At 39.3% G+C, this 461,373-nt stretch carries 429 protein-coding genes, 2 tRNA genes, 9 pseudogenes and 1 other annotated feature (2 of these 441 only partly in view); of the genes and pseudogenes, 183 read left to right on the forward strand and 257 right to left on the reverse strand.

The window, feature by feature from the left end:
* Nucleotides 1–1,495 carry the 5' portion of a PqiB family protein gene (locus tag FVA69_RS10235; protein ID WP_110731969.1) on the reverse strand. It extends 845 nt beyond the left edge of the window, so the window shows 1,495 of its 2,340 coding nt (coding positions 1–1,495); it begins with the start codon at nucleotides 1,493–1,495; its stop codon lies beyond the left edge, outside the window.
* Nucleotides 1,470–2,696, reverse strand: a complete 1,227-nt coding sequence (gene yebS / locus FVA69_RS10240; protein WP_110731968.1) for a membrane integrity lipid transport subunit YebS — start codon at nucleotides 2,694–2,696, stop codon at nucleotides 1,470–1,472. The genes FVA69_RS10235 and yebS overlap by 26 nt, the downstream gene beginning before the upstream one ends.
* A 132-nt stretch (nucleotides 2,697–2,828) precedes the next feature.
* On the opposite strand from yebS, the gene FVA69_RS10245 reads away from it, so the two are divergent.
* The 7 genes from FVA69_RS10245 to FVA69_RS10275 all read left to right on the forward strand — a co-directional run bounded on the left by FVA69_RS10245 (nucleotide 2,829) and on the right by FVA69_RS10275 (nucleotide 10,659).
* Nucleotides 2,829–3,311, forward strand: coding sequence for a GAF domain-containing protein (locus FVA69_RS10245; RefSeq protein WP_004911236.1), 483 nt, complete (start codon nucleotides 2,829–2,831; stop codon nucleotides 3,309–3,311).
* 110 nt (nucleotides 3,312–3,421) lie between these two features.
* Nucleotides 3,422–4,111: an RNA chaperone ProQ gene (gene proQ, locus FVA69_RS10250; protein ID WP_004911233.1), complete on the forward strand. Its 690-nt coding sequence runs from the start codon at nucleotides 3,422–3,424 to the stop codon at nucleotides 4,109–4,111.
* Nucleotides 4,112–4,130: 19 nt separating this feature from the next.
* Nucleotides 4,131–6,173, forward strand: coding sequence for a carboxy terminal-processing peptidase (prc, locus tag FVA69_RS10255; protein ID WP_004911231.1), 2,043 nt, complete (start codon nucleotides 4,131–4,133; stop codon nucleotides 6,171–6,173).
* A 285-nt stretch (nucleotides 6,174–6,458) separates the two neighbouring features.
* Nucleotides 6,459–7,154, forward strand: coding sequence for a cell envelope biogenesis protein TolA (locus tag FVA69_RS10260; protein ID WP_110731966.1), 696 nt, complete (start codon nucleotides 6,459–6,461; stop codon nucleotides 7,152–7,154).
* Between the two features lie 418 nt (nucleotides 7,155–7,572).
* Nucleotides 7,573–8,454, forward strand: coding sequence for a protease HtpX (gene htpX / locus FVA69_RS10265; protein ID WP_004911228.1), 882 nt, complete (start codon nucleotides 7,573–7,575; stop codon nucleotides 8,452–8,454).
* A gap of 345 nt (nucleotides 8,455–8,799) precedes the next feature.
* Nucleotides 8,800–10,182, forward strand: coding sequence for an alanine/glycine:cation symporter family protein (locus tag FVA69_RS10270; RefSeq protein ID WP_164528802.1), 1,383 nt, complete (start codon nucleotides 8,800–8,802; stop codon nucleotides 10,180–10,182).
* A gap of 198 nt (nucleotides 10,183–10,380) precedes the next feature.
* A complete protein-coding gene (locus FVA69_RS10275) occupies nucleotides 10,381–10,659 on the forward strand; it encodes a hypothetical protein (RefSeq protein ID WP_004911225.1) in 279 nt (92 codons plus the stop codon).
* 176 nt (nucleotides 10,660–10,835) lie between these two features.
* Here the strand turns inward: FVA69_RS10275 and FVA69_RS10280 are convergent, their stop codons facing one another.
* Entirely contained in the window at nucleotides 10,836–11,057 is a 222-nt protein-coding gene (locus FVA69_RS10280) for a DUF2594 family protein (protein WP_102138673.1), read from the reverse strand.
* A 369-nt stretch (nucleotides 11,058–11,426) separates the two neighbouring features.
* On the opposite strand from FVA69_RS10280, the gene FVA69_RS10285 reads away from it, so the two are divergent.
* From FVA69_RS10285 to FVA69_RS10300, 4 genes are all read left to right on the forward strand, one after another.
* Nucleotides 11,427–12,626, forward strand: a complete 1,200-nt coding sequence (locus FVA69_RS10285; protein ID WP_110731964.1) for a sugar transporter — start codon at nucleotides 11,427–11,429, stop codon at nucleotides 12,624–12,626.
* Between the two features lie 138 nt (nucleotides 12,627–12,764).
* Nucleotides 12,765–13,097: an SMR family transporter gene (locus FVA69_RS10290; protein ID WP_004911220.1), complete on the forward strand. Its 333-nt coding sequence runs from the start codon at nucleotides 12,765–12,767 to the stop codon at nucleotides 13,095–13,097.
* Nucleotides 13,098–13,144: 47 nt separating this feature from the next.
* Complete coding sequence (locus FVA69_RS10295; protein ID WP_164528803.1) at nucleotides 13,145–13,444, forward strand: DUF333 domain-containing protein; 300 nt, start codon at nucleotides 13,145–13,147, stop codon at nucleotides 13,442–13,444.
* 288 nt (nucleotides 13,445–13,732) lie between these two features.
* Entirely contained in the window at nucleotides 13,733–16,015 is a 2,283-nt protein-coding gene (locus FVA69_RS10300) for an FdhF/YdeP family oxidoreductase (RefSeq protein ID WP_004911217.1), read from the forward strand.
* Between the two features lie 57 nt (nucleotides 16,016–16,072).
* Here the strand turns inward: FVA69_RS10300 and dsbB are convergent, their stop codons facing one another.
* Together dsbB and nhaB are read right to left on the reverse strand one after the other, a co-directional pair.
* The gene (gene dsbB / locus FVA69_RS10305; protein WP_164528804.1) at nucleotides 16,073–16,588 is read right to left on the reverse strand and encodes a disulfide bond formation protein DsbB; all 516 of its coding nucleotides are present in this window, start codon (nucleotides 16,586–16,588) and stop codon (nucleotides 16,073–16,075) included.
* Nucleotides 16,589–16,738: 150 nt separating this feature from the next.
* The gene (nhaB, locus tag FVA69_RS10310; RefSeq protein ID WP_109913260.1) at nucleotides 16,739–18,289 is read right to left on the reverse strand and encodes a sodium/proton antiporter NhaB; all 1,551 of its coding nucleotides are present in this window, start codon (nucleotides 18,287–18,289) and stop codon (nucleotides 16,739–16,741) included.
* Between the two features lie 221 nt (nucleotides 18,290–18,510).
* On the opposite strand from nhaB, the gene fadR reads away from it, so the two are divergent.
* Entirely contained in the window at nucleotides 18,511–19,227 is a 717-nt protein-coding gene (fadR, locus tag FVA69_RS10315) for a fatty acid metabolism transcriptional regulator FadR (protein ID WP_004911211.1), read from the forward strand.
* Between the two features lie 94 nt (nucleotides 19,228–19,321).
* Here fadR and FVA69_RS10320 read toward each other — a convergent pair whose 3' ends face one another.
* Nucleotides 19,322–19,672 carry a hypothetical protein gene (locus FVA69_RS10320; RefSeq protein WP_164528805.1) on the reverse strand — a complete coding sequence of 117 codons (351 nt, stop codon included), beginning with the start codon at nucleotides 19,670–19,672 and terminating at the stop codon, nucleotides 19,322–19,324.
* A gap of 444 nt (nucleotides 19,673–20,116) precedes the next feature.
* Here FVA69_RS10320 and FVA69_RS10325 point away from each other — a divergent pair, with 444 nt between their 5' ends.
* The 3 genes from FVA69_RS10325 (at nucleotide 20,117) to FVA69_RS10335 (ending at nucleotide 23,444) form a co-directional block, all read left to right on the forward strand.
* Nucleotides 20,117–21,418 carry a D-amino acid dehydrogenase gene (locus FVA69_RS10325; RefSeq protein ID WP_164528806.1) on the forward strand — a complete coding sequence of 434 codons (1,302 nt, stop codon included), beginning with the start codon at nucleotides 20,117–20,119 and terminating at the stop codon, nucleotides 21,416–21,418.
* A gap of 60 nt (nucleotides 21,419–21,478) precedes the next feature.
* Nucleotides 21,479–22,558, forward strand: a complete 1,080-nt coding sequence (alr, locus tag FVA69_RS10330) for an alanine racemase (protein ID WP_164528807.1) — start codon at nucleotides 21,479–21,481, stop codon at nucleotides 22,556–22,558.
* Between the two features lie 133 nt (nucleotides 22,559–22,691).
* Nucleotides 22,692–23,444 carry a MipA/OmpV family protein gene (locus FVA69_RS10335; protein ID WP_004911202.1) on the forward strand — a complete coding sequence of 251 codons (753 nt, stop codon included), beginning with the start codon at nucleotides 22,692–22,694 and terminating at the stop codon, nucleotides 23,442–23,444.
* Nucleotides 23,445–23,545: 101 nt separating this feature from the next.
* Here FVA69_RS10335 and FVA69_RS10340 read toward each other — a convergent pair whose 3' ends face one another.
* Complete coding sequence (locus FVA69_RS10340) at nucleotides 23,546–24,427, reverse strand: D-hexose-6-phosphate mutarotase (protein ID WP_004911200.1); 882 nt, start codon at nucleotides 24,425–24,427, stop codon at nucleotides 23,546–23,548.
* A gap of 292 nt (nucleotides 24,428–24,719) precedes the next feature.
* On the reverse strand, nucleotides 24,720–25,715 hold the full coding sequence (gene gapA / locus FVA69_RS10345; protein ID WP_004911198.1) for a glyceraldehyde-3-phosphate dehydrogenase: 996 nt from the start codon (nucleotides 25,713–25,715) through the stop codon (nucleotides 24,720–24,722).
* Between the two features lie 355 nt (nucleotides 25,716–26,070).
* Here gapA and msrB point away from each other — a divergent pair, with 355 nt between their 5' ends.
* Nucleotides 26,071–26,484 (forward strand): peptide-methionine (R)-S-oxide reductase MsrB, encoded by a 414-nt coding sequence (gene msrB / locus FVA69_RS10350; RefSeq protein ID WP_004911195.1) that lies wholly within the window; start codon nucleotides 26,071–26,073, stop codon nucleotides 26,482–26,484.
* Between the two features lie 114 nt (nucleotides 26,485–26,598).
* Entirely contained in the window at nucleotides 26,599–26,904 is a 306-nt protein-coding gene (locus FVA69_RS10355; protein WP_004911191.1) for a YeaC family protein, read from the forward strand.
* Nucleotides 26,905–27,022: 118 nt separating this feature from the next.
* Here FVA69_RS10355 and pncA read toward each other — a convergent pair whose 3' ends face one another.
* From pncA to sppA, 3 genes are all read right to left on the reverse strand, one after another.
* Entirely contained in the window at nucleotides 27,023–27,649 is a 627-nt protein-coding gene (gene pncA / locus FVA69_RS10360) for a bifunctional nicotinamidase/pyrazinamidase (RefSeq protein ID WP_109913256.1), read from the reverse strand.
* 22 nt (nucleotides 27,650–27,671) lie between these two features.
* On the reverse strand, nucleotides 27,672–28,691 hold the full coding sequence (gene ansA / locus FVA69_RS10365; RefSeq protein WP_004911183.1) for an asparaginase: 1,020 nt from the start codon (nucleotides 28,689–28,691) through the stop codon (nucleotides 27,672–27,674).
* A 167-nt stretch (nucleotides 28,692–28,858) separates the two neighbouring features.
* On the reverse strand, nucleotides 28,859–30,715 hold the full coding sequence (gene sppA, locus FVA69_RS10370; protein WP_109913255.1) for a signal peptide peptidase SppA: 1,857 nt from the start codon (nucleotides 30,713–30,715) through the stop codon (nucleotides 28,859–28,861).
* A gap of 471 nt (nucleotides 30,716–31,186) precedes the next feature.
* Here sppA and FVA69_RS10375 point away from each other — a divergent pair, with 471 nt between their 5' ends.
* From FVA69_RS10375 to FVA69_RS10385, 3 genes are read left to right on the forward strand one after another with little or no spacing between them, the layout of a single operon-like run.
* On the forward strand, nucleotides 31,187–31,738 hold the full coding sequence (locus FVA69_RS10375) for an NAD(P)H nitroreductase (protein ID WP_109913254.1): 552 nt from the start codon (nucleotides 31,187–31,189) through the stop codon (nucleotides 31,736–31,738).
* Between the two features lie 14 nt (nucleotides 31,739–31,752).
* The gene (selD, locus tag FVA69_RS10380; protein ID WP_004911178.1) at nucleotides 31,753–32,796 is read left to right on the forward strand and encodes a selenide, water dikinase SelD; all 1,044 of its coding nucleotides are present in this window, start codon (nucleotides 31,753–31,755) and stop codon (nucleotides 32,794–32,796) included.
* Nucleotides 32,797–32,799: 3 nt separating this feature from the next.
* Nucleotides 32,800–34,728 (forward strand): DNA topoisomerase III, encoded by a 1,929-nt coding sequence (locus FVA69_RS10385; RefSeq protein WP_123381910.1) that lies wholly within the window; start codon nucleotides 32,800–32,802, stop codon nucleotides 34,726–34,728.
* A gap of 65 nt (nucleotides 34,729–34,793) precedes the next feature.
* Here the strand turns inward: FVA69_RS10385 and xthA are convergent, their stop codons facing one another.
* Nucleotides 34,794–35,606, reverse strand: a complete 813-nt coding sequence (gene xthA, locus FVA69_RS10390; RefSeq protein ID WP_109913251.1) for an exodeoxyribonuclease III — start codon at nucleotides 35,604–35,606, stop codon at nucleotides 34,794–34,796.
* A gap of 565 nt (nucleotides 35,607–36,171) precedes the next feature.
* Between xthA and FVA69_RS10395 the strand changes: the two genes are divergently transcribed.
* Nucleotides 36,172–37,047: a LysR family transcriptional regulator gene (locus FVA69_RS10395; protein WP_004911163.1), complete on the forward strand. Its 876-nt coding sequence runs from the start codon at nucleotides 36,172–36,174 to the stop codon at nucleotides 37,045–37,047.
* 1 nt (nucleotide 37,048) lies between these two features.
* Here the strand turns inward: FVA69_RS10395 and FVA69_RS10400 are convergent.
* The 3 genes from FVA69_RS10400 to FVA69_RS10410 form a co-directional block, all read right to left on the reverse strand.
* Nucleotides 37,049–37,133: transfer RNA gene (locus FVA69_RS10400), tRNA-Tyr, on the reverse strand.
* Between the two features lie 159 nt (nucleotides 37,134–37,292).
* Nucleotides 37,293–38,141, reverse strand: coding sequence for a formyltetrahydrofolate deformylase (gene purU / locus FVA69_RS10405; RefSeq protein WP_110731961.1), 849 nt, complete (start codon nucleotides 38,139–38,141; stop codon nucleotides 37,293–37,295).
* A 94-nt stretch (nucleotides 38,142–38,235) separates the two neighbouring features.
* Nucleotides 38,236–38,715, reverse strand: a complete 480-nt coding sequence (locus tag FVA69_RS10410) for a YchJ family protein (RefSeq protein ID WP_004911157.1) — start codon at nucleotides 38,713–38,715, stop codon at nucleotides 38,236–38,238.
* Between the two features lie 125 nt (nucleotides 38,716–38,840).
* Between FVA69_RS10410 and rssB the strand changes: the two genes are divergently transcribed.
* Nucleotides 38,841–39,851 carry a two-component system response regulator RssB gene (gene rssB, locus FVA69_RS10415; protein ID WP_164528808.1) on the forward strand — a complete coding sequence of 337 codons (1,011 nt, stop codon included), beginning with the start codon at nucleotides 38,841–38,843 and terminating at the stop codon, nucleotides 39,849–39,851.
* Between the two features lie 159 nt (nucleotides 39,852–40,010).
* Entirely contained in the window at nucleotides 40,011–40,931 is a 921-nt protein-coding gene (gene galU, locus FVA69_RS10420) for a UTP--glucose-1-phosphate uridylyltransferase GalU (RefSeq protein ID WP_164528809.1), read from the forward strand.
* A gap of 464 nt (nucleotides 40,932–41,395) precedes the next feature.
* On the opposite strand, the gene hns is transcribed toward galU, so the two are convergent.
* Nucleotides 41,396–41,806: a histone-like nucleoid-structuring protein H-NS gene (gene hns, locus FVA69_RS10425; RefSeq protein ID WP_004254106.1), complete on the reverse strand. Its 411-nt coding sequence runs from the start codon at nucleotides 41,804–41,806 to the stop codon at nucleotides 41,396–41,398.
* A gap of 532 nt (nucleotides 41,807–42,338) precedes the next feature.
* Between hns and FVA69_RS10430 the strand changes: the two genes are divergently transcribed.
* Nucleotides 42,339–42,968, forward strand: coding sequence for a thymidine kinase (locus FVA69_RS10430; RefSeq protein ID WP_109913227.1), 630 nt, complete (start codon nucleotides 42,339–42,341; stop codon nucleotides 42,966–42,968).
* 198 nt (nucleotides 42,969–43,166) lie between these two features.
* Here FVA69_RS10430 and adhE read toward each other — a convergent pair whose 3' ends face one another.
* Nucleotides 43,167–45,872, reverse strand: coding sequence for a bifunctional acetaldehyde-CoA/alcohol dehydrogenase (gene adhE, locus FVA69_RS10435; protein ID WP_164528810.1), 2,706 nt, complete (start codon nucleotides 45,870–45,872; stop codon nucleotides 43,167–43,169).
* A gap of 482 nt (nucleotides 45,873–46,354) precedes the next feature.
* Here adhE and FVA69_RS10440 point away from each other — a divergent pair, with 482 nt between their 5' ends.
* The 7 genes from FVA69_RS10440 (at nucleotide 46,355) to oppF (ending at nucleotide 54,786) form a co-directional block, all read left to right on the forward strand.
* A complete protein-coding gene (locus FVA69_RS10440) occupies nucleotides 46,355–46,999 on the forward strand; it encodes a YchE family NAAT transporter (RefSeq protein WP_004254112.1) in 645 nt (214 codons plus the stop codon).
* Between the two features lie 527 nt (nucleotides 47,000–47,526).
* Nucleotides 47,527–49,140, forward strand: a complete 1,614-nt coding sequence (locus FVA69_RS10445; RefSeq protein ID WP_051128890.1) for an ABC transporter substrate-binding protein — start codon at nucleotides 47,527–47,529, stop codon at nucleotides 49,138–49,140.
* A 134-nt stretch (nucleotides 49,141–49,274) separates the two neighbouring features.
* Nucleotides 49,275–50,873, forward strand: coding sequence for an oligopeptide ABC transporter substrate-binding protein OppA (gene oppA / locus FVA69_RS10450; protein WP_419179690.1), 1,599 nt, complete (start codon nucleotides 49,275–49,277; stop codon nucleotides 50,871–50,873).
* A gap of 71 nt (nucleotides 50,874–50,944) precedes the next feature.
* Complete coding sequence (oppB, locus tag FVA69_RS10455; protein ID WP_004254116.1) at nucleotides 50,945–51,865, forward strand: oligopeptide ABC transporter permease OppB; 921 nt, start codon at nucleotides 50,945–50,947, stop codon at nucleotides 51,863–51,865.
* 14 nt (nucleotides 51,866–51,879) lie between these two features.
* A complete protein-coding gene (gene oppC, locus FVA69_RS10460) occupies nucleotides 51,880–52,788 on the forward strand; it encodes an oligopeptide ABC transporter permease OppC (protein ID WP_004911132.1) in 909 nt (302 codons plus the stop codon).
* A gap of 10 nt (nucleotides 52,789–52,798) precedes the next feature.
* A complete protein-coding gene (locus FVA69_RS10465; RefSeq protein ID WP_004911130.1) occupies nucleotides 52,799–53,788 on the forward strand; it encodes an ABC transporter ATP-binding protein in 990 nt (329 codons plus the stop codon).
* Nucleotides 53,785–54,786 (forward strand): murein tripeptide/oligopeptide ABC transporter ATP binding protein OppF, encoded by a 1,002-nt coding sequence (gene oppF / locus FVA69_RS10470; protein ID WP_110731958.1) that lies wholly within the window; start codon nucleotides 53,785–53,787, stop codon nucleotides 54,784–54,786. Before FVA69_RS10465 ends, oppF begins: the two co-directional genes overlap by 4 nt.
* Nucleotides 54,787–54,865: 79 nt before the next feature.
* Here oppF and FVA69_RS10475 read toward each other — a convergent pair whose 3' ends face one another.
* Together FVA69_RS10475 and cls are read right to left on the reverse strand one after the other, a co-directional pair.
* Nucleotides 54,866–55,198, reverse strand: a complete 333-nt coding sequence (locus tag FVA69_RS10475) for an HI1450 family dsDNA-mimic protein (RefSeq protein WP_004911124.1) — start codon at nucleotides 55,196–55,198, stop codon at nucleotides 54,866–54,868.
* A 22-nt stretch (nucleotides 55,199–55,220) separates the two neighbouring features.
* Nucleotides 55,221–56,681 (reverse strand): cardiolipin synthase, encoded by a 1,461-nt coding sequence (gene cls / locus FVA69_RS10480; protein ID WP_117162234.1) that lies wholly within the window; start codon nucleotides 56,679–56,681, stop codon nucleotides 55,221–55,223.
* Nucleotides 56,682–56,970: 289 nt separating this feature from the next.
* Between cls and FVA69_RS10485 the strand changes: the two genes are divergently transcribed.
* Nucleotides 56,971–57,144 (forward strand): YciY family protein, encoded by a 174-nt coding sequence (locus FVA69_RS10485; protein ID WP_004254127.1) that lies wholly within the window; start codon nucleotides 56,971–56,973, stop codon nucleotides 57,142–57,144.
* A gap of 126 nt (nucleotides 57,145–57,270) precedes the next feature.
* Nucleotides 57,271–57,990 carry a TonB family protein gene (locus tag FVA69_RS10490; RefSeq protein ID WP_004911122.1) on the forward strand — a complete coding sequence of 240 codons (720 nt, stop codon included), beginning with the start codon at nucleotides 57,271–57,273 and terminating at the stop codon, nucleotides 57,988–57,990.
* Nucleotides 57,991–58,076: 86 nt separating this feature from the next.
* Here the strand turns inward: FVA69_RS10490 and yciA are convergent, their stop codons facing one another.
* Nucleotides 58,077–58,505: an acyl-CoA thioester hydrolase YciA gene (yciA, locus tag FVA69_RS10495; protein WP_004911119.1), complete on the reverse strand. Its 429-nt coding sequence runs from the start codon at nucleotides 58,503–58,505 to the stop codon at nucleotides 58,077–58,079.
* 289 nt (nucleotides 58,506–58,794) lie between these two features.
* On the opposite strand from yciA, the gene FVA69_RS10500 reads away from it, so the two are divergent.
* Nucleotides 58,795–58,992, forward strand: coding sequence for a YqaE/Pmp3 family membrane protein (locus tag FVA69_RS10500; RefSeq protein WP_004911118.1), 198 nt, complete (start codon nucleotides 58,795–58,797; stop codon nucleotides 58,990–58,992).
* A gap of 59 nt (nucleotides 58,993–59,051) precedes the next feature.
* On the opposite strand, the gene FVA69_RS10505 is transcribed toward FVA69_RS10500, so the two are convergent.
* Complete coding sequence (locus FVA69_RS10505) at nucleotides 59,052–59,609, reverse strand: septation protein A (protein ID WP_109913220.1); 558 nt, start codon at nucleotides 59,607–59,609, stop codon at nucleotides 59,052–59,054.
* A gap of 225 nt (nucleotides 59,610–59,834) precedes the next feature.
* Between FVA69_RS10505 and FVA69_RS10510 the strand changes: the two genes are divergently transcribed.
* Nucleotides 59,835–61,637, forward strand: a complete 1,803-nt coding sequence (locus tag FVA69_RS10510) for a SulP family inorganic anion transporter (protein ID WP_004911111.1) — start codon at nucleotides 59,835–59,837, stop codon at nucleotides 61,635–61,637.
* A gap of 104 nt (nucleotides 61,638–61,741) precedes the next feature.
* Here the strand turns inward: FVA69_RS10510 and FVA69_RS10515 are convergent, their stop codons facing one another.
* Nucleotides 61,742–62,494 carry a YciC family protein gene (locus FVA69_RS10515; protein ID WP_109913219.1) on the reverse strand — a complete coding sequence of 251 codons (753 nt, stop codon included), beginning with the start codon at nucleotides 62,492–62,494 and terminating at the stop codon, nucleotides 61,742–61,744.
* Nucleotides 62,495–62,898: 404 nt separating this feature from the next.
* Between FVA69_RS10515 and ompW the strand changes: the two genes are divergently transcribed.
* Nucleotides 62,899–63,534, forward strand: a complete 636-nt coding sequence (gene ompW / locus FVA69_RS10520; RefSeq protein ID WP_109913218.1) for an outer membrane protein OmpW — start codon at nucleotides 62,899–62,901, stop codon at nucleotides 63,532–63,534.
* A 343-nt stretch (nucleotides 63,535–63,877) separates the two neighbouring features.
* Here the strand turns inward: ompW and FVA69_RS10525 are convergent, their stop codons facing one another.
* The 7 genes and pseudogenes from FVA69_RS10525 to FVA69_RS10560 form a co-directional block, all read right to left on the reverse strand.
* Complete coding sequence (locus FVA69_RS10525; protein WP_164528811.1) at nucleotides 63,878–65,554, reverse strand: ShlB/FhaC/HecB family hemolysin secretion/activation protein; 1,677 nt, start codon at nucleotides 65,552–65,554, stop codon at nucleotides 63,878–63,880.
* A gap of 528 nt (nucleotides 65,555–66,082) precedes the next feature.
* Nucleotides 66,083–68,236, reverse strand: a complete 2,154-nt coding sequence (locus FVA69_RS10530) for a filamentous hemagglutinin N-terminal domain-containing protein (RefSeq protein WP_164528812.1) — start codon at nucleotides 68,234–68,236, stop codon at nucleotides 66,083–66,085.
* A 489-nt stretch (nucleotides 68,237–68,725) separates the two neighbouring features.
* Nucleotides 68,726–69,532, reverse strand: coding sequence for a tryptophan synthase subunit alpha (trpA, locus tag FVA69_RS10535; protein ID WP_004911094.1), 807 nt, complete (start codon nucleotides 69,530–69,532; stop codon nucleotides 68,726–68,728).
* A complete protein-coding gene (gene trpB, locus FVA69_RS10540; protein ID WP_109912279.1) occupies nucleotides 69,532–70,722 on the reverse strand; it encodes a tryptophan synthase subunit beta in 1,191 nt (396 codons plus the stop codon). The genes trpA and trpB overlap by 1 nt, the downstream gene beginning before the upstream one ends.
* Nucleotides 70,723–70,785: 63 nt before the next feature.
* Nucleotides 70,786–72,162 carry a bifunctional indole-3-glycerol-phosphate synthase TrpC/phosphoribosylanthranilate isomerase TrpF gene (trpCF, locus tag FVA69_RS10545; protein WP_164528813.1) on the reverse strand — a complete coding sequence of 459 codons (1,377 nt, stop codon included), beginning with the start codon at nucleotides 72,160–72,162 and terminating at the stop codon, nucleotides 70,786–70,788.
* A 1-nt stretch (nucleotide 72,163) separates the two neighbouring features.
* Nucleotides 72,164–73,798 (reverse strand): annotated as a pseudogene (gene trpD, locus FVA69_RS21360) (bifunctional anthranilate synthase glutamate amidotransferase component TrpG/anthranilate phosphoribosyltransferase TrpD).
* The gene (locus FVA69_RS10560) at nucleotides 73,798–75,372 is read right to left on the reverse strand and encodes an anthranilate synthase component 1 (protein WP_123381919.1); all 1,575 of its coding nucleotides are present in this window, start codon (nucleotides 75,370–75,372) and stop codon (nucleotides 73,798–73,800) included. Before FVA69_RS10560 ends, trpD begins: the two are co-directional and overlap by 1 nt.
* 26 nt (nucleotides 75,373–75,398) lie before the next feature.
* Nucleotides 75,399–75,500: a sequence feature (Trp leader region), on the reverse strand.
* 139 nt (nucleotides 75,501–75,639) lie between these two features.
* Here FVA69_RS10560 and rnm point away from each other — a divergent pair.
* From rnm to aphA, 4 genes are all read left to right on the forward strand, one after another.
* The gene (gene rnm / locus FVA69_RS10565; RefSeq protein WP_164528814.1) at nucleotides 75,640–76,536 is read left to right on the forward strand and encodes an RNase RNM; all 897 of its coding nucleotides are present in this window, start codon (nucleotides 75,640–75,642) and stop codon (nucleotides 76,534–76,536) included.
* Nucleotides 76,537–76,686: 150 nt separating this feature from the next.
* Complete coding sequence (locus FVA69_RS10570; RefSeq protein ID WP_004911068.1) at nucleotides 76,687–77,307, forward strand: L-threonylcarbamoyladenylate synthase; 621 nt, start codon at nucleotides 76,687–76,689, stop codon at nucleotides 77,305–77,307.
* Nucleotides 77,308–77,509: 202 nt separating this feature from the next.
* Complete coding sequence (gene rluB, locus FVA69_RS10575) at nucleotides 77,510–78,427, forward strand: 23S rRNA pseudouridine(2605) synthase RluB (RefSeq protein ID WP_004911066.1); 918 nt, start codon at nucleotides 77,510–77,512, stop codon at nucleotides 78,425–78,427.
* Between the two features lie 299 nt (nucleotides 78,428–78,726).
* Nucleotides 78,727–79,440, forward strand: coding sequence for an acid phosphatase AphA (aphA, locus tag FVA69_RS10580; protein WP_004911059.1), 714 nt, complete (start codon nucleotides 78,727–78,729; stop codon nucleotides 79,438–79,440).
* A gap of 217 nt (nucleotides 79,441–79,657) precedes the next feature.
* On the opposite strand, the gene FVA69_RS10585 is transcribed toward aphA, so the two are convergent.
* From FVA69_RS10585 to FVA69_RS10595, 3 genes are all read right to left on the reverse strand, one after another.
* Nucleotides 79,658–79,837, reverse strand: coding sequence for a hypothetical protein (locus tag FVA69_RS10585; RefSeq protein ID WP_042851598.1), 180 nt, complete (start codon nucleotides 79,835–79,837; stop codon nucleotides 79,658–79,660).
* 81 nt (nucleotides 79,838–79,918) lie between these two features.
* Nucleotides 79,919–80,509, reverse strand: a complete 591-nt coding sequence (gene cobO, locus FVA69_RS10590; RefSeq protein ID WP_004911054.1) for a cob(I)yrinic acid a,c-diamide adenosyltransferase — start codon at nucleotides 80,507–80,509, stop codon at nucleotides 79,919–79,921.
* A 5-nt stretch (nucleotides 80,510–80,514) separates the two neighbouring features.
* Entirely contained in the window at nucleotides 80,515–81,279 is a 765-nt protein-coding gene (locus FVA69_RS10595) for a YciK family oxidoreductase (RefSeq protein ID WP_109912273.1), read from the reverse strand.
* Nucleotides 81,280–81,457: 178 nt separating this feature from the next.
* Between FVA69_RS10595 and sohB the strand changes: the two genes are divergently transcribed.
* Nucleotides 81,458–82,504 carry a protease SohB gene (sohB, locus tag FVA69_RS10600; protein WP_004911048.1) on the forward strand — a complete coding sequence of 349 codons (1,047 nt, stop codon included), beginning with the start codon at nucleotides 81,458–81,460 and terminating at the stop codon, nucleotides 82,502–82,504.
* A gap of 96 nt (nucleotides 82,505–82,600) precedes the next feature.
* Here the strand turns inward: sohB and FVA69_RS10605 are convergent, their stop codons facing one another.
* Nucleotides 82,601–82,858 carry a DUF2498 family protein gene (locus FVA69_RS10605; RefSeq protein ID WP_094960535.1) on the reverse strand — a complete coding sequence of 86 codons (258 nt, stop codon included), beginning with the start codon at nucleotides 82,856–82,858 and terminating at the stop codon, nucleotides 82,601–82,603.
* Between the two features lie 290 nt (nucleotides 82,859–83,148).
* Here FVA69_RS10605 and topA point away from each other — a divergent pair, with 290 nt between their 5' ends.
* Together topA and sodC are read left to right on the forward strand one after the other, a co-directional pair.
* Nucleotides 83,149–85,755 (forward strand): type I DNA topoisomerase, encoded by a 2,607-nt coding sequence (gene topA / locus FVA69_RS10610; RefSeq protein WP_164528815.1) that lies wholly within the window; start codon nucleotides 83,149–83,151, stop codon nucleotides 85,753–85,755.
* 318 nt (nucleotides 85,756–86,073) lie between these two features.
* Complete coding sequence (gene sodC / locus FVA69_RS10615; protein ID WP_042851597.1) at nucleotides 86,074–86,598, forward strand: superoxide dismutase family protein; 525 nt, start codon at nucleotides 86,074–86,076, stop codon at nucleotides 86,596–86,598.
* A 211-nt stretch (nucleotides 86,599–86,809) separates the two neighbouring features.
* Here the strand turns inward: sodC and FVA69_RS10620 are convergent, their stop codons facing one another.
* Nucleotides 86,810–88,843, reverse strand: a complete 2,034-nt coding sequence (locus FVA69_RS10620; RefSeq protein ID WP_164528816.1) for a M13 family metallopeptidase — start codon at nucleotides 88,841–88,843, stop codon at nucleotides 86,810–86,812.
* Between the two features lie 313 nt (nucleotides 88,844–89,156).
* Between FVA69_RS10620 and cysB the strand changes: the two genes are divergently transcribed.
* The 3 genes from cysB (at nucleotide 89,157) to FVA69_RS10635 (ending at nucleotide 93,814) form a co-directional block, all read left to right on the forward strand.
* Nucleotides 89,157–90,131 (forward strand): HTH-type transcriptional regulator CysB, encoded by a 975-nt coding sequence (gene cysB, locus FVA69_RS10625; protein ID WP_004911040.1) that lies wholly within the window; start codon nucleotides 89,157–89,159, stop codon nucleotides 90,129–90,131.
* 269 nt (nucleotides 90,132–90,400) lie between these two features.
* The gene (gene acnA, locus FVA69_RS10630; protein ID WP_164528817.1) at nucleotides 90,401–93,073 is read left to right on the forward strand and encodes an aconitate hydratase AcnA; all 2,673 of its coding nucleotides are present in this window, start codon (nucleotides 90,401–90,403) and stop codon (nucleotides 93,071–93,073) included.
* A 297-nt stretch (nucleotides 93,074–93,370) separates the two neighbouring features.
* Entirely contained in the window at nucleotides 93,371–93,814 is a 444-nt protein-coding gene (locus FVA69_RS10635; protein ID WP_004911037.1) for a hypothetical protein, read from the forward strand.
* A 110-nt stretch (nucleotides 93,815–93,924) separates the two neighbouring features.
* On the opposite strand, the gene hemB is transcribed toward FVA69_RS10635, so the two are convergent.
* Together hemB and ribA are read right to left on the reverse strand one after the other, a co-directional pair.
* Nucleotides 93,925–94,902 carry a porphobilinogen synthase gene (hemB, locus tag FVA69_RS10640; protein ID WP_110731948.1) on the reverse strand — a complete coding sequence of 326 codons (978 nt, stop codon included), beginning with the start codon at nucleotides 94,900–94,902 and terminating at the stop codon, nucleotides 93,925–93,927.
* A 190-nt stretch (nucleotides 94,903–95,092) separates the two neighbouring features.
* Entirely contained in the window at nucleotides 95,093–95,689 is a 597-nt protein-coding gene (gene ribA, locus FVA69_RS10645; protein WP_004911029.1) for a GTP cyclohydrolase II, read from the reverse strand.
* Between the two features lie 213 nt (nucleotides 95,690–95,902).
* Here ribA and FVA69_RS10650 point away from each other — a divergent pair, with 213 nt between their 5' ends.
* The 5 genes from FVA69_RS10650 (at nucleotide 95,903) to yciH (ending at nucleotide 99,360) form a co-directional block, all read left to right on the forward strand.
* Nucleotides 95,903–96,625: a phosphatase PAP2 family protein gene (locus tag FVA69_RS10650; protein ID WP_164528818.1), complete on the forward strand. Its 723-nt coding sequence runs from the start codon at nucleotides 95,903–95,905 to the stop codon at nucleotides 96,623–96,625.
* Between the two features lie 145 nt (nucleotides 96,626–96,770).
* Nucleotides 96,771–97,088: a LapA family protein gene (locus tag FVA69_RS10655; RefSeq protein WP_004911022.1), complete on the forward strand. Its 318-nt coding sequence runs from the start codon at nucleotides 96,771–96,773 to the stop codon at nucleotides 97,086–97,088.
* A gap of 6 nt (nucleotides 97,089–97,094) precedes the next feature.
* Nucleotides 97,095–98,267: a lipopolysaccharide assembly protein LapB gene (gene lapB, locus FVA69_RS10660; protein WP_109912266.1), complete on the forward strand. Its 1,173-nt coding sequence runs from the start codon at nucleotides 97,095–97,097 to the stop codon at nucleotides 98,265–98,267.
* Nucleotides 98,268–98,311: 44 nt separating this feature from the next.
* Nucleotides 98,312–99,037 (forward strand): orotidine-5'-phosphate decarboxylase, encoded by a 726-nt coding sequence (gene pyrF, locus FVA69_RS10665; RefSeq protein ID WP_109912265.1) that lies wholly within the window; start codon nucleotides 98,312–98,314, stop codon nucleotides 99,035–99,037.
* Nucleotides 99,034–99,360, forward strand: a complete 327-nt coding sequence (gene yciH / locus FVA69_RS10670; protein WP_109912264.1) for a stress response translation initiation inhibitor YciH — start codon at nucleotides 99,034–99,036, stop codon at nucleotides 99,358–99,360. The genes pyrF and yciH overlap by 4 nt, the downstream gene beginning before the upstream one ends.
* Nucleotides 99,361–99,432: 72 nt before the next feature.
* On the opposite strand, the gene nadS is transcribed toward yciH, so the two are convergent.
* The 12 genes from nadS to FVA69_RS10730 all read right to left on the reverse strand — a co-directional run bounded on the left by nadS (nucleotide 99,433) and on the right by FVA69_RS10730 (nucleotide 110,447).
* Nucleotides 99,433–99,717, reverse strand: a complete 285-nt coding sequence (gene nadS / locus FVA69_RS10675) for a NadS family protein (RefSeq protein ID WP_004911011.1) — start codon at nucleotides 99,715–99,717, stop codon at nucleotides 99,433–99,435.
* Between the two features lies 1 nt (nucleotide 99,718).
* The gene (locus FVA69_RS10680) at nucleotides 99,719–100,051 is read right to left on the reverse strand and encodes a type II toxin-antitoxin system RelE/ParE family toxin (protein WP_109912263.1); all 333 of its coding nucleotides are present in this window, start codon (nucleotides 100,049–100,051) and stop codon (nucleotides 99,719–99,721) included.
* Nucleotides 100,052–100,202: 151 nt separating this feature from the next.
* Nucleotides 100,203–100,421 carry an osmotically-inducible lipoprotein OsmB gene (gene osmB / locus FVA69_RS10685; protein ID WP_004911006.1) on the reverse strand — a complete coding sequence of 73 codons (219 nt, stop codon included), beginning with the start codon at nucleotides 100,419–100,421 and terminating at the stop codon, nucleotides 100,203–100,205.
* A 201-nt stretch (nucleotides 100,422–100,622) separates the two neighbouring features.
* Nucleotides 100,623–102,566, reverse strand: a complete 1,944-nt coding sequence (locus FVA69_RS10690) for an exoribonuclease II (RefSeq protein WP_109912262.1) — start codon at nucleotides 102,564–102,566, stop codon at nucleotides 100,623–100,625.
* Between the two features lie 138 nt (nucleotides 102,567–102,704).
* Nucleotides 102,705–103,346, reverse strand: coding sequence for an endonuclease III (gene nth, locus FVA69_RS10695; RefSeq protein ID WP_102138606.1), 642 nt, complete (start codon nucleotides 103,344–103,346; stop codon nucleotides 102,705–102,707).
* A gap of 19 nt (nucleotides 103,347–103,365) precedes the next feature.
* Nucleotides 103,366–104,082, reverse strand: a complete 717-nt coding sequence (locus FVA69_RS10700) for an electron transport complex subunit E (RefSeq protein WP_004910994.1) — start codon at nucleotides 104,080–104,082, stop codon at nucleotides 103,366–103,368.
* Nucleotides 104,082–104,711, reverse strand: coding sequence for an electron transport complex subunit RsxG (gene rsxG, locus FVA69_RS10705; RefSeq protein WP_164528819.1), 630 nt, complete (start codon nucleotides 104,709–104,711; stop codon nucleotides 104,082–104,084). Before rsxG ends, FVA69_RS10700 begins: the two co-directional genes overlap by 1 nt.
* A 10-nt stretch (nucleotides 104,712–104,721) precedes the next feature.
* Entirely contained in the window at nucleotides 104,722–105,807 is a 1,086-nt protein-coding gene (gene rsxD, locus FVA69_RS10710) for an electron transport complex subunit RsxD (protein WP_004910990.1), read from the reverse strand.
* A gap of 11 nt (nucleotides 105,808–105,818) precedes the next feature.
* Complete coding sequence (rsxC, locus tag FVA69_RS10715) at nucleotides 105,819–108,734, reverse strand: electron transport complex subunit RsxC (RefSeq protein ID WP_164528820.1); 2,916 nt, start codon at nucleotides 108,732–108,734, stop codon at nucleotides 105,819–105,821.
* Nucleotides 108,727–109,341 (reverse strand): electron transport complex subunit RsxB, encoded by a 615-nt coding sequence (gene rsxB, locus FVA69_RS10720; RefSeq protein WP_109912259.1) that lies wholly within the window; start codon nucleotides 109,339–109,341, stop codon nucleotides 108,727–108,729. The genes rsxC and rsxB overlap by 8 nt, the downstream gene beginning before the upstream one ends.
* Complete coding sequence (gene rsxA / locus FVA69_RS10725) at nucleotides 109,341–109,922, reverse strand: electron transport complex subunit RsxA (RefSeq protein WP_004910983.1); 582 nt, start codon at nucleotides 109,920–109,922, stop codon at nucleotides 109,341–109,343. Before rsxA ends, rsxB begins: the two co-directional genes overlap by 1 nt.
* A gap of 84 nt (nucleotides 109,923–110,006) precedes the next feature.
* Nucleotides 110,007–110,447, reverse strand: a complete 441-nt coding sequence (locus tag FVA69_RS10730; protein WP_004910980.1) for a DUF2569 domain-containing protein — start codon at nucleotides 110,445–110,447, stop codon at nucleotides 110,007–110,009.
* A gap of 128 nt (nucleotides 110,448–110,575) precedes the next feature.
* Here FVA69_RS10730 and FVA69_RS10735 point away from each other — a divergent pair, with 128 nt between their 5' ends.
* Together FVA69_RS10735 and FVA69_RS10740 are read left to right on the forward strand one after the other, a co-directional pair.
* Nucleotides 110,576–111,619 carry an oxidoreductase gene (locus FVA69_RS10735; protein WP_109912258.1) on the forward strand — a complete coding sequence of 348 codons (1,044 nt, stop codon included), beginning with the start codon at nucleotides 110,576–110,578 and terminating at the stop codon, nucleotides 111,617–111,619.
* Nucleotides 111,620–111,679: 60 nt separating this feature from the next.
* Nucleotides 111,680–112,660: a bile acid:sodium symporter family protein gene (locus tag FVA69_RS10740; RefSeq protein WP_110731946.1), complete on the forward strand. Its 981-nt coding sequence runs from the start codon at nucleotides 111,680–111,682 to the stop codon at nucleotides 112,658–112,660.
* 306 nt (nucleotides 112,661–112,966) lie between these two features.
* Here the strand turns inward: FVA69_RS10740 and FVA69_RS10745 are convergent, their stop codons facing one another.
* From FVA69_RS10745 to manA, 4 genes are all read right to left on the reverse strand, one after another.
* Entirely contained in the window at nucleotides 112,967–114,181 is a 1,215-nt protein-coding gene (locus FVA69_RS10745; protein WP_004910973.1) for an ADP-ribosyltransferase domain-containing protein, read from the reverse strand.
* Between the two features lie 230 nt (nucleotides 114,182–114,411).
* Entirely contained in the window at nucleotides 114,412–115,413 is a 1,002-nt protein-coding gene (gene add, locus FVA69_RS10750) for an adenosine deaminase (RefSeq protein WP_109912256.1), read from the reverse strand.
* Nucleotides 115,414–115,607: 194 nt separating this feature from the next.
* Nucleotides 115,608–117,254 (reverse strand): YdgA family protein, encoded by a 1,647-nt coding sequence (locus FVA69_RS10755; RefSeq protein WP_226537849.1) that lies wholly within the window; start codon nucleotides 117,252–117,254, stop codon nucleotides 115,608–115,610.
* Nucleotides 117,255–117,361: 107 nt separating this feature from the next.
* Complete coding sequence (gene manA / locus FVA69_RS10760; protein ID WP_109912254.1) at nucleotides 117,362–118,537, reverse strand: mannose-6-phosphate isomerase; 1,176 nt, start codon at nucleotides 118,535–118,537, stop codon at nucleotides 117,362–117,364.
* 179 nt (nucleotides 118,538–118,716) lie between these two features.
* Between manA and fumC the strand changes: the two genes are divergently transcribed.
* Nucleotides 118,717–120,114: a class II fumarate hydratase gene (gene fumC / locus FVA69_RS10765; protein WP_004910966.1), complete on the forward strand. Its 1,398-nt coding sequence runs from the start codon at nucleotides 118,717–118,719 to the stop codon at nucleotides 120,112–120,114.
* Between the two features lie 60 nt (nucleotides 120,115–120,174).
* Here the strand turns inward: fumC and tus are convergent, their stop codons facing one another.
* The 3 genes from tus to FVA69_RS10780 form a co-directional block, all read right to left on the reverse strand.
* Nucleotides 120,175–121,092: a DNA replication terminus site-binding protein gene (tus, locus tag FVA69_RS10770; RefSeq protein WP_164528821.1), complete on the reverse strand. Its 918-nt coding sequence runs from the start codon at nucleotides 121,090–121,092 to the stop codon at nucleotides 120,175–120,177.
* Between the two features lie 133 nt (nucleotides 121,093–121,225).
* Complete coding sequence (locus FVA69_RS10775) at nucleotides 121,226–121,804, reverse strand: lytic polysaccharide monooxygenase (RefSeq protein ID WP_109912252.1); 579 nt, start codon at nucleotides 121,802–121,804, stop codon at nucleotides 121,226–121,228.
* 84 nt (nucleotides 121,805–121,888) lie between these two features.
* Entirely contained in the window at nucleotides 121,889–123,160 is a 1,272-nt protein-coding gene (locus FVA69_RS10780) for an MFS transporter (protein ID WP_109912251.1), read from the reverse strand.
* A 125-nt stretch (nucleotides 123,161–123,285) separates the two neighbouring features.
* Between FVA69_RS10780 and FVA69_RS10785 the strand changes: the two genes are divergently transcribed.
* The 3 genes from FVA69_RS10785 to bioD all read left to right on the forward strand — a co-directional run bounded on the left by FVA69_RS10785 (nucleotide 123,286) and on the right by bioD (nucleotide 126,317).
* Nucleotides 123,286–124,197, forward strand: coding sequence for a LysR family transcriptional regulator (locus FVA69_RS10785; protein ID WP_004910958.1), 912 nt, complete (start codon nucleotides 123,286–123,288; stop codon nucleotides 124,195–124,197).
* 91 nt (nucleotides 124,198–124,288) lie between these two features.
* The gene (locus FVA69_RS10790; protein WP_110731941.1) at nucleotides 124,289–125,500 is read left to right on the forward strand and encodes an ROK family protein; all 1,212 of its coding nucleotides are present in this window, start codon (nucleotides 124,289–124,291) and stop codon (nucleotides 125,498–125,500) included.
* Nucleotides 125,501–125,642: 142 nt separating this feature from the next.
* Nucleotides 125,643–126,317 (forward strand): dethiobiotin synthase, encoded by a 675-nt coding sequence (bioD, locus tag FVA69_RS10795; protein WP_004910953.1) that lies wholly within the window; start codon nucleotides 125,643–125,645, stop codon nucleotides 126,315–126,317.
* A 73-nt stretch (nucleotides 126,318–126,390) separates the two neighbouring features.
* Here bioD and FVA69_RS10800 read toward each other — a convergent pair whose 3' ends face one another.
* The 5 genes and pseudogenes from FVA69_RS10800 to FVA69_RS10820 all read right to left on the reverse strand — a co-directional run.
* A complete protein-coding gene (locus tag FVA69_RS10800; protein WP_164528822.1) occupies nucleotides 126,391–126,624 on the reverse strand; it encodes a DUF1161 domain-containing protein in 234 nt (77 codons plus the stop codon).
* Between the two features lie 48 nt (nucleotides 126,625–126,672).
* Nucleotides 126,673–127,044 carry a DUF1283 family protein gene (locus FVA69_RS10805; protein ID WP_004910949.1) on the reverse strand — a complete coding sequence of 124 codons (372 nt, stop codon included), beginning with the start codon at nucleotides 127,042–127,044 and terminating at the stop codon, nucleotides 126,673–126,675.
* A gap of 82 nt (nucleotides 127,045–127,126) precedes the next feature.
* Nucleotides 127,127–127,876 carry a bifunctional NADP-dependent 3-hydroxy acid dehydrogenase/3-hydroxypropionate dehydrogenase YdfG gene (gene ydfG, locus FVA69_RS10810; protein WP_109912249.1) on the reverse strand — a complete coding sequence of 250 codons (750 nt, stop codon included), beginning with the start codon at nucleotides 127,874–127,876 and terminating at the stop codon, nucleotides 127,127–127,129.
* Nucleotides 127,877–127,951: 75 nt separating this feature from the next.
* Nucleotides 127,952–129,580 carry a DUF4139 domain-containing protein gene (locus FVA69_RS10815; RefSeq protein WP_164528823.1) on the reverse strand — a complete coding sequence of 543 codons (1,629 nt, stop codon included), beginning with the start codon at nucleotides 129,578–129,580 and terminating at the stop codon, nucleotides 127,952–127,954.
* 163 nt (nucleotides 129,581–129,743) lie between these two features.
* A pseudogene (locus tag FVA69_RS10820) lies at nucleotides 129,744–130,400 on the reverse strand (winged helix domain-containing protein); the annotation flags it as partial.
* A gap of 537 nt (nucleotides 130,401–130,937) precedes the next feature.
* Between FVA69_RS10820 and FVA69_RS10825 the strand changes: the two are divergent.
* Entirely contained in the window at nucleotides 130,938–131,216 is a 279-nt protein-coding gene (locus FVA69_RS10825; RefSeq protein WP_004910941.1) for a VF530 family DNA-binding protein, read from the forward strand.
* A gap of 253 nt (nucleotides 131,217–131,469) precedes the next feature.
* Here FVA69_RS10825 and yjjJ read toward each other — a convergent pair whose 3' ends face one another.
* From yjjJ to FVA69_RS10845, 3 genes are all read right to left on the reverse strand, one after another.
* Nucleotides 131,470–132,774, reverse strand: coding sequence for a type II toxin-antitoxin system HipA family toxin YjjJ (yjjJ, locus tag FVA69_RS10830; RefSeq protein WP_109912246.1), 1,305 nt, complete (start codon nucleotides 132,772–132,774; stop codon nucleotides 131,470–131,472).
* Between the two features lie 345 nt (nucleotides 132,775–133,119).
* The gene (locus FVA69_RS10840; RefSeq protein ID WP_198634861.1) at nucleotides 133,120–133,389 is read right to left on the reverse strand and encodes a hypothetical protein; all 270 of its coding nucleotides are present in this window, start codon (nucleotides 133,387–133,389) and stop codon (nucleotides 133,120–133,122) included.
* Nucleotides 133,390–133,471: 82 nt separating this feature from the next.
* A complete protein-coding gene (locus tag FVA69_RS10845; RefSeq protein WP_004910935.1) occupies nucleotides 133,472–133,735 on the reverse strand; it encodes a DUF3811 domain-containing protein in 264 nt (87 codons plus the stop codon).
* A gap of 157 nt (nucleotides 133,736–133,892) precedes the next feature.
* Between FVA69_RS10845 and mnmH the strand changes: the two genes are divergently transcribed.
* Nucleotides 133,893–134,981, forward strand: a complete 1,089-nt coding sequence (gene mnmH, locus FVA69_RS10850; protein ID WP_164528824.1) for a tRNA 2-selenouridine(34) synthase MnmH — start codon at nucleotides 133,893–133,895, stop codon at nucleotides 134,979–134,981.
* Nucleotides 134,982–135,062: 81 nt separating this feature from the next.
* Here the strand turns inward: mnmH and FVA69_RS10855 are convergent, their stop codons facing one another.
* The 4 genes from FVA69_RS10855 to FVA69_RS10870 form a co-directional block, all read right to left on the reverse strand.
* A complete protein-coding gene (locus FVA69_RS10855) occupies nucleotides 135,063–135,716 on the reverse strand; it encodes a LysE family transporter (protein ID WP_109912243.1) in 654 nt (217 codons plus the stop codon).
* Between the two features lie 105 nt (nucleotides 135,717–135,821).
* On the reverse strand, nucleotides 135,822–136,286 hold the full coding sequence (locus FVA69_RS10860; protein ID WP_004910930.1) for a YaiI/YqxD family protein: 465 nt from the start codon (nucleotides 136,284–136,286) through the stop codon (nucleotides 135,822–135,824).
* Between the two features lie 135 nt (nucleotides 136,287–136,421).
* The gene (locus FVA69_RS10865) at nucleotides 136,422–136,913 is read right to left on the reverse strand and encodes a GNAT family N-acetyltransferase (protein WP_164528825.1); all 492 of its coding nucleotides are present in this window, start codon (nucleotides 136,911–136,913) and stop codon (nucleotides 136,422–136,424) included.
* A gap of 64 nt (nucleotides 136,914–136,977) precedes the next feature.
* The gene (locus FVA69_RS10870) at nucleotides 136,978–138,195 is read right to left on the reverse strand and encodes an MFS transporter (protein WP_109912241.1); all 1,218 of its coding nucleotides are present in this window, start codon (nucleotides 138,193–138,195) and stop codon (nucleotides 136,978–136,980) included.
* A 111-nt stretch (nucleotides 138,196–138,306) separates the two neighbouring features.
* On the opposite strand from FVA69_RS10870, the gene FVA69_RS10875 reads away from it, so the two are divergent.
* Nucleotides 138,307–138,894 (forward strand): TetR/AcrR family transcriptional regulator, encoded by a 588-nt coding sequence (locus FVA69_RS10875; RefSeq protein WP_109912240.1) that lies wholly within the window; start codon nucleotides 138,307–138,309, stop codon nucleotides 138,892–138,894.
* Nucleotides 138,895–139,043: 149 nt separating this feature from the next.
* On the opposite strand, the gene FVA69_RS10880 is transcribed toward FVA69_RS10875, so the two are convergent.
* The 3 genes from FVA69_RS10880 to FVA69_RS10890 all read right to left on the reverse strand — a co-directional run bounded on the left by FVA69_RS10880 (nucleotide 139,044) and on the right by FVA69_RS10890 (nucleotide 141,872).
* Entirely contained in the window at nucleotides 139,044–140,069 is a 1,026-nt protein-coding gene (locus FVA69_RS10880; protein WP_164528826.1) for a threonine aldolase family protein, read from the reverse strand.
* A gap of 194 nt (nucleotides 140,070–140,263) precedes the next feature.
* The gene (gene alkB, locus FVA69_RS10885) at nucleotides 140,264–140,899 is read right to left on the reverse strand and encodes a DNA oxidative demethylase AlkB (RefSeq protein WP_109912238.1); all 636 of its coding nucleotides are present in this window, start codon (nucleotides 140,897–140,899) and stop codon (nucleotides 140,264–140,266) included.
* A 100-nt stretch (nucleotides 140,900–140,999) separates the two neighbouring features.
* Nucleotides 141,000–141,872, reverse strand: a complete 873-nt coding sequence (locus tag FVA69_RS10890; protein WP_004910918.1) for an EamA family transporter — start codon at nucleotides 141,870–141,872, stop codon at nucleotides 141,000–141,002.
* Between the two features lie 84 nt (nucleotides 141,873–141,956).
* Here FVA69_RS10890 and FVA69_RS10895 point away from each other — a divergent pair, with 84 nt between their 5' ends.
* Nucleotides 141,957–142,448, forward strand: coding sequence for a MarR family winged helix-turn-helix transcriptional regulator (locus tag FVA69_RS10895; protein ID WP_109912237.1), 492 nt, complete (start codon nucleotides 141,957–141,959; stop codon nucleotides 142,446–142,448).
* A gap of 46 nt (nucleotides 142,449–142,494) precedes the next feature.
* On the opposite strand, the gene FVA69_RS10900 is transcribed toward FVA69_RS10895, so the two are convergent.
* The 5 genes from FVA69_RS10900 to FVA69_RS10920 form a co-directional block, all read right to left on the reverse strand.
* Nucleotides 142,495–144,537: an SWIM zinc finger family protein gene (locus FVA69_RS10900; RefSeq protein ID WP_164528827.1), complete on the reverse strand. Its 2,043-nt coding sequence runs from the start codon at nucleotides 144,535–144,537 to the stop codon at nucleotides 142,495–142,497.
* On the reverse strand, nucleotides 144,534–145,688 hold the full coding sequence (locus FVA69_RS10905; protein ID WP_109912235.1) for a VWA domain-containing protein: 1,155 nt from the start codon (nucleotides 145,686–145,688) through the stop codon (nucleotides 144,534–144,536). The genes FVA69_RS10900 and FVA69_RS10905 overlap by 4 nt, the downstream gene beginning before the upstream one ends.
* Nucleotides 145,688–148,234 carry a DUF5682 family protein gene (locus FVA69_RS10910; RefSeq protein WP_164528828.1) on the reverse strand — a complete coding sequence of 849 codons (2,547 nt, stop codon included), beginning with the start codon at nucleotides 148,232–148,234 and terminating at the stop codon, nucleotides 145,688–145,690. Before FVA69_RS10910 ends, FVA69_RS10905 begins: the two co-directional genes overlap by 1 nt.
* Before the next feature lie 105 nt (nucleotides 148,235–148,339).
* Nucleotides 148,340–149,449 (reverse strand): ATP-binding protein, encoded by a 1,110-nt coding sequence (locus FVA69_RS10915; RefSeq protein ID WP_115167236.1) that lies wholly within the window; start codon nucleotides 149,447–149,449, stop codon nucleotides 148,340–148,342.
* 24 nt (nucleotides 149,450–149,473) lie between these two features.
* Entirely contained in the window at nucleotides 149,474–153,118 is a 3,645-nt protein-coding gene (locus tag FVA69_RS10920; protein ID WP_238789225.1) for a DUF4132 domain-containing protein, read from the reverse strand.
* Nucleotides 153,119–153,567: 449 nt separating this feature from the next.
* On the opposite strand from FVA69_RS10920, the gene FVA69_RS10925 reads away from it, so the two are divergent.
* The 3 genes from FVA69_RS10925 to FVA69_RS10935 all read left to right on the forward strand — a co-directional run bounded on the left by FVA69_RS10925 (nucleotide 153,568) and on the right by FVA69_RS10935 (nucleotide 155,678).
* Complete coding sequence (locus tag FVA69_RS10925) at nucleotides 153,568–153,957, forward strand: RidA family protein (RefSeq protein ID WP_109912231.1); 390 nt, start codon at nucleotides 153,568–153,570, stop codon at nucleotides 153,955–153,957.
* Between the two features lie 27 nt (nucleotides 153,958–153,984).
* A complete protein-coding gene (locus tag FVA69_RS10930) occupies nucleotides 153,985–154,950 on the forward strand; it encodes a threo-3-hydroxy-L-aspartate ammonia-lyase (RefSeq protein WP_004910908.1) in 966 nt (321 codons plus the stop codon).
* A gap of 98 nt (nucleotides 154,951–155,048) precedes the next feature.
* Nucleotides 155,049–155,678 carry a helix-turn-helix transcriptional regulator gene (locus FVA69_RS10935; RefSeq protein WP_164528829.1) on the forward strand — a complete coding sequence of 210 codons (630 nt, stop codon included), beginning with the start codon at nucleotides 155,049–155,051 and terminating at the stop codon, nucleotides 155,676–155,678.
* On the opposite strand, the gene FVA69_RS10940 is transcribed toward FVA69_RS10935, so the two are convergent.
* Nucleotides 155,675–156,211, reverse strand: a complete 537-nt coding sequence (locus FVA69_RS10940; RefSeq protein WP_109912229.1) for a metallophosphoesterase family protein — start codon at nucleotides 156,209–156,211, stop codon at nucleotides 155,675–155,677. The two genes, FVA69_RS10935 and FVA69_RS10940, sit on opposite strands and share 4 nt — an antisense overlap.
* A 127-nt stretch (nucleotides 156,212–156,338) precedes the next feature.
* Nucleotides 156,339–157,262 (reverse strand): LysR family transcriptional regulator, encoded by a 924-nt coding sequence (locus FVA69_RS10945; protein ID WP_238789227.1) that lies wholly within the window; start codon nucleotides 157,260–157,262, stop codon nucleotides 156,339–156,341.
* 94 nt (nucleotides 157,263–157,356) lie between these two features.
* Between FVA69_RS10945 and FVA69_RS10950 the strand changes: the two genes are divergently transcribed.
* The gene (locus tag FVA69_RS10950) at nucleotides 157,357–158,541 is read left to right on the forward strand and encodes an MFS transporter (protein ID WP_164528830.1); all 1,185 of its coding nucleotides are present in this window, start codon (nucleotides 157,357–157,359) and stop codon (nucleotides 158,539–158,541) included.
* 142 nt (nucleotides 158,542–158,683) lie between these two features.
* Nucleotides 158,684–159,562 (forward strand): alpha/beta fold hydrolase, encoded by an 879-nt coding sequence (locus FVA69_RS10955; RefSeq protein ID WP_109912226.1) that lies wholly within the window; start codon nucleotides 158,684–158,686, stop codon nucleotides 159,560–159,562.
* Nucleotides 159,563–159,605: 43 nt separating this feature from the next.
* On the opposite strand, the gene FVA69_RS10960 is transcribed toward FVA69_RS10955, so the two are convergent.
* On the reverse strand, nucleotides 159,606–160,490 hold the full coding sequence (locus FVA69_RS10960; protein WP_109912225.1) for a DUF362 domain-containing protein: 885 nt from the start codon (nucleotides 160,488–160,490) through the stop codon (nucleotides 159,606–159,608).
* A gap of 198 nt (nucleotides 160,491–160,688) precedes the next feature.
* On the reverse strand, nucleotides 160,689–168,008 hold the full coding sequence (locus FVA69_RS10965) for a C80 family cysteine peptidase (RefSeq protein ID WP_164528831.1): 7,320 nt from the start codon (nucleotides 168,006–168,008) through the stop codon (nucleotides 160,689–160,691).
* A gap of 251 nt (nucleotides 168,009–168,259) precedes the next feature.
* Here FVA69_RS10965 and FVA69_RS10970 point away from each other — a divergent pair, with 251 nt between their 5' ends.
* The gene (locus tag FVA69_RS10970) at nucleotides 168,260–169,417 is read left to right on the forward strand and encodes an iron-containing alcohol dehydrogenase (RefSeq protein ID WP_164528832.1); all 1,158 of its coding nucleotides are present in this window, start codon (nucleotides 168,260–168,262) and stop codon (nucleotides 169,415–169,417) included.
* A 467-nt stretch (nucleotides 169,418–169,884) separates the two neighbouring features.
* Complete coding sequence (ydeE, locus tag FVA69_RS10975; RefSeq protein ID WP_164528833.1) at nucleotides 169,885–171,075, forward strand: efflux MFS transporter YdeE; 1,191 nt, start codon at nucleotides 169,885–169,887, stop codon at nucleotides 171,073–171,075.
* Between the two features lie 61 nt (nucleotides 171,076–171,136).
* Here ydeE and FVA69_RS10980 read toward each other — a convergent pair whose 3' ends face one another.
* Complete coding sequence (locus FVA69_RS10980) at nucleotides 171,137–172,288, reverse strand: MFS transporter (protein ID WP_109912222.1); 1,152 nt, start codon at nucleotides 172,286–172,288, stop codon at nucleotides 171,137–171,139.
* Between the two features lie 535 nt (nucleotides 172,289–172,823).
* On the opposite strand from FVA69_RS10980, the gene FVA69_RS10985 reads away from it, so the two are divergent.
* Nucleotides 172,824–174,071, forward strand: a complete 1,248-nt coding sequence (locus FVA69_RS10985; protein WP_164528834.1) for an MFS transporter — start codon at nucleotides 172,824–172,826, stop codon at nucleotides 174,069–174,071.
* Nucleotides 174,072–174,122: 51 nt separating this feature from the next.
* Here FVA69_RS10985 and FVA69_RS10990 read toward each other — a convergent pair whose 3' ends face one another.
* The 3 genes from FVA69_RS10990 to FVA69_RS11000 all read right to left on the reverse strand — a co-directional run bounded on the left by FVA69_RS10990 (nucleotide 174,123) and on the right by FVA69_RS11000 (nucleotide 177,002).
* Nucleotides 174,123–174,332, reverse strand: coding sequence for a hypothetical protein (locus FVA69_RS10990; protein WP_004910885.1), 210 nt, complete (start codon nucleotides 174,330–174,332; stop codon nucleotides 174,123–174,125).
* A gap of 244 nt (nucleotides 174,333–174,576) precedes the next feature.
* Complete coding sequence (ada, locus tag FVA69_RS10995; protein WP_109912220.1) at nucleotides 174,577–175,653, reverse strand: bifunctional DNA-binding transcriptional regulator/O6-methylguanine-DNA methyltransferase Ada; 1,077 nt, start codon at nucleotides 175,651–175,653, stop codon at nucleotides 174,577–174,579.
* A 170-nt stretch (nucleotides 175,654–175,823) separates the two neighbouring features.
* Nucleotides 175,824–177,002, reverse strand: coding sequence for an MFS transporter (locus FVA69_RS11000; RefSeq protein ID WP_109912219.1), 1,179 nt, complete (start codon nucleotides 177,000–177,002; stop codon nucleotides 175,824–175,826).
* A 117-nt stretch (nucleotides 177,003–177,119) separates the two neighbouring features.
* Here FVA69_RS11000 and FVA69_RS11005 point away from each other — a divergent pair, with 117 nt between their 5' ends.
* Nucleotides 177,120–178,019 (forward strand): LysR family transcriptional regulator, encoded by a 900-nt coding sequence (locus FVA69_RS11005; protein ID WP_109912218.1) that lies wholly within the window; start codon nucleotides 177,120–177,122, stop codon nucleotides 178,017–178,019.
* Between the two features lie 2 nt (nucleotides 178,020–178,021).
* Here the strand turns inward: FVA69_RS11005 and FVA69_RS11010 are convergent, their stop codons facing one another.
* Nucleotides 178,022–178,876 (reverse strand): helix-turn-helix domain-containing protein, encoded by an 855-nt coding sequence (locus FVA69_RS11010; RefSeq protein ID WP_109912217.1) that lies wholly within the window; start codon nucleotides 178,874–178,876, stop codon nucleotides 178,022–178,024.
* 153 nt (nucleotides 178,877–179,029) lie between these two features.
* Here FVA69_RS11010 and FVA69_RS11015 point away from each other — a divergent pair, with 153 nt between their 5' ends.
* From FVA69_RS11015 to FVA69_RS11035, 5 genes are all read left to right on the forward strand, one after another.
* The gene (locus FVA69_RS11015) at nucleotides 179,030–179,572 is read left to right on the forward strand and encodes a GNAT family N-acetyltransferase (RefSeq protein ID WP_004910874.1); all 543 of its coding nucleotides are present in this window, start codon (nucleotides 179,030–179,032) and stop codon (nucleotides 179,570–179,572) included.
* Nucleotides 179,573–179,747: 175 nt separating this feature from the next.
* Entirely contained in the window at nucleotides 179,748–181,175 is a 1,428-nt protein-coding gene (locus FVA69_RS11020; RefSeq protein WP_164528835.1) for a Na+/H+ antiporter NhaC family protein, read from the forward strand.
* A 15-nt stretch (nucleotides 181,176–181,190) separates the two neighbouring features.
* Complete coding sequence (locus tag FVA69_RS11025) at nucleotides 181,191–182,180, forward strand: D-cysteine desulfhydrase (protein ID WP_004910863.1); 990 nt, start codon at nucleotides 181,191–181,193, stop codon at nucleotides 182,178–182,180.
* Between the two features lie 130 nt (nucleotides 182,181–182,310).
* Nucleotides 182,311–182,832, forward strand: coding sequence for a GNAT family N-acetyltransferase (locus FVA69_RS11030; protein WP_109912216.1), 522 nt, complete (start codon nucleotides 182,311–182,313; stop codon nucleotides 182,830–182,832).
* Between the two features lie 28 nt (nucleotides 182,833–182,860).
* Nucleotides 182,861–183,727 (forward strand): SDR family oxidoreductase, encoded by an 867-nt coding sequence (locus FVA69_RS11035; RefSeq protein ID WP_004910861.1) that lies wholly within the window; start codon nucleotides 182,861–182,863, stop codon nucleotides 183,725–183,727.
* 307 nt (nucleotides 183,728–184,034) lie between these two features.
* Here FVA69_RS11035 and yqfB read toward each other — a convergent pair whose 3' ends face one another.
* Nucleotides 184,035–184,364: a N(4)-acetylcytidine aminohydrolase gene (gene yqfB / locus FVA69_RS11040; protein WP_004910859.1), complete on the reverse strand. Its 330-nt coding sequence runs from the start codon at nucleotides 184,362–184,364 to the stop codon at nucleotides 184,035–184,037.
* Nucleotides 184,365–184,548: 184 nt separating this feature from the next.
* Between yqfB and FVA69_RS21670 the strand changes: the two genes are divergently transcribed.
* Complete coding sequence (locus tag FVA69_RS21670) at nucleotides 184,549–185,331, forward strand: GNAT family N-acetyltransferase (protein WP_164528836.1); 783 nt, start codon at nucleotides 184,549–184,551, stop codon at nucleotides 185,329–185,331.
* A gap of 40 nt (nucleotides 185,332–185,371) precedes the next feature.
* On the opposite strand, the gene FVA69_RS11050 is transcribed toward FVA69_RS21670, so the two are convergent.
* From FVA69_RS11050 to FVA69_RS11060, 3 genes are all read right to left on the reverse strand, one after another.
* Nucleotides 185,372–185,971, reverse strand: a complete 600-nt coding sequence (locus FVA69_RS11050) for a LysE family translocator (RefSeq protein ID WP_164528837.1) — start codon at nucleotides 185,969–185,971, stop codon at nucleotides 185,372–185,374.
* Between the two features lies 1 nt (nucleotide 185,972).
* Nucleotides 185,973–186,893, reverse strand: a complete 921-nt coding sequence (locus FVA69_RS11055) for an alpha/beta hydrolase family protein (protein WP_164528838.1) — start codon at nucleotides 186,891–186,893, stop codon at nucleotides 185,973–185,975.
* Nucleotides 186,894–187,004: 111 nt separating this feature from the next.
* Nucleotides 187,005–187,775, reverse strand: a complete 771-nt coding sequence (locus FVA69_RS11060) for a DeoR/GlpR family DNA-binding transcription regulator (RefSeq protein WP_164528839.1) — start codon at nucleotides 187,773–187,775, stop codon at nucleotides 187,005–187,007.
* Nucleotides 187,776–187,863: 88 nt separating this feature from the next.
* On the opposite strand from FVA69_RS11060, the gene hisN reads away from it, so the two are divergent.
* From hisN to FVA69_RS11085, 5 genes are all read left to right on the forward strand, one after another.
* The gene (hisN, locus tag FVA69_RS11065; protein WP_164528840.1) at nucleotides 187,864–188,664 is read left to right on the forward strand and encodes a histidinol-phosphatase; all 801 of its coding nucleotides are present in this window, start codon (nucleotides 187,864–187,866) and stop codon (nucleotides 188,662–188,664) included.
* 27 nt (nucleotides 188,665–188,691) lie between these two features.
* Nucleotides 188,692–189,852 carry an MFS transporter gene (locus tag FVA69_RS11070; protein ID WP_164528841.1) on the forward strand — a complete coding sequence of 387 codons (1,161 nt, stop codon included), beginning with the start codon at nucleotides 188,692–188,694 and terminating at the stop codon, nucleotides 189,850–189,852.
* Nucleotides 189,853–190,179: 327 nt separating this feature from the next.
* Nucleotides 190,180–190,572, forward strand: coding sequence for a hypothetical protein (locus FVA69_RS21675; protein WP_226537845.1), 393 nt, complete (start codon nucleotides 190,180–190,182; stop codon nucleotides 190,570–190,572).
* 3 nt (nucleotides 190,573–190,575) lie between these two features.
* On the forward strand, nucleotides 190,576–191,349 hold the full coding sequence (locus FVA69_RS21680) for a GNAT family N-acetyltransferase (RefSeq protein WP_004910844.1): 774 nt from the start codon (nucleotides 190,576–190,578) through the stop codon (nucleotides 191,347–191,349).
* A gap of 118 nt (nucleotides 191,350–191,467) precedes the next feature.
* Nucleotides 191,468–192,019 carry an adenylate kinase gene (locus tag FVA69_RS11085; RefSeq protein ID WP_164528842.1) on the forward strand — a complete coding sequence of 184 codons (552 nt, stop codon included), beginning with the start codon at nucleotides 191,468–191,470 and terminating at the stop codon, nucleotides 192,017–192,019.
* Between the two features lie 47 nt (nucleotides 192,020–192,066).
* Here the strand turns inward: FVA69_RS11085 and ddlA are convergent, their stop codons facing one another.
* Both ddlA and FVA69_RS11095 read right to left on the reverse strand, forming a co-directional pair.
* Nucleotides 192,067–193,170 carry a D-alanine--D-alanine ligase gene (gene ddlA, locus FVA69_RS11090; protein ID WP_004910839.1) on the reverse strand — a complete coding sequence of 368 codons (1,104 nt, stop codon included), beginning with the start codon at nucleotides 193,168–193,170 and terminating at the stop codon, nucleotides 192,067–192,069.
* A 133-nt stretch (nucleotides 193,171–193,303) separates the two neighbouring features.
* Nucleotides 193,304–194,188, reverse strand: a complete 885-nt coding sequence (locus FVA69_RS11095; RefSeq protein ID WP_164529346.1) for a LysR family transcriptional regulator — start codon at nucleotides 194,186–194,188, stop codon at nucleotides 193,304–193,306.
* Between the two features lie 151 nt (nucleotides 194,189–194,339).
* On the opposite strand from FVA69_RS11095, the gene FVA69_RS11100 reads away from it, so the two are divergent.
* Nucleotides 194,340–194,954 carry a LysE family translocator gene (locus FVA69_RS11100; protein WP_109912203.1) on the forward strand — a complete coding sequence of 205 codons (615 nt, stop codon included), beginning with the start codon at nucleotides 194,340–194,342 and terminating at the stop codon, nucleotides 194,952–194,954.
* Between the two features lie 41 nt (nucleotides 194,955–194,995).
* Here the strand turns inward: FVA69_RS11100 and FVA69_RS11105 are convergent, their stop codons facing one another.
* On the reverse strand, nucleotides 194,996–195,469 hold the full coding sequence (locus FVA69_RS11105) for an NUDIX hydrolase (protein ID WP_109912202.1): 474 nt from the start codon (nucleotides 195,467–195,469) through the stop codon (nucleotides 194,996–194,998).
* Between the two features lie 292 nt (nucleotides 195,470–195,761).
* Nucleotides 195,762–196,403, reverse strand: a complete 642-nt coding sequence (gene leuE / locus FVA69_RS11110; protein WP_164528843.1) for a leucine efflux protein LeuE — start codon at nucleotides 196,401–196,403, stop codon at nucleotides 195,762–195,764.
* Between the two features lie 485 nt (nucleotides 196,404–196,888).
* Between leuE and FVA69_RS11115 the strand changes: the two genes are divergently transcribed.
* The 6 genes from FVA69_RS11115 to FVA69_RS11140 all read left to right on the forward strand — a co-directional run bounded on the left by FVA69_RS11115 (nucleotide 196,889) and on the right by FVA69_RS11140 (nucleotide 200,478).
* Entirely contained in the window at nucleotides 196,889–197,743 is an 855-nt protein-coding gene (locus tag FVA69_RS11115) for a helix-turn-helix transcriptional regulator (RefSeq protein WP_164528844.1), read from the forward strand.
* Nucleotides 197,744–197,801: 58 nt separating this feature from the next.
* Nucleotides 197,802–198,503, forward strand: coding sequence for an AzlC family ABC transporter permease (locus FVA69_RS11120; RefSeq protein ID WP_123381951.1), 702 nt, complete (start codon nucleotides 197,802–197,804; stop codon nucleotides 198,501–198,503).
* Nucleotides 198,500–198,814: an AzlD domain-containing protein gene (locus FVA69_RS11125; RefSeq protein ID WP_004910828.1), complete on the forward strand. Its 315-nt coding sequence runs from the start codon at nucleotides 198,500–198,502 to the stop codon at nucleotides 198,812–198,814. The genes FVA69_RS11120 and FVA69_RS11125 overlap by 4 nt, the downstream gene beginning before the upstream one ends.
* A gap of 191 nt (nucleotides 198,815–199,005) precedes the next feature.
* Nucleotides 199,006–199,473, forward strand: a complete 468-nt coding sequence (locus FVA69_RS11130) for a DUF1456 family protein (protein WP_109912201.1) — start codon at nucleotides 199,006–199,008, stop codon at nucleotides 199,471–199,473.
* Nucleotides 199,474–199,561: 88 nt separating this feature from the next.
* Nucleotides 199,562–200,023, forward strand: coding sequence for a type II RES/Xre toxin-antitoxin system antitoxin (parS, locus tag FVA69_RS11135; protein WP_004910826.1), 462 nt, complete (start codon nucleotides 199,562–199,564; stop codon nucleotides 200,021–200,023).
* Nucleotides 200,020–200,478, forward strand: coding sequence for an RES family NAD+ phosphorylase (locus FVA69_RS11140; protein WP_004910825.1), 459 nt, complete (start codon nucleotides 200,020–200,022; stop codon nucleotides 200,476–200,478). Before parS ends, FVA69_RS11140 begins: the two co-directional genes overlap by 4 nt.
* Here FVA69_RS11140 and FVA69_RS11145 read toward each other — a convergent pair whose 3' ends face one another.
* The 6 genes from FVA69_RS11145 to FVA69_RS11170 all read right to left on the reverse strand — a co-directional run bounded on the left by FVA69_RS11145 (nucleotide 200,479) and on the right by FVA69_RS11170 (nucleotide 205,965).
* Entirely contained in the window at nucleotides 200,479–201,369 is an 891-nt protein-coding gene (locus FVA69_RS11145) for a LysR family transcriptional regulator (RefSeq protein ID WP_117161936.1), read from the reverse strand. It abuts the gene before it with no gap.
* 45 nt (nucleotides 201,370–201,414) lie between these two features.
* A complete protein-coding gene (gene accA, locus FVA69_RS11150) occupies nucleotides 201,415–202,374 on the reverse strand; it encodes an acetyl-CoA carboxylase carboxyl transferase subunit alpha (protein WP_164528845.1) in 960 nt (319 codons plus the stop codon).
* Nucleotides 202,375–202,479: 105 nt separating this feature from the next.
* Nucleotides 202,480–202,902 (reverse strand): helix-turn-helix domain-containing protein, encoded by a 423-nt coding sequence (locus FVA69_RS11155; protein ID WP_004910820.1) that lies wholly within the window; start codon nucleotides 202,900–202,902, stop codon nucleotides 202,480–202,482.
* 30 nt (nucleotides 202,903–202,932) lie between these two features.
* On the reverse strand, nucleotides 202,933–203,496 hold the full coding sequence (locus FVA69_RS11160) for a GNAT family N-acetyltransferase (protein ID WP_080641505.1): 564 nt from the start codon (nucleotides 203,494–203,496) through the stop codon (nucleotides 202,933–202,935).
* Nucleotides 203,477–204,937: an AMP nucleosidase gene (locus FVA69_RS11165; protein WP_375372754.1), complete on the reverse strand. Its 1,461-nt coding sequence runs from the start codon at nucleotides 204,935–204,937 to the stop codon at nucleotides 203,477–203,479. Before FVA69_RS11165 ends, FVA69_RS11160 begins: the two co-directional genes overlap by 20 nt.
* Nucleotides 204,938–205,056: 119 nt before the next feature.
* Nucleotides 205,057–205,965: an AEC family transporter gene (locus tag FVA69_RS11170; protein WP_117161938.1), complete on the reverse strand. Its 909-nt coding sequence runs from the start codon at nucleotides 205,963–205,965 to the stop codon at nucleotides 205,057–205,059.
* 295 nt (nucleotides 205,966–206,260) lie between these two features.
* Here FVA69_RS11170 and FVA69_RS11175 point away from each other — a divergent pair, with 295 nt between their 5' ends.
* From FVA69_RS11175 to FVA69_RS11190, 4 genes are all read left to right on the forward strand, one after another.
* A complete protein-coding gene (locus FVA69_RS11175; RefSeq protein WP_109912195.1) occupies nucleotides 206,261–207,028 on the forward strand; it encodes a basic amino acid ABC transporter substrate-binding protein in 768 nt (255 codons plus the stop codon).
* Nucleotides 207,029–207,093: 65 nt separating this feature from the next.
* Nucleotides 207,094–207,858: an amino acid ABC transporter permease gene (locus tag FVA69_RS11180; RefSeq protein ID WP_164528846.1), complete on the forward strand. Its 765-nt coding sequence runs from the start codon at nucleotides 207,094–207,096 to the stop codon at nucleotides 207,856–207,858.
* The gene (locus tag FVA69_RS11185) at nucleotides 207,845–208,567 is read left to right on the forward strand and encodes an amino acid ABC transporter ATP-binding protein (protein WP_109912194.1); all 723 of its coding nucleotides are present in this window, start codon (nucleotides 207,845–207,847) and stop codon (nucleotides 208,565–208,567) included. Before FVA69_RS11180 ends, FVA69_RS11185 begins: the two co-directional genes overlap by 14 nt.
* A gap of 99 nt (nucleotides 208,568–208,666) precedes the next feature.
* On the forward strand, nucleotides 208,667–209,215 hold the full coding sequence (locus FVA69_RS11190; RefSeq protein WP_164528847.1) for an NADAR family protein: 549 nt from the start codon (nucleotides 208,667–208,669) through the stop codon (nucleotides 209,213–209,215).
* 97 nt (nucleotides 209,216–209,312) lie between these two features.
* Here the strand turns inward: FVA69_RS11190 and FVA69_RS11195 are convergent, their stop codons facing one another.
* The gene (locus tag FVA69_RS11195) at nucleotides 209,313–209,771 is read right to left on the reverse strand and encodes a GNAT family N-acetyltransferase (RefSeq protein ID WP_184957443.1); all 459 of its coding nucleotides are present in this window, start codon (nucleotides 209,769–209,771) and stop codon (nucleotides 209,313–209,315) included.
* A gap of 103 nt (nucleotides 209,772–209,874) precedes the next feature.
* Between FVA69_RS11195 and FVA69_RS11200 the strand changes: the two genes are divergently transcribed.
* Nucleotides 209,875–211,362 (forward strand): PLP-dependent aminotransferase family protein, encoded by a 1,488-nt coding sequence (locus FVA69_RS11200; protein ID WP_110731923.1) that lies wholly within the window; start codon nucleotides 209,875–209,877, stop codon nucleotides 211,360–211,362.
* Nucleotides 211,363–211,456: 94 nt separating this feature from the next.
* Complete coding sequence (locus FVA69_RS11205) at nucleotides 211,457–212,038, forward strand: YebB family permuted papain-like enzyme (protein WP_123381956.1); 582 nt, start codon at nucleotides 211,457–211,459, stop codon at nucleotides 212,036–212,038.
* 79 nt (nucleotides 212,039–212,117) lie between these two features.
* Here FVA69_RS11205 and yajD read toward each other — a convergent pair whose 3' ends face one another.
* From yajD to FVA69_RS11220, 3 genes are all read right to left on the reverse strand, one after another.
* A complete protein-coding gene (gene yajD, locus FVA69_RS11210; RefSeq protein WP_004910806.1) occupies nucleotides 212,118–212,465 on the reverse strand; it encodes an HNH nuclease YajD in 348 nt (115 codons plus the stop codon).
* 171 nt (nucleotides 212,466–212,636) lie between these two features.
* Nucleotides 212,637–213,668, reverse strand: coding sequence for a methionine synthase (locus FVA69_RS11215; RefSeq protein WP_164528848.1), 1,032 nt, complete (start codon nucleotides 213,666–213,668; stop codon nucleotides 212,637–212,639).
* Between the two features lie 29 nt (nucleotides 213,669–213,697).
* Nucleotides 213,698–214,675, reverse strand: coding sequence for a DUF1852 domain-containing protein (locus FVA69_RS11220; protein WP_004910801.1), 978 nt, complete (start codon nucleotides 214,673–214,675; stop codon nucleotides 213,698–213,700).
* 364 nt (nucleotides 214,676–215,039) lie between these two features.
* On the opposite strand from FVA69_RS11220, the pseudogene FVA69_RS11225 reads away from it, so the two are divergent.
* From FVA69_RS11225 to FVA69_RS11235, 3 genes and pseudogenes are all read left to right on the forward strand, one after another.
* Nucleotides 215,040–215,297: pseudogene (locus FVA69_RS11225) on the forward strand (phage tail sheath C-terminal domain-containing protein); the annotation flags it as partial.
* A 12-nt stretch (nucleotides 215,298–215,309) separates the two neighbouring features.
* Nucleotides 215,310–215,708: pseudogene (locus tag FVA69_RS11230) on the forward strand (phage major tail tube protein); the annotation flags it as partial.
* A 142-nt stretch (nucleotides 215,709–215,850) separates the two neighbouring features.
* Nucleotides 215,851–217,362 carry a phosphoethanolamine transferase gene (locus FVA69_RS11235; RefSeq protein WP_164528849.1) on the forward strand — a complete coding sequence of 504 codons (1,512 nt, stop codon included), beginning with the start codon at nucleotides 215,851–215,853 and terminating at the stop codon, nucleotides 217,360–217,362.
* Nucleotides 217,363–217,384: 22 nt separating this feature from the next.
* On the opposite strand, the gene FVA69_RS21820 is transcribed toward FVA69_RS11235, so the two are convergent.
* The 4 genes and pseudogenes from FVA69_RS21820 to FVA69_RS11250 all read right to left on the reverse strand — a co-directional run.
* Nucleotides 217,385–217,519, reverse strand: a complete 135-nt coding sequence (locus FVA69_RS21820; RefSeq protein WP_181937026.1) for a tail fiber assembly protein — start codon at nucleotides 217,517–217,519, stop codon at nucleotides 217,385–217,387.
* An 18-nt stretch (nucleotides 217,520–217,537) separates the two neighbouring features.
* Nucleotides 217,538–217,729 (reverse strand): hypothetical protein, encoded by a 192-nt coding sequence (locus FVA69_RS21295; protein ID WP_004910797.1) that lies wholly within the window; start codon nucleotides 217,727–217,729, stop codon nucleotides 217,538–217,540.
* A 37-nt stretch (nucleotides 217,730–217,766) separates the two neighbouring features.
* Nucleotides 217,767–217,937 (reverse strand): annotated as a pseudogene (locus FVA69_RS11245) (phage tail protein); the annotation flags it as partial.
* Nucleotides 217,922–218,098 (reverse strand): annotated as a pseudogene (locus tag FVA69_RS11250) (baseplate assembly protein); the annotation flags it as partial. The pseudogenes FVA69_RS11245 and FVA69_RS11250, both read right to left, overlap by 16 nt.
* Here FVA69_RS11250 and FVA69_RS21370 point away from each other — a divergent pair.
* The 3 genes and pseudogenes from FVA69_RS21370 to FVA69_RS11265 all read left to right on the forward strand — a co-directional run.
* Nucleotides 218,090–218,293, forward strand: a pseudogene (locus FVA69_RS21370) (XRE family transcriptional regulator); the annotation flags it as partial. The pseudogenes FVA69_RS11250 and FVA69_RS21370 sit on opposite strands and share 9 nt — an antisense overlap.
* 6 nt (nucleotides 218,294–218,299) lie before the next feature.
* Nucleotides 218,300–218,464, forward strand: a pseudogene (locus tag FVA69_RS11260) (phage integrase); the annotation flags it as partial.
* 421 nt (nucleotides 218,465–218,885) lie between these two features.
* Nucleotides 218,886–219,914: an AlbA family DNA-binding domain-containing protein gene (locus FVA69_RS11265; RefSeq protein ID WP_198634958.1), complete on the forward strand. Its 1,029-nt coding sequence runs from the start codon at nucleotides 218,886–218,888 to the stop codon at nucleotides 219,912–219,914.
* Between the two features lie 28 nt (nucleotides 219,915–219,942).
* Here FVA69_RS11265 and FVA69_RS11270 read toward each other — a convergent pair whose 3' ends face one another.
* Nucleotides 219,943–220,191, reverse strand: a complete 249-nt coding sequence (locus FVA69_RS11270; RefSeq protein WP_164528850.1) for an ogr/Delta-like zinc finger family protein — start codon at nucleotides 220,189–220,191, stop codon at nucleotides 219,943–219,945.
* Nucleotides 220,192–220,236: 45 nt separating this feature from the next.
* Nucleotides 220,237–221,343 carry a phage late control D family protein gene (locus tag FVA69_RS11275; RefSeq protein ID WP_164528851.1) on the reverse strand — a complete coding sequence of 369 codons (1,107 nt, stop codon included), beginning with the start codon at nucleotides 221,341–221,343 and terminating at the stop codon, nucleotides 220,237–220,239.
* 158 nt (nucleotides 221,344–221,501) lie between these two features.
* Between FVA69_RS11275 and FVA69_RS11280 the strand changes: the two genes are divergently transcribed.
* From FVA69_RS11280 to FVA69_RS11305, 6 genes are all read left to right on the forward strand, one after another.
* The gene (locus tag FVA69_RS11280; protein WP_202983378.1) at nucleotides 221,502–222,668 is read left to right on the forward strand and encodes a phage tail sheath subtilisin-like domain-containing protein; all 1,167 of its coding nucleotides are present in this window, start codon (nucleotides 221,502–221,504) and stop codon (nucleotides 222,666–222,668) included.
* A 12-nt stretch (nucleotides 222,669–222,680) separates the two neighbouring features.
* A complete protein-coding gene (locus tag FVA69_RS11285; RefSeq protein ID WP_164528853.1) occupies nucleotides 222,681–223,193 on the forward strand; it encodes a phage major tail tube protein in 513 nt (170 codons plus the stop codon).
* 60 nt (nucleotides 223,194–223,253) lie between these two features.
* Entirely contained in the window at nucleotides 223,254–223,556 is a 303-nt protein-coding gene (locus tag FVA69_RS11290; RefSeq protein WP_164528854.1) for a phage tail assembly protein, read from the forward strand.
* Between the two features lie 83 nt (nucleotides 223,557–223,639).
* A complete protein-coding gene (locus FVA69_RS21375; RefSeq protein ID WP_230083332.1) occupies nucleotides 223,640–223,705 on the forward strand; it encodes a GpE family phage tail protein in 66 nt (21 codons plus the stop codon).
* Entirely contained in the window at nucleotides 223,702–226,572 is a 2,871-nt protein-coding gene (locus tag FVA69_RS11300) for a phage tail tape measure protein (protein WP_164528855.1), read from the forward strand. Before FVA69_RS21375 ends, FVA69_RS11300 begins: the two co-directional genes overlap by 4 nt.
* Before the next feature lie 4 nt (nucleotides 226,573–226,576).
* Nucleotides 226,577–227,008: a phage tail protein gene (locus tag FVA69_RS11305; RefSeq protein ID WP_164528856.1), complete on the forward strand. Its 432-nt coding sequence runs from the start codon at nucleotides 226,577–226,579 to the stop codon at nucleotides 227,006–227,008.
* A 106-nt stretch (nucleotides 227,009–227,114) separates the two neighbouring features.
* Here the strand turns inward: FVA69_RS11305 and FVA69_RS11310 are convergent, their stop codons facing one another.
* The 18 genes and pseudogenes from FVA69_RS11310 to FVA69_RS11395 all read right to left on the reverse strand — a co-directional run bounded on the left by FVA69_RS11310 (nucleotide 227,115) and on the right by FVA69_RS11395 (nucleotide 238,548).
* Nucleotides 227,115–227,885 (reverse strand): hypothetical protein, encoded by a 771-nt coding sequence (locus FVA69_RS11310; RefSeq protein ID WP_164528857.1) that lies wholly within the window; start codon nucleotides 227,883–227,885, stop codon nucleotides 227,115–227,117.
* 160 nt (nucleotides 227,886–228,045) lie between these two features.
* On the reverse strand, nucleotides 228,046–228,396 hold the full coding sequence (locus tag FVA69_RS21525; RefSeq protein ID WP_164528858.1) for a tail fiber assembly protein: 351 nt from the start codon (nucleotides 228,394–228,396) through the stop codon (nucleotides 228,046–228,048).
* The gene (locus tag FVA69_RS11320) at nucleotides 228,393–230,024 is read right to left on the reverse strand and encodes a phage tail protein (RefSeq protein WP_238789233.1); all 1,632 of its coding nucleotides are present in this window, start codon (nucleotides 230,022–230,024) and stop codon (nucleotides 228,393–228,395) included. Before FVA69_RS11320 ends, FVA69_RS21525 begins: the two co-directional genes overlap by 4 nt.
* Nucleotides 230,021–230,632 carry a phage tail protein I gene (locus FVA69_RS11325; RefSeq protein ID WP_164528859.1) on the reverse strand — a complete coding sequence of 204 codons (612 nt, stop codon included), beginning with the start codon at nucleotides 230,630–230,632 and terminating at the stop codon, nucleotides 230,021–230,023. Before FVA69_RS11325 ends, FVA69_RS11320 begins: the two co-directional genes overlap by 4 nt.
* A complete protein-coding gene (locus tag FVA69_RS11330; RefSeq protein ID WP_164528860.1) occupies nucleotides 230,625–231,536 on the reverse strand; it encodes a baseplate assembly protein in 912 nt (303 codons plus the stop codon). The genes FVA69_RS11325 and FVA69_RS11330 overlap by 8 nt, the downstream gene beginning before the upstream one ends.
* Before the next feature lie 2 nt (nucleotides 231,537–231,538).
* Nucleotides 231,539–231,880, reverse strand: a complete 342-nt coding sequence (locus FVA69_RS11335; protein WP_141173610.1) for a GPW/gp25 family protein — start codon at nucleotides 231,878–231,880, stop codon at nucleotides 231,539–231,541.
* Nucleotides 231,877–232,506, reverse strand: a complete 630-nt coding sequence (locus tag FVA69_RS11340; protein ID WP_164528861.1) for a phage baseplate assembly protein V — start codon at nucleotides 232,504–232,506, stop codon at nucleotides 231,877–231,879. Before FVA69_RS11340 ends, FVA69_RS11335 begins: the two co-directional genes overlap by 4 nt.
* On the reverse strand, nucleotides 232,503–233,141 hold the full coding sequence (locus FVA69_RS11345; protein WP_164528862.1) for a phage virion morphogenesis protein: 639 nt from the start codon (nucleotides 233,139–233,141) through the stop codon (nucleotides 232,503–232,505). Before FVA69_RS11345 ends, FVA69_RS11340 begins: the two co-directional genes overlap by 4 nt.
* Complete coding sequence (locus FVA69_RS11350) at nucleotides 233,134–233,586, reverse strand: phage tail protein (RefSeq protein WP_004254663.1); 453 nt, start codon at nucleotides 233,584–233,586, stop codon at nucleotides 233,134–233,136. The genes FVA69_RS11345 and FVA69_RS11350 overlap by 8 nt, the downstream gene beginning before the upstream one ends.
* Nucleotides 233,586–233,756 (reverse strand): hypothetical protein, encoded by a 171-nt coding sequence (locus tag FVA69_RS21685; RefSeq protein WP_004254667.1) that lies wholly within the window; start codon nucleotides 233,754–233,756, stop codon nucleotides 233,586–233,588. The genes FVA69_RS11350 and FVA69_RS21685 overlap by 1 nt, the downstream gene beginning before the upstream one ends.
* Nucleotides 233,753–234,274, reverse strand: coding sequence for a lysis system i-spanin subunit Rz (locus FVA69_RS11360; protein WP_164528863.1), 522 nt, complete (start codon nucleotides 234,272–234,274; stop codon nucleotides 233,753–233,755). Before FVA69_RS11360 ends, FVA69_RS21685 begins: the two co-directional genes overlap by 4 nt.
* Nucleotides 234,275–234,276: 2 nt before the next feature.
* The gene (locus tag FVA69_RS11365; RefSeq protein ID WP_164528864.1) at nucleotides 234,277–234,813 is read right to left on the reverse strand and encodes a lysozyme; all 537 of its coding nucleotides are present in this window, start codon (nucleotides 234,811–234,813) and stop codon (nucleotides 234,277–234,279) included.
* Nucleotide 234,814: 1 nt separating this feature from the next.
* Nucleotides 234,815–235,102 (reverse strand): potassium channel protein, encoded by a 288-nt coding sequence (locus FVA69_RS21690; protein ID WP_153673430.1) that lies wholly within the window; start codon nucleotides 235,100–235,102, stop codon nucleotides 234,815–234,817.
* A gap of 18 nt (nucleotides 235,103–235,120) precedes the next feature.
* Nucleotides 235,121–235,324, reverse strand: a pseudogene (locus FVA69_RS11375) (tail protein X).
* Nucleotides 235,324–235,812, reverse strand: a complete 489-nt coding sequence (locus FVA69_RS11380; protein ID WP_164529348.1) for a head completion/stabilization protein — start codon at nucleotides 235,810–235,812, stop codon at nucleotides 235,324–235,326. Before FVA69_RS11380 ends, FVA69_RS11375 begins: the two are co-directional and overlap by 1 nt.
* A 102-nt stretch (nucleotides 235,813–235,914) precedes the next feature.
* Entirely contained in the window at nucleotides 235,915–236,610 is a 696-nt protein-coding gene (gene gpM / locus FVA69_RS11385) for a phage terminase small subunit (protein WP_164528865.1), read from the reverse strand.
* 20 nt (nucleotides 236,611–236,630) lie between these two features.
* Nucleotides 236,631–237,680: a phage major capsid protein, P2 family gene (locus FVA69_RS11390; RefSeq protein WP_141173620.1), complete on the reverse strand. Its 1,050-nt coding sequence runs from the start codon at nucleotides 237,678–237,680 to the stop codon at nucleotides 236,631–236,633.
* A gap of 46 nt (nucleotides 237,681–237,726) precedes the next feature.
* Nucleotides 237,727–238,548, reverse strand: a complete 822-nt coding sequence (locus tag FVA69_RS11395) for a GPO family capsid scaffolding protein (RefSeq protein WP_164528866.1) — start codon at nucleotides 238,546–238,548, stop codon at nucleotides 237,727–237,729.
* Nucleotides 238,549–238,710: 162 nt separating this feature from the next.
* On the opposite strand from FVA69_RS11395, the gene FVA69_RS11400 reads away from it, so the two are divergent.
* The 4 genes from FVA69_RS11400 (at nucleotide 238,711) to FVA69_RS11415 (ending at nucleotide 244,171) form a co-directional block, all read left to right on the forward strand.
* Nucleotides 238,711–240,435: a terminase large subunit domain-containing protein gene (locus tag FVA69_RS11400; protein WP_164528867.1), complete on the forward strand. Its 1,725-nt coding sequence runs from the start codon at nucleotides 238,711–238,713 to the stop codon at nucleotides 240,433–240,435.
* Between the two features lie 2 nt (nucleotides 240,436–240,437).
* On the forward strand, nucleotides 240,438–241,493 hold the full coding sequence (locus tag FVA69_RS11405) for a phage portal protein (protein WP_164528868.1): 1,056 nt from the start codon (nucleotides 240,438–240,440) through the stop codon (nucleotides 241,491–241,493).
* Nucleotides 241,494–241,979: 486 nt separating this feature from the next.
* Complete coding sequence (locus tag FVA69_RS11410) at nucleotides 241,980–242,807, forward strand: DUF4393 domain-containing protein (protein WP_164528869.1); 828 nt, start codon at nucleotides 241,980–241,982, stop codon at nucleotides 242,805–242,807.
* 98 nt (nucleotides 242,808–242,905) lie between these two features.
* On the forward strand, nucleotides 242,906–244,171 hold the full coding sequence (locus tag FVA69_RS11415) for a DUF6602 domain-containing protein (protein ID WP_164528870.1): 1,266 nt from the start codon (nucleotides 242,906–242,908) through the stop codon (nucleotides 244,169–244,171).
* Between the two features lie 833 nt (nucleotides 244,172–245,004).
* On the opposite strand, the gene FVA69_RS11420 is transcribed toward FVA69_RS11415, so the two are convergent.
* The 3 genes from FVA69_RS11420 to FVA69_RS11430 all read right to left on the reverse strand — a co-directional run bounded on the left by FVA69_RS11420 (nucleotide 245,005) and on the right by FVA69_RS11430 (nucleotide 248,178).
* A complete protein-coding gene (locus FVA69_RS11420; protein WP_164528871.1) occupies nucleotides 245,005–247,665 on the reverse strand; it encodes a toprim domain-containing protein in 2,661 nt (886 codons plus the stop codon).
* A gap of 77 nt (nucleotides 247,666–247,742) precedes the next feature.
* A complete protein-coding gene (locus tag FVA69_RS11425; protein ID WP_164528872.1) occupies nucleotides 247,743–247,964 on the reverse strand; it encodes a TraR/DksA family transcriptional regulator in 222 nt (73 codons plus the stop codon).
* Nucleotides 247,957–248,178 (reverse strand): DUF2732 family protein, encoded by a 222-nt coding sequence (locus FVA69_RS11430; RefSeq protein WP_004254744.1) that lies wholly within the window; start codon nucleotides 248,176–248,178, stop codon nucleotides 247,957–247,959. The genes FVA69_RS11425 and FVA69_RS11430 overlap by 8 nt, the downstream gene beginning before the upstream one ends.
* A gap of 363 nt (nucleotides 248,179–248,541) precedes the next feature.
* On the opposite strand from FVA69_RS11430, the gene FVA69_RS11435 reads away from it, so the two are divergent.
* Entirely contained in the window at nucleotides 248,542–249,027 is a 486-nt protein-coding gene (locus FVA69_RS11435; protein WP_164528873.1) for a hypothetical protein, read from the forward strand.
* Here the strand turns inward: FVA69_RS11435 and FVA69_RS11440 are convergent.
* Genes FVA69_RS11440 through FVA69_RS11450 form a run of 3 tightly spaced genes read right to left on the reverse strand, consistent with a single transcriptional unit; the run spans nucleotide 249,024 to nucleotide 249,800 of the window.
* Nucleotides 249,024–249,350, reverse strand: coding sequence for a hypothetical protein (locus FVA69_RS11440; protein ID WP_164528874.1), 327 nt, complete (start codon nucleotides 249,348–249,350; stop codon nucleotides 249,024–249,026). The two genes, FVA69_RS11435 and FVA69_RS11440, sit on opposite strands and share 4 nt — an antisense overlap.
* Complete coding sequence (locus FVA69_RS11445) at nucleotides 249,340–249,537, reverse strand: hypothetical protein (protein WP_164528875.1); 198 nt, start codon at nucleotides 249,535–249,537, stop codon at nucleotides 249,340–249,342. Before FVA69_RS11445 ends, FVA69_RS11440 begins: the two co-directional genes overlap by 11 nt.
* Nucleotides 249,534–249,800 (reverse strand): Cox family DNA-binding protein, encoded by a 267-nt coding sequence (locus FVA69_RS11450; protein ID WP_076913935.1) that lies wholly within the window; start codon nucleotides 249,798–249,800, stop codon nucleotides 249,534–249,536. The genes FVA69_RS11445 and FVA69_RS11450 overlap by 4 nt, the downstream gene beginning before the upstream one ends.
* 101 nt (nucleotides 249,801–249,901) lie before the next feature.
* On the opposite strand from FVA69_RS11450, the gene FVA69_RS11455 reads away from it, so the two are divergent.
* Together FVA69_RS11455 and FVA69_RS11460 are read left to right on the forward strand one after the other, a co-directional pair.
* Entirely contained in the window at nucleotides 249,902–250,201 is a 300-nt protein-coding gene (locus tag FVA69_RS11455) for a helix-turn-helix transcriptional regulator (RefSeq protein ID WP_164528876.1), read from the forward strand.
* Between the two features lie 63 nt (nucleotides 250,202–250,264).
* Nucleotides 250,265–251,251 (forward strand): phage integrase, encoded by a 987-nt coding sequence (locus tag FVA69_RS11460; RefSeq protein WP_164528877.1) that lies wholly within the window; start codon nucleotides 250,265–250,267, stop codon nucleotides 251,249–251,251.
* Nucleotides 251,252–251,512: 261 nt separating this feature from the next.
* Here FVA69_RS11460 and ahpF read toward each other — a convergent pair whose 3' ends face one another.
* The 6 genes from ahpF to FVA69_RS11490 form a co-directional block, all read right to left on the reverse strand.
* Nucleotides 251,513–253,087 carry an alkyl hydroperoxide reductase subunit F gene (gene ahpF, locus FVA69_RS11465; protein WP_109912186.1) on the reverse strand — a complete coding sequence of 525 codons (1,575 nt, stop codon included), beginning with the start codon at nucleotides 253,085–253,087 and terminating at the stop codon, nucleotides 251,513–251,515.
* A gap of 117 nt (nucleotides 253,088–253,204) precedes the next feature.
* Entirely contained in the window at nucleotides 253,205–253,768 is a 564-nt protein-coding gene (gene ahpC, locus FVA69_RS11470) for an alkyl hydroperoxide reductase subunit C (RefSeq protein ID WP_004910793.1), read from the reverse strand.
* Nucleotides 253,769–253,956: 188 nt separating this feature from the next.
* Complete coding sequence (locus FVA69_RS11475) at nucleotides 253,957–255,081, reverse strand: ABC transporter permease (RefSeq protein WP_164529349.1); 1,125 nt, start codon at nucleotides 255,079–255,081, stop codon at nucleotides 253,957–253,959.
* Nucleotides 255,082–255,086: 5 nt separating this feature from the next.
* On the reverse strand, nucleotides 255,087–257,843 hold the full coding sequence (rbbA, locus tag FVA69_RS11480) for a ribosome-associated ATPase/putative transporter RbbA (protein WP_164528878.1): 2,757 nt from the start codon (nucleotides 257,841–257,843) through the stop codon (nucleotides 255,087–255,089).
* Nucleotides 257,840–258,910, reverse strand: coding sequence for an HlyD family secretion protein (locus tag FVA69_RS11485; protein WP_004910790.1), 1,071 nt, complete (start codon nucleotides 258,908–258,910; stop codon nucleotides 257,840–257,842). Before FVA69_RS11485 ends, rbbA begins: the two co-directional genes overlap by 4 nt.
* Before the next feature lie 371 nt (nucleotides 258,911–259,281).
* Nucleotides 259,282–259,758 (reverse strand): GNAT family N-acetyltransferase, encoded by a 477-nt coding sequence (locus tag FVA69_RS11490; RefSeq protein WP_110731917.1) that lies wholly within the window; start codon nucleotides 259,756–259,758, stop codon nucleotides 259,282–259,284.
* Between the two features lie 418 nt (nucleotides 259,759–260,176).
* On the opposite strand from FVA69_RS11490, the gene FVA69_RS11495 reads away from it, so the two are divergent.
* Nucleotides 260,177–261,922, forward strand: a complete 1,746-nt coding sequence (locus FVA69_RS11495) for an ABC-F family ATP-binding cassette domain-containing protein (RefSeq protein WP_164528879.1) — start codon at nucleotides 260,177–260,179, stop codon at nucleotides 261,920–261,922.
* Nucleotides 261,923–262,148: 226 nt separating this feature from the next.
* Here the strand turns inward: FVA69_RS11495 and FVA69_RS11500 are convergent, their stop codons facing one another.
* The 5 genes from FVA69_RS11500 to FVA69_RS11520 all read right to left on the reverse strand — a co-directional run bounded on the left by FVA69_RS11500 (nucleotide 262,149) and on the right by FVA69_RS11520 (nucleotide 267,752).
* On the reverse strand, nucleotides 262,149–262,352 hold the full coding sequence (locus tag FVA69_RS11500; protein WP_004910787.1) for a hypothetical protein: 204 nt from the start codon (nucleotides 262,350–262,352) through the stop codon (nucleotides 262,149–262,151).
* Nucleotides 262,345–262,896, reverse strand: a complete 552-nt coding sequence (locus tag FVA69_RS11505; RefSeq protein WP_004910786.1) for a PadR family transcriptional regulator — start codon at nucleotides 262,894–262,896, stop codon at nucleotides 262,345–262,347. The genes FVA69_RS11500 and FVA69_RS11505 overlap by 8 nt, the downstream gene beginning before the upstream one ends.
* A 271-nt stretch (nucleotides 262,897–263,167) precedes the next feature.
* Entirely contained in the window at nucleotides 263,168–264,376 is a 1,209-nt protein-coding gene (tyrP, locus tag FVA69_RS11510) for a tyrosine transporter TyrP (RefSeq protein ID WP_004910783.1), read from the reverse strand.
* Nucleotides 264,377–264,396: 20 nt separating this feature from the next.
* A complete protein-coding gene (locus FVA69_RS11515; RefSeq protein WP_117162203.1) occupies nucleotides 264,397–266,337 on the reverse strand; it encodes a pyridoxal phosphate-dependent decarboxylase family protein in 1,941 nt (646 codons plus the stop codon).
* Nucleotides 266,338–266,741: 404 nt separating this feature from the next.
* Entirely contained in the window at nucleotides 266,742–267,752 is a 1,011-nt protein-coding gene (locus tag FVA69_RS11520) for an NAD(P)H-quinone oxidoreductase (protein ID WP_117161945.1), read from the reverse strand.
* Between the two features lie 364 nt (nucleotides 267,753–268,116).
* Here FVA69_RS11520 and FVA69_RS11525 point away from each other — a divergent pair, with 364 nt between their 5' ends.
* Nucleotides 268,117–268,872: an FNR family transcription factor gene (locus FVA69_RS11525; RefSeq protein ID WP_004254821.1), complete on the forward strand. Its 756-nt coding sequence runs from the start codon at nucleotides 268,117–268,119 to the stop codon at nucleotides 268,870–268,872.
* Between the two features lie 125 nt (nucleotides 268,873–268,997).
* Complete coding sequence (uspE, locus tag FVA69_RS11530; RefSeq protein ID WP_004910778.1) at nucleotides 268,998–269,945, forward strand: universal stress protein UspE; 948 nt, start codon at nucleotides 268,998–269,000, stop codon at nucleotides 269,943–269,945.
* 49 nt (nucleotides 269,946–269,994) lie between these two features.
* Here uspE and FVA69_RS11535 read toward each other — a convergent pair whose 3' ends face one another.
* A complete protein-coding gene (locus FVA69_RS11535) occupies nucleotides 269,995–270,627 on the reverse strand; it encodes a TetR/AcrR family transcriptional regulator (protein ID WP_109912182.1) in 633 nt (210 codons plus the stop codon).
* A 167-nt stretch (nucleotides 270,628–270,794) separates the two neighbouring features.
* Here FVA69_RS11535 and FVA69_RS11540 point away from each other — a divergent pair, with 167 nt between their 5' ends.
* Nucleotides 270,795–271,991 carry an MFS transporter gene (locus FVA69_RS11540; RefSeq protein ID WP_004910773.1) on the forward strand — a complete coding sequence of 399 codons (1,197 nt, stop codon included), beginning with the start codon at nucleotides 270,795–270,797 and terminating at the stop codon, nucleotides 271,989–271,991.
* A 131-nt stretch (nucleotides 271,992–272,122) separates the two neighbouring features.
* Here the strand turns inward: FVA69_RS11540 and pntB are convergent, their stop codons facing one another.
* Both pntB and pntA read right to left on the reverse strand, forming a co-directional pair.
* Complete coding sequence (pntB, locus tag FVA69_RS11545; RefSeq protein ID WP_004910772.1) at nucleotides 272,123–273,511, reverse strand: Re/Si-specific NAD(P)(+) transhydrogenase subunit beta; 1,389 nt, start codon at nucleotides 273,509–273,511, stop codon at nucleotides 272,123–272,125.
* A gap of 13 nt (nucleotides 273,512–273,524) precedes the next feature.
* Nucleotides 273,525–275,054 (reverse strand): Re/Si-specific NAD(P)(+) transhydrogenase subunit alpha, encoded by a 1,530-nt coding sequence (pntA, locus tag FVA69_RS11550; RefSeq protein ID WP_164528880.1) that lies wholly within the window; start codon nucleotides 275,052–275,054, stop codon nucleotides 273,525–273,527.
* Between the two features lie 385 nt (nucleotides 275,055–275,439).
* On the opposite strand from pntA, the gene ydgH reads away from it, so the two are divergent.
* Entirely contained in the window at nucleotides 275,440–276,390 is a 951-nt protein-coding gene (gene ydgH, locus FVA69_RS11555) for a DUF1471 family protein YdgH (protein WP_109912180.1), read from the forward strand.
* 353 nt (nucleotides 276,391–276,743) lie between these two features.
* Nucleotides 276,744–278,084, forward strand: a complete 1,341-nt coding sequence (locus FVA69_RS11560; protein WP_371021248.1) for a basic amino acid/polyamine antiporter — start codon at nucleotides 276,744–276,746, stop codon at nucleotides 278,082–278,084.
* 283 nt (nucleotides 278,085–278,367) lie between these two features.
* Here FVA69_RS11560 and hrpA read toward each other — a convergent pair whose 3' ends face one another.
* On the reverse strand, nucleotides 278,368–282,267 hold the full coding sequence (gene hrpA, locus FVA69_RS11565; RefSeq protein WP_109912178.1) for an ATP-dependent RNA helicase HrpA: 3,900 nt from the start codon (nucleotides 282,265–282,267) through the stop codon (nucleotides 278,368–278,370).
* 214 nt (nucleotides 282,268–282,481) lie between these two features.
* On the opposite strand from hrpA, the gene FVA69_RS11570 reads away from it, so the two are divergent.
* Complete coding sequence (locus FVA69_RS11570) at nucleotides 282,482–283,081, forward strand: FMN-dependent NADH-azoreductase (RefSeq protein WP_004910760.1); 600 nt, start codon at nucleotides 282,482–282,484, stop codon at nucleotides 283,079–283,081.
* Between the two features lie 80 nt (nucleotides 283,082–283,161).
* Here FVA69_RS11570 and FVA69_RS11575 read toward each other — a convergent pair whose 3' ends face one another.
* The 3 genes from FVA69_RS11575 to FVA69_RS11585 are packed head-to-tail and all read right to left on the reverse strand — an operon-like array spanning nucleotide 283,162 to nucleotide 286,309.
* Nucleotides 283,162–283,491 carry a YdbL family protein gene (locus FVA69_RS11575; protein ID WP_004910759.1) on the reverse strand — a complete coding sequence of 110 codons (330 nt, stop codon included), beginning with the start codon at nucleotides 283,489–283,491 and terminating at the stop codon, nucleotides 283,162–283,164.
* Nucleotides 283,488–283,700: a YnbE family lipoprotein gene (locus FVA69_RS11580; RefSeq protein ID WP_102140371.1), complete on the reverse strand. Its 213-nt coding sequence runs from the start codon at nucleotides 283,698–283,700 to the stop codon at nucleotides 283,488–283,490. Before FVA69_RS11580 ends, FVA69_RS11575 begins: the two co-directional genes overlap by 4 nt.
* A gap of 11 nt (nucleotides 283,701–283,711) precedes the next feature.
* Complete coding sequence (locus FVA69_RS11585; RefSeq protein WP_231136485.1) at nucleotides 283,712–286,309, reverse strand: YdbH family protein; 2,598 nt, start codon at nucleotides 286,307–286,309, stop codon at nucleotides 283,712–283,714.
* Nucleotides 286,310–286,543: 234 nt separating this feature from the next.
* Here FVA69_RS11585 and FVA69_RS11590 point away from each other — a divergent pair, with 234 nt between their 5' ends.
* On the forward strand, nucleotides 286,544–287,542 hold the full coding sequence (locus FVA69_RS11590) for a 2-hydroxyacid dehydrogenase (RefSeq protein ID WP_004910756.1): 999 nt from the start codon (nucleotides 286,544–286,546) through the stop codon (nucleotides 287,540–287,542).
* 14 nt (nucleotides 287,543–287,556) lie between these two features.
* Entirely contained in the window at nucleotides 287,557–287,994 is a 438-nt protein-coding gene (locus tag FVA69_RS11595) for an META domain-containing protein (RefSeq protein ID WP_164528881.1), read from the forward strand.
* Between the two features lie 78 nt (nucleotides 287,995–288,072).
* Here FVA69_RS11595 and grxB read toward each other — a convergent pair whose 3' ends face one another.
* Nucleotides 288,073–288,711 (reverse strand): glutaredoxin 2, encoded by a 639-nt coding sequence (grxB, locus tag FVA69_RS11600; RefSeq protein ID WP_004910754.1) that lies wholly within the window; start codon nucleotides 288,709–288,711, stop codon nucleotides 288,073–288,075.
* A 255-nt stretch (nucleotides 288,712–288,966) separates the two neighbouring features.
* Between grxB and FVA69_RS21300 the strand changes: the two genes are divergently transcribed.
* Together FVA69_RS21300 and FVA69_RS11610 are read left to right on the forward strand one after the other, a co-directional pair.
* Nucleotides 288,967–289,296, forward strand: coding sequence for a DJ-1/PfpI family protein (locus tag FVA69_RS21300; RefSeq protein ID WP_196718413.1), 330 nt, complete (start codon nucleotides 288,967–288,969; stop codon nucleotides 289,294–289,296).
* Between the two features lie 713 nt (nucleotides 289,297–290,009).
* The gene (locus FVA69_RS11610; protein WP_109912175.1) at nucleotides 290,010–290,312 is read left to right on the forward strand and encodes a helix-turn-helix domain-containing protein; all 303 of its coding nucleotides are present in this window, start codon (nucleotides 290,010–290,012) and stop codon (nucleotides 290,310–290,312) included.
* A gap of 100 nt (nucleotides 290,313–290,412) precedes the next feature.
* Here the strand turns inward: FVA69_RS11610 and FVA69_RS11615 are convergent, their stop codons facing one another.
* The 10 genes from FVA69_RS11615 to FVA69_RS11660 all read right to left on the reverse strand — a co-directional run bounded on the left by FVA69_RS11615 (nucleotide 290,413) and on the right by FVA69_RS11660 (nucleotide 300,465).
* Complete coding sequence (locus FVA69_RS11615; RefSeq protein WP_164528882.1) at nucleotides 290,413–291,444, reverse strand: fimbrial protein; 1,032 nt, start codon at nucleotides 291,442–291,444, stop codon at nucleotides 290,413–290,415.
* The gene (locus FVA69_RS11620) at nucleotides 291,435–293,915 is read right to left on the reverse strand and encodes a fimbria/pilus outer membrane usher protein (RefSeq protein ID WP_164528883.1); all 2,481 of its coding nucleotides are present in this window, start codon (nucleotides 293,913–293,915) and stop codon (nucleotides 291,435–291,437) included. The genes FVA69_RS11615 and FVA69_RS11620 overlap by 10 nt, the downstream gene beginning before the upstream one ends.
* Before the next feature lie 9 nt (nucleotides 293,916–293,924).
* Nucleotides 293,925–294,626, reverse strand: coding sequence for a fimbrial biogenesis chaperone (locus FVA69_RS11625; protein WP_102140365.1), 702 nt, complete (start codon nucleotides 294,624–294,626; stop codon nucleotides 293,925–293,927).
* 110 nt (nucleotides 294,627–294,736) lie between these two features.
* Nucleotides 294,737–295,315, reverse strand: coding sequence for a fimbrial protein (locus tag FVA69_RS11630; RefSeq protein WP_004910744.1), 579 nt, complete (start codon nucleotides 295,313–295,315; stop codon nucleotides 294,737–294,739).
* A 1,604-nt stretch (nucleotides 295,316–296,919) separates the two neighbouring features.
* Nucleotides 296,920–297,153: a putative hemolysin gene (locus FVA69_RS11635; RefSeq protein WP_109913289.1), complete on the reverse strand. Its 234-nt coding sequence runs from the start codon at nucleotides 297,151–297,153 to the stop codon at nucleotides 296,920–296,922.
* Between the two features lie 91 nt (nucleotides 297,154–297,244).
* Entirely contained in the window at nucleotides 297,245–297,454 is a 210-nt protein-coding gene (locus FVA69_RS11640; protein WP_004910742.1) for a hypothetical protein, read from the reverse strand.
* A gap of 467 nt (nucleotides 297,455–297,921) precedes the next feature.
* The gene (locus FVA69_RS11645) at nucleotides 297,922–298,362 is read right to left on the reverse strand and encodes a YcgN family cysteine cluster protein (RefSeq protein WP_004910740.1); all 441 of its coding nucleotides are present in this window, start codon (nucleotides 298,360–298,362) and stop codon (nucleotides 297,922–297,924) included.
* A 20-nt stretch (nucleotides 298,363–298,382) separates the two neighbouring features.
* Nucleotides 298,383–299,039, reverse strand: a complete 657-nt coding sequence (locus tag FVA69_RS11650) for a fumarylacetoacetate hydrolase family protein (RefSeq protein ID WP_004910738.1) — start codon at nucleotides 299,037–299,039, stop codon at nucleotides 298,383–298,385.
* A gap of 19 nt (nucleotides 299,040–299,058) precedes the next feature.
* The gene (locus FVA69_RS11655; protein ID WP_004910737.1) at nucleotides 299,059–300,147 is read right to left on the reverse strand and encodes a lytic murein transglycosylase; all 1,089 of its coding nucleotides are present in this window, start codon (nucleotides 300,145–300,147) and stop codon (nucleotides 299,059–299,061) included.
* Between the two features lie 48 nt (nucleotides 300,148–300,195).
* Complete coding sequence (locus FVA69_RS11660; RefSeq protein ID WP_004910736.1) at nucleotides 300,196–300,465, reverse strand: YcgL domain-containing protein; 270 nt, start codon at nucleotides 300,463–300,465, stop codon at nucleotides 300,196–300,198.
* A gap of 129 nt (nucleotides 300,466–300,594) precedes the next feature.
* Between FVA69_RS11660 and minC the strand changes: the two genes are divergently transcribed.
* The 3 genes from minC to minE are packed head-to-tail and all read left to right on the forward strand — an operon-like array spanning nucleotide 300,595 to nucleotide 302,423.
* Nucleotides 300,595–301,296: a septum site-determining protein MinC gene (minC, locus tag FVA69_RS11665; protein WP_004910735.1), complete on the forward strand. Its 702-nt coding sequence runs from the start codon at nucleotides 300,595–300,597 to the stop codon at nucleotides 301,294–301,296.
* Between the two features lie 23 nt (nucleotides 301,297–301,319).
* Complete coding sequence (gene minD, locus FVA69_RS11670) at nucleotides 301,320–302,135, forward strand: septum site-determining protein MinD (RefSeq protein WP_117161948.1); 816 nt, start codon at nucleotides 301,320–301,322, stop codon at nucleotides 302,133–302,135.
* A 3-nt stretch (nucleotides 302,136–302,138) separates the two neighbouring features.
* Nucleotides 302,139–302,423 (forward strand): cell division topological specificity factor MinE, encoded by a 285-nt coding sequence (gene minE, locus FVA69_RS11675; protein WP_004910733.1) that lies wholly within the window; start codon nucleotides 302,139–302,141, stop codon nucleotides 302,421–302,423.
* Between the two features lie 153 nt (nucleotides 302,424–302,576).
* On the opposite strand, the gene FVA69_RS11680 is transcribed toward minE, so the two are convergent.
* The 9 genes from FVA69_RS11680 to FVA69_RS11720 all read right to left on the reverse strand — a co-directional run bounded on the left by FVA69_RS11680 (nucleotide 302,577) and on the right by FVA69_RS11720 (nucleotide 315,979).
* Nucleotides 302,577–303,347 (reverse strand): TonB family protein, encoded by a 771-nt coding sequence (locus FVA69_RS11680; RefSeq protein WP_110731912.1) that lies wholly within the window; start codon nucleotides 303,345–303,347, stop codon nucleotides 302,577–302,579.
* A 67-nt stretch (nucleotides 303,348–303,414) separates the two neighbouring features.
* The gene (locus FVA69_RS11685) at nucleotides 303,415–306,426 is read right to left on the reverse strand and encodes a TonB-dependent receptor domain-containing protein (protein WP_117161950.1); all 3,012 of its coding nucleotides are present in this window, start codon (nucleotides 306,424–306,426) and stop codon (nucleotides 303,415–303,417) included.
* A gap of 18 nt (nucleotides 306,427–306,444) precedes the next feature.
* The gene (locus tag FVA69_RS11690) at nucleotides 306,445–307,857 is read right to left on the reverse strand and encodes a surface lipoprotein assembly modifier (RefSeq protein WP_164528884.1); all 1,413 of its coding nucleotides are present in this window, start codon (nucleotides 307,855–307,857) and stop codon (nucleotides 306,445–306,447) included.
* 87 nt (nucleotides 307,858–307,944) lie between these two features.
* Complete coding sequence (locus FVA69_RS11695; protein WP_164528885.1) at nucleotides 307,945–308,688, reverse strand: Slam-dependent surface lipoprotein; 744 nt, start codon at nucleotides 308,686–308,688, stop codon at nucleotides 307,945–307,947.
* 399 nt (nucleotides 308,689–309,087) lie between these two features.
* The gene (gene rnd / locus FVA69_RS11700; protein ID WP_004910722.1) at nucleotides 309,088–310,209 is read right to left on the reverse strand and encodes a ribonuclease D; all 1,122 of its coding nucleotides are present in this window, start codon (nucleotides 310,207–310,209) and stop codon (nucleotides 309,088–309,090) included.
* A gap of 84 nt (nucleotides 310,210–310,293) precedes the next feature.
* Nucleotides 310,294–311,982 carry a long-chain-fatty-acid--CoA ligase FadD gene (gene fadD, locus FVA69_RS11705; RefSeq protein ID WP_004910720.1) on the reverse strand — a complete coding sequence of 563 codons (1,689 nt, stop codon included), beginning with the start codon at nucleotides 311,980–311,982 and terminating at the stop codon, nucleotides 310,294–310,296.
* 431 nt (nucleotides 311,983–312,413) lie between these two features.
* On the reverse strand, nucleotides 312,414–313,016 hold the full coding sequence (locus FVA69_RS11710) for a Slp family lipoprotein (protein ID WP_004910718.1): 603 nt from the start codon (nucleotides 313,014–313,016) through the stop codon (nucleotides 312,414–312,416).
* A gap of 244 nt (nucleotides 313,017–313,260) precedes the next feature.
* Entirely contained in the window at nucleotides 313,261–313,959 is a 699-nt protein-coding gene (gene tsaB, locus FVA69_RS11715; protein ID WP_164528886.1) for a tRNA (adenosine(37)-N6)-threonylcarbamoyltransferase complex dimerization subunit type 1 TsaB, read from the reverse strand.
* A 94-nt stretch (nucleotides 313,960–314,053) separates the two neighbouring features.
* Entirely contained in the window at nucleotides 314,054–315,979 is a 1,926-nt protein-coding gene (locus FVA69_RS11720; protein ID WP_164528887.1) for an ATP-dependent DNA helicase, read from the reverse strand.
* Nucleotides 315,980–316,128: 149 nt separating this feature from the next.
* Between FVA69_RS11720 and FVA69_RS11725 the strand changes: the two genes are divergently transcribed.
* On the forward strand, nucleotides 316,129–316,476 hold the full coding sequence (locus FVA69_RS11725; RefSeq protein WP_004254978.1) for a RidA family protein: 348 nt from the start codon (nucleotides 316,129–316,131) through the stop codon (nucleotides 316,474–316,476).
* Nucleotides 316,477–316,653: 177 nt separating this feature from the next.
* On the opposite strand, the gene mdtI is transcribed toward FVA69_RS11725, so the two are convergent.
* Entirely contained in the window at nucleotides 316,654–316,986 is a 333-nt protein-coding gene (gene mdtI / locus FVA69_RS11730) for a multidrug/spermidine efflux SMR transporter subunit MdtI (protein WP_004254980.1), read from the reverse strand.
* A 1-nt stretch (nucleotide 316,987) separates the two neighbouring features.
* Entirely contained in the window at nucleotides 316,988–317,416 is a 429-nt protein-coding gene (gene mdtJ, locus FVA69_RS11735) for a multidrug/spermidine efflux SMR transporter subunit MdtJ (RefSeq protein WP_004910709.1), read from the reverse strand.
* A gap of 634 nt (nucleotides 317,417–318,050) precedes the next feature.
* Here mdtJ and pdxK point away from each other — a divergent pair.
* Nucleotides 318,051–318,899 carry a pyridoxine/pyridoxal/pyridoxamine kinase gene (gene pdxK, locus FVA69_RS11740; protein ID WP_004910707.1) on the forward strand — a complete coding sequence of 283 codons (849 nt, stop codon included), beginning with the start codon at nucleotides 318,051–318,053 and terminating at the stop codon, nucleotides 318,897–318,899.
* 97 nt (nucleotides 318,900–318,996) lie between these two features.
* On the opposite strand, the gene zwf is transcribed toward pdxK, so the two are convergent.
* Nucleotides 318,997–320,472, reverse strand: a complete 1,476-nt coding sequence (gene zwf / locus FVA69_RS11745; protein ID WP_004910705.1) for a glucose-6-phosphate dehydrogenase — start codon at nucleotides 320,470–320,472, stop codon at nucleotides 318,997–318,999.
* Between the two features lie 472 nt (nucleotides 320,473–320,944).
* Here zwf and FVA69_RS11750 point away from each other — a divergent pair, with 472 nt between their 5' ends.
* Nucleotides 320,945–321,790 carry a MurR/RpiR family transcriptional regulator gene (locus tag FVA69_RS11750; RefSeq protein ID WP_164528888.1) on the forward strand — a complete coding sequence of 282 codons (846 nt, stop codon included), beginning with the start codon at nucleotides 320,945–320,947 and terminating at the stop codon, nucleotides 321,788–321,790.
* Between the two features lie 200 nt (nucleotides 321,791–321,990).
* On the forward strand, nucleotides 321,991–323,433 hold the full coding sequence (pyk, locus tag FVA69_RS11755) for a pyruvate kinase (protein WP_109913282.1): 1,443 nt from the start codon (nucleotides 321,991–321,993) through the stop codon (nucleotides 323,431–323,433).
* A gap of 52 nt (nucleotides 323,434–323,485) precedes the next feature.
* Here the strand turns inward: pyk and FVA69_RS11760 are convergent, their stop codons facing one another.
* From FVA69_RS11760 to znuA, 9 genes are all read right to left on the reverse strand, one after another.
* A complete protein-coding gene (locus FVA69_RS11760; protein WP_164528889.1) occupies nucleotides 323,486–323,914 on the reverse strand; it encodes a hypothetical protein in 429 nt (142 codons plus the stop codon).
* A 156-nt stretch (nucleotides 323,915–324,070) separates the two neighbouring features.
* Nucleotides 324,071–325,087 carry a fimbrial protein gene (locus FVA69_RS11765; protein ID WP_164528890.1) on the reverse strand — a complete coding sequence of 339 codons (1,017 nt, stop codon included), beginning with the start codon at nucleotides 325,085–325,087 and terminating at the stop codon, nucleotides 324,071–324,073.
* A gap of 8 nt (nucleotides 325,088–325,095) precedes the next feature.
* A complete protein-coding gene (locus FVA69_RS11770) occupies nucleotides 325,096–327,582 on the reverse strand; it encodes a fimbria/pilus outer membrane usher protein (protein WP_164528891.1) in 2,487 nt (828 codons plus the stop codon).
* A 1-nt stretch (nucleotide 327,583) separates the two neighbouring features.
* Nucleotides 327,584–328,255, reverse strand: coding sequence for a fimbrial biogenesis chaperone (locus FVA69_RS11775; protein ID WP_109913286.1), 672 nt, complete (start codon nucleotides 328,253–328,255; stop codon nucleotides 327,584–327,586).
* Nucleotides 328,256–328,311: 56 nt separating this feature from the next.
* The gene (locus FVA69_RS11780) at nucleotides 328,312–328,833 is read right to left on the reverse strand and encodes a fimbrial protein (protein ID WP_110731910.1); all 522 of its coding nucleotides are present in this window, start codon (nucleotides 328,831–328,833) and stop codon (nucleotides 328,312–328,314) included.
* A gap of 158 nt (nucleotides 328,834–328,991) precedes the next feature.
* Nucleotides 328,992–329,879: a LysR family transcriptional regulator gene (locus tag FVA69_RS11785; protein WP_110731909.1), complete on the reverse strand. Its 888-nt coding sequence runs from the start codon at nucleotides 329,877–329,879 to the stop codon at nucleotides 328,992–328,994.
* Nucleotides 329,880–330,587: 708 nt separating this feature from the next.
* The gene (lpxM, locus tag FVA69_RS11790; RefSeq protein ID WP_004910694.1) at nucleotides 330,588–331,562 is read right to left on the reverse strand and encodes a lauroyl-Kdo(2)-lipid IV(A) myristoyltransferase; all 975 of its coding nucleotides are present in this window, start codon (nucleotides 331,560–331,562) and stop codon (nucleotides 330,588–330,590) included.
* A gap of 118 nt (nucleotides 331,563–331,680) precedes the next feature.
* Nucleotides 331,681–333,021 carry a murein DD-endopeptidase MepM gene (gene mepM, locus FVA69_RS11795; protein WP_004910692.1) on the reverse strand — a complete coding sequence of 447 codons (1,341 nt, stop codon included), beginning with the start codon at nucleotides 333,019–333,021 and terminating at the stop codon, nucleotides 331,681–331,683.
* Nucleotides 333,022–333,041: 20 nt separating this feature from the next.
* Nucleotides 333,042–334,001, reverse strand: a complete 960-nt coding sequence (znuA, locus tag FVA69_RS11800; RefSeq protein WP_004910690.1) for a zinc ABC transporter substrate-binding protein ZnuA — start codon at nucleotides 333,999–334,001, stop codon at nucleotides 333,042–333,044.
* Nucleotides 334,002–334,077: 76 nt separating this feature from the next.
* On the opposite strand from znuA, the gene znuC reads away from it, so the two are divergent.
* Nucleotides 334,078–334,845 carry a zinc ABC transporter ATP-binding protein ZnuC gene (gene znuC / locus FVA69_RS11805; RefSeq protein ID WP_004910688.1) on the forward strand — a complete coding sequence of 256 codons (768 nt, stop codon included), beginning with the start codon at nucleotides 334,078–334,080 and terminating at the stop codon, nucleotides 334,843–334,845.
* Entirely contained in the window at nucleotides 334,838–335,623 is a 786-nt protein-coding gene (gene znuB / locus FVA69_RS11810) for a zinc ABC transporter permease subunit ZnuB (protein ID WP_109911322.1), read from the forward strand. Before znuC ends, znuB begins: the two co-directional genes overlap by 8 nt.
* 105 nt (nucleotides 335,624–335,728) lie before the next feature.
* Here the strand turns inward: znuB and ruvB are convergent, their stop codons facing one another.
* From ruvB to aspS, 6 genes are all read right to left on the reverse strand, one after another.
* Nucleotides 335,729–336,739: a Holliday junction branch migration DNA helicase RuvB gene (ruvB, locus tag FVA69_RS11815; protein ID WP_004255021.1), complete on the reverse strand. Its 1,011-nt coding sequence runs from the start codon at nucleotides 336,737–336,739 to the stop codon at nucleotides 335,729–335,731.
* A gap of 16 nt (nucleotides 336,740–336,755) precedes the next feature.
* Nucleotides 336,756–337,373 carry a Holliday junction branch migration protein RuvA gene (gene ruvA / locus FVA69_RS11820; protein WP_004910685.1) on the reverse strand — a complete coding sequence of 206 codons (618 nt, stop codon included), beginning with the start codon at nucleotides 337,371–337,373 and terminating at the stop codon, nucleotides 336,756–336,758.
* 142 nt (nucleotides 337,374–337,515) lie between these two features.
* Nucleotides 337,516–338,037, reverse strand: a complete 522-nt coding sequence (gene ruvC, locus FVA69_RS11825; RefSeq protein WP_164528892.1) for a crossover junction endodeoxyribonuclease RuvC — start codon at nucleotides 338,035–338,037, stop codon at nucleotides 337,516–337,518.
* Nucleotides 338,038–338,306: 269 nt separating this feature from the next.
* Entirely contained in the window at nucleotides 338,307–339,050 is a 744-nt protein-coding gene (locus FVA69_RS11830) for a YebC/PmpR family DNA-binding transcriptional regulator (RefSeq protein WP_004255032.1), read from the reverse strand.
* Between the two features lie 30 nt (nucleotides 339,051–339,080).
* Nucleotides 339,081–339,512, reverse strand: a complete 432-nt coding sequence (gene nudB / locus FVA69_RS11835; RefSeq protein WP_110731908.1) for a dihydroneopterin triphosphate diphosphatase — start codon at nucleotides 339,510–339,512, stop codon at nucleotides 339,081–339,083.
* Between the two features lie 5 nt (nucleotides 339,513–339,517).
* Nucleotides 339,518–341,287 (reverse strand): aspartate--tRNA ligase, encoded by a 1,770-nt coding sequence (gene aspS / locus FVA69_RS11840; protein WP_123382002.1) that lies wholly within the window; start codon nucleotides 341,285–341,287, stop codon nucleotides 339,518–339,520.
* Between the two features lie 495 nt (nucleotides 341,288–341,782).
* Between aspS and FVA69_RS11845 the strand changes: the two genes are divergently transcribed.
* The 5 genes from FVA69_RS11845 (at nucleotide 341,783) to cmoB (ending at nucleotide 345,023) form a co-directional block, all read left to right on the forward strand.
* A complete protein-coding gene (locus FVA69_RS11845) occupies nucleotides 341,783–342,106 on the forward strand; it encodes a DUF4377 domain-containing protein (RefSeq protein WP_109911319.1) in 324 nt (107 codons plus the stop codon).
* A gap of 108 nt (nucleotides 342,107–342,214) precedes the next feature.
* Complete coding sequence (locus FVA69_RS11850; RefSeq protein ID WP_004910675.1) at nucleotides 342,215–342,619, forward strand: NUDIX hydrolase; 405 nt, start codon at nucleotides 342,215–342,217, stop codon at nucleotides 342,617–342,619.
* 150 nt (nucleotides 342,620–342,769) lie between these two features.
* The gene (locus FVA69_RS11855; protein WP_004255048.1) at nucleotides 342,770–343,168 is read left to right on the forward strand and encodes an MAPEG family protein; all 399 of its coding nucleotides are present in this window, start codon (nucleotides 342,770–342,772) and stop codon (nucleotides 343,166–343,168) included.
* A 131-nt stretch (nucleotides 343,169–343,299) separates the two neighbouring features.
* The gene (cmoA, locus tag FVA69_RS11860) at nucleotides 343,300–344,049 is read left to right on the forward strand and encodes a carboxy-S-adenosyl-L-methionine synthase CmoA (protein ID WP_004910674.1); all 750 of its coding nucleotides are present in this window, start codon (nucleotides 343,300–343,302) and stop codon (nucleotides 344,047–344,049) included.
* A gap of 2 nt (nucleotides 344,050–344,051) precedes the next feature.
* Nucleotides 344,052–345,023 (forward strand): tRNA 5-methoxyuridine(34)/uridine 5-oxyacetic acid(34) synthase CmoB, encoded by a 972-nt coding sequence (gene cmoB, locus FVA69_RS11865; protein ID WP_004910673.1) that lies wholly within the window; start codon nucleotides 344,052–344,054, stop codon nucleotides 345,021–345,023.
* A 61-nt stretch (nucleotides 345,024–345,084) separates the two neighbouring features.
* On the opposite strand, the gene FVA69_RS11870 is transcribed toward cmoB, so the two are convergent.
* The 5 genes from FVA69_RS11870 to FVA69_RS11890 all read right to left on the reverse strand — a co-directional run bounded on the left by FVA69_RS11870 (nucleotide 345,085) and on the right by FVA69_RS11890 (nucleotide 350,704).
* Nucleotides 345,085–345,861, reverse strand: a complete 777-nt coding sequence (locus FVA69_RS11870; protein ID WP_004910672.1) for a dimethyl sulfoxide reductase anchor subunit family protein — start codon at nucleotides 345,859–345,861, stop codon at nucleotides 345,085–345,087.
* 1 nt (nucleotide 345,862) lies between these two features.
* Nucleotides 345,863–346,480, reverse strand: a complete 618-nt coding sequence (locus FVA69_RS11875) for a DMSO/selenate family reductase complex B subunit (RefSeq protein WP_004910671.1) — start codon at nucleotides 346,478–346,480, stop codon at nucleotides 345,863–345,865.
* Nucleotides 346,481–346,490: 10 nt separating this feature from the next.
* Nucleotides 346,491–348,914: a DMSO/selenate family reductase complex A subunit gene (locus FVA69_RS11880; protein ID WP_109911318.1), complete on the reverse strand. Its 2,424-nt coding sequence runs from the start codon at nucleotides 348,912–348,914 to the stop codon at nucleotides 346,491–346,493.
* A 291-nt stretch (nucleotides 348,915–349,205) separates the two neighbouring features.
* A complete protein-coding gene (cutC, locus tag FVA69_RS11885) occupies nucleotides 349,206–349,967 on the reverse strand; it encodes a copper homeostasis protein CutC (protein ID WP_109911317.1) in 762 nt (253 codons plus the stop codon).
* Nucleotides 349,968–350,149: 182 nt separating this feature from the next.
* Nucleotides 350,150–350,704 (reverse strand): VOC family protein, encoded by a 555-nt coding sequence (locus FVA69_RS11890; protein ID WP_004910664.1) that lies wholly within the window; start codon nucleotides 350,702–350,704, stop codon nucleotides 350,150–350,152.
* Nucleotides 350,705–350,870: 166 nt separating this feature from the next.
* Between FVA69_RS11890 and argS the strand changes: the two genes are divergently transcribed.
* The gene (gene argS, locus FVA69_RS11895) at nucleotides 350,871–352,601 is read left to right on the forward strand and encodes an arginine--tRNA ligase (RefSeq protein ID WP_164528893.1); all 1,731 of its coding nucleotides are present in this window, start codon (nucleotides 350,871–350,873) and stop codon (nucleotides 352,599–352,601) included.
* Between the two features lie 21 nt (nucleotides 352,602–352,622).
* Here the strand turns inward: argS and FVA69_RS11900 are convergent, their stop codons facing one another.
* The 4 genes from FVA69_RS11900 to rimJ form a co-directional block, all read right to left on the reverse strand.
* Nucleotides 352,623–353,195, reverse strand: coding sequence for a helix-turn-helix transcriptional regulator (locus tag FVA69_RS11900; RefSeq protein ID WP_109911316.1), 573 nt, complete (start codon nucleotides 353,193–353,195; stop codon nucleotides 352,623–352,625).
* A gap of 43 nt (nucleotides 353,196–353,238) precedes the next feature.
* Entirely contained in the window at nucleotides 353,239–353,475 is a 237-nt protein-coding gene (locus FVA69_RS11905) for a hypothetical protein (RefSeq protein ID WP_004255083.1), read from the reverse strand.
* A 360-nt stretch (nucleotides 353,476–353,835) separates the two neighbouring features.
* Complete coding sequence (gene murJ, locus FVA69_RS11910; RefSeq protein ID WP_004910657.1) at nucleotides 353,836–355,374, reverse strand: murein biosynthesis integral membrane protein MurJ; 1,539 nt, start codon at nucleotides 355,372–355,374, stop codon at nucleotides 353,836–353,838.
* 83 nt (nucleotides 355,375–355,457) lie between these two features.
* Entirely contained in the window at nucleotides 355,458–356,045 is a 588-nt protein-coding gene (gene rimJ / locus FVA69_RS11915) for a ribosomal protein S5-alanine N-acetyltransferase (RefSeq protein ID WP_109911314.1), read from the reverse strand.
* Between the two features lie 584 nt (nucleotides 356,046–356,629).
* Here rimJ and mdtH point away from each other — a divergent pair.
* Nucleotides 356,630–357,835: a multidrug efflux MFS transporter MdtH gene (gene mdtH, locus FVA69_RS11920; protein ID WP_004910648.1), complete on the forward strand. Its 1,206-nt coding sequence runs from the start codon at nucleotides 356,630–356,632 to the stop codon at nucleotides 357,833–357,835.
* Nucleotides 357,836–357,873: 38 nt separating this feature from the next.
* A complete protein-coding gene (locus FVA69_RS11925; RefSeq protein ID WP_004910646.1) occupies nucleotides 357,874–358,434 on the forward strand; it encodes a lipoprotein in 561 nt (186 codons plus the stop codon).
* 144 nt (nucleotides 358,435–358,578) lie between these two features.
* Here the strand turns inward: FVA69_RS11925 and FVA69_RS11930 are convergent, their stop codons facing one another.
* Both FVA69_RS11930 and ghrA read right to left on the reverse strand, forming a co-directional pair.
* On the reverse strand, nucleotides 358,579–359,130 hold the full coding sequence (locus FVA69_RS11930) for a TorD/DmsD family molecular chaperone (RefSeq protein ID WP_164528894.1): 552 nt from the start codon (nucleotides 359,128–359,130) through the stop codon (nucleotides 358,579–358,581).
* Nucleotides 359,131–359,268: 138 nt separating this feature from the next.
* Nucleotides 359,269–360,210: a glyoxylate/hydroxypyruvate reductase GhrA gene (gene ghrA, locus FVA69_RS11935; RefSeq protein ID WP_004910644.1), complete on the reverse strand. Its 942-nt coding sequence runs from the start codon at nucleotides 360,208–360,210 to the stop codon at nucleotides 359,269–359,271.
* 337 nt (nucleotides 360,211–360,547) lie between these two features.
* On the opposite strand from ghrA, the gene FVA69_RS11940 reads away from it, so the two are divergent.
* Nucleotides 360,548–360,635, forward strand: a tRNA-Ser gene (locus FVA69_RS11940).
* 8 nt (nucleotides 360,636–360,643) lie between these two features.
* Here FVA69_RS11940 and FVA69_RS11945 read toward each other — a convergent pair.
* The 5 genes from FVA69_RS11945 to FVA69_RS11965 form a co-directional block, all read right to left on the reverse strand.
* Nucleotides 360,644–362,164 carry an alanine/glycine:cation symporter family protein gene (locus tag FVA69_RS11945; protein ID WP_109911311.1) on the reverse strand — a complete coding sequence of 507 codons (1,521 nt, stop codon included), beginning with the start codon at nucleotides 362,162–362,164 and terminating at the stop codon, nucleotides 360,644–360,646.
* Between the two features lie 86 nt (nucleotides 362,165–362,250).
* Nucleotides 362,251–363,735 (reverse strand): aldehyde dehydrogenase, encoded by a 1,485-nt coding sequence (locus FVA69_RS11950; RefSeq protein ID WP_109911310.1) that lies wholly within the window; start codon nucleotides 363,733–363,735, stop codon nucleotides 362,251–362,253.
* 8 nt (nucleotides 363,736–363,743) lie between these two features.
* Nucleotides 363,744–364,610 carry a 4-hydroxy-tetrahydrodipicolinate synthase gene (gene dapA, locus FVA69_RS11955; protein WP_164528895.1) on the reverse strand — a complete coding sequence of 289 codons (867 nt, stop codon included), beginning with the start codon at nucleotides 364,608–364,610 and terminating at the stop codon, nucleotides 363,744–363,746.
* Between the two features lie 18 nt (nucleotides 364,611–364,628).
* A complete protein-coding gene (locus FVA69_RS11960; protein WP_123382006.1) occupies nucleotides 364,629–365,876 on the reverse strand; it encodes an NAD(P)/FAD-dependent oxidoreductase in 1,248 nt (415 codons plus the stop codon).
* A 9-nt stretch (nucleotides 365,877–365,885) separates the two neighbouring features.
* On the reverse strand, nucleotides 365,886–366,836 hold the full coding sequence (locus tag FVA69_RS11965) for a 4-hydroxyproline epimerase (RefSeq protein ID WP_117161957.1): 951 nt from the start codon (nucleotides 366,834–366,836) through the stop codon (nucleotides 365,886–365,888).
* Between the two features lie 153 nt (nucleotides 366,837–366,989).
* Here FVA69_RS11965 and FVA69_RS11970 point away from each other — a divergent pair, with 153 nt between their 5' ends.
* The 6 genes from FVA69_RS11970 (at nucleotide 366,990) to dauA (ending at nucleotide 374,366) form a co-directional block, all read left to right on the forward strand.
* A complete protein-coding gene (locus FVA69_RS11970; protein ID WP_042851586.1) occupies nucleotides 366,990–367,793 on the forward strand; it encodes a helix-turn-helix domain-containing protein in 804 nt (267 codons plus the stop codon).
* Between the two features lie 243 nt (nucleotides 367,794–368,036).
* Entirely contained in the window at nucleotides 368,037–368,660 is a 624-nt protein-coding gene (locus FVA69_RS11975; RefSeq protein ID WP_164528896.1) for a CDP-alcohol phosphatidyltransferase family protein, read from the forward strand.
* 9 nt (nucleotides 368,661–368,669) lie between these two features.
* On the forward strand, nucleotides 368,670–370,436 hold the full coding sequence (locus FVA69_RS11980; protein ID WP_164528897.1) for a bifunctional alpha/beta hydrolase/class I SAM-dependent methyltransferase: 1,767 nt from the start codon (nucleotides 368,670–368,672) through the stop codon (nucleotides 370,434–370,436).
* Nucleotides 370,437–370,617: 181 nt separating this feature from the next.
* Nucleotides 370,618–371,976, forward strand: coding sequence for a phosphatase PAP2/dual specificity phosphatase family protein (locus tag FVA69_RS11985; protein ID WP_117161960.1), 1,359 nt, complete (start codon nucleotides 370,618–370,620; stop codon nucleotides 371,974–371,976).
* Complete coding sequence (locus FVA69_RS11990) at nucleotides 371,969–372,358, forward strand: hypothetical protein (RefSeq protein ID WP_226537840.1); 390 nt, start codon at nucleotides 371,969–371,971, stop codon at nucleotides 372,356–372,358. The genes FVA69_RS11985 and FVA69_RS11990 overlap by 8 nt, the downstream gene beginning before the upstream one ends.
* Nucleotides 372,359–372,632: 274 nt before the next feature.
* A complete protein-coding gene (dauA, locus tag FVA69_RS11995; protein WP_109911302.1) occupies nucleotides 372,633–374,366 on the forward strand; it encodes a C4-dicarboxylic acid transporter DauA in 1,734 nt (577 codons plus the stop codon).
* Nucleotides 374,367–374,417: 51 nt separating this feature from the next.
* Here the strand turns inward: dauA and FVA69_RS12000 are convergent, their stop codons facing one another.
* From FVA69_RS12000 to hemA, 7 genes are read right to left on the reverse strand one after another with little or no spacing between them, the layout of a single operon-like run.
* Nucleotides 374,418–375,152 (reverse strand): tetratricopeptide repeat protein, encoded by a 735-nt coding sequence (locus FVA69_RS12000; RefSeq protein WP_202983379.1) that lies wholly within the window; start codon nucleotides 375,150–375,152, stop codon nucleotides 374,418–374,420.
* A 20-nt stretch (nucleotides 375,153–375,172) separates the two neighbouring features.
* Nucleotides 375,173–376,075 carry a TIGR01212 family radical SAM protein gene (locus FVA69_RS12005; RefSeq protein WP_004910623.1) on the reverse strand — a complete coding sequence of 301 codons (903 nt, stop codon included), beginning with the start codon at nucleotides 376,073–376,075 and terminating at the stop codon, nucleotides 375,173–375,175.
* A gap of 12 nt (nucleotides 376,076–376,087) precedes the next feature.
* Complete coding sequence (gene kdsA / locus FVA69_RS12010) at nucleotides 376,088–376,942, reverse strand: 3-deoxy-8-phosphooctulonate synthase (protein WP_004255137.1); 855 nt, start codon at nucleotides 376,940–376,942, stop codon at nucleotides 376,088–376,090.
* Nucleotides 376,943–376,988: 46 nt separating this feature from the next.
* Nucleotides 376,989–377,798, reverse strand: coding sequence for an invasion regulator SirB1 (sirB1, locus tag FVA69_RS12015; RefSeq protein ID WP_109911300.1), 810 nt, complete (start codon nucleotides 377,796–377,798; stop codon nucleotides 376,989–376,991).
* A gap of 22 nt (nucleotides 377,799–377,820) precedes the next feature.
* Nucleotides 377,821–378,654 (reverse strand): peptide chain release factor N(5)-glutamine methyltransferase, encoded by an 834-nt coding sequence (gene prmC, locus FVA69_RS12020; protein WP_004910612.1) that lies wholly within the window; start codon nucleotides 378,652–378,654, stop codon nucleotides 377,821–377,823.
* Nucleotides 378,654–379,736, reverse strand: coding sequence for a peptide chain release factor 1 (gene prfA / locus FVA69_RS12025; protein ID WP_004910610.1), 1,083 nt, complete (start codon nucleotides 379,734–379,736; stop codon nucleotides 378,654–378,656). The genes prmC and prfA overlap by 1 nt, the downstream gene beginning before the upstream one ends.
* Before the next feature lie 31 nt (nucleotides 379,737–379,767).
* The gene (hemA, locus tag FVA69_RS12030; RefSeq protein WP_004910608.1) at nucleotides 379,768–381,030 is read right to left on the reverse strand and encodes a glutamyl-tRNA reductase; all 1,263 of its coding nucleotides are present in this window, start codon (nucleotides 381,028–381,030) and stop codon (nucleotides 379,768–379,770) included.
* Nucleotides 381,031–381,612: 582 nt separating this feature from the next.
* Between hemA and lolB the strand changes: the two genes are divergently transcribed.
* From lolB to prs, 3 genes are read left to right on the forward strand one after another with little or no spacing between them, the layout of a single operon-like run.
* Complete coding sequence (gene lolB, locus FVA69_RS12035) at nucleotides 381,613–382,269, forward strand: lipoprotein insertase outer membrane protein LolB (protein ID WP_004910605.1); 657 nt, start codon at nucleotides 381,613–381,615, stop codon at nucleotides 382,267–382,269.
* Complete coding sequence (ispE, locus tag FVA69_RS12040) at nucleotides 382,266–383,141, forward strand: 4-(cytidine 5'-diphospho)-2-C-methyl-D-erythritol kinase (protein WP_109911298.1); 876 nt, start codon at nucleotides 382,266–382,268, stop codon at nucleotides 383,139–383,141. Before lolB ends, ispE begins: the two co-directional genes overlap by 4 nt.
* A 56-nt stretch (nucleotides 383,142–383,197) precedes the next feature.
* Nucleotides 383,198–384,145 (forward strand): ribose-phosphate diphosphokinase, encoded by a 948-nt coding sequence (prs, locus tag FVA69_RS12045; RefSeq protein WP_004910604.1) that lies wholly within the window; start codon nucleotides 383,198–383,200, stop codon nucleotides 384,143–384,145.
* Between the two features lie 304 nt (nucleotides 384,146–384,449).
* Here the strand turns inward: prs and ychH are convergent, their stop codons facing one another.
* The gene (gene ychH, locus FVA69_RS12050; RefSeq protein WP_004910602.1) at nucleotides 384,450–384,722 is read right to left on the reverse strand and encodes a stress-induced protein YchH; all 273 of its coding nucleotides are present in this window, start codon (nucleotides 384,720–384,722) and stop codon (nucleotides 384,450–384,452) included.
* A gap of 299 nt (nucleotides 384,723–385,021) precedes the next feature.
* Here ychH and pth point away from each other — a divergent pair, with 299 nt between their 5' ends.
* Both pth and ychF read left to right on the forward strand, forming a co-directional pair.
* Entirely contained in the window at nucleotides 385,022–385,612 is a 591-nt protein-coding gene (gene pth, locus FVA69_RS12055; protein ID WP_164528899.1) for an aminoacyl-tRNA hydrolase, read from the forward strand.
* A 102-nt stretch (nucleotides 385,613–385,714) separates the two neighbouring features.
* On the forward strand, nucleotides 385,715–386,806 hold the full coding sequence (gene ychF / locus FVA69_RS12060) for a redox-regulated ATPase YchF (RefSeq protein WP_004910600.1): 1,092 nt from the start codon (nucleotides 385,715–385,717) through the stop codon (nucleotides 386,804–386,806).
* 104 nt (nucleotides 386,807–386,910) lie between these two features.
* On the opposite strand, the gene FVA69_RS12065 is transcribed toward ychF, so the two are convergent.
* A complete protein-coding gene (locus FVA69_RS12065) occupies nucleotides 386,911–388,524 on the reverse strand; it encodes a GMC family oxidoreductase (protein WP_164528900.1) in 1,614 nt (537 codons plus the stop codon).
* 456 nt (nucleotides 388,525–388,980) lie between these two features.
* Between FVA69_RS12065 and FVA69_RS12070 the strand changes: the two genes are divergently transcribed.
* Nucleotides 388,981–390,159: a calcium:proton antiporter gene (locus tag FVA69_RS12070; protein ID WP_164528901.1), complete on the forward strand. Its 1,179-nt coding sequence runs from the start codon at nucleotides 388,981–388,983 to the stop codon at nucleotides 390,157–390,159.
* A 69-nt stretch (nucleotides 390,160–390,228) separates the two neighbouring features.
* On the opposite strand, the gene FVA69_RS12075 is transcribed toward FVA69_RS12070, so the two are convergent.
* The gene (locus FVA69_RS12075) at nucleotides 390,229–391,122 is read right to left on the reverse strand and encodes a LysR family transcriptional regulator (protein WP_117161962.1); all 894 of its coding nucleotides are present in this window, start codon (nucleotides 391,120–391,122) and stop codon (nucleotides 390,229–390,231) included.
* A gap of 124 nt (nucleotides 391,123–391,246) precedes the next feature.
* On the opposite strand from FVA69_RS12075, the gene FVA69_RS12080 reads away from it, so the two are divergent.
* Nucleotides 391,247–392,896 carry an alpha-keto acid decarboxylase family protein gene (locus FVA69_RS12080; RefSeq protein ID WP_164529350.1) on the forward strand — a complete coding sequence of 550 codons (1,650 nt, stop codon included), beginning with the start codon at nucleotides 391,247–391,249 and terminating at the stop codon, nucleotides 392,894–392,896.
* A 38-nt stretch (nucleotides 392,897–392,934) separates the two neighbouring features.
* On the opposite strand, the gene FVA69_RS12085 is transcribed toward FVA69_RS12080, so the two are convergent.
* Complete coding sequence (locus FVA69_RS12085) at nucleotides 392,935–393,915, reverse strand: Gfo/Idh/MocA family protein (protein WP_109911295.1); 981 nt, start codon at nucleotides 393,913–393,915, stop codon at nucleotides 392,935–392,937.
* A gap of 465 nt (nucleotides 393,916–394,380) precedes the next feature.
* Between FVA69_RS12085 and FVA69_RS12090 the strand changes: the two genes are divergently transcribed.
* Genes FVA69_RS12090 through FVA69_RS12100 form a run of 3 tightly spaced genes read left to right on the forward strand, consistent with a single transcriptional unit; the run spans nucleotide 394,381 to nucleotide 398,369 of the window.
* A complete protein-coding gene (locus FVA69_RS12090; RefSeq protein WP_004910559.1) occupies nucleotides 394,381–395,103 on the forward strand; it encodes an IclR family transcriptional regulator in 723 nt (240 codons plus the stop codon).
* A gap of 25 nt (nucleotides 395,104–395,128) precedes the next feature.
* Nucleotides 395,129–396,544: a YfcC family protein gene (locus FVA69_RS12095; protein WP_232799048.1), complete on the forward strand. Its 1,416-nt coding sequence runs from the start codon at nucleotides 395,129–395,131 to the stop codon at nucleotides 396,542–396,544.
* Between the two features lie 4 nt (nucleotides 396,545–396,548).
* On the forward strand, nucleotides 396,549–398,369 hold the full coding sequence (locus tag FVA69_RS12100) for a CocE/NonD family hydrolase (RefSeq protein ID WP_202983380.1): 1,821 nt from the start codon (nucleotides 396,549–396,551) through the stop codon (nucleotides 398,367–398,369).
* Between the two features lie 74 nt (nucleotides 398,370–398,443).
* On the opposite strand, the gene FVA69_RS12105 is transcribed toward FVA69_RS12100, so the two are convergent.
* The 8 genes from FVA69_RS12105 to FVA69_RS12140 all read right to left on the reverse strand — a co-directional run bounded on the left by FVA69_RS12105 (nucleotide 398,444) and on the right by FVA69_RS12140 (nucleotide 409,187).
* Entirely contained in the window at nucleotides 398,444–399,589 is a 1,146-nt protein-coding gene (locus tag FVA69_RS12105) for an ABC transporter substrate-binding protein (RefSeq protein ID WP_123382015.1), read from the reverse strand.
* An 18-nt stretch (nucleotides 399,590–399,607) separates the two neighbouring features.
* Nucleotides 399,608–401,731 (reverse strand): TonB-dependent receptor family protein, encoded by a 2,124-nt coding sequence (locus FVA69_RS12110; RefSeq protein WP_123382016.1) that lies wholly within the window; start codon nucleotides 401,729–401,731, stop codon nucleotides 399,608–399,610.
* Nucleotides 401,732–401,988: 257 nt separating this feature from the next.
* Nucleotides 401,989–402,843 (reverse strand): dimethyl sulfoxide reductase anchor subunit family protein, encoded by an 855-nt coding sequence (locus FVA69_RS12115; protein WP_123382017.1) that lies wholly within the window; start codon nucleotides 402,841–402,843, stop codon nucleotides 401,989–401,991.
* An 11-nt stretch (nucleotides 402,844–402,854) separates the two neighbouring features.
* A complete protein-coding gene (locus tag FVA69_RS12120; protein ID WP_004264054.1) occupies nucleotides 402,855–403,397 on the reverse strand; it encodes a DMSO/selenate family reductase complex B subunit in 543 nt (180 codons plus the stop codon).
* Between the two features lie 13 nt (nucleotides 403,398–403,410).
* Nucleotides 403,411–405,993 (reverse strand): molybdopterin-dependent oxidoreductase, encoded by a 2,583-nt coding sequence (locus FVA69_RS12125; protein WP_164528902.1) that lies wholly within the window; start codon nucleotides 405,991–405,993, stop codon nucleotides 403,411–403,413.
* Between the two features lie 28 nt (nucleotides 405,994–406,021).
* The gene (locus FVA69_RS12130; protein WP_164528903.1) at nucleotides 406,022–406,711 is read right to left on the reverse strand and encodes a TorD/DmsD family molecular chaperone; all 690 of its coding nucleotides are present in this window, start codon (nucleotides 406,709–406,711) and stop codon (nucleotides 406,022–406,024) included.
* Nucleotides 406,712–406,721: 10 nt separating this feature from the next.
* On the reverse strand, nucleotides 406,722–408,065 hold the full coding sequence (locus FVA69_RS12135; protein ID WP_164528904.1) for a radical SAM protein: 1,344 nt from the start codon (nucleotides 408,063–408,065) through the stop codon (nucleotides 406,722–406,724).
* Nucleotides 408,066–408,713: 648 nt separating this feature from the next.
* Complete coding sequence (locus FVA69_RS12140) at nucleotides 408,714–409,187, reverse strand: Lrp/AsnC family transcriptional regulator (protein ID WP_115167334.1); 474 nt, start codon at nucleotides 409,185–409,187, stop codon at nucleotides 408,714–408,716.
* A gap of 160 nt (nucleotides 409,188–409,347) precedes the next feature.
* Here FVA69_RS12140 and FVA69_RS12145 point away from each other — a divergent pair, with 160 nt between their 5' ends.
* A complete protein-coding gene (locus tag FVA69_RS12145) occupies nucleotides 409,348–409,959 on the forward strand; it encodes a LysE family translocator (protein WP_117161969.1) in 612 nt (203 codons plus the stop codon).
* Here the strand turns inward: FVA69_RS12145 and FVA69_RS12150 are convergent.
* Entirely contained in the window at nucleotides 409,956–410,522 is a 567-nt protein-coding gene (locus FVA69_RS12150) for a HutD/Ves family protein (protein ID WP_238789235.1), read from the reverse strand. The genes FVA69_RS12145 and FVA69_RS12150 overlap by 4 nt on opposite strands.
* Nucleotides 410,523–410,617: 95 nt before the next feature.
* Complete coding sequence (locus FVA69_RS12155; RefSeq protein ID WP_164528905.1) at nucleotides 410,618–412,042, reverse strand: PLP-dependent aminotransferase family protein; 1,425 nt, start codon at nucleotides 412,040–412,042, stop codon at nucleotides 410,618–410,620.
* Between the two features lie 247 nt (nucleotides 412,043–412,289).
* Here FVA69_RS12155 and FVA69_RS12160 point away from each other — a divergent pair, with 247 nt between their 5' ends.
* From FVA69_RS12160 to zinT, 5 genes are all read left to right on the forward strand, one after another.
* Nucleotides 412,290–413,627 (forward strand): cytochrome ubiquinol oxidase subunit I, encoded by a 1,338-nt coding sequence (locus FVA69_RS12160; RefSeq protein WP_109911286.1) that lies wholly within the window; start codon nucleotides 412,290–412,292, stop codon nucleotides 413,625–413,627.
* Nucleotides 413,617–414,627: a cytochrome d ubiquinol oxidase subunit II gene (gene cydB, locus FVA69_RS12165; RefSeq protein ID WP_109911285.1), complete on the forward strand. Its 1,011-nt coding sequence runs from the start codon at nucleotides 413,617–413,619 to the stop codon at nucleotides 414,625–414,627. Before FVA69_RS12160 ends, cydB begins: the two co-directional genes overlap by 11 nt.
* Nucleotides 414,628–414,631: 4 nt before the next feature.
* The gene (locus FVA69_RS12170) at nucleotides 414,632–414,763 is read left to right on the forward strand and encodes a DUF2474 domain-containing protein (protein ID WP_004264009.1); all 132 of its coding nucleotides are present in this window, start codon (nucleotides 414,632–414,634) and stop codon (nucleotides 414,761–414,763) included.
* A gap of 213 nt (nucleotides 414,764–414,976) precedes the next feature.
* Nucleotides 414,977–415,816 (forward strand): siderophore-interacting protein, encoded by an 840-nt coding sequence (locus FVA69_RS12175; protein ID WP_164528906.1) that lies wholly within the window; start codon nucleotides 414,977–414,979, stop codon nucleotides 415,814–415,816.
* 205 nt (nucleotides 415,817–416,021) lie between these two features.
* Nucleotides 416,022–416,666: a metal-binding protein ZinT gene (gene zinT / locus FVA69_RS12180; RefSeq protein WP_109911338.1), complete on the forward strand. Its 645-nt coding sequence runs from the start codon at nucleotides 416,022–416,024 to the stop codon at nucleotides 416,664–416,666.
* A 74-nt stretch (nucleotides 416,667–416,740) separates the two neighbouring features.
* Here zinT and phoH read toward each other — a convergent pair whose 3' ends face one another.
* From phoH to FVA69_RS12200, 4 genes are all read right to left on the reverse strand, one after another.
* Nucleotides 416,741–417,526 (reverse strand): phosphate starvation-inducible protein PhoH, encoded by a 786-nt coding sequence (phoH, locus tag FVA69_RS12185; protein WP_164528907.1) that lies wholly within the window; start codon nucleotides 417,524–417,526, stop codon nucleotides 416,741–416,743.
* A 495-nt stretch (nucleotides 417,527–418,021) separates the two neighbouring features.
* Nucleotides 418,022–418,996 (reverse strand): endonuclease, encoded by a 975-nt coding sequence (locus tag FVA69_RS12190; protein ID WP_434738210.1) that lies wholly within the window; start codon nucleotides 418,994–418,996, stop codon nucleotides 418,022–418,024.
* Nucleotides 418,997–419,272: 276 nt separating this feature from the next.
* Entirely contained in the window at nucleotides 419,273–419,743 is a 471-nt protein-coding gene (locus FVA69_RS12195) for a threonine/serine exporter (RefSeq protein ID WP_004910523.1), read from the reverse strand.
* Nucleotides 419,734–420,546, reverse strand: a complete 813-nt coding sequence (locus FVA69_RS12200) for a threonine/serine ThrE exporter family protein (protein ID WP_004910522.1) — start codon at nucleotides 420,544–420,546, stop codon at nucleotides 419,734–419,736. Before FVA69_RS12200 ends, FVA69_RS12195 begins: the two co-directional genes overlap by 10 nt.
* A gap of 199 nt (nucleotides 420,547–420,745) precedes the next feature.
* Here FVA69_RS12200 and FVA69_RS12205 point away from each other — a divergent pair, with 199 nt between their 5' ends.
* Complete coding sequence (locus tag FVA69_RS12205) at nucleotides 420,746–421,387, forward strand: TetR/AcrR family transcriptional regulator (RefSeq protein ID WP_004910519.1); 642 nt, start codon at nucleotides 420,746–420,748, stop codon at nucleotides 421,385–421,387.
* Here FVA69_RS12205 and FVA69_RS12210 read toward each other — a convergent pair.
* Nucleotides 421,384–421,770 carry a hypothetical protein gene (locus tag FVA69_RS12210; protein ID WP_239498425.1) on the reverse strand — a complete coding sequence of 129 codons (387 nt, stop codon included), beginning with the start codon at nucleotides 421,768–421,770 and terminating at the stop codon, nucleotides 421,384–421,386. The two genes, FVA69_RS12205 and FVA69_RS12210, sit on opposite strands and share 4 nt — an antisense overlap.
* Nucleotides 421,771–422,028: 258 nt before the next feature.
* On the opposite strand from FVA69_RS12210, the gene FVA69_RS12215 reads away from it, so the two are divergent.
* A complete protein-coding gene (locus FVA69_RS12215; RefSeq protein WP_036958707.1) occupies nucleotides 422,029–422,322 on the forward strand; it encodes a DUF5339 family protein in 294 nt (97 codons plus the stop codon).
* A 53-nt stretch (nucleotides 422,323–422,375) separates the two neighbouring features.
* On the opposite strand, the gene FVA69_RS12220 is transcribed toward FVA69_RS12215, so the two are convergent.
* The 7 genes from FVA69_RS12220 to sra all read right to left on the reverse strand — a co-directional run bounded on the left by FVA69_RS12220 (nucleotide 422,376) and on the right by sra (nucleotide 426,960).
* On the reverse strand, nucleotides 422,376–422,813 hold the full coding sequence (locus FVA69_RS12220) for a universal stress protein (protein WP_004910514.1): 438 nt from the start codon (nucleotides 422,811–422,813) through the stop codon (nucleotides 422,376–422,378).
* A gap of 170 nt (nucleotides 422,814–422,983) precedes the next feature.
* The gene (locus FVA69_RS12225) at nucleotides 422,984–423,319 is read right to left on the reverse strand and encodes a hypothetical protein (protein ID WP_004910512.1); all 336 of its coding nucleotides are present in this window, start codon (nucleotides 423,317–423,319) and stop codon (nucleotides 422,984–422,986) included.
* A 125-nt stretch (nucleotides 423,320–423,444) separates the two neighbouring features.
* Entirely contained in the window at nucleotides 423,445–423,873 is a 429-nt protein-coding gene (locus tag FVA69_RS12230; protein ID WP_004910510.1) for a universal stress protein, read from the reverse strand.
* Between the two features lie 114 nt (nucleotides 423,874–423,987).
* Nucleotides 423,988–424,425: a hypothetical protein gene (locus FVA69_RS12235; RefSeq protein ID WP_004910509.1), complete on the reverse strand. Its 438-nt coding sequence runs from the start codon at nucleotides 424,423–424,425 to the stop codon at nucleotides 423,988–423,990.
* An 80-nt stretch (nucleotides 424,426–424,505) separates the two neighbouring features.
* Nucleotides 424,506–425,435, reverse strand: a complete 930-nt coding sequence (locus FVA69_RS12240) for a Gfo/Idh/MocA family protein (protein ID WP_109911283.1) — start codon at nucleotides 425,433–425,435, stop codon at nucleotides 424,506–424,508.
* Nucleotides 425,436–425,765: 330 nt separating this feature from the next.
* Nucleotides 425,766–426,545: a YaeF family permuted papain-like enzyme gene (locus FVA69_RS12245; RefSeq protein WP_109911282.1), complete on the reverse strand. Its 780-nt coding sequence runs from the start codon at nucleotides 426,543–426,545 to the stop codon at nucleotides 425,766–425,768.
* A 226-nt stretch (nucleotides 426,546–426,771) separates the two neighbouring features.
* Nucleotides 426,772–426,960 carry a stationary-phase-induced ribosome-associated protein gene (gene sra / locus FVA69_RS12250; RefSeq protein ID WP_004910503.1) on the reverse strand — a complete coding sequence of 63 codons (189 nt, stop codon included), beginning with the start codon at nucleotides 426,958–426,960 and terminating at the stop codon, nucleotides 426,772–426,774.
* A 284-nt stretch (nucleotides 426,961–427,244) separates the two neighbouring features.
* On the opposite strand from sra, the gene FVA69_RS12255 reads away from it, so the two are divergent.
* Nucleotides 427,245–427,889 (forward strand): glutathione S-transferase family protein, encoded by a 645-nt coding sequence (locus tag FVA69_RS12255; RefSeq protein ID WP_004910501.1) that lies wholly within the window; start codon nucleotides 427,245–427,247, stop codon nucleotides 427,887–427,889.
* Nucleotides 427,890–427,937: 48 nt separating this feature from the next.
* Here FVA69_RS12255 and FVA69_RS12260 read toward each other — a convergent pair whose 3' ends face one another.
* Nucleotides 427,938–428,279, reverse strand: coding sequence for a hypothetical protein (locus FVA69_RS12260; RefSeq protein ID WP_181937006.1), 342 nt, complete (start codon nucleotides 428,277–428,279; stop codon nucleotides 427,938–427,940).
* Between the two features lie 363 nt (nucleotides 428,280–428,642).
* Here FVA69_RS12260 and FVA69_RS12265 point away from each other — a divergent pair, with 363 nt between their 5' ends.
* The 3 genes from FVA69_RS12265 to FVA69_RS21825 all read left to right on the forward strand — a co-directional run bounded on the left by FVA69_RS12265 (nucleotide 428,643) and on the right by FVA69_RS21825 (nucleotide 430,247).
* The gene (locus FVA69_RS12265; protein WP_164528908.1) at nucleotides 428,643–429,338 is read left to right on the forward strand and encodes an aspartate/glutamate racemase family protein; all 696 of its coding nucleotides are present in this window, start codon (nucleotides 428,643–428,645) and stop codon (nucleotides 429,336–429,338) included.
* A 334-nt stretch (nucleotides 429,339–429,672) separates the two neighbouring features.
* Nucleotides 429,673–429,918, forward strand: coding sequence for a helix-turn-helix domain-containing protein (locus FVA69_RS12270; protein WP_109911280.1), 246 nt, complete (start codon nucleotides 429,673–429,675; stop codon nucleotides 429,916–429,918).
* A gap of 113 nt (nucleotides 429,919–430,031) precedes the next feature.
* Complete coding sequence (locus FVA69_RS21825) at nucleotides 430,032–430,247, forward strand: CatA-like O-acetyltransferase (protein WP_410479548.1); 216 nt, start codon at nucleotides 430,032–430,034, stop codon at nucleotides 430,245–430,247.
* 135 nt (nucleotides 430,248–430,382) lie between these two features.
* Here the strand turns inward: FVA69_RS21825 and FVA69_RS12280 are convergent, their stop codons facing one another.
* Nucleotides 430,383–430,523, reverse strand: a complete 141-nt coding sequence (locus FVA69_RS12280; RefSeq protein WP_162598825.1) for a hypothetical protein — start codon at nucleotides 430,521–430,523, stop codon at nucleotides 430,383–430,385.
* 261 nt (nucleotides 430,524–430,784) lie between these two features.
* On the opposite strand from FVA69_RS12280, the gene ttcA reads away from it, so the two are divergent.
* Nucleotides 430,785–431,699 carry a tRNA 2-thiocytidine(32) synthetase TtcA gene (gene ttcA / locus FVA69_RS12285; RefSeq protein ID WP_004910491.1) on the forward strand — a complete coding sequence of 305 codons (915 nt, stop codon included), beginning with the start codon at nucleotides 430,785–430,787 and terminating at the stop codon, nucleotides 431,697–431,699.
* A gap of 259 nt (nucleotides 431,700–431,958) precedes the next feature.
* Here ttcA and zntB read toward each other — a convergent pair whose 3' ends face one another.
* Nucleotides 431,959–432,942: a zinc transporter ZntB gene (gene zntB, locus FVA69_RS12290; RefSeq protein ID WP_004910490.1), complete on the reverse strand. Its 984-nt coding sequence runs from the start codon at nucleotides 432,940–432,942 to the stop codon at nucleotides 431,959–431,961.
* Between the two features lie 351 nt (nucleotides 432,943–433,293).
* Nucleotides 433,294–434,916: a peptide ABC transporter substrate-binding protein gene (locus tag FVA69_RS12295; protein WP_164528909.1), complete on the reverse strand. Its 1,623-nt coding sequence runs from the start codon at nucleotides 434,914–434,916 to the stop codon at nucleotides 433,294–433,296.
* A gap of 703 nt (nucleotides 434,917–435,619) precedes the next feature.
* Between FVA69_RS12295 and tpx the strand changes: the two genes are divergently transcribed.
* Nucleotides 435,620–436,123 carry a thiol peroxidase gene (tpx, locus tag FVA69_RS12300; protein WP_004910486.1) on the forward strand — a complete coding sequence of 168 codons (504 nt, stop codon included), beginning with the start codon at nucleotides 435,620–435,622 and terminating at the stop codon, nucleotides 436,121–436,123.
* Between the two features lie 78 nt (nucleotides 436,124–436,201).
* Here tpx and FVA69_RS12305 read toward each other — a convergent pair whose 3' ends face one another.
* The 8 genes from FVA69_RS12305 to pspA all read right to left on the reverse strand — a co-directional run bounded on the left by FVA69_RS12305 (nucleotide 436,202) and on the right by pspA (nucleotide 442,824).
* Complete coding sequence (locus tag FVA69_RS12305; RefSeq protein WP_042851578.1) at nucleotides 436,202–436,576, reverse strand: hypothetical protein; 375 nt, start codon at nucleotides 436,574–436,576, stop codon at nucleotides 436,202–436,204.
* A 322-nt stretch (nucleotides 436,577–436,898) separates the two neighbouring features.
* Nucleotides 436,899–438,458, reverse strand: a complete 1,560-nt coding sequence (gene tyrR / locus FVA69_RS12310; RefSeq protein ID WP_004910482.1) for a transcriptional regulator TyrR — start codon at nucleotides 438,456–438,458, stop codon at nucleotides 436,899–436,901.
* A gap of 239 nt (nucleotides 438,459–438,697) precedes the next feature.
* Complete coding sequence (locus FVA69_RS12315; RefSeq protein ID WP_109911277.1) at nucleotides 438,698–439,753, reverse strand: YcjF family protein; 1,056 nt, start codon at nucleotides 439,751–439,753, stop codon at nucleotides 438,698–438,700.
* Entirely contained in the window at nucleotides 439,750–441,147 is a 1,398-nt protein-coding gene (locus FVA69_RS12320) for a YcjX family protein (RefSeq protein WP_004910478.1), read from the reverse strand. The genes FVA69_RS12315 and FVA69_RS12320 overlap by 4 nt, the downstream gene beginning before the upstream one ends.
* A gap of 82 nt (nucleotides 441,148–441,229) precedes the next feature.
* A complete protein-coding gene (locus tag FVA69_RS12325) occupies nucleotides 441,230–441,409 on the reverse strand; it encodes a hypothetical protein (RefSeq protein ID WP_109911275.1) in 180 nt (59 codons plus the stop codon).
* 82 nt (nucleotides 441,410–441,491) lie between these two features.
* Nucleotides 441,492–441,848 carry an envelope stress response membrane protein PspC gene (gene pspC / locus FVA69_RS12330; RefSeq protein ID WP_164528910.1) on the reverse strand — a complete coding sequence of 119 codons (357 nt, stop codon included), beginning with the start codon at nucleotides 441,846–441,848 and terminating at the stop codon, nucleotides 441,492–441,494.
* Complete coding sequence (gene pspB / locus FVA69_RS12335; RefSeq protein ID WP_004910474.1) at nucleotides 441,848–442,078, reverse strand: envelope stress response membrane protein PspB; 231 nt, start codon at nucleotides 442,076–442,078, stop codon at nucleotides 441,848–441,850. Before pspB ends, pspC begins: the two co-directional genes overlap by 1 nt.
* Nucleotides 442,079–442,158: 80 nt before the next feature.
* Nucleotides 442,159–442,824, reverse strand: a complete 666-nt coding sequence (gene pspA, locus FVA69_RS12340) for a phage shock protein PspA (protein ID WP_164528911.1) — start codon at nucleotides 442,822–442,824, stop codon at nucleotides 442,159–442,161.
* 270 nt (nucleotides 442,825–443,094) lie between these two features.
* On the opposite strand from pspA, the gene pspF reads away from it, so the two are divergent.
* The 7 genes from pspF (at nucleotide 443,095) to sapF (ending at nucleotide 450,895) form a co-directional block, all read left to right on the forward strand.
* The gene (gene pspF / locus FVA69_RS12345) at nucleotides 443,095–444,111 is read left to right on the forward strand and encodes a phage shock protein operon transcriptional activator (protein ID WP_164528912.1); all 1,017 of its coding nucleotides are present in this window, start codon (nucleotides 443,095–443,097) and stop codon (nucleotides 444,109–444,111) included.
* A 494-nt stretch (nucleotides 444,112–444,605) separates the two neighbouring features.
* A complete protein-coding gene (locus FVA69_RS12350; RefSeq protein WP_004910472.1) occupies nucleotides 444,606–445,211 on the forward strand; it encodes a hypothetical protein in 606 nt (201 codons plus the stop codon).
* 360 nt (nucleotides 445,212–445,571) lie between these two features.
* Complete coding sequence (sapA, locus tag FVA69_RS12355) at nucleotides 445,572–447,257, forward strand: ABC transporter substrate-binding protein SapA (protein ID WP_042851809.1); 1,686 nt, start codon at nucleotides 445,572–445,574, stop codon at nucleotides 447,255–447,257.
* Nucleotides 447,254–448,219: a putrescine export ABC transporter permease SapB gene (gene sapB, locus FVA69_RS12360; RefSeq protein WP_004910469.1), complete on the forward strand. Its 966-nt coding sequence runs from the start codon at nucleotides 447,254–447,256 to the stop codon at nucleotides 448,217–448,219. Before sapA ends, sapB begins: the two co-directional genes overlap by 4 nt.
* A complete protein-coding gene (sapC, locus tag FVA69_RS12365; protein WP_004910466.1) occupies nucleotides 448,206–449,096 on the forward strand; it encodes a putrescine export ABC transporter permease SapC in 891 nt (296 codons plus the stop codon). The genes sapB and sapC overlap by 14 nt, the downstream gene beginning before the upstream one ends.
* Nucleotides 449,096–450,091: a putrescine export ABC transporter ATP-binding protein SapD gene (sapD, locus tag FVA69_RS12370; protein ID WP_004910464.1), complete on the forward strand. Its 996-nt coding sequence runs from the start codon at nucleotides 449,096–449,098 to the stop codon at nucleotides 450,089–450,091. Before sapC ends, sapD begins: the two co-directional genes overlap by 1 nt.
* Complete coding sequence (gene sapF / locus FVA69_RS12375; RefSeq protein ID WP_004910462.1) at nucleotides 450,092–450,895, forward strand: putrescine export ABC transporter ATP-binding protein SapF; 804 nt, start codon at nucleotides 450,092–450,094, stop codon at nucleotides 450,893–450,895. It abuts the gene before it with no gap.
* Between the two features lie 58 nt (nucleotides 450,896–450,953).
* Here sapF and FVA69_RS12380 read toward each other — a convergent pair whose 3' ends face one another.
* Entirely contained in the window at nucleotides 450,954–451,820 is an 867-nt protein-coding gene (locus FVA69_RS12380) for a DUF817 domain-containing protein (RefSeq protein WP_042851575.1), read from the reverse strand.
* Nucleotides 451,821–452,126: 306 nt separating this feature from the next.
* Between FVA69_RS12380 and gstA the strand changes: the two genes are divergently transcribed.
* Complete coding sequence (gstA, locus tag FVA69_RS12385; RefSeq protein ID WP_164529354.1) at nucleotides 452,127–452,732, forward strand: glutathione transferase GstA; 606 nt, start codon at nucleotides 452,127–452,129, stop codon at nucleotides 452,730–452,732.
* 54 nt (nucleotides 452,733–452,786) lie between these two features.
* Here gstA and pdxY read toward each other — a convergent pair whose 3' ends face one another.
* The 4 genes from pdxY to anmK form a co-directional block, all read right to left on the reverse strand.
* Entirely contained in the window at nucleotides 452,787–453,650 is an 864-nt protein-coding gene (pdxY, locus tag FVA69_RS12390) for a pyridoxal kinase PdxY (RefSeq protein WP_164528913.1), read from the reverse strand.
* 233 nt (nucleotides 453,651–453,883) lie between these two features.
* Nucleotides 453,884–455,158: a tyrosine--tRNA ligase gene (tyrS, locus tag FVA69_RS12395; protein WP_109911271.1), complete on the reverse strand. Its 1,275-nt coding sequence runs from the start codon at nucleotides 455,156–455,158 to the stop codon at nucleotides 453,884–453,886.
* Nucleotides 455,159–455,319: 161 nt separating this feature from the next.
* Nucleotides 455,320–455,973, reverse strand: coding sequence for a pyridoxamine 5'-phosphate oxidase (pdxH, locus tag FVA69_RS12400; RefSeq protein WP_004910451.1), 654 nt, complete (start codon nucleotides 455,971–455,973; stop codon nucleotides 455,320–455,322).
* Nucleotides 455,974–455,993: 20 nt separating this feature from the next.
* Nucleotides 455,994–457,115, reverse strand: a complete 1,122-nt coding sequence (gene anmK, locus FVA69_RS12405) for an anhydro-N-acetylmuramic acid kinase (protein WP_109911270.1) — start codon at nucleotides 457,113–457,115, stop codon at nucleotides 455,994–455,996.
* Nucleotides 457,116–457,648: 533 nt separating this feature from the next.
* On the opposite strand from anmK, the gene FVA69_RS12410 reads away from it, so the two are divergent.
* Nucleotides 457,649–458,116 carry a glycine zipper 2TM domain-containing protein gene (locus tag FVA69_RS12410; protein WP_004910448.1) on the forward strand — a complete coding sequence of 156 codons (468 nt, stop codon included), beginning with the start codon at nucleotides 457,649–457,651 and terminating at the stop codon, nucleotides 458,114–458,116.
* A 447-nt stretch (nucleotides 458,117–458,563) separates the two neighbouring features.
* Here the strand turns inward: FVA69_RS12410 and slyA are convergent, their stop codons facing one another.
* Nucleotides 458,564–458,998, reverse strand: a complete 435-nt coding sequence (gene slyA, locus FVA69_RS12415; RefSeq protein ID WP_109911336.1) for a transcriptional regulator SlyA — start codon at nucleotides 458,996–458,998, stop codon at nucleotides 458,564–458,566.
* A gap of 535 nt (nucleotides 458,999–459,533) precedes the next feature.
* Nucleotides 459,534–459,773 (reverse strand): DUF1289 domain-containing protein, encoded by a 240-nt coding sequence (locus tag FVA69_RS12420; RefSeq protein WP_004910445.1) that lies wholly within the window; start codon nucleotides 459,771–459,773, stop codon nucleotides 459,534–459,536.
* Nucleotides 459,774–459,939: 166 nt separating this feature from the next.
* Here FVA69_RS12420 and gloA point away from each other — a divergent pair, with 166 nt between their 5' ends.
* Together gloA and rnt are read left to right on the forward strand one after the other, a co-directional pair.
* Nucleotides 459,940–460,347, forward strand: a complete 408-nt coding sequence (gloA, locus tag FVA69_RS12425; protein ID WP_004910442.1) for a lactoylglutathione lyase — start codon at nucleotides 459,940–459,942, stop codon at nucleotides 460,345–460,347.
* A 127-nt stretch (nucleotides 460,348–460,474) separates the two neighbouring features.
* Nucleotides 460,475–461,119 carry a ribonuclease T gene (gene rnt / locus FVA69_RS12430; protein WP_004910441.1) on the forward strand — a complete coding sequence of 215 codons (645 nt, stop codon included), beginning with the start codon at nucleotides 460,475–460,477 and terminating at the stop codon, nucleotides 461,117–461,119.
* A 99-nt stretch (nucleotides 461,120–461,218) separates the two neighbouring features.
* Here rnt and FVA69_RS12435 read toward each other — a convergent pair whose 3' ends face one another.
* Nucleotides 461,219–461,373, reverse strand: the final stretch of a protein-coding gene (locus FVA69_RS12435) for a Grx4 family monothiol glutaredoxin (protein ID WP_004910439.1). 193 nt of this gene lie beyond the right edge of the window; the window shows 155 of its 348 coding nt (coding positions 194–348); its start codon lies beyond the right edge, outside the window — the gene reads right to left on this strand; its stop codon occupies nucleotides 461,219–461,221.

A 461,373-nucleotide genomic window follows, 5' to 3' on the forward strand; every position in this document is an offset into this window, starting at 1 on the left:
GGCTCAGAGGCGCAGCTTGAACGGTTAAACCATTGCTATTAAGCTGAACTTTGGCGCCGCCTTCAGCCCAAAATACACTATTTTCTGTGAGTAAATGAAGATATTCATTTGAAATATTTACATTGATAGCAAACCCAGCTTTAGTTGGTTTAATGTCAATGATTTTGCCGACTGCAAATTGGCGATAAAGAACAATAGAACCGGCCTGAATGTCTGGTAGTGTCGTGGTATTTAGGGTGATAGTTGTAGGCGGTAAAGCGCCTAAAATACCCGCTTTTGCATTATCATCACTACGATATAAAGGAAAGGTTTCGGGAAGTTTATCTTGGCTTTGTCCAGCTATCAGGTGAATCCCGCCATCTAACCATTCTTGGGGGGTAGCGCCTTGGAATTGTAATCCATTAAGGCCTAATTGGATATCCACTCGGCTATTTGCAACAAATTTACTGTCTTCACGGACAAGGTGCTGGAACTCATCATAGATTAAGATACTAAAATTCACTTTTTCAGTTGCCAGGTGACGCTGTAACACCTCACCAACTTGAATGCCTTTATAAACAATGGGCTGGCCTTTATCGACACCATAAGTGTCATGTGCCCAAAGTGTTAGCATGAGGGGGTCTTTACCGTCTTGTTCTGCAGTTTTGGCTATTTTTTTACTATCTTGCAGAACAAATTGTTGTCCTTCTTCTGCTTGAGGACTGCTTTGTGGTGAGTCAAAAGCAATGGCGCCATTTATCACAGCAGAAAGGCTTTCCATTTTTACACTGGCTCCAGATTTAAGGTCGAAGCTACCTTGTAACCCAGATACATTCCAAAACTGACTCTCTTTACGTACTAAGTGAGCATACGGTTTTTTGATAACAGCAGAAATGGAAACACCTTGGTTATCTGGCAAAATGGTATAGTCTGAAATATAACCAACAGGTACTTTCCGGTAATAAATCGGAGAGTTTTCGTTTAATGAACCTAAATCTGGCGCAGTAAGGTGAATAAGTAATTCACCTTTATCTATGTTTAGCTGCGGTGGCGTATCCTGTGCAACAAAAGAGAATTGCTCTGTTCCCGTGCTTGGTAACATACCAATGTAGTTCCCACCAACTAACGCATCAAGGCCAGAAACGCCTGCTAATGATGCCTTGGGGGTCACTAACCAAAATTTAGTTCCTGAATTCAAGGCTGGACGCATGTCTTTATTCACACTAGCAGTAACAATAATGGTTTTCATATTTTTACTGATAGCAACAGATTGCACCAAACCAACTTCAACACCTTGGTAGCGGATAGGTGTTCGGTTAGCAACTACTCCGGGTGCAGATGTGAACTCAATAGTAATATCCGTTCCTCGTTCAACCCAATGCTGAAACAAAAGCCAACCGGCAATGAAAATAGCGACTAAAGGCAAAAACCAGAAAGGCGAAATATGTTTGCGTTTACGTAATAGAGCTTCTGATATTTCTTCAGAGGGTTCACTTTGCGGGTTTTGATTTTCCATAAGAATCCCAAATTAAACGGCTATCTAACCACTCAACAGCCAAAATTGTTAAAATAACGGCTGTACCAAAATACAGTGCGGCAGGCCCCATAGTAAAAGACATCAATTGATCGCGATTAACGAGTGTCATCATCAAAGCAATGACAAATAAATCTAGCATGGACCAACGACCAATCCATGAAACAAACCTAAGTAATTTCATACGTAAAATAGGGTCAGTATTGCTTTTGAAGTGGATGGAAAACAGTAGCAATATCATAATAATAATCTTAATAAAGGGAACCAATATACTGGCGATGAATACAATAATTGCAATTGGCCAATTACCTGAATCAATTAAAGAAACGACTCCAGAATAAATAGTGTCCTCTAAACGTTGCCCATTGAGATAAAAAATAGAGATTGGCATTAAATTAGCAGGAAATAATAGCACCATGGCAGCAATTAGTGCGGCCCATGTTTTTTGTAAACTATGCGGTTCACGATAGTGAAGAGGGCGATGACAGCGTTGGCATTTTTCATTGCTAGTTGTAGGGCCGCAATAATGACATGCTGTACAGACCAGTAAGTTATCTTGTACTTTTTTATTATTAATGGGATAAAATTTGTTCCATAGCTCATCTAAGTTTATGTGGATGAGGATTAATATACTGAGAATAGACATGGTAATAAAAGCGATTAAACCATGTCCAATGAAAACACTCGCATAATCTTGCATTTTAATCGCAGCAATGCCTAGCGCGATAAGGTAAACATCTAACATAACCCATTCTTTAATGTGACTTAATACTAAAAGAATAGGCCGGAGATTCAAATTGATATACTGACCAATAGATAACAATAAAATCAAAATGGGTAATATTAATGGGGCTGCAATAGCACAAAAAGCCACTATACTGGCCGTAAATGGATCCCCTTGTTGATTAATTAAGCGAATACCTTCAATGACATTTGCATTGATTTGGCTTCCTAATAAGTGAATAGAAATGAGTGGTTGCCAAAATGCAATAGGGGCAAGCATCAATAAAGTGATAGCCAGTATTGATAAACGGTTGAGTGACCAAGAACGCCCATCATTAAGTTGACTAAAACAGCGAGGGCAAACAACAACTTGCCGTATGTTGAATCGAGGAGTTAGTAACTTCTGATCGCAATGATTACAACGTTGAAAAAGCAAATCAGTGTGATTAATGTGGTTCATATTGACTCATTTTAGTTGGTTACCTCGATGTAATCTAGTGTAAAAAAATTTACCTCAAAGTGACAAATTGGTAACCTTAGGGCTACGCTTACAAATATTTGATTAATTACTTGATTATTACAAGAAATAATTATGGATAAAAAGAAGTATTATCACGAACTTTCAGACAATCTCTCTGCGCTACTTGCAGGGGAATATGATTTAATTGCAACCTTAGCAAATACCAGTGCATTATTATATGACTGTTTAGAAGGGGTTAACTGGGCTGGTTTTTATCTCAGTAATGGGCAAGAATTAGTACTGGGTCCTTTCCAAGGTAAAGTTGCGTGTGTTCGGATCCCTTTTGGTAAAGGCGTGTGTGGAACAGCGTTTAGCAATAACCAAGTTCAGCGTATCGAAGATGTTCATGCATTCCCAGGTCATATTGCCTGTGATGCAGCAAGTAACGCTGAAATTGTCTTTCCTTTGGTAGTTAATGGGCAAATTATCGGGGTTTTAGATATAGATAGCCCAAATATTAGCCAATTCGACCATGAAGACGAAAAAGGGCTACAGCACCTTGTAAACCAGTTGTGTCAACACCTGGCAATGTGTTCTATGCCTAAATATCACTAAATAATGGTCAGTTAAATTAATAGTAACGTGGCAATTGTCAGCAACACGATTATAATGTCGGCTTGTTCATGCCCGTGAGGTTGGCAAAATCGTTGTTATCAGGAAATTTCATGGAAAATCAACCTAAGTTGAATAGTAGTAAAGAAGTTATCGCATTTCTAGCAGAGCGTTTTCCTCGCTGTTTTATCGCTGAAGGCGAAGCACGTCCGTTAAAAGTCGGAATTTTTCAAGATATCGTAGGGTGCTTAAAAGAAGAAGATGGTATTAGCAAAACGCAATTGCGTTCTGCATTACGCATGTACACTTCTAGCTGGCGTTATCTCTACGGTGTTAAAGAGGGCGCTAAACGAGTTGACCTAAACGGTGAAGATTGTGGTGAATTAGATGCAGAACATATTGCACATGCGCGCCAACAATTAGCCGAGGCGAAAGCTCGCGTTCAAGCACAGCGTGCTGAACAAAAAGCGCAAAAACGTCCAGTTGCACAAAAAACGGGTGATAAAACACCACGTACACAAGACGCAACTAAACAAAAAGCGCCTCGCCGCCGTCCAACAGACAATAAAGAACGCTCGCAAAATACATCAGCTAAAGCCCCTCGCCGTAATACACCTGCACCAGAGCAAAATCTGAAATCAGTGACTGACATCAACACACTCCAAATTGGTCAAACTTTGAAAGTCAAAGTCGGTACCAGTGTGATGGACGCCTCTGTTTTAGAAATTGCGAAAGATGGTGTTAGGGTTCAATTGCCAACAGGGCTGGCAATGATTGTACGCGCGGAACATTTAAAGTTCTGATACGGAGGTCAATCAGGTCATGAACAAACTTCTTAAAATTGCACTGGTGGTCAGCCTAGCGACTTTTGGCAGTGCAATAGCTAATACTCAAGCAGTGACTCCGGTCACTGCGGCTCAGTTACCAGTCTTAAAGCAGAGTGCACAGCACGGTACGGTGAGTGAGAGAGTGACATCTCGATTCACTCGTTCACATTACCGCCAATTTGATTTAGACAGTGCGTTTTCTGAGAAAATATTTGATCGTTATCTTAATATGTTAGATTTCGGCCATAATGTTTTACTTCAATCCGATATTGACCAATATGCCAAAGATAAGGGCAAAGCAGGTCAGTGGCTTGAGGATGGCAAATTAGATACGTTCTATGACCTGTATAATCTGTCTCAGGAAAGACGTTTCGAGCGTTTTAAATATGCGTTGGCTCGTTTAGAGCAACCTATCGATTTAAATGCGACAGACTCCATTGAAGTTGACCGTTCTAAAGCACCGTGGCCTAAAGATAAGCAAGAACTTGATCGTCTATGGGACCAAAAAGTCCGTTATGACTGGTTGAATTTAAAACTATCAGGCAAAGATGATAAAGAAATCAAAGAAAAATTGACGAAACGTTATAATTTTGCGTTGCGACGTTTAACGCAAGCGCAAAGTGAAGATGTTTTTCAATTGATAGTTAACTCTTTTGCTCGTGAAATCGATCCACACACAAGTTATCTATCGCCTCGTAATACTGAACAATTCAATTCAGAAATGAGTTTATCATTAGAAGGAATTGGTGCGGTCTTACAGCAAGATGATGAAAATACGGTTATCAACTCATTGGTTGCTGGGGGCCCAGCAGCTAAAAGCAAAGAGCTAAAAGTCGGCGATAAAATTATCGGTGTAGGCCAAACGGGTAAACCTATTGTTGATGTGGTTGGCTGGCGGCTTGATGATGTGGTTGCTTTAATTAAAGGCCCGAAAGGAAGTAAAGTTCGGTTGGAAGTCGTTTCTGATACTAAAGGGGCGAAACCTCATATAGTCACCATAGTTCGGGAGCAGATCCGGCTAGAAGACCGAGCTGTCAAGCTGACAATAAAACAGCAAGGTAAAGATAAAATTGCTGTTTTGGATATTCCAGGTTTTTATGTTGGTTTAACGAATGATGTTAAAACTCAATTGCAAAACATGGCAAAAGATAATGTTTCCGCATTGATTATTGATTTACGTGGTAATGGTGGCGGAGCATTAACTGAAGCAGTCTCTTTATCTGGTTTGTTCATTCCACAAGGGCCGATTGTCCAAGTTCGTGATAACAATGGCCAAGTTCGCCAAGATATCGATGACGACGACGTTATTTACTATAAAGGTCCTCTCGTTGTTTTAGTTGACCGTTTTAGTGCATCTGCATCTGAGATTTTTGCTGCGGCAATGCAAGATTATGGTAGGGCGATGATTGTTGGTGAGCCGACATTTGGTAAGGGAACAGTTCAGCAACACCGTAGTTTGAGTCGTGTTTACGACCAAATGCTGAAGCCAGAATGGCCTTCCTTAGGTTCTGTTCAGTATACTATTCAGAAGTTTTATCGGGTTAATGGTGGGAGTACACAGCGTGAAGGGGTCACCCCTGATGTAGTCATGCCAACAGGCCAAGATCCCGCAGAAACGGGTGAAAGTTTCGAGGACAACGCATTGCCATGGGATAGCATTCCACCGGCAAAATACACGCCTGTTGGTGATGTTTCTTCTGATTTATCGTTAATAAAAACGCAGCATTTGGCGCGTATTAGCAAAGACCCTGAATTCAATTATATTGATGAAGACATTGCACGCTATAAAGTAAACAAAGAAAGTAAGAATCTTATTTCACTCAACTATGCTGAACGTCAAAAAGAAGATTCTGAAATTGAAGCGACAAAACTGAAACGTATAAACGAACGTAATACTCGGGAAGGCAAGCCGCTATTGAAATCAATTGATGATCTGCCAAAAGATTATGAAGGACCAGACCCATACCTTGATGAAACGGTGAAAATGGCGATCGACTTAGCGAATCAGCACACTAAGCTATTATCAAATAATAAATAATATCCCTCTTATTATTTGTCGGGTTAAGCCAGCATTAAGCTGGCTTAATTTTTGTGTCTTTTCAATACAATCTAAATACATACAGCAAAACAGAAACTGAACAATAACGTATTGTTAATTTGAATTTTTTTAGCAAGTATCCCCTAGATAGATGCAGTTTTATGCTGTGTTTACTTTATTTTTTAAAATGACTGACTGAAATTAATAATTAACTATAGGTTTCTTTACCTTTACTTAATTTATCCTAAACTTTTGGTATAGATTCCTTAGCAACGAGGCAATACCATGCGTAAATTATTTGTAGGATTAATAGCAGTGAGTGTAATGATGGTTGCATCTATTAACACAGCGAATGCAAGAAACTACCCTTGTTCTGGAAGTAAAGGGGGAATTGATCGCTGTGAAGGTGGTAAATTTATTTGTAATGATGGTTCTACGAGTCGCTCAGAGCAAGTGTGTACTATTGAACTAAAAAATGATATCAACAGCAAAGCGAAAGCCGCTGGTGCTGTGATTGGTGCAGGTGTTGCCAAGCAACCAAGTAAACCGTCTGTATCTGATTCAATAAAAAGTACGAGTGATAAAGCCGGCAAAACAGCTTCTGATAAAGCCAACAAGGCCAGTGACAAAGCATCTGGTACTGCTAAAACAGTAAAAGAAAAGGCCTCTAAAACAGCGGATAAAGAAGTTAAAGAGGTGAAAGAAAAAGCGCCTAAAGCCAAAGATAAAGAGTCAGCTAAAGCAGTAAAAGAAAAAGCGTCTAAAGCCGCAGATAAAGAGTCGGTCAAAGCAGTAAAAGAAAAAGCGCCTAAAGCCGCAGATAAAGAGTCGGCCAAAGCAGTAAAAGAAAAAGCGCCTAAAGCCGCAGATAAAGAGTCGGCCAAAGCAGTAAAAGAAAAAGCGTCTAAAGCCAAAGATAAAGAATCGGCTAAAACAGCAAAAGATAAAGTAACAAAATCGACTAAAGAAAAAACTAATTAGCCTTAGAACAAAACAACAGATCGAGATAGAACAAAATAGTGCCACTTAATGTGGCATTATTTTTTAATAGAATGAAAGTAAAAATGAATATTCATTCATTTGGTGAACAAAATGAGTGATAAGATAGATAAATACACTAAATTGCTTTTGGTGATTGACCAAACAGCTTTATCGTTTCAATTAAAATTAACTTTAAATTTAAATGGTTATTAAATGAACCTTTAAAAACAAATGGTTAAATTTTTATCGTAAGAAGTTATAATTTATTTAGATTATGATAATGAGTTTTTAGCATAGCTATGTAAAGTTATGTTATTTTTTAGGGTTTTCGCGTTAATGCACTTGAAAAAGTGTGAAAAAACCTTATTTATAAAGTAAATTCTACGTATATTTGTTTTTACCAAGGAATACATAAAAAATGATGAGAATTGCTTTATTCTTACTCACGAACTTAGCGGTTATGTTTGTGTTTGGGATAATCCTAAGCTTAACTGGGATCCGTGGTAGTAGTGTTCAAGGTCTGATGATCATGGCTGGTCTATTTGGCTTTGGTGGTGCTTTCATATCACTATTAATGTCTAAATGGATGGCGCTGAAATCAGTCGGTGGCGAAGTTATCGAAACTCCACGTAACCAAACGGAACAATGGTTAGTCTCAACCGTTGAGCGCCAAGCACAACAAGTTGGCATTCAAATGCCACAAGTGGCTATCTATCATGCGCCAGATATCAACGCGTTCGCAACAGGTGCCCGTCGAGATGCTTCACTTGTCGCGGTGAGTACTGGGTTATTAGAAAATATGAGCCGTGATGAAGCGGAAGCGGTTATTGCTCATGAAATTAGCCATATTGCCAATGGCGACATGGTGACGATGACTTTATTACAAGGTGTCGTGAATACGTTCGTTATCTTTATTTCGCGTATAATTGCACAGGTTGCGGCAGGTTTTATGTCCAACAGTGATAACGAAAGTGAGAGTAGCAATGGTAACCCAATGGTTTATTTCGCGGTTTCTATGGTGCTTGAAATCGTATTCGGTATTTTGGCGAGCATCATCACTATGTGGTTCTCTCGTTATCGTGAGTTCCATGCGGATGCTGGTTCGGCGAAATTAGTTGGTCGTGAAAAGATGATAGCTGCTTTGCAACGGTTAAAAACGAGCTATGAGCCACAAGAAGAAGGCCGTTTGATGGCGTTTTGTATTAATGGTCGTGGTAAAGCATTTAGTGAGTTATTTTTATCACACCCGCCATTAGACAAACGTATTGAAGCATTGCGCTCAGGTGAATATTTAAAGTAGCCGAGATAATGAGTCTAAGTTAGCTTTATACAGACAATAATTTTAGCATCTGCCCAGTAATAGTTTAATTACTGGGCATTTTTATTGATACAATATGTAAAATATATTCCCTCAAAATACTCATTCGTATCTAACAAACTCAATCTTAATTTCGATTCGCAATTAATTGTATTAATAACTGTAATCGATAAACCACAAGTGAGCTTACTCACAATCTTCTACTTTAAATGATGAATTATTGAAATTTAATTCGCTTTTATGCCACTTTTAATCTTTATTAAATTGATAAGAAATTGTTATTAATTTGATTGCTTTGTTAATTAATACGAGTTAATTGGGGGTAGGATGGATTTGATAACTACGTGGTTAAGTGAACTAAATGGGGTGGTATGGGGAGTACCAATGCTTGTTGGGATCTTAGGCGTTGGTATATATATGCAAATCCGGCTCGCATTTTTACCGATAAGAAAAATTGGAACAGGTTTTAAGTTATTATTTCAAAAGAACGAATCACGCGGTGAGGGGCAAATATCACCTTTTAATGCATTAATGACAGCGTTATCAGCAACTATCGGTACGGGGAATATTGCCGGGGTTGCGACGGCAGTTGTCATGGGCGGGCCTGGCGCATTATTTTGGATGTGGATGACGGCATTGGTAGGAATGGCAACAAAATACTCTGAGGCTGTGTTAGCTGTTCGTTTTCGTGAAGTGGATAAATATGGCCAGTATATTGGTGGGCCAATGTACTACATTAAAAATGGCTTAGGCCCTAAATGGATTTGGTTGGGAACATTGTTTGCCTTTTTTGGTGCATGTGCCAGTTTTGGTATCGGAAATACAGTACAAGCGAACTCAGTGGCAGATGTACTAGAAAGTAACTTTGGTGTGCATAAATGGTTGACCGCCGGGGTTTTAGTTTTATTAGTTGGTGCGGTGTTGATTGGTGGGCTGCAACGTATCTCTGATGTTGCAGGAAAACTTGTCCCATTTATGACCGTTGCCTATTTTGGTGCGGGTGTCATTGTACTTGGCATTTATTTTACTGAGATCCCTGCGGCACTTTCACTGGTTGTTACTTCGGCCTTTAACCCAGTTGCTGCCCAAGGTGGGTTTGCGGGGGCGGCAGTATGGGCTGCAATCCGTTTTGGGGTTGCACGAGGCGTATTTTCCAATGAAGCTGGTTTGGGTAGTGCACCTATCGCCCATGCCGCTGCAAAAACACAAAACCCTATTCGCCAAGGACTTATTGCGATGTTAGGGACATTTATTGATACTATCATTGTGTGTTCTGTCACGGGGTTAACTATCATTATAACTGGTGGGTGGTTGACTAGTGAAACAGGAGCGACATTAACCGCATCATCATTCCAAACGGCAATACCAGGTGGAAATTATATTGTTGCTATCGCATTAGCCATATTTGCATTTACCACTATTCTGGGTTGGAGTTTTTATGGCGAAAAATGTGTGCAATATTTATTTGGGTTGCGTGCGATAAAGCCATATAGAGTGTTATGGTTGATTGCTTTACCTATCGGTGCAACACAATCACTTGATTTTGTTTGGTTATTGGCAGATACATTAAATGCCATGATGGCGATCCCTAATTTGATTGCCTTGTTGCTGTTAAGCCCCGTTGTTTATCGGTTAACACGTGACCATATAAATGATGTGAATGCAGACAGCATTGATATGGCAAAACAGTTCTACGACAACAAATCATAAACCAGCGATAATAAGCTTCATTTTAATAGTGAAGCTTATTATTTCGTCAATATCTCCCGTTATTCATCAATCTTCTCTATGGATAGTATGTAAATCATATATTTTTATAGGTAAAATCACGGAATTGCCTTAAATGCGCTATGCTTATAATAGATCGTGTAAACCATACGTATTTTATAAATTAAACAAGGGGATAGAATGGATATTCTTGAGAAAACGTTATTATTTGGTAATGATTTTTTGACAACGACAAACCCCGCTAGGTTAGTTCCGTTTAAATTTGAGATCTATCGTTCTGAGCAAGGTTTTTACCATCGGGTGTATAAGCAAGTTGGTATGTCAGGGGCTAACTTTGGACAAACGTTTCAAGTGTGGGCTTTTGAAGAGCAAAAAAGTTGGGATAAGCAAACCGACGATACAACAGTTGATGAATACATTCAGCATTGCCAAGATATTTATAAACGCAATAATACATAAGCTGTAGAAAAAAAAGCCCCCTTCATAGGGTTCTGAAGGGGGAGCTAAATGAATAAAGAATGGTTTAATTCATGAATAAAGATAGATGATTTTCACGATTAAAACTTAGTTATTTGTGCAGTTTAAACCACTTAACAGTAGGTATATCCTTAAAATAGCATTTATCGCTAAATAATCTATTGGCGATACCCTGTTTTTATCTGTTCTAACGTATTTTTGTAGGTTTCTGCTTGCTTTTCGTCTTCCATTTGTGCAATTTCGCGCTGCATCTTAATTAAGATTTTACCTGCATCCGCTTGGCCGATAGCTTTTAGCATATGTGTCAGTAAATTTTTAAGACAAGTCACTTCATCCGCTAAAGTATTAACGTTAGGTTCAGTTGGAAAATGGTTTTTCATTAAAGCGGTCCTTTGAGCATAAAAAATAATAGTGAGATTGTAGCATAGAAAGTAATGCGATGTGTTTTCAGATAACTGAATGTAATAAATATTCAGGTAAGTGGCTTAAATTTAAACAAATAGTTAAATGGTATAGTTGGGGAAATAAAAATAAGTAGGCATGATATTTTTCTTGCCAATAGATCAAGGGAACCTTTATGAGTAATGAAAAATTGTGATACAATTCACAAAAAAGTGTTGTTAGCAATATAGATTGCTCAGTAACGACTCAATCCTGTACTAAATACCAATATCCTTTCGCAGCATTTTTTACATACGGTTAAGCCGTTGGCATCTATTATTTGTGGGAAAGTGAAGGCTAAGAGAAATATGACGCAAGTTTCTAGAAAAACAGCTTGGATCCGTGTAATAGCATTAGCAGTTGCTGCATTTGTTTTTAACACAACAGAGTTTGTGCCTGTTGCATTACTCAGTGATATTGCAAAAAGCTTTGACATGACGGTCGCACATACTGGATTAATGATAACAATCTACGCGTGGGTTGTGGCTTTGATGTCGTTACCTTTGATGCTATTAACCAGTAAAATAGAGCGTCGCAAATTATTAGCTTTCTTATTTGTTATCTTTATTGTTAGTCACATCATTTCAGGGTTTGCGTGGAGTTTTGATATTTTAATAGCAGGGCGTATTGGTGTCGCTTTATCTCACGCAGTCTTTTGGTCAATTACGGCATCTTTAGCTATTCGGGTTGCTCCTGCGGGTAAAAAAGCTCAAGCACTTGGGTTATTAGCGACGGGAACGGCATTGGCAACAGTATTAGGTCTTCCTCTTGGCCGTGTAGTTGGGCAATTCTTAGGTTGGCGAGCGACATTTTTAGGTATTGGTGTTATAGCATTGTTCACTATGGTTGTGTTGATTCGCTTTTTACCACGCTTACCAAGTGAACATTCAGGCTCGTTAAAAAGTGTGCCGATGCTATTCCACCGGCCAGCACTCGTTGGAATGTTTGCGTTAACCGTTTTGGCAGTTACTGCGCATTTTACGGCTTACAGTTATATTGAACCTTTTGTTCGCGAAGTTGCCTTACAAAGCCAAAACTTTGCCACTTTACTACTACTGATTTTTGGTGGAGCGGGTATTGTTGGAAGTGTAATATTTAGTCGCTACAGCAGCAAATTTTCATTATCATTTTTACCTGCAGCAATCGCATTTATGACGATTTGCTTATTATTATTGATGCCATTAGGTAGAGATGTTTGGTCGTTGATTATGTTATCAGTGTTCTGGGGAATGGCCATGATGTGTATTGGTTTAGGAATGCAAGTTAAGGTCATTGATTTATCTCCAGATGCCACCGACTTGGCTATGTCAATTTTCTCTGGAATTTTTAACATTGGCATTGGTGCTGGCGCACTGTTAGGCAATCAAGTTATTGTTCATATGGGAATGACCCAGATTGGTTATATTGGCGGTGCGATTGGTGTCATAGCATTCATTTTGTGTGTCTTTTTATTCAAGCGCTATAGTGAGTCTCTTAACGATAGAGTAGACGTTGCCGCAAATCACTAACTCGCATTCTCATCATGAAGTCGAGATGAAAGCTCTGTGTTATTTTAATGATAAACAGAGCTTTTTATCGTTATCTGAGTAAATAATCAAAAAAGTGATAAGTTTTATCATAACTAATTCTAATAACAAGGAAATATAATGAAGGGGCTGGGTTTTTTATTAATGTCTATTATTGCCGAAGTTATTGCAACGACAACACTGAAGGCGTCTGATGGTTTTAGTCGTTTTTGGCCATCGTTGATTGTTATTATCGGTTATGCAGTCTCTTTTTGGGGGCTTTCGCAGGTAGTAAAAATCATGCCATTGGGTATTGCTTATGCAATTTGGTCAGGTTTAGGGATTGTATTGGTTTCTGTCGCTGCAATTTTTATTTACAACCAAAAACTCGATTTACCTGCAATTATTGGTATGCTATTAATTATTATTGGTGTCTTAGTCATCAATCTATATTCAAAAAGCGGCGGGCACTAAACGGTTATTGCAGAATGTTCAGGCAGCATCTTTGGAGAAGCAGGAAAATGTGGCATAGGGTTAATCAATTTTTTAAACCAGTACTAACAATGTTACTCACTGGGGCTATATCTGTCATGCTATCTGCGTGTGGTAGCTCAAACATAGATAACTCTGTGGAACATTCTGCGAGTCAATATGCTCAACAAGTGGTCAATTTAGGCCCTGGGGCACAAGAGGCCTGTGTTTCAGCGGGTGGGTTACCAGCGCTCACATTAGAATTAAATGGGTCACAAACAGCTGTATGCCAATTTGCGAATGGTAAACGTTGTGCTGTTGACATTATACAATCGGGTGCTTGTATATAACTCTTCTTTTTATGAAGTTAATTAACCTTTTATTAATCATTAATATGAGGTTAATTAACTATATGTATTCATTTAAATTAGTTTTGTTTTAATATTTATCTTTTCATTTATTGAGTTGTATTTTCATTTCTTATTCTTAAGTCGTCTAATTACGAGCATCTATTTAAGTGCTTATTTTAATTATTGATATTTAACGATGATATTACTAATATTAAATAACAAAGAATATTTTAGATAATTATAAAAGCACATATAAAGACATTTACATTTATTAAAGAGTAATGCCAAATGAAAAAGAAAATTGAAGAGTATGATGGCCCCGCTGCCGGTTGGGGGGCTGTAAAAGCAGTTGCAGAAGCATTACGTGGCCAAATGAAAGTGGGTCATGACATAATTGCGATGTTTGAAATGAATAAGGTAGACGGCTTTGATTGCCCTGGCTGTGCGTGGCCTGACCCAGTACATACGGCGTCATTTGATATTTGTGAGAATGGTGCAAAAGCAATTGCTTGGGAAGCAACATCTAAAAAAACAACGCCGGAATTTTTTTCTAAATATACTGTAACAGAATTACTTGAGTGGGATGATTTTCATTTAGAGGATGAAGGGCGTTTAACTCACCCCATGAAATACAATTCACAAACAGATAAATATGAACCTATCGAATGGGAAGATGCATTTCAACAAATAGGTACGCGTTTACAAAGTTATTCAGACCCAAATACTGTTGAATTTTATACATCAGGTCGAACTTCAAATGAAGCCGCATTCTTATATCAGCTACTTGCTCGTGAATATGGCACAAACAATTTCCCTGATTGTTCAAATATGTGCCATGAACCAACGAGTGTTGGTCTTGCTGACTCTATTGGTGTCGGCAAGGCGACAGTATTGTTGGACGATTTTGATAAAGCGGATTTAGTTATATGTATAGGTCATAACCCTGGGACTAACCACCCGAGGATGTTGAGCTCATTGCGTGAAGTTTCTAAACGTGGTGCTAAAATCATTGCCATAAATCCTTTAAGAGAGCGTGGTCTTGAACGTTTTACCTACCCGCAAGACGTGGTAGAAATGCTCACGTTAGAGTCTACTCCTTTAGCTGGACACTATTATAAAGTTCGTGTTGGTGGAGACACTGCGTTACTTAAAGGTGTGATGAAGTTATTGATTGAAAAACACCAAGCTGCAGTCGATGCAGGAAAAGAGCCTATTCTTGATACTGAATTTATATCAACTCATACACAGGGTTATGAAGCTTTAAAAAATGACTTACTGACAACGAGTTGGAAAGATATTTTAAGGGTTTCTGGCTTACCGCGTGAGTCTATCGAAGAGATTGCGGATCTTTATATTGAGGCAAAAAGTACCATTATTTGTTATGGCATGGGGATCACTCAGCACGAGCATGGTACGCAAAACGTTCAGCAACTCGTTAATTTATTACTACTGAAAGGTAATATTGGTCGGGAAGGTGCGGGAATTTGCCCTCTGCGTGGTCATTCGAATGTTCAGGGTGATAGAACCGTTGGTATTACGGAAAAACCGTCAAAAAGCTTTTTAGACAAAATTGAACAACGATTTGGTTTTAAACCACCAAGCGAATTTGGTCATGCAGCCGTCGCGAGCATGCAAGCCATTTCTGAAGGAAAAGCGAAGGCTTTAATCTGCATGGGCGGAAACTTAGCAGTTGCCATGCCAGATAAAGACGCTTGTTTTGCAGGTATGAAAAAGCTTGATTTAGCGGTGCACACAGCAACTAAACTAAATCGCTCCCATTTATTAACCGCTAAGCAGACATTTTTATTACCTGTATTAGGTCGCAGTGAAATAGACAGGCAAAGCAGTGGTGTGCAATGTGTGACCGTAGAAGACTCAATGTCGATGGTTCACGCTTCAAAAGGTTTACTTAAACCGTGTAGCCCTTATCTTAAATCTGAGTGTGCGATTATTGCAGGGATAGCTAAAGCGACAATACCGCAGAGTAAAGTTGAATGGGATGACTTTATCGGCAATTACGATTTAATTCGTGACGCAATGGAAGCGGTATTACCTGGTTTTGATGATTATAATGCACGCATTAAAATACCCGGAGGATTCCATCTGACTAATGCGGCTTCTGAGCGTCGTTGGTTAACGCAATCAGGCAAAGCTAACTTTGTACCGACAGAAGGTGTTATTGAAGACCCGAACTCAGCAGTTAACAGTGAACTCATTTTGGCAACATTACGTAGCCATGACCAATATAATACTACAATTTATGGATTAAATGACCGATATCGCGGTGTGTTTGGGCAACGAGATGTTGTTTTCATCAGTGGTGCAGAAGCCCAAAAACAGAAGTTACAAGCGGGAGATAAAGTGAATCTCATCGCATTAGACCGCGAGCAGAAACCAACAAAACGGCGTTTAGATAACCTCACTGTGGTGATTTATGATATGGCAGACCGTAGTGTTGCCACTTATTTCCCTGAAGCTAATAATTTAATTTCGTTGGATAATTTCGACCCGCAATGTGGTATTCCTGCGTATAAAAATATCCCTGTGAAATTAGAACGAGTCATTCAATAGGTTAATTTTATTACTTAGGAACCCCAAATGTTGAATATAACATTTGGGGTTTAAAGGCTATTTTTTGGCTGGGAAGAACTGGCTGATGATAACAATGATTGCAACTAAGAGATAAGCCACGAAGATACCAATTAACCATTGTGGCATATCAAGCCCTAAGAATGCCCACTGCCTAACGGCACAGTCACCCGTAGCTTCGAATACTGCTGGTACCCACTCTTGTAATGGTAACCAATCAGGGAAATTAACGAAGAAATCACATGATGCAAATGGTGAAGGATAAAGTTGTAGCATGGTATGTTCCCATGCAAGGTCTAAACCGCGCCAAGCAGAATAAACCCAAATAAAAATAGCAACCCAGCGTATGACCATGTTCCGTGGTGCTATCGCTCCAATTAAGCCAGCAACCATAATGCCAAGTAATGCAACACGTTCATAGATACACATAACACAGGGTTGTAGTTTCATAACATGCTGAAAATATAAAGCCGCGCACTCGAGCATAAAGGCAATAAATGCCATGAGTAGCCAAGCGCCTCTTCCTTGCGAACAGTAGTTAAAAAATCTGAACATACTTAGTATCCTAATTGAGTAATGCGCACATTTTGCCCCTATCGGCCCGATAAAAAAAGCAATTAAAGTGAAATAATGCAATTTTAGAGAGGGTTTTACCTAACATTACAATTAGCCGTATTGGTGCACGGCTAATTGTTTAAAGTATAGTTATTGTGCGAACGTAATCAACCCGATGCTTTCCATCCAATGTGTGATGGGAACTAGCCAGAATTCAACCCCTAATAGCCCAACAATGGTCATTACGAAGGTATATGGCAGTGCCATCCACACCATGCGGCCGTAAGATAAACGGATCAGAGGTGATAACGCAGACGTTAATAAAAACAAGAAGGCAGCTTGCCCATTAGGTGTTGCAACAGAAGGGAGGTTAGTCCCTGTATTTATTGCGACAGCTAATAATTGGTATTGTTCCGTTGATACTAAACCTTCATTTGCCGCTTTTAAGGCTTCAGTAATATAAACCGTCCCTACAAATACGTTATCTGACACGGCAGAAAGTAGGCCATTAAACAGATAGAACAATGATAATTGTGACGATTCAGAGGATTGCAACACAAACTGAATAAATGGAGTGAATAATTGCTGGTCAATGATTACAGCAACAATGCTAAAGAATACGGTTAGTAATGCGGTAAATGGTAACGCTTCCTCAAAGGCTTTACCCAGCGCGTGCTCCTCTGTGATACCACAAAATGCGGTTGTCAGTACGATGACGGATAGGCCAATAAGACCAACTTCCGCTAAATGGAAAGCAAGGGCGACAATTAGCCAAATACCAATTAAGCCCTGAATGACCAACTGCGCAAGATCTTTTTTGGTGCGTTTCGCCGTCAGTTTTTTATCGTGCTCAGTTAAAATCTGACGCACAGAGTCTGGAAGTTCAGCACCGTAGCCAAATAACTTGAATTTTTCCACAACAAAACAGACGACTAAGCCACAAATAAAAACAGGTATAGTGACAGGCGCCATGCGGATATAAAAGGTAATGAAATCCCAGTCAACATGTTTAGCAATGATGAGATTTTGTGGCTCACCAACCATAGTCATGACACCACCTAGCGCGGTACCAATACCAGCATGCATCATTAAACTACGTAAAAAAGCCCTAAATTGTTCGAGGGTTTGTTTTTGTTCTGCACTTTTAATGAAACCATCATTTTGCAAGTCTGTGTTGCTAGGTTGATTAGAGGCATATTGGTGATAGATAGAATAAAAACCAATTGAAACACTAATGACGACAGCAATAACGGTCAGTGCATCTAAAAATGCAGATAAAAATGCACTCGCCATACAAAAAGCAAGGGAAAGAATGCGTTTAGAACGCACGTTTATCAACAGTTTGGTGAATACAAACAGCAGCAATTGTTTCATGAAATAGATACCAGCTACCATAAAAATCAGTAACAAGATAACTTCAAGGTTATTGCTAATTTCATGTGAAATTTGTGCAGGGGTGGTCATGCCGATAATTACGGCTTCTATAGCGAGAAGGCCACCGGGTTGCAATGGGTAACATTTGAGAGCCATTGCTAATGTGAATATAAATTCAACAACTAATAACCAGCCTGCGACGAAGGGACTGATAAAATAGAAGATAATAGGGTTAATTATTAAAAATATAATAATTGCTAATTTGTACCAATCAGGCGAGTTTCCCAGAAAATTTTTCAAAAAAGCCGTTTTTAAACTAAAATCCATTATGGTTCGTTATCCTCTTTTATGCGGATGTCGTGTATTGTGCTATACATACTACTCTTATCTTTTACGGATTTTAAGCTTATTTGCTAATTGATAATGTATGAATTATATGGAAATTCTATGATTTGCTTCACTCTTTATTTTTAGTCTAACTATATCAGGTGATGACAATCTGGTATGATTTGCCCAATATCCGTCTAAATGTTTGGAATAATAAAAATATGGTTATTAAAGCTCAAAGTCCGGCTGGTTTCGCGGAAGAGTATATTATTGAGAGCATATGGAACAACCGCTTTCCACCAGGTTCAATTTTACCCGCGGAGCGCGAGCTCTCGGAATTAATCGGTGTGACACGAACAACCTTACGTGAAGTGTTACAACGTTTGGCTCGTGACGGCTGGCTAACCATTCAGCATGGTAAGCCAACTAAAGTGAATAACTATTGGGAAACGTCTGGCCTAAATATTTTGGAGACATTGGCTCGGTTAGATCACGATAGAGTGCCACAGCTAATTGATAATCTCTTGGCTGTACGTACCAATATCGCTGCAATTTTTATTCGTACTGCATTTCGTAACAACCCTGAGCAGTCATTGGAGGTTTTAGCGGGTAGGGAAAAAGTTGAAGATAATTCAGATGCCTTTAGTGATTTGGATTATAACGTGTTCCGTGGGCTGGCTTTTGCATCAGGTAATCCCATCTATGGATTGATCATTAATGGCCTCAAGGGGCTCTACACAAGGGTAGGCCGTTATTATTTTTCTAACCCAGATGCGAGGCGTTTAGCGCTGAACTTTTATCAGCAACTGGCTAATTTGTGTCGTGAACAAGCTTATGACCGTATTATGGAATGTGTCAGAAATTATGGTAAGGAAAGTGGCACTATTTGGCATAGTATGCAAGGTAATATGCCTAGCGACTTAGCACACATCCGCTAAATTCGAATGACTCTATCACCAATTAAACCAGCTGATAATTTTTTGCGGCTGGTTTTTTTGTTTTTTAAGCTTTAAAACGGCTTGAGGCTAGTTGTCAATTATTGGGGCACGCACAGGACATAGCAGCAAGTGTCGTGTCTGAATAATCCACTTTCTTGTGTGATAGGTCCAAATCCACTCTATCAGTCCAATCCAGACCATCGGGAAGCGGATGGTCAGTTTTAAATAAACAATGGTAATCAACCCTTACTGGATAACTGTCTATGACGATGGCAGGGCTGAGGCATACAGAAATAGGTTTAGTGCTTAAACAGATAATATCTCCTTTATCATAAACTTGTGTTCTTAAAGCGAGAGATGATTTACAAAGTTCATCGGCAAGACTCATCCCTGCAGATAAAAATAAAATAATAAATAAGGTAAATAATTTTCTTTTTCTAATCATGGGGATACCCTAAATTCTAATTGATTAATAAGATGATTTGGTTAGTTTATTTCATTATTAAGATGACTAATTCGATGGAGCAGTCAAATTATCTATACAATCATAATTTAAAGAGATAAAAAAATAGCATCATTAGTTTTGTTAAATGTTGTTAAAAATGGTTAGCGACATAATGTTTCAATATTAAAGTATTAAATACTGAATTTATTAGTTAAAGAAATCATCAATAATTGATTTTATTGGGTTAATGCATTGAAAATCAATAGGATATTAAATAACCTTAAAATCTTCAGTGAGAATATTCATCTGTAATGTAAATGAGATGTGAATCAAAATGGATTTATTATCTGTATTGTTAAAAGTGTTAATTCACCATATTGGCAAATAATTTCTAGAATATTATCCTAAAATAAATGATGCATACTTTTATTTTGTGGGGAAGCTATGAAAATTCTAGTGTTAGGTGCAGGAGTGATCGGTGTAACAACAGCATGGTATTTAGCACAAGAAGGGCACGAAGTGCTGGTGGTGGATAGACAACATGATGTCGCAGAAGAAACAAGTGCAGCAAATGCAGGGCAAGTATCCCCTGGGTATGCAACCCCATGGGGAGCTCCCGGGATCCCCCTTAAAGCCGTGAAATGGATGTTTGAAAAACATGCACCTCTGGCGATACGCCCAGATGGAACGTTATTTCAGTTGCGCTGGATGTGGCAGATGTTAAAAAATTGCGATATTCAACATTATGCAATGAATAAAAGTCGTATGGTACGTATCGCCGAATACAGTCGCGATTGTATTCGCCAATTAAGAGCAGATACAGGTATCGAATATGAAGCTCGTCAGGGTGGTACCTTACAGCTTTTTCGTACTACTGAGCAGTTCGATAATGCAGCGAATGACATTGCAGTCTTACAGCAAGAAGGTGTTCCGTACGAACTATTAGCATCAAATGAATTAGTTAAAGCTGAACCTGCGTTAGAATTTGTCAAACACAAGCTCACCGGTGGGCTGCGATTACCCAATGATGAAACAGGGGATTGCCAGCAATTTACCAAAAAATTGGCAAAGATGGCACAAAATGCTGGAGTTCAATTCAAATTTGGTGGCCATGTAGAACAGATTTTAACAGAAGGAAATAAAGTTAGTGGCATTAAAATTGATGGTGAAATTTTGCATGCGGACAGATATGTCGTTGCAATGGGTTCTTATTCTACTTCAATGCTACAAAGCCTAGTTCAAATTCCGGTCTATCCACTCAAAGGCTATTCATTGACTATGCCAATTATCGATGAACAGCGTTCCCCAATGTCCACCATCTTGGATGAAACATACAAAATTGCAGTAACGCGGTTTGATCAGCGCATTCGAGTTGGTGGAATGGCTGAAGTTGTTGGTTTTAATTTGAATATCCTGAAAAAACGCTGCGAAACATTGAAAATGGTGGTACAAGATTTGTATCAAGGCGGTGGTGATATTGCACAAGCACAATTTTGGACGGGCCTGCGTCCAATGACACCAGATGGTACTCCAATAGTTGGGCCGACAGCATACGGTAATTTATATTTAAATACTGGGCATGGGACACTGGGTTGGACAATGGCTTGTGGTGCAGGGAAACTGCTGGCAGATTTAATTTCAGGGAATACACCGGAGATAGCGTCTGATGATTTATCGGTATTTAGGTATCTTGATGGTTTTAATACCAAGCTGACTACTCATGGTGATTTAACACCAGCACGTTAAGTGTTTGATATTTTATACTATTGTAATTTTAGAATTAATTAAACGTACTAAGGAATTAAAATGCCGCGCCCAATAAGTGCTGTCATTCATCTACAGAATTTACAACATAATTTGTCTATCGTACGGCAACATGTTGGAAAATCAAAAATTTGGTCAGTTATGAAAGCAGACGGTTATGGTCACGGCATCAAGCAAATTTGGCCTGCGCTAAAAGAAACGGATGGCTTTGGGGTATTAGATTTTGATGAGGCCATTTTATTGCGAAAAGAAGGGTGGAAAGGGCCAATTCTATTGTTAGAGGGTTTTTTCCAGCCTCAAGATTTACAATTAATTGACCAGTATAATTTAACAACTAGTGTTCATAGTGAGTGGCAATTATTCGCCATTGAAAATGCCCAATTTTCATCACCAATTTCAGTCTATATTAAGCTAAACAGTGGAATGAATCGGTTAGGTTTTCCACCGAACGATTACGAAAATGTCGTACGACGGTTATCTAAAATGCCGAATGTACGTAGTTTAACGTTAATGAGTCACTTTGCTAATTCAGATACCAAAACCGGCGTTGCTGAGCCTTTTCAACAAATCCAGCAATTTGAACACTTATCTTTAGAAACCTGTATCGCAAACTCAGGGGCAACACTGTGGCATAAACACACCCAATATGATTGGGTCCGCACGGGTATTTTACTGTATGGTGCGTCTCCAAGTGGAAAAGCTACTGATATATCTAGGTTGGGCTTGAAGGCAGCGATGACTTTACAATCAGAAGTGATTGCTATCCATGAAATTCCAGCAGGTCAATCAATTGGTTATGGTAGCCGGTTTACATCAACTAAACCGATGCGTATTGCGACAGTGGCGTGTGGTTATGCCGATGGTTACCCTCGGCATGCTGCAAATGGAACGCCTGTATGGTGTAAAGGTAAACGTTGTGCGCTATTGGGCGCGGTTTCGATGGATATGCTGACAATTGACATCAGTGATTGTGACGATGTTAAGCTTGGTGAGCGAGTAGAGATGTGGGGGCAAAATTTACCGGTTGATGAGGTGGCGCAAGCCGCGGGGACAATAGGTTATGAGCTACTCTGTGCGCTTGCAAAAAGAGTTCCTGTTTCTTATAAAAATAAAGTAGAATAATTATTAATCAATCACGCTAAAAACAGTTAGAATTTAGCTTTAAATGTGATTTTGATTACGAATATTGGGATTATAGCTATATTGATATAACATATAGCGGTGATCTATTTCTCATTATTTTTAGGTTAAATATATGTCTAAAGCAATTAAATTAACGACACTTGCTGTGGCTTTGAGTGTGTTATCTGGGGCCGCGTTTGCTGGAACTTGGTCTGTTGGGGGTTCAGTATTAGCGCAATCAACACCTTATAAAGGAATTAAGAGCCGTGATTATGTCACGCCAGTGCCTATTGTTAATTATGACAGTGAGAACTTCTATTTTCATACATTAGCAGCTGGTTATTACCTATGGAATGATACGCAAGACCAACTATCATTAGATGCTTTTTATTACCCGCAATTTTTTAAACCTAAAGACAATGATGATAAAGCAATGCGTGAATTAGACCGTCGCCGTGATACGGTGATGACGGGGCTGACTTATCGTCATAACGCTGATTGGGGTACACTGAGAACGAATATTTCTGGTGATATCCTAGGTATCAGTAATGGTATTCGTGGTGAATTCGCCTATCTGTATGGTTTTGAAGGTGATAAGTGGTCAATCACCCCAGGTCTTGGTATTAAATGGGATAGCAAGAACCAAAACCGTTATGAATATGGTATTTCTTCAAAAGAATCACGTAATAGCGGTTTAAAACGTTATAACCCAGGTTCAAGTTGGACACCATACGTTGAAGTGACAGGAAATTATCGCTTTGATGAAAATTGGACGGTATTTGCAATGGGCCGTGTTGACCGCCTACCAAGTGAAGTGAAAGATAGCCCAATGGTGAATAAAGATGTTTCCGCCATTATGTGGACAGGTGTCACTTACACATTCTAAGTTTGTTATCGAAAGTTAAATTATTGAGCCCCTGATATCATTATGTTTATCAGGGGCTCAATTTTATCTATTTAGAAATCTTATACACTTAGACTGGATGATTAATCTTGCGGTTTATTATCGCGACTGACCATCACTAATGAAAGGCGAGCAGGGTGCTGTGCCTCACTTTTCATTGGGACATTAATCCTTGCCGTTTCTACACAAGCCATTTGTTTGTACCCATTATTTGGCATATCGTCCATACTGCATGATAACTCTGCCCAAGGGTTCCAACAGACAACATCACTATTATGGTAATGATGAATTTCTATTGTACGAGCCCATCCATCATCACGTAATAAGCTATATTCATCCGGTTCTGAATAAATACGGTCAGTATGTTTATTAAATTTGAGAGGTTCATTGGCATAAACTTCTTTATCTGCGACTTTATCGAAATAGTGACCGCCTAACCCATAGACGGTGGCTTTTTGAATATCACTGATATTGAAATAACTATGCAGTGCGGCAGTAGTTTCGAAATCCCCATAACTTTCTAGTTCAAGTTCACATGTTTCACCGAGTTTCATACGGAGGATCAGAGTGAACTCATGTGGCCATAATTTACGGGTATAGTCGGTATCCGTTAACGTGAAGGTTAAAATAACGCCATCTTCATGCTCATTATGTGCGGTGAATTGCCAAGGTAAAATTCGCGCAAAACCATGGCTAGGACTAGCAACAGGGCCGAACCAAGGCCAACAAATAGGGATGCCACCGCGGATTGCAACACCTTCTTTAAAAGCACTTTCTGAACTTAGCCATAAGCAAGGTTTTTGCCCTGCAGGTTGCCAATCAATAAGTTGAGCACCTTGTAAACTGACGGCCCCACGCACCTTAGGGTGCGAGATGACAATGAGTGGAAGCTCGCCGAGTTGGCGTTGAGTGATGTAAGCAGAGACTTGTTTAATGACTGGTAGTGCAAAAAGTTTGTCGTGCATGGTATTAGGCCTGTGTTAATGGAACAGTGTGAATACTCGTCATCTTTCAAACTGCAGCATTGCTGACTGTGTTCATTCACTTGAATTATTTAGAGTATCTATTCGGTATATTTAAAGGCGCAGTGACGCGGTGAATAGTATTCATTCTAAAATAAGTCATGTTTATAGCGTATCCAATAAGAGATCAACCATAAGCGATATAGCAGAAAATATGAAGTGTTAATTTGTTATTGGATACGATACAAAAGAGCCGCCAATCGGCGGCTCAGTTAGACAAATTTCGTTACAGCTCTTATTTAGAGATGTGAGCGATCAAGTCTAATACTTTGTTAGAGTAACCAGTTTCGTTGTCATACCAAGAAACTAATTTAACAAAGTTGTCGTTCAGTGCGATACCAGCTTTAGCATCAAATACTGAAGTCAGTTTCTCACCGTTGAAGTCAGTTGATACAACGTCATCTTCAGTGTAACCCAGAACGCCTTTCAGCTCGCCTGCTGCTGCTTCTTTGATTGCATCACAGATTTGAGTGTAAGTTGCTGGTTTTTCTAAACGAACAGTTAAGTCAACTACAGAAACGTTAGGAGTAGGTACACGGAAAGACATACCAGTCAGTTTGCCATTCAGTTCTGGAATAACTTTACCTACTGCTTTAGCCGCACCGGTTGATGATGGGATGATGTTTTGCGCAGCACCACGACCACCACGCCAGTCTTTATGTGAAGGGCCATCAACAGTTTTTTGTGTTGCAGTTGTTGCGTGAACAGTTGTCATCAGGCCTTCAACGATACCGAATTTGTCGTTGATAACTTTAGCCAGTGGAGCTAAGCAGTTAGTTGTACAAGATGCGTTAGAAACGATTTCTTGACCTGCGTAAGCTTTGTGGTTAACGCCCATAACGAACATAGGAGTATCATCTTTAGAAGGGCCAGTCAGAACAACTTTCTTAGCACCTGCTTGGATGTGTTTACGTGCAGTTTCATCAGTTAAGAAGATACCTGTAGCTTCAGCAACGACGTCAACACCGACTTCGTTCCATTTCAGGTTTGCAGGATCTTTTTCTGCTGTTACACGGATTTTTTTGCCGTTTACAACTAGGTGACCATCTTTAACTTCAACAGTACCGTTGAAACGACCATGAGTTGAGTCGTATTTCAGCATGTACGCCATGTATTCTGCATCGAGCAGGTCGTTGATAGCAACGATTTCGATGTCAGAACGCTCTTGTGCAGCACGGAAAACGATACGGCCAATACGACCAAAACCATTAATACCTACTTTGATAGTCATAGTATTTCCACCAGCTATTTATTCGTGAATTAAGTTGTAGTTAAAGTTACCAAAACCTTGCCAGCCGTCAAGCGGAATCGTGTCAATTATTGAAAAAAATCAATTCTGATACCACCAATTGCTTATTTGTCAGCCACTTCAGCGGCAAATACAGCCGCACGTATTATCGGGATTGTGCAGCATAATGAAACCATCTATCAGTGATATATGTGATACGGTTCACAAATCAAAACGGAAAGTAAGATGCTTCTTAGTTTAGAATAGTTTTACAGAAAATGTTGTTAATTTTTTGTTGATTGAAATTGATGTATGATAACCATTGAACATTTTAGTTATTTAAATATTTAGGTGTGACATGTCAAAAAAAGATAACCAACCTATTGATATTTCAGAATTAAATGAAATGCAGCGTTACGTTACACAGCAAGCAGGTACCGAGCCGCCATTCAGTGGCCAATTATTGCATAACCGTAAAGATGGTGTGTACGAATGTTTATGCTGTGGTTCACCTTTATTTATGTCTGAGAGCAAATTTGATGCAGGTTGTGGTTGGCCAAGCTTTTATCAACCCGTCAATGAAGAGGCTATCAAATACATTGAGGATTTCTCGCATGGGATGCATCGCATTGAGGTTCGCTGTCAACACTGTAATGCGCATTTAGGGCATGTATTTCCCGATGGTCCGCAGCCCACGGGGCAGCGTTACTGTATTAATTCAGCATCATTAAGCTTTATCGATGATGATAATGGTGAAAAGACCCGTGGATAAAGAGCTGAAGGGTGCTGAAATTTTAATATTAGAATGACAAAAACGATTCAGCTATCAGCTAAAATTAAGAATAATAAAATAACGTGCTAATTGCGTACTTGAAGGAGCCTTACCGTGAGCGTTGAAGTTAATCCAGAGCAACTTGAACAATTATTAGCAGTGATGACACCTGAAATCTATCAGCGCCTAGTAACCGCAGTTGAGCTAGGTAAATGGCCGGATGGGGTGATGTTAACGCCAGAACAAAAAGAGCATAGCTTGCAAATGGTATTATTGTGGCAGTCGCGGCATAACCATGACCCAGAGCATATGACGGTAGGGACTAATGGCGAAATTACGATGAAGAGCAAACAAGAGCTAAAAACGCTGTTTCAAGGTGAAATGTTGGCAACATTAAAACCGCAAAATAATGATGAGTAACAGTTACTCTGTAGATCTGTAGAATAGTTTGGTTATTCAATAGGGTGTTGTACAGTGACAGCGTCACTAAAACAAGTTTTCTCAATTGATATGAGAAAACTTGTCTACAAAGTCTGGGTTAATGCAGGTCAGTTAACGTGATTAACCTCGCGCCTTGCTTTTTCATTTCGTCTAAAGCTTCTTGGCTGTCATTGGCTGCAAGATTAACACCTCTACATCCATCCACTAGAACATCTACGCTATAGCCTAATTTTAGGGCATCTAACACGGTAAATTTGACACAGTAATCCGTCGCAATTCCCATAATAATTAAATGTGAAATGTGTTGTTCTTGTAACCATGCATGCAGGCGGGTTTGGCTAATTTTATCGTTATCGAAAAAGGCACTATAGCTATCAACCTGTGGGTTTTCCCCTTTGGTGAAAGTTGCACTAATCAGTGATTGGTTTAAATCTGAGTGTAATTTAGCGCCGTGCTCACCTTGTACGCAATGAATAGGCCACCAAACTTGTGTAATGCCATTTAGCTCACCGACTTCGCCAATTTGAGTATTTGAATTAGCCGCAAAACTAAGATGTGTCGCGGGATGCCAATCTTGGCTTGCAATGATGTCTATCTGTTTTTGTTGGCAAATAGCCATCGCCTTATTAGCAACATCAATAACATGTTCACTTTCATTTACTGCTAATGTGCCACCGGTGCAAAAATCGTTTTGTAAATCGACTAACAGTAATGCTGCTTTCATTGTGTCCTCAGTATGTTATCTGTTATTCATCAGCATAGCTCAACTCGCCGCGTAAATTATTCTGCATTAACTCTCGGATTAAAGCGGGGGTATAATTTTGGCTTAGTAAGTAGTGCAATTTACTTAAGGCGGCTTCAAAAGTCATGTCGTATCCACTTATCACACCAGCTTCTGCAAGAGCGTGTCCTGTGGCATAGCCTTCCATATTAACACGGCCAGAAATACATTGTGTCAGGTTAACCACAATAATGCCTCGGTTCGTTGCCTCGCGAAGTATACGTAGTAATTCAGGCTGTTGAGGGGCATTACCGACACCGTAAGAGCGCAATATAAGCGCTTTGACAGGTTGTTGGAGAATATTGCGAACAATCTCAACCGAGAGTCCCGGATAAAGTGTAACAACACCGATAGGTTGAGGTGTAATTCGGTGGCTTTTAAATTCACCTATGCCAATAGGTGCAGGGCACGTATTGAATGTACGAATATTGATACCCGCCTCCATTAAGGGGGAGCAGTTAGGTGAGCTGAAAGCATCAAAGCCGTCAGCATGAGCCTTAACGGTGCGGTTACCGCGATATAATTTGTTATTAAAAAACAGCCCGACCTCATTAACAGGGTAATTGGCCGCTAAATATAAGGCATTTAATAGATTTGTTTGCCCATCAGAACGTAATGCTTCTAATGGTATTTGTGACCCTGTCACGATCACTGGCTTTTTCAAGTTTTCAAACATGAAAGATAAGGCTGAGGCGGTGAAAGCCATAGTATCAGTGCCATGTAATATAACAAACCCATCATAAAGTGGATAATTTTCCCGAATATCATCAGCGATGAGCTGCCAATCTTCAGGAGTGATATCAGATGAATCAATCAACGGTTGATGCTCACGGATGGTAAACTCAGGCATTTCAGGGCGGTGAAACTCGGGCATTTGAGCTAACTGAGTTTGCAAATGACCAGAAACAGGAACATATCCCTGTGGTGAATGGCGCATGCCAATTGTTCCACCTGTGTAGACTACATAAATTGATTTCTTCTGCATCTTATTACCTAATTTATCCAACTTATCGAAGGAGAATGATTATCAGGATTTTGACGCATTTGTTAGCGTATTACTATCGTTAACTTGCGAATAATTAGATTGATATGGGGTTATTGATGAGTTTGTGAGAGAAATCCCCTTCATTAACGCTGAAGGGGATTTAGCGATCAGTTAATTTCCGCGCAATTTAAGCAAAATGCGTAGCGGTTTTGAGGGTCATTCATTTTTAAGAAAAACTGAGCTTGCTGGCGGATATCCGTTGCGACTGCTGGGGGCAAAAACACCTGTAGTACATCCGGCATCGCAGCTTGAACGCTAGTGGTTAATTCAAGCAACAATTGATCCATGAAAGTCATCTCAGGCTTCATCCAATCTAGCTTAACATCAGTGAGTTTAGCGAGTTCTGCGGCTTTATCTATCGCAGTATCAAAATCACCTAGCTGGTCTACAAGGCCATTTTTAAGCGCGTCTTGCCCGATCCACACACGGCCTTGAGCGATTTTATCTATCTCTGCAGGTGTTTTATGGCGAGCTTTCGCGACTAAGCCAATAAATGTCTCATAACCATTTTCAATAGTTATTTGCATCATGTCAGCAAATTGTGGACTAATCCCTTTAGTCAGAGAAATATCGGCTAATGGTGATGTTGATACTCCATCAGTATACACCCCAATAGAATCTAAAGATTTTTCAAAGGTATTGATCACACCAAATATACCAATTGAACCTGTCAGTGTGTTTGGACTGGCAATAATATAGTCAGCTGGAGTCGATACCCAATACCCGCCAGATGCTGCCATTCCCCCCATAGAAACCACCACGGGTTTACCGGCAGCATGGGCCGAAGCCAGTTCACTGCGGATCAAATCAGAAGCGCTTACGCTTCCCCCCGGGCTATTCACGCGTAACACAATTGCTTTAATATTATCATCAAGGCGAGCATCACGAATTTGTGCTGCGATGGTATCGCCTCCTGCAATCCCAGCCGTTTGCGGGCCATCCATGATAGCACCTTGAACAACAATCACGGCGATATTGCCACTTTGATTCGCATTGGTATCTGTTATTTTAGCGGAGTAATCATAGATACTAATATTATTGAATTGTTTATTTTCTTTATTCCAGCCAAAGTGTTTACTGAGTAAATCTTCAACTTCTTCGTTTGTATAAAGTTTATCAACCAATTTTTGTTTTAAAGCATATTGCGCGCTATCGCCTTTGACAGAACGTAATTGTTCTAAAATAGCATCAGCTCCAGGGAAAATTTGCGTGCTGGTAGTATTGCGGTTTTTGGCGATATCTGCGAGGTAATTGTTCCACAGGGCATCCAACCATTGTTTATTGGCCAAACGTGCTTCAGGGGACATTTCATCACGCATTAATGGCTCAACTGCTGATTTATAGGTACCAACACGGAAAATATGGCTACTGACTTTAAGTTTTTCTAACAGTGACTTGTAATAAAGGCCATTAGTTGCGAAACCATATACCCCAACAGCACCTTGTGGTGTGAGGTAGATATCATCAGCGTAACTGGCGAGATAGTATTGTGATTGGCTATAACTGCTACCGATGGCGTAAACCTGTTTCCCTGAACTTTTAAATTCATTGATTGCTTTACCGATATAAGCCAGAGAAGGTTGGTCGGCGCCAACTAAATCATCTAGGCGTAATACCATTCCTGTAATACGGTCATCATTTGCGGCGGTACGAATAGTATCAACGATGTCGAATAATGAATTTTCTTGCATGCGGCTATTTGAAGTACCAAGTAGTTCACGGCTCATACGACCAAATGGGTCTGGAGCAGAAACTTGGTCTACGATAACGCCCTGCAAATCAACATACAAAGCACCAAAATAATTTTTTTCGGGTTGAGTTTCTGTTTGGTAAAGCGCAATTGACCCAATAACGACAAAGAATAATACTAAGAAAATGGCGTTAAAAACGAATTCCCTAATAAAGTTTAGTGCTCGCCAGCTAATTCTAAAGATGGTAGCGATGATGTCCCAAAGTTGACGCATGTTTTCTCCTATCCTGTATATTTTGCACCACACGGGTGTTAGCTTCACTGGTTTGCCGTTGACTTATGGCACAAACTATTTTTGGATATTACATAAATATGTCTTTCTACAGTTGGGCTATTTCCGCCTGTAGCATGAATTTACGACAGTATACTCAAAAGCAAATCCGTTACCCGATCATCACATCGAATTGTTGATGTCTTAGTTGTATCAATACAATTAGTTGCAACTGCGGGCTATTTTTATGCATAACAAAATTATGATCAGCAAGGTACAATGCTTCAATGATATTTTTCATGTGTGACAAATGATACAATTCAATGAATTTATAACGTAATTTTACCTAGCGAATAACCGTTATTATTGTATTAGTGTAAGCGATTTTCCTTTAAGCTGAAACAATAGATAGCGTGGGTATCATTATCTAATTGAATGATTATCATATCAGTTTACTCTTAAACGGAGACAAATATGGATGCTTTAACCCTTTTGTTGAACCGCCGTTCAGCTTCAAGACTCACATCACCAGCACCCCAAGGTGAAGAACTTAACAATATACTTGCTGCGGGGATGAGAGCACCTGATCACGGAGCTTTGAAACCATGGCATTTTGTTGTTATGCAAAATGAAGGTATTAACCGCTTCAGTGAGCTATTAGAAAAAGCGGCAATTGAAGGGCAATTAGGTGCTGAAGTAGAAGAAAAAGCACGTAACGCACCTTTTCGCGCTCCACTCATTATTACTGTAATTGCGAAATTAAAAGACCATCCGAAAATACCACAATGGGAACAATTAGTTGCTGCGAGTTGCACTGTACAAGCAATGCAGATGGCTGCGGTTGCTCAAGGCTTTGGCGGTATATGGCGCTCAGGAGCATGGACAGAAGATGCCGTGGTTCGTGCGGGATTAGGTTGTGGAGATAACGACCGTATTGTTGGATTTCTTTATTTAGGTACGCCAGAGCTTAAAGCACCAGCAAAAGTGCAAACACCTGATATGACAGGCTTTGTATCTTATTTCTAATAAAGAGAATAATAATGACTGAAAAAATTAGATTAACGCAATATAGTCATGGTGCAGGCTGCGGCTGTAAAATTGCACCGAAAGTATTAGAGCAAATTTTACACACGGAACAAGCAAAATTTCATGACCCACATTTGTTAGTTGGAAATGAAACGAAAGATGATGCGGCGGTTTATGATCTCGGTAACGGGATTGGTATCATCAGCACGACAGATTTTTTTATGCCGATCGTTGACTCTCCGTTTGAGTTTGGCCGTATTGCTGCAACTAACGCGATTAGCGATATCTTTGCTATGGGTGGAAAACCGATTATGGCAATCGCTATTTTAGGCTGGCCAATTGCTAAGTTACCGCCTGAAGTGGCTCGTGAAGTGATTGAGGGGGGCCGTGCTGCTTGTGCGGATGCTGGCATATCATTGGCTGGAGGGCACTCTATTGATGCACCTGAGCCTATTTTTGGTTTGGCAGTTACAGGTGTTGTGAATACGGAATATGTGAAGAAAAATAGTGCTGCAACAGCAGATTGCGAACTGTTCTTGACTAAACCGCTTGGGATTGGCGTTTTGACAACGGCAGAGAAAAAAGGGGTACTTGCGCCGGAACATCAACACTTAGCGGCAGAAACCATGTGCCAAATGAATAAGTTAGGAGCGGTGGTTGCGCCTTTAGAGGGAGTGACGGCTATGACGGATGTAACTGGTTTCGGTTTATTGGGTCATTTAAGTGAGATTTGCGAAGGGTCTAAAGTTCGCGCTGAAATTTCCTTTAGTAAAGTCCCTAAATTAGCCAACGTCGAAAAATATATTGAAGCAGGTTGCGTTCCTGGTGGAACAACCCGTAACTTCGACAGCTATGGTCACCTTATTGGCCCAATGAGTGATATGCAACGTCAGCTATTGTGCGACCCACAAACCTCTGGTGGCTTACTCATTGCAGTAAAACCTTCCGAAGTCTCTAAAATTAAAGAGATTGCACAGCAGCAAGGTGTTTTGTTACAGTCTATCGGTAAATTATTACCCCATCAGGATAATGTTCCTTTAGTTGAAGTGATAGATTAATTTATGCGTTTGTTTATTGCGGAAAAACCGAGCCTTGCAAGGGCCATTGCAGATGTATTACCCAAACCCCATAAACGCGGTGATGGTTTTATTCAATGTGGTGATGGCCAAACCGTAACATGGTGCATTGGCCACCTTTTAGAGCAGGCGGAACCCGATGCTTATGAACCTCGGTACGCACGTTGGAATCTTCAGGATTTGCCAATTATCCCGGATAAGTGGCAATTGAAGCCCCGTCCCGCAGTAACTAAACAATTAAAAACCATTGAAACATTACTGAAGCAAGCTTCAATAGTCGTCCATGCAGGAGACCCCGATAGAGAAGGTCAACTGCTGGTGGACGAAGTGCTTGATTTTTTAAAGCTCGATCCTGCGAAACGCAAAGCCGTAAAACGTTGTTTGATCAACGACCTTAACCCACAAGCCGTTGAGCGGGCAATTGACCGCTTAAGAGAAAATCGTGAGTTTATCCCTCTTTGTGTCTCCGCCTTAGCGAGAGCACGGGCAGATTGGCTATATGGCATCAATATGACTCGTGCTTATACACTATTAGGGCAACGAGGTGGATATCAAGGTGTTCTTTCTGTTGGGCGGGTACAAACGCCAGTTTTGGGCCTAGTTGTTAGGCGCGATGAAGAAATAGAAAATTTTATCCCTAAAGATTATTTCGAGGTGAAAGCCCATATTGTTACGCCAAAAGATGAGCGTTTTGTAGCAATATGGCAGCCAAGTGACTCCTGTATTGATTACCAAGACGAAGAAGGGCGTTTGTTCCATCGGCCGCTTGCAGACCATGTGGTATCGCGTATTGAGGGGAAGCCTGCCATAGTGACGCAATATCAGGACAAGCGCGAGTCTGAAATTGCACCATTGCCTTTCTCTTTGTCGTCTTTACAGATTGAAGCCGCTAAAAAGTATGCGTTGAGTGCACAAGAAGTATTGGATATATGCCAACGCTTGTATGAAACACATAAGTTAATTACTTATCCTCGTTCGGATAGCCGCTATTTACCGGATGAGCATTTTGCAGGGCGACACAGTGTATTGAATGCCATTGCTGTGCATCAGCCTGATCTCACTGAATTTGAACTGCCAGAGTTAGATAAAAAGAATCGTTGTTGGGACGATAAAAAAGTGGACGCCCACCATGCAATTATTCCAACTGCAAAAACGGCAGCAGTAAAATTAACGGAAAATGAAAGTAAAATTTACCAACTGATTGCACGTCAATATATTATTCAGTTCATGGCGGATGCGGTTTACCGTAAGTGTACTATTGATCTTGAAATTGAAAAGGGTAAATTTATTGCAAAAGCTCGGTTTCTTGCTGAAGCGGGCTGGCGAGTTGTATTAGGCAATAAAGAGCGCGATGCTGAAAATGATGGTATGCCTTTGCCAGTTGTGAGTAAAAGTGATGAGTTATTATGTGAGAAAGGGGAAGTTGTCGAACGGCAAACGCAGCCTCCGCGCCCTTTTACGGATGCAACGCTATTATCAGCAATGACTGGGATTGCTCGGTTTGTGCAAGATAAAGCATTAAAAAAAGTATTGCGAGAAACGGATGGGCTTGGTACGGAAGCGACTAGGGCGGGCATCATTGACTTACTATTTAAGCGCCAATTTCTCTTCAAAAAAGGGCGTTACATTCATTCCTCTCCGGCAGGAAGGGCTCTAATTCATGTTCTACCCGATATGGCAACATTACCGGATATGACTGCTCATTGGGAGTCCGTACTGACTCAAATTAGTGAAAAACAATCACGTTATGATGATTTTATGCACCCGCTAGGTCAAACATTGATGCAATTAATTCACCATGCACGCCAATTTACAAATTTGAGGGCATTTCGAGAGTTACCAGCCCCATCAGTAAAAGCAGGGAAAAAAACTGCAAAAACAGGCAAGAAGAAAACGAAAAAGAAAGAGGATTAGTTGAGTCTGGCAAACCAATAAAAGGCGCTTTAAGCGCCTTTTTGCATGATAACTAGTGAGGAAATTTATTTTGTTAGGTCAAACTCAGACCACACCGGTGCGTGGTCTGATGGTTTTTCCATTCCGCGAATATCATAATCAATACCCGTTGCGATACAACGTTCAGCAAGGTTATTTGAGGCTAGTAATAAATCAATACGTAAACCGCGGTTATCATCAAAGCCCTTAGAACGGTAGTCAAACCAAGAGTAGCAATCAGCAACATCAGGATTTTTAGCTCGGTATGTATCGACCAAGCCCCAGCCTAACAATTTAGCTAACCATTCACGTTCTTCAGGTAAAAAAGAACATTTTCCGGTTTTTAACCAACGTTTGCGGTTTGCATCACCAATACCGATATCCAGATCGGTTGGGCTAATATTCATATCACCCATAATGAGTAATTGAGACTCAGCCGTTTGTGTTGATGTAATGTAATTTTGTAAATCTTGATAGAATTTTTCTTTTGCTGGAAATTTAGTTGGGTGGTCGCGGCTTTCCCCTTGAGGAAAATAACCATTAACAACAGTCAATGGGCCACGCTCTGTTTGAATGTCAGCCATGATAATACGGCGCTGTGCGTCATCATCGTCAGTTGGAAAGCCTTTGCGGACAGCAATAGGTTCATTTTTTGTTAAAAGAGCCACACCATAATGGGCTTTTTGGCCGTGATAAAAAACATGATAGCCGAGCTGACTAACCTCTTCATAAGGGAACATATCATCATGGACTTTTGTTTCTTGTAAGCCAATAACCTCAGGTTGATGTTTTTCGATGATTGCAGCGAGTTGGTGAGGACGAGCTCGGAGGCCATTGATATTGAACGATATGAATTTCATGGTTTTTTATCACCTAGTTTTATGATTATTATGCGTATTCTACCAGATGGTAGCAATACTGTAACCCCGAGTAGCATGTTTCAACGATTAGGTTGTTTTATAGCCAATAACGATTATGATAAAAATGGTCATTACATAACTCATTCTTGGTACAATATCAAAATTTAGCGTTTAATATAAAAGTTATAATAAATTTAGTTAAACAAAAAATATTATAATTAATTAAATTTATTATGGGTGCTAGAATTTAATTTCTGATTAAAATTAAATTAATAATTTCAATATTAACTAGTTTTAATTTCATTTAAAGTCAATTGGTTATTTATATTTTAATGTGATTTAATAGTGGAGGCATAAAAAATAATTAATCGAAACAGTATAATATATTGCTTTGTAATGATGGAAATTATAAAAATACTTTTATGAAATATTGTTAATCATTCAATAAAAAATCAACTTTGACTTTTTATTTTTTGGATTAATTTATGGGCTAATCAATATAATTATTAATGAGAAAGTTAAGTATGTTGATTAACATTTTAATAAATGGAATGGGGTCATAGATATGTTCTTTTCAAGAAAATTAGAGGCGTTTATGGCGGTTGTTGAGAATGGCTCGTTAAGCAAAGCGGCAAGAGTGATGAACCGTACGACACCTCCCATCGCGAAGTCAATCAAAGACTTTGAGACAAGCCTAGGTAAACGGCTTTTTAAACGAGAAAAATTTGGAATGACATTAACTAAGGATGGCCAAGAGCTTTATAACGATCTAAGAGATCTTTATTTACAGGAGAAAGAAATAACGAAAAAACATTTTTCAGGTTATATAATCAATGAGGCTAATATTTATTATGACTGGGGAAAGGAAAATCATTTAATTAATTTATATCAATCAGCACATCAAAATAATGTACAAGTAAATATATTAAGGTTTAATTATGATGAAGTAGATGAAATTGTCGATTATGATGGAAATACACTTATTCTTAGTTCAGAGCAGGTTGTCAGCGAACGGTTTTCATTACAAAAAATAATAGAAAATTCACCATTAGGTATTTATTGTCGGAAAGAACTATATGAAAAATTTCATTATGATCTTGTTACATTATTACAAAAAAGTACCTGGTTATGTGACCCCGCATTTTATAAAAGTTCTTTAATGAGCGATTTATTAGCAAAAATTGAAACGGTTGATAATAAAACGAGCGTGAGACAAATGGATAATATTGGCTGTTGCCAAAGTTTTATTCAAGATGGTGACTTTATAGGCATTATAGACCACTATCCAGAAGAAGAATTAATTGATAAATCATTAATTTATATACCATTAAACAAGATTTTGGGGAAAAGTGTTTGTTACATTTATAAATCAAAATCACACTCTAGTGTACTAAATCGTTTTATGGGTGTTGTTGATAAATTAGGGGGGGATGTTAATTAAATGGTGGTGGGAGAAGGATTCGAACCTTCGAAGTCTGTGACGGCAGATTTACAGTCTGCTCCCTTTGGCCGCTTGGGTATCCCACCAGATTTTGAGTTGCTGTAATCATTGACAGCGGGCGGCATCATATCAAATGACGCGCCGCTGTAAAGCATTAATTTTCAATAAAATGGTCGTTTGCTGTTTTTTTATTCTTAATGCGTGTTAAATCTACAAAGTGTTGTTAAATAAGCCACTGTGTTGGCTTATAAAATGATGGTGCGATTACCATATACAAATACACGTTGAGCTAAGACCCAGTAAAGGGCATGGCTTAGTACATTTTTTTCAACGTCACGTCCAGCACGCATCATATCATCCGCTGTGAATGTATGGTCTACATTAATCACGTTCTGTGTAATGATTGGCCCTTCATCAAGGCTGTCATTAACAAAATGCGCTGTAGCACCAATAATTTTTACGCCACGCTCATAAGCTTGGTGATAAGGACGGGCACCAATAAAGGCAGGTAAAAACGAATGGTGAATATTGATAATCTGGTTTGGATAATGCTGAACAAATGCGGGCGTTAATACGCGCATATATTTAGCCAACACAACGTAGTCAGGCTGATACTGGTCAATCTGTGCTGTCATTTTTTCGTCATGTTGTTCGCGAGTTAAGCCTTCATGACTAATATGGTGGAATGGGATGCCAAATTGTTCGACTAAGTTTCTTAGCGTATCGTGGTTTCCAATAACAGCAGCAATTTCAACATCCAAGCCATCATAAGCACTTTTCATGAGTAGGTCGCCCAGACAATGTGCTTCTTTGGTTACCATGACGACAATACGACGCCGGCCTGCAGTGTTTAATTCACGTTGAGACCCAACAGGCAATGCATCGTCGAGATCCGCTAATAATGTTTCATCGTTGAAAATGCCTTCTAACTCAGTTCTCATGAAGAAACGGCCAGTGTGATGATCAACAAATTCATTATTTTGTACGATATTGAGTTGGTGTTTATAGCAAATATTGGTGATTTTCGCGATTAATCCTTTCGCGTCAGGGCAAATTGTCCTGAGAATTTTCTTTTGTACAATTTTGTGTTGCATGAAACAGCCTAATCCTTAACTAACAAAGCGATATAAAAAACGACAGATTGTGTATTAAATGTGTCTCATTAGACAGGCATTAAATAAAGGGTAATTAGTCTGGGTGCCCACACTTTTTATATTTTTGACCAGAGCCACAAGGACATAAATCATTACGACCGATTTTTGGGGTAATGCCGTCTATATAATACCAACACGAATCCATCTTAATAAAACGCGAACGTTCATGAATAAGCTGCTTATGATCAGCTTTTTCATCAATAAAGCAAGCCGAAAATTCGACATAAGCTTCATCGGGATTTTTAGCATAAGAAGAACTAATAACACGAAGACCACACCAGCGTGTCTTCGAAAAACTATTTACAATTTCGTGGTGCCATTCTTGAGCATGGCAATCCGGGTGCCATGTTTTAATCAGATAATCGGCATTTTGGTGAACATAAGCGCTATATCTGGAGCGCATAAGCTGTTCAGGCGTCTGTGGAATAGATTTTCCTTGTAAAAAAGGGGCGCAGCATTGTTCAAATTGTGCTTCGTTGCCACAGCAACACCTATCTTCTACTTGTGATTTCATAACACTCTCTATAAAAATAAGTATAAGATTGAAAAGTCACTATACTTAAATGATGGCGAATAAATGATTTTATCGTATGAATAATTGTATTGTTAATTAAACCAGGCTTTTGCAGTAGGTATCTTATGAAAAATAGAAAAGTACTCATAATAGAAGACGAAATCACCTTCTGTACAATTTTAAAAAATTACCTCGAAACGCTGGGTATTGAGATCTATACCGCAGATAATGGTCAATTAGCAATAGAGATGTTAACAATAAACGGTATCACCCCTGATATCATTCTCTGTGACCTTAATATGCCGATAATGAATGGTGAAGCGTTTATGCGAGAGCTTATTGCTCGTAATATTGATATTCCAGTCATTGTGATTACGGCAACAACTGATTTTACTCAGTTAGATAGAATGTTTCGTTTAGGGGCTAAAGATGCTTTGCTTAAGCCAATAAAAAATTTAGATGAAGTTAAAGTGACCCTACTTTCTGCACTGTATCCTGAGAAAAATAGCCTAACAGAGCTAATGGGAGAGGAAATTCATCAGATTTCTACATTAATGCAAGATCATACTCAAGATATGTTGACGGTGTTGAAGCAGTTACAACCGCCAGTAAACCAAATTATAAATAATTACCGAATTAACTATCGCCAACTTAATGAAGCTAATCGCTTTGGTTTATTATTAGACTTAGCTGCTATTTCAGACAGCCAAATAGGATTTTACTGCATTGACACTGAGCGCTCTCCCCAAGAAGGTATTATGGCTGCTTTTTTGATTCGTGTTGTGTTCAATGACCTATTAAAAAGTGCGGTAAGCTACCCAGAAAAAAAATTACCGAATATTGATAGGATTATTAATCAAATAAATTATTTACTAGAGGATTCGGGGTTTAGTGGGCAATTTCCTCTCTTATTGGGGTATTTTAATACACAGAATAAAGCAATTATAATGGCGAGTGCGGGCTTAGAAGCGGAAATAACGACAGAAAATACGCATGTTAAGTTATCGAGAAGTCTTCCTTTAGGTACACTTAAATTTTATCAATCTAACCATTTAGAGGTAAAAGGAAATGCTTGGCAGTGTTTAATTCGTAATAATAGCCAGAAAATAAAACTTATGTTTAACCCGGAGACATAATTAATGTCTAAAATGCATGCATGTGTCATCTAAATAACTCTATTCAGACTCGTCGCTATTTATTCATAAATATTTCCTGATATACTTTTGCGCACTTAAAATGCCTCTTGATACTTTAGTGAAATTTGAGAGGCAAGGATGATATCTGGAGTGATAAAAATGACACAGCGCAAGGTGCGTAAAGCGGTAATCCCTGTTGCAGGCTTAGGCACTCGTATGCTTCCTGCAACAAAAGCTATTCCAAAAGAAATGTTGCCAATAGTCGATAAGCCACTTATTCAATATGTTGTTAATGAGTGTATTGCTGCGGGGATCAATGAAATTGTTTTAGTAACACATTCATCAAAAAATTCCATTGAGAACCACTTTGACACAAGCTTTGAGTTAGAAGCTATTTTAGAAGCGCGTGTTAAGCGCCAGTTATTGGATGAGGTTCAATCTATTTGTCCAAGTCATGTAACGATTATGCAAACGCGACAAGGAATAGCAAAAGGATTAGGGCATGCAATTTTGTGTGCTAAACCGTTAGTCGGTGAAGAACCTTTTGCGGTTATTTTACCTGATGTCATTTTAGACTGTTACAGTACAGATTTAACTAAATTTAACTTGCGTGAAATGCTCGAACAATATGAATCAACAGGTGCAAGTCAAATTTTAGTTGAGCCAGTCCCTGAAGAAGATGTATCTAGCTATGGTATTGTGGATTGCAGTGGAGAAACGCTAGCACCTGGGGATAGCAAAAGAATTGTTCGTATGGTTGAAAAACCAAAACGTGAAGAAGCTCCATCTAATTTATCTATTGTTGGTCGTTATGTTTTATCTGAAAAGATTTGGGATGCATTAGCTAAAACAGCTCCCGGTGCTGGTGATGAAATACAATTAACTGATGCTATTGCATTAATGATGGAAAATAATGAGCCTGTAGAGGCCTACCACTTATGTGGTAAAAGTCATGACTGTGGAAATAAATTAGGTTATATGAAAGCATTTGTTGAATATGGAATGCAGCATGATGCGTTGGGTGAAGAGTTTACTCAGTGGTTGAAGAAATTATCAGCGTCATTGAATGCAGCAAAATAAAATTTCACAATAAATTTTTATTAAAGGCTAACTTAATTTGTTAGCCTTTTTTATGCGTGAAAAAATAAATTATTAACAATAAACGTCAGGTATTAAGGCGTATCGCTCTGATTTAGACTGTTTAGTTGCTACTCATTATAAGTGAGAGGTGTACAAAAATTAACATATAACCCCATTACATAAATAAAATCACTGAACAATATTTAAGTTTATCTAATTAAGCTTACATATCTTTACTACTCTGTTTTATTTATCATGATTATTTGATTGGTAGTATAATACAGCGCAAAGGCTTAAACAGAACAGTTAATTGAAGTGGGCAGTAGTTATGCGGCTTTAGTGCTAAAAAAGGGAGCTATAATAGCTAAGCGCTTTTTCTTAGTAGAGGTTAATATAAAATAATATATAAAGGTTGAAACAAAAACACCCTTATAAAAGGGTGTTTAGAATACATGTATAGGCTATTAGATTAAGAAATCATCTAAAGATTTGCCTTGTTCTTCAATGGCAACTTTGATTACTGCTGGAGTACGGCCTTGGCCTGTCCAAGTTTTAGTTTCGCCATTTTCATCAACATATTTATATTTAGCTGGACGTGCAGCACGTTTAGCACGGGTGCTAGTGCTTTTACCTGAGTCCATTGTTTGCAGAAGGTCATTTAAATCGACGCCTTGCTCAAGAATCATTTCACGAACTTTTTCCAATTTACGGTTACGTTCTTCTAATTCCGCGCGAGCTTGGCTCTCTTCATCACGACGTTCTTCAACAACGACGGTTAATTTTTCCAGCATTTCTTCTAAAGATTCTAAAGTTACTTCGCGAGCTTGAGCACGAAGAGTACGGATGTTATTTAACGCTTTTAATGATTCGCTCATTTTCCTGGTCTCAAATTATTTGTTGGCATGTGTACAGTAATAATAGAATGCTATTTTAAATTCTGCAATAGCTAAATTACTTCCTTAGTTTAAAAGTAATCTTTAACGAATGCAATTTTTTTACAAAAGAAAAATAAACTTTTCGTAGATATATATATAGCTATTATCAATAACTGAACTAAACGAAAAATAGGAATAAGCCAAAATCTTAGTGATTAAATAATTCAAAAAAGAAGAGGCGTGTCTCATTTTACTTTTACTCGGAATGAATTGAAGGGAAGGTCAGGCTTAAATTTTCTTTTTTTGATGATGCTTTTTAGCGGAATGTGCTTTAGTTGAAACTGTTTATAGTTAATATCAAATTGATTTTTATTGCATACGTGCTAAGTAATATTTGCAATAAGGTACAAGTTGAGCCCCAAAAAAAAGTTAAATTTTCAATAAGTAAAGGGCATCTACACCAATATTGTTAATCCTCAAGTATGTTTTATGGTAAAATTATTATGTATATTAATTTTGAGGGAACAGCCAAATGGCTCAGCTTTACTTTTATTATTCAGCAATGAACGCGGGAAAATCAACGTCATTATTGCAATCATCGTATAACTATAATGAAAGAGGAATGCGTACGGTTATTTTTACGGCAGAGATAGATAACCGTTTTGAACAAGGAAAAGTCTCATCGCGAATAGGTTTATCTGCGGAAGCGTTACTATACTCAACAACAACAAATATGGCCGAGTTAATCAAAAAAGAAAATAGTGTACAAAAAGTACATTGTGTTCTTATTGATGAATGTCAGTTTCTAACAAAAAAACAAGTTGAAGAATTATGTGACATAGTCGATAACGAGGATATTCCGGTTTTATGTTATGGATTGCGTACCGACTTTGCAGGACAATTATTTGAGGGTAGTCAATATTTGCTTGCTTGGGCTGATAAATTAGTTGAGCTAAAAACGGTTTGCTATTGCGGGCGTAAGGCGAGCAAGGTATTACGTATAGGAAGTGATGGGGTGCCTGTATATGAAGGCTTACAAGTTGATATAGGTGGTAATGAAAAGTATATCTCTGTTTGTCGTAAGCACTATTCAGAAGCAATAAAACAAGCTCAGTTGATGAATGAGGGCGTTATACCTAAGCAGCCACTTCATTTTCGATGAGCAGAAATATTTTGGTGTAGGGACTAAAATAGGCTTCGGTTATCGGATTATTACAGCAGTTAATGAAATCAACTCAGTGGGTTAAATTATTTTATATAATATTGATTTTATGTATTCTTGCTGCCATCCATTTCAAATAGTGAAACAAAAGGCACTACAATAATTGTAGTGCCTTTATTTTAAATAATGTTTAACACATTATTTCTTAGCGTTTTTCCTTTCTACTTCTTTTTTTACGGCTGTTTTTTTCTGAGGCGCTTTTTTTTCCTCTTTATCAATCACAGGCGTATCTTGATGCTCAACAAACTCACGACCATAATAAGAATCCAGTAATAACTGTTTAATTTCAGAGATTAAAGGATAGCGGGGGTTTGCTCCTGTACATTGGTCATCAAATGCATCTTCAGAAAGTTTATCTACACGGGCTAAGAAGTCGGCTTCAGTTACACCAGTCTCACGAATAGATTTAGGAATGCCTAAATCAGCTTTCATTTCCTCCAACCATGCGAGTAATTTTTCAATTTTCTCAGCCGTCCGATCTCCAACTTTAGTGAGCCCTAAATGATCTGCAATTTCTGCATATTGGCGACGTGCATGAGGTCGATCGTATTGGCTAAACGCAGTTTGTTTTGTTGGGTTATCATTAGCATTAAAACGGATAACATTACAAATTAATAATGCGTTCGCAAGGCCATGAGGAATATGGAACTCTGAACCAAGTTTGTGAGCCATTGAGTGACAGACACCTAAGAATGCGTTTGCGAATGCAATACCCGCAAGTGTTGCTCCGTTATGTACACGTTCTCTTGCAACAGGGTTTTTAGCACCTTCGTGGTAACTGGCTGGTAAATAATCTTTTAACAAACTCAGGGCTTTAAGTGCTTGTCCGTCAGTAAATTCATTAGCTAAAACAGAAACATAAGCTTCCAATGCATGGGTGACAGCATCTAAACCACCAAAAGCCGTTAACGATTTAGGCATATTCATGACTAAGTTCGCGTCAACAATTGCCATATTTGGTGTTAATGCATAATCCGCTAATGGATATTTTTGGCCTGTTTTATCATCAGTCACTACCGCAAATGGAGTCACTTCTGAACCCGTACCGGAAGTCGTTGTGATAGCAACTAATTTAGCCTTAACGCCCATTTTAGGGAAACGGTGGATACGTTTACGTATATCCATGAAACGTAATGCTAATTCCTCAAAATGAGTTTCGGGGTGTTCATACATAACCCACATAATTTTAGCCGCATCCATTGGTGAACCACCACCTAATGCAATAATGACATCAGGTTGGAATGCTTGCATTTGTGCTGCACCTTTACGAACGACCGTTAATGTCGGGTCTGCCTCAACTTCAAAGAAAACATCAGTTTCAATCTGATGTTTTTTGAGAACGCTAACGACTTCATCAACATAACCATTATTGAATAGATAGCCATCGGTTACGATAAAGGCGCGTTTTGCACCGTCAGTTGCAATCTCTTCAAGGGCGATAGGTAGACAACCACGGCGGAAGTAGATTGAGTTCGGAAGTTTATGCCACAACATATTTTCAGCTCTCTTCGCCACAGTTTTGGTATTGATAAGGTGTTTTGGACCGACGTTTTCAGAGATGGAGTTACCCCCCCAAGAACCGCAACCTAGTGTAAGAGAAGGCGCTAATTTAAAGTTGTACAGGTCACCAATACCGCCTTGTGACGCTGGCGTATTGATTAAAATACGCGCAGTTTTCATTTTTTGGCCAAAATAGTTAACTCGCTCATGTTGGTTATCTTGGTCAGTATATAGGCAAGAGGTATGGCCAATTCCCCCCATTTCAACTAATTGTTCTGCTTTTGCAACGGCATCTTCAAAATTCTTACCACGATACATGGCTAATAATGGAGACAGTTTTTCATGGGCGAACGGTTCTGACTCATCAATAGTTTTTACTTCACCAATTAAGATTTTAGTTGTTTTTGGCACGCTAATACCGGCCATTTCGGCAATTTTATAAGCAGGTTGACCAACAATAGCGGCGTTTAGGTTGCCATTTTTTAAGATGATATCTTGAACTGCTTTGAGTTCTTTCCCTTGTAGCAGGTAGCCACCATGGCTGGAAAAACGCTCGCGAACTTGGTTGTAGATTTCATCCACGACTACAACTGATTGTTCAGATGCACAAATAACCCCGTTGTCGAATGTTTTTGACATCAGAATAGACGCAACAGCACGTTTAATATCTGCCGTTTCATCAATCACCACAGGGGTGTTACCCGCACCAACTCCGATAGCGGGTTTACCTGAGCTATAAGCGGCTTTCACCATGCCTGGTCCACCTGTCGCTAAAATCAGGTTAATATCAGGATGGTGCATTAAGGCATTGGATAACTCAACAGAAGGGGAGTCAATCCAGCCAATAATGTCTTTTGGTGCACCCGCTGCAATAGCAGCATCCAGCACGATTTGTGCTGCACGGTTAGTAGCAATTTTGGCGCGAGGGTGCGGAGAAAAAATAATAGCGTTACGTGTTTTTAAGCTAATGAGTGATTTAAAAATTGCGGTTGAAGTCGGGTTAGTTGTTGGCACAATACCACAGATAATACCAATCGGCTCAGCTATCGTAATTGTCCCAAATGTTGGGTCTTCAGATAGCGTACCACAGGTTTTTTCGTCTTTATAAGCATTGTAGATATACTCTGAAGCAAAGTGGTTTTTGATCACTTTATCTTCAACAATGCCCATTCCAGATTCTTCGACAGCAAGTTTTGCTAGGGGGATGCGTGCGTCAGCAGCAGCGAGGGCAGCGGCTCTAAAGATTTCATCAACTTTTTCTTGGGAGAAAGTTGCGAATTCACGTTGAGCTTTTTTGACACGAGCAACGAGTTCATTGAGTTCGGTAACGTTAGTTACGGACATATAGATTACTCCTGATAAATGTTAAACTTTTTAAGCCAATGAGCAATGCATCTATAGAACGAAGAAATGCTTAAAGATGAAAGTATAGATGTAATCTATAATAACGCTGCTCATCATCGCTTATTGGCTTAAAAACCTTATTCAATATTGAGTTAATATCCTAATTAGCTCTGTCTATCAGTTAAGAGTAGATTAACAAAACGGTAATTAAATAAAGTGATCTAAATCACGAAAATGCTAAGCTGACTCCTTTCAGCACGTGTATTTATGCACAAGTTGAATAAATGTTGTTCATCTATTACTTAATTTAATATTATCAAAACAATTCGTGCGGATAATCTATGTCTATCTAACTAAATATTAAATAAATTTAGCAAGTTAAAGAAAATATTGTTTTACTCAAGGAAATTAATAACATCGGTGGTAAAATTATGAAAGGTATCAATGAATCTCTAAAGAGAATTGCTTAAGGAAATGAATGGGTGAGTAGCGCATTACTTGATTTATCGGGTTATATTAAATTTTTTATTGGTTTATTTGCACTTGTAAACCCAGTTGGCATATTACCTGTGTTTATTAGTATGACAAACTATCAAAGTAATGCTGGGCGAAATAAGACTAACACCATTGCAAATACCTCAGTTGCGATCATTTTATGTACATCATTATTAATTGGTGACTCAATACTGCAATTATTTGGTATTTCAATTGATTCCTTCCGTATTGCTGGGGGGATTTTGATCGTCACAATCGCGATGTCAATGATTAGCGGTAAAATTGGTGAAGACAAACAGAACAAGCAAGAAAAAACGGAAACTGCGGTTAGGGATAGCATTGGTGTTGTACCTTTAGCTTTACCTCTAATGGCGGGGCCTGGTGCAATAAGTTCTTGTATTGTATGGTCATCTCGTTGGCATGGTTGGCAAAACTTTTTAGGCTTAGCGTTGACGAGTATCGCTTTTGCCTTTTGTTGTTGGTTATTATTTCGTTCAGCGTCTTTATTGGTTCGTTACTTAGGTCAAACAGGGATCAACGTAGTGACTCGTATCATGGGGTTATTACTGATGTCGCTGGGAATAGAGTTTATTGTGACGGGTGTTAAGGCCATATTCCCAGGCCTATTGTAATCTCATTTCTTTTTATGGCTGCAAATCGGCCCTATTGCAGCCATACCCACTGCTAATTTACCTCGTATTACACATATCAGTTTTGCTATTCAGATAGCATATTTCCCTTTTCTTTAATTGGCTGGCTAAAATTTTAGCTATCAATAATCACGTCTAAAAAAATGATGCCTGTAATTATATGTGGCATTTATTGCTAAAACAGGGATAAAAAGTAAGGAATTGTGAGCTATGTAAATTTATTCACTATTCTAATTGGCGTTTGTTAATGATATGTTTGGAAATGTGCTTGGGGGCTATCTTATAGTATATAACCAATATTTTATTAACTCATTGTAATATAAATGAATTATAATTATGCCACCTGTTTTTTTAAAACTTACTTAAAATTTTTAACTAACTAATGTTAATTAATTGTTTTAATTATTTGAGTTCATTAAGTGGATTGCCCATAAGGAAATAGCGGTACTAGGGCTTAAATATTAGCATAAAGAAGGTTGCTAGTGAGGTTATAGCACCATCAATGAATCATGAGGGATAGGATGTTCAAATCAACACTTGGTTTTGGTGTACTCTCTTTATTATTTGTTACGTTACAGGCAAGTGCCACAGAAAAAGTAAAACAGGTTATTACAATTAACAATGGCTCAGAAGTGACTTCACTTGACCCCCACAAAGTGGAAGGGGTGCCAGAAAGCAATGTGATATTAAACTTATTAGAAGGTCTAGTGTATACCGATGTAGACGGTAAATCGGTTCCTGGTGTTGCTAAAAGTTGGAGTAATGAAAATTTCACCACGTGGATTTTTACTTTACGAGATGATGCAAAGTGGAGTGATGGTTCGCCAGTAACCGCTGAAGATTTTGTGTATAGCTGGCAACGCTTGTCTGACCCAAATACCGGTTCGCCTTACTCTAGTTACTTACAAAATGCATATATTTTAAATGCAGATGCAATTTTAGCAGGGAAAATGCCAGCAACAGCGCTGGGAGTGAAGGCGCTTGACCCGCAACATTTACAAGTAACGCTTAGCCACCCTGTGCCTTATTTTGTAGATATGCTTTCCCATACATCTATGAAACCCGTGAATAAATCTGCAATTCAACGACATGGCGATAAATGGACCCAGCCTCAAAATTTTATTGGGAACGGGGCATACGTATTGGATAACTGGGTGGTAAATGAACGTATTGTTGTCAAACGAAATCCATTTTACTGGGATAACCAGAATAGCCGTATTGAGCAAGCGACCTTTTTAGCGATTAGTTCCGAAGTGAGCGATATTAATCGTTATCGTAGTGGTGAAATTGACATATCTAATTCTGCAATCCCACCTGTTTTATATAAAAAAATGCAGCAAGAAAGGCCTAATGAGTTATATGTTCGGCCTTATTTGTGTACGTTCTATTACGAAATTAATAATCAAAAAGCGCCGTTTAATGACCCGAGGGTGCGTGAAGCTATAAAACTAGGGTTAGATAGAGAAACAATCACTAACAAAATTATTGCGCAAGGGCAAAAAGTCGCTTATGGCTTTACGCCAACCTTTATTAATAATGGCAATTTTACATTACCTAATTGGGCAAATTTATCGGCGGAGCAACGTTACCAACGAGCAAAAGATTTGCTTTCACAGGCCGGTTATAACAAAGAAAACCCATTGAAATTTGCTTTACTGTACAACACTTCAGATCAAAATAAGCAGCAAGCTATTGTTGCGGCATCCATGTGGCAGAAAAATATTGGCGCACAAGTTACGTTGCAAAACCAAGAATGGAAAACATCATTACAAAGTCGTCATGAAGGAAACTACGATGTTGCTAGGGCGACATGGTGTGCAGATTACAACGAACCAACCGCCTTTTTGAACATGATGCTGTCTCAAAACAGTAATAATACCTCTTTTTATAATAATCCGGACTTTGATGCCTTACTTGAGAAAGCGTTAATTGCACCAGATCCTTCATCTCGTCATGCGATATACCAACAAGCGGAAGCTTTGCTAGACAAGGATTCGGCTATTGTTCCTGTTTATTATCGTGTCAGTGCTCGAATGATAAAACCGAGTGTTAGTGGATTTAAAGGTAATGACCCTCTTGATTATACGGATATTAAACGGTTATATATAAATGAACCTAATTAATAATATCTAAATAATTATAAAAAGTGTTCATCTCGTAGGTGAACATGCATCAACACACAATCATAATAATATATATGGGAGTAACCGATAAGATGAGTAAATCAATCAATAAATCGATTATTGCACTTAGCGTAATGGCTGGGTTAGCAATGGGCTCTATAGCAACAAGTTTTGCTGCAACGGTTCCTGCTGGTGTTGAACTGGCAGAAAAACAGGTAATGGTTCGTAATAATGGTTCAGAACCTCAATCTTTGGACCCACATAAAATTGAAGGGGTGCCTGAATCCGCTTTAGCGAGAGATCTTTTCGAAGGGATCACTATAGTGGGGCCTGATGGTGAAATTTTACCTGGTTCGGCAACCAGCTGGGAAAATAAAAATTTTACAGAGTGGACATTTAAAATTCGTGATGGCGCTAAGTGGTCTAATGGTGACCCTGTCACGGCAGAGGATTTTGTGTATAGTTGGCGACGATTGGCTGACCCTGATACCGCATCGCCTTATGCAAGTTATTTGCAATATGCTCACATCCAGAATATTGACGATGTTATTGCGGGTAAGAAAAAGCCGGAAGAACTTGGTATTAAAGCCCTTGATGATAAAACCCTAGTTATTACACTGAGTGAAGCCGTCCCTTATATTCCTAAATTATTAGCGCACTCATCTATGTCGCCAGTCAATAAAAAAGTCATTGAACAACATGGCGCTAAATGGACGCAGCCACAGAATTTTGTGGGGAATGGGGCATATAAATTAAAAGATTGGACGGTAAACGAGCGCATTGTATTAGAACGTAGCCCAAGCTATTGGGATAATGCGAATACGGTTATTGATCAAGTTACATTTTTACCTATTTCTTCAGAAGTCACTGATGTTAACCGCTATCGAAGTGGTGAAATTGATATGACATACAGTAACTTACCTATCGAGCAGTTTAAAAGCTTACAACAAAATATGCCGAATGAGTTACGTGTAAACCCGTATCTCTGTATTTACTATTATGAAATTAATAATGAAAAACCGCCGTTTAATGACCCTCGTGTTCGTGAAGCGTTAAAGCTATCTATGGATAGAGATACGATTACATATAAGGTCAAAGCGCAAGGGGATATTCCTGCATATGGTTTCACACCACCATTTACCAGCGGTATGAAAACAGAAAAACCGGATTGGTATGCGAATATGACCCAAGAGCAGCGTAATGAAAAAGCGAAACAGTTGCTAGAAGAAGCGGGATATAACAAAGCCAACCCATTAAAATTCAATCTATTGTATAATACTTCAGACTTACATAAGCGTATTGCCATCGCAGCTTCTTCTATGTGGAAGAAAAATATTGGCGCGCAAGTGAAACTAGAGAACCAAGAGTGGAAAACCTTCTTAGATAGCCGACATCAAGGTAACTATGATGTCGCGCGTGCAGGCTGGTGTGCCGACTACAACGAGCCTTCTTCCTTCCTGAATATGTTACTTTCCTACAGCAGTAATAATACGGTTCATTATAAAAATACAGATTTTGATGCGGTGATGAAAAAAACATTGCAAGTCAAAACAGATGATGAACGTGCAGAACTCTATCAACAAGCCGAAAAATTACTCGATAAAGACTCCGGTATTGTTCCTCTTTACTACTATGTTAACACGCGTTTAGTGAAACCTTATGTCGGTGGTTATAGTGGCAAAGACCCATTAGATAACCTGCATACAAAAGATTTATACATTATTAAACACTAATACAGTTGCTCTGGCTCCATTTATTGGAGCCAGATATTCGCCTATTTAGGCAATAGAAGTAGGAAAGAGCGATGTTGAAATTTATTTTTCGTCGGTTGTTAGAAGCCATCCCGACTCTTTTGGTTTTGATTACCATTTCATTTTTTATGATGCGATTAGCCCCAGGGAGTCCGTTCACTGGCGAGCGGAAATTGCCACCGGAAGTGATGGCAAATATTGAAGCTAAATATCATTTAAATGACCCAATGTATAAGCAGTATTTTAATTATTTAATTCAGCTTTCCAAAGGTGACTTTGGTCCATCATTTAAATACAAGGATTACAGTGTTAATGATTTAGTTGCTAAAGCATTTCCGGTCTCAGCAAAATTAGGGGCAACGGCATTTATTGTTGCTGTTTTGTTTGGGGTATCCGCAGGGGTGATAGCCGCACTAAACCAAAATACCAAATGGGACTTTACAGTCATGGGGTTTGCCATGACGGGAGTTGTTATCCCAAGCTTTGTTGTCGCACCGTTATTGGTGCTGATTTTTGCCATTCATTTGAAATGGTTTCCTGGCGGTGGTTGGGATGGAGGAAACCTAAAACATATGGTGCTCCCCATGGTTGCGCTTTCATTAGCTTATATCGCCAGTATTTCCCGTATTACACGTGGTTCGATGATCGAAATTATGCATTCTAATTTTATTCGTACTGCTCGAGCAAAAGGGTTACCGCTAAGAACTATCATTTTACGCCATGCACTCAAACCAGCGTTGCTTCCCGTACTCTCATACATGGGGCCCGCCTTTGTGGGGATTATTACCGGGTCAATGGTAATTGAAACTATTTTTGGGTTACCAGGGATCGGCCAACTCTTTGTTAATGGTGCACTTAATCGTGATTATTCACTGGTATTGAGCTTAACGATTTTAGTTGGGGTACTGACAATTACATTTAATGCAATTGTCGATGTTTTGTATGCAGTTATTGACCCTAAAATTCGTTACTAAGTCGGAGAAACACGATGCTATCGAATCAAAAAAATAGTGAAGCTCTGGCGAATTTTTCAGAGCAGCTCGATATTGAAGGGCGCAGTTTATGGCAAGACGCAAGGCGCCGTTTTATGCACAACCGTGCGGCAATTTTCAGCTTATGTGTCTTATTTTTAATTACTTTGTTTGTCATTTTTGCTCCCATGTTATCGCCGTTTTTGTACGATGATACCGACTGGGAAATGATGTCAATGCCACCTGATATGGCAACTGGACATTATTTTGGCACAGATGCTTCAGGCCGAGATCTATTAGTGCGTGTCGCGATTGGTGGGCGTATTTCCTTAATGGTGGGCGTTGCAGCTGCGCTAGTTGCCGTGGTGGTAGGAACTTTATATGGTTCATTAGCTGGCTATGTGGGTGGAAAAGTGGATTCCATCATGATGAGGATATTAGAAATTTTAAACTCCTTCCCATTTATGTTTTTTGTGATCCTCTTAGTGACCTTGTTTGGTACCAATATCTTACTGATCTTTGTGGCCATTGGGATGGTGTCGTGGTTGGATATGGCGCGTATTGTTCGCGGACAAACACTCGGATTAAAGCGCAAAGAATTCATTGAGGCGGCATTGGTTTGTGGCGTTAGTACACGACAGATTATTTTACGTCATATTGTTCCTAACGTTTTAGGTGTCGTCGTGGTGTATGCCTCATTATTAGTTCCAAGTATGATTTTGTTTGAATCATTCTTAAGCTTTTTAGGTTTAGGCACACAAGAGCCATTAAGTAGTTGGGGGGCTTTATTAAGTGATGGAGCTAACTCAATGGAGGTCACACCATGGTTGCTACTGATCCCAGCAGGTTTCTTAGTCATTACGTTATTTTGTTTTAACTTCATCGGTGACGGGCTGCGTGACGCGCTCGACCCGAAAGATCGCTAGAGGGAATAATATGTCAAATAACCCAATGAAAAGCCCTCTGTTATCCGTGAAAGATCTCAGCGTGACATTTGCGACCCAAGATGGTGACGTTACCGCCGTAAATAAATTGAACTTTGAATTAAGTGCGGGGGAAACGCTAGGAATTGTTGGTGAATCCGGTTCAGGAAAATCACAAACAGCTTTTGCTCTGATGGGTTTGCTTGCCAAAAATGGCAAGATTAATGGCTCTGCTATATTTAACGGCCGTGAGATCTTGAATTTAAGAGAAAAAGAATTAAATCGGATGCGAGCGGAAGAAATTTCAATGATCTTCCAAGACCCAATGACATCATTGAATCCTTATTTGAAAATTGGTACACAGCTGTCAGAAGTTCTCATGTTACATAAAGGCATGAGTAAAAGGGAGGCTTTCGAAGAATCAGTTCGTATGTTAGATGCAGTTAAAATGCCTGAAGCACGTAAGCGGATGAATATGTATCCACATGAATTCTCAGGAGGAATGAGACAACGAGTCATGATTGCAATGGCATTATTGTGCCAACCCAAGTTGTTAATTGCTGACGAACCTACGACGGCACTTGATGTGACAGTGCAAGCGCAAATTATGACTTTGCTCAATGAGTTAAAACACGAGTTTGATACTGCGATTATTTTGATTACTCACGACCTTGGGGTCGTCGCTGGGGTATGTGATAAAGTTCTCGTAATGTATGCGGGACGCACGATGGAGTATGGTACCGCTAAGGATATTTTTTATCAGCCATCTCATCCATATTCACTTGGCTTGTTAGCTGCCGTTCCTCGCCTTGATGGGGATGACGAGAGTTTAGCGACCATTCCAGGTAACCCGCCTAATTTACTACGTTTACCTAAAGGGTGCCCATTTTCACCTCGTTGCCAATACGCCGTTCAGCAATGTGTTGAACAAGAACCTGCATTAACCACTTTTGGTCAAACGCGGTTACGTGCCTGCTTTAAACCGCTGGAGGAGTTGGTATGAGTACCCATGAAAATAGACCAGTATTGTTAGAAGTGAATGATCTTAAAGTCCATTTTGAGATTAGAGACAAAAAACAGTGGTTTTGGCAGCCAAACAAAAGCCTCAAAGCTGTCGACGGCGTTACACTGCGTTTATATGAAGGTGAAACATTAGGCGTGGTTGGGGAGTCGGGGTGTGGAAAATCTACTTTTGCTCGAGCGCTCATTGGGTTAGTGAAAGCGACTGATGGTACTGTAAGTTGGCTTGGGCAGAACTTATTAGGTAAAACCGCTAAAGAGTGGCGCAGTGTTCGCAGTGATATCCAAATGATTTTCCAAGATCCATTGGCTTCTCTTAATCCGCGAATGACCATTGGTGATATTATTGCCGAACCATTAAAAACATATCATCCTAAAATGCCGCCATCACAAATCACAGAAAAAGTGAAAAAAATGATGATGCGGGTTGGTTTATTACCAAACTTAATTAACCGTTATCCCCATGAATTTTCCGGAGGGCAATGTCAGCGTATTGGTATCGCAAGGGCATTGATTTTGGAACCTAAATTGGTAATTTGCGATGAGCCCGTTTCTGCATTAGATGTGTCAATTCAAGCGCAAGTTGTTAATTTATTGCAAGAATTACAACGTGAAATGAAATTATCTCTCATATTTATCGCACACGATTTGGCGGTTGTTAAGCATATTTCTGACCGCGTGTTAGTGATGTATTTGGGGCATGCCGTGGAGCTTGGTACCTATGATGAGGTATATAATAACCCACTACACCCTTATACACGCGCATTGATGTCAGCGGTGCCAGTTCCTGATCCCGATAAAGAAAAAAATAAGGTGATAGAGCTTTTAGAAGGTGAATTGCCATCGCCAATTAATCCGCCTTCAGGCTGTGTATTTAGAACCCGTTGCCCATTAGCCGATGACGAGTGCGCAAAAACTAGGCCATTATTAGAAGGGAGTTTCAAACATGCGGTGTCTTGTTTGAAAATTGACCCTCTTTAGTTTGTTATAGATGCCCAACAAATTAAAAACAGAGCCAAGTGCTCTGTTTTTTTATCGAATAATCTGAATAGTGATATTCCTATTTTTTCCACAGAATATGGTGAAACGGTTTAGAAGGGTGGCGGCTAATTAATATGCGAGCAAAGATATCTTCTAGCTCGGCATCAGGGGTTTGAGCTAACCCGATAACTACTTCACTAAACTGCGCTAATTCAATGTTATTATTAATAATATCTTGCCAGTTATGACTAAAGGGGACAATTTCTGCAGCACCTAACTCTTCGAACTGCAAAGCAAAAATTAACTGGTCAGCGGGTTCTAAATTATCCATTGCCCCTTCAAGAAAAAGGTCATAAGCGATTTCAATGATGTCATCTTCATCGATTAACGGTGTGTTTTGTATTTCAGTCATGACCTTTCCTAATAAACTAAATTTATAACAATGGACTAAAGAAGTAACAAATGCGCTCAACGACACGGTTCCAGAAAGGGCGTTGTTCCCACTCTTCGATTTCTAAACGTGTTGACCGCGCAATATAATCATACTGAACTAACGTGAGATCGCTACCAAAACTTTTATCGTCAATGACCACGGTGATTTCAAAATTGAGCCATAAACTGCGCATATCAAGATTGACTGAGCCAACTAGGCTGAGCTCGCCATCAACTAATACACTCTTGGTGTGCAATAAGCCATCTTCGAATTGGTAAATCTTAACACCGGCAGCTAATAATTCACTGTAAAATGAACGGCTTGCCCAGCGGACAAGGAATGAGTCATTCTGCCTTGGCATAATAATACTGACATCAACACCCCGCATTGCTGCCGTGCAAATTGCATGTAAAAGGTCATCGCTAGGCACAAAATAAGGAGTCGTCATGATCAGTTGTTTGCGTGCAGAAAACATGGCGGTCATCAGCGATTGTTGAATCAACTCATCAGGGAAGCCAGGGCCGGAGGCGATAATTTGTGTTGTATGCCCATTCGCTTGTTCAAAAGGCATAATATTACTATCAGGCGGTGGTGGAAGTACGCGTTGGCCAGTTTCCATCTCCCAGTCAAAAGCATACACAATACCTAACGTGGTACTCACTGGGCCTTCCATACGCACTAAAATGTCAACCCATTCACCAACCCCTGAATCTTGTTTAAAATAACGAGGGTCAACCATATTCATACTACCTGTATATGAAATATAGTTATCGATAACGACTATTTTACGATGTTGACGTAAATCCATTCGACGCAGGAAGAAACGCATCAAATTAACTTTTAGTGATTCTATAAACTCAATGCCTGCAGCACGCATTTTTTCGGGATAATCACTACGGAAAAAGTGCCAACTTCCTGCAGAGTCCACCATAATACGGCATTTAACACCTCGTTTTGCAGCGTTGAGTAATGCTTCGGTAACTCCGTCAACTAAACCACCCGGTTGCCAAATATAGAAGACCATTTCAATTGAGTGCTGAGCATTATTGATATCATTGACTATCGCTTTTAATGAATCTTCACAAGTGGTTAAAAGTTGAATCCTATTACCTTTAACCCCAGCAATGCCTTGGCGTTTTTCAACTAATTGAAATAATGGCTCAGCGACGGGGCTGTTATCAGTGGCAAAGATATGTTTTGAATTTCGTAGATTTTCTAACCATGTTGCGACAGAAGGCCACATATCATGAGCTTTATCAACTCGACGTTTACCGAGGTGAAGTTCACCGAAGGCGACATACGCAATAATACCGACTAATGGCAGGATATAAATGATCAGGAGCCATGTCATGGCTGAGGTGACCGGCCTTCTTTTGACTAAGATGCGGACTGTAATTGCTGCAATAATTAGCCAATATAGGAAGAACAAAAGCCAACTCATAAGTGTATAGACGGTTGCCATAACGGGTCAGATGCCTCACTGATAAGAAAAAAGGTTCAAAAAAAGATAGTTTAGCTAAAAAAACTATTAGTAAAATATCAACTTAATAGAATTTAGCAAAATTCTGCAGTAAAAGCTTCGTGAAATAGAGTAATTCGTAAGGAAAAAATGATTGTGTAAGGTGATATTATTGTTGTGAAATTAAATATTGTACTCTAAGCGTATATAAAAAGTTCCTCTTGGTTCTTTTTTTCAAAGGAATATAATATTTTTTTCTAATAATTTTTAGACGATTAAAGGACACAATTAAATGAGACGTAGTAGGCATGAAGTAGGGCGTTGGCGTATGTTAAGACAATCCCTACGCCGCCGCAGACGCTGGCTAGAAGGGCATTCAAGGCGAAACATGCGCATCTATGCAATGCGTAAAATTGATATTTACCATCGTCGACATTCCCTGCTTTTTACCCAATGGATTGAGTAAGGTTATTACAGCGCGCACTCACATTTTTCACTTTGTATGACAAACCTTATTGAATATGATTGCTATTTGCATTTAAACTATCAGTCATATTCTTTTTGGTAGACAGGTGTAGGGTAGAAATTGCATATGCGTTGGATGCGTTGGACTTTAATTATCGTCATTTCATTATCTATTCATGCAGGCCTTGCAATGGCATGGATTTTTAATCAACCTAATTTGGCTAGAGATCCTGAGCCATTGACGATTGCTATGGTTGCTTTTGCTGCCCCTGAACCTGCTTCTGAACCTGTTGAGCAGGTTGAAACACCGGTAGAGCCAGAACCTGAACCCGTTATTGAGCCAGAGCCTGAACCGGTGGTTGAACCCGTTATTGCATTGCCTAAGAAAAAGCCTGAGGTGAAGAAAAAACCTAAGCCAAAACAGGAAGAAAAGAAAAAGATTAAAGAAGATGTTAAGCCGGTTGAAAAGCAATTGGCTATGAATAACCTAAAATCAGATGTTACTGCACCGAAAACGAATAACAACCCAATAAAGACAGCTAACAATACTGGGGCAAGTAATAGTCAATCAACCAAAAAGGGTGGCCCTAGGGCTCTGCATAAACAAGCTCCTTCTTATCCTGAACGCGCACGTCGCTTAGGTAAAGAAGGGTATGTGAAGGTTCGTTATGATATTGATGATGGTGGGCGAGTGACAAATATTGAATTTGTCGAAGCTTCACCTAAAGGGTTATTCGAGCGCGATGTTAAACGGGCTATGAACCGTTGGACTTTTGAAAAGCAACCTGCAAAAGGCTATGTGACCGAAATTTATTTCAAATTGGATGGAACCGTAAGCCAAGTATAAGTGTTCTTTTCTTGCAAAATAAAAAAGCACCTTTAATTAATGAGGTGCTTTTTGTTTTATTTATATTTTAAGATAGGTATTAAAGTTTAGTCTGCGTGTTGCTCAGAACTGGCTAATTGAAAATGCTGCTTTTCTTTGGGTAATGAACGAGAGGTACTATCGTCATTAACGGCAACATAGGTAAATACAGCATCAGTTGCACGATAGCGGTGGCCAACGGGCTCGGTTGCTACTTTTTTTACCCAAACTTCAATATTAATTGTAATTGAGCTTTTCCCTGTTTTTAGGCAGCGTGCGTAGCAACAAACAACATCACCTACGGCAACAGGCTTTTGAAATTTAATCCCATTTACCGCTACAGTAACTACTCGTCCTAGCGCAATTTCTTTCGCTAATATAGCCCCACCTATATCCATTTGTGACATCAGCCAGCCACCAAAAATATCACCATTCGCATTAGTATCTGCGGGCATGGCTAATGTACGTAAAACCAACTCACCGTTCGGCAATTGCATATCAGACTCTTATTAAAAGGGTTATTACTTTTGATTTTGCATTTATAGCAAATTACATAGGTAATAGTAAACCTGAACCTCGTAGTTATTGATTGATAATGACTATTTGAGTGAATTGCTGCAAAAATAAGACAAATATGATATCTATTATTAATAAACGGCTTCTAAATATGATAAAAAGCTCAACTTTTGCAAAGAAAAAGCAAGAAGTGTTTTTTATATTTAGTCAACTGATTGAATTAGCTATACTCAGTAATATGAATATTATTGATTAATTTAGAGGTATGAAATGAGATTGTTATTGGCAATATTATTACCTTGGTTGCAATTTTTTACGATAGGGCGCCCCTTTGCTGGGATTATTTGCTTAATTTTGCAGATCACGTTGATTGGTTGGTTACCAGCCGCCATTTGGTCGGTATATGCACTATCACAGTACAATACAGATAAAAAAATTGAAAAAGCATTTGGTGACAAGCGCTATTAACATATAAAAAAACCTGCTAAGCGAGATGCAATTAGCAGGTTTTTAACTCTATTTATAAATTATTCTTCGTGTTTTTCTACAGGCTCTTTAACCATATTTTTAAAAATATAGACCACACTCAGTACTGTAAATATTAATGTTCCTGCTGTTAGACCAAAGACTTTGAAGTTAACCCAGATATCTTGAGCCATCCAGAAAGCAACATAAATATTCAGAAGTGCACAGAAAATAAAGAAAATAGCCCATGCACTATTAAGTTTATTCCAATAACTATCTGCAAGTTTTATTTCTTGGTTACTGCCTAACATGCGCTGAATGAGTGGTTTTTCAGTAAACCATTGGCTAAAGAGTAATGCACCAGCAAATGCAGCATAGATAATAGTGACTTTCCATTTAATGAATGCATCACTATGGAAAATAAGAGTTAAAGCCGCAAAACCCATTACGATTGCACAGGTAATTTTTGCAACTTTTTCAACTTTCTTATAAATAAGATAAGTTGCTAATAACGCTAAAGGAGTGGTCACCATTAATGCGCCACTCGCATAGAAAATATCGTATCTTTTATAGACAATAAAAAAGATTATCAAAGGAATAAAATCAATAAGTTGTTTCATAACAGTGAATACAGCGCCTCAACGTAAAGATAATGGAGTAGTTTAACCGATTTTGGCTTTAATTGTTAAAAGTTTGCACCTTTTTACCAATAAACATGCTTTGTTACCAATCATATTTGCACTATTTTACGATTATTTGACTTACTTCTAGATAAACTTTATTAGTTCGGATATATATAGTATATAAAATAATTTAACTTGCTAATTTATAGGTACTTTTCCCCGATGATAAAGGCAAAGCTATTTGTCTGGATGCCAGGTTTAAAAACGTTATTTAACTATCAACGTTCAGATTTAGGTTCTGATGTTAAAGCTGGCCTATCTGTCGCTGCTGTTGCCTTGCCCGTTGCTATTGCCTATGCTGAGTTAATGGGTGTGAATGCAATTGTCGGGTTATACTCGTGTATTTTACCGATGTTTTTTTATGCATTGTTTGGTACGTCTAAACAATTGATTATCGGTCCTGATGCCGCTACATGTGCTGTAATTGCAGCCGCAGTCGCACCTCTTGCCATGGGGGATGAAACTGTTCGTTGGCAGCTGATTATTGTCATGAGTTTTATGACTGGGGTTTGGTGTTTGATTGCAGCAAAATTTCGCTTAGGGACCTTTGCCGATTTTTTATCCAGACCGATATTACAGGGCTTATTAAATGGGGTTGCTCTCACTATTATCGTCAGCCAAATTAGTAAAGTATTTGGTATCAGTACGTTACCTTCAGGGTTTATTGAACGCTTAATAGCATTACCATTAGCGTTAGTGGAAACACATATTCCGACATTATTAGTTGCCATTGCAACATTGGTCATTACTCTATTGATTAAGCGAGTGCGTAGCAAGTGGCCATCGCTATTAATTGCAATGGTGTTGGCCACAGCAGCAAGTATCCTATTTAATCTCGAACAATATGGTATTAGTACGGTTGGAGATTTAGGTGAAGGGCTTCCGTATATCCCAATGCCTGATTTTCCACCTGGCTTACTTCGAGACCTTGTCATTCCATCATTAAACTTGTCTGTGATCAGTTTTGTTAGCTTTATGATGACGGCTCGTAGTTTTGCGAGTAAGAACGGTTATACCGTTGATGCAGACCAAGAACTAAAAGCGTTAGGTATGGCAAATATTGCTTCTGCTTTTGGTCAGGGTTTTGCTGTTAGTGCTGCGAGTAGCCGTACTGCGGTGAATGATATGATGGGGGGGAAAACGCAATTAGTTTCCCTTGTTGCCGCAATAACCATCTTAGCGGTTTTACTTTTTTCTATGAATTTATTGGAATATATCCCAATGCCTGCTTTAGGGATAGTTTTGATTATTTCAACGTATTCATTACTCAGTTTTCGCAGTATTTTATCAATGCGAAAACGCAATAGAGAAGCTTTTTTCTTATGTATTTTCACGCTATGTGCAGTGCTGGTGGTTGGTTTGATTAGTGGTGTAGGCTTAGCTGTTCTATTAGGTTTGTTGCAGTTTATCCGAATTATATTTAGACCTACAGATCAACTACTAGGCGTTGATGAACATGGTATGTTGCACTCGATGACATCAGAAAATGATATTCAAGAAGTTGATGGCGTCCTGATTTATCGTTTCAATTCTCCGCTTACCTATTTCAATGTGAATTACTTTAAAGAACGTTTAAATAAACATTTAGATAATCAACGGAAGAGGCCAGCTTGGGTGATTGTGGATGCTGCCGTCAGCTTCACACACAATGATGTGAGCGTATTTTCCACGTTAAATGATATTGTGACATCTTTGAAGGCGAAAGGGGTAACTTTAGTATTAGCAGGGCGCAGAACGTCGCTTAATCGTTGGCTAGAACAAAATAAAATCAATCGTTCAGATGATGACTTATTAGTGGTACCGGATATCTATTTTGCAATCCGTTTAATTCAAAGTAAGCAACAAATTCAAATGAAATGCGTTGAAGAAAGAAAAGCACAAGAGTGCCAAAAAGATTTCGGTATATTGGAACATGATTGTGAAAGTCGAATTACACCGATGGATATTCGCTCAGATAATGCTTAAAAAATAATGTAAATAAAAAGGTATCTTTCGATACTTGAAGTTGTTGCCAAAGCGGGATAAAGCGTTGTTTTCCCGCTTTGGGTTATCAGCTGAAAATCAATAAATCAATTTTTAGTGATTAGCATATATAAACGATAAAAGTAAATTAAAGCGAATGCCGCTACAACATTATTGAGTAAAAAAGAGATGCCATTAATAACAATATGATTCATATTAAGGTTACCCAATAGAAGACTAATAAGCATTTGAGCCGCCATCCAAATTAAAATCATCGGTAAGGCAACACGCCAATTCGCATAAGCCATTTTCCAGCTTTTTCCCATCGCACTGAAAGGGTTGGTACGTTCTGTTATTAAAATCGCTGGTGCTAAGGAAAAACCAATGGCTAAGACAATACCAGGTAGAACCATAATTGTGATACCTAACTGGATAAGCAGAGAACAGACGACCAATAGAAGGAACATAGAAGGTGCTTTGTTCAGTGATGATGTTATTGCCTGTAGCCCTGTCATATCTTCACCGCGAGACATACCAGAGATATAGGACAATGTACCACAAATAAGGAACAAACTTCCAAAAGTGACGGAGAGGATCAACCCGAAAGAAACACGCAAAATACTACTTTTATCTTCTTCAGATAGACCTAAAATCCAGTCTTGTAACCCCGAATTACCAGATTCAATCATCTGACTTTGTGCTTGTGCCAGAACACCTATCATCTGTTCACTTGGGATCATCACCGCATAGATAACGAGGCTCACTACGGTGGCTAAAAGCACGATGGTGAAGAGGCCACTCAATTGATTTTTAAAGAAATTGATACTATCACTAATGAGTGAGTTGGCCGAAATGGACATGACACTGCTCCTATCTACAAACGGGATCAAAAATTTATGCCAATTGTAACCGAGTATCACGCCTAGAGGTAGAGAAAGATAATAAAATTCGGGAGGTTAAGACAAATATAATGGACATAATGATTGAATTTAATTAGCCAAAGAAATGAAACCATATAAGTTGTATTTTTAATATATGTTTAAGTTTCGAAATAAATATATATATTTCGAAATCAAATTTTTATTTTGTTAGTTATCTTCCAAAAATTGATTTAAATCAAAATTTAAAAAATAATAAATGAAATAATAAATCCATATTTATTGGTTTACCTCTAAATTAGTAAAAGATGTGATCTTGATTTGAACATCAATTTAAATAATAAGGTATATTTTCCTAAAATAAAAACACAGGAATGGGATTGATAATGAAAAAACTCACTGCGCTTGTATTAGCTGCTGCAACTTTAGCTCCAGCAGTTTCTATTGCTCATGAAGCTGGCGACTTTATTTTCCGTACAGGAACTGCAACGGTACGCCCAAATGCAGGTTCTGAAAATGTATTAGGTTTAGGTTCATTTGATGTTAATAACAATACTCAATTAGGTTTAACGTTTGGATATATGATCACTGATAATATCGGTGTGGAATTATTAGCAGCAACTCCGTTTGAACACAAAGTTGGCGTAGGGCCTTTAGGTACAATTGCAACTGTTAAACATTTACCACCAACTTTAATGGCGCAATATTACTTTGGTAGTAAAGAAGATAAATTACGCCCTTATTTAGGTGCAGGTGTTAACTATACCTTCTTCTTTGATGAGAAATTTAACTCAACAGGGAAAGGTGCGGGCTTATCAGACCTTGATTTATCAAGCTCTTGGGGCTTTGCAGCGCAAGCTGGTATGGATTACATGCTAACTGATAACTGGATGTTAAACGCCTCTGTTTGGTGGATGAATATTGAAACGGATGTGAAATTTAAAGCGGGTAATGACACACACAAAATCGATACTCGTTTAGACCCATTTGTATTTATGTTTGGTGCGGGTTACCGTTTCTAAGAATTTGATAGGAAGCAATACAGGTAATACCTGAATTCTGATGGATTAGAGTGAAGTGGAAATCCGAGAATATTCGTATTCTCGGATTTTTCAATTTCTATTAACTATAAACATACAATCAACAACAAAACAACAAAACAGTAACGCAAAGGGTGACGTTGGTTTAATAGATTAATTGGTGTTATAGCGTGATAATAAAATAAATACATTTATTGTTTATCTTATTTTATTAAGATAAATAAGATTAAATAACAGAATATCGGTATTATCTATATGAAAATAAAAAGCCGAATATAAGGGCGATATTCGGCTTTAAGCTGTAATCAAATTTTAAGATATGAATTTACCAAAACCATTGCACATTTAACCCCGCATTGACGCTACTGGTTTCATATTCATCAGGTTTATAAAGTGGTGCACCTAAAAATAAGTCATAGCTGAATATATTAACATTACCTCTCATACCAATAGCCGTTCCTAATAGTTGGTCATCAGAATAGAGACCTAGCGGATAAACACCTCCAAGTATTCGGCCATAGTCAAGTGCGTAGTATGGATAAAAGGAGAAGCCAGGAATATAAAAGTTAAACTCATTTCGCAAGTAAAAACCTTTGTCACCGATCAGTGAAAACTCTTCATCGAAACCACGAACAGTCCAACGGTTACCTAACGAAAATTGATCTTGAATAGTTAAGCGATCGCGTGAATATTGTACAAACAGTTGTGGGTTATAACTCATAATAAAATTGTCAAATGAGAAGGGGAACATTCCCGAAATATCGGCAGTATAAACACGGCTCATTGTGCTGACATCACCATATTTCATATCCCAACTTTGTTCGGCACCAAACCAAGGTACGTTACGTTGATGGTATAATGATGCATCAATGGTAGAATTGTTGATATTTTGACGATGGCTAATACCCAGTTTAAGACTGGTAAGGTCTCGTTGTTGGGAAAGTAGGCTGACATCCTCCAACTTATATTTTGATTTTCTTTTAATCAATTGGATTGACGCTGTATCTTTAAACGTTTGGCCGCGCAAAAAAACATTACTGGCCGTAGCGTTATAATATTTACTGTCACCATAATATTTATAGCTAAGTACAGAGTCATTAATAGTTTGTTTATAGTCACTTTTACTTGCGTACAATGAGAAAAGCCAATAATTATAGGGAACAGCATAATAAATAGAAGCATTACTGGTGCTGTTTCGTGCTTGGTTTTTTGCATTTTTTCCGGCGGAGACATATAAGGTATCGTTTAAGCTCGTTAGGTTATTAGCATACAGAGTTACTCCAACTTGGTCTTTACCCGTTTGGCGACTTCCAGAGTTATTGTAATATCCTCCTAGATTAAAGTGAGATGACTTTTCTCGTTGTATGGAAATATCCGAGGTGGAAAATTCTTTACCTGGTGCGAGTTCAATATTCACCTTCGCACCAGGGATCCGTTCAAGGTTTTCTAGGCCTTGTTCAATGTCACGAATATTTAGAATATCTCCTTCTTTAGCGGGCATAATTGCCCCTAAAGTAATATAAGTATCGCTGCCTTCGGCAAGTTTAACATTCGCAACTTTACCTGGAATAATTTGGAGCATTAAAGTCCCTTCACTGATGTTTTGTTCTGGAATATTAACGCGTGTTGTGACGTAACCTGATTTAATTATTTTATCTTGTAAGCCTTTTGCTAAGGTTTCAACTCCATTGATACCGATACATACTCCGACAACTTGGCTTGCATAAGCTTCTAAAGGTCTCATTGAGGGGAGTTTAGGTTCTGAAAGTAAGACTACTTGTTTCATTTCAAAACAATCTTTCTCATCATCAAAAATTAAAATATTATTTGAGGGTTCTCTGGTTTTACCTAAGGCATCTTTAGCTTCAAGTTGAGTCTGTTGTTGGCGAGAGCGATCTTGGCTAGCTTGATTATTGATTTGTTGGTCAATAATTTGTGCGGTATTAGCTGATACAGCTAAAGGTAATAGCGTTGACAATAAAAAAATAAATCGAAAATTCATGTGCACCACATTAATTTTTAAAAATATTAAAGTTATTTTTATGTTAGGAAATATAATAAAGAAAATTGCTAATGAACAATGTTTTATCAGAACTATCTTATTAACTTACCATCAGGGCTTTATTTTGAAAAGGTTTTCATTTATATCCCTATAATAAACCTATTATTAAGTTATTTTTTCCTTTGAGTATTTTTAATTATGCTTTAAATATATGTAAAATAAAAATCAATTAAACTGATTGAGTTAGTATAAATACTTTTGGGGTTTGTTACTGAAAATACAACCAATATAATTTATTCTATGGTGGCTTATTTATCTCCAATAAAATCAATGAGTAAAGAATGCTCTATATTAAATTGAATAGGTTTTTTTACTTGGGTTTAGAACGCTTCTATTTACTGTTAATATGAGCAATAATTAAAGTAGCTTAAGGAACATTAATGGTGCTAAAATAATTCTATTTATTATATTGTTGGCACTCTGCTTTGGAGTAAATAAGGAGGCTATTTGCCTCCTTATTTTACCTAACTAGTAATAATTAGGTGTATTTAAGATAATCATGGAACCTAGAATTTGCCCATAAGGGCTATTGTAAATTACAGGACTTGTAATTTTAGTCGTTCCCATTGAGCTTAAGCGACCATTATTATTATCTACACGAGTAAAGGTATCGATAGTTAAATCTTTACCAGCGTCAACAGTACCAGAGTAAGTATTATTTAACTTATTTACATCTAATGTGACATTATTTGTACCTTGGATTTTACCATAACGGTTATCAAGGTCATTTCTTAATGTAATATCAATGTCACCTACGTTTGTCGCTTTTTGTGTTTGATTAGCAGCAATAACACCAGAATAGTTATTTAAGCTATTTGCTTTGATAGTCGCTGAACCATCTTTCGCGTAGATCCCACCCGTTTGGCCAGCAACACCAAATTTACTCGCGTAACTATTAAACCCATTAGCGTAGCTATTATCAACACTTGTTGCATTAACAACCACATTTGAATCTGCAGTGATTAAACCTCTCCCATTACCTAAATGGGTGGTTTTGATGTCTAAATTATTGGCTTTGATAAATCCATACTGATTATTAAGAGAATAAAGATCAAATTTTGATTTACCTGCGCCCGAAGCGAGTGAACCTTGGTTGTAAATGATGTTAGCTTTGATATTTAATGCCTTTCCACTATCGATTGCAGCATAACCGTTATTTACTAGGTTACTTGATAGGGTGATATTGGTCTGTCCATTGGTGGATTTAATTAGTGAATTATTGTTTTGTAACGTAACAGAATCGATATCGATTTTTCTTTTAGCTAGAATTTGCGAGCTATTATCATTTGCGACAATATTACGGGCATTTATTGTGATATCACGGCCTGATAACGTAGAGTTATTATTTGCAAGTGTTGTCGTATCAATTGATAAATCACCGCCTGCTCGAATTCCTCGTTCGTCTACATTAATGACGTTATTACGTAGGGTATAGTTATTATCAATCTTACCTGTCGCACGAATTGCAATATTTCCACGATTAGTTTTAATTGAACCGTTAGTGTTAACAATATTTGCAGTCGCGATGTTCATGTCTTGCTGAGCATGAATAATACCACTTCGGTTATCAACACTCGTAGCTGAAGCCAGTTTGAGATTGCCATCATTAGACTTAATCTGTCCATTCACATTACTCAGAACTGAGTTTTGTGCATTAATATCAACATCACCATTCGCTACAATAGTTGCTGTATTATATAACCCATTGGATTTTATATTGATATTACCATTGGCATTCATTTTACCTGCTTGGTTATACACTAATCCCGTTGAATCAATGTTTACTCCACCCGTTCCGGCAATTAAGTTTCCGTTATTAGAAACACCGGTTCCACTTTCCGTGGAAACTAGCGTAATTTTATTGGCATACATCCCTCCCATAGCCGCGACATCAACACCGATTCGCGTGGCAGACCCAACTCCTTGTACCTTAGTAATGTAATTACCTTTTGCATCAACAAAGTTATTGCCTGCTACAACATTAATTTCTTTGGCGTGAATGTCTCCACGGATCACTGCAGAGCGAGCGATAATATCAGTAGGGGACTCTGACTGTAAGCGGCTATTAATAATAATCTGACCTTTTTCAACGTTATAGCCAAGAACTTCACCACCAGCAACAATTGGCTTACCTGTTGTTAAAGTCACCCGATCGGTATTAATAAAACCACAGTTATTACATGTGATGCCTGATGCGTTAGCAACAATAACTTGCGCTTTATCACCAGCGACTTCAATCATACCGCCTAAAGTACTTGCTTTATTTGAATTAACTTCATTCAAAATAACTTTTGCAGGGCCATTACCATTATTTAAATTTAAGTTGCCATTAATTTGGCCCCCTAAAGTGGTATTCGTGTTGGCTGTACTGTTATTTAAAATAACCCCTTTTTGGTCAACATCAAATTGGCTATAAATGTTGTGTGAAACACCTTTGTCACTTGCGCCTTTAATGTGAACGATAGTAGGACCATTACTTTGATTTATTACGCCAGCACCATTGGTATTAACAACTGCTCCGTGAGCAATAGATATCGATCCTAAAATAACAGACACACTTAAAAAGAGTGGCTTAACTCTCATCATAGGATGAGTGATAGAATGATTGGTAGAATGTTTCATAAATATCCCTAAAATAGACTATAGATAAAATTAAAAATAGCTAATTAAAATTCCATTAAAGCATAGGGATTATGCGTTATATTAATTTTCATTAAAATTTAATTGTATTTAAGTTGAGTCATAAAAATATGGGGAGAGTAATACTCCCATATTATACTATAAATAGTGTTTTATATATCTAGTGCGTAAAATGCTAATTTAATCAAATAGTAACACTTACTCTGATATGGATATATTAAGAGAAAGTACTAGTGTAATAACACGTATCTGTTGATTTTAATATTGGTGGTTTATATTAATAAATATTATGATTGGTTTTTTTGGACTATTTGAGAGTTTTAAAACTGAAAAATACTGAATATATTTAAATAATATTTCTAAAAATAACGTTAAAAGGATTGAAAATCGCCCAGACAAAATTTAATTATATGATTTAAGTAATCAAGCCAATAAACTTAAGTATGACTTGATTACTATTTATTGTTTAGCCTATTTCTGTGTTGCTGCTTTCATTTTTGCAACAAACTCAGTTAATGATGTAAGCATAACATCAGGGCGATTTAAGTTGTTTTCGATGATTTTAACCACGGCTGAACCAGAAATTGCACCTGCTGCACCATTTTTAATCGCTTCTTTGACTTGTTCAGGTTCAGATATCCCAAAACCTTGTAGGGCAGGAGCCGCGTTATACTGATTTAATTGGCTCAATAAATGAGCTAATGGCGTTTCAGCGCGTTTTTCTGTGCCTGTTACGCCTGCACGTGATAACAAATAAGTATAACCTTGGCTATATTTCCCAATTTGTTGCAGTAATTCATCATTGGCATTGGGTGGGCAAATAAAAATAGGAGCAATGTTGTGTGCCAATGCAGCTTCACGAAATGGTTGTGATTCGGACATCGGGACATCTGCAACTAATACGGAATCAACACCTGCTTTTTCGCAGCGAATATAAAAATTTTCAATACCATTGGTAAAAACTAAATTTGCATACACTAATAAGCCAATCGGAATAGTAGGGTGTTTTTCTCTAATACGACTTAGTAACTCGAAACAAATAGTCGGGGTGATTTCACTTTGAAATGCGCGTAAATTTGCATTTTGGATGGTTGGGCCATCCGCCAATGGATCAGAAAATGGAATACCAATCTCTAATGCATCAGCGCCACCAGCAATCAAAGCATCAACAATGTTTAATGATAATTCAGCATCAGGGTCACCTAAAGTGACAAATGGAACAAATGCCCCTTGGTTATCGTGAGTTAAACGTTTAAAAAGTTGGGTATAACGTTCCATTAAATTTCTCCTCTGCTGGCTAAAATATCATGCACTGTAAAAATATCTTTATCACCACGGCCAGACAAATTGACGATTAATAATTGTTCTTTATTGGGTTCTTGCTCTGCCATTTTTAATGCATATGCGAGGGCATGAGAAGATTCTAATGCTGGAATTATTCCTTCTTTACGTGATAATAATTTAAAAGCATTCAGGGCTTCATCATCGGTAATCGAAACATATTCTGCGCGACCAATACTATTTAAATGAGCATGTTGAGGTCCAACAGAAGGAAAATCTAATCCTGCAGAGATGGAATATGACTCTTCAATTTGACCTTCACTAGTTTGCATCATCGGTGATTTCATACCGAAATAAATCCCAACACGACCATGTTTTAATGGCGCACCATGTTGGCCTGATTCAATACCTAATCCAGCAGGTTCAACACCAATTAGTTTCACATGTTCTTCTGGAATAAAAGAGGCAAATAAACCGATTGCATTTGAACCACCACCAATACAGGCAACGACAGCATCGGGTAAACGGCCTTCTTTTTCAAGAATTTGTTGTTTTGCTTCATCACCAATCATACGTTGGAATTCACGTACAATTGTTGGGTAAGGGTGTGGACCCGCCGCAGTTCCTAATAAATAATGAGCTTTATCATAGCTGCCAGACCAGTCCCTTAATGCTTCATTACACGCATCTTTCAAGGTTGCCGAACCGCTATGAACAGATATAACTTCAGCACCCATTAATTTCATACGAAATACATTGGGAGACTGGCGTTCAACATCTTTAGCGCCCATGTAGATACGGCATTTCATATTCAATAATGCACAAGCCAGTGCGGTTGCAACTCCATGTTGCCCAGCACCGGTTTCTGCAATAATTTCGTTTTTTCCCATTCGCTTAGCCAGTAGCGCTTGGCCTAATACTTGATTGGTTTTATGTGCGCCGCCGTGCAGTAAATCTTCGCGTTTTAAATAGAGTTTTGTTTTTGTACCGGCAGTTAAGTTTTTACATAATGTTAGTGCAGTAGGGCGACCTGCATAATTTTTTAGTAAGTCGTGAAATTCACGAATAAACTCAGCATCATTCTGTGCGTCGATAAACGCGTCTTCTAATTGATTTAATGCAGGGATCAGAATTTCTGGGACATATTGCCCACCAAACTCGCCAAAATACGGATCTAATTTACTCATTATTTATTGTCCATTTTAACAGTTACATTAATTGGTGTTGGAGTTTTATCTTTTCGTTGTGTATTAGTGAGCCGTTGATTCGGCTAACAACGCTGACAACACCAAATTTATTTTTTGTTCACTTTTTATACCAGGTTCAATTTCAACCCCTGAATTAAAGTCTAATCCGTTGCACAGTAACTTTGCAGCATCTAGGCAGTTATCTGGTGTAAGTCCCCCCGCAATCATTATTTTTTGTGTTGCAGATGAAGGGATTTCTGACCAATTGAAGGTTTTACCAGTGCCACCTTGTCCGTTATCCAGTAGTAACACATCAATGTCTTGTGTGTCATAGTCATTTAAAGTTGTTCTTGACATATCAAGCGCTTTCCAAACTTCACAGTAGTTTGGTAAAAATGTTTTTAACGTATTGATATAAGCAGAGTCTTCTTCACCATGTAGTTGCACCGCAGATAACGCAAGCTGTTTGGCAATATGGGCAACAAAATCGGCGGACTGATTACGGAAAACACCGACATATTTTAACGGCGCTGCATGAATGATATTTTGGGCTTGTGACAATGTCACTTTTCTCGGGGAGGTTTCAGCAAAAATTAATCCACCGTAGTGTGCTCCTGCTTTAAATGCGGCTTTTGCATCTTGTTCGCGGGTTAAACCACAGACTTTATGTTCCCCAACTAACAGGCTTCGAATGGCTCTATCTAAGTCAGCTTGCTCCATTAGTGCACTACCAATTAAAAAACCATTTGCAAACTGTCTCAGTGACTGAATATGTTGGTGTTGATGAATACCTGACTCACTGATCACTATCGTTTCTTTTGCTAAGCGAGGCGCGAGCTCACGAGTCCGATTTAAATCAATAGAAAGGTCGCGTAAATCCCGATTATTGATGCCAACCACTTTGGCTTTTAACCGAATTGCTCGCTCTAATTCTTCTTCATTACTGACTTCCGTTAATATCCCCATACTCAGTTGATGAGCAACTTCAGCCAATGCGATATATTCATCATCATTTAATACAGATAACATCAGTAAAATGGCATCTGCTTGGTAGTAACGTGCAAGATAGATTTGGTATGGGTCAATGATAAAATCTTTGCATAATACGGGTTGCTTTACGGTATTACTGACAATCGTTAAGTAATCCATATTGCCTTGAAAATATTTTTCATCGGTGAGAACGGAAATCGCACTCGCATAAGGTGCATATGTCTTGGCTATCATCGCAGGGTCGAAATCAGCACGGATCAAACCCTTTGAAGGAGACGCTTTTTTGCACTCTAAAATAAAAACAGGGCGTTTAGCGCTTAGTGCGTTATAGAAACTACGCTGGCTAGGCTGAACTTCAGCAATAAAGCTTTCTAACGGCTGCTTGGCTTTGCGTTCAATTAAATAGTCAACTTTATCATCAACAATTTTTTGTAAGACTGTCGCTTTCATTTTATTGGTTCCTTGCCGCGAGAGCTGTAACGCGGTCAAATGCTTTACCGCTACGAATAATTGCAAGTGCGTGTTCGCTGTTTTGTTTTAAATCTTCATGGCCATTAATACGCATCAGCATGGCAACATTGGCCGCTACAGCCGCTTCGTGAGCCGCTTGGCCATGGCCTTGAAGTAAATCACTAAGCAATACGCGGTTTTCATCAGGTGTACCGCCTTCTAAGTCGCGTAATTGATATGGTGCTAGCCCAAAATCATCAGCAGTTAATTGATAATGTTGTACTTTGCCATCTTTTAATTCAGCGACTTGAGTAACTGCATGTAATGAAACTTCATCCATCCCTCCACTGTGTACCACAGCTGCACGGGTAAAACCAAGCATCTGTAGTGTTTCAGACACAGGTTTTACCAATGATCCTTGGTACACACCGATAAGGGCAATCGGTGGGCGAGCTGGATTAATTAATGGCCCCAATACATTAAATAACGTTCGAGTTTTTAGTTGAGTACGCACAGGGGCAGCATGACGGAACCCACTGTGGTATTGTGGTGCGAATAAAAAACAAACACCAAGCTCATCTAATGCGTCACGAGCACTTTGCGCACTGAGGTCTAAGGCGATACCAAAGGCGGCAAGTAAATCCGAAGAACCTGAACGGCTCGAAACACTTCGATTACCGTGTTTCGCCACTTTAATCCCACATTCAGCAGCAACGAATGCGCTTGCTGTGGAAATATTGATACTATTTGCGCCATCTCCCCCAGTGCCAACGATGTCGCTGAATGGGTAGTCAGGGCGGGGAAATGGCTGTGCATTCTCTAAACAAGCTAACGCGGCTCCAGCAATTTCTTGCGGTTGTTCACCTCGCATTTTCATACTGATTAACACAGCAGCTAATTGAGGTTCTGTTAATTCGCCTTGAATAATAGCATTAAACAAGTACTGGCTTTCTTGTTGAGTCAGTGGTTGCGCTTTAAATAACTTATCATAAATATTTTGCATAATTGGCTCTTTAGTATTCCGTTAGTGCGAATGAGTAGGTTCGGTTGCATTGGGAGTAGAAAGAGCCCATGCCACAGTGTTTTCTAGCAACTGTTTACCTTGCGTTGTTAAAATGGATTCGGGATGAAATTGGAATCCACAAACTCTATCGCTATCATTACGTACAGCCATGACCATGCCATTTGAATGGGCACAAATGGTTAAGCTTTCCGGAATTTGGCTACCAACAAGAGAGTGGTAACGCGCCACTGATATTGGGTTTTCAAGATGATTAAACATAGCTAAACCATCATGTGTGGCAATCGAAGATTTACCATGCAAAATTTCACCAGCAGCTGAAACCGTTCCGCCATAAGCTTCAACGATGGCTTGGTGACCTAAGCAAATACCAATAACAGGAATTTTGCCTTTTACTCGCATTAATACTTCTGGCATTGAACCTGCTTCACTCGGTTTACCAGGGCCGGGTGATAAGACTAGTATCGGTGAAATCATTTGATTTAATACAGATAAAATATGTTCTACATTGACTGTATTGCGATAAATAACCACGTTATGGCCACCTGTGCGCAGTTGGTCTACTAGGTTATAAGTAAAGGAGTCAACGTTATCGAGCAGTAAAATGTTCGCCATTAGAATAACTCCTTAACTTGATGTGCTTGGGCAATTGCACGGATCACTGCACGTGCCTTATTACGGGTTTCATCGGCTTCAGCTTGAGGTATGGAATCTAGAACGACACCACCTCCCGCTTGCACAGTGGCAATACCATTTTCTACGTACGCAGAGCGAATAACGATACAGGTATCAAAATCACCATTTCCTTGAAAATATCCTACAGCTCCTCCGTATGACCCTCGGCGTTCTTGCTCATATTGAGCAATCAGTTGCATGGCTTTTACCTTTGGTGCACCCGTTAAAGTCCCCATATTCATGCAAGCTTGGTATGCATGAAAAACATCTAAATCTTGGCGCAATGTTCCCACAACATGAGAAACTAAGTGCATCACGAAAGAGTAACGGTCAACCTTAGTTAGGTTGGCGACGTAACGGCTACCGGCTTCACAAATACGGGCTAAATCGTTGCGAGCTAAGTCAACTAACATGATGTGTTCAGCGAGTTCTTTTTCATCTGAGCGCATGGAAAGTTCAATTCGGCTGTCTAAGTCGAGGTCTAATTCACCCTGCGCGTTACGCCCACGAGGGCGGGTTCCTGCGATAGGATAAATTTCCACTTTGCGATTTGCTGTTGCATATTTGAGTGCGCTTTCAGGTGAAGCCCCAAAGAGTGTGAATGCTTCATCTTGCATGTAGAACATATAAGGGCTTGGGTTTTGTGCTTTGAGTTTTTGATATGCAATTAAGGGATGTGAGCATGGCATCGTAAATTTACGAGAAGGCACAACCTGAAAAATATCACCACGGTATATGGCTTCTTTTAATGAGGTGACAATTTCCCCGTATTGTTGGTCATTTTTGTTTATCGAGACCGCAAAATCAGGTGCTGTTGCTAAAGGAAGTGCGGGTAAGAACGCACGGCACGAAGCGATAATTTGTGCGTGGCGTTGTGTAACCGTTTCGACATCTTGCTCATTTTGCGTAAATAGGCAACTTTTGAGTCGAGCAGCCTGATTTTGGTGGTCAATCACTAAATAATGCTCAGCAACAAAAAAACAATAGTCAGGGCAGTGATTAACGGTATTCACCTTGGGTAAATCTTCAAAACTGGCGACTAAATCGTATGCAAACAAACCACCAACAAACAGGTTTTCAGGTTTTGTTGAATAGGCTTGCGCGAGAACGGGCAGAGCACGTAAAACGTCTAAACAAGATGCTGCCTTCAGGCGACTATCTTCGTCTAAATCCTTTGCAGGTTGGCTAAACGTTACCGTTAACCTATTTTCTTGCATGCTATGATGTGTGATTAAATGGGTTAATTGTGCTAACAGCTTTGGTAATAAGGCTTGACCATTTGGCGTCAATGCTTCTATTTCAACTTGTTGGCCAAAAGCACGAATACGTAGCGCGCTGTTGACAACCAGTAAGCTTTGTAAGTTGGCCTTATTATTAATTTCAGCAGACTCCAACAACATTGTCGATGGAACTTGATGGCACAGATGATTAAATAATAATGTAGGGTCAGGCTGATAATTAATTGGGCTATCCAGATACTTAAAATGTGCTAATGTGGTGTTTTGTTCGTTCATTATGTTGCCTTACGCTAATTTTTGACATAAAAAAACCCGCCGATGAAGGGCGGGTTTGGCACTGAGACATACAATAACTATGCGTGTGCGGCTTCCGCCCAATTTGGGAAGTCACGCCACCAACGATTTGATAAGTTAAATAAATTCATTGTATGCCTCACTGGATAAACTGATGATTTTTAGCCTTAGCTATCTTGCGTACTAGTTAACTGGATCGCGTTGTTTATGTCAAGAACTTTGTTACTTTATTAGGAAATATAGTTGTACATGGAAATTAGAGAAGATATCAATCTGTCGACTGCTTCGCCGCCATTAGTGACTCGCTACGACTTACATAGCCATACGAATGCTTCGGATGGTGACCTTACTCCAGCAGAGTTAATCGAACGTGCGATTGAAAAAGGGGTTAATATTTTAGCGATCACAGATCATGATACCTGTGAAGGTGTATTTGAGGCTCGTCGCTATCTTACTGAAAATGAAAGGCCAATTGAGTTAGTCAATGGTGTTGAAATTTCGACACTGTGGGAAAACATTGAAATACATATTGTGGGGTTAAATTTTTCGACTTCACACCCCGCTATGGCTCAATTGTTGAAAGCACAATCTGAACGTCGCTTCGAGCGTGGTATTGAGATGGGCAGGCGATTACAAAAAGCAGGGATTGATGACGCATGGGAAAATGTGCAACATATTTCTGGTGGTGGGCAGGTAACGCGGGCTCATTTTGCACAGTATATTGTGAAAATAGGTAAAGAAAAAACCATTAATAACGTATTTAAGCGTTATTTATCAAAAGGAAAAATAGGTTACGTTCCTGCGAAGTGGTGCTCAATTCAAGACTCTATCGACGCAATTCATGCGGCCGGTGGTATTGCAGTATTAGCTCATCCTGCGAAATATCAATTATCCAATAAATGGTTAAAACGGTTGGTTGCGTATTTTAAACAGTGTGGAGGTGATGCCATGGAAGTTTCTCATTGCCAGCAGCCGCCACATGAAAAGCAGTATTTAGCGGAATTAGCCAATAATGCAAATTTATACACATCGGTGGGTTCAGATTTTCATCGGCCATGTTCTTGGATAGAGCTTGGCCGAAATTTATGGTTACCTAATGATGATAATGCAGTCTGGACTCTTTGGAATGCGGTAAAAAGCAGCTAATTAATTGATGTATTAATAATGCGGTGTAAAATAATTATTATAAGTGATGATTTATTTCTGAGTAGGTCATCTCATGGAATTAAGAGATAGTAGCATTTATAGGTGTTTTTGCCGGGTGATGCTGTCGATACCCAAAAATTAGAGGTATGTATGAGCCAGTTTTTTTATGTCCATCCGGATAATCCTCAAGCAAGGCTGATTAGCCAGAGTGTTGAAATTCTAAATAAAGGCGGTGTCATTGTTTACCCTACGGATTCAGGATACGCCATTGGATGCCGTTTAGAAGAAAAAGATGCTTTGCAACGTATTTGTCGTATCCGTCAGCTTGATGCTAACCATAATTTCACTTTAATGTGTCGAGATCTCTCTGAGCTATCGAATTACGCACATGTTGATAACACCGTTTTCCGTTTAATTAAAAATAATACGCCAGGTAATTACACCTTTATTTTACGGGCAACGAAAGAAGTTCCACGGCGTTTAATGAATGAAAAACGTAAAACCATTGGCTTACGAGTGCCATCAAACCCGATTGCTCGAGATTTACTCGAAGCTGTTGGTGAACCTTTGATGTCAACCAGTTTGATTATGCCTGGCGATGATTTCACGCAATCAGATCCTGAAGAAATTCGCGATTTACTTGATAAACAAGTCGATTTAGTTATACACGGTGGTTATATCGGGCAAAAACCAACAACTGTGATTGACTTTACTGATGATACACCTGTTGTGGCACGCGTCGGAACAGGGGACCCAACGCCTTTTGAATAAATACAAATACCTAAAAGCCTAAGATTTAGCACGGAATTAAATAAAATCGTATTGAAAGTGCGATATTCAGATAAGTTATAGGGGTTCAGGACAAACCTGTGTATAATGCGTGGGTTTTCAAATTCATTACTTTTTGGTACGGTCACAAGATGACGCGCCAAAAAGATATTTGACGCCTGTGAAGGCGACAGCAGAGGGTTACATGAGCGTAAAACCGCAAAAAACTGAAAAATTACAGAAAATCCTTGCTCGTTCAGGGCATGGTTCTCGTCGAGAAATCGAAACATTCCTGCAAGCGGGTCGTATTAGTGTTGATGGCAAAATTGCGACACTTGGAGACCGTGTTGAAGTCACACCAGCAACAAAAATTCGTTTAGATGGTCGTTTATTAGCTATCAAAGAACCTGAAAAAGAAATTTGCCGTGTAATGGCTTATTACAAGCCAGAAGGTGAATTATGTACACGCCATGATCCAGAAGGGCGCCCAACTGTCTTTAACCGTTTACCTCGCTTAACGGGAGCACGGTGGATTGCTGTTGGCCGCTTAGATGTTAACACCAGTGGTTTATTGTTATTTACGACTGATGGTGAGCTAGCTAATCGTTTAATGCACCCGAGCCGTGAAGTTGAGCGTGAATATGCTGTACGTGTGTTTGGTGAAATCAATGAAGCAAAAATTCGTCAATTAACACAAGGCGTACAGTTGGAAGATGGTCCTGCTTCTTTTAAAACGGTTTCTTACCGTGGCGGAGAAGGGATGAATCAATGGTTTAACGTCACTTTAACTGAAGGGCGTAACCGCGAGGTCCGTCGCCTTTGGGAATCGGTTGGTGTTCAAGTGAGCCGTTTAATCCGTGTGCGTTATGGTGATATTGATTTACCGAAAGGTTTACCACGTGGAGGATGGACGGAACTGGGTTTAGAACAAACCAATTATCTCCGCGAGCTGGTGGAATTGCCGGTAGAAACTGAAAGCAAAGTTGCCGTTGAGCGTGACCAACGTCGTATTAAAGCGAACCAAATTCGCCGTGCAGTAAAACGCCATACGCAAGTTGCATCACGTCCTGCATCAAAACGTCAATCTTCAAGACCAACGGCGAAACGTCGTACTCGCATCTAGATTAATTGCAATTCTCGAATATTAAAAAAGCTGAGGCTCCACCCTCAGCTTTTTTTGATCTAATGTTCTAGTTCACATTATTATGAAAGCTATCAGTAATAGATGATATTTATGAGATGTTTGTCTCATTTTAATGTAATTAAAAGTCTTAGTATGACCTTTCTTGTGGGATGTGACTCACAAAATATTGGGTTACTACTGATAATAAAGACAAATTTACAGATAAACCTATTACTTACCCAGTTTATCCAGATAAATAAAGAATGGTTTAAGTGGATAAACCTGAATAAGGACAAAACATGAAAAAAATAACACTGACTTTGAGTGCGATTGCATTGGCATTAAGTTTTACAGCAACGTCTCAAGCAAAAATTCCAATGCCAGAAACCGTAAGCCCTGGGGTTACCGTTGTTGAACTAGCTCAACAACAGCCTATTCATTGGGTTTCCATCGAACAAATTAAACAAAGCCTAGAAGGCAAAGCGCCAATGGCTGTTGGGTTTGATATCGATGATACGGTGTTATTTTCGAGTCCAGGTTTTTACCGTGGTAAATTAGAGTTCTCTCCTAACGACTTTAGCTATCTCAAAAACCAACAATTTTGGGAAAAAATGAATAATGAGTGGGACAAATTCAGTATGCCAAAACAAGTGGGTATTGATTTAGTCAAAATGCACTTAGATCGCGGTGATACTGTCTATTTCATCACAGGCCGTACGAAAACAAAAACAGAAACGGTGACTAAATACGTTCAAGAAGGTTTAGCAATACCTGCAGATAAAATGCAACCTGTCATTTTTGCAGGCGATGAGCCAGGGCAAAATAATAAGGTGAGCTGGATGCGCGATCACAAATTAACCATTTATTATGGTGATGCTGATGCAGATATCGCGGCAGCTCATGAGTTAGGTATTCGTGGTGTCCGTATTTTACGTGCAGCTAATTCGTCTTATCAACCATTACCAAAAGCAGGGCGTTTTGGTGAAGAGGTGGTGATTAATTCAGAATATTAATTCTGTAATTAGCCATAATAAAAAGGCGGTCATTTAGAAATGACCGCCTTTTTTAAGCGTAGGATATTTTAGTTAGTCACAACAGCATCAATAATCACACGATTACCGGAGATGCTTCCTGTCGTTCCACTCGTGACGATAGGGCTGGTGATCTTAGTGGTATTAGTCGAACGTAAAGCCCCATACTGATTATTAACCCGATTTTTGGAATCAATAGTTAGGTTTTCCCAGCAGTCACTTTTCCTGCGTAGTTTTCTAATGTGCCAATATCAAGCTTTTGGTTATTAGCGGCTGTAATTTGCCCATAATTATTATTGAATGTCGCTTTGAGTTTAATGTAAACATCGTTACGTGCAGCAGCGTTATTATTCACATTTGCAGCAATTGAACCATACAAGTTATTTAGAGTATCTCCTTTAACTTTAACAGTACCACAACTGTATAAATATCGAATTATTGCACTTTATTTAGTGGTTAGTTACCAATCAATCCCTTTTTGAGCTTTAATCCCAATATCAAATGCATGTTTCACTGGGCGCATTTCTGTTACTGTATCGGCTAATTCGATCAAATCTCGGTGGCAACCTCTACCCGTGATCACGACAGACTGATTGGTAGGACGGCTTTGTAATGCTTGAACCACCTCTGCTAATTCGAGGTAATGATAACTCACCATATAGGTGAGCTCATCTAAAATGACTAAATCGTACTGTGGGTCACTTAACAATTGCTTGGCGTACTGCCAAGTTTCCATACAAGCAAGGGTATCGGTCTCTTTATTTTGAGTCTCCCACGTAAACCCTGTTGACATAACATAGAAGGGGACGCCTTGTGGTTCTAGTAGTTCGCGTTCGCCATTATCCCAACCTCCTTTAATAAATTGAACAACAGCGGCTTTTTTACCATGGCCTACTGTACGGCAGACAGTTCCAAATGCGGCTGTGGTTTTGCCTTTCCCATTTCCAGTAAAGACAATAACGATCCCTCGTTCAATTTGTGCGGCTTCAATACGTGCATCTACTTTTTCTTTTAAACGTTGTTGGCGTTCTTCGTGTCGATTTTGAGACATCGTGTTTACTCCGCAGCACCAGGTTTACGTCCGGGTTGAGCATCATAACTACTTCCCGTTTTACGCAGGCTATCATCGCCCATCAAATAGATATAAATAGGCATGATATCAGCAGGGGTTTTTAATTTAAGCGGATTTTCATCAGGAAATGCACTTGCTCGCATTGAGGTTCGAGTGCCGCCTGGGTTAATACAATTTACACGAAGATTAGTCTGCTTATATTCTTCGGCTAGCACTTGCATTAAACCTTCGGTGGCAAATTTTGATACAGCATAGGCGCCCCAACCGGCGCGACCTTGCTTACCTACACTCGAACTGGTGAAAACTAATGAGGCATTAGGTGCTTTGAGTAACAAAGGGAGCAATGCTTGAGTTAGCATAAATGTGGCATTAACATTTATTTGCATAACATCATGCCATAGGTCGCTGGGTTGCTCAGTGATGGGGGCAACGACACCAAGTATTCCGGCATTGTGTAATACGCCATCTAAATAAGGTGTTATTGCGGCAACTTGCGAGGCTAGAGTATAGCAGTCATCAATTGTTGCAGTTAATAAGTCTAATATAAAGCAAGGTGGCTTACTTCCACCTAAAGCGGCTATTTCATCACTAACGGATTGTAATTTATGCTGTGTTCTACCAACAAGGATAAGGGATGCACCATAGCGCGCATAAGTGAGAGCGGCTTCACGGCCAATGCCATCACCGGCACCGGTTACAAGAATCGTTTTACCTTTCAATAGGTCTTGTCTAGGTTGATATTGGAGCATATTCTTTCCTACTATTGTGATTAGCATGTACGGTTATCATCGCACTGATTGTGATAATTGGCTAATCTAACATAGTTATTAACGAAGTTTGTGTGCTAACTCTGTTTTTTTCTGGTTGTTTGCACGTAATCGTGAGATTATTTTTGTAATTGAAGATAAACATCAAAAGGATCAGATTGTGGAGTATTTCTCATTGTATGGGCTATTTTTAGCAAAAGTCGTCACTATTTTGGTGGCGGTGGTTTTGCTAGCTGTCTTTGTGTTTGGTGTAGGTATGCGCCGACAAGGGGCTAAAGGTGCTTTAAAAATCACAGATTTAGGTGAAAGTTATCGTGAGCGCCAACGCCAAATGCAACAAATTAAAATGAATGAACCAGAACATAAAGCGTGGTTGAAAGCATTTAAAAAGCAGCAAAAAGCGAAATCAAAAAGTGAGAAAACAGGGGCGAAATTAGGCCAAACAGGGGTTAAAAAACCTTGTTTATATGTCTTAGACTTTAAAGGTAGCATGGATGCCCGCGAAGTTGCCTCTTTACGTGAAGAGATCAGTGCAATTCTTGCTGTTGCCGATCAACAAGATGAAGTTTTGTTAAGACTTGAAAGCCCTGGTGGAATGGTTCATGGTTACGGTTTAGCAGCTTCTCAATTATTAAGAATCAAAGAAAAAAATATCCCACTTACCATTGCGGTTGATAAAGTTGCGGCGAGTGGCGGATACATGATGGCATGCATTGCAGATAAAATTATTGCTGCACCATTTGCCATTATTGGTTCGATTGGTGTGGTTGCTCAAATTCCGAATATTCATCGGTTATTAAAAAAACATGATGTTGACGTTGAACTTCATACCGCAGGTGAATACAAGCGTACATTGACCATGTTAGGTGAAAACACGGAACAAGGCCGTAAAAAATTTGTTGAAGATTTAAATTCAACACATGAATTGTTTAAACAATTTGTTCATCAAAATCGCCCATCTTTAGATATTGACGCAGTTGCGACAGGGGAGTATTGGTATGGCTCACAGGCTCTTGATAAAGGGCTAGTAGATAATATTGGTGTAAGTGATGATTTTATTATCAATGCAATTGATACTAAGGAAATAGTTAGTATTCGTTATGTGTTAAGTAAAAAAATGATGGATAAGTTTATGGGAAGCGCGGCAAAGAGCGTGGATAACTTATTATTGCGCTGGTGGCAACGCGGGCAAAAACCACTCTTGTAATTTTAAATTTCGCCTAGCGAATAAGCGTTTTTAAATCTACTATTAATTTACCGGCGTTAAAGCCGGTAAATTTTATACAAAAAGCAAACGTGTTAATTAGTTATTATCACTTAATTGGTATTGTTCTGACAGTACATGAGCGAGATGTTTGTACATATTAAAAGCAGCTGTACTTTTTAAAGTAGGAATATTGTTCTCATCTAAGAAGAATTCTCCTTTAAATACCAATGTACCCCGATGCTGCTCAACGGTGTCAACAAACATACCATGAATATAATCATCATGTTTCTTTATGATATCATTAGCTTTTTCAAGTAACTCTTTTTTTGTGATGAACGGTAAATTATCTTGCATAACTTGGCTTCCTTGAAAAAATAATTGGTTGCTTCTAGCATTTTATCAGGTAGAGTGTGTGGTTTTCAATTGTGACTAAACATCTTTATGTGGTTAAAATCAGTCAACTAGAAGACACTTTGTGCTTTTTAGAATAACGTGATTGAGTTTATAAGTTTTGTTTCAACACAAATAATTGTTTAAAAATATATTGATATATTGTGATTGTGTCGCAATATAAAAAAGAGATTCTCATTTTGCGCATTTTAATGTAGAAATGCGCCATTGTTGATATTTAGGTAAAGGTAAATATGGGTAAAGCTCTTGTTATAGTGGAGTCCCCGGCAAAGGCCAAAACGATTAATAAGTATCTTGGCAGTGGCTACGTTGTAAAAAGCAGCGTTGGCCACATTCGTGATCTGCCGAAAAGCGGCTCTGGTTCACAAACCGGCTCACAAAAGAGTACAGGCTCATCTACCGACAAAACAAAGAAAGTAAAAAAAGATCCGCGTGATGCGTTAGTTAAGCGCATGGGGATCGACCCTTACCATGGTTGGAAAGCGAATTATCAAATTCTACCGGGTAAAGAAAAAGTGGTTTCTGAACTTAAATCATTGGCGGAGGATGCCGAACACATCTACCTCGCAACGGACTTGGACCGCGAAGGGGAAGCTATTGCGTGGCATTTACGCGAAGTGATAGGTGGAGACGATTCTCGTTTTAGTCGTGTTGTATTTAATGAGATCACCAAAAATGCGATCACTCAGGCATTTGATAGCCCTGGGGAATTAAACATAGATAGAGTTAACGCACAACAAGCGCGTCGTTTTATGGACCGAGTTGTGGGTTATATGGTTTCTCCGTTGCTGTGGAAAAAAGTCGCTCGTGGCTTATCGGCTGGCCGTGTTCAGTCAGTTGCAGTGAAACTCATTGTTGAACGTGAACGGGAAATTAAAGCTTTCGTCCCTGAAGAATATTGGGAACTGCATGCCGATTTAGCTGATAAAGATATCGCTAACTTGCGTATGGAAGTCACTTCACAAGGTGGTAAGGCATTTAAACCAGTCAATAAAGCGCAAACAGAGGCAGCAGTTAAGCTACTTGAAAAAGCCCGTTTTGCGGTTGTTGACCGTGAAGATAGGCCGACATCAAGTAAGCCGAGCGCACCGTATATCACGTCAACGTTGCAACAAGCCGCCAGTACTCGTTTAGGTTTTGGCGTGAAAAAAACCATGATGATGGCTCAGCGTCTTTATGAAGCAGGGTATATCACTTATATGCGTACTGACTCAACAAACTTGAGCCAAGATGCATTGGATATGGTTCGTGGCTATATTAATGATAATTTTGGCGCTAAATATCTGCCAAAAGATGCGAATGTTTATAGCAGTAAAGATAATTCGCAAGAGGCGCACGAAGCCATTCGTCCTTCTAGTGTCGATGTTTTACCTGAGTCACTAAAAGACATGGAGAACGATGCGAAAAGGTTGTATCAATTAATTTGGAATCAGTTTGTGGCCTGTCAAATGACGCCAGCAAAATATGATTCAACAACCTTGACAGTCAAAGCAGGTGATTTTGAACTAAAAGCCAAAGGGCGTACTTTACGTTTCGATGGTTGGACGAAAGTCATGCCTGCACTGCGTAAAAATGATGAAGATAAAACATTGCCACCAATACAAGTTGGTGCGGAGTTATCTTTAATTGAGCTATTACCTAGCCAGCACTTTACTAAGCCACCAGCTCGCTTTAGTGAAGCATCTTTAGTTAAAGAGCTCGAAAAACGTGGTATTGGTCGTCCTTCGACGTATGCAGCGATTATTTCGACGATCCAAGACAGAGGTTATGTCAAAGTTGAAAATCGTCGTTTTTATGCAGAGAAAATGGGTGAGATTGTAACGGATCGTTTAGAGGAAAACTTTAACGACCTGATGAACTACGATTTTACTGCGCGTATGGAAGACCAACTGGACCATGTTGCAAATCATGATGCTGAGTGGAAAGCCGTATTAGATGAATTCTTCTCTGACTTTAGTAAGCAGCTAGATGTTGCTGAAAAAGAACCAGAGGAAGGGGGAATGCGTACTAACCCAATGGTGATCACCTCAATCATTTGCCCTGATTGTGAACGTCATATGGGTATCCGTACTGCATCAACCGGGGTATTTTTAGGTTGTTCTGGTTACGCGCTACCACCAAAAGAACGTTGTAAGAAAACAATAAACCTTATCCCTGAAGACGAAGTCTTGAATGTGCTTGAAGGGGATGATGCGGAAACTAATGCGTTAAGAGCAAAACGTCGCTGTCCAAAGTGTGGCACCGCGATGGACAGCTATTTGATTGATAATGGCCGTAAATTACATGTATGTGGTAATAACCCTGCATGTGAAGGTTATGAAATCGAAGAAGGCGAATTTCGTATTAAGGGTTATGACGGCCCAGTCATTGAATGTGACAAGTGTGGATCAGAAATGCACCTGAAAATGGGGCGTTTTGGTAAGTACATGGGTTGTACTAACGAAGAGTGTAAAAATACGCGTAAAATCTTACGAAATGGCGAAGTCGCACCACCGAAAGAAGACCCGGTTCCATTACCGGAACTTCCATGTGAAAAATCCGATGCGTATTTTGTGTTACGTGATGGTGCTGCTGGGGTTTTCCTTGCGGCAAACACATTCCCAAAATCACGAGAAACGCGTGCACCATTAGTTGCAGAATTACAGCGCTTTAAAGACCGTTTACCTGAAAAACTGGCTTATTTGGCTGAAGCACCAGCTGAAGATGGCGAAGGTAACCCAACTGTCGTCCGTTTTAGTCGTAAAACGAAACAGCAATATGTTTCTTCAGAAAAAAATGGTAAAGCGACGGGGTGGAGTGCATTCTACGTTGATGGTAAATGGGAAGTGAAAGAGAAATAATAATTCCCTTTTGCATTCAAACAAAAAAGCCAATCATTTAATTTGATTGGCTTTTTTATTAACTTGTCAATTTCATATCAATGCCTATCGGTGAATAACCCACTGTTATACTGTCATTTCCTTTATTTCTTATCGCTCACTGTGATATAACCGCCAATTTTTAACTAAACTCAAATGTAGCACCAAAGTGATAACTAATTTGTGTTAACTTAAGATAGAGTCATTGTAATTATCAATAGATAGTAATAGTTCTTACCTTGTTAAGGTCTTTAGGTAAGTCGATGGAATGATAGATAAAAGTTATCCACCGGAGGCAAAATGAAGTTAAAAATGTGTTTACTGGCTGCATTATTGACAGCGGGGACAGCATACGCTGCTCAATCTACTGTTGTATTAAAAGAAGCGACCCCAACAGGTGATGGTAAAGCAATTGGTGAAGTTGTTATCTCAGAAACAGAATATGGATTACTATTTACACCAAAATTAACGGGCCTACAAGCAGGCATTCATGGGTTTCATATTCATGAGAACCCAAGTTGCGAACCCGCAGAGAAAGATGGCAAATCGGTACCTGCATTAAAAGCAGGCGGTCATTTAGACCCCGCTAAAACAGGTGTCCACAAAGGCCCTTATGATAACACAGGGCATTTAGGTGATTTACCCGGTCTAGTTGCCGATAGCCAAGGTAATGCTGATTACGCGGTACTAGCACCACGTTTAAAATCACTCAAAGATGTTCAAGACCGTGCATTGATGGTGCATGTGGGTGGTGATAACTATTCTGATAATCCAGAAGCGTTAGGCGGTGGTGGGGCTAGAATGGCCTGCGGCGTCATCAAATAATACGCGTCATATTTCAAGCTGTGGCGTTGTTAGCTGCGCTCGCTAACCCTAGTCACATACTTATGTATGCTCCTAGGGCTTAGCGTCTCTTGCTGCCTAGCCACAACTTGAACTATTTAGCGTATTGGATTGATTTGAAAACAATTTAATTTTTCTAGTCATAAAAAGAAGGCTAAAGTTAAATCTCGAGCCTTCTTTTTTCATTGATAAATTACCAAATACGAATACGTTGCTCTGGTGCCAAATATAGTGTGTTATTTTTATCAACACCAAATGTTTGATACCAGTCATCAATATTGCGTACTACGCCATTAGCACGGAATTGGTTAGGGCTATGAGGGTCTGTCATAATCTTATTACGCTCAGATTCTTTATTTGACAGTTCTTGCCAAGTACGAGCCCAAGCAATGAAGAAACGTTGTAACCCAGTTGTTCCGTCAATAATTGGGGGCTCACCATTTGGGTAATTTTCTTTGGCAAATTGTTTATAAGCACTCAAGGCGATATTTAATCCACCGAGATCGCCAATGTTTTCACCTAATGTAAGCTCACCATTCACATTTAAACCATCAACAGCAAATGCGTTATACTGCTCAACAAGCTTGGCTGTTTTCTCTTTAAAGTGAGTTTTGGCACTCTCACTCCACCAGTTACGTAATTGCCCCGTACCATCGTATAAACTGCCTTGGTCATCAAAACCATGGCCCATCTCGTGACCAATTACAGCGCCAATTGCACCATAGTTATAGGCTGGGTCAACATTAGGATCAAAGAAAGGTGCTTGTAAAATTGCCGCTGGGAACACAATTTCGTTTTGAACAGGGTTGAAATAAGCATTGACTGTTTGTGGCGTCATGCCCCATTCCCATTGACGGACAGGTTGGCCAATTTTGCCAATCATATCATCATATGACCAGGCTAAAACTTGTTTATAATTCTCTAATAATGAGTCAGGCTTGAGGTTAATTGTGCTGAAGTCATTCCATTGATCTGGATATCCCACTTTAACAGTGAATTGCTCTAATTTTTTAAGGGCTTCTTGGCGAGTTGGCTCATCCATCCAGTCATTGACTTTTAGGCGTGAATTAAATGTGCCCCTCACATAGCTGACCAAGTCTTTAATTTTTTCTTTAGCTTGCGGGTCGAAGTATTGTTCGACATAAATTTGCCCTAATGGCTCACCTTGGAGCGAATTAACAGTCTGCAATGCACGTTCTTGGCGAGTGCGTTGTTTTTCAATTCCATTGAGTTTTTTCGAATAAAAATCAAACTGGGCATCCGCGATAGCTTGGTTTAAATAACGTGCGTGTTCACTAATATATTGGAAGGTTAGGTAATCTTTTAGTGTCGAAACAGGGGTATCAGCAAAAATTTTTGCGGTTTGTTCCACCGCGCTATCTGTTTCAACGATGATTTTCTCAAGTTGTTTATCTGTTAGTTTACGATTGGTAATAAAACTAGTCCAATCAAAACCTTGAGTATAATTTTTCATTTCAGCTAGAGACATTGCATGGTAATTTTTGATAGTGTCACGGCGTGCTTCTGGGCTCCAATGCACTGTTGCAATTGCTTTTTCCAAATCAAAAATTTTCTGCGCTTTTGGTTGTACATCTTTTTCACCCGCCAGTTCTAGCATGGTAGCGATATAAGCGATATAACTTTTTCGAATTTCTTGCATTTGTGGGGTGTCATCGAGGTAATAAGTACGGTTCGGTAGCCCTAAACCGCCTTGACCGATATAAAGCACATAGGTATCAGGTGCTTTGGCATCTAAATCTACCCAATAAGAAATCAGCGATTTATAGTCAGGCTGTGTCATTAGCTGGCTAATATCATGATGATTTTTAGCTTTTGCAATGGCATCTAAATCGGATTTTATTGGGCTAATACCAGCTTGCTCGATAGCCGCTTCATTCAGGTAGCTGAGATATAAATTTCGAATATTTCGTTGGTTATGCGTGAGCTTGTTTTCAGGGATCTGTTGTAATTGATCAATAATCGATTGAATGTGTTTTTCTGTGTTTAAGTATAATTCCACGAAAGAGTTAATACGTGGCATACCGGTGGGGATTTGCGCTTTATTTATCCAATCTTCATTAACATAACGGTAAAAATCATTTCCGGGTTCAATCGTATCAGACAAAACAATTTTTTGTTGTCCATAAGCCACTTCTTTCGCCAAGAGCGCAGGGGCAAAAGAAATCGTCGACATACCAATAATTAAAGCCAAAACATTTAAACGCATGTAACCACCTCTCTTCGTTGAGAATTATGATATCCACTTTAATACGTTAAATTTTACAGTGAGGATCCTGCAAAATTCATTTTACTTATTGAACCACATAATGAAATAAAGTTAATCCGTCTTTGCACTATCTTACGGCCTTTCATCAGTGTAGTGGCATTTAGATGAAATTTTATCATCATACTGTTTATTCTTCTGTGAATGATGTTATATTGGTTATATCAAATTATTTAATTATAACTTTTAGTTATATTTAATATTCTTTAGCTATAGATGCAAAAGCACATTATTCATGTATGAGGTAGACTGAAATATGAAATTGCAGCAATTACGTTATATTGTTGAAGTGGTTAACCATGACTTGAATGTCTCCTCAACCGCTGAGGGGCTTTTTACGTCACAGCCCGGTATCAGCAAACAAGTGCGGATGCTTGAAGATGAGCTTGGGATCCAAATTTTTGCACGTAGTGGTAAACATTTAACGCATGTCACCCCAGCAGGGGAAGAAGTCGTGCGGATCTCCCGAGAAGTACTATCAAAAATAGAAGCGATCCGTTCGGTTGCTGGGGAGCACACTTATCCCGATCGGGGAAGTTTAAGTATTGCGACGACACATACACAAGCTCGTTATGCTTTACCTCCAACAATCAAAGGCTTTATTGAGCGTTACCCACATGTTTCATTGCACATGCAGCAAGGGTCTCCAACGCAAATAGCTGAAGAAGTTTGCAAAGGAAATAGCGATTTTGCGATAGCAACAGAAGCACTGCACCTGTATAACGATTTGATTATGTTGCCATGCTACCATTGGAACCGCTGTGTCGTTGTGCAAAAAGACCATCCGCTAGCGACGAAAAAAAATGTCACTATTGAAGATATCGCGGAATATCAAATTGTAACGTATACCCATGGGTTTACTGGACGTTCAGAATTAGATGTGGCATTTCAGAAAATTGGTCTTGAGCCCAAAATTATTTTTACCGCAACGGATGCCGACGTGATCAAAACCTACGTCAGGTTAGGGCTAGGGATCGGTATCATTGCGAGTATGGCAGTTGACCCGGTGAGTGATAGTGATTTAGTTGTAATTGATATGCGTGATAAGTTCAGCTATAGCACAACGAAGATTGGTTTTAAACGCACCAGTTTCTTACGGAGCTATATGTACGATTTTATGTGGCGCTTCGCACCGCATCTAACTCGTGATGTGGTCGATAAAGCGGTTGCTATTCGTAATAATGAAGAGATTGAAGAATTTTTTAAAGATATGAAATTGCCTATCATCTAATTTCTTTATATTTCTGTACTACCCAATAATAACCCTAGTGACTGTATTTCTAGGGTTTTTATTGTCAATACTTTGTTGGTGTACCAAGCTATTTTCTGACTTATTTCCCTTCTTATCTTAAATTTCCTATTATTAATAGAGAAACATTCAATATTTGGCACAAAATCTATAAATCGAATTTCTAGAGCAACTATGATTACAATTGGTTAACAAAAAATAATGGCGGTAAATACACATATTGCCATAGCCATAAAAACCAAGGAGGAGTTATGTCGTTGAGTCTAAAAACAACGAGTGCCTCGACACTCAATGTTGGAAACAAGCAGTATAATTACTTCAGTTTAGCGCTAGCTGAAAAAAAGCTCGGTGATGGGACGAAGTTACCTAAATCATTAAAAGTCTTACTTGAAAACCTATTACGTCATATTGATGGTAACTCAGTTGTTGAACAAGATTTACAAGCCATTATTGACTGGCAAAAAAATGCACATGCAGATAGGGAAATTGCGTATCGTCCCGCGCGTGTGCTTATGCAAGATTTTACCGGAGTTCCTGCTGTTGTTGACCTGGCCGCGATGCGTGAAGCGGTTAAATCATTAGGTGGCAATGTTGATCAAGTGAATCCGTTATCACCCGTAGATTTGGTCATTGACCACTCGGTAATGGTGGATGAGTTTGCCACCCAATCCGCCTTTGGCGATAACGTTGAAATTGAAATGGCGCGTAACCATGAGCGTTATTTATTTCTACGTTGGGGGCAAAAAGCGTTTAATCGTTTTCAAGTGGTACCACCTGGTACAGGTATTTGTCACCAAGTTAATTTAGAATACCTTGGTAAGGCGGTATGGTATGAAGAAATTGACGGTAAATTATATGCTTATCCAGATACTTTAGTGGGCACGGACTCCCATACGACGATGATCAATGGGTTAGGTGTATTAGGTTGGGGTGTCGGTGGTATTGAAGCTGAAGCCGCTATGTTAGGCCAACCTGTCTCGATGCTAATCCCTGACGTTGTTGGTTTTAAATTAACGGGTAAATTATCCGAAGGGATCACAGCAACTGACCTTGTGTTGACAGTGACACAAATGCTACGTCAACATGGTGTCGTGGGTAAGTTTGTTGAATTCTATGGTGACGGCTTGGCCGATTTACCATTAGCAGACCGAGCAACGATTGCGAATATGTCCCCTGAATATGGTGCAACGTGTGGCTTTTTCCCGGTTGATGAAGTAACACTGTCTTATATGCGTTTAACTGGGCGCAGTGATGATGAAATTGCGCTGGTGGAAGCTTATAGTAAAGAGCAGGGTTTATGGCGTTATGCGGGCGATGAACCGATTTTTACCAGTACACTTGAGTTAGACATGTCGACAGTCGAATCCAGTTTAGCCGGGCCTAAACGTCCACAAGACAGAGTCGAACTTAGCCAAGTACCAAAAGCATTTCGTGGCGCAGTCGAATTAGAAGTCAATAAGAAAATCCAATCGAGCTATCCTTCGGTTAAATATCAAAATAAAACCTTTGAATTAACCGATGGCGCGGTCGTTATTGCAGCAATTACCTCTTGTACAAACACGTCGAACCCAAGTGTATTAATGGCGGCGGGGCTATTAGCGAAAAAAGCCGTTGAAAAAGGGTTAGTTCGCCAACCGTGGGTTAAATCATCATTAGCACCGGGTTCTAAAGTGGTTACTGATTATCTTGCCGTTGCAGGTTTAACACCGTATTTAGATAAGCTTGGGTTTAACCTTGTCGGGTATGGATGCACAACCTGTATTGGTAACTCAGGGCCATTACCAGAACCAATAGAAGAAGCGATTAAACAAACGGATCTTACTGTTGGTGCCGTACTGTCAGGAAACCGTAACTTTGAAGGGCGAATTCACCCACTGGTGAAAACTAACTGGTTAGCCTCTCCGCCGCTTGTTGTTGCCTATGCACTGGCGGGTAATATGAATATCAACTTGAAAACTGACCCTATCGGGGTTGATAAATCGGGTAATGATGTTTATTTGAAAGATATTTGGCCATCAAGTGCTGAAATTGCGCAAGCTGTACAGCAAGTTAAAACAGATATGTTCCGTAAGGAATATAACGCGGTCTTTGAAGGTGATGATGCTTGGAGAGCATTAAAAGTTGAAAGCTCTTCAACTTATCACTGGCAAGCAGACTCGACCTATATCCGCCATCCACCTTTCTTTGAAGGAATGCAATCTCAGCCAGTACCTGTTAAAGATATTCATGGCGCAAATATTTTAGCGATCCTCGGTGACTCGGTCACCACTGACCATATTTCTCCCGCGGGGAATATCAAAAAAGAGAGCCCAGCAGGACGCTATCTGCAAGAACACGGTGTTACTGTCGCAGATTTCAACTCTTATGGTTCGCGTCGTGGTAACCATGAAGTGATGATGCGCGGTACATTTGCAAATATTCGTATTCGTAATGAAATGGTACCAGGTGTGGAGGGCGGTTATACCTTACATATACCGACAGGCAAACAAATGGCGATTTATGATGCAGCGATGCTGTATCAACAAGAAAATCGCCCATTGGCTATCATTGCGGGTAAAGAATATGGTTCAGGTTCTAGCCGAGATTGGGCTGCGAAAGGTACAAATTTATTAGGTGTGAGAGTCGTCATTACTGAGTCATATGAGCGTATCCACCGTTCCAATTTGATTGGTATGGGGGTTATACCTTTAGAGTTTAAAGATGGGGTATCCCGTAAGACACTCAATTTAAAAGGTGATGAACGCATTGATGTCACGGGGTTACAGTCAATTACTCCTGGACAAGATATCACAGTGAAAATCACGTATGGCAATGGTGATATAAAGGAAGTTATAACCCGCTGTCGTATTGATACTGCAACGGAGATGGATTATTACCGTCATGGTGGTATTTTACATTATGTTATAAGACAGATGCTGCATTAATCATTCAATTGTGTTACTGAAACGCCTGTAAGATTGTTATCCTACGGGCGTTTTTATTTTTTAATATTTAATCTTATTTATCAATTTTGTTTTTTCTCAATATTTTTGATAGCAATCTACGTTATGGTGTTAAATAGACGGTAGATTAAAGGAGAAAATAGTCGCTACTAGGCTAAATGAAAATAGGGTGAAGTTCGCCATAAATAAGTTTCTTTGTGCAAATTAATTGAATGTAATAGCTTTAGCACGGGTCACCATGTAACTGAGCTTATCGAAAACACTATAAAGGAAATGAGTATGGCAGATATCAATGAAACCGATTTCTATAAAGGGGCATTGTGGGCAGCAGATATCTTATTAACCACATCCCATTTTGATGGTGCGAACGAAGAGGTTCGTGACATTTTGGAGCACATACCTAACTTATATTCTATTGTGATGAGAACACCTGAAACGGAAGTCCATGATTTGCGTTTATATGCAGACAAAGAATTTCCACTCGGCTTAAATGCAGATTACACCACTATTACCATTGCACCATTACAAGACTACTTTGATATTTTGCCTATGCCCGATCAAAACCCTGAGAGTATTACGGTTGAAGTCGATTACTGGGGAGTGGTTGCAACAACATCTGCGGGTAAACAAGATTTATTAATTGCCGGTTTAGCAACGCCAGAGCAAGCACAGCATTATGTGCAAACATTAACCCAACAACTTGAATTGCAAAGAGCAAAATAGCCAACTGGCTATAAATTAGGCGTTTTAAGTACTATTATTCAACAGAAATGACAAAAAACCGCGCTACTGTGTTTATGTACAGTAATGCGGTTTTTTTTAACTGAATGAGATTATAACGCGTTGGCTTCAGCTAACTGTAAAGCGAAATAAGTGAAAATAAGATCAGCGCCTGCGCGTTTAATTGACCCTAGTGTTTCAAGAGCCACACGCGTTTCATCAATTGCACCCGCTTGAGCGGCAAATTTAATTTGTGCGTATTCTCCACTGACTTGATAAGCCCCGATGGGTAATTGAGTGTGTTCGCGTAAATCACGAATAATATCCAAATACGCTCCGGCAGGCTTTATCATTAGCGCGTCAGCACCTTCGCGCTCATCAATTAGTGACTCATGGAGCGCTTCACGGCGGTTCATTGGGTTCATCTGATAGGTTTTTCTATCGCCTTTAAGGCATGAACCTGCTGCATCTCGGAATGGGCCATACAGTGCGGATGCAAATTTTGTGGAGTAAGACATAATTGCAGTATCTGTAAAGCCAGCTTCATCAAGAGCATGACGGATTGCAGCAACCTGGCCATCCATTGCGGCAGAAGGGGCAATGAAATCAGCGCCTGCACGTGCGGCGGCAACCGCTTGTAAACCTAGGTTATGGATAGTTGCATCGTTGTCAACGACATGACCGTGCATAACGCCACAGTGACCATGAGAGGTGTATTCACAGAAACAGGTGTCAGACATCACTATCATTTCAGGAACGGTTTCTTTGCAGATACGTGACATGCGTGCCACTAAACCATTCTCTTGCCATGCATCACTACCATTATCATCAAGATGATGGGAAACCCCAAAGGTCATCACTGATTTTATTCCTGCATTTGCGATACGCTCAATTTCATAGGCAAGGCGTTTCTCAGGAATACGCATAACACCCGGCATGCTATTGATTGGCATATAGTCGTCGAGTTCTTCTTCAACAAAAATTGGCAAGCAAAGGTCATTAACGGAAAGGTGGGTTTCTTGGAATAAAGTGCGGAGTTTTTCGGTCTTACGCAATCTTCTCATGCGTTGAATGGAATGCAGGTTGTTCACAGTATCTCCTGGTAGTATGCGGAATAAACCTCAAGAGCTCAGTTTATTCGTCAGGGTAATCAGATGGCTAACAGTATAAACCTTATAGAAAGAAAGTGAATATAGCAGCGGGTAAATGGCACACTTTGAATGATGATAATCAGAATGAGGAGAAGAAAGGGAAGAGCAGAACACTCTTCCTTTGGTGAGATCACTGATGCTTAAATAGCATGTGTCCCATTTTTTCTGCTTTAACGTCAAGGTAATGTTCGTTACTTGGGTTACGACCGACAATCAGTGGAACACGCTCTACCACGTTAATTCCAGCTTCACGCATGATGTCTATTTTTTTCGGGTTATTTGTCAATAAACGGACTTCATTAATTCCCAATAATTTATACATATCAGAGCATAAGGTAAAATCACGTTCATCGGCTTTGAATCCGAGTTTGATGTTAGCTTCAACCGTATCAAGGCCTTGATCTTGCAATGCATAAGCACGGATTTTATTTAGCAAGCCTATGTTTCGGCCTTCTTGACGATGATAAAGTAATACCCCTCGGCCTTCTTTACTAATCTGAGAGAGCGCGGCTTCTAATTGAAAACCACAATCGCAACGTAGACTAAATAACGCATCTCCTGTTAAACATTCGGAGTGGATCCGGCTAAGTACCGGTGTATCTCCTGAGATATCGCCAAAAATTAACGCTACATGATCACGACCGGTTGCGATTTCTTCAAAACCCACCATTAAAAACTCACCGAAAGGTGTTGGGAGTTTTGCTTCGGCAACGCGTTTTAGCTGCATATTTTCTTTCATTAGTTAAAGTAACTCTTGCTTAATTAATAACGTTTATCGATATAAAGTAGCTTAACTATAATACATCGACGCTATATGACGTTTAGCATATAGAGGTTGGTATTCTTTGCACACGACCAACGCTGTATTACTATAACAGAGTTAATAATAGGTGAATGGAATATTTGTATATTTAATAGAACTTTATTTGGAATACATTGAATGAAAAAAACGGTTTTGGTTGTTTGTGCTTTTGCATTGTTATTAATCATGCCTCCCATGGTGATGATAGTTACAGGGTGGCATTGGTCACCAGAAACCCAGTTTAACTCAATGAAATGGCTTCTTTGGCTGACAGACACTGCGGGAGCGCCTTATAGTATTTTAACGTCTTTTTTATTTCTTGGAGTCGTTATATTCGTTTTCCGTTCAGAAAAGAAACAGCGACTGAAAATTTTGCTTGTTCTGGTCAGTGCGGTATTACTGCAACAAGGTTTGAAGAGCGCATTAAAAAGCACATTTAAAGAACCGCGTCCTTATGTGGAATGGTTGGCAACTCAATATCAAATTCCTTCATCAGAGTTTTATGAGTTAAAACGTAGTGAACGAGCGAAATTAATTAAAAATACGGTTAAACAAGATGAAAATATAGCTAAGTGGCAGCGTAAACATTGGCAAGCAGAAACGGGGTATTCTTTTCCTTCGGGTCATATGTTATTTGCAGCAGGCTGGGCATTGTTTTTAATTGTGCTTTTTTGGCAACAGCATTTATATGCTTTATCGATAGGGCTTGCTATTTGGGCAGAGGGTATTGCGTTTAGTCGGATGTTGTTGGGAATGCATTGGCCTATAGATATAATAACTTCAGTGATCATCAGTGCTTGTTTTACCATATTTGGTTATTATATTTTACGGGCATGGGGACTATTTAGTAAAGCCGATTAATCTTTCATCAAGTTGGCCATTATTAGGGGAGATCTAACTTAAATATCTCATTGTATAAAATAAATTGCTTTGTCTGAATGCGCTGGAAATGCTACCTTAACAGGTAGATATTATTGGATGAATAGAACTGATAACGGGAATAAATGTGAAATATTTTCTGATTTTATTACTAGCGGTCGCTTTTTTTATTGTTTCGATTACGCTAGGTTCAAGCAATGATCAGGTTATTACATTTAACTACCTGATTGCAAAAGGGGATTTTTCATTATCGACCCTTCTTGCATCACTTTTTGGTGTCGGTTTTGTGCTAGGTTGGCTAGTCTGTGCCGTGTTTTATTTACGAGTCATCGTTAGCCTGAAAAACGCACGTCGTAAAATTCGACGTTTAGAATCACAATTAGGTGCTGGAGAAAGTAATATTTCCGACTCAACCTCATTAGTGACGACTCAGAACAAGGAATAATCCTGTATGTTCGAGTTGCTGTTTCTGCTGCTACCGGTTGCTGCTGCTTACGGTTGGTACATGGGGCGCAGAAGTGCTCAACAAGATAAGCAACAACATGCGAATCGCTTGTCACGTGATTATGTTACAGGCGTTAACTTCCTATTATCTAATCAACAAGACAAAGCTGTCGATTTATTCCTCGATATGCTGAAAAATGAAGACAGTTCCGCTTTTGAGGCTCATCTCACGCTGGGAAATTTATTCCGTTCTCGTGGTGAAGTTGAACGTGCCATTCGTATTCACCAGTCGCTGGTAGAAAGCGCCGCTTTGTCATTTGAACAACGCTTATTAGCAACCCAACAGCTTGGCCGAGATTACATGGCTGCAGGGGTTTATGACCGTGCAGAAAATATGTTTCAGCAATTGACAGACGAAGTCGATTTCAAACAAAGTGCCTTACAATCCCTCTTAAATATTTATCAGCTTACCAGTGACTGGACAAAAGCCATTGAAATAGCAGGAAAACTGGTTAAATTAGGGCACCCCGAGTTACGTGAGCAAATTGCGCATTTTTATTGTGAATTAGCGACCCAACAACTCGCTAGCGATGATCTTGAAGATGCACTGACATTGTTAAATAAGGCAGAGCAAGCCGATAACCACTGCGCTCGAGTTTCGATTATGAAAGGTCGGTTGTTTATCGAGCAAGGTAATTACGACAAAGCGGTTCATGTCTTAAAACAAGTCTATGAACAAGATAGAGAACTCGTCGCTGAAACATTACCTTTACTGTTTGATTGCTACCAACATACTGGCCAAGCAGATGAGTGGGAAGATTACCTTCGTCAGTGTGTTGCAGGTAATTCAGGGGCTATCGCAGAACTTTATTTAGCCGATATTATTGTTGAAAAACAAAATCATGAAGCGGCTGCGAATTACATTAATGACCAAATTCAACGCCATCCTACCATGCGTTTATTCTATCGTTTAATGGATTACCATCTTGAAGAAGCTGAAGATGGAAGGGCAAAAGAAAGTTTGATTTTGCTGCGTAAAATGGTAGGGGAACAAATTCGTACAAAACCCGATTATCGCTGCCATAAATGCGGGTTTACATCGCGTGCATTATATTGGCATTGTCCATCTTGTCGTTCTTGGGACACAATTAAACCTATTCGCGGGCTAGATGGTCAGTGACAGCGTCACTTTTTAAATAATAACGACTCTTTAAAGGCTAAGAAATGATTTCCTCAACTGAGAACCACACACATTCACCAATTATTGTGGCACTTGATTATGAAGATGCTAATGAAGCTTTGGCTTTTGTGGATCGTATTGACCCACGTGATTGTCGCTTAAAAGTTGGCAAAGAAATGTTTACTTTTAATGGTCCTCAATTTGTTAAGTCACTCCATGAACGTGGTTTTGATATTTTCTTAGATTTGAAATTTCATGATATTCCAAATACTGTTGCTCGTGCGGTTGCGGCTGCAGCTGAAATGGGGGTATGGATGGTTAATGTCCATGCTGGTGGTGGGGCTCGTATGATGGAAGCGGCGCGCCAATCTCTTGAGCCTTATGGTAAAGAAGCGCCATTACTTACTGCAGTAACAGTATTAACGAGTATGGATGAATCTGACCTCTCAGGTGTTGGAATTAACGTTTCACCGGCAGTTCATGCAGAGCGTTTGGCCTTATTAACGAAGCAATGTGGGTTGGACGGTGTTGTTTGCTCTGCACATGAAGCTCAACGTTTAAAACAGTTATGTGGTGCTGATTTCAAATTAGTTACCCCAGGTATTCGCCCTACAGGTAGTGATGTCGGGGACCAACGTCGCATTATGACACCACAAGATGCAGTGAAAGCAGGTGTCGATTATATGGTGATTGGGCGTCCGATTACACGTAGTGAAAACCCAACAGTCACATTACAACAAATCAATCAATCTATTGAAGGTTTGCTATGAGTGATACAAATAGTCGTCTTGTTTACAGCACTGAGACAGGACGTATTGCTGACGAAAAACCCAAAGTTGAAAGGCCTAAAGGCGATGGTATTGTGCGAATTCGCCGTGAGACATCAGGACGCAAAGGGAAAGGGGTTTGTGTTGTTACAGGTCTTGACCTTGAAGATAGCGAATTAGCAAAACTAGCGGCTGACCTTAAAAAGAAATGTGGCTGTGGCGGGGCTGTCAAAGACGGTAACGTTGAAATTCAAGGCGACAAACGTGATGTTATTAAACAGTACCTTGAGGCGAAAGGTTTTCAAGTCAAGTTAGCTGGTGGCTGATTGACTCGACAATTTTGCTATTTTTCATGAGTGGCGACTTAGAGAGCCACTCATTTTATAACGAAGAAGTGGTTAAATTGCTGCTAACTCGGCAAATAAAGCAGGATTTCGCTTAATAGCAATGAGTATTTTAGCCGCTAATCCTGTTGGGTTACGTCGTTTAAGTTCCCAACTTTTAATGGTGTCGATACTCGTCCCTAGCGCATGAGCTAATTCGCTTTGTGAAACATTAAGTTGTTCTCGAATTGCTTTGACGTCAGTAATTTCGTAACGAGTGACATTAGCAGCTTTTTGGTGACCGTGTTTAATGTCAACAGCTTCTTCTAAAGAGGCTTTTAATTCGTTGAATATACTCATTTTATACCTCATTTTTTAGTAATTTCGTTAGTTTCTTTAATTCTGCTTTTTCTAAGTCATTTAGCGTATCTTTGACATTCTTTGGGTAAGCCATTATAAAATAAATGATTTCTGCTGTAGCTAGGAAATAAATAACCCGTACACTTGCACTTTTTCCTTTATTACCTGTTGCCATCCTAATTTTGCGAAGACCACCTGTTCCTTGGATAATATCGCCTTTATCTGGCCATGCGATAAGTTCATTTTGTAGTGTCCTAAGTTCTTCTTGTGTTGCTATCGATTGGATTTGTTTAGTAAAAAAGCTCGTTTCAATAAATTCAATTGCGTGACTCACAGGGTTCCCTCCCTTTGCATTAATTGTAAGTGTACTTTGTACACTTTTTTCCGTCAATAGTTTAATAGATTATCGGATATGAAAAATACAATAGCGTTCATGATGAACGCTATTGTAGATTAAGGAGAGAAAATAAAGGATGTAATGAGATTTATTTACCGACTTGGTGACCGATAATTCCACCAATTGCAGCACCGCCAACGGTTCCTACGGAGCTTCCGCCTGTCAGTACGGCACCACCAACAGCACCTACACCAGCACCAATCGCTGTGTTTTTATCGCGTTTAGACATATTTGAACAGGCACTGACACTGATAGCGACTGTGGCTATCACCATGAATGATAAAATACGTTTGCTTACTGTGTTCATTTTAGTGATCCTTAGTACAGATTTAACAGTTAACAAAATATCATGATAGGTTATTATACGAATAAGAATAATCAGGAAAAGATCTGGAAAAGTGCTCGCTGTTTAACGTTTAATGCGAATATGATGTTAAAAAACAATTTATAGAAAAATAAAAGACCATAGATATCAAACTATGGTCTTTTAAGAATAGCAGAAAAGTTGTTATTCGGCTGGTCTAGCAACGATATTACGTGTTTCCATACGAACTTCATTAATGGTGACATTAATAATATCGTTAAGTTGGTAAGCTATTTCACCTTTAACAAGCACATTGCCTGTTTCTTGGCTACATTGAATCTCATCACGAACGCTATGAATAAAGGGGGCAGGGACAAATGCAACGGCACCATTGTCGACTAAGCGAACTCGCACTCCACCACGGGTAATATCGATAATTTCAGCTGGGAATTTAGTATCTGTACCCTCAAAAGGCTTTAAGTAACGCGAATAGAGCCAGTCACCAACATCACGTTCAGCCATACGATTTGCACGACGACGTTCAGCTAATTTGATTGATAATTCTTCGGAGGGTTTATCCGTAGAAGGTTTACCGGCAATAATAGACTTTATTAAACGATGATTGACGATATCGGTATACTTACGAATTGGTGAAGTCCAAGTCGCATAAGCATCAAACCCTAAACCAAAATGTGGACCGGGCTCAGCTTTGACTTCCGCAAAAGTTTGGTAACGACGAATTCGGCTATCAAGGAATTGAGTCGGCTGTGCATCTAATTGACGGCGTAGTTGACGGAAACCTTCTAGTGATAACAACGATTCAGCCGTTGTTTCAATACCGTTATCTTTTAGTGTTTGCACGACTTGGTCAATTTGCAGAGGTTCAAACCCCATATGCACATTAAACACCCCAAACCCTAATTTTTCTTTTAGTACTGCAGCAGCGCAGAGGTTAGACGCGATCATAGCTTCTTCAACAATGCGATTAGAGCTACGGCGACGTTCAGTCACGATGTCAACCACATTGCCTTTATCATCTAATACAAAGCGGTAATCGGGGCGGTCTTTGAAGACGAGGGCATTATTTTCACGCCATTGTAAACGTCTATCTGACATTTCTTTAAGGAGTAAAATTTGCTGTTTATCGGTATCATTTGCTGGCTGCCAACTGCCTGTATTTTCAAGCCAATCAGAGACTTCGTCATAAACTAATTTAGATTTCGATTCAACCCAAGCACTGAAAAACTCAATGTGATCGTCAATGCATCCATCTTCTTTAATTAGCGCAATACAGACTAAAGTAGGGCGGCGTTCATTTGGGCGTAAAGAGCATAGGTCGTCAGATAATCTGCGCGGTAACATTGGAATATTGAAACCAGGCAAATAGTTGGTATAGCCGCGGGCTAATGCCAGTTTATCTAGTTCGCTGCCTTCTGGTATATAACTTGTCGGGTCAGCGATAGCGATATACAGCTTTAAATCGCCATTATCGGTTCTTTCAACATAGAGCGCGTCATCAATGTCTTCAGTACTAGCATTGTCTATCGTCGTAAAATGCAAGTGAGTTAAATCAACACGTTCAATTCCTTGATCGTCACGTTCACTATCAACCATTTTAGGTTCATCACGGTCTAATTGGTGACGGCGTAACGTTACCCACCAAGGGGCAAAATGGTCATCACCATCGGTGATAAATTCAGTTATTTCAGCGTAGAAAGTTTTATCACCCTTTAATGGGTGGCGACGCATTTGTGCAACAACCCAATCATCTTGTTTGAATTCGTGATTGATGCCATTAACAGGACGGCAAGAAATCATATCTTTCAGTAATGGGTGATCGGGAATGACAAATAAGCGGTTATCATTGTCTTTTTTTTGTATTTTCCCAACAAACCTATCTAAAAAAGGTTCTACCAGCTCTTCTGGTTCTGCAAATTCGCGGTCTTTATCTGTACGAACTGCAGCAATAACGCGATCGCCATGCATGACTTTTTTCATTTGAGGCGGCGGAATGAAATAACTTTTTTGGCCATCAACTTCGAGAAAGCCAAAGCCTTTTTCTGTGCTTTTTACCAGCCCTTCAACGCGTGGAGTCTGGGCATGTAGTTTTTGTTTAAGTTGTGCGAGCAGTGGGTTGTCTTGGAACATACTTACCGTTTTATTGATATTGGGTTTGGCTCTATTGTTACGTAAGACAAAGTCTTAGAGCAAGGAAAAAATGCGTTACTGACTAGATTCATCATTAAAAATACCGTTTATTGGTAATGTATAAAAATAGCATTTTGACTAATCTTCTGGGTATATTTTTTCTTTAAATTCACATAAATCTTCAATAATACATGAGCCACAGCGGGGTTTGCGGGCAATACAAGTATAACGTCCATGCAAAATAAACCAATGGTGGCAATCTACTTTAAACTCTGCGGGTACAACTTTAAGGAGTTTTTCTTCTACTTCAACAACATTCTTACCCGGAGCAAAGTTAGTACGATTGCAGACACGAAAAATATGTGTGTCAACAGCGATAGTCGGCCAGCCAAATGCGGTATTAAGAACCACATTTGCAGTTTTACGGCCAACACCCGGTAAGGCTTCCAAAGCCTCTCGGTTTTCAGGAACCTGACTGTTGTGTTTTTCGATTAAAATTTGACAGGTTTTATAGACACTTTCAGCTTTAGTATTAAATAAGCCAATGGTTTTAATGTATTCTTTTATCCCATCCACACCTAGCGCCATAATAGTTTCAGGTGTATTAGCAACAGGGTATAGCTTCGCTGTCGCTTTATTAACGCTCACATCAGTCGCTTGAGCTGATAATAAAACGGCGATTAATAGCTCAAAAGGAGAATTAAATTCTAGCTCCGTTGTCGGGTGTGGGTTGTTATCCCGTAGACGAGTTAGAATTTCAATGCGTTTTGATTTATTCATTGCTCACAAAATATCGTTGTTAAGAAATATGGCTACCGCAACCTTGCTGTTTTTCATATTCACGCTCGGGTTGAATACTGGATTGTCGTGCGGCTCTTTTTTTCATTTTTTCATCAATTAAGTACTTCGCTGCTAATAGTAACGCTAGCCCAATGAAGGCACCAGGCGGTAGCATAGCGAGTAAAAATGGAGAATCAAGATGTAATACTTCAATACGAAGGGAGGTGGCCCAAGAACCAAGTAACAAGTCAGCTCCATCAAACAAGGTACCATTCCCTAAAATTTCACGAATTGACCCTAGAACAAGCAAGGTCGCCGTTGCGCCTAAGCCCATGGCAAACCCATCTAGAGCAGATAACCCAACAGGATTACGAGATGCATAGGCTTCTGCTCGCCCAATAACAATACAGTTGGTGACGATTAACGGAATAAAGATCCCGAGAGATTCATATAAACCAAAAGCATATGCGTTGATTAGCATTTGTACGGCACTAACAACAGAGGCAATAATCATCACGTAGATAGGGATGCGAATTTCTGATGGTACCCAACGACGTAAAGCAGAAACTGCAACATTAGTACAAACTAAGACTAATGTTGTCGCTAAGCCTAGCCCTAATGCGTTTGTTGCTGTTGATGAAACAGCAAGAAGCGGACAAAGTCCTAATAGTTGAACCAATGCAGAGTTGTTTTTCCACAAACCTTGCATTAATAAGTCTTTAGATGTATCGCTCATTATTCGTCCCCACAGCGTGGATAATTCGATAATTGTTGTGGAATTTGTTGCATAAATACAGCAGTACGTTTAGTCGCATTGACGACTGCTCTGGGCGTAATTGTTGCTCCAGTAAACTGATCAAATTCACCACCGTCTTTTTTAACCGCCCATTTAGGGTCATTGTCAGAGGCTATTTTCTTACCGCTAAAATAAGTAATCCAATCAGATATTCGTGTCTCAATCTTGTCACCAAGCCCAGGTGTTTCATGATGTTCTGTTACACGAGTTCCCAATACTGTGCCGTTAAAATCGGTTCCAACTAATAAATGTATCGCGCCAGAGTAGCCGTCTAATGCCGTTGTTTCTAATGCCGCAGCAACGGGTTCGCCATTTTTACGGGCTAGATACAAACGCCTAGGTTGTTTGTTACCAAGTATGGCCGCATTAGTGACTAAATAACACTCTTTTGCGAGGTCATTGTCATATAAATCACTTGGTATAACTTGGTCGAGTAATTTTTTCTGAACAATAGCGGCTTGTTCAGCAATAGTCTCTTTAGTTAACGTGTACACTGCAGCACTAAGCGCGGTCGTGCCTGCCGCAAAGATTGCTAACGTTACACCATGGCGTTTCATCGTGTTTAACATACGGTTATCCTTACTTATGCCCATGGCCGTACGCACGAGGTTGCGTATAGTAATCAATTAATGGAACGGTAATATTGGCGAGTAACACGGCAAATGCGACAGCGTCAGGGTAACCACCGTAAACACGGATCACCCAAACAAGGAAACCAATGATCACACCAAAAATAATTCGTCCCTTAGGTGTTGTCGATGCGGTAACAGGGTCAGTGGCAATAAAAAATGCCCCTAGCATAGTGGCGCCAGACAATAGATGAACCCATGGTGATGCATGCTGGCTATCATCAATTAAGTGGCTAACAATAGCTAAGATTGCCAACGTACCTAAGAACGACACTGGGATATGCCAGCTAATAATACGGCGCTGTAATAAGAACAAACCGCCAACTAAATAGCCAATATTTACCCATTGCCAACCAATACCGGCTAAGGAACCTTGCAAAATAGGTTGTTGTAATACTTCAGAAATAGAATGAGTCAGTAGGCCCGTTTTAAAGCTATCAAGCGGGGTTGCTTGGCTCATACCATCAATTCCCGTTCGTAGCTGCTCGAGAGTAATACCTGTTGGTGTATGGCCACTGAGAATAATTGATAGGCTATCAAGGGCTGAAACCGACATATTCTGTAATTCATGCGGGGGTAGCCAGTTTGTCATATGAACAGGGAATGATATCAATAAAACAACATAACCCACCATCGCGGGGTTAAAAGGGTTTTGTCCCAATCCACCATAACATTGTTTAGCAATCGTAATAGCAAAAAATGTCCCTAATACGATTAACCACCAAGGTGAGAGCGGTGGTAGGCTGATGGCTAATAATAAAGCAGTTACAATGGCTGAATTATCTTTTAGTACAGGAACTACAGGTTGTTTGCGTAAACGAATAGAAACCGCTTCTGTGATAACGGCTGTTAGCATCGCTAAAATAATTTGATATAAGGTGCCAACGCCAAAAAAATAAACTTGAGCCGCAATACCGGGTATTGCAGCTAAAAGTACCCAAAGCATGACTAAGCTGGTGCTTTGTTTATTATGAGTAAATGGCGCGCTAGCAATTTTTAAACGGCGATTTTTCGCATCAATTGGCCTAAATTTCATCTCGTTATCACTTACTCTGTAGTCGTTTGTTCATGTTGTTTTTGTGCTTGCTTCGCTTTTACTCGCGCGATTGCAGCGGCAACGGCAATTTTTCGAGGGTCGGTTTCCTCTTCAATGGGTTGTTCGGCAGCGGGAGTAAGCTCTTCTTGTGCGAGTTGTTCTGCTTGAGCGGCTTTTTTAGCTTTGGCACGCGCAATAGCTGCAGCGACAGCCGCTTTACGTGGGTCAACTTCGGTATCCGCTACCGCATCAGCGACTGGCGGAGTGGCAGGTTGTTCTTGAGCGGCTTTTTTAGCTTTGGCACGCGCAATAGCTGCAGCGACAGCCGCTTTACGTGGGTCAACTTCGGTATCCGCTACCGCATCAGCGACTGGCGGAGTGGCAGGTTGCTCTTGAGCCGCTTTTTTAGCTTTCGCACGCGCAATAGCTGCAGCGACAGCCGCTTTACGTGGGTCAACTTCGGTATCCGCTACCGCATCAGCTACTGGCGGAGTGGCAGGTTGTTCTTGAGCTGCTTTTTTAGCTTTGGCACGCGCAATAGCTGCAGCGACAGCCGCTTTACGTGGGTCAACTTCGGTATCCGCTACCGCATCAGCGACTGGCGGAGTGGCAGGTTGCTCTTGAGCCGCTTTTTTAGCTTTCGCACGCGCAATAGCTGCAGCGACAGCCGCTTTACGTGGATCAATTTCGGTATCCGCTACCGCATCAGCGACTGTCGGAGTGGCAAGTTGCTCTTGAGCCGCTTTTTTAGCTTTGGCACGCGCAATAGCTGCAGCGACAGCCGCTTTACGTGGGTCAACTTCGGTATCCGCTACCGCATCAGCGACTGGCGGAGTGGCAGGTTGCTCTTGAGCCGCTTTTTTAGCTTTCGCACGCGCAATAGCTGCAGCGACAGCCGCTTTACGTGGGTCAACTTCGGTATCCGCTACCGCATCAGCTACTGGCGGAGTGGCAGGTTGTTCTTGAGCTGCTTTTTTAGCTTTGGCACGCGCAATAGCTGCAGCGACAGCCGCTTTACGTGGGTCAACTTCGGTATCCGCTACCGCATCAGCGACTGGCGGAGTGGCAGGTTGCTCTTGAGCCGCTTTTTTAGCTTTCGCACGCGCAATAGCTGCAGCGACAGCCGCTTTACGTGGATCAATTTCGGTATCCGCTACCGCATCAGCGACTGTCGGAGTGGCAAGTTGCTCTTGAGCCGCTTTTTTAGCTTTGGCACGCGCAATAGCTGCAGCGACAGCATCTTTACGGGGATCATCCGTTGCTGTTATATCAACAGTTTCTGTTTGTGCATTGGCCAGCTTTTCAGCTTGTTTAGCTCGAGCTTGGGCTTTACGAGCTTCGCGAGCGGCGATTACTGCACTATTGTCTGGGAGTTCACCGGAAACAATCTTAATGGGTTCTGCTGTCAGCGTTTGTTTGGTTTTGACTCGTGCTAAAGCGGCATTAACGGCATCTTTATCTGCACTATCGACTTGCACAGCAGCTTTTTTATGGCGTTCTTCTCGTGCTTGTTTATCACGTTCCATACGCAACTGTTTTGCTTCAAAACGCAATTTTGCTTCAGCAGCACGGCGCTCTTCTTGAGCAATTTCACGAATTTCTGCTTTTTCTTGACGATAATATTGCACTAACGGAATATTACTCGGGCACACATAAGCACATGCACCACACTCTATGCAGTCAAATAAATTATGTTTTTGCGCTTTTTCGTGTTCATCTCCTTTACTGAACCAGTAAAGTTGCTGAGGTAGTAGCGCAGCAGGGCAGGCCTCAACACACAACCCACAACGAATACACGCTTCTTCTAGTGCTTTAGGCCCCATTTCTTCCATTGTAGGAACCAGTAAACAGTTACAAATTTTCACGACAGGAACATTTAAGTCGGGTAGGGTAAAGCCCATTAAAGGCCCTCCCATAATCACCATTTGTTCTGGTTCAGGGTTAAAACCTGATTGCTGTAATAGATGTTTAACTGGAGTCCCTAAACGAGCCCAAAAATTACCCGGTTTGCTGATTGCTTCACCTGTGACAGTGACTACTCGTTCGATTAATGGCTGGCCATCGATAACTGCGCGTTTGATAGCAACCACAGTACCGACGTTTTGCATTAACACGCCAATTTGAGAAGAACGCGCACCGGATGGTACTTCTTTTCCCGTTAAAATTTTTGTCAGCTGTTTAGCACCACCTGATGGGTACTTGGTTGGTATAACTCGAATGAATATTTGTTTGTCTTGCGAGGTGATTGCATCTTTAAGTGCACGAATAGCTTCGGGTTTATTGTCTTCAATACCAATTAGTACCTGGTCTGGGTTCAATAAATGCTGTAAAACACGGCAGCCTTCAATAACTTCCTGTGCATGTTCTTGCATTAATCTATCATCGGCTGTGATATAAGGTTCGCATTCAGCCGCATTAATAATTAATGTTTTAATTGCATCTTGACCACCTGCCAATTTTGATGCGGTTGGGAAACCAGCACCGCCGAGACCCGCAATACCCGCTTGTTCAATTTTCTGTAGTAATTCAGCGCGGGTTAATTGAACGTAGTTAGGCTCTGGGTATAAAGTACACCATGTATCTTGGCCATCGGATGCAATACGTACACACAACTCTTTTAAGCCAGAAGGATGCGCTGTCACCATGGGTTCAATCGCAGTGATAACCCCTGAAGTTGAAGCATGAACAGGCACAGTACGTCCAAGGCCTTTAGTTAAAGGCTGGCCTTTTAAAACGAAGTCACCGACTTGAACAATCAGTTCACCTTCAGGGCCTAAATGTTGTTGTAATGGGATAACCAGTTCATCAGGTATTGATGCAATACGCATTGGTGTTTGGCTTGATTGTAGCTTCATTTCAGGCGGATGGATCCCGCCTTTGAAATCCCAAATATTATCTTTTTTCAACCAATTAAAGAGCTTAAGCATGAGTTTCACCCCTTGCTTTAGTTACAAATGGTTCATTGGGTTCAACATTGATATTTTTGACTGGGATGGTGTTTAAATCCCATTTCCAATTGGCTGTGGTGGTTTTCACGGGAACAAGCTCAATACAATCGGTAGGGCAAGGGGCTACACACAGGTCACATCCTGTGCACAAATCTTCAATAACGGTATGCATGGCGCGGGTTGCACCCACAATAGCATCAACAGGGCAGGCTTGAATGCATTTAGTACAACCGATGCAGTTTTCTTCATCGATAATAGCAACTTTACGAACTGGATTTTGCGCGGCTTCACCACCATCGATTGGTTGGGGGTCAACATTAAGCAACTCAGCGATTTTTAGCATGACTTGCTCACCACCAGGGGCGCATTTGTTGATCATTTCCCCATTATTTGCAACCGCTTCAGCGTAAGGACGGCAGCCAGGGTAACTACATTGACCGCACTGACTCTGAGGTAATATCGCTTCAACTTGTTCAACAATAGGATCAGCCTCAACTTTGAATCGTAATGAGGCATACCCTAAAATCAGCCCAAAAATAAGGCCAAAAACGGCTAATATACCGATAGCAATCCATACAGACATCATTAGAATTTCACCAAACCACTAAAGCCCATAAACGCGAGAGACATCAAGCCAGCAGTTATTAACCCAATTGACGAGCCCTTAAAAGGAGCAGGAACATTGGCAACAGCTAAACGTTCGCGAATAGCGGCAAATAACACCATCACTAATGAAAAACCCACAGCAGCGCCAAAACCATACACGGCAGACTGCATAAAAGTATGAGACATATTAATATTTAATAAGGCAACACCAAGAACCGCGCAGTTGGTGGTAATTAAAGGCAGAAAAATACCAAGTAAACGGTAAAGCGTTGGACTCGTTTTCCTCACCACCATTTCAGTAAACTGTACAACGACAGCAATCGCTAAAATAAAGCTTAGCGTTCGCAAATAGATGAGGTCGAGAGGAATGAGGATGAGAGTGTCAATCAACCAAGAACTGATTGACGCTAATGTCATAACAAACGTCGTTGCTAAGCCCATTCCAATGGCGGGTTCGAGTTTTTTTGAGACGCCCATAAAAGGGCATAAGCCTAGGAATTTAACGAGAACGAAGTTGTTAACCAGTACTGTTCCAACAAAGAGTAATAGATAATCAGTCATGCTATTGCCTGAAATGAAAAAAGAACAAAAACTGACCGAAGCCAGTTAAACTATCATTATGATATCAAGCAATTTATGTGATGCTTATCGATCTTGTGTGAAAGTCATTTTTACACGTTGGGACCGTTTTAAATAAGGGACAAAGAAACCTGCACCAATTAAAGGCCACGCTAAGACTTGCAAAGCAGTTTCATCATCAATAGGTGAAAATGCGAAGGTTTTTATACCTAATAATAATAAAATCATTAACCAAATAATAAAGCGGCGGGGAAAATGTTTTGAACGAGAAAACATTAGCTGCAACACATGGATACTGAAAATAGTCATCCCAATAGTAATCGCGAATGACAGATACCATGCGGCAGGAATAAAGCTTGTCCAATGGTCAACAGTCGTGACAATCTCATAAAACTTAATGCAATACATGACAGTCATACTGCAAACAGCTAAAAAGGTTAATAACAAATAGATTGCTGGAACTAATAACCAGCCAGTGATGCGGTTGGCGTCATAAACTGAAGTCATAATCAATAAAACCCATTTTGGCGAAGTCGCTGGACAATTTACAATCCTATCATAGATTTATTTGCCATTTCATTCCTTCTGATGGTACTTTTTATCTCCACCTGTGTTTATCGTTGTATGAGGTCTAAATGTCTAAACCAATTAAAGTTGCGATCGTCGGATATGGCTATGCTAGCAAAACATTTCATGCTCCCTTCCTTGGCATTTTAGAAGGGTATGATTTAACAACGATTTCTAGCAGTGACCCGAGTAAGGTTAAGGCTGATTGGCCAAATGTTCATGTTGCCGCCTCTCCGGAAGCTATTTTTGCTGATAAAGATATCGAACTCGTCGTTATTCCTACGCCTAATGATACTCATTTTCCTCTCGCACAAGCGGCATTAGCAGCGGGAAAACACGTTGTTGTTGATAAACCATTTACATTAGATGTCTCACAAGCTGAACAATTGAAACAACAAGCGGAGCAAGCTGGAAAATTACTGTCGGTTTATCATAACCGCCGTTGGGACTCCGGTTTTTTAACCGTTAAAAAAATCTTAGAAGAAGGTAAGCTCGGGGATATTAAATACTATGAATCACATTTTGATCGTTATCGCCCTTTAGTTAGGCAACGCTGGCGTGAAGCAGATATTCCCGGAGCCGGTATTTGGTATGACCTAGGTCCGCATTTATTAGACCAAGTCTTACAATATTTTGGCAGGCCGTTAGGGATCAATGTTGATCTTGCCATGATCCGCCCAAATGCACAGGCAGTGGATTACTTCCATGCCGTTTTGCAATATGCCGATAAAAAGGTGGTATTACATGCAACAACATTAGCCGCTGCACCAACGCCGATATATGTTATTCATGGCATGAATGGTAGTTATGTTAAATATGGTTTAGACACCCAAGAAGACTGCTTAAAGAGTGGCCAACGTCCAGAAGGGGCTGATTGGGGAATTGATACCAACATGGGTAATGTGACGCTGTCACAAGATGATGAGCTGATAACACAATCTTGGCCAAACCAACGTGGTAATTATGGTGGTTATTATCAAGGGATATATGATGCAATTCGCCATGGTAAACCAAATCCTGTCACCCCGAGCGAAGCGATAGATATTATGAAACTTATTGAAGCAGGTATACGTTCGGCAAAAGAAAAACGAACTATCGAAGAAATATTTTAACGTCATCAACGCTCACTATAAGGCCAGTTAACATAACTGGCTTTTATTATGGATAATCGAATGAATTTGCTAGCTAAACTGAGAATAGACCCATTTTTACTTATCATGATTGGTGTTGTCATTCTAGCCAGTCTTTTTCCTTGTGAAGGTGACATAAAAACGGGGTTTCAATATTTAACTACAGCTGCAATTGCATTGTTGTTCTTTATGCATGGAGCTAAGTTATCTCGTGAATCAATCATGGCGGGGATAGGGCACTGGCGTCTACATCTCCTGGTTTTTGCGAGTACATTTATTGTATTTCCTATTGTAGGATTAGGACTCGCGGTGATTGTACCTAAATGGATGTCACCGACTGTGTATATGGGCTTTTTATACCTATGTGCTTTACCTGCAACCGTACAATCAGCAATTGCGTTCACATCAGTGGCCGGTGGGAATATTGCCGCAGCTATTTGTAGTGCATCGGCGTCGAGTATTCTTGGGGTTTTTCTTTCGCCAATCTTAGTTGGCTTATTGATGGATGCTGATGGTAGCCAAGCTATGGATACGCTCAATGCGATAGGCTCCATCTTAATGCAATTAATGCTCCCGTTTATTGTGGGGCATTTATCTCGACCATTAATTGCCAATTGGATTAACCGTAATCGTAAGTTAGTTAATATGACTGACCGGTCTTCAATATTGTTAGTGGTTTATGTGGCATTCAGTGAAGCCGTTGTAGAGGGGATTTGGCAGAAAATAGATGCATTTTCACTCTTAATGATAGTGGTTGTTACTTGCGTTATTTTATTTATTGTCATTGTATTTAATACGTTAGCTGCACGGTTGTTAGGTTTTAGCAAAGAAGACGAAATTACCATCGTTTTCTGTGGATCGAAAAAGAGTTTAGCGAATGGAGTACCAATGGCGAACGTGTTATTTCCTGCTGCGACAGTGGGGGTTATTTTATTGCCATTGATGATCTTCCACCAAATACAACTGATGGTCAGCGCTGTACTTGCTCAGCGTTATGCGAAAAGGCTATCAACTAAGGACTGACAATAGGGCAATCATGGGGTTTTGTTCTGACAAAATAGGCCATTACCCCTCAATTAGATTTATAACCGATCTCCTAAGCATACACGCCTTTTAGTTACAACATACAAATAATTATATAATTAACAATAGAGCCGCTGCTTATGCGGTGGATGCTAATAATCGATGATGTTATTTTAAGTAACGCATTGTTTTTAGACAGGCTTAATATATTAAGAAGCGCGGTAGGGTTAATTATTTTACGCTAAAGTTCAAAAAAGCCTATAAAAAGAAAAATAATTGTTATAGGCTCAAAAACAAACTCTCGAACTAGTAAGGTAATAGTTGTGCGTCTTTTTGAGATTTAACTTCTGTTAACTCAATTTTATATATATTTTCTTTGGAGTTTTTTACAATATTGTTGACACTAAAGTTTGCCAGCGGTGAGTAGAGTACTTCACTTTCATTATTATTAAAGCTTAGCCCAGCTTGCGGAGTGATCCCGTTGCCACTATTGCCTTTCACTAAAAACATAACTTTAACATCATCTTGGCTCTGGTTGGCAAAAGACTTAGCAATATCATTTCTACTCGACGTTGAAAAAAATTGTCCTAACTGATAAACCGTCTTATTATCGCTTTTTTTGTCGGCATTAAAATTATTAATTAAAGTATTTAAGCCATCACTAGTCATACCTTGCCCACGATGGGTGGTTGCTGTTGTACTTGATGGTGAATACCAATTTTTTGCAGCGGTTTTCACTAACTCATTTAAATTATCACTGTTACATTTTAATTCAAATTTAATGTGGCTATTTCCTTTTGAAAAAATATCTGAGCCATGTACTCGCTCATATTCAGCAATGACTTTACTACCACTTAAAGAGCCACCTTGTTTGCCATTACCAAAAATATAGCGGGCCTCATTGTTGATTGCTTTACAACCTTCATTACTTTGGTAGATAGAAGAAAATTGCTGACGCTTATTTTTTAGCTGTTCAGCTGCTTTCTCATTATCAGCTTCTTGTGTTTTAATCGTGTTTAATTGAGTTTCTATTGGGGCAAGCTCTTTACTGAGACTAGCAATTTGTTGTTGAGCATTTTTATTGTTATCGGTCAGTGATGATAAGGTTGATTCATCTTTTGCTTTCAACTTCGTGAGCAAGTTAGTTGAATCGGCGACAGTAACACTTTTTGCTGTTACATTTAATAAGGTTGCCGCGGCAGTGCGTTCAGTTTGGTAGCGGCCACTGGAAAAAATATTTTTTAGTACATTACTTCCTTGGCCTAATTTAAAATGCCCATTTTTGAGGCGGACTTGGCTATCTTTTCCATGTTGGTCAGAGATACTCTTCAACTCTTTTAAGAATGACATATTATGTTTGATAAATTCTTTTAATTCTGTCATTTCCGCTTTATTCGTTTCTATCGTAGTCTTAATTTTATTAATATTGCTCACTAAACTATTTTTTTGCGATATGAGCTGCTGTTTTAAATTTGGGCTAGCTATATGTTGTGTTGAAGTACTTGAGTTAATAATAGTCATGCTGATTTTCCTAAATGAATATATAAGATGTTTTTTATTAATATATAAAATATGAATATATAGGCTTGCGTAAAACGATTTTTAAATAGTAAGAGAGCGGCTAACTAAAAAAATAGGGCAGATATTAACAATCTCATATAGCAGCATGCAGGCCAAAGATTTTTCGGAAGGGGAATTTTAAGGATATTGAGATAGAGGGGCAGATCCCCTCTAAATCTTAACTAAATAAATTAGCGATTGGCGACTTTTTTTGACAGCGCATTTTTCTCACTATCCGATAAAAATGCCATACTCAGACCATTTCGTTGTGCTTGTTCTATTTCTGCTGCCGTTAAACCAGCTTGTGGGGCAGCTACTTCATATTCATGGCGTAACTCAATCCCTTGAACTGCAGGGTCATCTGTATTAATTGAAGCCAGAACACCTTGTTGTAAAAAGTTTTTTAACGGGTGTTGAGCTAAGGATGGAACTGTACTTGTTTGAATATTCGACGTTAAACAGCTTTCCATGCCAATTTGATGTTTTACTAAATACTCAATTAGAGCAGGGTCTTCTATTGCTTTAACGCCATGACCAATTCGTTGTGCGCCTAATACCTTAATAGCATGCCAAATACTGTCTGCACCAGCCGCTTCACCTGCATGAACAGTAATATTTAACCCTGTATCTCTAGCTTTAATAAAATGTGACTCAAAGAGCTCTCCAGGGAATCCGAGCTCATCTCCCGCTAAATCTAATGCGCATAAATGATCCCGATGCGCTAATAATCCTTGCAGCTCAGTTGTACAGGCTTGTTGGCCAAAAGTACGGCTTAAAATACCAATTAAATTAATTTTAATATCAAATTGTTGGCACCCTGCACGTACACCATCAACAATGGCTTCAACGACACCTTCAACAGGCAATTGGTGTTTCATCGCCATATAATAAGGGGAAAAGCGCAGCTCTGCGTAATCAATACCTGCATTAAAAGCATCTTCAACATTTTCAAATGCCACGCGGCGACAGGCATCTAAGTTTGCTAAAACAGCGACCCCCCAATCAAGTTTTGCTAAGAAACCGACTAAGTCAGCTTCTTGTCCTATAATTTGAACATGAGGGCGTAATGCTTCAAGCTCTGAAGCAGGTAATTGAATATGGTGCTGCTCTGCTAAGGAGAGAATTGTTTCTGGACGGATGTTGCCATCAAGATGGCGGTGTAAATCGGTTAAAGGTAAATGTGTTTTAATCACGGAATGATCCTTTATCTATTTTCTATCCTCATTTTGGCTTTTATTTCGCTAAAGGCAATTGTAAATCACGAAAAATGTGAAACGTGATCAATAATTACATTTTAAATGTGATCTCAATCACATTTATTTTGCGATGCAAATAAAAAAGCCAGCTAATATTAACTGGCTTTTGTGATTAAATTATATCAATTAGATTAGTTAGCTGGCGCTGCATCTTGTGGTGCTAATTCAGGCTCAACTTCCATTCCTGGTGCTGGTTCTGCATCTGGAGCAGGTACTGCTTCATATTCTAATGCATCTTCTGGATTAGACATCACTTTCATCTTAGTGAGGAACTCAGCTAAGGTATATTTGTCATTATTGAATGTCAGGTCATTACCTGCAAATTTGATAGTCATAGTTAAATCATTTTCGCTATCAATCATCCAAGGTGATTTTTTCTGTTTAGCTTTTTCAGCACGTTCTTCATCCGTCATAAACATTTCTTCAAACGGAGAAGAGAACATATCTGAAGTCAGCATTTGCTGAACACCTTCAAACTCAGAAGTGACCATGCCTTTCATTTCTTTTTTCGTGTTAGCATCAACTGGAACACCTTGATCTAAAATCATTGCTTGAGTCATTGATTCGATCACCATTGGTTTATTCAGTTTTAAATTGAAATCAAAAGAAGTAATGAGCTGCTTGATAGCTTCATCAACTTTGTTAGACATTGCTAACGCAGTAATTTCGTCTTGGTTCCATTTATTGAATGTGATGTTTAGGTCAATTGAGCTTTGGCCAGCTTCATTTTTCCAGTAGAAAGGGCTAACCGTGAATACCGGCTTGCTCTTCATTAGCTCTGGCAATGTCGTAGACATCATTTCCATAGCTAAACGCTCTGTTGCTTCAGTTGGGTCGCCATTAGCTAAACCTTGTGCTAAAGCTTCATTATATTGCTCAACGAATTTACCTAATGCTTTTGCATCTAATTTTTCAATAGCAACCGTCAGTTCGCCTGAACCTAAGTTTTGCTCTAATGCTTTTAAGTCAGAGATGCTATAAGAAATATTCCCTTTCACATCTTCGCCAGTAATAGAGGTGTCACTTGAAATTTTGAAATCTTTAAAAGAGAATTTGGTTTCAGGAATGTTGAAATCTGTATCCGCAATAACAAATGACTGGGTTCCGGTGTAGAAGCCATATTGTGATTTTGTCACATTAGAGACTAATTTTAAGCCTTTTAGTGTCATAGATTCAGAGTTATCTTTCTTACCGATAACTAAATTATCAGTGACTAAAGTTGCATCTACAGCAGCAAGGTCGGAAGTCGTTGATACATCAAACTTAGAACCACTGAAAGATAATGAAACGTCATCTTTCTTATACTCGACAGGGATCAGCTCTAAATTGGTATCAATACTTTTGCTATAGCCAATGACCGCAGAACCATGAATAAATGGTTTACCTTGTGTCGCTTCAAACAATTCTTTTGTTGTTGCGTTGTTAGCTAATTCAATTTGCGTCGCTGCTAATTTTGGTAATAAATTAAACTTAGCGACTTGTGATAATGGGAATGGACCATGATCAATATTCGTTTTAAATACGATAGAGTCGTCTGGTGATGCAGAATCAGCAGAGGTGATTACGATATCCGCTTTAGATGAAAAAACACCTTTTTCATAATTTTCTACTTTAAAATTCAAACCTGACTCAGGCACATTTACAGCAAAAAAATCGTTGGTTTTGAGGATTACTCTATCAAGTTCATCTTTTACTTTAGAACCTGTATACCATGAAGCTCCGGTCCACACTGCACCCAGAGCAACAATAACACCAACCGCGACTAATGACTTTTTCATTATAAACATCCATCCTTTCAGTACGTTATTGCCGTACTTATAAATTTATAAAAGTTTTAAATAACCGCCATTCATTGAATGAAGACGGTTAAATACAGAATATGACTCTATTTGTTAAATACTCGGGCTAGTTTACCACTGCCATTAATGGTTATGCTTTTCTCATAAGCCGGTAAAAAAACAGATTCACCTGAATTAATGCATATTTCATCATTACCTGAATGCAAAACTAACTGGCCTTCAATACAGAACAAAATTGAGGCACTATTGTTAGATAGCGCAACTTCCGAGTGGTCTATAGAATATATATTAAATGCAAAATCTTCTACTGGAATATTATATTTCCAGATATTTCCAGATTTTTCGGGAATGCTTAATAAATCCTTTGCAAACGTGGGCTTAAAGTCAATATTAGCAATCAGCTCTGGAATATCTATGTGCTTGTTTGTTAACCCGGCACGCAGCACATTATCGGAATTTGCCATCACCTCTAACCCAACACCTTCAAGATAGGCATGCGGTGTTCTTGCATATAAGAACATCGCGTCACCAGGCTCTAATTCAACGATATTAAGAAGAAGTGGGGTAAATAGCCCATTATCTTCAGGGTACAGGCTAACCATTTGTTTTATCGAGTTCCATGGTTCACCTTGTCGGCTATTTAACGCGGCTTTCAATACACCAAGCGCTAAATCTTTTTGTTCACCTGTCAGATTAAGAATTTGTGCAAATAAACGTGATAATTTTTCTTCAGTTGGGTCCTGAACAAATAGCTGAATATCCGGATGTGCTGCTGAAACAAAATCCAGCAATTGTGCAATTTCGTCGAGTGGGCGAAACGCATTCATGGCTTTAAAAGGCGTTAATGCAAAGATTAATTCAGGTTTATGGTTATCGTCTTTATAGTTGCGTATTGGGGAGTCTAATGGGATCCCGGCTGAGTTTTCTTTGGCAAACCCAACTTCAGCGTAAGTTTTATTTGGGTGTACCTGAACAGATAACGGTTGAGCTGCACATAACACCTTAAATAAATAAGGTAAGCGGTGATAAGTTTGTGCGACATGCTGGCCTAAATAGGTTTCAGGAGCACTTTCGATTAAGACATTAAGTGGAATGCTTTGATTTTTTTCCTCATCGAGAACTTCAGAGCTTGCTTTTGGATGAGCTCCCATCCAAAGTTCAGCCATAGGTAAGTTATCAGGGTTTGAAATCCCATATAGCTTAGTCAGGGCTGTTTTACTGCCCCAGTCATAGTTTTGGACTTTGTTTATCATTTTAAGCATAGCAAAATTCTCTTTTTCATAAAAATCAACTGATTTCCTTTTCACTACAGTACAATAAGCTCGACCAAGTCTCATAAATGAAATTCAATTTGTGGCATTATACTGCTCGGTTATTTGCTTACCTGCAAGCAGATGATTCTAAAATCAATTATTCTGTGTATGTACCTAAGGAGATAGTAATGGCAGCCACTCGCATTGAAAAAGACTCAATGGGACCAATTGAAGTACCTGCTGACCAATTGTGGGGCGCACAAACGCAGCGTTCTTTAGAACATTTCCGTATATCTGTAGAAAAAATGCCTGTTGCGTTGATTCACGCACTCGCTATCACAAAAAAAGCCGCTGCTAGTGTCAATATGGACCTTGGATTATTAGCCAAAGAGCGCGGTGATGCAATCATTGCTGCTGCTGACGAAGTCTTAGCTGGCAAACATCCAACGGAATTTCCACTAGCCATTTGGCAAACAGGTTCTGGTACGCAAAGTAACATGAACATGAACGAGGTTTTAGCTAACCGTGGTAGCGAAATTCTCGGTGGCCAACGTGGCAATGATCGTCTTATTCACCCTAATGATGATGTGAATAAAAGTCAAAGTTCAAATGATGTTTTCCCAACGGCAATGCACGTTGCTGCGGTTGTCGCAATCCGCGAACATCTTCTCCCAGAACTGAAAGTTTTGCATCAAACATTAGATGCAAAAGCGAAAGAATTTAAAGATATCGTAAAAATCGGTCGTACTCACTTACAAGATGCAACCCCACTGACATTAGGTCAAGAAATTTCAGGTTGGGCTGCAATGTTGGCGCATAATGAAAAACACATTGAAAACGCTGTTCCGCATGTGTGCGAATTAGCGTTAGGTGGTACAGCAGTAGGAACTGGTTTAAATACGCATCCAGAATATGCAGTGCGTGTTGCGAAAAAAATCGCAGAATTAACTGGCCAGCCATTTGTTACAGCGCCTAATAAATTTGAAGCATTGGCAACGTGCGATAGCCTTGTGCACGCACACGGTGCTTTAAAAGGTTTGGCTGCCTCTTTAATGAAAATCGCGAACGATGTTAGGTGGTTAGCATCTGGCCCACGCTGTGGCATTGGTGAAATTTCGATTCCAGAAAATGAGCCAGGCAGCTCAATCATGCCTGGTAAAGTTAACCCGACGCAGTGTGAAGCATTAACCATGTTATGCGCACAAGTGATGGGAAATGACGTTGCTGTTAATATTGGTGGTGCATCCGGTAATTTTGAGCTGAATGTATTCCGCCCAATGCTAATTGATAACTTCTTACAATCCGTTCGTTTGTTAGCGGATGGTATGCGTAGCTTTAATGAGCACTGTGCGATTGGCATTGAACCAAACCGTGAGCGTATTGAAAAATTACTTCATGAATCATTAATGCTAGTAACAGCTTTAAATACTCACATTGGGTACGATAAAGCGGCAGAAATCGCTAAAAAAGCGCACAAAGAAGGGCTGACTTTGAAAGAGTCTGCATTGAAACTCAACTATTTAACTGAAGAACAATTCAATGATTGGGTTCGTCCAGAAGATATGGTGGGCAGCATGAAATCTTAAGCTAGCCAATTAAACTAGCGAGTATATAACACCCATACTGTTTTACAGATGGGTGTTTTTTTAGCGCTCAATATACAAATTTAAGCGTGGTATTAATAATTCAACTGCTTTTGCTTTAGGGCGATTACGAATAACAATGCTATTTGCATGGTAATCGGGGAGTTCACCGACTTTAATTTCGGCCACTGTTTTTTCGAGCGCAAAAACAAATAAAGGTGTTGCACAGGCAAACTGCGTTTGTTTCTGTTGTTCTTTATCCCACACTCGAGCTATTGGCTGAACTTTGACAGGACGTTGAATTTTCAAAACCGCATTATGGGGTAGGGAATCAATTAAGCGAATTTCATTTTCCAATTGTAAAAGCCAATGTTCTTTAGGTAAATGAAGAGGGGAGCGACCACTTTCTAAACTTGCTTGTAAACGGTCTAGTACTGTTTCTTTGGTCACTTTATTAATGACTTTTTTATTCGCCCAACCAAAATTAATCGTATCGATATCAACCAATGAGGTGAGGGTGCGGTAAGTATTTAGTGTTAGCAGTCCATGTAAACTGCTACGTATAAATTCGAATCGATGTGGCTCGTTAACTTGAGTGACTATTGCTTTTATATGCATCTTTAACTCATTGATCTTTGATATTAATGAATTAAAGTCACGATACGCCTGTAAATTGGTTTGTATACATATTGCCCCAGGTAAGCGGATAGCGGCTTTATTGCTAATTTCTTCAGATTTATTCTGTAAAAATAACAAGTTAATTAATTTTATTGTTTCTTTTACTGCATCATGGCTCACCACCGTTTCCACTGCGATTTGTTCTATCTCATTATTTTCTTCACCTTTGATTACCGAAGGTAATTGAAATACATGGGCTGTAAATGGTACTTGCTTTGATTGCTCCAATAGCAAAAGGCTAAATTGGTTTATTTGTGATTCCAATTCATTAAACGTATTAATCAGGTCTTGTTTATTTGTCATTTAGTTACAACATTCAATGTGTGGTAAACAATAATTAACATTAACTATCGTGTTTATCAATAAAAAATAAAGCCTAAAAGGGCAAGTGGGTATTTTAACACTTGTCCTTCTCTTATTATGACTTACGTTTACGCTAATTTATTTCTGCATCAATGACTTGGTAAAACGCATTTACCGTATCATTTATTGTCCAAATTGCTAAAATCACATGGTAACCTTTTTGATTCTTCGGTAATACGCAATTGTGCTCCACGCTCTCCCCTGGAATTTCTACACGTTCAAATTTACAAAATGGGGTTAGTATAAACTGTTTACGCGATAACGGCGAATTGGGTTGCCAATCTGGTTTAGTGATGAAGTATTCCCATTTTGTTGTTTTATGTTTCGCAGTAATGCGCCATTTAAACCTAACATTTGGTGAATTTATAATAGCTCGTTGCCACCGAACAGTAGTTTGTATGTCTAAGGGAGAAAAAAGAGCATTAGCTGCACTGGCAATTTTACCATCGGCTGGGCCGTATTTGGGAAAGCCCTGTTTGCCTTCAATGGATTGCGGTTCATATTGCACTGGGCCACATTGCTCATTTATCCCTAACTTACAATAGTATGAACGACTTTCAGGGGACTTAACATAGCCATGCGACCAGACCACAAAACTGCAACAAAAAAGCAATGGTGCAAATAAAAATGATTTTATAGAGAATGATTTCATTGGGTTTCCTCGTTATTAATAGACACTCATATCATCTACTAATAACGGGAGAAAATGGTAGTTTAACCTTTATCAGCCTCTAATCTACTGGTTATAACAAATTGATTTTAAACGACAAGCGATGATAAGACCGATAAACAGTATGCCAGCGATAAATAGCGCAACACCCGTCCAACCAAAGTGTTCCCAAAATAAACCACCGACTGTACCTGCGATACTTGACCCTGCATAATAACTGAATAAATACAGAGAAGAAGCTTGTCCTCGTGCTCGTTTCGCTCTACGTCCCACCCAGCTACTGGCAACAGAGTGCGCAGCAAAAAAACCGGTTGTTAGTACCGTCATCCCAAATAAAACTAACCACACATTCGAACACAATGTGATTAAAATACCAATTAACATCAGGGTAATAGAAGCTATCAATATACGACCAAGCCCATATTTTTGAGTTAGGCTTCCTGTTTTAGTCGCACTGTAAGTCCCTGTTAAATAAATAACAGATAGCAAGCCAACCGTAGACTGAGAAAATGAATAAGGTGCGTCAAGTAAACGATATCCGATGTAGTTATACATTGTGACAAAACCACCCATCAAGACAAAGCCTTCGATAAATAGAAAAGGTAAACCTTTGTCTCTAAAGTGTAGATGTAAATTAACCCATAGATTTTTAGGTTTTAAAGAACTCGCGCGGAAATGTTGAGAAGGGGGCAGTAAGCGCCAAAAGCCAATTGCGGCAATCAAGGCTAACGAACCTAAAATAACGACAGCAACACGCCATGAATAAAAATCTGCGATCACCCCCGTCATTAGCCGGCCGCTCATACCTCCCAGCGAGTTGCCACTAATATACAACCCCATAGATAGTGCAACATAACTAGGGTGGATCTCTTCACTTAAATAGGTCATAGCTACTGCAGCAACACCGCTTAGCGATAAACCAACTAATGCTCTGGCAATTAAGATCCCTTGCCAGCTCTGCATGATTGAGCTGAGTAGAGTAAATAATGCAGCGCAGGTCAATGCAATAACCATCACATTCTTACGGCCTATTGCGTCTGAAATTGGCCCAGTAATTAATAACCCTAATGCCATTAAGCCTGTACTCAGTGATAATGATAAACTTGCTGTTGCAGGGGAAATGTTAAAATCTTCTGACAGCATAGGCAAAATTGGCTGAACGAAATACAGCAAAGCAAATGTGGCAAAACCAACGGTAAAAAAGGATAAGGTCACACGTAAATACAGCGCGTCATCTCTTTGTATGTAATGTTTTTTTGGTGTGGTATGTCCCTGTAAGGGTGTTCTTATTCCTTCATTAGGTTGCTCAGATGTAAGGCTATTTTGTGAGTGTTCCATGTTTATTCCTTGTCATACCAACACACTTGATTTCGATCAAAGAATAGAAACTTTTTAGTTTTTTGTCTAATATATTAATTATTCATAATAATACTTTAAACATATTAATGGGTATTAACCAAACGATGAGTATAGAACTTAGACATCTTCGATACTTTATTGCTGTCGCGGAAGAACTTCATTTTGGTAGAGCTGCTGAACGATTGCATATTTCGCAGCCCCCTTTAAGTCAGCAAATACAAATACTTGAAGAGAAAATTAATGCAAAACTATTGGAAAGAAATAACCGAAATGTGGCCTTAACGGCAGCGGGGACTATGTTCTTAAAAGAAGCATATCAAATTTTAGCTCAAGTCGATGCAGCAGCAACAAAAGCAGCTCGCATGGAAAAGGGTGAACTTGGAGAGTTATCCATTGGTTTTACTTCAACTACGCCATTTATGCACAAAGTTACGATGAGCTTACGGCAATATCGAGAAGCTTACCCTGAAGTTTCTATTCATATGCACCAGATGAATACCAAACAACAGATAGCGCCATTAATTACGGGGCGAATTGATATTGGTATTATGAGAAATACGGTATTACCAGAACAATTGGATTATCAACTATTATTTAAAGAGCCTTTTATGGTAGCCGTCTATGAGGGACATCCATTATTAGAATTTATTGATGTAGGCGTAGATATTCAACAACTTGCTGATTATCCTTTTATTTTCTTTGAGCGCGATGTTGGTACAGCATTATATGATGAAATAAATCAATTACTAACATCTGCGGGAGTGGTTCCAACCATTTCTCAAGAAGCCGGGGAAGCCATGACTATTTTGGGATTAGTTTCCGCTGGTATGGGAATATCAGTGATTACAGAATCATTCACGCGTATGAAAATTGATGGTGTAAAATACTTAAAACTCACTAATCTTAATGCTTCATCTGAAGTCTGGTTAGTCTACAATACACGTAGAACATTGCCCTCCGTCGCAAAAAAATTAACGAATCTTTTGATGGCCAACATTGTTGGTAACCAAAAGTGAGCAAGTTCACACTTTTAATGTAAATGAAATCATTCATACACAGATTAAGGCATAATAACTCATTGCTTTATAAAGGAATTGAATTATTACCATGGTGAATCAAACTGGCCATATAGACCAAATCAAACAATTAAATACGGGTATTGTTTACCGTATCATTGATCAACATGGTCCAATTTCGCGTATTGCTTTGTCAAAACAAGCACAGCTTGCGCCCGCTAGTATCACCAAAATTACACGTGAACTTATGGATGCTCACTTAATTAAAGAATTAGAGTTTCCGGTACTCGGTCTGCGCGGACGCCCAGCAGTCGGGTTAGTCATTGAAAGTGAAGGGTGGCAATTTTTAGCTATTCGTATCGAAGGCCAAAAACTCACGATTTCTCTGAAAGAAATTAACGCAGTTACCTTAGCTCAAACAGAGTATCCATTTACACCGCTAGGAAATAGCGAATTTATCGATTTTCTTTCTGAATTAATTAGTCAATTCTTTGCCAGCCAGCAAAAAATATTAGAAAGAGTCACCGCGATAAGTATCCTTATTGATGGTATTTTAGACCCTCATACTGGCGTTATTTATCAGCATTCTTCTTTTAAAATCCACCAACTTGCCATCGCAGAATATCTTACCAAGCAAACTGGTTTACCCGTTTATTTACATCCGCCAGTGGATGCTTTAGCCTTAATGGACCTCTTCTCCCATCAGGAAAAAAGAAAAGAAAAAAATATCATTTACTTACAGCTACAAAATGTTGTTAATGTCATGGTATTAAACCATGGGACAACATTGGATACGAATACCCATCGGCCTATTCTATTCGGCCATACTCAATGTGAGCCTGAACAAAATAACGTTTGCTACTGTGGTAGCTATGATTGCTTAGAAACCCATACGTCCATTCCTGCAATATTACAACAAGCTAATAATTTGCTAATAAACTACCCAGATTCATTTTTGCATCAGCAAGATATCTCAATGGATAAAATTTGCGCTGGCGCAATTCTAAACGACAGTCTTTGTGTTTATCTTATTAATAAAGTTGCACAACAGTTGGCAAAACCGTTAGCACTGATGGTAAATTTATTGGGTAGTCAGCTCATTTTGGTTAATTCTCCTTTGAATCAAGATTCTGATCTGTTTTTAAAATGTTTACATAAACATATAAATAAACTTTCTATTCCTCTGTATTCGTCTACATTAGTGATAGAAAAATCTACATTTAGCATCAAAGATAGTGAAACTTCATTAATACAGCGAGCGTTATACGATGGTTCACTTCTACTACAACTATTACAAGGCTAAAACAATTCGATAATATTTACACTATCGTACACAAAATTGAGCTAACGCAAACTTCTCACTTACCCATTCCAATAAACTGAATCCATATCATTTTTGCAGCTTATTGCTGTATAAGTCTGTCACTTCAGGATAGAAAAAGACCATGATCAATCTATTTGTTACCGGGACAGATACAGATGTCGGGAAGACAGTATCGACGCTTGCCATCCTGCAAGCACTAAATAGCCAAGGAATTAAAGCCGTGGGCTACAAACCTATTGCTGACCAATGCATTGATACCCCTGAAGGAATCAGAAATAAAGATGCATTGCTAATTCACAGTGTTTCTAAAGACCTAGTTTCCTACGATGAAGTTAATCCTGTGCGTATCACGGACAATTACAGCCATGAGAACAGCATTGATTTCAATAAAATAAAGCATGGTCTAGACCATTTACATCATCAATGTGACATGGTTGTTATCGAAGGTAATGGGGGATGGCGCTATTTGCTTGATGACAATACTTTTTATGCAGACTGGTTAAAAGGCCAGCCGGTCGGTGTTATCTTAGTCGTAGGTATTCAACATGGCTGTGTTAATCATGCACTATTAACTGCGGATGCAATCCGAGCAGATGGATTACCATTAATCGGTTGGATGGCAAACCGTATCAACCCAGGGTTAGCGCACTATGCTCAAATAATTGATCGGTTACAACATCATATTAAGGCCCCATTAATTGGGGAAATCCCATATTTATTGCGACCGGAAGAAAGAGAGCTAGGGCATTATCTCAATACAGATAAACTGCAAGAGCTTATCGCTATTCCTAACTAATTGCGTTAATAATCCAACAGAGAAAAAGGGCGCTATCATCAAATAGCGCCCTTTATTTTACCTAAAATATAGACTAATGGCGGGTATAAATGATTTTATAAGAATCATTTTGGCAGTGACCTACAACTTGACCTTTAGATGAGTCAACTTCATCATTAGGTACTGCGACCAAACTAAAATTATCAGCAGGAACGCCATTATTGATAATCTTTTGTTTGATTCCCTCAATCACACTTTCACATGAAGCTTGCGCAAAAGCGGGCGCTAACATCAGTACAAATAAGGGTAACAATAATTTCTTTTTCATCTTATCTCCTTGTTGAACAACAACTCCATAAGGCAACCTATTATCAGGTTATGGATTACTAATTGGACGACCATTACTCACATCAAGGCAACGTTTGGTGCTTGGCTCCCAATAAGCATTTAGATTAAGACTTTTTTCACATTTATCTTTTGCATCAAAAGCGGCATCTACTTTATCAAATTCTTTTTCAGTACGCGTATTAACTTTATTACGCAACATACGGGTACTATCCCATTGTTCCTTTTCTTGACGCGCTTGCTCTTTATTAAGAGAGTCATCGCCTTTACCTACTGAAACACAAGTACTACCTGCAGTACATGATGTTGTCGATTGTGCAGCAGGAGACGACGTAGCCCAAAGTAGAGGGAGACAAAAACATAACGCAGTTAAGCCAGTTTTCAACATTTTGTGTGAATTCATGGTAATTCCTTACTAAACAGGACTGATAATCTGAGTATAGCTAAAAGTGTGCTAGTGCGTCTGTATAGAATAGTACTAAAATCTAAAGTTGTTTATGTACGGTTAAACCTGCAAACGTTTGGCAAACAGGCATTAATTCTAATGTATTTACGTTCATGTGAGCAGGTAGCGTGGCAACCCAATACACTGTTTCAGCAATATCTTCAGGGGTCAGGGCATCTGCACCTTGATAAGTGCTAGCTGCTTTATCGTCATCCCCTTTAAAGCGAATATTTGAAAACTCTGTGCCACCAACTAAGCCTGGTTCAATATCGGTAACTCGAATTTTTTTCCCTTGTAAATCAGCACGTAAACCAAGTGAAAATTGTTTCACAAAGGCTTTGGTTGCACCATAAACATTACCACCTTTGTAGGGCCAACTTGCCGCAGTAGAACCAATATTAATAATGTGACCATGATTTTCGACTACCATGTTTTGCAACACCTCATAGGTCATATTCACTAAGCCTTTAGTATTCGTATTAATCATGACGTCCCAGTCATCAGGATTTGCATCAAAAGCAGGCTCTAGGCCCAATGCAAGACCGGCATTATTGACTAAGACATCAATGTTTTTGAGGTGAGTAGGTAAATTAGCGATTGCAGATTGAATGGCTTTTCTGTCTTGAACATCCAATGTTAATGGATAAAATTTATCCCCTAATTCTTGATGTAGGGCTTTTAAACGTTCAGTTCTACGCCCTGTACCAATAACAGTATGATTATTTTGAATAAATTTACGAGCGATTGATTCACCAAAGCCAGAAGAAGCGCCTGTTACTAATATAATCATGGAAACCTCAAATTTGTTATTGTTGTGTCAGCATGGCGTTATTCTAACGCCATCTAACATTAACTACAAAAATTGTTATAACCCTAATATTTGTTTGTCTTTTGGATAGCTCAATGTATAACTGAATGAAATTTGCTTTTCTTCATTAGGCTCTAAAGTAATATCCCAGGCTATTTCACCTGTACTTTTATTGGTAACTGCGTTTTTATCCTCTATTTCAGACACTTTTATCTCACTATCCTCACTTAGCGGAATTTGGTCATAAACCGTTAATTCAACTGGTTTCGCATGCATATTTTTTACTTTGATCAAGTAACTTTCTGTTTGTTGGATTGTTGATCCCATAAAACTCGGTTTTTTCTTTATTTTTTCATTTGGTTCACGGGAAACTTGAATACACTTGTCAACACCAAAAGGAACTCGTAATGTATCAACCAATTGATTTGCATTAATCATAACGTTGCCAATATATGTATTACCATAATAAATATTAGCATTTCCATTCAATAGGTTAAGTGATTGCCAATTGTCGATATCTGCTTGTAAGAACACCTCTTCAATCAGTTTTGGCGTGGTGGTATATTTGTATTTTACATCGAGATTTTGTTGTTTGATGGTGACAGTATTCGGCTTGTTCGCGCTTTTTAGTGAATAAGGCAGGGCGATTTGATAATTTAAATTGATACCATTATTAGACGTTGTAACAAAGTCTGATATACCTGAATTGATTGTTTTTTTCTTCTCACTAACACCATTTTCTTGATACATTGCCACAGGGGCTGCAGGCATCCTCATTCGAACCTGACGCGCTATTTGAGCATTATCATCATAAACGGATAAGCGCCAAGGCTGTAAAACAGAAGGCGTGATATTTTTTGATGGGTTAACCGTCGATAAGGTCAAATTGACTTTTTCCCAATCAATGCCTGTATTTTGAATTAAATTGGCTTTATACGTGAGGGTGATTGGCGACTCAACGTCCTGACTACGAATGTCATAACTTGGTGACCACGCGGCATCAGGCGTTAAATAGGACAATTGTAGCTGTGCAATGGTTGGTTTAGCCGCATCGACCAACATGACAATCTGAGTTTGCTGGCCAACAGACGAGGGCATTTTTTCATCGATCTGCGTTTGCAATATCGCAAGTTTTTCTTCTAACTTATCAATCTCTAATTGGTATTTTTGTTGTTCATGCAATATTGAAGTCATTCGTTGACGTATAAAGTCTAACTTTTGAGAGGACTGTTCTAATGATTGCGCGTTATTTTCCCCAAAAAAGCGCTGATCTTTCAATAAGCTTAATTGCTCTTCACCGACTTTAATTGCAATGTTTAAGTTTTCAACTTGCTGAACTAAGTCCTTTTGTTGTTCTTGTAATTCAACAATATTGGCGGGGTATGTAGGTGTAACTGCCACATTTTGTACATTTACGGAACGAATAGTCACATCACTATTATCAAAGTCAATTGAAAGCGTTCGAGCGTCAATATTGCTTGCTATATTCGTAAGAACAACCTCAGTCTGCCCCTTATTAAGTGACAGTGTCACACTGTTGTCTAAGGTAGCACCGCGCAAAAACACGGTTGCATGATTTAGTTTAACATCTTGATTTAGTTTTGTTTCAGCATCAGCACGTACGTGTTGAGAAGCCAAAAGTGTTGCGAATAATAAGCCGCTGACCAGCCGAGTAGGAACTGTCATTTTTAACTCCAATCAGAAGTACCGCTAAGTAAGATAATGACTAAAACTAGCTTATTTGACTTTTATTAGATAACAGATAAAACCTAAAAACTGACAAAAGTAGAAGGACAGAAGGGATAAAACACCCATCAGCAGGTGTTTTATCTTGTTGGGCAGGGGCGACTTATTCTTCGAAATACCAATATCCTTGATTGATAAATTCGGTTAATTGCGCAACAAAATCTCGGTTATTCAGTGCCTTACCAAGTTCATTGCTGTCGACTTCCGTAAACTGGCACAATGCATCCGCACCCTTTGTTTCTGTGGTAATCCAGCTTTCAGAATTCACGAAAAAGTGCTCATTAATACGCATCACACGCAAACCGCTCAGTCGGATCAGTTTTTCACCATCATTCAGTGCACTCAGCACTTCTTCCGGTTGGTATGGCGGTTCCGCAGGCGCAATATCCAATTCATGACGTAGAGTCGTTGCAAAACGGCCTAACCACTGTTCAAAATCACCCGGTTTGTTGATCATTTCAATCATCATGGCTCGTAGACGTTCAACCTCATGAGGTTTCATGGTGCCTGTGTTTTCAGTCACCGTGAGGTCAGGATCGCTATAATTTATGCCACCTAAATCCTGTTACAGCGCATAGTCTGCAAAACTGCTCAGCAGATCACGTCCTGTTGGCCCGCGAAAGCCGACAGAATAGTTCATGGTATCTTCGAAAGTGAAACCATCATGAGGGAATCCCGGCGGAATATACAGAATATCTCCAGGCGCCATTTCTACGTCAATAATCGGTTCAAATGGGTCGACATGTAATAATGCCGGATAATACAACGGGTTTTTTCTGCCAGTATTTATCTAAAAATTCAGGCCAGTTAAGATTCAGTTTGTAAGCCATGTGACCACATCTATATGAGTAAATTAGCGGGTAATTATAGAAGTAATACACCGTCATATTCTTGTTTGGCGTCAAACGTCGGTCAATAACTTTTGTGGGAATATCCGTAACATATTGCCAGAATTCATTTCTCACAATAATCATAATATGAATTAGGTTAGTTAGCATGGGAACTAACAGATATCAGAGTAATTGAAGAACCCATAGAAGTTATTGCAAAACGGAAGATTTATGAAGTCAAATTGGGTTTAAAACCAAAAAAGAACCAACACGATTAACCAGCCAAAACGCTGGATTTCTTCATTTCACACTTAGATTCGCATAATGCATATTATGTTAAATGGAATTTCAGGGCAAAAATAGGCCTTGCTCGTTCAGTCATTGTTAACACCCTATTGACTTAGATTGGTATTCAGCTTATTTATATGCGCTTAATAATAACCTGCCTATGCTTCGGATATGCCGTAATGAGTGAATATAAATCGAAAGACCCTTTACATGGAGTTACACTAGAAATGCAAGTTAATGCATTGGTTGATAGATACGGTTGGAGCCAACTTGGACGCATTATAAAAATAAACTGCTTTAACAAAGATCCAAGTATTAAATCTAGCTTAAAGTTTCTTCGTCGCACGCCATGGGCAAGAACTGAAGTTGAGTTACTCTATTTGGATATGATAGAAAACAATTCGATTGATAATACGGGAGCATATCCTAATGACCCATGGTGTAATTCACGACGTTAAAAGCCAAGATAATATTAACGCCTCACTAATGACCACAATCATGCATAACAAATATCTACTTAAGCCTTAAATCTACCTTAATGATGTTTAAGGTTTAGGCATTACGGCCGCCCCGCTGGTTAATACCCTTTCACAAAATCGGGTTGAAATTTCATGGTTAAAAACTTACGTAACCCAATTTTGGCGATCGGTTACATAAGCAATTAACCTTTTCATGAATAATGAAAAATACTGACATCTATACCAATGAGCCTCACTCCAAACGGGATATGCGTGACCTCGCCTCATCAAGATGATTACGCAACGCAGTAAGACATTGGCCAAAATTATTTGATAACCGATCACAATTATTTACCAAGGTGAAAAACTCTTCCGCTAGTGCTAACGCCTCTCGCCAAATATCCCCACTGATCCCATCAAGTAGAGTTGCCACTCGAAGTGAGTTTACGATTTCACCGCCCGATTTAGGAGCAAACCCCATAGGCAAAATATCGTAGGCTGGCGCAAGCTGATATGGACGACCATGGCTACTAATAAATGATAAATTACCATGGTGCATATCCGTATTTCCTATCAACATGCCAAATGCCCAAAGTCGCGCAGTACTAATGGCGGCATCGGCATCTACATACCCTTGTTTGACAAGGTCATTCACCAATACAGGCCAAGGTTTCATCGCTTTGCCAACAAACTCAGCTTCTAGAGCTTGTAAAGAGAAAAGGCCTATGCGACCCAGTGAACCTACTCGGTCAAACCGAGGAACTTCAAGAAAGCGCTGTCCACCAAAATCAAAAACTTCTGTTTCTACACCAAGCACTTTTAACGCAAGATGTTCAGCTTGCAATAAATCGCGCCACCGTTCGCTGATTACGTTATCGTCCAGCGCCGTAAATTTTACGAGTACATGACCACGATCGGTATAAGTACAAAATTTTGGTTGCTCTCCACCGGCTGATGAGCCTGGAGCTTCTCCAGAACTGACAGCCAATGCTAGTGAGGGATAGGTTATAGCTCGATCAACAGGTGTCGGTGAAGGCATATTCAAAAATTGCTTTTTTGCCTGCTCCCCAATTAATAAGTTTCCTACTGCATCATGACCATGGGTAATTAAAGCCCTTATTATATCGCTATCTGACCAGTGTTCTGGGTTAGCCGGTAGACCAAGTTCTGCTGAATAAGTTGATGCATACGCCCGACCAAGATACCCCTGTGGACGCATATCAAACAACCACCATGGCAGGCCATCACTATAAAGGCAGACATTATCTTCCTGCTCCATGACAAATCCTCCGGGGTAAACTGGGATCAGTTTCCCTAGTGGCCTTAAGGTTCCCTCTTCACTGATGCGATAAATAGGTGCCGTGTCAAACCCGCGAAAAGTATCACGCAAAGCATATTGAATAGATGGACCCGAACCAATTCGAACAATGTCTTCACCAAGTGATGTTAACGCTCGAGAAATGGTTGGCTGACTAATATTCATTATATCAGCGAGTTGCCTTGCCGTTGCTGGCTCTCGACGCAATAATTGACGAATCATTTCAAGTCTATTTGTCATGATTTAATCACTCAGTGAATAGGTTTATGAATAGATAAATGAATACCTATATGAATAGATAATCTATCAGCCACCGCTACTTTTGTCACGTGGAAGTTAAACAACCACCGCTGGATACTGAAAGCCGTTGTATTAACTCATAGCATTCATGGATTACCAGTTACTTTTAGTGAAGTTGCCAGAGCGCTAGAAAAAGGAAATTTATTGAATAGAAAAATACAAGGTCGTTGGCAATTTTGCCCAAGAAGGCCGAGAGTCGGCTTCTGCTTTAACTTGGGGATCCTATATCGCCAAAAAATGCAAAGAGAGCAAACAGCGAATAATCCGATTATATTGTGTTCCCCACTAGACCCAACCAATTTTACTGGTACTGCATTTCGCATCTTGAGCTTTACAAAAAATACTGCCTTGCCCTTGCCCTAATTCACAACGCCGAGAGGTTTTGTTTCGTGCTGTTTGCTCGGACATTGCAGCTTCTGCATAAAAATTAGAAAAAGGAGATAAAGCGCAAACATGCACAACAACAGAATCATTACGGGATGGTTTCCCATGATAATGGGATTTTGCGACAGCAAAACGACTAAATAACAAGAATAATAACGCAATCTTTTTCATCTTAGAGGTCTTTTAATGATTTGAATTGCATAAAATTACAATTACTTAACGCAAATCGCTAGCGGAACACTCTGATTCAAAATTAACGATACCCTCTTTTGTGATTTTGTGAAGACCAACTGTATGTTGTATCACTGGGTACTAATTTATCTTTTTTCTTTTCTGCTCGTCGTTTTTTAGCTTGTTTTTCGACTTCTTGAGATATTTCTGTAATAATTTGTTTTCTTACCTTGCTCTGCTCAGAATTGGTTAATTCACGGCCTAGTTTCTTCCTTTCTTGCGCGAGTCTCGTGCGCACTTGGATTTTTTGAGTTTCGGTCATTTCTTGAATCGTTAGCATCTTCATAGTATTACCCCTTACTCATATTAAAAATACCTAACGACAATATATCATTATTACGCAGTAAAATACTAACCCTCGTTTTAAACCTAACATTAATGCCAAGCAATAGGATTAAGAGTATAGTAAATCCATTGCAACTTTAAAGAATCTCTCTGTTATTATGGAATTAACCACTTCTTCGCAAAATATTCGTCAAATCTTAACCACTGGCACACCACTTATCGATGTCAGAGCGCCTATCGAATTTCAACAAGGGTCAATGCCGAATACCATAAACCTGCCTTTGATGAATGATGATGAACGCGCAGCTGTTGGTACATGCTATAAACAACAAGGTTCGGCTAAAGCTGTTGAATTAGGCCACCAGCTTGTCAGTGGTGACCTTAAAATGGCTCGGATCACTGCATGGATAGCAGCTTGTAAACAAAATATGAATGGCTATATTTGCTGTGCACGCGGTGGTATGCGGTCACATATCGTGCAATCTTGGTTAAAAGAGGCCGGTATTGAATACCCTCTCATCAATGGTGGTTACAAAGCATTACGACAAACAGCAATTGATGCCGTTAATGAATTGGTTCAACGTCCTATTATTTTAGTGAGAGGCTGTACGGGTAATGGTAAAACCACTCTCGTACATCATTTAGCGAACGGAATTGATTTAGAAGGTCTCGCACATCATCGTGGCTCTTCGTTTGGTCGTACATTACAACAACAGCACACTCAAGCCACTTTTGAAAATTATTTAGCAGTTACGCTATTGAAAAAAGCCCAACAATGTCAGCGTTGGGTACTGGAAGATGAAGGACGTGCCATTGGTGCAAATAGCCTGCCACTTGAACTACGCGCACAAATGGAAAAAGCGCCAATCGCTATTATTGATGACCCTTTTGAACTGCGTCTTGAGCGTTTAAAATATGAATATTTTGACCGTATGACGCAAGATTTTATAGCGACTTTTGGTTTCGAGCGTGGCTGGCAGGAATATAGCGACTATTTACATCATGGTCTGTTTGCCATCCGTAAACGGTTAGGATCACAGCAGACAATCGAATTGACGCATTTACTTGAGCGTGCTTTAGCAGACCAAAAAACAACCGGAGATACCCAGACACATTTTTCGTGGTTAATCCCATTGTTGAATGAGTATTATGACCCAATGTATCGCTATCAATTAAGTAAAAAACAACACCGCATCATTTTTCGCGGTAATTATCAAGAAGTTGAACATTGGTTAACGCATCAATGAATTCATTTTATTCCACTATAAATAGCCTCATCGCAAAGTCTGAGGCTATTTTATATAGCAATGACTTCTTCATCAGTAAATCTAGAACGGTGATTTCTTCATAGCCAATTCGCTGAACCCTTGGTAAATCAACCTTGTTGCCAACGCCCCTAGAATTAACCCAACACCTTTACCGACCACTTTATGAACTCGTGAATAGGTTCTACGAACAGAAGTTAAAGAGAATGTTTGGCATAAAATAACCCGCCAAACTAATGATGCAATAACAATTCCCAGCCAAATGACTAATTTAGCCCATAATGGTGTTGATGGCGAAATGGTCGTTGAAAAAATACTCATAAAAAATAAAACGGTTTGGGGGTTTGATAAATCAGAAATTAGCCCCCGCCTAAAATAGATACCAGATGGGAAATGTTCCGTAGTATTTTCGGTGGACAGATTAAGTTGCGTTTTGTTATTAAATACACTTAGCGCGTAATAAAGCAAATATAAGCCACCAAGAATTTTAATCAGTGAAAATAATGAGCCAAATTCAGCCATTAATGTGACAAGACCGAATAAACCGAGCCCCGAATAAATGGCATTGCCTAGCACCACACCATAACCACAAGTTAATCCAGCTTTTTTACCTGAGCTCAATGTGGTTTGCACCACAATAAACAAATTTGCTCCAGGATTAAAAAAGGTCAGTATAAATAAGAATAGCGTGATGATAATACTGTGTAATGGGTCCATTATTTTTCTTCAAAAATTTAAGGTTAACCATTATAGACACGGTATAGATTGTAATTCTGTTTTACTATGCACATTTTCTGAGCTTAAATCAAAAAATGTGCTGGCTTATGATGACGCTAGTGATTTCTTACGTTGCAACAGCCATTTATCTAACTCATTAGCAAATTGTTGCCTGTCTTTCTGGTTTAGACTTGCAGGCCCTCCCGTTTGGATGCCACTGGCTCTCATGGTATCCATAAAGTCACGAATATTAAGACGTTCACGAATAGTCGCTTCGCTATAGCGTTCACCACGAGGATTCAATGCATTGGCGCCCTTTTCCATAACTTCTGCGGCTAATGGGATATCTGCAGTGATCACTAAATCATCTTTTTGAGCTCGTAATACAATTTCATTATCCGCTACATCAAATCCTGCGGGCACCTGCAAGGTTTTTAAAAAAGGAGATGGAGGTACTGTTAAGCGTTGGTTCGCAACAAATGTTATTTGCACTTTTTCCCTATCTGCTGCTCGGTATAAAACTTCTTTAATTACTTTTGGACAGGCATCCGCATCAACCCAAATTATCATTATTACTTCCCAAATGGTGATTATCTATGATGAGATATCATATCAGACAACAAAATTACACGTTAGATACTTCGTATGGAAAAACTCCCAAGCTCACTCAGACGGCCTCAAAATAGTGGGCTTGAGAAAATAGGTTTACAGTTTCATAACCATTTCATGCCACGTCATTCCGCCATGGTCAGATTCTGACGGTTTAACATATTGGTAGCCAAAATGCTTATACAGGTCAATATGGCGTTCTTTGCACATAAGATGAATCGTTTTTTTATTCATCTCCTTCATGACATTGATAAACCTTTTCATCAGTAAAGATGAATAGCCTTTACCTTGATACTTGGGATGTACTACTACTGACATAATAACGACATTTGGTGCTTGTGGGTCATGCCCAATGAGTTCTTTAAACTCTTCATCCGACATCACAACATCCCATGCACAACCCGAATTAATAAAACCAACGACTTCCCCGGCTAATTCCATACATAAAAAACCGTCTGGATATTGCTGAACTCGTGTTGCTATTTTTTCTTTTGTTGCCGCTTCATCCCCTTCATAGGATTCGATTTCAATCGCATAACAGGCGTCAACATCATCAAGTGTGGCAGTGCGAAAGACTGGAGAATGCATGAAATTACCTCATTAAATTATTTTTTATGATTTTATCACTACATGGTTTATTTTCTCGTTGTTTTTAATGGTATTCCTCACATTCAACTGCCATTTTTTGTTGTGTTTTATCCCGTAAGTAGCTCAGCCATGTTGAAATGAAAACTAAAACTCCACCAGAGATTGCGACGGCATAACCTGCATAAGGACCATAGGTATCCACCATTTTGCCCGTTAGCATCGCACCAATCGCAACGCCAATATTTAACCCTGCGAGTAACCATGTCATTCCTTCTGTTAATTTATTCCGTGGAACAATTCTCTCAACTAATGTCATTGCAATAATCATCGTCGGTGCAAAGAACAATCCTGAAATAAACACCACCACAGACAAAGAATAAACACCTACCACCCACCACATTGGCACAATAGAAAGAAACGTCATTAAGCCACTGAGGAATAATAAACGTGATAACGGTGTGTTAAAGGTTAATCCGCCAAATACAAGCCCCATCGCACATGAACCGATCGCATAGGCCGATAACACTAAACTGGCCATCGCTGGTTGCTGTTGTAATTGAGCCAACGTGACACTTAAAATATCCACACTGCCAACAATCACACCTAAAGCAATCATTAATACAATCAACAACTGCAAGCCAATCATTGAAATAATTGATTTATTCACCAATACAAGAGAGTCATGCGCCACAACTTTGGGTTCTGTGCTTCGCTGTGAAATAAATAAAGCCATTCCCACGGCTAATAAAATTGCCGCAACCAGTAAACCTGCTTGAGGAAATAAAGCGACAGTGATCCCGACAGATAACGGAGGGCCAACAATAAAAGTGGCATCATCAAATACGGTTTCTAATGAATAGGCTGTTTGTAGTATGGGTTGATCTTTATACAGCGCAGTCCACCTAGCCCTTACCATGGCAGACATACTGGGCATCGCCCCCGTTAATAAAGCTCCGATAAATAAGCCGATATCGGGTAATGATAACCACGTAGTTAAGATAATAATAAACACACCAAGCACACTGATTACGGTCACCACTGGCAAGACGCGAAATTGACCATATTTATCCACTAAGCGAGAAACTTGTGGAGATAGTAACGCATAAGTTAAGACAAAAGTTGCAGAAACAAGCCCTGCTAAGGTATAGCTTCCTTTTAGTTGCGCTAACAAGGTAATGATCCCGATCCCCATCATCGGTAACGATAAACGTGCCAGTAACCCTGCTATCACAAAACGTTGGTTTTCTTTTGCCTGAAATAACTGCTGATAGCGACCTATCATATGAGCTCCAAAATGAAATTTAATTATACATACCTTGCGTATGTATAATCATGATATAATCATACACATTGAATGTAAATAATTATACGCTATGTATGTAAGAGGCTTTTAATGGCAAGAAGAACGCAAGCTCAAATGGCAGAAACACGTGCAAATTTATTAACTACAGCACGAGAGCACTTTAGCCGGCTTGGTTATGCAGAAACCTCAATGGATGAAATAGCAGCAAGCGTTAATCTCACACGCGGAGCCCTTTACCACCACTTTGGTGATAAACAAGGTTTATTTACTGCCGTTGTTGAACAAATTGACTCACAAATGAATGCCCGTTTACAAGCAATTACTCTCCATACTGAAGACCTATGGAATAGTTTTTGTCAGCGTTGTCACGCCTACTTAGAAATGGCATTAGAACCGGAGTATCAACAAATTATTTTGCGTGACGCAAAAGCCGTTTTAGGCGATTTTTTGGCTAAATCAAACTTACAGTGTACTGAACAAATTGAACACCTGCTTCATCAGCTAGTCCAAAATGGCGTTATTAAAAGTATTGATACCCATGCATTGGCTTTTTTAATTAATGGTGGGCTCGCTGAGGCAGCTTATTGGATCTCGCAAGGTGATAGTCAACAGCGACTAAAGAAAAGTGTCGATGCCATAGATATGTTGTTATCAGGGCTATTACTCACGAAAGATTAGCTCTGTGTTACCTTTCGCTGGCACGGATATTGTATCAGTACCAACAATATAATTGCTCAGTAAAATCCTCAATATACCGCCACCATGATAAATAAAACCCAATAAATATAGGCAAAAAATAGGAAATATTTATTGGGTTAATGAATTATCTAAAGTAGAGCTTGGAAAGTCTGTTTTAATTTATCGACATCTTGCTGAGTTGTTGACCACGAGGTACAAAAACGAATACAGGTGGTCTCTGGTGTCGGTTTACATATTTGACTTAATTGATAATGCCCTAATAATTCATTCGCCAGTGCATCTGGGAAAATAACAAAAACTTGGTTTGATTCAACGGGCGCAAGAAACTGAAATCCCTTTTCGGCAAAAAATGAAGCTAATTGTGAAGCCATCTCATTAAGATGACGCCCCAATTTAAAATACAAATCATTATTAAACAGCGGCTCAAACTGGGCAGCAAGCAGCCAACCTTTGGCTTGTAACCCACCTTTTTGTTTAATACTAAAACGAAAATCAGATTGCAGTGCTGGGTTTACAATCACCAATATCTCCCCGGTTAATGCACCAATTTTCGTTCCACCGATATAAAAAATATCAGTTAACTGCGCAACATCTTCAATCGTTAAATCACTATATTTCGACATTAAACCTGAAGATAAGCGAGCGCCATCCATAAATAGCAGTAAGTTATGAGCATCACAAACCTCGCGTAATGCAACTAACTCTTCTTTACGGTAAACGGTGCCAATTTCAGTTGAATTACTAATATAAACAAGCTTAGGTTGGACAGTATGTTCATCATTATGCTCAGACAGTACTTTGATGATATGTTCTGGCGCTAATTTGCCTGATAGTGAATCAACAGTAATAACTTTATGGCCGGTTGCTTCAATCGCCCCTGTTTCATGAACTGCGATATGCCCGCTGTCTACAGTGATAACCGCTTGGTGTGGTCGTAAAACATGGGAAATCGTGGTTAGATTAGTGATTGTACCGCCATTAAAAAAATGAATTTCCGCATTAGGCTGGCCAATTCTTAATCTAATTTTATCTGCTACACGACGACAAATCTCATCAGTGCCATAACCTTTGAAACGTTTCCCTGATAAATCATTTAGGACTTGCATAACTGCCGGATGAGCTATTTCGTTATAATCATTTAAAAAGCTATACATTCACTTACCTATCAATAACTAGTTATATTAATTTATAGCCATTATTTATAGGGGGTTCCAATTCATTATTCAATGATATTTTTGCTATATAAATACCAAAGTTAACGATTAATATTATTTAAGTTGCTGAAATTAAATATTAAGTCATTCATAGTCTATTTCATTGATAAATTGGCATACTGTAAAAGGTGAATTCAGGGTTGAGAATGCCTAAACGTCAAGTTATATCGATACGGGCCTAACAGCGGGTGCACACCTGATTTAACTCGACGCACCCCATGGTAATTTAATCGTGACTGGCCTCCCCATACCAAAACATCGCCATGCTCTATATAAATAGCAACTTTGGGCGCATCTCGAGTTACTCCACCAAAATCAAATGTTGTGGGTAACCCTAAAGAAAAAGAGACAATCGGCTGAGTAAAATCAGTTTCGTCTTTGTCTTGGTGCAATGCCATCGCAGCACCAACGGCATAGCGGTTAATCAAGCAAGCATCAGGGATAAAATGATCAAAGCCAGCAGTGCTCGCTGCAGAAGTGGCCAATTGAACAAAGGAAATTGGTATGGGTTGCCAAGGCTCATTAGTGACAGGGTCACGCTGACTATAGCGATATCCCTTTTCATCAGTTACCCAACCCCAGTCACCGCAGTTAGTCATTGCGGCAGACATTGAGTAGCCATTTGGTGTCGTCATATGTCTTAAGGGGTTAGCTGCAATAATGTTGTTTAATGACTGCAATAATGCATCAGTTTGCCCCAGTAGAAACCCTTTGAGTAAAAAAGCCTCTGGTGCAATTTGTACGGTATTATCTTCATCAGGAAATAACATATTAGCCACTGTTTAATAGTCTGAGTGAATGCTCTAATGAATGTTAACACAGGAAAAAAAGTTGCTCATCACATTCAATGAGCAACCTACAGGGTTAACTTTAACGTTGATAAGCTAGAGTGACTTTTCTTGTTTCCGCTCGCTGACTCGCCCACACACTGAGTAAAATGACAACCATGCCGATAAATTGCAAGGTACTAAGCTGTTGATTGAGATAAAACCATCCCAAAACCACCGCACTCACGGGGCTTAAAAAACCCAGTGACGCCACTGAACTTGGACCTAATATTGCCAGTCCGCGGAACCATAAGGCGTAAGTTAATGCACCGCCAATAAGCGTGAGATACCCTAAACCAATTAAATTTAGTGAACTTAACGTTGGTAAAGCCGGCTCAAATATAATGGCAAACGGTAATAATACTAATCCTCCCGCGGTTAATTGCCATGAAGTAAAGGTTAAAGCACTGACTGGTGGCTGCCACCGGCGACTCAAAACCGTCCCCGCAGCCATTGAAAATGCCCCTGCTAACCCAGCAATAATACCTAAAGGGTCTAAGGCGGCATTCGGTGTTAAGAGCAATATAGCTACCCCGAATACCCCTGCTATTGATGCCATAATGGATACCGCAGATAAACGGTTATTTAACAGCCAGCGGCTTAAAAATAGCACAATTAATGGCTGTACAGCGCCAACCGTTGCGGCGACACCACCAGGTAAGCGATACGCAGCAATAAACAATAGCCACCAAAATAAAGAAAAGTTTAAAACACCTAATACCACTACCCGCAACCACCAAATGCCTTCGGGGAGTTTTCGTAACACAAGTATCAATAGTAATCCTGCAGGTAACGCGCGTAATACCGCCAATGTTAATGGTATCCCTGCGGGTAACATCTCTGTTGTCACTAGATATGTGCTTCCCCACACAATTGGTGCTAATGCTGTCAACCCTAAAACCGTTATACGATTCATATTTCTATTCTCTTAATTTATCTTGACGTCAAGATATGTGTATTTTACCTTGACGTCAAGATAAATAACCGCCATTATTTGCCTATGGATAGAATAGATAAAATCACTCAACAGTGGGAAAGAGAGCGCCCTGACCTCGATATTAGCCCAATGGGGTTAATTGGCCGGCTAGGTAATGTCGCGTTCCACTTAACTCGGGAAATGGAAAAGGTCTTCGCTCAATTTGGCCTTAACCGTTCAAGCTTTGATGTACTTGCGACTTTGCGGCGTGCGGGTGCTCCCTATACACTGAGCCCGGGAGAAATGTTATCAACGTTGATGGTCACATCAGGGACAATGACCAACCGAATAGACCAATTGGAAAAAGCGGGGTTAGTCAGCCGCCATACTAACCCTGATGACGGCCGCGGCTTTTTGGTTTCATTAACTCCCGAAGGGTTAACGTTAATCAACCAACTTATTGAAGCACACACACAAAACCAGGCTCGCCTCGTCGCTAACTTGTCTCAACAAGAGCAACATGCGTTGAACCAGTTATTACGGACATTCTTAGCGTCATTTGAATCTAATGAATAATAATACGTTGTGTTGAACATAACATGGGGGAATACCTCCCCTCATGTTATTGGCTAAATTGAAAAGGTAATGGCATTTGTAACCGTTCAAAATGGTCACATAAATAAACTAATTGTAAAAGTAATTGGGGTTGTATAGCGCCGGAAGCCACCAAAGGTTTGAACTGATTAGCCAACCAAAGCGCCCCCAAATCTTCAAGTGTTCTAACGACATACGCTATTTCATCTTGTTGAGTCTGAGATAAACGCTGCCTTCCTGTACATGCTTGAGTTTCTAATACCGAAAGTAGCGGCCGAACAAGCTGACTAGCCAACGTTAATTCAGGTACAAAAACTTGGTTTTTTTGCTGTTTTTTCACCATATATTCGATAATTTTATTAAAAAAACCAGAACGTTGTTTCTTACGCGGTGTACTTTCAAAATCTAAATAGAACAGCTCAATACCATGTTCTTTTTTTAACCATAATGTTTTGGGGATTAATTGAAGCACTTCTTGTGAATGGCTCACCTGCACCGTCACAGCACAAATTGGCCATTGCTGCTTTGTAATAAAACGCAATTCCTCAATTTTATGGTCATCACTTCCTTGCCAATTTAGCCGTAAAAACGCCCTGTTTTTTTGTGAATCAATCACCGTCCACAATACACATTGTTCGGTTTCATCCCAATAGAGCGGCTCATAATCAGTAATATGCAATAAAATGGGCGAAAACCTATTCTCTTGTATAAATGTCGGTAATTCGTTAGCCGCTGATTGCCAGTCGGTATAACCGAATTCAGCTTTGATATTAAGGTAATCATCAGTTGTTAATCCTTTTTCTTTGCAGCTAACTGCATAGCTTTCACCGCTAGCTGATAATTTCCCTTCCTCTGATAACCTTGGTAAATGCAATTTAAAGGGGCTTTTCATCAAACTTACTGCGGTATGTTTCCATAACGCCAAGGTTTGCCAAACATTTTGTCGGTTAAACGTCCGGTCAAGGCTATTTCCACGCCCCTGTGTGCATTGAATAATTTTTTTATTTTGTTGATCCCAAAAACTCAATGTAGCACCGATCGCACCGCTATCTGTTTTCCACCAATTCGCATCGATAGGCAGCAAATCAAACTCTATGGGTTGGTCGGTATACTGCCGTCTTTGTAACCCTTTGAGTGCCATAAGCTGATGTTCATTGGCTGTTGATAATTGATACACATAAGCAGATATTTCAGCAATTAACCGTAAAACTTGCCCTTCATCCATCGTAAAATGTTTATCGGCTAAGCGTTTAACTTGCTGGCTAAGGCGTTTCATATAATTGGCTAAGCGAGGCAACCCTTCCGCACGTGCTGACATATTTAGTAATTGCAACTGGCTAGCACTGCTTTGGCTAATATGTGATAGTCCTTGTCGTAACATATCCTGAATGAATTGCTCAACTGAACCCATCACCATTTTATCGTCTTGGGTCAGCTCTTGTTGATGAGTTTGACCTACGGTTATCTCCTCTGGCCATTGCCACTGTTGGCCATGCTGAAACATTAGTTTTGCAATAATAGCGAGATGAACTGCACTTTTTTGTTTTTCAGGTATTGATGAAATCATGCCCTGCAAACCACTACCTCGCATATAAATAATTGGCTCATCATATTCTGGTAGGATAATTTTTAACTGGCTAGAATGTGCTTCATAAACCAGCTCTTTATCTTGCCATTCCTGCATAAATCTCAACGCTAAACGAATATCAGGTTTCGATGTTTGTTTGATTAGGTCTTCTGGTAATAATGCTAATAATTCACTCAACACCGTTTCACTAGCTACCGGCTCTGCTAAAGTCATTTCTGCGGCTGTATTCGATTGAACCCATAAAACTGCTGCCAAAATGTGTTTACAGCATCCCGTTGCTGGGCAATCGCAAGTGGCTTTTTGGATCCCTTGCGCATCTAAAGAGACACATTGCCCATCACTCGTGAATGTCCCAAGGTTTAAGTCCGTTGGATTAACCTTTTGGTTTTCAACATCTTTGCGTGCACGCCTGAGTAACCCCACATTCGCTAATACGACTAATGCGTCGTCGTCATACTGTAGGTAACTGTTTTTCCAGCTCATTGCATGACCTCTGCTAACCATTGCGCAAAATGCTCCGGTGTTAATGCTGCAACATGCATCCCTCTATCTGCGAGTTTTTGGGCAATTTCAGGGTCATAAACAGGGAGTGCCTCGTCATCCAACGCAGCTAAACCTAATAATTTCACTTGTTGGCTATGTAAACGCTGTGTGCAATTGAGTAAATGATTCAGCGCGCCACCCTCTTCAAAATCACTAATTAAGCTAATCACGGTACGTTTTGGGTTACGTATTAAGCTTTCGCAATATTGCATGGCTTTAGCGATATCTGTTCCGCCGCCCAGTTGCACTGTCATTAACACTTCAACGGGATCATGCGCAAGATGGCTTAAATCTACCACTTGAGTATCAAAAATCACTAAAGAGACACGCACTGTCGGCAATGCCGCTAATATACTCGCACACACCGCGGCATACATAATAGAGCTCGCCATCGAGCCGCTTTGGTCCACACACAAGATCACATCCCATGGTAAATGCTGTTGCTGACGAGAATTAAAATGGGGTGTTTTGATAACTAACCGTTGATTTTGCTTATCGTAATTCTTCAAATTGGCAGCGATAGTCCCTCGCCAATCAAAATTACGGCTGTTTGGGATCAGTGAACGTTGAAAACGGTTACGCCGCCCTGTTAATGCGTGACGAAATTGGTTACGCATTTGACTTAAAATATCATCAACTACTTTACGTATAATATTTTTAACGGCATCACGGGTTTCTTCATTCATTTTCCCGCGTAAGCTTAACAAGGCTTTAGCGAGGGATTTTGTCGGTTCCATGGCATTGAGCGCCTGTGGATCCTTTAGTAAGCTACTGATCTCATAACGTTCTAACGCTTGGGATTGCATCCGCTCAAAAGTACTATTAGGAAATAATTTACGTGCTTGATTTAACCAGTTAACCGCCGTTAATTGAGAAGCATCTAAGGAGCCGTGGCGTCCAGCTTCTTGTTTTAAGCCTCGACGTTGGTATTCTCGGCGATATAAAAAATCCAAAGAACGTTCTATTTTCAACTCTTCAGCACTAAAGGTGGCTTGGCCCAGCGCGTTATCGGCATATTGCCCGAGGACTAAGCGCCAGCGCTTAGCCAATTGAAGTTGTTCAGGGGTTAATGTCGTATTTTTCTGACTCATTATTTGTCATCCTGAGCACGAGCAAACCAATCCTGTAACCCTAGTTCAATCAGCTGGCTCTGTAATTGTTGTTCGAGTTGAATCACTTCCATCATCTGTTGTTCATTAAATTCTGTCTGGTGCAATGTGAGTTCTTTTGCCTCAATCGCCAAGTCTTGTGCCACATATTGTGCCATTTGTGCATTTTGTTTAGGCGTTAACTGGCTAAACGCAAACCGTAAATCAGGTAACACCTGAATAAAACGCCCTTCATCCCATTCACTAAGCAACTGATTTAACATATCAATTAATAATGGTATGCGTAAGACTAACTCTGGTGCTGTTCGCATCACACCGATAAAATAGCCAATTGCCATTTCAGGATCACTGCCTGTGCTGAACGCGCGCCTAATTTCATCTGTCAGGACGGTTTCATCAATTTTCGCCCCAAGGTAACGCAAAGCATCCACTGCGCCTTTTAAAAGCGGTGTCTGATTTAACTGACCTTCACAACGGCCTAATGCCTGATAAAAATCATTGGTGTAGTCATGGCTGTTATTAATTTCAGGCATAAAAGTGATTAATTCACGGCAAGAAAGTAATGCTGAAAAATGAGGCTCTTGCTGCTGTTCATCCCCTTGTGTAATTTGAGCAAAACAATAAAATGCTTGTTGTAATAAGGCATCTAAACGCGCTTCGATAGCAAAATTATCTTCAATATCAAAGAATTGACGCCCCCTCCAAAGATGAACCAGTTTATGACCACAAGCAATCAATGATTCAAACTTTGTATCCTGCTGAATATAACCATCCAACAAAGAAAATAATGCGGGCATCCGTTGATGTAACCCAATTAACGCGGCTTGCATAAGGAGTGCAACCGCACTTTGGCTTGAGCGACTAACCCCTTGTTGTTCTAGGTTTTTTTCCATTTCAAACAAACGGGCTAGCGCGATAGCTTTTAATTGCGTTCCTTTTTCCGATAATGCAATCAATTCCCCCTCAACATTAGGCGTCCATGCGTATTGCCATTCTTCAAATAATAAATCCATTTGGTTACCCGACAAAAAGTTTGGCCCAGAGAGCAGCTTAGCAAAATGGATATCAAGAAATGCTAGTAAATGCAGAAATCGGCTGCGCGCACGATGTTGTTGGTTACGATAAACATCTAAGCGGCTCACCTTACTTAAAGTATCATCAAGTTTGAAACGAAAGCTTTTTGCTATTTCATAAGTTTCAGTGACTAACGGAGGTGTTGCGGTCCCTTTGGGAATTTTTCCGAGTAAAAAGCCGGAAAAGCAGGTTTTTATTTCCTGCCAAAGTTCAATTTGGCTTTCATCTAAGCTACCTTTGATAAAAACGCTTTGTAACCCATCCAACAGGTCATAACGCCCAGGGCCTGCATGCCCACGAAAGACGGCAAGGCGAATGCTTTGCTCTGCAGCCAGTTTAACCGATAAAAACCCGGGAGCCGCTTCAAATTGCCTTTCACGTAAGATATTCGCAACTTTAGAAAGATAGGCAACACCTAAACGGTTTCGATAAGCCTGCGTAGGCTGGTTATCGCCTGTCAACTGTGCTTGGCGTTGCTGCAATAATGACAACCATGATTGTTGGTAAAATGCAGGAGAAGGCATGCCGGATGCATAGCCATTTAATGCATCAAGTTTGTCATAGCTATAGCGAATAAACCAAGCCTTGTCTTGTTCACCCAATTTTTGTTGTTGAATAAACGCTTTTTGTTGTGCTACAGAAAGCTTAAATTGTTGATTGCGAGTCTCTTCTAACCCTTCAAGAAGCGCAAGGGTATGGAATCCTCCCGTCACCACCACAATTTTAGCTTGTGGGTGCTGGGCTTTAATGGTCTGGATATGCGCTTGCATATAGCGCTCACGCTGTATAGAGCCTTCTGCTTCAAGGACTTGGGGCTCATAATCAAGCCGTGCCAATGCACACCAAATAAAGCTATCCATGAAAAATGTCTGCCAATCCGCGAGTTGTTCAATCGCCCGTAATTCAAAAATTTGCTCCCATAATTCATCATGGTCACGGCAACCACTTTTTTTCGCAAGCTGGCTAATAAATAGGCTATGGGCTAAGTAGCGTTCTTTCTGCAAACTTTGAGATTGCAACTCATTGGCTTCGTCTTCATTAACTTGCGCTGTCCATGGTAAGTCAATGAAACGCAACTGGGCTTGGTGTTGTTGGCCGATTTGTAAAGCCTGCCATTCAGGGGAATATTCACAGAAAGGAAAATAAGCAGATCGAGTGACAACGTCACTTTTATCTCCTACTTGTGCGGGTTTTACTTCTGTTTGTGCCATAATAGCGACAGGTGGCTGGGTATCATGATGTAATAAGCTCGCCAGTAGCCCATTAAAACTATCGGGTCCCTCGATTAAAACATAGTCAGGTTCGATTTGTTCAATCAACGACAACGTGCTGTATGCACATGCGGGGCTATGATGCCGAATAGGTGCAAAGTAGATACCGGCTGATTCAAGTTGTTGCCTGTCGTGTAATGCATTTTCAATGCGTTTTGGTAAAGGTATAGATAGCAAGCTCACCGCTGATTTCCCTAAGGGTTATTCGTCTTAAATGGCCTTGTACTAATTCAATCATCATGACGAGGGGTTGGTAGAACCATAGTGGCTCTACCTTGTTATGAAACTTTATTGCCAATATGCCCTCGAAGCATCAAAAAAAGCTTTCCACTCTTGGCTATGTTTCGCCCTTTCTCTCGCGACATTGTCAATGTAATAACGCATCCGTTTGATATCATCTGCGTTATCTTTTAAAACCACACCAATAAGCTGGCGTGCAACTGCTCCTGCATTGAGTGTGCCATCACCTAAGTAATGGGCTTCAAGCGCACATGCATAAGCAATATTAACGGCTTCAGCTGTCGACATCACCGCGTCTGGCGTTTTAATGCTGCCCCCATCTTTGGTATTTCCTGAACGCAATTCTTGGAACGTGGTGACCAACAGCTCGATCACGTTGCTTGGGATGGTTACTTGGCCATTGAGGTCAGCTAACTCTGCGGTTAGTTGCTTATTGATCAGCTCAATTTCAAATGCGGGATCTTGGATAGGCCGTACCGTTTCAAAATTAAATCGACGTTTTAACGCTGATGACATTTCATGAACGCCACGATCACGCAAGTTTGCTGTACCAATTAAATTAAACCCTTGTTTCGCGCTGATCCGTGCATTGTCTTTCATTTCAGGGATCATCATTTGCTTTTCTGACATCAAGCTAACCAGCACATCTTGAATTTCAGGAGGACAGCGCGTGATCTCTTCAAAACGAACAATTTTCCCCTCTTGCATACCTTGGTATAACGGCGAGCTAACCAATGCTTTCTCTGTTGGGCCTTCAGCTAATAGCAATGCATAATTCCATGAATATTTAATATGATCTTCAGTTGTGCCCGCGGTTCCTTGAATGGTTAAACCTGAATCACCACTAATTGCAGCGGCTAATAACTCCGATAACATGGATTTTGCCGTCCCAGGCTCCCCGACTAACATTAACCCTTGTTTACCTAATAACGTCACAATTGCACGGTCAACTAAAGCATCATCACCAAAAAATTTTGCAGAAATATTGAGTGATTCATCACCTAAGATAAATTGCCTAACAGCACGAGGTGAGCGCAACCACCCTTGTGGTTTCGGGTTCTGTTTATCTGCTTCGGTTAAACGCGCCAATTCATCGGCAAAACGAATTTCTGCGCTTTCACGCAGAATATTCCCTTCTATTGTTTTACTTTTAGTCATTCTAAAATCCTACGTTAAACCCACTTACCAAGGTGTTTTCTTTTCCCACTCAGGATCAAAACCTGCACACGCATCCGCAACTTTTAAATAATCCGCATAGCTTTCAGCTAATAAAATAGGTGGGATATCTTTTAACTCGATATAGCTGCGGTTCCATGAGCTTTGTTGTGATTTTTCGAAGCTTAATGAAAACAAGACCGCTGGAATATTTTCCTCTGGCACATAGCTGCCACTAAATTCGATATAGACATAAAAACCTAAACTGGCAAAGTGTTTTGCATAATGGGTAAAACTCCCACCGTCTTCTGCTTGCCCGCGTTGATAACCCATTTTTGTCAAGACGCCACGCAAGGTATAGGTGTCGGTTAACCACCCTTTACGATCTTCAATTCCAGTTAATTTCAGATCCAGAGCAGGGATTTTATGTTCCATTTGTGAAAATAAAAATTTCACTTTGTAATCTTTAAAGTGCGTTATCCACGCTTTTCGCTCATCTTCACTGACCAATGCAGCATGGGCTAATTTGATGTAAGAGTCAGCAGATAACGTCACTTCGTCATCATCTAAATTTAATAAACTGCCATCATCCGATGGACGAAACACATTCAGGATATTGTTCTCTTTCGTTTCTATCCAAACTAATTTTTCGATAAGGCCACGCATCACCGGGTGCGCTTGGATATATTCCTGCCAATCTGCGGTTGTCCAAAGGCGCTCTGCGCACATCGCTTCATATAAACGAGCCGTTTGCAGTTCAATGACTTGCTTGAGTTCTTTTTTACTCGCAGTGAATAGCTTTTTAGATTCTTTAGCCAATTCTTCGTTATCGGTTTTACGTGCAGCGGGTAATGCTTTGATTTCTTTGCCTTCTGGATTAAATAAGACTAATTTTTGCTGTGCGTCCAGCTTCGCAGTAAACGTACGGTCACCATATTCAAGTGCCAAAATACCTGTTTCATCCATTCCGGCAGTCGGTATTGTTCTATCTGCAAGTTCATCCGCGCTCCAACCATTACGTTCAGCAATTTGAGCAACAAGTCCGCGCGCTTTTTCTTGAACTGACGCGGTACGATAACGGCGAGAAAGTGACAATAATAATTGAATAATCAGAGGGTCATTGCTTGTCGCCACCGCATCAATCATGGCTTCAATTTGTGCGCGACGTTGGTAATGATCACGCATATAGTTGCGCAATGTGGTTACGGCAAGGTGCCCTTCAATACCACAAATCAGCGCTAACATTCCTTTATCACTAATAGCGGAGCCTAAATAGCGGCGCAGAACTTCATTTTTTATCTCATTAAACGTCTGCTCTAAAGTATAGTTTTCATACTGACTATAATATTCAGGCCAGCGTTTCACCCAATCTTGATAATTAGCTAAGCGTTTTGGGGCATCACGTTCTGCTTCTGCCATTGCCATTTCTAATGACGGCCCAGCAATATCTTGCCCGATAAAACTATTTAAAATAAAACTACCTAATTTCTTTTGGCTATCTATCGAAAGTAAACCAATATAACGTTGAAGTAATCCATTACCCGCTGGCATTTTTAATTTAACGGCCAGAACCACCCACCAGCGAATAATATCGGCTTCTACGGGTTTATTATTTTGCCAAGTTAATGCCGGCAAAGAATCGAGATTAAACCATGCCATACTGGCAGGCGCTTTCGCTTTTAGCCCTTTTTGCGCTTCAGCTAATAACACTTTAGGCGCAAGATAACCTGAAATATCCTCACCAAATTGTTCCAGTGCAGTTAACAAGGCCGCCCGTACAACTTCCCGTTTTTCTTTCTTTAATAAGGCATAGAGTGGTTTTAATGACTCTGGATTTTTCAAACGAGCCAACCATTCAATTGCGGTGACACGAATTTCTTGTTTGCCTGAATCTAACCCTTCTGCCGCGTTGAGGTGAATATTTGGTAATGTCTCTAGTAATTTTTGTGCACTCAGGCGGTGGGTTTTATTTTCCCCAAGAGCCAACTCCATAATACGTGGAATAAAACGTGCTGGAATGGTCGGTAACATTGCAAGGACATCAATTCCACTCGCCGCATCATATTCTTGATAATAACGCTGCGTTTCTTGTTGAGGAATTAAACCTAATGCTTCTGCAATAAAATCTGGGTATTGAATGAAAAACGGCCAAACTTGTACTGGCTGGTTAAAAATTGCTAACCCATTAGCATATGAGCGTAAACAAAGGTCTGCAATCAACCGTGTTGCGTTTTTAAAATGACATTGTGTTAACGTTTTTTCTAGCTGACGCAATTCAATTTGCCCAAGAATTCGCGGTGGAACTTCCCGTGTAAGATGGTAATGGGATAAATGTTCCTCATTTGTTCGGTTATGGCTGATCAGACGTAATGCATGGAATAAGGTATATTCGGGCAAGTTAGTAATACGTTCTTTAAATTTCACCACGCTATATTCATGGTCAGTAATAATTTCCTTACCTGAATTCAGCTTATCAATCACCTTACAGCAGGCTTGCGCATTGAGTTTTTGGAATTCTTTATAATGTCGCTGTGCCCAATTGTAGCTGTGCTTCTGTTTTTTGTTTTCTTCAATTTCACTTTCTGCATTTTCCTTGGCTTTTTGCAGCATTTCATTGAAATTATTAACTAAGATATCTTTTGCACTTTCAGGCAGCGGTGTATCTTCTAATTCAATAAACTCAGGTAACTCAGTCTCTTCAACTTGGCTGGCGGTATCCATGACTGAAAATCTCGAAATTGCACTTTCAATACTTTTCAGTACGGTTTTATTGGTTTCCGTTGTCAATGCCGCTGCTAATATCTCTCTGTGTTCGCCTATACGGGCAAACAAATCTGCTGCTTGGGTACGCTGTTTTGGCGTACCTCCAGTTAAAATTTGAGTTAAGTGTTGCGTAACCGATTGTGCAGGTAAAATTGCCATTGTGGGTTCCGCGGCTGCACGCACGGTTTTTAACGAACTAGTAGCAAAAGAAACTAATACATCAGCAAAAAGCGTATAAAGCTCAACGTCTTTCTTCAGTGTGTTGATTAACTGAATTTGCCCTGCAGCAGATAAATTATTCACTAACGTCTGCTTAATAAATGCTTGTTCTGCGATTAAATACGCTTTGAATCCTGGAATGGCAAATAACCGATTTAAGTTATCATAATGGTAATCAGATAAATGATGACGATCGAAAATGATATATAAAATAGTGTTAGCCGGTTTATCTGTCTCTTGTTCGATGATTTCAGTTAGTAGGTCAAAATGCCAATGTTTACGGTGTTCTAACTTAGTATCCCGCGAATTATCATAGGTTTTTGCAAAGGCATCGCCCATTAAATAACTTACCCACGATGGTAATTCAGGTGTTAATACTTTGATGTTAATATCTTGGCACGCCGCCGCTAATACTTTTGCAAAACGGGCAATTTGCGATGAAGTAATCCCATCGCCCACTTTCGAATATAGTTTATGTCTTGCATTTGCCCCTTGGCGAATTAATTTATTATATTGGCTCGAATTAAAGCTATTTCCTCCCCACCACCAATCTACGGTACCGGGTTTATCGAGCAAAATAACCGCTTTTTCGTTATCCAATTGGCTTAATTGAACCAATACTTCTGGCGATTTTCCATCTAATACATACTCTAAAACGGTTTTAGGTAGTTCTTCATCTAAGACAGACAAAGGTAAAAGCGCTTCTTATAAATATTGTTCTGCAACGGGTGATTCTTTTTTCCCAAAAATTGAAAGAAGATTAAATGTGAACTTTGCCATCTGACATCCCTAAAAGTATTTATATAACAACTTCTTATCATTTTAATCATATCGTCACAATTTGATTATTCTTAATCGTTTTTAATTAAGATATATCATTTAACCCGTCTTGCGATTTTAAATTCTGCCTATAGGGATATAGCTATAGGTTTACTCTTTATAATTAAACTTTACCCAATAAATTATTTAATTAACTGCCTTATACCTATATTTTTCTTTTTATTATGTTGACGATAATTCTGATAACAGTTTATTGCTATTTACATCAAATTTATTCGCGAAGAAAACGTTGACTAAACACTAAATCTAATATTAGACTAAAAATCTAGTCAACGTATTTTGTGCATGGTGAGGCAGATATGAGTCAACTTATTGAATGTGTGAATGCACCGATACTCATTGCTCCAAAAGGGCATTATTCACACTGTGTTACTGCTAATGGATTGGTTTTTATCTCAGGGCAATTACCCGTTGATAAGTTAGGCAATGCGATGACTGACGTAGCATTCCAAGAGCAAGCCACGCTTGTGCTTGCTAATTTACAAGCATGCTTAGATGCTGTTAATTGTAGCAAAGCTCATTTGGTTCAAGTTCGAGTTTATATAACAGATATGGAAAATTGGCCGTTATTCAACCAGATTTATGCTAGTTGGATAGGCGATCACCGCCCAGCTCGTGCTGTCGCAGGCGTTGCTGAACTTCATTTTGGTGCAGCATTAGAAATTGAAGCGATTGCGATGTCTGCTTAATTACTTATTATTCATTGGGGTTATATCATGTCAGGATTAATATTACCGACTTATCAAGATGTAGACGCAGCAGCACAACGTATTGCGGGTTTTGCACATAAAACCCCTGTTCTCACCTCAACCACCGCAAATAAAGAATTTGGGGGCGAACTGTTTTTTAAATGTGAAAACTTTCAGCGTATGGGGGCGTTTAAATTTCGAGGAGCCTTTAATGCGTTGAGTTTGTTAAGCCCCGAGCAGAAAAAAGCGGGCGTTATTGCATTTTCTTCCGGTAACCATGCACAAGGTATCGCTTTAGCAGCGCAACTTTTGCATATTCCTGCCACTATTCTTATGCCCAATGACGCACCTGCGGTGAAAGTGGCTGCTACACAGGGTTACGGTGCCACCGTTATCCGCTTTGATCGCTATAAAGAAGACAGAGAAGTGCTTTGCCAACAACTCGCTACTCAACAAGAGTTAACGATTATTCCTCCTTATGACCACCCTGATATCATCGCTGGCCAAGGTACCGCAGCCAAAGAACTGATTGAAGAAGTGGGTGAATTGGATGCCCTATTTGTTTGCTTAGGTGGCGGAGGCCTACTTTCAGGGTGTGCCATTGCTACCAGAAAATTATCACCTAACTGCCAAATTTATGGGGTTGAGCCTTTAGCCGGCAATGATGCGCAACAATCATTTCATCGAGGGGAAATTGTGCACATTGATACGCCAAAAACCATCGCAGACGGTGCGCAAACCCAACATCTAGGTAACTACACCTTTGCTGTTATCAAAAACAAGGTTGATGATATTTTCACTGTAACCGACGAGCAACTTATTGACCGCATGAAATTTTATGCTGAACGCATGAAAATTATCGTTGAGCCGACAGGTTGCTTGTCCTATGCTGCTGCCCTTGCCCACAAAGAACAATTCCAAGGTAAGCGCGTGGGGGTCATTGTCAGCGGTGGTAATGTTGATATTCAGCACTTTGCACAATTAGTTTTATAAGTAATTAGTTTCATAATGAACACCGCCCTTCATCTATTAGCAATACTAAAAATAGGTTAAAATTAGGGATTAGCAATTGATGGATGAAGGGAAACAGCATGTCAGGTCAAAAAGATAATTCAATACTGGCTCAAGTTGAAATTATTGCGAAAGGTCTTAGTGAAACATTTGCCCCTTTTTGTGAAGTGGTGGTACACGACCTTAAAAATCCGGAACACTCGATCCTTTCTATTCATAATAACTTATCTGGTCGCCAAGTTGGTGAACCTACTACCGAACTCGGCCATGCAAGAATTGAATCTGCAGATTTTCCGAATATTATTGCTAATTATGCCAACCAATTTTCTGATGGGCGCCCAGTAAAAAGCACTTCGATTGGTATTAAAGATGAGTCAGGACAATACATTGCCGCATTGTGCTTAAATCTGGATATGACATTATTTAGAAGTATGCAAAGTATGTTATCGCAATTTATTGACGTGGGTAATAGCCCAATAAAAGAGCATATTGAGCCTAATGGTGCAGAAGCCATTCGCATGCGTATTGACCAATATGCAGCCACCTTAGCTGCGACACCACGCACATTGAAAGTAGACGAAAGAAAAAACTTAATTGAAGTGCTACGCAATGAAGGCCTGTTAGATATCAAAAAATCTATGGAAACAGTGGCTCAGCACTTAGGAATATCAAGAGCCTCGGTTTATTTGTATGCGAAAAAAGACAGTTAACGATTGGCTTTTTTTAATATCTGTTTAATGCTGATGGGGAAAAAATCATTTACATCCACGCCGACATTAATCGCTCGGGGCCCTAACACCGCTAAGCGCTTAAACTGCTCTGGGTCTTTCCCTGAATTATGAACATGGCCGTATAAATGAATTGCATCACGGAAGAAGCCTTGCCATTCTAATATTGGGTAATGGAATAACACTAATTTTTGTTTTTGATATTCCAACTCATAATAGCTTTTAACCCATTCAAACAACGATTGGTCAAATTCAGGGTCGTCCAAAAATTTATCATGATTGCCGCGGATCAAATATTTTTTCCCTGCTAAGCGACGTAATATTTTATTCGCATCCGCGCCATTCCCCTTGTATAAAAAATCACCGAGTATGTAGATCTCATCATGCTCAGTAACATACGCATTCCAGTTATGAATCAACGTATCATTCATGTGACTGATACTCTTGAACGGTCGGTCACATAGGTTAATAATATTTGAATGGCAAAAATGGGTATCTGAAATAAAGTAAATCATATAAAACCTAAAAATATATTAATAATAATTCTACTCAAGCAAACCATTTGCTTACTATTTATCATATCTCAATGATTTTTAATTGCTTTACGGAATTAGCTGAAAACAGACTTATTTAGCGTAATAATCACTCCCAAATTGCCCTTCCTTCCCAACACTCATCAATTAGCGCTAAAAACTCACGAACTTTAGGGGGTAAATAACGTTTTGTCGGGTATAGCGCACAAATAGGTGACTCAGGCAGGGAAAACTCGGTTAGCACTGGCACTAATCGGCCTTTTTTGATTTCCTCACTCACTAAAAATGCACCTAACTGGCACACTCCCTGTCCTTCTATAGCTGCGGCGAGAATAGCCTCGGTGTCATTTAATACTAAACGCCCTTGAGCTGGATAATTTTGCAAATGCCCATTAATTTTATACTTCCACGACACATTATATCCTCGGTGCCTAAACACCAGCATACTGTGATACTGTAAAGCTTGCGGGTTTACTGGTTCACCGCGCTGCTGGAGATATTCAGGGGATGCGCACGTGATTAACCGATGTGGGGCTAAGACTTTACGGACTAAACGGTTATCATCCATTCCGCCAATACGGATCGCAATATCAAAACCATCGCGCACAATATCACAATAGTCATCATTAAAATCTACATCCACCTCAACCTGTTCCCATTGTGCTAGATAGCGTTGAACGAGAGGTAAAATGAAACGTTTTCCAAATACCACAGGTACCGTTATCCTTAATAACCCTTTTGGTTGCTGCTGACCTTGGCTTAATATATTTTCAACTTTTTCAATCTCTTGCAATATGTTAATGGCAGATTCATACACCACTTGACCTTCATCACTTAAATGAATACTTCGCGTCGTTCGATGTAATAAGCGAGTTTGTAGACGATGTTCTAGTCGCCCAATACATTTCCCAATCGCTGAACGCGATAGCGCTAGCCGTTCGGCCGATTTCGTGAAACTCAGTGTTTCAACAACATCCACAAAGACTTTTAAATCAAGTAGGTTATCCATCACTAGAGAAGCTGAATTAGACACGATTTATCCCCAATATTTCTACATTTGATATATTTATCTCCTATCATGTCCCCTATATGCTATTTCAACAAGTTTATTTTTAGTTAGGTAGAATATGTTTTCACAATGCATTAAACATTCAAATAGCATCAGCACACTTCGTTCATGGGGAGCAATACTGACCTTAACTCTCGCCACATTTATCGTTGTGACCACCGAAATGTTACCCGTCGGCCTATTAACCCCTATTGCCAATCAATTTTCTATTTCTATCGGTTTGAGCGGGTTACTTATGACTTTGCCCGCTGTTGTGGCCGCAATTTGCTCACCATTGGTCATTTTATTTACCGAACAAATTGATCGTAAAAAATTGCTGATTTTGGGTGCGCTACTGCTCGTTGTATGTAACTTGCTTGCGGCAATCACGTCTCATTTTACATTGCTATTAATTAGCCGCTTATTTATTGGTTTGTGTATTGGCATTATATGGGCGATCGCAGGTGGAATAGCACCGCGTTTAGTGGCATCAGCACATGTTAATTTAGCAACATCAATGATTTTTGGTGGAGTGGCTGCTGCCTCGGTAGTGGGGATTCCATTAGGCGTTTTTATGGGTGAATGGTGGGATTGGCGCAGCGCATTTTTCTTAATGAGTGCCTTATCATGTATTTTATTATTGTTAATGGTAGTTCTTTTACCCTCTTTACCGACGGTCACACCACCTTCAGCTAACGCTTTTATTGCACAATTAAAACGCCCAACAATATTGCTTGGGTTAGCCATTACCTTACTCTTGGTATCAGGGCATTTTATGGTGTTTACCTATATTAGACCGCTATTAGTCACTAATATTCATGCAACAGGTGAACAACTTAGCATTATGCTATTCTTTTATGGTATTGCGGGCATTTTTGGTAATTTTATCTTTGGCTTAACTGCGGGGAAAAAGCTTAATTTATCCTTGTTTATTATTATAACAATCATTATTGCTTGCTTATTTTTGCTTGCTATTTTACCCCTGACAACATTAATTGGCGGCCTAACTATTATAGCTTGGGGAATGGCTTATGGTGGTGTCTCCGTCACATTGATGACATGGATGATTACGCACAGTCTTCAACATATTGAAATTACGGGCTCACTGTATATTGCTTTTTTTAATGCAGGCATTGCTTTGGGTTCTGCTTTAGGCAGCATGGTTGTCTTCTTATATGGGTTATCTACTAACCTCATCATCGCAGTTCTATTACTCACAACGGCGCTACTGGCACTCGCTATTTATCACCTTAAAACACATTAATCTGACATTCTTCATCAATAAAATGATTACCATGATAAACTTCGATTATATCATAGGTAATCATTGCCATTTTTTATGGCTCGTAATTGCAACGAAACTACGGCATATAAATAGCACTATTAATGAAGATACCGGAAGAAAAATGACCAAAACCAATTCAGTTCCACTTTTTTATGATTCATTTGGTACACCAGATAACCCGACTATAGTCCTCATTCCTGGCTTAGGTGGCCATAACATTAGTTGGACGTCAGACTTTTGTCAGGAAATTGCAGATGCTGGTTTTTACCTGTTACGTATAGATAACCGAGATGCGGGTTTATCTCATCATATCAATGAGTTCCCACCTATTGATTTAGGGGTATTGATTGAAAAAATGCAACAAGGTGAGCCTTTCGCTGTTCCTTATACCTTATTCGATATGGCTGAAGATATTATCCATCTCTTAAATACGTTATCTATTGATAAAGCCCACTTTATTGGTCGTTCCATGGGCGGAATGATTGCCCAAATAGCGGCAGCGAAATTTCCTGAACGTACATTATCTCTTTGTGCAATCATGTCATCGACTGGGAACCCGACTTTGCCACAAAGTGCTCCCGATGTTATGCAAATGCTGATGAGCCCAAGTGCTAACCCAAAAGAAGATTTAGAAGGATATTTGTCAGGACAGCTTGCGTTTTATCGCCGGATCAGCTCAACGTTTGGCCCATTTGATGAAAATTATTATCGTGAATATATACTGCAATCACTCGCACGCAATCATTCACCAGAAGGCACTAAACGCCAAATTGTGGCTGTTGCCGTCACCGGAGATTTGCGTTCTTATATACAGCACATTAATGTACCCACATTAGTTATTCATGGTTCAATCGACCCGCTCTTCCCATTAGCCGCAGGGCAAGATATTGCTAACAATATTCCGAATGCAAAATTGGAAGTTATTGAAGGTATGGGCCATGAAACGCCACCAATGATTAATCCACAAATCGCTAAACTGATAATTAATCATTTAAATTAATAAATTCGCGTACTAAGGCTCTGAAAATGAGCCTTAGTTACTATTATAACCACCCTTGTTTCTTATGCTGCGCACAAATTGGGCAAATATGGGTATTTTCTTCCCAAGAAGAAAAAGGTAAATGGCAGGTATTACACTGCGCATCATAATAATGGAAAATTTTTGGTACGCTATTTTTGGCTGTATATGCTTGTACATGGATAGATTTAGGAAAACAAACGACTTGGCAACTCATACAACCAGTACAACGTTTTTCATCTATCAAAAATTGGTTATTTTCAATTTCTATCGCATGCTCATCACACATCTTGGCACAAGCACCACAAAGAATGCATTTTTCTGTGTCTAATTCGACCTTAAACCAGCTATCTTCAGGGTAAAATTGTTTTCTTGCATTTAATCCTGTTTTCACCTGGCCCTTATCTAACGGCTTTGAATCCAATTTTTGACGAAATAGCATCATCCGACGACCGCTATCGACTTGTTCAGGCTGAACAATACGTAATTGCCAAATAGGTTCTTGTAATATTTTGAGTTTTAAATTTAATGCCGCAATCGTTGGCAACCATTTATCAACCCAGGGTTCAGCAATTTGCATACCACGAATGCCATATTGCCGGTGCCAAACAATCAGTTCGTCCGCATTCGCAATGGGTTCGTCATGTTTTACTATCAGAAACTCCCCTTGATAGCTGCGTTCGTGAGGTTTGATATTTTCAATAGCATCGACAGGGCAAGCAAATAAACAATTACCACATTGAAAACACAATTCATTATTAATTTCTGCATCCATATGGCTAAATGACACGGCGCCAACAGGGCAGCTGATGGCACAATTATCACAGATGCTATTTTTCAGGCGTTTTCTTACGCACTGACCGTTAATTATGGGTTCAGGAGGCAGCTCTAAACTAATAAAACGTCTCATTGCTCTACACTCTCCCGTTACAACAAAAATAACTTATTTAAAAATTGTTATATTTAATAGTTAATAGTTAAATTCTAGCATTAATTTTCACACTATTTTAGTACAACACTCTGTAGATAAAGATGATTTGGGCTAAATAATTACTTAAAAACCACAAAAATCTCTGTATTTTGGAGCCTTGTGGTTTACGCCTCCTTTCTAACTTGCTTTTTTCATATAATTATCAACAAGGTTGGTGGGCTCCCAATTCTTCTGTAAATATTCAATATCCTGAATACCAATACAGTTTTCTTCGTCTTGTAGGCATAGTGTCGCTAACGTTTCCACTAAATGATTTAATTTTTGTTGGGTGGAATGCTCATTTTGCCCCTCTAAAGACTGCACATGAACTACAGTGGGAGCTATCGTATTCGGATACTGAAATATTTTCACACTACGTCCCTGATCTGAAGTATAAGTATATCGAGTTGCATTACTTCGGTGGTCAGGTTCCTCTCGAATAACGTCCTTATTAAAATTAATTAGGTAAATCGTGTTTTCACCGCCAAGGCTATACAACGAATTCCAGCCTACAATTTCGCCATTGATAATAAAACTATTTTTTCCGCTAGCATCTGTTAACAACCCATTTGAACCATTAGAAATGAAGACATCATTCCCTTCACCACCATATAAATTGGTATCACATATTGATGCATAAAGAACATTATTTCCGTAAATACCATCTGGAATTGAAATGGCTCCAGTTACCGCTTGCGCTTTAAATACCCGCCCGACCCCACTTCTATCCCAAACTTTTTGTTCTGGTCCTTTTGTTCGAATAAACAAGCGCCTAAATGGCGTATTTTCACTAATATGTATATTTTTTGTCTTTGTATCAATAATTGATGAAAAGCTTAACTCGTTAGAAAAATTTTTAAACTCATCCATAGGGTGCCAAATCTGTTCTGGCGTTAATTCTTTTTTATATTGACGCTGTTCAGCAAGGTAGCGAACTAAATGTGCCATTCCATCATTATGAATATGAGCGGGCATATGGGAGGGTAACCGCTGATGATGACAGACTTGATTATTGCTATTTTCATTATTTTTGGGCATTTTTACTTTGACTGTACGCAAATTAGATTGCGATGTATAAATATGATAAGTCTCTTCCCATTCGTCTATGACCTCATACTGTGTTTTAAAATTAAATAAATGAATATTATTAAATCCCACTTGATCTAATATTTCTGTATTACCGCCCCCTTTACTTCCATCAATTAAATAGTGGTCATCTCCTCCTTGTCCATCAAGTTTGTCATTACCCAAGTCAGATAGAATTAAATCACTATTTTCACCACCATATACATAATCATCACCGTTACCTCCATACAAAACATTCCCTCCTCCATTTGAAATAATAATATCATTACCTTCCCCTGAATTTATGATATTCCCTATCATGCTGTTGTCATCAATTAGGTCATCACCATTGTTTGTATCTAAAATAGGATAACGGAAATTATATCCCTTAGGGATTTTTATGTAATCATTATTTACTGTTGGTAATTCCAAAAATTCAATTGGTTCAATGTTATAAGAATCCTGCCCCATTTTTATCCTAAATAAATTTCCATGACCGTCTTTAATATGAATTTCTTTACTTATTTGGTATGATAAATTAATGAAGCTAATTTCAATTTTTTCATTACTGAATTTATCATATAAAAATATTGATTTTCCCAATGCCTTTATATCAAACCCATTCTCATAAGGTAATAAAATGGTCATATCAAACTCATTTTCCATTTCTGGTTTAATATTTGAAAAGTCAAAAATGATTTTACCTTGAAAAATCTGATCTGGGTTAACTTGATAAACATCTCTTCCTTTAGTAACTGTAATATAACTGTTTCTACTGACCATTAAAAGGTGGCCATCGTTATTCTCTCCTTTATACTCTAACTTACTCGCTAACCCATGAAATTTAAAATCCCCCCATAAAGGTTGATCATATATTTCATTATCAACTGAAATTGTTTTTTCACTCTCATCAATACTCATTGTAGAGCTAGCGCCACCCTGATAAGTAATATTGAAAATATTTTCACTTATAATGTGTGAAGCACTTAAATCCAAATTATTTAGCTTAGTATTTAATACAAATCCGTCCCTTGTATATAATTGATACCTGTGAAATATTCCCCTACCATTACTATCGATTCTATACGTGTTTTTTAAAGTAACATTCAGTGTTAAAATTTTCGTTTCTGGCTCTTCCAATTTCATTTCAATAGTTAATATGAGATCATTACCCGAAATACTGGCCCCCTTTATTTCGCTTAACATATACCCTAAATTCACTCGACTTTGACCTTGTATTTTTTCAATAATTACAGCTGATAATTCTAATAAATCATCATTTAATTCATCTTGATTATTGCGCCAGTCAACACGACGTAGAAAATAGTTATCATCGCCTTCTCCACCATTGACTATCCCTGATTCAAATATTAAATGGTCATCCCCCTCCATACCTTGAATAAATGCAATCATTGCCCCTGCATCTAATGTGTTGGATTCTTTATTACCTAATAATTCTGTTGTCGTAGAGCTATCTCCAATTAGCATCACATCATTAACATTGTGCAAATGAATCTTCTTAACTTTATGATTAATGAAGGCCACCTCTGACGTTTCCTTGTTCAAATCGATATCTATTTTACTGTTGGATGGAAAGTCTTTAATGATTATACTATTATTCCCTCCATTACCATCAAAATAAATTTCGTTAATTTCTTCAATGTTATTATCAAATAATAATGATAAATTTGTAATATCATCTTTTTCGCCGCCTACTAGAAATTTACTCCCTGCATTGATGTTAAATAAATTTTTTGAATTTTTTTTCCCAACGATAACATCTATTCCATTCCCTGGGTTAAAACTAATGTTTTTTTGTTTGGCTTCATTTTCATATCGGTAACCAATATTTTGCATACCTTCATAAATAACCCTAGGATTTTCACTTAATAATTCCCTTGCAATATCAATAGGCTGGTTTAAAAACTCTTCTCCTAGTCTATTCACTCTAATATCATTATTTATATCAGGATGGATCGTATTGGTATAATTATTTCTAGCCTGAAATAGCCGTAGCTCTGATGCTGATAAGGAACTTAGTTGTGTAGCAACTGACTGTTTTTTCTTTATGTTATAAGAAGTAGTTAGCTCGTTTTTATGTAAAAATTGTTTTAGTAATAAACTATCATATTCAGGATTAAGCACAAGAATGTCATTGGCAACCTCCTCGCCAATATTCTTATACGCGATAGGAGGCGTTTTATTCACCAGTCTAAAACGATAATTAAAATTCAGTTCATTGACTCTCTGTGTTTGAAAGCTTTTTATCCAACGATTATCTTGAGAATCATAATGATAATTTTCCCGAATAAAATTAATTTGTTCGATGGTATAGTAAGGCCCTATTTCATCACTATCAATATGACTAAGAGGTCCACGGCTATCCACATCCACAAACTCTACACTACTAATTATTTTTGAGTTATTTCTATAATAAATATAATGTTTGATATGTTCAACAAGGATCGGTTTACCAACCAATTGCAAGTGTTCATCGAAACCCTGATATAAAAATGACGACTTGAACATATCTAAATCTTGTTGCCAATTTATATTTTTGAAGTGTGCTAAATGCTGTTTATAACTAAATCGATTTAATATGTTGTCTGAAGGAGGGAAACCAAGTGCAGCACGAATACCTTCTCTGGCTTTTTCATCCCAGCATAGAGATTCACCGAGCTCATCTTCAATTTTTTCTACTGCGCGAATACCTGTATATACCATCCCTCCAATTAATAAGGAACCCGCAACAATTAAACCAACGACAGGTATTACCGATGAGCCAATGATTATACCAATTATAGTTACACCACCCACAATAATGTTAGCAATTGACAAAGAACCATTCACAATTAAGTCTTGGCGCTCTTTATCATTTGTAACCCTGTCTAGTTGTTCAAATGCTTCACAAGCTTGATAAATATCTAATCCCATTCCAATTAAATTAAATATAATTGTAATACGAGCTGTAATTTTTGATGATACATTAAATGACCCGTATTGCTTGTAAGCCAGCTTAAGTAAAATGGGCTGCAAGACCATATCCCCATAATTAAAAAATGCATTTGCACAGGCCAAATCAAGGTATTTCTGTATCTCCCTTTTTTCTTGCTCTGATAGAGCAGGATTATCTAATTCATCAATCAACTGGTAAACAGAGTTGATCGTTAAAAATATCCCTGTCGAACCGATTCCTTGTCCGAAATAATTAACTATTTTGGCATAGGCTGGTAATTTCATGCCGATGCGCCGTAAATCCCCCACTGCTTTATCTACACCTGCTTGATTATCAAGTTGTGATCCCTGAATAATTTGCAATTGTTCATGTAGTACTGCCCGTGGTTGGATCTCTGAGTTAACATCAATGCGTCGTGTTATTTGGTCATTTTGCAAACTCTTATTAAGCATTTTAATGAGATTAGTATCTTTTAGATCCTCAGTTAAAAAGGTTAGTTGGAAGGCTAATTTATCAGGGTTAAATTTAACATCCCCCTCCCAGTTAAGTACCTGAATATGCTTAAAATCTAGTGGCTCACCATTTATTGTTGCCCCAATATCTCTAAGTTTATTTAATGATGTTACCTGCTCGCCAAAAGTAACTTCCGTATCATCAATCACTGATATTGCTGATGACTTAAAAAAAATATCTAGCTCACTCATTATGCTTTGCCGCATCCTGAGGTATGCTTCACTCTCTGTATTTATGATTTGCACTTCACCAAACAAGGCTTCGCCTACTTTGTGCTTAAATCCCGCAATATTTCCTCTGGTTGATACTGAGCCATCCTCTTGCGTTATTTCTTGGTTAATATAATCATTAAAAACATTAGATAAGTGTTTCTTTGCCTGATTAAATTCTGAATGGCCAATAACAAGTTCGACACCTGTCGTATCAGATAAAGTCAAAAAATACTTATCATTACGTGAATAGCTTGTAATTGTATATATTTCCTTATCACTTTGAAAAGTGATAATCTGATTATTTTCCATATTATCAAATAATAATATGTGAGATTGCTCGTTAATTTCATTAGAAACAGCTCCTAATAAATCAAGATTCGATTGATATATTTCATCAAATCTATTGAGCACTTCTTGCTCTTTATTGGTAATATTACTTAATTCTTTTTTCCGTGTTAGCTTGGTTAAAACCTCAAACTTTTCATTAAGTTGCAAAATTTGTTCGTCAGTTAAATTGCTATACTGTAAAAAACGTAAAAAGCAGATATTCTCAAATGAATGTATTTCAACTGGCAATTTATTTATTGTAACATTGAACCCCATTTTATATGATAACTGAGATAATGCTGCATAATTCGATTTTCGTTTTTCATGTAAATCTAAAGTTAATCTAAATTCTTTTTTTAATGACTTTTCGTTTCCAAATGGAGTTTTAATATCTATATAGAGGATTAAAAAATCATCAATATATTGATTATATTTTCTTAATTTCATTGGATCTTGGACTAGTTTTAAAACTTCTGCATGATTAAAGCCTTGCCCACTAGGGAATAGCTCACTCAAACGTTTTATAGACTGCTTACCTAAGTAGTTTATTTTTTCAGGTTGGAGGCTCAAAAACTCCAAAATATTTTTTACTTCAATAGCTTGCTGTTTAATCCTAGTGGTGTCATCATCAATAAATATTGAATTCCACATATGAGAGAAATCATTTTCATTCTCAGCGTCACAAATTTTATTAATTTTTTTACTGATAATGGGGTCATATGCTGCAATATTTATTTTGTTCTTATCGACACTTCCATCTTGGAATGTAAAATACCCTTTTAAATAAAGATGTTTATTAATATCAATATGCTCTGCTAGTAAATTACCTATACTAATATCTTCAAGTAATGCTTTTATTTTATGTCTTGGTTCAAAATTATTTTCAAAAAAAACTTTAGTATATATCCCATTTGTTTTTAGCTTACTCGTTAACTCCTCGCCAAAAATCACCTTTTCTTCTTTTGTCAAAAGTGCCTTTTTATCGGTTAAATATAGAATAATATTTTCTGGCATTTTAAAACCATATCTTGTTTTTAACACATTTAATGAGTTTGCATAGTTTTGAATAAAACCAGGTTCAGAATGAATATTGTCTATTAATATCCACTGTTGTTTAGTTACTTTTAGTAAATGCTCTATGTCGCCATACTCTGAGAAAAATTCCATTGTATTCGGGTTTAATTGAAACAATAATGTGCTATTAGGGAGCTCATTAACGAGATCTTCAGCATATTTTTTGCCTACAACGCCTCTTCCTGAGCGAATAATAATTTTGACAGTATCGTTGATTTTTTGCGGATTAGCATTCACATTGATTTTATTAATCATTAACCATAATGGTGTTTCTAATATTCCAACATTTTCATATTCACGAATTAGTTCACTTCTAAAATCACTATTAAATTGAGTATCTTTCGCATTTAACTTCTGTTTAAAAATAGCGTATGCATCATGATTAAAAGCCACTTTTTTAATCAAATCAATATCGATTTTATACTCATTATTTGGATCCCTAAAAATATCCATAGCAGTAGAATGCTCATCTTTGATTAATTGCCAAACTTCTAACTCACCACTTCTTAGCTCATCGATAAAATATAAACTGGCATGCTTTCCATTAATATAGCTCTGTTGGTTAATTTGGTTAATATTAATTTCCAACCGCCAATTTTTAGTAGACTGTTTTTCCCCTGCTAAATTATATGGCCAAGTTATTTTTTTACTGTCACTCGTGATACCGATAGGTCGATTATAACCTACTACTGGAAGGTATATTCCATACTTAGCTAATTCGACACTTGCCCTAAAAACAAAGTTTTCATTTACCCCCCCGCGTCCTAATTGGCAGCCTGCCAAAACAATCTTATTAGGTGGATATGCCTTCAGTACATCATTTTTAAGATACTTCAAACCTGTAATAAGTTGGTAAGCTTGGTACCCTTCAAGGTGGCTTTGCTGGTTACGTCCAGTATATTGACCATGGCCAATAACCGCCCAACGTATTTTCCCTTTAACTTGAGTTTGTAAATCACCATGTAGTACTTTCCACTGTTCATTTTTAATATCAAACTGTATAACAAGTGAATTACTAGGAAATTTTGCTAATAATCTCCCCGTTGATTTAGCTGCTGAGTCATCACCTCCTATTTGGATTAAAACATGATAATTATATGTCGAGTCACTTGTAGGCCGACTCATTAAATGATGAAAAATTGTAAGCCTTGTGAATTCATCTATAGGATTAAACCAGTTAGATATATTTTTAAGTTCGGAGGACTGCTCCCCTACTAATGGCCTGCCATCTATATGTTCTGTTAAAAATATAAAATCATCATCTTTATTAATTATTTCATCATTAGTTTTCTTATCATTTATATTTATCATCTAAATTTTCTTTCCTTGTCAAATTAAAACCCATCTTCAACTTAACAAGATTGCCACATCAGTAAAATATATAAAAAAACAATTAAGATTAACTACAACTAACAACGCTCAAGATAATTTCTCTATTAAAATATAAGCCATCAAATCGATATGATACACAATCATTTTAATGATTATATTATGTTTACTTGTAATTATATTATATGCATGTAATTATTTGGATTCATTTCTACTTTCTGCGAAGGCCATATATGAACAATTTCGAATTTTATAACCCCACTCGTATCATGTTTGGTGAAGGTAAAATCAGTGAACTTGACCGAGTTATCCCTAAAAATGCTAAGGTTCTTATTTTATTTGGCGGTGAAAGTGCAAGAAAAACAGGAACCTTAAATGAAGTTGAGCAAGCTTTAGGATCTCGAACATTCGATCATTTTGGTGGAATTGAGGCTAATCCTCGTTATGAAACCTTGATAAAAGCGGTCGATAAAATTGAAAAGGAAGGCTTTGACTACTTGCTGGCTGTTGGTGGCGGTTCGGTCATTGATGGCGTTAAATTTGTTGCGGCAGCGGTAAATTATCCAGGTGATAAGTGGGAAGTGGTCACCAATAGAGGCACTACCATAAATACTGCGCTACCGTTTGGAACTGTATTAACATTACCTGCTACAGGTTCTGAAATGAACAAAGGTTCTGTGATTACTCGTGAAGAACTACACTCTAAACTTGCATTTATGAGTGACCACGTATTTCCTCAGTTCTCTATTCTTGACCCAGTCAAAACCTATACCTTACCGGCTCGTCAAATCAGTAATGGTGTCGTTGACGCTTTTGTTCATGTGATTGAACAATATTTGACTTATCCAGTAAATGCCTATGTACAAGATGCATTTGCAGAAGGTTTATTGAAGACATTAATCGAAATTGGACCTAAAGCGCTAGAGACTCCGAAAGATTATGATATTCGGGCTAATTTAATGTGGACAGCCACATTGGCTTTAAACGGTTTAATCGGTGTTGGTGTTCCACAAGACTGGTCTACCCATATGTTAGGTCACGAAATTACTGTGTTGTATGGTTTGGATCATGCACAAACACTCGCGATTGTTCTACCGTCCATGCTGACAGAAAAATTAGCCCAAAAACAGGCCAAATTAGTGCAATATGCCGAACGAGTTTGGGGAATTACGTCAGGTACAGAACAAGAGAAAGCACTCAAATCCATTGAGTTAACTCGAGAGTTCTTTGAAAAAATGAAAGTGGGTACTCGTTTCAGTGACTACCAGCTGAATCAAGATGTTATTGAGCCCTTAGTCAATAGTTTGGCTGCACATGGTATGGTGAAATTAGGTGAGCACCAAGATATTAATTTAGATATTAGCCGCCGAGTATATACTGCCGCTTTATAATGTTTTCTTCTTTCGAAAAGGTGCAAAATTGCACCTTTGAGATTATTGACAAAGCGGGATAAAAGCGTGGTTTTTCCCGCTTTGTGTTATCAGCCGAAAATCAATAATTTGATTTTCCTCGTTTATTTTCAAAACCTATTGGACTTGCCGCCAAGCATAATATGTTTGGCGGCAAGTCTGAAAGGTGCAAATTTGCACCTTTTTCTATTTTAACGTCAAGATTCCTTCGCCTTATAACTCACTTTAAATTCTTGGTGATTACAACAGCATATAACATTTAATTATCAAGATTGTATTTCATATTACCAGATTTTTAATTGAGAATGGTACATTAGCATCAGCAAAATATTGTTTTCAATTTTGAGCATTAATCACCATATCTCACCGCAGTAAATTTAGGTATTTTATAGCTTACAGAACGTCTGAAACAAATCTATAACAACAATTAATGAGTTAGGTTGTGTGCCATGTTATCTAAATTTAATATATCAAACAGTGCATTACTTGCATCGTCACTGCTCTTAACTATTGGGCGTGGTGCGACATTGCCCTTCATGGCTATTTACCTGACCCGTGAATATAAAATGGCTATTGATATTGTTGGTGTTGCAATGTCAATGGCTATGGTAGTCGGTGTTTTATTTAGCATGGGTTTTGGCATGCTAGCTGACCGCGTAGACAAAAAACGCTGTATGTTATTTGCTGTTATCGCCTTTATTTGTGGGTTTATTGCAATACCTATCGTTAATAATGCAATTTTAGTTATTATTTTCTTTTCACTAATAAATTGCTCTTATTCCGTATTCTCTACGGTACTAAAAGCGTATTTCGCAGATACCCTCACCGTTGCATTAAAAGCAAAAATATTTTCCTTAAACTATACCTTTATTAATATAGGCTGGACCGTTGGACCACCAATTGGTACTTGGTTATTAATGTATAGTATTAACTTGCCATTCTATTTAGCCGCAATTTCTGCCGCTTTTCCGATATTTTTTATACAAAGGTTTGTACAGAGCATAAAGCCGACACCATTAGGAGAAGGCCAAGTCCGTAAATGGAACCCTGTCGCTATGCTACGAGACCAAGTGCTAGCTTGGTTTATTTTATCAACGTTTTTAGGCTCATTAGTTTTCGGTACTTTTACGACTTGGATATCCCAGTACGCCATTACTGTAGCGGACAGTGATTTCGCTCAAGTGGTTATTGGTGTTATTTTGCCTGTGAATGCGATTGTCGTGGTGACGTTGCAATATACCGTCGGAAAACGCATCACCCCAGATAATTTAAGAAAATTAATGACATTAGGCAGTCTATTTTTTATTTTAGGGTTGGCAACCTTTATGTATGCCCATGAAAATTTATACCTTTGGGCTCTTGGTGCCTTTATTTTCACTCTGGGTGAATTAATTTATGCCCCTGGTGAATATATGCTGATTGATAGTATTGCACCAGACGGAATGAAGGCTAGTTACTTTTCGGCCCAATCTTTAGGGCTGCTTGGTGGTGCATTTAATCCGATGTTAACAGGGGTTGTATTAACAGAACTTCCACCCTATTTTATTTTTATTATTCTTATGTTTATTACATTTTTAGCTTGGCTATCCATGTTAAATGGAATGCGTCTAAGAAAGAAACAACTATTAGTTGCCCAATAGCACTCTTTTCTCCACTGAAAAACCATTTTCGGTGGAGAAAAATAAGCAATCTACTATCTTTTTATTCTCTGTCTTTTCTCTGTCTTGTCGGGAAAACTAAAAAAATAGCGGAGCTCAAGAATATAACAATCATGATCATAGAAATCACAAGGTGACCTTTCGAAAAAAATAAAGAAAATACGGGTAGTGCAGATAATAAAACCAAGTTGTTCACACTCTCGGATATCGACAAGACAAAACCTTTATTCTCTGCACTTTGCCTTGCTAACATTGAGGTACTTATGGGAGATGCTAATCCCAACATCCCCCCAAGAATAGTTAAGCATAAGCCATGACCAATTAACGAAAGCCACCCACTAAGAAATAACATAATCGCAGCCATGATTATTAAAATAATAACAATGAGTTTTGTATTATTTGACGTCTTAATCCTCTCTATTCTTGCAACCAAACCATTGCCACATAATAATCCGACCCCGAATAATCCCATTAGACTGCCAACTTCAACGCTTTCTAAGTGTGATCTTTGCCTTAATATTTCACCCGCAAGCAGAAACATACAGACTGACACCCCATTCCATAGACCTTTCGCTAATATAAGTCGAACAATACCTTTTTGTTTAATCGCTATGAAAGATAATTTTTTACTGGTTACTTTTTGTGAACGAGGTAGCGTAAATATCCCTATGATGAATACCACTAAGCACCCTACCGCGGTATAAATAAATGGCGCGTACCACGCAAAATACTGAACTAATGCCCCAGCGATGATAGGCCCGGTAATAATACCGACAGTCATTCCCATCATAATGTTTCCCATTGCTGCAGCTTGCTTACTTTCGCTCATCACATCAGCAATAAGGGCAAAGATAACCGGAACAAGTGCGGCAGATGCTAATCCACCAAATCCTCTTAAAACTAGTGCAATCAATAAATTAGGCGCAAAAATAATAACCAAGCTATCAAGTGATAATAACAAAAGAGCCATGAGTACAATTTTTCGTTTATCAATTCGATCTGATAAGAAACCTATAATAGGCGCTGCCAAGGTATAGGCCAATGCATAAGCTGATATCAACCAAGCAATTTGGTCGGGCTGAACATGAAAAACATTTGCTAACGGCGATAAAATCGCCGATAACATGAATTCTGCGGTACCCACAAGGTATACCGCTACTGCGGATAAAAGCAGCAGGTAATGAGTAGATATCATAATATTCTCGTTTTGATATACATCGAATTTCCAATCATTGTTTATGATTGGTACTTTTAAAATTTGAATTTTAAAAAAGTAGTTGAGGTAAGTTTTTTGGTAGCGAGCCACTAGGGCGCAGTCAAGCTGACTACTGGAAATGTTGAGATATTAATTGGGATAGCATACTGAAAGTATGAGGCTGAAGAGATGCCTATTAAATCTTAAATATTAATTAAATTCAAGTAATACCGACTAAGTTAAATATATATTAACTATCATTTAATCATCTTAAATTCAGAAGAGTTAATTCTCACACTTATTTTATTATATCTTTATTTTGATACGTGAAATCTCCTATAAAAAGGGACTAATTCCTACAACTAATCGATGATTTGCCTCTTCCATATCAAAAAAAACTCACATTAACTATTTTATAATGCTCAAACAATAACAAGATGGGTGCTTCCATGTTTGGTTATTAAATTAATTGAAAAGAACAGTTTATTTAATAATTACATTAAAGCATGTTTAGGCTAACGGAAGGTGTATAAACATGAATATCACTGCTCGGCTGAAATTCGTTTCATTTCTTCAATTTTTTATCTGGGGCTCATGGCTGGTTACTTTTGCGTCTTACCTCTTCAATACCTTGCATTTCAAAGGTGGTGAAATTGGCCTGATTTTTAGTACATTAGGCATCTCAGCTTTATGTTCACCGATTATTATCGGATTTATTGCAGATAAAATTAATAACCGAAAACTGGTGTATATTGCTTCACATATTATTTCTGCTGTATTTTTGATCGCAATGACGCATAGTGACTCAATAACCTTGCTATTTATTATGACATTAGTTCACCTAATGTTTTATATGCCAACTATTTCCGTTTGTAATAGCATTGTTTTTGAGATGTTGAGCGCAAAAAAACTCGATTCGGATGTTTATTTTCCCAAAATACGCGTTTACGGCACCGTAGGTTTTATTGTTGCTATGTGGACAATTAGCTTATTAAAATTGGAAATGAGTTTTTATCAATTATATGTAGGTGCGATCGCATCCGTGGTCCTCAGTATCTTTTCTATTTTCTTTATTTCAACACAGGCCTGTAAAATTGAGAAAAAAGAACAGAAATCTAGCTTTAGTTGCCAAAATATTATTTTACTCTTTAAAAAGGGGCGAGTTGCAGTATTCTTGTTTTTTGCCATGCTATTAGGTTCTGTCTTACAAATTACCAATACCTTTGGCGTTCCCTTTTTACAAGATATGGCATTAATGCCTGAAGCTAGAGGCTCGGTTTTTTCTGAATACCCCACTATCTTTTTATCGATATCGCAATTTTCAGAAATTGTCTTTATTTTACTCTTGCCGCTGTTACTCACAAAATTCAAAATTGAAACCATCTTATTTATGAGTATGATTGCATGGATTTTACGACTAGGCTTATTTGCTTATGGTGATTTCACTGCGATTGGTACATTGGCATTATTTTTATCCATGGTTGTATACGGCTGTGCATTTGATTTCTTTAATATCGCAGGAGCACTATTTTTGGAAAAAGAAATTGCGCCCGAATTTCGTTCAACAGCACAAGGCGTATTCACCACATTAGTCAATGGATTTGGTACGTTTTTAGGGGCGGTATTATGTGGTTGGGTTATCGAGCTTAATACCGTCAATGGTATAGTAGATTGGAAAACCTTCTGGATGATTTTTACAGGTTACACGGCCAGTTTTACACTTCTCTATGTGATTTACTTATTCTATTCTAAAAATAGTCAACCGAAACCCACCATTCAATGACTATTATTCCCCTTATTCATGACTCATATCTACTGAATAAGGGGTTTTATATTATTTTAAGCTTGTGACTTTTAATGCTTCCCCTAATATTTTAATTGCATTGCGTCGCCTTGCGATTAATGGAAGCGCATAGTTTATTCGCAAATGATTAAGGAAACATCCGCCGGTCGAGAAATGTTCCCCTGTTAAAACGGTGACTTTATTACGATGTAGAATATCGAGTAATTTACGACTATCAACCGGTAGATGTTCAACCCACAATGAAAATCCTCCTTGTGGCCGCGAAATACGAGTATTAGCAGGAAAATGGGTTTCAACTAACTCTTTATATTGGCATGTTACTTCTAAAAGTAAAACTTTAGTTCTAGATACTATATTGTGTTTACTAAACAGCACCTATTATATATTAATATAGGTGCTGTTTATTTTAAATATTCTAATTAAGGTAGTTCACTAGAAATAATTATATGAATACTATGGTTACCCGTGATCCCCTTAGCTATCATTAACTATTATCTGCCTTATACTGGGCTTCTTTTAACAATAGCGCTTGTTTTCGGTCAATGCCCCAACGATAGCCTGAAAGGTCACCATTGCTCTTAACCACTCGGTGACAAGGAATAGCGACAGCTAACATATTTGCACCACAGGCATTAGCTACCGCTCTGACGGCACTAGGCTTGCCAATTTTTTCTGCTATATCACTGTAACTTACTGTTTCCCCTACTGGAATATTACGTAAAGCTTGCCAAACGCGTTGTTGAAATGCAGTGCCTTGAATGTCTAATGGTAAATTTAATCCAATTTCAGGTGCTTCAATAAAACCTACCACCTGAGCAACCAGTTGCTCAAAGCCGTCATCTCCTCCAATCAGCTCTGCTTTTGGGAATTTATCCTGTAAATTATTCAATAACTGCTCAGGGTCATCCCCTAACAAAATGGCGCAAACACCTATCGGACTTTGTGCAACCAATAGTGTCCCTAATGAGCAAACCGCAAGAGCAAAGTAAATTTTACTGCCTCCCCCTCCTGATTTCCATTCACTCGGCGTCATTCCTAGTCGTTGAGATGAGGCTTCATAAAAGCGACTATTTGATTGATAACCCGCATCATAAATAGCGTCAGTAATTCGTTTTTTTTCTTGAAGCCGTTGTTGCAAGGTTTTATGGCGAAATGCATCCGCATAGGCTTTTGGTGTTAACCCTATTTGCGCTTTAAACAAACGGTGGAAATGATAGCGACTCATACCAATGTAACTAGCTAATGCAGCCAAACTCACCGTTTGCTCTTGCTGTTCAATATAACGACAAGCTTTCTCAATTTGCTCTTGATAAAATTGGGTTAATTGTGATGTTTCTGTCCGAAAGCGTTTTCCTGCACGATAGCCTTGTTCAATCGCTTGTTGCTCATTATCAAAAAACTCAACATTATTTATATTTGGTAAACGGCCAGCAGCAGACGGATGGCAATAAATAGCAGAGGTTCTTACACCGTAAACAAAGTGACCATCCGCGGCTTTATTCCTTTCAACCACCGCTTGCCATCTCTGTTCTGGCGTATTCCACAAATTTTTAGTTGTCATCATGTCGCCCTTCTTTAGTTAATTGCATTAATTATGACAAACTACAATTGCAAAAAACTCCGAACATTGCTTTTTAATTCAAGTTTTATTTATTCCGTGCGAGGGATCCTTTTAATCCACTTAACGGTGATTTTACATTAATTATCAAATGAAGAATAAGTACAATAAAATTAGCTGCATGCAATTTCAGTTTCCATTTTAGAATCGGATTTTTTGCGAAAAACAACCAGAATAACCATAATTCCCAAAACAGCGACTAGTGCCCCCATAAAACTAATCATTGAATAGCTATACCCATAGGATAAAACTATCCCACCAATTGCTGCGCCAATGGCATTTCCTAAATTAAAGGCACCTATATTAACGGAGGACGCTAAGGCTTGCGCACCTTTTGCTGCATTCATGACTAACATTTGAATAGGAGGAACAATACCAAAGCTAAAAATACTCCATACCATTAGGCCGACACCCGCACCAAATGCATTTACCGCAATAAATGGGAATATAGCCATGCTTAATGCCAACATAATGAAAAATATTATTAAAGTGCTAAAAAGTGACTTATCTGCAAATAACCCACCAATATAATTACCAACAGTAAAGCCTATACCGATAATCACTAACATTATTGTGACCATTTGGTCTGAAGCCTGTATAAAATTCATTAACATTGGTGTAATATAGGTATACAACGTAAACATTGCGCTCGCACCTAACACAGTAGATAACATGCCTAACAGGACTTGAGGGCGCCGTAAAATACGCAATTCATTTTTTACATCCACTTTTGTCCCCATTAGGTTATTTGGTAAAGCCCAAATTAAACTTATAATCGTCAAAATGCCTAAAATTGAAATTAAATAAAATGCCTGCCTCCATCCTACGACTTGTGTTAATTTCGTCATCAAAGGTACGCCACCAATATTGGCTATTGTTAACCCCATGAACATAGCCGCTATTGCACTTGCTTGTTTTCCTGGAGGAACCACGCTTGCCGCAACAATTGCGCCTAATCCAAAAAATGCACCATGATTTAAACTGGTAATAAAACGAGAAAGTGACAGGGTCACCAAATCAGGTGACATTGCCGATAATACATTCCCAATAGTGAAGATCGACATCAAAAATACTAATGCTATTTTAGGGCGCCTTTTGACTAACAATAGCGTCATAATAGGTGCACCAACCATAACTCCAAGGGCATAAATAACCACTATCACCCCCACAGAAGGAATGTCTTCTTTAAGATTGTCAGCAATATAAGGAAGCATTCCCATTGGTGAAAATTCTGTTGCTCCAATAGCAAAAGCCCCTATTGCTAATGCTAGTAATGCCGTGTTAATTCTCATTTAAAAACCTTATTGAAATAAATTATTAACATTTTTATTAATGAGCAGAATTTTTTCACATTGATACTCAATTAAAAAGGCGTTAAGGTGAAAATAACTTTTGCCGGATATGCAATAATGAAAATAACTTTTGAAGAGCTTCAGGCCTTTATTAGCGTTGTAGATTGTGGTTCTATCACCGCAGCAGCAGAGCAATTAAACATGACAATATCGACAGTAAGTCGTTTATTACTCAGGCTTGAAGAAAAAATAAATACGACGTTAATCTACCGAACAACTCGTTCAATTAAACTTAGTGATGAAGGCGCTGCATTTTTGCAGAAATCGCGAAAAATAGTTGAACTAGCTCAAGAAGCTGAAGATATGCTCTCAATACGACAGACTGTTCCTTCAGGTAAATTACGGATAGATGCATCAACTCCCTTTTTGACTCATGTTATTGCCCCATTGATTCCACAATTTTATGCACTTTATCCGCAAATCGAACTTGAGATCCATAACTATGAAGGAATTACAAATCTGTTAGAAAAACGAATTGATGTAGCTTTTCGTATTGGAGTCCTCAAAGATTCTTCACTCAATGCCACCTTATTAGGTTTTAGTCGACAACGACTCGTTGCCAGCCCTGATTATCTTGAAAAATATGGCGTACCGGAAAGTATTGAAGAATTAAAACAACACTGTTTATTAGGCTTCACTCAACCTGATTCATTAAATATTTGGCCAATAAAAACTCATGATGGGGATTTATTTAAGATTTCACCTGATATTTCAGGCACTAGCGGCGAAGTTTTATTTCACCTTGCAGTTCAAGGTGCAGGCATTTTATGTTCAGCTGATTTCGTCACACTAGACGCTTTCGCTCGTGGTGAATTAGTACAAGTATTAGAAAAGAAAACCATTAAAACTCGCCAACCTATAAATGCCGTTTACTATCGTAACCAAGCTGTTTCACCACGCTTACGCTGTTTCATTGAATTTATAAAAAAATACTCAACAAAGATTGAACCACATTAATATTATTTATTTTTCCGTTCTTTTTGTTCAATGCGTTTTTTAAATCCCGTTAACGTCATCCCTGTATGCCGTTTAAAATAGCGACATAAATAAGATGTATCTTCAAAGTTTAATTCATCCGCAATTTGCTTAATGGATAAATTACCAATTTCTAATAATGCCTTTATTTCTAGAATCACTTGCCTATCAATCAATACCTTTGGTGAGTCTTTAAAAAAACTTTGACTAATTTTAGATAAGTAAAATGGTGTGATCGACAATTGCTCCGCATAAAATTTCACTTCTTTATGCTGTTTACAGTAGGTCGTAATTAAGCCCCAAAAACGCCAGCACAGTTGCTCTTGGCGGCTTTTATTTTCTGGTTTGATAGAAGTGTGTTGTGCATGATTACTAATTTCTAAAAATAAATTTTGCAAATGATTTTTTAATTGTAATAGCCCATGACCACTCCAGTTAGACACGATAGTTAGAAGAATATATCTCCAGCTTTCAAATAGTGCAGCTTTTTCTAATGGCGTTGAAATCACAGGGAAGTCATTAAAAAAAGCAAAAAGTTGATGTGGTAATGCATAAGCAATTTCTACTGCTAGCTTTTTATCAATCAACCAATACTCCAAACGAAATTTGCGTGATTTGGCTTGTAGCATTGCAAAGGAATCATCGTACAAAACGATTATGTCGTTTTTTCGTACTGGATACCGTTTGAAATTAATATTGAATGTTGCATATCCTTGCTTGCACACACAAACCGCCACATAAGATGTTTTAATCGGTTTAAATTGCATTTTATCCATATGGCTTTCACCAATCCGAATGACTTCAGGCAAATCAATTTGATAATTTTTTAAATGCATCATGATCGTTGTACTTTAATTTGCACCATATCGCACTACCATAACAAATAAGTTGTTATAAGTACCTAAAATGAACAAGTTATGCCCTTATTTTATTTCTATAAATACCTAAAATAACTTTCAAGTTAGGAGATAGCGTAATGAGGAGATGATAAAATGGTACTTACAACAAATAGGTTAATACTGCGTCCTTGGCAAGAAACAGATGCCGCGGATTTATATTTCTATGCAAAAGATGAAAGAATTGGCCCAATCGCAGGTTGGCCTACTCACAAAAGCGAAGAAGAAAGTCTTTCTATTATCAAAAATATTTTTATGCGTGATGAAATTTACGCTGTGACGTTAAAAAATGAGAACCAAGCTATTGGCTTGATTGGTTTATCATTCAGCCATGAAAGTAATTTTCCTATTGGTGAAAATGACGCAGAAGTTAGCTATTGGGTTGGTGTACCGTTCTGGGGAAAAGGCATTATTCCAGAATCAATTAACGCCATCATTCACCATGCTTTCACTGATTTAAAATTAGATAATTTGTGGTGCGGTTACTTTCAAGGTAACGAACAATCTAAAATTGCTCAAGAAAAATGTGGCTTCAAATACTATGCAACTCTTGAACCACAATTTATTGAATTAATTGGCGAAACTAAAACAGAAGATATTAGTAAAATAACAGCTAAAGAGTGGCAAGCTCGACAGTAATATTTGATTCTATCTATACATATGGCCAACATTTATCTGTTTGGCCTTTTTCTTATTAATTTATTGTCACAACGTATTTCAAACTACATAAAATTATTCTACCGTGTTCCTATTAATGCTATGATTTTTCAACAATTATAAAATTCATATTTTCTCTCGGATCACAGGTAAACACATGCAGGACTATGGTATTTGGACCGTTATCACTCCCATTGTGACTATAATATTGGCGATATTAACTCGCCAAGTCATGCTTTCATTAATGTTAGGAATACTCGTTGGTTTTACTGTCATTCATGACCACAACGTATTATTAGGTGTACAAGGTACCGTTGATGGTATTATTGATACATTTTCATCTGCAGGAAATACGCGAACAATTGTCTTTATGGTTATGATCGGTGGGATCATGAGACTTGTTGTGGTTACAGGTGGCGTTCGTGCTTTAGTTCAGTTACTTACCAATAAGACAAAATTAATTAAAAACCGTAAATCTACTCAGTTGCTCGCCATTATCATTACTTCTCTTATTTTTATTGAAAGTTCAATTAACCAATTAGTCGCTGGAGCTTCAACTAAAAATCTCGCACGACAATATGGTGTTGCCCCTGAAAAAATGTCCTATATTATCCAAACTGCGTGTGTTTCTGTTTGTTCCTCTGCCATCATCAATGGGTGGGGAGCGGTAATAATGGGGTTAATTGGGGTACAAATTTCCCAAGGGCTGATTCAAGGCGAGCCTTTTGATATTTTAATTACGTCGATTGGTTACAATTTAATGGCTTGGTTATCCATTATAACGATCCTATTCTATGTATTTACTAATATTTCATGGGGTCCCATGAAAAAAGCAGAAGATACATACCAACAAAATTTTATTGCTGGGAACATTTCTCAATTACAACGTCAGGATAACGAAGAAGAGATTATTGACCACCCTAATGCTCATTCTTCATTAAACTTCTTTATACCTATTTTATCTACAGTATTAATGGTCCCTATCGCACTATATATCACAGGTGATGGTGACTTTAGTAAAGGAAGCGGTTCGACATCCGTATATTGGGGAGTCATGTTTGGTACTATGATATCTTTCTGTTGGTTTATCGGTCGACGGTTACTAAATATTGATGCTTTCTTTAAAGAATTGTTTGTCGGTTATGCCAATATGCTAAAAATTAGCTCCATTATGATTTTAGCATTTTTAATGGGTAATGTTTCTGCTGAGTTAAATACAGGTGCTTATATTGCTGAAGTCACTCAAGGCGTTATGGCCCCAGGTTTTTCTATTGGTTTTATCTTTATAATTAGCGCCATTATGTCTTTAGCAACAGGCACCTCTTGGGGTACTTTCGCAATAATGATCCCTATCGGAGTTCAATTAGGTTTATCTGTAGGAATGCCTGTGGAATATATGATTGGTGCAGCAATTTCTGGCTCAATATTTGGCGATATGACCTCTCCAATTTCTGCGGATGCTATTGTTGCATCAATGGCGACAGACTGCGAACATATTGAGCATATTCGAACACAGATGCCTTATGCACTAGTGACTGCCAGTATTGTTCTTGCTATTTACCTTTACCTTGGTTTCTCTTATTAATTATTGGGAATTTAGATGTCTCTTCAACAACGACTAGCACAGTTTGCAAAAATAGATTTACTTAACGCATCGACTCCACTTAATCGATTGAATAATTTATCGCGTAAGTTTGGTCGTGAGATTTATATAAAGCGTGATGATATGACTCCCCTTGCCATGGGGGGAAATAAACTGCGTAAACTAGAATTTTTAATGGCTGATGCATTAGCCAAAAAAGCAAAAATTATTGTTACTGCGGGGGCAATTCAATCAAACCATGTCCGCCAAACAGCCGCAGTTGCCGCTATGCATGGGCTTGAATGCGTTGCATTGTTAGAAAATCCAATTCAAAGCGATAATCCTAACTTTCTTCATAATGGTAATAAATTATTAACTGATTTATTTGCCACTCGTTGTGTTATGTGTGACGAACTAACCGATCCGCAATCTCAACTGGAAGAATTAATAAAAACACTTTCTCTTAAAGATGCCTATATTGTCCCTGTTGGAGGGTCAAATGCATTAGGTGCCTTAGGCTATATTCAATGTGCTATTGAAATAGCTCAGCAGAAGCCAGAACATATAGAATTTGACAAAGTTATTGTTGCCTCCGGGAGTGCTGGAACGCATGCAGGGCTTGCCATTGGCTTGCAAGAACTATTACCACAAAGCCAAGTAATTGGTGTCACCGTTTCAAGAAAACAACAAGACCAAGCCCCTAAAGTTGAAAAATTGCAATCCGAACTGGCTCAATGGCTGGATCTAACTAAAACACCCAAAGTACAACTATGGGATAACTTCTTTACCCCCATGTACGGAATGCCAAACCAAAAAGGCCTCGCAGCAATCAATTTATTAGCGAGGCAAGAAGGTATTTTATTAGACCCAGTTTATACCGGTAAAGCCATGGCTGGATTAATTGACTACTTAGAAAACTCTGAAGAAAAAACCCCCATTCTATTTGTTCATACAGGTGGAGCCCAAGCGTTATTTGCTTACTCAGATATTAGCCAAACAATTAAATAATCATCATCAGATAAAAGGGCTAAATAGTCCTTTTATCTTCTCTCTAATACCAAAAATGCTCTATTTTTCCTCTTCTATGACATTTATCAATTGATTGCTATACACTGATAAAGCACAGGAGAAAACATTTATGAACCAAGTTCCCCATATACTAAGAAAAGCAACGAAACACGACGCGTTATTGCTACATAAAATAGGTACGGAAAGTTATTTGCATCATTTTGCTACATTATGGAATAGCCAAAATGAACTTAACTCATATTTAAATCAAGAATACAGCACAACTAAAATCACTGAAGACCTTAATCAACAGCATATTGATTGGTATGTTATTGAAAATAGGAGCCCAATCGGTTTAGTAAAACTAACCTATCACTCCTGTATACCTGAAACTAATTTAGTTGGTACTTTGTTAAATAAGCTTTACTTTTCTCCTGGCGCTACAGGTAAAGGTTATGGAAAAACCGTATTTAAATTTATTGAAGCGCTCGCAAAACAACAAGGTGACTCTTTGCTATGGCTAGATGTTCTCGCAAGTAACACTCGAGCAATGGCATTTTATCAGTCAAACGATATGCATATTCTAAAAGAAATGTTATTTACAAGCGAAACACAGAAATCTCTTGAATATATTATGAGCAAAACACTTTAACTGAATATATTGTAACTATAGGATATTCATGAAAAATACAATTCTTATTACTGGTGCGACAGGCCAGGTTGGTCATTACCTTATCCAATCATTACAGAACAAAGGCTATCATGATATTGTTTTAGCGGTTAGAGATCCTGCTAAGTTGAAAAACACACCTTATCGAACTGTTGTTATGGATTATGATAAGCCAGATACTATTGAAACCGCTTTACAGGGTATAGATTCCGTTTTCATGATGACGGGCTATACCATTGATATGCTTGTACAAAGTAAGGTCTTCGTTGATATTGCAAAAAAATCGGCCGTGAAATATATCGTGCACTTAGGTGCCTGTGGGGACGATAGCGCTCAAGTGGCCCATTGGGCATGGCACCAGCTTATTGAACGCTATATTGAATGGTCAGGAATACAATTTACTCACCTTCGCCCCGAATCTTATATGCAAAACTTACTGGGTTATCAAGGAGATGAAAACTTACAAAAAGGTGTCTTGCGCTCTTATTTTGGCAATGCAGTACTCAGTTGGGTAGACTGTGCCGATGTTGCTGAACTAGCGGCTTATTGCTTACTTAACCCGCAACAGCATGCAAGCCAAATTTATCGTCTTGGTTATGAAAACAAAAACTACACACAAATAGCTGAATTATTAACAGAACAATTGGGGATCCCTTTCAGCTATCAGGCAGAAAATCCCAATGAGTTTTGGCAACATGCCGTTAAAAATAATTTAGAACTCGCTTATATGAAAAGTATCTATGACCATTATGTCGCTTTTACCAATGGGGAATTAGACCGTTCAGGAATAATTTTTGATAATTTTCAAACTATAACGGGTAAAGCGCCAACATCACTAAAAGAATTTATTTTAAAACATCAAGAAAAATTCAAATAAACTTAAAATAGGCCTCTAATTTGGCCTATTTTTATATTATTTTTTATTCGCAATAAGTATTCTCCAAAAATTAATATTCCGCCAATAAAGGTCACTGTACTGAGTTGCTCATTAAGAAATAGAGTTCCCACAATAACCGCACTCAGCGGATTTAGTGCAATAAATACCCCTGCACCCGCAGCCACTAATGGTGAACCCCCTTAGCCCACCAGTTAAGCGTAGTATTACTTTTGCTGTTATTAACGAGAACCAAGCATCACCGGCAACAAAGGCATTTTTACAAATTGCCAAAAAACTATATTCGTGATCAGTCAGTGCTATTCAGCAATTGGTAAGTGATTACGTATAAATATTGCTCGTTTGGGTAAATCTCTTTGATAAGCGCTTTCAACGTCTCTAGACTCATGGCTTCTTGCTTAGCGTGGTATTCAGAAATGTCATCATAAGAAATGGGCTCTACCGACAATATTTTAATATCAGTATAATATTCACCTGTTTCCAGCGCGTATACCTTCACAATAGTCCCAGGAACATAATCGCTCTCGCTTTTATCACGGATAGTGATAATTTTTTTACCGGAAACCACCAGTGGAAGTAAACGCTCAAAAAAGGTTATCGTGTCTGGGGCGTTATTCATAATAATTCTCTTATTTTTATGCAATGTCTTTTCTAGGAAGACCTATTTTCTTATAAACCCAATAAATTGCAATAAAATGGTTCTTTTCGTGCTTTCAATTATACGAATACTATAGCGATCATTGCGTTTTATATACAATCAAGCCATAAAAATATTATCTACTACTATAAATTGAGTATACATAATGGATAACAATGAAAATTTGTTCTATCAACAAGAACACTATTTTTGGTCTGCAATATGTGCAAATGTAGTGAAAATCAGCAACCAAACTAGTGCTTACTTTTCTGAGCTACCATTGCCTATATTTAATTATATTTACCTCCACCAAGGTGCGCTCATTTCAGATTACGAGAAGGCTGAAATGCTGTTCAAACAACAAGCTAAGCCTTATGTCCTTGTTGTTCATGGCCAAATACGTTCTCTATTTGAGTCAGAAATAGTAACACGGGGGTTAATCTATGATGGTGAATCAACCGCAATGATTTTACCGCAAGACGTTTTATCTCAGTACAATTCACCACCGCAGCTTAATGCGGCTTTTCAGGTTGTGTTCAGCAATAATCAACTCAAGGATTGGGCTCAGCCGTTAATTACAGCATTCCCTGTCGATTCTGATACAGATGAAAGTGACTCAACTGTTACTGACGAGTATATTCGTTATCACCAAAGAGCACTTGATAAACAAACTAATATGGTGCATTTAGTCTTATTTGCAGATCAGCAACCAGTCTCAACCTTAACTATGACATTTAATAATGAAACAGCTCGACTTGATGATATTGGTACTGATATTCAATACCAAGGTAAAAGGCTCGCGACTTCACTTATTAAACATGCGCTATACCTTTGCCATCAACAAGGGGCTAAACAGTGTGTATTAGAGTCATCCAGTGAAGGGTTATCTATCTACAAAAGACTGGGTTTTGTACCTATATTTAATTACTACAGCTATATTTCGGAATGATTTTATTAAATGCATCTTAATAAATAAGGTGCATTTTACTTTACCTAAAAAAATAAGGCTCTAGTATAATCGCTAATAGCAACACTCCACCACCAATATTAATGTATTTTCGTAATGTTGAGACGCTCAGGGAGGAAGAAGAAATAATTAAAGCGGAGCAAGAAAACAGCAGCCATAAAGCCATCATGATAATATGGATAAGTGATAATACAAGAAAATTAGCAAGTGACGGGTCAGCTCCTGCATATTTTGAAACAACGACTAAATATAAAATAATCGCTTTTGGGTTAAGTAAATTAGCTAAATAAGCATCTTTGACCGTAATTTTTTTTATTTCTTGAGAGCTTTCTCTTTTACTGGCATTAATTCCTGAAATGATCAATGAAGTAGCAAGATACAATAGATATAATGTACCTAAAATACCAATTAAATTCATTACCCACTGGTAAGAAACCAGTATTTTACTTAAACCAATTCCAACTAAAAAACCATGAGTTAAAATGCCTAATCCCGTTCCAATAATAGGTATAAACAGTCCTCTAATACCTTGGCTTAACACACTATTTAAAGCAATCGCAAAGCTTGCTCCCGGTGACACGACAATGGGGAATAATATAACGATAAAGCCGAGTATATCCACTTTATTTTGTCACCGTTTGGTACCAATGTTGAATATCTGTCACAATTTGTTCAATATGTAACTGCCCATCTTTATCTTTAAAAAAATGGTCTAAATCTTGATATGCTCGGTAGCTGACATGGGGATTACGAATTTGTTTCATCATATTGTCTGTACCATGAGCATCCACGTTGGTATCCGCCATCGTTTGTATCACCAAATGTGGAGTTTTAACTGACTGGATAAGTTTTAAATTGTCAATGGTGAGCATCTCATACCACCATTTCGGGCCATGGCCGCTGACAAATTGGTCGTTATTTAATTGCTTTTGTTTTACCGCTTCTGCAAATTGTTTAAAACCTTCTTTTGAGTTAGCAATTTCTTCTTTAGGTGTATTATTTTCAATACTATACAGAACATCATTAATAAAATATTGTCCGCCGACATTCAATGCAACGGATGCGGTTATAAAATTTTCTTGTGCAACAATTAAATTAGTTACCAGTGCACCTTCACTTCCGCCTAATAGCACTATGTGTTGATAATCATTTTTTAATTGTTGTAATACTGCTACATAATTATTGGCGCGTTCTAATGGCGAGTCTTTCGACATATAGTCAACAGGACACTCTTCTTCCGAAGCTTCTTCATCATTAGCCCCCACTAGGTTGTTTAACCCTGTTTTTTCAACTAATAAAATATCATTATCAGGAAATACCACACCGAAATTTTTCAGCATGTTTGGATTATTAATGACGCTTTTACAATCAGAGCCTTGTAATAGAACTAATAAATCCTTTGATTTTTCGGCTTGTTTTTGGATTAAGTAATAGTTTATTTCTTTGCCTGCAAAGTGCATGGTTTGCATATTCACAGATAAATTCTGAGCAAATACACCCAATGAATAAAGTGAAAGTAACAAGGTAGTCATTTTTAATTTCATCGCGCACTCATCATGTCTATAAGGGCCTTTCGAAGATATTATATTGATTTTTTTATAACAAATAGCACCTAAAATGCCCTCATGATACAAGATAAAAGTTAGACATGTGGCCTATGCTTGTGCAATCTTTATTGCCATATTAGTAAACAAGTCAGTCGTTTGTTTATTCAATTCTGTTGTCATAACTAAGATTGAAATTTGTTCACAATTGGCAATCTTATACCTCGCAACTCCAGGTAATTTGTCTGCGGTTACCCCCATAATGACTTGATTACTGCGTTCAAAAAGGATTTTCTTAAATTTAGATTCTTCATAATCAAATATCGAAACCCCCATTTGTGGATCTAAAGCACAGCCACCAATAAAGCATTGGTCAAAATGGATTTGATTGATTTGATTCACTGCAGAAATATCAATACTCGCGCCAACTTGACGGTTTAATTTTCCACCAATTAAAATCACTTCACATAGTGGCTTCTTCATTAGTTCTAATGCTATTGCTGGAGAATGAGTCACAACCGTCAACGATAGCTCTGAAGGTAAATAACGAGCGATTTCTAAGTTAGTTGAACCTGAGTCAATAAAAATACAGGTATTTTGTTTGACTAGTTTATTGCAAGCCTTCGCTATTTTGATTTTTTCATCTTGGTTTTGTGTCGTTCTCTGCTCGAATGTGCCCTTTTCCTCAAGCATACTGACCGCACCGCCATGGACTCGACGACAAACGCCTTCTTGTGCTAATTCATTTAAATCCCTGCGAATAGTATGCTCTGATACTTGCATTTCACGGGCTAACGTCGTGCAAACCACACGCCCTTCATCTTGTAGTAACTGGCGAATTTTATTTTGCCTTTGTTCTGGAAAAGCGACATAATCGAGCATACACTTCCTCATTAACTTTTTTAGCAATCATAATCGAGCAAGAAAAGATGTCAAACACTATCTTGTTCAAGCACTCGAGGACAACTAAATGACACACTCTCAGTTACCAGATAGCTTTTTCTTACATGAACTTGCCAATACAGCCGGTAAAATTTCTCTTGAATACTATCGAGCAAATGAACTTAGTGTTATTGAAAACAAACTCAAAGCCAACTATCGCTTCGATCCAGTCACTCAAGCGGATAAGCTCGCAGAAAAAGCCATGCGAGAACTGATATCTAAACATTATCCAACGCATTCTATCATGGGTGAAGAATATGGAATAACGGGTACAGGTCCCATTCAATGGGTACTTGACCCCATCGATGGAACCCGCCCTTTCCTTTGTGGACTCCCTTTATGGGCAAACCTGATAGGCCTAACTGAGCATGGCAAAGCGGTCATGGGGATGATGAGCCAACCCTATATTGGTGAACGCTTTTGGGCAGACCAACACGGAAGCTGGACCAGTAGCTCTCACGGACAATATCGCTTATCCACTCGCAAACACGTCAAACTCGAACAAGCCATCTTGCATACCACATCACCTGAACCTATTGCCGCACGATCAGACATTCATTTTATGGCGCTTGAGAAACAAGTATTAATGACTCGCTATGGGGGAGAATGCTATGCAATGGCAATGCTAGCAGCGGGTAGAATCGATATTTGTGTCGAATTCGCACTGGAACCTTATGATATTGTTCCATTAATCCCTATTATAGAACGTGCTGGTGGCATAGTTACTACATTGGATGGCAGCCGAGCTGAAGCAGGTGGTGCCGTTGTAGCAACGGGTTGCCCATATCTTCATGAACAAATTCTGACTATCTTAAATACAGGTAGTTAATTTTATCTTTTTAAGAAGCCCTATAAAATGCAATCTACTCAACAAGTTAATAGCCATGTTTCCTTAATACCCGCTAAAAGTGAGCAAATTTCTACTCGAATTATTTTTTTTATTGCTGGTTTTGTTACCGCGGCCTGGGCAGCCATTGTTCCTTATGTCAAACTTAACACAGGAGCAAATGATGCCACCCTTGGCATGCTATTATTATGTTTCGGTGGAGGGGCACTTATTGCTATGCCGGTGACCGGAGCATTAGCGGCCAAGTATGGCTGCCGCCGCTTAATGGTTTTTTCCACTATCGCCTTTTGTTTGTTGTTCCCCATTTTATCTTCTTTATCGCAAGTTAACTTTATCATCGTTGCCTTATTATTTTTTGGAATTTTCATTGGCTTAACAGATTGCGCGATGAACATTCAAGCTGTTATTGTTGAAAAGTCATCCGACAAGCCAATTATGTCTGGTTTTCACGGTTTTTATAGTGTCGGGGGTATAGCAGGTGCAGGTACCATGAGTTTTATCTTGCTACTTGGCGTTTCCGCGACAATGGCATCAATGATTATTTCAATTGTTGCGGTGGTTCTATTAGCGGCTTGCTATAACGGTTTAATCCCCTACGCTAACGCCCCAACTGGCCCCCTTATCGCTATCCCGAAAGGCATTGTTTTAGTTATTGGGATTGTCTGTTTTGCCGTTTTTCTTGCTGAAGGCGCAGTTCTTGACTGGGGAGCTGTATTTCTAATTGAACACCATGGATTAAAAGAAACTTTAGGCGGTTTAGGTTTTGCGGCTTTCGCCACAACCATGACTATTGGCCGGTTACTGGGCGACAAAATTGTTATGCGAGTCGGTTCTGCTCGTATCGTATTTTTAGGTGCTTTGCTCGCTTGCCTTGGTTTTGTTATTGCTGTTTTATCTCCTCATCTCATATTTGCCATCATAGGTTTTGCATTAGTCGGTGCGGGTTCATCTAATATAGTACCGGTGATGTTTTCTGCTGTAGGGAAGCAAAAAACGATGCCAGAGGCTCTTGCCGTACCTGCAATTTCAACTTTAGGCTATTTAGGTATTTTGGCTGGACCTGCAGCTATTGGTTTTGTTGCTTTTCAATTGTCCTTGGCAACTGCATTATTATTAATTTCTGCATTATTAGTTATTATTGCTTTTGTAACTCGTTTTATCCGTGTGTAATTTTTTGAATCTCTTAAGGCTACTGCATTGTAGCCTTACACTCCGTTTTCTCTCATCAATTGTTCATATCTGATAAAAATGGGAACAATCGTGCTCTATTTATAGATTTCATATATATAATTATTCATTAAACTATTAAAATTCCATCTGATTTTTCTGCTAGTGACTTCCATATATACTGAGGCTAAATGAACCCTACTCATAAAAAAAAAGATTATCATTATTGGTGCTGGCGCGGCTGCGCTTATGTAATCGCTTAATGTTGAATTACCTGTTAGCTCCTCTCCCTCTATCATTGCGCACATCAATGATTCTATCGAACAAACATTGGTTCAACATATCATTTCAACACCACAAATGGAGCTACGACCAGCAGGTTCAGGTAAAATACTCTGTGCTGAAGATTATATTAGCGAAAAGCCCGAGCACAGTGCAGTGGCTATCGCACAAAACGCCCTTACAACGATTAAAAATTCATTTATAGGTAGTAACACGTTAAATCTTGAAAACGCTTTCATAGGAATGCGACCTATGCCTAAAGATGAGATGCCAATTGTCGGAAAAGTTGCTGATTTTGAAGGTTTATATATTATCAGTATGCACGCTGCGATTACGCTAGCGCCTTTGATATGCCAATTGGCTCAAGATGAAATCTTGCATGGAATAGAACAAGCCGCATTAGGCCCATATCGATTAACTCGTTTTGTATCAGGTAACTGACAAATGAATATTCCGTTGTACTATTTAAGACATTATCAATCGATTGAAAAAACATTTTGGACATCTATTTGTGAACATAGTATCCAGATTGCACAACACACAATTTGCTATTTAACGCCCCTTAATTCGCCGGCGTTTAACTTCATTTATTTGCAGCCTGACTCGACCAGTCACGCCTTTATGCAGGCTCACAACCTGTTTGTTTCACAGAAGAAAAACCATACTTTAGTGATCCCCGAAGAGATGCTCCAACAGGTGGTAACTGAGGCTGAGTCACTAGGTTACAAACGTGACAGCGTCACTACCGCAATGGCGTTGACCTTAGCAAAACAAAATGAGGTTGAACTGCCTGATAACCAAGTCGATATCGTCTTAGCGAATCACGATTTGTCTTTGTGGGCTAAGCCACTTGTTTCCGCATTTTATCTATCTGAAGAGCACGACCAGGTTATTAAAGAATATGTGCGTTATCATGAGGATGCTTTGCAACAAGGCGCACCACAATTTCACCTTGTGTTGCTCGTCAACGGAGAGCCAGCGACCTCAATGACCGTAACAATTGAAGGAACGTTAGCCCGTTTTGATGATATTGGTACTGAGCCAAGCCATCAAGGTAATGGCTATGCATCACAACTCATTGATTATGCTTTAGCATTTTGTCGCCAGCAAGGTGTAGAGCACTGTTTCCTTGATGCTTCAGAAGCAGGATTTGACCTGTATAAAAAATTTGGTTTTGTGCCATTATTTCGTTACATCAATTATGTCTGGTGCAAATAATTTAAAGCAATAGTGTTATTTGTAGAGGCATCTAATCTGGGATCATTGTTCATACAATGGTTCCAAATTCAGTCATTTCCAGATCAACCCTAGTGACAAAATTGTCTGATGTTTACATATGAAAATTAATATTATTGGCACTAGTGGCAGCGGTAAAAGTACCCTTTGCCAGCAACTTTCTTTGTTATTAAATGTCCCTTCTATTGAGTTAGATAGCTTATATTGGCTAGCAAATTGGCAAGGTTCTTCAGATGATGAGCTTAACCAGAAACTCGCCGCTACATTAGATAAAGCGGTATCTGGATGGATTCTTGATGGCAACTATACACGGACTCAACCCATTAAATGGAAAGAAGTCGACATGGTGGTTTGGTTGGATTACTCCTTGCCTCGAACCCTTTATCAGTCGATTACACGCACATTAGCGCGCATTCGTTCTGGACAAGAGCTGTGGGAAAATACGGGCAATAAAGAACGTTGGAAAAATGCCTTTTTCAGTCGCGATTCGATAATTTTGTGGCTGCTAAAGACTTACTATCCAAATAAGAAAAGAAACCTAAGTCATATGGCAAATCTCAATTTACGCCATATTCAGTTTGTTCGGCTCACCTCACCAAAAGAAACAAACTTATTTTTACAACAGATAAAAGCTCAAGTTCAGAGTAAATAAACATCTCGGTAGTCATAAAAACTACCGAGATAGTATTATCTCAGCGATTAAAGCTCATTACATGCCGTTTTCAACATCGCCGTTTGTTGAAATTTTTCAATTCCTAACTCAATTAAGCGGCTAATTAATTGCTGATAGGTCATACCGCCTTGCTGCCATAGTTTAGGGTACATACTGATATTCGTAAAACCAGGCAATGTGTTGATTTCATTGATAACAACGTCATTATTTTCTGTTAAGAAAACATCCACACGGGACATTCCATAGCAATTTAATGCGCGGTATGCGGATAAGGCAATCTCACGAATTTTATCACTCACCGCCTCATCTAATTGTGCAGGAGCAACGACAGATGCGCCATTCTCATCAATATATTTGGTATGGTATGCATAAAAATTATCGTGCAACACGATTTCACCACAAGGGCTGGCAAGAGGCGCTTCATTACCCAATACTGCACACTCAATTTCACGCCCTTTTACTGCACTTTCAATAAGGACTTTAGTATCAAATAAAAAGGCAAAATCCAGAGCCGTTTCAAATTCCGATTTAGTGCTGACTTTGCTGATCCCAACAGATGAACCTTGATTTGCAGGCTTAATGAATAGCGGTAAACCTAGCAGTGCCACAGTGGCTTCAAATTCTGTTGTTGCACGTTCATTTTTAAACACCGTAATAAATGGGGCAATATTTAAGCCTGCGTCTCTAAGTAATCTTTTGGTAACGTCTTTATCCATACAGGCGGACGAACCTAAAACCCCCGGCCCGACAAACGGTAAATTCGCCATACGCAATAAGCCTTGCAGCGAACCGTCTTCACCTAAATTACCGTGAACAATAGGGAAAATAACATCAATTTGCGGCAATGGCTTCGTATCTTCAAGCGAAATAAATTGTTCTCGCGTTTTTCCCGGAACAAGTGCAATGCTACGTTTTGGTGTATTCAAGGCAATACGAGACGGGTCATCACCATGCAATAAATAATCAGATTCGTTATATTCATGCCATTGCCCTTCTTTATTGATTCCCAAAAGGCATACATCAAATTTATTGCGATCTAATCCATTGATAATATTTTTAGCGGACTGTAGCGAAACTTCATGTTCTGTTGATCGACCACCAAAAATAACACCTACTCGTATCTTGCTCATTATTTGCTCCGACATAAAACACCAAACCTAGCAGAGAAATATAGCACGCAAAGAAATGGTTATGACATAAATTATTTATTTTTCATTAGGGTTCGCTGGCTTTATAATCAAACCTTCTTTTTTTGATAGGTAATTATCTTCCGTCAATCAGGGTTTCAATACTGATATTCACCTGCTCTATTAGCCACTGGGTAAAAATAGCTGCTGCACTGCCCTTTTCAATAGGTTTCGATGACAATAAATAATACGCAGAACTATCTTCAATGAAACCATATGGTGCGGCTAATTGCTTTGATTGTACTTCATCCGCAACCATCAAAAATGATGCAAGCGCTGCTCCTTGCCCCGCCAATGCAGCTTGAATGCACAAGTAAAAGTGCTCATATGTAATAGTTTTACCATTTGGAAGAGTAACTTTTTTTATATTCTGCCAAGTTGTCCATGCATTGGGTCTAGATGTCGTCGACAGTTGTGGTATATGAGCAAAGTTTTTCTTAAGATCAAGTCCAGGCCGAACCACAACCCCCATGCGTTCTGAACAAACTTTTACTGCAAAAAGATTGTCATTCCATTTAAAATCATTACGCCTCAATGCTAAATCAACGTTCGCTTTTGTAAAATCAATAACACCACCTGCGGCAACTAGATGTACCGTAATATGAGGATATTGTTGATAAAAATGCGTAAGTCGAGGAATTAACCACTTCATTGCAATTGTTGGTTCACAAGACAAGCTAACAACATTAGGAAACGTGCTACTTTTTATCTTTTCAACACCGTCTTTAAGCTGTTCAAATATCGAACTAGTTGTTTGTAACAATATTTGCCCGTTAGCCGTTAAAAAAACAGCTCGGTTCCTTCGTTCGAATAACTCAACACCAAGATATTCTTCTAATAAACGAATTTGTCGGCTAATCGCACTATGAGTCACATTTAGCTCTTTTGCTGCCTTCACAAAACTGCCTGCTTTCGCAGCAGTATCAAAAAAACGTAATGATGTTAACGGTGGTAGTTTCATATATATAGGTAACAAAAACTGACAGATTTGCGTCAGGATAAATCGCTTTTTAGTTTTATTCAATCCATTGATAATAAAAACAATAAATAAACAAATTATTTCAAAGTAAATACATTTTTAGTCTGTTTCTATTACCTTTCAGGAAATTAATATGAATGAAGTTATTGCAGTTGCGACCATCACCATTTTAGCCGTAATTAGTCCAGGGCCTGACTTCGCTATGGTAACTCGCAATAGTTATACCTATGGCATTAAAACAGGCTTATTGTGTGCGCTAGGTATCGCTATTGGGGTACAGGTTCATGTGTTCTATACCGTTTTTGGTATCACGCTGGTCATCATGAATTCACCAACATTATTCTTAATAGTTAAACTTATTGGTGTAATTTACTTGGTGTATATCGGATTTAAATCATTAACAAATAAAGTAAAAATATCCTCAAATAACGCAGTATCAAGGCCATTATCTGCCTTAAACGCTTTTAAAAATGGTTTTTTGACGAATGCTTTAAACCCAAAAACCATGTTTTTTGTAGTTTCTGTGTACAGCCAAGTTATCAGTACACAGAACTCAATTTGGTTAAATTTAAGTTATGGCCTATTTATTTCTTTCGCTCATTGGCTTTGGTTTAGTCTAATTGCTATTTTCTTTGCGACACCCGTAGTACGAAACAAAATTCTTAACTACCAATTTATTATGGATAGAACAATTGGTGCACTACTCATTCTATTGGGACTATCTTTATTATTCTTTAATATAAATTAATCTTGTACTTACATTCCTACCCATGTCCACATTCATGATAACTATTTACCCTGCAACCGATAATATTCATTGACCACTTTCGCCAACTCAATCACGTCGGCTGGAATATTGAGTTTGGCGAGCGCCTCAAATGGCACCCATTCAAATGGTGCAAAAGGCGGTTGTGATGAAGGCAATAACTCACATAAATAAATCATATCAATATGCCAATGGTTACCTTTCTTTTTATCGACAATAAACTCTTTCAAGATAGCGATAGGCAACGGCAGTACTTGTGTATGGGATGAATCATGGATTTGTGATGCAAACGGGAAACCACAACTGACTACTTGGCACTCTAACCCAGTTTCCTCAAGAACTTCTCGAAAAACAGCATGCTGTGGCTCTTCATTCACTTCGATGTGGCCCCCCGGAGGTAACCAAAAACCAAGCTTTTGATGTTCGTGTAATAAAAATTCACCATGCTCATTACGGATCATTGCTGTTGCCGTAAAATGTTTAACTTCCTCGTTCATCCTATCATTGCCCTTTTTTCCATTTTACTATTTCTACGTTGTATTTTTATTTTCGAGCTTAACACCTCGCGGCCTTCCAGTCATAAGGCATTAACTCTGCTAATGTCACTTGCGTATTTTCATTGACTGCAACAATAGCTTTAATGACTGAGATGCTAACTAGATATACACGCCAGGCATGCAAACACTATACCGTCAAACGGGCAAGGAAGACACTAAACGGAAGCTAGTGAGTGGGTAACAGTGATAAAAAAATAGCCAGCGCTTGGGCCGGCTATTTCTGATAAAACTATTATGCGGTTAGTGCAAGTTTTGCTCCAAACATCAAGAATACAGCGCCAATACAACTATTAGATAATTTAGATAGCTTTTTATTATGTTTAACCATATTCGTTACGGCAACCGCGCCAAAAATCAATAGTGATAAATAAATCATGCTACAGGCTTCTAAAATGGCGCCAAGAATAAAAAATGGCACACCCGCGCTTGGGTAAGCTGGATCAATGAATTGGATAAAAAATGAAACATAAAAAATGATCATTTTAGGGTTTAGTAAACTTAAAAAAACGGCTTTTTTATAGGTACCCTTGGTTTCTAAAGTAATTGAATCAACATCACCTGTATTTTCTTTCTTATGCAATACGCTATATAAGGTTTTAATCCCTAAATAAAATAAATAAGCCGCCCCTGCGTATTTTATAACACTAAAAAAGATAGGCGATGTTTTCACTAAAGATGCAACCCCTAAAAATGATAGAAAAATGAGCATAGCATCTCCTGTAAAGACACCTAATGCTGCTTTATAACCATTTTTCACACCATATTTCGCACTGCTAGTTAAAACAAATAAAGAATTAGGGCCTGGTACCAATGTAATAAAAATAACACCGATAAGATAAGTCCATAAGTTTGTAATACCGAGATTTTCAAGCATAGGAAACCCGCTAACTCAATAAAAGTTATAACAAAAAATTCACATAATTTCTTTATATTTATTATGATACAGACTTTATTCACTCCATAAAAGATATCACTAATGAATAATGTAAATATAAAATATAATTTCAACAAATTAAAATAATCTGGTTTTATAGCAATGAAGTAACACACCTAACAAGAACAATAAACCACGCAAACCAACTTAATCAGAAGCGGACTACAAACACCTAGCAAGACAGTGATTAATACCAGCATTTGTTAATAACAAAGAATTTAACACCACAAAAACAAATGGAATAGTAATAGTGATTTGAGTGAGGTTTCACGTTATAACATAAATGTCGGTGCTATTTAAAAGTAACGTTGGATAAAAACTGTATAAAATTAAAACACCTCATTTAATAGCAAGCTAAGATTATTTTCTTTTAACATTTTATTAAAAAATATTGAGTTATTAATCATTATTATTTTAGGAATTCCATGGAAAGCGCTAACTATTTTCATCTAGAGGAACTCAGCGGCCTTGAAATGATCAAAGCCCGTTATCATCAACAAAAATTTTCTCGCCATAGTCATGAAGGGTTTTGCATTGGTGTTATCGAAGAAGGCGCACAACAATTTTTCCGTACTGGCGAAAACCACTACGCGCCTAAAGGGGATATAATTTTAGTTAATGCCGATGAAATTCACACTGGCTCATCAGCAATGGAAAATGGCTGGTCTTATCAGGCTATTTACCCTACTCCAGAACTTTTTACCCAACTCACACTCGGTTTAACAACAGAGCACCAAGGGCTGGTACCCTGGTTTCCTATTGCAGTGATACAGGATGCAGGGCTTAGCGCCCAACTCCGCTTATTGTTTAATCTATTACCTCAATCAGGTAATACCCTTTTCAAGGAAACCTTGTTGTTATCCTCTTTAAGTTGGCTAACCTTACGTTACAACCGCACTAAAATTGAATTAACAGAAATAACACCCGCAAAGCAACGCATAGAACAAATTTGTGACTTGCTCATCAACACCTGCGAACAAGAACATTCATTAAGCCAATTAGCCGAAATATCAGGTTTTAGCCAATGGCACTTTCTACGACAGTTTAAATTGCATACAGGGATTACACCACACGCATTCTTAGTACAAGCCCGCTTACACAAGGCAAAAAAACTGTTATTAGCAGGAAATACGCCTGCAGAAGTCTCAAACCAATGCGGTTTTTCCGACCAAAGTCATTTCACTCGACATTTTAAACAGGCCCTTGGAGTTACCCCTGGGAATTTTATTCGGCATCGGATCGGTGAAAAGAGCAATTTTATTCTATCTACTAATATTTAATATCTTTAAAATCAATCAAATTATAAAAGTGTTCATAATTACAACAAGGTTAGTTTAAATGGCATCACAACAAAGTAACCAATGGCAAAAAGCGATGATGACAGGAGCTGTTCATACCGCTCCTCTTAATCTTGCTGTTATTCCATGGGGGGTATTAGCAGGTTCAATGGCGGTCGAAACAGGTCTCGATTTCTGGCAAAGTGTGGCGATGTCTGCAATGGTATTTGCAGGCGCAGCACAGTTAGTCACCCTTGGATTGCTAAATTCAGGTGCGGGCTATATCACGATTGTTATCTCTGTTTTTTTTATCACTTCTCAGCACTTACTTTATGGGCTGACATTACGCCCTCAAGTTAAAGACTTTACAACGCCCCAGCGCCTTAGTATCGGCTTTTTATTAACAGATGAATTATTTGCGATTAGCGCAGCTAAACGCCAAAGTTTAAGTTTTCCCTATCTCTTTGGTGCTGGGTTTAGTTTTTATATCGTTTGGTTAATCGCCAGCCTTTGTGGGATTGCGATGGCCAATATTGTGGGCGATTTGAGCCGCTTACATCTCGATTTTTCTGTGGTTGCAACTTTGCTTGCAATCGTCGTTCCACTAACAAGAAAAATAAGTACGCTTTGTGGTGTTATTTTTTCACTCGTTGTCGCCATCGTACTTTCAATGTACTCCTTTAGTAGTGCTATTGTTATCGCTGGTGTGGGTGGGATGTTTGTATCGGTGGCCGTTTCACGTTTATTGAAGGAGGAAAAATGATTTGGCTTTTAATTATTACCTTAACAGCAGTTGTTTTTACTCTACGTTATATTTTCCTAATACCACAGTTACCAATACGTCTGCCCCTCGTGGTTCGTCAAGCACTAGGGTACTCAGCGCCTTGCTTGCTAACCGCAATTTGTGCCCCTGTTATCCTATTAGAAAACCATGATCTACGCTCCTTCCCAGATAATCCTTATTTATGGGGGGCGTTATTCTGTGTCATTGTTGCCTCAGTATTGAAAAATATGCTGTTAACTGTCGGTCTTACTTTAGTATTTTTCTATTCCCTTATTTATTTTATCGGTTAACTTAATATTCAAGATAAAGCATCGTTCAACGCTTTGCTTTATCTTGGTTAATCCCTCATAATATGCCCCTCTCAAAATACATTCCTTTTCAATTTCACCCTGTCATTGATTGTCATAGTGAATACTTTATTGGCCTTACTTACTCAATAAATAGCCAATTAACTTTTATAGATAATGGATAATACAATACCATGCTTAATAATTATGTTTTACGTAGTGTTCGCTATATGTTGGATCTAAGCGATGCCCAAATGGTTAAAATCGTAAAACTCGCAGATTTGGCTGTTACAAAAGAAGAAATGGTGACTTGGTTAAAAAAAGATAATGAGCCTGAATATGTTGAGTGCAATGACAATGTAATGGGGCATTTTCTGAATGGTTTAATCTATCACCGCCGTGGTAAAGATGAAAATCATCCCGCACCTGACGTTGATAGCCGCCTTAATAACAATATTATGCTCAAAAAATTACGCGTAGCTTTTGAATTAAAAGATACAGATATGATTGAAATCTATCAGCTTGTTGATTTTCGTGTATCCAAACCTGAGCTTAACGCTGTTTTTCGTAAACCAGGACATAAAAACTATCGCGAATGTGGGGACCAATTATTGCGTTACTTCCTAAAAGGCCTGACAATTCGTCTACGTGGTGATAAATAACTATTTCCTCTGTTTGTTTTTTGTTCATTAATTTTGCATTTTTCTGACATTTGTCTATAATGAAAATGACAAATGTCAGGAGGTTCAAATGAGAAACTATATCCCCACAACCCCACTTCAACCGACTGCTTCATCTTTTAAACCACTATGGCGCCATGTAGGGTTACCTGCCGAACGTGGTATTGAATTGACCCACTTCTTACGCCAAGGGCTGTCTGTCTCTGTTTTAGACAATATCCAAGAATGGTCAGGGATGAGTAAAACTGAATTATTACGGATATCCGGCATTAATGAACGCAATATTGCTCGTCGCAAAAATGCAGGCCAACCCCTCAATGCTGATGAAAGCGAACGAATTGCTCGTCTAGTACGCGTATTCGATGCGGCAGTGCGTTTATTTAATGGAGATAAACATGCAGCAGGTGATTGGCTTAATCACCCCGTTAAAGGGTTAGGCCATTTACGCCCTATTGAGCTTATTGCGACAGAAAGTGGAGCCATTGAGGTAATTGATTTGATTGGCCGCATTGAGCATGGTGTGTTTTCATGATTTTGTATCGATTGGTTAAATCCAGTTTTATTCACGATGCATGGTCTGGTCAAGGAGCCATGCTCTACGGTGGGCGTTGGAATCATAAAGGAACTCCCGCTGTTTATACTTCAACCAGTATTTCATTAGCCACCCTTGAAATACTCGTTCACATCAATCAAGACTTACTATTAAACCAGTTCAGTTTGCTATCCATCGATATCAATGACAGGTACGTGATGAAATTATCGTTAGACCACCTTCCAACAGATTGGCAGCAAGACCCAGCGCCAACTTCTACCATGGATATTGGTACTACATGGCTAAATAACCAAGATAGCTTAGTATTATTAATTCCCTCTTGTATTATTCCCTACGAATACAATGCAATTATTAACCCGTTGCACCCGCAATTTCAAAAAGCCATACATACCGTTAAACCGCTGGATTTTAGTGTTGACCCACGCTTAGCATAGTTAAATATTTGCTAACAAATACTGTAAAAAAGTGTCTATCTTCGGTGATAATGCACTACGGCTCGCATAAACCGCGCGCAGCTCTATTGGGGCTGGTGATACTCCATCGAATTCTATTTGCACTAATTTATTCTGTGTAATCTGTTCGGCACACGCTTCTAATGCCAGAATGGCATAACCAACGCCGTTCATTGCGGCAGCGTGAGCTAGAATGCCACTATTTACTCGATAATTACTGTTAATTATCACTTTTTGCTGTAAACCCTCTGAATCAATAAATATCCATGGTTGCCCCTGCAATGCACTCAAGCTTGAAATACACGGCATATTAGCTAAGTCCTTAAATAAACATGGTTTTCCTACTTGTTCAATTAATTGGGGAGCGGCAACTACAACACTTTGCCATGATTTGATTAAACGTGAGTGATAGCTACTGTCCTCAAGGTGACCGCGATGAAATGTGAGTAATAAATCAATATCATCACTAATAACATCTTGAGGCATTAATTGTGTATCACAGTGAATATTTAATTGTGGGTGTAATAATGCAAACTTCGCTAATAAATCCGCGAATAATAGACTACCAAATTCACTGGGGATAGTTAGCCGTAACGTTCCAGTAAGTTGTTGTGGATGACAAATTTGCACCACAATCTGCTCTAATTCACTAACTAACCTTTGGCTTTGCTCAAATAAAATATTTCCTGTTTCAGTTAGCCGCATTTGCCGGGTTGTACGTTCAATTAACTGGCTGTTAAGTTGTTGTTCCAACTGTTTAATATAACGGCTCACATTCGATGTTGGCATTGAAAGTAATTTTGCCGCATTGACAAAATTTCCTTGTGTCGCAACGGCAATAAATACTTTCAATAAATTCAGGTCAACAGCCATTTCTAATCCCTACAGTTCACTCTCTATTAATCTGAACTAATAGCATTAGCAGTATCCAAAATCCATTATTTTTTGATACCGCTCTGCCAGCAATACTTCCATGTCTAATTGAATTAACTCATTTAAATCAGTGAGTAATTGTTGTTTTAATTGTTCTGCAGCTAACTGATAGTCACGGTGAGCTCCACCCAAAGGCTCTGAAATAATGGTATCGATAATGCCTAGTTCTTTTAACCGTGGAGCAGTCATTCCCATCACTTCTGCTGCAATTTGTGCCTTTTGAGAGTCTTTCCATAAAATAGAAGCACAACCTTCCGGAGATATCGCTGCATAAGTACTGTATTCCAACATATTAATACGATCCCCCACACCAATGCCTAACGCACCACCAGAACAACCTTCACCTGTAATGACACAAATAATGGGCGTTTTTAAGAGCGACATTTCCATAATATTACGAGCAATGGCTTCTGCTTGTCCGCGCTCTTCAGCGCCAACGCCAGGATAAGCTCCCGCAGAATCAATAAATACCAATACAGGTAAGTGGAAACGTTCCGCCATTTTCATCAAACGGAGTGCTTTGCGGTAGCCTTCTGACGACGGCATACCAAAATTACGCATAACTTTCTCTTTTGTTGTACGCCCTTTTTGTTGCCCCAGCACCATAACCGGCCTACCATCCAAACGAGCAAGCCCCCCCACCAGCGCCTTATCATCAGCAAAAGCACGGTCACCGGCTAATTCTTGAAATTCAGTAAATATTAATGAAATATAATCAAGAGGATAAGGCCTTAATGGATGCCTAGCTAATTGAACAATTTCCCATGCCCCAAGAGATGCAAATATCGTTTTCGTCAGCGAATGACTCTTTTTTTTCAAGAGCTGGATTTCTTCATCTAATTTAATTTCTGAAGGGTGCCCTTTCTGTTTGAAGGCAATAAGCGCCTCAATTTTATCATTAAGTTCAACAATGGGTTTCTCAAATGCAAGAAAATGGTTAGTCATATCGTTCCTAAAATGGTAACTGCAATCTTAGGAGTGTAACCAGAGAATCAATCCCATTCCATGCCTGAAAATAGGATTGATTATTACCAAAAGTGGGATAGTTATTTAGCGTTGATTTTTCTTCAATTGATTTAATTTTAAACTATTTTCCATGATTTTTTGAAAATTAGGGCATAAAAAGTGATTTTTTTCAGGGCAATTCGCAATGTGTAAAATACCTTTTTTTAATGCAGATAACCCCTGTATGGTTTGCTCAATCTCCTCGGCTTTTTCGAGTAAGCTCGCACGTTCAATATTAGGGCCATCCTTATGATTGAGCATGGTAGCAATTTCGTCGAGTGAAAATTTAGCTTCCTGCCCTAATGCAATTAAAGATAAGCGGGTCATAACATCTTTCCCATGATAAACCCGTTTTAACCCCTTGCGGCCTATCGGTTTAATCAAACCTCTTTCTTCATAATAACGTAAGGTTGATGCCGCTAAACCTGATAATTGGCTAACTTGAGAAATATCTAGTTCATCATGCATGAGATAATAACCCGCTCTAACATTCACAACTCAAGCTAATTGTTGCCGTAATAGTACCGTGATCGTGCCATTCATAAATATCTCACGGTCAACTACGTAACCCAATTTTTCAGCCACGCGTAAAGATGCTAAATTCCTCGGCTCAATAAAACAAATAGATTGCCGAAACTTATTTTCTTTTATTAGCCAAGACAATGCAGCCTGCATCGCTTCTGTTGCATAACCTTTTCCTTGATATTCAGGTGCAATGACCCAGCCCGCTTCCGGAATGCCTTTAACTTGCGGCTCGACCATACGATGAAAATCTGCAAACCCCAAATCACCAATATATTGGCCACTCACCTTTTCGCGGACAGCCCAATAACCAAAACCTAATAATGGCCATAAGCCACCATAAGCTAACATTCTCATCCATGACTCGCGCTCGCTAGATGGCATACCGCCAATGTAGCGAACCATCGACTCGGTCGCCCATAACTTCGCAAGTGCAGGAAAATCACTCACTTGGTGTTTATTTAATATTAATCTGTCTGTCTCAAGCTCAGGTATTACAGCCATTGATTGCATCTCCTTGCTATCTAAATGGGGGTTCATCAAACGTTCTTAATTTCCTTGAATGTAATTTATCCCCTTCTTGCCTCAATAAATCAATAGCACGAATACCTATTTGTAAGTGTTCAGAAATTGCACCTTCATAGAAACTGTTTGCTTGGCCCGGTAATTTAATCTCACCATGCAAAGGTTTATCCGAAACACATAAAAGCGTACCGTAGGGAACCCTGAAACGATAACCTTGTGCTGCGATTGTGGCACTTTCCATATCCACTGCAACAGCGCGACTTAAACTAAAGCGGCGAGCCGTTGCAAAAAAGCGTAATTCCCAGTTTCTATCATCTGTTGTAACAACGGTTCCTGTTCGTAGCCGTTGCTTTACCAACTCCCCAGGCATATTACTAACTTGTTTCGTTGCGTCATACAGCGCGCGTTGGACTTCTGCAATACTTGGAATAGGAATATCTGGCGGTAATACATCATCAAGAATATGGTCATCACGCAAATAAGCATGTGCCAAAACATAATCACCAATTTTTTGGCTTTCTCTTAATCCACCACAATGGCCTATCATCAACCAAGCATGTGGTCGTAAAACCGCTAAATGGTCGCAAATATTCTTTGCATTTGAAGGCCCAACACCGATATTCACTATAGTAATCCCTGCACCATCCCTAGCGATTAGATGATATGCAGGCATTTGAAATTTTTTCCATGTTAAATCAGAAGTGGCAATTTGCGGGTCTGCATTTTCAGCGGTTAAATAATTATGCCCTACACAAGATAATGCAATATAACGACTTTCAGGATCTCGTACCTGTTCACATGCCCAATTCACGAACTCATCAACATAACGGTTATAATTGGTGAACAAAATATACGGTTGAACATGCTCAGGTGGGGTTCCGGTATAATGTTTCAAACGTGCTAATGAAAAATCCACACGTAATGCATCAAAATGGGACAGTGGCATTTCATCCGTAGCAGAATACAAGCCATCGGTAATATCATCACTAATGTGAGATAAATCGGTTATAGGAAAATATGCAGCTAAATTACTGCTCATACTCCTATCCAACACTAAGTCTGACCCATCAATGACAAAAGGATAAGGAATTTCAATTTTTGAAGGGCGAACAGCAAAAGTAACATCATAATCCTGTTGCAAAATAGACAGCTGTTCAACTAAATAGGCACGGAATAAATCTGGCTGCGTCACCGTAATGGTGTAATCGCCTCGTTTAACAAAGCGAGCATAAGCACGTGTTTTTTCACAATGATCGATTTTTCCTTCCCATGTTACACATAGCTCGGGGTAAGCGAATAACCCATTTTCCCTTTCTGTAATATCTGGTATGCGGCCTTCTTTTACATAAATAGCGATAGCGTCCCTTAATGAATCTATCGCATTGCTATATAACAACGAAAGTTTATCCAAAACATCTTCAATAGATAAGTTTTCATATTTCTGGCATTTTTCCAAAGACACACACAACTCCTTATCATCAGATAAAATCATCTCCGATAACATAGAGTATCAGTGTGATAGTTGCAAAATATATCGAGACTAATGTGCTTATCCCACAATTAATATATTCACAATTAATGTACTACAAAGGATAAAACAATGGGTAATGTGAACACAGCAACCACGGTTTGTAAGGTTATTATACCTGCCATTAACTGGCTATCTCCATTTAACTGGCGCGTTAAAATATAAGCGGTTGGTGCAGTGGGAATAGCAAAAAATAGCACTAATAGGGTTGTTTCAAGATTTGGCAACGAAAATAAACTCGCTACTGTTACCGCTAAAATAGGCATAAGAAGTAAGCGTAACAGTGTCGATGTCATGATGGGTTTAAATTCACTTCTCAACGTTGAGGTTTGTAATGCGGCCCCAATACAGATTAGGCCTAGTGGTAAACTAGCGGCTGCGAGTAATTTTAAAAATTGATCAGATCCAAACGGTAACCCCACAGGCGATATATTTAATAACACTCCCACAACACAAGAAATAATTAATGGATTTTTTATGATCGGCAATAAAATTTGCTTAACGGAGACTTTTTGCCCAGAAGATAATGAAAGTACAGCTATGACATTACAGCTTGGCACTAAAACAGCCATAATGACTGCAGCAATAGCAATTCCTTCTTTACCAAATAAATCTGCAACAATGGCCAGCCCTAAATAAGTATTAAAACGCGTAATTCCTTGGATATGAGCCCCAAATCGTGGGATAGGAATTTTGAATAAATATTTGCAACCAAGAACTAACGCAGAACTAATCGCTAAAACACATAGAATGGCGCTCGCTAAATAGGGTAATTTAGGGTTATCCAATGGTGCTATTGCTAAACTGTTGATTAATAATGCAGGGAATAAAATGTAATAGTTTAACTTTTCAGCACTCGGCCAAAAATCAGTGCCAACTATTGTCGAACGGCGTAATACAAACCCCATTGCAATTAGAGAAAATAATGGCCATAAAACTAATAAAATCTTATCCATGAGAACGTAATCTGTTTTATTTGAGTATTAGCTAAGTATATTAATTAGTCTATCGTTAAGTTTTTGTGATGGATAGGTAAAAAAAGCTCTATTTCAATATTTGGCCTTTTCTCTAATTTATTGTTCCATCAACCAAGATTTAATCGATTATTTCTCGTTTATATTTAAATAAATATTTTTCCACACAAAAACTGAACCCTAAAATTATCTCACTTAGGCATATAAAAATCATTTGCTTACCACAACAATATTATGTATTTTTATTCACTATAAATGCATAATTAAAGAGGTTGGTATGTTTAAAAAATTAGTTTTTGCTGGCTGTATGTCATTGGCAGCCTTCGCCGGGAATGTTTACGCAAAAGAAAGCTATACGGTTGGTGCTGGTGGGACTTACCGTCCATTCGAATATGAAAATAGCCAAAAACAACTCGAAGGCTTTGATATTGATATAATTAAAGCCATCGCGGAAGCAGAAGGTTTTGACGTTAAACTTGTCAATACTCCTTGGGAAGGGATTTTTGCGACTTTATCGTCAGGTGATAGGGATATTTTAATTTCGGGGATTACAATTACCGATAAACGCAAAAATATGGTTGATTTTTCTAATCCCTATTTCCCTGCTGAGCAAGCGATCGTTATCAGCGAAACATCTGATGTAAAAGATTTAAATAGCTTAAAAGAGCTGAATGTAGGTGTCGTCAACTCCAGCACAGGTGACATTGTTGTTTCTGATGTAATCGGAAAAAACAGTACATCAATTAAACGTTTCGACAATACACCGCTTTTATTACAAGAGCTATTTGAAGATGGTATTGATGCAGCTGTTGGTGATGTTGGTGTGATTAAATATTACATAAAAACGCACCCAGAGAAAAAATTTAAACTGATCTACGATAACCACTTCGAAAAACAATATTTTGGTATTGCTGTCGCAAAAGGAAATAGCGAATTACAGCAAAAAATAAATAATGGCTTAGAAAAAATTATTGCAGACGGTACTTACAATAAAATTTATCAAAAATGGTTTGATGAAAACGTTCCTCAATTACCAAAACAATAATTAAATCTAACTTAAGGCCATCCTTAGATGGCTTTTTCATGTTATAAATCAGGGTGAAAATTAAGATGTCTGCGTTTCGTTGGGAAATAATTGAAGAATATGCTCCATTATTTGCTGAAGGCGCAATGATGACGATAAAAGCAACCATCATTTGCGTTATTTTAGGCTCATTATGGGGGTTAACTCTCGGCTTAGGAAGAACTGCCAAAGCTGAGCAAGGAATTTGGAAACCGATTTTACATTATTTTGTGCAGTGGCCTGTTCGCTTCTATGTCAGTGCTTTTCGTGGTACTCCGCTATTTGTTCAAATAATGGTTGTTCACTTTGCCTTAGTTCCACTATTTATTAACCCGCGTGATGGCCTATTTGTTACCTCAGGGATAATGTCTATTGATACGGCTAAAATGCTCCGCTCCGATTACGGTGCATTTTTATCTTGTGTCATTGCAATCACTTTAAACTCAGGGGCTTATGTTTCTGAAATTTTTCGTGCGGGCATTCAATCTATTGACAAAGGGCAGATAGAAGCCTCGCGTGCGCTTGGTATGAGTTGGGCAAAAACAATGCGTAAAGTGATCCTTCCACAAGCTTTTCGTCGTATCCTTCCCCCGCTTGGAAATAATGCCATCGCGATTGTTAAGGATTCCTCCCTTGCTTCCGCAATTGGCTTAGCTGATCTCGCCTATGCAGCGAGAACGGTATCCGGTGCTTATGCAACTTATTGGGAACCCTACTTAACGATATCTGTGATTTATTGGATGCTGACATTTATACTTGCTCAGCTGGTGCAATATATGGAAAGAAGGTTGGGCAGAAGTGATTTACGTTAATAATTTACAAAAGAAATTTGGCGATGCTCATGTACTTAGAGGTATTTCTTGCGAAGTTAAACCTCAAGAAGTGATTTGTGTCATAGGCCCTTCTGGCTCAGGCAAAAGTACCTTCTTACGGTGTTTAAACGCACTAGAACGCCCAGATGGCGGTGAAATACAAGTTAACGGTTTTAACGTTCATGACCCTAAAACCGATTTAAATAAAATGAGAGAAAATGTGGGGATGGTGTTTCAGCGTTTTAACTTATTCCCCCATATGACCGTGTTAGAAAATTTAATGATGGCACCAACCTTAGTAAAAGGAATAAAAAAGGAACTGGCACTTAAACAAGCTGAACAGCTCCTAACCAAAGTAGGGCTGTTAGATAAAATTGATGCATGGCCTGCCAGTTTATCCGGTGGGCAGCAGCAACGTGTTGCTATTGCCCGGGCCTTAGCAATGCAACCGTCCATTTTGTTATTTGATGAACCGACGTCTGCGCTTGACCCTGAATTAGTTGGGGAGGTACTTTCTGTGATGAAAACCCTAGCGAATGAAGGTATGACGATGGTTATCGTCACCCATGAAATGGGATTTGCACGTGAAGTTGCTGACCGCGTTATGTTTATTGACCAAGGCATAATTCAAGAAGAAGGCACACCAGAACAACTCTTTACTGCACCTAAAAACCCACGAACTGCGGAGTTTTTAAGTAAAGTACTTTAATTTTATTACCTGCTTAGTAGGCTAAGCAGGTTTTTCTGATATCCAAATCTTTTTATTATCGATAAGCTAAGAATATTATTCCTTAATAAAACTTAAGTTATGGATATCAAAAGCCTCTGTAAACAATACCGCTCAGGGAAAAAATTTAAATATGTTTTCTTCTGGGGTCATCAAACCAAGCAAAACCAAATTACAAAAAGCTGTTTCAGCCAGTGGTACCCTTCCCCATTTATTGTCGATAATCACCATTTTGCTAGCGCAGAGCATTTTATGATGGCAGAAAAAGCACGCTTATTTGGTGATTTAGAAACATTGGATAAAATTATTCATGCACCAAATCCTGGTGCAGCTAAAGCATTTGGCCGTGAGGTTCGTGGGTTTAAACAAGATATATGGGATGAAAACCGTTTTACCATTGTTGTTGCGGCGAATATGGCCAAATTTTCTCAAAATAAAGAAATTAAGCAGTTTTTACTTGCCACAAACGAACGTGTTCTGGTTGAAGCTAGCCCCGTTGATAAAATTTGGGGAATAGGCCTTGCCGAAGATGCTGAAAATATTGAAAACCCATTAACATGGAAAGGGTTAAATCTGCTCGGTTTTGCATTAATGGATGTTAGAAGTCAGTTAGCCAATCTAACTGCCTAATTTTTGCTTATTTTCTGATAAAAACAAAAAACCCGTTGTGACTAAACAACGGGCCTATCGATAGGTTACTGAATATAGGATATGCTACTGCGTTTTATTACAAAGGCATTCTATATTCAATTACCCCTGGCTTTTCTGCTACCCAATTATACAATTTTTGACCTCGTAAATTGGTTTCCTGTGTATGCCAATATAAGCGGCCACATTGCTTTTCTTGTGCTTGTGCATGTACAAATTCAATTAATTGTTTTCCTACATGCCGCCCGCGCATTTCTGGTGTCACATATAAATCTTCTAGGTAACAAAAATCATTTTCTGCCCATGTTGAACGGTGAAATAAATAATTCACAAAACCAACAACTTTTCCACCTTCAAGCGCAACCGCACAATACATCGGTTCATTTTCATCAAAAAAGCGCTCCCATGCTTTTAGGGTAATTTCTTCGCTTAAATCTACTCGATAAAATTTTTGATATTCCAGCCAGTACACTAACCATGCAGGATAATGTTCTGGAGCAACAAATTCTACGGTAACTGATAATGTTGTTTTACTCATAATAACCCTTCCATTTGTAGACATATTACATAATGGAGTTATAGTACATAGCAATCTGGCCCTGTATAAGAGACACTTTTGTTATTTATTTAGGAACCACTTTATGCGACGCCAACAACATGCGCAGTTCCCATTACTTTTACTTGAAGATGGACACATTAAGGAAAATGTTTATCACACAATACGTAACGCTATCTTAGATGGACGTATTGCTGCCGGTGTTAAACTACCCTCATCGAGAGCATTAGCAGAAATGATGTCAATCTCGCGAAATTCAGTTATTGCTGGGTTTGAACGATTAATTGATGAAGGGTATCTTTACTCTAAAAAAGGCTCAGGAACTTATGTGTCACCCCATATTCCTGATGAATTAGTTGGCACTATAAGTAGTACTAAACAGCGTGACCAATCTGGATACCCTGCATTAAATCTGAACCCTAGAGTTTCTACTTTAACAAATTTATGGAAAAACTCACGGCCGAATACCGATAAGAACTCAATGTTTAATATTGGTATTGGCTGTGTTGACCAATTTCCACATGAATTATGGGGTAGATTATTAGGCCGAGTTTGGCGTAAATCTAAACATACAATTACGCATTTTAATCACCCTGATGGGTATACCCCGCTTAAAAATTTATTAGTCGATTACGTTCGTTCTACTCGCGGAGTTCATTGTAAACAGCAACAAATTATTATTGTCAATGGAACACAGCAAGCTATTAACTTAGCTGCAAAAGTCTTATTACAACAAGGGGATAAAGTATGGTTAGATGACCCTGGCTATGATAGTGCGAGAGCTATTTTAACCGCAGCAGGTGCTGAGATTGCCGCTATTCCATCTGACAGAGAAGGAATGGATATTGTATACGGTGCAAAACATCATGAAACAGCAAAATTAATTTACACCACGCCTTCTCACCAGTTTCCTCTCGGCACCACTCTCAGCTTACCGAGACGTTTAGCATTATTGGATTGGGCACAACAAAATAATGCATGGGTTTTTGAAGATGACTATAACAGTGAATTTCGTTTTCTATCAAAACCTATTCAAGCCTTACAAGGCTTAGATAATCATCAACGTGTTATTTATGCAGGGACATTCTCTAAAATGATGTATCCCGGTTTTCGTTTAGGTTTTTTAATTGTGCCAGAAATTCTGAGTGAGGCATTCACCATGATGAAATATTATAGTGATAGCCACTGTAGTTATTTAGAGCAGGCAGCTTTAGCGCAATTTATCCAAGAAGGCCACTATGCACGCCACGTCAGAAAAATACGAAAGATATGTTACGACCGACAAAATACGTTTATCAATGCCATCAACCATTATCTCCCGCATATATTTGATGTACAAATGACAGACTCAGGCATTCATACCGTTTGTTGGGTTAAAGATGGTTATGATATTAACCTGATCCTTAACCAATGCCGTCTGTTAGGCTTTGGTGCACAACCGCTATCGCGTTACTGCATTCAGAGTGCTCACCAAAATGCGATTCTATTTGGCTACGCTGCTCATGGTGAAAACGAGATAATTAGCAACGTAAAACTACTTAGCGAACAATTGAGTAAAATATACCCTAGTTAAACAAAAATGATTTTCAGCTTTTATCCGATAGCTAGAAATTTTTCTAATCTTTATAACTGTACCTTAATAGCATTGTTTATATTGAGGTACTTTTATGACAAAAATAAATTATCCACATGAGTACGAAGTTGGCGATGTTGTCTTTACCAGTATTGGGAGCGAATTATTTCGCCAAATAGCCTCAGCATCTTTATGTTGGAGTAACCATGTTGGCATGATTGTCGGCCATAATGGCGAAGACTATTTGATTGCAGAAAGTCGTGTTCCGCTTTCAACAACCACAACCTTATCTCGCTTTATTTCCCGTTCATCTGGTAATCGTTACAGTGTACGTCGATTTGCTCATACACTAACCCATGAACAAAAATCAGCATTAGTCGCTGAAGTTCCTGCTCGCTTAAACAAATTTTACCACACCGGGTTTAATTACAATTCACCTAGGCAGTTTTGCTCTAAGTTTGTTTTTGATATTTACCAATCTGCGTTATCAATCCAAATTGGCGAAATTGAAACCTTTGAAGAATTATTAACTAAAAATCCGAGTGCAAAATTAAATTTCTGGAAACTTTGGTTTATTGGTCATATCCCATGGAAACGCACTACAGTGACGCCCGCAAGCCTATGGAATCACCCTGAACTATCACTCGTATATCGTAGTCATGAGGATATTCATTAATAACCAATATGGATTTAAATACGTAAAAAGCACTCGATAGAGTGCCTTTAAATACAACAGCCTGAGTCTGCAATGATACTTATTTTTTCTTATTCATCATTGATTTTAAATCAGCAAATGGGTTATAGGTTGCTGCTTCAACATCATTTTGCGCATCTTCCCCTGCAACAACATTAGTGCCATACATCTCAGCCTCTGTGTACTTCGAATGCTCATGATCATGGCAAAATAGGCATAATAGTTCCCAATTGCTGCCATCTTCGGGGTTATTAGTATGATCATGGTCGATATGGTGAACGGTTAATTCACGCAAATTTGAATACACAAACTCGCGGGTACAGCGCCCACAAACCCATGGATAAATCTTAAGTGCTTTTTCACGATAGCCACTTTCCAATCGCGCATAGTTTTTAGGGATCAAAGCCATTGCCAATATTCCTATTGAAGATCGTAATTTTGAAATAATACGCCTAATATACCTCAAGTCAGAACAAAAAAAGAAACTCAATGCAACAAAAAACCCAGATATCATGAAGTCCCAATTTTATAGGGCACCTCATCAATTCTGGGTCCTTTTATCCGTTAATTTATACTTAGATTACTTATTCAACAATTCTCTGCGGATAATCTCAGCACCCACACTTAATGCATTGAGTTTACCGGTTGCGACACGACGAGATAACGGCGCCATCCCACAGTTTGTTGATGGATAAAGTTTATCTGCATCCACAAATTGCAGTGCTTTACGTAGCGTATTGGCGACTTCTTCTGGTGTTTCGATAATATTACTGGCTACATCAATCGCCCCCACCATCACTTTTTTACCGCGAATAAGCTCAATCAAATCCATTGGAACATGGGAGTTATGGCATTCCAAAGAGATAATATCGATATTCGAGGTTTGTAGTTTTGGGAAAGCCTCTTCATATTGTCGCCACTCAGAGCCCAACGTCTTCTTCCAATCAGTATTAGCTTTGATGCCGTATCCATAACAGATATGAACCGCAGTTTCGCATTTCAGCCCTTCAATGGCTCTTTCTAACGCGGCTACGCCCCAATCATTCACTTCATCAAAGAATACATTAAAAGCTGGCTCGTCAAACTGAATGATATCAACGCCCGCCGCTTCAAGCTCTTTTGCCTCTTGGTTCAAAATCTTAGCAAATTCCCACGCCAATTTTTCACGACTTTTGTAATGATTATCATACAGGGTATCAATCATCGTCATTGGTCCAGGAAGCGCCCATTTTATCGGCTGGTTCGTTAGCTTACGTAAAAATTTAGCATCTTCGACAAAAACAGGCTTTTGACGTTCAACCGCGCCAACCACCGTTGGCACACTTGCATCATAACGATCGCGAATTTTAACCACTTCACGCTTTGCAAAATCAACACCGCTGAGATGCTCAATAAATGTCGTCACAAAGTGCTGACGTGTTTGCTCACCGTCACTAACAATATCAATTCCAGCACGCAGTTGATCTTCAAGGGATAAGCGCAGTGCGTCTTGTTTTCCCTCAATGAGCTCTTCATTTTGCAACTTCCAAGGAGACCAAAGCGTCTCAGGTTCAGCAAGCCAAGAAGGTTTTGGTAAGCTACCCGCGGTAGATGTTGGTAATAATGTTTTCATAATAATTGACCTTAAATATTTATAATTAATCAAAGCGCGTAGTTAGCAGACCATTGCTCTAGAATATGCCTATAGGGTTCAATAAAGTGTTCTTCCGTATATTTCCCTTGCTCAATAGCCAATCGGCTACGTTCTTCGCGGTCATAAACAATTTTTGTTAATGAATAATCTTGGTTCGTCAAACTCGGTTGATAGCATGGTCCCGCAACGGAGTTCGCATTGTAAATCTCCGGACGATAAATTTTCTGGAATGTTTCCATCGTGCTAATCGTGCTAATTAATTCAATATTGCTGTAATCGCTCAGCAAATCTCCCGTAAAATAAAATGCCAGCGGTGCAACACTGTTTTGAGGCATAAAATAACGAACCTGTAATCCCATCTTTTTAAAATATTGATCCGTTAATGAAGCCCCATTTTGCTGATATTCAATACCTAGTACAGGGTGTTGATTACCCGTACGATGATAAATATCTTTATTTGAGACACTTAAACAAATGACTGGCGCCTTACTAAAATGGGTTTTGTATTCGCTAGAATTAACAAAATATTTAAAGATATTCCCATGTAAGTCACCAAAATTTTCTGGAATACTAAAGTTTGCTTGGTCTTTATTGTGGTCTAACAATAAAACACTAAAATCATAATCACGCACATAAGATGAAAAGTTATTTCCAACTATGCCCTCAGTACGTTTGCCTGTTTTGTGATCAACAATATTGGTTTTCAATATTTCAATCACAGGAAAGGTATTACTATTCCCTTCAACACTCATCTCAACAGAAATAATTTCAAGTTCGATAGAGTAACGGTCACTTTTAGGGTTATCCCAGTAAGCTAATGTATTGAAACGGTTGTTCATCATGACAAGCGTGTTACGCAAATTTTCTTGGCGATTTTTCCCTCTGGCTAAATTAGCAAAGTTAGTTGTAATACGTGTATTTTCAGAAGGATTATAATTTTCGTCAAAAAGACTACTTTTAATCGTAAATGTAAAATTTTTGTTCATCGTCTCGTCACACCCTAAATTCCAAGATGGAAACTCAATTGACTTCTTGATTTTCTAGAAGTTTTAGTTGTCCATTCATCAATCTTTATGTTGTAAATACGTTAATTTGTTTGCGTTGTCTAATTTATGCCAGAGCTGTTGATTGAGTGAAAGCGACTTAATTTCATTTCAAACATGAACGATTTTCATGATCATTTATTTCACTTATTTTAATTATGTGACAGAGAACTAAGAAATATTATTTTTCATTATAATTCATAGCATTAAGTGTATTATATGGACAATTTCCTAGAGGGGATGAATACTCGACACGAAGACTTAAACATTGGTCAGTGAAATAAATTTATTTAGTACATATAGAAAAATCGACAAAACACTCACGCCCTCATTGGTAAAAGATATTGTGGATGGTATCAACCGCAAAGACGCACAACTCGTCACGCAAGGCCGTTTATTGGGCTTCCAGTGCTGGTATGACCCATCGGATAACCCTAAAGAAAATTTACGCGATGGTAAGGCGCACATTCGCTACAAGTACACCCCCGTACCGCCACTGGAAAACCTGACATTAACGCAAGAATTCACTGACGAGTATTTCGCTGTTTTTGACCAACTGGGCTAAGGAATTTGAATTATGGGTATGCCTAAAAAACTCTTTTTGTTTGACCTATACATTGATGGCCAAACCTACCTTGGACAAGTAGAAGAAGTCACCCCGCCAAAGCTGTCATTAAAAACGGAGGATTATCAGGGTGCCGGTATGGTGGGCTCCGTTGCTGTCATGATGGGCTTTGATTCTGGCGCATTAGATATGGATGCCTCTATGGGTGGCCTAATGTCGGAATTATTAGAAAGTTGGGGCGCGACGATTGACGGTAAGCAATTCCGCTTTGCTGGCTCTTACTACGATGATCCAACCGGTGAATCCGTTCCGTGTGAAATTCAAACTCGCGGGCGTTTCACTGAATTGGATTTCGGCAGTGCGAAAGCCGGCGATAACACAAACAACCATGAGCATAGCCATGATATAGAACTTTATAATGAGTGACATAGCTCAATCAATGATAAATTTTTCTGATAATATCAAAAATTCAATCCTATTGTTATGTTTCGTTTACTCTATTTGTGCTAATCTACGCGGCAAAAATTAAGACTGAATTGTTAAAAAGCTAGTTATGATCCAGAAAATACAAAATGTAATTTTAAGCAAAATAATGCTGAAGTTTATCGCATTATTTTTTCTCTTTTCTATATTACACAAGGTAATGGGCTATCCATTCAAGCCGCTGTATATATTTTTCATAAGCATTGGTTTGCTTTATGTGAAAAATAGTATCTACCGTTTTATTGTTTTATTTTTCACTATTTTAGCTGCTATTTATTTACCTGTCGGGTTGATCTATGGCTCCCCTACATATAATACAGTTGCTTCCTTTTATTATACCGACATACAAGAATCACGAGAATTTATATCAAATATAGATAATAAATATTTTATTTATTCTATCTTAATACTCGCTTTTGGAACTTTAGTTAGCTTTATTAAAGCCAATTCGATGAATTATCATAAAAAGACAATACTAAGTATCGTAATGGTGGTTTTTTTCTTCACTCCCTCAAAATATGCTTTAAGTGGTAAATATGAGAGAGCGGCTAATTCAGGAACACCAGAAACTCATTTTTTTACAGAGCTCATTTATTCTATTTATTCCTTAATCAATGAGGTTGAATTATATACAAGTGATGACACTTTTAAAATCACTGACGTTAATAACCAATATGATACTTACGTTATTGTTATTGGTGAAAGTGTCCGAAAAGATTTTATGCAAGAATACGGTTTTAAAATACAGAACACACCATTTATGAGCTCCATCAATGGGACTTTTTTTACTAACTACACTTCTGCAGCGAGTTCGACACAACCTTCTTTAACGCATAGCTTATCCTTATATCCTGAAATCGGTAATAACATCATGACATTAGCTAACAAAGCAGGTTTTGATACATACTGGTTATCTAATCAAGGATTTGTGGGTGAATATGACGGCTCAGTTGCCGCTATTGGACGAAGAGCAAACAATAGTTTTTTTATTAAAAGAAGAAGTTCAGATGATAAATCAGTCTCTCCAGACGATGCATTGTTACCAGAATTTAAATTGGCTTTGAAGTCCCAAGTACCTAAAAAACTTATTGTTGTTCATCTTATGGGAAGTCATACGCCATTTTGTACCAGAACAGAGGAGCAGTTTGATCATTTTTATCAGAATAAAAAATTCTCTTGTTATGTCCAGAGTATAAAAAATACAGATAAATTGTTATCAGAAATATATTCTGACTTAAGTAAAACTAAATCAAAATGGTCAATGATGTATTTTTCTGATCATGCGTTATCTTTAACATATGACAAAAATGAATTGGCACATAGTGATAAGTACAAGCAGAACTATGAAGTGCCTTTTTTCATCACATCTTATAATTCTAAGCATAAAGAAATAATAAACAGCCGTCGTAGTGGGCTAAGTTTTATGTCTTTATTTTCTCAGTGGACCGGAATAGAAGAAAGTAATATTGAAAGTAATTGTGATATGTTGTCTAAAAATGATTGCCCTAACCAAAATATCATAATTGATTTTAATAGAAATCATCGCATGTTTGATGATTTACCCGATGATTATTCCAAATAAGAATAAAATGGGATGCCTTCACTCATAAGGCATCCTTAAAATATGACGGATAAACTAGCCAAATAATATCCGACGCAGTTGAAATCTCTACTCGATTTAATATTACTCGATATCTTTTCCAGGCGCTTAATTGTAATTTCTCACTTTCTAAAGCAATCCCTAAATCTAATGTATCTTATAATGGAGTTATGATCTTATCTGCATGATTGATCAATTTAACTTTACATTTATTAGCTATGTAAACTTCTTTTTCTTTCAATTCAGTCGCTCCAAGTTCTTTCCATTCTGGGAATCGGTTAAAGTTTTGTATAACTTTGAAACCTAATTTCTCGGTTTTTGTAAACTCATCATAAGTAGACTGGAACACCCAAACGCCTTTTAAGTCACTTTCAATCTCAGCACTAAATCATACGGATAGTTTGCGTGCGACCTGAGCCCTCGGCCAATAATGGTTTATAAGTTTCAGGGCAATTCGCCACGACCACCAATAACCCCGATTTATCAAACAAACCAATTTCCCTCATCCACCAACCGCCCTCATTTTCGGGGATCACTTGTTCCGCAATAACTTGGTTAACGGCTCAGATTCTAAGTCCAATGTACGTGCAATCGTTTCCCGCTGCTCTACTAGCATAGCAGCGATTAACGCGGCTTTTCGCTCGGCGAATAGCACCTCATAATCTAATAACTCGACCACATCCGATGCGGGTAACAAACTCAAATCGTTACCTATCATGGATATGAAAGTGGAAAAACTAAAATATCATTGGAGTCTGCAATGAAATTCTTTAAGCGCTCCCGATTTAGAAAATACCGAGATTGGTTCATGTTCGATGAGGTGAATCCCGAAACTGGCCAAATCGCACCGGCTTTAGCCCACACTAGGCACGAAAATTCAGGCTCACCCCACTCAGACAAGAAAACTAGTTAACAATTTTTCGCAACCCATTTTATGATGAATGGCGGTAGTATTATTACTTTGCAGAGGATCTTAGGGCACTCAACATTACAGCAACCCCTGACCTACGCACACTTTGCACCGGACTTTCTTCAAGATGCGATTACATACAACCCATTAAAAGGAGGAACAGAGTTAGCTTAATAGGTTGTTCGTTTTAGGATGATTTTGAGGACGAAAAGCAATACAAATTTAACTTTTGCATATCCACAAATTGTCCACACTTGAACACTTTTAGGCACTTTTGAGCCTTTTTTGTACAGATTATGCACAAAAAAAAGGCACTCGCCCCCGAGTGCCTTTTGACTACAACTCACTGAATATAAAGTAAATTACACCTATTCAGCGGTTCTGGTACTTGTGCGGATTAGGTAATCAAAGGCGCTAAGTGCGGCGTTCTAAAAGTGATTTAAACAATTGATTTAAATGGATTTAGTCAATGGTTGATGTCCACATATTGACCACACTTATAAAGCCTCTTTTGATAAGAGGCTTTATTTTTACTAACTTAGCAGAAAGAATGTTGATAAAATAGCTACATATTTCTAGATAAAGGGATGTTTAAATGGCTGTGTACTTTGAGCGTTTGGGTGAAAAAATAACCGTTTTTTTTGAAGGATCTAAATATGTGGAATTTTCATCAAGGAGAAGATTAATTGAGAACGCTGAAGATTTTATTCCTATTCTCAAAGGTACTCAAGTTGAAGAATTCCCTATGAGTTCTAGTTATTATATTGGCTCTGCTCAGAATGTTTACCCTTCATTATCTGCGATTATATTTGACAAATCATATAATGGAATGAATCTACAACTAATGACAGACTCTTATGATCTTAATTCTTGGAAAAAACCATATTCTTTTGATGATTATCTAAATAAAGTAAGCACACTACTGAATGGTTTAATTAAGCCTATAAAAAAATATTATTCAAATAAAAATCATGATTCTATTAATTATACTTATATTAGTTTACAGTTTTTTGTTAGCCATGGTGATTTTATAGAACAAGTTGAGCAACATATAAATGATTACTTATCTGCAGTTAAAAAAGCTGACAGTGAATTATTAAGTACAGAATTTCTAAATCAGTATCCTCCTTGTGAAGGATATAACTTTATTGAAGGGCAATCATGTTCATTAGAAGAAAACTTAACAACTGAATTTAAGGAAGTGAACGGGAAAGACCCCACCAAGGTAATTTCAAGAGTAGTTCTTGAATATATTATAGGTTTTTTGAATTCCGAAGGTGGGAGTATTTTTTGGGGGATTTGTGATAATGGTAATGTCAAAAGTCTAACCTTATCACAAGCGTTGAAAGATGATATAAGGAAAATGATTACCACCCAAATACATGTAATCGCGCCAGCCATAGATCCAAGTAAAATAAAAATTTTCTTCCATAAGGTATCTAATGCTGATAACTCCTCTAGTGATAATTCTTATGTAGTTGAAGTATATACTCCAAAATCCAACTCGTTAAAGGTATATTTTAACCCTAAAGGAGAAACATGGGTTAAATTGAATGGATCTAATCAGAAACTACAAGGCCCTGCTTTACAAGATTTTATTATTTCTAGAATAAAAAAAGATTAATAATTACTAACTCACAAAAGATCGCCCATCAAAACATCTCCATCTGTTTCTCTCCCCGATGCGATCTAGGTAACTTATCCATCGGGATTTCAAAGCCTTCTGGCAGCTCTTGGGGGATTGTTTTTGTTAGATAGATCTCCACTGAGGTTATTGTCGTAAAAGAACAACCACACAACAAATTTTGGCATTGGTGGTAACTTCTGCGGGTTTCACTACTCATGGATTTACTGGTTTTAGTATAAGTCACAGCGCCACACTTTGGACAATTGAACGCCATTTTATAACCTTGGGTTATGGGTATGCCTGCCGTTATTATAATCAATTATTCGTCGTTTTGCTCGTCATCCGTCATATCAATATCTTTGATTTTTATTTCCAGTTCCAAATGAGTTATAAACCCGTTCCCATCAATGGTGTGTGTCACTCGGCTAATCACCCACTGGTGACTGTCAATGGTCGGTTTAAAGCCAGTTACCGTAACGGGCATTTCAGGGTAAAGGTCTGCGCGCCCCTCGGCTAAGGTGATATTAAATTCTGCCACACCCCTTTGTAATTTTGACCACTTGGCCGCGGCGGCGCGTTTAGCGGACTGCTCGTTTTTAAAGGTTTGCCGCATCACAAAAACGTTCCCCTCGGCACCCTCGATGTAATCGCCCTCTTTTTTGCTCGACTTCTCTTTTTTGGGCTTTTGCTTGCGTTTAAGATTGGTTTTCTTTTGTTTGCCGTAGTTCAAATCAAGCCAATAGGCTTGTACACCGGTGTACGCTTGCCGGTCGGCCAATCTGAAATAATGCCTATCCCCACTTTCCCGCATAATGGTAATGACGGGCAATGGCTTTCCGCTTTGCGTGACTCCCTGATTAGGCACGATAAATAATAAACTGCCATTTTTAATGGTGGCTATCGCGCCGAGCATTTCAGCCATGCGCGTTAAAAAGCTAATATCGCTTTCATTGGTCTGGTCGGCGTGGTCAATCTCAATGTGCATCAATTGTTTACTCACCGCTGGCTTGAGGTTATAACGCCCTGCTATCGCGCTCACCACATCAGAAACTTTGATATCGTGCCAGCTGTATTCCCGTTTGACGTTAAAGTCTTGCCGAAAGTCCGCACTACGGGCAGTTACCGTAATTTGGTCAGGTGGGCCTGAATGGCTAATTTCATCAACGGTATATATCCCTTTATGTACCAAGGCTTCTCCCTGCCACCCAAGGGAAACGGAAATCTCAGCCCCACGCGCCGGTAACGCAACTTTACCGTCGGTATCATCGATAGTGAGCTCTAAGGTATCAGCCTCAAAACCCCGATTATCCGTTAATGTTAATGACATAAGCCGGTCATTGACGCCGAGGAGCTGCACGCCACCGACCGTTAAATCAAAGGCAGGAACTTTGACTAAATTCCCCTCTGTCCAATCCGTAAAAGACATATTCACCACCTAGCCAATTCAATATGCCTAGATTGTCGTCGCGCGCGTAGGTGAGCAATCATCCGTGGTTCTCATGTGCCTATGAGAACCCTAAGTGCATGATTTGTTATCAAACATCCCTGAGAATAAAGATAAATAGACATCAGGAGATAATAACGATGGCCGTATATCATCACGGTGTTGAAGTCCATGAAACAACTGACCTCAGCACCCTTATTCGAGATATCGACACCTCTGTAATTGGTATTGTCTGCACCGCAGAAGATGCCGACCCCGAGGCGTTCCCACTCGACACCCCCGTATTAGTCACACGCATTAAAACGGTACTGAACAAAGCCGGTAAAACCGGTACGCTTTACACCACATTGAAAGCCATTGATGACCAATGCAGCCCAAAAGTAGTGGTTGTGCGCGTTGCCGAAGCGAAAGAAGGCAGCGAAAAGACCCAAGACCAACTAGTGATTGGTGGCACGGGTAACGATGGCCGCTATACTGGCCTTTATGCCTTACTAACTGCCGAGGCTAATATCGGTGAACGTCCGCGTATTTTGGCGGTACCGAAATTGGACACCAAGCCGGTTGCTATGCAGCTTGCGATTTTTGCTCAGCAAATTAAAGCCTTTGCTTATATCAGCGCCAACGGCTGTAAAACTATCGCCGAAGCCAAGAAATACCGCGAGGATTTCAATCAGCGCGAAGTGATGATCATCTACCCTGAATTTATCGCCTACAACAAAGAAAGTGGCCAAAACGAAGTTATCCCCGCCACCGCTTACGCCATTGGCTTGCGTGCCAAGATTGATGCGGAACAAGGCTGGCATAAGTCGATTTCTAACGTGCCGGTTAATGGTGTTTTGGGTATTAGCGCAGATATTTACTGGACATTACAAGGTAAAGACACCGACGCCAACGATTTAAACAGCCACCAAATCACTACGCTGATTAAGCGCGATGGCTACCGCATTTGGGGTAATCGCACCGGCGACAAAGAAATCTATACCTTTGAAGTGTATACCCGCACCGCACAAATCTTGGCTGAAATGATCGCCGAGGCGCATTTTAGCTATATCGACAAAACACTCACCCCCTCATTGGTGAAAGATATTGTCGATGGGATCAACCGCAAAGGCGCACAACTCGTCACGCAAGGCCGTTTATTAGGGTTCCAATGTTGGTATGACCCATCGGATAACCCGAAAGAAAATTTACGCGATGGTAAGGCGCACATTCGCTACAAGTACACCCCCGTACCGCCACTGGAAAACCTGACATTGACACAGGAATTCACTGACGAGTATTTCGCTGTTTTTGACCAACTGGGATAAGGAAATTGAATTATGGGTATGCCTAAAAAACTCTTTTTGTTTGACCTATACATTGATGGCCAAACCTACCTTGGACAAGTAGAAGAAGTCACCCCGCCAAAACTGTCATTAAAAACAGAGGATTATCAAGGTGCCGGTATGGTGGGCTCTGTCGCTGTCATGATGGGCTTTGATTCTGGCGCATTAGATATGGAAGCCTCGATGGGGGGCTTAATATCTGAATTGCTGGAAAGCTGGGGCACCACCATTGACGGTAAGCAATTCCGCTTTGCGGGTTCTTACTACGATGATTCAACCGGTGAATCCGTTCCGTGTGAAATTCAAACTCGCGGGCGTTTCACTGAATTGGATTTAGGCAGTGCGAAAGCCGGTGATAACACGCAACACAAATACACCATCAAAAATACCTACTGCAAAATCACCATCAATAACAAAGAAACGTTTGAGGTGGATTTGCTCAACATGGTGTGGAAAGTCAACGGCAAAGACATGCTGGAAAAACACCGCGCCAACATTGGCCACTAATTAATACGGTGGGCTTCATTACCCACCCATTTCACGTTTATTTTAATAGGAATAATAACCATGGCTGAAGTTATTCAATTCGACGCACCCATCAAATTAGAGTCAGGGCAAGAAGTCACTGAAATCACCATCACCGACACCATGAAACAAGTTGGTGCCTTACGTGGCTTAAAACTGTATGACGTGATGACCTCTGATGTGGATTCACTGATTAAGTTACTGCCGCGTGTAACGTCACCGCGTATGACTGAACGTGATGTTATACAACTGCCTATCCCTGCATTAAATGCACTCGCCACTGGTGTTGCCAATTTTTTAGTACCGAACTCCCCGCAAGAGACGACAGACGACGCGGACGAGTAATTGAGTGCCCGAACATTGAAACGGATGAGTTAATCGCTGATATCGCCACCGTTTTCCACTGGGCGCCGTCTGAATATGACGCCATGACGGTTGGCGAAATCCTGTTATGGCATAAACGCGCAGCCGCCAGAACAGGAAATGAATCATGAGTGACCGCAATTTAAATATCAAAGTGTCGTTAAGTGCTGCGAATAAGTTATCATCCCCTGTCAGTGCTGCACAGCGCAGCGCGGCAGGGTTAGCAACTCAAATCAAAGCCACACACGCTTCAATCCGTAATTTACAAAGCCAGTCGAAAACGTTCGAAAGGCTTTCTAATTCTGTGAATAAAAATTCACAAGCCTACGAAACAGCCAAAAATAAAGTTAAAGCGTTACGTGACCAATACCCACCGCTGACACAACAAACCGAAGAGCAAAAGAAAGCTTTGGCCGCTGCACGGTTAGAGCGTGACCGCTACGGCCGCACACTCGACAAAGAGAAACAAAAGCTTAACAACGTGACAGCGTCACTCTATCGTCATGGAGTATCAGCACGACAAAGCGGTGATGCGACGGCACAAGTCACCCGACGCACCGAAATTTATAACCGGCAGTTAGATGAACAACGCCGCCGGCTTAACGCGGTCACGCGGGCACAAGGCCAATATGCAAAATCAAAAGAACTACGCAATAAATTAGCCACTGGCGGTGCGATTGCTACCGCAGGCGGTGCGGGTGCGCTGTATGCCGGTGCGCGGATCACGGCTCCTGGTCGAGACTTTGATGAGGGCATGTCAACGGTTCAAGCCCTCACCCGATTAGATAAAAACTCGCCACAACTGACCATGCTACGTCAGCAAGCACGAGAACTGGGTGCCAGTACCGCGTATACCTCCACCGATGTTGCGGCTGGCCAAAAGTTTTTAGCGATGGCCGGTTTTACACCGGATGCTATTAAGGCCGCATTGGGCGGCGTGTTAAACATGGGGTTAGCCGGTGATATGGATCTCGGCGAGGCTTCCGACATTGGTTCAAACGTTCTGACGCAATTTCAATTAAAAGCGGAAGATATGAACCGCGTTTCTGACGTGCTCACGGCTACCTTTACCCGCAGTAATACCGATTTACGCCAACTCGGTGAAACCATGACCTATGCAGGCCCTATTGCTGCGCAACTTGGCGTCAGCCTTGAAAGTATGGCCGCAATGGCGGGAACCATGGCTGATAATGGTATTCGAGGCAGCATGGCCGGTACGTCACTCCGCGCCGGTTTATCCCGTATGGTTGCCCCTGTCGGCAAAGGCCAAGCCGCCCTTGATAAGCTGGGCATCAGTGTTAAAGACGCTAGCGGCAAACTCCGTGACGCCGACGAAATCTTAAAAGACGTTGGCAAAAGTATGCGTAAGTTTGACCAAGCCAGCCAAATTCGCATGAAAAAAGATATTTTCGGCGAAGAGGCGATGGTCGGTATGGGCGCCGTCATTGATGCTGTCATGAATGGCCGCTATGACGCACTGAAAACCGCCAACATGGGCGCCGAGGGTGAAGCCGATAAAAACGCCAAAGTTAAGATTGATAACTTAAAAGGCGACCTGAAACAGTTGCAATCAGCATGGGAAGATCTCGGCATTGAAATTCAAGAAAATGTCGATTCCCCTTTACGCCGTGTCACACAATCATTGACAGGTTTCATTGGCAAAGTTGGCCTGTGGATGAAAGAACACCCAAAAATGACGCAAGCCCTTGCTGTCGGTGGGATTGCTATTGCAACTTTAGTCACTGCCCTTGGCGCGTTAGCCCTTGCCGCTGCCGCGGTGATTGTGCCGTTTGCGGCGATGCGACTCAGCCTATTTATGCTTACCGGCGCCCAAGGATTTGGTGGCTTAATGGCCGCGGGCAGTAATGCCATTAACCTTATTGGCGGTGGGTTTTCTTTGCTATTGAGCCCTGTGGGTTTATTTGTTGCCGCCATCGTGGCCGCTGGGGTATTAATTTATCAATATTGGGAACCCATTAAAGCTTTTTTCAGTGGGTTTTGGGATGGTTTTACGTCCGCACTGGCACCAATCGGTCAAGCATTCAGTGCCACCTTTGCACCGTTCGCCCCAATATTCGACGGCATTTCAAATGCGGTTAGTAAAGTATGGAATTGGTTTAAAGAATTATTGTCACCCGTTCAATTATCTACGGAAGAATTGAAATCGTGTACCGAAGCCGGCCAAGTGTTCGGCGAGGTAGTGGGTAAAGCTATCAGCGCCCTATTCTTTCCCATTCAACAAGTCGCCAAGGGCTTAGGCTGGATACTGGAAAAACTCGGCGTTATCCCCTCCGCTGCCGAAGCTGCCGCCGATGCAGCGCGTGCCATGGGGGTTGACCCGAACGAAAAAGACCCATTCAAAGTACTGAACTCCGTTTCCGCTTATGCAGGGAAAACCGCCAAGGCCAACGAGCAGGCACAAAAACAGCAAGCCGAGGCAACCAGTAAAATCACCAGTAGCGTCACCGTTGCCGGTAAACAATTAGAAAAAAACAGCGAGCTACAACAAAAAGCCAATGACGTTAACCCGTTAGAAAATGCGGAAAAATACGGTACCTTGGTGTATGACGGCGCAGAGAAAAAGAGTAAAGCCAAAGGCAGTAAATCTGCATTAAGTGACGCCGCGGAAAGTGTCGATAGAAATAAACTCGGCGATATTGTGTTTAAAAACTTTCCGGCTGTGACCACGGTTGATGGGCTATATCAAGAGCCCCGTATCGCTGCGAGAAAAACCTCACTATTCCCACAATTCAATGATGCGTTGATTAATACGTTAGCCCCTATTCAACCCAAATTAAATGCGGTACCGGTAGCAGTATCGCCGACACGGCCAGAACGCCAAATCATGCAGCCGGAATACAATACTTTTGAGTTAAATTTTTACGGGGTTGATATGAGCAATAAAAAAGAAATCGCTGACATTGTGAAACAGCAATTAACCACTTTGTTACGTGAACGCGATAGCCGCCGCCGTTCCAGCTTAAAAGATCAGGACTAATATTATGATGATGATTTATGGCATGTTTGTGTTTGAGCTACGTACCGCCCCTTATCAAACATTTAACCACTCACTTGACTGGCGCCATGTGAAAAATGACCGTGTTGGCCGCAGTGCTAAATGGCAGTATGTAGGTGCCGGTGAAGATAAGATCACACTGGCTGGTACCCTTTACCCCGAAGTAACCGGCGGTGATGTATCGCTGGAACTATTAAAAACCTCTGCCTACGTTGCCCGTCCATTACCGCTGATTGAGGGCACAGGCACCATTTATGGAATGTATGTGATCACTAATTTAGTCACTGATAGAACAGAGTTTTTTACCGATGGTAAGGCTAAGAAAATAGATTTTACGCTGTCATTGAGTCGGGTGAATGAGGATGTAAGGGAGAGATTGGCAAGTGTTAATTTTGGTGAGTTGATGGGGATAAGTTAATAAAGTATTTATTCATGTAAGCTAACATTATACCTTACTTGTATTATATAGAACTGGGTAAAATATTAATTAAAAATTTTTACCCATAATATATATATGATTTTATTTAAAAAGATTTTTTATAGTTACAAGTTTCAACTGTAAACTGATTATCTTTTAAATTTTGTGGATGATAGGCTAGAACATAACCACCATCTAAAAAAAGCACACTTTCCGTCTTATTCACCCATTCATCAGTACAAAGATTATTACTGCTAAAATCAGCCCACAGCGCAAACTCTTTAATAAGATAATCTTTATTAAGTGAAATACTTGTAATTATAGATATAATAAATGACGATATAAAAACAAAAAAACACATTTTCATTATTACTTTTAATAATTCTCTTATCCTAACATTCGGAATAAAAACAAATATAATTATAATAGGTGAAAAAATCAGTAGCATTATAAAAACAATGCCCAAAATGCTTTTAATTAAACTCAAAATGGAAAGATGATAAAATAAATTAAAAGGAGTAAATAAAAATGCTAATAACTTATATGTAATGCTTAAATGATTAGCATTTACTGAAAATATTTCATTTAAAGTATTAGCCACCCACATTTCAGCATAAATAGAATACAAGAAAATAACCCATGATGTAAAAATTACAACATGCCATTTTTTAGCATTTTTCTTAATTTCCCCCCCTATCTTTGACTTTGATATCCATAATGTGAGATAAATAAACGGAAGAACTCCAGTATAAAAAATTGTAAGCCCTGAAATAAAAGCAGCAGTTTTCTGAAAATTCATTAATTTTGAAAAAATTAACACAACTATCAATAAAATCAAAAATATTAATAGCAATTGATATGGATTTCTTTGTTTCATTCACCCTTCCTTTTAATAGATAACCATAAGATTAATATAGAAAATTTATATTTCAGACCAACTAGTGATATTAATACCATAGTTGTTACTGACCATTTTGACCACTATATTCCAGTAATGATCTTACACGAGACATACATTAATTATCTTAATATATGTCTCACTTTGGGCTAACTGGCCAATTAACACTCATCCCTAATCCAACATCCACCCTATTCACCTGTACTCGATACTCTTTCCAAGTCCTTAACTGCTCCCGTTCTTCATCTGTCGCGATACCAAGGTCAACGGCATCTTGCAAAGGTGCTATTGCGGCGGTAGCCTCGTTTAATAGTGCCTGTTTTTGATACTCGGCTTCAGCGATTAATTGTTGTTTTGATGGTGGAGGATTGGCAATTTCTAACGCTTTCTTTTCTGTAATTTCAATCAACGCATCGCTAATTAAATTGTCTTGGGAACCATCTGCTGAATAAGCAAAAACTGTATTATTTATATCAATGTAATATTTCATTGCCTCATCTCCATCACCCGTGCTTTCGCATTTACGGTAGTAACAAATTTATAGGTAGAGCCTCTAGGGACAATACACATCGCCCCTTGCACCGCAGCGCCTGATGAACGAACCGTGCTAAATAATTCAAGACCATCAACAAAAAATGTCACTCCGGGGTTTTGTGAGTTTTCAGTCTGCATAACCGCAATTGCGATGGTATTTCCCGTTGAGTTTGTATAAGTCACCCCACTTTTTCTATCTGCTGATACATCTTTCCATTTTTGGGTATATCCAAATCCTGTATTTATTTTTGTATCGACCTCTGCTTTGGTATACGCCCCCACGTCCCCTGCATTCAGTGCTATATCTGCGGTCAGTGCTTTATTGTTTATTTTGCGCCCACTTGGTACCCGTCCATTCGCGTTATTATTCGCATTGTTTGCTGCAGTGTTGGCTGCATTGGCGGTCGCTTGTGCATCTGAGCCTGCCTTTTTCGCATCAGCAACTTTAGTATCTGTTTCTGCCTTTGTATACGCGCCAACATCACCAGCACTTAAAGTGATATCAGCGCTCAACGGCTTATTGTTTACTTTTCGAGTGTTAGGCACGCGCCCATTGGCATTCGTATTTGCATCTGTTCCAGCTTTTTTTGCATCGGCGACTTTGGTATCTGTTTCTGCCTTTGTATATGAGCCCACATCGCCCGCAGTCAGAGAGATATCCGCATTCAATGGTTTATTATTCACTTTTCGCGTACTGGGTACACGGCCATTGGCATTGTTATTTGCATTGATTGCCGCTGTATTGGCAGCGTTTGCCGTGGCTTGCGCATCGGTACCCGCCTTTTTCGCATCAGCAACTTTCGTGTCGGTTTCTGCTTTTGTATAGGCGCCCACATCGCCTGCACTTAGCGTAATATCGGTGCTCAACGGCTTATTATTGACCTTGCGCGAGCTTGGCACCCGTCCATTAGCATTGTTATTCGCATTAGTTGCTGCTGTATTGGCCGCATTCGCTGAATTTTGTGCATTAACAGCCCGTTGATTAATTTCCGTGGCCAACTTAGGTGTAATGGCTTTGTTGTTATCGGCACTCAGAGCATCAGCCAGTTGTACAAAACCTTTGGCACTAGTCGTCGCATCGGGGTGATTACGGCTTTTAACGTGAGCCTCAATCGCTGTTTTTACTGAATCATCAACATAGCCGCGCGTGGCAAGCACAATCGCGGGGTCAACTTTCAATGTAACTGCTTCGGTATGGCTAACAATCAAAATCATTCTAATGGTTTGTGTGCGACCTGAGCCCTCGGCTAACAGGGGTTTATAGGTTTCAGGGCAATTCGCCACGGCCACCAATAAACCCGATTTATCAAACAAACCGATTTCACGTATCCACCATCCCCCCTCATTTTCGGGGATCACTTGTTCCGCAATAACTTGATTGGTATTCACTGAGTCAATAAATAACGTATTAATTGCTGCTCGGCGCTTTTCATTGACTAATTTAGTCTGTTTGGTATCGGGTGCGGGCAATGTGCCGCCACCGTCACCGACTGCCATGTGTGTTAATTCAATTTTCGTGCCGAGGGCAGTCGCCTCTGCGAGCACTTTTTCACCGTAAGTGGTAAGCAATGCAAAATATTTCATTGGAGAGTCACCCTCATTTCATCAATAACGTGTACCGCTGCCCCTGTGGAAATCGTGCCGCCTGAGCTGATCACATCTGGCGTGTAGGGGTAAACGGTTAATTCATCACCGCTATAGCTAGCTGCGGAACAATAGATTTGGCCTTTGGTTTCTAGTTGAATAGTGAGCCCGACAAGGTGACGACTCGCTGGCTTGGCATCAAAAATTAACGCCTCTAACTCTTGATACATTTCTTCGGTGATACCGGTTTCAAGCACCCCGATATCAAGGCGAAACGTGCCGGCGGTTTCGTTGGTTTTCCACCACTCAACCACACGAATTAAATAACCGAGCGGTTCAACTACGCGGCGTAGTGCGCCAATCGTGCCCTTGTGTTTATGAATAAACATGGCGGCTTTAACGGCATCCCGTTTGGCTTTTTCCGTCCAGTTTTTATCCCATCGGTCAACACTGAACGCCCACGCCAGATACGGCAGCAAATGCACGGGGCATTTATCAGGGTTCCAAAGTTCACGAATAGGAATAGGCACGCGCTCAATCTGAGCCAGTGATTCTGCCGCCGCAAGCTCTAACGGTGATGAGCCGACAGGCAATAACCGGCTATTCATCCGAACCCCCTAGTGTCACATTAATTTGTGTGCAGAAGCTGGCCTGTGTTTTATCCAATTTGATATCTGCAACCGGTTTTTTCAGCTCCACACGTTGCACACCTTGCACATGCAAAGCGGCATAAATGGCACTGAGTACAATGTCACGGCCTAGCCGGTGTTGCTGTGTCGCATAGCGTCTCACTTGTTCTTCTGCCGCTGCCATGATCGGCTCATATTCAGGCGAGGGATAACAGTAAATCACCGCGTCAATTTCATAGTTAACGATGGTTGCCGATTGCACAGTCACACGGTCAGCCAGCGGCCTAACGTCTTCATCGTTTAATGCGACATTCACTTTTTCAATTAAATCCGCGGGCGCACTGCCGTTCCCTTCGCGAGATAACACGGTAACCGTGACATGAGCCGGTAACGGGCTAATCACAGAAGCATCAGAAACCCGACCATCTGCGCTACGAGCGTGATATTCATAACTACCAATCGGGCCTGCTACGCTTAACGCTTCGAAAGCGGCCGGTATACGCATGCGTAAATTGGAATCTGACTCATACACCGGTGCAATCGGTGGGATAGCGTTTTCATCACCGGCTGATAACATCAGGCGTTTCACGTTGTTATTGGCCGCGAGTTGGTCAAGGTCGGCACCGGTTGCAAAGGCCACCATACTTGCGCGAGCCGCTTCATTGACGCGCTGACGTAAAATTAATTCACGGTAACAGTTTTCTTGCAGTAATTTGGTGAGCGGCTCGGATTCTAATTCCAACGTGCGGGCGATAGCTTCCCGCTGCTCTGCTGGCATCGCAGCAATGAGCGCAGCTTTGCGCTCGGCAAATAGCACTTCAAAATCTAACGTTTCGACCACATCCGGTGCGGGTAACAAACTTAAATCAATACTGACTGCCATACCTACCTCACTGGAATCGAAATCGAAATCGGTTCACCCGTTTGCATAATGACACCGGATAAACTCACGCCCATTTCGCCAACATCAGAACGAATATAATCAATAGTTTGCAGCCTAACGCGTGGCTCCCATTGCATTAACGCCATATAACATGCACTCATAATTTTGAGTCTCAGCGCAGGGTTTTGTGGCTGGTCAATCAAGTCATACAACAGTGAGCCGTATTGACGACGCATCACCCGCGAACCTATGGGCGTTCGCAAAATATCAGCGATACTTTGGCGAATATGCTCATTATCAGTAAGGCTTTGCCCTGTTTTCGCATTCATGCCGCAATATTTCATACCGGTTCCCCTGATGTATCCCCACCCGAACGCACACCGCCATGTTGGTGAGTATGAATAACCACACCATTAGACGTTATCGACCCGCCGTTATGGTTAAAATTACCCGTCATTTCACCGCCCTTTTCCACATTTAACGTGGCTGTAGTGAGGTTATTGGTACAAATCACGTTCGGTGTATCGAGCTTGATTTCGACAGAGGCTTTGCAAATCACTTTTTGGGTTGTTGCACTAATTTCATCGCTAGCCTCAATCACTGCTTTTTTAATACCAACGGCCTTTAATGTTCCGTTTTCTGGCTCATACTCAATCACCGCACCATCGGAAAAAGTGTGGTGTAATGCATTGGCTGAATGTGTTGGCGCGGGGTTCGCATTGCTATACAGCGACCCCAAAACAAAACCGGTTGTTAGCTCACCGCCTATCGCCCCAATCAACACTTGCTCCCCTACCGTCGGCGCCCAATAACTGCGAGACTCGCCGGCACGATGCACTAACCACCTAATCCAATCAGTAACTAACTCCCCGACTTGAACACGGCAACAGTTATTATCTAAATCCACCTCAGTGACCACGCCTTGACGAAAAAGGTTACTGAGTAAACGATATAGCTCTTGTAAACTCATAGCTGCCCCACCAAATCGAGATAAATTATTTCCAATAAACCCAAGCGCTCATGTTCTGATAGCCCCAATAATTCCCGCTTGGGGTAACGTGCCCGCGCAAGTTCATTCACTGCCCCCTCAAGCCCGTATTGATGTTCCCGCGCAATTGCTGCAGCTTTGCCCTGAAATCCAACAATGGCGCTATCTTGTGTATTGCGGGCATGAAGAAAACGCGCCGCCCTAAGTCGTCTGAACATCGGTGCATTACGTTTGGTACTGCGCTTGACCGAGGAAAAATTAATATCTAAAAAACGGGTAATATCTTGGCGATAAAAGGTTCTTACCGCCCCTCTATCTTCATCAAAACCGGTAATGGTTTTACCGCGACGACCTTTTGACCCTTGCCAATTCCGCAGGGTGCGAACATCACCACGGTGAATAAATCTGATTTGCTGCTGTGCGCGTAACACTTTGCGCTTACGGGGTTCATAGGCCGTACCATTCGCATTTTGTTGGCTGCGAATGCGCTTTTGTTGGTCAGCACGAATTGCCCGCGCTAATTTGCCCGTCAGTTTTCGCCGGTAAGCCGCTGAGGTTGTCGATAACAAGCCATTAAGCTCATTTTCAAGTTGCATAAATAGGCTGTTATCACTCATGAACCATCACCCCCTCATCGATCACGATATCCCATGCAGGTAAGGCGATTTCAGGCTCGGAAATATGCTCTTGAACAATTTTTCCATTCACTTTTTTAACAATCACGCGCTCGGTGGCCTTGATGGTGTACAGTACGTCGATTTTTTCATTGTCGAGAATGTCGGCCTTATAGCGAATGCCATTCGCCCGTTTATCAGGGTTAAATAACAAATCTGGCTGATGTTTTCTGGCAAAAGTCAGAATGGCCAATGACAATGCGCTCAATTCGCCGGCGTAATCCATGGCCAACACCTGAATTTGGTACTCATTCAAGTAAGATGCGGATTGTGTACCGGTGGCCTGTATACCACCCTCAGTGATATAGACCTCTAATAAATCAGGGTTTTGTTTAAACTGGGGTATCTGCTCAACAATAGTTTGTCGTAATAGATTTGGCTTTAACATTATCTCCCCCGAGTGTCATAGAGTGCTTTTTGGCAACGCATTTCAATGCGTTCTTGTAGTGGTGCCGTGGCGCATTTGGGTTCTTGCAGTAACACCACACCGCGAAGCAAAACCACGGTTAACAGGAGAATAAACACGATAAACATCAAGATATTGAATAATATTTTCATTTCGCCCCCTTGCACTGGTCTACCACGTCACGGATATAGCCCTGTAAATAACTTATTTTGGCTCTGTCTTGTTTAATTCCGGTTCGGATATCGTGAACAATAAGTCCACCTTTTCGAGTGAGTCCGACGGTGGCAGCATCGCCCACGCTGCCGGCGCGGGCAGTGTGATTGATGGTGAGCTCACAGGTTGCAAGATCGGCGCTGGCGAACTGCACGCGACGACGCTCAGTGAGCAAATCATCACGCAAACGTTGAGATTCATTTTGTTCATCTAACAACCTCTGGTTATAGGTCACATCAAGCTGGTGCAAGGTCTCTTGTGCTTTTTTTAGTTGAGCGAGTTTTTTATTTGCATCAATAAAGGCTTGGGCGCTTATTGCACTGAGTGCCATTTGGTGCCCCAGTTCGGTTGCATCCAATTTGGATTGATAAACCAATCGAGTGATACCGACCGACGCGCCACCACTAATCAGCGTAACAGCCAAATACCCTAATAAAACATGACGATAACTCATCATCATCATTGCCCCCACTCACCGCACAGTAATTCGGCCTCTTGGTCACGGCGGATCACTTGGCCATAACAGCCGATTGGCTGGCCTTTGGTTTGCCGGCAATCTTTACCACCATCCCGCGTCCATTTAGGGAGCTCCGCACAGGCGCCCTTGATATCGCCCGCATTTAACTTGCGGTAGAACGTGGATGAAAAACATTTAGATGGCCCGATGTTGTAAGGGCAAAACGACGCAATACCAGCGATTTGCGGTTCGGTCAGTGGTACATGAACATGGCGTTTAACCCATGCAATCGCTTTGTCAGCTTCAATCTGGTTTAGCCGGTCACATTCCGCTGGGGATAATTGGGTACCCATTTTTACCGACTTACCGTCAATGCGTGTTACGCCACGACAAATAGTGACCACACCGCCCCCGTCACGATATGCCTTGAGCGAATTCCCCTCTTTTTCATTCAAAAAACCAGAAAGGATCGCGCCGCCACTGGCACCAGAAATAATCAACGCAATAACAGCCTGACTTAATCGTGATTTGGTGTTCATTTCATAAATCCTTTGGTGATTGCTCGGTCACTTTCACAATGTTTTCAATATCGCGCTCGCTGATGGGGTGACGAGAGAAATAACGTTCTAATATGCGTGTGCGTTTCATTTGCTCACGGCGGTTTAATCGGTAGGTCATCACACCCAATGAAACACTGGCAATTAACCCGATTAAAAAGCCCCACTCATACACGGAGAAATCACCAAAAAACCCTAAAATGCCCGACCCACTGAATAAACCGCCAAATCCAGAAAGTGCGTAAGTTAGGCGGCTCCACCAATCATTCATGCTATTAATCCTGTTTTGTTAATCCCAAAGTTGGATCATTTCTTGTTTTGCCACCGGTGCGAGTTCAGGTAATTCCACCCATTGCCCCGCGGCTAGCTGTATGCCGCCCTCAACCAAATTCGGATTGGCTTGTAACACTTGTTCAACGACGCCTTAAGTGCGCCCATAATGCCGCCAACACAATAAATCAACGGTGTCACCTTGCAGCGCCTGCACTTTCATTAGACGAGCTCCGCAAACATGCGTAACTTACCGAGAATATCCCGCACGGCGTTTTGGCCATCACGGCGCAGATCATCAATTTGCGTGCTCAAAGCTTGGGCGTGTTTTTCACCCTCACGCGTGGTGTCAATATCGCGGTAGTTTTCAATCAATAAGGCTTTAGTAAAGCTATACACAGCATGGTGATAGCGAAAAACAACGGCCGTGGTGTCGTTAATTTCCGGTGATGGCACCTCAGATAATTGGGTAAAACCCTTGGCGTTCTGTTCTTGCCGCCACTCATCCAACAACTGATTAACGTACAGCACCGCTTCAGTGGTCATATGCTTTAATCTGCTGGTAGTGACATTCCCCGTCAAACGCATGGATTGGCGCAACAGGTCTAAACCAATGTCTGGCCAAAATTCACCTGATGTGATTTTTTCATCACCATCGCTGATGCTTTCGTCTTGCACGCTATGAATTTGTTTTGATGCCACTAAGCCCATGATTACCCCTTTGAAAAAACGGAGGTGGACAGCGACAATACAGAGGGTTAACCCTTTATTATTGCTGTGCCTCCGTGGCACGTGGGTGCAACTCGGTTAATGCTATTTTTTAGGCGTATCGTCTTCTTGCTTACGCACTGCCCGTAATAGCTGTTCAATCTCTTTTTTCACGCCAATATCTTTGTCAATAAGAATGGCTTTTTGTAGGTATTCAAGGGCTAAGGCTTGTTGCTTATCATCATTTTTGAGTGTTAAACCAATGACTTTGTACAACTTGGCACGCGCCCCATCAGGCATATCTGATTGCGCTGTAATACGCTCTAAACTCAGCAAATCATCAAGTGACGCTGTCACTTCATCTTCTTTGCCACTTGCTTTCACGGCTAATGACCAGTCGCAGATTTCATCAACTAAAACAGTGGCTAAGGTGCGGTTATAGTTATCGGGCAACGGCAGATTAAATTGGATAGCATATTCGGCCATGTGTAAGGCTTCTGTGTATAAACCTGCGTCGATATGCCACACCAAAGTGCGAGTAAAGACCTCATCAGCCACACCGCTTTGGCTTTCCAACACCCCCTCAATCCAACCGCGATAATTAGGTAAAACCTTGCGCTTATACGCCGCTTTGCGGTCATTGCCTTGGATATTGCTTAATTGCGCTTGGTCAGCCCGTAAACGGTGTAAAATATTTTCATAAGCGGTCATATCTGCCCGTGACATTTCAGCAGGTACCCCACCGCGACGCGATGCCATTACTTTTTGCCAGTGCTGCTGTGCCGGTGTTAAATATTCCATTTGCATTCCCCAATGTTGGCTTAAATTTCTTTGCTTTCGGCATAGTTGATGCCTTCAATCAGGCAAGATAGGCCGTAATCTTCAATCACATAGCCCTCATTGCCCGACGAGTAAGTCGCTACGCGGTTATATTCCGGCTCATCTTTGATCACTCGGCGATATTTACCTTTTTGCCAGTACACAGACAGGTTTTTAAAGGTCGTGATCAAGGTTGCGCCATCGGGGAAAAACGGTACTTGTAAGGTCGGTAAGTTACCCATTGAACTCAATTTCAACAGTTCATTACCCGCAAGCATTTCCATGTTTGGATTTTGCTCACTGTGTTGGTTCATGATTTTGAAGTTTTTATCGGTATAGAGCTGATAACCAGTAATCGCCACTAAGCCCTGCGCACGGCGGTGCCACGGGTCTAACAATGAATTCACAGCATCGAATACCATCGCATCCACATTGGCATACATCCCTTTGGCAATAATTTTCCCGCTTTCATCACGGCTGGTTAAAGTGACATCTTTCATCACGCGTTGTGGCGCCGCATTACGGATTTTTTGCAGCCAACCGATATTGACGTCTTGTAACAATGGATTTTCGGCTTTATTGGACTTTTTCACCCGTTTCACACCATTGAACCCAATCATTAAGCGGTCATTGGCTTCTTGCTGTGCGATCAGTTGGCTGATCATCGGTTGAAATTCAGGGTGCCCCGCCCATGCGTCTAACCATGAATATGGGATAAATGTATCCCAGTTGGTTTTATCACAACGGTAATCGTCGCTGTTTTCCTCATTGACTTGCTCAGGCTGACGGCGCTCGGTCGTTGAATCATTCGTACCGGCAATAGGGCCATTGACCGAACCAAAAACCTTTTGCCCCTCCTGGTCCGTCACTCCAAATGAGTTGATTTGTTTTAAAAATGGGCTGTTTTCCATTTTGGCTTTTTCTAAGCGCTGCTGCACCGCAGGGTCAACGCTAAAATTTAATGACGAACCCTCACGACGTACTCCATTTAAGCGGGCTTGCTGGTCAAGCCATGAGAGATAATTCGCCAGTGATTCATTACTGATACCCATAGTAAAAACCTTTTATTGATTAAAATTGAAGAAAGTAAAACGCGGCTTAATACTCAGCCAACTTAGTCGAACCACCGGTGACTTGAGGGCGTGACTCCCCTGAACCATCAGTCACTGCAAGTTGCTGCTTTAAGGCGTTAAAATCATTAGTTAGCTGTGATAACGCTCGTTTTTGCACTTCATTTTCGGTTAGCAAGGTGCCGCATTGCTGTGCGGTCAACTCAATGGCTGTTTTTAGGTTGGTGGTTTCTTCTGAGTTGTGATTACGTTCAAGCCCTAGCCACTGTTTCACCGTGGATAAAAACTTCTTACCGGCTTCCTTTTCCTCTTGGTGTTCGGTGTATTGCTCACTTAACAAATGGCACTGCGTTTCTAATGAAGCGGTAAAGTAATTGCCACTATCTGGTAAGCCGCGAGAAACTGCGCTTAGTTCAATAGGACGGGAACCAATAGCTGCTGGGTAATCAGTTAACGCTACCCCCGTTAAATAGGCGCGTTTGGTCTGTGGGAATGAGGGGTAATACTCGATACTGGAAAAAATCTTTTGGCCTGACTTATTCAGGTTAACAATGTATTCATCTTTTAAATCATCAATATCAATAGTGACTTCAAGCCCTAATTTACCTTTAAGTTCACCCTCAGTTAATTCAACGGTATTCACCGCTGAAATCATGCTATAACTGCGAAATTGGCTATCTGGGAACACACTTTTAATGTGATCCAAATTCACACGACCACAATAAAATTTAGGGTCGTAGTCTTTCGCCATCTGCTCGATATGTTCACGCTCAACGGGAAAACCGTTTAGTGTCATTCCCTCTGCACAAGCGATCAGCTTTATCTGGCGCGTTTTTTTACCTTGCGACATAAATCAATCTCCGTTTCTGACGTAACTGTCATTTCGATGCTGCCGTTTCAATAACAGCACTATCTCAATCATCTTCTTTTTACTCAAAGGGTTACGGTTCTCATAGCGCTATGAGAACCCATATTCATAGAGGGTTACGCGCGGGCGTGACAAAGTGACAGCATGATGAAAACAGACATTGACCCACGACAAGAAGCCAAAGAACTTTATTGGCAGGCTTACAGCGTTTCGCAGATTGCAAAGCGGCTGGGCTTAAGCATTCACACCATTTATTCATGGCGACGACGTGATAAATGGGATGAGGCATCCCCTATTCACCGTGTTACTGACCAAATACATGTAAAAGTGCTGCGCATCATGGCGAAAGACACAATGACCGCCCATGACTTTAAAACGGTTGATTTCTTTAACCGCCAGTTAGACCGCTTTGAGCGTTTGGAAATGAAGAAACAAGCGGCGGGAACAAGTAAAGTTAAAGCACAAAAGAATCACTTTACCCCTGAGCAGATCGAACAGCTTAAAAACCTAGTGCTAGGTAGCTTATTTGAGTATCAGCGCCAATGGTGGGATGAACGCACGCAGCGAAACCGCTTTATTCTTAAATCGCGGCAAATTGGAGCTACGTGGTACTTTGCCCGCGAAGCTTTATTAACTGCATTGGAAACCGGTAACAACCAAATATTTCTATCTGCCAGCCGCGCACAGGCCTTTCAGTTCAAACGTTTTATTCAATTGTTGGCGCGCCAAGTGGGTGTTGAGCTCAAAGGCGGCGATGAAATTATGTTATCTAACGGGGCGATCCTGTTTTTCTTGGGTACCGCAGCAGCGACAGCGCAGTCATATACCGGTGACCTCTATTTTGATGAGGTGTTCTGGGTATCACGTTTCTTGGAATTACGGAAAGTGGCTTCAGCGATGGCCACACAAACAGGGTTACGCCGTACTTATTTTTCGACACCATCGAGTGAAGATCACGAAGCCTACGAGTTTTGGACAGGAGATTTTTATAACAAAGGCAAGCCGGAGAAAGAACGAAAAATCATTGAGCTATCCCATAAGGTATTAAAGCTTGGCCATTACTGCGCGGATAGTATGTGGCGGCAAATCGTGAACATTCATGATGCCATCGCGCGCGGGCTGAACCGCGTTAATTTGGAAGAAATCAAAGACGAAAACCCGCCTGACGATTTCCGTAATTTATACGAATGTGAGTTCGTTAAAACGGGTGAACGGGCATTCAGTTATGATGCCTTAATCAATTGTGGCGTCGATGGCTATAACAGTGATGTATGGCCAGACTGGAAACCTTATGCCCCACGCCCGCTGGGTAATCGCCCTGTTTGGGTTGGCGCAGACCCAACCGGTACCGGTGATAATGGCGATGGTTTGGGGTTAGTGATTGCCTCACCACCGGCAGTCACTGGCGGGAAATTCCGCATTATTGAAACTATTCAGTTACGCGGGATGGCCTTTGAAAAACAAGCCGAAGAAATCAAACGCATTACTCAGCGTTATAACGTGCAGTCTATCACTATTGATGGTACTGGCGGTACCGGTGCCGCCGTACACGAGCTGGTCGTTAAATTCTTTCCTGCCGCCAATTTACTCAACTATTCGGCCCCTATTAAACGCATGATGATCATGAAAATGCTCATGCTTATTCGTAATGGCCGTTTTGAATACGACGCAGGGTTACACAAGCCCCTGATCACCTCTTTTATGACCATCAAGAAAGTGCAAGCCCCAAGCGGGATTATCACCTATGAATCAAGCCGAGTTCGCGGCTTAGACCATGGCGATTTAGCGTGGGCGGCAATGAATATTTTCTCTAACGAAGCGATATCCAGTGAAACTGGCGGCGCTGGCGCACAAGTTATGGAGTTTTAACCATGGAACAAGCAACAGAATTAGCAGCAATCGAAGAACAAACACAAGCCCCTGAATTTTGCTCATTTACTTTTGACCCGCCATCAATTGTCTCTGGCGGTGGCGATTTGCTGGATTGCATGGAGTGCAACCACAATGGCCGCTGGTATGAGACTCCAATTGATTTTACTGGTATTGCACGCTCGTTTACCTCGTCAGCGGCCTACCATCAATCACCGTTAGTGTTTAAACGTAATGTGATCACCAGTTGTTTTGAACCAACACCGTATTTATCACGCCCTGATTTCACCACCTTAGCGCAGGATTTTGTGGTTTTTGGTAATGGTTACCTTGAAAAGCGCATTAACCGGCTCGGTGATATGTTAACGCTTAAACCCTCATTGGCTAAGTATACCCGCGCCGGTGTGAATGAGGGGCAATACTGGCAAGTGAAGAATTACCAAGATGCCTACGAATTTCGCAAAAATAGCGTGATTCACTTGAAAAACCCATGTATTCACCAAGAGATATATGGCACTCCCGATTATTTGGCAGGGCTTATTTCCGCTAACTTGAATCATTCAGCCACTCTGTTTCGGACAAACTATTATGAGAATGGCAGTCACGCCGGTGTGATGGTGTATCTTTCCGCGGCATTAGCTGACGACAAGGCCGTCGAGTCATTAAAAAAATCACTCACCGAAGCCCGCAAAGGCAAAGCATTTAAGAACATTTTTGTGTATGCAGCCAATGGCGGCAAGGATGGGATTCAAATTTTACCATTCTCACAAATCAGTGCCAAAGATGAGTTTGTCGGTATCAAGGACACCACGCGCGATGATTTGTTGGCTATGCACCGGATACCACCACAACTGATGGGGATCATCCCGCAAGGCTCAGGTAGCCTTGGCGATATCGAAAAAGCCGCAATGGTGTTTTGGTTCAATGAGTTACTACCACTGATGGAAAGCATGAAATCAATTAACGACATGCTAGGTGTTGAGGTGATCCGCTTTAAGCAATATGCGTTGCTAGATTTTTTGACGCAGGCGAAGAACAAAGAGCCTAACTATAAATAAACCATTCAATTCACGTTAATCGATGCCCCCCTTTCAAACGTAATAGAACGACCTTAGTGCCGTTCTATCTGTTCCACATACCCGAAATTATTTTATATCTTATCTAGTCTGTACAGCCTGAATAATCGCAAATAACACCATTAACGAACTAATCACACCATAGCCAGCGCGGCCCATCTTTACCCCTTTGCGCGCGCTTGCTCCCCCGCCTCGCCCGCACACAAAAGGGGTGGGATTTTGTGCAGTTGTGCGGAGTACCGAAACCCGCGCCAGTACAGACACTGAACAGAAAATAAGTCAAGGCTATGCTTGTGCAATTTCATACAAAATTTGACAGTAAAACTTATAGTGCTAGTTATACCTATAAATTAGAATGATATGAAATACGTTTAGGCATGAAACAATTGAAAAATATACATATGTATGACTATATATTAAAAATAATTATTTTTTGAATGTTGTTATTGAGCCTTAAGGAAAGTCATAATGTTAAATAACAAAGAGGATGATGTATCCATGAAGAAAACAGTAACTGATACAGCAGTAGAAATGGTTAAGTCAATCCCAATAGACGATAACGCAAAAAAAATAGTTGGCAAAGAGGTTGGTAAAACGTTAACAACAATAACTAAAGCCGTAAATTTAGCTATTAGTCCTCTTGCTGCAACTGTTTATGGATATGAAACTATAAAAGATTTTTTGGTCACTACACTTTCTGAAAAATTAAGAAAGGTTCCACTTGAAGATATTGTTGAACCTAAAGCTCGTGTTGTAGGCGCTGCATTAGAATCGTTAAAACATCTAGATGAATCAGATGATGATGCTATTTTAAAAGATATGTATGCAAATTTAATCGCTAGCTCAATAAATCGTAATGTAAAACAAAAAGCACATCCTGCATTCGTAGAGATAATTAAGCAATTAGATCCCTTTGATGTTAAATTATTGGAATATTTAAGAGTTAATGCAAAAGCTATTAACTCAGGGAACCCAATATTAACACTTAGGCAATATTTAAATAAAGACAGTGGCATCCAAGTAACTATTTGCAAGTGGTTACTACCAGATAATGCATTAAAAATATTTGATATGGACTTGAAGAAAATAGAGTCATCAATTGAGAATTTAGAGCGTCTAAAATTAATATTCATTGAATCAAATCGGACGTATACTAATAAATCCATTTATGATGAACTTTTTAATGGTTTATTTTATAAATCATTAAGAGTTAAACTTGGAAATGACTTAGATGTTGAACAGGGATATATAGAAATAACAAGCTTTGGAGATAATTTCCTTACTGTTTGCTCTTGATTAAACTTACTTCTTTAAATAGTTTTATAATTTACATTTACCACTTAATGGTTTATACAAAAATGATAAGAACAATAGCAGATTTACTACAAGAGTTCATGCATAAAGAAGCTAAAGAACTTGAAAAACAGAATATAAAACATGGACCTACTATTGGAAGCATGTATGAGGGATTGTCTAAAGAAATCTTAAATAGAACAATTCCAAAGGAATTGAAATTAAAATTTGTCGATGGTTTTATTTCAGATGGAGAACAATTTTCATCTGGACAGATAGATTGTATGTTAGTGCATGGAGATGGTCAAAAAATTCCATACACAAATTCTTATATATGGCATGTTAAGGATGTATTAGCTGTATTTGAGATAAAGAAAAATTTATACTCCGCTGATTTAATTAATTCTTTTTATAAACTACGACAATCTTCTGAAGGATTTATTAATTACATATTCGAGGGGAAATCGGATGGTGAAATTAAATTAAATTTAAATCCTGCATATAATGTGTTTTCGAACCTAACTGGAATAAAAGCACCTACTTATCATGAAAGGGGAAAATTATCAAAAGAAAATGAACTAATTTACACAACAGTTATTATGGAACAATTGATGCCAATAAAAATCGTTATTGGCTACGATGGATTTTCATCTGAATATAACTTAAGAGAAAGCTTGTATAAATTTATAGAGAGTCAAGGTCCAAGCACTGGTTATGGAATACCATCTTTTCCTCACTTAATTATCAGTGGTAAGTATTCTTTAGTAAAAAATACAGGATATCCCTATATCTCACCAATGAGAGGTGGATATTGGGATTTTATGCTTTCAAGTAAAGAAAATCCTATTTTTTTAATGCTAGAATTTATTTGGACAAAATTATCAATAGTATTTGGAATAAACTTTCCATGGGATAATAGTCTAGAAGAAGAACAACTAAATGAATTTTTGTGCGCAAAACCTGTTTGCAATGCCGATGATACTGGTGGATGGATAATCAGATATGAAGAATTGTCTAAAAAAACTTTAGATAAAAGAAGTATTCATAAAAACTGGGAACCAATTGAAATATCTCACTCCATATACATAATTTTTCATATCTTAAGCAAAGAAGATATATTAGTTTCATCACCTGATTTTATTGAATTTGCTAATAAATCAGCGCCTAGTATTGAAGACTTTATTTCTCAAATAACATCAACAACCTATGCTGTCTACGGGGATGGTAAACTATCATTAAAAAATGATAATATCACTACAGCTATTTTACCTGATGGACGTTATGTCATTGCAAATAATGAACTAGGCCGATTTGATATGTGGCTAAAAAATCTAATCGAAAGTCAACACAGAAAAAGTAGTACATAATACTGGCTATTTTAGGCAAGAAAATTAGTATTATGAATTCTAAGGCTTAGAAAGCAGTCACTTCGAATATCTTCTACTAAAGTTCATTCTAACTCACTGATTATAAAAAACTCCGTTGTAACTTTTTACTGGTTACAACGGGTTACAAAACAGGGGGTTAAAATCTATCTCCTTATAAAACAATAAGTTATATCTTTAATTTATAACCTCTTAAAACGGTTACCTGTAACCACAAAGTAACCCATTTGTAACCTTTTTCCGAACCCCACCCACGAATTCTGATTACAAATTAAATAGTTTAAATAATAGCCCATTCTTACTTCACTCTTAGCAAACGAAATTCGTATCACAAATAACGGTGACGTGTTCGGAAAAGCGTTACAACCGTTACACTATCTAAAAACAACCAATAACTCACTGATAATAAAGCATTCCGATGTAACGTTTGAACCGTTACAATGCATTACAAAACAAAGTCTAAAACGTTACACCCTTATAAAACAATAAGTTATATTTCTAATTTGTAACCTTTCAAAACCGTTACACGTAACGGCAAAGTAATGCTTTTGTAACGTTTTTAGATACCTATATTTATATTAATAATCAATGCATTATATGAAAATACTGAATTTGTAACGTTTGTAACGCTTTTCCGAACCCCTCCCATAAATTCTCTATTTATATAAAAACCCTCTAATAATGATTATTTATCGTACAATCAATAATATCTTCTTTATTTGTTATTCTGAGTATTTATGGTTTTACTTTGATGGATATTTTTAGATAAAAGAAAGGCTGCACAAGGCAGCCGATAGAAAAGAAATAGACGATAACTAACTTTCACTGTTTTCTTGGAATACCCAACATCTAAGCACATCCGGCTTCGACAAAGTACTCCCCACCGCAAGCGTGCTATTAAACTGACTGTTTACCACGCTTCGCACCGTCTTAACGCCTACAAATTTACGCATACGCCCCGCTTTCAATAAGTTCTTAATATCGGTATTCAATTGCATAGACTGGCGGTACTCACTGGCTACTTGCGCAATATGGTTAAAGTTCACCGCAAAAACACCCTTTTCACTACTATGATTCACACCAAAGGCCTCGTTATCGTGTAAATAATCAAACAACTCCCAAAACTCCATCACTTGTGGCTGGTCGAGTTGGATCGCTTGAACTCGTTGTTTGGCCAACTCAATAATAAAGTCGCGCGTTTGGCGAATATGGGCCGCTTTTACAGGAAGAACTAACGCTAACGTTTCCAATAGTGCAATTAACTGTGCGTGGTTTTTGGCGATCCGCTCATGGTTAATCGCCTTATCCGCAAATAACTGCGCCTGTAAGCCATCTACGCGCTCATTGTATTGCTTTAATATCTCTGCTTCTTTCATCAATACCGTAGGCAGAAAACCAGATAACTTTTCAATAGGATAACGCTCAAGGGCAATGGCCGCATAACGGGTTTCAACGCTCTGCTCCGCTTTATCGGTATAAAGATGAATAATCCGTTCTAAAACGGCGCGTGACGCGTTAATTTCGGCATTCTGTGCAATTACAATACTGCCTTTAAATAATGGCTCGTAGGTCTCATTGCCGCTATTTTTTACCCCTAACGAACGCGTGGCACGGCCGTTATACAGTGATTTAAGTTCTTCCCAATCAAACGCTTTTAGTTTTGCGTTATCTTGCACGCGATCACTTTCAATTAAACACACCGGCAAATTACTTATCTGTGAAAAGTTTCGCCCTCGAGCGGCAACACTCGATTTTGATGCATCGAACCCCTCATAATCTGCGCGGCCGCATAAGCGCCATAAAAACTCAATCAACGTACTTTTACCTGAACCAGGTTCACCGCATATTTCTAAAAATGGGTAGCTTTTATGAGTCTTGCGTATCTGTTCGGCAAAGAACGAACCCAACCAGAACGCCAACACCACATAACCCTTTGCGCCAAATGCATCCCAAAGGGAATTCAACCAGCTGGTATCAAATTCGCTAAAATCGGTATTAATGGCCAATGATGGGCTCAGGCTTAACGTCTTGATATCCAACTTATTGAGGGAAAAATAATCTTCCTCATTTAACGTAAAACACTTACCATCCTGCACCGCAACATCATTAAACACATACACACCATACTCTTTGTTATAGCCTACATAATTTTGCGTGATCACCTCTTTGATATCCGGCAAGGCTTGCTTGCAAATGCGGTCCAATTGCAAAGTTGTGCCGGTATAAACCGCCCCTTTGGCCACATGCAATAAACGCTTTTTGAATTCACTGGCACTGGTTAACTGTGAGGCAGTAAACGTGGCTTTAACTTGTGGCTGGCGAGGAAAATCGACACGCATGTAATACCATGATTCATCAGTTTCAACGGACTTTTGGAAATATAATGGTGTGGGATAACAATTAGCGATTTCAACCACTGTACCCGACTCTTTCACCGCTTTTTGTCTGGCTTCATCTTCATCTAAATCGGGTTCGGCATCATGAATGCGCTCAATGGTTTTCATCATTTTATCGATATCCAACTTAAACCAATACAAGCGGTTATCATGTTGAAAATCGAACTCTGAACGCTCCGTCCAGTTAAACATTAAACGCGCCTTTTCAAACGCGGTTGAGGCTAACAACAACTTGCCGTAATAGCGATAACGGGCGATATCGCGCTCCGTTAGCTTGCCTTTCATATGCAAGTCATTCCAATCGTTGCCACACTCTTTTTCAGCGGGTCTCGCGGCCGTGGCTTTCCAGCCATCATCGATACTGCGGGCAACAAACTTTTTCATTGCGCGTTCACCGGCTGCGCCATTATCTAACGCCCAAACCAACAACGGTTTTTTATTGTTACCTAGCGCAGCTCTCAACGCATTCAAAGCAACCTCTGGGTAATTATGGCAAGTCATTAACGATACAGCCGCAATGCCATTTTGAATCAAGCTAAGGGCATCAAAAATACCTTCCGTTAGCCAAATCTCTTTGGCTTGGGTTAAATCCTGTTGTGGCAGTGTCCACCAATGCCCTTTATAAGAACCAAAAAAATTAGCTTTGCGATCAAACCGTGAGGGCCTATCAATAATGCGCTCCCAATATGCCCCCTCGGGTAAAGCAAATTTAACCGTTGCCGCACCTAACCCATTGGCATGATAGCTAGACTCGGAATACAACCCTTTCAACGGGGCGATATCAAGCCCTCTGGCGTGCTGTAAATAAGCATCTGCGGCTGCATTTGGTGCTTGTTGCGTCTTAGGATAGTGTGCTGACCAGTCATCAAATATATCGGGGTAAATCTCTTTTACAATCAACTCAGCGCCACATTTATTTTCACGGCCACAACGCAACACAAACGGCATTTCAATTGAGGTAAATAGCTCTTTTTTCTTACAATTTGGGCACACGCCTTGGCGCAAATAGCCATTTTGCTCTTTAAATTGAAAGTCGTGTATAAGGCGAGGCAATAACGCCTGAATATGATATGATTTCATGTGATAACCTTAGAGCACACAATCAGCGTCTATCCCGCAGGTTGTGTGCTTTTTATTTGCTTACAGAAAATGATTTCTCATACGCTGTGGTAATGTTTTTCTTTCAGTTCAAACAGAATTTGGCAGTCAATACACAAGGAGCAGCCAATCACCGCTTGGCGACGGGCTTCTGGTATTGGGTGATCACAATTCTCACATTCAAACGCAGATACCCTATTCGCTGGCTTCCTCGCAGCTTGGATATTCTGTTCTAACACTAATGCCGCATGTTCATTAGCGCGGTCGATAACATCAGACATAATTAAGATCTCCCGCTTGTGACTCGAATTTATCCGCTTCATCAATCAATAACTGATGAATTTGCGCATAATCTAATTTCTCTGTTAATACTTTGTCGGCTAATTGACGTTGACGATCAGCAAAACGATTCATTAATGATTTGCGCTCATCTTCCCTATTCGCTTTTATATTTTCAGCCACAGGAGTAAATATAGGGTCTGGAATATGTCTCATTTTAAAACCTCATTTTTAGGTAATAAAAAGCCCTGACCGATAAAGGTCATTGTTTAATGATTTGATTATTTAATTACTATCTAACTCTAATTGTTTTCTATATTAATAATCACCTTGCGATATTTAATCCGATTTTTTTAACCATGATCGGCAACATGGTGTGTGGTATATTTGCTATGCCTGCAATTTCTTGACCGGAATCAGGCATAACAACCACCTACTAATAAAGGAATAAAACATGTGTGATGACGAAAATAAAAAATTAGTTAACCAAGGTTCTGATGATTTAAGAGAACTCCACGTCATGTTTGAAAAAGCCCCTAATGACGAGGAAAAGAAACCCGATAACGAGGAGTAATTTATATGACCAATCAACAATCTGTTTCTAATGACGTTAGTTTTCATGCTTTCAATTGTTATTTTATGGAAAACATGACTGCTGTTTTTTATAATCGAGTAGACAAATTCTGTATTTTCATGCAATTGCTGCTTGGTTCCGCGGTTATGGCAGATTTCATGAATATGAAGTTGATTGGTCTTATTATCGCTATTATTGCCGCCTATCAATTTACTTGTAACCCCGCTAATATCGCCAATAGTGCTAAACAACAAGCTGTACGTTATAGTGAAATTGTTCATGATTTACCTACAAGTAATGATTTTGAAATTCAACAAAAACTAAAAGCATTAGAAAAAAAAGATAGCGTAATATTACTTTCCATTCGTAATGGAAGTTATATCCAATCCTCTATTGCTACGGGAAACCTTAATACTGCAAATGATAAATTTAAAAAATTAGGTCTCTTCAAAAGATTTATCATTTTTATCGCCGGTGGTATCCAGCGTTAAGCGGTATTAACTCCCTTACATCGCCATTCACAAGACAGATCTTCTTTTATTGTTATCGTGAACAGATGTGAATGGCTATTTTTTTGCTGACTTTGCTCAATGACATAACGAAAGAAACTTAAAAACTTTGCGAATGGAATACTTGGGCTAAAATCGGCCATTCCATTTACAGAAATCAAAACGGTATTACCTGCATTACTCAAAGGAAGAAAGTGTATTAATTGTGACAATTCAAAAACGACACTATTTATTGGTGAATACTTATCTTCAATACAAATATATACCCCGTTTTGTGTATGCTTGACGATTAAATTACTTTCCACCTTTCATCCTCCACAACCCATCTATATATTTTGTCGCTTCAGCCATTGCATCAAACTTGCCGAACGACTCCCCTAAATGCCAAACGTGATAACGTGTGATTGGTGTCTGCTTCTTGCGAGGTAACGTAATAATCGTAAACCCGCGATACACCGCACAATGATGGCTCACACGAATAACCTGACTCATTGTGGCTTACCTAAACCCAACCACACCAACCAACCGTCACGCATTTCCGCGGGTAACGACTCATACGCCAGCCTTAAACCATTATTCCACGCAGGCAAATACACATAATTTTCCGCACGACTAGAGCCGGGTCTTTTCATCTGAACAATCGGTAACTTACCCGCTTTGCGCATATCTGCCACTGCGCTTGCTGGCTTACCAATCAACTCAGCGAATTTTTCCTCAGTCACAACATCTGACAGACTTACGATTTTCTCTCTCATCTGCTACCCTCTTATGTCAGGCGCTTTCTAGCGCTTTAGGACTCTTTGCTTCATTGCATTGAGATATCAATGTTCTTATAAAATAAGAGATCTCTTATATAATGTCAACGTACGATAGCGAAAGGCTAAAGCTTATACGTGAGTCAGAAAGGCTTAATGTTAAGCAAGCTGCTGATTTGGTAGGTATTAATTATGTTACCTATCATGGATATGAAAGTGGAAAAGCTAAAATGTCATTGGAGTCTGCAATGAAATTCTTTAAGCACCCCCGATTTAGAAAATACCGAGATTGGTTCATGTTCGATGAGGTTAATCCTGAAGCTGGCCAAATCGCACCGGCTTTAGCGCACACTGGGCACGAAAATTCAGGCTCACCCCACTCAGACAAGAAAACTGGTTAACAATTTATCAGGCATTTTGTGAGGTTAACTCGCAAGGCCAATCGACCCTCGGAGGGCTTTCTTATGGCAATTAAGAAACTCGAAGATGGTCAATATGAAGTGGACATTAGACCGGCTGGCCGTCAAGGAAAACGCGTCAGACGTCGATTTGATACAAAACACGAAGCTGTTTTGTTTGAACGTTACGCCCTTTCAAACAAAATGCACAAGGATTGGTTAGATAAATCCAATGATATTCGGCCGCTACAAGACTTAATTGATTTGTGGTGGAACACCTTTGGCAAAAGTAGCGAATATGCGCAGGACACGTTATTAAGGGCAACACGCATTGCGACCGCACTCGATAACCCGCCAATGTGCTTATTAACCGATAAGCAATTAGCACTTTACCGCGAACTCCGGCTCGCTGCGGGTATCAAGCCCTCCACGATAAACCGTGATTTTTCAGCAATAAGCGGCATATTTACCGCCTTAAAGCGCACGGATTTATTTATGGGTAAACACCCAATACGAGGGCTATCACGGTTAAAGCAAAAAGCGACTGAGATGTCTTATTTAACGCATGAAGAAATTGGGCTGCTGCTGAATATATTAAAAGGTGATAATAAAAAAGTGGCGATTTTATGTTTAAGCACCGGCGCGCGTTGGGGGGAAGCGGTTAAATTAAAACGCGAGCACGTGATCCAAAATAAAATTCGTTTCACTTTTACCAAAACGGGCAAAGCACGCATTGTGCCGATTTCCCAAGAAGTCGCAGATGCTGTGTGTACGCGAAAATCCGGTCTGCTTTTTCCAAATACCTCTTACGATATGTTTAGAAAGAACATAAAGACCATTAAGCCAGATATGCCGCAGGGCCAAGCCACGCATGCATTACGGCATACTTTCGCAACCCATTTTATGATGAATGGCGGCAGTATTATTACTTTGCAGAGAATCTTAGGTCACTCGACATTACAGCAAACCCTGACCTATGCGCACTTTGCACCGGACTTTCTTCAAGATGCGATTACGTACAACCCATTAAAGGGAGGAACAGAGTTAGCTTAATAGATTGTTCGTTTTAGGATGATTTTGACGACGAAAACCGAGGCAAATTTAACTTTTGCATGTCCACAAATTGTCCACACTGGGATGCATTTCTCCGCTGCAAGTACCACCAAATCAGCGTTTAGATCGTCCACAAGTTGTCCACACTTGAACACTTTTAGGCACTTCTGAGCCTTTTTTGTACAGATTATGCACAAAAAAAAGGCACTCGCCCCCGAGTGCCTTTTGACTACAACTCACTGAATATAAAGTAAATTACAGCTATTCAGCGGTTCTGGTACTTGTGCGGATTAAGTAATCAAAGGCGCTAAGTGCGGCTTTTGCTCCTTCTCCGGCTGAAATAATAATTTGCTTATAAGGGACTGTAGTACAATCGCCTGCAGCGAAAATACCTTTAATACTGGTCTCATTACGAGCGTCAATTTCAATTTCGCCCATACGGTTTCTGGCGACCGTATCACCTAACCAATTGGTATTTGGCAATAAACCAATTTGTACGAATGCGCCAGCCACTTCCAATAAATGTACGCTATCATCGGTACGGTCTTTATACTCAAGTCCGGTCATTTTACTGCCATCGCCTTTTACTTCTAAGGTTTGTGCATTGACGATAATATCGACATTTTTCAGACTACGTACTTTTTGCTGTAATACTGAGTCTGCTTTCAATTCTGGTGCAAACTCCAGTACGGTCACATGTTCAACCACACCCGCTAAGTCGATAGCCGCTTCAATACCCGAGTTACCGCCACCAATAACAGCAACACGTTTACCTTTAAATAATGGGCCATCACAATGCGGACAGAATGTTACGCCTTTAGTGCGATATTCTTGTTCCCCCGGAACACCCATATTTCTCCAGCGCGCACCCGTTGAAATAATGATACTGCGTGATTTTAAGATACCACCTGATGCTGTTTCGATTTGGTGTAATCCACCTTCTTCTGCAGCTGGGATCAGTTTTGCAACTGATTGACCATCAATAACATCAACATCATAGTTGTCCACGTGGTTCTTTAATGCACCTGCAAAAATGGCACCTTCCGTTTTGATAACTGAAATATAGTTTTCAATATCAACCGTATCCATGACTTGGCCACCAAAACGCTCACCAATCACACCAGTGCGGATCCCTTTACGAGCCGTATAAATTGCCGCTGAAGCCCCTGCTGGACCACTACCAATAACAAGCACTTCAAAAGGTTCGCGCTCTGTTAGTGATTTTGCTGCACGCGCATCCGCATTGGTATCGACTTTGCTAACAATCTCGCTTAATGTCATACGCCCTTGACCAAACTCTTTTCCATTCAGGAAAACCGCAGGAACGCCCATTACATTACGTTCATCAATTTCATTTTGGAAAAGTGCACCATCAATAGCGGTATGACTAATATTTGGATTTAAAACTGCCATCAAGTTCAGTGCCTGAACAACATCTGGGCAGTTATGGCAAGATAAAGAATAATAAGTCTCAAAATGAAACTCGCCTTCAAGACCTTTAACCTGCTCTAATAACTCTTGTGCTTCTTTCGATGGATGACCACCGATTTGCAATAAAGCCAGCACAAGAGACGTAAATTCATGTCCCAGAGGCGAGCCGGCAAAACGCAAACCACTATCTGTACCTGGGTTAGTAATTAAAAAAGAAGGTGTTCTTACTGCACTATTTCGTTCTTCACGTACAGTGACTTTATCAGACAACGACGCAATTTGTTCTAACAGCTGTTTGATTTCATTTGATTTTTGGCTGTCATCTATATTAGCAACTAATTCAACGGGCTTAGTTAAACGTTCTAAGTAGGCTTTCAATTGTGCCTGTAAATTATTGTCGAGCATGTAATCCCCTTTAATTTTTATCATAAAATCGGGTACATATACCCGTCATGATCCAAGTTGCAGGCCTAGACACCTGCAACCTGAATTATTCAGTATTAATCAATTAAGCTAGATTAATTAGATTTTGCCGACTAAGTCCAAAGATGGGGACAGCGTTGCATCACCTTCTTTCCATTTAGCTGGGCAAACTTCACCTGGGTGGCTAGCAACATATTGCGCTGCTTTTACTTTACGCAGTAAATCTGAAGCGTCACGGCCAATGCCTTCTGCTGTAACTTCAATCGCTTGGATGATACCTTGTGGGTCAACAACGAAAGTACCGCGGTCTGCTAAGCCTTCATCTTCACGCATGTTTTCGAAGTTACGTGTTAATGCGCCTGTTGGGTCACCAATCATTGCATATTTGATTTTACCGATAGTTTCTGAACTTGCATGCCATGCTTTATGGGTAAAATGTGTGTCAGTAGAAACAGAGAAAATTTCAACACCTAATTTTTGGAATTCTTCATAATGGTCAGCAATGTCACCCAATTCTGTTGGGCAAACAAAGGTGAAGTCAGCTGGATAAAAGAAGAAAACACTCCATTTACCTGCAACATCTTTCTCAGAAACTTCGATGAATTCACCGTTTTTAAATGCTTGGTTAGTAAATGGTTTGATTTGAGTATTAATTAATGACATATGATGTTCTCCTGTTTGGTTGCCTATTAAGTTACTGTTTTACAGCAGCTTAATCCAATCATTACCTACTATCGATTTGATAGGTACAGCCTAATCATATTTTAAAAATCAATAGGTGAGATATTAAAACGCTTCCTGTTCTGTTCAGCAAGCGTTTTATTTATAAGGTCTATTTTATGTTCAGTGAGTTAAGCCATGGTGGCAATCGTTTTGCGAAAACGAATGAGTGCGAGGGAAAAGAATACAGCGCCAATCACAACGAGCACTGCAAATTGAGGCCAAACAATTTGGAAACCTGCTCCGCGATATAAAATCGCCTGAGCTAGACTAACAAAGTGTGTGGTCGGCATGGTTAACATAATATCTTGAACGAGCTGGGGCATGCTTTCTCGTGCTGTCATCCCGCCAGAAAGCATGTTTAATGGCAACAGTACTAAAATCATCAACAAACCAAACTGAGGCATAGATCGTGCAATTGTCCCCATAAAAATACCAATTGATGTTGTCGCAAATAAACTCAAGGCAACTCCACACATAAACAATAAGATAGACCCTTCTATGGGGACTTGTAGCAATGTTTTTACCACTAAAATTAAGGAAACACCGGATGCAATCAATACCACCAGCCCCATTGACCATATTTTTGACATCATAATTTCAAATGGTGTTAGTGGCATGACCATCAAGTGCTCAACGGTACCGTGCTCTCGCTCCCTGATAAGTGCTGCCCCTGTCAAAACGATCGATAGCATCGTAATATTATTGATAATTGCCATAACAGAACCGAACCATGACTGCGTCAAGTTAGGATTAAAGCGCATGCGCACTTCCAGATCGACAGGCAAACTCGCATTACTGCGGTATTTTGCTAAAAATTCGTTCACTTCACCTAAGGTAATGTTTTGAATATAACTATTCCCTAAGAAGGCTTGGCTCATTCGTGTTGCATCAATATTCACCTGAATTTCTGGATGCCGGCCGGCAAGCACATCACGTTGAAAATTAGGCGGAATATCTAATGCAAATGTATATGAGCCACGGTTTAACAAGCCATCAATTTGGTCTGGTGTGATATCTATGGGGGGTAAGAAATAAGGTGCGTAAAAGCTATTGATTATCCGGTTTGATAACTGTGACTTATCTTGGTCAGCAATCGCAATGGGAGCATTATGTAAAGAACCGGGTGTCACCGTTGCCGACGAATAAATCGATACCGTAAAAGCAAAGACAATCAAGGCTAGCATTGCTTTATCGCGGCCCAGACTGCGCAATTCTTTGATTCCTAAATTAAAAATATTCTGAATTTTACGTATCATCACTATGCCTCCTGCTTTTTCAGGAATAAAACACTTAGCCCAATAACCAGTGGTACGGTGATCAGTAATGGAATAAATGATGACTGTAAATCAAATAAATTTAACCCCTTAGAGAAGGTTCCTCGCGTGATAGTCAAAAAATGTGATGTTGGATAAACCATCCCAACCCAGCGGCCAATACCTTCCAATGATGAGACAGGGTCAATCATTCCTGAAAACTGAGTTGCTGGTATCAATGTGATGATAGAAGTACCAAAAATTGCTGCGATTTGGCTTTTCATAAAACATGAAATTAGCAGCCCCATACCTGTTGCAATACTGATATACAGAAATGCTGCCAGCGTTAATGTCAGAAAACTACCTTTGAATTCAACACCAAATATATACACTGATAATATGCAAAGTAATACAAAGTTAAACATGCCTAATAGAATATAAGGGAGCTGTTTTCCAAGTAAAAATTCTAATTTGGTGATCGGGGTGACATAAAGATTGATAATCGAACCAAGTTCTTTTTCTCGAACAACACTTAACGCACTCAGCATGGCGGGTATCATCATTAATAATAATGGAATAACCGCGGGAACAATCGCCGGCAAACTGCGAACATCTGGGTTATAACGATATCGAGTTTCAATGTCGATAGCGGGCATACCAGCAACACCTACGGGTTGACGAGCAGCCATCGTACTTAGCCATGCTAAGTGCATTGCTTGTACATAGCCACGCACAGTTTCAGCACGGTTTGGCATGGCACCATCAATCCACACGCCAATTTTGACGTTATTACCACGAGCGATATCCCTAGCAAAATTAGGTGGAATTTCAATCGCAACAGTAACATCACCGCTACGCATTTTTGCCTCTAAGTCATCATAATCTTTAATTGGTGGTTGTTCGATAAAGTAACGTGAGCCTGCTAAGTTCAGAGTATATCCCTGACTTAGCCCTGTTTGGTCGCGATCGAGTACTGAAAAACGTAAATTTTCTACATCCATACTAATACCGTAACCCATGATAAACATAAGAATTACAGTTCCCAATAACGCCAATGTAGAACGGACAGGATCTCGACGCAATTCCATGCCTTCCCGGATGGAATAACTAAATAACCGACGTAAACTAAAGCGTTTTTTCAACGCTTCGGTTGCTTGCTCTTTTAGTTCAGGGTCAACATGGAACTCAGGTGCAGTTTCTTGCCCTTGCCCTGCATCACCCACCGCATCTTGCAAATAAGCAATAAAGGTTTCTTCTAACGTCGCTAATCCGCGTTTTTTGGTTAAGTTTGCAGGCGTATCACAATCAAGTACCTTTCCTGCGTGCATTAATGAAATTCGGTCACAGCGTTCGGCTTCATTCATAAAGTGAGTTGAGATAAAAATTGTGACGCCGTCACGCCTTGATAAATCGACCATTAAGTTCCAGAACATATCTCTGGCAACAGGGTCCACTCCTGATGTTGGCTCATCGAGGATTAACATTTCAGGTTCATGAATAACAGCAACAGCTAAAGATAACCGTTGACGAATTCCCAAAGGTAAATCGTCAGGCATTACCTCTCGCACATCTTCAAGTTCAAAACGCTGGCACATTTCATCCACACGCTGAGGGATTTTATCCTCCGGTATATGGAAAAGCTTGGCATGAAGAACTAAGTTTTGCTCAACACTGAGTTCACTATATAACGAGAAGGCTTGCGACATATAACCGACGCGTTTACGAGTCTCGATGTCTTTAGGATCAATTTCTTGACCAAATAGCCATGCCTGCCCTTCACTGGCTTGAAGTAGGCCTGTCAGCATTTTCATGGTAGTGGATTTACCACAACCATTGGAGCCTAAGAAGCCAAAGATTTCCCCTTTAGGGATTTTAAAATTAACGTGGTCAACGGCGACGAAGTTACCAAAACGCATGGTTAAGTCTTGCGCTTCAATGGCAATAACATTGTCTTTTGATGTATCACGTGGCGGGATAACCACTTTTTTGTGTCCACTACGCTTTTCTTCTGGTAGTAATTGAATAAACGCAGCTTCAAGGTCATCACATTGCGTCTGTGCTTTTAATTCAGATGCATGGCCAGTGGCAAGCACCTTGCCATCATCCATTGCCACTAACCAATCAAAACGTTCGGCTTCTTCCATGTAAGCTGTTGCGACCAAAACACTCATATTGGTTTGTCGCAAACGAATACGATCGATTAAATCCCAAAATTGTGCACGAGATAACGGGTCAACCCCAGTGGTAGGTTCATCTAAAATTAATAAATCGGGATCATGAATTAACGCACAGCATAATCCCAACTTTTGTTTCATGCCTCCTGATAATTTGCCAGCAGGACGGTCTTTAAAGGGTGCAAGCCCTGTACTTTCAAGTAAATCTTGAATGCGATATTCACGCTCAGCTTTTGATTGGCCAAATAAACGCCCAAAAAAATCGACGTTTTCATAAACAGATAATGTATGGTAGAGATTCTTCCCTAAACCTTGTGGCATATAAGCGATGCGAGGGCAAACAGCTCGGCGGTGTTCAATGTCATTCATATCACCATCAAGTACCGTTATTTGGCCTTCTTGAATCACTCTTGCCCCCGCGATCAGAGAAATCAAGCTTGATTTTCCTACACCATCTGGACCAATCAACCCAACCATTTTTCTTGCTGGGATGGAAAGTACAATGTCATCCAACGCACAATTATCACCATAATGCTGGCTGACATGCTGTATATCGATAATCACATCATCCATCAGTTTATTGGTCATTGTGGTAATCTCACCTCAAGTTCAGCAGGCCAAGATTCATTCGGATCCAAACGTACATACGCTTTACCAGGTAACCCTGTTTTGACATATTCTAAGTGTTGCTCTAATAACTCAGGGGAAATACGCGCACGTACTCTGAACATCAATTTTAAGCGTTCATTTTGTGTTTCTACGGTTTTGGGTGTGAATTGTGCAACACTTGCCACGAACGTGGTTTTTGCTGGGATCACGATGTTTGGTGCAGCATCAAGGATAATGTGAACATCACTGCCTAAGGCAACTTTACCTGCATCTTCAGTCGGTAAGAAAAAGGTCATATACACATCACTTAAATCGACCATATTCAAGACCCGCCCACCAGCGCCAAGTACCTCTCCAGGCTCAGCGACACGGTATTGAATGCGCCCGTTTCTTGGTGCTTTTAGAATACTGTCATCTAAGTCCGCAATAATGCGACGTTCCGTTGCTGTCGCTGCATCAACACGGTTTTTCGCTTGGACAATACCGGCGCTTGCAGAATCAATCGCTGATGTCGCGGCGGCAACTTGCGCTTTTGACGCCTCCAGTGCTGCGCGAGCACCTTGCATCTGCGCTGTATCGTCATCGACTTGTTGTTGAGAAACAGCGTTGGTTCTTACCAAAGCTCTAGAGCGATTTAATCGTTTCTGTGCGGCGTCTAATTCCGCTTCACGTTGGCGAACAACCGCTTGAGCGGCAACTTTTTCACTTTTTCGTTGGGCTAAAGCAGATTCGGCTGTTGTCACTGCACTAATCGCTTGGCGTAACTGGGCTTGTACTTCATGAAGCTGCTCTTGGAGCGCTCGTGTATCCATACGAGCAAGTTCTTGCCCTTCTTTAACAAAATCGCCTTCTTTTACATTAATCGTTTCAATGCGCCCTGCAGTCTTAGTCGCAATATCAATTTCCGTTGCTTCTATACGGCCATTACTTTGTGCAAATCCAGCAGGTAGCCCACCTGAATTAACATTCCAGTAATAAAAACCACCCGCAACAATAATTATTATTAAAATGATGTAAAAAGATATTTTTTGCTTATTTATTTTCATACCATCCCTTTCCATTAAATGAGAAAACAAGGAACAACAATTATTTTGATTATTAACCTGGTAAATATTAATAAAACGATATAATTGTCCTATATGCTAAATAAATACAACTAAGACAAAAGTAATAATTTTTTATTTTTTAACTATGTTAGTACGTGTAAACACAGTTATTAAATTAGCTATCTATCTAATTTAATAACATTTTATCAGCATTTAAGTTAAGTGAAGTTGCCTTGTGTCACAAAAAGGTAGAATAGACAGATAAAAACAATAATAAGGCATTAATTGTATACATTTAATTCAATATATAAAAAATAAAGCCAGTCAATTAGTTTACTGGCTTTATTAATAACATTTGATTTGAATAAATATTAGCAAGCAAATTCAGCTATCGTTTTTTCGTCCATGCGGTAACGAACCCACTCATCCTGTGGTTGCGCACCTATACTTTTATAGAAATCAATCGCTGGCTGATTCCAATCAAGAACGCTCCATTCCAGACGCTGGCATTTTCGATCTACGGCCAATTTTGCAATATGTTTCAATAGTTTTTTTCCGGCTCCTGCCCCTCTATAATTAGGGGATACATATAAATCCTCTAAATAAATGCCACTATTACCTAACCATGTTGAATAACTTGTAAAGAATACGGCATACCCTGCTGGCTGCCCATCGACATAACAAATCAATGCTTCAGTGCTTGAATTTTCATCGAATAAGGAATTTTCGATATCAGCAACTGTAGCTTTCACTTCATGACGTGCTTTTTCGTAATCCGCAAGTTCAATGATCATATCTAATATCAAAGCGGCATCTTGGTGGGTTGCTGACTTTATTTCTACGTTCATGTGGGGCTCTCTTAGCTTTTGCATCCTAATTTTAAACGCTACCAACGAAGAACCCAATTCACAGCAGTATTATTCATTTCTTCGTGCATGATATAAGTATCATTTATATCTGTGGATATACTTAATTTAACAATAATAATCAAACAACGCATTTCTGGACATTGTTTGCCAAAGACTATGTTTGCTATGATTATCTCATGGATTAACTTAACAAATATTAAGGAGGCTAATCTATGCTGTTGTGTGATCTTATTGAATACTCACACTTCTTTGGTAATCGCCAGAGCTCAGGCTTTCACAGTTTTATACTGCGATAACCCTGCCTGAGCGAAGCCACTAAAGAAAATCTTCCCTCAGCTTACTGGGTTGTCGTGACGACTATGCCCTGGCATTTTTATGCCTAAAATTTGAGTAAGCTATGAGCACTTTATTAACTGTAAAATCACTAAATTACGATACTTCAACCTCGACTTTATTGAATGATATCTCTTTTACCGTTCAACAAGGCGACCGTATTGGTTTAATTGGCCATAACGGAAGCGGAAAAAGTACATTATTGAAGCTAATAACCCAGCAATTGTCCCCTAATAATGGCAGTATTACTTATGCGAACCACTGTGTTACTGCTTATATTGAACAACATTTACCCGATGATATTGCTTCCTTAACACTCCTTGATGCACTGGTTCAAAAATTACCTGAACAAGACAAAGTCACTGAACGCTGGCGGGCTGAAGTTTTATTATCAGAATTAGGTTTTACACCTGAACAGTGGGAACAAAAAGCTTATGCCATCAGTGGAGGGCAACATACTCGTTTGCTTCTAGGTCGTGCTTTAATTGAGCAGCCCGATTTACTACTACTTGATGAACCAAGTAATCATTTAGATTTACCCACACTTATTTGGTTAGGTAATTTCTTACAGTCATGGAAAGGCAGTTTCGTACTCGTGTCTCATGACCAGTCATTATTAGATAAGGTGAGTAACTGCACTTGGATTTTACGAGATAAATCACTGCATTTTTATCGGTTACCTTGCAGTGCAGCACGGCAAGCATTGAGTGAAAAAGACATTACTGATGCACGTCGTAATCAAGCCGAGCAAAAAGAAATTGACCGTATTGCATCAAGTGCCAAGCGCTTAGCTATTTGGGGGCATGTGTATGACAATGAAGCCTTATCACGCAAAGCCAAGCAGATGGAAAAACATATTGATCGGCTTAAAGATGCCCAAACTGAGTTAACTGAAGGCTATCAATGGAAGCTTGCTTTAAATGGCAAAGCGATTCCTGCAGATAGAGTTTTGGAGTTGGAATACACTGTTGTTTCAACACCGAATGGAAATCAGTTGTTTAAAACGGCATTTCATCAAGTGAAAAGTGGTGACCGTATCGCCATCATGGGCGCTAATGGCTGTGGTAAATCGACACTATTACGTCTACTTTGGCAATGTTATCAACAAGATTTGCGTTATAGCTCGCAATTGAAGTTTCACCCAGCTATCAGTGCTGGTTATTATGACCAACAATTAGAGCAGCTAAATGATAATGATAGCCTACTAGAGGCACTACGTCATTTTGCACCTTTAACCGATGAACAACGAAAAATGGCCTTGATTGGCGCTGGTTTTGCTTATTCACGCCATCAACAGAAAGTAGTAACACTGAGTGGTGGAGAACGCGCTAGGTTATTGTTTATTGGTTTAAGTTTAGCTCAGTACGAGTTGATTTTATTGGACGAACCTACCAATCACCTTGATCTAGAAGGCAAGGAAGCGCTTTGTGAACAAATTAGCTTATTTTCTGGAGCATTATTGGTTGTAAGCCATGATAGATGGCTCATTGAAAATAGCTGCCAACGCTTCTGGTTTATCGATGATAATCGGCTAGAGGAATACCTTAATGTTGATGATATTTATCATAAAATCGAGCTGCAATCCCAGTCATTATTAACGCCTACACTTGGGAGAGATGTCTCTGTTAAATCGGCGATTAAAATTCCTTGTGAGGAAGATGCGCATGAAGATGAGCTACTAGAAACATTACTGATATTAGAGCAAAAGTTACTTGCGGATCAAAAACGCAAACTAAGCCACCAAAAGCCACAGTTACAACAACAGTGGATAAATGAAATAGCCCAAATACACGCTAAATTGGGCTTATAACCGATACCCCCTGATGACGCTAAGTGATCAGGGGGCCTTCTCAATAAGTCGTATACTGATATAGGATGATAGTTACAGTTTACAAAATAATTATATGTACCCTAAAATTTACCTTATTGACGAAATAATAGAAAATTGAGTACTGTTATTCATCAATAATGAAAATAATTGCATTTATTCTTTATGCCTTTCGTATGAATAAAGATTTTGTAAACTATCCAAATTATTATTTTATTTTTTGTTTTTTAGCTCGCTTAAAATATGACGTTGGGACATTGGGGCAAACAACCTCTTTAAATTTAACATCTTTATTCGTATTCACAGGCGGTTCATTTTCAGAAGTAACCGGGTCGTTGCTCTGTGGTATTTTGCTTGTTTCTTTCATATATAAATGCTCTTTTGCTTGTATAATATCATTCGTTTTAGCCATTTGATTTTCCCTCTGCCACTAACACCGCATTAACTTGCTCAATTCGTTCCACTGCGCGGTTAATGATCTCAACGACTCTTGTTGTCTCTTCTTTTGTCAACTGTTGTATCACGATTTGGTGTCTCAACAATGACTTAAATTTATCTACAGCACATTCAATTTCATTAGCAAATTGATTACCTGCTTTTAATTCCTGTGCATATTTTAATTTTAGTTGAACTTCTGCCAATATTTCAGCTTTGAGTAATAAAAAACAGCGACCTTCTGGAGTAATCACATAACACTTGCGCCCTTTTCCATTATCTTTACCCGCTGAAATAAACCCTAACTCTTCTAATAACGTTAGAGTCGGATAAATTACACCCGGACTTGGACAATAAAAACCTGCCGTTTCTTCTGCAATTTTTTTTATTAACTCATAACCATAATTAATTCCCCCCGTCAGTAAATGTAGGATATAAATCCTTAACTGTTTAGGGTTAAACATACGACTGACACTTTTACCGTTACACAAACACGGGTCTAGTTGTTGTTCACTGGCCATTAAAATTCTCAGGGTTATTTACTCTAAAACCGATATATCTAACATAATAGTTACTTTTACAGAAAATGCCAGCTTTAGATATATCTGTTTTTGTGCATAACGTGCTAATGATAATCATTCTTATATGGATTATACCGACTAAATGTCGATACAACAGTAAAAAATGTGCGGTAAATTGTCTAACTGAGTAAATTATGCCGTAAATTTGAGAAAGGCTTTAAGGAAAGGAACAAGCCAGCTATCAAAAGACAGCTGGCAAGTAAACGGTTTATTAGCCAATATTAGGTAATATGTTGAAAACAATCCCTAACTGAACACCAATAACTATAATGCCACAAATAAATACCAATGATAGACCTAATCCACCACCCAATACTTGATATTTCTGTGGGTTCAATGCCCTTGATTTAAATGCCATTGCACTAGGTAGTAATAAAGCTAGTATTGAAAGTGCAATTGCGGCATACCCTAATGCCATCACAAACCCTTTAGGATAAAATAAAGCAAAAACTAGCGGTGGTCCAAAGGTTAGTAAACCTGTTTGTAGACGCCCTGAAGCATTATCTTGACGTTTAAATAAGTCTGCTAAAAAGTCAAATAACCCTAAAGCAACCCCAAGGAAAGATGTCGCTAGAGCCAAGCTCATGAACATTTGTGCAATTAACTCTGTTTTTCCTGATTGAGCCACATCCTTAATTGCATCTAATAGTCCATTAAGCCCTGCGTTTTCAGCCAAAATACCAACGAACGTGGTTGTACCAATACTCCCTAAGGTTGCGATTTGCCATAAAATATAAGCAATCAATGGGATAGCACTTCCGATGATAAAAATAACCCGCAGTTTTTTGACATCCCCTCCCATGTATTTAACGATACTTGGGACGCTACCATGAAAACCAAATGAGGTAAAAAATACCGGTATCGCAGATAAAATGAGAACTTTTTCAGTTGGCGCAGCCAATAAATTTTGTTGCTCAACATGCGGTATCATTAATGCCAATATAATGACTAGGAAAACAATTTTTGCAGCAAATAAAATACGGTTGATAAAATCTACGGATGAAGTCCCGAAACATACAACGCCACCGCCAATGACGGTAAATACAACAATTCCCATCCAATCGGCCATTTCAATGGCAAAACTACTTTTTAAATTTGAAGTAATGATTTCCCCTGCACCACTGACATAAGCCGCTGTCAGTGCATACATAAGGAACATCATACTGAAACCCGTAATAAATTTGCCACTAGACCCTAAATACCGCTGCGCAACACTACCAATCCCCGTTTCGTGGGATTCATGTTGATAAACCTCGACCAAAAGCAATGCTGTGTAACACATCAATGCCCATAACACTAATAACATAGCCAAGCTAACTAAAAACCCATTACCCGCAGCCGCGATAGGCATAGCTAACATACCTGCGCCAATCGTAGTACCTGCAACAATAAATACACTACCAAGTGTGCGATTTTTCATATTGAGATCCTAACAATCAATTAAATATTAATTTTATAATTGGAATGATTTGACTTATTTTCTTCATTAATGAGTTGTTGCAGTTTATCTTCAAAGATATTTTTTAACTCCGCCCAATAGGTTTCAAAATGTGCCCTATCACGCAAGCAATGCGTCATGATCGCTGCCCGTAGTACATAAATTGACCGCACTTTATGCCATTCGTTATCAGAGAACTGTGCATCTCGACATAAATTCAATGGATTATCACCATATTCGTCATAAGTTAGCGAAGTTGATGAGGTGAGAAAATCATTAGAATAACTCCGACCAGCTGCATAAGAGCATAATTCATATAGCCGCTTATTGAGCTGATTTTGCTTTTCTAAAGAGGTGTTTCCGATTTCACGAAACATAAAGTTAATCATATGAAAATCAGGCGTAGGCATCGCTATAATTGAAAATTGACGCTCATCAATAATGAAAGGCTCACATTGATTAATTTTGTCAATCATCCAATTAGCTGTGATGATCCCTGCGGCAATCACTTTTCCATACCCTAAAACATTTAATGGGACTAAGCGGTGTGCAGCCCATACCGCTGCGGCGGTTGCGCCCGCTTTTGATCCTTCCATGATGGAAGAGCCAAGTAATACATTTTGCGTTTTTTCTGCTTTACGCTGTTTTTCTTGCACTTCTTCAAATACATAAGCGGCATGGTAAGAAACCAAATCTACAATCCGCTTATCTTTCATACAAATTGCCCCCGCCGCATACGGAATAAACCCCACTTTATGAGGGTCAACGGTAATAGAATCAGCTTGGCTTAATGCTTTAAAACTTTCATACACATCGCGTTTTGGCCACACCATATTTTCAGGGAAAATTCCTTCACTATGATACCGTTGGATTAAATTCTCATACTCCATAAATTGATTTTCTTCATCACGAAACATCGCACAAGCGTATCCCGCATAAGCAGCATCGATATGCACATAAAAAGAAACACCAAAACGTTGCTCACATTCACGTCGTAGCTCAATGACTTCTTTGACATTGTCAATTGCGCCAGTTTCTGTGGTTCCCATAACGGCAACGACTGCTAAAATAGGTTCTTCTTGCTCAATCAATGCAAATACGGTTTCACGCATTTTACACACATCCGTTCGATAACTTGCATCAACGGGTAGTTGCACAATATTCTGTTGGCCTAAACCAAGAATATCCATCGCTTTCATCCATGAATAGTGTTTAGACTGAGGAACCAATAACTTACCGAGTTTTCCTTGCTCTATTCCAACGCCACGACAGGTCAGATCACGAATTTCTTCAAAAATTTGCTGTTTCTTTAATTCGTCAATTAAATCTAGAACTGTAGGCACTGAAAGATTGAGCAACTCTTTTTCGGTTTTCCCCTTTAGCAAGTATTGGGATTTTGGGTGCTGCATAACCGCCAACGGTAGTGTTTTAATATTTCTAGCCACCCATAATCCTTCATAGTTAGCTACTGTCCCACCTGATGTAATATGCCCCCAAGCATGTTGTACGTCATAACCAAACATGGCACATAAATCTAATCCGGCCTCTATTTCTAAAACGGTTGTCGTCGGAGAAGATTCTTGTGCACAATTATTAGGGTTGTACATCATCGCCATAACATAAGCTAAATTAGAAATCATCAGCGTATCTGCATTCATATGGCCCATATAACGTGGAGAGAACCATGGAACTGATGTTGTTTTTAATTTTGAAGAGAGTTGATTAAGAATACCTTCTGTACGATATAACGTATCTCGGTATTCAGGGGCATAGCGGTCAACGGTAGAGATAAGATCAGGGTCTTCTGGATGATAGCTAGAGCGCCAATGCATGTGTTCACTCACTGAATATTCCATCATTTCTTTGAAAAAGACAGCATTTTCAGATTTAGGGCCTAAAAACAATGCATCTACATTCATCTTTGCATTTTTAAAATTATTCATCATTACTACACCTTCAAACTGCAATTAGCAGCCGCTAGTTGCATTTAAGTCACTTAACTTAATATCATTGGAAAGTGCATAACGGGCTGTGTTTATATAAAAGATATCAATATATTAATGATATACATTTAAAAATATCATTTAAGGATTACTTATTGATAAACAAACCGTTAATGGCCAACTTGTTTATAGATATAATCTATTTTTATTAAATTATTAACAAACCAATTGGAATTTCATTCTAATTTGTGGACGAGCACAAAAAATCAAAATTTAGTTAACTGTAAAGAGATATTTACGCTAAAAAGACTTGATTATGTAAATTATTTGTTATAAATGGACTGGTTTTTACTATTATAAATATATCGTAATACAACAATAAAAACCAGATTAAAAAATTATAGTCAATTGTTTATTAGTATAATTTTACCAGTAAGGTCACCTGATTCCATATACTCATGAGCGTCTTTTACTTGGGCTAAAGGGTAGATCTTGTTAACAATAGGTTTAATTTCACCTTTTTGTAACATCCCCCAAACTTGTTCTTTGAGCTCTTGTGCGATCAAAACTTTTTCTTCAATAGTTCGAGAACGCATTGTTGATCCCGTATGAGTTAATCTTTTTACCATTAAAGGCATCATATTTAACTCTTTAGGGTTACCTTTCATCATCCCAATCTGGATAATGCGCCCAAACTTAGCAGCAACTTGATAATTTTTTGCAACATAATCGCCACCGATAATATCCACGACCATATCTACACCTCGAGAGGAGGTATAATTGAGCGTAGCCTCAACAAAATCATCTTTTCTATAGTTAACAGCACAATCTGCACCTAACGATTTTGCAACTTCAGCCTTATCCTCAGAACCAACAGTGGTAATCACTGTTGCACCAAACGCTTTCGCTAACATAATCGCCACACTACCAATACCCGATGTTCCCCCGTGAATAAGTACTGTTTCGTCTTTTTTTAACTTGCCGATTTGAAAAACGTTTGCCCAAACAGTAAAAAAGTTTTCAGGTATTGCCGCCCCCTCGATAAAAGATAAATTCCCTAACGGTAAGGCGATGTGCTTATGCACTAGACAATATTCCGCATAACCGCCCCCAGCAACCAGCCCACAAACTTTATCACCTAGCTGCCATTCCGCTACATCATCCGCCTTGCCTACAATAGTTCCTGCAATTTCAAGCCCCATAATCGGTGAAGCATCAGCCGGTGGAGGATAAGATCCCTTACGCTGAAAAATATCAGGACGATTAACGCCCGCAGCTTCCACCTTAACAAGTAAATACCCTGCAGAAATTCTAGGTAACGGTTTATCAATTAATCGCAGCTTTTCTGACCCACCAGGTTCTATAATGTCAACAACTGTCATCGAAGTGGGTAAAGACTGTTGAGTAAGTGTCATTATAATCTCCTTATTGAGGTTAATTTGAAAAATTGATATTCATAAATTTATTTTCGTGTTAAATTAATGCTAATTAGTTTAATATTTCGTGCTCAAGCACTATAATTTTAAGTATTAATTACAATGGTGATATCTGTCATCTTTTTATCGTTTAGAGGGTGAAATTTAATCTATATCAAATTTTATATTTAGTAATCTTCTTTAATTTAGCATTAATATCTAAATTCACTAATTTCTTCCATGTTCTCTGATTGGCTTTTTTGTTTATTAAGTCGATTCTGTCATACATTACTACTTACCAGTTGCATTATCTTATGTTAAAATTGACTCATATCAATAATTTTAACTTGATTGAGCCTTAAATATGATCCCAGAAAAAAGAGTTGTTCGTCGCATCCAGTCTGGTGGTTGTGCTATTCATTGCCAGGACTGCAGTATTAGCCAACTTTGCATTCCTTTTACGCTGAATGAACATGAACTGGATCAACTTGATAATATCATCGAACGCAAGAAACCAATTCAAAAAGGCCAAGCTTTGTTTAAAGCAGGCGATGAGTTGCGTTCATTATATGCCATCCGCTCTGGTACAATAAAAAGCTATACAATAACCGAAGAAGGCGATGAGCAAATTACCGGTTTTCATTTAGCTGGAGACCTTGTTGGTTTTGACGCCATCATTCATACACAGCACCCAAGTTTTGCACAAGCACTTGAAACATCAATGGTTTGTGAAATACCTTTTGAAACATTAGATGATTTATCAGGCAAAATGCCTAATTTACGTCAGCAAATTATGCGTTTAATGAGCGGTGAAATTAAAGGTGACCAAGAAATGATCCTTTTATTATCTAAGAAAAATGCGGAAGAACGTTTAGCTGCATTTATTCTTAACCTCTCACACCGCTTTGCAGAACGCGGTTTTTCACCAAGAGAATTTAGATTGACCATGACTCGTGGAGATATTGGTAACTATCTTGGATTAACTGTTGAAACCATCAGCCGTTTATTAGGCCGCTTTCAAAAAAGTGGCATGCTGAGTGTTAAAGGTAAGTATATCACCATCGAAGATATGGCTAAACTGACTGATATTGCTGGTAAAGTTTCCGCAATTACATGCTAATATCCCTAAACGGATCACGTTATCAGTGATCCGTTTTCATTTTTTTCCCTAGATTTCTTGCCTATTTAATCTCAATATCATAGTTTATCTATATGGAAATATCCGTGTATCGAGAGGATTTCAATATGGCAAACTATAAAAATCTGCTAGTTGCAATTGACCCAAATCAGGATGATCAACCTGCATTAAGACGTGCTGTCTACATCGTGCAGCGTAATGGTGGACGGATAAAAGCGTTTTTGCCTATCTACGACCTTTCCTATGACATGACAACATTACTGTCCCCTGAAGAGCGTAATGCCATGCGTAAAGGTGTAATAAGCCAAAAAGCAGCGTGGATCAAACAACAAGCTCATTTCTATCTTGAAGCAGGCATTGATATTGAAATTAAAGTTATTTGGCACAACAAGCCATATGAGGCCATTATTCAGGAAGTTATCAGTGGTGAACATGACTTATTACTGAAAATGGCACATCAAACCGATAATTTCGAGTCAATTATTTTTACCCCGTTAGACTGGCATTTACTCCGAAAATGCCCTGCTCCTGTCTGGATGGTGAAAGATAAAGTATGGCCAGACCACGGTTCCGTGGTTGTTGCCGTTAATTTATCAAATGAGGAATCTTATCACGATGACCTCAATATTAAATTGGTCGAAAAAACAAAAGACTTAGCAACACGCATTATTAAAGAACAGGAAATTCATTTAGTAAGCGCATATCCTGTTGCGCCAATGAATATTGCCATAGAGTTGCCCGATTTCGACCCGAGCTTATATAACAACGCACTACGTGGCCAACATTTAATTGCGATGAAAGAGCTACGGCAAAAATTTGGGATTGATGAAAAGTACACCCATGTCCGTGAAGGCCTACCTGAAAAAATTATTCCTGACATGTGTGAAGAATTACATGCGGGGGTTGTGGTGCTGGGTATTTTAGGCCGTACAGGGATTTCAGCGGCCTTTTTGGGGAATACCGCAGAGCATGTCATCGATAAGCTAAAATGTGATTTATTAGCGATTAAACCTGACGGCTTTGTCTGCCCTATCACCCCTGCTGATGAAGATTAATTAATCATTTAAAAATTGCTCCCCCTAATTCACTAACTAGGGGAGCAATTCAATCCTGATTCTGTTTATGTTGGCTGGAATTAAGTACTGGCCAAACCTGCATAGCATTAAAAATAACTTGATTCAGCCTCTCAAGTTCAATTCCGTCACACGCTTGGATGGTAAAACCATCAATTACCGTGATATAAAAATCAACGATAGCTTCAATCGGTGCATCTGGTGCAACATCGCCATCAGCAATACCTTTGCGCATGCGCTCTAGTAGAATCTCTTGATAGCTCTTACGTTTTTCTTGAACGTTTAATTGCACATCTTCGATTTGCTTCGCCCCATTCATTGCCGCAGTAATCAACATACAACCTGCGGGTTTGTTTGGCTGAATTAGCCTTTTGGCGCTTTCGTACATCAGTAATTCAATCGCAATTTTCGCCGTTTTAGCTTGCTTTACGATAGACAAAATAGGGCAAGCTTCATTCATCAAATAATAATCAATACATTGATTGAACAACGATGCTTTATCACCAAAAGCACAGTAAAGACTAGGTGCGGTGATACCTAGCTCATGAGTTAAATCGCTAATTGAGGTTGCAACATAGCCATTTCGCCAAAAAAGTAACATGGCTTTAGCTAATGCATCTTGTTGGTCAAAGCCTTTAGGCCGCCCGCGTTTTATTTGATTCATCTTCTCACTTTACTCGCAGTCAACTCACGATGCCATAACTATTTTATAGTGGTCACTACAAAAATAATTGACAGCGCCTAAATTTGCATAAAGAATAGCACTATAATTTTATAGCGGTCACTATAAAATTATTTTTTTGTAAATAACTCAATTTTCATGGAAAGCAAATGACAACAACTCATTTTTCTTCGCACAATGGTAACTGGCTTTCACTATTATCTGCAACTTTTGCTTGCTTCATTATTGTTACTGGTGAATTTTTAGCGATTAGCGTCCTGAATAATATCGCTTATGATTTCCAAATATCAACAGGTACTGCAGGACTTACCGTGACAGTCACATCTATCGCAGGTATGGTATCCTCCCTATTTGTTCCCATTTATGCAAAAAATATCGATAGACGCCAAGTATTACTTTTCTTAGTTGCTCTCATGATATTAGCCAACGCAATTACGGCTTTCGCTTCTAATTTTAGTTTAGTTTTATTAGGTCGTTTCGCATTAGGAATTGCATTAGGGGGTTTTTGGGGTGTTGCTGCTGGCTTAGTCGTACGTTTAGCACCTAAAAACATGTCAATTACCACATCCGTAACAATATTTTTTTCGGCAGTCACATTAGTTACCGTACTCGGCGTACCTCTAGGCGCTTGGCTATCTGATAACTATGGTTGGAGAACACCTTATATTGCATTAGTCATTGCGGGCGCTATCGCATTTTTAATGCAGTATTTTTCTTTACCATCATTAAAGCCGTCCTCGTCTATGCAATGGAAAGAGTTATTATTGATGCCCTCGCACCCTATTGCACGTAAAGGGTTAGTTATATTCACACTGATTTTTTTAGCACATTTCTCTGCCTATAATTATTTTACGGTATTCTTTAAACAAACCGCAGGCTTTATCGAAGGGCAAATTTCAGCATTATTACTCTTTTTTGGAGTGGCTAGCGTCGTTGGCAATATACTGGCAGGTTATGTCGGAAAACATAATGTTCGTTATAATTTTGCGATTAGTGCACTTTTATTGGCCTTAGCTTTTCTCGCATTATCTGTTTTAGATTTTAATTGGGCAACCAGTATCATATTTGTTTTTTCATGGGGAGTTGCTGCGGGTATGGTTCCTGCAACAATCAACATGTGGATGCACGTTCATGTTCCAGAATTAACCGAAAAAGGTTCAGCTTTGATTACCTTTATGTTTTTAATTTTAATTACTATTGGTAGCTTAGTGGGAGGATATGTCATGGATAATTTCAATGGCGGAGTTCTCATGATGAGCATGCTCATAATATCAACACTAGCGTTTTTATTAGTGTTTACCTTTGCTCGAGGGCTAACCAATTGCGCTCGATTTTGCCTCAAATGATGCGTTTATAAGACTGCATCACATAAACTGATTTAACTCTCAAATATCAAGAAGGGGTGACTGGAATTAACCAATCACCCCTTCTTATTTACTTTGCTAATTTTTTTGAAATGAATTAGTAACTCATTAAATTACAATGCACGTAAGATTGCATCAACGCTATCTTTCGCATCACCAAACAACATCTGCGTATTTTCTTTGAAGAATAATGGGTTTTGTACCCCAGCATAGCCAGTATTCATTGAACGTTTAAATACAATGACATTGCTTGCTTTCCAAACTTCAAGAACTGGCATACCTGCAATTGGGCTGTTTGGATCTTCTTGAGCCGCTGGGTTAACCGTATCGTTAGCACCAATAACAAGAACGGTATCGGTATCAGAGAAATCATCATTAATTTCATCCATTTCCAATACGATATCATAAGGTACTTTAGCTTCGGCTAATAATACGTTCATATGGCCAGGTAAACGCCCAGCTACAGGGTGAATACCAAAACGCACATTAATACCACGTTCACGTAGTTTAGTGGTGATATCCGCAACAGGGTATTGTGCTTGTGCAACCGCCATACCATAGCCTGGAGTGATAATTACCGATGTTGAATTTTTCAACATTTCAGCGACTTCTTCTGCCGTGCTTTCACGGTACTCACCCATTTCTTCTTCTGTGCCTGTTGAAGAGCCATCTGTACCGAAGCCTCCTGCAATAACACTGATAAACGAACGGTTCATCGCCTTACACATAATATAGGACAGAATCGCACCTGAAGAACCGACCAATGCCCCTGTGACGATCAACAAGTCATTGCTTAACATGAAACCTGCCGCTGCAGCAGCCCAACCTGAATAAGAATTCAGCATTGAAACAACCACAGGCATATCCGCTCCACCAATTGATGCCACTAAATGCCAGCCAAAAGCTAAAGCAATCGCAGTCATGATTAGCATCAAGAAGACTTGTAAGCCCACACTTTCTGTTTTAACGAAAATCACTAACAGAATGAATGAAACAACTAACGCCGCTAAATTCAGTTTATGGCGATTAGGTAACATCATCGGTTTTGATGACATTTTTCCTGATAATTTACCATAAGCGACCACTGAGCCAGTGAAGGTAACCGCACCAATGAAGATCCCTAAGAAAACTTCTGTTAAATGAATGTTTTCCATCACAACATCAGCGTGCCCTTCACTTGCGATAAAGCTGTTGAAACCAACCAGCACTGCTGCTAAACCGACAAAACTATGTAAAATAGCCACCAGCTCAGGCATTTCTGTCATTTCAACTTTTTTCGCTAAGCGAATACCAATCACTGCACCAATAACCATCGCAACGATCATCCAGCCCACATTAGCACTGTGAGGACCTAAAATCGTGGCTACCAATGCAATAGCCATCCCGATGATGCCGTAAGTATTCCCTCGTTGGGAGCTTTCATGACGGGATAGCCCAGCAAGGCTGAAAATAAATAGGATAGCAGCAACTATATAAGCTGCTGTCACAATTCCACTCGACAACATAAGTTACCCCTTACCCTTTACGAAACATTTTTAACATGCGTTGGGTTACAGTGAACCCACCAAAAATATTGATACTGGCGATCAATATGGCGATAAAGGATAAGAAGCTTACCCAGCCACCGTTTCCAATCTGGAGCAAGGCGCCCACGACGATGATCCCTGAAATAGCATTAGTGACTGACATTAACGGTGTATGCAATGCATGAGTGACATTCCACACCACGTAATAACCGACCACACAAGCTAATGCAAATACCGTAAAGTGCGATAAAAACTCTTTTGGCGCTGAATTAGCGAACCAACCAAACAAGATGATGGCTAATGCCATCAAGCCATATTTCAGCGTCGGTGACATCTTTTTCTCAGGCGCTTTAACTTTTTCAACCGATTGCGGTTTCGCCTGCGGTTGAGCAGATACCTGAATTGGGGGGGCAGGCCAGGTGATTTCACCTTGCTTAATCACTGTGACACCGCGAATAACCAGATCGTCAAAATCAATGTTGATTTCACCGTCTTTTTCTTTGCATAGCAGTTTCATCAAGTTAACAAGGTTTGTTCCATATAACTGTGATGATTGAGTTGGCAAACGGCTTGGTAAGTCAGTGTAACCAATGATTTTTACGCCATTGTCAGTCACAACCAACTTATCTGCTTGAGTTAATTCACAGTTTCCCCCAGTTTGCGCCGCTAAGTCGACAACCACACTCCCTGGTTTCATTGATTCAACCATTTCCTTGGTAATCAATTTAGGTGCGGGTTTACCTGGGATCAGTGCCGTAGTCACAATGATATCAACTTCTTTCGCCTGAGCAGCGAACAATTCCATCTCAGCTTTAATAAATGCTTCTGACATCACTTTGGCATAGCCATCGCCACTACCAGCCTCTTCTTTGAAATCTAGCTCAAGGAATTCAGCTCCCATACTCTGAACTTGCTCTTTCACCTCAGGGCGAGTGTCAAAAGCGCGGACAATAGCGCCTAAGCTACCTGCAGCACCAATTGCAGCAAGGCCAGCAACCCCAGCACCGATGATCATGACTTTCGCTGGAGGCACTTTACCTGCTGCCGTAATTTGCCCCGTAAAAAAACGGCCAAATTCATGAGCAGCTTCAACAATTGCACGGTAGCCTGCAATGTTTGCCATTGAACTCAGCGCATCAAGTGACTGGGCACGTGAAATACGTGGCACGGCATCCATCGCCATCACGTTAATTTTCCGAGCTTTTAACGCTTCCATTAGCTCAGCATTTTGTGCCGGCCAAATGAAACTCACCAGTGTTGCCCCTTCTTTTAACTGAGGAATTTCATCATCCAGTGGCGCGTTGACTTTAAAAACGATATCCGCAGCAAATGCAGTATCACGATCAACGATTTCTGCCCCCGCTTGTTCGTATGCTACATCATCAAAACTGGCTAAATGACCCGCATTTTGTTCTACACAGACAGAAAAACCTAACTTAAGAAGTTGAGTCACTGTTGATGGTGTAGCTGCAACACGCGCTTCATTGGCAAGTCTTTCTCTTGGTATACCAATACGCATAATGTTCCCTTTTTAATGCCTAACGTAATGTTGTTAATAGAGTGTTTGCTAAAATAATGACTATCATCACAGAGAAAAGTCTTATTTTGTGCATAAACAGATTTTTAATGTTCTAATAACCTACTGAAAATAAGCTTCTTGATCCATAATTGATCTCGATTCTTAGACAGTAAATGGAATTCGCAGTGAAAATCTTAGTTTTAGGTCAATAAAATACTGGATACTTTAAAAAATCTGGTAAATTTAACTAGTCAATAATTATTTATTTCTCATAAAAAGAAAATCATGAGACAACGGGTTCCGTTACGTGTAATAATCACGTACATGTGATACAACTAAGATTCAGCATGTTTATAATAAATTGCGCAAGGCGGAAGGATTTTGTATGAAGCTGAAAACTACGGTCATCGCAGCCGCGGTGTTATCATTAACTAGTATAACTGCTACTCAGGCGGCTGTTGAATTGACGCCAAAACAGGCTACTGAATTAAAACCTTATGAGCGTATAACAGTTACCGGGCGCTTTAATGCTATTTATGAAGCATCCGATGCAGTCTCCCGTAGGGCTGATAAAATGGGGGCATATGCCTTTTACATTCAAAGCCTTGATGATGTAGGTGATAGCGGCAACATGCGTGTTGTTGCAGATGTCTACGCAAAAGATGCACCAGAAGTTGGTACACCGAAACGTCGTGTATTCGGTGGTGTTGAAGAAATGTCAAAAACTGACGCAACAGAATATGAGCCTTTTGATACTGTTACGGTAAGCGGTTTTTACCCTTCTCAACCAGACCTCTATGAGGCTATTGCTAAAAAAGCCCTTGAAAAAAATGCAGCCTCATTCTATGTGGTTCGTAATATCGCAATGAATGATGGTGGAAACACATTAGCAACGGCTTACATCTATAAGAAAGATGCCCCGAAACGACAAGTACTTAATGAAGACGCAGTGGTTCCTGCTGATTCAGAAGCTGGTCGAGCTCTATTAGCTGAAGGCGGTGAAGCAGCTAAAAAAGTACGTATCCCAGGTGTTGCATCTTCTGAAGAGCCAACAAGCGCAGTCGGTCGTTTCTTTGAAACCTCTAGCAGCCAGCCAGGTCGTACTAGTGTGACTCTGCCAAGTGGCTATGTTATTGAAGAAGTGAACAAAACAGCAGCAGCTCAAATGGTTCCATTTGACTCTATTACATTCTCAGGATATTACACCAATACGCCAGAAGTACGTTACCAAATAGCAAAACGTGCTGAAGCTAAAGGGGCTAAGTATTTCCATATTACAAGAGAATGGCAATCTAATGGTGGAAGTGTCACCATCAGTGCTGACTTGTTTAAATAACCCAGTATTACGTGATGTTAAAACCAGCCTACTCGGCTGGTTTTTTTGTTTTTATACTTTCTCTTTACGTTATTTATTTTCTTTGGCTCTATTCACTTCCATTCTTTTAAAAAAGTGCATAAAACATCTTTAAAAATGCATACATTGCCATTGCATATCTGTCATTTCGTTCGTAGAATCCACACCTATGAAAACATGTAGTCATTCTATCTGCTTTTTTAATGGCTACTAGTTAAACTAATTATTGCAATGGCATTTTAACGTCATTTTAACTTTTGATTTCTGAACGTTCAGGATTTACTTTGAAAAATACTTTGAGTCTTACCGCACTAACAGCGCTAGTTCTTAGCTCAATGGTTGGCGCCGGTGTTTTTAGTCTCCCTCAAAATATGGCGGAAGTTGCCAGCCCACTCGCATTAATAATTGGTTGGTCAATTACAGGTGTGGGTATCCTCTTTTTAGCATTTGCCCTATTGTTACTTTCCCGCATACGTCCTGACCTTGACGGTGGAATATTTACTTACGCAAAAGTCGGCTTCGGGGAATTAATTGGTTTTTGTTCAGCCTGGGGGTATTGGCTATGTGCGGTAGTTGCCAATGTGTCTTATCTCGTTATCGTATTCGCAGCAATCAGTTTTTTTACGGATACGCCTGATAACATTGTTTTTGGTGATGGGAATACATGGCAAGCTCTAATCGGAGAGTCCATACTTCTCTGGTTTGTTCATTATTTAGTTCTTCGAGGGGTACAGACAGCCGCTGGGATTAATAAACTTGCTACAATGGCAAAATTGGTTCCTCTTGGCTTATTTATTGTATTGGCTTTTTTTGCGTTTAAACTTGATATTTTCAATGCAGATTTTAGTGGTATCGAATTTGGTGTTCCGGTTTGGGAACAAGTTAAAGATACCATGCTGATTACACTCTGGGTATTTATTGGTATCGAAGGTGCTGTTGTCGTTTCTGCTAGAGCTAAAAATCGCCGTGATGTTGGCTTAGCAACAATTTTTGCAGTAAGTTCTGCATTAATTATCTACATTCTTGTTACCTTACTTTCCCTAGGTATCATGCCTAGAGCTGAACTCGCAGAAATAAAAAACCCATCCATGGCTCCGCTCATGGTAAATTTAATTGGTTCGAGTGGTGATATTATTATTGCGGCAGGCCTAATTATTTCCGTTTGTGGGGCTTATCTAAGCTGGACTATTATGGCTGCGGAAGTACCTTATATCGCAGCCCAATATCAATCATTCCCTAAAATATTCAACAAATTAAATAAAAATGATGCACCATCATCTTCTTTATGGCTCACCAATGGTGCAGTACAACTATCTTTGGTTCTTATTTGGCTTAGTGGGAGTAATTACAACACATTGCTTACCATCGCCTCTGAAATGATTTTAGTCCCTTATTTCCTTGTTGGCGCATTTTTAGTAAAAGTGGCTTTTGAACGTCATAATAAAGCATTACTTGCCGTTGGAGCTATTGCCAGCCTTTATGGTTTATGGCTGCTTTATGCATCAGGGTTAATTAATTTGCTATTATCTGTCGTTTTGTATGCTCCAGGTATTTTGGTCTTTTTCTATGCTCGTCAGCAGCAAACCAACCAAATGCCATTAAAAGCGATTGAAAAAATTATGGCATATGCCATTGCGATAGCCGCTATTCCTGCGCTCTATTATTTGGTTGCCTAGTCTTATATAAAGGGCTTAATTTTTATGAGTAAATTTAAGCCCTAATCTGCTGCAAAATCCTAGTCCCTCGTCGCTTAATAGCCCAATAATTTTCTATTACCCCCACCTCTTTCACTATTTTTCGCTCTCTTATTTTAGTGAAAATGACTGTTGTACGAACTCGAAAGTTTATATTTTTAATTTCCTTTGGTATGTTGTAACTAAATAAGCCAAGATTAACTAAAATAAAAAACGCTTCACATAAACAATATGTGAAGCGCCAATGAGTAAAAAATAATAGCTCTTACAGCTGTTGTGATAAGTGTTCCATCAACTGCATAATGCGTTTATCCGAAATTGGGTATGGTGTTCCAAGCTGTTGGGCAAACAAGCTAACTCGCAATTCTTCAATCATCCAACGAATTTCTTGAACTTCTGGCATATTTCTCTGAATTGGAGATAATTTAGCTAGCCATTGTTGCCACATATTCTGAACATGCTCTACCTTACTCATTTGAGCACGATCTCGGTTAGGGTCAATCGCTAATTTTTCTAATCTCCGCTCTATTCCATTTAAATAACGAAGAATATCAGGTAAGCGCTTCCAACCATGAGTGGTCACAAAGCCTTTAAATACCAAATTCGACATTTGTGTTTTTATATCCGATAACGCTATCGCCATCGAAAAATCAACCCGCCCTTTTAGACGTTTATTGATAGCAAACACCGCTGTTAATATTTGTTCAACTTGCTTAGCAATATTAACAACCACATCATTTAATTCTGCACGTGCAAACTCTTTCAGTTTTTCAAACTGCACTTCATCCCATACCGCACCACCAAAATCAGCAATTATTTGGTCGACGCCACAAGCAATACAGTCATCAATTAACTCTAATACCTTACCATAAGGGTTAAAATACAGACCTAATTTTGATTTATTTGGTAATTTTTCATGTAGATATTTAATTGGCGATGGAATGTTTAACAGCAATAACCGACGCACTCCGGCCCACATTGCTTGCTGTTGTTCCAATTCGGTTTCAAATACCTTGATACCAACGCTATTTTTCTCATCGACTAACGCAGGATAAGCTTTAACGGAATATCCGCCTCTTTTTTGCTCATAACGTTGAGGTAATTCGCCAAAACTCCAAATATGTAACCCGTGTTGCTCAATACCGTCATCCACAACTTCAGATAACGTTTCTTGCACTTTTTCTTTTAAGCTATTTTTTAGCTCATCAAGATTTTGCCCTTCCGCAACGGTTTTATTTTTGTCACCCACAACACGATACGTCATTTTTAAATGGGCTGGAAGCTGCGCTAATTGCCATGATTCACGTTCAACAGTGACACCTGTCATACGGCGTAATTCACGTTCAAGTTTATCCAATACGCTGCCTTCAGGCTCTGGCACTCGTTCTAAAAATGCAGAAGCATAATTAGGTGCAGGGACAAAATTTCGTCTAATAGGTTTAGGTAGTGATTTAATTAAAGCAACGATTAGCTCATGACGCAGCCCAGGAACTTGCCAATCAAAGCCAATATTCTGAACCTGATTTAATACAGCAAGAGGTATATGTACCGTCACACCATCAGCATCAGTTCCAGGTTCAAATTGGTAACTCAACCGAAATTTTAAATCTCCTTGATGCCAATAGTTAGGGTAATCAAGTGCCGAAACATTGCTGGCATCCTCTTTAATCAGCATACTTTTTTCAAAGCTTAACAGGTCAGATTGTTGCTTAGATGCTGTTTTCCACCAATTATCAAAATGACGGGAAGAAATCACATCATTCGGGATACGTTGGTCATAAAATGCAAATAATGTTTCATCATCAACTAAAATGTCACGTCGACGTGATTTATGCTCCAAATCCTCTACTTCTGATAATAATTTCAGATTTTCTTTAAAGAATGCGTGGCGAGTGACCCAATCCCCTTCAACCAAAGCGTGACGAATGAATAACTCACGGCATAGTAATGGGTCAATATTCCCATAGTTAACCTGCCTTGACGCAACAATAGGTAGCCCATATAGAGTCACTTTTTCGGATGCCATTACCGCGCCTTCAGATTTTGACCAATGAGGCTCACTATAACTATGTTTAGTTAAATGTTCAGCTAAGGGTTCAACCCACTCAACATCGATGGATGCGGCAATTCTTCCCCATAATTTCGATGTTTCAACAAGTTCCGCAACCATTGTCCATTTTGGTGGTTTTTTAAACAACCCCGAACCTGGGAAAATAGTAAAACGTGCATTCCTAGCCCCAGTGAATTCGTGTTTATCGGCATCTTTTTGACCAATATGTGAAAGTAACCCAGCCAATAGCGAAACGTGAATACTTCGAAAATCAGCCTCAGAACTATTAATTGCAAAACCTTGCTCTTTTACCACTTGCCTCAGCTGGGTATATAAATCTTGCCACTCTCGAATACGTAAATAATTGAGAAAATCTTGGCGGCACATTTTTCTAAATTGGGCGTTAGAAAGCTGCGTTTGTTGTTCTTTTAAGTAATCCCAAAGATTTAAAAAGGCTAAGAAATCTGATTGCTTATCATGGAAACGGCGATGTTTTTCATCAGCAGCTTGCTGTTTATCTAACGGTCTCTCCCGCGGATCTTGAATTGATAATGCAGAAACAATCACCATTGTCTCACGTACTGCACCATGTTTACGTGCTTCAATCACCATCCGAGCAAGTCTTGGGTCAACAGGAAGCTGAGCTAGCTGCCGACCTGTATCTGTCAATTGATAGCCTTTATCTGCCTGTTTGTGGGACTTAATTGCACCTAGCTCTTCCAGTAATTTCACACCATCTTGGATATTACGTTTATCTGGAGCCTCTACAAATGGAAATGCAGAAATATCACCAAGACCAATAGAAGTCATTTGTAATATAACTGATGCTAAATTCGTCCGTAAAATTTCAGGGTCTGTAAACTCTGGGCGTGATAGAAAGTCATCTTCTGAATATAAACGAATACAAATCCCATCGGAAACACGGCCACAGCGCCCTTTACGTTGATTAGCGGAAGCCTGAGAGATAGCTTCAACAGGGAGACGCTGTACTTTTGTACGGTAACTATAACGACTAATACGTGCATAACCGGTATCAATGACATATTTGATACCAGGTACAGTTAATGATGTTTCTGCTACGTTTGTTGCAAGAATGATCCGACGTCCTCCATGAGGATGAAAGATGCGATTTTGCTCACTATTAGAAAGCCTTGCGAATAATGGTAAGATTTCAGTATGACGTAAAGAAAGTTTTGATAACGCATCTGCGGTATCACGAATTTCCCGCTCACCACTCATAAAAATCAATATATCGCCATTACCTTCAACAGATAGCTCATTTACTGCATCTATAATCCCATCTATTTGGTCACGGTCGCTATCGTTCTGATCTCCCATAATAGGACGATAACGGACTTCAACCGGATAGGTACGGCCAGACACTTCAACAATCGGAGCATGATTAAAGTGTTTCGAAAAACGTTCTGGGTCAATAGTTGCTGATGTAATAATAACTTTTAAATCAGGGCGTCTTGGTAATAATTGACGTAAATAACCTAAAATAAAGTCGATATTGAGGCTTCTTTCGTGAGCTTCATCGATGATAATAGTGTCATATTGCAACAGCAATTTGTCATTTTGTAGTTCCGCAAGCAAGATACCATCAGTCATCAATTTGACTTGAGTTGTTTCACTCACTTGGTCACTAAATCGCACTTTATAGCCAACATTTGAACCTAATTCACATTCAAGTTCTTGAGCAAGACGTGTCGCGACTGAGCGTGCGGCTAAACGTCTTGGCTGAGTGTGGCCTATAAATCCTAGGACCCCTCTGCCAAGTTCTAGACAAATTTTTGGAATTTGGGTGGTCTTTCCGGAGCCCGTTTCACCTGCAACAATAACTACTTGATGCTTTTTAATGGCATCTAAAATAACCTCTTTTTTCTGGCTGACGGGTAAATTATCCGGATACACAATTTTAGGCACATTTAATCGTTTAATTTCAACTTTTTGTTTGGCCTTTTCAATATCTATTTTAATAGCGTCAAGTACCGCAGAGCGCGATTTTTCGTTCTGGATCTTTGCAATACCTTGCACTCTTTTCTTTAGTAACCATTGGTCACGTAATGAAGTTTGTCCAATATCAGCGGTTAATGCTGTCAGAATGGATTTCACCTGTTAAATCCTTATCTTTAATAAATTTCAATACACGCTAGCCAATCCACTTCGCAATTTGTAAGGGCTAAATTTCGTTTTTATTTTTAATTGTTATTATCACATAAAAATACCATCAATTTTTTTGAAGAAGGCTATCTAATTTTTTTCCTATCAATCAGTTACACCTTACGTATCATTACCAATAAAGTTTTACCTAAAAATAGAGGAACACATGAGTAAAGTATTACTATTGAAATCAAGTATTCTGGCTGACTATTCACAAAGCAATAAAATGGCAGATTACTTTATTCAACAATGGCAGGAAAAACACTCAGCAGATACAGTAACTGTACGAGATTTAGTCAAAGAGCCAATTCCAGCGATTGACGGTGAAATTTTAGCAGCTTTTAGCCCGAGTGACACGAAAACAGAACAACAACAAGCACATTTGGACCTGTCAAATACGTTGATTGATGAAATTAAAGCTCACGATGTGATTGTTATTGCAGCTCCAATGTATAACTTTACGATTTCTTCTCATTTAAAACATTACTTCGACTTTATCGCTCGCTCAGGGCACACGTTTAAATATACAGAACAAGGTTCTGTTGGCTTATTAAAAGACAAGCGTGCCTATGTATTAACGAGTCGAGGTGGTATCTATAAAGGTACACCAACAGATACCATGGTGCCTTATTTAACATTATTTTTAGATTTCATTGGCATTACAGACGTTGAGTTCGTTTTTGCTGAAGGAACATCGTTAGGCCAAGAGTCCGTTGAACGAGCACATCAACAAGCACAAAACCATATAAATACTATTATCGCTTAAGATATAATCTTTTTAAGTCATATATTATTAAAACCCAAAGCTACCATTGTTATATTTTGCGCACTTTCTGAGTGCGCTTTTTATTTCTTTTGTAACCATTGGCCATTAATGCCACGCACAAACTCCCCAGGACTTGCCCGTTCTACAAGTTTTTGCCCTGCTATCCTAGCGACCTCATTTGTTTTTAGGTTATTTTTTGCAGCAATTTCGCTGTATCTTTTTTCTCGTTCTTGGTTAATTTGTGCTGCTAGCTTAGTTGCCTCCTGGTTACTCGTATTAATCGGAGCTAAATAGCCCGACAGTGTTTCCCCTAATAGGCCTGTTTCTTTGGCTTCATCAACCGTAATTGCTATCGTCTGAAAAGCAGTCAATAATGAACATAGTGCTAGTACCTTGATAATTCGACTCATTTAGGATTTACCTCACCGAACAAATCACTATTTTCTTTCAATAATTCTTCTACTTGCCTATCCGCTTTTATTTGGATTTCATGTTCAATTTTTACATTCATATTAATATTGATGGGCTTATCCGGTGTTGCGACCTCAACTCGCAAGCAAGCTGATAACAACAATGCGATCGATATAGCTGTAGTGAATTTTAATATTTTCACGTTCATTCTTATGCTCATTATAAATTTTTTTCCAACCACTCTTCTAAAGAGCTACCAAATCGTAAACTACGCCATAATTGAAAGATATTTTCTTCATGTTGATAATGCAAATGAACTTCACGTTTTTTCTTTTCTTGCGTGTTATACCCTTCAAGGATTGTTGTCATCTTTAACATCCCTAAATTTGTAACATTAACATCTGTACGGCTGCGTTTTATTTCCAAATATTGTAACCACCCCATTGCGGAACCTGCAGATATATTATCTTCTCGGATAGAATCAACAAATTGGGGATCTAATCGTAATGTTAATGGCCCACTATTTTCTAACCATCCATCTTTAACTATCCATTCTGGGTTATTTAAATAAAAAGGTAATTCACCATTAACTTTACCGGAAACAGCAAATTGCGACACTCTTAGTATGGTAAATAACTGGCTAAGTTCAATCTGCCTTAATTTTATCGTAGCGGCTTGAGTTTGTGGCCAACGCAGTAAATCCATCGATATTTCACCCCCTAATGTTTTAAAGCCTACATTAGTCAGTTTTAATGGCGAATTTTCCGTTGGCGGATAAGAACCAGAGAGATCTGCTTTAATATCAGTTAATTCGAATAAATTATTGAGCTGCTTAATACGCAACTCAACAGGTGCTTTAGCGCCCAAAGTCCAAGTACTTTGTTTTAAACGCCACGGTAAAACAAAATCTAATCCTGATAATTCGCCATCTTTTAACCAAAGACTAGTATTCTCTACGCGCCAGTGTCCTCCTGCAATAAAACCATCTTCCGGCGTTATTGAAAAAGCGGCTTGAGAAAATAATTTTCCTTGTTTTAATTCAATACCAAGGTCAGCAGGAATTAACGTTTGAAAAGCCGTGACCGACTGTTCAGGCCAACGAGCTTCCCCTCTTAATCTTTCACCGTCCCAGCGCCCAAAAATGACTATTGGCCCTACATCTTTAGTACTTAAATCGCCTTTAAGTTGAAATTCAGCAGGAGATTTTCCACTAAGATCTGCGTTTAATGTGATCCTTGGCAGATAACTTTCAGTACCGAATTGCATCCGTTCACTGGTAAGCTGTAATTTTCCATTAAAATTGGCTTTATTCTGATCACGCTGCCAAACCAATGGCTTACTTAGCTGTAAGCGTGGAGCTCTCATCGATAAGAGCCCATATTGTATTTGGTCAAACCCTGTATTTAAGCTATTTAATGTGATTAAAGTGTCCTGCCAACTCCCATTACCCTTAATATCCCAATTAGCTGATAATGAAGGCAAATTGGCATTTCCCCAATAATTCCAAAACCATTTTCCCTTATCTAAAGCAAACTTATTGGCTTTACCATCCAAATGAATGTCGAAATCTCCCCAGTACTGTTCTTTAACCTTAAGGATAGCTTGTAAACGCCCTGAAATACCATCTTCACTTAATGATGTTCCCGCGAGTGGTAATCTAACTTCATTCAGAACAAGTGTTTCAGAAAGGCGGCCATAAGCTCTTAATAATGAACTGGATAAAAAAGAAATTTTTGGGGCTGCTAGCTGACCTGAAAGCTTAGCGGGTAAATTAATATCCAGCACCATGTCATCATATTTAACTTGGCCATTTAAACTAAAATTAATATTCGTATCGAGTAAGTCTATTTGAGTGGCTGGCAGTGTTAAAACAATATTAGCTTTACCTTTCTTCGCTTGTGTAAGCATATTGACACGCCCTGAGAAAACCATTTCACTTAACGTTTTATCCCAGTTATCGACTTGAAAATTAACTCCCCCCTGCAAAGGAATATCTGCTTCTTTCCATTGCCATTTTCCTTGAGATATCTGTATGTTAGATGGTGATAGCGCCCATGGTAGATAAAGTAATTCTTCTTGTGTTTCTGTATCCTTGACCGTTAATACCCCTTGGCCATTCACCCAACCAAATTCAGCCAGTAAAAATTTTTCTGGGTTGATTAACTTAAAGTAAGCGTTCAATTCCCCCTTTTCGGGAAATTGATTAGCCATTAATGGCAATTGAACATCACCAAATAACTCTATTGTTTGCTTTTGTTCTGGTAGGTACGCAGAGAAATCTTTAATAACCAATTGATGCTCAGCCGTAATTAAAGATGATAATCTTAAATTATCCCCTCTAAAATCAAACTGTAGAGAGTTAACCTGATTTTTACGCAACCAGATACTACCTTGGTAATCACTCCATGGTTGTATATTGGTATTATTTATAACTAATGAAAAAACAGGGAGATTATCGATAAACTCTGCAATATTAATCGGTTCATTAACTGTTTCATTAGTTGGCTCAAGAGCACTTAAACATTCAGTTTTAACATCAAGACCATCCACAATAGCATGCAAGGGAAAGACAGAAAACCTTGTGCTATTCAATTGAACCAAAGTGCAATTGTTTGCTGTTATACTGATACTTGCTATATCCAATTGACCATAACTAATTCTTGGTTCTGAAAATGAAAGTTTAAGTGGCTTAGGAAGATAGTGCGATGCGACAACTGGCACCCAGTGGGATATCGTTATCCATAAGAGTATTAAGAGAGCAGCGCTTCCACCCAAAAAGTAGAGTAATGTTCTGAATGCTCTTTTTATTAACTGCATTACTGCGTCCCTTGTTCGAATTGTTCTATAGCGCACGTGATAATTTTCAGCAAAATTTTCTTATTAAACGTGATACTAACAAAGATAAACCACATTCAATCGTAAACAGATACCTATTTTCTTAATTTATAGGTGATTTACAAACTTAATTGCCTTATTCTGAGTTTATATTTTGTAGGTACACCTTTTTACCTACTCTTTTCTAATTGGTTCCTAAAAATTGGAGTCTTTATGATGAAAATTGTTTCTTATAGTACCAAACAGTATGACCGCAAGCACATGGAACAAGTTAATCAAAATTCTGGATTTAATTTTAGTATTGAATATTTTGATTTTCCATTGACGGTTCAAACCGCTAAAAATGCGGTTGGTGCCGATGCCATCTGTATTTTCGTTAACGACGAAGCTAATCGCGCTGTTTTGGAAGAGCTTGCCGCACTAAATATTCGAATTTTAGCTTTACGTTGTGCTGGCTTTAACAACGTTGATTTACAAGCAGCTAAAGAATTAGGTATTCAGGTTGTCCGCGTGCCCGCTTATTCTCCTGAAGCTGTCGCCGAACATGCTGTTGGTATGATGCTATGTCTTAATCGCAGGATCCACCGTGCGTACCAGCGTACTCGAGATGCAAATTTCTCTCTCGAGGGATTAACAGGCTTTAATATGCATAACCGCACTGCGGGTATTATCGGCACAGGAAAAATTGGTCAAGCAACACTACGTATTTTAAAGGGATTCGGAATGCGTTTACTCGCACATGACCCCTACCCGAACCAAGCTGTTTTAGATTTGGGTGCTGAATATGTTGACTTAGATACTTTATATGAGCAATCAGATATTATTTCTCTTCATTGTCCATTAACACCAGAAAATCATCACTTACTCGATGAAAATGCCTTCAAGAAGATGAAAAATGGCGTCATGATCATCAATACAAGCCGAGGCGCATTAGTCGATTCTGTTGCGGCAATTAATGCACTAAAATCGCAGAAAATTGGCGCTTTAGGTATGGATGTATATGAAAATGAGCGCGATTTATTTTTCGAAGATAAATCTAATGATGTCATACAAGATGATGTTTTTCGTCGGCTTTCCTCTTGCCACAACGTATTGTTTACAGGGCATCAAGCGTTTTTAACGGAAGAAGCATTAACAAGCATCAGTCAAACTACGCTTAATAATATCCGTCAAATAAGTCGCGGGGAAATTTGCCCTAATATTGTTAACGCATAGTTGGGTCTGGAACCATGAAACGCCTAATTCCACTTACAATTTTGGGTTTATTGCTAGCAGCTTGCCAAACTCATCAAGTCAATGCGCGAAATGATGACCAAGCACTTGAAAATAAATTAATGCATCATCGTTTTATTCTCACTGAAGTGAATGGTAAGGCCATTAACAGTAAGCAAACAGCTCCTTCCCTTTCTTTTGGCGAGAAAATGTTTGTTTCTGCATCAATGTGTAATGATTTTAACGGGTTTGGCGATATCAAAAACGCAAAAATTACTGTAAAAAACTTAACTAGAACGGAACTCGAATGTGTTGATGAAGATTTATCTAAATGGGATTCAATGATAAACCGAGTACTGTCTGATGGCGCTGTTATTTCTTTAAAAAACAATCAGCTAATATTAATTCAGGGTCATTACAAATTAGTTTATACACTACGTGACTACGTCCATTAATGGATTATCCTGCACAACCTGCCTCTTTTAGAGGCGGTTGGCATTTAACAAAACCCACTAAACTGGCAACCAAGTAAGCTATTTAGCCTTATCAAATAGCAAGTTAATATTCGTAGATTTTGCAATTCGCTCCATATAATTCCGAATGTTTGTGCTAAATGATAAGTGCTCAACAATACTCAAACTGCGTAAGGTTGGAAAAATAATAAAATCATTAATATCAATATCTTCGCTCCGTGTTTCTAACCACGCATCTAATAAAGATAATTGCGGCTCTAATTCAACTAGCAACGTATGTGTTTCTTTTTTAAGCTCATTTAAGTCGCCGTAAGATTTTGATGTTCTGCTTATATATGCTGCTCTAGCTTCCGCTGTACTGATTTCGGGAAAATCCGTTTGAGTAAAGCGTGGTGTTACAAGCTTATATACCACCGCCGAAACCGTTTTAGACCAAGTCTCTATTTCAGGAGCAATACTCCCTTTTGCATATTTAGGTTCATTAATACTATCAACATAATGAACAATATCTAAACTTTCAGGTAAATAGCTTCCATCATCTTTTTGTAAAATAGGTAACATTTTTCGACCAATCATTTTTGTCGGTGTTTCTATATCATCATCGAATAAAACGATTTGCTCTACTGCTAACTTTTTTAAACCAAAAATCATTCTTGCTCTGACACAAAACGGACAGTGGTCATAAATATATAATTTCATTGTTAACCTCACTAATTTGATAATAAAAGTTACAATAGGTTTATACAGTATACTTGAGTGCTTACATTTATGTCTTATCACGCTTGTAAAATTTTGTTTAGCGCAAGGAAAAATAAATGTAATAGAGTGCACAAAATCCCAATAATGAAATACAGATCATGGCAAAATACGTTTAATAATGGCTACTCCTGAAAAAAATATGCAGCTAAATTCCATCGCAATTATCCTTTTGATAATTTTGAAACCCTTGATGTTATGGGGCCTGTTGAAGTATTTGGCCGCTTAGAACATTGCCAAATTGAATTTATATCACCTTCAGGAAAGGCAATGACTAGCTCTCAAGGGGTTACAGTCAATACACGCCCTATACTTACCCCATTCTATCAATATATTTTGATACCTGGAGGGCAAGGTACTCGCTCATTATCGCAGAATGATGATTATATTCAGTGGCTGAAAAAACAGGTCGAGTATGCGGAAACTGTCATTTCAGTTTGTACTGGTTCCGCACTTCTTGCTCAAACGTCCCTTTTAAACGGCTTTAAGGCTACAACAAATAAGCTCGCTTATCAGTGGGTAACTTAACTCAATGACCGAGTATTATGGCAATCTAAAGCAAGATGGGTTCATGATAATAAGTTTTATACCTCATCTGGCATTAGCGCAGGTATTGATATGTCATTACAGATTATCTGCGATTTTTATAACCGAGACATTGCAAATAATATTGCGCTTAAAATGGAGTATATATGGAATAAAGATGCTAATCATGATCCTTTTTCAAAAGTAATCATTTAAGATGTTCATAGCTTTATTTAAATCAACTTATTTGATAGCTAATAAATATTATTGATTTATTAGTCATCTTTAATTATTCAAATAATAACTCCGCCAACCAATAAAAACAAAAAATTAACATTTATTCTCATGATTTAACTTTACATTTTCAATCTTACACATCCCAAAAAGAAAGCAACTAACTGAAAACAAAGAAAATAATTAACCATTTTTTATAACCATTAAATTTTAAGTATCCATTTAAATTTGTTAATATTAATTCTTATTTTAACAATCTTAGTTTGATGAATTCTTGCATTAGCTATTTTACTTATTTTCGTTATAATCCCTTACTATAAACAATGTTATTATTTATTAATGTTTAAAGCTCTAAATCGCGATTTTCATCATATTTATGTTCTTTAAATCTTTTAAAACACTTTAGTTTTTAATATACTATCAAATGTAATTTTAATTAAGTGCATTAAATAATAACCCTTCATATAAATTGAGGATGTCATATGGACATTCATACTATAATTGGTATTAAAATAAAAAACCGGAGAAAAGAACTCGGTCTATCTGGAGCTAATTTAGCTAATAAATTAAATTTAAGTCAACAGCAAATCTCACGTTATGAAAATGGAATTAATAAAATACCTATCAATCATTTAGTTGATATCGCTGAAGCGCTAAATTGCCCCATTGAATGGTTTTTCCAAGGTTATACGAGTGGATTAAAAAATGAAAAAAATGATGAATCCGAACATATCAATAAAGAACGACAGTATGTTGCTGAAAGCATAATTGTTGATTTGAAATAAGTCTTCTATAATAACTACGAATTATCATTTTTAATATAAAATAAAGGCTGACTCTAAATATAAAATCAGCCTTTATTATTAAATAAAATACTTTTAATAATTAATCATATGTAATATCAAAGCGCATTTGAGCATAAACTTCACCGGGTGAAGTTCTGTCTTCATATTGAAAATAACGAGCGGTAAGTTCTATATCGATATCTTTTGTATCATTATTATTTAATGATGCTACACGATATGGGCGGCCAAAATTGATTGGGCTTTTATCTTTTCGTTCTATAACTTGAACACCAATTCCTTTTGCTGGGCTATAGGTACTTTGGTTTGCTAAAACACCGTTTACTTGAGTCCCTGTCGCTTTTATCCCGCTAAAAGTAACATCAATATTAGTCTTACCCGTAAAACTAGTACCGCCACTACATTTCAACTTTATGGTAAAATCTTTTTCACCTGCAGGTTGGTCTCTCGCTGTTAATTGAACTCGTTTTATAGGGTCTAACATTACATTTTGATTTTCACCACTTGTCACTTGGCAGGATGGAGAAACGATAGTAATAGCATTTGCATCTAAATAACTAACTAAGATTGGACTGTTATTAGGTTTATATCCATAAGTGGTATAAATACCACTTGCTAGTGTTCCGGTTCCTGTATATTTAGCCGTTTTTATTATACTTAGCGTAAAAGTAGAATCATTTAATGACATTGGGGTACTATAATATCCCACATTTGTAGGAAAAGTACTTGGGTAAGTCATAGAATGCTGCCGACCCGATGAGCGGTGGAATTTTAAACCAATACCTTCAACATTCGTTTGGTAAACTTTCCCACCAATATCGCGTAAATCAGGCATGACCACTTCAGCCTCAATATTCACCTTTCCACGACACCAGAGGTAGGTTTGGTTAGTATTCATTGAATAATCTTGTGTTTTAATTACACTCCCAACCGGAAGGTTAGGATCTACAACAATTTTTCCAAGTCTCATATCTACTCTATATGCCGGCTGACTTGTTCTTTCGCAACTATTCATATAGATGTATCCAGGGCGCCCATTATTTGCAGATACGCCATTTGCGGTAAATAGTAACCCTACCCCAATATACCAAAACCATTGATTTTTTATTGACATAGAACTTCCTTACTATTTCCTGCAGCTAATGAGAATGTACATTGACCTTTATCCCACGTAATAATGGCATTAGTTGCAATTTCACTGCTAATGAACACCATACCACCTTGCCCAACAATACCGATTGCCTCACCTTTTTGGTCTGTCACATTAGCGCCAAATGGTAGTGGTTTGTTATTAGATCTTTTAACGTTATAAACCACATTTTTTTCAATCTTAGTACCAAATTTAACCTTAACGACACTACCTTCATAAGGAACTATCTGTGATGACATATTTTCAAAAATAATATCTTCAGAACTGCCTTTCGGGTCAATTTCGATTTTATTAGTGCGATAAGCTCTTACATAAGGCGCAATAGCATAACCATGACTATCAATTGTCGTCCCCATCGCCCCTACCACTGATGCACCTTCTGCGTCTTTCGCCTCAATCAATGCAATTGTGGTTGCATTATTCGGCGTTAGCGTTATTCCACCGGAGTGCAAAACTAATGACCCATTTGCGCCTACACCATATTGGCGATAACCTTCACCTTGGCTGTAATTCGCATTTGTATTGACCGACGATGTACGGTAGCTAGTATTAAGACCGATATTTTTCGCACCACCATTTGCAACTGAGGTATTGATTCCGTATGTCCAATTATTATCACGGTCAAACGTACCACTGGTACCTATTTGGCTACTTCCGAACTTTTCATTATTAAATGTAGTATTAGACGTTAAGGTGGACACCTGATTCTCTCCCCAATAAAGAGGAATGCTCAAGTTCACACCGAGCCTGTCATCTTTTTTATCATGGCTATTTTGTGTATATACCCTCATAAATGACAAACCATATGAAAGGCGATTGATGCTATTGTTGTAACTTAGTTGATATTGTTTTTCTGTTCCTGACTTATCCCAATAACTTGAAATACGCCCCATGAAATAAATTCCACCGTAACCTTCAGGTAAATTTTGGTTAATAGTGTAACTGAAACCATTTTTTTCACGCCCTAATGTATCGACAACGCCACGTTTATCGTTATCAATAGCATAAAGTGCATTATTAATATTGTAATAATCTTTCGTTGAATATCGATATGCTGCTAACACAAGATTAGTGTCTGTTTCAGTGAATAACTTATTAAATGTAAAACGATAACTTTGCCCATAATCTGTACGATGATTAAATACAATGCGAGATTGCGTTACATCAATTGCAACCGCACCAATCCCAGTATTAATACCACTTCCTAACAAATAAGCTTGGTAATCATCAAAAGCAGTGACCCCACCATAAAGGGTAAATGTATTATTAATCCCATGCTGAAGAGTCGCTTGCATAACAAAAGGACGATTTCTTAAATTTTCAGAATCAGATTTACCGCCCGCTATTTGGTAACGCGTAAACCCTGGACGTAATAATTGTGCTAACGAAGAATACGGCACACTAAAATTAGTCTCGCTACCATCAGCCTCTTTTACTGTAACATTCAAATCATTACCATAACCCGATGGGTAAACATCATTCAAACTAAATGGCCCAGGAGACACGGTTGTTTGATAAATAATATTGCCATTTTGCCGAATCGTCACTAAGGCATTACTTTGAGCGATCCCCCGAATTTCAGGCGCATAAGTTGTCATCCCATCTGGATACATATTGTCATCCGTTGTTAGCTTAGCCCCTCTTAAGCCAATACTATCGAATAAATTACCATCCGTATAAAACTGCCCAATAGTCGCTTTTGATTTTAGTGCGGCAATGGGCCTTTGCAGATAAGTTTGATTGCTATTCCATTCAGAACCTGTAGAACGTTGCCAACCCAAATTCCCTATATGTTTCAATAGCCAACCATCATAACTTAAGCCAGCATTAACGCCTAAATAGGCGCTAGAGCTATTTGAACCTTGGTTTCCACTGATATGGCTATCATAGTAATTAGCCATATAGCCAATATTTAATGCAGGAATTCCTGTTTCCCAAAATTGCGAAGAAACATAACCCCGAGAAATTTTTTGTTCGTAAATTTGCGGTACAGAAATATCTAAACGTAGTGTCGACGTATGAAATATATCTTTAACTTCTTTGTCGCTGTTCCACTCATCCAACGGCAGACAAGTAGCACTGTTTTTATCAATTGATGGATTAAATTTTTCAGTATCAATACCTAAGTTTGAAAGTAACTCTCGGGTATAACAACCCCCTAATTGTTTATTTTTTTGTTCTTCAAAATTAAGTTCGTAACGCCCTTTCCAATCATTATTCGTATATACATCAACTGAATACTTTCCTGGACTAATCCCTGTCGCATTAAAACGGTCTAAATCAACGTTGTCTTTACTTCCCATAATAAAGCCACTATTGAATTCATAGGTTTCTTCTTCAGCTGAGGCATGGAATACGGGAACAATCCATGACGTAATAAAGCAGACTACAGAGAGTGTATTGCTATATTTATTGTTTAACTCTCGCTGTTTCATTATATATTCCTATTTTGCAGTTAGAGTCACCGCAACATCTGAACCATAGTCATTAATATTGTTAACAACAACCTTACTGCCAGACTTAATTGCCTGCTTTAATTCAACTAATGTTTGATTTTTGGGTTCTATTAAAACAGTTTTATCTGTAAGGCCAACCTTTCCATCGGTGGATATTTTTGTGACCGTAATATAAAAAGGTGTTGGATTTTCAATAACAATATTCTTACCATTTGTTTTGATAACTAACTGTTCAGGAGCTAATTCTCGGCTACCTAGCCCAACAGGCCGGTAAAAAAACTTAAAACGAGAACGAATTGCTAGCTGTAAAACATTCTGCATTTCCCCATCTTTGCCTTTTACAGTAGGCGGAATATCTAGAATATTAAGCCACCATAAACTTTCCCTATCTTGGGGAATTTGCCCTTTATCCATTAACTTTATGCGTAAATTTTGACCACCCTTTGCTTCTACTCGAGAAACAGGAGGAGTAATTTGAAATGGGGTTTTTATCGTATCAGGTGTTTCTGATGCATTACCTGTATCAAGCCAAGCTTGAGCAACCGCAGGACGTTCTGCTGTATTTGAAAGTTGTACGGTGATCTCTTTCTCATCTCCAGGGTAAATAAACCTCGTACCATTAACAATTATATTGTTAGCAAACGAATTAATACTGAAGATAAAGCAACATGCTAATACGATAGCTTTCATTTAAACCTCAAAACATAAAAGCGGCAGTGTTCTACCGCTTATTGCAATAATATCCATTAGTGTTTTACTACAACGTCTAATAACACTAACTTAAAACAACCAACCTATTCTTATTGATAAGTGATTTCGTAAGTTGCGTAGCTTTTAACTTCACCTGCAGTAACTTCTGTTGGTTTATCGGTGATATAACCTACGTAATATTGGAAACGTGAACCTTGGTCAATTTGGGTAATAAGTTCGGATGGTTGTTGATTGTCGCCGCCTGGTACGATGAATTTTTTAGCATCATCAGCCGATAAGACAAATTGGATATTCTTCGCACCAGTAGAATCAGTATTCGCTAAATAACCTAATTTTTCGCTACCACTTAATAAGTTACCACCAGTCCACACCACACCGATCGTTTTAGCGTTGCCGCCAACTGATGTTGCTGAACAGTTAGTCACATCAATTGCAAATGTTTTTGGTTTTAATAATGTACCTTTACCACCTGCTTGAATTTCTTCCAATGAAATTGGTGCTAAGTATACGCTTGCATCGCTACCTTGACCGTCAACAGAAACAGTACAAGAAACATCAGTTACTTTACCGTTAAAGTTAACTTGGCCACCGCCAACTTTATTTGCTGCATTAGCTGTTGATAAGCCGATGATTGTTGTAGCAACAGCGGTCAGTAGTACTTTCTTCATTTTCATTTCCTAATATGAGATTTTTATTCTTACATTTAAAGAACTTATTAAGTTTTTATTTAATTTATTGGTAAATAAAGAAAAATAAAAACTCCACCGCATATTGAATACAGTTAGTCATTTATGTTTCATTTTTAAACCATTTTTACTAATGCAAATAAATATCTTTCTTAATTAGTCCTATTTAGAATTTATAATCATATGCTCTATATGATTTCGAAGAGAGGATACATAATAACTTAAATTTTATTAAATCGTTTTTTTCATCACTTATTAATTTTTTGATAGGTAAAGACTATTAAAACAAACCTATTGATTGAGCATTTTGATGTGCTGATTCCACTAATTTACTCGTACAAAGCTTAATATTTAGATTTTAATATCTATTAATTTTGTATTATCTTATTTTAATTCAACCAAACTAAAAAATGAAAATTATTATAAAATACAAAAATCGTTATAATTGGATTGAATACATATTTTAATTCACATTTTGATACTTTCTGTCGCAAAATATCCACAATATTAATCTAATAATGAATATCACATAAAGGCTCAAACATTAATATAATTAATATTTATTAATCTGTGAAGATATGTAATACCCGTCAATTACAAATATTAAATTTCGAATTATTATGCTTGAATATCAAATTAACACACTATGGGTGTATAGGCGTTCTTTTATATTAACAGTCTGCTTTGGTCGTTATTAAAGTTTAAAAATGTGAATTTTTACGAGGTAAATGTCGATTTTAATCAAAATTAAAAAATAAATGGAATGAGGGAAATAAAAATGATAAAGGAAATAGCGATAAAATCGCAATATAATCCTTTATTCATTCAACTTGATCTTGTAGTAAAAACCAGAATACCAAATTATTTAGCCGAAGCTATGTTAAAAAAAATTATCATTATTTTTGATATAGGATAAGAAACCCCGATTAATTGTACAAACTATAAACTGTGTTATATCAATTTTCTTGCTTTATAACCTAATGAAAATAATGATGTTTTCTTAAAACGAACACCCCATGGAAATGTGATCTATGCATCAATTTTTAACATTAAGAATATTCCTAAATAACTCATTGCGTGTGTTAAAGTGTGACCAAATCCAAAAAGCCATCGCTAAAAGATGATGTTTTACTCTATTACTTATCCACTAGCAGACAGTTTAACGTCTTTTTGGCAAATCAATCACTCTAATAAGACTAATTTATTTAGCAATTACATAACATAAGGTAGCTGTTTCTATTTTAGTACAACAAATTACCGGTTATGAGACATTAGTGGATAAAAATATTTTATATCAATAATTTGCCATAAACAGATGAGGTCATCCTTACTAAATCTATATGAAGCTATCAAAATATTGCCTCCCCCCTTATGATGAGCTTAATAAGTATTAGTCCTGTTATTACATCGCTATTTAGTTGATCAAATGACAAAAATACGCTGACAACTAGTAGTAATATCGGCTAATTTCAAGAAATAATTAATGCAAAATAGAAATATTATTGGATTGGAACTGTTAGATTGGAACTACAGCAAAATCTTCACTAAGTTTTCGCTGTAGCAGTAATCAAGAAGTGAATAATTGGTTAATGTTCGTTCTGACGGTATAGAGCCCACTCTTCTATTTTCTCACCTGAGGGCAAGATACAGTACCCGAGTTGCCCTTGCTCTGTTCTCTTAATTTCTAATTTCCCACCAATTTGTTCACAATACACCGAAGCAGGGTTGGCCATGCCTACCGCTTTTGACTCAATTGCGGTTGTATTGGAAACACATCCGGAAATAGCAGCAAAACTCACTAACATAAGTGTTTTCTTCATAAGAAATATTCTTTAGTTAATTTGGAACGTTCATTTATTATTATGGAATGAGACGAATATAAACTGATTTTATTAATAAATAAAAGCCATTTTACTTACGCCTTTTGTTGTCAAAAAGGACAATCAAAATGCCAAAAAAGGCAATTAGCAAACTGCCAATAATATAATTCTGCCTATCAAATGCCAGCCCTGAATCCTTCACACTCTCACCATAAACGATAGGAATACTTACATCCATATTGTAAGAAATAATCGCGGTAATGAGACCTATAATTGTGAGTACCACACCAAATGTTTTCATTTCCATCCTCCATGTTACTCTTACAAGAAATAGATTAGCTAAGTATCTTGAGAAAAGCAAAATGAGAGGTCACAAATCATCATTTTTCCTCAAATAAAAATATTATGGTTTTAAGATATAACATAAAAAATTGTGAGAGGTTGGTTTTAAAGATAGATTTTCATGCAGTTAAAATTTTAAGACTGATAAGGCTAATAACTAGAAGGCAATATTGAATATTTATTGAAAACTTCTATAACTAATAGAATAAATAATCACACCTTGTAGTAGTGTGATTATTATTTACTTTCATTTAACACACTATAATGCACCAATTAAAATGAATAAATCATCATCGATGCAACTTGGCTAAATTTTTCAAAAAAAGAAATTATTGCCGGTAAAATAGCAATATTTAGAATGGCAAATAAGCCTACAGTTGAAAGTGATATTTCCATAATAACTTACTGTATCATAGAGGGTTACTACTACCCCCTACCCATCGGCCTATTCATAATGTGTTCTTCCCAATCCACCACATCAATTTCTCTGACCGCGATATGGCGAACAGACACGCCTTCATTATGCATTGCCGCTTTAGAGCCGGTTTTTAATGGGTGCCAGGCCGGGAGAGGCTTCCCTTCTAATAACAAACGGTAAGCACAAGTGCTTGGCAGCCATCCAAATGTTTCTAAGTTATAGCGATTAAGTTTTATACAATCCGTTTCATAACTGAAGCGGTCTTCATAATGCTTACACTGGCAAGTTTTTAGATTTAGCTGATTGCAAGCGACATTAGTAAAATAGATTTCATCTGTATCTTCATCCATTAATTTGTGTAAGCAGCATTGCCCGCAACCATCACAGAGAGATTCCCATTCTTCATCCGTCATTTCATCTAAAGTTTTAAATTGCCAGAACTGCGACATAATACTTTTTAATCCTATACTTAAATAACCCGTGTAGTCAGCGAGTGATCATTAATTGATAATTTTAGCATATCACCAGAAGCTAATGGGCCAACACCTTCAGGTGTACCCGTTAAGATGACATCCCCTGCACGTAATGTGAAAAAGCGGGACATATAGCTAATCAGAGGTAAAATTGGCGTGATCATATCACGCGTTGAGCCCTCTTGGCGAACTTCACCATTTATTTCCAGAGAAAGCTGAACATTTTGTAAGTCATTTGGGTTACTAATAGGAATAAAGCCAGAAATTGGACATGAACCATCAAATGATTTGCTTTTTTCCCATGGCTGACCTGCTTTTTTAAATTTAGCCTGCAAATCACGTAAGGTTAAATCTAATGCAACTGCATAACCGGCGATAGAACGTGATACACGATCTTCATCTGCATTTTTTAATGGCATACCAATTAAGATTGCCATTTCAATTTCATGATGAACAGCACCAAAATCTTTTGGAATAACAATTGATTGAGTAATATCACACAAGGCAGTTTCTGGTTTAATAAAAATAACAGGTTCTTCCGGTATAGCAGACCCCATTTCTTTTATATGCTTTGCATAATTACTACCAACACAAACAACTTTATTTGCAGGGAAATCCAGTAACGCACCTTGCCAGTCACGATGTTGATACATAATAGTACTCCTATTATCGTTATTGTATTTTATTAGCGATACCATCTGCCATCATGCATACACTCAATGCAAAATAATACGAGCGGTTCCAATGCATAATGGTTCGAAAATTTTCGGTCACTAAAAATGTCCTGCCTTCAGGGTCATCCGGAATAACCACCCACGTTTTTACGCCTGAAGGTAACTGAGCGAATGCAGGTAATGTAACACCTAGTTCTTGCCATTCACTAACAGATCTTCCTTGTTCTGCTTTTACACCTTCCAACGTTTTATTAAAATCTACAGGTAAGTTAACTTGGTAACCCCATGGTAATTTAGCTTGCCAACCTTCTGTTGATAAATAATTAGCGATGGATGCAAAAACATCAGATTTATTATTCCAAATGTCCATTTTACCATCACCATCACCATCTGCTGCATAAGACAAATAAGAGGTTGGCATAAATTGACTCTGGCCCATCGCTCCAGCCCATGAACCTTTGAGCTGTTGATCTTCTGGGATATAACCTTTATCCATTATCTCAAGCGCAGCTAAAAGTTGTTTGCTAAAAAGCGCTTCTCTTCGTCCTTCAAAAGATAATGTCGCGAGTGCCGAGATAACATCTTCTTTACCCTGTGAGCGCCCAAAACCACTTTCTAATCCCCATAATGAAACAATAAACTGAGGTGGAACGCCATATTTATCACTTATAGCATCTAGAGTGGATCTGTTTTCTAAATATTTGTCATAGCCTGCATTGATACGCGATTGTGGTAATACGTTTTTTAAATAGCTTGCTAACGTAACCGTCGCCCTTTTCTCTGGTTGGCCTTTATCTGCTTTCACTACACGCTCAATAAAATGGATATTAGCAAAAGCACGTTCAATGGTGGCAGGCTTAATCCCCTGTTCAATAGCATGTTCTTTCAGTAATTCCACATAAGCAGGAAATTGTGATGGTTCACGTTGTTCAATAGGAAATGCTTTATCTAAAGCAACGACTTCTTGCGCTATAGCCGCATTTTGTTCTGCTGTAATCGGTTGAGTAACAATTGATTCGTTATGAGTTGCAGAGCAACTTGTTAAAAACAAACCAGCGACTAATGTATATAATAACGTTGGTTTCATTTGTCTCCTCCAGACTGTCATTGCTTTTCAGGATTTTCTTAATTTGCTCTAGTTATTCAGTTCTTTGTGTTCTGAAAGCAAATTTTCCACCGGAGGTGGGAATTGTAAGTAATAACCAACTTCTAAGAGGTCAGATTTAACCTTTGCCAAGTCAGCATTGGCGAGCTTTTCACGCTTATCTAATGAGACAAGCATAGCAAATTGAGGTGTACCAAATTGGGCTAATAATTCATCAGGAACACGTGAAAAATCATCTTTCTTCTCAATATAAAGATAAGTTTGGTCACGTTTAGGGCTTCTATAAATTGCACAAATCATTATATTTAACTCTTTTTCTTAGTTCATTAGCTTGCTTGAAGTATATAGTAACTATAACATGCTATTGTTTTACAGAATATCTTCACCCGAGGATTGTTTCGGAAATTTTAATTTGCTGAGTCTGGATAGATGCCACAATCGCCAATAGAACTTAAAGGCAGCAGTTTTACTCTTTCAGTTATTCACTTATACAGTGAAGAGCCTAAACTCATCAAAAAAGCGCTGCAAGATAAAGTAAATCAAGCTCCTGATTTCTTTAAAAATGCTCCTGTCGTGATTAACATTGCTGAATTATCCCCAAATGTAGATTTACAGAGCATTCATCGTTCTGTTATATCTGCGGGATTACGTATTGTTGGGGTTAGTGGGTGTACTAACCCGCAAATGCGACAAAAAGCAAACGATGCTGGTTTACCGATATTAAGCGAAGGTAAAAGTCAAAAACCTGTTGAGATTCAGCCTGAGCCTCAGGCTGCTACAGTTCAAACTGAGCCTTTATATCGTAAAACTCGTATTATCAATACCCCTGTTCGCTCTGGACAACGTATTTATGCACCAAATAGTGATCTGATCGTCACAAGTAATGTTAGTGCAGGTGCAGAACTATTAGCAGATGGTAATATCCATATTTATGGCGTGATGCGAGGCCGTGCATTAGCAGGGGCCTCCGGCGATATTGAAAGTCAGATTTATTGTACTCATTTGCAAGCTGAGCTGGTCTCCATTGCAGGTGAATATTGGCTGAGCGATCAAATCCCTGCTGAATTTCTCGCCAAAGCAGCTAAACTTTGTTTAGTTGATAACAAACTTAATATCGAATATTTAAATTAGACCTTATTTACAAGGAATTATTCATGGCACGCATAATTGTAGTGACTTCAGGTAAAGGTGGCGTTGGTAAAACCACTTCAAGCGCGGCCATAGCTACTGGCCTGGCACAAAAAGGGAATAAAACGGTGGTGATCGATTTTGATATCGGCCTACGTAACCTTGACCTCATCATGGGGTGTGAACGTCGAGTAGTCTATGACTTCGTAAACGTTATCCAAGGTGATGCAACCCTGAATCAGGCTTTAATCAAAGATAAGCGCACCGAAAATTTATTCATTTTACCTGCTTCGCAAACACGCGATAAAGACGCATTAACGCGTGAAGGGGTAGGAAAAATTCTTGATGAATTAAGCGATGATCTTGGTTTTGACTTTATTGTTTGTGACTCCCCAGCAGGTATTGAAAGTGGCGCTTTAATGGCACTCTATTTTGCTGATGAAGCCATTATCACTACCAACCCGGAAGTGTCTTCTGTCCGTGACTCTGACCGTATTTTGGGTATTTTAGCATCAAAATCACGTCGCGCAGAAAAAGGTGAAGACCCCATTAAGGAACACTTATTATTAACACGCTATAACCCTGGCCGTGTAACCCGTGGCGATATGCTAAGCATGGAAGATGTTCTGGAAATCTTATGTATTCCTTTGATTGGTGTTATTCCTGAAGACCAATCTGTACTGCGCTCTTCTAACCAAGGTGAACCGGTCATTTTGGATACAGAATCTGATGCAGGCCAAGCCTATGATGATTGTGTTGCTCGTATTTTAGGTGAAGATCGCCCTATCCGTTTCATTGAAGAAGAGAAAAAAGGTTTCTTAAAACGCCTATTTGGGGGATAAATAATGGCTTTATTGGATTTCTTTCTGTCGAGAAAAAAAACGACAGCGAATATCGCAAAAGAGCGATTACAAATCATCGTTGCAGAACGCCGCCGTGGTGATAGCGAGCCCCCATATCTTGCAGATATGAAAAGAGATATTTTGCAGGTTATCTGTAAGTATGTCCAAGTTGACCCTGAGATGTTATCAGTGCAATTTGAGCAAAAAGGGGATGATATTTCTGTTCTTGAACTAAACGTTACTCTACCTGAAGGTGACGAAATAAAAACAACAACAGAAGAAAAGTAATTTGCAAAGAAAGCCGCTGTCTAATTTTAGGATTAATTCAATAGGTCGCGGCTTGCTTTTATCTTATTAATATAAAACAATAAATTAAGAACTACCCTCGGGCGCTAATTTCAAACAGCTATTCAGGTTGAAAGCCCACCGCTATTAGGCAATTTATAACTCGAATTCAATTGACAATGTTATCTGTTTTTTTAAACCCTCTGGTGGTATGCCAACAGGGCGACTCTTTGCTATAGCCGTCAACGCAGCTTGGTCGAGTTGTGTATGCATAGAAGACTTAGCAATACTCACCCTTGTTATCTCTCCCGATGACGTAAGCGTAAAATTCACCAGAACCTTTCCTTGAATATGGGTATTTCTCGCTTTTCTTGGGTAACGTTTATGGCGCTCTATTTCTCTACGTAATTTATCAATATAAGATTGATAATTCGCACTTATATTATCCCCTACTGCCCTCGTATTTTGCGCACCCTGTTCCCCTGCGGCATTTGATAAAGTACTATTTTGGCCAGCTTGCTGTTCTTGTTTTACATCATCGTTTTTTTTATTTTGTTGTTGTTCTTTCCGCTTAATCACTTTTTTATTTGGTTGTTTTTGTTCTTTTTTCTCGATAACTTTTTTCTGTACATCCGAAACTTTATTTTCATCACTATGCGTACTTTTTTTATTAGCAACTTTGATTACCGCATTTTCATTTTGTTGCGGTTCAGAAAGTAAACCGCCAGTTAGTTTATTATTTAATGTGACATCACTTATTTGCTTTTCAATTACATTTTGCGTCAATGCAATAGAGATAATCGCCGCCTTTATTGGCGTATAAATTTGTGCGTGACGTGTTTTTTCAGCACTTAAGCAATAAAAAACGATACCAAAATGAAATAATAGCGAAACCATAACAGCAAAATTAAAACGTAGAGTAAGCATTTTAATATCCCTAATAGCCCCTTCGCTAATGCCAAAACATAACTACATCAACGAAGGGGAATCCCTTTTAGAAGCGACTTGTTACATTGAAGCGTATAGTTCTACCCGGTGCCGGCATCATACTGCGGGTTAGAGGATCAATATAATATTCATCAAATAAATTTGTAGCTAATAATTCAAACGATAGGTCTTTATTAAACTGGTAATTAACATAAGCATCAGCAGTAAAAACCGCATTCCAGCTCATTGGGCTATTATTTAATGGTGCATATGAGAATGGATATTTATCTATCATTTCCGCCTCATCCTCATTTTTTGCTTTACTGTGATAACGCATACGGCTACCCACTTCCAAGCTTTCATCTAAGAAACGTAAACCTAGGTTGGCATGAATACTGTATTTGGGTTGCAATTGAGTACGTAAATAGCCGCCGGGGAACCCAGCTGTTGTACACTCTGAGCCCCCAAATTTATTATAGGGGTCCATCACCATCAATGAGACTTCATCACAAACTTCATTTTTTAAGCGGTAATCTACCCCTAAGTCACCAAATACCCAGCCATTATCATAACGTGCCAATAGTTCCAAACCAGCTGTGTTATGTTTATCAACCTGCGTAAAGACTAACCTGTCGTTCCTATCAAAGGCATTTGTGACTACGGTGTTGTAGTAATTTATACGTAAGTCAGCATGATTTTCTGCCGCAACCAGTTCTTGGAAATTACGCACATATCCCAGTTCTATTGTATGGCTACGTTCTGGCAAATAAACCGGTGGCACATAGTTTGCTTCACGTCCCCCTGAAAAACCAATAGTGTCTTCAAAGATACTTGGCATTCTAACGGTCTCTAAATAACGCCCAAATATTCGGTCGTTCTCTGTTAGGTAAATAGTTGCTCCTAACGCTGGCGCCCAAGCCGATTCTTCATTTCTTTTTGGCGCTTTAAATTTTTGGTCATCTGTGAACATAACTTCATCTGTTTTTTTATTACTAAGCGATCCCAATCGATATTTTTTCGCTTTTAAACCTGTTACGGGATCTATTATTTCTTCTTTTAAATCAATCTCGCCATTATAGAATGGGTTATTTTTGCGTATAAACCGGTTATTTTCATCGACCTTCCATTTCACTATATTGTTTCTTTCTGTAATTCTAAACTCAAATTTTTTTCTATTTATATCCTCTCGATAGCTAGCATCACTTAATGAATTAGCTTTCATTTTTAGTGCTTTTTCGATAAAAATTCTCTGATTATAAAGTTTTTCTTTTATATCTTCGTATGTATTCCCTTTATCATCAACATACTGCTGTATTGTTTGGTATTCTTCTGCACTTAATAAACGGGATAACCTATAGTTTCGAGCGGTTATATGGCTATAGGGCGCATAATTTACATCTTTGGCCGCAATGCGTCTCTCTTTTAATAAATCCCTTGACCAATAGCTAATATATTGAGCCCCCGCATTCAGGCTTAACCAATCAGTAGGCTGCCAATCAAACCGAATAGTACCATTATATTCCCGACGCTTACCTTCCCTTGGGATAGCACGGAACATGTTCCCCTTGGGGCTAGAATCCGAATTAAAAATATCTTCACGACTACCAATGGTTTCATCAATTAAGCTTCCCATTAAAGTCACTTTAAATTCAGGTGTAATTTGAAACTTATTGGATAATGAAACACCATAGCGATCGTTAAGTTGGTTTAATTTAATGCCATCAACTAAGGTGCCATTAATGGCAGGGTTTTTAGCCACATTTTTATCTCGACCAAATTCATAATTCCAATCTCTTTCCATTGGTTCCCTAGGCTGGCCACCTGCGGTATTTGAGTTTAAATTAGTTTTTGTCAACCAATAACCTAAGCGAAAATCAATCCAACCAATGGACTCAGGTTTGAACGAATAATTGGCGTAAAAAGTATTTAGCGCCAAGTAAGCCAAAGGCCATTGCGGAATTTTCCCCTCAAGATCATGATAACGAATTTGTGATGGCATAATTTCGCCATAATGACTCACTGTACGCATATAACCCAGAGATAAATCTTGCGCATTCGGTAACATCAAATTTAATTTAGTCAACAACGTCGACATTTCATTCGAGGTATTCGCCACCTCTGTATTTGGCCCGTAAATTCTGGCTACAAAGGGTATATAGGGGTCTATCGCCTTATTTGTGTTATTAGGGTCATAGGTAATAATATCATCATAAAATTTATCCGCCCCACGGCGCCCTGCAAAATAGTTGCCTTGGTTGCGGTAGCTGTATGCCAGCATCAAATCAAACTTTTCTTGCCGTGTTCCAACGGCAATGCGTGCTGCGTTATCTTGCAGATTAAAGAAATTGGCGTTACCTTTACTACGAGCATCAACAAGCATTTCGTGATCTTGAAAATAAATTCCACGAAACTTCTGCATGTCTAACGTACTCAATAGGCGCTTATCATCACGATAATCTATACCGTGGTTTAAATGGTTAATCCGCGGCTTTGTAGAGTTACTCGATGTTTCTAATTTAATATCAAAACCAAATTTGTCATTTTTATCCATAACATCGTCAATACCAATGGTGGTTATCGCCACTCCACCGCCTGTCGATGTACGCACATTACGGTCTAGCGTTGCGCTTTTCATTACTTTAATACTGCTAATCATATTCGGGTCGATATAATTGCGGTTATTCGCCCCGTTATAGCCACGCCACACAGTGATAGCCTGTTCTGTGCCATCCACAGTCACCGGAACACGCCCTTGCCCCTGTATCCCTCGTACATTGGGGTCTATCGCCCCGCTATTACGGGCGTCACCACTATATACCCCTACTGCATGGTTAATGGTGTCTGCGGGGTTAGTGCCTTTATAACGATCAATTTCTTCTTTACTAATATAAATGTTTGATTCGTCTTTATCATATTGGTCGTCCGCCCCTTTTCTATCACGCTCTTTGATAGTGGTCGCTTTATCATTTACCACAATAGAGCCGATGTTTTCGCTTTGTTGGGCGTAGACTAAACTTGCAATACTGCTAATAGATAACCCTGTCACGATATTAATGGCTATCACTGTTTTGATTTTCATTATCTGTTCCGGTGAAAATTAAAATTTCTTGGTGAAATTGACACCGACTTCACTTTGCTTAAAAGAATAAATAATATCTGCCGTGCTTTTATTCACTTGGCTATTAAAATAAATAGAAGGTGTAAAGGTTAATATTTTATTTTTATCAAATGTTACTTGGGCATTTAAATATCTATTTTGATCTTTTCTTTTTACATTTAAATACACATCAAACTGTTCGAAATTTGTTTGCTTGTAACCTACCGCAACAAGTAAATCACACAGTTCGGTGACCTTTAAAAAACCGGCTCTAATCCCATACTGTGAATAACTATCACTATTGCGTTGTTTTTCCCGATTGGCTCCATGTATTCCCCCAAAAGCGACTAACTGAGAATCAACTAAATAGGTCCCAAATAGTGAATAGATCCATTTATCACCATCATTAAAACTATACTCATGAGGATACGTTTTATTTTTATATTCAAAATCACCTAAAATAGTTACTCGATGATTTAACGTATATTCTGTTGCTATTTTTCCTCCTAGGCTTAAATTATAATATTGGTTATCATGCCATTTGGCTTCAAATATGGGCAACATGCCGATTTTTGTATTCGCATTCTCAAATTGATAACCCCCGCTAACAAATATATTTATTTTTCTAGCCGTGACTGTTTTCATCGGTTCTAACCCAAACGCACCGAATGATAATAGCCCTGAATGGTTACCCACGAGAGGAAACCGCTTTGTTGATTTAATATAATAATGCCATTTTCCACCTGCGATAGACTGATTGCTGCTATTCATACATTTACTACGAAAACAGTACATTTCACGGCTATTTGATGCTTCATTTAAATTAAAATCATAACTTGAACCTAGCTTAACCATTCCTTGCCAGCGATTTTTATTCTCTAAATATATTATTTTATTTTCAATATATTCAGCTAACTTACTTGATATTCCCCCGCTATGTTTTGTTTTTATATTCTGATATATCGACAATGCTGCCTCATAATGTTTAACATAAGTTAGTGCTCGTGCAAGTTTTAACTCAACCAAAAGCATATTAGGCTTGTGAATTAAAATTTCATTATATAACCTAATTGCCAAATCATATTCATCATTTAATATCGCCTTTTCAGAGTGAATATATTTAACCAACTCTTTATCATGGTCTTTATGACTAACATAATTATCAATAATTTTATTTATTGCATCAAAATGCCTCTTCTGAATTAGATCATAAAGAATAAAGCCAAGTTCGTCGATATTTTTTTTACTATATTTTATATTATTTATTTCTGACTGATATTTTTTGTTACTATAACCATTTAGACCATTAGTAATCTCCTCTTTTATATCTTGAACTGCCTGTGCTGAGCGTGGAGAAAAAAATAATAATAAAATTATATATATTAAATTTGTTTTTTTATTAAAAATAAACATATTAAGATTACCATTTTAATGATACAAATAAAAAAGTAGACAAATTTCCTTTTGCCTACTTTTTTTATCCAATTATATTTTCAGTAATTATTCGTCTCTCTGCCCACCAAATGCCGTGTCTAGCTCACGATTACTCTCATAGAAAAGAATACCTGCCACTTGTTCAGCATTCTCCCCAAAGAGTTGTCCCATACTCTCACCATGATCTGTTCCATTAGCAATGGCAGCACCGATAAATTTACCATCTTCTTCAATGGAGCCCATCATGGAGTGGCTATTCGTTCCTTCTAATGCACCTGTATATGATTTATCCGTAAAATCAGCATTAAACCAACCCGTCTGTTTTGCTTCACCTGCGAATTGGTTAATGCCTGCTATAGTATAAGTCGCTTGGCCACTGGTTGGGACTTCTGTTGTTGCATTCGCACCGGAGAAATAAACCGTGTGCATTGCATCATCGGCTAAGCCAGTTTGTGACCAATCACCAAAATATACCTCGGCATCTGCAACTTGACTAAATTGGAACTTGCCCATGCCACCGTGCTGGCTACCGCCACTTTCCAAAACATAAACATTGTCTGGCTTTTGTGTTACCATACATTTTAAGCCAGAAAATGATTTGGTTTTGCCTTCCTTCATAAAGCGAGAACCAATTCCCGGTGCACCGATACTCCCCCCGTGTGGCCCCATGGTTGATTGAGTTTTATCGACAATAATATTTGTTAGGCCATCATTATAATTTAAACTCTGATTTGATACCGTTTCTGCCATAACACCAACAGAAAATATAGAGAAAGATACTGCAACTGTAATTAATGATAATTTCTTCATTTGCACGTCCTTTTCAATAGAAGTTTGAATTAGGTATTTTTTTACAAAGACACATTAAATAAAAGTTTATTCTTTCCTTTAATGTTCGAGATTGAGTATATGCAAATGATTTTTATTTACAAATGAGGGGGATATAATTCAATTTTTTATTATTAGGCAATAAGAAAAAATAATCTTTTATTTTTTAAGTGGTTAATTAAAAACCCTATAGTATCTAATTTTATTTATTAGGGTTTTCATTAAGAATTAATTATATTTTTAAGAGTAATTACAATTATTGGATAAAAGTAGAATAAATATATTGACAAACAATAAATAGAAATGAAATACAGGTGGAGAAAGTAAACTAGGTTATTTAAATGAGATACAAGAAGTACTCTTCTTGTACCTCATAATATGCTATACGCTTGCTAAGAGCTTTGCTATGGGCTCAGCGAGTAATCGCCCTCGCCAACCAGCCAATAGCTCAGGAGGTGTAGCTGAAGACTTTAACCCCCAATGAATAGACAGTAATTGGTTAATTTGCCGTCTAGAGGCCAATAATTCTGCATTAAATTTTTCGTTTTCAGCAATATCTTTAACCACTGCTTTAATTTCTTTAAACACGCTTTTGTATTGGCTCTGTTCAGTAATATTCGCCACCGGTGTTGGGTATTGGCTTTCATCAAGTTGTTTTGCTTGTTCGACAATCGCTAATAAACGCTTACCATGGCAACGAATTTCTTGCCCCGTTAAACCAAGTGCATCGAGTTCACCAAGAGAGCCTGGTAAATAGCGGGCTACTTTCCACAGGTGCTCTTCTTTCACTACAAAATTAACCGCCATATCACGTGCTTTAGCTTGGTTTAAACGCCATTGTGCTAATAATTGTAGGCAAGCAAGCTGTTCATCACGTAGTTGCCACGCATTATGGATATTCATGTAGGCTTTTTCTGGCTTTAGTGTTTTTTGCCGACGAGCCACAACACGTTGGCACTCATCTTTTGCATCTTCCAAATAGCCTGCTTCAGTCACTTTTCCCATTAAAATTTCAGCTAATGGTAGCAAATAAAGTACATCCGCCGCTGCATAATCACACTGTTTTTCGCTTAGCGGACGCGCGAGCCAGTCTGTCCGTGATTCACTTTTGTCGAGCTCAATGCCTAAATGTTCAGCAACCAATGACGCAAAACCACAAGAAATTGGGTAACCTAAAAATGCAGCCACAACTTGTGTGTCGATCATCGGCTCAGGTACACAATCGAAATCATGCATAAACACTTCGAGGTCTTCACTCCCCGCATGTAAAAATTTTAGTTGCTCTGGGTTGGTTAAAAGTGCTTTAAATGGGCTAAAATCCGTGATTAATAATGGGTCAATTAACGAAACTTGCTTTCCATCATATAGCTGTAGCAAACCTAGTTGTGGGTAATATGTTCGGGTACGAACAAACTCGGTATCCAAAGCGAGCCATGGTGCATTACTAGCCTCTTGGCATACTTGGGCTAATTCACTATCTGTAGTTACTAAACGATAATTCAAAACAAGTTTCTCTTTTTTATTTTCATCACAATGACGCCGGTTAAAACCGGCGTCATCTATTCTTTGTTTAAGACTAAACCACAATCATACTGGTGATTTTTCTCTTTGCAATTTTTCTTCATCACGTAGGTCTTTACGCAAAATTTTACCCACATTAGATTTTGGTAATTCATCACGAAATTCAAATATCTTAGGTACTTTATACGCGGTTAATGAACGACGGCAAAAGGTTTTTAGCTCATCACCCGTTAAATTCGCATTTTTCGTTACAACGAAAACTTTAACCGCTTCACCCGTACTTTCACTTGGTACGCCAATTGCGGCACATTCTATAACGTCTGGATGTGCCGAAATAACATCTTCAATTTCATTTGGATAAACGTTAAAACCTGAAACGATGATCATATCTTTTTTGCGATCAACAATACGAATATAACCTTCGCTATCTATTTCTGCGATATCCCCCGTCGCTAACCAACCATCCACTATCGTGTCCGCGGTAGAATCAGGCCGGTTCCAATACCCTTTCATGACTTGTGGACCTTTTACCCACATTTCGCCAGGCTCACCAATAGCGACTTCGTTGCCGTCGTCATCAAGGAATTTAACATCTGTTGACGGAACAGGTAAACCAATGCTTCCACTATAACTGGTTAAATTATAAGGATTACCCGTTACTAGTGGTGCACATTCTGTTAACCCATACCCCTCGAGTAAATGTTTCCCTGTCAGCTTCTGCCATTTTTCTGCAACGGCTTTTTGAACGGGCATTCCGCCTCCAACTGAAAGGCGTAAACGTGAAAAATCCAACTTTTTGAACTCTTCATTATGCAGCCACGCATTAAATAACGTGTTAACACCAGTAATTGACGTAACGGGATAACGTCCTAGTTGTTTTACGGTGTCAGGTACATCTCTAGGGTTGGTAATCAATAAGTTAACTCCCCCCACCGTAATAAATAGTAAGCAGTTAACTGTCAAAGCGAAAACGTGATACAGCGGTAAAGCAGTGACAACAAATTCAGCCCCAAATTTCAGTACAGGCCCGTAAGCCGCTCTTGCTTGCTCAATATTTGCTAACATGTTGCGATGAGTTAACATCGCCCCTTTAGCAACACCGGTTGTTCCACCGGTATATTGCAAAAAGGCCAAGTCATCACCGGTAATGTTAGGCTTAATGTACTGCATACGATAGCCATAATGCATAGCGCGGCGAAAGGAAATGGCGTCTGGTAAATTATATTTAGGGACTAAGCGTTTGACATACTTAACTACAAAATCAACGATTGTGGCTTTAGGACGTGAAAGTTGGTCACCCATACGCGTTAAAATGACGTGTTTCACTTTGGTATTGAAAACAATTTTTTCCAGTGTATGCGCAAAATTCGATACAATAACAATCGCTGTTGCACCGCTATCATTCAATTGATGCTCTAACTCTCTTGGGGTATAGAGTGGATTAACATTTACTACAACCATCCCTGCTCGTAATATCCCAAATAAAGCAATCGGATATTGTAATAGGTTTGGCATCATTAATGCGACACGATCCCCTTTTTTAAGGCCAAGTCCATTTTGTAAGTAGGCAGCAAAAGCGCGACTTCTCTCTTCAAGTTTCCGATAAGTCATCACCGCCCCCATGTTAATGAAAGCAGGTTGGTCGGCAAATTGAGAAACCGCATTTTCAAGTAACTCTGCTAGAGAAGCGAAGCTATCAGGATTGATTTCTTCCGGCACATCAGCAGGGTAATTTTTTAGCCAGATTTTTTCCAAAATGTTACTCCTGAATTTAGTGAAGTTATTATACTCAACATCTCTTTTAACAAATTATTAACTCAGCGTACCAGTTTGAAAAACAGACAATGTCAAGGTTGAGAGGTCTATCACTAAATAAATTTTGTTCCTTCAAGAAAAAACAAGGCGGACTAAGCCGCCTTGTTTGTCTTAAATTAGTTAAACAGATATAAATCTGTACAAGATTGCGTAATTATACATGATGTTACGTTGTTTTTGGAGAGCTTATCTAGTCACTTAAGAAAGGATTTAACCTATTACGTTAACTAAAGTCATTTTTATTGAAACTAAATTTTAGTTAATGTTTTTATTACGCACTTTCATCTGTTAGCGCTTATTTAGATAATCTTTTCTATATCAACAAAAAAGCCCCGCTATAAGCAGGGCTTTTAAATAAAGAAAGATAATCATTATTCTGTTAGATACGTTTGTACGGGTACTGGGCCTCCAGGATAACCGTATCCATAACCATAGCCCCACGGGTGGTTATAAAAATACGGGTCACCATAATAACCATAGCCCCACGGGCCAGATGGCGGAAGCATGACACTTTGTGCAACATTCCAGCGTTGGAAACCTGTTACATCTAACGTGACATACTTATAAGGAACTTGCCCTACTTTTCCTTGTTGCTCCCCAGTGATTTTCCCCACCACAGTAATATAACGGTTAGTAAAATCACTTGGTTCACGAAAACCATTTAGGTACGCATAAATACGCCCAATAGAAGGGGAATTGAGTTCTGGCGCAGCATCATATTTATTTAATGCCATCACCGCAATTTCTAAACGTGTTCTTGCTGTTTCATTTTTAACTGCAAGCACTTTCCCGCCAAAACGTGCCTCCTGCCCAATATACATTTCAGGAGCATTTTGTACGGATGTTAAGTTATCTGTTGGGTTTTGCACCGAACCTTGAATTGAAGCAGGTATCGAAACACACCCTGTCAGTGCTAATATGCTTGCAACAAAAAGGCCTTTAAGTGCATTACGGCAGTTTAATTCAATGTTCATAGACCACCTCCGATTAGCGACATTATAAATTCAGGTAATACAGTTTTAAATAGCATTTAGCAAACAAAACACGATATGTTAAAAGTAGCCATAAGAATTCTATTACACCCTAATAATATCCTAAATTATTGAATGATTCGATTCGTATTTTTATTATTCAATATTGGATTTATTTTCTGTTTAATATAAAAAATTGGCTATATCACGTGATATAGCCAATTCAAATCAATTAATTTCCCATGTATTATTCACGACCAGGCAATTTTTTCCATGTAACTTCATTACGTAGGTAAGTAGGTTCGACGTTTTCAACGGCAACCACTTTTCCCTGTTGCCATAATTGCGCAGCAATGGGTAACATATCTTGCGCATCAGGCAGCGTAATATGGCTATTGGACAATGAAGCTGAGTCATTCAGCAATGAAGGATACGCTTCCCATCCAGTTCCTGCATAACTCCAAGCCCCTGAAAGCCCAGTAAATTTATTTTTAAAATCATCGGGAAGTAGAACAGCTTCGGTTTCTTCACCTAACCAGTGACCTTCAGATGTTCGCTGATATTGGGCACAATAAATTTCTGACATCCGTGCATCAATAGCCACTAATACCTGTTTATGCCCCGCTATACGAAAGGCGCCTTCGGCAAGTGTCATTAAAGAGGAAACGCCAATCATGGGTAAATTAGCTCCTAATGCTAACCCTTGTGCGATACCAACACCAATACGAACCCCGGTGAAACTTCCTGGGCCTCGCCCGAAAGCTAATGCATCTAACTGATTTAACCCCATTCCGGCTTGCGCAAGAACGTCCTCAACCATGGGTAAGATTTTTTGCGTGTGCTCACGGGGAGAAACCGCAAAACGAGAAATAATATCACCTTCACACCAAAGTGCGACTGAACAGGCTTCTGTTGCTGTATCAACAGCAAGAATACGACTCGACATGCCTAAACTCCGGCAAATTAATAGTTTCTAATTGAAAGATGCCGATTATATTAACATAAACGGCCGTAGGAATAGCAGAAAAACAAGGTGGGATTTACCTCGTTCTATTAACTTCTTGTCTTTTCTCTTCAAGAAATGCAATTGCTTTTTGTATACTTCTTGTTCGCGGTGATGGCGGAAGGCTACGTAAAAAAACCTCACCATAAGGACGTGTCACTAAGCGGTTATCACAAATAACGATGACACCATAGTCACTGGTATCACGAATTAACCGCCCGACACCTTGTTTTAAAGTAATCACGGCATCTGGTAATTGAACATCAAAAAAAGGGTCTCCGCCTCGTAATTCACAATCTTCGATACGCGCTCTTAATAATGGGTCATCCGGCGCAGTAAATGGGAGTTTATCGATAATGACACAAGTCAGTTCATCACCTCGCACATCAACCCCTTCCCAAAAACTACTGGTAGCAACTAAAACGGCATTCCCTGCTGAAATGAATTGGGATAACAGTTTATTTTTACTGCTTTCCCCTTGCATTAAGACGGGTAATGTCAATGAGGATTTAAACTCTTCGGCCAATTCACGCATCATCAGGTGCGATGTACATAAAAAGAAACAGCGCCCCTGATTTTTTTCAATCATAGGTCGTAGCATTGTTGCTAATTTTTGTGCTAGACCTCGTTGATTGAGCTCGGGTAAAAAACGGGGAACACATAATAAGGTTTGGCTTTGATAATCAAATGGGCTGGCTAATAATAACGTTTTTGCACTGACTAAACCTAAACGGTCAGTGAAGTGACTTAATTTTTCATTTACCGACAAAGTTGCTGATGTGAAAACCCAACTGCCTGGCGTACTTGCAATCATTTCGCTGAATTTATCTGCAACCGTTAAGGGGGTTAGCGCCAGTAAAAAATGGCGACCATAACTTTCAAACCAATAACTGTAACCCGCAATCGTCACATCTTTTAAACGATTCAAACGATTTCGGTAAATAGTGACGCGCTCGAAAATTGAGTCTAAGCTCTGTGATCGGCCTAAAGTGGTTTTAATCACTTCGTAACAAAGTTCAAGAGAATCATCAAGTAATGTCAATGCTCTTTGCACTTCAGGGCGTTTTAGTAAATCACGTAAATTACCACGAAAACTGTTTTCCCCCAAATTGAGCCGGAAATCCAGTGTACTTTGCGTGAGCCTATCTGCACTTTTTTGTAGTTGCACTTGGTCTTTTAACTCAGTTCGATAGGCCATAATCATATCGCGTGCAAGATCAAGTAGTTGACGACTGCTAAGTTGCTGACCAAAATATTGGCTGGCGATATCTGGAATTTGGTGCGCTTCATCAAAAATCATGACTTCTGCTTGGGGAATTAGCTCACCAAAACCCGTGTCTTTCACGACTCTATCAGCCATAAATAAATGGTGATTTACAACAACAATATCCGCTTCTAAGGCTTTACGACGTGCTTTTAAGACAAAACAGTCTTGGTAACGTGGGCAGTCGCTGCCGAGACAATTATCATTGGTACTCGTCACTAACGGCCAAACTGGGCTGTCTTCAGCGATATCATGGCAGGTACTCGTATCACCTAACTCAGATTCAATTGACCAACTGCGTAGCCTCACTACCGCTGACAATATTTCAGGTTCAAGACTACCACCACCGAGGGACTGTTGGTCTAATCGCTCTAAGCATAAATAATTTGATCGCCCCTTTAACAAGGCTGTACGCCCAGTGTAACCCATGGCATCAATAATTGTCGGTAAGTCCCGGTGATACAGTTGATCTTGTAAGGCTTTTGACCCCGTAGAAACAATGACTTTTTTTCCACTACGCAATGCAGGAACTAAATAAGCATAAGTTTTTCCTGTTCCAGTACCGGCTTCCGCCACCAGCACATGCTGCTGCTCAATCGACCCAGTTACTGCGTTCGACATCGTAACTTGTGCTTCTCGAGGCTGAAAACCGGGAATTGTTCTGGCTAAAAAGCCATCCGCAGAAAAATCGTCGTGCACTACAAGACCTATTTATTAGTAATAATGAGGACACACTTTACCATGAGTTTATTAACCCTGCTGAGGTAATTATTATCCCCTTGAACAACTGATTTTCATCCAGCCTACAAACTGTTATTCTTGAGCCACATGTATAATAGGGAATAATTATGACTATCAAACGTATTGACCCGGATAATCGTTGGTCTGAAGCTGTTATTCACAATAATGTAATTTACTACACCAGTGTGCCTGAAAACCTTGACGCTGATATTGTTGCTCAAACAGCAAACACGCTCGCGGCAATTGATGTCATGCTTGAACGTGTTGGTTCAGACAAAAGTAAAATTCTTGATGCCACCATTTTTCTTGCTGATAAAGCCGATTTTGCTGGTATGAACCAAGCATGGGATGCTTGGGTTGTTGCTGGAAGTGCGCCTGTCCGCTGTACTGTCCAAGCATTGTTGATGAAGCCAGAATATAAAGTTGAAATTAAGATTGTTGCAGCAATTGATTGATTAGACAGGTTTTGCTTTGCATAAAAATGGGCGCCAATTATTAGCGCCCATCCATTCTCTAAATAGTTTGTGATGTCGCTAGGCGGCAAGTGAGTTAATCCCTTGGGGCATACAAAAGTATGTGACTAGGGTTAACGAATGCAGCCAACGACGCGACAACGCAAAATATGATGAGCATTATGACATCTTAATAAGTACCATCCCCAGCAACAGCAACACAATTCCCCCCCAGCCTTTATAATTTAGCCGTTGATTGAAAAGAATCCAACCTGCTGCTACTGTGGCGATAATACCGAATGCTCCCCATAATGCATAAGCAATTGAAAGTTCGATTCCTTTTACAGCTTGCGCTAATGCACTGAAGGCTCCGAGTACCGCAATTAGGGAGAGAATACCTATCCAATATCGTTTAAATCCATTCGACATTTTTAACAAAATGTTAGCTGCGATTTCTAATATTACGGCTAGGATCAAAAACGCAGCATGCCACCATTCAAAATGACTCGCCATATTACGCCTCCGACTTAGCTTCGCGTCCAACTAAAGCATTTGTTTTGGCAGCATTGACCGCGTTTTGTGTAACTTGTTTTACTTTCTGTGCAGATTGACGAACGGTGGCTTTTTTGGTGCCTGATTTAATCAACCCAATACCGGTGATCAGTAATACTAATCCACCTATTTTCATCGGTGATAGTGATTCTCCAAACCACATGACACTAAATGTTGTGATAAAAAGAATGCCAATACCTTCCCAGAGTGCATAGGCGACACCTAATGCCACTTTTTTAACTGCAATGGCAAGCAAAATGTATGATGTTGCTATCATGACATACATCACCACCATACCGGTGAAATCACCACTAACGCTGGCATGTTTCATTGATAATGTACCGATAACCTCGGCAACGATAGCTAATACTAAAAATATCCAGTAAATCATTATAATATCTCTCTATGTACAGCCACGTAATAGCCTGTTTTTTGTACAGAACAAATAGACAAATTACTATTGCGCGATTGTTGAAAATTCAAATAAATAACAAGGTGTTGCTGAGTTTATTCAGCGAAATGAATAATCGAGAGAGACGCTATAATGCACCACACCAGTAGTGTTCACTGGAAAGGATAGCTGAAAGGAAAAGCCTGTGTGTCGTTCTTTTTTGGGACTTGCTGATCTTGCCGCTAGTTGAGCTAAGCATGATATCTTATTCTTTTCATCAGGTAGACATCTACCCAATTTACTCCGAACCCTCATGTTGATAGTTAATTTCAGCTTATTTTTAGCATGCCAACTTTATTAAGTCAATGAATATAAACATTTTTTGCATTGAATAAAAATATGCATAACTATTCATTAATATGCTAATCAACCCTTGAACTATCAACAATTATACGAATAAACAAGCGGCAACGATAAATTTTTCATTGGAATTATTTTATAAAAAAATCTCTTTATTCCACTTTTTATACTCTCATCACACCTAAAATATACTATTCGATTTTTAACATTGACAACCTGATTGAACAAGCTTCTTATAGTAGCCATATGATTGTAATATGCCGAAGAGAGTGCCATGAATACCTTTAGCCTTACCTCCAATAGTTTCCAAAATGCCGCAGATGCAACACCATTACCTTATGATGTCGTATCAATTCAGTCGCAAGTTATTTATGGCAGCGTTGGGAATAGCATTGCCGTTCCAGCGTTGACAAAACAAGGTTTACGAGTAGCTGCAGTCCCTACCGTAGTACTGAGTAATACTCCTCATTATACCACTTGCTATGGTGGGGAGTTACCTGGAGAGTGGTTTCGTGGTTATTTAAACGGTTTTGTTGAACGTGGTAGTTTAGATTCTGTAAGAGCTATTTTGACTGGTTATCTAGGCTCCCCAGAAAAAGCTCAAGACTTAGCTGACTGGTTAACCCTCGTCCGCAAAGAACGAGCCGCACTGCCGGTTATTGTTGACCCAGTCATGGGGGATGAGGACAGTGGTTTTTATATTCCCCCTGAAATTGCCGAGGTCTACCGTGATAAAGTCATACCTTTAGCAACAGGAATTATTCCAAACAAATTCGAGCTCATGACCTTAAGTGGCAAACAAGTTAATAATTTGGATGATGCAACAACTGCAGCCCGCAGCTTATTGAAAGGAAATACACAGTGGGTAATCATCACAAGTGCTTTCCAGCCTGATGATGATAATATCGAAGTGGTCTGTGTTACCAAAGATGACGTGGCCGTGATCCGCCACAAACGTTACCCTGTCACGCCAAAAGGAACGGGGGATTTATTTGGTGCAGAACTCACCGCACAATTATTAGCTGGGCTGTCCGTTCCTGATGCCGCTAAAATGGCGTGTTTACGCATTGAACAAGCGATTATTCACATGGCTGCTACAGGACGTAGTGAATTGATTCTTTAAACCACGATATAACACGATATAACAAGCATAGAGAAATGGCGGGATTATCCCGCCATTTTAGTCAATACACCGTCTAATATTTCAAGTATTGATAATTTTATTCGAACTCATTCCACGAACGACCATCACGAGCAATCATCGCTACAGATGCAATCGGCCCCCAAGTCCCTGCCTGGTATGGTTTAGGCGCTTCATTGTCCATTGCCCATGCATCTATAATAGAATCAACAAATTTCCATGCTTCTTCTACTTCATCACGGCGAACAAACAGTGCTTGAATGCCGCGCATTGCTTCAAGCAATAAACGTTCATAGGCGTCAGCAAGGTGAGTTTGGTTGAAAGTTTCGGAGAAACTTAAATCCAATTTAGTGGTTTGTAAACGGTGTTTATGATCAAGGCCTGGTGCCTTATTCATAATTTCAATATCAATCCCTTCGTCTGGCTGCAAACGAATAGTTAATTTATTCTGAGGTAGATCTTGATAACTTTCCGAGAAAATATTTAACGCGGGCTTTTTAAAATAAACCACAACTTCTGAACATTTAGCCGGTAGGCGTTTCCCTGTACGTAAATAGAAAGGCACGCCCGCCCAACGCCAGTCATCAATATCAACACGCAAAGCAACGAATGACTCAGTCATACTTTGCTTATTCGCCCCCTCTTCCTCTAGATATCCAGGGACTTTTTTGCCCTGAACAAAACCAGAGGTATATTGCCCACGTACAGCCTTTTCACGCACATTAGTATGGTCAATGCGACGTAAAGAACGTAAGACTTTCACTTTTTCATCACGAATACGGTCAGTAGTTAAATCTGCCGGTGGTGACATCGCAATCATCGTTAAGATTTGCAATAAGTGGTTTTGCACCATATCACGCATTTGGCCTGCTTGATCGAAATAACCCCAACGACCTTCGATTCCCACTTCTTCTGCAACTGTGATCTGGACATGATCGATAGTGCGGTTGTCCCAGTTATTGATAAATAACGAGTTTGCAAAACGCAGTGCGAGTAAATTTAAAACTGTTTCTTTACCAAGATAGTGGTCAATACGATAAACTTGGCTTTCATCAAAATACTTGGCCACTTCATTATTAATTTCTTGTGATGACGCTAAATCCGTTCCCAGTGGTTTTTCCATGACAACACGATTTGGCTTTTTATTTAATTTAGCATGACCCAGTCCTTGGCACATTGCACCAAAGGTGCTCGGTGGCATGGCAAAGTAATGGATAGCCGGTTGTGCATCTTGTTTTAACATTTCAGCTAAACGCACAAAACTTTCAGTCTGGTTAACGTCTAAGTTACAAAAATCCAAGCGAGAGCTCAATTTTTCCCACAATGCTGAATCGAGATCTTCTTTTAAGAACTTATCTAACGCTTCTTTGACAAAGTGGACATAATCATCTTGACTCCATTCAGCTCGACCGACACCAATAATACGCGTGTCTGGATGAATGTAACCTGCTTTCTCTAACTGATAAAGCGATGGCAACAGCTTACGACGAGCGAGGTCTCCCTTGGTGCCAAAAATAATTAAGTCACAAGCTTGAGCAGCATTATGTACCGCCATATTGGTTCTCCTCAATTTGCGGAATGTAAGACCTAACTAGGATAGGCCTTATTGTAATTTTGTTAAAATTAGCCCTAATTCCGCTAATGTACCCTGTTGCTAGTGCCCAGTAAATCTTCATGATACCGATCACAGTTTTTATGATGAAAAAAACAACATATTCCCTGTTTGCTCTTATGTTACACACTGAATAATTTTTAGTGTATTAAAAAGATGCGATTTAACTGAATGGAGACAGCTTCCGTAAAAAAATAACAAAATATGTAGGATGTTTACTAATCTGAAAATTAGATACGGGTCAAAGTTTCACAAAAAGCTGCTAGTTATCACCTGCATTCAGATAGCTTACATATCTTACATAGTATATTTTCACTCTCTATTACAGCATCACGACAAGAAATTAAAAATCAACAATAGGATAACGTGATGACTCACAAATTTCTCCTTTCGATGAAATAGGCGCTTTTGTTATATGAATATTTTAGAACAAATGAAAACAAGTCTCGATTTTTTAAGTAAATCAGAAAAAAAGGTGGCTGAGGTTATTTTAGGTATGCCACAAAATGCCATTCATCTTAGTATCGCCACTCTAGCGCAATTAGCAGATGTTAGCGAACCAACAGTAAACCGCTTTTGTCGGAAAATGGGCACGAAAGGATTCCCTGATTTTAAATTACGATTAGCACAAAACTTAGCCAATGGAACCCCTTACATCAATCGCCATATAGAAGAAACTGACACAGTAAATACCTATACTCACAAAATTTTCGAATCGGCTATGGCCGGGTTAGATAATGTGAAACACACGCTCGATATTAGTGCAATTAACCGTGCAGTTGATTTATTAACCCAAGCACGAAAAATCAGTTTTTTTGGCTTTGGTGCCTCTGCTGCCGTCGCCCACGACGCAATGAATAAATTTTTCCGCTTTAATATTCCTGTCATATACTTCGATGATATTGTCATGCAGCGTATGAGCTGTATCAATAGTACTGAAGGAGACGTTATTGTGCTCATTTCCCATACGGGAAGAACAAAAGCATTAGTTGATATGGCTCGTGTAGCAAGGGAAAACGATGCCACCGTCATAGCAATTACCTCAGAAAACTCTCCGCTATCCCAAGCCGCTACCCTACCTATCATTATTGATGTGCCTGAAGATACAGATATCTACATGCCGATGGTATCAAGAATGGCTCAGCTCGCAGTCATTGACGTATTAACAACGGGTTTTACGTTAAGAAGAGGTGAAAAATTTAGAGATAACTTGAAGCGCGTCAAAGAAGCATTACGTGATTCGCGGTTTGATAGCATCTAAAGGCAATAAACTGACAGTATAAATGCTTTTCTTTGCTTTTCAGGCTTTAATAGTTTTACAGACCTGATAGCATTAAGAAATTGGCTGTATATAATAGCTGTGCTCGTGTCAGCATCCCTATTTGCAGTAAACAGGTTTCGAAATGGGGTGAAATGGTTTCACTCTTTTATCAACACCATTACAGGTCAACGGAGTAATACATGTCTAGACGGCTTAGAAGAACTAAAATTGTTACAACTCTTGGTCCAGCTACCGATCGCGATAATAATCTTGAAAAAATTATCAATGCTGGCGCCAACGTTGTTCGCCTTAACTTCTCCCACGGAACTCCAGAAGACCATCTATTGCGTGCTAATAAAGTACGTGAGATTGCCGCTCGTTTAGGACGTCACGTTGCTATCCTCGGTGATTTACAAGGCCCTAAAATTCGTGTTTCTACGTTTAAAGATGGTAAAGTTTTCCTCAATATTGGTGATAAATTCATTCTTGATGCCAATTTAGGTAAAGGTGAAGGTTGCCAAGAAAAAGTGGGTATCGACTATAAAGGCTTACCTGCCGATGTCGTTCCAGGCGATATTTTACTTCTTGATGATGGGCGTGTTCAATTAAAAGTCCGAGAAGTCCAAGGATTACAAGTCTTTACAGAAGTTACTGTTGGTGGCCAATTATCTAACAATAAAGGTATTAATAAACTCGGTGGTGGTCTTTCTGCTGAAGCATTAACAGACAAAGACAAAGAAGATATAAAAACCGCAGCCAAAATTAATGTCGACTATTTAGCCGTTTCATTCCCTCGCTCTGGTGAAGATTTAGATTATGCGCGCCGATTAGCTCGTGATGCGGGTTGTGAATGTCAAATTGTTGCTAAAGTCGAGCGTGCTGAAGCCGTTGCCAATGATGAAGTCATGGATGAGGTTATTCTCGCTTCTGATGTCGTCATGGTTGCTCGTGGTGACCTCGGTGTAGAAATTGGCGATCCTGAGTTAGTTGCTGTTCAGAAAAAATTAATCCGTCGTTCACGTCAATTAAATCGCGTGGTTATCACTGCAACACAAATGATGGAATCGATGATCACTAACCCAATGCCAACGCGGGCCGAAGTCATGGACGTCGCGAATGCGGTGTTGGATGGTACCGATGCCGTTATGCTTTCCGCTGAAACTGCCGCAGGCCAGTACCCTGCAGAAACGGTAGCTGCAATGGCACAAGTTTGCTTTGGTGCAGAAAAAATGCCTGGCCTGAATGTATCTAAACACCGTTTAGATGCAGAATTTAGCAGCCCAGAAGAAGCAATTGCTATGTCAACAATGTATGCAGCTAACCACCTTAAAGGGGTTAAAGCTATCATTGCAATGACTGAGTCTGGTCGTACTGCTCGTATGATGTCTCGTATCAGTTCTGGCTTGCCTATTTTTGCAATGTCTCGTCATGAAAAAACGCTCAACCAATGTTCTCTATACCGTGGTGTTACCCCTGTTTTCTGTAGCACCCACACAGATGGTATTGCGGCTGCTAATGAAGCAGTGACGCGTTTACGTGATAACGGCTATTTAATGAGTGGTGACGTGGTTCTTGTCACTCAGGGTGACTTAATGGGCACCGTAGGTAGCACGAATACTTGTCGTATTCTAGAGGTCGAATAATCTTTTAGCCCTCGCCTATAGGTGGGGGCTGTCTTTTATATTAGTGCTCTATCTAACCTTGAGCTTGTTTCCATTTGGCATATGCTTCGCTAATTACAGGGGCAATTTTATCATAATTTTCCCATGAGTTTTCTATATGGTAAGTTGTTGGTAAATGGCCTTTAAGGACACCTTCATAATCTTCAAAATAGCCCTTCTCTTCCGCTGCATAGTAAAACTGAGTAAAAGCATTACCTTCATCACTTAAATCTTCATCTATAAATTTTTCATCACACATTGTCATCAAAAATTCACGACCATCCAACTTTCGAGCTTTAACTAATGCGAGTTCTTCCCCTGATTCTTCAGTATGAAATTCTCCTACTAAATTATTATGAATAATCCATGTTAAATAAAAGCCAATATGGGTGCCTCCATTCTCATTTGGTAAGTCTGATGGATAATCACCACCGTAATGCCAATCCATACGATCAAATGCCATAGTCGTCCTCAACTTATTCATCAATAAAAGCTAACTATAACTTACTTCAGGTTAGTGATGAATTAAGATAAAGTGCAAAATGATGGCTAAATAATAAGTAATACAAAACAGTAAAACTCTGCAGTTCACTTCTGTTACGTGCAGAGCAAATAGAGCTTAGTGATATTGTAGATTAAATTGTAGCGTACCGTTTGCTTCCCCAGCAGTTGTTATAGATTGAGTTTGGATATAAGCAGCTTCCAACGGAATGTTATATTGGCCTACATTATTTTGTTCAACGATAGGCATTAACTGATTAAGCTTAATTGGTGCTCCGTTATATTTTACTTGGATTGCATAGCCCTTCGCTGTATTTTCATCAGTTAAACTATTGAGTGCAATTGCCCCCGGTGTTTGGCTTGTGTCTTGCGATCCAATAAACGTAATTTTTATCGGTGATATAGGGTCGCAGTCTAATTGAATTTGAAAGTTTCTTTTACTCTCGGAGCTTGTTGAACCAACACCTGTAAACGACGATTTGCTGACTTTACCGAACGGCACATCTATTGACTTATTTTTAACTTCGCAACCACTCGAAATAATATTAATTGGCCCTATAGTCACTTTTGGTTCAATTCTTCCATATGAGTCTGAAGCAATAAAACTATTATTGAACAAAATTAACATCGCAGCATAAGTGGTTGGTAAAGTTTGGTTTTTAACATTATTACCAACTTTATAAAAATCTGCTCTTAACTTTACAGTATATCTTGCTGATGATGCATTAGAACCACAAATTAACCTATTACTAATATTTCCATCTTTCGTATTTACTCCATCAACATACGCAGAACCAGAGCAAGGGGTCATCACTGTTCCATGTAAAGCATAACCAACACCTGAACTATTAACTTCTCTCACATAGCCTACACCAGAAATGTACCTTGAATTCCCAGATACGTTTGGTAAATATATACCAACTTCTGTATTACCAGTTACATTCCACCACACCCAAGGGGAATGCGTACCTAAATCAACTGAACCAATAAAAGTACCTACCGGTAATGTGCGTGAGACATAAAGTGTTTTATTTGAATTAACAAGTTGGTTAGTAAATTCAGCCCTAAATTCTGCAACACCAAATTGTGAATATAAAAGTAACGGAATGCCGATTTTTAATCCTAAATTATTCATGACGACTCCTATTCACAAGTTCGTTCTATAAACTGAATTTTTTCATTTTCTAACGATAATGAAAGTGGAACTGTACATTGTTGATTATGACTATTACCCCATTTTACAATGACGATACTTTGCTCTGGAACACCACTTAAATACACTTCCCCATCATTTGCAACAATACCTCCAGTCACTTGCTCTTCATTTTCTATAACAGAAACTTGTGTGCCAAATGCAATTGGTTTGCCTGCATGCTGCAGTTTTAGTAATACTCTAGCGCCGCGTTTTGCTTGAAAATTAGCTAATACAATAGCTCCTTGAGTAGGAACGACAGTTGTTGTATTAATAGCAACATCATTATTACCACTTAATGTTGCAGTATCGACACTAATTTTATTTCGTTCATAGCGTGTAACCGTAGGAATTACAGCAAAGCCTGAAGAGTTAGTATAGAGCGACTGCGCATTATTCACTTTTAAATTATCAATATCTTCAGCTTTTACGAGCACTGCAGAATCATAAATAGTACGTGATGTCGTTAGCCCTCCAGAATGCAGTAATAATGCTCCTGTTGCACCTAGATAGACAGAATGATATTTAGGATCATAATTATAGCCTGCACTGTATTCCCCTGATGAAACTATATAGCTTGCACTAATGGAATTACTATATTCATCATGGCTATGGTGGTATCTTTGTGTGAGGTCATACTGCAAATTATTATCTTCTAATTGCGTACCATTAAAACTCAATGAGCTAATAGAGTCGCCTTTTTTACTGGTATTATAGCTATAATTGATCCAATTATTTCTCCACCCTAAATCAAAAGGAATACTTAAATTTAATGACAGCATTTGGTCATTGGTATTCGAATAATCTTGCTTTGTATAAGAATAAGCAACACTGTAATTCATCGAATTATAATTAGAACTAAAACTCATTGTTAGATTTTTATCTGAACCACTTTTATCCCAATAATATTGCTGGTAACCATTCACTGATAAATAACCTATTCCGTTAAGTGATTGGGATACTGATGCTTGAAACTGTTGTTTTTTCCGATCGATGTTATAAAAGTAATTATTCGAATCAGAGAAATCATAATAATTCTTTGTTGAATAGCGATATGATGCTAAAGAAAAAGAAGTGCCTGTATCTGGAATATATTTTGAATACTGAATTCGGTATGATTGCCCTTCTGCCTTCTTTTTATCAATCAATCGTGCCGATGCTTGTGTAATATCTGTCGATATCGCACCAATATTACCTAAGTTTACTCCAGTACCTATTGTGTAAGCTTGATAGCCTTGGGAAACTAAAAAACCTCCATAAGCGGATAAGTTATATGGTAACCCATAAATTGCTGATGCTTGCGCAAAATTTGGTTTACGCCGTGCACTATCAACATTATATTTACCAATATCTACACTATATTTTAATGCACCAGCCCTTTGCATCATTGGTACCGCTGAAAACGGCTGAATAAAAGATCGGATTGTTCCATTAGCTTCTTCAATGGAGACCTCAAGGTCACCACTGTATGAAGTTGGATATAAATCATTAATTGAAAACTCACCGGGGGGTACAGTTGTTTGATAAATCACATTACCATTTTGCCTAATAGTAACAATCGCATTTGATTGTGCAATTCCTGTGACTGTCGGTGCAAAACCTCTTTCACTTTGAGGCAACATACTTTCATCGGAAGCTAACCTTATCCCACGATAAGGGTTGCTTTCCATCACACCATTATCAGAGGATGTTTCACCAATCGTTAATCGACTTTTTAAACTTCTGATATCTCGCTCTATATAGGTTTGTAAGTTATTCCAATTTGTTTCATTGGTTGTATTACTATATGTGCTATAGCTACGCAAACGCCAAGCATTTATATTAATACCGCTTCTTAAACCTAAGAATGTATTATCTCTGTTATCTCTATTTTGGTACCAATGCTTATTAAATCTTGCAGTGTAATTAACAAATGCCACATTAATTCCATCGTCCCATTCTTTCGGTTCAACGTAACCTCGGCTAGTATTTTCTAAACCAATTTGAGGAATACTAACTTGTAGCTGTTGGATTTCGAATTTGTATTGATAATTAGCGCTAGGAATAATCTGAGCAATATCGTTCAAATATTCATCACTTTCAATTACTGAGAATTTTTCGCTTGCTGAGTTTTTTACCCCCCAATCTAGTAGCATTTTTTTTGTTATTTTAGGGAGTAGTTTTTTAGTTTTATCATCAAATAAAAATGTAATATTCTTATTGTCCACCCGTTGATCATTAATATAAATATCAACAAAATAGTCACCTGGTAATTGCCCACCTGTGGATGACAAGTAGCCCAAGCTATTCACATCGGCAACTTGACTTTCAATTCCAGTGTTGATGGCATTGATATCAAATATATCTTCAGCAATTGTATTATTGGCATACAATATCAAGCTGATCGTAGTAAAAAATTTAGAATACATAAGTCTATTTTTGGTATAGAGAATTGACATCTTAGATACTCTTACTTGGTTTTTTCTCTATGATAGCGCCATAATCATTAATAAACTGAACAACTATTGAATCACCATTATTTATTTTTTTCTTAAGAATGTAGTCATTTTTAAATGGGTATATTAAGCTAGCGCCATCAATAACCTTGTCATTGATAAGAATATTTTTGATTGATAAATGATATGGTGTTTGGTTATCAATCATAACTCCATCTGATTTTTCAACTAAATTAACCTTCTCAAAATCAAAAGGTTCAATATCTTTCGACCTTAAAAATAATTTAAATTGTGAGTTTATAATTATCTGTAGCTCATTTTCAATACTATTATTTTTCGGTGGTATTGATTTAATATTAAGCAAATAGATTTTTTCTTCATTTGAATTTATAGGTTCACCTATGTATGAAATTCTCGCTGAGCCATTTGTATCTGGTTCAATTCGGAATAATGGTGGCGTAGCAATAAATGGTGCTTTACCCTCACCATTAAATGGAGAAACCCAACTTTGGATTAAAAATGGTTTTTCTTTATCACTATTAAAAATCGGGATATCAATTTCACGTTTGTTTTCTTCATAGACAAAACGTGTTCCACCTACACTAATACCTGACGCTTGAGAGATGTTAGAAATAGAAAATAAACATATACAGATTGAAAAAAATATTTTTTTCATAAAACAGCCATGATATTGATGTGAGAAAGAGGGCAACCATTGTGCCCTCCAAATAATTAATGATATTGAATGCTATATACTGCACTACTATTAGCAGGACCTGCAGTTGCTGCGCCTGTAGCTTTATAACGAGCTACGTAATCTAAGTCTACAGTTGCACCATCGAATTCAATTTGTTTTGAGTCATCAAATAATTTGATTTGTGTTGTTGCGTCTTTTTCAAATAAAGCAATACCGACATTATTTGCAACACCTGCACCTTGGTTGATGGCAAGAATATCGCGGTCTGCAGTATCACGTGTACCACCAAAGCGTACAGTTACTTTCGAGTTTGCTGGACAATCAACAAGCTTAATCGTGAAGTCTTTCAATCCTGCAACTTCACCCTGTGCAGCTAAACTTTTAGCTGATACCTTTCCAAGATCAACATTTAAATTTTTTGAATTACTATCAACTGTACAAGCAATGTCAGTTATTTCCCCGGTAAAATTAATTGTACCTGAAGCAAAAACAGTTGGCGCAGATGTTACAGCTAAAGCAACCCCTATTACTGCTAGGGATTTTTTTAGAATACTCATAATAGTTCCTATAATAAAATTTTTAATTATTAATTACTATTATATGAATAAATAAATTACTCATATTAGATGTTCTAAAGGAATATACCATTTACCTTTAGTTAAGTTAACTAATGGATACATTGAATTTTTTAAAATGACATCTAAAATATTTATGTTTAATTTTGGTTATTCATTAATTGACTCATTAATTTAGCTTTTTCATTATCAATTAGGTAGTATCTTAAAATTTCATTAGCCATTGAATTTTTATTCAGATACATATAAAAATTATAGAATGATTTTTTATTTGCTGTTTTCAGCTCTTTTAATGAATTATTATTCAATTCCTTCTGGACTAAATTTTTTGGTAACCATAAATACCCAATCGAATTCTCTGTTAATTGAATTGCTAAATCCACATTAGGAACATGAATGGTTTGGATGCTTTTTATACTATCCATATCTGTAGTTCCCAAAGCAATCAATGTTGTTTTTTCCATTGATTTCAATACATTATCAGCCTGGCAATGTTGAAGCTTATGATTTGGATTGGATACAAACACCGCCTCAACTTGCTCAAGGAATATAGGGTTTAACGACTCAACGTAATGGTGAGTAATTAATAAATCATAATTTTTAACTTCAAAAACATCTGTTTTTTTTAATAAAACACGTTTCAAATCAATATCATAATCCTTTCTAGAGCGACTTAACCCCCCAATTTTCTTCAGTATTTCATCACTTTGATATAGTGAATCAATAACAATATTAATTTTATTATTTCCTTCATAATTTAATGATTTAGCAACCTCTTCTAATGAAATTGCTTTATTTGTTACCTCTCTCGATAGCGCTAATAGCTGCTCTCCTTGTTTAGTTAATACTGCACGACGTTTTTCTAAAGAAAATATTTCAATTTCCAATGTTTGCTCTAATTTACTAATGGTGTAGCTAATTGATGATTGTGTCCTATGCAAAATTTCAGCTGCTTGAGCAAAACCACCGTAGTCAACCACTGCCTGTAGAGTTATCCATTGATCTAACGTTGTTCGAGTTTTTTCCATAGAGTCTCCAAGTATTAATCTGGGAGTCATTTTTATTATATAATTAAAATATAGCAATATATTTTATATATCGTTAATAAGTGATTATACATAATGCTTAGTATTTACTCATATGTTTAAAATTATTTATTCTCTTTTTTTTAGTATGTAAGGAATAATTTTTAATATAAAGATTGATTTTATATTTTAAATATAGCCTTACACTTATCATATAATTAACATAAATAACCAATAAATAATTTCAATTTTAAATTAAAAAAATAATAATTTCATAAAGATGAAAAAAAATAATTTTAGAAGAAAAAACCAATACTCAACTATAATTATTGTAAAGCATACAAATAATAACCATAACTGGCTAGTCATTTAATGATGATTTTGTAATGTTATCTACTGCATGGTTGGCTTTACATTAGATAAATAAAAAGGAATATCACAATACAAACATTGAAATAAAGCTGCTTCAGTATATATACTAAGATCTAATTGCATGATTAATGTTACACTGGCTAATTACTGCCAGTGATAATATCATCAGCATAATAATTACTTAAAACGATACGGTTTGATATTTATTAGTTCTAGTTTATCTGATGTTAGGCAAGTAATAATATGAATTCTCGTTCATTCTATAAATACACACTTTTAAATAAAAAAAGCCATTACTTAAAAAGTAATGGCTTAAACACTATTCTGTAAAACTAAACACTAACGGTAGAGATCTTTACGTTGATAAGGTTCTATCTCCCCCTCTTTACGCGTTTTTAATAGCTTTAATATCCATGTGTATTGTTCTAAATTCGGAGAAACCAAATATTCCAGTTCCTCATTCATTCTTCGTGCAATGTACTTATCATCCTTACCATCGATATCATCCATTGGTTCACGGATATAAATATGCAATTGGTGCGTTTTATGGTCATAAACGGGAAATAGCGGTACAACTTTCGCTTTGCAAACTTTCATTAGCCTACCAATAGCAGGTAATGTCGCCTTATATGTACCAAAAAAATCAACAAATTCACTATGCTCTTCACCATGATCTTGGTCAGGAAGATAAAAGCCCCAATAACCTTGCCTAACAGAAGCGATAAAAGGCTTAATCCCCGCCTCTCTTGAGTGCAAACGCCCCCCAAAATGGTATCTCGCTTTATTCCATAAGTAATCGGCAACAGGGTTCTTTTGGTGATGAAACATTGCAGCCATTTGTTGGCCTTTTGCTGCTAATAACATGGCTGGCGCATCAACAGCCCAGCCATGAGGAACCATAAAAATAACATTACTTTGCTGCTGTTTTAAGCGCTCTATAATTTCTTGATTATGCCAATGTGTCCTCGCTAGCGTTTTACTCGCACCACGAAGACATAACTCTGCCAACATGACAAAAGACTGTGGTGCGGTTTCAAACATGCGATCAACTAACTCTTCTCGTTGATGTTCGGTCAATTCCGGAAAACAATAAAGTAAGTTAATTTTGGCACGACGACGGCCACTTTTAGCAAGCCGCCCAACCCATTTTCCTATTTTAGCAAGTAAAGGGTCACGGATCTTAACAGGAATGAAAGCCAATCCCGCTAAAACACCAGCCCCTAGCCACACCCCCCAATATTTAGGTAATAGGTAAGAACGGTGAAAAGTTGGCACATAGCCTTTTTTACTATCAGTGTCTTGATCTTTATTCATGCTGTACTCAAGTGAATAATAGCCATCTTTCTATAGCTTATAATAATAGTTTACGGGAGCATTACAAAGAAAACTGGCAGATACAAGTACCTGCCAGTGATAAAAATAGAAACTTAAATTACTGTAGCTTGAGTTGTGGTTTCGTTTCTTTCACAAGCGCTAAATATTCTTTACGCTCTTTTCCTGTTAAACCACCAGAACTCGGTAATTTTGCGGTGAGTGGATTTACCGCTTGTTGATTTACCCACATTTCAAAATGTAGATGAGGACCAGTCGAACGCCCTGTATTGCCTGATAACGCAATACGATCACCGCGCTTAACTTTCTGGCCTGGCTTAACTAATAATTGACGTAAGTGCATATAACGAGTTGTATATTGGCGGCCATGACGGATTGCAATAAAGTTACCTGCAGCGCCGCTGTATTTTGAAACAATCACTTCGCCATCGCCAACAGCAAGTACTGGTGTGCCAACAGGCATTGCGAAATCCACACCTTTATGCGGTGCTACGCGCCCAGTAACTGGGTTAACTCGCCGAGGGTTGAATTGTGAAGAGACTCTAAACTGCTTAGCAGTTGGAAAACGTAAGAAACCACGTTCTAAACCATTCCCTTCACTGTCATAATAGCGCCCATCTTCAGCGCGAAAAGCATAATAGCTTTTTCCATTCGTTTGTAGGCGAACACCAATAAGTTGGCTCTGTTCACTGCGACCATTAAGCATTTCCCTGCTCATTAATACACTGAACTTATCGCCTTTTTTCAATTTTTTGAAATCAACCTGCCATTGTAAAGCTTTAATTACCTCACGGCCTTCATTACGCGTTAAGCCCGCTTTATTTGTACTTTGCGCAAATGTGCCGTCAACCGTACCGTTTAAAACACTGTTAGTCCATTCACCTTCGCGAATCTGCTTAGCTTCTTCAAATTTGTTTGTCGTCCCAACACGGGTAAATACACGGGTCTCACGGCGAGAAACTTCCCATGTTAATGACTCTAACTCACCCTGATCAGTTAACGACCAATTTAATGACTGGCCTATCTTCAGATTTCTCAGTGATTTATGTTGGTTAGATAGTGTTGCAACGTCACCAGCTTCAATACCGAATTGAGTTAAAATAGTCGTTAAGTTATCACCACTTGCAACAACATATTCATGGACGAGAGGCGCAGCCACTCCTCCCGTCTCTACGGCTTCTGCTTCAGTATCAGCGAGGCCTTCATCTGGTAGCTGTTCACTACTGTCTTGAATTATATCGTCGGTAGCATCACTTGCAGGTAATAATGAAAGCGGAATGATGGTATCCGGTGTACCATCATATTCAGCTGTTGTTGGTACATGAACTGGCCGCCAAATTGCGACGGCCATAGTCGCTACAGTGAGCGTACTTAATACAATTTTGTGTGTTCTAGACAGGCTACCGTATACCTGAGCCAGACTTTTGGCCATTTGCTGCACTTAAACAATTCCTTCTATTTTTAATCCAGGCAGCTGGCGTATTGCTCTGATAATTGAGTCAAAAACTGCATGTAGCTATCCGGCCCTATCGCCAGCCCAATTCCTAGTGGGTCGAGAGTTCCCATTTTCACCCCCGTATTACGTGCTACACTTTCAATCACAGCAGGCCTGAATTGAGGCTCAGCAAAAACACATTGCGCTTTATGCTCAACCAATTGTGTTCGTATTTGATGTAATTTCTGCGCGCCAGGTTGTATTTCTGGGTTTATCGTAAAGTGCCCCAATGGAGCTAATTGATAGTGTTTTTCAAAGTAGCCATAAGCGTCGTGAAAAACAAAATAACCCTTGTTTTTAGCTGGCTGCAAAATACTAGCAATTTTCTGATCATTTTGCGTCATATTTTCTTTGAATTTACGAAGGTTTACGTCTAGCTTATCTTTTTGTTCAGGATAAAGCTCTACTAAACGCTCATAAATGTCTTGCGCAGCAAAATTTGCAATTTCTGGAGACAACCAGATGTGCATATTATACTCACCGTGGTGATGATGTTCGTGATCCTTGTCATGATTAGCTTCATCTCCATGTTCATGGTCGTGTTCATCTTCATGGGACTCTGCCATAAGAAGTGGCTTAATGTTTTTCTGTTCAGCCAATGCTAGGCGTTTATTCTGTGGTAATGTATTGATTGGCTTCTGTAAAAACATCTCCATATCAGGACCAACCCATACGAATAAATCAGCCTGTTTAATTTTTTTCAAATCAGAAGGTTTAAGTGCATAATCATGGGGCGAAGCACCGTCTGGTAATAAAACTTGTGTCTCAGTGACACCATCTGCAATTCCTGCGGCAATAAAGGCCAGTGGGCGTATTGAGGCCACAACATCAGCATTCGCAGCTGATACCATTGTTGCACTTAATACGGAGCTCGCCACTGCTCCAAAAAGAAATTTGCAGGCAATGTTTTTCGATTTATGTATCATAGCAGTCTTTTTCCGTGATTTTGATTTTGAAATGTTATAATATAACACAACATGAATTCTGCAAGATGTTTTTCACATGCAACCATTACTGACTTTAAATAAGATTTCTGTTTCATTTGGCGAAAAACAGGTTCTCAATGATGTTACCTTTGAACTGAATAAAGGTGATATCGTAACCCTTTTAGGCCCGAATGGAGCTGGAAAATCAACAATTGTACGTGTTGTACTCGGGCTACTTGCCCCTACATCAGGTACTATTACGCGTCCTTCTTCTCTCGCTATTGGCTATGTTCCACAAAAACTTCATTTGGATACGACGCTACCCCTTACTGTTAAACGTTTTATGTTATTAAAACTTGGTGTTCGTAAAGAGCATTTGTTACCTGCACTCGAAAGAGTCAAAGCAACGCATTTACTTGAACAACCGATGCAAAAGTTATCAGGCGGTGAAACACAACGTGTTTTACTGGCTCGTGCCCTACTCAATAAACCGGATCTCCTCGTACTTGATGAGCCAGCTCAAGGTGTTGATATCACAGGTCAAGTTGCACTATATGACTTAATCAACCAATTAAGAACTGAGCTTAACTGCGCTGTATTAATGGTTTCCCATGACTTGCATCTCGTGATGGCAAAAACAGATAAAGTACTTTGCATTAACGGCCATATTTGCTGTTCTGGTGCGCCCGATGTTGTTTCAAACCACCCAGAATTTGTCGCTATGTTTGGTTATCGCGGTGCACAACAACTTGGTGTATACCGCCATCAACATAATCATCAACATGATTTAGAAGGCAATATTATTGTTGGTCACCAGCACAGCAAGGACTGCAAACATGATTGAGTTACTATTACCTGGCTGGATAGCAGGCATGCTACTTGCCATTGCGGCAGGTCCTCTAGGCTCTTTTGTTGTATGGCGCCGAATGTCCTATTTTGGCGATACGCTAGCTCATGCTTCATTGTTAGGGGTCGCATTTGGGCTTCTATTAAATATCAACCCATTCTATGCCGTTATTGCTGTCACTTTACTATTAGCCTTAATTTTGGTTTGGCTAGAAAAACGCCCACAACTTGCCGTTGATACTTTACTGGGTATTATGGCACATAGTTCACTGTCTTTAGGTTTAGTCGTTGTTAGCTTAATGGCTAATGTCCGCGTTGACCTAATGGCTTACTTATTTGGTGACTTACTCTCAGTAAGCTATGAAGATATTATAACGATTTTTATTGGCGTTATTGTCGTTTGTGGGTTGCTTTTTTATCGTTGGCGGGCACTTTTGTCCATAACGGTTAGCCCTGAGCTTGCTTTTGTTGATGGGATTAATATTCAAAGACTGCGTTTATTACTGATGTTAGTTACCGCACTAACAATTGGTATCGCTATGAAATTTGTTGGGGCGTTAATTATTACGTCTTTATTGATTATACCTGCAGCAACGGCTCGGCGTTTTGCTCGAACACCTGAGCAAATGGCTTTCATCGCTGTCTTAATTGGTATGATTGCTGTAACCGGGGGGCTAACTTTCTCTGCTTTCTACGATACCCCTGCTGGGCCGTCAGTCGTGTTGGTATCGGCTATTCTATTTGTACTAAGCTTAGCAATAAAAGCGAAAAATTAATTTAAGCTTTAAGCTACATAATTTCAGTCATTACATACTATTTTTAATGCAAATGGCCCCAACATTGAAAACAATGTTGGGGCCATATTTATTCATTTAATATAATTAAATTTCTTTAGGCGTTAAACCAAAGTGGTTATACGCATGAACCGTCGCCATTCGACCTCTAGGGGTACGCTGAATAAAACCTTGCTGGATAAGATAAGGCTCTAAAACATCCTCTATGGTTTCACGCTCCTCCCCAATGGCTGCTGCGAGGTTATCAACACCAACAGGACCACCCATAAATTTATCAATGATAGCAACTAGAAGCTTTCTATCTAAATAATCAAAACCTGCAGCATCGACATTTAACATGTCCAAAGCTTGGTTAGCAATTAGCCCATCAATCGAACCATCACCTTTCACTTGAGCAAAATCCCGCACACGACGTAACAAACGGTTAGTGATACGTGGAGTTCCCCTTGAACGCATCGCAACTTGTAGCGCACCTTCTTCGGTGATATCTAACCCCATATATTGGGCACTACGCTTGACAATATGTTGTAAATCATCAACTTGATAAAATTCTAGCCGTTGCACAATACCAAAGCGATCACGTAATGGTGATGTGAGCGACCCTGCCCGAGTCGTTGCACCAATTAATGTGAAAGGCGGGAGATCAATTTTAATCGAGCGCGCTGCAGGCCCTTCACCTATCATGATATCGAGTTGGTAATCTTCCATTGCGGGATAAAGTATTTCCTCAACAACTGGGGATAATCGATGGATTTCATCAATAAATAGGACATCATGGGGCTCTAAATTAGTTAGCATGGCAGCTAAATCGCCTGCTTTTTCTAATACGGGCCCTGAAGTTGTACGCAGATTAACACCGAGTTCATTTGCAACAATCCCTGCTAAAGTTGTTTTTCCTAACCCTGGAGGGCCAAAGATGAGCAGATGGTCAAGCGCATCGCCTCGCATTTTCGCTGCTTGAATAAATATTTCCATTTGGTCTTTAACCTGAGGCTGACCAATATACTCATTCAATAGCTTTGGCCTGATCGCACGGTCAATAGCTTCTTCATCTGACTGTAATACTTCAGCAGTTATTAGGCGATCAGCTTCAATCATATTAAAATTCTCTCAATCAAAGTGCGGCACGAAGGGCATCACGGATCAATGTTTCAGAATCGCTATCCGGTTTTGCAACTTTACTCACCATTCGACTTGCTTCTTGTGGTTTATACCCTAAAGCAATCAATGCGGCGGCAGCTTCTGCTTCGATATCCGCCATATTGGGAACTTTACTGTTTACATTTGGCAGATTAATGTCGCTATTTGGATTAAATAAATCCCCATTGAGGCCTTTGAAGCGGTCTTTCATTTCGACCACTAAACGTTCTGCGGTTTTCTTACCAATTCCAGGTAATTTAACCAGTGATGCAATAGCTTCTTGTTCGATAGCGGAAACAAATTGTTGAGCAGACATACCGGATAAAATCGCGAGGGCTAATTTGGGGCCAACACCATTTACTTTGATCAGCTCTTTAAATAATGCCCTTTCTTGCTTATCGTTAAAACCATAGAGTAACTGGGCATCTTCACGAACAACAAAGTGAGTAAAAACAATAGCTTCCTGACCAATATCGGGCAGTTCATAGAAACAAGTCATTGGCATATGGACTTCATAACCGACACCTTGTAGTTCTAATAATACGATTGGAGGTTGCTTTTCTAAAACAATACCACGTAAACGACCTATCACATTGAAGCCCTCTATTACTAACTAAACCTTGAGCAGGTTGGTTTATTATCATTAATACTGTTGTTTATACCACAAAAAATGCTGGATGCATATCCAGCTACACGCTATTTATTAATAAGCAATTCTGTTTAAGATAAACTCGCTATCTTAAACGTCCACGAGTTAAAACTAACCGTGGGTCGCCAACTTTTAAAAGATTTTGATTGAAATGGCAATGTGTAATCGCAATTGCCAAAGCATCTGCTGCGTCAGACTGTGGGCTCGCTGACAATTTTAGAATTGATTTAACCATATGCTGTACTTGGCTTTTTTCTGCGGCTCCCGTACCTACAACTGTTTGTTTGACCTGACGAGCTGCATATTCAAATACGGGTATATTCATGTTTGCAGCAGCAACAATGGCCACGCCTCTCGCTTGCCCAAGTTTTAATGCGGAGTCCGCATTCTTCGCCATAAAAACTTGTTCAATGGATAGTACATCCGGTTGATATTGTGTGATAATTTCCGAGACACCCGCGTAAATTCGGTGCAGACGACTTGGTAAATCATCAACTTGTGTACGAATACACCCACTACCTAAATACAGTAGTTGCCGGCCTTGCTGGCGAATAACACCGTATCCCGTAACACGAGAACCGGGGTCAATACCTAAAATAATCGCCATATAAATTTACTTATACCTCTTTATATTAATCATGTTGTTCTAATAAGCTTCATAATACTATCCATCTCATAATACTATCAATTTCAACTAAATAGCTATTTGAATAGCTGATAAAAACTAAAAGCGAGTTAGCTCGTTGATATAGAAGAAAGTATAGCGGATAAGGGAAAGGAAAGAGTAGAAGGCGTTAGAGAAAACAGGCTGCGCCAGCCCGCTTTCTCTACGCGGATTATGCTAAATGACTATGCCGCCATTTAGTGCCTCACAAATTACAGTGTGGCAGCGACTTCGTCAGAAATATCACCATTGTGGTAAACTTCCTGTACATCGTCTGAATCTTCTAACATATCAATAAGACGTAACAATTTAGGCGCCGTTTCAGCATCCAGCTCTGCTTTGGTCGACGGGATCATTGATACTTCTGCAGCTTCACTGGTAAAACCCGCAGCATCTAATGCGTCTTTCACTTCACCAAAAGTTTCTGGCGTTGTGTAAACATCGATTGCACCATCATCATAAGTTTCAACATCATCAGCACCCGCTTCTAATGCCGCTTCCATTATGGCATCTTCATCAACGCCCGGTGCATAAGTGATCACGCCGCGTTTAGTAAATAAGTAAGAAACGGAGCCGTCTGTACCCAAGTTACCACCTGTTTTAGTGAATGCATGGCGCACTTCTGAAACAGTACGGTTACGGTTATCACTTAAGCATTCAACCATAACTGCTGTCCCGCCCGGGCCATAACCTTCATAAATGATGGTTTCCATATTATCGTTATCATCATTACCAACACCACGTGCGATAGCACGGTTTAAGGTGTCACGAGTCATGTTGTTCGATAATGCTTTATCCACCGCTGCACGTAAACGTGGGTTTGTTGCGGGATCACCACCACCTAAGCGGGCTGCTGTGACTAATTCACGGATAATTTTAGTGAAAATTTTACCGCGCTTAGCATCTTGTGCCGCTTTACGGTGTTTGGTGTTGGCCCATTTACTATGACCTGCCATGAAATATCTCCAAAAAACGTCAATAAATAATTAAACAGCAAATTCTAAAATAGCCTGACTATTGCTCCAGGATTTCGTTAAGCTCGCCGCTTCATCAGGGGCTAGCCAACGATATTCGCTGTGTTCCGTCAGTAATGGCATTTTTTCTTCACTTTGCACCATTTTAAACCAATGTTCTTTGCAATGCGTAACATCAGGTGCATAACGATGCCTGAAATGTGGGAAAATTTCAAAGATGATACTGTGCGACAAATCTTGCAGCTGGTTTTGTTCAACCTCAAAACCCGTTTCTTCTTTAATTTCACGACACGCCGTTTCATACGGCGTTTCATCAGGCTCCAAACTTCCGGTCACTGATTGCCAGAAGTCTGGGTCGTCTTTACGTCGTAACATAAGCACCCGTCCACTACTTTGAGCCACAATAATGACTAATACCGATTCCGGGCGCTTATATTTTTTCATTGAACTTACTCTTCGTCTTTCGCAACCACGGCGATAGCGAGCTCCGTCAATGCATCAGGATTCGCATGGCTTGGAGCATTCGTCATTAAACATGCTGCCGCTGTTGTTTTCGGGAAAGCAATAACATCACGAATATTATCGGTTCCTGTTAACAGCATCACTAAACGGTCAAGACCAAAGGCTAATCCTGCGTGTGGTGGCGTGCCATATTTCAATGCATCTAATAAGAAGCCAAATTTTTCACGTTGGTCTTCTTCATTAATGCCTAAAATACTAAATACCGTTTGTTGCATTTCATTGCGGTGAATACGTACTGAACCACCGCCAACTTCGTAACCATTGATGACCATATCATACGCATTAGCAACGGCTTCTTCGGGTTTACTGGCCAATTCTTCAGGTGAGAAATCTTTAGGAGAAGTAAATGGATGGTGCATCGCAGTTAACCCGCCCTCACCATTATCTTCAAACATTGGGAAATCAATCACCCACAGTGGCTGCCAGCTATTTAAATCGGTTAATTCAAAGTCACGACCGACTTTCAAACGTAGCGCGCCCATTGAATCGGTTACGACATTTTTTGCACCCGCACCGAATAACAAGATATCGCCATCAACTGCGCCTGTGCGGTCTAGTAACTGGTTAATCACATCTTCATTCAAGAATTTTGCGACTGGGCTTTGAATACCTTCAAGGCCTTGAGCTCGTTCGTTAACTTTCATCCAAGCCAAGCCTTTCGCACCATAAATACCGACAAATTGACCATATTCGTCGATTTGCTTACGCGTCATAGCAGCGCCACCTGGGACTTTCAGAGCCGCAACACGGCCTTTCGGGTCGTTTGCTGGACCTGAAAACACCGCAAATTCAACACCTTTTACGATATCCGCGACGTCCACTAACTCCATTGGGTTACGTAGGTCTGGTTTATCTGAGCCATAACGACGCATAGCTTCTGCAAAGGTCATGATTGGGAAGTTACCTAAATCAACCCCTTTTACCTCTAACCATAAATTACGGATCATACGTTCCATAATTTCACGCACTTGCTCTGCGGTCATAAACGAGGTTTCAACATCGATTTGGGTAAATTCAGGTTGACGATCTGCTCGTAAGTCTTCATCACGGAAGCATTTTACGATTTGGTAATAACGGTCAATACCAGACATCATCAGCAATTGTTTAAACAACTGAGGTGATTGCGGTAATGCATAAAATTTACCTTTATGAACACGGCTTGGTACTAAATAGTCACGAGCACCTTCTGGTGTTGCTTTGGTTAACATTGGTGTCTCAACGTCCAAGAACCCTTCGTTATCCATAAAATTACGAACAAAGCTGGTGATTTTGGCGCGCGTGCGCAGACGCTCAGACATCTCTGGGCGGCGTAAATCTAAATAACGATATTTTAAACGACGCTCTTCTGTATTCGTTTGGTTGCTATCTAATGGCAACGGCTCTGACTTATTAAAAACATTCAGTTCTTCAGCAAATACTTCAATCTCGCCCGTTGCCATGTCTTTATTTTTTTGGCTATCTGGACGTGCGCGTACTGTCCCTGTGATTTGGATACAGAACTCATTACGCAGCTCTGACGCTTTTTCAAATATGTCTTTACGATCGGGATCGAAGAAAACTTGCACGATACCTTCACGGTCACGCATATCGATAAAAATCAAACCACCTAGATCGCGACGGCGGTTTACCCATCCACTAAGAGTGACCTTTTGGCCTTCGTGAGCGATGTTTAACTGCCCACAATAATTAGTACGCATACAATATCCTTTTACTCAGCTTGTTGTGCATTTGCTTGCTGCGGAAATTTGGCATTTTGCTGAACATTGAGCTGAAAATTCAGAATGTCAAAAAGGCAGACATTATACAGGAAATTCTGTTAGACAAATAGTTACGTATTCTACATAACACGTAAACCATTTTGTTTTTAATCATATTTTCATCAATTATTGTTGTGGCTAATCAACAATAACAAGATTGAATGGCGAGATAGACGCCTATCATGATGATCCTATCGATTTTAAGGGACTATCCGCACCATGTACATATTGCAGCAGAGGTTTATTTTGTTAGTTCGATGTCTTTTTGAGCAAAGTAACATCACTTAATGTTTTCCAATTCAACTATTGATTAATAAATACTTCTTTAATCATTAATCTTTCTATTTCAGAATCGTTACCTTTTTCAGTTTGCTATAATCACAACAGACAGATATAACGCTGAATTAATCACCATCTGCAGTTTAAGGATTGCCCATGAAAAAATTGTTACTTGCCACTTCCATGTTCGTACTACTCGCTGGATGCCAAAACATGAAACCCGCAGAGACTGATAATACAAAAACTTTTTACATCGATTCTTCACTTGCTGATTGTATGGGAGTTGCCCCAATGAAGTGCATGAAAGTGAAAGAAAATCCAAGTGATGACTGGCAACTTTTTTATAGTTCAATTCAAGGCTTCGAATACCAACCAGGCTTCTCTTATACCTTGCAAGTGAAGCAATTTGATGTGCCAAACCCACCCGCTGATGCGCCAAGTATCCGTTATGAATTGGTAAAAATCGTTGAGAAAAAATAATTTTTAAACAATATAATTTAAGTCATTAAGTAATTTTATCATTTTACTTAATGACTCACTTACAGCAATAATTCTCTTATCATCGTTAAATAACAGAGTGGCCATATTATGAGTGCTAAAATCATTGATAAGCTTGGGTTAATCACCTTATCAGATCACAAAATTGCGATGGTACGTTCCCATAATAAAAGTTTGTTTTACATCCCCGGCGGAAAACGCGAACAAGGCGAGACTGATGAACAAGCGCTCTGCCGTGAGATTAGCGAAGAATTAAAACTTGAGCTAGATGCCGCTTCTATCCGGTTTTATGGTGAGTTTATTGGCCCTGCTGATGGAAAAACAGATGGAACGCAAGTCCGTATTCGTTGCTACTTTGCAGACTATCAAGGCGAGCCACACCCTGCTGCTGAGATTGCTGAGCTAGATTGGTTCAGCATTGACGATTTACCGCGCTGCTCAACCACGGCGGTGACTATTTTAACTCGCTTAAAGAAAGAAGGTTTGATCAACTAGAGCATGAGGACTACCCAAAAAAAGTTGTGATTTCATTTGTCTAACGGCTTTTTAGGATTTACAATTCACAAAATATTGTTAATACCCATTACTATAACTTATATTTTTAGGTGTTTTCATAGTTTGATTCGTTTTATGGTGGAGTAAAAAATGGTCAGCTCTTTGTATGCTGTACTGGGTGCCTTACTGCTGCTTAGATTATCCTTAAATGTTGTGAAGCTGCGTAATCAATACCGTATAGCTTATGGTGATGGCGGTTTTTATGAGTTACAAACCGCAATCCGCGTTCATGGTAATGCCATCGAATACATTCCCATCTCATTAATTTTATTGCTTTTAATGGAAATGAATGGCGCACAAGTGTGGATGATTCATATTTGTGGCCTGATCTTAATTGCCGGTCGAATACTGCACTCTTATGGTTTGAAAAATCACGATTACTCATATCGCCGTTCAGGCATGGTAGCAACTTACCTTGCAATGGCACTGATGGTTATCGCCAATACTTATTACCTACCTTGGCTGCAAATCGTTTCATTTAATCTTTAGTTTTTACTCTCTGTAACGGCACAAGTTATTAATGTGCCGCTCATTATTTCATTGCTTATGGATTGATTTTCAGTAGACAGCCTTTCTGATACAATCCTTTACTACTTTTGTTTTTGCTTAATACAGAACTTATGTCAAACTCAGATCCAACCTCAAAAGATCGCCTTTTCTCTGCGCCTATCGCTAACCTTGGTGACTGGCAATTCGATGAAAAAGTTGCTGAAGTATTCCCTGATATGATTCAACGCTCCGTGCCAGGGTACTCTAATATTATTACGATGATTGGCATGCTTGCGGGTCGTTTTGTCAAACCCCACAGCCATGTTTACGATTTAGGCTGCTCTTTAGGTGCAGCAACCTTATCAATAAGGCGTAATATTACAGTAGAAAAAAGCAAAATTATTGCTGTTGATAACTCTCCGGCTATGGTTGAACGTTGCCGCCGCCATATTGATGCCTATCGAGCGGATACACCGGTTGACGTTATAGAAGGTGATATTCGTGATGTAAATATCGAAAATGCTTCCATGGTTGTGCTCAATTTTACTTTACAGTTTCTCAACCCAGAAGATCGCCAATTATTACTCAGTAAAATATATCAAGGGCTACAACCCGGCGGTATTTTAGTCCTTTCCGAGAAGTTTAACTTCGAAGACAAAGAAATCGGTGAGTTATTATTCAATATGCACCACGATTTCAAGCGGGCAAATGGCTATAGCGAATTAGAAATCAGCCAAAAACGTAGCATGCTAGAAAATGTGATGCTCACAGATTCTGTTGATGCACATAAAGCGCGTTTAAAAAATGCCGGTTTTACTCACTGTGAAGTTTGGTTCCAGTGCTTTAATTTTGGTTCACTGTTAGCCATCAAAGAGGTCTAGGCATGATTGATTTTGGTCGTTTTTACCAACAAATTGCCGTTGGCCCGCTAAGTCATTGGCTTGTAACGCTTCCAGCACAACTTTCAGAATGGAAAAAACAAGGGTTACACGGTGGTTTTTCTTCATGGGAAAAAATGCTAGATAACCTGCCAATCATGGTTCCTACTGATTTGGATTTACAGCATAGCGTGACAGCGACACGTGAACCCGAGCTCACTGCAGGCGAGACTCGCCGCCTAAATAATATTCTTCAACAATTAATGCCATGGCGCAAAGGCCCATTTTCTCTCTATGGTGTCAATATTGATACGGAATGGCGCTCCGATTGGAAATGGGATCGCGTATTACCCCATATTTCATCACTAAAAGACCGTTATGTCTTAGATGTCGGTTGCGGCAGCGGTTATCATATGTGGCGTATGTTAGGACAAGATGCCAAATTTGTCGTTGGGATTGACCCAACGGAATTATTTCTATGCCAATTTGAAGCAGTAAGAAAGCTATTAGGCGATGATCAACGCGCTCACTTGTTGCCTTTAGGTATTGAACAACTGCCTGAGTTGAAAGCATTTGATACTGTGTTCTCAATGGGTGTACTTTACCACCGCCGTTCACCACTCGACCATTTGTGGCAACTTAAGAATCAATTAGTCAGCGAAGGAGAATTGGTTTTAGAGAGCCTGGTTATTGAGGGGGATGAGTTTCAGTGTTTAATCCCCGGTGAGCGCTATGCCCAAATGCGTAATGTCTATTTTATACCTTCCGCTAAAATGCTCAAAGTTTGGCTAGAGAAATGTGGTTTTGTCGATGTCCGAATTGTTGACCAAGAAGTAACCTCTTTGGAAGAGCAACGCCGCACACAATGGATGAAAACAGATTCATTGGCTGAATTTTTAGACCCCAATGATAAAACTAAAACTATCGAAGGTTACCCCGCACCACTACGTGCAATTTTAGTTGCCCGTAAGCCATAAAGATAAAATGCCTATGGCAATCAAGTCATAGGCATTTATTGTCATAGTGGTTAAGAAGCGATTACATTGTTATTTGCCATAGATTATAGAAGGCAATTCGGCCAGATAACTCTGCTAAAATAACCGCTAGCGCACATAGGCTTAATAGTACGGATGAGTTTCTTCCGCGATATAACAGCGCCGGGTAAACAAATAACATCACCGCTAAGACGACTAACTGGAAGCTCCAAAAACCAGCTTGCTCGGCACTAATCTCTGGCCCTGTCTCGCCTAAAAATGACACATAAGCCGCGCGAGTAGCAAAAATAATAATTGAACCAATCAAAAATACCATCGCCCCTAACCGCTGAGCGCCAAATAGGATAGCTAACGCGCCACCAGCGACTAATAGTGTCATCCACATTTGTAGTGTCGTGAAAACAGTAAACCAATTGGCTACTGTGGCAATATTATAAACTTGAGGAATTGACCATACGAATGCCAAACCAAAAATAACCGTGGCAATATTACACAGTTCACTTAGCGCTTTATTTTTAATCAATAAGGTGAATAATAAAGTTGCGGCCCCAAAAGCGACAAAAATACCACTGAGTAAAGCTTCATTACTCATTGGTGAGCGGCCTACGCCTAAAAGCATATTAAAGAAGCGTAGAGGCTGCCCAACGTGTAATCCTCCAATGACTAGCGCAATGATCATGATGACAAATGCCGCTATATTGGCATGACGTAATTGGTTTTCGCCCAACATCCCCAGTTTTCGGCTCGCATACGCCAATAAATATAAACCTGCTGCCGACTGCCCCAATACGGTGAAAAAAACGAGTGGAAGTTCGTGCATGTTATACCTCTGCTGGGTTTTGTAATTTCCCGCTTTTGTCACCACAAGGTTTAGCATCTTTATGCGGCTTAATGACAATATTAGGATTAGTAAGAGATGGGTTTGGCATGGGGGCTACCCCACTAATATTGCCATGTCGCTCGCGAAGGATGTTGATATCATCAAAGTCCAATGCGCGTTGTGGGCAAGATTCAACACAAACAGGCTTCATCCCTTTTTCGACGCGTTCATAGCATCCATCGCATTTACTCATCAATTTTTTCTTTTCATCATACTGTGGTGCGCCGTATGGGCAACGTAACTCGCAGTAGCGACATCCAACACAAATTGTTTGGTCGACCACCACTAGTCCGTCTTGCTCACGTTTGTGCATAGCGCCAGTTGGACATCCTGCAACACAGGTTGGGTTAGAACAATGATTACAGGATATTGATAGATAGTAGCTATAAACATTCTGTTGCCATATCCCCTCTTGTTGCTGCCATGTTCCACCACCAAACTCGTATACCCGACGAAATTTAGGCCCTAAATCAAGGTCTTTTTCATCCTTACAACTCACCTGACACGTTTTACACCCAGTGCATTTTGTTGAGTCAAAATAAAAACCATACTGTTTCATTCATCGCTCCTTATGCACGTTTCACGTCAACTAAGTTAGTATGTTGTGGATTCCCTTTAACAAGGGCGGAAGGTTGTTGTGTCGTTAGTGTATTGATACAACCGCCAATATCGACCCCCTCCTCATTGACTTCTCGCCAAGCACCTTGCGGGACTGCAATCACACCGGGTAATACGCGCTCCGTCACTTTTGCTTTAATATGCATACGTCCACGGTCATTGAAAATTTCAGTAATATCACCATCCTGAATACCACGAGCTGATGCATCAATTGGGTTAATCCAATACTGGTGAGGAACGGCTTCGCGTAACATCGCAATATTAAAATATGAAGAATGCGCATGGCCTTTATCGTGATAGCCTGTCATTTGCAGCGGATATTTTTGTTTAGCTTGCTTGTTTTCAACGCCTTCAGCATTTACACAATATTCAGGTACAGCAGGTATTCGCTGGTCAGTTGGGTATTCCCACTCTTTCGCTATCTTAGCGAGCCTTTCTGAATAAATTTCAATTTTACCCGATGGTGTAGGTAATGGCGCGGTTTCAGGTGAGTCTCTGAATGGTTTTAATGCAATATAATCTGCACTGTTTGCCAATTTTCTATCCACGATCCCCATATCATTCGTTTCTTCGAACGTTGGCAAGTGTGGATTTTTTTCTCGCATCAGGTTATAGCAATGTTCTATCCACTGCTCATGAGTACGACCTTCAGTAAATTGGTCTTTAATACCCAGTTTTTCAGCAATATCAGTTAAAACATCATAAGATTGGCGACACTCCCATAATGGGGTAATCGCATTTTGTAGGCGAATAGCGTAGTGATAAGCACCGCTGGCATACGAGTTATTAATTAAATCATTTGATTCAACGCTGGTCACATCGGGTAAAATTAAATCCGCATATTTAGTCGATGGCGTCATATGCGTATCCCACACCAAAATAAATTCGCATAAAGACTCATCTGTTAGAATTTTGTGGGTTTTGTTTAAGTCAGAATGTTGATTACCCGTGACATTACTCGCATAGTGCCATAAAAATTTCACATTCGTTTCAAGACGCTCTTTACCAAGCAGTGTTGAATTTGTCGCCGTCATTTCGGTTCCGCGCGCAATCGCATCTGTCCACATAAAACACGGGATCTTGGTTTTAACTGGATTTGGGATAGCAAAACCTGGCACCGAATACGCCACGTTTCCTCCCCATCCTCCGGCATTCGTTCCTGGACGTCCAATGTGCCCCGTGACAATCGGTAACATCATCACAGCCCGTGCAGCTTGTTCACCCGATGCCGTTCTTTGCAATCCCCAGCCTTGAGAAATCCACGCGGCTTTCGCATTACCTAACTCACGAGCCAGTTGAATAATACGAACCGGTGAGACGCCTGTAATTTGGCTAGCCCACTGCGGTGTTTTTTCAATACCATCCTCACCGAGCCCTAAAATATAATCCTTATATGAGCCATTTTTGGGTGCAGACTCAGGAAGTGTCTGGCTATCCCAACCCACACAATATTTCGCTAAAAAAGCCTCATCCGTTAATTGTTCTTTAATCAATGTATGGATAATCGCAGCCACAAGTGCACCATCTGTCCCCGGATAAATTGGGATCCATTCAGCGCCTAGCGTTGTCACGCTATCGGTACGGCGCGGGTCAATAATAATGACTTTAGCTTGGCTTTTTTCTAATGCTTTTAGGGTTTCGTAGAATTGGCCGCCACCGGACATCCGTGTTTCCGCAATATTATGACCAAACATCACAACTAAATCGCTATTGGCTATTTCAGACAACAGTGAATCATCCAACTTGCCATAAACATACGGAATAACGCCGTTTATTTGTGCAGTTGAGTAGGTTCCATGTTGATCAAGAAACCCACCGAGTTGGCTTAGTAACCGCTTACAGGCATTACGCCCTTGTAAATTAGCACCAGTAGATCCTGAACCATACTGATAGTAAATCGCTTCATTGCCATATGTATCAATGGTTGAGCGCAATTTTTGCGCCACAATCGTCGTTGCTTCATCCCAACTGATCCGTTTAAATTTTCCTTCTCCCCGTTTACCTGTACGCAATAACGGGTATTTCAAGCGGTCTGGGTTATAGGTTTTCCAGCGAACAGAACGCCCTCTCAAGCAAGGACGTATTTGATGTAAACCAAATTGCGTGTCGTCATACATGGTTTCATTCGATATACGAGTAATGACGTCATCTTTTACATGTACTTTGAGCGGGCAGCGACTGCCACAATTGACTAAGCATGCGCTGTATTTGATTTTTTCGCTGACTTCATCGGGTTGGATTGTGATGGTTGGTGTTGCTTGAGCGGAAAAAGGGAGAGAGATGGAGCTGATAATAGACGTTGTCGTAGCGACAGAGGCAGAGGCTTGAATAAACTGTCGCCGGCTCAGCGCTTTTTCCCTGATTTTATTGATCATTACATTGCTACCTTATTAATTATTATAAATTGAATTACTTAGTATTCTTATAGTAATTAGATAGTAGCCTTATAAAAATAAGGGTTAATTGACATGCATCAACACAAGCAATAATTAAACCATTAATGATAAATAAATCATATTTTTAGTCTTCTTATTGACTATTTTAATGACATTAAACTAGTTGATGACTAAAAAACAATAAGGAAAACCAACGAATTGATTTTCCTTAAAGAATAACAAGCTATGTAAAATTTCTATATCAAAGCTGTGTATTGAGTCCGGCAGCAATTAAACAGAAACTTTTTCTGTAATAGAAATAAAGTCCTTCATCGCTTCGACCGTAGGACCATCCACACAATAATGAGTAAATTCATCTGATTCACTATTAGAGGCCATTGTCACGCCCACTTTGCGGTAACTCATGGTTGATGGTACCGTTTTCCCCGCGGAACTGTGCACCTCAGATAAGCCGATTTCCATAAATTTACTTAAATTGGCCAAACGTACGCCCGCACCTGCCATTATTTGTGGGCCATTAATTTGCTGGCTTTTTTCATGTAGCTCTTTCAAGAGCGGTAAACCTAACTCCGCGCTTTGTTGCTGCCCAGAGGTTAAAATGCGAGCTACGCCGAGTTCCTTTAATTGTTCTAAAGCTAACAATGGGTTAATACACATATCAAATGCACGGTGGAAGGTAATATTCATCCCCTGAGCTATTTCCATCAACGTGTGCATCCTATTGATATCAATGCGCCCTTCACTGTCCAATATACCGATAACAGCGCCTGAAAAACCCATTTCCTTAATCATAATTAAATCTTCACGGATCACGTCAAATTCACTGATGTTATAGCAAAAATCACCACCACGAGGACGAATAATAGGATGAACTGGAATATGCAATTTTTCTTTTGCCAGTTTCAGGTAGCCATAACTGGGTGTTAAGCCACCATCAGCGGCGCCAGAGCAAAGCTCGATACGATCTGCACCATACTCTTGGGCCACTTGGGCGCATTCAATTCCAAAACAACAGATTTCCAGTTTTGCCATCACAACCTCCGAAATAGAGCAATAAAACACCTGCTTTATGTGCCCCAAAAATAATGAAAAGATTTAATGTTAAACGTTAACAATTCGGCTAATAATGCCATTTATTAAAAAATGTTATCGGATGGATATCACACCGCCAAAAGTTAATGAGAATTATTGATCAATAACGTTAATTACATCACTTATTTTTCACTTTCAATTATCTTTTTTAGCGGAAATGGATGGTATTTAACGGTTACTTCACCATTTGACACTGCTAATGTTGGATTTGGCAACCTTTCTTGCTGCCCTTTAGGCTGGCTCATCTTCATTCGGTACCCTTGGGGCAAAGGGTCAGGTAGCAACTGGAATGCCGAAGTTTCTAGCTCACTTGGCTCAACATCAATTACCATTTCAATATGTTCCCAGCTTTCTTTCGGGTAAATTTTGTCTTTTGGGAAAGGTAATTCAATCATAAATACATCTTGGCCTACGATGTTTAATGGCTCGCTTAGCTCATATAAACGAATCGGCCGACCATTAATTACATTGTCAGATAAAAGTTGCGCACATTGCAGTAACCCTTGGTGCCAACGTTCTGCAGTTGCAAGATGATGACAACGCACTGAAATGTGGTCTATCGGAAAGGATGACAATGATAGGTTTATCTCCTGCGCCATCTGTTGTAATTTACTAATAAATACAGGTAGGTCATCCCATAAATCTTGTAATTGCGAAATTTTGCTAAACTGTGGCACTTAAAGCCCCCCTTTACAAAAACTTATCTGCTAAACAATGGCGCAGACTGTAGCATGAGAGCCCCAAAATGTGGTATAAAACCTGCCGATTTTTCTCTTCCACCTTTTAGTTATGCGCATGTGATGGCACAATGCGGTAACTATGTTCGTAATTTAAGGTAATTCGGTGAATATTCAGGCGATTCTTTCAGATAAAATTAGTGCTGCGATGTTAGCAGCGGGTGCTCCAGAAGGCAGTGATGCACTTGTGCGTCAGTCCGCTAAAGCTCAGTTTGGTGACTACCAAGCTAATGGAGTGATGGGCGCGGCTAAAAAGATGGGGATGGCTCCGCGACAACTGGCTGAACAGCTTGTTAATCACTTAGATTTGGAAGGGATTGCCAGCAAAGTTGAAATTGCAGGTCCTGGCTTTATTAATATCTTCCTTGAGCCAACTTGGGTTGAAAAGCATGTTGAAGAAGCATTAGCTTCACAGCGCTTAGGTATCGCACCAGTCAAGTCTGAAACGATTGTTATTGACTATTCAGCGCCTAATGTCGCAAAACAGATGCACGTGGGTCACTTGCGTTCAACCATCATTGGTGATGCTGCGGCACGTACCCAGGAATTTATTGGTCATAAAGTCATTCGAGCCAATCACGTCGGTGATTGGGGTACGCAATTTGGTATGTTAATTGTCTATCTTGAAAAAGTACAAAATGAAGATGCCACGGATATGGCACTTGCAGACCTCGAAGAATTTTACCGTGAAGCCAAAAAGCACTACGACGAAGATGAAGAGTTCGCGGTACGCGCACGTGGTTATGTTGTGAAATTGCAATCCGGTGATGAGTATTGCCGCCAAATGTGGCGTAAATTGGTTGATATCACCATGCAACAAAACCAAGAAACCTACCGCCGCTTAAACGTCACCTTAACTGAAGATGACGTGATGGGTGAAAGCTTATATAACAGCATGCTACCGGGTATTGTTGCAGATTTAAAAGCTAAAGGTTTAGCGGTTGAGAGTGAAGGTGCGACGGTTGTTTTTCTTGACGAATTTAAAAATAAAGAAGGCGAGCCTATGGGCGTGATCGTCCAGAAAAAAGATGGTGGCTTCTTGTATACAACAACCGATATTGCCTGTGCTAAATACCGTTATGAAACCCTGCATGCTGACCGCTCACTTTACTATATTGACTCACGCCAACATCAACATTTGATGCAAGCATGGACCATCGTCCGTAAAGCAGGTTATATCCCTGAATCAATGGCGCTTGAGCACCATATGTTCGGTATGATGCTAGGTAAAGATGGCAAACCGTTTAAGACTCGTACCGGTGGTACTGTTCGTTTATCAGACTTGCTTGATGAAGCGGTTGAACGCGCTCAAGCATTGATCCGTGAGAAAAACCCGGATATGCCTGAAGATGAATTACTTAACGTCGCAAATGTGGTCGGTATTGGTGCGGTTAAGTACGCTGATTTATCCAAAAACAGAACGACGGATTATATTTTTGATTGGGACAACATGTTAGCTTTCGAAGGAAATACCGCTCCGTATATGCAATATGCGTATACTCGTGTGGTTTCTATTTTCAAGAAAGCCAATTTAACCCATGCAGACTTAACTCTGCCTATTTCATTACAAGACCCTCGTGAAATTGCACTTGCGACACGTTTATTACAGTTTGAAGAAACCATTCTAACTGTCGCTCGTGATGGTACACCTCATGTTATGTGTGCTTATTTATATGAATTAGCAGGTTTGTTCTCTGGTTTCTATGAGCACTGCCCTATCTTGTCAGCTGATGACGAAGCCCAGCGCCAAAGCCGCTTGAAATTGGCTGCATTAACCCAAAGAACGTTAAAAACCGGCTTAGACACACTGGGTATTGAAACCGTTGAAAGAATGTAATTCAAATCTATAGGTTGTCTATTAACGGTTCACTTCGGTGAGCCGTTTTTGTTTGCGTTGTTTCGCTAGCTTTGTTGTTAGTTTTTGCAATTCATCGATATATTCATTCGCGCAATTACGGAGTACTAAGTTCCATTTACAAAGTATTTTTGCTTGTTCATAAAGTTCAGGGTTATGCGACAACCGGTTATTCTGTTGTAGCCAATCAGCAACACTCGCCCAGTCCCATAACGGAGATGCCCCTCTCAAACGTTGTACGGGCGCAGGGAAATGACCTTTACCTCGAGCCCCATCTTTCAGCAAAGCCACTGCTTGACGGGTTAGTCCTGTCAATTCTGCAATATCACTTAGCCCAACCAAAGCGGAATCAATAGATTCCACTTTTATACTCATTGATGTACTTTCAATATCTGTAATCGCAGTTTCAATTGCACGATCAAAAGATTCCGCTTCCCTATCAAATTCTAAATAAACCGATTTACCATAGAAGCACACCAATGCATCGCCACAGCCTGCGGCAAATATGGTATCAACTAAGCCTTCCGTATCAGCAGTCACACCCGATAGTGTTAATGTGAAAGTAAATACCGCCATAATTTCCCCATCTTACATAAATAAGCGGCCTAAGCCGCTTGGATTAACCTAAAAGAGCAATACAGTGGTTCACTTTACGTATTATCTGTTTAGCATGCACTTCCATAACTTTTGGCGTTGACCAGACACTCATCATATGTGTTTTGTGTTCACCCACTGCGTTACCACAACGTAACTTGCAAAAAGTATGTGATGAGTTTCCTGCTGTAACCCAGACCCAGCCATTTTCTATCGCATATTCAATAGCAGCCTGAACATGCTTATTTGGGTGTTTTTTCATCGACCTCCGTGATACATAACATAGCCATTGCGTTGACAATAGTCAACAAACAATATCCAATAAATTGAATATTTCCCTGAAATTAGTTGTTGTCACAACAACCCAGTAAATATACTCCAAAAATAGAGTTGGCTATTGCTTTTATCAATGAAAACAATTAATTGAAATTTCATGAAATGATTTTGAAATTAATAATTCAGTTATAAAGAGAATAAATTTGCGTAGATAATTAGAAATTGAAGGGAAAGAATCTATGCCTGCTGGCACCTTAACTACATAGATTGCAGAGATAAAAAAGCCCAATTTTATGAGATTTCCTCATTAAAATTGGGCTTTTAAGGTCATTGACCTTCTTATTAATTAGGCAATACTACGTTTCATAAAGTCACGAGGGCGGAACCCAAGCACGTATAAAGCAACGAAATAACTTCCCGCTCCAACAATTACGACGCCTATCAAACGTAGCATACGCATCAGCATATTACCTTCTTGCCAAGATGGCATGAAATGTAAGACACCAAATAGCACGGCTCCCATTACAATTAAGGCTATCAATAATTTAAATATAAACCCTTTCCAACCCGCTAAAGGCTGAAAAATATCTTGCTTGCGCAATTGCCAATAGAGAACCCCTGCATTAAAACAAGCTGCTAACCCAATGGATAAGGCTAAGCCTGCATGTTGCAATGGGCCAATAAAGGCTAAGTTCATCAATTGTGTTAATATTAAAGTGACAATCGCAATTTTTACTGGCGTACGAATATCTTGGCGTGAATAAAAGCCCGGTGCCAAAATTTTCACCAAAATCATCCCCGTTAAACCGACACAATAGGCAATTAAAGCATATTGCGTCATTAATGAGTCATGCGCGGTAAAATTACCGTATTGGAATAAAGACACCGTTAATGCTTCAGAGAGTATTGCCAACCCTAACGCACATGGCAAGGCTAATAACAAACAAAGGCGCAACCCCCAGTCCATCAATTGGCGATACTCATTTTGATTACCGCTCGTGAAGCTTTTCGCGAGAGAAGGCAATAAAATCGTTCCGAGAGCCACACCAAGTACTCCAGATGGCAATTCCATTAGCCTATCGGCGTAATACATCCATGACACTGAACCAGATTGCAAAAAAGAGGCGAATATCGTATTGATAATTAAAGAAATTTGAGCGACAGACACCCCAATAATGGCGGGTCCCATCATTTTCATTACACGCCAAACCCCGCTATCACGAAATGACAAGCGTGGTAACACTAACATGCCCACCTTTTTAAGATATGGGAGCTGATAGACTAGCTGTAAGACACCACCAACCAGCACCGCCCATGCCAATGACATAATGGGTGGATTAAAGTATGGGGCTGCGAAAGCGGCAAAAATGATCATACTGACATTGAGCAATGTCGGCGCGAATGCCGGAACCGAAAAACGGTTCCAAGTATTGAGAATTGCCCCAGCGAGGGAGACCAGTGAAATCAGAAAAATATAAGGGAATGTGACCCGTAAAAGGTCAGTAGTCAGCGCAAATTTATCAGCGTCATCGGTAAACCCAGGAGCGGTGACATAAATGATCCAAGGAGCGGCTATCATGCCAAGGATAGTCACAATCGCCAAAGCAAGGGTTAGCATCCCGGCAATATAAGCGACAAATGTACGAGTGGCTTCTTCTCCCTGTTGGTTTTTATATTCCGCCAGTATGGGAACAAACGCTTGTGAAAATGCCCCCTCGGCAAAAATTCGGCGTAAAAGATTCGGTAATTTAAATGCGACAAAAAAGGCGTCTGCAGCCGCTCCTGCACCAAAAACTCGAGCGATAATGGCGTCACGAATAAAGCCAAGCACACGAGACATCATGGTCATGGAGCTTACTGCCGCCAATGATTTTAATAAATTCATGATTGATAGACTAAAAGAATACAATCGCATCAGTTTAACAGTGTGCACTGCAACTGACTACGATTGAAAAGTAAATTAGGAATTTAGGCTTTATTCAGCGCCCAAGTGTTATCGGTCAGTGCCGTTAATACATGGTCACGCCACTCACCGTTGATTTGTAAGTATTGCTTTGCATAACCTTCCCGTTCAAAGCCAAGCTTAGTCAATAAATTACCACTACGCATATTATGAGGCATATAATTTGCCATAATTCGGTGCATTTTTTGGTGTTGCTGCATATAACGGATTGCTTGGGTTAACGCCTCATGCATTAGGCCTTGGCCTTGCCATTTTTGACCCAATGAATAACCTAGATAGCATGCATGAAATGAGCCACGTAATACATTACTAAAGTTCGCTACCCCCATGACTTCATTTTCTTCTTTGTCTAATAGTAAGAAATGGAAAGCGCTTCCTTCTCGATGCATTTCATTCATGACTTGTAACCGATTCTGCCAACCCGCAGGCTGGTAATGTGAGTTATCCCTGATGGGTTCCCACGGAATTAAAAAGTCTTTATTCAGGCTGTAATAATCAGCTAGTCGATAATTATCACGCTCATAAGTCAAACGAATAACCATTCTATCAGTGACAAGGCGCACTTTCGGTACATTTGAACGATAACCAAACATCGTTAACCCTTAATTAATAAAAAGCCAGATATTTTCTCTAGTTCCAAGCCAATAACTTAGAAAGTTAAAGTGTAGCTTACAATGCGCTGACGAAAAATATGTTCTGAAAATTAAAATACATCGTTAAGGCCAGCAAGCACAATCAACACCGTCATAGAGTGAAGTATGACCTCTACCAATTATCAATATTCTAAATAATTCGCGCTGTAACTAGGCGACCAGCGAGGATAGCTTGGGGAGCATACACTCGTATGTGACCCAACTAGCCGAACGCAGTCAACACCGTCACAGAGTGAAGTATGACCTCTATCAATTATCAATATTCTAAATAATTCGCGCTGTGACTAGGCGACCAGCGAGGATAGCTTGGGGAGCATACACTCGTATGTGACCCAACTAGCCGAACGCAGTCAACACCGTCACAGAGTGAAGTATGACGAATATTTATTGATAAAAATAAATCATCGATACCTCACGTTACTATGATAAAAAAATATCATCTATTGAACCCTATTATACTGATATTATTGATAACTGATTTTAAGAAACTTTCCCCCTTTGCTATTTTTCTAATGGTGTCTCTCATGGCGCAAGTGTCACGGGCAAGAAGCCTTGGCAAGTATTTCCTTTTGCTTGACAACATGTTGGTTGTCCTAGGCTTTTTTGTCGTTTTTCCGCTTATTTCTATTCGTTTTGTTGATCAACTGGGCTGGGCCGCCGTGGTGGTTGGTTTTGCCTTAGGGCTTCGTCAGTTTGTTCAACAAGGTTTAGGTATCTTTGGCGGTGCTATCGCTGACCGGTTTGGCGCGAAGCCCATGATTGTCATTGGAATGCTATTACGTGCCAGTGGTTTTGCAGTCATGGCGGTGGCCCATGACCCTTGGGTTTTATGGCTATCTTGCATACTTTCTGCTCTGGGTGGAACCTTGTTTGATCCCCCACGAACCGCATTAGTTATTAAATTAACTCGCCCATATGAACGTGGCCGTTTTTATTCTTTGCTGTTAATGCAGGACAGTGCTGGTGCAGTTATCGGTGCTTTGATTGGTAGTTGGCTACTACAGTATGACTTCCATTATGTCTGCTGGGTTGGCGCTGCTGTGTTTATTATTGCTGCTATCTGCAATGCTTGGTTATTACCTGCTTATCGAATCTCAACCGTCAGAACCCCCATTAAAGAAGGCATGGGACGCGTACTGAAAGATAAACGCTTTGTAACTTATGTGGTCACATTGGCAGGTTATTTTATGTTGTCAGTACAAGTAATGCTTATGTTTCCTATTGTTGTCAATGAATTAGCTGGCACACCCACTGCCGTCAAATGGATGTATGCGATTGAAGCAGCGATATCTTTAACATTGCTTTATCCCATTGCGCGTTGGAGCGAAAAACATTTTCGCCTTGAACAACGGCTCATGGCCGGGCTATTTTTAATGAGTCTCAGCATGTTTCCGATTGGCATGACAACCTCACTCAATACGCTATTCGCCCTTATTTGCCTATTTTATTTAGGTACGGTAACTGCAGACCCAGCGAGAGAAACATTAAGTGCATCTCTTGCTGACCCTCGAGCACGAGGCAGCTATATGGGTTTTAGTCGCTTAGGCCTTGCTTTAGGTGGAGCAGTCGGTTATACCGGTGGCGGCTGGATGTACGATATTGGTCACCAATGGAACCTGCCTCAACTTCCTTGGTTCTTATTAGGACTCATCGGTTTTATCACTTTATGGGCGCTGCATAAGCAATTTAACCGTAAAAAAATTGAAACAGTCATGTTGAGTGGGCAGTAATGCGCTAAACTAGCGGTATTACTGTAAAAGGAGTCTCTATGAAGAAGTTTTTAATCGCCGCTATGGTAGGCTTTCTCACTCTCTTATCGGGTTGTAATCAATTATCTGAGTTTAGTATTAGTGAGTCACAAATTAATAATTACCTTGCTAATAAAGTAAAATATGACCATAAGGTCGGTATTACGGGTTTTGCTGATGCGGATATTCAGCTCGCTAATTTAAAATCAGAAATTGGCCGCAGTGAACCAGGAAAAGTTGCTTTAACGGGGGATGCAACCGTTAAATTAGACTCGTTGATTGGTAAAGCAGAAGCGCAAATTAACCTGACACTCACTGCTCGCCCTTATTTTGATGCCAAAACAGGTTCAATTTACTTAAAAGAATTGAATATTAGCAGTTACAAAGTGATGCCAGAAAATATGGATACAGCGATGTCAGCGGTTATTCCTTACTTGAATAGTTCCCTTGAAACTTTCTTTGAAACCCAACCTGTTTATGTGTTAAATCCTGATAATGGCGCGGCTGAAGCAACCGCAAAAAAACTCGCTAAAGGGCTTGAAATCAAACCGGGTAAACTGGTCATTCCATTAGTTGATTAATTTTAACCATAAATAATTTCGATTGATAAAAGCATTAAAGGCAACAAGAAAATCTGTTGCCTTTTTTATTCAATCAAAATTATTAATCAATACCGCTAACTAAAACATCAGTAACATCACCACAAAAAAGTGACAACGTCACAATTATTCAGTTTCTGAGTCAAGTTCATCACGCAGAGCAATGACTGCATCACGCGTAATTTGGGCTAAAGTCCGGTAAAAGGTAGTGGTTGCATGCGCTTCAACTTTACCTAAAAAGCTGGCATACCAACTAAGGATATAGCTATCAAATAATTCTTCTTGAGCGGCAGTTTCATCTTCTGCCGCTTGGTCTTCTAACCAAGAAGCCGCGAGTAGCAATGCGCCAAAAGCGTCAGCAGACGCATTCGTCAGGGTCATTCCTCTAACGGTTAAAAATTCGCGAACTTCTGCTTCTGTAATTTCAGAATCGTAATCATTCGCTAACATTGAAACTGAAGGAGATTCCCCTGCAAATAGGCCTTGGTAATCCGCATTAACTGCATTGACGTCGAGGTCTTTTGCCATGCGTGACCACAACTCATCTTGTTCTAATGGCCATGATGCTTTTAATTTATCTTGAGCAATCATATCAATAAGCGGTTTTACGAGGCTATCAGAGGGACTACGTTGAAATAGTGTCCCTAAAATACGGCAGACGATTGAAAATTCGTTCATATATTATCCTATTTTACAGATTCAGTAGTCACACCTCGTGACTGAAGCAGTTACTTTCAGTATATCGAAAAAATAGGAAAGATATTAGGGGGAGATAATTACAAGTGGTCATAAAGACCACTTGCAACAAAGAAGTGACTAATAACCGCGTTGCATATCAACGACACCAACAGGCGCTTGCCCTGCTTCGATGCGTTGGATATTACTGACAATCATATCCATCGCCTCTTTCGGTTTTGTAAAGGCGGCAACATGGGGTGTGATAGCGATGCGGGGATGCGTCCAGAACGGGTGCATTTGCGACAACGGCTCACTCGCAAATACATCAAGTGCAGCACCTGTAACTTGTCCTGATTCAAGGGCTAAAAGCAAATCCTGTTCAATCAGATGGGCGCCACGTGCTAAGTTGATAACATATGCCCCTTGCTCTAACTGGCTAAATAGTTGCTGGTTTAAAATTCCCACCGTTTCTGGAGTACTTGGTAACAGATTAATAATTACACGAGTACCAGAAAGGAAATTAGCTAGTTGGTCATGGCCAAAATAACTTTTTACGTTATCAAGTTGTTTTTCAGAGCGACTCCATGTTCTTACATGAAAACCGAAACTTACTAAGCGCTTTGCAACTGCTTGTCCTAATGCCCCTGCGCCCATCACACCAATGACAAAATCTTCGTGTTGGTAGGCCGGTAACTGTTTCCATTGGCGCTGTGATTGTAATTGGCGATATTCATCCATACGACGAAAGTAACTTAACACTTTTGCACAAGCGTATTCTTCCATTTGAATCGCCATGCCCGTGTCTTCCAGACGCATTACGGGAACCCCTGCAGGCAGGGTCCCAGGTTTATCTTGTTCCTGTTTTAAAATAGCATCCACACCTGCGCCTAAAGCGAAAATTCCCTTTAAATCACTGCGACCAGCGAGACATTCATAAGGAGGTAACCAAACCATGGCGTAATCCGCACTTTGGTTATCCCCTTTTTCCCATTGGCGAATATTCACTTGTGGTAAGCGTGCTTTCATGCCGTCAATCCACTGTTTCGAATCAAAAAATGGATGGTAAAATAAAATATTCATGGCAACTCCTCTTTGGTTTCTAACAGAGTGTGCCGAATGGGATTTCTTTTCAAGTTAATCAAGCCGATACACTGTAAACAATCAGAATTTTGTTAACTAGCTAACGGTTTTTACTTCTGTTACTTGCCGTTTTAAATTAACATTAAAAGTATTATTTACCTTAGCCGATAACATTTGAGATTAGATAATAATCAAATTGTTTTTTATTTAGCTAAACAGCAACAAAAGTCGGAAAAAGGATAAATAGGGAGTTGACGTAAGACGCTATTTTCCCTATAGTAGCGCCCCGTTGCAGAGCAGGTTTTTATTCCCTACTCCACAACAGATTTAGAAAAACGGTGAGGTGTCCGAGAGGCTGAAGGAGCACGCCTGGAAAGTGTGTATACGGCAACGTATCGAGGGTTCGAATCCCTCCCTCACCGCCATTTTTCTTCTAGTTTTTACCTTCTTCTTCTTGATATACCATCCCTTTATTTTGTTTCTCTTTCGGTTCTATACCTATTCCTTGCGCATGGTATTCACGGCTAATATCTTCCCAAAGTTCTGCATTTTCTATTCCAGCCACTTTCGGGTCAAACACTGGATCAACACCTAATTTTTCCTGCCGTTCAAAGTCACGAAGTGCCCGTAGCGCCGGTTTTGACAAGAAGACAATGGCGATAAGATTAAGATAACTCATACTACCGAACCCAATATCGCCAAGGCTCCACATTAAACTGACAGACTGAACACTTCCCATAAAAACAATAATCAAAAATACAAACTTTAGTATCAGTTTTAGAATGGGGTAACGTAATTTTCTATCAAGGTAAACAATTGTGGTTTCTGCAATATAGTAATAGGCCATCAATGTTGTGAATGCGAATAAAAATACGGCGATTGAGACAAATCCCGACCCTGCGGAAGTAAAGACTGTTGATACCGCCATTTGTGTCCATGCGGTTCCCGCAGCAACCCCTGGAACGTACTCAACTAAGGCCGTTGCCGAACCGTCTGGAAAAACGTTATACATATTCGTGACAAGGATCATTAGACCTGATGCTGTACACACAACAACAGTATCAATGTAAATTGAAAATGCTTGAATTAACCCTTGTTTTACAGGATGGCTTACCTCGGCTGCCGCAGAGCTAAATGTAGCTTCACCCGCCCCTGCTACGTTGGAAAAAACCGCACGGCGTACACCCCATGAAACAGCCGTACCAACAATACCGCCGAATACGGCATCCATTCCCATCGCGCTGCGGAAAATTAAACTGAACATTCCCGGCACTTGTTCGTAATGGCTACCTAAGATGATCACCATCATGACGATATACGCTAACGCCATAATTGGCACGATTTTATCCGCAGCACTCGCAATACGTTTTACACCGCCAAAGATTAGCCATGCCATCAGCACTGTCACAATGCCGCCTGTCGCAATTGGGGGTAAGTTGAATGAAGTTTGAAAGGAGTCAGCTATGGTATTGGCTTGAATACCCGGAACTAGTACACCATAAGATAGGCAAATAACAGCAGCTACCATAATGGCAAATGGCTTCAATTTTAACCCTTTCTCGATATAGTAAGGCGAACCGCCACGGTATTGACCATCAGAGCGCTGCTTGTATATTTGAGCGAGTGTTGATTCGATAAACGCACTTGCTCCGCCTAATAACCCCATGACAACCATCCAGAAAATCGCCCCAGGACCACCCGCAGCAATGGCCGTCGCTACACCGGCGATATTACCCACCCCAACTCGCCCTGATAATGCTAAACAGAATGCTTGGAAGGAGGAAATTCCTTCTTTTGACGCTTTATTTTCCTTTAACAAACAGACCATTTTAATAAGATAGCGAAACTGCACACCACGAGTTGCTAATGTAAAATAGAGCCCAACACCTAGCGATAATACTACTAATGCATTACCCCAGATGTAACCAACGATTGTATTAACGATGGCTTCCATTTTGTACTCCTTCGTTATTGTAATTGTTTATTTGTATTTGCAGGGTAAAAAAAACCTGAGCCCACTAGGGGACTCAGGCCAACGTTTTACTGATGGATAAACCAGATAACCTTCGTTTGAGTATATTGTTCAAATGCCTCTAACCCGTTGTCTTTACCGCCAAAACCTGATTGACGAAAACCACCAAACGGCGTTGTAATATTGCCCTCACTAAAGCCATTGACTGAAACAGTACCCGCATTAATACGCTGTGCAATTTGCATGGCTCGGTGAATATTTTGGCTATAAAATGAAGCCGCTAAGCCATATTGAGTGTCATTAGCTAAAGCAACCGCTTCATCATCAGTTTTAAACGATGTGACGGCTAAAATAGGGCCAAAAACTTCATGCTTAAATAGCGACATTTCAGGCGTGACTTCATCAAAAATTGTCGGTTCGATATACCATCCGGCCCCCAACTCATGATGAATTTTTCCACCCGCAACTAATTTTCCTCCCTCTTTTAACGTGATATCTAAAAAGGATTTTACTTTCTCAAAATGAGCCTGTTCGACCATTGGCCCAATTGAAATATCTGCTTGCCTTGGGTCTCCGACTTTCCATTCTTTAATGGCGACGGCAAGCTTCTCTAATAGTATTTTTTTGATGCTTTCGTGCACAATTAAGCGAGAACCACAGCTGCAGTTTTCACTCATATTCCAGAAAGCCGCCGCCATAATATGTGGAATTGCGGCTTCAATATTCGCATCTTCAAACACCACTTGCGGGCTTTTACCGCCACATTCGAGTACAATTTCTTTTAAGTTACTTTCGGCGGAATATTTTAAAAATAAGCGTCCGACATCTGTTGAGCCGGTAAATGACACCATATCAACATCATGATGGCGGCCAAGCGCTTCCCCGACTTTTTCACCTAATCCACAAACTAGACTTAATGCACCTTTAGGAATACCCGCCTCATAGGCCAGTTCCACCATACGATGCGCGCTTAATGAGGTTAGTTCGGCAGGTTTCACAATCACCGAATTGCCGACAGCAAGAGCTGGAGCTACTTTCCACGCAAACATTTGAGCAGGGAAATTCCACGGTAATACCGCCCCCACCACACCAATAGGCTCATGCACTATTAACCCCAACTCTTGATGACTGGTTGGTGCAATTTTGCCAAACAGTTTATCAATCGCTTCGGCATACCAATAAAAGGTGTCAATCGTTGCGGGCAAATCGGTATTTAAGCATTCGGTGATAGGCTTACCTGCATCAATACAGTCTAGCGCCGCAAGTTCTTCACTGTGTTTTTCAATCAGATTAGCCCATTTAAGCATGATAGCTTTACGTTCTTGCGGCGATAACCCGCGCCATTCACCTTGATTAAACGTGTCACGCGCCACCTGTACCGCGGCATTAATATCGCTCTCATCACCATCTGCAATAAAACCAATAATGCTGTTGTCGATTGGGGTCCGGTTTTCTAGTCTATTTTGCTGTTCTGGGTGCCCTGCAATTAAATTGCCCGCCCACAGTTTTCCTTGTTTTGCGCGTTCAAATACCTGCTGCTGGGTAAGAGTCATATTCCCCCCTAGCGCTTAATTAATTTAATAAAATCATCGCGTTCTTGAGACGCTAGATTTGACAGAGGCAAACGAACCGGGCCGACATTGAATGTGCCATTCAAGCAACCCGCCTTGGCTTTTTGGTTATAATCACCTGATTCCATTGAGTAAATCGCAGGGTAAATTTCATTCATAATCTGCTTGGCTTGTTGCCAGTCACCCGCTTGCGCGGCATTAAAAATAGCAACTTGCTCTGCTGGGTATACATTACCAGCTCCCGCAATCCAACTTTTGGAACCCCAAAAGAAGAAATCCACTGGTTGGTCATCACAACCACAAATGACCTCAAAATTTTTGAATGGTGTTTGTAATAAGTGCAGTGCTCGGCTAAAGTTTCCACTGCTTTCTTTGATAGCGACAATATTGTCAATTTCGGCTAGCTTAATAACCGTTTCAATGTCAATTTCAACGCCAATCCGAGCTGGAAAATTGTACATAATTATGGGTAATGATGTTGATTTTGCGACTTTTTCATAGTGGGCAAATACACCTTGCTGGTCCGGCAAACTATATGGCGGTGGAGACAGCATTAACCCTTCATAACCGAGTTCTTGAGCTTGTTTCGCACGTGCAATAGCCCCCTCAGTTGATAAATCATTAATACCCGCAATTAATGTCACTCGCCCTTTGGCAATTTTGCAAACGGTTGACAGCACGGTCTTACGTTCATCTTCGTTTAATGCGTAATACTCCCCAGTTGTCCCACAAACCACTAAACCCGTCACACCCCGCTCAATAAGTTTTTCAGTTAATTCAGCAAGCGCACTGACATTTAATGTTAAATCATCATGAAATGGGGTCACTAATGGAACAAGAATGCCATGGAAATTCATTTTGAATTCTCCTCAAAATTAAAGAAATCGTTCAATGGAAAAAGGGGTACAGTCGATACTTGTCGGCTGATGATGGATAAAACTATTCACAATATCTGCGGTGATCGCCGCTTGGGTTAGCCCCAAGTGTTGGTGACCGAATGCAAAAATATAGGGGCCTTTATGGTCTAAAATTGGTAATGAATCAGACGTAGATGGGCGAAACCCCATCCATGATGTAGATTGTTGGCTATTTAATGTTTCCTTTAGCATAGGTTGTGCTAACGGGAGAAAATGTTGAGCTCGCTGCATATTCGCAGGACGTTTTAACCCTGCGTATTCTACGGTTCCTGCGAGGCGTAGCCCTTGAGACATTGGCGTCATTATAAAACGCCTATCCATACTTGATACTGGTATCGATAATCGACCTAATTCATGGGGCAACATCAAATGATAACCACGCTCAGTTTCAAGTGGCACTTTGATACGACTCACCATTTTGACTAGCGATTTAGAGAATGCGCCCCCTGCAATCACTATTTTTTGTCCTGTAAACTGCCCTTGAGTGGTTGTCAATATCGCTTGTTGATTCGACGTTGATGTGATTTCTGTTACTTCACAGTGGGTTAATACCTGCCCACCCGCAGCGATAAAAGCTTCTGTCAGTTTTTGGTGTAATGCACATAAATTCACAACATGGCCTGTATCGGGATAAAAAATGCCACCGATTTGGCTTTCAGATAAAGCAGGTTCGCGCGTTAATAGCGTATCTTGATCAATCAATTGATTAGCCACACCAATACTTTGCAGGTACTCACTGTGCTGGCTTAGCTTATCGAGCGTCTCTTTTTTTTCTGCCACCAATAGTGAACCCTTCATTTTGACAAGGTCATTTAATTGCCATTTCTGAATAAATGCTTGCCATGAATCGAAAGCGGCACTATTTAGTGTCATCAATGTGTGATGAATATGGGTAAAAGGCTTATGGCGCATGTTACCCAATAATTTTATTAACCAAGGTGTTAGCGGTAATAAATAGCGCCAATCCAGACGCAAAGGGCCTAGTGGATCAAATAACATTTTCGGAATTGATTTTAAAACGCTCGGATCCGCAATCGGAAAAACTTGTTCTGTCGCAATATGCCCTGCGTTACCAAATGAAGCACCTTGGCCAATTTCATGTTTATCAAGCAACAGCACTTGTGACCCATTAGCTTGCACTGTCAGTGCAATACTCAGACCAATAATGCCGCCACCCACTACAATCACTGGATATTTGCGTTCCATTTCATTCCCCTATGCCACTGAAATTCCAAAACGAAATGGATCTTGTTCATCTATCAATAAGGTATTTTTCCCACTGATATAGGCATGCCCGCGAATAGTCGGAATAATGCCGTTTTCATCAGCCTGTTGAAAACTGGCCTGAAATTGGCTGCCAATCACACTGGCTTGATGCCATATTTCACCAGCCGCCAGCTTTTTATCCGCGGCTAAACAGGCAAGTTTGGCACTTGTTCCTGTTCCACAAGGGGAGCGGTCATAAGCGCCGCCTGGGCATAAAACAAAACTTTGGCTATTGGCTTCGGGGTGTGTACCGAATAATTCGATATGGTCAATTTCTTGGCCATCTTTACCGTAAATACCTTGATCGGATAAGGCTTGTTTAATCTTTAAACTGACTTCTGTCAGTAATTTAATGTTTTCGTAATCAATAGCGACTGGTGACTTATCAACAAGAAAGAACCAATTTCCGCCCCAAGCAATATCCCCGGCAATAGTACCGAGTTCTGGAACATTAACTTGTACCGCTTTGCGATAACGATATGAATAAACATTCTGAATACTCACACTGCCATCTTGATGCAAATGAGCCGTAACATCCCCTACCGGGGTTTCGATAAGATGTTTACCGAAAGTGATATGACCGAGAAAATGCAATGAAGCCACTAAACCGATAGTGCCATGGCCACACATTCCCAAGTAACCTTGATTGTTAAAAAAAATCACACCGGCTGCTGCTGCTGGGTTTTGTGGTTTACACAATAGTGCCCCCACTAAAATATCATTACCTCGTGGCTCTAAAATGGTGGTTTTACGCCATACATCATGTTGATGGCGTAATATCTCCAGTCTTGATGCGATGCTTTGCTGCCCTAAATCAGGGAATCCATCGATAACGAGCCGAGTTGGCTCACCTGCAGTATGGGAGTCGATAACTTCAATTTTGGTATATTGATATTGCATTGGTTAGCATCCTATCTATTATCGTTGTTAATAGAATGCTTGATTTTTGTTAACAACTCTTGATATCTTTCTAACAAACTTATGCGCTTTTCTGCACAATCTAAAAATATTTAACAGAACTAGTAAAATTAATTTAATATTTCGGAGCGCAGCATGATCAATCTAAATAAATTGTTATTGATTAGTCAGGAGAACATGCTGTTTCCTGTTGATAATATTGATGTTCTATTAAATCATTTAGGCTTAGTGATGCCCCTCATTAATACCTTGCCGAATGTGACTTTCTTTGTGAAAGACCATAATGCAAAGTATGTTTTGGCCAATGATAATTTAGCCACCCGTTGTAAAATCGATAGCGTTAATCATCTGGTTGGTAAATGTGCTGAGGATATTTTTCATTCGGAACTAGGCCAAAGCTATAGTTCTCAAGATTATTTAGTGATGGAGAAAAAAATTAGCGTCATTAATAAACTTGAACTTCACCTGTATAAAGCAGGTTTGTTGGGATGGTGTTTAACAACTAAGGTTCCTATTTTTAATACACGTAACCAAGTTATTGGAGTTGCAGGTATTTCAGTGGATTTACAAGATGTGAAATCGGTCAGCCCTAAGCTAAACAACCAACTTAGCCGTGTTGAACGCTATATTAGTGAGCATTTCGATACCGCAATAAAAATGACAACACTTGCTGACATATCTGGCCTCTCGCTTTCTCAATTAAACCGCCAGTTTAAAGCTATTTTTTTGATAACCCCTCAACAATATATTCAAAAAATGCGGCTTGAACATGCGATTGAACTGCTCGAAGATGATTTTTCAATTACTGAAATTTCCAGTAAGTGTGCTTATGCTGATCACAGCGCTTTCTGCCGAAAATTCAAAGAAATGACCACCATGACACCTAGCCAATTTAAACGAATGCGTTCAAAAATCGATAAACAAAGGATATTGGCCTGACTGAGTATCATATTGGTTAACCCGTTTTTCCTTAATACCGATAAATTCATTCTCTTTAGATTTTATGAAGTGCTTTTTGGCCGTTTATTCAAATAATTACCGCAGTACCTTCGATATAATTACTAAATAACTTCCCTTGGTTATTTCCTAACTTAAGATAGCTCTTATTGCAGACATCCATCAATCGGGTATTGATATATCCCAATGCTGCATCTAAGTGCGGTGACGAGAAAGGAATACTCAATGACCATTTACGATCTGAAACCTAAATTTCAAGATCTTCTTCGTCCAATTGTTCGTAAGCTATTTAGTGCGGGTGTGACGGCTAATCAAGTCACTTTGGCAGCTTTACTTTTGTCTGTGATCTGCGGAATGCTATTACTGTTCATTCCAAACCCACACCTGTTTATTTTATTACCTTTCGTACTGTTTATTCGTATGGCACTCAATGCGATTGATGGCATGTTAGCAAGGGAGCACAACCAAAAAAGTCACCTTGGTGCAATCCTGAATGAGCTTGGTGATGTTATTTCAGATATCGCACTATACCTACCATTTGCGGTTATTTTCCCTCAAGTATTTTGGCTTATTTTATTCATTCTATTTCTTACGCTACTTACTGAATTTATTGGTGTTATCACTCAAGCAACTGGTGCGTCTCGTCGCTATGACGGCCCTATTGGTAAAAGTGATCGAGCCTTTATTTTCGGTGCGTTAGGGCTGCTTGTCAGTATTTTCCCGCAAATCATATTTTCTAGTTGGATAAGTTATCTGTTTATCCTTTTAACTTTGTTGCTGTTTTATACTTGCTATAACCGTATTCGTCGTGCACTTTGTGAATTATCTACATCGGCGAATAATAATTAAGGAAGAATTATGAACGCTCAGACAGATTATCTGACGCAACGTCCCGTTATTGAGTCCCAATTTACCACCAGTGACCATACTTCTCTTTTTTATCGACATTGGCCAACAGAGACTTCGACCAACAAAGCGATTATTTTATTTCATCGTGGCCATGAACATTCTGGCCGTGTCGCCCATTTAGTCGATGAACTCAATTTACCTGACTATGCGATGTTTGCATGGGATGCCCGTGGTCATGGTAAAAATGATGGCCCGCGAGGTTATAGCCCTTCACTAAGCACATCTGTCAATGATGTCGATGAATTCGTACGTCACATTTCCTCCCAATATAATATTCCCTTAGAAAATATCATTGTTATCGGACAAAGTGTTGGTGCCGTCCTTGTCTCCGCTTGGGTTCATGATTACGCCCCCAAAATTCGTGGGATGGTACTCGCCTCTCCTGCATTTAAGGTTAAATTGTATGTCCCATTTGCCCGGACAGGGCTTGCTTTAATGCAAAATGCTCGCGGTTTGTTCTATGTGAATTCCTATGTCAAAGCTAAATTTCTGACTCATGATGAACAACGAATTGATTCGTTTAATCGCGATCCATTGATCACTCGCCCTATTGCCGTCAATATTTTACTTGAATTATATAAAACAGCTGAACGTGTAGTGGCTGATGCAGGTGCAATTACCTTACCAACTCAATTATTTATTTCAGGTAGTGACCACGTTGTCCACCATCGACCTCAACATCAGTTTTTTGAAAGATTAAATACCCCAATAAAAGAAAAACATATATTACCCGGTTTTTACCACGACACATTAGGTGAAAAAGAACGCCATATCCCAATTGAAAAAATTCGTGATTTTATTGGAAAATTATTCGCCTTACCGCGCTACCAACATAATTATCAATATGAAGATATCTGGAGTGGCAGTGCTGAAAAATATCGTTCGCTCATGACTCCTTTGCCTAAATGGTGCCCTAAAAATCTTGCTTATAAAATTATGAGCAAATCAATGAGTACACTAGGTAAAGCTTCTGAAGGTATTTGCATTGGTTATGACAAAGGGTTTGATTCAGGTTCAACTCTCGATTACGTATACCGCGACAAAGCCCAAGGTAAAGGCTTATTTGGCCGTGTGATTGATAGGCAGTATCTCAACAGCATAGGCTGGCAAGGAATACGCCAACGCAAAGTGAATATTGAAAATATTATTCGGCAAGCGATACGTGACCTCACGGAGACAGGTATCCCGGTTCGAATTATGGATATTGCCGCAGGCCAAGGCCGTTATATCTTTGATGCAATTAATGATTATAGCAAAGTTGAGTCTGTCCTATTAAGAGACTATAGCCCTATCAATGTTGAGCAAGGACAATTACATATTAAGGAACGTTACCTTGAAGATAAAATTCAATTTACTGAAGGTAATGCTTTTGACGCCGATGATTTAGCCGCGGTTTCACCCTCTCCAACAATTGGCATTGTCAGTGGTTTGTATGAACTGTTCCCCAGTAATGAAATGATAAACGCTTCATTAAATGGACTTTCTCGAGCTATCCCTCCTGGCGGGCTATTAATTTATACTTGCCAGCCATGGCACCCTCAAGTTGAAATGATTGCTCGGGTACTACCAAGCCACCAAGGTGGCCAAGCATGGGTTATGCGTTGTCGTAGCCAAGGCGAAATGGATACTTTAGTTGAAGAAGCGGGCTTTGAAAAACTAAACCAATTAATTGATAACTGGGGAATATTCAGCGTATCCATAGCTAGACGACGTTAGTCTATTTATCTCGCATTGTGATTGATGCCACATTGTTGGCATCAATCACTAACTTCAACTTTAGGTGATAGCCATTGTTTATTGCCCGCAAAGCACCTATGCTGCTTAGCGTTATTTGTTTCCCTAATCATTTACTGATATCACCGCCAGTTCGTTGCCATTTAAAGGAATAGGATAAAGGATGATAACCGCAACTCGCAAACCTCAACAGGCTGTATCTCGACGCCAAATAATACGCTCTGGTTTGCTATGGCTAGTTTTTCTAGCACCTTTTTTCTTCCTAACTTATGGCCAAGTCAATACGTATACCGCAACGTTAGGCCAGGTTCCTTCTATCGTTTTTTCTTGGGAAACCCATATTCCATTTCTCCCTTGGTCTATCATTCCCTATTGGAGCATTGACCTTTTTTATGGGTTATCTTTATTTATTTGCACAACCCGTAAAGAACAATCGATCCATGGCTTACGGCTCATCACGGCTTCGATTGTCGCTTGTATTGGTTTTTTACTATTTCCACTTAAGTTTAGTTTCCCTCGACCAAGCACTGATGGCCTATTTGGCTGGATGTTTGACAGTCTAGAATTATTTGATCTTCCCTTTAACCAAGCCCCTTCATTACATATTATTTTATTGTGGATCTTATGGTTACGTTTTCGAGCGCATACACCAACAAAATGGCGCTGGTTGCTTCATAGTTGGTCGATACTCATTCTCCTGTCCGTATTGACGACTTGGCAGCACCACTTTATTGATGTCGTCACCGGCTTTGCCGTTGGCATATTAATTAGTTATTTACTTCCTATACAAACTCACTGGCAATGGCATTACACTGGCTCACCTCGCAGTTTTAAAATGAGCAAAAACTATGGCATAGGCTCTCTTGCTTGCTTTATTCTTGCGTTTATCTTCCAAGGATTCGCTTGGTTACTATTATGGCCCGCTGTCGCCCTCTTTTTTATTACCCTTGGCTATTTAGGCGCTGGTGCTAGCGTTTTCCAAAAAACACCTGAAGGGAATATTTCCCCTTCTGCCGCTATTTTGTTACTACCATACCGGCTGATTGCTTGGGGAACCTATCATTACTTCGCTAAACACTGCGCACAACCCAGTATTGTTAATAAACACATTGTTTTGGGAGGGCGCCCACTTTACGCTTTGCAAACTCAAGCTGTGTTAGATATGACTTGCGAATGGCCTCGCAATTCTTACAGCAAAGAGCTGAAATATTGTAGCCAACCGCAAATTGATTTGTTACCACTAAGCGCGGAAGATATCGAAAAGTCAGTCCATACTATGGATACACTGGTAAAACATGGGGCGGTATACATTCATTGCAAATTAGGTTATTCACGAAGTGCAACTGTTGCTGTTGCATGGTTGGTACATCATGGCGATGCAAAAAACATAGAAGAAGCCGTAGCATTAGTTGAACATGCTCGCCCACAAGTAATTTTAAATGCAGCAACGATACAACAACTGAATAATTGGTATGCCGATTACCATATAAGTCGAGTGAATAATGAATACATTGATGAATAAACAACAAGGTGACGTTATCACTATTTTAACGCATAGTTGGCGTTATTTTGCTACTGGGTCTGTATTGGCATTATTTTGTCAATTTGCTTTGTATTTCTATTCTAATTACCCTAAATATATTTTATTCACCAATATAATTATATTTATAGTTTGCCAGTATTATATATATCGCCTGTGGCTAGATAACCATTTTTTTAAAATTATCTACACACATAATGAAACAGAACATTTTGATAATGCATTAAATTTTTTATTTCCGAACAAAATCAAACACCGCACGATGCAGCAAAGGTGGTTTGGGACTAAACGTCTTTTCACCCATGCACTTGGGTTAGTACTACTGCAATGGATAGGGTTATTGGTCGCAATAATAACTAGTTAATTAATTAAGCATTAACCAGTACTATTATTTATATTTACAGTTCAAAAAATAAGATTGCTATTGCATATATGTATACCTAAAACTAAAAAGTAGCCATATAAAATGTATTCTAACTGTTTTTCTTTATAATATAACGGTTTTTTACTTTTGTTACTGAAAACGTTATGATAATTGCAGATTCATTGATACATAACAGATTTTTTTCAAGTTACTAAGCGTATCCTTATAGGTACATATTTCGTTTATTTTTCACCCTGTTATTTGGTAGGGTATAATGAGTACAAAAAAAATTAATAGGTTGCGCCCTTTTAGTGCGCTAATAGATTCTTGTTGGAAAGAAAAATATACGGCTACTCGCTTTATTAAGGATTTAATCGCGGGTATTACCGTGGGTATTATCGCTATTCCGCTCGCAATGGCTTTAGCTATTGCAAGTGGCGTTCCCCCCCAATATGGGCTATATACCGCGGCTATTGCAGGTATCGTCATTGCGATAACAGGTGGGTCTCGTTATAGCGTTTCTGGCCCCACCGCAGCTTTTGTGGTGATCCTCTACCCTGTTTCACAGCAATTTGGGTTGAGTGGGTTATTAGTCGCTACCCTAATGTCCGGTGTCATACTCCTTGCCATGGGGTTTGCCCGCTTTGGTAAGTTTATTGAATATATCCCTGTTTCAGTCACATTAGGCTTTACTTCGGGGATAGCTATTACCATTGCCACAATGCAAATTAAAGATTTTTTTGGCTTGCAAATGGTGCATGTCCCAGAAAACTATGTTGATAAGCTAATTGCTATTGGTAATACATTCCCCACGTTTCAATACAGCGACACACTAATTGGGCTTTCAACTCTTTTGGTGCTTATCTTCTGGCCTAAATTAAAATTAAGATTTCCCGGCCATTTACCAGCCCTTATTGTCGGGACTTTCGTCATGTGGGTGCTTTCATTATTTGGCATGGAAGTCGCGACTATTGGATCTGAATTTAGCTATTTATTGCCTGATGGCACTGAAGGTAATGGTATTCCCCCTATCCTACCGCAGTTTATTTTGCCATGGGAACTCCCTGGAAGTGCGCCAATTAATTGGGCGATGATCACCGCATTAATGCCCGCTGCATTTTCTATGGCAGTGCTTGGTGCGATTGAATCACTACTATGTGCCGTAGTATTGGACAACATGACAGGAACCAAACACCATTCCAATAGTGAACTTATTGGCCAAGGTGTGGGGAACATTGCGGCGCCTTTTTTTGGTGGGATCACAGCAACCGCTGCAATAGCCCGCTCTGCAGCTAACGTTCGCGCAGGTGCAACATCCCCCATTTCTGCGATTATTCACTCAATATTGGTGATACTTACATTATTAGTTCTTGCTCCAATGCTCTCTTATTTGCCATTAGCCGCCATGTCTGCATTATTATTGATTGTAGCTTGGAACATGAGTGCGGCGGGTAAAGTCGTTTACCTGATTAAACGCGCGCCAAAAGATGACATTATTGTATTAGTGCTATGTATGTCTCTAACTGTTCTATTTGATATGGTTATTGCTATTACTGTCGGGATTGTTCTCGCGTCATTATTGTTTATGCGACGTATTGCCAATATGACCCGTTCAACACAATTAGCAGAAACAGATGAAGAGCGAAGCCGTTTAGTCGTAAGAATAAACGGCCCATTATTTTTCGCTGCTGCCGAGCGTATTTTTGATGAATTACGTGTCAAAAGCGCAGGTTATGAAACCATCATTATGCAATGGGACGCTGTACCGGTCTTAGATGCGGGTGGCTTAGAAGCTTTCGAAAAATTCATCGATGCCGTACGCAAAGATACCCATGTCTTAGTTTGTGACATTCCGTTCCAGCCATTAAAAACTTTGGCAAGAGCGAAAGTGACACCGATTGAAGGCGTGTTAAGTTTTTATAATTCAATAGATCATGCACTTGAAGCTGTTAAGGCTATCGAACAGGCGAGTTCTATCGACACAGAAAAGGCAACAACAGCGTCTTAATTTAAGTCCCTTAACTAAACCGCCATGTTATTTTACATGGCGGTTTAACTGTTACTCATTGAAGCAAAACATTTCATTCCCTGCTTCTTTCCCTTTTTCGCAAGCTATTACCCTTAATTTTTTTGCTTTTGCTGGGTCGATAACCACCGTTCCTGTGTTATCTTCAGAAAATCTAAATGCTGCCATCCATTCTGCATACCCTGGATAAGTCATCTCATTAGCCTTATCAAACCATTGTTGTGCTTGCTTTTCATCTTTTGCGACACCTTGGCCATCTAGGTAGATAACGCCAAGCAAAATTGGAGCAATAAAATAGTCTGGGTTATTTAGCGCGTTAACTTCATTGAGAAGTTCTATAGACTGTTGATAGTCCGTTTTACCTGCAATTGGGTTTATCAATGACTCTGCTAAACTGATTTTTCCACGTGTACTACCCATTTCAACCGCTTTAATCGCGTATTTACGTGCATCAACTAATTCCTGTGAAAAGTAACTATCACTTAATAGATTAATATCCGCTAATAACGCATAAGCATCTGCATTACCATTTTTTGCGGCTTCGTTTGCCCATAAACGCGCACTATTAAGATTTTGTAGAACACCTAAACCGGAAAAATACATTTGAGCCAGCTGATACTGAGCAAGGGTATCTTTCTTCGTTGCTTTTTGATGAGTTTGTACAAATTTTTGTTTATCTTCAGGGGTAATATCAAGTTGAGCGGTAGCTTGAAAAGAAAACGTAATGAGGGATGAAACGATAATAGCTTTATAAAAGTTTGATTTCATAATTATTCTCATTAAAGAAGTCAAAGCGCAGAGCCTTGGCCACCCCATTTTAAGAAGTATTGATATAAGTTATTCATTCCTACCCAATGGTTTTCACACCAGCTCGGGGCGAGTAACGTAGGTTTTCTTGCACTGGCACTAATACGGTGGTAGACAATGTCAGTTGGTGTATGACGCACCATTTCACCGGCAATTTGGGTATATTCATCAAGAGAAAGTGTTGCCAAGCGCCCTGCTCGCCAACTTTTTGCCATTACACTACCTTCAACAATATGTAACGGGTGAAGTTTGATGCCATCCGTTCCACACTCAAGTACTTTATCCAATGTTTGCATATTCATTTGGGCATTTTCACCGGGTAGCCCACAAATCAAATGCGTACAAACTTTTAATCCAAGACTACGCGCTTTTTGCGTTGTTTGTTGGTATGCATCAAAACCATGGCCGCGATTAATACGATGTAGCGTTTTATCATGAGCACTTTGTAAACCTAGCTCAAGCCATATTTCATAACCTTGTTGCTGATAACAACTCAATAAAGATAATACCGCGTCAGGAACACAATCAGGGCGCGTTCCAACACATAAACCAATAATATCAGCCTGTTGTAAAGCATCTTCATAGAGCTGTTTTAGCAGACTCACTTCTGCGTAAGTACTGGTATAGGCTTGGAAATAAGCTAAATAACGTTTTGCGCGGGAAATTCGGGTAATCTGTTGGTGAATTTGTTCACTGATGGTTTTAGAAGATTGGCTTTCATCGGCAAAAGAGGCCACATTACAAAAGGTGCAGCCGCCTCGCCCAAGGGTGCCATCACGGTTTGGGCAATTAAAACCACCATGTAAGGTAATTTTATAAATTTTTTCACCATATCGGCGCTGTAAATCAGCGCCGAACATAGAAACGACTTCGGTGAGCTGCATAAACCGTCTAACTTAGCGACTTGTATCTAACTCAGGGAAGCTTTTTACTACCTCGTCGATTGCTTTCATTTGCTTTAAGAATGGTTCTAGCTTATCTAATGGTAATGCTGATGGGCCATCGCAACGCGCGTTGTCTGGGTCTGGATGGGCTTCAAGAAATAACCCTGCGATCCCAACCGCCATTCCCGCTCTTGCCAGCTCAGCAACTTGACCACGACGGCCACCAGATGCGGCACCAAATGGGTCGCGGCATTGCAATGCGTGGGTTACGTCGAAAATGACAGGACAGCCTTTTGATGCTTGAACCATGACATTAAAGCCAAGCATATCAACAACTAGGTTGTCATAACCAAAGTTTGCGCCACGGTCGCAAAGAATAATTTTATCGTTACCACCTTCGATAAATTTCTCAACGATATTTCCCATTTGTCCTGGGCTGATAAACTGAGGTTTTTTGATATTAATTACCGCATCTGTTTTAGCCATTGCTGCAACTAAGTCCGTTTGACGGGCTAAGAACGCTGGTAATTGAATGACATCAACGACTTCGGCAACAGGGGCTGCTTGTGCTGGCTCATGAACATCCGTAATGATTTTTACGCCAAATGTTTGTTTCAACTCTTGGAATATTTTCATTCCTTCTTCAAGACCTGGACCACGGTAAGAGTGAATTGATGAGCGGTTAGCTTTATCAAATGACGCTTTAAATACGTAAGGAATCCCCAACTTTTGTGTCACTGTGACATAATGCTCACACACTTTCATCGCCATATCGCGAGATTCTAATACATTCATCCCACCAAATAACACAAACGGCAAGTCGTTCGCGACATTGATATCACCAATATTGACTACTTTCTGTTGCATACTCTTACCTTTAATATTGAAACAGGAAAATCGGCCTGTATGTTAATTAATGTAATACGACTGGATGGTTATCCAGCGAATAAATTTGTATTTTAATCATTTCAGAGACAGGGTCTTCTGGGCAATGTTCAATAAAATAATTGAGATCGCTCAATGCCACATGATTACAATCTAAGTGTGCAAGAATTAACCCTCTGTCACGAATTTCGTAAGGGTCTTCAGGATCAAGAGTCAAAAGCGTTTCACAAACCCGTAACGCTAACTCCATCTTTTTTTCTTCCATTAATGCAGCTTTGAGTGTGTCAAAAATTTTACGAATAACAATGCTGTTTTCTGCTGTCTCAAGTTGGTCGTAGTAAAATTCAGAAAAAGGATCAACGGTTCCTTTGAGCCACAAATTTAACGTGTGTAATGATAAAGACTCGCCATTTACAGGGTTAATAACCCATTGGCTGCCATCATTTCTTTCACTAATAAATAATAATTGAGTAGGGAAAATAGCGGGATAAATCGCAATATCAAGGCGTTCGGCAATATATAAAAAAATAGCACCGAGTGTCACTGGCGTACCTTGCTTAGATGACAATACTTTGTCTAGCCACAGCATATCCGATAACAAATAGATCCCTTCAGCTGGGCCAAATGACCACTCTTGGTAAAAAAGTGAGGCCAATTGCTGAATTTTTGTTTCGTTATCAGCGGTTAAATCGATACGAGACTTGGCCGATGAGACTAAGCTATCTAACTGAGCTTGCACTTTCATCAGCGGGAAATCATGACGGATACATTGTGAAACAGTCATGATCCCTTCACTTAAAGGGAGTTGATTAAATTCTATATTCGCTATGGTTTTCATTACATTCCCACTGCTATGCCACTTAACCATTCCATTGACCGAGTGAAATTCGCTCTCTTCCACCATAATCAAGACAGGTCTCAATTTTGGTGTACCCATGTACTTCAAATAAATCACGCACTGCAAGACCTTGTGTCCAGCCATGCTCAAGAAGCAACCACCCTTGATTTTTAAGATATTTTTTAGATTCTTGAATGATATGCATTAAATCAGCTAAGCCTTCATTCTTAGCCACTAGAGCGGTTAATGGCTCAAATCGCACATCACCTTCGCTGAGATGCGTATCATTTTCATCAATATAGGGTGGATTACTGATAATCATATCAAATTGTTGAATTGATAGTGAAGCAAACCAATTACTTTGTATAAAATTGACATTTGAAATATTCAAGCGCTGCTGATTTCGTTGTGCTAAAACAACTGCATCAGGGTTAAAATCAACACCGATAACCTGGCTTTGCGGCATTTCAGATGCCAAGGCTAGTGCAATTGCCCCAGTCCCAGTACCTAAATCTAAAATTTGATTTTTTTGCTCTGTTAACCTGGATAAGGCTTGTTCAACAATGCATTCGGTATCTGGCCGAGGTATTAATGTCGCAGGAGAGACGTAAAGAGGAAGGGACCAGAACTCACGTTCACCGATAATATAGGCAATAGGCTCACCTTTCTCACGGCGTTGCAAAAGACATTCAGCTTGTTGGCATTCTTCAGCGTTGAGTTCTGTCTCACCAAATGCAAAAAGATAGGTACGGCTGCGACCTGTGACATGCTCCAGTAAAATTTCAGCATCTCGCTTCGCGCTGTCACTTGCAGACAGCCGATTGACTGCCTGCTTGACCCATTCGATATACTGCATTATTCCTGCTCAGACAACGCAGAAAGTTGGTCTGCCTGGTATTCATTGATGATAGGTTGGATAAGTGAATCCAATTTTCCTTCCATCACTTCATCCAAACGGTATAACGTTAAGTTAATACGGTGGTCAGTTACTCGACCTTGCGGAAAATTATAGGTACGAATACGGTCAGAACGGTCACCAGAACCTAGCAGATTACGACGTTCAGATGCTTCTGCAGCTTGGCGTTTATCCATTTCGGCTTGGCGAATACGCGCACCTAATACAGACATCGCTTTCGCTTTGTTTTTATGCTGTGAACGTTCATCTTGGCACTCAACAACAATGCCTGTCGGAATATGGGTAATACGTATTGCGGAATCGGTGGTGTTAACGTGCTGCCCACCCGCACCCGATGAGCGGAAAGTATCAATACGTAAATCCGCAGGGCTGATTTCAGGTAATTCAGCTTCTGGCAGCTCAGGTAAAATCGCTACAGTACAAGCGGATGTATGAATACGGCCTTGAGATTCCGTTTCGGGAACACGTTGAACACGATGACCACCTGACTCAAATTTTAAGCGACCATAAACGCTATCACCGGAAATTTTCGCGATGACTTCTTTAAAACCGCCATGTTCGCCATCGCTCGTGCTCATTAATTCAACGCGCCAGCGGTTGTTTTCTGCATAACGGCTATACATACGAAATAAATCACCCGCAAAAATTGCCGCTTCGTCTCCCCCGGCACCCGCACGGATTTCAACGAAACAGTTATATTCATCATCAGGATCTTTCGGAAGCAGCAACAATTGTAATTGCTGTTCGAGCTCTTCATTGCGCCCTTTGGCTTCTTTAAGCTCTTCTTGAGCCATTTCTTTCATTTCAGGATCGTCTAACAACATTTCAGCTGTTTCTATGTCATCCTGTACTGTGCGCCATGCACTAAAGCATTTAGCGACATCAGATAATTGGGCATATTCTTTTGATAAAGCACGAAAACGGTCTTGATCGGCAATTACACCTGCATCAGCAAGGTGCGCTTCAATTTCTTCGTAGCGTTCTTGTAATGCTTCTAGTTTTGCGACAATAGAAGGCTTCATTCGTTATATAAGACCTATGATTAAAATGTGGTTATTGATGGTCCAGCCCTAGGCTGTCCCTAAGTAGATTTAGACGCTCGACATCCCCATTACCTGCAGCTTGCTGCAAAGATTTGGTTGGAGCGTGAATAAGGCGGTTGGTTAATTGTTGCGATAATTGCATGATCACTTGCTCAGGGTCTGCGCCTTGACGGATAGCGGTCAACGCTTTTTCAGTCATGTTTGCCCGAATGGCCTCAGCTTGTTCTCTATAATCGCGAATTGTAGACACTGCCGCTTGTGAGCGCAACCAATCCATAAAGTGGCTACTTTCTTGCTCAACAATATATTCAGCTTCAACGGCTGCGGCTTTTCGCTGAGCAAGGTTCTGTGCAATGATAGATTCCAAATCATCCACAGTATAGAGATAAACATCTCTTAATTTTTCAACATCTTGTTCGATATCTCGAGGAACGGCAATATCAATTAATAACATCGGCTTACTACGACGTATTTTCATTGCACGTTCGACCATCCCTTTCCCTATAATAGGTAAAGGACTCGCCGTTGAACTAATGACAATATCAGCTTCCGCTAAGCGGTTATCAATATCTGATAACGAAATGACTTGTGCATTGACCTCATTGGCCAATAACTCCGCCCGTTCACGTGTTCGGTTAGCTATCATCATTTTTTGTACGCCATGTTCACGTAAATGACGCGCCACAAGTTCAATTGTTTCCCCTGCACCCACTAACAAGATGTTTAAATGTTTGAGTGATTCAAATATTTGGCGGGCAAGTGTACAAGCCGCAAATGCGACAGAAACTGCATTCGCGCCAATATCGGTTTCTGTGCGCACACGTTTTGCAACAGAAAACGATTTCTGGAAAAGACGCTCAAGTTCGCTCGATAACGAGTGGTTACCTTGTGAAAGCGCAAACGCCTTTTTGACTTGCCCTAATATTTGTGGTTCACCCAAAACAAGTGAGTCCAAGCCACTAGCGACACGCATTAGGTGACTCACCGCGCGGTCGTCTTGGTGCCAATAGAGACTCGGTTGTAAATCTTTTTGGGTTATACCATGAAAATCACACAGCCATTTTACTAGCTGTTCTTGAGCTTGTTCTTGCGATTCAAGGCTCAAATAAAGCTCAGTTCTATTACAGGTAGACAGCACAACACCACCATTCACTTGAGGCTGTTTGAGAAGTTCCTCAAGTGCATGGTCAATTTTTTCAGGACCAAACGTTACCCGCTCACGCAGGGCTACTGGTGCTGTTTTATGGTTGATACCTAAGGCTAATAAGGTCATTGTGCTTTACGACTTGCTCACATTGCTTACAGTGCTAATTATTTTCAGTTATGCTCGATGGGTATTTCCTACCAATTTAGCAATACTGTTATTTATATTGTTCTATTGTAGATGATCCGCGTCTCTCTTTCTACGGTTTGCATAAGCCTATCCTTCAGAAAGATGACCCACGCCAAAAAATAAACCGAAATAACAGACGTAATAGCGATTTTATCAGTCAAAACTGATCGTAATTTTATCGTTTATTTATACTATATAAAACTGATTATCAGCCATATCATTATTAACAATGATAAATTAACTGCGATAAGATGCATAGAGGATGCAATTATTTCGCACAGAAAGCAAATGGTGACGAGCTTGGATTGGTTTAATAGCCACTTTAGAAAACCATTCCCGCTGTCAATGCACTATGTTATTTGTATACAAACAGTAAATCACTTACAGATTTTTATCGGTTAGGTATATCATCGAGTGCAATAGATGACTCAGATAGCCATATCGCGCTAAACTAAACCTCTTTAAATGCAAGTAACTCAATAGAGACTGCTATCAGCGCCCAATACAACTTTGAGATTTGATATGCAATTAACTCAAGCTTTACCGTTTATGCACATAAATAAGCACTTTTTTCGCCTCTTACCACTTTCATGCGTCTTGCTAACTGCTTGCGTGACAACGTCACAAACAACCACGAAAGGAACCAGCTCCGCATCGGATGCTAAGTGGAAAGCACATCAACAAGAATTAAGTCAGTTACGTGACTACCAAACACGGGGCTCCTTTGCCTATAACGGAGGAGAAACAAAAACGTACGCTAAGTTTTTCTGGCAACAATATACACCGGAAAAATACCGTTTATTGTTAACCAACCCATTAGGTAGCCGCGAACTTGAACTTACCGTTGAACCTGATTTAGCTCGATTAACTACCAAAGATGGTCAAACCCATATGAGTGACGTGCCGAGCGAGTTGATTTATCAGCTCACTGGTATGGAAATCCCAATTGATGACCTAACCGCTTGGTTAACTGGCTCGCCCGGACGTGCAACAGATTTCACCTTAGATGAAAACCACTTGCTAAAAAGTGTTACGTTTAAAAGCAATGGTGAAACATGGCAGCTCAACTATATTTCCTATGACAGCAAAACAACACCAATGCTGCCAAACTATCTCGAGTTACGCCAAGGGGATAGACTTATCAAATTGAAAATGGATAGTTGGACACTGAAAAAATGACGTTAACATGGCCTTCTCCGGCAAAATTAAATCTTTTTTTGTACATCACCGGCCAACGCCCTGATGGCTATCACGAGTTACAAACTCTATTTCAATTTGTCGATTATGGCGATGAAATCACTATCACAACACGTGATGACGACCAGTTGAATTTATTGACGGATATGCAAGGGGTTCCCCCCGAAAAAAACCTAATTTTACGGGCTGCTAGATTATTACAATCCTATTGCCGCGATACGTTGCAACACAGTGGCCCACTAGGTGCCGATGTCCGTATTCATAAAATATTACCAATGGGCGGTGGTATTGGTGGAGGCTCATCAAACGCAGCAACTACCTTAATTGCGCTTAACGAACACTGGAAAACACAGATTTCTGATGAAGTCCTTGCGCAATTAGGCGCATCATTAGGAGCAGATGTTCCTGTGTTTGTTCGTGGGCATGCAGCTTTTGCCGAAGGGGTTGGTGATATTTTAACCAAAGCTTCCCCTAAAGAGAAATGGTATTTGGTGGCTCATCCCGGAATTGAAATATCAACCCCGATGATCTTCACAGATCCACAATTAAATCGAAATTCTCCAAAACGCTCCCTAGCCGCATTATTACTGGCTCCGTACGCAAATGACTGCGAACCAATCGCAAGAAAACGTTTTCGTGAGGTTGAACAGCTTGTTTCTTGGCTGTTAGAATATGCTCCGTCTCGCCTTACAGGAACAGGCGCATGTGTTTTTTCTGAATTTGAAACACAAGCGGATGCCCTGCAGGTGTTAAATAAAGCCCCATCGTGGGTGCAAGGGTTCGTCGCTCAAGGCGTTAACGTTTCCCCACTGCACAAGTTCCGCGCTGGGATAACCCGTGTATTGCACCAATAAGCCTTGTCGCTGTTGGTCAACAATATCTCTCTGGACGCAAGCCTGAGGTTTTTCTCGTGCCCGATATGAAGCTTTTTGCTGGTAACGCTACACCGGAACTAGCACAACGTGTTGCTAACCGCCTTTACACTAATCTTGGAGACGCGGCTGTTGGTCGTTTTAGCGACGGCGAAGTCAGTGTTCAAATTAATGAAAATGTTCGCGGTGGTGATATTTTTATCATCCAGTCAACTTGTGCACCAACCAACGATAACCTGATGGAACTGGTTGTTATGGTCGATGCCCTACGCCGTGCATCTGCTGGTCGTATTACCGCTGTTATCCCTTACTTCGGTTATGCAAGACAGGATCGTCGCGTACGTTCTGCCCGTGTACCAATCACCGCTAAAGTTGTTGCCGATTTTCTGTCAAGTGTAGGTGTAGACCGTGTGCTCACTGTCGATTTACACGCAGAGCAGATCCAGGGCTTCTTTGATGTTCCTGTGGATAATGTATTTGGTAGCCCTATTCTTCTGGAAGATATGTTACAGAAGAATTTGGAAAACCCAATCGTTGTATCTCCAGACATCGGCGGCGTGGTACGTGCTAGAGCTATCGCAAAACTCCTGAATGACACCGATATGGCCATTATTGACAAACGCCGCCCACGTGCGAACGTTTCTCAAGTCATGCATATCATTGGTGATGTTTCAGGTCGTGATTGCATCTTAGTGGACGATATGATTGATACCGGTGGTACGCTGTGTAAAGCAGCAGAAGCACTGAAAGAACGTGGTGCGAAGCGTGTATTTGCATACGCTACACACCCGATTTTCTCAGGTAATGCTGTAGACAACATCAAAAATTCAGTCATTGATGAAGTCATTGTTTGTGACACTATTCCTCTTTCTCCTGAAATCAAAGCGCTGAGCAATGTTCGCACCTTAACGCTTTCAGGTATGTTAGCTGAAGCTATCCGTCGTATTAGCAACGAAGAGTCAATTTCAGCAATGTTTGAACACTAATTCTCCAATATTGGATTTTAGCGTTCAACCGTGATGAAAAAGTCACAAAAAAATATAAGCCCCTGCAATGTCATTTGCAGGGGCTTTATGATTTTGGCAGAAAAAGCCACTGGGGCTCATTTTTATATTTTATCACCGATCATAGTGGTGATTTCACATTATGAAACGACAAAAATAGCCATCTAAAATAACTAACAATATTCACGACAAAAGAGCAAAATTCTTTGGGATTTCACTCTTCTTAATGCCTAATTATCAAACTCGTTCACCATTATCAGCAATTAATTGCTCTAGACTATTTATGTTATGGATAGCGGTGATTATCTCTGCGTGAATGATATTGTTGTTTCAATTGCCAGTAACGGTCTGCAACTTTTTCACGGCCGCCGATCCTAGCACCGACTAACCATACCATCGCACCGATAAAAATGCCGAATAAGGAACCGTTCGTGATAAGTTCTGAAAGGCCTAAGTTAACGATATGAGAGAATAAGTTGACACCGATACTCCCGATCATCAACACCATTCCGATTCCCATGAAGACATTACCAAGAAGATGAGCGCTTTTCCGTTTCATATATACCTCCAGTACCAGTAAACTGATAAGCAAGCATGTGTAAATAAATTCGGTCATACTTTATATTTATGTAATGATTATAGTGCATTAAGTAAAATTTTTTGCGATAGACATCACAAGGAAGGAAGTTAGCAAGAATATCTGTACAAAAAATGCTTTTCATCAAAAAATCAGAAAACCCGAATAGTTTATTAAGCAATTATAATCATAGTTACTTTATCCATCACAATTTTGTACATCCTGCATTTCACAAGGTAAACTAGGGCATTATTTTCATAACTGATAGTGAAATCACCACCGTGAGCAAAATTAAGTTAATTGTTGGACTTGCCAATCCGGGTGCTGAATATGCACAAACGCGCCATAATGCAGGTGCATGGTATGTTGATTTACTGGCTGAGCGCCATAATCAGCCATTGAAAGAAGAAGCAAAGTTTTTTGGTTATACCGCACGTATTAATATGGACGGTAATGACATCCGTCTGCTGGTTCCAACCACATTTATGAACCTAAGTGGTAAGTCGGTTGCCGCTATAGCCAATTTTTATCGCATCAATCTCGATGAAATTTTAGTCGCCCATGATGAACTCGATTTACCACCCGGTGTAGCTAAAATGAAATTAGGGGGCAGCAATGGCGGCCACAATGGGTTGAAAGATATTCAAAGTAAATTCGCCAATAACCCGAATTTTTATCGTTTACGCATAGGTATTGGCCACCCGGGTGATAAAAACAAAGTGGTTGGCTTTGTTTTGGGTAAGCCACCGTTATCTGAGCAAAAACTCATTGATGATGCAATTGATGAAGCGGCTAGGTGTACAGATATTCTGCTAGCAGACGGAATGGACAAAGCCATCAATCGTCTACATGGCTTCAAAGCAACTGTATAAGAGTTCATTTCATCCGAATCGACTTTTTGTGTATAATCAGCGCCAATTTCTAAACATTGGGTGCAGCGTATGTCTGCCCCTCGCTATTAAGGTGAGAAACATATGGGTTTTAAATGCGGTATCGTTGGTCTGCCTAACGTGGGTAAATCCACTCTGTTTAATGCATTGACCAAAGCCGGCATCGAAGCAGCCAACTTCCCTTTCTGTACAATTGAACCAAACACGGGTGTTGTGCCAATGCCAGACCCACGTCTTGATCAATTAGCTGAAATTGTGAAGCCACAGCGTATTTTACCAACTACGATGGAGTTCGTGGATATCGCGGGCTTAGTCAAAGGGGCATCTAAAGGTGAAGGCCTAGGTAACCAATTTTTAACGAATATCCGTGAAACCGAAGCCATTGGCCACGTTGTTCGTTGTTTTGAAAATGACAATATCATCCACGTTGCAGGCCAAGTTGACCCTGCCGCAGATATTGAAGTCATTAATACTGAATTAGCACTTGCTGACCTTGATACCTGTGAGCGCGCTATCCATCGTGTCCAAAAACGCGCAAAAGGTGGCGATAAAGACGCAAAAGCAGAATTAGAAGCATTAGAAAAATGTTTGCCGCACCTAGAGCAAGCAGGTATGTTGCGTACATTAGAGTTATCTAATGAAGATAAAGCCGCTATCCGCTACTTGAGCTTCTTAACATTAAAGCCAACGATGTACATTGCTAACGTTAATGAAGATGGTTTTGAAAATAATCCCTTCTTAGATGTGGTGTATAAAATTGCAGAAGCCGAAGGCTCTGTAGTTGTTCCCGTCTGTGCAGCGATTGAGTCTGATATTGCAGAACTTGAAGACGAAGAGCGCGATGAGTTTATGGCTGATTTAGGTATTGAAGAACCGGGTCTTAACCGTGTTATTCGTGCCGGCTATCAGTTATTAAACCTGCAAACTTATTTTACTGCTGGGGTGAAAGAAGTGCGTGCATGGACTATCCCTGTCGGTGCAACGGCACCACAAGCCGCAGGTAAAATCCATACTGACTTTGAAAAAGGCTTTATCCGTGCTCAAACTATCGCATTTGATGATTTTATCCAGTACCGTGGTGAGCAAGGCGCAAAAGAAGCCGGTAAAATGCGCGCAGAAGGTAAAGACTATATCGTTAAAGACGGCGATGTGCTGAACTTCTTGTTTAATGTGTAGTACCACAATTGGTCTATAACGTACCTTAAGTTTATTGAAACAGCATAAAGCTCAGGTGTTACCTTGGTTTTATGCTGTTTTTTCTATATCAGCCTATCACAAGGTTAATTTGCGTTCCTATCTTCTATAATCATCGCTGCGGCGCGTTCTGCAATCATTATCGTTGGTGCGTTGGTATTGCCACTTGGAATTTCAGGCATCACAGAACAGTCCACGACACGTAAGTTTTCAATACCATGTACACGTAACCGCAAATCAGTCACTGATGTTGTGGTATCCGTTCCCATACGACAAGTTCCCACAGGATGGTAAACCGTTTTACAAAAATTTCGGACAAACTCTTCAAGTTGAGCGTCATCATGACGTACAGAAGCAGGTGGCATTAGAACCTCTTTGCTTAGCACTTGTAATGAAGGGGAGTCCAATACATCTAAGCCAAACTTAACCGCACGTTTGCAACCTTCCATATCTTCGGGTGAGGCAAGATAATTAGCGTGAATTTTTAGTGGGGCTTGTGGCTCTGTGCTGCGCAATAAAACTTCACCACGGGACTTAGGTTGTAAGTACCCGACCTTTAATGAAAAGCCGTGGGCTGCGGGCAGAGGCTCACCAGGAACATCATCCCAGCTATCTAAAATAGGTAAAAAGTGAATTTGTACATCAGGACGGCCTTGGTTGCAGCTGTCTTTAAATGCAGCGCCTTCTAAAACGTTAGAGGTGAGCAGTCCACTGCGAAATGCCATCCACTCGACCCCGTGTTTAATCGCATTTAAACCTTGGTCTGCGCCGAATAAACTTATTGGCTGCTTAGTCGTGACGTTAATTGACATATGTAGGTGGTCATGAAAATTTTTACCAACAGGTAGATTCGCATGAGTATGGATCCCCAACGAAGACAAATGCTCCTCTGGCCCGATACCTGATAGCATCAATAATTTTGCAGAGCCCATCGCACCCGAACAGACCAATACTTCGCAACTGGCAAATGCCTCAACTTCATGGCCATTTTTCCCTTGATAGGCAACACCAATCGCGCGGCCATCGCGAATGATGATACGGTTCACTTGAGTGCCAAGCTTTAATGTCAACTTATCACTCTTTTCCACTGATTTTAAATAGGTTCTTGATGTACTGGCTCTTTCTCCATTATGCGTTGTCGTCTGGTAAAAGCTTGTTCCTTGCTGGCTTTCCCCATTAAGGTCATTGACATAAGGAAGACCATGCTCTTGCGCTGCACGAATAAATGCCATTGATAATGGGTGCCGGTATCTATTTTCACTGACAGGAAGTGGGCCTTCTGTTCCATGGTATTCTCCTGTCAGGCTTTCATTACTCTCTGCCTTTTTAAACCATGGCAATACATCCGAGTATCCCCAGCCTTCACAGCCGTAATTTAGAGCCCAATTATCATAATCTTGTTTCTGGCCTCGGATATAAATCATTCCATTGACAGAACTACTTCCCCCCAACACTTTCCCTTGGGCAATTTGCATTTTACGGTTATTCGCGTGAGGCTCTGGCTCAGTTTCATAAGGCCAACTTTTTTGGGCAATAATTTTCGCCACGCCAGCTGGCATACGAATAAACAAGTGGTTATCGCTACCACCCGCTTCAATAAGTAATACTTTGGATTGCGTCTCTTGGATCAACCGAGCAGCAAGAACACAACCGGCAGAACCCGCACCTACAATAATATAATCATATTTTACTGCGCTCATTTGTCACTCCGTCAAATAAAACAAACAATCTATTTTCATTTTTTTAAAAATAGCGCTTTTAATTCATTAATGTATGAACAATATTCCACATATGTGATTAAAATCAAAAATAATTTCTTATGTAATTATTATTGGCTCTTAATAAACATTGTTTATTCAAGAAAAATTTTAAGCAAAGTCAATACTTAAACCTAATCCAATCTTTATTAATAAATGAATGTTTATAGCTAGCTAATAAGTAATCTGTCATATAGAAATATCTTATTTTATCGTGTTTAAGCGAGTCACAATCCCCTTCGATGTTATCAGCGCGACTATAAAGCTTATTTCCATGCAGGAGTTGCAAGATAATAGATGAATGCTATAGTAATGACCGATTAATATTCTTTCGGCTTGAGGACGACCTCAAGTGCGTATCAGCAACAGGGACGACCCTTTCTTCTAAAGGAAAACAATATGGGGCGCTTCTGTTTCAATAGTCCACTCATCCCGTTAACAACTTGGAGCCGGTTAATCGGCTCTTGGTTAGTCGTCATTTTCTTTATTTTAAGTGGCGAAACATTACTTAATGACAGTCTTTCTGCATTTAGTGCAACTTGGATTTTTTTACTGCTGTTCATTACAATTCTCACCGCTTCCTTTGGTGTCGTTAAAGAGGCTGACCATCTTGCTGAACAATTGGGTGAGCCATACGGAACGCTGATCCTGACTTTATCTATTGTCTTAATTGAAGTCATTCTTATTGCCTCGGTTCTACTAGGTCCCGGTGATTTTCCAACTATTGGGCGTGATTCCATATTCGCCGTGATGATGATTATCATGAACCTCGTCGTAGGTATCTGCTTACTCGCAGGTTCAGCTAGAAATGGTGAACAAGAATATAATACGCAAGGAACCAACAGTTATCTTTCAATGATCGTATTACTGACTGGTTTAGCGTTAGTCCTACCAAATTATACCTCTAGCCAAGGGGAGTATTCCCATACGCAAGCCATTGGTATTTCAGGTATTACTATACTTATCTATGGTGCTTTCTTGTGGATGCAGATGCGAGGTCACCGACGATTTTTTATCCAGCCGCCTAAAGGGCTGATGAATGTCCCAGAACAATACATTTCAGCTAGCGATGCTTTGGCAGACAATAATGTCGAAAAGAAAGATAACCACGCTGAGTCAAACAAAAAAACGATTATTATTCGTTCTTGTGTGTTAATTGGGCTGATACTCCCTATTGTGTTACTTGCGCATTATTTAGCCATCGTGACTGATTACGGAATTGAAGCCTTAGGAGCACCAGCAGCAGTCGGTGGTGTCCTGATCGCCATTATCGTATTTACACCTGAATCAATCACAGCAGTAAAAGCGGCAATGAATAATGAAATGCAACGAGCGATAAACCTTTGCCAAGGCGCATTTGTCTCAACGGTAGGTTTAACTGTGCCAGCAGTATTAATTATCGGCATTATTACCGGTAAACAAGTCATTATGGGGATTTCTAACGCGGAAATTGTTTTATTCGCAATCACCATGTTACTGACTATGCTTTCATTTAATGGTCAGAAAACATCTCCCATTCAAGGTTGGATACACCTTGCCATCTTTGCTGTATTTGGGCTTATTCTATTTTATCCGTAGTGGCTGACAAAACGTGAAGGCTGCATAAGAAAATACTCGATTGGGTATCAAATTTTATGTTAGCCTCGCTCACACTTTCCTTATTCTTAACATATCCAAAGCCAAATCATGCCATGCTTGTGCACGACGGCTTTGATGGTGGTTTTTTACTGTCGCTAAAGCAATGTCGTAAGCCAATATTGGCTCAATAACTGGAATAACGGATACCCCCACTGAACTGGCGTTCTGCCACATACTGTCCGGAAGTAGCGTTATCCCTACCCCAGCTCTTACCATGGCTGTCACCAAATCTAAATGACTACTACGCCCAGAAATAGTGGGTTTTTTACCATAAACACCGCAAGCACTAACAACAAGTTCATTAATTAGAAAATCATCAGAAAAGAAAATAAAAGGCTCATCGGCTATTTCACTAAATTTAACAAATTCACGTATTGCAAGTGGATGTTGGTTGCTAACCAATAGCATTAATCGGTCGGTTGAAAAAGGGTGTACTTCAAAGCGGTCATCAGCAAAAGGTAACATCACGGCGGCAGTTTCAACTTCACCATTTAGCATTGCCTCTCGCATTTTGCGTGTACCCAACTCAAGAATTTTCAGTTCCACCTGTGGATAACGTCGGCTAAAAGCCATAATAATATCAGCAAAATAGGTCGATGCTATCACGGGTGGTAGCCCCACGGGTAGTACTCCAGATATAGGGCCTGACCTTTCCAGTAACGCTTTTTTCATACTGCCAAATTGTGAAAGAATTTGTCTAGCATGAGCCAATAAAATATCCCCTTCCTCCGTTAATTTAACGCCATCGACTTCCCTAATCAGCAAAGTATAACCAAGTTCATCTTCTAATTTTTTAATACTACGGCTAACCGCTGGTTGCGTTACAAATAAACTTTCTGCCGCGCGGCTAAAACCATTGAGCTGCACAACTTCAACAAAATAACGTAATGAACGAATGTCCATTTCGCCCCCTATAATTTTTAGTTATAGATAGAATGAGTTTAAGTGATTTCCTTTAAAGCATAATAAACGATAAAAATAATTCAACTTAGAACTATAAGCTAGACGATTAACGGAGATCAGCATGATGAATAAGACGGTTATCGAATACGTATTAGATAGACTTTACCAAATCGGTATTCACGATATTTTTGGTGTTGCTGGTGACTACGCATTCCCTATTGAAGATGCAGTATGTGAAAGTGAAAATATGCGCTGGATTGGCAACTGCAATGAACTCAATGCCTCATATGCTGCGGATGGTTATGCCCGTGTGAAAGGTGCCGCAGCGTTATCAACCACTTTTGGTGTCGGCGAACTCAGTGCCTTAAATGGTATTGCTGGCGCTTATGCCGAACATCTTCCCGTTTTTCATCTTGTTGGTATGCCAGCAAGCGGAGTTCAAAAAAAACACCGTTTAGTTCACCATACCCTAGGAAATGGTGATTTCGATGTGTTTTATCAAATGAGCCAACATTTAAGCTGTGCTCACGCTATTTTAACGCCTGAAAATTGTATTGCCGAAACAGAACGTTTAATTACAACCGCTTTACAAGAATCTCGACCCGTTTATTTAGGTTTCCCTTCTGACTATGCTGTTATGCCAATTAAAGCAGATGAAACACCTGAAACTATCACTATAAATAAAAGTCATAGCAAGTCATTATCAGCTGCGGTTACCGCTATTGTTGAAAAACTCACATCGAGTACAAAAGCCTGTATTATTCCTGGGATTTTAACGGCTCGTTTCGGCTTAACGACTGATGTTGAGGCTATTATTCAGAAAACTGGCCTACCTTATGCCACCATGTTTATGGATAAAGGGGTATTAAGCGAATCTAACTCTCAATATATGGGGATTTATAATGGAAAACTAATGAACCCTGATGTGCGAGAATTCGTCGAGAGCTGTGACTGTGTTATGGGGATCGGTGCAGTATTAACGGACTTCAACACCGGCAGCTTTACCGCAACGATTGCCCCTGAAAGCTGTATTAACATTCTTTCTGACCATGTGAAAGTGGGTTCCGCTATCTACCCGAATGTATTGATGAAAGATGTGTTAGATAAATTAAAAGAACTTGCGCCCTCACTTAACCATGCCGGGCTCAAAGCTCAAGGATTAGGATCACCGCAGCAAGGTGAAAATGGCCAAATTACCGCCTCATATTTGTACCCTCGCCTAGAAAAAATGTTCCGTAAGGACGACATTATTATTGCAGAAACGGGAACAGCATCTATGGGGTTAGGTTTTGCTTTATTACCTGAAAATGCACAATTTCACAACCAAACATTATGGGGATCTATCGGCTGGGCCACTCCCGCAGCCTTTGGTGCAGCAATTGCAGAGCCACAGAAGCGAGTTATTTTAGTGACTGGGGAAGGTTCTCACCAACTCACGGCCCAAGAGATTAGCCAGTTTGCCCGCTTTGGTTTAAAACCGATTATTTTCGTCCTAAATAATGATGGCTATTTAATTGAACGACTTCTGTGTAAAAATCCTGAAGCCTATTACAACGACTTACCCCAATGGAATTATGCACAGCTCCCCGCCGCATTAGGTTGTAATGATTGGTATTGTCAGCGTGTAACCAACTGCAATGAATTAGACAATGCGATTAAGCAGGCCGAACTATCGAACCATGCGGCCTATATTGAGGTAGTTATGGATAGATATGCCGCATCTGAGCTTGCAGAAAAACTTGGTAAATCAGTAGCATCTTTATATTCATTTTAAATTGACAAATTATGGCAGCCATTGCGCTGCCAATGTCTTTATGATGTAAATACCAGCCCTACATCGTTTCGTGATTGGTGCAATATTTTTGAGACAATTAATGCTAATTCAAGCAATTCATCGCATTTAGCATGGTTTTTACTAGCAATTTGCTCACGAAAGAATGCAAACTCATAGACCATATGATTGATTGTTGCATCCCGAGATACGTTGGATATTTCCCCATCAATACAAACCTCGACTGACTGGCAAAGGCTTGGGGCTCCAGTGATACGAATATGCCCTTTGGTGCCTTGAATAATAAAGTAACCGGGGCTCGCCGAATCTTTCGCTCCCACACAAGATGCAACTGAACGCTCAAAATGGGCCGTTAGTACCCCTGATGTATCAATTCCATTAAATCCTTTATTACAAATATAGTGGCTACTATTGGGTGCTCCCATCAAGGCTGATAACAAATAAATGTTATATAAATTAATATCATAGAGCGCACCGCCTGCTTGCTGTGGGTCAAAAGCAGCATGAATACGGCCTTGCAAATAGTCATTGTATCGACTTGAATATTGGGAATAATTACCGTGAATCACTTTGATTTCACCTATTTTATCAATGTGTTGCTTGATAAAGTGAAATTCAGGGGTATGAATAGACGTAATGGCTTCAAACAAAAAAAGCCCCCTAGTCTGTGAAATGGAAATTAACGCCTGTAACTGTTGCCAATTTGGTGTAAACGGTTTTTCGCATACCACATGTTTGTCAGCCATCAATGCATCAAAGGTATACTGATAATGTAAATGATTTGGCAAACCTATGTATATCACCTCAACATCAGGGTCTTGTAACAACTTTTGATAATCAGTATACAACTTTGCTATACCGAATTGTTGGCAAATAACCTGTCCCTTTTCAATACTTTCCGCCCGAACACACAGTGCGACTAGCTCTATCCCTTGCACCTGTATTAAAGCATCAAGAGCCGACATGATTATTTTTCCAGAACCGACCAGCGCTAGTTTCATCTCTGTTATCCATTAAGAAAAGTGAATTTCATTTTGCCATAAGGCTCATTATTTAAGAAATATCTTCGATGCTTTTTGATAATCTCTGCCATTCCCGTATTTTCTCCTTAAAAATTCAATAAAAATGACACATTTTTTCACTGGAGGTTCTTTTATTTATTACTGATGTACGAGCCAATTTCACTAGGTGAACCAAATAACCGCCATAAATGACGATTAGCTTCCCATTTACAATAATTTCTATTCACGTTGTCAGCAAAACTCTCTCATTTTACGTTTTATATAACCAATTGTTTTATCTTATAAATATTTCATTTCTCTTTTTTTTCACTGACATAAACCTTTTTAAAACCCTAACTCACATCACAATTTATTAACAACTCTCTTGAATCATTTTTTATTATTCTCCATGCTAATTTTACCAAATAAACCAATGGTTTACTGTATAAACCAACCGAGGTTAAGATGAAAGAGAATATTGTCACTGCCGTTGATGATGCTTTATTGTTATTGATGCTATTAGGTGAAAAAAACAATCTTGGATTAAGTGAACTTGCACGCTTATCTGGCATGAATAAATCCAAGGTATACCGTTTATTATGCACGTTAGAAAACCGTCATTTCGTGCAAAAAAATGAAAACCCAGTGACCTATCATTTAGGCCATCAATTATTAAGCTTGGGGAATTGCGCTCGCCAGCAAATAAACTATATCCAAGTCGCAGAAGTTGAAGCAGAGCAACTCCGTCAACGTTTTGATGAAAACATTCAAATGCGTATACGTGACAACGGTGAAATTTTACAAGTTCTTCATAAGCCATCAGGGCAATCACTTCAAGTACGCAGTGAAGCTGGCAATCGCCGGCCGTTAGGATCTGGAGCGTCAGGTAGAGTACTATTGGCTTACTCCCCTAAAGATGTTCAAGCACATTTTATTGAAAAGAATCCCTCAATTGAAAAATCAATTGCCACCATACGCTCACAAGGTTTTGCCATTACCCGAGGCGAATTAACCGCAGGTATCGGTGCTATTGCCGCACCTATCTTTTCACAACACGGGGAATGCATTGCTTCACTGAGCATTAGCTTACCACTAAGCCGTTTTTCTGATGAAAAAGAACAAGATATGACTGAACAACTGCTTCTGTCTGCTTTACGCATATCAAGGCAGCTCGGTTACGACTCATAATTAATACAATAAAAGAGACAACACCATGCAACGAACAAACAACACTATACAAACTCCATCGTCACCACCAGGCTGGCAAATGAATCCAGTTTTAGTAATGTTAACTATTGTTATCATTGCCTTTTTAATGACTTATTTTGTTAATTCAGGCCAATATGAGCGCGATGGTAAAAAAGTCATTCCGGACTCTTACCAAACTATCACTAAAGACATCACGTTAGAGCAATTATTAGGTACTGAAAAATCAGCAGAAGGTACTGCCGCTCCCGTCAGTTTACCTCAACTGTTTAAAGCGATCCCCGAAGGAATTGTTAAACAATCACCGCTTATTTATATGGTTCTATTCATCGGAGGAATGTTTGGAATTCTCAATAAAACAGGGGCAATAGAATCAGGGTTAGAACGGTTGCTTCACGTCACCCGAGGCAATATCTATTTGTTGATCCCTTTCTTAATGATTGTATTTTCCATGGGAAGTACCTTTATGGGGTTAGCCAAAGAGTATCTTTTGGTTATTCCCATGGTTATTGCCTTAGTGAAACGCGTTGGATTGAATGAACTTATTGGGCTTGCCATTGTAGCGATTGCGGTTAAGGTAGGATACCTCGCCTCCATCACCAATCCATATGCACTTTCTATCGCACAACCGCTTGTTGGTCTACCGGTTTTTAGTGGTTTAAGTATGCGGATTGCAGCGTACCTTATTTTTATTACACTCGGTATTTTATTTATTTTCTATAGTATTCGTAAAACGACACTCACAAGCTATGTGGTTGAAGAACATAATCAAACCACACAATTAACCCATCGTCATAAACTTATGTTAATTGTCTTAGCTATCGGTGTTGCATTTTTAGTCTATGCATCTAATCGCTGGCATTGGAAAAATAATGATTTATCTGCTTACTATTTATTCTTAAGTGTCATTTTAACTTTTTGTAGTGGTTTAACCGCAAGTGCTGCTGCTAACGCATTTGTCAGTGGAATGAAAAAAGTCCTTATCGCAGGAGTGTTAATTGGGTTAGCGACTGCGGTCGAAATTATTCTTTCTCAAGGTAAAATTCTCGATACCATTATTCATCAATTAGTTGGACTAGTCGGTAATCACGGTCCTTATGTTTCATCATATAGCATGTTTATTTCTCAACTATTATTAGACATTGCCATTCCATCAACGTCTGGGCAAGCCGCTGTCACAATGCCAATTTTAGGCCCCGTTGGTGAAATTTCTGGTGTTTCTCCTCAAACAACCGTTTTTGCATTTTTAATGGGTAATGGGCTGACTAACATGATCACACCAACATCCAGTGGGTTATTAATCTTCTTAGCTACGGCAGGCGTAAGTTGGACTACTTGGGCGAAGTATATTTTACCGCTATTTTTAATTTTTATGGCAATCAGTATCGGCTTACTGACTATCGCCGTGACCATAGGGTATTAATAAAATGGATATGAAGAATTACCGGATAAAAATGCGTGATGGAATAATGCTATCTACCGATGTTTACTTTCCACAAACTCAATCAGCTACGTCTTTTCCCGTTATTATAGAGCGAACCCCCTATGATAAAAGCGCACCTTCTCGTTCGGAAAAAACGGTATCAGGCCAGCAAATAACACGCCAAGAAATGGCGAAATACTTCAATGAGTATGGTTTTATTGTTGTGTATCAGGATTGCCGTGGACGCTATGAGTCCGAAGGAAAGTTCACAAAATATATTAATGAAGCCGAGGATGGTTTTGATACATTACAATGGATTATGGAAAAACCCTGGTGTAATGGCAAAATAGGTTCAATGGGCCTCTCTTATGCCGCTCATACACAATTAGCAATGGCGTGTCTAAACCCACCAGGCTTACACACGATGGTGCTGGATTCCGGTGGATTTGCCAACGCCTATCAATGTGGGATCCGTCAAGGAGGCGCTTTTGAACTCAAACAAGCAACTTGGGCATTTAAACAAGCTAAACTAAGCCCACTCGCCCAGCAATCTCCCGATATTTTAGCTGCACTCGAACAAGAAAATATCCATGAGTGGTTCACAACAATGCCATGGTATCAAGGACAAACATTGCTTAAACACGTCCCTGAATATGAATCGTATTTATTTGAACAATGGGAAGAAGAGTGTTTTTCCGATTATTGGCAGAAAATCGGCATCTATGCTGAAGGCTATTATGATCAAATACCTGATATCCCAGTATTATTCATGTCCAGTTGGTATGATGCCTATGTCAGTTCAACATTAGATAACTATCATGCATTTGTTACTAAAAAACAATCACCTCAAAAATTAATCATGGGCCCTTGGCTCCATGGTGACCGCAATATCACGCATAGTGGTGACGCAGAGTTCGGTGATATCGCCGCATTTGATAACAATGTCAGTGAAAGTTGGCTTTCTTGCCGGTTGAACTGGTTTGAAGCCCACTTAAAAAATGAAAATTCCAAAAACAATCATGAAGATGTAACGATATTTATGATGGGTGGTGGAAGCGGTAAACGTAACCGACAAGGGCGTATAGAGCATGGTGGAAAATGGCTTAACTGCCATCAATGGCCTTTAGCAAATACTGAAAAAACTGCATATTATTTGTGGCCAGATAACAAATTATCTCTTCACCCCTACACTAAAACAGCCTCAATATCCTATTGTTATGACCCTAAGCACCCAGTCCCTACCATTGGCGGCGCCTTAACTTCAGGCCAACCGATATTTTGGGGAGGAGCTTTTAACCAACGTGAATTACCGCAATTTTTTGGTAGTAAACAAAATAACCTACCTCTTTCTGCCCGTTGTGATGTCTTAGTTTTCGAAACCGAAGAATTACAAACAGATGTCTGTTTAGCTGGTGAAATAGAGGTGTCGCTTTGGATCAGTAGTGATGCTTTAGATACGGATTTTACTGCAAAGCTTATTGATGTTTACCCACCTAGTGCCGATTACCCACAAGGTTATACCATGAATATTACAGATGGCATTATTCGCTGCCGTTTTCGGCATGGATATGAGAAAAAGGAATTATTAACACCCAATGAAATTGTCGAAGTGAAAATTAAGCCCTTTGCCTGTGCAAATCGTTTCGCAAAAGGGCACCGTATCCGATTAGATATTTCTAGTAGCAACTTCCCTAAGTATGACTTCAATACAAATACAGGTAAAACTATCGCAGGTGACAGAACGTGGAAAATAGCCTGTAATAGCCTACATTTTTCTAGTGAGCACCCGTCAAAAATTATTTTGCCGGTGATCAACGAGGCTTAAACTATTATTAGCTAATAAACTATTTGCCCACTTTAGCTGCCAACAGCGCTAAAGCGGGCTACATGAGAAGATAATTATTCCGCTTGAACCCAAAACACACCATCACCTTCTAAGGCAGTGAACGTTTTATGTAAGTAATCGCTATCTGCTTGCGGATCAAGGTCTGCAAACAGCTCAGGGTGGATGAATTTTGCAATTGCTTCCACCGCAATAATATTAAATGGCGTATCATAATATTGCTGATAGAGTGCCAATACTTGTTTGTTTTTAAAGGCAGATAATGAACGAAATTTAGGGCGATCCATTAGCTTATTCAGCCTAGCCAAAGAAGTTTGTTTATTTCCGGTATATCCTAATGGCACAGAAGCACTACCTTTACGAGTGTTATCCCAATCTGCTGCCGTCATTAAATAGTAGTCCGGGTTGCTGTGAATCAGTTGTTCTTCACTGATTTCTCCCCCCATTCCAATACTGAACCATTGGGAACCTAGGTTATTTCCACCAGCTGCTTCAACAAATTCACCAAAATTGCCATTACCAAACGTTTTACAGCAATAATCTTCCCCTTGGATACCAGCGGCTCGTTCAATAAATACGCTTGGACGTTGCTCTTGACTAAGTTTAGCCACTCTTGAACGGATTAAGTCTAACTTTTGCTGGTAAAACTGATTAAATGCTTGCGCTTGTTGTTCCTCACCAAATACTTGGCCCAATAACGTCATACTCGGCAGGGTGTTTTTCAGTGGATATTGTCTAAAATCGATAAAAATGACAGGTAAGCCACTTTTTTCCAATAATGATAGAGTGCCACTTTCTGTGAGCTTACTCTTTAAGCCAATATCAAAAATGAGTAAATCTGGCTGTGCAACCAACGCTTTCTCAACGCTAAAGTCCGTTGTATACGGGTTTGGGAAAACAGGGATCTTGCTTAATTCTGGGAATTTTTTACTATAAGCCACACTCAGGTCAGGCGCTTTTTTTATTAACGCATCATCCCAAGCAATAATCCCTTTTAGTGGATTTTGTGGATGTAATATATTCAGTGCAACCAAAACGCGGCTATCTGCCAGCATCACTCGAGATACCGGCGCATTGACGGTTACGTCCCTACCCGCTATATCCGTCACCGTGATAGGTGCGGATAAGCTACTAGTCGAAAATAGTAGGCTAACTACGCCAAGAATCAGCACGAATATATTGATAATTTTTCTCATTATCATTGTTTTGCCTTGTATTTATTAAAATTTTACGGATGCTTGAACATAGTAAGTTCTTGGCTGCCCCACATAGATACCATAATTATTATCCGTAGAACGTGTAAAATAGGTTTGATCAAAAAGATTTTTAATACCAGCAGATAACGTTAAATCAGATAAACTTTTACCAAAATGGTACTCACCTCGTGCATCCCATACCATATAACCGGGGATTGTTCCGTATCGACCATCCGCACTGGGTTTTGTTACATAATGGCTTGATGTTCCTGGCGATTCTTGGGTAGATTGCGCATAGGTATTTAAGTTCCATACCCAATTTCCCGTTTCATAACGGCCACCTGCGGTAAAGACCTGTCGTGAATAAAACGGTAAATCTTTATGGGCAAAGTCACCTTTTTTACTAACCGCTTTCGTGTAGGTATAGGTGCTGTATACACTGATACCATCCAATTTATCGCTCAGGTCAGACAGGTTATACCTTGCCGCCAATTCCACACCTTGGTGAGTTGTGGCGCCCAAATTTGTCCAACCCGTTGTATTTTCAACATAAAGCAGTTGGTCATCAAAATCGATATAGAATAAGGTCGCCTCAAGGGATAGCGCGGTATTATCGTATTTAGTCCCCACTTCGTAGTTATGGGCTTTTTCTGCACTTAACCCATTCGCAGGGGAATTCCCAACCCCTTTAGTATTCAATTGAAAGTACTGTAAACTGCCGAATGACGTACTCGCATTGGCAAATAGCTTCCATTCATCATCAATATGATAGATCACGGCCAGCGCAGGAAGTGGTTCGCTATAGCGCTTACTTCTATTTTGGTTTTTAAAACTATCATTTAAATGAATATTAATGTTCTCATAGCGGATCCCGGGGATCACAGTCCAGTTGCCAACATCAATAGTGTCATCAAGATAAATCGCATGGGCTTCTGTTCCACCCGATGTGTGTTGATAATAATCATTGGTACTCGGCCGCGAACTTTGAGTACCCGTTTGGTACCAATTTGAACGGTAAGCTTTTTCGTCTGCGGTCTCATTTAAATAGCGATACCCCACTGTCACTTCGTGTGAAATATCATTAAAACGGAATAATTGCGAATAACTCGGTTCAATGGCATAAGCGGTATAGTGGCGAGGGTAAGAAACTAAACGCCTTTCATTCGCTTTATCTTTATGCTCACTTTCTATGTAACTACCCCGATAACTTTTACTAAACCATGTCATTAACTCAAATTGCTTGTCATCTTCTTCATGTTTGTATTTCAATGACATATCTTGTCGATTGCCTTCAAAACGGTCATAAGGCCGTGTTGATTGGAAAGGGTCCGCATTATATTGCGCTTGAGTCAACCCTCCAGGCATACCTGACATCGCATGATAGTAATGAAAATTAGCCAGTAGTTCGTCGTTATCTGTTATGGCATAACGGGTTTTTAAAATCAGGTCATCAATATCAGTATTATCGTTGCTTTTACGGTAGCCTTGCCCGTGTAACCCTGAGTACAGCAATAGCGCTCCCGCTGAATCATCCGCTTTTGAGCCCCCCACGGACGCATCCACCAGTGTCTTTAGCCCTCCCGTTTTAGCTCCTTGAGTTTGAAGTGAAACACCCCCAGAAAAGTCTTTCGGGATAGGTTTAGTCACAAAGTTAATTACGCCACCCACATTTTGCGGCCCATAACGCACAGAAGCCCCTCCACGGATCACATCAATAGATTCAATACTACCTAGTGATAATGGTGACATCGACAACTGAGGTTGACCATAAGGCGCAGCGGATAATGGCATACCATCGAGTAAAATCGTTGAGCGCGGTGAAAGACGTGAGGTTAACCCTCGTACCCCTACATTTAAGGAAACATCGCTCCCCCCTGTCCCATTACTTTCGCGTACCTGCACACCTGGGATCCCTTTTAAAGCATCCCCGATGGTTTCACTGCCCGATTCTTTAATTTGCTGTTGAGATCTTACTGTTCGAGCACCTGGGTGATTAAATACCACCTCACCATCTTCAGTATTTTCAAGCCAATTACCTGTAACTGTAATTTGATCATTTCTTGAATTATCAACAGCGAAAACATAATAAGGCGCTAATGTAGCTGAAATTGCTAATGGTATGAGTAGTTTGCTAGTTTTTAAATTCATAAGGAATACGTAACAAAGGAGATTAAGAGCAATAATGATAATTAGAATCATTACAGATAATCAACTTAATTTACTATTTATTTTGAAATTACTCTAGCTTAATTCCTTATTATATAAAGGGTTATTGTTTTTGATTTAGAATGAAAAGAACTGAAGAAAACTAAAAAATCCGAGGGAAAATTTCCCCTCGGAGCATATTACTTAACGACATCATATGGTTAAAAGCAAAACAGATAATATTTTACTTCTAATAAGAACTAACCGCCTAGTGAGAAAAACACTACCCGACCAACTCCCTCGCCAACAAAAATACAGAGTGTTGCCAGTGACATGACGAATGTTGCATTCAGATTGTGCCCACTTTTTTGACACAGTAAACGACCGACAAACAATACCCCTAATGCAATAAGTATGATTCTAACAATGCTCAAGCTCACTAAACCATCAGGGAGTTCACGTGGTGTCATTCCCATAAAAATTGGCTCTCCCATATTCCCTAGTAGAGATAATGCGCCCAGAAACATGAGTAAAATTCCTATAACACCAATACCTAGCGCAATTTTAACCACACGTTTTAATTGCTCTTCTTTGCCATGGCGACGTAAAGAACCTACCAGTAACAATGCCGCTACCATACCACCAAGCAATAATACCGCACCAAAGAAACTGGCGTAGGTAAATAAACCATTCCAGAGGTTAAACAAGGTGTTAGCGTATAATGCTGACATTGCATACATATAGATAATACCGGCTAACGCACTCAGCGACAGTAACAACGCATTCGCATTTTGTTTAAGCAATAACAGTGCAATACTGAAAAACAAGAGCGCCATATAAATTGCCGTCGCCCACACTTCACGGCTCATCCATGAGGTCGACACATGCAACATGGTGTAAAACATGTGTAGCGGGTTTCCCATATGAAATAGTGAGCCTAATAACCCTACACAGCCCAAAACAAAACTTGCTAAAATAGGCAGTTTAATAAACTGGACGCTTTGTCGGTTATTTCCGCCTTCAAGTACACGAAAATAGCACACCAATGAAACTAGCAAGCACCCTACAGAAGCTTGCATAAATAAGGTGAAAACCACCAATGGAAATTCATGCATGATAATTCTCCTTATCCTTTTGTACCGACAACCAAGTTCGGTTTGGTAATACTTGAACTAGGTAACCCTGCAATATCTGCATTCGAGCCATATTTTTTACGTAATTCGCTAATTAGGCCGAACTCAATCGCACGCATAGGACAAGAATCCACACACATTGGATTTCCGCCCTTTTCACGGAGATCAAGACAAGTGTCGCACTTAGTCATCATTCCAATACTGGCATCGAACTGAGGTGCCTCGTATGGACAAGCCCATGTGCAATAGCGGCACCCCACACATTTATCATGGTCGACTAATACAACGCCATCTTCCTCTCGTTTGTGCATTGCGGTAGTAGGGCAATGGCTGACGCATTGTGGGTCATCACAATGGTTACAGGCAATAGACAAATGCCAAGTCCGAGGACGTGGATATTCACCTACCTCAATATCATACACACGACGAAAGTTGCGCCCGACCTCAAGATCATTTTTGTCTTTACACGCAACAACACAGGTTTTACAACCAATGCAAGTGGCAACATTAATATAAAATCCAACTTGTTTATCCATTTCTTATTGCCCCCTAAAAAATAATACGCTGTGGAATTGCAGCATCTGGAACTAGCTGGTCTCCATGCCATTTTTCAATATTACATAGCATCGTGTTCCACCCTGACGTCCCAAGCCCTGTAGGGACCTGAATAGTTAGCGTATTGTCGGCTCCCGCCATATCTATCCCTGTTTTTTCATCAACATTTGTCCAACTTCCATGTGGTAATGCCACCACACCCGGCTTCATCGTTTGTGTCACCAATGCGGGACGCACAATTTTTCCCTGTGGGCTCGTTATCAACACAGTTTCACCGTGTTTAATACCTAAACGTTTAGCATCAGACGCATTGATATAAATTGGACTTGGCCACTGTTCACGCAACCAAGGCACGTTATCAAGCGTGCTGTGAGAGCGACGTAAGTAGTGTGGGTTATAGATTTGGAATGGATAATCCCCTTTTTCCTTCTTCGAGAAGTCGCTAAAACTTGCCTCATAACCGCTCGCGGATGGGATATATTCAGGAATTGGAGGTAATTTCGTCCAACCACATTCATCGGCTTTTTCGACTAATGTTTGGCAGTAAATTTCGAACTTACCACTCGGTGTTGGTCGTGGATTGGCTTGAGGGTCGCGAATAAAATCTTCATAGGCAATATAACCATAGTTATCACCAGAAGTACGCTTGACTTGGTATTTCCCAACAGTAAGAAATTCGTTGAGGGTAATTCGGCCTTGCTGTGGCTTACCTGTTACTTGCCATTCATCAATATCCGCTTGGGTAATGGTGATTAATGGCTCTGTGGTCTTACCATCTTCACCAATAATCGTTGCGCCATTGAGTTTATTAAAAAATTGTTGTTTTTCCGAAACAGGAAAAACCTCATCGATATCAATCCCCAGACGTTTACCTATTTCTTTGGCAATCCACTGGTCACTTCTCGCCTCATAAAGTGGCGGAGTTACATTCACCGCAGCTATAATAACTTCGCGGTTACTTGGATTTAATATGGTTCCTTCTCGTTCCCACTCTGTCGTCACGGGTAAGACGATATCCGAATATTTAGCACAAGTATGTGGAACATATGCTGCAGTTACAATCAGTTCCACATCTTTACGATAAGCTTCAACACCTTGCGAAATATTAGCTCGTGTTTGCAGTGTCGCATTAAACGGGTGAATTATCATTTGGATATTTGCATCGACATCCCCTACACCACGTTGGCGGAATCTTTTCTCTAATAATGCACGGTTAAGCTCATTGTGATTAATTTTCAAGCTAACCGGGTTTGGGATTGAAGGTAACCCACTTGCTCCGGCCATTACGAGCCGCGTGCCATTATTTCCAGCTGCGAAGTGGCAGCTGACCCCAGTCATGCGACCAGGCCTTCCCATATGGCCAGTCATAAAGCCTAATGTTGAGAATGCTTGCACCCATCCTTCACCGTTATGGATTCGAGCAGGCGCCCAACCGGTAAGCAATGCGACTCGGTTAGTGCCGCCGATTTCACGCGCTAACTTGCGAATATCGCTAGCTGACAGACCACAAATATTAGAGGCCCACTCTGGTGTTTTAGGCTCTCCCGTATAGGTGCCTAACAGATAATCTTTGAAGTTACCTTTTGGGTCAGCGCCTGCTGGCATATTATTTTCATCAAAACCAACCGTACAACGGCGTAAGAAATCCCAATCAATCAATGGGTTGTCAGGGCTATCCATTTCTAATAACGCAGACATGATACCCAGAGCTAAAGCATGGTCAGTACCGGGGTTGATAGGGTACCAGTCTGCATCCATTAACTCTGCCGTGGTCGTATAACTTGGGTCAATACTAATAAAGCGCGCTCCCGCTTTTTTCGCTTGATAGTAATTATAAGTTGGGCTACCAGGGCTGCTCCACGCTGGGTTTGCTCCCCACATCACGATTAACTGGGAGTTACGCATATCAAAGCGGTCATTGGTACCAAAAGTATAAAACCCTTCAAGTAACCCTAAATGCGCCGGTGTTTCAAACCATGCCCCCCATGAGGTTGTTCCCCAATCGCCAACAAATCCCCCGGCTTTCGCATAAACGTTTTGGATATCAACACCATTACCGCCAGTGATCCAAATCGATTCATTCCCATATTTTTCTTTAATACGTTTCGATTCTGATGCCACAATATCTAATGCTTCATCCCAACTGATGCGCACCCATTGGTCTCGGCCTCGCAAGCTTTTATCTCCACCACCGGGAGCCCAGCCTTTACGCTTCATTGGATATTTTAAGCGATCTGCGCCAAAGACTTGTTTACGTTGTGAACGGCCACGTAAACAACCTCGTTGTTGTGGGAAATCAGGTGAGTCCGCAACTACATCATCGGTTTTTTGCCTAACAACTACGCCATCAACCACCAATGCTTTATTAACACAGCGGCCACCACAGTTATGCCAGCAGGCCACGGGCTTCCATTTCCCTTGAGTGACCGCATCAGTTGCTTGCTCAACCGCTTTTTCTTCCTCTGGTGTTGCCGCATATAATTGCTTACTCAGCGGTAACGTAGCCATCACTGATGCCGCCGATGTCCAAGCTATAAATGAACGGCGACTCAAGGCTATTTTCTGTCTTTCTGACATTGCTCTTACCTCTTCATTTTGTTTATTATTATAAATTGACTAATTCATTGATTTTTTTAATATCATTGCGTAAGAAAAGCTCAACTAATGAACTTAATTGACGATAGAATAATGTGTCTGCATGGTTATGCATTGAGCGGCAAAATGGCGTAATAAACGCCAATAGATGGGTATTTAAAAATGTGGCAGACCCGAGCAACAACGCGTTTACGTTAACCCAATCAACGGTTTCATTTTCGCTATCAATAAGTTCAGTAATACGCAGGCTTAAATGCCACATAAAATCTAACTCATAACCAATATGGTCAGCGGCTTCCCTATCCCCTTCCGGTAAATGAACGCCATACTGTTCATAAAAGGATTTCACTGCTGAGGTACTTTCTTGAAATAACAGTTTGTCACGGGAAACATAAGTTGACTCCCATGGCGCTGCTGGCGGGGCTTCTGGGCCAATAAATAAGCGAGTAAAATCCCAATGCAAGTTTTCAAAACCCTCAGTATTGGCTTTTAGCTGCCTATTGTTTAAGTCTTTATGCATGTCATTTATGGCATTTCTCATCGCGGGTAATGCTTCATCACAGGGAAATAACAGCAATCCTGAATCTCTCAAATAACTTAATAACTCTGGCGTTGGTTCTTCCATAAACAAACGCCGCAATACGTCATAAGCAAATTGACGCGCATACAGAAAATCTAAAATTTGGTCGTCATTAGTCATAAATGTATCCCTACAAGTCAGTCAGTAAAAATTCAGCGGGTGTAGTGAGTTCAATTTGCACTTCTTTAATTAAAGGATTGCCCTGTTCATCGGGCTCAACAATGTGAGAGGTCAACGCAATAGGTAGTTTGTCTAGCGAGGTTAATAAGTAAATTGCTTCAGGGTTAAATTGCAAAAAACCATGTAACAAATCTTGATAATAAGAAACGCCTGTTTGTTTCAGTAAAACCGCCACCTTTTCACAATCATCACCAAAAACTTTGGCGCTTTTAAAAAAATAATCTTGAGAAGAGAAGAAGTAATGTTTTCCTAATATTTTTTCATTGTGTTCAAAAAAAGCATTACTTTGGTACACTTGCCCCGTATGTTTATTTTCTAAAGAGCAATAATGCACCCCAAGCGATAATTTATTTTCGAGTGCAAAATTAAGCACTCGAAGGCAAGCTAATTCACTCTGTGCAACCGCCAATCCACCAGCATACCAATAGTTGTAATACACCTCATAAGGTGGATTTTTAAGTTCGAAGCCTCGAGCTTGATACGCTTCACTATTTGTTAGTGGGAAACAAAACTCTAATAAATTGATACCATCAATACCAATGTCATCAAGCTGAGTTAATAGCTGATACATTTGCTGTTCTGTACCGGGGATCACCGGCATTTCCACCATAACCGCTGGAAAAATTTCACGAGCTAACGCGATGCGGTACAAAACTTTGGTGATGCGTTCTTTTGAATCATCAATTTTGATGCTAAAACGGATTTCTTGTAGGCCTGCCTTCGCTAAAGCTAATGCGGTATTACGGTCTAATGGGTCACCAGCGGTATATAAACGGCTATGAGCCTGAGGTAATTTCCGTTGGACGGCTTGGAAAAATTCGATACTTTCTTGGCGAAAAAGTAGAGGCTCCCCGCCTGTTAGTGCGATATGGGTCAGAGGGTAACCTTGCTCGGCAATTGCATCAATTTCCCCAAGCGCATCACGCATTTCCTGTTGATAACCCTGATAATTTTCTTGGTTTGGGTTAAAACAAAAATAACAATCGCGGTGGCATTTTAATGACAAAAATGTCGTATAACTCCCTTCTCCCGTACGACATTGCACGCAAGCACTCGAGAGCCAATTACAATGTATACTCTTCCCATTATTGGCAAAAGTTGCGCCATGATTCTTTATAGTTAGTTTGAGTTTCTCAATTTCATGTTGCTGTGCAAAAGGGGCTTCAAAATTAAGTCCATATTCTATGATTGCCTGCTGTGTTTGCTGTTCGATATCCAAATAGCGAATAGCGTAGCGCTTAAATTTTTGATTATTTACTGTCGATATTGTTCTATCAGTAATAGGATAGATCATAAATTCCCCTTCAATTTATGAGCAAACAGTTCCTATTATTCAGTGAATTTTCAATTAGGTTCAGAATGTAAATAATCAATTAATAGACTGTCATTATAATGCCAATAACAATTAGAAATATGCTTATAAATACTCACATCATTACCGAGCAAATTGAAAATAATTTTAAATAAGAAACATTCGCATTATATTATTTTGATTTTTAATTAATATCAGTATAGGTAAGTGACGTAATATGGTGTTGCGCAGGATCAAAAAAACTTTCCTTTCATTATTTATATATCAAATGATTAGCTATCGCTGTCGTTATGGCTAGGTTATTACTCAATCATGTTCTCATTATATGAGAATTATCTCTTTAAAAATCGCCATATAAAATTCAAATACCTCATTTAATAGCATTCTAAAATAATATTAAACTAACCTTTCAACATTAAAAGAGAGGAAATAATATTTCAATTTGTAAAATTAAACTTCAAAAAATGTTCAGCTATTCATATTTATCATATTTAATTTCTTTTATTTTATAAACCTCTCTAATAAATACAGCATAGTTATTATTTATCTTTTTATCATAATTAAAGATATAATTATAATTCATCGTTAGACACTCCCAACTCGTCACTATCACGCGGTTGGTCATTATCGTCAAAGTGGTAAAGCATAAGTCACCTTAACCGTTTCCATTGGCACCTCCGTCTTTATACTCTGAATGCTGCTAATTTGCGTTAAATGATCTGCATGAAATCGACGATAAGAGGCTAAGTCTTGCGTTACAATACGGATCAAAGCATCACATTCCCCTGCCATTAGATGGCATTCAACGACTTCAGGCATCTGTTTAATGTCTTCAACGAATTGGTTGATGGTCTTGGCATCTTGTGTTTTAAACCAAATACGTGCAAATAAAGAAAGACCGGCTCCAATTTTACTGCCATCCAATACGGCCACATAACGTTTGATTACCCCGGCTTCTTCAAGCAATTTCACACGACGCAGACAAGGGGACGGGGAAAGCCCCACTTCTTTAGCTAATTCAATATTCTGAATTTTTCCATCTCTTTGTAAAATCTGTAAGATGCGTCTATCAATGGCATCCAATTTTAGCCTATTTTCTTTCATTGGTACTCAACCTCAATTTAATATTAATTTTTGATATTAAATACCAATTATTGTTTATTTTAAAGCAATAAAAAAATCCAATATCACTGGATTATCGCTATAATTTTATTGCTACTGGCCAGTTGCGTGAATTAACAATAAACAATAATGAGGAATTGAAATGGAGTTACAGACCTTGCTCTTATTTAGCGCAACCGTAGTCCCTTTAGTCTGCACACCAGGCCCAGATATTCTTTTTATTTCCGCACAAGGATTATCAGGAGGCACCTCTGCTGCCTTGAAAGCTAATTTAGGTATTATACTGGGCTATATAGCGCATGCGATTCTGGCTGCACTTGGTTTAGCGGCAATTGTTGCGGCTTCCCCTATGATTTTCCACACCATTAAATGGGTTGGAGTGACTTATGTCACTTATCTTGCTATCCGCATGGTATTATCTGCGATGAAAGCGGGAGACTTAAAAATTCAAACGGTGTCAACAAAGGCAGTAATAGCTAAAGCATTTCTGACGAGCTTTCTTAACCCTAAAGGGTTATTGGTGTATTTCGCTATTTTGCCGAATTTCATTAAGCTGACAGAAAGTGTGGCAGTTCAGTCTTTGATACTTTCAGCTGCTTTTATACTTTCGTGTGTCGTAATCTATGGTGTGATAGGTGCATTATTTGCTTCCATGCATAATAAGCGAGCTTATAATGATAAAAAACGCCGTATAACCGAGGGGGTTGCAGGCGGTATGCTAACACTCGCTGCTATCGGTTTAGCTACTAGTTAGCGAGGCAATAATTCAATCCAGATTAACTTGCTATCGGTGCTAAGTGGTTTTATCACCCCTTCACCGATATCAGGTAGCCACCAGGCTCCTTGTCCTTGCGCCATAAGATGACAATTTGCGCCAGAAATTTCCCATTCGCCATTGAGTACATAGACTAACCCTGCTTGGTTAGCTGGTAATTTACACTCTTCAGTGATGAAGTAGTTTTTAACCGCCCACCTATCATCTAGAAAAATAAAATTCATTAACTTAACTGATGGCTTTGGGACTTTTACCATACAAAATTGCTGGGCTGAAAATTGGACATGATCACCTGCAAGCTCTAATCGGCACTCAAATGCTTTGGTATCGGTTAACAGAAGCGGCTGGTCATTCAACAATATTGCCAACCTTTCTCCTTCCGCATAACGTTTTAAATAGCTCTCTTGCTTAATGGTTGCAATACTTGCGCGTAGTGAATAGTCCGATGCCACTGGCCAGCAAAATACTTCTTGGCTGGCCCCCCCGCCATCATGCCAATCCAGGATAGGTAACTCCATTGTGTCAAAACATTTTATTTTCACATTACCTCCCATTTATTGCTGCTAACACATTTAGATTTATACTTAGATTGGCAAAGTTAATCTTTCAAGGCAATGAATTAACAATGATAATGTGACTAATCACGCCTCTCATTGATTAAAAAGTGACATAAACGGCCTAAAGTTTTCATTGCTTCTTCCACCCTTTCACTCCATGTAAACGATGCATTAAGACGAAATGCATGATTAAACTGATCACTAGTGGAAAACATACTTCCCGGTGCGATGCTGATCCCCTCTTTTAGTGCGAATTGGTACAAACGAATAGCATTAAATGGCGGTTCAAATTCTAGCCATAAAAAATACCCACCTTTTGGTGTATTAACTTTTACTGACTGAGGCATGTATTTTGCTATTGCACTCAACATTTGGTGCTGACGTTGTTCCATCGTTAAACGCAGTTTACGAAGGTGGTTGTCATATCCCCCTAATGATAAGTACTCCGCAATAGCTAATTGCGTGGGAACGCTAGCAGAAACTGTGCTCATCATTTGTAAATGTTGAATTTTTGTCGCGTGTTGACCCGCGGCAACCCAACCCACTCGATACCCCGGCGCTAAACATTTCGAAAACGAAGAACAATGAAAGAAATTTCCTTTAGTATCTAGTGCCTTTGCGGGTATTGGCTGTTTGTTACCAAAATAAAGTTCCCCATAGACATCGTCTTCAATTAATGCAATTTGCTGCTTATTCAGGATATCGACCAATCGTTTTTTGTTCGTTTGCGGCATCGTACCGCCTAATGGATTTTGATAATGTGTCATCAGCCAACAGGCTTTAATTGGATATTTGCTTGCAATATCCTCTAACGCGTCAAGATCAATACCAAATAGCGGGTCTGTTTTAATAGCAATTGCCTTGAGTTTTAACCGCTCAATTGCCTGAAGTGAACCATAGAATGCAGGTGATTCGATAACGACCCAATCCCCGGGCTGAGTGACTGATTGTAAGCTCAGAACTAAAGATTCCATGGCTCCTGCTGTAATCACGATTTCATCAGGAGCAACATGGATCCCTTGAGTTGCATAACGCTGAGCAATGTTTCGACGCAGTTGTTCATTACCAGGCGGCAAATTAGCTGGTGTATTAAATTTCGATAAGCGCCTAGCGACAGACGCGAGTGATTTCGCGAGTTTTGGGTCATCTAATAAGGCGGGCTCTGGAAATGCGGAGCCAAATGGGATAATATTCGGGTCCTTACAAGCTTGTAAGACACCAAAAATAGAGGCGTTAATCTCTACATTTTCATTCAAATGTAGCCCTTTACCTCCTTTTGCGGCAGCAAATGCGTTATTGCGGTTTGCCACGTAATACCCTGATTGCGGGCGAGCAACGACCCATCCTTGGCTTTCAAGCAACTGATATGCTTGCACAACAGTCATTAAACTTAAACCAGACTGTTTAACACTTTCCCTCAATGAAGGTAATCTGTCGCCCACTTGCCAGATATTGTCTTCAATTTGCTGACGAATTTGCGCTGCTAATTGTTCGTATCTCGTCATAGCCGCCTCAACTGTTATAGTTAATATCTCAATAATTGTTACTATTATAGTTTATCGTCTCATGTTCTACTTATCCACACATTCACCTGACTTTTTTTTAACTATAAGCACAAAACATTTTTCGTTGGATGGCGATTATTTTGCACTCAGGTGTGAGCAATCTCTTTTGCTAAGGATTAGCGCCTCAATTGCTCTCATCAAAACGTTGAATGTTGCGTGTCATTAACATATCCACTCAGGGGTCAATATGTTTGGACTAACTGCGCTGGAACTTGCCCGTATACAATTTGCGTTTACGGTCTCGTTTCATATTATTTTTCCAGCCATTACGATTGGGCTCGCAAGTTACCTTGCGGTGCTACAAGGTTTATGGCTTAAAACTCGTGATCAAGACTATATAAAACTGTTCCATTTTTGGTCGAAAGTTTTTGCGGTTAATTTCGGAATGGGTGTTGTTTCTGGCTTGGTTATGGCATACCAATTCGGCACTAACTGGAGCTTTTTCTCAGATTTTGCGGGAGGTATTACAGGGCCATTACTCACTTATGAGGTTCTTACGGCCTTCTTCTTAGAAGCTGGTTTCCTCGGTGTTATGTTGTTTGGGATGAACCGTGTAGGTGAAAAATTGCATTTCTTCGCTACTTGCATGGTTGCGCTAGGAACGATTATTTCCACATTCTGGATTTTGGCCTCCAACAGCTTTATGCAAACACCACAAGGCTTTGAAATTATTGATGGGCGCATTGTTCCCGTTGATTGGTTTGCCGTTATTTTCAACCCCTCTTTCCCTTATCGATTACTGCATATGACTACAGCAGCTTTCCTTGCTGCAGCATTTTTTATTGGGGCTTCCGCCGCTTGGCACTTGCTCAAAGGCAACAAGTCCAGTGCCATGAAAAAAATGTTTTCCATGTCCCTGTGGTTGATTTTAGTTTTAGCCCCTGTTCAAGCTTTAATCGGGGATGCTCACGGCCTAAACACACTTAAACATCAACCGGTTAAAGTGGCTGCAATGGAAGGTCACTGGGAAAACAAACCCGGAGAAGCCACTCCGCTGATCTTGTTTGGTATTCCAAACCAAGAAAAGGAAAAAACAGAATTCGCTATCGAAATCCCTTATTTAGCAAGCCTGATTTTAACACACAGTATTGATAAACAAGTCCCCGCGCTAAAAGAATATGCCCCAGAAGATAGGCCTAACGTGTTTATGGTGTTTTGGTCATTCCGCGTAATGGTCGGGCTTGGCTTATTAATGATAGCGGCTGGAGTTTGGGGTTTATGGCTTCGCTACCGTAAAAACCTTTATGAGTCGAAAACATTCTTACGTTTTATGTTTTTAATGGCACCTTCTGGGCTGATAGCCATCCTTGCAGGTTGGTTTACAACAGAAATTGGCCGCCAGCCATGGGTTGTTTATGGGCTACAACGAACCTCTGATGCGGTCAGTGCACATGGTGAAATGCACATGAGCATCAGTTTAATCGCCTTTTTTGTCGTTTATGGCGGTGTTTTCGGGATTGGCTATATGTACATGATGAAATTAATTCGTAAAGGTATCGCGGAGGACGCAGCTCATGGGCATTGATTTACCTCTCATTTGGTTTGTCATCATCATATTTAGTATGTTGATGTATATTGTCATGGATGGGTTCGATTTAGGCATTGGGATCCTTTACCCTGCGCTGAAAGACAGCCAAGACCGTGATCTGATGATGAACAGCGTTGCCCCAGTGTGGGATGGCAATGAAACTTGGTTGGTTTTAGGTGGAGCCGCTTTATTTGGTGCTTTTCCTCTCGCTTATGCGATTGTCCTTGATGCCCTGTCAATTCCATTAACTTTCATGTTATTGGCCTTGATTTTCCGTGGTGTTGCCTTTGAGTTTCGCTTTAGAGCGGATGAATCACACCGCCGCCATTGGGATCACGCCTTTATTTGGGGTTCAATTTTTGCCACCTTTGTTCAAGGAGTGGTCGTTGGTGCCTTTATCCAAGGCTTCCATGTAGAAAACCGTGTTTACATGGGGGGTTATTTCGATTGGTTCGCGCCTTTCCCACTATTTTGCGGATTTGGCCTTGTTGTGGCTTATGCACTATTAGCTTGTGGGTGGTTGATCATGAAAACTGAGGGCCACTTACGTAGCACGATGTATCGTGTTCTACGGCCATTAACATTACTGATGTTAGCGGTAATTACGGTGATCAGTCTCTGGACTCCGATGTTAAATGAGGCCGTTTTTGAGCGTTGGTTCTCTCTGCCAAACCTGTTCTTCTTTTTACCTGTTCCGTTACTGGTATTAGGCTGTACTTGGTTGATCCTAAAAAGTGCTAAGCGACAACGATTCGATAGCGTGCCATTCTTAGCGGCTTTAATGTTGATTTTCCTTGGGTTTACTGGCCTAGGTATCAGTATCTGGCCAACGCTCATTCCACCCGCAGTCAGTTTCCGTGATGCCGCTGGCCCATCCGAAAGTTTAGGCTTTATGTTAGTCGGTGCGTTATTCATTATTCCTGTTATTTTAGTTTATACCTATTGGAGTTACTATGTCTTCAGAGGAAAAATTACCCCAGAACAAGGTTACCACTGATAACGTGGCAGCCTCCCCTTGGTGGAAAAAACTCGGTTGGATGGCCATTATCTGGTTCGGAAGTGTATTGGCGCTATTTGCCTTCTCTTCCGTGTTTAAATTGATGATGACCGCAGCCGGAATGAAAGTGAAGTAATCTACCTTTCGATATGCCGTATGCTAAAAATCATACGGCATTTTTATTGAAATCAACAATTCATCACTGTAAATTGCCTCCCTACTGTTGAAAATCTCTCTTTATAAATATCCTCTTCCAATCACTCACTAGCGGTTGCAACTTACAAAGTTATTCATGATAATGATAATAATTACCATATAATAAAATTATCATTAATAAAGGAGATTGTCCGTGGCCACTGAACAACCCGTTGAAAAAAACATCTACCGCCCGGCTCCACCACAGCTCATTCAAGTCAAATCCATTACCGATATCACCCCATCTATTCGCAGCATTACTTTCACCGGTGAAAGACTCAATACATACCCAACTGATTGTGAAGGTGGGCACCTGAAAATATTTTTAGCCCCTGATTTAATCAGCCAGCCCGCACTCCCTATCCTAAGTAAAGAAGGCCGTAGCTGGCCAGAAGACAAACCTCGTCCATTTGTTCGTACCTATACCGCCAGAGCCATCCGCCCTGAAGTTAGCGAGATAGATATTGAATTTGCTATGCATGATGGCGCAACTGGCCCTGCATACCTATTTGCACGTGATGCAAAACCAGGAAATTGGATGGGGATTACCAATCCGGGTGGCCCAGACCCATTATTGCCTGCCAGACAACATTACTTCATGGCCGGTGATTCAAGTTCTCTACCCGCTATTGCCGCATTATTAGAAAAAATGCCAGCAAATGCCCAAGGTAAAGTCGTACTACGGTTAGATAGCCCAAAAGACGTGCGAGAACTGAAAAAACCTGAACACGTTGACGTAATTTGGATCTGTGGTGATATCACCAAAACAGCTGAATTAATTAGCACGTTTAAGTCTTGGGACATTCCAAACAATGATTGCGCTTTTTGGATTGCGGGTGAAGACCAAATTATTCGTGATTTACGTCGTTATATTCGTCGTGAAAAAGGTTTTGGTCGTGATGATATCTATGCAATTCCTTACTGGCGATATGGTTATGATGAGGAAGGTTATCACCATGAACGCCATGCCGTGATGGACAACCCTGACGACTAACTTCGGTTCAAATAGTTAGCTCGCTTATTGATTATAAACTCTACTAAGCGAGCTCCTATCTGCCTTCATCACGTTTTTAGTCATTACATTCCTCATCAATAAACTTCCTAAAATACTTTTCATTCTCACATTTGTTATGTTATAACATAATGGTTTTTATGGTCGTTATATTCACTACAAAAATAGGAAAACCACTGTGTACAAAATGGCAATTTTAAAAACCAGTCTTTATGTCGCATTAGCTCTCACTAGCTATACAGCAGCTGCTCATGGCTCACATAGTCACTCTCATCCACAATCAGAGAAAGCACTCCAAGCTTCAAAAGGGATTTTTGAAGATGCTGACGTCAAAGATAGGTCTCTTAGCGATTGGCAAGGCATCTGGGAATCGGTTAATCCATTACTATTAAATGGAAAGCTCGATGAAGTTTTAGAAAGTAAAGCAAAGAAAAATAAAGATAAAACGGTTGAAGAGTATCGTGAATATTATAAAAAAGGCTATGCCACCGATGTTGACAGCATTGGAATTGAAAATGATGTTATTGAGTTTACCCAAAACGGTGCCGTAAGCAGCTGTAAATATGACTACGCCGGTTACAAAATTCTTCATTACACTTCAGGGAAAAAAGGCGTCCGTTACTTGTTTGAATGCAAAGATGCTAACTCAAAAGCGCCCAAATTTATCCAGTTTAGCGACCATATTATTGAGCCACAGGCCTCGGGGCATTTCCACCTGTATATGGGAAACGAATCTCAGGAAAAATTATTAAGCCAACTAGAAAATTGGCCAACCTATTACCCATATACCCTCACAGATGAGCAAATCGTACATGAAATGCTCTACCACTAATCAATTGCCTCTATAAAGATTTAACCTATACCCCGCGAACAAATCGCGGGGTATATAATTAATAACAAAACTAATTAATAGTTATAAGCCAATAAGGCTTTATGGCACAATTGTGATCTCACACAATCCTCAATAGTAAAATTCACCATCGAAACCATTTCATCAGTACTAAAACGTTGTAATGCATCGGTTAACCCTGAGGACACACCTTCAGGCAAATCACACTGGGTCGCATCACCATTGACAATCACCGTCACATTTTCACCAAGCCGAGTTAAAAACATTTTCATTTGCGTGACAGTGACATTCTGCGCTTCATCTAATATCACGACGGCATTTTCAAATGTTCGACCTCGCATATAAGCAAATGGCGCGATTTCCACTTTAGCAATTTCGGGGCGCAAACAATATTGCAAAAAGGATGCGCCGAGCCTTTTCACCAATACGTCATAGACAGGACGAAAGTAAGGCGCAAACTTTTCTGACATATCACCCGGTAAAAAACCGAGATCTTCCTCCGCTTGAAGAACGGGCCTTGTCACAATAATCTTATTGATATCTTTATGAATTAACGCATCAGCTGCAAGTGCAGTGCTGATATAGGTTTTACCACATCCCGCTTCGCCATTCGCAAAAATTAATTGCTTATGTTTAATGGAATTAATATAGAGTTTTTGAGCTTCATTTCTGGGCAATATAGGGGATTCATCACGACGTTCTTTTGCCATACCGATAGCTTCAATGCCAGTAAATTCAGCAAATGATGCGACGTTATTGATATCAAAACGACCTGAGCGATCTTTGCGTGATGAACGTTTCATTTCACGACGTGCCTTTGTTGCAGCTTTCTGTCTACTCATAGTATTAACCCTTCCAGGTATCAGTGATGTCAATTCAAATGACGGACTATTCAAAACAGAGGTGAGCTCCCTTCAAGCTCAAAGTTAATATCAAACATCTATTATGTGGCTGTAACTCCATGCAATAACTCGGCTAATAAAAAAACCGGTTACCAATCTCACCATGGAAATTTCATGATGGAGTGGTAACCGGTTTTGTACTCGCGTGTATAAACACTTATTTCCCATTAGTTTCTCCTGTAACAGCGATACTTTTAAACTAATGAATCTATATGACAGTAATATGACAAGCAGCAATATTTTTAGTGCCTCAATGAGTCCATGTTTTTATTGCAGTTTTCATCTGCTTTAAATATAGCGTCATTTTTTTTGATAAAGCAACATTTTTCTAACAAAATTTTGGGCGTTTATTAAAATTTTTCGTTATCACACATAAATATAAAAAAATAAAACCGCAATAATCAGTTAGTTAACTATTGCGGTTTTAAAGGATAATTAGCGTATTTTACAATTTCCCGCTAACTCAAAACCTGCGGCTTTAGCCGATTGTTCGTCAGTGAAGATGACGGCATTTTTATCAGCGATGGTATTGAAGCTAGCACAATGTGAAAAATGATATTTTTTAGAATTGCGATTACCTTTAATTTCAACCGTATTTGGTACAATAGATTTATTTTCTATTACTTGATGCTGATTTAAAGGTGAGACTGGTGAAATATTAACACCCTCTGCGCTATTTTTATGATTTAAACTCCATTTTTTCTCCCCTGTCACAAATGGGTTATGATGGCCCATCACCTTAGCGACTCGATTATCACGCTGGATTTCCCAAGGGGTTGGAGGATATTTATTATCCCAAGCCATCAGTAACTGTTGTTGTTGACGTGACATAGATAAGTTATAGCGGTCATGCATATAGAAATATACTCGGGCTACTTGCCCTTTGGCCTCATCTCTTGGTTCAAAGACTTTTTGTTTAAAATCAACTCGACTGCGGCACATTCCGTATGGATATGGCGTATTAGCGGGTAATTGCCCAAAACTAAAATTGCTTCTATCACCATTCACCTCACCAATAGAAGGCGCTAAATTATGCAGATCGGCTTCCATTTGACCAAAAATAGGGTCACTAGACACACAGTTTTTTCGCCCACCTTGCTGCCAACATTGTCTTTGATGACCAAACACCCATGCAGGAACAATATGTTCCCATTCAATGCGTTCGGCTCGGTTCTGTTGTTTACGCACTTGATAACCACAAGAGGCTAAATCGACTTTTCCTCCGCTTTTTCCTACCCATTCCCACTGGCACCCACAGTATATTGTTCCCTCACCTTGGTGATTTTGATCTGCATAAACCTGAGTTTTACTCAGTGCTTTGGCTTCAGTAAATGAACTTGGTGCAGAAAATGAAAAAGCAGAAAAAATAAATAATAGAATCGAAGAAACAAATTGATAATATTTGGACAAGCTAAATTGTTTCAAAATAACACCACTAATAAGAATATATTCGAAGAATTGAAATGAATGCGTTAGTTTTTCCTCTAACACATTAATGCATAAGAAGAAATATCACATATTCTAATCAAATAGTAGCATTAATGATATCAGCGATGACTCAATTTTATGGTTAACACCCACATCAGAATTTATGCAGCTTTAATAGAATATCTAACTCTTATTAGTAAAAGAAAAAAGTATGGCTTACGGATATAGCAAGAATACCAGCAAGCCATCCCTTAAAAATTACACGCTTGGTCTTTTGCGATATAGCCATAAACCAGGTAAAGAAATACCAATAGACAAGGCTCCAACAATGAAAGACGCTTTTAAGAAATTAGTCACTAGAACCTCAACTAATTCAGGATCATAGCCAAATTGCGATATTTTAACGACTGAAATCATTGCAATATAGGCACTAATACCTGGAAACATTGGGATCACGGCAGCAACAGTAAACACTTTTGGATGAGCTAACCACCAGCGCGACCACTGAATACCGATAATACCGATTAAAATTGCTGCGAGAAAACTTGCCCACTCAATTTGTAGCCCTAATGTCATCAATATCATTCTAAAGCCATAGCCAATAGCACCTAATAAAGCGCAATATTTCAATGCTCTAACAGGCACATTAAATACCATAGCAAACCCAACTGCTGGTATAGCCGCTAGTAGCATTTTCTCACATAAGGAGAACAGAAATTCTATGCCCATTCTTTTAAACCCCAGATTGTCATTGCTAATACAACCCCAATACAGGTAGCCAAAGTAAGGAGACTCGCCATTGTCCAACGCGCTAAACCTGTATTAACATGCCCTTTAAACATATCAGCGACTGCATTAATTAATGGGAAGCCCGGAACTAAAAGCAATACGCTGGCAGCCATAGAAATCGTTTCAGTGACTGCTAAATACGGTATTTTCAGTAATAATCCAGAGACCGTTGTCGCAACAAACGCAGTGATACAAAAATTAATCAATGGGTTCATTTGATGAGAAGTTAACACTTGTCGCACATACATTGCACAGCCACTGGCTAAAAATGTAATTAATGCACTTTCCCATCCCCCTCCATTCAACTTGCTGAAACAAGCACAAGATAAAGCCACCATCAAAACCATTAACCATCGAGGATATCGCAACGGTTTAATCGATGATAATTTCTTGTGTAATTGTTTTCGGTCTAGTAAATGATGTTCGACGAGAATGACCGCATGCTGGACTTCGGTGACAACATGCATATTAATACCACGGTCAATAATACGCCGTGTTGACGTTAGGCAGCGGCCATCAATTATGGTGGTTAAAACTAATGAGTTAGATGAGATTGCACTATCAACTTGATTTGCTCCAAGTGCAATGCCCAAACGGGTTGTCAATTGTTCAACGAGCATACTTTCAGCGCCATGTTGCAATAACAATAAGCCACACTCAATACATAGCCGAGTTACCTCACGTTGCTGATCAACAGGATCATTTTGGTCTATTTTTTGTTCATTCAATGCATGCTCTGCCATCTTGCCCCCAATATTGTGACAACCATTCAGATATCATCCTAAACATGTTAATCTTTATAAATATCATAAAGACAAATATCAGCTTAAATGATGATCTCTTTCAGGTAAATCTGTGATTGAGGTAACGTGATTTAAACTATTTGGTAAAATTTGTTATGTTATTTTCTTATTTGAAGACAAAGAGTAGGATTAGCCATTCATGAGTAGCACGCTTACAGCTAAAACCCCAAAAGGCCGACGTCGTCATCAGGCTTTGATCACTGCCGCAACTGAAATTTTTCTGCAATATGGGTTTGAAGGTGCAACTCTGGATATGATTATTGAACGTGCTGGAGGCTCTCGAACGACTTTATATAAAAATTTTGGTGATAAAGAAGGGTTATTTGCCGCTGTTATTGCATCTATGATTGATGATATTTTTCAAGAACCTAACGAAAAAACACCCTCACTAAATACGATTGAGTCCATACTTTCTTTTTATGGTTCTCGATTTTTATTGAATGTTCTTAAACCTGAATCCATCGGGTTATATCGGTTAATTTTAGGTGAATACAACCGTTTCCCTGAAATAACCCATGCATTTTTTGAGCAAGGCCCTGTAAAAAGCTATCGCTTGTTAACACAGAAATTGGCTTTACTTCCTGATGTTAAAGTAAATGAAACAACATTATTAAGTATTTCTTCACGCTACCTAGAAATGCTAAAAGCGGATGTGTTTATCACCACTTTTTGTGTTGCCGATTTCAAGCCCAGCGATGAATTTATTCAACAGCAAATTGCTATGTCCGTCGATATCATCGCCAGTTATATCCGTAAAATCAGTAAAACCACAATCGACTAAGCTAAAACTGATTGGGCTTGCTCTTTTGCAGCTATTGCATCCGTTGCGATTAAAACTTGAGGACCATACAACGCAGACAACATGGGAGCCATGCGTTCCATCTCCTCTTTATCTCGGCCATCAGGTTGTAGCGTAACAACTAGAGCGCGACAATGCTGTTCCATTGCTTCTTTTGCATCTTTCAACCAACGACGCACATATTTCATACTTTGCATATCTTCTGATGATGGTTTTTCTTTTTTAACCACTGGAGGATATATCAATACAAATTCATTTCTTCTCGCCAATAACATATCCATTTCCTCTAACCATAAACGTGTTTCATCCATAGTTGATGGAAATATATTCATCTCGCAGATTGGCCAATTTTCTGTTTTTATCATATTTTTACTCATCACAATCATCTCTGTTGTCATCATTAATTAAAGTGTACTTGAATGTACACTTTTGTATCATCCATAGTCAAGAATGATTATCATTTGTATTTTGCAAATTATGCTATTTCTGACAGTGACTAACAGGAATATTCTCAATATGCAGAAAAAGTTTATTAGTTAAAAACATTCACGTGTTCGAGTGGTGCGTTTTTGAATATGGAATGTTATTCTGACGATATTATGAATTTTAAAAGCGAAAATACGATGAAAAAAACTCTTCCAATTGCGTTTAGCCTTTTAATGGCTTTCACTGCATTTAATGCAAATGCAGGTGCAACCTGTGATACTTATTTCAAAGAAATGAATGACCTTGTTAAGCAAGCTGAAGAACAATATAAAGATGAAGCCAATGCAGGTGAACAAATTGCATTAATGAAGTCACAATTAGAGGAAGCGAAAAAAGCCCTTGCTAGCTACCCAGATGATGCACAAGAGCAAGCTTGCAGCCAAGCACTTAAAGCAATTGAGCAAGCCAAAGAAGCGGTAAAAACACCCTAGAATTGTTCGCTTTTAATAGACAAAAAAATAGCCTGCTCAGCAGGCTATTTTATTTACCGAACCACGAGAACCGAGATCTTCGCATAGGAAACAATCCCAGAAGCATTTGAACCTAATAAATGGGTTGAAATACTTGGATTGCGTGAGCCGATAACAATAAGGTCAGCATCAATAGCCTCAGCTTCTGATAAAACTTTATCTCTTGGTGAACCAAACTCCACCTTATAAGAGATTTTATCTGACGGATAATCAATCTTTTCAATAATTTCTTTTAGCTGCTCTTCAGAGCGCTCAAGTGCTTTTTTAGCAAATGAAGACAGTAAATCATAATGATAACTATAACTCATTGAAAATCTTGAAACATCTGGAACTGAGTGAAATAAGTGAATTTTCGCATCTGAAATTTTTGCTAAATAAATAGCATGTTTTAATGCGTTATCTGTTAGTACATCTTCAGATATATCCACGGGAACCAAAATTGTTTGATACATATGATGCCCCTTATTAATTATGTTGACGTTTTTATTCAAGTTATATTGTTGCGTATTTTTACAACTTGGTTATTAGGCGTAGCGGGTGAATATTTTCCTTTTTAGTCTTTAGAAGTATAGCCTTACTGCACTAAAAAAGCTGTGAAGCCCCTTACTATTACAACAAAAAATTATTCTTCTAAATGCCATTTATGCAAAATACGATGAATAAAAGGAGTTACAATTAATCCAATACTGATAATAAAAACACTTTGTAAAAATAAACCATAAATAGCGATAAAGAAACGGCCTCCCCGTGTAATTGGAGCCGGCTCAATAGCTTGCCCACTCAACATAGACAACGCATTAAGCATTGACTCAACAGCTGAATGGCCTTCAATAAAATAAAAACCGATTATACCGGGTAATAACCCAAGAAAAAAAATCAAAAGCCCGAGTAAATAAAAACGTAAAACTCTCAGAACAAAGTGTTCAACACGCAGTAATTCTTGTGAAAACTTTTCCATACTGACTCAAATTCACCTTGTTATAAGTAAGATCAATTAACTTGAGTGCTAAAACTGATTGAATTGGCAATACAAATAATGAAATAAAAAAGAACCTACCCATTGAGCAGGCTCTTCTCTAATTATTAACGTACAACCAGCACTGATGTTTCAGCGTAACGTACTATACCCGCCGCTGTTGACCCTAAAAGATGAGTTGTAATATTTGGGCGACGAGAGCCAATGACAATAATATCGGCATTAATGTCTTTTGCTGTATTAATCACTTCATCTCGTGGAGAACCAAACGTTATAGTATAACTAACGTCATCATGAGGTAAATCAATTGAATCCATTAACATTTTCATGTCTTCTTCCGCTTTCACCGTCGCACGGTCTTTTATTTCCATGTAACCTAAAGCATACGCATTAATAATTGCTGAAGAAATTGGCAAAACATGAATAAGATGAATTTTAGCACTAGATTGCTTTGCAAGATTAACAGCATGACGAACGGCTTTGCTGGTTAATTCATCTTCTGTTAAATCGATAGGGACCAGAATCGTTTTATACATAACCCCTCCTAAAATAGTTAAAATGAAGTTCTACAACAAAATTATAAACAATTACTAATAAATGTCTCTTATCCACAAAGATAAATGAGATCTCTAACTACAAATAAAGGCAGGCTATTCTCTTAGCCATGGCGTCACAGTTAAACCAATTAACATGCCTTCAGGGCTTAATAACCTTGTTACGGTTTGCCCCCAAGGCTCCATGCGATTATTAACTAATAAGACATAGCCTTCTTTCAGACAAATATCCGTGATCTTCTCGATGTCTGAAACCTCAAACTCCATCCAACTTTGCGGAGTGAGTATATTTTCAGGCCACTCATTTTGACTAAAACACGATTGGGCAGCTTGCTCTATAGGCCAAAGTGCAAAATGTTTAACACCTTCTAGCCCATCTTGCTCACAAGTTAAATATTGGCTTCCTTCTTCTATTGGCTTCAAAGGTAACTTTAACAACTCAAGATAAAAAGAATGACTTTTTTTGTAATCTGTCACTATCGGCCCAAACCCTGCAACAAATAATACATCAGAGCTATCTTGGAAAGGTATCATCCTGTGTTCCTATAAAGTGATGAGCTACTAAAATTTTACCGTTTAATAAAATCGATAATTACTTTTACAAAATAAGATAATTAACCACTGACTTTATTCATTGTAGAGATCATTTTTTCAACCATTCTTTGAGCCTTCAAGCCCTCTTCTCCACTGATCAAAGGTTGAGTTTGGTTTGAAACAGAATCAATAAAATGCCGAATTGCACCATCAAAACCGCGTTGAACCAAAATGGAGTCCCAATTAGCCGGTTTTTTCTCGCTGATCCCAACGGCATTTTCACTCCACCAATGGTTCATATTGGTTATTTGATGAATACTGTCCTCAGCAATGACAACAAGTTGCTCTTGTTGGCTTCCGGCTTTGCGATGCATCGATGTTGTTAGCCAACATTGGCCAGCTTGCATATGGTGCTCGGCATAAAACAATTCATCAGTATTTGTTTTGTGAATGCTACCACTGATCAGTTTTGCATTACTTTGTGCAATCCACATTATAGTATCAATGACATGCAAATAATCATCTAATAACGTAAACCTGAAGTCATTCGGCCCTACGCTATCCATACGGTGTTTATCCATACGAATAGACGCTATATTTTTAATATCTTGTTTAATTGCCAAATAAAACGGCGAGAAACGGCGGTTAAATCCAACCATTAACATTTTTTGACGTCGCGCTGCTAACTGAATTAATTGCTCCGATTGTTCAATTAACTCAGTCAATGGCTTATCAACATAGACATGAACGTCAGCCTCTAATAGCAGCTTGATTACCTCAAAATGGCTTTTGGTCGCACTGTGAACAAAAATAGCATCACATTGCTGTGCTAGTGCGTTAATACTGCTAAACAGGGGCATTCGATAACTATCACACACCAATTTTGCCTTTGATTGATTTGGAGAAAAAGCACCAACCAACTCCCAGTTTTCCTCTTTAGTTAAAATTGGTAAATACGCTTTTTGTGCAATAGAACCTAAACCAACTACACCCACCTTTAATTTTCGCATCGTAAACACGCCTGTTAATGGTTAATCTCTGCAAGAATAATCTCATTAATATCAATTAAAAAAATTTTTTTTTGTTAAAAAAACAATTTTGATGAGAAATAAATACACAATAGATTGTTTTATATAAACAAAAAATGAAAATAAACAGGGAGAGTGAATAAGTAACTGCATAAAAAAAAGGGTTGATTTCTTAAATGAGAATGGTTATCTTTTACCTCGTGAATACTTGAGTAAATCACTCAAGTTTATCACAAACGACATTGCTCACATTGCTTCCAGTTTAGCAGGCCAACTTCATATGTTGGCCTTTTTTTTATTTAAAATAATCTATTATTTTCTGCGTATTGCACTACTAAAACTCCATGATTTCAAATGCCCAACATATGCTAGGCGTTGAGTGGGCATGAAAGTCGGCACATCACCGGTTCGCATATGCAATATATCCGCAGGTGTTATCCACGATGAATTACCTTCAAATAAGGGAATACCCGCATACTTATAAGCATCTAGGACAAACTGCGAACAAAAGAAACCATTAGCTTGGTCCACATCATCGCCTAACTGAACTTTAGCTAAGGTTTTTAAGCAAAAATTACGTATCGTTTCACCAATTAACGGAAGTTCACATACTCTTTTAGTGATCATCCAAGGAGCAATCATCACAATGCCTTTATAGTTATACTTGTTTCCATTATTTTGAACTGAAAATTCGCGTAATTTTTCTGCATGTAATGATGTTAAGCCTGCTTGTCTCAATACCACCATGTTATTAGAATCTTTCACTGCTTGGTCTAAGGTAATGATCCTAACGCCACTTCCCACAGATTCAGCAACTTCGCCCAAGCCTAGATAAATAGATGCATGGCTTACTCCGCTAATACTAAATAACCGAATTCCCCATGAATTTAACCCTGTAGCAGACGATAAAAGAATATCTCCGGGCAACATATCAGAAACTGCCAACGGTTCAACGGAATCCTCAATAGGAACCGTATTTGCGTGTTGAATATTAAATTTTAAGCGATTAGTTTCTTCATCTGATTTAAATTGAGTAGAACACCCTGAAAGAGAAAAACAAAATAAAAATAGTAGGCAACAATAAAATTTCATTCTACAACACCCAATAGTGATCTTTCTTTTTAGTTTTTAATTAATGCAGATAATATCCTTTAATCTATTTTATGACTACCGTTTATTTTTATAATAAGAGGCTCTGAATGTTACGCGTAGGAATGGTGTATATTGAAGTGAGTTAATGTAAGTTAATAAGAAAAATCCAATTTTAATTAAATAGCATCAACCCCCTAGTGAATACTAGAGGGTTACATTCATTCAATTAACTAATAACATATTCTGGGTAAAAAACAGTTACTGAATGATATGTTTTCTTTTCTGTCGCTTTATTCTTTTGTACTGCAACTGCGGCATTATCTTTAGAACTTAGCGAAACACGTATGTTTTTCTTAGAACGACTTAATTTATAAGGCATACCTAACAAACGACGTGCATTATTATTACTAACCATTATCGACTCCTTAAACTACTAAATTAAAAATTCATTAAAAAAATGAACATCAAAAAACATAGTCATCGTTGACCACAAAGGCTTTTTTGTTTCATAATAATAACAAAACAAAGTGTAACTTAATCAGTATAACACTAAACTAGTAATATATAATCCAGTTTTATTTATTAGTTCCCAATGGTTACTATATATTTTACGTTAAAATTATATTCGGTTTGCTTGAAAGGCTATTTTAATAAAAAACATGTTATTGGGTTATTTCATACGACTAAGCAGAGGTGTAAATGTTAAAAATATTAGGCCGCACTTCGTCAATTAATGTCCGAAAAGTATTATGGACTGCACATGAGCTTGATCTTAAATTTATTCATGAAGATCACTGGGGAAATCATGAGAATTTAATTCAAGTCGATTTTTTAAAATTAAACCCCAATGCGCTTATTCCAGTCCTTGTTCATGAACAAGGCTCATTATGGGAGAGCAACACAATTTGTCGGTATCTAGTGGCAAAATCCCAACGGACGGATTTATTACCCGAAGAGCCACTTGCTAGGGCTGAAATAGAAAAATGGATGGATTGGCAAATCTCAGAGCTCAACCCAGCATGGCGAGCTGCATTTATGGCACTAGTAAGACAGGATTCTTTTTTTCTACAACAACCTGAAATCGTGGAAAAAAGCATCCATTTATGGAATGAAAAAATGCAAATAATTGAATCTGTGTTATCAAAAAATCAGCCCCAAAAAAATCATCAGAACTATCTCTATGGAAACCATTTTTCTCTAGCGGATATCGTTATCACATTATCAATCCAACGTTGGCTATTAACCCCGATAAAACGCCCTAACACACCATTTTTACTTGACTATTATAAAAAAATGATAAATCGCCCTGCAGCATTAAAATGTATAAACCAACAGACCGCATAACAAATAACCTAAAAGCGTGTGCTACAAAATTTTAGCACACGTAGTTCCTTATTCGAGCGGTGAAGCAGGACTTGAGCACTTATCTTTCCAAATTTGGTTAACCTGTTCAGGCAATAATATTTCATGTCCTCCGTCAATAAACGGAATAGAAATATCCATGCGGCCTTCATCATTGGTATAAGATTTAACAATAAAACGCTTAAATCCGTCAGGCTTATCATTTTTATATCGATACACCTCCCCACAAACATAACCAACCTTACCATTATCCGCAGTGTAGCGAGAAAAATGATATTCAATATTTCTAAATTTTGCTGCTTGTGGGTACGCTAAAACATCATAAACATTCTTTTTTACTTGCTCAACTAAACTCAATTGAGTTGGTTTCATATATAGTGCCCCTAACAGAAATGCAGCACCAAAAATAAGTATCGCAATGATTACTTTAAAAAAATTCATTTTTATTCTCGCCATATATGACCAAATTTATTGAAATAATGTTCATTATGATGATAACCAGATATCAATTAAAATCCATCTTTAAAACGTAAATATTCTTATATTTATCATTTTGTTATTTAAATAAGTTCAACATTAAAACCTTATTGTGTGTAATGTTAAGTTGAGTTTAATATTACAACTGTTTTTTACTCTTAATCCCCTAGAAAATTTCTCGTTTCTATTGTGATCCTCTGTAAACAATCAGTATAGTAAGAAAAATAATAACACTGCATGATAATAGGAAGTTGAAAAATGAAAACAATAGGCCTCATTGGCGGTATGAGCTGGGAATCTACATTACTATACTACCAACAACTTAATGAAGGAGTGAAACAGCAGTTAGGTGGCCTACATTCTGCTAAAATTGTTTTATATAGCGTCGATTTCGCTGAGATAGAACAGTATCAGTCCAATGGGCAATGGGATTTGGCAGCACAATGTTTAGCAGATGCAGGAGAGCGTTTAAAGCTTGCAGGCGCTGATTTTCTGGTTCTTTGCACCAATACTATGCATAAAGTAGCACCACAAATTGAATCTCAAACCGGTCTTCCATTATTACATATAGCTGATGCAACAGGTGAACGGATAACACAGTCAGGTATAAAAACAATTGGACTCTTAGGAACTGCGTTTACGATGGAGCAGCCCTTCTATAAACAAAGGTTGATTGATAAGTTTAATTTGGATGTTCTAGTACCTAGCGCCCAAGATAGAAAAATAATTCATGATATTATTTATAATGAACTATGCTTAGGAAAAATAAACAAAGAATCTAAAAAGGAATATCAACGTATAATGACATCTCTGGTAGAAAAAGGTGCTGAAGGTATCATTTTAGGATGCACTGAAATAACATTACTTGTTAATCAACATGATACTACAGTAAACATATTTGATACCACCGCCATTCATGCACAAAAAACAATTGAAGTTGCGCTATCTGCTTAATCATTATTATCTAATAACAGACGCTGTCTTCAATAATTATTGTTAAGATAGTTTCTGTTAAATAATGGTAGCAAAATTGACATATCATCTAGTTAAAAATCACATTTTGCACTATTAAATAGAATTTAATATTAGCCAATTCTCACCTTTTGATTATAAAATACAATAATGCTATTTTTTATCGTTTATTGCACTAACTCTATTCTTATAAGAGTTAGTTTAACTTAACCACCTTAGATTTGTTTTTTTATTAAATTTACAGATTATTACCCATTGAATATTAATTCTCATCTAAGATAATAAAAAATTAAGATTAAATTTTTGACAGGTTATTATGTATAAAAATAATGTTGGTAATGTTGGTAATGTTGTATTAGGCGGATTTATTAAACAAAAACGTATAGAACGTCAAATTACGACAAGAAAAATGGCTGAACTAATATCTATTTCTGAAAAATCATACATAAAATATGAAGATGGAACTCTTTCAATATTTATTGACCACCTTGTAATGCTATCTAAAATACTCAATATAGATGTCAAAACATTATTTGATATCTACGTCAACGCACAACCATGAGCCTGAATATATTGTACTATCACAAAAATTTTGCTTTATATTGAAAGGGTTAAATATAGTACTTAGACAAGAGTTATCACCAGCAATTAACGTTGTATAAAGATAATCTCAGTTTGCATCCTCAATCACAGCAAATTGAGAATGTATTGTATGTGTCATCTTTACCTTGGGTTTCATTTGACAGTTTTAATCTAAATATTGCAGATATTACTAATGTCTTTACCCCTATATTTACTATGGGAAAATACTATAATGACAACAATAAAACATGGCTGCCTCTAGCAGTACAGGTACATCATGCTTGTTTGCGATGGCTTCCATGTTGGTAAATTTTTAACTGAATTACAAAAATTATGTGATAAGCTAGCTCATTAGTACCATAAATTACTCACCGTTATGAAGGAAGCTAGCCCTTCCTTCATTTGTCGTGGGTTAATCTCGTTATAATGGCACTCTCAGTATTTTTAATTCAAAAATAATAAGCTCATATAAATGGCATCCCCAATAGTACCACTTTGAAAAAAATATTCCGTTGGCGTAATTACCATTTTAATAGTGCTGGTGAGTAAAGACGAAACCAATTCAATAGGGTCAGTTGCAGGCATAGTTCCTCCATATTTTGTCATACACTACGTTCTAAGTAGTGCTTATACAATGAGATAAAGGCTATAAAGAAGACGCCATACCCCAACAGATTTTCACCTCTTTTAACGAACTGGTATCACTCCCCCCCCAGCTTCTGCTATTATGAGCCTCTTTTTATAGATCTCGCTGATTAGGCTTTAAGCACAGAACAATAATAATTTAACAGCTGAAAGTACAATTAACCATCAGCAACATAAACCCCAGTAGCAGAACAATATAGAATGACAACCAATAAAGAACAGTACAACTTAAATAAGTTGCAAAAAAGAATTCGCCGTGATGTTGGCCAAGCAATCGCTGACTTTAACATGATAGAAGACGGTGACCGGATAATGGTTTGCTTGTCTGGAGGTAAAGATAGTTACACACTACTTTCCATCCTGCAAAGTTTGCAAAAAAGTGCCCCTATCCAATTTTCATTAGTTGCGGTTAATTTGGACCAAAAACAACCTGGCTTCCCTGAGCATATTTTACCTGCATACCTTGATAACCTTGGTGTGGAGTACAAAATTGTTGAAGAAAATACCTATGGGATCGTAAAGGAAAAAATTCCTGAAGGGAAAACAACTTGCTCATTGTGCTCTCGTTTACGACGTGGAATTCTGTATCGTACAGCAACTGAATTAGGTGCAACTAAAATTGCACTTGGTCACCACCGTGATGATATTTTACAGACCATGTTCCTAAATATGTTTTATGGCGGTAAGTTAAAAGGCATGCCTCCTAAATTAATGAGCGATGACGGAAAACACATTGTTATCCGACCACTCGCTTACTGCCGAGAAAAAGATATTGAGCGCTTTGCACAGGCTAAAGAATTTCCAATTATCCCTTGTAATCTATGTGGCTCTCAACCAAACCTGCAACGTCAAGTTATTAAAGAGATGCTACGTGATTGGGATAAGCGTTATCCTGGCCGTATCGAAACAATGTTCCGCGCCACTCAAAACATTGTGCCGTCTCATTTATGTGATACCGAATTATTTGATTTCAAGAATATTTCTCATGGAGATGAAGTTATCAATGGCGGTGACCTTGCGTTTGACAAAGAAGAGCTGCCTCTCCAACCTTTTATAGAGGAAGATGATAAGCCCGACTTTGCAGCTGAACGCCTTGATATTATTGAAGTTAAATAATATTTATTATAACCTCCTTGTTTGGAGGTTATTTTTTGCTCGGATTTAATGCAAAAAAAAGCCGATGTAAATTACATCGGCATTACAGTGGTCAATTATTCTGTATAAGAACTCAATATGAGAAAAACTACAATTATGGAGCACAACGTTCATCGCTCAACGTTGCATTCACCTGCAGGACTAATACTGCACTAAAACCTCAGTAGTTTTATTGATTTATCTCAAACTAGGTCCGGTTATAGGAAATAAGTCATCAATATTAGAGCCATCGGCTTTTTCTTAGCCACCATAAGACGGTTGCGATTAAAACGGCTAATAAAACGCAAAAGACACTAAAGGCAAAGCGGAATTCATTACCGGGGATCCCTCCTAAATTCACACCAAACAAACCCGTTAAAAACGTTGTTGGTAAGAATATCATGGCCATTAATGACATCGTATAAATACGCCGGTTCATCATTTCAGTCATCATATTCGTTATCTCATCAGAAATAATCGCTGTACGTGCTATAAATCCATCGAGATCTTCAATGCAACGCCCTAACCGGTCAGAAATCTCTTGAATTCGACGACGATTAGTTTCATCTAACCAAAGTAATTTTTCCGTTGTTAAGCGAGAAAACATATCTCGTTGTGGAGCCATATAACGGCGGATTACAATAATTTGCTTACGGAGTAATGCAAATTCTCCTCTATCAGGAATTTGGCCATTTAATATGGAGTCTTCCATATCAATTAAACGCTCATGCAAAGAATCTGTAAAATCACTTATTTCATCTGTAATAGAATCAGCAACCTCTACTAGCCAATCACCTGTGCTTTGCGCACCTACTCCCTGTTTTAAGTCATCAATAACAGAGTCTAAAGAGTTTACTTTTCGGTGACGGCTAGAAATAATTACCCGGTTATTAATAAATACTCGAAATGCAACTAATTGCTCAGGACGCTGGCCAGTATTGGTATTTAAAGTTTGCAATGTTAATAAAATGCCATCACCAACACGTATCAAACGCCAACGCCCTGAATGCCCTGATAGCGCAGACTTAACTTGGTCATTAAAGAGGTCTGATTGCTGAATCCAATTAAAACTTTGAGGATCTTTATAATCATAATGAAGCCAGAACGGAGACTGCTGGCTCGCACTCGCATTCACATCAATGGGAAGTAATCCACCGTCTCCATTTAACTGAAATGCATGTACAGGATTTGAATTTTGGAATAAAGAACCATAAATCAGCCCCATGCAATATCTCCCTTTTATAATCAATACGGTATTTGTAGTCGAATAAATAATTCTTTGCAATTATTTCAAGAATCACTTCCACAATACATGAATAAAACAACAAAGAAAAAAGAATGAGATTAACATCTTATAAAAACAGACAATTCCTCATAAATCACAAAATATCGCCATTTTTGCTAAATAAAACCACATAATTGACACAAATGAGCAATAAAATTTACGATGAGTTTTTTATTATAAAAAGGTAGTGTTTATTCCTTTTTTTGGTCCTCCTTCCCATTCTCCAGAGGAAGGAGCTTTTTTCTTTTTGTCAGAAAAACAGTCCACAACATGTGCAGGCTGAGATCTTTTTTAATGTTTAATAATATAAAAGCTATGGCTATATGCGACATCTTCAGGGTTGTTAATCGGGTAACCTTTTAGCCAAGGCTTAATTAGGCGTGCATTGGTATATTGATAAATAGGTGCGATTGGCGCTTCTTTTGCAATGATAGCTTCTGCATTATTATAATAACGGTTGCGTAATTGCGCATTTGTTTCAATACTCGCCGATGCGATAACCTCATCATATATAGGGTTGTTGAATTTTGGTATATTACCACTATGCTGAGAAGTGAGCAGAGACAAGAAGGTTGAAGGCTCATTAAAATCCCCTATCCATGATGCGCGTATAACATCAAAATTTCCTGTATTACGGCTATCTATATAGGTTTTCCATTCTTGATTAACTAGTTTGACCTCAGCACCTAGCTTTTTCTTCCACATAGAAGCAATTGCTATAGCAATTTTTTGATGGTTTTCTGAACTATTGTATAATAACGTTAATTCTAATGGGTAATTTGGACCAAAACCAGCTTGTTGTAATAACACTTTTGCTTGCTGGTCTAACTCTTTTTGTGAATAGCTATTATAAAGCCCTTTTTCAGGCTTAAAGCCATCAGTGACATCAGGAGTAAAATAATTTGCGGGCTTCTCCCCTGTACCTAATACCTTATTCGCAATTAATTGGCGGTCAATCGCCATGGATAATGCTTTTCTAACACGAACGTCATCCGTTGGTGCACGTTGAGTATTAAAAGCATAGTAATATGTCCCTAATTGGTCTGGTGTAAAGACTTCATTAGGAATATCTTTTAACAATTTTTGATAGCGTTGTTTTGGAAATGATTCGGTAATATCTAGGTCACCCGCTAAATAACGATTAGTTGCATGAGACTCTTGGTTAATCGGGACAAAAGTGACTTTAGTGATGACTGTATTTTGATGATCCCAATATTTTTTATTTGGTACCAAAACAATTTTTTCATTAACCACTCTGTCTGATAAAACAAAAGCGCCATTTCCAACTAAATTTCCGGCTTTTATCCAGTCATTACCAAACTTTTCAACGGTTTTTTGGTGAACAGGAAATAAACTAAAGTTAGCCGTTAACGAAGGAAAATAAGGTACCGGCTTATTTAGAGTAATCTTTAGTGTGTGCGTATCAACCGCTTCAACACCTAGTTGCTCAACTGGCAATTTACCATCAATAATATCTTGCGCATTGTTAATGCCTGCTAGTGCTGCAAACCAAGCAAATGGTGATGTTGTTCCAGGTGAAACAAGTCGCTGCCAGCTATAAACAAAATCTTGAGCCGTGACAGGGTCACCGTTTGACCAATGTGCGTCAGATCTCAGTGTAAATGTCCAAATACGATTATCAGCCGTATCCCAGCGTTGAGCTACTCCAGGGATCGGCTTTCCATGATCATCTTGGTTAACCAGCCCTTCAAATAAGTCACGCATGACTTGTGCTTCTGTTAACCCCACTGATTTTACTGGATCCAAAGATGCGGGTTCGTCTTTTAAATGCCGTGTAACTTCTTGGTTTTCAGCTAAAACTGTACCTGTAGGTATCACGGCACTAATAGCTGGTGTAGTAACAAAAACTGAAGAAATCAAAATCGCTAAAGATGTAAATGAATGTTTATGCATTATATTTTCTATCTTGTTAATATAAATAAAGGTAACTAAAAGCCTAGTTAAATGATTTCAAATGAAGATGCTATTATTAACAACGTTACTGCATTTACTGATTAAGTTTCATTTCGGTAATTTGAATGTTGGAAAAACCTACTATGCCAATAAAAACATAAACTTATGATGTAAAAAACTATATCTAACATGGGTAATATCAAGTCATAATTACTCTGTAGTTTATCTTAATTTATCATATGCTTTCATATTTAAATATCCACATTTCTCGTGTAATTAATTGATTTCCTAACTCAAATATACATAAATTAATACTCATATTATAGAACCATAACCCTATCTCTATCATTTTTCAGGTAATTAAATAATGACTCAAGAAACCAATACAGACCGATTTCCTTTTGTTACACTTCATAGGTCAGTTTAAAAAGTGCATAACAAAAAACGCAAGCATTGATAAAGCTTAGTAGTTATATAATGATGATGCACCATACTGTAATAAAAAGTAGGTAAAATTATCTTGTTTTGCCCCATATAGGACTCAAGGTAAGAGATAAAGTTTCCGTATAAAATTTGGTCATTAGTACAATGTAAAACTCAGCACTGCGTAACTGCCCATTAAAAAACCTTTAATCGCAAAGATTTTTTATTAGAAGATAGATTAAGTTATCAGTGACTCACTTTATGAATGGGAGAAAAATTCATGTCGCAGACAGTTAAGTTAAAAGGTAATGACATCACAGTTAACGGTGTCTTTTTACAAGCGGGCTCAAAAGCTAAACCTTTTACCCTTGTCACCAAAGATCTCAGCGAAGCAACGCTGGAAACCTATGAAGGTAAACGAAAAGTTTTAAATATCTTCCCAAGTGTCGACACTGGCGTATGTGCAGCGTCAGTTCGCAAGTTTAATAAGCTCGCAAACGATTTGGATAACACTGTTGTATTATGCATTTCTGCTGATCTACCTTTCGCACAAGCGCGTTTTTGTGGTGCAGAAGGTTTAGATAATGTTGTTACGCTATCTTCTTTCCGTAGCGGCTCGTTTGCGAATGACTATGGTGTTGATATTGCTAGTGGCCCATTAAAAGGCCTGAACGCTCGTTCCGTTGTTGTCTTAGATGAAAACAATAACGTTATTTATAGCCAATTAGTTCCTGAAATAACTGAAGAACCTGATTACGACAGCGCATTAAATAGTTTGAAATAAGCTTTTGTCATATTTAGTTCACTGTAGTTAACAATAAAGCGGGAATTTCCCGCTTTATTGAATAATATAAACACCACTCTAATCTACGTGAGCCCAATACAATGGTTGGTGGTTCTTTGCATTAACAACATTCGCAAATAACTTGTTGTCACTCATTATAGAAATCAAAGTATGAGAGAGCGTACTCAATACTTTTAAGGCTTGGTCCTGGGTAACAGGGCAGCAAGATGTCAAAATATCAATAATGAGGTCTCGAGGCTTATGGCCATTTTTTACCAGCGCCTCCCACGTAAAACGATTTTTCTTCGCTAAATATTTTACTGCAGCTTTATTCATCAGATAAAGTTCGGCGGCTGAGGCGGCAGACTCAAACATATCATTTTTATAATGACTCTGGCTCATGTATTCGCGTAGCTTACGATTTACAACGAAATTAATAGTGAATTGATCCATGGCAACTCCTTGTAGGCTGAAACCCATCAGATGAGATTACGATACCCTAAAACAGCAGCTGTCTTTGTTATATAGCAGGAAAATTCACCAATTAGCAATAGTATTAGCAGGGTTTTGCCATATCAAACACAAGATAAAAAAGATACGTCTTTAAAATAAGATTGAGTCAATGCCCCATTTTCATAGACTTCATCCATTGTTCGCACTACATATTGGCAATACTTATTCAAACCGTCTTCCGGTATTGTTGTTGCTTTGCCAGAGCCACTTAAAACCAGCCCTATTATTGCTAATACGTAAGTTATTCTTTTATACATTTAATTTAATTTTGCTCTTTTTTCGTATTAAGGCCATATTCTCTCAATTTATTGGCAATTGCCGTATGAGAAATATCCAAACGTTTAGCTAATTTACGGGTACTCGGATAATCGCGATACAAACGTGCTAATACCGATGCTTCATAACGTTTAGTGATTTCATCTAGCGAGCCATTGAGTGAATCTAAAGCGAGTGCGGGGGTATTAACTACATCAGGTAATTGGATATTATCTGCATCTAATATATTGCCATTAAGTTGCGTTAACCCTTGATAAAGAGCATTTCTCAGTTGCCTTACATTACCCGGCCAATAATAACTACTTAAATATTCTATCAACGAAGGTGCCAATTTAGGTTCAGCAATATGAAGCTCTTTGGAAAAGCTGGCGACAAATGTTTTGGTCAGCGGTTGAATATCTTCTTTACGTTCACGCAATGGAGGAATAGTTAATGTCAGTACATTCAAACGATAGTAAAGATCCTCTCTGAATTTTTTTTCGGCAACCAATTCAGGTAAATTTTTCTGTGTTGCACAAATCACACGAACGTTCACCTTAACTTCTTTTTCTTCCCCAACACGCCTAAATGTTCCATCATTTAAAAAACGTAATAACTTAATTTGCATTTGTGGCGACATTTCAGCAATTTCATCAAGCAACACCGTTCCGCCATTGGCTTGTTCAAAAAAACCCTTTTTGCCTTCAACTGCATTTGGATAAGCTCCCGCTGCATAACCAAATAATTCACTTTCTACGACATCATCCGGCATCGAAGCACAATTTAAGCCTAAAAACGGTTCTTTTCCTCTCGCACTATGCAAATGACAAGCTTTCGCTAAGATATCTTTCCCAGTCCCCGTTTCACCGACAAGTAATAATGGCTCATCCAGCATAGCAATACGTTTGGCTCGTTCAACCACATTTGCCATGACAGGGCTAACAGCAATAATTTGTTCAAAACCGCTGCCATCCACCTCAATAACTTGTTGGCGTTGCTTATCTAAAATTGCAGCTGATTTCAACAGTAATACCGCACCAGTACAATGGGATTTACCATTTTCATCAGCCAAAATAATAGGTGTTACTTGCATCAAATAGTCTTGGCCTTTAATGACAACTTTCTCGGTGTACGCCTCTGGAGACTCCCGTTCAAACCAACGTACTAGCCCTTGACTACCAACTAGCTGTGAAAAGGTTTTTTCTCGAATTTTAGCCTCATCATAACCAAATAACTGCAATGTCATTGGGTTAATCAACTCAATATTTAGCTTGTTGTCTATGGATAAAACAGGTTCTGGAAATGAGTTTAAGAGCGCCCAAACGGCTTTATGTTCTCTTTCTGAAGGCATAAAATAAATTCGGCGAACATCAATAACACCATTAATACGGCGTATTTCTGCCATCAATGTGCTGAATACCTGAAAATCTACAGGTGTAAAGTTGAGGTAAATCCTACGTTGAGGAGAGATTTCAATACCTTTTAAATCAATATTTTGTAGAACTAAAAGGTCAAGTAATTCACGCGTTAAACCGATACGGTCTTGGCAGGTCACTTCGAGGCGCATAGGTAAGAACCTTCATCAAAAAAGCCGAGAGAATAAAGGTATTTTAGCCTTAAACATTAAGGGAATACAGTGTTTGTGTCACAAATTGTTGACAGCTTGTAAGCTTTATAATCATCAACAAATAAAATCACGGTTTTCCTTTATTTTTTAAGGCTTGAAATAAGAATAAACACATTAATCAATAAATGATGCTGCAGAGTGAGCAAAAACTGTCAACTCACCCTGCCAATGCGATTGTTTTACGCTTTTTCTTTTTTGCTGGGAATGACATTTTTTAACTGGCCAATTAACTGATGGCGAAAATCGGCTAAACGTGGCTTGTTTTCTATCCAAGGTAGTGGTCGACATAATTCCATCGCCTTAATACCTAAACGCGCAGTTAACAAGCCTGCTCCAATACCTTGTGCTGCTCGTGTTGATAACCGTGCGGTAATGTCTTGAGATAGCCAATCCATCCCCACTTCACGAATTAATTCAGACGCTCCCGCAAAGGCAATATTAATGAGCACCATGCGAAATAGCCGAATTCGGCTATAGTAACCGAGTTCAATACCATAGATTGCCGCGATCCGATTAATTAGACGAATATTTCGCCAAGCAATAAATGCCATATCCACCAGTGCTAGCGGGCTCACCGCAATCATGATGGCCGATTCTGCGGAACAACGACTAATTTCTTTACGAGCTTGTTCATCAAGGATAGGCTGAACCATTCGACTATACAATTCAACAACTTCCCTATCATTATGAGAGTCATGAAGAGTGGCTTGCCAATTAGCAATTGCAGGATGTTGCATCGATAACGCAGATTGTTTAGCCAGTTTTTCACAAAAAGCCTTTCCTTGCCCCATACCATGACTGTGCAATAATTCGCGAGCAAAGTCCCGTTCCTCCGCACGTTCTCTCAGGCGATACAACCGCCGCCATTCGCCAACAACAGACCCAACACCCGCCACAACGATTAAACCGCCCGCGGCAGCGACACCTAACGCAGTCCAATCTTGTGTTACCCATGATTGGTGGATCCAAACGCCGAGCTGAGCAACGACACTGACCCCAAAAATTCCCGCAGCCGCGCCAACTAATTTACGCCAAAAACTCCGTTTTGGTTTTAACGCTTCGTTAATCAGGCTTTCAACCTCACCTTCTTGGTTGTCCTGCTCTGTTTCCAAAGACACTGGTGTAAATTTTTCAAGTTCACGTTCATCAAAAACTTGGGCTTTTTTTAGCGATTCTTTCGTCTTATTTTCACTATGTTCAGCAAAATCTAAACGCTGTTTTAAGGGTTCATTCATTTCAGTTTATCTCCCAACAAAAATTCAAGCGCACTGTCCATACGAATGTGTGGCAATGGTTGATCCATTGGCGTTGGCCTTGGTCTGAAATCTTCAAATTGAAAACCTTGAGTTTGCCAGAATTGTTCATTCGGCAAGCGTTTTGGCACTTCCCCTGGGTAAAACATTAACGGTTGACCATCACTTAGCCGATTCCCTTTTAACGCAGGTAATTTTTCACCTTTATAGTCTACCAGACCACTTTCGGTAGCTTGTATTGATGCTAGACCCACACAATCCATGCTGATCCCCTCAAACGCAGCATGCTGCCATGCCTCTTGCACTAGCTGTTGCAACAAAGCCACTAAATTTGCATGTTGGTCTGGTGTTACGTGATCTGACTTACTTGCGGCAAAGAGTAATTTATCAATACAAGGTGAAAATAAACGCCTCAGTAGTGTGCGCTTTCCATAATGAAAACTACGCATTAATTGCGTTAATGCCATTCTCATATCATTAAAAGCATCAACACCACTATTTAGCGGTTGTAAGCAATCAACTAACACAATTTGTCGGTCAAAACGTTGGAAATAATCACGATAAAAGCCCTTTACAACATGCTCACAATAATATTGATAACGTTGCTGTAGTGCGCCAATATTGGTGTTTTTACCTGCCTGTGCGAGCTTTTTGTCGCCATATTTGGCCACATTCGGCCATGGGAAAAATTGCAGAGCCGGCGCTCCTGCTAATTCAGCGGGTAAAACGAAACGTCCCGGTTGAATAAAGTGCTGCCCTTGGGCCTTGCATTCCACTAAATACTGAGTGTAGGCAGCGGCAATTTCAGCAAGCAAATTTTCATCAACTGGCGCTAAAGGGTCACATTTTTCACACAATGCCAGCCAAGGTTGGGCTAAATGTGCGCGTTCCCCCTTGATTAAGGTATTCATTTGTTCAGACCACGCTAAATAATTTAAATCTAGCATGGGTAAATCCAACAACCATTCACCGGGGTAATCGACAATCTCTAAATATAATGATGAGTTATCAACAAAATGACGCAAAAAAGAGTCTTCTGAGCGGTAATGTAATTTAAGGCGTATTTCACTGACTCCCCTTGTTGGTGTTGGCCATTGCGGGGGCTCCCCATAAAGAGAAGCAATACCTTCATCATACGCAAAACGTGGTACTGACAAATCACGGTGAGGTATCCGTTTAACACCTAGTAACCGCTTATCTCGCGCAGCAGAAAATAAAGGCAGCCGTGCCCCGGCATTCACATTCAATAGTTGATTCACCAGTGAAGTAATAAATGCGGTTTTTCCACTACGGCTAAGCCCTGTTACTGCGAGCCTAACATGACGATCAACACTTCTATTCATCAAATCCGTTAATTCACTGTGCAGTCGTTTCATGCTCCTCCCAAGACTTATCCTTTCAATTTAAACCCATTTTACGTCATATTGCGTACTATAATTTAGCATAAAACAAATTGTATTAGGTTAACCGTTTAATTAGTACATTGAGCAACCATTTACTCGTCAATAATTTAATGATTTTACCTACGACTCCGGCTGGGCCATATGTCATAAGTAATACCGCAGCGATTCGAATACTTTTTTGTAGAATAAGTTTCTTTACAAATTTTTTGATTCGATAACGAACGTTATTTGCCATATGTCACTCACTTATTGATAAAAAACAAAAGGGATTTGGTTTTGAAACCTAATCCCTTATCATGTGATGGCGATACGATTTGCTATAGATTTCGAAATTTACTGTTCACTGTATAAGTATCTGAAGTAACGTATCTTTCAATCTGGCGTAACTTCATTTCACCGGATTTTAATTGTGTATCAATTTGGTTAATAAGACTACTCACTTCTGGGCCAATATCTTTCTGTGAACAGTAGCCACTTGGTGCCGCTTCGACAACAAAGCACATCACGATGTACAAAATCAAAGTAATACCAAAGCTTACAAATAAGGCTAATACGGCTAATGCTCTGACCAAAGCAACCGGAAGTTCTAAGTACTCAGCAATACCCGAACACACACCACCGAACACACGTCTATCCGTTAAACGATAAAGTTTGCGGTTGCGAAATTGAGTCATTATTTTTGCCTCCAATTTGGGTGTTCTGCATCCAAAATATCTTCAAGCGTTTTAATGCGTTGCTGCATCTGTGATGCTTGCTCTGCTAATTGCATCAAACGTTGTACTTCATTTTCAGTTAGCTGACTCCCCTGCCCATTATTTTTTTTGCTGTAATGTAGCCACAGCCAAATAGGCAGAATAAAAATGAGAAAAATAATTAATACGAGAGACAGAAAAACGTAGCCCATCACATATCCTTATACATATGGTTAACCTATCTATGGCACTGATACGATATTGCTAACGTACCAGTGCATCAAAATAACTGTTACTGATCTTTATTGATTTTAGCTTTAAGCGCCGCTAATTGCGCGCTTATTTCATCGTCTGCTTTTAACTCTGCAAACTGTTGTTCCAGTGATTTTTGTTTACCAATACCATAACTTTGAGCTTCACCTTCCATATGGTCTATACGGCGCTCAAACTGTTCAAAACGAGCCATTGCTTCATCCAGTTTGCCGCTATCCAGTTGGCGACGAACATTACGACTAGATTGTGCTGCTTCCATACGAACAACCATTGATTGCTGTTTCGCACGCGTTTCTTGCAGTTTGTTTTCTAATTCAGTGATTTCACCTTTTAAACGGGTCAAGGTTTCATCAACAATAATCAGCTCGTGTTTTAAGGTATCAACCATTGCACTCACTTTTTGCTTTTCAATCAGTGCTGCACGCGCTAAATCTTCTTTATCTTTCACCAGTGCTAATTCTGCTTTTTCTTGCCAATCAGCAACTTGTTTTTCGCCCATTTCAATACGGCGCTCTAAGCCTTTCTTTTCAGCTAAAGTGCGTGCTGATGTAGAACGGATTTCAACTAGCATGTCTTCCATTTCTTGAATCATCAGACGGATCATTTTTTGCGGATCTTCTGCTTTGTCTAACAAAGAAGCGATGTTTGCATTAATGATATCGGCAAAACGTGAAAAAATACCCATTATTTATATCCCCTTGATGGATTTAATCATTCTGTAGCGCCTCGACCTGATTTGGCTTCCAACCCATACCTGACGCTCCGTTAGTCAAACAACAAATAGCATGTTGTATTTAGCTATTACAATTCACATATTGCAACTCACGTGCCAACTTTAAACAAAAATTCATATCACAATGATTTTAAATAAAATAATTATAAACTTTCTCTAAAATTCATTTTAGTTTATAGTTAAAGCATCGGTATTTCCAACCAACTATTGGTAAAAAAAACCATGAAAGAAACCAACGAACCTATTCTTGGCGTTTCAAGTAATTTTCTCGATGTACTCGAACAAGCTTCTGAACTTGCTCAGCTCAATAAACCTGTTTTGGTTATCGGCGAACGCGGTACGGGTAAAGAACTTATTGCAGATAGACTTCATTACCTCTCCCCACGCTGGCAAGAAGCTTTTATCTCTCTCAATTGCAGTGGACTCAATGAGAATTTACTGGATTCTGAATTATTTGGACATGAAGCCGGTTCTTTTACAGGTGCCCAAAAACGCCATCAAGGGCGTTTTGAACGAGCAGACAAAGGCTCTCTTTTTCTTGACGAGCTCGCTACCGCACCGATGTCCGTTCAAGAAAAATTGCTGCGAGTCATTGAATATGGTGAACTTGAACGAGTCGGTGGAAGCCAAGCATTACACGTCGATGTTCGTTTAATCTGTGCTACAAATGCCAATTTACCTGAACTTGCCAAACAGGGCCGTTTTCGAGCTGACCTCTTAGATAGGCTGGCTTTTGATGTTATTCGCCTCCCCCCACTGCGTGAACGGCAGCCTGATATCTTATTATTAGCAGAACATTTTGCCATTTTAATGTGTGGTGAATTAAAACGTTCACACTTTACAGGTTTTACATTACATGCCCAACAAGCTCTGCAACACTACCCATGGCCAGGTAATGTACGCGAATTAAAAAATGTTATTGAGCGCTCAATATACCGCCATGGAAACTGTGCTGATCCCGTTGATAATATTATTTTTGACCCATTTGGCGAAAAACTTGCTGAGCTACATGAATCACCAAGTTCACTCCCCATGCCACATACCCAACAACAGAATACAATTTTGCCTTCATTACCATGTGATTTACGTCAATGGCAACAACAATCCGAAAAAGCTCTATTAGAACAAGCACTAACAGATAGTCATTTTAATCAACGTAAAGCTGCACAACGGTTATCATTAAGTTATGACCAACTACGAGGCTTAATAAAAAAACATCAAATAAACATTGAGAATTAATAATACGTAGTTCAAATAATTTGAATTTATTGTTTGAACTACTGTATTATACTTAAACATCAAAAATTCAGGATTAAAGAATTTGGGTTATTACTTATTACTAAACATTTCCAATTTTATATTTTGGTTTCAAAAATCATTTATTCATCTCACTAAAAAAAACATATTTTCAATAGGGAAAATCAAAACAAAAATATTCAATATAAATAAATTTATGAGAAAAAACAACAAGTAAGACAATATCACCTTTTCCAAAAACATACAAAATTTAAATAAAAATAATTATATCTAGTAACTTATACTAATTAGCATGCATAAATAATGATTTATTTTAGCACATTTAGTTAATTATATAATCATAACTATGTTTATTTTAATCATGTTAATGTCAACCAATTAAATTATTTTTACACCTTGTCATATTTAACTACTGTGCGAAATATATTTATATGATATCTCTATTAATATGATATTTATTATATGAGGAGCCTATTATGAAGAATATAAATATACTTGCTATGACCTTTTTTCTTCTCGGCTTATCTCCTACAGTCAGCGCAGAATCATTAATGAGAACATTCTCTTACTGTGATGCGACTTTTTTCGAGAAAATGAAAGAGTATCCCGCTTTAAATGATGCATCTAATGCATTGAAAAACATGAAATTAGATGATGGTGAACAAGTTTCTGTTAATCTCAATTTTTCACCTACTGGAATTGTGACTTTTAATCGTTTTTTTGTTAGTCATAGTAATTTCGATAAATATGATGACTTCACCTATTTAGGCTTACGTGGCCAATACTATTTTTGGGGATTTGAAACCACTCAAAGCTTTGAAGAGGTTATCCGTTATACTTCATCAAGAATTGCTATTCTAAAGGTGGGAAATACTTATATCTACTCACCCATGATCCGCCACAATTTGCAAGGCCAATGGGTGTTTAACGAATACGCAACGCAAGACTATAACTTGGCCCCAAATGCAGCTGAAAAAATGCTGATTATTGAAAAGGATGAACAAAGAGGAGTGGTTCGTTTCTTATGTACACTCCAAGGTAAAGTGACCGATGAAGACCTACACTATGTGGGTTTAGAGTAATAACGAGAAATGAAGCTAAACGAGCTTGTTGATACAAAAAAAAAGCCAGCACCCAAGCTGGCTATTAAATAAAACACTGGAAGCAATGTGAGCAATGTCATGCCTTGTCTACATAAGCACTTGGCTTAAGTGACAAAACGAATGATAATCGTTATCAGTGTTATTTGTAAAGCTTTTTAATGAGATATTTTCTCATTAAGACATACTTCAATGATTAATTTAATAATTTAAGTTAAGCATTATATTAATAACTTCCTTTTTAGCTTAATTTTCATGCTTTTTTGGGCTAAATTTTGCTTATACCCTGTCCCCCCATTTTTAGGCTACAATAGGTCAATTCTAGTTAACGATGTCAGTGGTATGCGCCTATTAACTCTTTGGTTTTTATTTCTCATTTCTGTGTCTGCACAAGCGCTTAATAACCAAGAGCGCTTTACCGATATTGTGGCTAACGAGGTTCCTGCAGATATACGCCAAAAAGGTTTTATTTACTGTGTAAATGGGATCGTAACGACATTTAATCCACAACTAGTCAGTAGCGGGTTAATTGTCGACCCTCTCGGTGCTCAAATTTATGATCGCCTATTAGATGTTGATCCATTTACCTATCGTTTGGTTCCAGAACTGGCTGCTAGCTGGGAAGTTCTCGATAACGGCGCAACCTACCGCTTATACCTGCGTAAAGATGTAAAGTTTCAAAACACAGCTTGGTATACACCAACGCGCAATATGAATGCTGATGATGTCGTGTTTAGCTTTTCTCGCATGTTTGAGGTAAACCATCCTTATCATTATATCAATGGGGGACGTTACCCTTATTTCGATAGTTTACAATTTGCCAATAGTGTCCAAAGTATACGTAAAATTAATAACCATACGGTGGAGTTCCGCTTAAATTCACCTGATGCGTCTTTTTTATGGCACCTAGCAACACACTATGCTCCTGTCCTTTCATCCGAGTACGCTGATTACCTTTCAAGTATCAATCGCCAAGAGCTAATTGATTGGCGACCTGTGGGTACGGGGCCATTTCATTTAGATGACTACCAAGCCGGGCAATTCGTTAGACTTCTCAGAAATGACAATTACTGGAAGGGTTTACCGCGTATGGAAGAAGTGGTTGTTGATATGGGGGCCGGAGGAACTGGTCGCATTTCGAAATTACTCACCGGGGAATGTGATGTTTTAGCCTACCCTGCAGCAAGCCAATTAAAAGTATTACGAGATGACCCACGTTTGCGGATTTCTATGCGTTCTGGGATGAATATTGCCTATCTCGCATTTAATACCAGTAAACCACCATTAGATAAACTAAAAGTACGTCAAGCAATTGCTTATGCAATTAATAATGAACGTCTAATGCAATCAATTTATTACGGTACAGCAGAAACAGCTGCATCTATTTTACCTAGAGCCTCATGGGCTTATGATAATCAAGCAAAGATCACTGACTATAACCCCGAACGTTCCAAAAAAATGCTCAAAGAGATGGGGTTAGAAAATCTAAAACTGGATTTATGGGTGCCGATCGCTTCGCAATCATATAACCCTAGCCCACTAAAAATGGCTGAGCTTATCCAAGCAGACTTGGCACAGGTTGGTATTGTTATGAATATCCGTTCTGTTGAAGGCCGCTTCCAAGAAAACCAATTAATGGATAGAACCCATGATATGACATTAGCAGGTTGGACAACTGACAGTAATGACCCTGACAGTTTTTTCCGCCCGCTACTAAGCTGTGCGGCGATTGGTTCCCAAACCAATTTAAGCCATTGGTGTAACCCCGCTTTTGATGAAATCTTACATAAGGCACTATTGACACAGCAATTAGCCGCACGTATAGATTATTACCATCAGGCACAGCAAATTTTAGGGGAAGATTTACCTGTCTTACCCCTTGCCTACTCTTTACGTTTACAGGCCTATCGCTATGATATAAAAGGGCTAATGATCAGTGCGTTTGGTAATACCTCATTTGCCGGTGTGTATCGGGAAATGGAACAGGCTGAAAAAGTTTCTCCGAAAAAACAGAGGCAGCAACCATGATAATTTATTCACTGCGTCGTTTTTTGCTTTTATTAGTCACGGTATTCTTTCTATCACTAGTCAGCTTTAGCTTAAGCTATTTTACGCCTAATGCACCACTGAGTGGCGCATCACTTATCGATGCCTATATTTTTTATTTTGAAGGCTTACTTCATTTTGATTTTGGCGTTTCAAGTATTAACGGGGAACCCATCACCGAACAATTAAAAGACACATTCCCTGCCACCATGGAGTTATGCATTTTAGCGTTTATTTTTGCTTTAACGACAGGTATTCCACTTGGGATTATCGCTGCTTTTTGGCGTAATAAACCAGCGGATATTGCTATCAGTGTTTTTGCTTTATTAGGATTTTCTGTCCCTGTATTTGTACTCGCACTCGTTTTAACCCTCTTTTTCTCATTACATTTAGGGTGGCTACCTGTATCGGGTCGAATTGACCTATTATACAATTTAAAAACAGTAACTGGCTTTGCCTTGGTAGATGCATGGCTTTCGGATTCACCCTATCGTAAAGATATGATCATCAATGTACTTGAACACATGGTGTTACCGGTTCTGACTTTGGCACTCGCACCAACAACCGAGGTTATTCGGTTGGTACGTAATAGCACCGAAGAAGTCGCCAGTGAAAATTATATCAAAGCAGCCGCTATTCGAGGGTTGTCACGAATTAAAATCATCCGCCGCCATATTTTTCATAATGCTATCCCCCCCATTATTCCTAAGCTTGGGCTACAGTTTTCTACTATGCTGACACTGACCATGGTAACTGAACTCGTTTTTAACTGGCCAGGGCTTGGCCGTTGGTTAGTTACTGCTATCCGCCAAGAAGATTACTCCGCAATATCCGCTGGCGTGATGCTAATTGGCGCACTAGTGATTACTGTAAATGTGTTGTCTGATATTTTAGGCGCCATGATGGACCCATTAAAACATAAGGATTGGTATGTCCTCAGATAATTTTTATCGTGAACAAAAAATGCCATCCCCAACACGAGTGGTATGGAATATCTTCTCATCAGATGTAGTTTCTATGGTGGGATTTTTTGGTGTGCTAGTTTTATTAATTTTATGCTTTGTTGGCTCTTATCTAGCACCTTATGCACTAGACCAACAATTTTTAGGTTACCAATTAACACCACCGTCTTGGTCACATTATGGTGATGTTGCCTTCTTCTTTGGGACTGACGACCTTGGCCGCGATATTCTGAGTCGGCTATTAATTGGCACTAAATCAACGTTTGGTGCAGCTATTTTAGTCACACTGATTGCAACACTAATTGGATTAGTTCTCGGCTGCCTAGCGGGAATGACTCGCGGGTTAAAATCTGCAGTTTTTAACCATATACTCGATACCTTGCTATCAATTCCATCCTTATTACTCGCTATTATTGTCGTCGCTTTTATGGGAGCTAGTTTAGAAAATGCGATGCTCGCTATTTGCCTTGCATTAATTCCGCGAATGGTAAGAACCATCTATGTTGCTGTACATGATGAGTTAGATAAAGAATACATCGTTGCCGCACGCCTAGATGGCGCTTCAAACATTTTTATTTTATGGTATACCGTACTGCCAAACATTACTCCTATTCTCGTCACTGAACTAACTCGGGCACTTTCAATTGCCATTTTAGATATTGCCGCTTTAGGTTTTCTTGATTTAGGTGCACAACTTCCATCTTCTGAATGGGGTGCCATGCTAGGAGATACTTTAGAGCTTATCTACGTTGCTCCCTGGACGGTTATCTTACCCGGTGTTGCTATCATGATAAGCGTGCTTTTTGTTAACCTTTTAGGTGATGGGCTACACCGTGCCATCAATGCGGGAGTTGAATAATGCCACTACTAGACATCCGCAATTTAACTATCGAATTTATGACTGCCAATGGCCCAGTCAAAGCTGTTGATCGCGTATCAATGACATTATCTGAAGGGGAAATTCGAGGTTTAGTCGGCGAATCAGGTTCCGGTAAAAGCCTTATTGCAAAAGCTATCTGTGGCGTAACGAAAGACAACATTCGTGTGAAAGCCGACCGTTTTCGCTTTCAAGACATTGACTTACTAAAACTCAGCCCACGTAAACGTCGTAAGTTAATTGGTCATAATATCTCCATGATATTTCAAGAACCACAATCTTGTCTCGATCCAGCCGCTGATATAGGCAAACAGCTTATCCAATCGATTCCTGGATGGACATATAAAGGCCGCTGGTGGCAACGTTTTAATTGGCGTAAACGCCGTGCAATAGAACTGTTACACCGTGTGGGGATAAAAGATCATAAAGATATCATGCGCAGTTACCCTTATGAACTCACCGATGGTGAATGTCAAAAAGTCATGATAGCGATTGCGATAGCTAACCAACCACGGTTATTAATCGCCGACGAACCCACCAATGCGATGGAGTCTACCACTCAAGCACAAATTTTCCGTTTACTGGATAAATTAAATCAAAACAATAATATGGGAATTTTGCTCATTAGCCATGATATGGAAATGATGTCAAAACTTGTTGACCGCATCAACGTACTCTATTGTGGGCAAACGGTTGAGAGCGCAACACCAGAAGATATCCTACAGCGACCACGCCACCCTTATACCCAAGCGTTAATCCGTTCAATCCCAGATTTTGAAAGCCCTCTTCCCCATAAAGGGCGGTTAAATACGTTACCCGGTGCAATTCCTTCTCTTGAACATTTGCCGATTGGTTGCCGTCTTGGCCCCCGTTGCCCTTATGCACAACGTACTTGCATCAATGCGCCTCAACTGCGCAATATTAAAGGCCACCTCGTTGCTTGCCATTATCCGCTAAACACCGAGGAACAATCTTAAATGGAAACCTTACTTGAAGTCCGTAATCTCACCAAAACTTTCCGTTTTCGTGAGGGCCTATTTCATCGGCACGAATTGCAAGCTGTTAAGCCTGTTAGCTTTAACTTACAGGCAGGCCAAACATTAGCCATTATTGGTGCCAATGGCTCAGGAAAATCAACTCTTGCGCGAATGTTATCCGGCGTTGTAGAACCCACCAGCGGCGATATTTTTATACACGGACAACCACTTAATTTTGGTGATTATAGCTACCGTTGCCAGCGTATTCGTATGATTTTTCAAGATCCAAGTACGTCCCTAAATCCAAGGCAGCGTATTGGTCAAACGCTTGAACTCCCTTTAAAATTAAACACTGACTTAACTGGCATAGAACGTGAAAGGCGCATTATTCAAACGCTTCGCCAAGTCGGGTTACTTGCTGACCACGCTGAATATTACCCACATATGTTAGCATCGGGGCAAAAACAACGTATTGCACTGGCAAGAGCGCTTATTCTACAACCCGAAATTATCATTGCTGATGAAGCACTAGCTTCATTAGACATGTCCATGCGGTCACAGATCATCAACTTAATGTTAGATTTGCAAGCAAAACAAGATATTGCATTTATCTATGTTACCCAGCACTTAGGGATGATGAAACACGTCAGCGATAAAATGCTTGTGATGGATAAAGGTGAAGTTGTCGAACGTGGTAATACAGCAGAAGTTTTAGCCGCCCCTCTTCATGACGTTACCCGACGACTAATTGAAAGCCACTTTGGTGAGCCTCTGTCAATAGATGCCTGGCGACAAGACTTATAATGGCTTTTCCATTGTCTGTGATGAATTTTACTCACAGACAATGAACTAAACTCGTTATTTAGCGTGATATCGTGACATTAGCCTTAATATGTTTAAGGTGAACGACTATCGTAAATGTGACAATCACCAATAGTGACCATGCTCCCCATTTGCCTGCATGTACCATTGACCAAGCTCCAATCTGGTTTGGATATTGCCAAACACCAAAAAATGTCCCAAAATTCTCAGCCAACCAAATAAAAAAGCCAATTAGCATAAATGCGAGCAATAATGGCATTTTTCGTTCTTTATCTAGCGGAGTATAAAAAACCACACTACGGGCATACAACCCCATAATAAATGCAGCTAAATACCAGCGATAATCATCAATATAATGATGGCTAAAGAAATTAATATAAATAGCTAATGCAACTAATGTTGCCATCCAATAGGGTGGATAGTGTTCAATTCTTACTTTAAAAAATCGCCAAGATTGAATGATATAGCTCCCTACAGCGGCATACATAAAGCCAGTAAATAAAGGAACTCCCCAAAGCTTAGTGTAAGCTTCATCTGGATATTGCCATGATCCAATCGTTGCTGACGTTTTAAACAACTCCATCATAAAACCAACTAAATGGAAAACACAAATAGCCTTTAACTCATCCCAGGTTTCCAATTTTGACCACACTAACAAGGCTTGAAAGGCAACTGCAAAAATCAATAACAAGTCATAGCGAGGGATGCCAATTAGCCCTTTAGCTGGTACCAAAAATAGCGCCAGAAAGAAAAAACCAGCGAATAAACAAGAACGAGCATTAATTAAACCGAAAAACCAAAACTCTAATAGAAAACGTTTAATGCCATGGCTATTATTCGGTTGATGTGCCATTAAAATTTGGTCTAATTTCCCTAACACATTCAATTTTTGACACAAACTGGTCATTTATTTACTCACCTAATTTTTTATTATTTTGTATGTTTTTTTTCATAAGACAAGGCGAGGAGTTTAACAAAATAGTTATCCCCTACATAAGGTAACTATCTTAGATTTATGCATTTTTATTTTTTATAGTTTTAAGCGCTGGGTTTACACTACCTATTAATATTAACGATACTTTCCATCCGATTTTAGGTTTTATTTTTTAACTCGCACCTGATGGCAATTCGTTAACAAAAAGTAATGATATACTTAAATGATATGTGTTTATTTGCTATATGAATGCCAATCCAACAATTTAGGAGTTTTATGATGAAATTATTTTACGCTCCCGGTGCTTGCTCACTTTCTCCCCACATCATTCTGCGTGAAACTGGTTTAGATTTCAGTATTGAGCGAGTGAATATAAAAGAAAAAAAGACTGAGAAAGGTGAAGACTTTTTAGCAATAAACCCAAAAGGACAGGTACCAACCTTAGTGCTAGATAATGGCGAACAACTCACTGAAGGTGCTGTTATTGTTCAATATATTGCGGATCAAAAACCGGATCGTAACCTGATCGCACTTCCAGGTTCGATGAAGCGTTATCACCAACTAGAAGCCTTGAATTTTATTTCAACAGAGCTACATAAAACGTTCTCACCTTTATTCACTCCAGGGACACCAGAAGAGTATAAAGATACTGTCCGTAAGGTATTGTTTAATAAGTTTGAGTATGTTGATAGCGTGCTCGCTAAACAAGCTTTCTTTGCTGGAGATACTTTTAGTGTCGCTGATGCCTATTTATTTACGGTTAGTAATTGGGCAAAACACGTTGGGCTTGATTTGACTAGCTTAAACCACCTGCAAGATTACAGTGCTAAAATAGCTAAACGCCCTAATGTTCAAGACGCATTAAAAGCGGAAGGCCTAATCTAATCTGTAAAATAGCGCTCTTTCAGTAGAGCGCTATCTTTGATAATACAAATCAATTTAATCTAATTGTGTTGCACAGAAATTATGTTTTGGGTTAACCATTTTGTCTTGAGCAGCAACGAGTTGTAATTCGTATTCTTCCATTTCTTTGGTTTTTATCATCACTTCATATACCGCAGCTGCGACGTGCTCTAATCCCTTATCTAAAGGCTCACCTTTCAATAAGTTAACCAACATTAAACCACTGGTCAAATCACCAACACCAACAGGTTGTTTTTCACCAAAATCAACTAATGGACGACTAACATGCCAGCTATGTTCCGCAGTAACCAAAATCATCTCAAAACGATCAGCACGATATCCCGCACGATTTAAATGCTTAACAAGCACTATTTTAGGGCCTTTGTGGCACAATTCACGGGCAGCTTGCGCGGCCTCGTCGACATTTTTAATGGTTCTACCCGTTAAGGTTTCTAGTTCTAGTAAATTTGGTGCGATGACATCACTAGCAGCCAGTGCGCGCTCACAAAGGAATTCAGCAACCCCAGGAGCAACAATGCAACCCTTCTCAGGATGCCCCATGACTGGATCACAAAAATACAGGGCTCGGGGGTTTGCTGCTTTTACTCTTTGCACGATAGCAAGAATATCATTCCCTTGCTCTGCAGACCCAATATAGCCACTTAATACAGCATCACAAATTTCTAATTTATGGATTTTAGCTAAACCATCAACGATATCGGTTAAGTGCTGCGCTGGAAAGACACTTCCAGTCCATTGTGAGTACTGTGTATGATTCGAAAATTGTACGGTATTGAGTGGCCACACATCTACGCCCATTCGGCACATAGGAAATGCAGCAGCACTGTTTCCTGCATGGCCGAAAACAACATGGGATTGAATTGATAATACGCTTTTCATTGAGAACCCAAAAAATTGTTATGTCGAATGAAGAGAAATCAGTGATTACCCATTGCAAATATGAATACACTCCAAATAATCCAAGTCATATATAGGTGACATAAGAAAATAAGCCGAGGACATACATCAGTATGCAATTCAGAGAGCCTAGCGAAGTCAACACCAATACAGTTTGAATTATGACGAGTATAGCCCGGAAGATTCCGGGCTGATATTACAAAGGTTAGTCAGAGCTATTTCCAATTAATTAAACAGTCGTTTTTCTTACCGCGACGGATCAATGTATAACGCCCAAACAGGCGGTCTGCATCAGAGAAGACATACATTGGCTCAGTTTGTTTCTGGCCATTAATAGATACCGCGTTAGAACTAATTGCCGTTCTTGCTTGCCCACGAGAAGGCGTTAACTCTGAATCTACTAAAGCTTGCTGTAAATCAGCACCTGCTTCTAAGGTAATACAAGGAATACCATCTTGAGCTAATTGTTCAAAATCAGCTTCAGTTAAATCAGATACTGCACCAGAGAATAAGCTTTCAGTAATACGTTTTGCAGCAGCAAGCCCTTCTTCACCATGTACCAGTTTAGTGACTAATTCTGCCAATACATATTGAGCCCGAGGCGCTTTTCCGCTGTTTTTATCTTCTTCTTCCAGTGCATTAATTTCATCTATTTCCATAAATGTGAAGAATTTTAAGAAGCGATAAACATCGGCATCTGCAGTGTTGATCCAGAACTGGTAGAATTTATATTGACTAGTTTTCTTGGAGTCTAACCAAACTGCACCACCCTCAGTTTTACCGAATTTAGTACCGTCTGCTTTGGTAATCAAAGGTACCGTCATGCCAAATACTTGGTTTTGGTGTAGACGGCGAGTTAAATCGATACCAGAAGTGATGTTACCCCATTGGTCAGAACCACCAATTTGCAGTTCCACACCCATCTCTTTGTTCAAATTTGCAAAGTCATAACCTTGTAAAAGGTTATAAGCAAACTCAGTAAAAGAGATACCAACGTCATCACGATTTAAGCGTTGCTTAACAGACTCACGGTTAATCATTTGGTTAACAGAAAAGTGCTTACCAATATCACGCAAGAAAGTCAGTACATCCATTTTGCCAAACCAATCATAGTTGTTAGCAAGGCGTGCACTGTTATCACCGCAATCAAAACTTAGAAATGGTGAAACTTGGTTACGAATTTTCTCTACCCACTCTTGAACGGTTTCTGTGGTGTTTAATTTACGTTCAGTAGCTTTAAAGCTCGGATCTCCAATAAGGCCCGTTGCGCCACCGACCAACGCCACAGGCTTGTGCCCGGCTAGTTGGAATCGTTTTAAACACAGCAAAGGAACCAGATGTCCCAAATGCAAGCTATCAGCGGTAGGATCGAAGCCACAATAGAGAGAGATAGGGCCCTGCGCCAGTCTCTCTGCTAACGCATCCTCATCCGTTACCTGGGCAACGAGGCCCCGCTCTTGCAATTGTTTAATCAGGTTATTGCTAGACATCAATGACTCCATCAGTTGTATTTTGTCTATCTATATTGGTTTAAATGACCAGTAAGTTTGAGAGGTTTGTCAAAAACTCACCAGTGTAATTTGTCAGTTTTCTTAAATGAAGCTATAGCATAAAGCGCATATCAATTAAGTGCCAGCTAAAAAACATGATCCTAAGGGGCTAATCTGTCAATTTTCCAGCCACTCTCTTCTCGCTGGTATAAAAAACGGTCATGCAAACGGTGGGCACCACCTTGCCAAAATTCAACACTATCAAATACCACTCGATATCCCCCCCAAAAACTGGGTAGTGGGACGTCACCATTCTTAAACTTTTGTTTTAGCTCTAAGAATTTCCCTTCTAAAATACCACGCGCAGAAATTTTAGAAGATTGCGCTGATGCCCATGCTGCAATTTGGCTATCTTTTGGCCGACTATGAAAATATTTAATTACTTCAATAGGGTTTAAACGTTCGGCAACGCCTATGAAATTAACTTGGCGCTCTAATGGATACCATGGAAAATGCAGGCTAATTTTATTGTTTTTTTCTAAATGCTGCGCTTTTCGGCTACCTAAATTGGTATAAAATACAAGGCCTTTATCATCAAAATGTTTTAATAGTACGATACGCTGGTAGGGTTGCCCGGTTTCATCCACCGTAGCAACACACATGGCTGTTGGGTCACTCAAACGAGCTTCACATGCCTGCTTCATCCATAGTTCGAAAAGGGTCAATGGGTTTGGTGTTAAATCATGGCGTCTTAACCCACCTTTTGTGTATTCTCGACGTACTGCTGCGAGATCAATCTCACCTAGTTCGTTCATTTTTGCATCCTTAACCACAATTATTTTTTATTGCTATTTTTAGGGTATATCGCCCCAAGCACAGTTTCTTGGCTTGCACCAGTTACAGAAGCCAAATTCCCTGAAAGCCCAGAAATGGTTCGAGCAGCTAACCATGCAAATGCCAAAGCTTCCATATCATCCCCACTCAGACCAAATTTATCACTTGGCGCCACTTCAATCCCAGGCAGTAAGGCTGCCATCCGCTGCATTAAAAAGATATTTTTTGCTCCGCCACCGCAGACTATCAAACGCTCACAACCGCCACATAGTAACACTTGCTCTGCAATAGAGGCTGCTGTCAATTCGCATAACGTTGCTTGCACATCATCGACTGAAATTGAAGGAAAATGAGCCAAATGCTGTTCTAACCATTGTGTGTTGAAATACTCTCGCCCCGTACTTTTCGGTGATGAACGCCTAAAGTATGGGTCACTTAGCATCGCTTTTAGTAATGCATGGTCAACTTGACCACGACTGGCCCATTCACCATCTTTATCGAATGCCTTTTGCTTAATACGCCAACTCCAGGTATCCATTAACATATTGCCAGGTCCAGTGTCATAGCCTTTGACATAAGCACCAGGTAACAAAGCTGTCACATTAGCTATTCCACCAATATTTAGTACAATTCGTTTTTCTGTAGAATGCCCTAAAACAGCTAAATGAAATGCAGGAACTAAAGGTGCCCCCTGCCCCCCATAAGCCATATCTCTTCGCCGGAAATCACCTACCGTTGTGATCCCCGTTAAAGCCGCAATACGGTTATTATCACCTAACTGCATAGTAAAAGGTTGCTCGCCATCAGGCTCATGCCAAACAGTTTGACCATGGCAACCAATGGCAATGATATCTTCGGATGTTAGCCCTGTTTGAGTAAGAAGCTGGTTTATTGCATCTGCATATAAAGAGCCTAGCTCTCTATCAATTTTACCAACCTCTGATAGCGTTGTTACTTGTCCTTGGCATATATCTAAAATTCTTTTTTTTAATCCAATAGGAAATGCAACACTCAAACTGGATTGCTCTGCGACAAATTTGTCACTAATTGCAGCAAGAACGACATCAACACCATCTAGGCTAGTTCCTGACATAACCCCTATGTAACGACCTGATTTCATCATTATTCTTGTTCCTTCAGAGTGCACATTGACTTTACAACGCTCGACTACAAAAGATTGTGCTTTGATGACAAATTTTGTCAACAATTCGATGCAATTTCTCGGCGCGCTTCGCAGGAATAATAAATAAATGCTTTAAAACTCAAAATTGCTAGACAACCCAAATAAAAAAGACGTTTTGTAATACCTGAAATTTTCATTTCCAATATAATGGTACATAATATATTTATCAGCTCGGCATTACGGTTCTGTACCTCAGCTAAAGTTTTAACACCTTATTTCTGTTTGGCAACGGGTGCGAAAAGATGCTCATAAGCTGACTACCCTATTGAATATTTAACAAAGAGTGCCTTATTGAATGAAATAATCGCGAATTTGAGATATTTTACCTAGTGTTTACACTTTATTTAAATCAATATCGGTAATCTAACCATCGCTTTTTAATACCATTATTTTGATACTTGTTGTGTTTATGGTGAAAACAAATATACGATGCTATGTTAGTGCCACAGACAGCAAATCTCATAGGAGTTCTTATGCTTAAGAAAGTTTTTGTAGGTGTTGTAGCAGTTGCAGCTTTATCAGGCTGTGTCAATACCAGTACGCTTTCTGGTGATACTATTTCAGCCAAGGATGCGAAACAGGTACAGACTGTGACTTATGGTACTGTTCTGAATGCTCGCCCTGTGACTATTCAAGCTGGTGAAGACGGCAACGTAATTGGCGCCATTGGTGGTGCAGTACTTGGTGGGTTATTAGGTAACACTATCGGTGGTGGGACAGGTAACACATTAGCAACTGCTGCGGGTGCTATCGCTGGTGGCTTAGCTGGCCAAGAAGCTCAAGGCGCATTAAATAGAAGCCAAGGTGTTCAATTAGAAATCCGCCTCGATAGCGGCAAAAACATTGTTGTAGTTCAAAAACAAGACCCAAACACCTTCCGTAATGGTCAACGCGTTATGATTGCGAATAGCGGAAATACCGTTACTGTATCTCCTCGATAATCTTACGGTTACTAAATTAGGTATGCTCACCGGCTATTGCCGGTGAGCATTTCTTATAAAAATATTGCTGAATAATATAATAACTTTATGTTTGATAATCATATTTTATATTTATCATGCATGGCTTTTAAGTAATGTAAATTCTTGTTTACACATAAATGCCTTGCTTTCAAACCAATAAACTTATTTTAGCCTATCCCCTCTAATCAATTGTTTGTTATTAATTAATACACACCAATGAATTAGCTAATAAAAAAAACAAAAGCAACGTCAAGACATACAATTTACAACTTTAATTATATTTCACAGCAATCATTCAACAAGAACAATAACCGAGTGTGATTGCTCATCCTATTATTACCCTATAAAAATTGCATGATCCAATTATTTTTATTACCAATTTAATAATTAGCATATCATTTATTAGCTAGTCATATTATTTTCACATCAAGAATCATTTTGCAGTCTTAAAATATTCTTTTCAAGCTTCAGAAGTAATTGTGACAACTGATAAAGCTCATCTTGGCTAATGTTATTCAATATTTCTAGACGCGTATTATTTATGACTTGATCTACAGTTTTAATAAAAGGTTCAGATTCTTCAGTTAATTTTATTCTTTTAGCTCTCCTATCATTTGTGCAAGTATGCCTAGAAATAAGTTTTTTTTCCTCCAACTGATCTAGAGTTCTTACTAATGAAGGCTGTTCAATACCAATCGCTTTCGCTAACTGTATTTGTGATTGTTCAGGTGGTAGTTGACTTATATTATGTAATGTAACCCAATGTGTCTGTGTGAGTTTAAGAGGCTTCAAACGATAGTCGATTAATGCTCTCCACATGCGAACAACACGTGATAACTCTGTCCCAATTTGTGATTCCAATTTACCCTCCTTTATATAATTATAATGTCTAAAAAACATACCGTCTTCATATTATTTTTTGAATTATATATTAATTTTCTTTTATATTTACAACTTTTTATTTATACATTAGCTATTAAATACCTATTTCTAGTTATAATGACTGGTTTATTATGTGGTATAACTCCCATTAATACTTCGCAAACTCATCCATTATCTCAATCCAGGCTTAATAAGATAACCTATCAATTATCTTATTAATAAGAATAGCCGCACTCTCCTTTTTGATCTATCTATTTTACCTCTTATAGTAGTCATGAATAACAATAAAAAAAACAACGACAAATAAACCTTTAAAAAACAAATGAATATAGTTAATCTTAAAATCATGTTAATTACAGTCATTTTGATTTAACCTATACTAATTTTTAATAAATAAAATTTCATTGAAATATAAACCAAGAAATAAATAGCTTATCATTAATTCCAGTTGAATTAATTCACATTAGGAATAAAACATTTGTTTTATTCCTAATGAAATTTAAGAAGCTGGGGATTAAAAGAGTCGTTGTTGCTTATCGATGATTTTTTCTTGATCTGGTTTTTTATTTAATATTCTTAAATAGCGTTGGCGACATAAACGAAGTACATTTCGTTTTTCAGTATCCGAGAATTTTAGCCAATTAAAGCGTTCATCACGAGTGCGGTAACAACCTCGACAATAACCTTGCTCATTACTTTGACAAATACCACGGCAAGGGCTGGGGATCTCAAAAAATTCAAGTTGTTCGGCCATAAGTTTCCCCTTCAAAAGAAAAAATCACATTAAATCTGTGATATACTCCTAAAAATGAGTATTACCATTATTTGTTCAAAAAACAAACTGTAATCATTGTATTTATTAATTTAAGCACGTTATATTAATAGGTAAATCGATTCAGGCTGATTCTAAGAGGTTTAAAATGCGCTTACTCCATACTATGTTACGTGTTACTGATATGCAGCGTTCTATTGATTTTTACACAAAAGTGTTAGGCATGCGCTTATTAAGAACGAGTGAAAACACAGAGTATAAATACTCTCTCGCGTTTGTTGGTTACAGCGATGAAAGTGAAGGCGCCGTCATAGAGTTGACCTATAACTGGGGTGTTGACCAATACGATATGGGTAATGCATATGGTCATATCGCTCTAGGCGTCGATGATGTTGCAAAAACGTGCGATGATATCCGTAACGCAGGTGGAAACGTCACACGTGAAGCGGGCCCTGTTAAGGGCGGAACCACTGTGATTGCATTTGTGGAAGATCCTGATGGTTATAAAATTGAACTGATCGAAAATAAAAGCGCAAGTAAAGGCTTAGGCCATTAATTCGCGATATGATTTAGAAGTTTAGGTACCTAACTTAGCACCTAAACTTCTATCACCGTTTACCTGCAAATTTTTACTGGTTTTGGCATAATGTCATCCAACTAGAAAACTAAAATCGAAAGTCCTAATGTCTGAAAAAAACAATCCAAACGCCCTAGTGAACCGCTTTAGGGGATACTATCCTGTCGTTATTGATGTTGAAACTGGTGGGTTTAATGCAAAAACTGACGGCCTGTTAGAAATTGCTGCCATCACCTTAAAAATGGATAAAGACGGCTGGCTCTCCATGGATGAAACATTGCATTTTCATGTAGAACCTTTTGAAGGGGCGAATCTTGAACCGTCCGCTCTTGCCTTCACCGGAATTGATCCAACAAACCCTCTACGCGGTGCTGTTAGCGAATATGACGCCCTTCATGCGATATTTAAAGTCATTCGCAAAGGAATGAAAAACACAGATTGTAATCGCGCAATTATTGTCGCTCATAATGCTAATTTTGATCACAGCTTTGTCATGAATGCGGCCGAGCGAGCAGGTTTAAAACGTAATCCTTTCCATCCATTTGCGACCTTCGATACTGCAGCACTGAGTGGCCTTGTATTTGGTCAAACAATTCTGGCAAAAGCTTGTGTTTCTGCGGGTATCCCATTCGATGGTAAACAAGCTCATGGCGCACTGTATGATACGAATCGCACGGCTTTGCTATTTTGTGAAATCGTTAATAAGTGGAAAAAATTGGGTGGTTGGCCAATTATTGAAGACAGTCAATAATCTTTTAGTAAATCACCATGACAGAAAAAACCGTATTTGATGTAAAGCAAAAATGCCTTCGTCAAATACGGTTTTTACGTCTTTTATTTGTGGCTTAATTTAGTCTGCGCTAGCTTCATCTGCTGGACGATATTTATCCGCAGTTTCTTTGATTAGAGACTGGAGCTCACCACGCTGGAACATTTCCATGATGATATCACAGCCACCGACCAGCTCACCATCCACCCATAATTGTGGAAAAGTCGGCCAGTTTG

The organism is Providencia sp. PROV004 (assembly GCF_011045615.1).
Lineage (GTDB): Bacteria > Pseudomonadota > Gammaproteobacteria > Enterobacterales > Enterobacteriaceae > Providencia > Providencia rettgeri.

What these genes read in the sequence shown, in the direction of transcription:
- FVA69_RS11960 (WP_123382006.1), bottom strand. Translation starts at nt 365,876, where the DNA reads ATGGAACGCAAATATCCAGTGATTGTAGTGGGTGGCGGCATTATTGGT.
- FVA69_RS11845 (WP_109911319.1), top strand. Translation starts at nt 341,783, where the DNA reads ATGAAAAAATTGTTACTTGCCACTTCCATGTTCGTACTACTCGCTGGA.
- rssB (WP_164528808.1), top strand. Translation starts at nt 38,841, where the DNA reads ATGAAAAATAGAAAAGTACTCATAATAGAAGACGAAATCACCTTCTGT.
- FVA69_RS11900 (WP_109911316.1), bottom strand. Translation starts at nt 353,195, where the DNA reads ATGGCGGTATTTACTTTCACATTAACACTATCGGGTGTGACTGCTGAT.
- FVA69_RS10325 (WP_164528806.1), top strand. Translation starts at nt 20,117, where the DNA reads ATGAAAATTCTAGTGTTAGGTGCAGGAGTGATCGGTGTAACAACAGCA.
- FVA69_RS11985 (WP_117161960.1), top strand. Translation starts at nt 370,618, where the DNA reads ATGATAACCGCAACTCGCAAACCTCAACAGGCTGTATCTCGACGCCAA.
- FVA69_RS11330 (WP_164528860.1), bottom strand. Translation starts at nt 231,536, where the DNA reads ATGGCAGTCAGTATTGATTTAAGTTTGTTACCCGCACCGGATGTGGTC.
- FVA69_RS10950 (WP_164528830.1), top strand. Translation starts at nt 157,357, where the DNA reads ATGTTTTCACAATGCATTAAACATTCAAATAGCATCAGCACACTTCGT.
- FVA69_RS10840 (WP_198634861.1), bottom strand. Translation starts at nt 133,389, where the DNA reads ATGAAAAAGATTGCGTTATTATTCTTGTTATTTAGTCGTTTTGCTGTC.
- FVA69_RS11410 (WP_164528869.1), top strand. Translation starts at nt 241,980, where the DNA reads ATGTTAAATAACAAAGAGGATGATGTATCCATGAAGAAAACAGTAACT.
- FVA69_RS11640 (WP_004910742.1), bottom strand. Translation starts at nt 297,454, where the DNA reads ATGAAAACATTTGGTGTGGTACTCACAATTATAGGTCTCATTACCGCG.
- ruvB (WP_004255021.1), bottom strand. Translation starts at nt 336,739, where the DNA reads ATGATTGAAGCTGATCGCCTAATAACTGCTGAAGTATTACAGTCAGAT.
- FVA69_RS12155 (WP_164528905.1), bottom strand. Translation starts at nt 412,042, where the DNA reads ATGACGAGATACGAACAATTAGCAGCGCAAATTCGTCAGCAAATTGAA.
- zntB (WP_004910490.1), bottom strand. Translation starts at nt 432,942, where the DNA reads ATGGGGCTGATTTATGGTTCTTTATTCCAAAATTCAAATCCTGTACAT.
- pspC (WP_164528910.1), bottom strand. Translation starts at nt 441,848, where the DNA reads ATGACTCAATTTCGCAACCGCAAACTTTATCGTTTAACGGATAGACGT.
- FVA69_RS10940 (WP_109912229.1), bottom strand. Translation starts at nt 156,211, where the DNA reads ATGATTTACTTTATTTCAGATACCCATTTTTGCCATTCAAATATTATT.
- yciA (WP_004911119.1), bottom strand. Translation starts at nt 58,505, where the DNA reads ATGCAATTGCCGAACGGTGAGTTGGTTTTACGTACATTAGCCATGCCC.
- FVA69_RS12295 (WP_164528909.1), bottom strand. Translation starts at nt 434,916, where the DNA reads ATGCATAAACATTCATTTACATCTTTAGCGATTTTGATTTCTTCAGTT.
- FVA69_RS11445 (WP_164528875.1), bottom strand. Translation starts at nt 249,537, where the DNA reads ATGAGTCAGGTTATTCGTGTGAGCCATCATTGTGCGGTGTATCGCGGG.
- rnm (WP_164528814.1), top strand. Translation starts at nt 75,640, where the DNA reads ATGGAAATTAGAGAAGATATCAATCTGTCGACTGCTTCGCCGCCATTA.
- gapA (WP_004911198.1), bottom strand. Translation starts at nt 25,715, where the DNA reads ATGACTATCAAAGTAGGTATTAATGGTTTTGGTCGTATTGGCCGTATC.
- FVA69_RS10445 (WP_051128890.1), top strand. Translation starts at nt 47,527, where the DNA reads ATGAGGGATAGGATGTTCAAATCAACACTTGGTTTTGGTGTACTCTCT.
- FVA69_RS10280 (WP_102138673.1), bottom strand. Translation starts at nt 11,057, where the DNA reads ATGAAAAACCATTTTCCAACTGAACCTAACGTTAATACTTTAGCGGAT.
- pntA (WP_164528880.1), bottom strand. Translation starts at nt 275,054, where the DNA reads ATGCGTATTGGTATACCAAGAGAAAGACTTGCCAATGAAGCGCGTGTT.
- tyrS (WP_109911271.1), bottom strand. Translation starts at nt 455,158, where the DNA reads ATGTCTAGCAATAACCTGATTAAACAATTGCAAGAGCGGGGCCTCGTT.
- FVA69_RS11155 (WP_004910820.1), bottom strand. Translation starts at nt 202,902, where the DNA reads ATGCATGATGAACTAGATATTTCTCAAGTTAGCCAATTATCAGGTTTA.
- murJ (WP_004910657.1), bottom strand. Translation starts at nt 355,374, where the DNA reads ATGAATTTATTAAAATCATTGGCGGCAGTAAGCTCCATGACCATGATG.
- FVA69_RS11235 (WP_164528849.1), top strand. Translation starts at nt 215,851, where the DNA reads ATGATCCAGAAAATACAAAATGTAATTTTAAGCAAAATAATGCTGAAG.
- ompW (WP_109913218.1), top strand. Translation starts at nt 62,899, where the DNA reads ATGAAAAAACTCACTGCGCTTGTATTAGCTGCTGCAACTTTAGCTCCA.
- FVA69_RS11025 (WP_004910863.1), top strand. Translation starts at nt 181,191, where the DNA reads ATGTCTCTTCAACAACGACTAGCACAGTTTGCAAAAATAGATTTACTT.
- FVA69_RS12205 (WP_004910519.1), top strand. Translation starts at nt 420,746, where the DNA reads ATGAGTAGCACGCTTACAGCTAAAACCCCAAAAGGCCGACGTCGTCAT.
- FVA69_RS11190 (WP_164528847.1), top strand. Translation starts at nt 208,667, where the DNA reads ATGGATATCAAAAGCCTCTGTAAACAATACCGCTCAGGGAAAAAATTT.
- FVA69_RS12080 (WP_164529350.1), top strand. Translation starts at nt 391,247, where the DNA reads ATGAATAAGACGGTTATCGAATACGTATTAGATAGACTTTACCAAATC.
- FVA69_RS11215 (WP_164528848.1), bottom strand. Translation starts at nt 213,668, where the DNA reads ATGAAAACATTATTACCAACATCTACCGCGGGTAGCTTACCAAAACCT.
- FVA69_RS11390 (WP_141173620.1), bottom strand. Translation starts at nt 237,680, where the DNA reads ATGGGTATCAGTAATGAATCACTGGCGAATTATCTCTCATGGCTTGAC.
- FVA69_RS10295 (WP_164528803.1), top strand. Translation starts at nt 13,145, where the DNA reads ATGTGGCATAGGGTTAATCAATTTTTTAAACCAGTACTAACAATGTTA.
- FVA69_RS11265 (WP_198634958.1), top strand. Translation starts at nt 218,886, where the DNA reads ATGGCTGTGTACTTTGAGCGTTTGGGTGAAAAAATAACCGTTTTTTTT.
- FVA69_RS10870 (WP_109912241.1), bottom strand. Translation starts at nt 138,195, where the DNA reads ATGATAGGTCGCTATCAGCAGTTATTTCAGGCAAAAGAAAACCAACGT.
- FVA69_RS10650 (WP_164528818.1), top strand. Translation starts at nt 95,903, where the DNA reads ATGAAAAAAACGGTTTTGGTTGTTTGTGCTTTTGCATTGTTATTAATC.
- FVA69_RS11200 (WP_110731923.1), top strand. Translation starts at nt 209,875, where the DNA reads ATGCGACGCCAACAACATGCGCAGTTCCCATTACTTTTACTTGAAGAT.
- nudB (WP_110731908.1), bottom strand. Translation starts at nt 339,512, where the DNA reads ATGAAAAAATATAAGCGCCCGGAATCGGTATTAGTCATTATTGTGGCT.
- FVA69_RS11695 (WP_164528885.1), bottom strand. Translation starts at nt 308,688, where the DNA reads ATGAAGAAATTATCATTAATTACAGTTGCAGTATCTTTCTCTATATTT.
- FVA69_RS11680 (WP_110731912.1), bottom strand. Translation starts at nt 303,347, where the DNA reads ATGCTTACTCTACGTTTTAATTTTGCTGTTATGGTTTCGCTATTATTT.
- FVA69_RS12230 (WP_004910510.1), bottom strand. Translation starts at nt 423,873, where the DNA reads ATGTATAAAACGATTCTGGTCCCTATCGATTTAACAGAAGATGAATTA.
- FVA69_RS11205 (WP_123381956.1), top strand. Translation starts at nt 211,457, where the DNA reads ATGACAAAAATAAATTATCCACATGAGTACGAAGTTGGCGATGTTGTC.
- FVA69_RS12210 (WP_239498425.1), bottom strand. Translation starts at nt 421,770, where the DNA reads ATGATAAAAACAGAAAATTGGCCAATCTGCGAGATGAATATATTTCCA.
- prmC (WP_004910612.1), bottom strand. Translation starts at nt 378,654, where the DNA reads ATGCAGTATATCGAATGGGTCAAGCAGGCAGTCAATCGGCTGTCTGCA.
- FVA69_RS11980 (WP_164528897.1), top strand. Translation starts at nt 368,670, where the DNA reads ATGAACGCTCAGACAGATTATCTGACGCAACGTCCCGTTATTGAGTCC.
- FVA69_RS12325 (WP_109911275.1), bottom strand. Translation starts at nt 441,409, where the DNA reads ATGGCAAATAACGTTCGTTATCGAATCAAAAAATTTGTAAAGAAACTT.
- FVA69_RS21690 (WP_153673430.1), bottom strand. Translation starts at nt 235,102, where the DNA reads ATGAATGATTGGTGGAGCCGCCTAACTTACGCACTTTCTGGATTTGGC.
- sapD (WP_004910464.1), top strand. Translation starts at nt 449,096, where the DNA reads ATGCCACTACTAGACATCCGCAATTTAACTATCGAATTTATGACTGCC.
- FVA69_RS10290 (WP_004911220.1), top strand. Translation starts at nt 12,765, where the DNA reads ATGAAGGGGCTGGGTTTTTTATTAATGTCTATTATTGCCGAAGTTATT.
- FVA69_RS11060 (WP_164528839.1), bottom strand. Translation starts at nt 187,775, where the DNA reads ATGCTCGATTATGTCGCTTTTCCAGAACAAAGGCAAAATAAAATTCGC.
- FVA69_RS21685 (WP_004254667.1), bottom strand. Translation starts at nt 233,756, where the DNA reads ATGAAAATATTATTCAATATCTTGATGTTTATCGTGTTTATTCTCCTG.
- purU (WP_110731961.1), bottom strand. Translation starts at nt 38,141, where the DNA reads ATGCAACACAAAATTGTACAAAAGAAAATTCTCAGGACAATTTGCCCT.
- pdxK (WP_004910707.1), top strand. Translation starts at nt 318,051, where the DNA reads ATGAATACCTTTAGCCTTACCTCCAATAGTTTCCAAAATGCCGCAGAT.
- FVA69_RS11055 (WP_164528838.1), bottom strand. Translation starts at nt 186,893, where the DNA reads ATGAAATTAAAAATGACTACCTTGTTACTTTCACTTTATTCATTGGGT.
- osmB (WP_004911006.1), bottom strand. Translation starts at nt 100,421, where the DNA reads ATGAACACAGTAAGCAAACGTATTTTATCATTCATGGTGATAGCCACA.
- FVA69_RS10860 (WP_004910930.1), bottom strand. Translation starts at nt 136,286, where the DNA reads ATGATAATTTGGGTTGATGCGGATGCCTGTCCAAAAGTAATTAAAGAA.
- ahpF (WP_109912186.1), bottom strand. Translation starts at nt 253,087, where the DNA reads ATGCTCGACAATAATTTACAGGCACAATTGAAAGCCTACTTAGAACGT.
- FVA69_RS21670 (WP_164528836.1), top strand. Translation starts at nt 184,549, where the DNA reads ATGGATAACAATGAAAATTTGTTCTATCAACAAGAACACTATTTTTGG.
- FVA69_RS10960 (WP_109912225.1), bottom strand. Translation starts at nt 160,490, where the DNA reads ATGAGACGTTTTATTAGTTTAGAGCTGCCTCCTGAACCCATAATTAAC.
- pyk (WP_109913282.1), top strand. Translation starts at nt 321,991, where the DNA reads ATGTCTAGACGGCTTAGAAGAACTAAAATTGTTACAACTCTTGGTCCA.
- ddlA (WP_004910839.1), bottom strand. Translation starts at nt 193,170, where the DNA reads ATGAGCAAGATACGAGTAGGTGTTATTTTTGGTGGTCGATCAACAGAA.
- cls (WP_117162234.1), bottom strand. Translation starts at nt 56,681, where the DNA reads ATGGCAACCGTCTATACACTTATGAGTTGGCTTTTGTTCTTCCTATAT.
- dapA (WP_164528895.1), bottom strand. Translation starts at nt 364,610, where the DNA reads ATGAATTTCCATGGCATTCTTGTTCCATTAGTGACCCCATTTCATGAT.
- FVA69_RS11765 (WP_164528890.1), bottom strand. Translation starts at nt 325,087, where the DNA reads ATGAATAATTTAGGATTAAAAATCGGCATTCCGTTACTTTTATATTCA.
- FVA69_RS11630 (WP_004910744.1), bottom strand. Translation starts at nt 295,315, where the DNA reads ATGAAGAAAGTACTACTGACCGCTGTTGCTACAACAATCATCGGCTTA.
- manA (WP_109912254.1), bottom strand. Translation starts at nt 118,537, where the DNA reads ATGCTTAAAATGATAAACAAAGTCCAAAACTATGACTGGGGCAGTAAA.
- FVA69_RS10500 (WP_004911118.1), top strand. Translation starts at nt 58,795, where the DNA reads ATGAGATTGTTATTGGCAATATTATTACCTTGGTTGCAATTTTTTACG.
- FVA69_RS10985 (WP_164528834.1), top strand. Translation starts at nt 172,824, where the DNA reads ATGAATATCACTGCTCGGCTGAAATTCGTTTCATTTCTTCAATTTTTT.
- rnt (WP_004910441.1), top strand. Translation starts at nt 460,475, where the DNA reads ATGTCTGAAAAAAACAATCCAAACGCCCTAGTGAACCGCTTTAGGGGA.
- FVA69_RS12225 (WP_004910512.1), bottom strand. Translation starts at nt 423,319, where the DNA reads ATGGAAAAGTTTTCACAAGAATTACTGCGTGTTGAACACTTTGTTCTG.
- oppA (WP_419179690.1), top strand. Translation starts at nt 49,275, where the DNA reads ATGGCTGGGTTAGCAATGGGCTCTATAGCAACAAGTTTTGCTGCAACG.
- FVA69_RS12100 (WP_202983380.1), top strand. Translation starts at nt 396,549, where the DNA reads ATGGATATGAAGAATTACCGGATAAAAATGCGTGATGGAATAATGCTA.
- parS (WP_004910826.1), top strand. Translation starts at nt 199,562, where the DNA reads ATGAGAAACTATATCCCCACAACCCCACTTCAACCGACTGCTTCATCT.
- FVA69_RS10275 (WP_004911225.1), top strand. Translation starts at nt 10,381, where the DNA reads ATGGATATTCTTGAGAAAACGTTATTATTTGGTAATGATTTTTTGACA.
- yebS (WP_110731968.1), bottom strand. Translation starts at nt 2,696, where the DNA reads ATGAACCACATTAATCACACTGATTTGCTTTTTCAACGTTGTAATCAT.
- rsxG (WP_164528819.1), bottom strand. Translation starts at nt 104,711, where the DNA reads ATGTTAAACACGATGAAACGCCATGGTGTAACGTTAGCAATCTTTGCG.
- sapF (WP_004910462.1), top strand. Translation starts at nt 450,092, where the DNA reads ATGGAAACCTTACTTGAAGTCCGTAATCTCACCAAAACTTTCCGTTTT.
- FVA69_RS11095 (WP_164529346.1), bottom strand. Translation starts at nt 194,188, where the DNA reads ATGAAACTACCACCGTTAACATCATTACGTTTTTTTGATACTGCTGCG.
- FVA69_RS10855 (WP_109912243.1), bottom strand. Translation starts at nt 135,716, where the DNA reads ATGGACCCATTACACAGTATTATCATCACGCTATTCTTATTTATACTG.
- FVA69_RS11175 (WP_109912195.1), top strand. Translation starts at nt 206,261, where the DNA reads ATGTTTAAAAAATTAGTTTTTGCTGGCTGTATGTCATTGGCAGCCTTC.
- FVA69_RS11430 (WP_004254744.1), bottom strand. Translation starts at nt 248,178, where the DNA reads ATGAGACATATTCCAGACCCTATATTTACTCCTGTGGCTGAAAATATA.
- acnA (WP_164528817.1), top strand. Translation starts at nt 90,401, where the DNA reads ATGTCGTTGAGTCTAAAAACAACGAGTGCCTCGACACTCAATGTTGGA.
- grxB (WP_004910754.1), bottom strand. Translation starts at nt 288,711, where the DNA reads ATGAAATTATATATTTATGACCACTGTCCGTTTTGTGTCAGAGCAAGA.
- FVA69_RS10320 (WP_164528805.1), bottom strand. Translation starts at nt 19,672, where the DNA reads ATGATTAGAAAAAGAAAATTATTTACCTTATTTATTATTTTATTTTTA.
- alkB (WP_109912238.1), bottom strand. Translation starts at nt 140,899, where the DNA reads ATGTTATTTCCTGATGAAGATAATACCGTACAAATTGCACCAGAGGCT.
- cysB (WP_004911040.1), top strand. Translation starts at nt 89,157, where the DNA reads ATGAAATTGCAGCAATTACGTTATATTGTTGAAGTGGTTAACCATGAC.
- FVA69_RS12380 (WP_042851575.1), bottom strand. Translation starts at nt 451,820, where the DNA reads ATGACCAGTTTGTGTCAAAAATTGAATGTGTTAGGGAAATTAGACCAA.
- FVA69_RS11620 (WP_164528883.1), bottom strand. Translation starts at nt 293,915, where the DNA reads ATGAAACAGCGAGAGTTAAACAATAAATATAGCAATACACTCTCTGTA.
- FVA69_RS11570 (WP_004910760.1), top strand. Translation starts at nt 282,482, where the DNA reads ATGAGTAAAGTATTACTATTGAAATCAAGTATTCTGGCTGACTATTCA.
- FVA69_RS10865 (WP_164528825.1), bottom strand. Translation starts at nt 136,913, where the DNA reads ATGCATTCTCCAGTCTTTCGCACTGCCACACTTGATGATGTTGACGCC.
- FVA69_RS11455 (WP_164528876.1), top strand. Translation starts at nt 249,902, where the DNA reads ATGTCAACGTACGATAGCGAAAGGCTAAAGCTTATACGTGAGTCAGAA.
- ada (WP_109912220.1), bottom strand. Translation starts at nt 175,653, where the DNA reads ATGACAACTAAAAATTTGTGGAATACGCCAGAACAGAGATGGCAAGCG.
- FVA69_RS12255 (WP_004910501.1), top strand. Translation starts at nt 427,245, where the DNA reads ATGTTAAAAATATTAGGCCGCACTTCGTCAATTAATGTCCGAAAAGTA.
- oppF (WP_110731958.1), top strand. Translation starts at nt 53,785, where the DNA reads ATGAGTACCCATGAAAATAGACCAGTATTGTTAGAAGTGAATGATCTT.
- lapB (WP_109912266.1), top strand. Translation starts at nt 97,095, where the DNA reads ATGTTCGAGTTGCTGTTTCTGCTGCTACCGGTTGCTGCTGCTTACGGT.
- FVA69_RS11005 (WP_109912218.1), top strand. Translation starts at nt 177,120, where the DNA reads ATGAAAATAACTTTTGAAGAGCTTCAGGCCTTTATTAGCGTTGTAGAT.
- FVA69_RS11650 (WP_004910738.1), bottom strand. Translation starts at nt 299,039, where the DNA reads ATGTATCAACATCGTGACTGGCAAGGTGCGTTACTGGATTTCCCTGCA.
- znuC (WP_004910688.1), top strand. Translation starts at nt 334,078, where the DNA reads ATGCAACCATTACTGACTTTAAATAAGATTTCTGTTTCATTTGGCGAA.
- FVA69_RS11120 (WP_123381951.1), top strand. Translation starts at nt 197,802, where the DNA reads ATGGCATCACAACAAAGTAACCAATGGCAAAAAGCGATGATGACAGGA.
- cutC (WP_109911317.1), bottom strand. Translation starts at nt 349,967, where the DNA reads ATGGCAAAACTGGAAATCTGTTGTTTTGGAATTGAATGCGCCCAAGTG.
- FVA69_RS11645 (WP_004910740.1), bottom strand. Translation starts at nt 298,362, where the DNA reads ATGTCGCAGTTCTGGCAATTTAAAACTTTAGATGAAATGACGGATGAA.
- FVA69_RS12075 (WP_117161962.1), bottom strand. Translation starts at nt 391,122, where the DNA reads ATGGACATTCGTTCATTACGTTATTTTGTTGAAGTTGTGCAGCTCAAT.
- sapB (WP_004910469.1), top strand. Translation starts at nt 447,254, where the DNA reads ATGATAATTTATTCACTGCGTCGTTTTTTGCTTTTATTAGTCACGGTA.
- FVA69_RS10890 (WP_004910918.1), bottom strand. Translation starts at nt 141,872, where the DNA reads ATGAATCGTATAACGGTTTTAGGGTTGACAGCATTAGCACCAATTGTG.
- FVA69_RS11360 (WP_164528863.1), bottom strand. Translation starts at nt 234,274, where the DNA reads ATGATGAGTTATCGTCATGTTTTATTAGGGTATTTGGCTGTTACGCTG.
- lolB (WP_004910605.1), top strand. Translation starts at nt 381,613, where the DNA reads ATGCAATTAACTCAAGCTTTACCGTTTATGCACATAAATAAGCACTTT.
- FVA69_RS12235 (WP_004910509.1), bottom strand. Translation starts at nt 424,425, where the DNA reads ATGATACCTTTCCAAGATAGCTCTGATGTATTATTTGTTGCAGGGTTT.
- FVA69_RS12305 (WP_042851578.1), bottom strand. Translation starts at nt 436,576, where the DNA reads ATGGATCAATTCACTATTAATTTCGTTGTAAATCGTAAGCTACGCGAA.
- FVA69_RS12280 (WP_162598825.1), bottom strand. Translation starts at nt 430,523, where the DNA reads ATGCCTGCAACTGACCCTATTGAATTGGTTTCGTCTTTACTCACCAGC.
- FVA69_RS21525 (WP_164528858.1), bottom strand. Translation starts at nt 228,396, where the DNA reads ATGAAATATTACATTGATATAAATAATACAGTTTTTGCTTATTCAGCA.
- msrB (WP_004911195.1), top strand. Translation starts at nt 26,071, where the DNA reads ATGTCAAAAAAAGATAACCAACCTATTGATATTTCAGAATTAAATGAA.
- tyrP (WP_004910783.1), bottom strand. Translation starts at nt 264,376, where the DNA reads ATGAAAAATCGCACACTTGGTAGTGTATTTATTGTTGCAGGTACTACG.
- htpX (WP_004911228.1), top strand. Translation starts at nt 7,573, where the DNA reads ATGATGAGAATTGCTTTATTCTTACTCACGAACTTAGCGGTTATGTTT.
- FVA69_RS11785 (WP_110731909.1), bottom strand. Translation starts at nt 329,879, where the DNA reads ATGGAAAAAACTCGAACAACGTTAGATCAATGGATAACTCTACAGGCA.
- yjjJ (WP_109912246.1), bottom strand. Translation starts at nt 132,774, where the DNA reads ATGACAAATAGACTTGAAATGATTCGTCAATTATTGCGTCGAGAGCCA.
- FVA69_RS10805 (WP_004910949.1), bottom strand. Translation starts at nt 127,044, where the DNA reads ATGAATTCACACAAAATGTTGAAAACTGGCTTAACTGCGTTATGTTTT.
- gpM (WP_164528865.1), bottom strand. Translation starts at nt 236,610, where the DNA reads ATGGAATATTTAACACCGGCACAGCAGCACTGGCAAAAAGTAATGGCA.
- gloA (WP_004910442.1), top strand. Translation starts at nt 459,940, where the DNA reads ATGCGCTTACTCCATACTATGTTACGTGTTACTGATATGCAGCGTTCT.
- pspA (WP_164528911.1), bottom strand. Translation starts at nt 442,824, where the DNA reads ATGGGTATTTTTTCACGTTTTGCCGATATCATTAATGCAAACATCGCT.
- pyrF (WP_109912265.1), top strand. Translation starts at nt 98,312, where the DNA reads ATGATTTCCTCAACTGAGAACCACACACATTCACCAATTATTGTGGCA.
- trpA (WP_004911094.1), bottom strand. Translation starts at nt 69,532, where the DNA reads ATGGAACGTTATACCCAACTTTTTAAACGTTTAACTCACGATAACCAA.
- FVA69_RS10560 (WP_123381919.1), bottom strand. Translation starts at nt 75,372, where the DNA reads ATGAACGAACAAAACACCACATTAGCACATTTTAAGTATCTGGATAGC.
- FVA69_RS12160 (WP_109911286.1), top strand. Translation starts at nt 412,290, where the DNA reads ATGTTTGGACTAACTGCGCTGGAACTTGCCCGTATACAATTTGCGTTT.
- pspB (WP_004910474.1), bottom strand. Translation starts at nt 442,078, where the DNA reads ATGGGCTACGTTTTTCTGTCTCTCGTATTAATTATTTTTCTCATTTTT.
- FVA69_RS12265 (WP_164528908.1), top strand. Translation starts at nt 428,643, where the DNA reads ATGAAAACAATAGGCCTCATTGGCGGTATGAGCTGGGAATCTACATTA.
- topA (WP_164528815.1), top strand. Translation starts at nt 83,149, where the DNA reads ATGGGTAAAGCTCTTGTTATAGTGGAGTCCCCGGCAAAGGCCAAAACG.
- FVA69_RS11690 (WP_164528884.1), bottom strand. Translation starts at nt 307,857, where the DNA reads ATGTTTATTTTTAATAAAAAAACAAATTTAATATATATAATTTTATTA.
- FVA69_RS10700 (WP_004910994.1), bottom strand. Translation starts at nt 104,082, where the DNA reads ATGAGCGATACATCTAAAGACTTATTAATGCAAGGTTTGTGGAAAAAC.
- FVA69_RS11950 (WP_109911310.1), bottom strand. Translation starts at nt 363,735, where the DNA reads ATGACTCTTACCCAGCAGCAGGTATTTGAACGCGCAAAACAAGGAAAA.
- yqfB (WP_004910859.1), bottom strand. Translation starts at nt 184,364, where the DNA reads ATGAATAACGCCCCAGACACGATAACCTTTTTTGAGCGTTTACTTCCA.
- FVA69_RS12200 (WP_004910522.1), bottom strand. Translation starts at nt 420,546, where the DNA reads ATGGCAGAGCATGCATTGAATGAACAAAAAATAGACCAAAATGATCCT.
- ghrA (WP_004910644.1), bottom strand. Translation starts at nt 360,210, where the DNA reads ATGAATATTTTATTTTACCATCCATTTTTTGATTCGAAACAGTGGATT.
- alr (WP_164528807.1), top strand. Translation starts at nt 21,479, where the DNA reads ATGCCGCGCCCAATAAGTGCTGTCATTCATCTACAGAATTTACAACAT.
- FVA69_RS11750 (WP_164528888.1), top strand. Translation starts at nt 320,945, where the DNA reads ATGAATATTTTAGAACAAATGAAAACAAGTCTCGATTTTTTAAGTAAA.
- aspS (WP_123382002.1), bottom strand. Translation starts at nt 341,287, where the DNA reads ATGCGTACTAATTATTGTGGGCAGTTAAACATCGCTCACGAAGGCCAA.
- FVA69_RS11780 (WP_110731910.1), bottom strand. Translation starts at nt 328,833, where the DNA reads ATGAGTATTCTAAAAAAATCCCTAGCAGTAATAGGGGTTGCTTTAGCT.
- FVA69_RS11415 (WP_164528870.1), top strand. Translation starts at nt 242,906, where the DNA reads ATGCATAAAGAAGCTAAAGAACTTGAAAAACAGAATATAAAACATGGA.
- FVA69_RS11285 (WP_164528853.1), top strand. Translation starts at nt 222,681, where the DNA reads ATGGGTATGCCTAAAAAACTCTTTTTGTTTGACCTATACATTGATGGC.
- ychF (WP_004910600.1), top strand. Translation starts at nt 385,715, where the DNA reads ATGGGTTTTAAATGCGGTATCGTTGGTCTGCCTAACGTGGGTAAATCC.
- FVA69_RS10410 (WP_004911157.1), bottom strand. Translation starts at nt 38,715, where the DNA reads ATGAAATCACAAGTAGAAGATAGGTGTTGCTGTGGCAACGAAGCACAA.
- nth (WP_102138606.1), bottom strand. Translation starts at nt 103,346, where the DNA reads ATGAATAAATCAAAACGCATTGAAATTCTAACTCGTCTACGGGATAAC.
- FVA69_RS10270 (WP_164528802.1), top strand. Translation starts at nt 8,800, where the DNA reads ATGGATTTGATAACTACGTGGTTAAGTGAACTAAATGGGGTGGTATGG.
- FVA69_RS11540 (WP_004910773.1), top strand. Translation starts at nt 270,795, where the DNA reads ATGACAACAACTCATTTTTCTTCGCACAATGGTAACTGGCTTTCACTA.
- FVA69_RS11020 (WP_164528835.1), top strand. Translation starts at nt 179,748, where the DNA reads ATGCAGGACTATGGTATTTGGACCGTTATCACTCCCATTGTGACTATA.
- pspF (WP_164528912.1), top strand. Translation starts at nt 443,095, where the DNA reads ATGAAAGAAACCAACGAACCTATTCTTGGCGTTTCAAGTAATTTTCTC.
- FVA69_RS10845 (WP_004910935.1), bottom strand. Translation starts at nt 133,735, where the DNA reads ATGAAGATGCTAACGATTCAAGAAATGACCGAAACTCAAAAAATCCAA.
- FVA69_RS12110 (WP_123382016.1), bottom strand. Translation starts at nt 401,731, where the DNA reads ATGAATTTAAAAACTAGCAAACTACTCATACCATTAGCAATTTCAGCT.
- FVA69_RS10905 (WP_109912235.1), bottom strand. Translation starts at nt 145,688, where the DNA reads ATGAGTCAGAAAAATACGACATTAACCCCTGAACAACTTCAATTGGCT.
- FVA69_RS11160 (WP_080641505.1), bottom strand. Translation starts at nt 203,496, where the DNA reads ATGAACCCCCATTTAGATAGCAAGGAGATGCAATCAATGGCTGTAATA.
- FVA69_RS12135 (WP_164528904.1), bottom strand. Translation starts at nt 408,065, where the DNA reads ATGATCTATCCTATTACTGATAGAACAATATCGACAGTAAATAATCAA.
- FVA69_RS10510 (WP_004911111.1), top strand. Translation starts at nt 59,835, where the DNA reads ATGATAAAGGCAAAGCTATTTGTCTGGATGCCAGGTTTAAAAACGTTA.
- rsxC (WP_164528820.1), bottom strand. Translation starts at nt 108,734, where the DNA reads ATGCTTAAGCTCTTTAATTGGTTGAAAAAAGATAATATTTGGGATTTC.
- rsxA (WP_004910983.1), bottom strand. Translation starts at nt 109,922, where the DNA reads ATGACTGATTATCTATTACTCTTTGTTGGAACAGTACTGGTTAACAAC.
- lpxM (WP_004910694.1), bottom strand. Translation starts at nt 331,562, where the DNA reads ATGAATAAAGATCAAGACACTGATAGTAAAAAAGGCTATGTGCCAACT.
- FVA69_RS10485 (WP_004254127.1), top strand. Translation starts at nt 56,971, where the DNA reads ATGAGACGTAGTAGGCATGAAGTAGGGCGTTGGCGTATGTTAAGACAA.
- FVA69_RS11760 (WP_164528889.1), bottom strand. Translation starts at nt 323,914, where the DNA reads ATGGCATTTGATCGTATGGATTGGCATTACGGTGGTGATTATCCATCA.
- xthA (WP_109913251.1), bottom strand. Translation starts at nt 35,606, where the DNA reads ATGAAATTCATATCGTTCAATATCAATGGCCTCCGAGCTCGTCCTCAC.
- FVA69_RS10935 (WP_164528829.1), top strand. Translation starts at nt 155,049, where the DNA reads ATGTCAGGTCAAAAAGATAATTCAATACTGGCTCAAGTTGAAATTATT.
- FVA69_RS10340 (WP_004911200.1), bottom strand. Translation starts at nt 24,427, where the DNA reads ATGCACGACAAACTTTTTGCACTACCAGTCATTAAACAAGTCTCTGCT.
- FVA69_RS11345 (WP_164528862.1), bottom strand. Translation starts at nt 233,141, where the DNA reads ATGAGTGATAACAGCCTATTTATGCAACTTGAAAATGAGCTTAATGGC.
- sodC (WP_042851597.1), top strand. Translation starts at nt 86,074, where the DNA reads ATGAAGTTAAAAATGTGTTTACTGGCTGCATTATTGACAGCGGGGACA.
- rluB (WP_004911066.1), top strand. Translation starts at nt 77,510, where the DNA reads ATGAGCGTAAAACCGCAAAAAACTGAAAAATTACAGAAAATCCTTGCT.
- FVA69_RS10620 (WP_164528816.1), bottom strand. Translation starts at nt 88,843, where the DNA reads ATGCGTTTAAATGTTTTGGCTTTAATTATTGGTATGTCGACGATTTCT.
- rbbA (WP_164528878.1), bottom strand. Translation starts at nt 257,843, where the DNA reads ATGACCAATAAACTGATGGATGATGTGATTATCGATATACAGCATGTC.
- FVA69_RS10515 (WP_109913219.1), bottom strand. Translation starts at nt 62,494, where the DNA reads ATGTCCATTTCGGCCAACTCACTCATTAGTGATAGTATCAATTTCTTT.
- anmK (WP_109911270.1), bottom strand. Translation starts at nt 457,115, where the DNA reads ATGATGAAATCAGGTCGTTACATAGGGGTTATGTCAGGAACTAGCCTA.
- FVA69_RS11925 (WP_004910646.1), top strand. Translation starts at nt 357,874, where the DNA reads ATGAAGAAGTTTTTAATCGCCGCTATGGTAGGCTTTCTCACTCTCTTA.
- oppC (WP_004911132.1), top strand. Translation starts at nt 51,880, where the DNA reads ATGCTATCGAATCAAAAAAATAGTGAAGCTCTGGCGAATTTTTCAGAG.
- FVA69_RS11850 (WP_004910675.1), top strand. Translation starts at nt 342,215, where the DNA reads ATGAGTGCTAAAATCATTGATAAGCTTGGGTTAATCACCTTATCAGAT.
- mnmH (WP_164528824.1), top strand. Translation starts at nt 133,893, where the DNA reads ATGGAATTAACCACTTCTTCGCAAAATATTCGTCAAATCTTAACCACT.
- ispE (WP_109911298.1), top strand. Translation starts at nt 382,266, where the DNA reads ATGACGTTAACATGGCCTTCTCCGGCAAAATTAAATCTTTTTTTGTAC.
- FVA69_RS11655 (WP_004910737.1), bottom strand. Translation starts at nt 300,147, where the DNA reads ATGAAACCAACGTTATTATATACATTAGTCGCTGGTTTGTTTTTAACA.
- FVA69_RS10755 (WP_226537849.1), bottom strand. Translation starts at nt 117,254, where the DNA reads ATGAAAAAGTCATTAGTCGCGGTTGGTGTTATTGTTGCTCTGGGTGCA.
- FVA69_RS11275 (WP_164528851.1), bottom strand. Translation starts at nt 221,343, where the DNA reads ATGTCTTTTACGGATTGGACAGAGGGGAATTTAGTCAAAGTTCCTGCC.
- FVA69_RS10475 (WP_004911124.1), bottom strand. Translation starts at nt 55,198, where the DNA reads ATGACTGAAATACAAAACACACCGTTAATCGATGAAGATGACATCATT.
- yajD (WP_004910806.1), bottom strand. Translation starts at nt 212,465, where the DNA reads ATGGCTTTGATCCCTAAAAACTATGCGCGATTGGAAAGTGGCTATCGT.
- FVA69_RS12270 (WP_109911280.1), top strand. Translation starts at nt 429,673, where the DNA reads ATGTATAAAAATAATGTTGGTAATGTTGGTAATGTTGTATTAGGCGGA.
- FVA69_RS12005 (WP_004910623.1), bottom strand. Translation starts at nt 376,075, where the DNA reads ATGCAGCTCACCGAAGTCGTTTCTATGTTCGGCGCTGATTTACAGCGC.
- FVA69_RS11685 (WP_117161950.1), bottom strand. Translation starts at nt 306,426, where the DNA reads ATGAAAATCAAAACAGTGATAGCCATTAATATCGTGACAGGGTTATCT.
- FVA69_RS11420 (WP_164528871.1), bottom strand. Translation starts at nt 247,665, where the DNA reads ATGAAATCATATCATATTCAGGCGTTATTGCCTCGCCTTATACACGAC.
- dauA (WP_109911302.1), top strand. Translation starts at nt 372,633, where the DNA reads ATGAGTACAAAAAAAATTAATAGGTTGCGCCCTTTTAGTGCGCTAATA.
- FVA69_RS11450 (WP_076913935.1), bottom strand. Translation starts at nt 249,800, where the DNA reads ATGAGAGAGAAAATCGTAAGTCTGTCAGATGTTGTGACTGAGGAAAAA.
- FVA69_RS11085 (WP_164528842.1), top strand. Translation starts at nt 191,468, where the DNA reads ATGAAAATTAATATTATTGGCACTAGTGGCAGCGGTAAAAGTACCCTT.
- FVA69_RS11000 (WP_109912219.1), bottom strand. Translation starts at nt 177,002, where the DNA reads ATGAGAATTAACACGGCATTACTAGCATTAGCAATAGGGGCTTTTGCT.
- ansA (WP_004911183.1), bottom strand. Translation starts at nt 28,691, where the DNA reads ATGCAGAAGAAATCAATTTATGTAGTCTACACAGGTGGAACAATTGGC.
- FVA69_RS11855 (WP_004255048.1), top strand. Translation starts at nt 342,770, where the DNA reads ATGGTCAGCTCTTTGTATGCTGTACTGGGTGCCTTACTGCTGCTTAGA.
- FVA69_RS10815 (WP_164528823.1), bottom strand. Translation starts at nt 129,580, where the DNA reads ATGACAGTTCCTACTCGGCTGGTCAGCGGCTTATTATTCGCAACACTT.
- FVA69_RS11830 (WP_004255032.1), bottom strand. Translation starts at nt 339,050, where the DNA reads ATGGCAGGTCATAGTAAATGGGCCAACACCAAACACCGTAAAGCGGCA.
- FVA69_RS12125 (WP_164528902.1), bottom strand. Translation starts at nt 405,993, where the DNA reads ATGTCAGAAAGACAGAAAATAGCCTTGAGTCGCCGTTCATTTATAGCT.
- FVA69_RS11380 (WP_164529348.1), bottom strand. Translation starts at nt 235,812, where the DNA reads ATGGGCTTAGTGGCATCAAAACAAATTCATAGCGTGCAAGACGAAAGC.
- sirB1 (WP_109911300.1), bottom strand. Translation starts at nt 377,798, where the DNA reads ATGAAAACCATAGCGAATATAGAATTTAATCAACTCCCTTTAAGTGAA.
- ruvC (WP_164528892.1), bottom strand. Translation starts at nt 338,037, where the DNA reads ATGGCGATTATTTTAGGTATTGACCCCGGTTCTCGTGTTACGGGATAC.
- FVA69_RS12095 (WP_232799048.1), top strand. Translation starts at nt 395,129, where the DNA reads ATGCAACGAACAAACAACACTATACAAACTCCATCGTCACCACCAGGC.
- FVA69_RS12245 (WP_109911282.1), bottom strand. Translation starts at nt 426,545, where the DNA reads ATGAAATTTTATTGTTGCCTACTATTTTTATTTTGTTTTTCTCTTTCA.
- FVA69_RS11535 (WP_109912182.1), bottom strand. Translation starts at nt 270,627, where the DNA reads ATGAATCAAATAAAACGCGGGCGGCCTAAAGGCTTTGACCAACAAGAT.
- FVA69_RS10895 (WP_109912237.1), top strand. Translation starts at nt 141,957, where the DNA reads ATGGATAGAATAGATAAAATCACTCAACAGTGGGAAAGAGAGCGCCCT.
- FVA69_RS12105 (WP_123382015.1), bottom strand. Translation starts at nt 399,589, where the DNA reads ATGATAATGAGAAAAATTATCAATATATTCGTGCTGATTCTTGGCGTA.
- sra (WP_004910503.1), bottom strand. Translation starts at nt 426,960, where the DNA reads ATGGTTAGTAATAATAATGCACGTCGTTTGTTAGGTATGCCTTATAAA.
- pncA (WP_109913256.1), bottom strand. Translation starts at nt 27,649, where the DNA reads ATGAAAGCAGCATTACTGTTAGTCGATTTACAAAACGATTTTTGCACC.
- rimJ (WP_109911314.1), bottom strand. Translation starts at nt 356,045, where the DNA reads ATGTTTGGTTATCGTTCAAATGTACCGAAAGTGCGCCTTGTCACTGAT.
- FVA69_RS10505 (WP_109913220.1), bottom strand. Translation starts at nt 59,609, where the DNA reads ATGAAACAACTTATTGATTTTATTCCTTTGATAATCTTTTTTATTGTC.
- FVA69_RS11625 (WP_102140365.1), bottom strand. Translation starts at nt 294,626, where the DNA reads ATGAAAGCTATCGTATTAGCATGTTGCTTTATCTTCAGTATTAATTCG.
- minC (WP_004910735.1), top strand. Translation starts at nt 300,595, where the DNA reads ATGCCACAATCGCCAATAGAACTTAAAGGCAGCAGTTTTACTCTTTCA.
- FVA69_RS10900 (WP_164528827.1), bottom strand. Translation starts at nt 144,537, where the DNA reads ATGAGCTGGAAAAACAGTTACCTACAGTATGACGACGACGCATTAGTC.
- FVA69_RS12085 (WP_109911295.1), bottom strand. Translation starts at nt 393,915, where the DNA reads ATGAAACTAGCGCTGGTCGGTTCTGGAAAAATAATCATGTCGGCTCTT.
- cmoB (WP_004910673.1), top strand. Translation starts at nt 344,052, where the DNA reads ATGATTGATTTTGGTCGTTTTTACCAACAAATTGCCGTTGGCCCGCTA.
- FVA69_RS11350 (WP_004254663.1), bottom strand. Translation starts at nt 233,586, where the DNA reads ATGTTAAAGCCAAATCTATTACGACAAACTATTGTTGAGCAGATACCC.
- FVA69_RS11490 (WP_110731917.1), bottom strand. Translation starts at nt 259,758, where the DNA reads ATGAACGTAGAAATAAAGTCAGCAACCCACCAAGATGCCGCTTTGATA.
- FVA69_RS11635 (WP_109913289.1), bottom strand. Translation starts at nt 297,153, where the DNA reads ATGAAGAAAACACTTATGTTAGTGAGTTTTGCTGCTATTTCCGGATGT.
- FVA69_RS12140 (WP_115167334.1), bottom strand. Translation starts at nt 409,187, where the DNA reads ATGAAAGAAAATAGGCTAAAATTGGATGCCATTGATAGACGCATCTTA.
- mdtH (WP_004910648.1), top strand. Translation starts at nt 356,630, where the DNA reads ATGGCGCAAGTGTCACGGGCAAGAAGCCTTGGCAAGTATTTCCTTTTG.
- FVA69_RS11100 (WP_109912203.1), top strand. Translation starts at nt 194,340, where the DNA reads ATGAATGAAGTTATTGCAGTTGCGACCATCACCATTTTAGCCGTAATT.
- FVA69_RS12115 (WP_123382017.1), bottom strand. Translation starts at nt 402,843, where the DNA reads ATGCATGAATTTCCATTGGTGGTTTTCACCTTATTTATGCAAGCTTCT.
- trpB (WP_109912279.1), bottom strand. Translation starts at nt 70,722, where the DNA reads ATGAGTAAATTAGATCCGTATTTTGGCGAGTTTGGTGGGCAATATGTC.
- FVA69_RS10465 (WP_004911130.1), top strand. Translation starts at nt 52,799, where the DNA reads ATGTCAAATAACCCAATGAAAAGCCCTCTGTTATCCGTGAAAGATCTC.
- FVA69_RS11880 (WP_109911318.1), bottom strand. Translation starts at nt 348,914, where the DNA reads ATGATCAATAAAATCAGGGAAAAAGCGCTGAGCCGGCGACAGTTTATT.
- FVA69_RS10875 (WP_109912240.1), top strand. Translation starts at nt 138,307, where the DNA reads ATGGCAAGAAGAACGCAAGCTCAAATGGCAGAAACACGTGCAAATTTA.
- trpCF (WP_164528813.1), bottom strand. Translation starts at nt 72,162, where the DNA reads ATGAAAGCGACAGTCTTACAAAAAATTGTTGATGATAAAGTTGACTAT.
- FVA69_RS10730 (WP_004910980.1), bottom strand. Translation starts at nt 110,447, where the DNA reads ATGACTTCAGTTTATGACGCCAACCGCATCACTGGCTGGTTATTAGTT.
- FVA69_RS11010 (WP_109912217.1), bottom strand. Translation starts at nt 178,876, where the DNA reads ATGATGCATTTAAAAAATTATCAAATTGATTTGCCTGAAGTCATTCGG.
- sapC (WP_004910466.1), top strand. Translation starts at nt 448,206, where the DNA reads ATGTCCTCAGATAATTTTTATCGTGAACAAAAAATGCCATCCCCAACA.
- FVA69_RS10955 (WP_109912226.1), top strand. Translation starts at nt 158,684, where the DNA reads ATGACCAAAACCAATTCAGTTCCACTTTTTTATGATTCATTTGGTACA.
- FVA69_RS12220 (WP_004910514.1), bottom strand. Translation starts at nt 422,813, where the DNA reads ATGTATCAAACAATTTTGGTTCCCGTGGATATATCTGAAGATGTACTA.
- FVA69_RS11970 (WP_042851586.1), top strand. Translation starts at nt 366,990, where the DNA reads ATGATCAATCTAAATAAATTGTTATTGATTAGTCAGGAGAACATGCTG.
- FVA69_RS11945 (WP_109911311.1), bottom strand. Translation starts at nt 362,164, where the DNA reads ATGGAAGCCATCGTTAATACAATCGTTGGTTACATCTGGGGTAATGCA.
- FVA69_RS10525 (WP_164528811.1), bottom strand. Translation starts at nt 65,554, where the DNA reads ATGAATTTTCGATTTATTTTTTTATTGTCAACGCTATTACCTTTAGCT.
- aphA (WP_004911059.1), top strand. Translation starts at nt 78,727, where the DNA reads ATGAAAAAAATAACACTGACTTTGAGTGCGATTGCATTGGCATTAAGT.
- FVA69_RS12420 (WP_004910445.1), bottom strand. Translation starts at nt 459,773, where the DNA reads ATGGCCGAACAACTTGAATTTTTTGAGATCCCCAGCCCTTGCCGTGGT.
- FVA69_RS11030 (WP_109912216.1), top strand. Translation starts at nt 182,311, where the DNA reads ATGAACCAAGTTCCCCATATACTAAGAAAAGCAACGAAACACGACGCG.
- FVA69_RS12145 (WP_117161969.1), top strand. Translation starts at nt 409,348, where the DNA reads ATGGAGTTACAGACCTTGCTCTTATTTAGCGCAACCGTAGTCCCTTTA.
- oppB (WP_004254116.1), top strand. Translation starts at nt 50,945, where the DNA reads ATGTTGAAATTTATTTTTCGTCGGTTGTTAGAAGCCATCCCGACTCTT.
- FVA69_RS10245 (WP_004911236.1), top strand. Translation starts at nt 2,829, where the DNA reads ATGGATAAAAAGAAGTATTATCACGAACTTTCAGACAATCTCTCTGCG.
- FVA69_RS11425 (WP_164528872.1), bottom strand. Translation starts at nt 247,964, where the DNA reads ATGTCTGATGTTATCGACCGCGCTAATGAACATGCGGCATTAGTGTTA.
- FVA69_RS11195 (WP_184957443.1), bottom strand. Translation starts at nt 209,771, where the DNA reads ATGAGTAAAACAACATTATCAGTTACCGTAGAATTTGTTGCTCCAGAA.
- pdxY (WP_164528913.1), bottom strand. Translation starts at nt 453,650, where the DNA reads ATGAAAAGCGTATTATCAATTCAATCCCATGTTGTTTTCGGCCATGCA.
- FVA69_RS10740 (WP_110731946.1), top strand. Translation starts at nt 111,680, where the DNA reads ATGAATTTGCTAGCTAAACTGAGAATAGACCCATTTTTACTTATCATG.
- FVA69_RS11580 (WP_102140371.1), bottom strand. Translation starts at nt 283,700, where the DNA reads ATGAACGTGAAAATATTAAAATTCACTACAGCTATATCGATCGCATTG.
- FVA69_RS21680 (WP_004910844.1), top strand. Translation starts at nt 190,576, where the DNA reads ATGAATATTCCGTTGTACTATTTAAGACATTATCAATCGATTGAAAAA.
- FVA69_RS11070 (WP_164528841.1), top strand. Translation starts at nt 188,692, where the DNA reads ATGCAATCTACTCAACAAGTTAATAGCCATGTTTCCTTAATACCCGCT.
- FVA69_RS12000 (WP_202983379.1), bottom strand. Translation starts at nt 375,152, where the DNA reads ATGAAATCAAACTTTTATAAAGCTATTATCGTTTCATCCCTCATTACG.
- FVA69_RS10775 (WP_109912252.1), bottom strand. Translation starts at nt 121,804, where the DNA reads ATGAAATCATTCTCTATAAAATCATTTTTATTTGCACCATTGCTTTTT.
- prfA (WP_004910610.1), bottom strand. Translation starts at nt 379,736, where the DNA reads ATGAAGCCTTCTATTGTCGCAAAACTAGAAGCATTACAAGAACGCTAC.
- FVA69_RS11105 (WP_109912202.1), bottom strand. Translation starts at nt 195,469, where the DNA reads ATGAACGAGGAAGTTAAACATTTTACGGCAACAGCAATGATCCGTAAT.
- prc (WP_004911231.1), top strand. Translation starts at nt 4,131, where the DNA reads ATGAACAAACTTCTTAAAATTGCACTGGTGGTCAGCCTAGCGACTTTT.
- FVA69_RS11400 (WP_164528867.1), top strand. Translation starts at nt 238,711, where the DNA reads ATGATGAAAACAGACATTGACCCACGACAAGAAGCCAAAGAACTTTAT.
- FVA69_RS12090 (WP_004910559.1), top strand. Translation starts at nt 394,381, where the DNA reads ATGAAAGAGAATATTGTCACTGCCGTTGATGATGCTTTATTGTTATTG.
- FVA69_RS10880 (WP_164528826.1), bottom strand. Translation starts at nt 140,069, where the DNA reads ATGTATAGCTTTTTAAATGATTATAACGAAATAGCTCATCCGGCAGTT.
- FVA69_RS10385 (WP_123381910.1), top strand. Translation starts at nt 32,800, where the DNA reads ATGCGTTTGTTTATTGCGGAAAAACCGAGCCTTGCAAGGGCCATTGCA.
- FVA69_RS10930 (WP_004910908.1), top strand. Translation starts at nt 153,985, where the DNA reads ATGTCAGGATTAATATTACCGACTTATCAAGATGTAGACGCAGCAGCA.
- FVA69_RS12410 (WP_004910448.1), top strand. Translation starts at nt 457,649, where the DNA reads ATGCTTAAGAAAGTTTTTGTAGGTGTTGTAGCAGTTGCAGCTTTATCA.
- FVA69_RS11270 (WP_164528850.1), bottom strand. Translation starts at nt 220,191, where the DNA reads ATGGCGTTCAATTGTCCAAAGTGTGGCGCTGTGACTTATACTAAAACC.
- FVA69_RS11660 (WP_004910736.1), bottom strand. Translation starts at nt 300,465, where the DNA reads ATGATTTGTGCAATTTATAGAAGCCCTAAACGTGACCAAACTTATCTT.
- cydB (WP_109911285.1), top strand. Translation starts at nt 413,617, where the DNA reads ATGGGCATTGATTTACCTCTCATTTGGTTTGTCATCATCATATTTAGT.
- FVA69_RS12070 (WP_164528901.1), top strand. Translation starts at nt 388,981, where the DNA reads ATGGGGCGCTTCTGTTTCAATAGTCCACTCATCCCGTTAACAACTTGG.
- FVA69_RS11930 (WP_164528894.1), bottom strand. Translation starts at nt 359,130, where the DNA reads ATGAACGAATTTTCAATCGTCTGCCGTATTTTAGGGACACTATTTCAA.
- FVA69_RS12215 (WP_036958707.1), top strand. Translation starts at nt 422,029, where the DNA reads ATGAAAAAAACTCTTCCAATTGCGTTTAGCCTTTTAATGGCTTTCACT.
- tsaB (WP_164528886.1), bottom strand. Translation starts at nt 313,959, where the DNA reads ATGTCGAGTCGTATTCTTGCTGTTGATACAGCAACAGAAGCCTGTTCA.
- FVA69_RS11990 (WP_226537840.1), top strand. Translation starts at nt 371,969, where the DNA reads ATGAATAAACAACAAGGTGACGTTATCACTATTTTAACGCATAGTTGG.
- minD (WP_117161948.1), top strand. Translation starts at nt 301,320, where the DNA reads ATGGCACGCATAATTGTAGTGACTTCAGGTAAAGGTGGCGTTGGTAAA.
- FVA69_RS11180 (WP_164528846.1), top strand. Translation starts at nt 207,094, where the DNA reads ATGTCTGCGTTTCGTTGGGAAATAATTGAAGAATATGCTCCATTATTT.
- FVA69_RS10785 (WP_004910958.1), top strand. Translation starts at nt 123,286, where the DNA reads ATGAGTATAGAACTTAGACATCTTCGATACTTTATTGCTGTCGCGGAA.
- FVA69_RS11130 (WP_109912201.1), top strand. Translation starts at nt 199,006, where the DNA reads ATGCTTAATAATTATGTTTTACGTAGTGTTCGCTATATGTTGGATCTA.
- pdxH (WP_004910451.1), bottom strand. Translation starts at nt 455,973, where the DNA reads ATGAACGAACTAGGTGAGATTGATCTCGCAGCAGTACGTCGAGAATAC.
- FVA69_RS21300 (WP_196718413.1), top strand. Translation starts at nt 288,967, where the DNA reads ATGGGGCCTGTTGAAGTATTTGGCCGCTTAGAACATTGCCAAATTGAA.
- FVA69_RS11170 (WP_117161938.1), bottom strand. Translation starts at nt 205,965, where the DNA reads ATGGATAAGATTTTATTAGTTTTATGGCCATTATTTTCTCTAATTGCA.
- FVA69_RS12315 (WP_109911277.1), bottom strand. Translation starts at nt 439,753, where the DNA reads ATGAATGAACCCTTAAAACAGCGTTTAGATTTTGCTGAACATAGTGAA.
- FVA69_RS11560 (WP_371021248.1), top strand. Translation starts at nt 276,744, where the DNA reads ATGGTTGGCGCCGGTGTTTTTAGTCTCCCTCAAAATATGGCGGAAGTT.
- FVA69_RS10735 (WP_109912258.1), top strand. Translation starts at nt 110,576, where the DNA reads ATGTCTAAACCAATTAAAGTTGCGATCGTCGGATATGGCTATGCTAGC.
- FVA69_RS11435 (WP_164528873.1), top strand. Translation starts at nt 248,542, where the DNA reads ATGACCAATCAACAATCTGTTTCTAATGACGTTAGTTTTCATGCTTTC.
- ydeE (WP_164528833.1), top strand. Translation starts at nt 169,885, where the DNA reads ATGTTATCTAAATTTAATATATCAAACAGTGCATTACTTGCATCGTCA.
- FVA69_RS10635 (WP_004911037.1), top strand. Translation starts at nt 93,371, where the DNA reads ATGGCAGATATCAATGAAACCGATTTCTATAAAGGGGCATTGTGGGCA.
- FVA69_RS10570 (WP_004911068.1), top strand. Translation starts at nt 76,687, where the DNA reads ATGAGCCAGTTTTTTTATGTCCATCCGGATAATCCTCAAGCAAGGCTG.
- fumC (WP_004910966.1), top strand. Translation starts at nt 118,717, where the DNA reads ATGGCAGCCACTCGCATTGAAAAAGACTCAATGGGACCAATTGAAGTA.
- FVA69_RS11500 (WP_004910787.1), bottom strand. Translation starts at nt 262,352, where the DNA reads ATGGCTAAAACGAATGATATTATACAAGCAAAAGAGCATTTATATATG.
- FVA69_RS10970 (WP_164528832.1), top strand. Translation starts at nt 168,260, where the DNA reads ATGAACAATTTCGAATTTTATAACCCCACTCGTATCATGTTTGGTGAA.
- gstA (WP_164529354.1), top strand. Translation starts at nt 452,127, where the DNA reads ATGAAATTATTTTACGCTCCCGGTGCTTGCTCACTTTCTCCCCACATC.
- FVA69_RS11325 (WP_164528859.1), bottom strand. Translation starts at nt 230,632, where the DNA reads ATGAATAGCCGGTTATTGCCTGTCGGCTCATCACCGTTAGAGCTTGCG.
- FVA69_RS12240 (WP_109911283.1), bottom strand. Translation starts at nt 425,435, where the DNA reads ATGCGAAAATTAAAGGTGGGTGTAGTTGGTTTAGGTTCTATTGCACAA.
- mdtI (WP_004254980.1), bottom strand. Translation starts at nt 316,986, where the DNA reads ATGGCGAGTCATTTTGAATGGTGGCATGCTGCGTTTTTGATCCTAGCC.
- cobO (WP_004911054.1), bottom strand. Translation starts at nt 80,509, where the DNA reads ATGTCTCAAAATCGACACGAAGAACGCCAACAACGTTTAAAAGAAAAA.
- FVA69_RS11310 (WP_164528857.1), bottom strand. Translation starts at nt 227,885, where the DNA reads ATGAAACAAAGAAATCCATATCAATTGCTATTAATATTTTTGATTTTA.
- FVA69_RS11495 (WP_164528879.1), top strand. Translation starts at nt 260,177, where the DNA reads ATGAGCACTTTATTAACTGTAAAATCACTAAATTACGATACTTCAACC.
- FVA69_RS10980 (WP_109912222.1), bottom strand. Translation starts at nt 172,288, where the DNA reads ATGATATCTACTCATTACCTGCTGCTTTTATCCGCAGTAGCGGTATAC.
- FVA69_RS11520 (WP_117161945.1), bottom strand. Translation starts at nt 267,752, where the DNA reads ATGACACTTACTCAACAGTCTTTACCCACTTCGATGACAGTTGTTGAC.
- FVA69_RS12195 (WP_004910523.1), bottom strand. Translation starts at nt 419,743, where the DNA reads ATGGGCATAGAATTTCTGTTCTCCTTATGTGAGAAAATGCTACTAGCG.
- bioD (WP_004910953.1), top strand. Translation starts at nt 125,643, where the DNA reads ATGATCAATCTATTTGTTACCGGGACAGATACAGATGTCGGGAAGACA.
- FVA69_RS11585 (WP_231136485.1), bottom strand. Translation starts at nt 286,309, where the DNA reads ATGCAGTTAATAAAAAGAGCATTCAGAACATTACTCTACTTTTTGGGT.
- sapA (WP_042851809.1), top strand. Translation starts at nt 445,572, where the DNA reads ATGCGCCTATTAACTCTTTGGTTTTTATTTCTCATTTCTGTGTCTGCA.
- ydfG (WP_109912249.1), bottom strand. Translation starts at nt 127,876, where the DNA reads ATGATTATATTAGTAACAGGCGCTTCTTCTGGCTTTGGTGAATCAATC.
- FVA69_RS11525 (WP_004254821.1), top strand. Translation starts at nt 268,117, where the DNA reads ATGATCCCAGAAAAAAGAGTTGTTCGTCGCATCCAGTCTGGTGGTTGT.
- FVA69_RS10335 (WP_004911202.1), top strand. Translation starts at nt 22,692, where the DNA reads ATGTCTAAAGCAATTAAATTAACGACACTTGCTGTGGCTTTGAGTGTG.
- phoH (WP_164528907.1), bottom strand. Translation starts at nt 417,526, where the DNA reads ATGAGTAGACAGAAAGCTGCAACAAAGGCACGTCGTGAAATGAAACGT.
- proQ (WP_004911233.1), top strand. Translation starts at nt 3,422, where the DNA reads ATGGAAAATCAACCTAAGTTGAATAGTAGTAAAGAAGTTATCGCATTT.
- adhE (WP_164528810.1), bottom strand. Translation starts at nt 45,872, where the DNA reads ATGTCCGTAACTAACGTTACCGAACTCAATGAACTCGTTGCTCGTGTC.
- FVA69_RS10800 (WP_164528822.1), bottom strand. Translation starts at nt 126,624, where the DNA reads ATGAAAAAGAAATTATTGTTACCCTTATTTGTACTGATGTTAGCGCCC.
- dsbB (WP_164528804.1), bottom strand. Translation starts at nt 16,588, where the DNA reads ATGTTCAGATTTTTTAACTACTGTTCGCAAGGAAGAGGCGCTTGGCTA.
- FVA69_RS11610 (WP_109912175.1), top strand. Translation starts at nt 290,010, where the DNA reads ATGGACATTCATACTATAATTGGTATTAAAATAAAAAACCGGAGAAAA.
- FVA69_RS12260 (WP_181937006.1), bottom strand. Translation starts at nt 428,279, where the DNA reads ATGAAACCAACTCAATTGAGTTTAGTTGAGCAAGTAAAAAAGAATGTT.
- FVA69_RS10780 (WP_109912251.1), bottom strand. Translation starts at nt 123,160, where the DNA reads ATGGAACACTCACAAAATAGCCTTACATCTGAGCAACCTAATGAAGGA.
- FVA69_RS12130 (WP_164528903.1), bottom strand. Translation starts at nt 406,711, where the DNA reads ATGACTAATGACGACCAAATTTTAGATTTTCTGTATGCGCGTCAATTT.
- FVA69_RS11710 (WP_004910718.1), bottom strand. Translation starts at nt 313,016, where the DNA reads ATGAACATTGAATTAAACTGCCGTAATGCACTTAAAGGCCTTTTTGTT.
- FVA69_RS11575 (WP_004910759.1), bottom strand. Translation starts at nt 283,491, where the DNA reads ATGAGTCGAATTATCAAGGTACTAGCACTATGTTCATTATTGACTGCT.
- FVA69_RS10915 (WP_115167236.1), bottom strand. Translation starts at nt 149,449, where the DNA reads ATGACTAAAAGTAAAACAATAGAAGGGAATATTCTGCGTGAAAGCGCA.
- FVA69_RS11405 (WP_164528868.1), top strand. Translation starts at nt 240,438, where the DNA reads ATGGAACAAGCAACAGAATTAGCAGCAATCGAAGAACAAACACAAGCC.
- cmoA (WP_004910674.1), top strand. Translation starts at nt 343,300, where the DNA reads ATGTCAAACTCAGATCCAACCTCAAAAGATCGCCTTTTCTCTGCGCCT.
- sppA (WP_109913255.1), bottom strand. Translation starts at nt 30,715, where the DNA reads ATGCGTCAACTTTGGGACATCATCGCTACCATCTTTAGAATTAGCTGG.
- FVA69_RS12120 (WP_004264054.1), bottom strand. Translation starts at nt 403,397, where the DNA reads ATGGATAAACAAGTTGGATTTTATATTAATGTTGCCACTTGCATTGGT.
- FVA69_RS11775 (WP_109913286.1), bottom strand. Translation starts at nt 328,255, where the DNA reads ATGAAAAAAATATTTTTTTCAATCTGTATATGTTTATTTTCTATTTCT.
- accA (WP_164528845.1), bottom strand. Translation starts at nt 202,374, where the DNA reads ATGACTAACCATTTTCTTGCATTTGAGAAACCCATTGTTGAACTTAAT.
- FVA69_RS11615 (WP_164528882.1), bottom strand. Translation starts at nt 291,444, where the DNA reads ATGTCAATAAAAAATCAATGGTTTTGGTATATTGGGGTAGGGTTACTA.
- ribA (WP_004911029.1), bottom strand. Translation starts at nt 95,689, where the DNA reads ATGCAGCTAAAACGCGTTGCCGAAGCAAAACTCCCAACACCTTTCGGT.
- FVA69_RS10965 (WP_164528831.1), bottom strand. Translation starts at nt 168,008, where the DNA reads ATGATAAATATAAATGATAAGAAAACTAATGATGAAATAATTAATAAA.
- FVA69_RS10300 (WP_004911217.1), top strand. Translation starts at nt 13,733, where the DNA reads ATGAAAAAGAAAATTGAAGAGTATGATGGCCCCGCTGCCGGTTGGGGG.
- FVA69_RS10395 (WP_004911163.1), top strand. Translation starts at nt 36,172, where the DNA reads ATGTTCTTTTCAAGAAAATTAGAGGCGTTTATGGCGGTTGTTGAGAAT.
- znuA (WP_004910690.1), bottom strand. Translation starts at nt 334,001, where the DNA reads ATGATACATAAATCGAAAAACATTGCCTGCAAATTTCTTTTTGGAGCA.
- FVA69_RS10790 (WP_110731941.1), top strand. Translation starts at nt 124,289, where the DNA reads ATGGTGAATCAAACTGGCCATATAGACCAAATCAAACAATTAAATACG.
- FVA69_RS10690 (WP_109912262.1), bottom strand. Translation starts at nt 102,566, where the DNA reads ATGTTCCAAGACAACCCACTGCTCGCACAACTTAAACAAAAACTACAT.
- FVA69_RS11870 (WP_004910672.1), bottom strand. Translation starts at nt 345,861, where the DNA reads ATGCACGAACTTCCACTCGTTTTTTTCACCGTATTGGGGCAGTCGGCA.
- FVA69_RS11485 (WP_004910790.1), bottom strand. Translation starts at nt 258,910, where the DNA reads ATGAAAATAAATAAGCAAAAAATATCTTTTTACATCATTTTAATAATA.
- FVA69_RS11335 (WP_141173610.1), bottom strand. Translation starts at nt 231,880, where the DNA reads ATGAAATATTGCGGCATGAATGCGAAAACAGGGCAAAGCCTTACTGAT.
- galU (WP_164528809.1), top strand. Translation starts at nt 40,011, where the DNA reads ATGACACAGCGCAAGGTGCGTAAAGCGGTAATCCCTGTTGCAGGCTTA.
- FVA69_RS11395 (WP_164528866.1), bottom strand. Translation starts at nt 238,548, where the DNA reads ATGTCGCAAGGTAAAAAAACGCGCCAGATAAAGCTGATCGCTTGTGCA.
- FVA69_RS11975 (WP_164528896.1), top strand. Translation starts at nt 368,037, where the DNA reads ATGACCATTTACGATCTGAAACCTAAATTTCAAGATCTTCTTCGTCCA.
- FVA69_RS11140 (WP_004910825.1), top strand. Translation starts at nt 200,020, where the DNA reads ATGATTTTGTATCGATTGGTTAAATCCAGTTTTATTCACGATGCATGG.
- zwf (WP_004910705.1), bottom strand. Translation starts at nt 320,472, where the DNA reads ATGGCGGTACATAATGCTGCTCAAGCTTGTGACTTAATTATTTTTGGC.
- FVA69_RS12350 (WP_004910472.1), top strand. Translation starts at nt 444,606, where the DNA reads ATGAAGAATATAAATATACTTGCTATGACCTTTTTTCTTCTCGGCTTA.
- FVA69_RS11125 (WP_004910828.1), top strand. Translation starts at nt 198,500, where the DNA reads ATGATTTGGCTTTTAATTATTACCTTAACAGCAGTTGTTTTTACTCTA.
- FVA69_RS10605 (WP_094960535.1), bottom strand. Translation starts at nt 82,858, where the DNA reads ATGCAAGATAATTTACCGTTCATCACAAAAAAAGAGTTACTTGAAAAA.
- FVA69_RS10825 (WP_004910941.1), top strand. Translation starts at nt 130,938, where the DNA reads ATGAGTGAATATAAATCGAAAGACCCTTTACATGGAGTTACACTAGAA.
- uspE (WP_004910778.1), top strand. Translation starts at nt 268,998, where the DNA reads ATGGCAAACTATAAAAATCTGCTAGTTGCAATTGACCCAAATCAGGAT.
- FVA69_RS10375 (WP_109913254.1), top strand. Translation starts at nt 31,187, where the DNA reads ATGGATGCTTTAACCCTTTTGTTGAACCGCCGTTCAGCTTCAAGACTC.
- FVA69_RS11145 (WP_117161936.1), bottom strand. Translation starts at nt 201,369, where the DNA reads ATGGCTGTTGACCTGAATTTATTGAAAGTATTTATTGCCGTTGCGACA.
- tyrR (WP_004910482.1), bottom strand. Translation starts at nt 438,458, where the DNA reads ATGCGCCTCGAAGTGACCTGCCAAGACCGTATCGGTTTAACGCGTGAA.
- rsxB (WP_109912259.1), bottom strand. Translation starts at nt 109,341, where the DNA reads ATGATGTCTGTATGGATTGCTATCGGTATATTAGCCGTTTTTGGCCTT.
- ttcA (WP_004910491.1), top strand. Translation starts at nt 430,785, where the DNA reads ATGACAACCAATAAAGAACAGTACAACTTAAATAAGTTGCAAAAAAGA.
- FVA69_RS10285 (WP_110731964.1), top strand. Translation starts at nt 11,427, where the DNA reads ATGACGCAAGTTTCTAGAAAAACAGCTTGGATCCGTGTAATAGCATTA.
- kdsA (WP_004255137.1), bottom strand. Translation starts at nt 376,942, where the DNA reads ATGCAACAGAAAGTAGTCAATATTGGTGATATCAATGTCGCGAACGAC.
- FVA69_RS11905 (WP_004255083.1), bottom strand. Translation starts at nt 353,475, where the DNA reads ATGAAAAAACACCCAAATAAGCATGTTCAGGCTGCTATTGAATATGCG.
- ahpC (WP_004910793.1), bottom strand. Translation starts at nt 253,768, where the DNA reads ATGTCATTAATTAATACTCAAATCAAACCATTTACTAACCAAGCATTT.
- FVA69_RS11305 (WP_164528856.1), top strand. Translation starts at nt 226,577, where the DNA reads ATGATGATGATTTATGGCATGTTTGTGTTTGAGCTACGTACCGCCCCT.
- FVA69_RS11725 (WP_004254978.1), top strand. Translation starts at nt 316,129, where the DNA reads ATGACTATCAAACGTATTGACCCGGATAATCGTTGGTCTGAAGCTGTT.
- FVA69_RS11340 (WP_164528861.1), bottom strand. Translation starts at nt 232,506, where the DNA reads ATGAGTTTACAAGAGCTATATCGTTTACTCAGTAACCTTTTTCGTCAA.
- FVA69_RS11115 (WP_164528844.1), top strand. Translation starts at nt 196,889, where the DNA reads ATGGAAAGCGCTAACTATTTTCATCTAGAGGAACTCAGCGGCCTTGAA.
- minE (WP_004910733.1), top strand. Translation starts at nt 302,139, where the DNA reads ATGGCTTTATTGGATTTCTTTCTGTCGAGAAAAAAAACGACAGCGAAT.
- FVA69_RS11515 (WP_117162203.1), bottom strand. Translation starts at nt 266,337, where the DNA reads ATGAATAATTTTAAAAATGCAAAGATGAATGTAGATGCATTGTTTTTA.
- hns (WP_004254106.1), bottom strand. Translation starts at nt 41,806, where the DNA reads ATGAGCGAATCATTAAAAGCGTTAAATAACATCCGTACTCTTCGTGCT.
- fadR (WP_004911211.1), top strand. Translation starts at nt 18,511, where the DNA reads ATGGTTATTAAAGCTCAAAGTCCGGCTGGTTTCGCGGAAGAGTATATT.
- FVA69_RS10925 (WP_109912231.1), top strand. Translation starts at nt 153,568, where the DNA reads ATGAGTCAACTTATTGAATGTGTGAATGCACCGATACTCATTGCTCCA.
- leuE (WP_164528843.1), bottom strand. Translation starts at nt 196,403, where the DNA reads ATGCTTGAAAATCTCGGTATTACAAACTTATGGACTTATCTTATCGGT.
- FVA69_RS11770 (WP_164528891.1), bottom strand. Translation starts at nt 327,582, where the DNA reads ATGTCAATTCTCTATACCAAAAATAGACTTATGTATTCTAAATTTTTT.
- FVA69_RS11365 (WP_164528864.1), bottom strand. Translation starts at nt 234,813, where the DNA reads ATGAACACCAAATCACGATTAAGTCAGGCTGTTATTGCGTTGATTATT.
- FVA69_RS11965 (WP_117161957.1), bottom strand. Translation starts at nt 366,836, where the DNA reads ATGCAATATCAATATACCAAAATTGAAGTTATCGACTCCCATACTGCA.
- zinT (WP_109911338.1), top strand. Translation starts at nt 416,022, where the DNA reads ATGGCAATTTTAAAAACCAGTCTTTATGTCGCATTAGCTCTCACTAGC.
- FVA69_RS10490 (WP_004911122.1), top strand. Translation starts at nt 57,271, where the DNA reads ATGCGTTGGATGCGTTGGACTTTAATTATCGTCATTTCATTATCTATT.
- FVA69_RS11290 (WP_164528854.1), top strand. Translation starts at nt 223,254, where the DNA reads ATGGCTGAAGTTATTCAATTCGACGCACCCATCAAATTAGAGTCAGGG.
- ychH (WP_004910602.1), bottom strand. Translation starts at nt 384,722, where the DNA reads ATGAAACGGAAAAGCGCTCATCTTCTTGGTAATGTCTTCATGGGAATC.
- FVA69_RS12065 (WP_164528900.1), bottom strand. Translation starts at nt 388,524, where the DNA reads ATGAGCGCAGTAAAATATGATTATATTATTGTAGGTGCGGGTTCTGCC.
- ydgH (WP_109912180.1), top strand. Translation starts at nt 275,440, where the DNA reads ATGAAGCTGAAAACTACGGTCATCGCAGCCGCGGTGTTATCATTAACT.
- FVA69_RS10595 (WP_109912273.1), bottom strand. Translation starts at nt 81,279, where the DNA reads ATGCTCCAATATCAACCTAGACAAGACCTATTGAAAGGTAAAACGATT.
- FVA69_RS10260 (WP_110731966.1), top strand. Translation starts at nt 6,459, where the DNA reads ATGCGTAAATTATTTGTAGGATTAATAGCAGTGAGTGTAATGATGGTT.
- hisN (WP_164528840.1), top strand. Translation starts at nt 187,864, where the DNA reads ATGACACACTCTCAGTTACCAGATAGCTTTTTCTTACATGAACTTGCC.
- mdtJ (WP_004910709.1), bottom strand. Translation starts at nt 317,416, where the DNA reads ATGATTTACTGGATATTTTTAGTATTAGCTATCGTTGCCGAGGTTATC.
- rsxD (WP_004910990.1), bottom strand. Translation starts at nt 105,807, where the DNA reads ATGAAATTTAGGCCAATTGATGCGAAAAATCGCCGTTTAAAAATTGCT.
- FVA69_RS11035 (WP_004910861.1), top strand. Translation starts at nt 182,861, where the DNA reads ATGAAAAATACAATTCTTATTACTGGTGCGACAGGCCAGGTTGGTCAT.
- FVA69_RS10430 (WP_109913227.1), top strand. Translation starts at nt 42,339, where the DNA reads ATGGCTCAGCTTTACTTTTATTATTCAGCAATGAACGCGGGAAAATCA.
- FVA69_RS11460 (WP_164528877.1), top strand. Translation starts at nt 250,265, where the DNA reads ATGGCAATTAAGAAACTCGAAGATGGTCAATATGAAGTGGACATTAGA.
- FVA69_RS11300 (WP_164528855.1), top strand. Translation starts at nt 223,702, where the DNA reads ATGAGTGACCGCAATTTAAATATCAAAGTGTCGTTAAGTGCTGCGAAT.
- FVA69_RS11280 (WP_202983378.1), top strand. Translation starts at nt 221,502, where the DNA reads ATGGCCGTATATCATCACGGTGTTGAAGTCCATGAAACAACTGACCTC.
- FVA69_RS11320 (WP_238789233.1), bottom strand. Translation starts at nt 230,024, where the DNA reads ATGAAATATTTTGCATTGCTTACCACTTACGGTGAAAAAGTGCTCGCA.
- tpx (WP_004910486.1), top strand. Translation starts at nt 435,620, where the DNA reads ATGTCGCAGACAGTTAAGTTAAAAGGTAATGACATCACAGTTAACGGT.
- FVA69_RS10745 (WP_004910973.1), bottom strand. Translation starts at nt 114,181, where the DNA reads ATGACTATTATTAACTCAAGTACTTCAACACAACATATAGCTAGCCCA.
- tus (WP_164528821.1), bottom strand. Translation starts at nt 121,092, where the DNA reads ATGACAAATAAACAAGACCTGATTAATACGTTTAATGAATTGGAATCA.
- yciH (WP_109912264.1), top strand. Translation starts at nt 99,034, where the DNA reads ATGAGTGATACAAATAGTCGTCTTGTTTACAGCACTGAGACAGGACGT.
- FVA69_RS11220 (WP_004910801.1), bottom strand. Translation starts at nt 214,675, where the DNA reads ATGAACAAAAATTTTACATTTACGATTAAAAGTAGTCTTTTTGACGAA.
- FVA69_RS10530 (WP_164528812.1), bottom strand. Translation starts at nt 68,236, where the DNA reads ATGAAACATTCTACCAATCATTCTATCACTCATCCTATGATGAGAGTT.
- hemA (WP_004910608.1), bottom strand. Translation starts at nt 381,030, where the DNA reads ATGACCTTATTAGCCTTAGGTATCAACCATAAAACAGCACCAGTAGCC.
- nadS (WP_004911011.1), bottom strand. Translation starts at nt 99,717, where the DNA reads ATGAGTATATTCAACGAATTAAAAGCCTCTTTAGAAGAAGCTGTTGAC.
- FVA69_RS11505 (WP_004910786.1), bottom strand. Translation starts at nt 262,896, where the DNA reads ATGGCCAGTGAACAACAACTAGACCCGTGTTTGTGTAACGGTAAAAGT.
- znuB (WP_109911322.1), top strand. Translation starts at nt 334,838, where the DNA reads ATGATTGAGTTACTATTACCTGGCTGGATAGCAGGCATGCTACTTGCC.
- FVA69_RS12320 (WP_004910478.1), bottom strand. Translation starts at nt 441,147, where the DNA reads ATGAAACGACTGCACAGTGAATTAACGGATTTGATGAATAGAAGTGTT.
- FVA69_RS11595 (WP_164528881.1), top strand. Translation starts at nt 287,557, where the DNA reads ATGAAACGCCTAATTCCACTTACAATTTTGGGTTTATTGCTAGCAGCT.
- FVA69_RS11875 (WP_004910671.1), bottom strand. Translation starts at nt 346,480, where the DNA reads ATGAAACAGTATGGTTTTTATTTTGACTCAACAAAATGCACTGGGTGT.
- nhaB (WP_109913260.1), bottom strand. Translation starts at nt 18,289, where the DNA reads ATGGATTTTAGTTTAAAAACGGCTTTTTTGAAAAATTTTCTGGGAAAC.
- FVA69_RS11015 (WP_004910874.1), top strand. Translation starts at nt 179,030, where the DNA reads ATGGTACTTACAACAAATAGGTTAATACTGCGTCCTTGGCAAGAAACA.
- FVA69_RS11590 (WP_004910756.1), top strand. Translation starts at nt 286,544, where the DNA reads ATGAAAATTGTTTCTTATAGTACCAAACAGTATGACCGCAAGCACATG.
- selD (WP_004911178.1), top strand. Translation starts at nt 31,753, where the DNA reads ATGACTGAAAAAATTAGATTAACGCAATATAGTCATGGTGCAGGCTGC.